Genomic DNA, 458,419 nt, shown 5'->3' with positions numbered 1-458,419 from the left:
AGGAGAGCGACGTCCAGGGCCTCCGCGCGCTCCGCGCCGAGCGTCGGGTCCTCGCTCGTGTCCACCGGCTCGGGCAGCCACGGCCCGACATAGGCCTCGCGGCGCGACCGCGCACTCTGCAGCACGTTGATCGCCAGCCGGGTCGCTGCCGTGGTGAGGAACGCCTGCGGGTTGTTGACCACCGACCGGTCAGTGGTCTGCCACCGCACCCACGTCTCCTGCACCACGTCCTCGGCCTCGGCCGCCGAACCGAGCATCCGGTACGCGATGCCGAACAACCGTCTCCGGGCGGCGGCGAAGATCGCCGCCGCGTCGTCCAGCGTGGTGTCGAGGTCACCTGTCATCGTGTTCTCCCTGGCGTGCTTCCCCGACAGTACGCGGAGAAATGTGCTTGGGCCCGGTCCTGCGGCGGGCGAACATATCGCCATGACCACTCCCGACCCGATCTTCGTCGACCCACGCCTGGCGCGGCTCTACGACGCCTTCGACGGCGACCGCGGCGACCTCGACCCGTACCTCGGCCTCGTCGGACGGTTCGGCGCCCGCACGGTGCTCGACGTCGGCTGCGGAACCGGGGTGCTCGCCCTGGCCCTCGCCGCACGCGGCGTGCACGTCACCGGCATCGACCCGGCCGCCGCGTCGCTCGAGGTGGCCCGCGCCAAGCCCGGCGCCGACGCCGTCGCCTGGGTCGAGGGCGGGGCGGACGCCGCCGCGGGGCTCGGCCTCGCCGCCGACCTCGCCACCATGACGGGCAACGTCGCACAGGTCTTCACCACGGACGCGGACTGGGCACGGGCGCTCGCGGCGGTCCGGGGGGCGCTGCGCCCCGGCGGCCGTCTCGTGTTCGAGACGCGGGTGCCGGCCCGGCAGGCCTGGCTGGGGTGGACCCGCGAGCGGAGGTCGGCCCGCCGCGACATCCCCGGCGTCGGACCGGTCGAGATGTGGAGCGACCTGCTGGAGGTCGCGCTCCCGCTGGTCACCTTCTCCCAGTCCTACCGTTTCCCGCCCGGCATCCTGCCCGACGGCGACGTGGTCACCTCGGTCTCGACCCTGCGGTTCCGCGAGCGGGACGAGATCGAGGCGTCGCTGAGCGCCGCGGGGCTCGCGGTCGACGAGGTGCTCGACGCGCCCGACCGTCCCGGGCTCGAGTGGGTGTTCGTGGCTCGCCGCCTCTGAACCAGGTCAGGCGATGCCGCGGAAGAAGGCGCGGATGTCGTCCGCGAGCAGCTTCGGCTCCTCCATCGCGGGGAAGTGGCCGCCCTCGGTGAAGTCGCTCCAGTGGGCGACGGCGTTCCACGGATCCATGGCGCGCCGCATGAGCGGGTGCGAGTCGAAGATTGCCCATGCGGAGGGAACGCTCGAGGCTCCGGCCCAGGCGAGGCCCGAGTGCTCCGACTCGTAGTAGAACTGCGCGCTCGACGCGCCGCTCCGCGTGAACCAGTACAGGCTCACGTTGGTGAGCAGCTGGTCGCGGTCGACCGCCTCGTCCGGGGTCCGGTGCGCGCCGCTGGTCCAGGTCTGGAACTTCTCGGCGATCCAGGCGAGCTGGCCGACCGGGGAGTCGGTCAGGGCGGCGCCGATGGTGTCGGGCCGGTGGTTCTGCATCTCGAAATAGCCGCGCTCGGCGGCGTCCTCGGCGCGGATCCGCTCGATCTCGGCGACCTCGTCCTCGGACAGCCCGTCGGGGTACGGGAACTTGTCGCCCACCATCCCGAGCATCCTGCCGTCGCTGCCCACGTGGGTGCCGATGACGCGCTCCGGGTAGAGCGCGGCGAGCCGGCCCGTGGTGCCCGCCCCGATGTCGGTGCCGTGGGCGGCGAACCGCTCGTACCCGAGGCGCGTCATGATCTCGGCATACGCCTCGGTGGTGCGCGCCAGCTCCCAGCCGGTACCCGACAGCGGGGTGGAGAACCCGAAGCCCGGCAGCGACGGGATCACGACGTGGAAGTCGTCGGTCAACAACGGGATGACGCGCTGGTACTCGACGAACGACCCCGGCCAGCCGTGGCTCAGCAGGAGCGGCGTGGCGTCCGGGTTTGCCGACCGCACGTGCACGACGTGGAACGTCTGGCCGTCGACGACCGTCGTGTACTGCTCGTGCTCGTTGAGGGCCGCCTCCTGCGCGCGCCAGTCGAACCCGTCGCGCCAGTACTCGGCGAGTTCCATCAGGTACTCGAGCGGGATGCCACGGCTGAAGTCGGTCCGGTCCTCCCGGCCGGGCACCGGAAGGGGCCAGCGGGCCTGCGTGAGCCGGTCGCGCAGCTCGTCGACGTCGGCCTGCGGGATGTCGATGCGGAACGGTGTGAGTGCGTTGTCCTCGGTCATGACACCCACTGTTCCAGCGGTAGCGGTCAGGTTCAGTCCTCTACTCGGACCGGCGGGCCACGCGTCGGAATCTCGTGGCCCGCCGGTCCTGGCGCAGGTCAGGTGATGCTGCGGAAGAAGGCGCGGATATCGTCCGCGAGCAGCCCGGGTTCCTCCATCGCGGGGAAGTGACCGCCTTCGGTGAACTCGCTCCAGTGGCCGATCGCCCTGTCCGGGTCCATCACCTGGCGCACGAGGGGGTGGGTGTCGAACACCGCCCAGCCGGCCGGCACGGTCGAGGCCGTGGCCCAGTAGTCGACCCCGGAGTGCTCGCCCTCGTAGTAGAACTGCGCGCTCGACGCTCCGCTGCGGGTGAACCAGTACAGGCTGATGTTCGTGAGGAGCTGGTCGCGGTCGACCGACTCGTCCGGCGTCCGATAGGCGTCGCCGGTCCAGGTCTTGAACTTCTCGGAGATCCACGCGAGCTGACCGACGGGTGAGTCGGCGAGTGCCGCACCGATCGTGTCGGGGCGGTGGTTCTGCATCTCGTAGTACCCGCGGTCGGCGGAGCCCCTGGCGCGTACCGCCTCGATCTGGGCTGTCTCCTCGTCGGACAGGCCGTCGGGGTAGGGAAGCTTCACGCCGACCAGTCCGAGCACCTGCCCGTCACTGCCCAGGTGCGTACCGATGACCCGCTCCGGAAAGATCGCAGCGAGCCGGCCGGCGATCCCCGTGCCGATGTCGGTGCCGTGCGCCGCGAACCGCTCGTACCCGAGGCGCGTCATGATCTCGGCATACGCCTCGGTGGTCCGCGCCAGCTCCCAGCCGGTACCCGACAGCGGGGTGGAGAACCCGAAGCCCGGCAGCGACGGGATCACGACGTGGAAGTCGTCGGTCAGCAGCGGGATCAGGCGCTGGTACTCGGCGAGGGAACCCGGCCAGCCGTGGTTCAGGACGATCGGGATGGCGTCCGGGTTCGCCGAGCGGGCGTGCACGACGTGGAACGTCTGCCCGTCGACCACGGTCGTGAACTGTTCGTGCTCGTTGAGCGCGGCCTCCTGCGCGCGCCAGTCGAAGCCGTCGCGCCAGTAGTCCGCGAGCTCTCGCAGATACGTCAGCGGGGTGCCGCGACTGAAGTCGGTGCGCTCGTCCCGGCCCGGGACGGGGTGGGGCCAGCGGGTGTCGGCGAGCCGCCGGCGCAGGTCGTCGACGTCCGCCTGCGGGATGTCGATGCGGAACGGTGTGAGGGCGTTGTTCTCGTTCATGACCGCAACGTTCCCGGGTAATGCGGCAGATTCGCTTCCGCGATTGCTGACATGATCGAGAACATGATGGAGACCTCGGCCCGTCTGCTCGAGCTGCTGTCGCTGCTCCAGCTCAAGCGCGACTGGACGAGCGCCCAGCTCGCCGGCCGGCTCGAGGTGAGCACGAGGACGGTGCGTGCCGACATCGGCAGGCTGCGGTCGCTCGGCTATCCGGTGGACGCACGCCCCGGTGTCGCGGGCGGGTACCGGCTGGTCGCCGGGACGGCGATGCCCCCGCTGCTGCTCGACGACGACGAGGCCGTCGCCGTCGCGGTCGGGCTCCGTGCGGCCGCGACCCGGGGTCTCGGCGTCGAGGAGACCTCGCTCACCGCGCTCGCGAAGCTGGAGCAGGTGCTGCCCTCGCGCCTGCGCCGACGCGTCGAGGCGGTCCGGGAGGCGACGAGCGTCGTCCCGGGTGCCGACCTGTCACTCGATCTCTCGCTGCTCGGTGTGGTGGCGGCAGCGGTCCGCGCCCACGAGCGGCTCCGGTTCGGGTACACGAAGCCCGGGGGCAGCGAGACGGCGCGCCACACCGAACCGCAGCGGCTGGTGAGCTGGGGGCCGCTCTGGTACCTGCTCGCGTGGGATCTCGACCGGGACGACTGGCGGGTCTTCCGTGTCGACCGCATGGTTCCGCGCGTGCCGACGGGGGCGCGGTTCCGGCCGCGCGTGATCCCGGACGACAAGGTCGTCGAATACGTCGTCGGACGCGTCAGCAGGGGGGCCTCGACGTACCGCGCCCGGGTGCTCGTGCACGCTCCCGCCGCGACGGTCGCCGCGAAGATCCACATCCCGGTCGAGATCGAGGTGGTCGACGAGTCCACCTGCCAGGTCGAGGTGGGTTCCGACGACCCGGACCACCTCGCGCTGTGGATGACACAGCTCGACGTCGACCTCGAGGTGATCGAGGGCAGCGAGCTCGCGATGGCGTTCGAGCGCCTCGCGACGAGGCTGCGCCGCGCGGCGGGTGGCACGTCCACGACGTGAGGCCCGACGGTCCTGCTGAGCCCGGTGCTACGAGGCCGTCGCCGTGACCTCGGCGTCCAGCGCACCCTCGGCGAGCCGGACGTGCACGCCGGCGCCGACCGTCACGTCGTCGGGCCGCCGCACCACGTGGCCGTCCGCGCGCTGCACGACGGCGTAGCCGCGCTCCAGCGTCGACGCGGGAGACAACGCCCGTACCTGGGCGCCGAGCCGCCCGATCTCACCGCTCGCACGCAGCAGCAGCGCGTTCAGGGCGTTGCGGCTGTGCCGGAGCGACTGGACGATGTCCCGCTCCCGGGACTCCAGCATCGTCTGCGGTACGGCGAGGACCGGGCGCGAGCGGATACCGTCGAGCCCGTGCTGCTGGCGGTCGAGCATGGCCGTGACCGCACCGCGCATCCGGCTGCGTGCCTGGGTGAGGCGCAGACGCTCCTCGGAGACGTCGGGCACGATCCGCTTGGCGGCGTCGGTGGGCGTGGACGCGCGGTAGTCGGCGACGAGGTCGAGCAGCGGCGCGTCGGTCTCGTGACCGATGGCACTGACCAGGGGAGTGCGGGCCTGTGCGGCGGCGCGCACCATCGACTCGTTGCTGAACGGCAGCAGGTCCTCGACCGAGCCGCCACCGCGGGCGACGACGATGACGTCGACGCTCGGGTCCTGGTCGAGCTCCGCTATCGCGTTCGACACCTCGCGCACGGCGTTGACACCCTGCACCGCCACCTCACGGATCTCGAACCGCACCTGGGGCCAGCGGGCGCGGGCGTTCACCACGACGTCGTGCTCCGCCTTGGACTCCCGACCACAGACCAGCCCCACGACCGCGGGCAGGAAGGGCAGCTTCCGCTTGCGGGAGAAGTCGAACAGACCCTCCGCGGCGAGCACCTTCTTCAGCGCCTCGATCCGGGCGAGCAGCTCGCCGACGCCGACGGCCTTGATCTCGTTCGCCTGCATCTGCAGCGTGCCGCGCTTGGTCCAGAACACGGGCTTGGCGTGCACGACGACATGGTCGCCCTCGGTCGGCAGCTGCGCGAGGGTGCCGAGCACGCGGGAGAAGATCGTCACGGGCAGGGAGGCGTCCGCCTCGGTGTCCCGGAGGGTCAGCCACTGCATACCGGAACCGGGGCGCTGGTTGAACTGCACCACCTGCCCCTCGACCCAGACCGGCGGCATCTTGTCGATGTAGCCCTTGATTTTCTCCGAGAGCACACGGACCGGCCACGGGCTGGTGGCCGTGGTCTCGAGCGCCTTGCGGGGAAGCTCGCCGGGGAGGGGGCGCTGGGTTGGTTCCGTCACGTGTCCAACCCTGCCACCCACCACCGACACAAGCCCTCCGCACGCCGCCCCTAGACTGCAGGGGTGAGTGTCACGAGCCCTGAGCGTCCTGCTGAGACCCAGACCAAGCGCGTCCTGCTGGCTGCGCCCCGTGGTTATTGCGCGGGCGTGGACCGAGCCGTCATCGCCGTCGAGAAGGCACTGGAGACCTACGGCACACCTGTCTATGTGCGCAAGGAGATCGTGCACAACAAGCACGTGGTGGAGACGCTGCGTGAGCGTGGTGCCATCTTCGTCAACGAGACCGACGAGGTGCCGGAGGGCGGACGGCTCGTGTTCTCGGCGCACGGCGTTTCGCCCGCCGTGCGCGCCTCCGCCGTGGCCCGCAGCCTCGACACCATCGATGCGACCTGCCCCCTCGTCACCAAGGTGCACAAGGAAGCGGTGCGGTTCGCGAAGGACGACTACGACATCCTGCTGATCGGACACACCGGTCACGAGGAGGTCGAGGGCACGGCCGGTGAGGCCCCCGAGCACGTGCAGGTCGTGAACTCGCCGGACGACGTGGACCAGGTAGTGGTGCGCGACCCCGAGAAGGTCGTCTGGATCTCGCAGACGACGCTCTCGGTGGACGAGACCATGGAGACCGTGCGCCGGCTGCGCCAGAAGTTCCCGACCCTCCAGGACCCGCCGAGCGACGACATCTGCTACGCCACGCAGAACCGCCAGGTGGCCGTGAAGAAACTGGCGCCGGAGTGCGACCTCGTCATCGTGGTGGGCTCGGCCAACTCGTCCAACTCCGTGCGCCTGGTCGAGGTGGCGCTGCAGGCCGGTGCCACCGCCTCCTACCGCGTGGACCGCAAGACCGAGATCAGGGACGAGTGGCTCGAGGGCGTCACCACGGTGGGCGTGACCTCGGGCGCCTCGGTGCCGGAGATCCTGGTCGAGGACGTCCTGGCGCACCTCGCCGACCACGGCTTCGGCACCGTCGACGAGGTGCGGACCGCCACCGAGGACCTGATGTTCTCGCTGCCGCGGGAGCTGCGCGCCGGGCTCAAGGCCGCGGGCGAGGAGCCCAAGCGCCCGCGCCGCGAGGAGCGCACGGAGCTCCCGCAGGCCTGACGCCGCGACATCGTGATCGGTAGTACGTCAGGAGGTCGGCACCCCGGGGTGCCGACCTCCTGACGTACTACCGAACATCCCGGGTGTGGCTCAGCCTGCCGCCGCGCCGTTCTCCGGCTTGGCCTCGGTCTGCTTCTCGACCGCCTCCAGTGTGCGCTTGTCGGTCGCCGCGAGCTCCGTGACCTCCAGCTGCTGCACCAGTACGCCGTCGTTGTCCTGTGCGCGGTCGATCGCCACCACGCCGCCCTCGTCGGCCGCGAGCAGCTCCGGCTTGGTGATGGGGCGCGGCACCTCTTCGATGCCCCGGACCTCGTCGATCATGTCCCGCTCGTCGACCACGTCGAGCTCCACCATCCGGCGCGCCGACGTGAGCACGTTGCGCTCCAGCGAGCCGATCATCTGGTTGTAGCTCTTCGTCGCGGACTCCAGCGCGCGCCCCGTCTTGGTGACGTGCCCGGTCATGGTGACCAGTCGCGCGTACAGCTCCTTGCCGACCGTGAGCACCTTCTGCGCGTTCTCGGCCAGCGCCTCCTGCCGCCAGGCGTACGCGACGGTGCGCAGCAGGGCGAGCATCGTGGTGGGCGTCGCGATGATGACGTTCTTCTGCGCCGCGTACTCCAGCAGCTCCGGGGCACGCTCCAGCGATGCCGAGAGGAACGCCTCGGCCGGCACGAACATGACGACGAACTCCGGCGCGGGCTCGAACTGGTTCCAGTACTTCTTGGCGGCCAGGTCGTCCACGTGCTTGCGCATGTGCCGCACGTGCGCGTCGAGGCGCTGCTCGCGGTACGCGGCGTCGTCGGACTGCTGGGCCTCCAGGAAGCCGAGGAAGGCGACCTTCGAGTCCACGACCACGCGCTTGCCCCCCGCGAGGTTGATGACCATGTCGGGGCGCAGGATGCCGTCCTCGGTCGTGACCTGCGCCTGCTCGGTGAAGTCGACGCGGTTGATCATGCCCGCGGACTCCACGACCTTGCGCAGCTGCAGCTCGCCCCACGCCCCCCGGGTCTGCGACGAGCGCAGCGCCGTCACGAGGTCCGCCGTGCCGTTGCGCAGGTCGGTCGACACCTCGGCGACGTTGCGCATCTGCTCCACGAGCGCGCCCTGCCCCTCGATGCGCGCCTTCTCCGCTTGGAGCACCTCGCTGCGGACCAGCTCCACGGCCTTGGTCAGCGGGTCCACGAGCGACTTCACGGCCTCCTCGCGCTTGGCGAGCGCCTGTTCACCGTCCGACGTGGACCGCTTGAGGCGCTCCTCCGCGAGCTCGAGGAAACGCTTGCTGTTGGCGTCCAGCGCGTCGCCGGCGAGCGCCTGGAACTGCCGGCGCGTGTCCTCCTGGTCGAGACGGGCGGCGGTGATCTGCTCGGTGGCGCGTTCCTTCGCCGCAGCGATCTGCTCGTCCGCACGTGTCCGTGCGGCGGCGATCTGGTGCTCGGCCGACTCGGCCTGGGCGCGCAGCCGCACCGACTCCAGGTCCGCCTCGCGCAGCGCGGGCGCCACGCGCTGCGCGTGGCCGAGCCACCCCAGCAGCACGCCGACGACGAGAGCGCCGAGAACCAGCAGAATCGTTGCGACGATGTCCATGGGCGACAGGCTGCCACGTGCCACCGACACTCCGGCACGGTGACACCCCGCGTGCTCGGAATCGCCCGATATGGCCCAGGGGTGACATTCTCCACCCGAGGACGGACGCCCTTCACCCGGCACTCATCCTCGCGTCGGATCCGTCGTGTCGGACGGCGCCGCTACGTTGGGTGCCATGACGACCCCAGTCGACCCGAGCCCACCAGGCAGCGCCGGGACCCCGGCCCAGGAGCCGCACCCGCACGACCCGTCCGCCGCGCTCAGCGTCCGTGGGCTCTGGAAGCGGTTCGGGCAGAAGATCGCCGTGTCCGGCGTGCAGCTCGACGTGCCGACCGGCTCGTTCTACGGCGTGGTCGGGCCGAACGGGGCCGGCAAGACGACCATGCTCTCGATGGCCACGGGGCTGCTGCGGCCCGACTTCGGCACCGCGTGGGTGCACGGCGTCGACCTCTGGGCACGGCCCGACGAGGCCAAGGCCACCCTGGGCGTGCTCCCCGACGGTGTGCGCCTGTTCGACCGGCTGACCGGCCGCCAGCTGCTCACGTACGCCGGGATGCTGCGGGGGATGGACAAGGACACCGTGGTGGACCGGACGAACGACCTGCTGAAGGCGTTCGACCTGGTCGCCGACGCGGACACCTTCGTGGTCGACTATTCCGCGGGCATGACCAAGAAGATCGCGCTGGGCAGCGCCATGATCCACGCGCCGCGCACCCTGGTGCTGGACGAGCCGTTCGAGGCCGTCGACCCGGTGAGCGCGGCGAACATCCGCGACATCCTCAAGAGCTATGTGACGGGTGGCGGAACCGTGATCGTCTCCAGCCACGTCATGGACCTGGTGCAGCGCATGTGCGACCACGTGGCCGTGATGGCGGCAGGGCACGTCCTCGCGGCAGGCACGGTAGACGAGGTGCGCGGCGAGCAGAGCCTGGAAGACCGGTTCGTGGACCTCGTCGGTGGCCGTCAGCACTCGGAAGGGCTCTCATGGTTGCGCGGTTCCTGACCCTCAAGCTGACGCTCATGGGGAACACGTTCCGCAGGAGCGTGTGGCAGACCATCGGCATGATCATCGCGTCGCTGTACGCGCTGGGCATCGTGGGCATGCTGGTCGCCGTGATGATCTTCGTCGGGGTGGCGGGAGACCCGGACTGGGCGGCGGTGGCGATCACCCTCGGCGGAGTCCTGACCGTCGTGGGCTGGTGGCTGATCCCGATCTTCGCGTTCGGGGTGGACGCGACCCTCGACCCGCACCGGTTCTCGACCTTCGCGATCCCCCGGCGCACGCTCCTCGCGGGGCTGGCGGTGGCCGGCCTGGTGTCGGTGCCCGGCGTCGCCACGGTGCTCCTCGCACTGGGGGTCTCCTTCGCCTGGGTGCTCGAGCCCGGTGTGCTCCTCGTCTCGCTCGTCGGTGCGGTGCTCGGGGTCGCCACGTGCGTCCTCGGCTCCCGGGCGATCACCACGCTGCTCGCACCCGTGCTGGAGTCCCGGCGGTACCGCGAGGTCGTGACGATCGTGGCGCTGGTGCTCGTCGTGATGATCGGCCCGTTCGTCGGCTGGCTGGCGAACGGCGTCGAGGTGTCGGTCGGTCCGGCGAACGGCGGCGAAGCCAGTACAGAGGCACAGCTCCTGCCCCTGTTCGAGCAGGTGGCGAGCGTCCTCGGCTGGACCCCGTTCGGTGCGGCGTGGTCGCTCGGGGGCGCTGCGCACGCGGGCGACTGGGCCGGCCTGGCCGGGCGGCTCGCCGTCGCGCTCGCCACCATCGCGCTGGCCTGGCTGGTCTGGGACCGGGCACTGGCGCGTTCCCTGGTGCGCCCGCCCGTCGGCGACGGCAGCGGCGGCACGGCCAAGGGGCTCGGGCCGTTCGGACGCGTGCCGTTCTCGCCCACCTGGGGCGTCGCCGCCCGTACGGCCACCTACTGGCTGCGTGATCCGCGCTACTCCGGTTCGATAGCGGTCATCCCGCTGCTCCCGGTCATCATGTACTTCGCGGGCCAGAGCACGGGCAGCTTCTTCATGCTCCTGGCGACCGGCCCGTTCGTGGGCTGGATACTGGGCTTCAGCATCTCCAACGACATCGGCTACGACAACACGGCGTTCGCCCTGCACGTCTCCTCGGGCGTCGACGGCCGCGCCGACCGGTGGGGCCGGGCGATCCCGATGCTGCTGATGGGCCCGCTGGTCAGTGCCGCCACGGTGGTGGTCTCGGTCTGGGTGGCCGACTCGTGGCACCTGACGTTGCCCCTGCTGGGCCTGACGATCGGCCTGCTGCTGGTCAGTACCGGTGTCTCCTGCGCGGCGTCGGCGCGGCTCGTCTACCCGGTCGCCAAACCGGGCGAGAGCCCGCTGAAGTCCCCGCAGGGCGCCGCGATGGCCACGTTCGTGTCGCAGGGGATCGGGTTCGTCATCACCCTGGGCCTGTCGCTCCCGGTCCTCGCCGTCGGCATCACCGCCATCGTGCTCGGCAGCGTGCTGTGGGGCGTGGCCAGCGTCGTGGTCGGGGTGCTGTACGGCGCGCTGATCCTGGTCCTGGCCGTGCGGTTCGGCGCTCGCGTGTACGACAGGCGCCTGCCGGAGCTGCTCCAGCAGGTTCAGTCGTTCCCGTGACGCCGATGGCCGTCCTGGGCGGCCGTCGTGTCAGTGGCTCGTCCTAGCCTGGGGTGATGACTCGCTACACGGCCGATGACGACCTGCGCGGTGCCGAGTTCGCCGCGGCGGACCTGACCGGTGCCCGGTTCCGCTTCGCCGACCTGGCAGGTGCGGTGTTCGACCAGTCGTACCTGCCCCGGGCCGTCATGCGCGGGGTCGACCTGACGGGCGCGGACATCGACGGGGCGATCGGCGGGCTCAAGGTCAACGGGATCGAGGTGCTGCCGCTGATCGAGGCCGAGCTGAACCGCCAGAGTCCAGGTCGGGCGCAGGCGCGGTCCCAGGTTCTGGCGGAGCAACGCGAGTCGTTCGAGGCGGCGTTGCGGGCCTGGTCCGCCACGCTCGACAGGGCTGCCGCTATGCCTGCCGGGACCGTGGACCAGCAGGTCGACGGCGAGTGGTCGCTCGCCCAGACGCTGCGGCACCTGGTGTTCGCCGTCGACGGCTGGGTACGACACGGGGTCCAGGGACTCGACGGTGCGTTCAGCCCGATCGGCCTCCCGTTCTCCGAGTACGACGACGAGGTGGACGCCCTCGGCGTCGACATCACGGCGGCGCCGTCGTACCAGGAGGTGCAGGCGGCCTACGCCGACCGCATGGCTCAGGTGCGGGCGCAGTACGCCGCCCTCACGCAGGAGGACTTCGAGGCGTCGGCCCGCCGGCTGCCGCCCTGGGAGCCGGAGACACGCACCCTTCCCGTGTGGCGCTGTCTCGGGGTGATCGCCAACGAGGCCTGGGAGCATCACCGGTTCGCGGTGCGTGATCTCGACGAGCTGGAGCGCAGGCGGGCTGCCCGGTAGGCCGCGCACACCGACCACGTGAGGCACCCCACCGGTGCCGTGCACGACCCGGCTGACGGCGATTGGCGCTCGGCACGTAGAATTTCGCGACGTGGCTCTTACTATCGGCATCGTCGGCCTGCCCAACGTCGGCAAGTCCACCCTCTTCAACGCTCTGACCCGCAACCAGGTGCTCGCCGCGAACTACCCGTTCGCGACGATCGAGCCCAACGTGGGCGTGGTCTCGCTTCCCGACGAGCGGCTCAACAAGCTCGCCGAGATCTTCGGGAGCCAGAAGATCCTGCCGGCCACGGTGTCGTTCGTGGACATCGCGGGCATCGTCAAGGGCGCGTCCGAGGGCGAGGGCCTGGGCAACAAGTTCCTCGCCAACATCCGCGAGGCCGACGCGATCTGCCAGGTCACGCGTGCGTTCGACGACCCGGACGTGGTGCGCGTCGACGGCTCCATGGACGCTCCCGGCGACATCGAGACCATCTCCACCGAGCTGATCCTGGCCGACCTCCAGACCCTCGAGAAGGCACTGCCGAGGATGGAGAAGGAGGTCAAGATCAAGCGCGGCGACCCCGTCCTGTACGCCGCCGCGAAGAAGGCGCAGGAGATCCTGGACAAGGGCGTGACCCTGTACCAGGGGGCGGCGGACGCCGGTCTGGACCTCGCCGAGATCGCGAGCCTGCAGCTGATGACGGCCAAGCCGTTCATCTACGTCTTCAACACGGACGACGCCGGCCTCGCGGACACCGCGTCCCAGGAGGCGCTGCGCAAGGTCGTGGCGCCGGCCCAGGCGATCTTCCTGGACGCCAAGTTCGAGTCCGAGCTCGTGGAGCTCGAGCCGGACGAGGCCGCCGAGATGCTCGCCGAGTCGGGTCAGCCCGAGTCAGGTCTGGACCAGCTCGCGAAGGTCGGCTTCGAGACGCTCGGCCTGCAGACCTACCTCACGGCGGGTCCCAAGGAGGCGCGCGCCTGGACCATCCACAAGGGCTGGACCGCACCACAGGCCGCCGGTGTGATCCACACCGACTTCGAGCGCGGGTTCATCAAGGCCGAGGTCATCTCGTACGACGACCTGGTCGAGGCAGGCTCCGTGGCGGCGTCGAAGGCGGCGGGCAAGGCCCGCATCGAGGGCAAGGACTACGTCATGCAGGACGGCGACGTGGTGGAGTTCCGCTTCAACGTCTGAGGAATGCTCCGTGAGCGCGGGCCCTCTGCCTACCCCCGCGCGGATGTCAGGGTAGGTTTGCATGGACCGGATGTAAGGATATCCATGCATCGCCGCGATGTTGGGGTATCCTTACATCGTGAGTCCGCAAGATCGCTCCCTGCTCAATGCTCGATCGCTGCCTCGTCTGGCACGGTCGGTCAAAAAGCTGCGCCTCGATCATGGCATCACTCAGGCGGAACTGGCTCGCAGGGCGGACGTCTCGCGCGTGTGGATCATCAATCTGGAGCGTGGCGAGACCGAAGGGCTTGAGGTAGGACGCCTGATGCGTGTTCTCGACGAGCTCGACGCGAACCTGATGATCCAGGACCAGCAGGCGGGGGAGTGAAATGACCACCGTCAATCACCTCGCTGTGCTCCTGGGCGGGTACTACATCGCGGATCTGGAGCGCGCGGGATCCGGACTGCGGCTGACCTATGATCAGTCGTACCGCCACTCCGGCATGACTCCGCTGTCGTTGTCCCTGCCGATGGAGGTTCCGGTCCACACAGGCATCGGCGTCGAGCGATTCCTGAAGGGACTCCTTCCGGAGAACGACGGCGCACTGCGCGCCATTGCGCGCCGCTACCGGATCGGCACGACCGACACTCTCGATCTGCTGTCCGCGATCGGGAAGGACTGCGCCGGGGCCCTGCAGTTCTGCGTTGCCGGCGAGCTCGAAGCGACCCTGAACCGCGAAGGAAGTCTCGAGGAATGTAGCGTCAGCGACATCGAGATCCGTCTCGACGAGATGGACACCGACGAGAACGCTTCCTGGCTCATGCCGGGCGAGCACTGGTCTCTCGGCGGAACGCAGCAGAAGTTCGCTCTGCGACGCCAGGACGACCGCTGGTATATCGCGCACGGTTCCGAGGCGACCACCCACATCATCAAGCCGGGCATCCGCAAGATGCGTGCTCAGGCTCTCGACGAGCACGCGACCATGCGGGCGGCCGCACTGATGGGCCTGGATGTCGCGCGCACCGAGTACACGGAGTTCAAGTCCCAGGACGCAATCGTGATCACGCGCTTCGACCGGGAATTCGCTGATGACAGGCGGGTGGTGCGCCTGCACCAGGAAGATCTGTGCCAGGCACTCGGAAACGCCGAGAAGTACGAGGAATCGAGAGGTCCGTCAGCGCTGGAGATCATTCGCTTCCTGCGGGCTCAGGCGGATTCGCCTCAGCAGGCCCGAGCGAGCGTGGACCGATTCGTCGACAGCCTGATCTTCAACACGGTGGTTGGCGCTCCGGACGCGCATGCCCGGAACTACGCCGTCATGCTGTCCGGTGAGCAGGTCTCGCTCGCGCCCCTCTACGACATGGCTACAGGCTTCGCCTACGACCCACCCCGCGACGGCGGTCGGGTGCTGTCGATGAGCATCGGCGGCACGTTCGTCCTAGACGAGGCGGACGACGACGCGTGGCGGCGCTTCGCGGAATCGGCGCGCCTGGACGAGGCCCGCATTCTCGAGCGGGTGACCGAGATGGTCCATCGCGCCCCGGAAGCATTCACTGAGGCCTTGTCCGAGGTTGACGACTACGAGGGTCACGCCGTGGCCATGCTCGACCGGATCCAGAACGAACTCAGCGCCCGCAGGAACGCGACCGTGCCATAGCGCGGCTTGTTGTGAGGTTGCTCTGCGTGGGAATGTGGTGGAGTTCCGCTTCAACGTCTGATCTCCTGCCGATTCATCGCTCGGTGTAGGCCGATCGACCGAAGTTGGGCGGCTCGGTGTTCCCTTGAACTGTCGTCCAAGCGGGTTGACTCTGACCTTGGGGTAAACATTGTGATGGGGCCTGGCCGATCCGAGAGTCGGGTGGCGACCAGAGGATGATCCATGACTGAGTTCACGATCGAAGAGCGCGCTGAACGATCCTGGGTGGGGGTGTCCGTGACCGGCGAGCTTGTTCACTGGGATCGCGTGAACGCGCACGTCCCGCAGATCTATGCAGCGCTCGCGGCGGCCGGCGGGGTCCCCGAGGGCGGACCTATCTACCAATACCACCGGATGCAGACGGTCTCCGATCCGATGGACATCACAGTGTCGGTTCCGGTCGGCGCGCGCATCGAGATCGGCGAGGACTTCGAGACCGGCGTCATCCCCGCCGGCCGCTACCTGGTCGCACGTCCGGAAGGCGGGCCGGATGCCCTGGGGCAGGTGCACCGCGAGATGTGGCGGTGGGCCGGTGTGCAGGGACTGGATCTGGCGATCGAGGAGCGTGCCGATGGGATCCACTGGAGAGCGCGTACCGAACAGTTCCTGACCGACCCCCAGGCCGAGCCCGATCGCAGCAAGTGGGCGGTCGAGGTCGCATACTTGCTGAGGTGAGCGGGATCGCCAGGCTGTCGATCGGGGAGTTCAGCCGCCTCACCTGGCTGTCGCAGAGGGCGCTGCGCCTGTACGAGAGGCGAGGGCTGCTCCTGCCGGATCTTGTCGATGAGTACACGGGCTACCGCTACTACCGGCCGTCCCAGGCAGAGCGTGCGCGGACGATCGCGTTGCTGCGCCGGGTCGGGATGCCGTTGGAGCGGATCGACGCGGTGCTCGACGCCACGGGGGAGCACCGGCAAGCACTGCTCGAGGCGTACCGGGTGGAGACCACTCGCGCGCACGAACGCGCTGTCGCCCTGCTCGACGGCCTGGCGAGCGGACTCTCCGAGGAAGAGCCACCCGAGAACCCACCGAATGTGCGGAGCCGTGTGGTGCAGCCATGGGCGTTCGTCTCACGCGCTCTGCGAACGACCGCAGCTGATCTTCCGTCACACATCGAGCGAACCGCTGCGGCCCTTGCCCAACGTGCCGGTGCGAGCGCCGACCCTGCTCAGCCGCTCGTGGTTGTGTACCACGGCGAGGTGAGCTGGGAGTCGGACGGGCCGATCGAAGTCCGCGTCCCCGTCGTCGACCGCGACGCGGCTGACGGCACCGAGCCCGAGGGAACGGAGTTCGTCACCGACGTTCCGTTCGGCGAGGTGCAGTTCCCGACGATCCTGCGCTCGTTCGACGCGGTGCGAGATGCCGCCGCACGCGACCATTACCGTGCGTCGGGCTCACCGCGCGAGATCTATCTCGACGGCGACCCGTTCCGGTGCCAGGTCGCACAGCGCTACGTCGAAGCCCGTTGATGTCGTGGCCGGCCCCGAACGATCCCGGGGTCAGACGCCACTCCCTCCGGAAAACGCTCTAGCTGTGGCGTAGCGGCGTCCATCCGAAGGGAACCCGGCGCGCCGCCGGTCGGCGCTGGTCGCGCAGGCAGCCGAACCCCAGGCACACAGCTTCTGAAGCACGCCATAGGGTCATGGTCATGGTCGAGATCGCGGAGCACGAGGTGCCGTCGCCCGAATTCTGGCACGACCCCCGCTTCCCGCAGATCGAGTCCAGACGGTCCTGCCGACAGAACTCCTGCTACCGGCCGCACACGCACGAGCGGTTCGCCGTCGGGTTGATCGATGAGGGGAGCAGCGAGTTCGTCGGGCGGTCGGGGGCGCCCGTGCATCTCGCTGCGGGCGATGTCGTGCTGATCCCTGCCGGTCACCTCCACTCGTGCAATCCGGTCGGTGGTACCTGGACGTACCAGATGATGCTCTTCGAACCGCAATGGATCCGTGAGCGGGCGTGGCCGCACAGGGCCGGGCCTGAGCTCCAGGATGGCGAGCGTCCCAAGCGCTCGACCGATCGAAGGCCCGATGGATCAGTTCCTTGCTGTCGCTCTTGCCCATTTCCTCGCTGTGCTCATACCGGGCATCGGCTTCTTCCTGATCGTCCGCACCGCAACGGCCCACGGAAGGCGCGCCGCCAGCGCTGTATGCGTGGGAATCGCGACGGCGAACGGAGCGCTCATCGCCGCTGCATTCGGCGGACTCTCGTTGATCGGGGACCCGACGGTGCTGGCATGGATCGAGCTCGCCGGTGGAGCCTTCCTGATGTGGATGGGCATCGCCTTCTGGCGTGCGAGCGTCTCGTCCACCGTCGATGCCGGTGGATCCTCTGGGCGCGTGGCCTGGGGGAGGAACTTCGGCATGGGGCTGGCGTCCGGACTGCTGAATCCGAAGAACCCGTGGATCACCCGGGTGGCGGCGGTCGTCGTGACGATCCTCGGGATCGCGTTCTTCGGGATCGGGATCGGGATCGGGATCGGGATCGTCTCGTCGCGGGTGACCTGTTCACGTTCGAGTCACATATTCGCCGCTGAGGTGGCGGATGCGGATACACGAGAACATTTAATACTTCGAGGTGAATCGCCTGTAGGCGCTGTCATCGACTTCGATTCCCTTCCTTTAAATCGAGTGTGCACCCTCGCAAAACCGATCTGCTACCATGCTCACTGAAATATGCACAATTGAACATCCCTGTAGCGTGGCGGGAGAGTTCACCTGATCCATCAGGTGGCGCCGTAGGAGCAACACCTCCCCAGGAACCTCTCAGGCACCCGTACCGCCACGACAAGGAACTCTGGAGAGCAGCCAGGCTTCGCGCCTGACTCACCGACGGGGCAAGCCGACCATGTGTCGGCACAAACTCTCAGGTCACATACAGAGCGGGGAGGAACTCATCGTGCCGGCATCTGTCGGCCTGGCTTTGGAGTTCCCATGATCTGCTCACAACCCTCTAGGGCTGACGCTCGCGTCAGCAGCCCAGATAGTTCCCCGGGTGTGCTCGACGGATCGTCAACGCAGACGATCGTCGCCAAGAAGATGAACTCGGCTGTCTTCCCCTGTCATCAGGAGTGCTCATGACGCTGAGCGCACTGGACCTGTTCTCCATCGGGATCGGGCCGTCGTCGTCCCACACGGTCGGACCGATGCGCGCGGCCCGCGTGTTCGTCGACGCGCTACGGTCCCAGGACGTACTGGGCAAGGTTGTGCGCGTGCAGGCCGAGCTGTTCGGCTCCCTGGGCGCCACAGGTCACGGGCACGGCTCGGACGAGGCCGTGATCCTGGGCCTGCTGGGAGAGACGCCCGAGGCCGTCGACACTGCCACCGTCGGCACTCGGGCAAGGCAGGTCTGCGCGGACGGACTGCTGCTGCTCGGTGGAGAGCACCAGATCGGCTTCTCACGCAGCGACGACCTGATCCTGCACAGACGACGGAGCCTGCCGGAGCACCCCAACGGCATGACCTTCCGCGCCTTCGACCGGCACGGCGGTACGGTCCATGAGTCGACGCACTTCTCGGTCGGCGGTGGGTTCGTGGTGGGCCAGGACGCGATGGCGCAACGACGCATCACCGCTGGCGTGACCCGTCTCCCGTTTCCGTTCTCCTCCGGCGCTGAACTGCTGCGGCACTGCTCCCAGGAACAGCTGAGCATCGCCGAGATCATGCTGGCGAACGAGCTGGTGTGGCGGTCTGAGGAGCAGCTGCGTAGCGAGCTGCTGCGCATCTGGGCGGCGATGAAGGAGTGCGTCCACAACGGGTGCACCAGTCAGGAGCAGATGCTCCCCGGAGCATTGAACGTGCCGCGCCGTGCCCCGCTGCTTCAGACGAAGCTGTCGGCCGAGACCGGCTCGAGCGACCCCATCGGCGCCATGGACTGGGTCACCCTCTTCGCGCTGGCGGTGAACGAGGAGAACGCCGCCGGCGGACGCGTCGTGACCGCTCCCACGAACGGTGCGGCGGGCGTCGTCCCGGCAGTACTGCACTATTACGACCGGTTCATCCCGGACGCCAGCGACGACGGAGTGGTGACGTTCCTTCTCACCGCCGCAGCCATCGGCATCCTCATCAAGGAGAACGCGTCGATCTCAGGTGCAGAAGTCGGGTGCCAGGGCGAGATCGGCTCGGCCTGCTCGATGGCCGCTGCCGGACTGTGTGCCGTCATGGGTGGGACACCCGAACAGGTCGAGAACGCCGCCGAGATCGGGATCGAGCACAACCTGGGGCTCACCTGCGACCCGATCGGTGGACTCGTGCAGATCCCCTGCATCGAGCGCAACGCCATCGCGAGTACCAAGGCCATCAACGCGGCGCGCATCGCCCTGCACGGAGACGGCAACCACCGGGTCTCCCTCGACCAGGCGATCAAGACCATGCGCGACACGGGTGCCGACATGAAACTGAGAGCGTTATTCAGCTGGCCAGTCGGTAGAACTCCAGGTTGACGATCACGTGGATGACGGTTGGGAGTTCGCTCAGGCGTCCGCGGTAGCCGGTGGCGAGGGTCTTCCACTGCTTGAGCAGTCCGATGGCTCGTTCGACCGGGGCGCGGAAGCTGGCTACGGCGCGGTTGAACGCGATGTCTTCGGGTGTGCGCTCGACATCCTTCGGCTTCTTCAACGGGGTCCAGTCGGTGTGCCGGCTGTAGGCGCTGTCGCCGAAGACGGCCAGCTGCGGGTTGTGGTCGGTGGCGGCACGGATCTGGTAGCCCCACCCCACCAGGTCCAGGGCCACCGAGTCGTGGCGGCGGCCGGGCACGGGGTCTGAGACGTCGGTCAGGGTGCCGTCGGGCCGGGCCGCGACCTGCACGTTGAGTGCCTGCTTGCGGTGCTTGCCGTTGAAGTTCTCCTTCCCGGTCGCGGTGCGGTTGCCGGTCGGGACCGGGGTCCCGTCGATTAGGACGACGCCGGAGGCGAGAGCGTCGGTCAGGCGGGCGCGGTCCATCATCGTGACCATGCCCAGGATCGGTAGCAGGTAGCGGTAGATCCGCGAGACCGTGGACTGGGAGACGCCGTGCAGGTCTGCGGTGACCTGCTGGGCGAGGTTGTGGCGCACCATCACCAGGACCATCACCACCGCCTGGTCGACCGGCATCTCGAAGTCGTACCGCTGCTCGTCGGGACGGGCGGCGTGGACCTGGTGAACGCGGCCGATCAGCTCGGAGGTCTGGGCAGGGCTCAGCCCGCAAGTAGAGTGGTACGGCATCGGTCCTTCGCTCGGCTTGATGGGGTCTCGACAACCACGATCAAACCGGACGCAAGGACCGTTGCGCTATCTGCCCGATCTTGACCCTGACAAGCAACGATGCAGGTCAGGGCGTCACACAGTCATGGGCACTCCCAAGCCGCTGAATAACGCTCTGAAGTACAAGGAGACCTCTCGTGGAGGGTTGGCGGTCAACGTGATCGAATGCTGAGCGCGATGATCGGGATTTCTGACCTGAACCGACTCCGACTCCTCTGAGCGGTCACGATTGACCGAGGCTCACAAGGACAGATCAACGTCGCTTCAGCCGGCGAGCTGCTCTGCCAGCTGGTCGGCGACGCTGCGCGGCTCCCGCCCGAGGAGCCGGGAGAGCGTGGGGTCGGAGTGCGCGAAATGGCCGCTCCGCGTTGCCTGGAACATCGAGAGAGTGAAGCGTGCCACCGCCTCCGGAGCGCCGTTCGCCACCTCGTCAGCGACCCACTTCTCGTCGTCGACAACTACACGATCGACGTGGCGACCGGTGAGGGCGGATGCCGCCGAGGCGAAGTCCGCGAGGGTGACCGGCGAGGGCGGCGTCAGGTCGACGGCACCGTCGACAGGGGAGTCGCCCGCGAGGATCGTCGCGGCTGCCTCCGCGGCGTCCCGCCGATCGACCCAGCCGAACGGACCGTCGGCGGGCTTGGCGATCACTCCCGTCGACTGCCATGGGCCGAGCAGCTGTCCGAGGTCTCCGTAGAAACCGTTCCGCAACGCGGTCCACGCAACGCCTGAAGCGGCGAGGTGTTCCTCGGTGGCCGCGTGGATCGCGAGTGGCGGATAGGGGGTATCGGAGCCCGTCCCGTGGGCGCTGGTGTACAGGATTCGTCGCGCCCCAGCAGCGACCGCGGCATCGATCGCCGTCCGGTGCTGCGCCACGACGTCGGCAGTGGTATCGCTGGACGAGACCAGGAGCACCTGCTCGGCGTCGGCGAACGAGTGGCGCAGTGCCGCGGGCTGGTCGTAGCTCCCCTGGCGCACACGGATTCCCCGGTCGGCCAGGTGCTTCGCGCGTTCTGGGTCGCGGACGCTGACACCGATCCGGGCTGGAGGAACCCGCTTCAGGAGGTGCTCGACCGTGGCCCCGTTGAGGGTGCCTGTCGCTCCGGTCACGATGATCATGGGTGGCGTCCTTTCGTCGAGATGGACCCGGGGCTCGCGTCGGAGGAGAGCGGGCGGGTGACGCGAGGGAGTCCGGCGCGCGAAAGTTGACCCGGGTGGTCAACTTGCGGTCGCGTAGCATCGTGCAGGAAGTTGACCTCGATGGTCAAGTTGTCTCGTCGAGCAAGGGGGAGCGCAGTGGCCACGAGTACCGGATCCTCACCAACACTTCGGTCCGATGCCCGCCGCAATGTCGATCGGATCCGCGTCGCGGCGGTGAAGGTGTTCCGAGAGCAGGGCCTCTCTGCGCCGCTCGAGGAGGTCGCTGCCGCCGCCCACGTGAGCAAGGCGACCATCTTCAACAGGCTCGGAGGAAGAGTCGGGCTGATCGACGCCGTCCTTGACGACGTCGTCGCGGGGGAGTTGAGGAGTGTCATCGAGGATGCACGGTCCGTCGCTGACGTCCAGGAACGAATCCGCTCCTACGTCGGTGCGATCCGGGATCTCCAGTACCGGCTACCGGCAGTCAATGACGTTCTGCTGCAGGAGTTTCCGGACTCCGAGCCGCTCATGGCGCTGTGCCACGTCGGGGGCGCCTTCCACGACGACCTGGTCGCAGAGGGGCATGCCGCCGGAGTCCTGGTGCACGGCTTCACACCGGGCGACTTTCATGCGCTGACCATCGACAACGCCCTGGCTCTCAAGTACGGCGGCCGGCCATCCCGGGCGGACTACGACCGCAGGACCGCGTTCGTGCTCGGCGGTATCTGTCGACCGGTGCAACGCCTGCCTGGCTCCGCCGCGGAGCGGAGCTGAACGGTCAGCCCTCCCCGGCGAACTCCGGTCCGGTGATGACGGCGACCACCGTCGTACCGGGCCGGAACCGGCCCTGTCGGATCTGGTCGAACAGGCCGTACATCATCTTGGCGACGTGCACCCGCTCCAGCCGTAGGCCGTGCTTCGTCTCGAAGTCGTCGATGAACCCGCGCAGGGAGTCGCTGGTCCGGGCGAAACCGCCGAAGTGGTAGCCGGTCTCGATCGACCAGCCGCCCGTCACCCGACCGTGTGCCTCCTGCTGGAGGGAGGCGACGTCGTCGCGCAGGAAGTCGCCACCCTTCAGTGCGGAGAATCCCACCGCGGTGCGAGCGGGTGGGAGGGCGGCAGCGATGCCGGCCAGCGTGCCGCCCGTGCCGCTGGGGTTACTCGCACACCCGTGGCGCTCAGGCGATCGTCGTGCAGCGGGGTCAACGGTGACGGCAGCCGTGGGCCGGGAGGCCTGACGGCGCTCACCTCGAGCCCGCCGGGAGCATCACGCCTCATCCCGCACCAGGGCGCTCGCGAGTACCGGACCCAGCCCCGCTCGCCCGGCGTCGGTCAGCCGCAGGGCGCGGGGGACCGTTCCCGGCTCGAGCCACCCCTTGTCCCGAAACGCCGTCAGCAGGGCATCGGGCACGACGCCGGCGAGGTGGTCACGGCGCTCGGTCCAGTCGAGGCACGGACGGGTCAGGGGCCTGCGTGTCCGGGCCGGCACGTCGATGCCGAGCGAGGCGATCCACGCATGCCCCGGACCGGTCATGCTCCAGCGGTCGTCGACATAGCCCTGTTCGCGCACGCCGTCGCTCAGGGCCACGCCCAGCCTGCCGGCGAGGTGGCGGTAGCAGGTGCGGGCCTCGCGCAGCTGGCGGTCGACCCGCTGGGCCCGTAGCGAAGGTTCTGCCGGACGTGCCCGGCCCGAGAGGGCAGCGAGCGACTCGATGATCTCGGCGACTGCCGGATCCTCGATGCGCACGTACCGGTGGCGGCCCTGGCGTGCCTCGCCGAGCAGACCCGCCTGCACGAGCCGGTGCAGGTGCTCGCTCGCCGACGGGCGCGAGACGTGTGCCGCCTGGGCGAGCTCCGTCGCCGTCCGTGCACGGCCGTCGAGCAGCTCGAGCAGCATCGTTGCCCTGGCCTCGCTCGCCAGGAGCGACGCGATCTCGGCCAGCCGGGGGCTGCTCGCACCGTCCATGAGGCCGACGGTACGCCGCCGACACTTCGGGAAACACCGAACCGTTCCGGCCACAGGCTGCGGGCGGCTACCGGTGCACGCCCGTGAGCGCGAGGAACTCCTGACGGGACGCCGCGTCCGCGCGCAGCGTTCCGAGCAGCGTGGACGTGACCGTCTTCGATCCCGTCGCCCGCACGCCCCGCAGGGTCATGCAGGTGTGCTCGGCCTCGATGACCACGCCGATGCCCGTCGGCTCGAGCTGCTCGCTGAGCCAGTCCGCGATCTGCTTGGTGAGCCTTTCCTGCACCTGGGGGCGGCGGGCGAAGTGTTCGGCGACCCGGGCCAGCTTGGACAGGCCGAGGATGCGCCGGCCCGGCAGGTAGCCGATGTGCGCCACGCCCACGAACGGCAGCAGGTGGTGCTCGCACACCGACTGCACCGGGATGTCGCGGGCCAGGACCAGCTCGTCGTAGCCCTCGTCGTTGGGGAACGTGGTCAGCTGGAACGGGCGTGCGGTCAGCAGCTCGGCGTAGCCGCGGGCCATCCGAGCCGGTGTCTCCCGCATCGCCTCGTCGTCGAGCGTGACCCCGAGCGCCAGCAGGAACTCCTTCGCTGCGCGCTCGGCCGCGCCGAGGTCCGCCCCGGTGCTGTCGCTGACGACGTGCAAGGGGGTCGGTGCGCTCGGACGCGGGACCGCGTCGACGTCCGCGGAGAGCCTGCTCAACGTGCACTCCTCTCGGCCGCGGCGCCGAACCAGGCCGGATCGTAGGTGACGGCCAGCCGGGCGAGCGTGAGCGCGGCGAGGAGCAGTCCGAAGTCGCGCAGCGCGACGTCGTAGAACCCGGAGTGGGTCAGCAGGTTGACGATGATGCCGGCGAGCCAGATGGCGACCACGTAGGCCGCATACCGGGGTTTGATCGCCACTGCGAGGCCCGCGACGATCTCGACCACGCCCACCACGTACATCGCGGTCTGCGCGGAGAACGGCAGCAGGTCGACCGTCCACGGGGCGAGGTACTGCGGCCAGTCGGCAAGGGCGTTCGTGAACTTGTCGATGCCCATCCAGATCGGCAGCACCGTGAATCCCATGCGCAGGAGCAGGAACGCGCCGTAGGCCGGTTCGCTGCTGGCGCGGCGCCAGGCGTCGCCCACGCGGCCGGTGCGCGGAGGGCTGGTGGGCGGGGTGCGTAGGGCTGGAGTGTCCATCATCGGTCTCCTCTATCGCTAGCGAGTATTGTTTTTAGGGCCTGGCGAGGCTACGCCCTTTTGTCAATACTCATTGGTGTTAGATTGTTGAGGTGGCGGACGACGACGAGCGCGACCAGGACCCGATCAGTGGGCTGAGCAGCCTCAACGACCCGGTGCGCCGGCGGCTGTACGAGTACGTGGGTACGCGGGACGAGCCCGTGGCCCGGGACGACGCCGCCACCGCCGTGGGGATCAGCCGGACGCTGGCGGCCTACCACCTCGACAAGCTGGCTGACGTGGGCCTGCTGGCGACGAGCTATGCGCGTGCCGCCGGGCGCGGCGGACCGGGTGCCGGCCGCCCGGCCAAGCGCTACGTCCGCGCGCAGGAAGAGCTGTCCGTCAGTGTGCCGCCGCGTGACTACGGGTTGCTGGCCGGTGTGCTCGCCGAGGCGATGAGCGCCGACGACTCCGGGGCGGTCCGGCAGGCGGTGACGGCGGCGGCGCGTGCGGCAGGGCGCGCGGCGAGCGGTCCGGACCTGTCCGTGGCGCTGCGCGCGTGCGGCTACGAACCCGCGACGACCGCCGACGGCACCGTGGAGCTCCGCAACTGTCCGTTCCACCAGGTCGCTCGCCGGCACACCGAGGTGGTGTGCGGGCTCAACCTGCATCTGGTGCAGGGCCTGCTCGAAGGCAGCGGGCAGTCGCCGGCCCGCGCGGTCCTGGCGCCCCGCCCCGGCCACTGCTGCGTGCGGGTGCTCGGCCCCCACGACCGGCCCTGACCTGGAAGGACCGTGCCCGTTCCGGGGACTACCTAGGCAGCGCGGGTGTGCGGATAGCCGGGTTCCCGGTCCTGGAAGCTCAGGATGCTCGGGTTCTGGACCACGCCGTCGTGGATCTCGATCGCGCGCGAGATGGTGAGGTCCTTCGCCCACGCGGCCGGCCCTTGCAGGACGGTGCGCAGGAACGGCAGGAGCGCCTGGCTGATCTCCCACGTCGCCGAGTTCCACAGGTACGACGGGCTGTGGTCGACGGCGTAGTTGTCCACCCCTTGCCCGACGGTGAACATCGGATCGTCGAACGTGGTGGGCCGCGCCCACTCGAAGCCCATGCCCTGGTCGCACGAGACGTCGATGATCAGGCTGCCCGGGGCGAACAGCCCCAGGTCTTCCGTCCGCAGGTAGGTCAGCGGTGCGGCGACGTCCTGGAGGGTGCAGTTGACGACGATGTCGTGCGACGCGAGGAACTCGGGGAGCAGCACGTCGCCGGCCTGGGTGCGGACCGTGCTGAGGTGGGCCGCCCCCTCGTCGGTGTTGAGCTGCGTGATGTGTGCGGTGTGGATGGGCGAGCCGACCGCCGCGACACCACGCTGCGTGAGGACCTGGATGTCGTGGATCCCGTGGGCCTTGAGCGCGGTCACGGCACCGCGCGCCGTCGCACCGAAGCCGATGACGACCGCGCTGAGCCGTGGCCCGTAGTCACCGGTCGAGCCGACCAGCCGCAGTGCGTGCAGCACGGAGCAGTAGCCAGCGAGCTCGTTGTTCTTGTGGAACACGTGCAGGCTGAAGTCGCCGCGCTGGGTCCAGTGGTTCATCGCTTCGAAGGCGATCAGGGTGAGCCGGCTGTCGATCGCCTGCTGCGTCAGAGCGGCGTCCTGCACGCAGTGCGGCCATCCCCACAGGACGCGGCCCGCGGGAACCGCCGCCACGTCGGCCGCTTGCGGCTTGGGCAGGAGCAGCACCTCGGCGGCCCGGAGCACCTCGGAGCGTTCCGCGACCCGGCCCACGCGCGACTCGACGTAGCCGGGTTCGAGCCGGAAGCCATCGCCGTAGCCGCGCTCGACGATCATTCGAGCGCGCAGGTCCGGGTCGATCTGGTCCAGGTGGCGGGGGTGGATCGGCAGCCGCCGCTCGTTCTCCATCGACGAGCCCGCGAGGAGCCCGAGGGTGAGCAGATCTTCGCCCGGCACGAAGCCGTTCGCCGGCACGGTCGGGACGGCAGGGGAGGGGCTGGTGGCGTCGGGCATCTGGTTCCCATCATCGGGGAACCAGGGTCAGCTCCTGCTGCGACTGTACGCTGATCTGCCGCCAGCAATGACCGAGCGCCAGGTGCTGCGCCCAGGGCTCGGTTCGGTCTGCTTCGTGAACCTGCCTCGAGAACGCGACCTGGCCTGGTCTGGCGTCCCGGTTCCCTTCCTCAAAGCGGACAGGCAGTGGCGTGTAGACGAGGGGCCTTCGCAGCGCGCTCCTGGTCCTTGTTCCTGGCGCTCAGGATGAGCTCTTGGGCCCCCCAGACGTCCATCCGCGTCTGATCGTGGAGGAGCTCGAGCGTGGGTTCGGCCCTGCCGGCGCGCCGGTAGATCATCCTCAGGACGGTGAGAAACGCGCGAGCCCAGAACACGAACTGGGTTCCCCAGGGGGTCAGACGTACGCCAGGGGCGCCGTGATTGCGTTTGAAGAGGATCTGGCCCAGCTCCGTCTCGACGTGCTCGACGTGCCGGGACACGGCGGCCGGGGATCGTCTGAGGACAGCGGCGGCACCCTTGAACGACTTCTCCCTGGCGATGACGATCACGGTCACGATGGGTTCGATCTGCAGCACGACTTCTCCCCCTGCGTCGATCGAGGCCACGACGCCTCGGGCGGATGAAAATGTAGCGGCTTGACCCGTGCTTTTCGTGCGTTTGTCCATCGTTCTGGCGGAATTTCACCCGAGCGATTGCGAGATTCGGAATCGCCCTTGTAGGACAACCTGGACATCGGCTGTGCTCTGCGAGTCCGTCTGGTCTCGATCCTGGAGCTCACCGTGCTCGTAGTTTCGTCCGCGCGTCATGCCTGGCTGCGCCTGCCGGTGGCCGCTTCTGCGGCCGTGGCGCTGGTCGCTACCCTGCTGGTGTCGGCGCCGTCCGCGACCGCCGACACTGACAGCCGGGCCTCCGCCGTCGAGAAGGTGGATCCTGAGACGGGGGCGCCGGTCTCCGAGAACGAGGGCGTATGGGACGCGGTCGCCGGTTGGTTCACCGACGACGCCCCGGATCTTGAGCCCGCTCCCAGTCGTGGAGACCTGCCCGTGGTCCAGGCCGAGTCCTGGGACGTCGAGCCGGCGACTGCCGACGCTGCGGGTGTGGTCGATGCCCCGACGGCGGTGCACGCTACCGGCGCGGTCCTGGACTGGGAGCCGGGCGTGGACGGCGAGATCTCGGAGTTCCAGGTTCATCGGTCGGCGACACCAGGCTTCGAGCCCGGCCCGTCCACGATGGTCGCCCCGGTCGATCGCGACACCACGTCCTTCACTGACACGTCGATCGCACCGGTCGCCTCGACCGGCGACGGGGCCGGTGAGCCGCGTGAGGTCTATTACGAGATCGTCACCAAGGGCCAGGACGGCACGCTGACCTCATCGGACGAGCAAGCCGCAACGGTGCCGACGGCGGGGTTGGTCACCACGGCCGACCAGACCAGCGTGGATGGGGACGCTCCTGGTGTATACGTCCCGGGGCTCCCGCCGCGGCTGGGTGCGGGCGAGGCCACGACGGTCGACGTCGTGGTGGCGAACACCACCGACACCGCCTGGACCGCCGCCGACACCGTGGTCTCCCACGAGTGGACCCTGCCCGGACAGGACCCGGACGGCACAGGCCTGGTCACCGTGCCGTTGCCGGGCGACCTGGCGCCGGGGGAGTCGGTGACACTGCCGGTCCAGGTGACGGCTCCGGACTCGATCGGGACTAACGCCGTCGCGGGGTACCGGCTGGTCTGGGGTGTGAAGGCCACCACCTCCGCCGAGGGCGTCTCCGCGCGTGCCGCAGAGGCCGGAGTCACAGCGGTCGACCTGGTCGACCTCCTGGCACCGGTAGTGCTGGAACTGGTGATCGACGAGCCCACCTCCAACCTGCTGGGTGCCGAGGACTTCTACTCCTACAGCGGGAAGAACACCGGCGCCGGCTCGGCGGTGCTGACGAACCTGGCGCTGGGTAACGCGACGTGGAACTACGCCCCGATCTCCAATCCGGGACGTGGCTTCACCGCGTTCACCAGCTTCTCCTACAACTCGATGGACGCCGCCGACACGGGTATGGGGGTGGGCTGGTCGGCACAGATCGCCGCGCCCCAGCGGTTGGGACTGCCCTTGGCGTACGACAAGATCCTCGCGCCGGACGAGGTATTCCTGTCCGACGGCGACGGAACGGGCCATGCCTTCCTGTGGAACGCCGAGACCGACGAGTACGAATCTCCGCCGGGTGTGAACCTCCAGCTGTCCTACAAGCCCGGGAGCGACTGCCACCTGCTGGGTGATCTGCTCGGTGACCCGGCCGACGACGCGTGGACGCTGCTGCGCCCCGACGGGACCCGGTTCATCTTTGACTGCGAGGGGTACGTCCGTCAGGCGGTCGACCGCAACGGCAATACCCAGACGTTCCACTACATCGAGCGTGGCGGGCTGCTCGGCATCGGCTCCAAGACCCTGCTGGTGAAGGTGACCGACCCGGACGGTCGCGAGGTCCTCACGGTGGACTACTACGAGGCCGGTGACGCGTACGAGTACGTCAACGGTTCCGGTGACGTGGTCACCGGTTCGCGGTTGTCGGACCTGGAGATCATCGATCACCTCAAGTCCGTCACGGACGTCTCCGGCCGCACGGTCAAGATGGTGTACGACCACGACGGCCTGTTGCGCCGCATGGTCGACGGCGTCGGCGCGACCGACGGTCCCGGCGAGTCCATCGCCAAGACGTTCCGGTTCGCCTACGACCATGACACGCTGCTCGGCGAGGCGCGTCTGGTGGGCGTGACCGACCCGCGCGGTGGAGCGACGGAGATCGACTACGCGGTCCCTGGTGAGCCGGACACCGGCTACGGGGAGCGGTGGCAGGTTGAACGCATCACGGACCGGCTCGACCACACCACGCAGTTCGACTACTGGTGGGACGACCGCGAGGATGCCGCCGACCGGGTAGGTGCCCGGGTCACGGACGCCAGCGGGAACGCGGCGGAGTATGTGCACGATCTCAAGGGCCGAGCCCTCGAGGTGACGAACGCGTTGGGCCGGACGACAGCCCTGACGTGGGACCCGAACAACAACGTCTCGCGCCTGACCGAGGCCAACGGAGCCGTCGCGGCGTTCTGCTACGACCCGAAGACCGGATACCCGATCTGGGAACGGGACCCGGTCCAGAACGCCACCCACGGGGTCCCGGCCGTCGAGGACTGCCAGCCCGGGCAGGACTCGGCCACGGCGCCCGAGGGCGCGCAGGTGGTGGAGTACCAGACCTGGGAGGACGGGTATGTCGCCGACGCCTGGCGCACCACCAGCCCGGCGGGCCGGTCGTACGAGTTCGGGATCGACGCGGCGGGGAACCTGCTGTCGGTGACCGACCCCAAGGGTGTCGCTACCGCGACAGAGGGTGACTACACGACGTCGTACACCTACGACTCTCACGGGCAGATGCTCACCCTGACCGACCCGAACGGCAACACCACCCGATACCGGGACTACACGCCGGTGGGCTACCCGGTCACCGAGGAGGACGCCGCCGGCGGAATCGTCACGACCGAGTACGACGAGCGGGGGCAGGTCACGCGGGTCCTGGCGCCAGAGGACGCCGATGGTGACCGTGCCGAGACCACGCAGACCTATGACGCGTTCGGCCGGCCGGTCTCCGGTACCACTCTGAAGGATGCCGCCTCTGGCGAGACGATCTCCACCGGGACGATCGTGTACGACCCGAACGACAACATCATCCGTTCGACGGCGCCGAACGGTGCGGTGAGCACCGCGACGTTCGACGGTGCCGACCAGGTCGTTGCGGCCTCTGCGCCGCGGGACGAGGACGCGGGCTCAGCCGACGGCTTCGGGCCTGAGCGGGTCACGACCTACACGTATGACCCGGTGGGGAACCTGGTCACCACGACCGAGCCGAACGGCACGCTGACCGACGGTGACGCGTCGGACTACGTGACCCGGAACGCGTACGACGACATCTACCAATTGGTCGCGGTCCAGAACGCGCTCGGTAGCCGGATCGAGTACGACTACGACGAGGTCGGCAACGTCATCGAGACCCGCGACCCCAAGACGGTCGCGTCGGCCGATCCGGACGACTTCACCACCCGGGTGGAGTACGACCTGAACTATCGGCCGGTCGCCACGACCGACGCCGCGGGCACTCGCACGACGTCCACGTATGACGCCGATGGGCTGGTGGCCAGCTCGACAGACGCGCTCGGGCACACCAGCTACATGACGTACGACGAGCGTGGTGCGACCGTGGAGACCCGCACCCCCTACACCGGTAGCGGTGAGGCGACGACGTACCGGACCACGCGGTTCGAGTACGACCAGGTCGGCAACCAGACGCGCGTGGTGACCCCGCGGGGTGTGGCGACCAGCAACCCGGACGACTTCGCCGCCCGGACGGCCTACGACGTGCTGAACCGGCCCGTGCGCCAGTACCAGCCCTACGACCCCGCCGACGACCGGTACAACGATCCGGACGTGTATACCGAGACCCGGTACGACGGCGCCGGGAACGTGGTCGCTACGAGCCTGCCCGCCTCGGAGGGCCAGGAGGTACGGCCCACCACGAGGTTCGAGTACTTCGAGACCGGGTGGATCAAGTCCTCGCGCGACCCGCACGGCATCACGACCGCCTACGACTACAACGACCTGGGCCAGCAGACCGCTCGGACGCTGACCAGCGCGTCCGGGGATGCCACCCGGACGATGACCTGGGGTTACCACCCTGACGGCAAGCAGGCCTCGATGGCCGACGACGGCGTCCCGGTCGGTCGGAACGTCACCCTGGTCGACAACTCCGATGCCCCGCACACGACCGCGGTCGGTGACTGGCAGACCGGCTCGGTCGACGGGCAGCAGGGCATCGACCACACCACCCACGCGGCTGTGCCCGAGCCGGACGAGCCCGGTGAGTGCGACCCCGAGACGCAGGTGTGCGAGGACCCGGTCGAGTGTGACCCAGAGACGACCGAGTGTGAAGGTGAAAGCCCGGCCGAACCTGTTGAGGACGAACCAGGGTCGTTCACGTGGCAGGTCGACGTGCCGGCCGACGGCACCTACGACGTGTATGTCACCTTCCCGCAGGTGGCGGACGCCGCCACGGACGCGCAGTACACCCTGATCCACGGCGACCCCAGCGCTGCCGAGGGCTCCCCCGGCGAGGAGATCACCGAACCGGCGGTGGTGATCGACCAGACGCAGTCTGCCGGTACCTGGCAGCAGGCCGGGACCGTCGAGCTGACCAAGGGCGAGGCGACCCGCCTGGAGCTGGGAGTCTCGGCTACCGGGGTAGTGGTCGCTGACGCGGTCAAGATCGTGCGGGACAACTCCGCCGACGAGGATGCGCAGCAGAAGACGTTCACGTACTCCTATGACGCGAACGGCGCGATGACCGGCATCGCCGACGACTCGATCGGCGCGGCCGTGCCGTCGTACGAGATGGCTTACGACCAGCTCGGGCAGATCGCCTCGGTGACCGAGCACCCTACCGGTGGCCCGGTGACGACGACCTACGACTACGACGTCAACGGGCTACCCGTCGAGGTGTCCCACCCCGACCAGGATTCGCGGTACTCCTACGATCTGCGCAACCTGGTCGAGACGGTCACGGTGACCGACGCGGTCGGGCGGAACGCCGGCCAGGCGCTGACCACCACCTACGCCCACGGCACCCGCGGGATGACCGCAACTCAGACCAAGGGCAACGGGAACGTGGTGTCCTACGGGTACAACCCGGACGGGTCGCTGGGCTCGTTGCGTGAGGAGAGCTCCGCCGGGACGCTGGTCGCCTCCCATGAGTACGCGTACGACCGCAACGGCAACCAGGTCACGGACGCGGGCGTCAAGCAGGACGCGGACGACCCGGGCGCGTACCTGAATTCGACCGTCGAGTACTCCTACGACCCGGCCGAGCGGATCGCGGCGAAGGTCAAGTCCGGTCACGCGGCGAGCAGCGAGTCCTACGTCCACGACGCGAACGCGAACGTCGTGGAGCAGGTCCTCGCCGGCGAGAGCACGACCTACGCCTACGACCGTAACCGTATGGAGTCGGCAACCACCGTCGGTGAGACAACGGAGCCGGGCCGGGTGTCGTTCACCTACGACCCGTTCGGCAGGCAGGTTGCTGCGCGCGCGGACGGTGAGGTGATCTCCCGTACCGGCTATGACGGGTTCGACCACGTGGTCCGGTCCGAGCAGCTCGACGCGGACGGGGAGCTGCAGGCCACGACCTACGCGTATGACCCGCTGGACCGCACTACCTCCCAGTCCGCGGGCGGGGTGAGCACGGACTTCACCTACCTGGGACTGTCCGGGACGGTGCTGACGGAGGACGTGGCCGGACAGCTGGCCAAGTCCTACCAGTACTCCCCGTGGGGGAGTCGCCTGTCGCAGGTCACTCATCCTGGCGCCAACAACGGCGGTGATGGTGGGGAAGCTCAGCCGGTTGGGACGGTGTACTACGGGTACAACGCCCGTGGTGACGTGGAGACCCTGACCGATGAGCAGGGTCAGGCGGTCGCGACGTACGGGTATACCGCGTACGGCAAGGCCGACGCTTCGGAGTTCACGGGTCTGGACAAGCCGGGTACGGATCAGGACGGCGACCCGGAGTTCGGGACCAGCACGTTCAACGCGTATCGGTACTCGGGGATGCGTTGGCAGGCGGGGTCGGGCAGCTATGACATGGGGTTCCGTGACTACAGCCCTGGTCTGAACCGGTTCACTACCCGGGACACGTACAACGGTGCCCTGGCTGACCAGAGCCTCGGTTCGGATCCGTACACCGGTAACCGGTACGCGTTCGGTGGCGGCAACCCGATCAGCAATGTCGATCTGGATGGGCATGAGCCGCGTGCTTGGCACGAGGAAGGTGTCGGGTTCAGCGATCTGAACCTTGATACCGAAAATCGTGAGCACGACGGTGCACCGACCGTGCTCGGCAAGAAGGACGGGACCACCCCGCGGCCTGCTGACGGGCCTTCGCAGGCTGAGGTCGCGGACGCTCAGGCAACCCTGGACAAGTCCGTCACCGATGTCGCCCTGGATCTGGGTTGGGATCTGATCAAGGACTTCGTCGGTTACAACGACCTCATGGGGTGCCTCGACTCCGACGTGATGTCCTGCCTCACTCTTGCTGCGGGGATCACTCCGTGGGGTAAGGGCCTGAAGGCGATCAAGGCTCTCTACCGCATTGTTGACGGTGCGATCGACTTCTACCGCCAGCAGAAGGCTGCCCGCAAGGTAATCGAAGCGGCGAGGAGTTCTTGTAATAGCTTCGTGCCAGGCACGCTGGTGCTGCTTGCGGACGGGACCCGGAAGCCGATCGAAGACGTCGAGCTGGGCGACGAAGTCCTGGCGGCGGACGAGGCGACTGGCGAGACAACTGATGGCCGCGCGGTGACGGCCCTGATCCGGGGTGAGGGAGACAAGACTCTTGTCACGATCACCGTGACGGGTGCGGACGGCGGTGAGCAGAGCATCGTCGCCACCGACGAACACCCGTTCTGGCTACCCGACCACGCCGAATGGGTAGACGCGATCGACCTCGTTGCAGGTGACTGGCTCCAGACCAGTGCCGGCACCTGGACCCAGGTGACAGCACTCGACGTCGAGGTTCGACCAGCGGTCGTACACAACCTCACCGTTGCACTGGACCACACGTACTATGTTGCAGCGGGCGAGGACGTCGACCCAATCCTCGTCCACAACGCCAACTGCCCGCGACCGGGAAGCAGGTTCGGCGTTCCCAACGGTGCAGGCGTCTACTCCATTCATATGGGCGACGGGAGCAAATACGTTGGTATGTCGACTTCCAGCATGTTGGAACGGGTAAACAAGGCAACGGTTAGCTCAAAGCATGCGACCACGAGAGCCGGTTACAAGCGAACTGATATCGTAAATGTTACTTGGATCGAACTGAAGAGCCTTCCTAGTGGTGGAGCAGGGCGCACCATTGCCCGAACGGTTGAACAGACAGTAATGGACGGCGTCAAGGGCGGTGGTGCGACCCTGATCAATCCGAAGGATCCGGAAATAGCGCTGAAATATGGCGGCGTTCTGGACTGAAATAGGAGCGTTAAACGTGAGCAGTTGGGGTCCCGGTCCGTTTGACAGTGATGCGGCAGACGATCTCTTGGATTCATTGGAGCCTCTGACTGGAGAGCGTCGATCAGACACGCTGATGGACGTGCTCCGGGAGGAAGTCGCCGGCGGTGAGGCGGCCGATCAGGCGTTGGTTCTGGCCGCCGCCGCGATCATCGCCGCAAACATCGATCCTGCGCTTTGGCCAGAGTGGAACGAAGGTCCTGAGGACCCGCAAATGCTTCTCGACCGAACATCGTTGCGCGGCCTGCGCGAGGCTGCTTTGCAGGCTGTCGAGGCAGTATCAAGTGATTCGTTTATGGACTCATGGCAAGATTTGCCCAGCAGAACCGAGGTTTCGATGACGATTGATAGGCTCCGAGCGGTCTTACAGGTTCCCTAGGCAGGCCTGCGTGGTGGCAGTGTCGATATGTTAATAGGAGTTCGATGTTTGACCAGTTTCGATCCGTGTACGCACAGGATCAAAGCTCGGACGGCCCTACTAGTGCTCTGCGTTTGAAGTGGTCTGACGGTTGGCTTTCTTGAGGATCTGGTCGGCGGTCTTGGTCCAGACGAAGGGATGGGCGCGGTCGTTCCAGCCGTCGATGAACTGGCGGATCTTGGCGTTGAGGTCTTTCACGGAGCCGTAGGTGCCGCGGTGGATGGTCTGGCGTTCGATGATCGAGAACCAGACCTCGACGAGGTTCATCCAGGAGGCGTGGGTCGGTGTGAAGTGCACGACGATCCGGGGGTTGGCTGCCAGCCAGGCCTTGACGGTCGGTGCCTTGTGAGCGGCGTAGTTGTCCATCACGAGGTGTAGCTCGCGGCCGGTGCCGTCGTCGGGGTAGGCGCGGGCGACCTGGCGCAGGAAGGTGAGGAACTCGGTCTGCCGGTGGCGGGGCTTGCACGCGGCGGTGACCTTCCCGGTCGCGATCTCGAGCGCGGCAAACAGGGTCGTGGTGCCGTGCCGCACGTAGTCGTGAGAACGCCGCTCGATCAGGTGGGGCTGGGTCGGAAGGACGGGCTGGGTGCGGTCCAGGGCCTGGATCTGCGACTTCTCATCGATCGAGAGAACGATCGCGTTCTCGGGCGGGTTCAGATAGAGCCCGACGACGTCGGTCACCTTCGCGACCAGCTCGGGATCGGTGGAGAACCGGAACGACTCGGCCCGCCACGGTTGGATCCCCGCTTCCCGCCAGACGGCTGCCACGGTCGCGTCGGCGATCTTCAGGTGCCGGGCCAGCAACCTGGTCGACCAGTGCCTCACCCCGTACTTCTTCGGCGGCGGCAGCAACGTGGCCGCGATCACCTTGGCCCGGTCCACCACCCGAGGACGCCCCGACCGCGGCTCGTCTACCAGGCCTGCCAGCCCTCGGTGCAGGTACCGCTCCCGCCACGCGATGACCGTCGGACGCGAGACCCCGACCCGGGCCGCGGTCTCGGTGTTCGAGTGGCCGGCACCGGCCAGCAGCACGATCCGAGCCCGCTGCGCCAGACCCGCCGGCACCGACGACGAGCGGGTCCACCGTTCCAGCTCCGCACGATCCTTCTCGCCGATCTCCAACGCCGGCGCAGGACGATTTGCCATACCTCATGATCGCAACCCACCAACCGTCAAACAACTAACCACGCGGAGCACTAGATCCCGAGTCGAACTTGTCTGAAGAGCGGCGGTTCGACCTTCTGGTCGACGAATTGATCCCGTCGATAGTCCCCCTCCTCGTCCTGGACGACTGGTCGGACCTTAGAGAAGCGATGCGTAGCACCCTGGACGGGAAGCGCGTCTTCGTGCATCAGGGCATTCGCAGTCGGATCGAAGGAAGGGTGCCCCCTGACGGTGGCGAGCGCCCCGTCGACGTCGGGCCGTTATAGACGCTCGCACATGAATTCGAGACGAGACGCTATGGAGTGCTCGTGATCGAGCGACTGAACTGGGACATGACGCGAAACACCCAGGGAGGTCGTCATGAAGATCATCGTCTTCGGAGGAACCGGCAGCATCGGAAGGCTCGTTGTCGAGCAGGCACTCGAGCGCGGTCACGAGGTGACGGTGTTCACTCGAAACACGGCATCGGTCGTCGAGGAGCAGAAACGACTCACCGTCGTCGAGGGCAGCGTCTTCGAGATCGGCGACGTCGCGCCCGCGATCGAGGGGCACGACGCGGTCGTCGTCACCCTCGGCAACGGGTCGAAGGGCGCCGTGCGGTCGAAGGGCACCGCGACCATCGTCGCGGCGATGCGACAGGTCGGCGTGCGCCGGCTCATCGTGCAGTCGACGCTCGGCGTGGGGGACAGCTGGGAGAACCTCGACTTCGTGTGGAAGCGGGTGATGTTCGGGTTCTTGCTGCGCAGGGCCTACGTCGACCACGTCGAGCAGGAGCGGGTGACCCGCGACAGCGGCCTGGACTGGACGATCGCGCGACCCGCCGCCTTCGTCGACGGTCCGCGCACCGGGCGGTACCTGCTCGGCTTCGGGCCCCGTGACGCCAAGACGTCACTCAAGATCGCGCGCGCCGACGTCGCGGACTTCGTCGTCTCGCAACTCACCGACAACGCCTGGCTCGGGCAGACCCCGGCGTTGGCCTACGAGGCGAGGTGACCGTCGTGGCGAAGTGGACCGCCGCCGACGTGCCAGATCAGCACGGGCGCACCGTCATCATCACGGGCGCGAACAAAGGCCTCGGGGCCGAGGCGACACGCGTGGTCGCGGGTGCGGGCGGGCGGGTGATCGCGGCGTGCCGCGACGTCGATCGAGCGTCCGCGTTCGCCCGGACCGTCGCCGGCGACGTCGAGGTGCGCCGGCTCGACCTCGCCGATCTGGCCTCCGTGCGGGCCTTCGCGGCCGGCATCGACGCGGACGTCGACGTGCTCATCAACAATGCCGGCGTTCTGGCAGTTTCGAAGGGGCGAACGGTCGACGGCTTCGAACGGCACATCGGCACCAACCACCTCGGGCCGTTCGTCCTCACGAACCTGTTGCTCGACCGGATCCGGGACCGCGTCGTGACCGTCACGAGCGGCCTGCACGTGCTCGGTCGGATCTCGCCCGACCTCACCTGGGAGCGTCGGCGGTATCAGCGGTGGCGTGCCTACGCGCAGTCGAAGCTCGCGAACGTGCTCTTCGCGTACGAGCTGCAACGCCGACTCGCGGGCGCGGAGCGCGACGTCATCTCGGTCGCTGCCCACCCGGGCGTCGCGGCAACCGAGGGGCAACGCCGCGACACCTCCCTGCAGGGCAAGATGCTGGCGGGCGGCCGTGCGCAGCCGCCCGCGATGGGCGCGCTACCCATCCTGTTCGCCGCAACGGCGCCGGACGTCCGCGGTGGCACCTGCATCGGACCCGACGGCCGGTTCCAGCGCAACGGCTTCCCTGCCGAGGTACGCACCAGCCGTGCCTCGCGTGACGCGACGAGCGCAGCAAAGCTGTGGCGGGGGAGCGAGCGGCTCACCGGGCTGCCCGCGCCGGTCGACGCCCTATGGCGCGAGTGATCGCGCCCGGTGCTCCTTCGGGTTCACGCCGCGCTCGCGCTTGAACGCGGTGCTGAGCGCGAAGCCGCTGCTGTAGCCGACCTCGCGGGCGACCGCCTCGACCGTCACGCCTGGTTGCAGGAGACGGTCGGCCGCGAGCGCGAGGCGCCACCCGCTCAGGTAGGTCATGGGCGGCTCGCCCACTAGCTTCGAGAAGCGCTTGGCGAGCGCCGCCCGCGAGACGCGCACGCGGGCGGCGAGCTCGGCGATCGTCCACGGGTACGCAGGATCGTCGTGCAGCAGCCGCAGGGCGTGCCCGATGACCGGGTCGCTCTGCGCGCCGTAGAGCCCGGCGCGTTCCGGTGCCTCGTGAGTGACCCAGGCGCGCAGTACTGCGACCAGCAGCACGTCGAAGAGGCGATCGAGCACGGCTGACTGGGCGGGCGCGTCCCGCACGATCTCGTCGGCCAGGATGCTGATGAACGGGGTGTCGAAGTCGACGCCGCGCACGTGGATGACGGGCGGGAGCGCGCCGACGAGGCGCTGCGTGACCTCACCGCGCACCTGGTAGCAGCCCATGAGCATGACGGTAGGGCCGTCGAGATCATTGCCCCACGCCCGCAGGCCGAGCGACCACTCGTCGTCGACGTCGCGGCCGTCCGGGCTCTCGACGCGCATGCCGGGCAGGATCACGACGTCGGGCCGGGCGCCCTGCTCGTGCGACACCACGACCGGGGCGGGCCCTCGCGCGACCGCGACATCACCCGCGTGCAGCTCGAGCGCGGGGCCTTGGTCGCCCTCGACCCAGGCTGAACCGCGCACGACCGCGATCAGCCCCAGCGGAGACTCGTCGGCCAGTCGAACCGACTAGGGCGGCGTCAGGCTCGCGCGCAGCAGGTAGGCGTCGCGGCCGCGTGGGGCGTCGAGCAGGCGTGCGAGCGCATCCATGCGTTCAGCGTAGAGGCGCTGCTGCCCATCACCCCGGCCCGGGTGCGTCAGGGTTCCTGAGCCCCGGTGGCGCGGGCACGCAGCAGGTCCACCACGTCGGTCAGCCCCACCTCGATGCGGCCGTAGACGCGGGGGTTGAGCAGCGTCGTGCCGTCGAAGTCGCCGGCGGACGCATAGAACGCTACGGGAACGGTGAGTGCCTGGAAGAACGCGAAGAGGGGCCGCAGCGCGTGCTCCAGGACGAGCGCGTGCCGGTCCGTCCCACCCGTGGCGGCCAGCAGGACGGGCTTGTTGGCGAGCGCGTACTGGTCCACGAGGTCGAAGAAGTGCTTGAACATCCCCGGGTAGGAGCCACGGAACACCGGCGCCGCCGCAACGAGGAGGTCGGCTCCCTCGGCGCGTCGGATCGTGGCCTCGACGTCGGGCGTGGCCTCCTCGCGCTCGGTCGCCTGGGTGAACCCCGGGCCGAGGCGGTAGACGTCGATCCGGGACACCTCGATCGGCAGCATCGTGCGCAGCGTGTCGAGGACGACGTCGACGAGCCCCACCGTCTTGGACTGCACGCTCGGGCTCCCGTTGACGACGACCACACGCAGCTCCCGGCCGCCGGAGGGCTGCGTCGCGGGGTCGAGGCCGACGTCGACGGCGGTGGCGGCGCTCATGCCGCGCTCTTCTCGCGCGCCGCCACCTCGCGGCGCACCACCGGTGCCACCTCGGTGCCGAGCCGCTCGATGGCCTTGAGGTGCTCGGTCTGCGGCATCCCGCCGAAGCCCATCTGGATGATCGCGCGTTCCAGGCCGTACACCTCGTGGTAGGCGAGTAGCTTGTCGATCACCTCCTGGGGGCTGCCGACGAGCAGCCCGCCCTGCGGTGACGCCTGCACGTCGAACGCGGTGCGGGGGATGAGGAAGCCGGCGCCGCGCTGGTGGTTGTTGTCCAGCATGCCCTGCGCGAAGTAGGGGTACATGCCGTCTCGCGCCTGCTGGCTGGTCCGCCCGACCAGACCGCCGGCGACGATGCTGACGGGCAGCGCCGCGGCGTCGTGCCCGGCCTGTTCGGCGGCCTCCCGGTAGAGCTCGATGGTCTCCAGGTGGAAGGTGACCGGTCCGAGCAGCAGGGCCATCGCCATCGGCAGTCCGAGGCGGCCGGTGCTGACCGCAGAGGCCGGCGACCCGCCGACGCCGACCCAGATCGGGATGGTGTCCCCGTACGCACGGGGCGCGATGTCGGCGTTGACCAACGGGGCGCGGAGGCGCCCCTGCCAGGTGAGCGGGTTCTGGTCGCGGATCTTGAGCAGCAGGTCGAGCTTCTCGCGGAACAGCTCGGCGTAGTTCCGCAGGTCGTACCCGAACAGGGGGAACGACTCGGTGTACGAGCCGCGTCCCGCGATGATCTCGGCCCGGCCCTCGGAGAGCAGGTCGACCGTGGCGAACTGCTCCCACACGCGCACCGGGTCCTCCGAGCTGAGCACGGTGACGGAGCTGGTCAGCTTGATGTTCTTGGTGTGCGCGGCGGCGGCCGCCAGCAGGATGGTGGGCGCCGACCCGACGAAGTCGGTGCGGTGGTGCTCGCCGACGCCGAAGAGGTCCAGCCCAACCTCGTCGGCGACCTTCGCCTGCTCGATCGTCTCCCGGACGCGCTGGGCCGGTGACGGCAGGGCACCCGTGGCCCGGTCCTCCGTGATCTCGCCGAACGTCATGATCCCGATCTCGAATGCCATCTCGGTTCCCTCTCCGCCGGCGGAGGCGGTGCGCCTCCCGCCGTCTCGTGGTTCGTGACGGCAACAACTTATCTGCGCACGCAGATATTCCAGCGCGGCTGCTTGTGCAGGCAGGCACCTGCTGGCCGCGCAGGTGTATTGCGGCTACCGTGCCGATCATGGCGACCGAGAGGCTGAGCGAGCTCGAGGATCAGGCGTGGCGGGGGTTCCTGCTCACCCACGACCGGATCTGGCGCGAGGTCGAGGCAGGGCTGGCGCCGCTGCACGTGAGCATGACCGAGTACAGCGTGCTGGCTCTGCTGGCGGAGGCGGGGCCCCGAGGCATGCGGATGTCGGAGCTGGCGGAGCGCCGCGTGATGACCAGCGGCGGGTTCACCCGGCTCGCCGACCGGCTCGAGGCTCGTGGGCTGATCGAGCGGCGGCGGTCCGCCAGTGACGGACGCGGCTTCGAGGCAGTCCTCACGCCCGAGGGCCGAAAGATCATGCGCAAGGCGTGGCGTCAGCAGTACGGCGACCTGCGCGCGCTCTTCTTCGACCGGCTCGACGACGACCAGCTGCGCAACCTCGCCGACGCCTGGGCCAGCCTCGACCCCGAGAACGACGAGGGGCGCTGAAATGACCGACCAGGTGTCTGAGCACGAGGGAGAGGATCGACGATGATTCGTAAGCTGCAGGCGATCGCGGTGGACTGCCCGGACGCGGTCCGGCTCGCGGAGTTCTACGCGGAGCTGCTCGGCGGGCAGATCGAGGTGGACCCGGACGACCCGGACTGGGTCGAGGTGCGCGGGTTCGAGGGCACGCCCCTGGCCTTCCAGCGGGTGGACGGCTACCACCCGCCGCAGTGGCCGGGTCAGGAGTCACCGCAGCAGATGCACCTCGACTTCGACGTGGACGACATCGAGGCGGACGAGAAGCGGGTGCTGGAGCTCGGCGCGACGGTGCTCGAGCGCACCGACCAGGTACAGGCGGACGCCAACTGGCGGGTCTACGCGGACCCGGCAGGCCACCCGTTCTGCCTCTGCGCCCACTGAGCCCGCACCGACGCTCGCCGACGTACCGGACCTTCCGGACGCCCCGCACCTGGCGCGCACGGGCCCGCGGCGGCGCCGGACACCGGGTCCGACGCCGCCGACGGGTCACGGGCAGGAGGCCAGCTGCTCCTCGTCCGGGGTGAACCGGACCCAGTCGAAGGCCGCGGTGAGCTCGGGCGTGGCCGACGGACCCCGGTAGGCGAACGGCCCGATGTCGGTCGCGGCGAGCTCGTCCGCGGGCGCGGCGCGGCCCAGGTTGACGAACGTCGCGCCGTCGATGCTGTACGAGGCGGTCAGCCACGCGCCGTGGTGGGTGATCCGCAACCACACGGTGTCACCGGTCTCGGGCGGAGCCAGGGCGGAGTCCTCCGCCGTCCACGCGTTGTTGCGGTCGACACCGTTGTTGCGCCAGACGAAGTCGAACCGCTTGCCCGCGTCCACGTGCGAGATGTCGATCCGCACCGAGTTGGCGTCGTCGCGCCGCACGATCAGGCCCGCCTGCTGGAAGTTGACCTGCGGGTCGAGCGTGACCTGCGTGGTCACCTCCCACGGTGCGTCCGGCACCGGCTGCAGCAGGAGCGGCGCCGACGTCGAGTTCCCCGGGTAGGTCGGGATGCGCCACGCGCCGTCCGCCACCACGGAGCGGTCCAGCTCACCCCGGACCGCCGTCGACCAGAGTGACCGGTCGAGCGCGTCGCCGTCGAGCCCGTCGGAGCCGGGGCCGGTGCACTCGGCGTACATCGGGTCCTCGGGCCGGGTGTTCAGAGGGTCCCGCACCCCGTCCGGGTCCAGGACGGCGTGCGCGATGGTGGTGTGCGAGCGCTCGCCGTGCTCGTAGATCAGGTGCAGCGTCCCGTCCGCCCGCACGATCTGCGGCGACGTGGCGCGCCCCGCCTCCGGCGGCGCCGGGTCGGGGACGAAGAGCGGCTCCGGCTCGCCCACCTCGGTGAACGTGCGGTCGACGGGCCGGGCGAGGATCGTGCCGACGGTGGCGCCGTACACGATGTAGTGCTGTCCCTTCCACGTCCACAGGTCCGCGGCCGACACGTTGGTGCCCTCCACGGGGCCGGGCGTCACGACCGGCTCGGGATCGACCTGCCAGTCGCGGCCGTCCGTCGACCAGGCGACGTTGATGTGTCGCACGTTGGTGTCGTAGTTCGTCATGAAGAGCATGCCCCACCGCTCGGCCGACGACCGGTCGGGATTGCGGAACACCCGCGCGTACGACGTCTCGGTGGCGTGCCGGCCCGGCTGCGCGGCATCGACCATCGCCGTCGTGACGGCCTCGCCGCCGTAGTCGAACGTCACCCCGTCGGTCGACGTCGCGTACCTGGTCACCCGGTTGTCGCCGTGGAAGTACAGGTACATCTGCTGCTCGGCGGCGTTCCACACGGCGTCGGGCGACGAGACGTGCGGGACGTCGTAGATGTCCTCCCACGTGTTCCCGACCACGGGGCTGGCCCCGTGCTGCGTCCACGGCCCGTCCAGCGAGTCGGCGTACATCAGGTTGATGCCGCCCGGGTCGTCGTGCGGCGCGTAGTAGACGTACCACTCACCGAGCGGCTCCTCCAGGTGCGCCCCGGCATGGAACACGGACGGAAAGATGAACTCCCCGTTGGGGTTGTGCGGGAGGGTCTCGTCGAGCGGGTCGACGATCGCGCCCGTCGAGGTGAAGACGGGCAGCTCGCGCCCGGGCGCCTCGTCGGAGGGGTGCGGTACGGGCGCCGCGTGGGTCACGCCGGGTACCAGCCCGGCGACGACGGCAAGGGCGGCGCCGGCGAGGGCTCGGCGCGCCGTGAGGAAAGCCATGATGCGTACTCCTTTGTCGCGGTGCCATGACGGCGTCAGCCTTCGGCGCTACCCGCTCGGGGGTCAAGGGAGGTAATGAGATCCACCAGCGGAACGGCTGATAATGCGTCCCGTCCGCCCAGGTGGGCGCCACGAGCGAGCAGTCCCGGAGCAGCACGCGGGCACCGGGCACCTATTAATAATGCGCATCATCAGATTGACCCCCTGATCCGCGACCGGTGAAACTCCAGACATCAGCCGCCGGGTCGGACCAGGTTCAAGGAGGAGCCGTGCCACGTCGACGCATCACCCAGACGGACGTCGCCGCGATGGCCGGCGTCAGCCAGGCCACGGTCTCGTTCGTGCTCAACGGCAGCACCCCGGCCGGCGTACGGATCAGCGAGGAGACCCGCCAACGGGTGCTCGACGCGATTCGCATCACCGGCTACACGGCGAACCCGGCGGCGCAGCGTCTCGCCGGCGGCGGGCTCGCACAGATCCTCGGCGTGTTCACCTACGAGGCGACGTTCCCGCGCGCCAGCCGGGACTTCTACGGACCGTTCCTCGTCGGGATCGAGCACGCCGCCGAACGGCTCGGCGTCGACCTGCTGCTCTTCACGAGCGCGCCCGTGCAGGACGGGCGCCGCCGGCTCACCCGCGAGGGCTGGCAGCGGCTCGGCGTGGCCGACGGCTGCCTCCTGCTCGGCCAGCACGAGCACCGGGGCGAGCTGCAGCACCTGCTCGACACCAACTACCCGTTCGTCTTCATCGGCAAGCGGGGCAGCGACGGCGGCCGCCTGCCCTACGTCGGCGCCGACTACGTCGGGGGCACCGTGCGACAGATCGACCGGCTCGTCCAGCTCGGGCACCGCCGCATCGGCTACGTCGGCATGCGTGGCACGGACCAGCCCACCCTCGACCGCGTCGACGGGTACCGCAGGGCGATGAAGGCACAGGGACTCACCACCCGGTTCGTCGAGCTCGACGACGTCGCCGCCACGGCGGCCGAGATCGTCGACCAGCGCTTCACCGCGGTGGTCGTGGCCCCCGAGAACCACCCCGAGGAGCTCGCCGACGAGCTCGAGCGCCGCGGCAAGCAGGTGCCCGACGACGTGTCGGTGCTGCTCCTGGGGCAGCCCCACCATCCGCGCCGCGGCGGCAGGCCCTGGTCGGGCTTCTCCGTACCGCGCGAGGAGATGGGCGCCCGAGCGCTGTACCTGCTCTCGCGCCTCGTCTCCGACGACGGCCCCAAGCGCGACCGCGAGCCGGGCCGCACCACCACGGCTGCCGATGCGGAGCTCCACCAGATCCTCGTGTGCCCGGACGTGGAGGGCGGCACCGCCGCACCTGCCCGCGACCCCCGACCAGAGACCGACAACAGGACGGACCTCGCGTGACCCCTCAAGACCTGCAGACCGACGTGCTCGTGGTGGGCGCCGGCCTCGGCGGCATCGCCGCGGCGCTCGCGGCCGCCGACCGGGGCGCGCGTGTCGTCCTCACCGAGGAGTACCCCTGGATCGGGGGGCAGCTGACCTCGCAGGCGGTCCCGCCCGACGAGCACCCCTGGGTGGAACGGTTCGGCGTGACGGCTCGCTACCGCGCGCTGCGCGACGGGATCCGGGACGTCTACCGGCGCCGGTACCCCCTGACCGCGGCGGCCCGGGCATGGCCGGCGCTCAACCCGGGCGCCGGGTGGGTCTCGAAGCTGTGCCACGAGCCACGGGTCGCCGTGGGAGTGCTCGAAGAGATGCTCGCCCCGTACCGCTCGGCGGGCCGGATCCGGCTCCTGGAACGGGTCCGGCCGGTCGCCGCCACCACGGACGGTGACCAGGTGACGTCGGTGACGCTCGCCTCTGTCGTCGGCGGCCCGGACACGACCGTGCGCGCTGCGTACACGATCGACGCCACGGAGACCGGCGAGCTGCTCCCGCTGACCGGCACGGAGTACGTCACGGGGTTCGAGTCGGCGAGCGAGACGGGGGAGCCGAGCGCTCCCGACGTGGCACAGCCCGACAACGTCCAGGCCCTCAGCGTGTGCTTCGTCGTCGAGCACGTCGACGGGGACCACACGATCGACCGGCCCGACCGGTACGACTTCTGGCGCTCGTACGCGCCCGCCGCATGGCGCGGCGAGCGGCTGCTGTCGTGGACCGCGCCCAACCCGCGCACCCTCGCGCTCGACCAGCGCACGTTCACGCCCAACCCGGGCGACGACCCGCTGGCGGTCGACGCCGACCAGTCGAAGAACGCCGGCGACGCCAACCTGTGGCTGTTCCGCCGCATCGCCGCGCGCGACCTCCATGCGCCCGGCTTCTACGACGGCGACCTGTGCCTGGTGAACTGGCCGAGCATCGACTACTTCCTCGACCACGTGCTCGACGTGCCGCGGGACGTGGAGGAGGCCCGGATCGCCGACGCCCGGCAGCTCAGCCTGTCGATGCTGTACTGGATGCAGACCGAGGCGCCCCGGGCCGACGGCGGCACGGGGTTCCCCGGCCTGCGGCTCCGCCCGGACGTGACGGGCAGCCCGGACGGTCTCGCCCAGGCTCCGTACCACCGCGAGTCGCGGCGGATCCAGGCGGTGACGACGGTCACGGAGAACGACGTCTCCTACGCGGTGCGCGGTGACCGCGGCGCCACCCGCTACGAGGACTCCGTCGGCGTGGGCATGTACCGGATCGACCTGCATCCGTCCACGGGCGGGGACACGTACATCGACGTGCCGTCGACGCCGTTCGAGATCCCGCTCGGCGCCCTGCTGCCGCAGCGGATGACCAACCTGCTCGCGGGCAACAAGAACATCGGCACCACGCACATCACGAACGGGTGCTATCGCCTGCACCCCGTCGAGTGGAACGTCGGAGAGGCCGCCGGCCACCTGGCCGCGCACTGCCTCGCCACCGGCCGGACCCCGCATGCGGTCCAGGCCAAGCCGGACCTGCTCGCCGACTACCAGGCAGAGCTGGTCGCCGCCGGCGTCGAGCTGCGCTGGCCGGACGGCGTCTACCCGTACTGACCTCCCAGGTCGGTCCGTACCGACCTGCCAGCGGCACCCCGTCGCTGATCAGTCCAAAGGAGAACTGATGTCTGCACAGCACACCCCGAAGGCCGCGGGGATCGCGGCCACGCTCGGGGCCGTACTCGCCCTGACCTCGTGCGCCGGCGGATCCGACGCGCCCGTCGGCGAGCCGGACGCCCCGTCCGAACCCGTCGACCTGCGCATGACCGTCTGGACGGCCGACGAGACCCAGCTCGGCCTGTTCCAGAGCATCGCCGACGAGTACGTCGCCGAGAACCCCGAGCTGGTCTCCAGCGTGACGTTCGAGACCATCCCGTTCGAGGACTACACGACGGCGCTGACCACCCAGCTCGCCGGGGGCAACGCCCCCGACCTGGCCTGGGTCTTCGAGAGCAACGCGCCGGAGTTCGTCTCCAGCGGGGCGCTCGTCGACCTGCGTCCGCTGCTGGAGTCCACCGAGGGCTACGCCCTGGACGACATCGTGCCCAGCTCGCTCGCCCTCTGGGAGGAGGGAGAGGGGCTGTACGCCTACCCCTTCTCCAACAGCCCGTTCGCGATGTTCGTGAACACGGACCAGATCTCCGGCGCCGGGCAGCCCGACCCGGCCGGCCTCGTCGAGTCCGGCGACTGGACGTTCGACGCCGCCCGGGACATCGCGGCCGCCACGGCCGAGGACACGGGGAAGCAGGGCCTGGTCGTGCGGGACTTCGACTACCAGACGTGGGAGAACCTGGCCACGGTGTGGTCCGGCTGGGGCGCCGCGCCCTGGAGCGAGGACGGCACCCAGTGCACCCTGACCGAGCCGGAGATGGTCGAGGCGATGACGTGGATCCACGACGCCGCGTTCCAGGAGGGGGCGATGCCCGGCCCGGGGACCACCGCCGACTTCTTCGCCGGTGACGCCGCGATGACGATCACCCAGATCAGCCGGGCGTCGTCGCTCGACGGTTCGTTCGAGTGGGACGTGCTTCCGCTGCCCGCGGGCCCCGCCGGCCAGCAGAACGTGATCGGCCAGGCCGGGATCGGCGTCTTCGCCGCCGGTGAGCACCCCGACGTCGCCGCCGACTTCCTCGCGCACTTCACCAGCCCGGAGAACGCCGAGGAGCTCGCCGCCTACTTCCCGCCGCCGCGCGAGTCGCTCCTGAACGCGGAGACCCTCGCCGCGGCCAACCCGAACCTGAGCGCGGAGCAGCTGCAGGCAGTGGTCGTGGAGGGCGTGGAGGACGCGGTGACCAAGCCGGCGCACAAGAACTTCGCCAAGATCTCGCAGACCGTGCGCGCCGAGCTCGACGCGCTGTGGACCGCGGACGCGGACGTCGAGACGGTCCTGACGGACACCTGCTCGGCGATCAGGCCGCTGATGGAGGAGTGAACGTGGCAACGGTGTCAGCGGCCGTGCGCCGCGACTGGCTCGTCGGGTACGCCATGGTGGCGCCCGTGGTCCTGGGCGCGCTCGCCTTCGTCGTCCTGCCGCTCGGCATGGTGGTCTGGTACTCCCTGCACGACTGGAACGTCCTGGCGGGCACCTTCACGTTCGCCGGGGCGGACAATTACCAGCGTCTGGCGACGGACCCCGGGCTCACGGACGCGCTCCTGGCGAGCCTGTGGTTCTCGATCGGGCTCGTCGTCCTGAACATCGTGCTGGCGCTGCTGCTCGCCGTCCTGCTCAACCAGCGGTTGCCCGGCACCACCACGTTCCGGACGTTCTTCTTCTCACCGGTCGTCGTGTCGCTGGTCGCGTGGACCATCGTGTGGAGCTTTCTGCTCCAGGCCGACGGCGGCATCAACGGGTTCCTGGCGCTGCTCGGCGTCGACGGGCCCAACTGGCTGCGGCACCCGACGACGGCCATGATCTCGGTCGTCATCGTCCAGGTCTTCAAGAACGTCGGGCTCAACATGATCCTGTTCCTCGCGGCGCTGCAGGGCGTGCCCGAGGAGCTGCAGGAGGCGGCCCGGCTGGACGGCGCCGGCGCATGGCGCCGGTTCCGGTCGATCACCCTGCCGCTGATCAGCCCGACGATCCTGCTCGTCTCGATCATCACGATCGTCGGCTCGCTCGAGGTCTTCGCGCAGATCGACGTCCTCACGGGCGGCGGCCCGGGGAACTCCACGACCGTCCTCGTCTACTACCTGTACCAGCAGGCGTTCCAGTTCAACGACTTCGGCTACGCCAGTGCCGTCGCGGTGCTCCTGTTCGTCATCGTCCTCGTACTGACGCTCCTGCAGTGGCAGTCACGCAAGAGGTGGGTCTTCCATGAAGTCTGACGTGATACCCGTGACGACGTCGGGCCCGCCGGAGCCGAACGCTCCGGCGGGACCACCCGGCGACCCACGCCGGGCGGCCACGGCGGTGAACCGGCCGCCCCGGGTCGGCGCCCGGGCCCGCCGACGCTGGCAGCGGTGGCTGCTCGTCGTGCTCCTGTGCGTGCTGAGCGTCCCGTTCATCTTCCCCACGTGGTGGATGGCGACGTCCAGCCTCAAGCCCATGAGCGAGATCCTGCGCCGGGTGCCGACGATCTGGCCGCAGGACCCGTCGCTCGACGCGTACGGCCAGGTGTTCGCGCTCCAGCCGTTCGCGCAGCAGTACTGGAACTCGCTCTACATCGCGGCCGTGGTCACGATCGGCACCATGCTCGTGGCAGCCATGGCGGGCTACGCGTTCGCGCGGATCCGGTTCCCCGGGGCCAACGCCCTGTTCGTGCTGGTCCTCGTGGGGCTGCTCGTACCGTCGGAGGTCACGATCGTCCCCCTGTTCCGGATCGTGAACAGCCTCGGGCTCATCGACACGCACTGGCCGCTGATCGTCATCCCGATGCTCGGGGCCCCGGCCGTGCTCGCCGTGTTCATCATGCGGCAGTTCTTCCTGGCGCTCCCGGCCGAGCTCGAGGAGGCCGGCCGGATCGACGGGCTCGGGCGCTGGGGACTCTTCTGGCGCATCGCCCTCCCGCTGTCCCGGTCGGCCCTGGGCGCCGTTGCCATCTTCACGTTCCTCAAGTCCTGGAACCTCTATCTCGAGCCCATCGTCTACCTCTCGAGCAAGGAGAGCTTCACGCTCCCGCAGGCGCTGACGCAGTACGTCGACGCCTACGGCGGTCCGATGTGGAACGTGCAGCTCGCCGCCACGACGCTCACCGTGCTGCCGGTCCTGGCCGTCTTCCTCGTGGCGCAGAAGCAGTTCGTCCAGGGACTCGCGCACAGCGGGCTCAAGGGCTGACCCGCCGTTACCTTCCCTGCTCCGGGACCCGTCAGCACGTTCGACGGGTCCCGGACCCGCGATGGACCGCGCGCCGCCGCGGAGCGGGTTAAAAAGGGCCGCGGTGCTAACGTGACGACGCTCTGTTTGTCGCCACGTCATCCGTAAAGGAGTTCTGGCGCCCCGGTGTGACCGCCCGGTAGACCCGGGTCGGACGGGGCGCCGTTGTCATGAGTAACTCAGAATCCACCAAGACCCTGGTGGGGCGCGTCCAGCGCGCCGCACACCGCGTCGAACGCGCCGCCCTCGGCTCCGCGGGGCAGCGCACCGGGACCGACAAGATCGTCTTCGGTGTCGCGGGCGTGATCGCCCTCGCGTTCGTCGTGTGGGGCTTCACGAGCCCCGGCAGCCTCGGCACGGTGTCGACCTCCGCCCTCAACACCATCCTCGACAACTTCGGCTGGCTGTTCGTGATCGCCGCGACCGTCTTCACCGTCTTCGTGATCGTCGTGGCCATGGGCCGGTTCGGCAAGATCACCCTGGGCCAGGACGGCGAGAAGCCGCAGTACAAGACCTCGTCCTGGATCGCGATGATGTTCGCGACCGGCATGGGCATCGGCCTCATGTTCTACGGCGTCGGCGAGCCCCTGTACTTCTACATGTCGCCGCCGCCAGGAACCGTCGCCGGCTCCACGCCCGAGGCCGCGGCCACGGCGATGGGCACCACGCTCTTCCACTGGACGCTGTACCCGTGGGCCATGTACGCGATCGTCGGCCTCGGCATGGCCTACGGCACCTACCGCCTCGGTCGCGCCCAGCTGTTCAGCTCGATGTTCACCTCGCTGTTCGGCAGCAAGGCCGTCAACGGCGCCGGCGGGCGGGTCATCAACATCCTCGCCATCCTCGCCACGCTGTTCGGCTCCGCCTGCTCCCTCGGGCTCGGCGCCCTCCAGATCGGCGGCGGCCTGCAGCACTCCGGCGTCCTCGGGAACATCGGCACCATCGGGCTCGTCGGCATCATCGCGATCCTGACCATCCTGTTCGTGATCTCCGCCGTCTCCGGCATCGAACGCGGCATCCAGTGGCTGTCGAACGCCAACATGTGGCTCGCCCTGGCGCTCGCGATCATCGTCTTCGTCGGCGGGCCCACGCTGTTCATCCTCAACGTGCTCCCCGCGTCGCTGGGCGCGTTCGTCGGCGACCTGCCCGAGATGGCCTCGCGCACGGCGGCCTCCGGTGACCAGTCCCTGTCCGACTGGATGGGCACCTGGACCATCTTCTACTGGGCCTGGTGGGTCTCCTGGACGCCGTTCGTCGGGCCGTTCATCGCCCGCATCTCGCGCGGCCGCACGGTGCGCCAGTTCGTCGTCGGCGTGCTGCTCGTCCCGTCCGTCGTGTCCACGGTCTGGTTCGCGATCTTCGGTGGCGGTGCGATCGGCCTGCAGGAGCGCGCCGAGCAGGCGGAGGACACCGGTGCGGCGCTCGCGGCGATCGGTGAGGGCGGGGCGGACATCAACTTCGACCTCATCCTGTTCCAGACCCTGGGTGCGCTGCCCGTTCCCGGCTGGGTCGGTCTGGTCCTGATGGGCCTGGCGGTCGTGCTGGTCGCCATCTTCTTCGTCACGGGCGCCGACTCAGCGTCCATCATCATGGGCGGCCTGGCCGAGAACGGTGCGGAGCACCCCAGCAGGAAGTCGGTGGTGTTCTGGGGCGTGAGCACGGGCGCCGTGGCGGCGGCCATGCTGCTGGCCGGGGGCAACGACCCGGCGAGCGCCCTCAACGGTCTGAAGAACATCACCATCGTCTCGGCCCTGCCGTTCGTCGTGGTGATGCTCGTCCTCTGCGTCGCGCTGTGGAAGGACCTCGCGCGGGACCCGCTGGTGCTCAAGCAGGAGCTCGCCGTGCAGGTGCTCGCCGAGACGGTGGACACCGGCGTCGAGAAGCACGACGGCGAGCCGTTCGAGCTCTCCACGTCGGCGTCCCCGCCCGAGGTGGACTCGCCCTCGACCCCGAGCAACGGCGTACCCGTCGTCGCCGGGCCGGTCGGGGCGAGCTGACCCCACGCCGAGACGTCAGGCGTGCGGGCCGCCCCGGTGGCCCGCACGCCGGGCGGTGCCCGGCTCCATAATCCGTTGCCCTGCGCCACCCGGACCAGGGACCGTGTGCCCATGACCGACCCCTCCCGCCTGCTGCGGGCCTATGACGAGCAGCTCCGTACGGACGCCGAGACCCCGAGCGCCGTCTCGGTCACCCGCCTCGGACCGCTGCGGCTGGTGACCTTTCTGGGCGGCCGTGGCTTCGTCACGTACCGCGACCTCGCCGGCGCCGACGAGGCGGCGGTGCACGCCCTGGTCGAGCAGGCCATCGCCCTCTTCCGGGCCGACGGCGGCATCACGAGCGTCGAGTGGAAGTCCCGTGGCCACGACCACGCCCCCGGGCTGCACGAGGCGCTGCTCGCGCACGGGTTCGTCCCGGAGGACCCGGAGTCGATCATGATCGGCGAGGCAGCGGCCCTCGCGGTCGACGTGCCCCTGCCCGACGGCGTCACGCTGCGCCGCATCACCGAGGAGGCGGACGTGCGTGCGATGTCCGCCATGGCGGACGAGGTGTTCGGTGACCCGGCGTCGGACAAGCACGCGAACCAGCTCCTGCACCGCCTGGCGCTGGACGACGGCATGGAGCTCTGGGTCGCGGAGGCCGACGGCCAGATCGTCACGGCCGGCCGGCTGGAGCCCGTGGCCGACACCGAGTTCGCCGGCGTCTGGGGTGGCTGCTCCCGGCCCGAGTGGCGTGGCCGGGGCATCTACCGGGCGCTGACGGCGGCCCGTGCGCGCTCGGCGCTGGCGCGTGACAAGACGCTGATCCACAGCGACTCGACCGAGTACTCCCGCCCGATCCTGGAGCGGTACGGGTTCGTCCGGGTGTCCACCACGACGCCCTACGCCTGGAAGCGCTGACGGGGCGGCCGGCCGGCGGTACGAGCGGCGGCACCGGGTCTAGGCCGCCCGCCGCCGGCCCATGATGTTCGCCGGCTCGCCGATTCCCGCGTACCGGAAGCCGGGGACGAGGTCCACGAATCCCAGGCGTCGGTAGAGCACCTTGGCGCGGTCGGCGGGGTCCGCCGTGGTGGACAGCAGCGTGTGCCGCTGCGGGGCTCGGGTGAACAGGGCGCGCAACAGGGCGGTCCCGAGGCCCTGCCCCTGGTGCTCTGGCAGGATCTCCAGCTCGTTGAGCTCGAACGCGTCGTGCGTCCACGCGGTGTGCCCCGCGCGGTCGAGAGCCGGCCCGACCTGTTGGGGCCACCAGTGCTCCGGCTGGTAGTCGAACCCGTACACGAAGCCCACCAGGGCCCCGTCGTCGAACGCCCCGAGGGCCAGCGCCCCGTCGTACAGGGGCAGATAGGCGATGCGGGTGTCCCGGAAGTGGTCACGACGCTCGTCCGAGTAGCCGAAGGCCCGCTGGTAGATCCGCGCGATCTCGTCCGCGCGCCGCAACACCTCGGCGGTCTCCAGCGTGCGGATGGTCATGTCGGCACGCTAACGCCGTCCGGTGGCTCCGTCGCGGGGGAGCGCGGTGGCCAGGTAGGCCGCTACCTCGGCGTCGGACCAGCCGTGCGCCTCCCGCAGGCCCGCGCCGATCATCGCCACGTAGGCGGCCGACGGTGCCGCGTGCCGCACCTCCGTGTGCCCGTGCGGCGCGGTGAAGGTGAGCATCGGCAGCCCGTCGAGGTGCCCGACGGCGACCAGCGTCTCGTACCGCCCCGGTCCGGCCGCATACCGCCCCTCGATGCCGGCGAGCAGCACGGCCTCCAGCGGGTCGTCCGGCGCGGGGGAGCGGTGCATCTCCTGCGCTGCCACGTCGGCGAGCTGGGCGGCGGTGATGCGGTAGGCACGGGCCGCCGTCGGGCCCACCGCGTCGTGGTCGTAGAACGCCATGCCGCCGCCCCACACGGACGACTCGCCGGCGAACCAGAGCCGTCCGGGCAGGTGGACCGCCCGGTCCGCGCGGGGCAGGGAGCGGTCGCGCGCGCCCGCGTGGTGCCGCCGTGCTCCCGGAGGGCGCCCGCCGGTCAGGTAGCAGGCCAGCCGGGCCCGGGCCATGTTGGACCCGTAGCTCACGTACCAGACCTCGGTGCTCAGCGGGAGCTCTCCTCCGCGACGGTGGTGCAAAACGACCGACACGTTACGCGTCGACCGCCGGCCGGGGGAACCCGGGCGACACGGCGTGCGTTTGACGAGGCGGAGTTGGACGAGCGTCCTAGACTCGGTGAAGCAGTGATTCTTACGAGGCGGAGTGTGTGTCGTGGTTCAAGGCAAGGTCATCAGGTTCGATGAGGTTCGCGGCTATGGGTTCGTTGCACCGGACACGGGCGGCGACGACGTGTTCATCCACGTCAACGATCTCGAGTTCGACAAGCGTCACCTCGCGGTGGGTGCGGTCGTGGAGTTCGTGGTGGAGGACGGCGACCGGGGCCTGAAGGCTTCCACGGTCACCCTGGTCGCGCCGGCTCCGGCGATGGCGGCGGCCCCGGTCGGCGCGGGAGCGCCGGCCCCGGCCTTCCTGCCGCCGCTGCCGGACCCCGGCACCCGGCCCGACGGCGACGCGCCGTCCGAGCGGGAGTTCGCCGCTGAGGTGACCGAGGTGCTCCTCGCGGGGGTGCCCAGCCTCACCGCCGAACAGGTGCTCGCCACGCGCGGTGCCTTTGTCGCGGTGGCACGCTCCCACGGCTGGGTGTGACCTTCCGTTCGAGGTGTTAACTCCCTGTTTCCTTCCCTGTTGCGCGGCGACGGTGCTGCTACGAGGCGATATCAGGTCGGTAACGATCAGATTCGGCAAACGGCGAACTAGGGCAAACCCGCCCATCGCGTGAGTAGCGTGAGCGGAAACCATGACGGTGACGGACGTCTCACCCACTCGGCGCGCGCTGCGGCGCGCCGCCCGAGGTTCGTCGCCGGCATCCCTTTGAGGAGGAACATTGAAGATCAGGCGACTGAGCGCCGCCGTCGCAGTGGCCGCCACGGGCGCGCTGCTGTTCTCGGCGTGCACCAGCCCGGCGGGCAATGACGACCCGGCTGACGGCGAGTCCACCGCGACCTCGGTAGCGGCCGACGGGCCGTGCAAGGCCGACCTCGGTGAGGTCGAGACCGCCGACGGCGAGATCAAGGTGTCCGTCGAGGACGAGTTCCTCGGCTACAACTCGTACACCCCCGAGACCTACTCCACGTACAACAACGCGGTCACCGACCGCGTGTTCAGCAACTTCTGGTACTTCGGCACCGACGGTGCCATCTGCCCGGAGGAGTCCTACGGCACCTACGAGGCCATCTCCGAGGACCCGCTGCAGGTCGAGTACACCCTCAATGACGAGGCCGTGTGGTCGGACGGCACGCCGGTCTCCTTCGCGGACTACGCGCTCGACTGGGCGGCCCAGGCCATCACCGCTGATGGCAAGGTCACCGACGACGGCTCCGAGAAGCCGCTGTTCAACCACATCTCGGGCCTGACGCTCGGCGACTACGTCCCCGAGCTGCCGACGGCCGACGCCGCGGACGCCAAGTCGTTCGTCTACGACTACGAGCGTGTGTACGCCGACTGGAAGATCCAGATCAGCCACGTGTTCCCGGCGCACGTCGTCGCGGAGCAGGCGGGCGTCTCCACCGAGGAGCTCGTCACGGCCATCCAGGAAGTCGACATGTCGGTCCTGAAGAAGGCCGCCAAGTTCTGGAACGAGGGCTGGCTGTCGCAGCCGGGCCAGGTCCCGGACCCGGCCATCTCCCCCGTGAACGGCCCGTACGACTTCAAGGCCGACGGCTGGGAGGCCGGCCAGTACATCACCCTCGAGGCGAACCCCGAGTTCTGGGGCACGCCCGCCGCCACGCAGGAGCTCACGTTCCGCTTCGTCTCCGCCGACGCCCAGATCCAGGCGCTCGCCAACGGCGACCTCGACGTCATCCAGCCGAACGGTCCGACCGTCGACACGACGACGCAGCTCGAGCAGCTCGGTGACGCCGTCAACGTGGACACCGACCAGGGTCTGACCTGGGAGCACCTCGACTTCAACTTCAACTCGGGCGTGTTCTCCGACAACCTGGAGGCCCGTGAGGCGTTCGCGCACTGCGTGCCGCGCCAGAAGATCGTGGACGACCTGATCAAGCCGATCGCCCCCGAGGCCACGATCATGAACGCCCGCGAGGTCTTCCCGTTCCAGGACAACTACGAGGATGTCGTCTCCGAGTCGTACGACGGTCGGTACGACACCGCCGACCTCGACGCGGCCAAGGAGAAGTTCGAGGCATCCGGCCTCAAGGAGGGCGAGAAGATCCGCATCGGCTACGCCGCGCCGAACCCGCGCCGTGCCGCCCAGGTCGAGGCCATCAAGTCCTCGTGCGACCAGGTGGGCTTCGACATCGTCGACAGTGCCGCACCGGACTTCTTCGACAAGGCCCTGCCGAACGGTGACTACGAGGTCGCCATGTTCGCGTGGGCCGGCTCGGGCCAGATCGCCTCGGGCGAGAACATCTACGCCACGGGCTTCCCGCAGAACTACGGCGGGTACTCCGACGAGACCGTCGACGAGGCGTGGAAGAAGCTGTCCTCGTCCACGGACGAGGCGGTGCACGCGGAGCAGACGGTGATCATCGAGAAGCAGCTGTGGGACACGCTCTTCGGCATCCCGCTGTTCGCCCACCCGGGCGTCATCGCCAGCAGCTCGGGTCTGCAGAACGTGCGGAACACCGCCGCACAGGACGGCGTGATGTGGAACGCCGAGCAGTGGTCGCGCGCCTCCTGACGCGAGACTGACTGACGCATGACCTGCGGGGAAGGGAGCCTCTGGTCCCTTCCCCGCAGGTCTGTCTGCCGCCGCTCAGGATATTTTCCGGGCCTGACCTGGGTGAATGGCGGCAATTTTCATCCTGTGTCCTATAGTGACTCGCTATCGCTTTCCCCAGCAGACGCCGTGCTGCGTCCGCCTCGAAGGGCCAATCCGTGCTCAAGTTCATTCTCCGGCGCATCGGCGCCTCGGCGCTCGTACTGCTCGGCGCCTCATTGCTCATGTTCTTCCTGACCATCAACTCGGGCGACCCGCTCAAAGACCTGCGTGAGTCGAACGACCCGAACCGCGAACAGCTCATCGCCGAGCGCATCGAGCGGTTGCGACTCGACGACTCGCCCTGGGAGCGCTACTGGGACTGGCTCAGCGGCGTAGGCGGCTGCTTCGCCGGCAGCTGCGACCTCGGCGTCACCATCAACGGGATCGAGGTGCTCGGCCTGACGCAGCAGGCGGCATCCTCGACCCTGCGCCTCATCACCCTTTCCACGCTGCTCGCCATCGTCGTCGGTGTAGCGCTCGGAATCCTCACCGCGATCCGCCAGTACGCCGGGTTCGACTACGTCGTGACGTTCAGCGCGTTCCTCTTCTTCTCGCTGCCCGTGTTCTGGGCGGCGACACTGCTCAAGGAGTTCGCGGCCATCCAGTACAACAACTGGATCGCCGTGGGGCAGTACGCGCCATGGACCATAGTGCTGGTCGCGGCCCTGGCCGGCTTCGTGCTCCAGGCGATCCTCGGCGGGTCCAAAAGACGCCGCCTGAGCACGGCAGCCGCGGTGTTCGGGTTCGTCAGCGTCGTGCTCTTCGTGTTCAACGCGCTCGACTGGTGGCGCAGCCCCATGTTCGGCGTCGGCGGCGTCTTCGTGGTCTCGGCCGCGGCGGGCGTGCTCGTCGTCGCGCTGGTGACCGGCCTGGGCAACCGGCGGGCGCTCTTCGCGGCGCTCACCACCGCCGTCGTCGGAGTGGTCGCGTACCTGCTCACCGCTCCGCTGCTCGTCAACCAGCCCTCCTGGCTGCTGCTCGTCGGGCTCTTCGTGGTCGCCGTCGTGGTCTCGGTGGTGATCGGGGCCGCCTGGGGCGGCTACGCCCGCAAGCAGGTCATGCTGATCACCAGCATCACCGGCGTGATCACCAGCCTCATGGTCGTGGCCGACATCCTCATCGCGCACTGGAGCAGCTTCCTGGGCGTGAAGCCGCGTCCCATCTCGACGATCGGTTCGCAGACACCGAACTTCAGGGGCGAGTTCTGGGAGCAGGTGCTCGACCTGGGCACCCAGATCCTGCTGCCGACCATCCTGCTGACCCTGGTGTCCGTGGCGACGCACTCCCGCTACACGCGGTCGTCGATGCTGGAGACCCTGAACCAGGACTACGTCCGGACCGCCCGGTCCAAGGGCCTGTCCGAGCGTGAGGTCATCGTCAAGCACGCGTTCCGCAACGCGCTGATCCCGATCACGACGATCGTCGCGTTCGACTTCGCCGCACTCATCGGTGGCGCGATCATCACCGAAGAGGTCTTCGGCTGGAAGGGGATGGGCGCGCTCTTCCAGGACGGCCTGGAAGCCGTCGACCCTGCCCCGGTCATGGCGTTCTTCCTCGTCACCGGCATCGCTGCCGTGCTGATGAACCTGCTGGCAGACATCGCGTACGCGGCCCTCGACCCCCGGATCCGGCGCTGAGCGCGGGCGAAGGCAGGAGACACAGACATGAGTGACATCAGGAACAGCAACCCCGACGGCGAGGACTACCAACCTCAGGTGTCGGCGACCAGCACCGACGCGGTCGGCCTCGCGGCCGGCGGTTCGGCCGCTCCGCTGCCCGGCGAGGACAAGTCGTACAGCCAGGGTCAGCTCGTCGCCCGCCGGTTCTTCCGGCACAAGGGCGCGCTCACCGCGATGATCGTGCTCGGCATCGTCATCGTCGTGGCGTTCACCTCCATCGGCATCGGCCCCATCCCGGGCTGGTGGTCCAAGGACTACACGCTCCAGTACGACAAGATCGGCGACGGCGCTCCCACCTGGGCGTACCCGTTCGGTCAGGACACGGGCGGCAAGGACTACTTCGCCCTGGTCATGCGGGGTACCCAGTTCTCGATCATCATCGCGTTCGCCGTCGGCGTCATCTCGACCATCGTCGGCACCGTGATCGGCGCCCTGGCCGGGTTCTACCGCGGCTGGATCGAGTCGATCCTCATGCGCATGACCGACGTGTTCATCGTCATCCCGCTCCTCGCCGTCGCCGCGGTGCTCGGGCGGATGGCCGGCGGCGCCGGCATCTGGGGCCTGGCCCTCGTACTCGGCCTGGTCACCTGGACCAGCCTGGCCCGCCTCGTGCGGGGTGAGGTGCTCTCGCTGCGGGAGCGCGACTTCGTGCTCGCCGCCCAGTCGGTCGGCACCGGCGCGTGGCGCATCATCACCCGGCACGTGCTGCCCAACGCGATCGGCGTGATCATCGTGTCCGCCACGCTGTCGATCTCCACCGCGATCCTGCTGGAGACCTCGCTCAGCTTCCTCGGGTTCGGCGTCCAGGCGCCCGACACCTCGCTCGGCACCCTCATCAACGACTACAAGGCCGCCTTCCAGACGCGGCCGTGGCTGTTCTGGTGGCCGGGCCTGATGATCCTGACGATCGCGCTGTGCGTGAACTTCATCGGCGACGGCCTGCGCGACGCGTTCGACCCACGCCAGAACCGGAACAAGGACTGAGCATGACTACTCTCGACATCAGCGCTCCCGGTCCCGCCAAGGCAGCCGGCGACGCCGTCCTCTCCTTCGAGGGGCTCTCCGTCACGTTCAAGACCGAGTTCGGCGAGGTCCACGCCGTCAAGGGCATCGACCTGGAGGTCCGACCCGGTGAGGTCGTGGCACTCGTGGGCGAGTCCGGTTCGGGCAAGTCGGTCACCTCCATGACGGCACTCGGTCTGCTGCCCCGCAACGCGCGGGTCAGCGGCACCATCCGCGTGGGCGACAAGGTGGTGAACGACCTCGACGGCAGGGCCCTGCGCACCATGCGCGGCAACGACGTGGCCATGGTGTTCCAGGAGCCCATGACCGCGCTGAACCCGGTGCTGACCATCGGCGACCAGCTCACGGAGGGCCTGCAGCTGCACGGCCTCGCCTACGGCAAGAAGGCCACGGAGCGGGCCACCGAGCTGCTGGCCATGGTCGGCATCCCCGAACCGGAACGCCGCCTCAAGCAGTACCCCCACGAGCTGTCCGGTGGTCAGCGCCAGCGCGTGGTCATCGCCATGGCCATCGCCTGCGACCCCAAGGTGATCATCGCCGACGAGCCGACGACCGCCCTCGACGTGACCGTGCAGGCCGACATCCTCGACCTGCTGCGCTCGCTCAAGGACAAGCTGGACACCGGCATCCTTCTGATCACCCACAACATGGGCGTCGTGGCCGATATGGCCGACCGCGTCGCCGTCATGCTCAAGGGCGACCTGGTGGAGACCGGAACCGCCGACCAGGTGCTGAACCACCCGCGGCACGACTACACGAAGCGCCTGCTGGCCGCCGTGCCCCACCTGGGCGCGGGGCCCGGCCAGTTCGGCGACGTCGCCCCGGTCGACACCACGGCCGGCGAGCTGCCGGCGCTCGAGCTGAGCAACCTCGTCATCGAGTACCACCGGATCGGCAAGCCGACGTTCCGGGCCGTCGACGACGTGTCGGTGTCCGTGGCCAAGGGCGAGATCGTGGGCCTCGTGGGGGAGTCGGGCTCCGGCAAGTCCACGATCGCCAAGTGTGCGCTGGGGCTCATCCCGGCCGCCTCCGGCGGGGTGTCGATCCTCGGCAAGGACTTCAAGCAGCTCCGCGGCAAGGAGCTCAAGGCTCTGCGCCGGCGGATCGGCGTCGTGTTCCAGGACCCGGCGTCGTCCCTCAACCCGCGCCTCCCCATCGGTGACGTGATCGCGGAGCCGCTGGTGGTCCACCGGGAGGGCGACGAGAAGTCCCGGCGGAACCGGGTGCTGGAGCTCCTCGACGCCGTCGAGCTGCCCCGCACCGTCTACAACCGCTACCCGCACGAGCTCTCCGGTGGTCAGCGCCAGCGCGTCAGTATCGCGCGCGCCCTCACGCTCGACCCCGAGCTGCTGGTCGCCGACGAGCCGACGTCCGCGCTGGACGTCTCGGTGCAGGCCAGCGTGCTGAAGATGTTCACGGCGCTGCAGGACCGCTACAAGTTCGCCTGCCTCTTCGTGAGCCACGACCTGGCGGTGATCGACCTGCTCGCCCACCGGGTGGTGGTGCTGCAGAACGGCAGGATCGTGGAGCAGGGCGCGCGGGAGGAGGTGCTGCACCACCCCCGTGAGGAGTACACGCAGCGCCTGCTCGCGGCGGCACCGGTGCCCGAGCCGCTGGAGCAGCGGCGCCGGCGCGAGGCCCGGCACGCGCTGCTGGCGCAGCTCGGCGACGACGTGGCCGAGCTGCGGGTCGACGGGAGCTACGAGCGGCCGGAGCCGAGGCAGAGCGAGGGCGGCAACGCCTCGGGCCTGGGCGGCCTCACCGGCGGCTGACCGGTCAGCACGCCCTTGACGTGTCAGACCCTCAGGTCGCTCGCGTGACCTGAGGGTCTGACACGTGTGGAAGCAGTCACTCGGAGGCGTCCGCCGTGATGCGGACCTCGCCCGGGTCGAGCCGAGTCTCGGCCTCGACCCAGGCAGCCTCCTCGCGGAGCCACACCCGGTCGGCGACGTGCACCTCGACGGCCTGGGTGACCTGGGCCGTCGCGACCGCCCACTGGCCGGTCGCCCAGGCGCCCCGCTCGGGGTCGTCCGGCGTGAGCGGCGTCGCGTCCACCGTCACGGTGGACGACGCCGGGTCCTGCCGGTTCGGGTCCGCCGCACCGGTCGCGGGGGCGAGACCGAGATCGCGTCCGAGGCGGCCCGCCACCACGTCGCGGGCGGCGGCGGGCGCGGTCTGGTCGCCGTCGGCCACCGGGGCCAGCTCGCAGGACAGCGCGCCGGGAGAGTTGCCGGTGAGGGCAGAGGCCCAGGCGCGCGACCGCATCTCGTGCTGTGCGTACGCGTCGGGGAAGGCCGAGCGCTGGACGGTCTGCGCGGCGTCCGTCACCGCCATGTCCTCGTACCCCTCGACCTCGACGAGAACGTCGTAGAACGCGTTGGTCGAGTACACCGGGTCGAGGATCTCCTGCACGGTGCCCCAGCCCTGCGACGGGCGCTGCTGGAACAGCCCCACGGAGTCGCGGTCGCCGTAGTCGATGTTGATCAGCTTGGACTCCTGCAGCGCGGTGGCCAGCCCGATCGTCGCCGCGCGCGCGGGCAGGCCCCGGGCGACGGAGGTGCCGGCCACGAGCGCCGCGTTGTCCGCCTGGGCCGGCGACAGGTACCAGTCCGAGCCGTCGAGCTCCGCGGTGCACCGCTCCGTGACGGGCCCGCCGCCCGTGACGCGGTTCAGCCCCACGACGACACCGATGGTCGCGACCGCGCACACCGAGCCGATGGCCACCACGTACTTGAGCGCGCGTCTCACCGGACGGCCCCGCGACGAGTCGTCGACGGGTGGGACCGGAGGGTCGGCGAGGAGTGCCATGCGTGCTGCTCTCTCTCGTCCGGGTCAGTTGGCGTGCAGGGCCTCATTGAGCTCGATCCCGACACCCGTCCGGTCGAGCACCTCGACGGTGCCCGAGGTGGAGTTCCGGCGGAAGAGCAGGTTGCTGCGCCCCGCGAGGTCGCGCGCCTTGACGGTGGCCGTGCCGTCGCCGGTCGGGTCCACGGCGGCGCCGAGCACGGTGACCTTGGTGCCGGCGGTGACGTACAGCCCGGCCTCGACCACGCAGTCGTCACCGAGGGGGATGCCGAGACCGGCGTTGGCGCCCAGCAGGCACCGCTCGCCGAGCGACACCACTTGCTTGCCCCCGCCGGAGAGCGTGCCCATGATCGAGGCGCCCCCACCGACGTCGGACCCGTCGCCCACGGTGACCCCCGCCGAGATGCGGCCCTCGACCATGGAGGAGCCGAGCGTGCCGGCGTTGAAGTTGACGAAACCCTCGTGCATCACGGTCGTCCCGGGCGCGAGGTACGCGCCGAGGCGGACCCGGTCGGCGTCGGCGACGCGAACTCCCTGCGGCACGAGGTAGTCGACCATGCGCGGGAACTTGTCGACGCCGAACACCGTGACGTGCCCGCGGGCGCGCAGGCGCAGACGCGTCTCCTCGAAGCCCTCGACGGCGCACGGGCCGGCGCTGGTCCACACGACGTTCGTCAGCGCGCCGAAGATGCCCTCGACGTTGAGACCGTGCGGCCGCACGACGCGGGCCGAGAGCAGGTGGAGCCGCAGGTAGGCGTCGGGGACGTCCTGCGGCGGGTCGGCGAGATCGATCTGCGTGGTCACGACCTCGAGCCGGACACGCCGGGCCTCGTCCGCGCCGGCGAGGGCCGCGAGGGCCTCTGGCGGGTCGACGTCGACCGGAGCCTCGCCGAGGGCGGGCGCCGGGTACCAGGTGTCGAGGGTGGTGCCGTCGTCGGCGATCGTGGCAAGGCCGAAACCCCATGCGGTCGTCATGCCTCCAGCCTAACGGTGGCGAGACCATAGGCTTGCCGCGTGCACACCGTGATCGATCCTGCCCTGCCCGACCCGACCGCCGCGGGGTCCGACCTCGTCGCCCTGACCCGGGCGCTCTGCGACATCCCGTCGGTCAGCGGCGAGGAGACGGCCCTCGCCGACGCGATCGAGGCCCTCCTGCGTGGCTACCCGCACCTCGAGGTGATGCGGGACGGCGATGCGCTGGTCGCCCGGACGAACCTGGGACGGGATCGGCGCGTGGTCGTGGCCGGCCACATCGACACCGTGCCGATCGCCGACAACCTGCCCACCCACCTGGTCGGTGCGGGGGACGAGGCGGTCCTGTGGGGCCGGGGCACCGTCGACATGCTGGGCGGGGTGGCCGTCGCGCTCGCGCTGGCCGTCGAGCTGGGTGCACCGGGGAGCGAGCCTGCCCACGACCTCACGTGGATCTTCTACGACCACGAGGAGGTCGACTCCGCCCTGAACGGGCTGGGCCGGCTCGCGCGCAACCACCCGGACCTGCTGCGGGGCGACTTCGCGATCCTCGGCGAACCCTCGAACGCCGGCATCGAAGGCGGTTGCAACGGCACGATGCGCGTCGAGGTCCGCACCCGCGGCGTGGCGGCACACTCGGCCCGGGCGTGGACCGGGCAGAACGCGATCCACGCGGCCGCCCCGGCTCTGGCCCGGCTCGCCGCGTACGAGCCGCGCGCGGTCGAGGTCGACGGGCTGGTCTACCGGGAGGGACTCAACGCGGTACGGATCGAGGGCGGGATCGCGGGCAACGTCATCCCGGACGCGTGCACGATCGAGGTGAACTACCGGTTCGCGCCGTCGCGTTCGGTGGCGGAGGCCGAGGCGCACCTGCGCGAGGTCTTCGAGGGGTTCGACGTGGTCGTGACCGACGCCGCGGGTGGCGCCCGGCCCGGTCTCGACGACCCGCTGGCCGCCCAGTTCGTGCAGTCGGTGCTCGCCACCACGGGTGGTGCGCCGGCGCCCAAGTACGGGTGGACGGACGTTGCCAGGTTCTCCGAGCTGGGGGTGCCCGCCGTGAACTTCGGCCCGGGCGACCCGCTGCTCGCGCACAAGGACGACGAGCACCTCCCGGTGCCGCAGCTCGCGCAGTGCCGTGACGCGCTGCGGGCGTGGCTGCTCGGCGGATAGTTTGGTCGCATGAGCGACGACGGCATACCCCAGTCCGGCCGCGGTTACCGCCGCGGCCCGGTGCTGCTCCGCGGGAACCAGGTCCCGCAGACCACCACGGACCAGCGACTCCTGGCCTCCGACCAGGAATCCGACTGGTTGCACAGCGACCCGTGGCGCGTGATGCGCATCCAGAGCGAGTTCGTCGAGGGCTTCGGCGCGCTCGCGGAGCTCGGGCCGGCGGTGTCGGTGTTCGGCTCGGCGCGGACCAAGCCGGACCACGAGGACTATCGGGCGGGCGAGACCGTGGGGCGCCTGCTGGTGGAGGCCGGCTACTCGGTCATCACCGGCGGCGGGCCGGGAGTCATGGAAGCGGCGAACAAGGGTGCCGCCGAGGCGGGCGGTACCTCGGTGGGTCTCGGTATCGAGCTGCCCTTCGAACAGGGCGTCAACGAGTTCGTGAATCTGGGTATCAACTTCCGCTACTTCTTCGCGCGAAAGACGATGTTCCTGAAGTACGCACAGGGATTCATCGTGATGCCCGGGGGATTCGGTACCTTCGACGAGCTCTTCGAGGCAGTCACCCTCGTGCAGACACACAAGGTGACCCAGTTCCCCCTCGTCCTCGTGGGCAAGGAGTACTGGGGCGGCCTGCTGGAGTGGATCCGGTCCACGGCGCTGGTGCACGGCACCATCAGCGATGCCGACCTCGACATCATGTACCTCACCGACGACCCCGCCGAGGCGGTGCGCCACGTCGTCGAGCGGGCCCACCAGATCGCGGCGGAGCAGGCCGCCCTGCAGGCCGCGGTCGCGGCGGAGCGGGCCACCGAGGAGGCCGCGGTCGAGGGGCCCGGGCTGCCGAGCACCCTGGACGGCGCATAGGTGGACGGTTCCGACGTCCATGACCCGGTAGTTCCGCGGGCCTCAGCACCGCTGGTGCTCCGCGGACGCGAGGTGGGGCGCGACGGGCGTGCGGTGCGCCCCGTCGTGATGGCGGTGCTCAACCGCACCACCGACTCGTTCTACGCCCCCGCCCGGGTGCCCGACGACGCCGCGGCGCTGGCTGCCGCGGAGGGGGCGTTCGAGGCGGGCGCCGAGATCCTCGACGTCGGTGGCGTCCGCGCCGGCAACGGCTCACCGGTGGACGAGGCCGAGGAGATCCGCCGGGTCGTCCCGTTCGTGGCGGCCGTCCGGCGCGCGGTTCCGGACCTGCTGGTCTCCGTCGACACCTGGCGCGCGGGGGTGGCCCGCGCGGCGATCGACGCCGGCGCCGACCTGATCAACGACACGTGGGCCGGCCATGACCCCGGCCTGGTGGAGGTGGCGGGCGCGGCCGGCGTCGGCGTCGTCTGCTCCCATACGGGCGGAGCGATACCGCGCACGGACCCCTACCGCGTCGAGTACCCCGACCTGTCAGACCCACGGGTCACCGGGGTGGCCTCTGCATCTGACACGGGGGGCGGGGCGGGGGACGGGCGCGACGGTCTCCTGGCCGACGTCGTGGCGACCCTGCGGGCCGCCGCGGAGCGAGCCGTGGAGTGCGGCGTGCCGCGCGAGTCCGTGCTCGTGGACCCCACCCACGACTTCGGCAAGAACACCTGGCACTCACTGCACCTGGTGCGCAGCACCGGCACGCTGGCGGGACTCGGGTTTCCCCTGCTCATGGCCCTTTCTCGCAAGGATTTCGTGGGGGAGACGCTCGACCTCCCGCCCGAGGAACGCCTGGAGGGGACGCTGGGCGCGACGGCCGTGGCCGCATGGCTCGGCGCACGTGTCTTCCGTACCCACGACGTGGTCGCCACGCGCCGCGTTCTCGACCTCGTGGCGGCGGTTCGTGACGAGTCGCCACCCGCCGTCGCACTGCGCGGTCTTGCCTGATCCGACCAAGGGCGACGAATTGGCGCGTGGAAAGTAAGGGGCGCCAATTGAACTAGAATGTGTCTGTGCCCTCGGCGTTCGCCGGGAACATGAATGCTGCTACACACCGGACAACGGAATGGGAGAGCCACACATGGCTGCGATGAAGCCGCGAACGGGTGACGGACCGCTCGAGGTCACCAAGGAGGGGCGCGGCATCGTCATGCGTGTGCCGCTCGAGGGCGGCGGTCGGCTCGTCGTCGAGCTCAACGCGACCGAGGCAAGCGAGCTCGGCGACGCTCTCCAGACCGTCGTCGGCTGAGCCGAAGATACCGCGCAGGGTGCGGCCGGGAACGGTGCAGGCACCCCAGGGTCACCGCAGGCTCAGCCGATACCCATAGAGGCTGAGCCCCTCCCGGCCGTCCGCTGCGGTACCGGCCGTCCGGCGGGTCAGCGGCGGACGGCCAGCAGCAACCCGTCGCCGCTCGGCAGCATGGCCGGCAGCACCCGCTCGTCGTTCCGCAGCGTCCGGCCCACCTCACGCACGACGGTGGTGAGCTCGTCGCGACGGGCGGGGTCTGCCACCCGGTCCCGCAGCAGGGCGCCGTCGACGGCGAGCACGCCACCCGGTCGTAGCAGCCGCAGGGCCTCGTTGACGTACTCGGGGTAGCCGAGCGGGTCGCTCGCCACCAGCACCAGGTCGTAGGCGCCGTCCGCCAGGCGTGGGAGCACGTCGCCCGGCCGCCCGGGAATGATCCGGGTGCGCTGGGGGGCCACGCGGTCCTCGGCGAACGCCGTCCGCGCGGCCCGCTGGTGCTCGACCTCCCGGTCGATGGTCGTGAGCTGGCCGTCGAGCGGCATACCGCGCAGCAGCCAGAGGGCCGCTACCCCGGCCCCCGTGCCGACCTCCACCACGGCGTGCGCGTTCGTGGCGGCGGCCAGCACCCGCAGCACCGCTCCGACGCCGGGCAGGACGGCGGGGCAGCCCAGCTCCGAGGCACGTTCGCGGGCGCGCAGCAGCACCTCGTCCTCAGGGACGAAGGCTTCGCTGTAGACCCAGGCCGCGACCTTGCCGTGGCCGGACGGCTCCGCTGTGCTGATGGCTTCCTCCGGAAGGAACTGGGCAGATGTGTACATCACGTGCGGCGTCAGGGTACAGCCCGTGGGAACGACTGGGCTTGCACGTACGTTGAGAGGACGATGACTTCTGTGAGCACTCGTGCAGCAGCAGACGCAAGCGCGTCGGTACCTACCGGTCCCGGCGCGGCCGACCTGCCGTGGCAGCCGCCGACCTGGGAAGAGATCGTGCGCGAACACTCCGCGCGCGTCTATCGGCTTGCCTACCGGCTGACCGGCAACAAGCAGGACGCCGAGGACCTCACGCAGGAGACCTTCATCCGGGTGTTCCGCTCGCTGTCCAGCTACACGCCGGGCACCTTCGAGGGCTGGCTCCACCGGATCACGACCAACCTGTTCCTGGACGGCGCGCGCCGCAAGAAGCGCATCCGCATGGAGGCGATGGGCGACGACGACGGTCACGTCGCCGACACCCGGGAGTTCGGCCGGCCGGAACGCGGCTACGAGCACGCCAACCTGGACCAGGACGTGCAGCGGGCGCTCGACGCCCTGCGGCCCGAGTACCGTGCCGCCGTCGTGCTGTGCGACATCGAGGGTCTGAGCTACGAGGAGATCGCCGTGACCCTTGGCGTCAAGCTCGGCACCGTGCGCTCGCGCATCCACCGGGCGCGCGCCCAGCTCCGCGACGCATTGGAGCACCTGGCGCCCACGCGCGGGGGCGTGCGATGAGCCACCTCGGGGACCTGGTCAGCGCGCTGGCCGACGGCCAGCTCTCGCCCGCGGAGACGGAGCGAGCGCTCTCCCACGTGACGATGTGCCGCCTGTGCGCCCGCGAGCTGGACTGCGCCCGCGCGGCCCGGCGTGCCCTCTCGTCCGCGGCCGACGTGGTGCCGGACCCGGCCCTCACCGCCCGCCTGATGGCGCTGCAGGCGAGCATCCCGCCCACGGACGACGATCCGTTGCGCCGGCCGTTCCTCGGCCCCGACCCGCTGTCCGTGCCGGTGTGGCAGACCGCGGCGTTCGACGGCGGGGACGGGTTCGACGGCCGGCTGGACCGGCCCGCGCGCCGCCGGCGGGCCGCGCGGATCGCCGCGCTCGGGGTCGGTGGCGCGGGCGTGCTGGGGCTGGCCCTCTTCACGCTCGGTGACGTTCCCGTGGTGTCCCCGCAGCTCTCGGCGCAGACCAGCATGACGATGCTGGGCCGCACGGGCCCCGACACGACGGCGGCCGGCCAGGACGTGCTCGCCACGCTCGACGTGGCTCCCGACCAGGTCACGCCCGCGGCGCTCGACTGGGCGGCGGACAACGGCTGGGCGGCGCCCTCCGACCTGCCCGACGGGTACACGGTCTCGGCCATGCGCCTGGTGGGCGACGAAGGGCAGACGCTCGAGATCGACCTCGTGGGCCCGTCGGGCCACGCGGTGGTCCGGGAACGTCCGGGACAGCTGGCGCACCAGGGCTCCGGCCCGGTCGGTGGGGTCCAGGTGCTCGCCGCCGAACCCGCCCATGTGGCGTGGCAGTCGGACGACATGGTGGTGGACGTCGTGGCGGACGCGCCGGAGGAGGTTCTGACCGAGCTCGTGGCGTCGTTCGGTGAGCATGGCTACGATGCCGGGGTCCTGCCCCGCATCGCCCGCGGGTGGCACACCGTGACAGGAGCCATCGAAAGCCCATGACCGACGAGAACCCGTTCGCGCCGCCCACGCCGCGTGCCGCAGTGCCGTCCGCGAACGAGCCGAGGACCCCGGCCGCGGATCCTCGACCCGAGCCCGGAGCCGCGCCGCCTCCCGGGCCACCCGTCGGATCGTCGGCCGGGACGCCCGCCGAGCAGGTCCCGGGACCGCCGGCCGAGCAGACCACCGCGCAGTTCCCTGCGTCGGCATACCTCACCACCGTGCCGGCACCGTCCCCGGAGGCGGGAGCGTCGGAGGCCCGCACGCCGCAGGCCGGCCCGCACTCCGGTGCGCACTCGTCCGACGTGCACGGCGCGCACCCGGCCACCCGGCCCCGGCGCGGGCTCGGTGCGCGCGCGGTGTCCGCCGTCGTGCTGCTGGGGCTGCTCGCGGGCGCGGGCGGAGGCGTGGCCGCGTTCGCCATGCTGGACGGACAGTCGTCGTCGATGCGCCCGGCGGACGCGGCCCTGCCGGAGCCCGGCGGGAGCGCGAACCAGGTACAGCGTCCGGAGGGATCGGTGGCGGCCATCGCGGCCGCGGCGCTGCCGAGCGTGGTCTCGATCGAGGTGCGGGCCCAGCAGGGTGTGGCGACGGGCTCTGGCATGATCCTCAAGGCCGACGGCTACATCCTGACGAACAATCACGTGGTGGCAGAGGCGGCGTCGGGGGCGGACGTCACGGTGACGTTCTCGGACGGCCACGAGCAGCCCGCCGAGCTCGTGGGCGCGACCCCCGACTACGACCTCGCGGTGATCCGGGTCAAGGAGGACGGCCTCGAGCCGCTCGTCCTGGGCGACTCCGACGACGTCGTCGTCGGCGACTCGGTGCTGGCCGTCGGCTCGCCGCTCGGCCTGGAGGCGACCGTCACCACCGGGATCGTCAGCGCGCTGCACCGCCCCGTGAAGGCCGGCGAGGCAGCCGAGGCCGCCTTCATCGACGCCATCCAGACGGACGCCGCCATCAACCCCGGCAACTCGGGCGGCCCGCTCGTGAACTCCGCCGGCGAGGTGATCGGTATCAACTCGGCCATCGCACAGGGGCCGGGCACCGCCGCGGCCACGGGCAACATCGGGCTCGGGTTCGCCATCCCGTCCAACCAGGCACGGCACACCGCCGAGCAGCTCATCGAGACGGGCACCGCGACGTTCCCGATCATCGGGGTGCTGCTCGACCCCAGCTACCAGGGCGAGGGCGTCCAGGTGTCCCAGGACGCGCAGCAGGGCACGCCGGCCGTCACGCCGGGCGGCCCTGCCGACCAGGCGGGCGTCGAGCCGGGCGACGTGATCCTGTCGATCGACGGGCGCCCCGTCTCGGTCGCGGACGAGCTGATCGTCGCCATCCGGGCCAAGGCGCCCGGTGACCCGGTGACGCTCGAGATCCGTTCCGGTGGCGACGAGCGCGAGGTCCGCGTGGTTCTCGAAGAGCGGTCGAGCGGCCGGTGAGCCGGGTTCACGCGGCGTTCTCCGGCCGGTCCCACGACACGAGTAGGCTCTGAGCGTGTTCGGCATCAATGGCTGGGAGCTCGTGATCATTCTGGTGGTCGCGATGCTCGTGATCGGCCCGGAACGACTACCGGTCTACGCGGAGCAGCTCGGCTCTCTCGTGCGGCGGGGTCGCGACCTGCTCCAGAACGCGAAGGCGCGCGTCGACGACGAGCTCGGGCCCGAGTTCAACGACGTGGACTGGTCCAAGCTCGACCCGCGCCAGTACGACCCGCGCAAGATCGTCCGGGACGCCCTCCTGGACGACAGCCCGTCCGCCGCCTACCCGGGGTCGGCCGGGACACGGGTGGCGGACCGTGACGGAACGCCGCCCGCACCGGCCGGGGCCTCCGCGGAACCAGGGAAGGCGCCCTACGACGACGAAGCGACCTGACGATTCGGTGCCCGCGCACGGACCTGCCAGAATGTTCGCCATGTCGTCCGAAACCTCGACCGCGGTGAGCACCGGGACTGCTGCCCACCGCCCCACCCGGAAGCGCATATTTTCCGGGATGCAGCCCACCGACGGGTCACTCCACCTGGGCAACTACATCGGTGCGCTGTCCCAGTGGATCGCGCTGCAGGACTCCTACGACGCGCTCTACTGCGTCGTCGACCTGCACGCGCTCACGGTGAGCCCCGACCCGGCCGTGCTGCGTGAGCGCACCCGCCGGACCGCCGCGCAGTACCTCGCCGGGGGCATCGACCCCGAGCGGTCCATCCTGTTCGTGCAGTCCCACGTGGCCGCCCATGCCGAGCTGGCGTGGCTGCTGAGCTGTCAGACGGGGTTCGGCGAGGCCGGGCGCATGACGCAGTTCAAGGACAAGTCGGCGAAGCAGGGCAGCGAGGGCACCACGGTCGGGCTCTTCACCTATCCCGTGCTGATGGCGGCCGACATCATGCTGTACGACGCGGGCCTGGTCCCCGTGGGCGAGGACCAGCGCCAGCACCTGGAGCTCACCAGGGACCTCGCGGCGCGGCTGAACGGCCGCTTCGGGGAGGGCACCGCCGTGGTGCCGGACGCGCACATCGTCAAGGCCGTCGCGAAGATCCAGGACCTGCAGGACCCGAGCGCCAAGATGAGCAAGTCCAGCGCGGGCGGCAAGGGCGTCGTCTGGCTGCTGGAGGACCCGAAGAAGGCGGTCAAGGCCATCAAGTCGGCGGTGACGGACGCCGACGAGTCGTACGGCGTGCGCTTCGACCCGGTCGAGAAGCCGGGCATCTCGAACCTGCTGACCATCTTCTCGGCCGTGACCGGTCGGGACCTCGACGAGATCGCCAAGGAGTACGACGGCCGCGGGTACGGCTACCTCAAGGTGGACCTGGCCGACGCCGTCGTCGCCTTCCTCGAGCCGTTCCAGGCCCGGGCGAACACCTACCTCGCGGACCCGGCGGAGCTGGACCGCGTGCTGGCCGACGGCGCGGACCGTGCGCGTGCCATCGCCCGTCCCGTGCTGAACCGGATGTACGAGCGGTTCGGACTGCTCCCCGCACGAGGCGACCGGTGAACCTCCCCGAGCGGGGACCCGGCCAGGTTCGCATCGGGATCGCCATCGAGATCCCGGAACCTTACGCCGCCGAGCTGAGCGCGGCGCGGGTGGCGGCCGAGGACCCGCTCGCGGACTTCATCCCCCCGCACATCACGCTGCTGGGGCCCACCCTGCTCGACGCGGGGCGGCTCGCCGAGGCGCGCGACCACCTGGCCGCCGTGGCCGCCTCGGCGCCGCCGTTCACGGTCCAGCTGCGCGGTACCGCCACGTTCCGGCCGGTCTCGCCGGTGGTGTTCGTGGCGCTGGCGCAGGGCATCTCCGAGTGCGAGCAGCTCGAGTCGAGCGTGCGGTCCGGGATCCTGGACGGCGAGCTGCGGTTCAACTACCACCCGCACGTCACCATCGCGCACGAGGTGCCCGACGCGGCCCTCGACAAGGCGTTCGACGCGATGTCGGACTACTCCGCCGAGTTCGACGTCGACCGGTTCTACCAGTACGAGCACGGCGACGACGGCATCTGGCGGCCCCAGGCGGCGTTCCCGCTGGGCTGAGCGGGCCGCTCCCGTCTAGTGTCGACCGGGTGAAGCGGCTGATCGAGCTCGGGCAGGCGGCCTGGGCGCGCTGGGAGGTCACCCGTGCCGGCCGCACGCTCAACCGGTACAACACGGCCGGCGGGTCCGTGCTGTGCGGCGGGATGGCGTATGCCGCACTGTTCTCCCTGTTCGCCGCCCTCACCATCGGCTACACCGTGTTCGCGCGCGCGCTCGGCGGTGACCTCGGGCTGCGCGACGCCGTGCTGGCGCAGATCGACACCTGGGTGCCGGGCCTCGTGGACACCGGCGAAGGCGGCGTGCTGGCGCCCTCCGACCTCGTGCTCTCCTCGGGCCTGAGCTGGACGTCGATCGTCGCGGCAGTGGTGCTGCTCTGGTCCGCCACCAACTTCATGGGTGCTCTGCGCACGTCGGTCCGTGCGATGTTCGACGAGACCGACGGCGAGGGCAACCCCCTGACCGACCGGCTGCGGCAGCTCCTCGGGTTCGCGCTGCTCGGCGTCGGCGTGCTGGTCACGGCGGCCGCGAGCGTTGCGGTGTCCACGGCGGTGCCCTGGCTCCTGGAGCTCGTGGGCCTGGGGGAGGGCGTCGGCGGGATGGTTCGCGGGATCGGCCTCGTGCTGACGACGCTGCTCGACACGGTCCTGGTCGCCGCGGTGATCCGGTACGTGGGCGAGGTCCGCCCGGCCCGGCGGGACCTGCTGATCGGGTCCCTGGGCGTCGGCATCGTGGCCGGCGGGCTCCGCTTCCTCGGCACCGAGGTGATCGCGGGCATCGCCACCCGCAACGCGCTGCTGGCGTCCTTCGCCGTGGTGGTGACGCTGCTGCTCCTGGTCAACCTCCTGGCCCGCGTCCTGCTCGTGGCGTGCGCCTGGATGGCGGTCGCCGACAGAAGCACCGAGGGCGGAAGGTAGCCACGGCCACCTTCCGCCCTCGGCGGGGTCGGACGAAGAGCTCAGAACGCCCGGGTGATCATGGCGCGCTTGACCTCTTGGATCGCCTTCGTCACCTCGATGCCCCGGGGGCAGGCCTCGGTGCAGTTGAAGGTCGTGCGGCAGCGCCACACGCCCTCCTTGTCGTTGAGGATCTCCAGGCGCTGCGAGCCACCCTCGTCACGGCTGTCGAAGATGAAGCGGTGCGCGTTCACGATCGCGGCCGGGCCGAAGTACTGGCCGTCCGTCCAGAACACCGGGCACGACGAGGTGCACGCGGCGCACAGGATGCACTTGGTGGTGTCGTCGAACCGGGCGCGGTCCTCGGGGGACTGGTAGCGCTCCTTGGACGGCTCGTTCCCCGTGGTAATGAGGAACGGCATGATCTCGCGGTAGGACGCGAAGAACGGCTCCATGTCCACGACGAGGTCCTTGATCACGGGCAGGCCCTTGATGGGCTCGACGGTGATCGGCTTGTCAGGGTTGACGTCCTTGAGCAGCGTCTTGCAGGCCAGACGGTTGCGGCCGTTGATCCGCACCGCGTCCGAACCGCAGACGCCGTGCGCGCAGGACCGGCGGAACGTGAGCGAACCGTCCATGTCCCACTTGATCTTGTGCAGGGCGTCCAGCACCCGGTCGGTGCCGTGGGCCTCGACCGTGAAGTCCTCCCAGGTGGCCTCCTCGGACACCTCAGGGTTGAACCGCCGGACCCGCAGCGTGACCGTGAACGAGGGGATCTCGCCGGCGGCGGACGGTGCGGCGGCTTCGAGTGTGGCAGTCATCAGTACTTACGCTCCATCGGCTCGTACCGGGTCTGGACAACGGGCTTGGAGCCCAGGACGACCTTGTAGCCGTCGAACTCCTCGACGTGGTCGAAGTAGCCCTCGACGTGACCCTCGGCCTGGTCCGACGCCTCGGGCGGGCGGCGGTAGGCCATCGTGTGCAGCATGTAGTGGGCGTCGTCGCGGTTCGGGTAGTCCTCGCGGTAGTGCCCGCCGCGGGACTCCTTGCGGTTGATGGCCGCGACCACGGTGACCTCGGCGATGTCGAGCAGGAAGCCCAGCTCGATGGCCTCGAGGAGGTCGGTGTTGAAGAGCTTGCCCTTGTCCTGCACCGACGCGTTGCGGTAACGCTTCTGCAGGGCACGGATGTCGGAGAGGGCCTCGTTCAGCGAGTCGCCCGTACGGAACACCTGGGCGTTGAGGTCCATGGTGTCCTGGAGCGCCTTGCGGATGTCGGCCACCCGCTCGCCGTCGGGCCGGTTACGCATCTCGTCGAGCTGCGCGATCACGCGGACCGTCGGGTCCTCGGGCAGCTCGTGGAACTCCGCCGTCTTGGCGTACTCGGCGGCGGCCCGGCCGGAACGCTTGCCGAACACGTTGATGTCGAGCAGCGAGTTGGTGCCGAGCCGGTTGGAGCCGTGCACGGACACGCAGGCGACCTCGCCGGCGGCGTAGAGGCCCTTGACCACGTTGACGCCGTCGCGGAGCACCTCGCCCTTGACGTTGGTCGGCACGCCGCCCATCGCGTAGTGCGCGGTGGGGTACACGGGCACCGGCTCCGTGTAGGGCTCGATGCCGAGGTAGGTGCGCGCGAACTCGGTGATGTCCGGGAGCTTGGCGTCGATGTGCGCGGGCTCCAGGTGCGTCAGGTCGAGCAGCACGTAGTCCTTGTTCGGACCGGCGCCCCTGCCCTCGCGCACCTCGTTCGCCATGGACCGCGCCACGATGTCACGGGGTGCGAGGTCCTTGATCGTGGGTGCGTAGCGCTCCATGAAGCGTTCGCCCTCGGAGTTGCGCAGGATGCCGCCCTCGCCGCGAGCCGCCTCCGACAGGAGGATGCCCAGCCCCGCGAGGCCCGTGGGGTGGAACTGGAAGAACTCCATGTCCTCCAGCGGCAGCCCACGGCGGTACGCCAGGGCCATGCCGTCACCGGTCAGGGTGTGCGCGTTCGAGGTGGTCTTGAAGATCTTCCCGGCACCGCCGGTGGCGAAGATGATCGACTTGGCCTGGAACACGTGCAGCTCGCCGGTCGCCAGGTCGTAGGCGACGACGCCGGTCGCGTTGACCTCCTCGCCGGCCGCGATCTCCTCGGTGGTGAGGTCGTGGTCCGTGATGAGGTCCAGCACGTAGAACTCGTTGAAGAACTCCACGTCCTGCTTGACGCAGTTCTGGTAGAGCGTCTGGAGGATCATGTGGCCGGTGCGGTCGGCGGCGTAGCACGCGCGGCGCACCGCGGACTGGCCGTGGTCGCGGGTGTGCCCGCCGAAGCGGCGCTGGTCGATCTTGCCCTCGGGGGTGCGGTTGAACGGGAGGCCCATCCGCTCCAGGTCGAGGACCGACTCGATCGCCTCCCGGGCGAGGATCTCGGCCGCGTCCTGGTCGACGAGGTAGTCACCGCCCTTGACGGTGTCGAACGTGTGCCACTCCCAGTTGTCGTCCTCGACGTTCGCGAGGGCTGCCGCCATACCGCCCTGGGCGGCACCGGTGTGGGAGCGGGTGGGGTACAGCTTGGAGATCACCGCGGTGCGGGCCTCCTTGGACGACTCGAGGGCGGCGCGCATCCCGGCGCCGCCGGCGCCGACGATGACAACGTCGTACTGATGGGTCTGCATCGGGCTCGATGCCTCCTGCTGAAGAGTTTCGGTGTGTGGGGCGGGACGTGCTGGTGCTAGGCCGTGCAGAAGGAGGCGAGCAGCTCTGCGGGCGCGTCGGTCGGGCACGCTTCGAACGTGAAGATCACGAGGGTGCCGAGCACGACCACGACGGTGAACGCCAGGTACAGCAGGCCCTTGAGGATGCCGCGCGTCAGGTCCCGGGTGGCGTAGTCGTTGATGATCGTGCGCACGCCGTTGGTGCCGTGGATCATGGCGAGCCACAGCATGAGCAGGTCCCAGACCTGCCACATCGGGTTCGCCCACTTGCCGGCCACGAAGGCGAAGTCGATGGCGTGCACGCCCTCGCCCACCATCAGGTTGACGAACAGGTGGCCGAAGATGAGGACGAGCAGCACCACGCCGGACGCCCGCATGAAGACCCAGGAGTAGAGCTCGTAGTTGCCGCGCGTCGTCCTGCGCCGCTCGTACGGGGAGCGGGGGGTAGCGACCTTGGCCACCGCTGCGGTTCCGTGTGCCATCAGTGACCCCCGGTGAAGACGTTGATGAGGTGCCGCGGCAGGAAGCCCGCCATCGTCACGACGAAGAGACCGACGACCACCCAGAGCATCGTCTTCTGGTACTTGGGGCCCTTGGCCCAGAAGTCCACCAGGAGGATGCGGATGCCGTTGAACGCGTGGAAGACGATCGCGGCCACGAGCCCGGCCTCGCCCAGCCCCATGATCTCGGTCTGGTAGGTGCTGATCGCTGCGTTGTACGCCTCGGGGGACACGCGCACCAGCGCTGTGTCGAGCACGTGCACGAGCAAGAAGAAGAAGATCAGCACGCCGGTCACGCGGTGCGCGACCCATGACCACATGCCTTCACGGCCGCGGTATAACGTGCCTGCTGGTGCGGTGGGCACTTCGGGAGCCTCCTATGGCTGTCCGGCTGGGGGGTGGCTGGTCCCCACTGTAATGACAACTGGTCGCCTCGATCGCCGCCCGGCAGCCCGTACGGGCATCAAGACGCGGCATTTGTGACTGATCCCACAGGGGAGATGTCGCCGCTTCGGGCACCCGTCAGGTTGCCCGTGCGTTGCTACCGGATCCCGCTCTCCGCCAGGGCTCGGCCCGGGCTGCTATGGCTGCGAGAACTCCGTCCGACTGACATCCTGCGGGGCATGACTTCGGCCGCCGCCCCATCGTCCCCGATCGACGACTTCTTCGCAGTGGTACCCGCCGGTGGGTCCGGCACCCGGCTCTGGCCGCTCTCGCGTGGCGGGGAGCCCAAGTTCCTGCACGACCTCGTCGGTTCCGGCATGTCGTTGCTGCAGGCCACCGAGCACCGGCTGCGTCCGCTGGCCGGGGCCGACGGCGTCATCCTGGTCACCGGCGAGCAGCACGTGGCGGCCTGCCGCGCGCAGCTCCCCGGCCTCGCCGACGACGCCGTGCTCGCCGAGCCGTCGCCGCGCGACTCCATGGCGGCGATCGGCCTGGCCGCCGCCGTGCTGGAGAAGCGCCACGGCGACGTCGTCATCGGGTCGTTCGCGGCGGACCATGTGATTCATGGCACGCGCGCGTTCGAGCTGGCGGTCCGTGAGGCCGTAGCCGCCGCGCGTGCCGGCTACGTGACGACGGTCGGGATCGCCGCCTCGCGCCCGTCGGTGGCCTTCGGCTACGTGCGTTCCGGCGAGCCGCTCGGGGTCGAGGAGGCGCCGCACACGCTGCACGTGCGGGGGTTCACGGAGAAGCCCGACGCCGCGACGGCGCTGGTCTACCTCGCGTCCGGCGAGTACCGGTGGAACGCGGGCATGTTCGTCTCGCGCACCTCGGTGCTGCTGGGGCACCTCGCCGAGCAGCGGCCCGAGCTGCACGACTCCCTGCGGCTCGTCGCGGACGCGTGGGACACCCCGCGCCGGGCGGCGGTGCTGGCCGACGTGTGGCCCGGCCTCGAGAAGATCGCCATCGACCACGCGGTGGCCGAGCCGGTCGCGGCGGCCGGCGGCGTCGCCGTCGTGCCGGGCACGTTCGGCTGGGACGACGTCGGGGACTACAACTCGCTCGCGGTCCTCCTGCCGTCCGACGACGACAGCGGCGCCAAGGTGCTCGGCGACCCGGCCGACGTGCTGCGCATCGACAGCGCCGGCTCGGTGGTGGTCCCGGCGTCGGGCCGGCTGGTGACGGTGCTGGGGCTGGACGACGTGGTCGTCGTCGACACGCCGGACGCGCTGCTGGTCACCACGCGCGCCCGCGCGCAGCAGGTGAAGAACGTGGTGGCGGCGGTCAGGGAGCGCGGCCGCGAGGACCTCCTCTGACCCGTCCTCGGGCGCACCGTCGGACAGTCATGTCCGCATCGTGGGACGGATTGTCTGCCGCCGTGTCTCGCGGGCCGGACGGCGATACCGTGGTCGGGTGAACCCGACCCAGCCGCCCGTCAATCTCGCCGACTTCGATCTGATCGTTTCGAACGACCAGATGCCGGTGGGTGACGTGCCCGCAGGGAACGCGACGGAGGTCGTCGCAGGCCTGGCTGCCCGCGTGGGCGAGCTGGCCGAGGTCCTGGACCCCGAGCTCATCGCGTTCCGCCGCGACGTGCACGCCCACCCCGAGCTGTCCCGCAAGGAGACCCGCACCACGCACGCCGTCGCCGAGCGGCTGCGGGCCGCGGGCCTCGAGCCGCGCCTGCTCCCGATCGGTTCCGGACTGGTCTGCGACATCGGTCCCGACCACGGTCCGAACGGTGAGGGCCGAGTCGGCCTGCGTGCCGACCTCGACGCCCTCCCGCTGCAGGAGACCAGCGGTGTGGAGTTCGCCTCGACCGAGCCGGGCGTCGCGCACGCCTGCGGGCACGACGTGCACACCACCGTGGTGCTCGGTGCGGGCCTCGTGCTCGCGCGCCTGGCCGAGGAGGGGCGGCTGCGGCGCGGTGTCCGCCTCTTCTTCCAGCCGGCCGAGGAGGTGTTCCCCGGCGGCGCCGAGGACATCATCAACCGCACCTCGGAGCTCGAGGGCGTCGACCGCATGGCGGCGCTGCACTGTGACCCGAAGTTCGACGTCGGGCACGTCGGCACCCGCATCGGGCCGATCACCTCCGCCAGCGACTCGGTCATGGTGACCGTCGCGTCCCCCGGCGGGCACACCTCGCGCCCGCACCTCACGGGTGACGTCGTCTTCGCGCTCGGCCAGATCATCACCCAGACCCCGGGCGTGCTGGGGCGCCGGCTCGACCCGCGTTCCGGCGTGAACCTGACCTGGGGTGCGGTCCAGGCGGGCTCGACGCCCAACGCGATCCCGTCCACCGGCATCGTCAAGGGCACGCTGCGCTGCCTCGACGTGCGGGCCTGGGAGAAGGCGGGCGAGCTGGTGCGCGAGGCGGTCGAGCAGATCGTCGCGCCGTACCAGGTCAGCGTGTCGGTGACCGTGACGCACGGCGTGCCGCCGGTCGAGAACCAGGCGGCGGCCACCTGCGACCTCGAGGACGCGGTCCGCGACGCCGTGGGGCCCGATGCCGTCCAGCTGACCGAGCAGTCCATGGGTGGCGAGGACTTCGCCTGGTTCCTGCGGAAGGTACCGGGCACCATGGCCCGCCTCGGCGTGCGCACGCCCGGGGGCCGCACCTATGACCTGCACCAGGGCGACCTGGTGGTCGACGAGCGGGCGATCGGGGTCGGTGTGCGGGCTCTTGCCCAGTTTGCGGCGAGCTGACCGCTGGATGTTCCTGTCTATGACGCTTCGGTAACGACTTACTCCGGTTACCGTCTCGAAACGCGAAATGCGGGATGCGCTGGCTACCCTCGGTGCGGTATAGGGCCCCGGTCTGATTGACTAGGGCTCGTCTGGACCATCTGAAGGAGCACCAGTGAAGAAGGCTGTTCGGCTGACCGCCCTTGCGGGAGCAGCGGCTCTCGCGCTCTCGGCGTGCGGAGCCGCCCCCGAGGAGACCACTGGTGGTGGCGACGCCGCCACCAGTGACTTCAAGCCCTGCATCGTCTCGGACCAGGGTGGGTTCGACGACAAGAGCTTCAACCAGCTCAGCTACGAGGGCGTCACTGCTGCCGCCGAGGAGCTTGATACGACGGCGCACGAGGTCGAGTCGGCGTCGGAGAGCGACTACAAGGGCAACGTCGAGTCGCTCGTGGCCGAGGGCTGCGACGCCATCGTCACGGTCGGCTTCGCGCTGTCCGCGACGACCATCGAGTCGGCGAAGGCCAACCCTGAGATCGACTACATCATCATCGACGACGCCGCCGACGCGGACTTCGACGGTGAGGCCGACTCGGAGAACATCAAGCCGATCCTCTACGACACCGCGCAGGGCGCGTTCCTCGCGGGCTACCTGGCCGCCGGGTACTCGGAGGCCGACAAGGTCGGTACCTACGGTGGTCAGGAGTTCCCGACCGTCACCATCTTCATGGATGGTTTCAAGCAGGGCATCGACTACTACAACGAGACCAAGGGCGAGAAGGTCGAGCTGGTCGGCTGGGACGGCGAGAAGGGCTCCTTCACGGGTAGCTTCGCTGCCGACCCGGCGGCGAAGACCACCGCTAAGAACATCATCGACCAGGGCGTCGACGTCCTGTTCCCCGTGGGCGGCCCGATCTACCAGGGCGCCATGGACGCGATCGCCGACTCCGGCAAGGACGTCGCGATCATCGGTGCGGACGCCGACTTCTTCGAGACCGACCCGACCACGCAGGACGTGGTGCTCACGTCGGTCCTGAAGCGGATGGACGTCTCCGCCAAGGAGGCCGTCGTGGCCTCGGGCAACGGTGAGTTCGACCCGACGCCGTACGTCGGCACCCTCGAGAACGGTGGAGTGGACATCGCGCCGCTGCACAACTTCGAGGACAAGGTGGACCCGGCCCTGTGGGAAGAGGTCCAGGGCCTCAAGGAGTCGATCATCGCGGGTGAGGTCGAGGTGGAGTCCTACCTGGCCGAGTGATTCGCCCGGTCGATGACCGAGCAGTGACGCAAGATGGTCCCGGGGGGCACGGGTCGAACCGTGCGCCCCGGGACCTGTTATGAGCAGGACCCTCCTCGGGAAGGACATTCATGCGGCTCGAGCTGCGCGGCATCACCAAGCGCTTCGGCGCGCTCGTCGCGAACGACCATATCGACCTGGTCGTCCAGCCAGGCGAGATCCACTCGCTCCTCGGCGAGAACGGGGCTGGCAAGTCCACCCTGATGAACGTGCTCTACGGCCTGTACCAGGCGGACGAGGGCGAGATCCTGCTGGACGGCGTGGTCCAGCACTTCTCCGGACCGGGCGACGCGATGGGTGCGGGCATCGGCATGGTGCACCAGCACTTCATGCTCGTCCCCGTCTTCACCGTCGCGGAGAACGTCATGCTCGGCCACGAGCAGACCCGCGGCGGCGGGCGCCTCGACCTGGAGGCGGCCCGCGCGCAGGTGAAGGAGATCTCGGCCCGCTTCGGCTTCCACGTGGACCCCGACGCCGTGGTCGAGGACCTGCCGGTGGGTGTGCAGCAGCGCGTCGAGATCATCAAGGCGCTCTCCCGGAACGCCGACGTGCTGGTCTTCGACGAGCCGACGGCCGTGCTGACACCGCAGGAGACCGACGAGCTGATGGCGATCATGCGCCAGCTGCGCGACGAGGGCTCCGCGATCGTCTTCATCACCCACAAGCTGCGTGAGGTGCGCGAGGTCGCGGACCGCATCACGGTGATCCGCCACGGCAAGGTGGTGGGCGAGGCCCTGCCCACGGCGTCGGACGGCGAGCTCGCCTCGCTCATGGTGGGCCGCTCCGTGGAGCTGACGGTGCAGAAGGAGCAGCCCACTCTGCACGACAACGGGCTCAAGGTCACCGACCTGGTCATCACCGAGGCGAGCGGCACCGTGGTGGTCGACGGCGTGGACTTCGAGGTGCACGGCGGCGAGGTGCTCGTCGTCGCGGGCGTCCAGGGCAACGGCCAGACCGAGCTGACGGAGGCACTGCTGGGCCTGCAGGACGACGTGTCCGGGAGCGTCACGCTCGACGGCAAGGAGATCGTGGGCCGCTCGGTCCGCGCGATCCTCGACGAGGGCGTGGGATTCGTCCCCGAGGACCGCACGTACGACGGGCTGGTCGCCGAGTTCACCATCGCGGAGAACTTGATGCTCGACCGCTCCGACGGTCCGCCGTTCGTGCGCCGCGGTGCGCTGCAGCGCGGCTTCCGCGACCGGTTCGCCCACGAGAAGATCGCCGAGTTCGACGTCCGGACGCAGGGCATCACCACACCGGTGGGGCGCCTGTCGGGCGGTAACCAGCAGAAGGTGGTGCTCGCGCGCGAGCTGTCGCGCGACCTGCGCCTGTTCGTCGCCGCGCAGCCGACGCGCGGCGTGGACGTCGGCTCCATCGAGTTCATCCACAAGCGGATCATCGCCACCCGCGACGCAGGCGTCCCCGTGGTCGTGGTCTCCACGGAGCTGGACGAGGCGGTGGCCCTGGCCGACCGCATCATGGTGATGTACCGCGGCAAGGTGGTGGGCATCGTGCCCGCCGACACCCCGCGCGACGTGCTGGGCCTGATGATGGCGGGGATCTCCCCCGAAGAGACGAAGGAGGCGTCAGCGTGAGCGCGCCCGACCAGGAGCCCGGTCTCGATCCAGGCACCGCCGAGGAGCTGGAGCAGGAGCGGGCCCGCGAGGCCGGCGGACCGGTGGGCGACGGCGCCGTCGACACCGCGGACCGTCTGGCCAAGGCCCTGCACCAGACGATGAGCAGCCCGTGGACCGTGTCCGTCGGCGCCGTGCTGCTCGCCATCGTCGCAGGCTCGATCATGATCGCCTTCACGGACGAGGAGGTGAAGGCCGCCGCGACGTACTTCTTCGCGCGGCCCACCGACACGTTCGTCGCCCTCGGCCAGGCGATCGGCGGCGCGTACTCGGCGCTGTTCCGCGGCTCGGTGGTCAACCTGCGGGCGGAGGACTTCGCGACCGCGATCCACCCCCTCACCCAGACGCTCAACTATGCGACGCCGCTCATCGCGGCGGGCCTGGGCGTGGCGCTCGCCTTCCGGGCCGGCCTGTTCAACATCGGTGGCCAGGGGCAGATGCTCGTGGCGGCAGCGGCGGCGGGCTGGGTCGGCTTCGGCGTGAGCGGCGTGCCGTTCCCGCTGCACCTGCTGATGGCGCTCGTGGCCGGTATGGCGGCGGGCGCGCTGTGGGCCGGCCTGGCGGGCCTGCTCAAAGCACGCACCGGTGCGCACGAGGTGATCGTCACGATCATGCTCAACTACGTGGCGTTCTACCTGATCTCCTACCTGCTGGCGACGCCGGGGCTGCTGCAGGCGCCCGGGTCGTCCAACCCGAAGACGCCGCCGACCGCGGAGTCCGCACAGCTTCCGCCGCTGGTGGGCGATCGGTTCAACCTCCACTGGGGGTTCGTGCTGGCACTCCTCGCGGTCGTGTTCGTGTGGTGGCTGCTGAGCCGGTCGTCGACGGGCTTCGCGTTCCGGGCCGTCGGGGAGAACCCCCGCGCGGCCCGGGTGGCCGGGATCGACACGGGCCGCGCCACGGTCAACGCCATGCTCGTGGCCGGTGGCCTCGTCGGCCTGGCAGGTGCTTCGCAGGTGCTGGGCGGCGTCACGACGGGCTTCAGCTCGGACATCGACGCGGGCATCGGGTTCGACGCCATCACCGTCGCCCTGCTCGGCGGGTCCAACCCGTGGGGCGTGCTCGCGGCCGGCATCCTGTTCGGCGCGTTCAAGGCGGGCGGGTCCACCATGCAGGCCTCCCAGGGCATCCCGAGCGACATCGTGCTCGTGGTCCAGTCCCTCATCGTGCTGTTCATCGCGGCGCCGCCGCTGGTCCGGGCGATCTTCCGGCTGCCGGACCCGAACCGGCGTCGGGCACCGAAGAAGAAGGCGAACCGGAACCGGAAGGAGGCGGCAGCGTGAGCGCCGACCACACCACGACTCAGCTCGACGCGCCGCTGTCGGAGACGACGCGCACCGTGACCGTCGTGTCCTGGAAGTCGGCGGGCGTGCTGCTGACCGTCACGGCGCTGTACGCGCTGCTGCTCATCGCGGTCCCGCACTCGGGCGACACGCGGTTCCTGCTGTCGCAGCGCGGGGACTTCTTCCAGATCCCGGTGATCGTGGTCCCGGCCGCACCGCTCGCCTGGGTGTGCGCGGTCGTGCTGCTCGCCGTGACCGCGGCCGCCGTCGTGCTCACCGCGCGCAGGACCAGGACACCGCTGTGGCTCGTGGCGGTGTTCGCCTTCGCCGGCCTCACCGGCTTCCTGGCCTGGGCCGGGGCGGGCAGCCCGCGCGACCTGTCGGTGGTGGGCCTGCTCGGCGGCGCCGTGCTGTGGTCGGTGCCGTTCGTGTACGGCGCGCTGGGCGGCGTGATCGGCGAGCGCGCGGGCGTGATCAACATCGCGATCGAGTCGCAGCTGCTCGGCGCGGCGTTCACGGCGGGCATCGTGTCCTCGGTGACGAACAGCGCACTGATCGGCCTGGCCGCTGCGGTGCTCGCCGGCGCGCTCGTGTCGCTCGTGCTCGGCCTGTTCGCGATCACGTACCACGTGAACCAGGTGATCGTGGGTGTGGTCCTGAACGTCCTGGTGGTCGGGCTGACCAGCTTCCTCTACTCGCAGGTGCTGCAGGCCGACGCCGCGACGCTCAACTCGACCACGCGGTTCTCGTCGATCCCGATCCCGGTGCTGTCGGACATCCCCGTGCTCGGCCCGGTCCTGTTCGACCAGCCGCTGCTGATCTACCTGATGTTCTTCGCCGTCCCGGCGGTCTGGTACGCGCTGAACCGGACCCGCTGGGGTCTGCGGCTGCGCTCGGTGGGCGAGCACCCGAAGGCCGCCGACACCGTCGGCATCGACGTGGTGCGCACCCGGTACAACGCGGTGCTCGTCGCGGGTGCTGTGGCCGGGCTCGGTGGTGCGTTCTACACCACCGTCTACCTCAGCCAGTTCGGCGAGAACATGACCGGCGGCGCCGGCTACATCGCGCTCGCCGCGGTGATCTTCGGCAAGTGGGACCCGGTGCGGGCCGCGTTCGCGGGCCTGCTGTTCGGGTTCGCCTCCAACCTGCAGAACGTGCTGTCCGTCGTGGGCTCGCCCGTGCCGAGCCAGTTCATGCTCATGGTGCCGTACGTCGTCACCCTGCTGGCCGTGGCCGGTCTGGTCGGGCGGTCGCGCCGCCGGCAGCCTCGGGCGAGCCGTACATCAAGGGATGAGGATGATGGACGTGGAACCTGCGGAAGCAGCGGGCGGCGTGGACTGGGACGGCCTGCGGGCCGCGGCCCGCGGCGCGCTCGACAAGGCGTACGTGCCGTACTCGCAGTACCCGGTGGGCGCGGCGGCCTTCGCCGACGACGGTCGCCTGCTCACGGGCGCCAACGTCGAGAACGCCGCGTACGGGGTGACGCTGTGCGCCGAGTGCTCCCTGGTCAGCGCCCTCGTGATGTCGGGGGGCGGGCGGCTGGCCGCGTTCACGTGCCTGAACGCGCTCGGCGAGACGATCATGCCGTGCGGCCGGTGCCGCCAGATCCTGTGGGAGCACGGCGGGCCGGAGCTGCTGGTGGACACCCCGCTGGGCGTCCAGCCGATGACGGAAGTACTGCCCCAGGCCTTCGGGCCGGGAGACCTGGACCACGTGCGGAAGGCAACCCGATGACCGAGCAGTTCGACGCCGTCGACATCATCCGCGCCAAGCGTGACCAGGAGAGCCTGGACGACGCGCAGATCGACTGGCTGATCGACGCCTACACGCGTGGTGCGGTGGCCGACGAGCAGATGTCCGCGATGACCATGGCGATCCTGCTGAACGGCATGTCGCGCGCGGAGATCTCCCGGTGGACCCACGCGATGATCGAGTCCGGCGAGCGCATGTCGTTCGCCGGGCTCTCCCGGCCGACGGCGGACAAGCACTCGACCGGCGGTGTGGGCGACAAGATCACGCTGCCCCTCGCGCCGCTCGTCGCCGCGTTCGACGTGGCCGTGCCCCAGCTCTCGGGCCGCGGCCTGGGCCACACGGGCGGCACGCTCGACAAGCTGGAGTCGATCCCCGGCTGGCGGGCCGCGCTGTCGAACGACGAGATGATGGCGCAGCTGGAGTCGGTCGGCGCCGTGATCTGTGCCGCCGGCGCGGGCCTGGCCCCGGCCGACCGCAAGCTGTACGCCCTGCGGGACGTCACGGCGACGGTCGAGGCGATCCCGCTCATCGCGAGCTCGATCATGTCCAAGAAGATCGCCGAGGGCACCGGTGCGCTGGTGCTCGACGTGAAGGTCGGCTCCGGGGCCTTCATGAAGACCCTCGAGAGCGCGCGCGAGCTCGCCCGCACGATGGTGGACCTCGGGACCGACGCCGGTGTGCGCACCGTCGCGCTGGTCACCGACATGTCCGTGCCGCTGGGCCGCGCGGCCGGCAACGCCCTCGAGGTGCGGGAGTCCCTGGAGGTGCTGTCGGGCGGCGGTCCGTCCGACGTCGTGGACCTCACGGTCGCCCTGGCCGTGGAGATGCTCGCGGCGGCCGACCGGCCCGTCGGGGAGGACGACGTCCGTGCGGCCCTGGCCGACGGCCGCGCCATGGACAAGTGGCGCGCCATGATCGCGGCGCAGGGCGGCGACGTCTCCGCTGCGCTCCCGGTCGCGAAGGAGTCCGAGACCGTGGTGGCACCGGAGCCGGGGGTGCTCGTCGCACTCGACGCCTATGCCGTGGGCGTCGCCGTGCGCCGCCTCGGTGCGGGCCGCGCGCGCAAGGAGGACACGGTGCAGGCTGCCGCCGGCATCGAGATCCACGTGAAACCGGGGGAGCCGGTCGTCGCCGGTCAGCCGCTGTTCACGCTGCACACCGACACGCCGGAGCGGTTCGCGCGGGCGCGCGAAGCGCTCGAGGGTGGCTGGGCCGTGGAGCCGGAGGGCGTGGGCGGTGGCGTCCTCGGCGGTGCGCTGGCCGGTGCCGCCAGCACGCTCTCGACCGTCGACGTCGGCGCGGGAGCCCTGGTCGGGGCCGCACTGGCGGCGGACGAGTCGGTGGTGCTGGACCGCATCGTCTGAACCTGCGGCCTGACCGGCGGGGGCACGGCCTGGCCGGCCACCGCAGGTATCGCCCGCGCGCGCCAGCGTGGCGAACCGGCGAGTCGCGCCGACCCGGCTTAGCCTGGCGAGGTGCCGTCGACATTGCGCCTTTCGTCCCTGCTTGGCGGTATGCGTGCCTTCGCCGGGCCAGTACCGACACCGCCGCCGCCCGGCCGCTTCGCGCGGCCCCCCGTGCCCGACGACGTCGAACGGCATCTCGAGGCGGTGCCGTCCAGGGCCCGGCGCTCGGTGCTGGACCCGCTGTCGCGTGAGCGGGGTACCGGCACCGTCGGCTTCCCCCGGCGGCTGAACCTGCCGTCGCTCGACGGGACCATCGCTGCCGCCGTGCAGGTCGACGAGACGACCTGCGGGTCGGCGGTGCTGGCGATGCTGGGGCTCGCCGGCGACCCGCGGGTGGCGCTGCGGCTCGCGAGCCACGACCCGGCAGGCCGGTTCGTGCGGCTGCAGCACGCCGTGCAGGAGGCCACCAACCGGCGCGGTCTGCTCGTCGCCGGCTGGCCGCGTACCTACGGCACACCGCCCTGGGGCGCGGCGCGCTTCGCCACCTACGGCGGGGTGCGCTACACCCACCGGGTGGCGGGCTCCCAGGCCGTGCTGGAGGCTGCGGTCGCGAGCGCGCGCGCCGGCATCCCGGTGCCCCTCTACACCGGCGGCGACGTCACGGGCGGCTGGGGCTCGGCGGTCCCGCGCCACGTGGTACTGCTCACGCTGGCCGACGGCGAGGGCACGGCGGGCAGCGCGGTCCTCTACGAGCCGTCCGGTGCCGGGCTGCACACCGTCCCCGTCGCCGCCCTCCTCGACCCGCCCCCGGCGCCGTCGGGCGCGGCGGAACCGGCGCAGTCCACCGGTGACCGCACCGCCGCACGGGTGCGCAAGGCGCTGACCGCGGCGCTCGGCGGCTGGCCGCACGTCGCGTGGGTGCTGCTGCCCGAGCGTCTCGGCCGGTGGCATGGTGACGACGCCGGGGTGACGATGGAAGCCACCTGACGAGGAGGCCCCGATGAGCACGCTCCCTGGTCCCGACTCCTGGCGTGACGCCGGCCTGGACCCGCCGAAGGACGCCGAGGTCGACACCACGCACGAGCCCGACGAGTACGTCCCGGACGCACCCCGGCCCGACTCCGACGGCTCCGCCGCCGAGGCGGACGTCGTGGAGCAGGCGCTGGACGTGCCGGCGGCGGACGACGACGAAGAGGCCGGCCCCGACGAGGGCTGACCCAGACGGTAGGTTGTCAGCATGACCACGCAAGACCCCGGGGCCCGCCCCGGTGAGGCGCTGATACGCGCCCTGCCCAAGGTTGTGCTGCACGACCATCTCGACGGGGGACTGCGGCCGCAGACCGTCCTCGAGCTCGCGGACGCCGCCGGACACCCGCTGCCCGCCACCGACGCCGAGTCCCTCGCGAGCTGGTTCCGCGACGCCGCGGACTCCGGCACGCTGGTCCGGTACCTGGAGACCTTCGAGCACACGGTCGCCGTCATGCAGACGGCCGACCACCTGGCCCGCGTCGCACGCGAGGCGGTGCTGGACCTCGCGGCCGACGGCGTCGTGTACGCCGAGCAGCGCTGGGCCCCGGAGCAGCACCTGGCCGGCGGGCTGTCCCTCGTCGAGGCCGTCGAGGCCGTGCAGGCCGGGATCGACGACGGCATCGCGGCGGCGGCAGCCGACGGGCACCTCATCCGGGTGGGCCAGCTCGTCACCGCCATGCGCCACCAGGACCGCTGGCAGGAGATCGCCGAGCTCGCCGTCGACTACCAGGACGACGGTGTGGTCGGGTTCGACATCGCGGGGCCCGAGGCCGGGTTCCCGCCGTCGCGGCACCTCGGTATCTGGCGCTTCCTCGCGGAGCACGACGTGCCGGTGACGATCCACGCCGGCGAGGCCGACGGCCTCGACTCCATCGGGCAGGCGGTGCACCTGGGGCACGCCGACCGGCTCGGGCACGGTGCCCGGATCATCGACGACATCGCCTTCCTGGCGGGCGGCGACCCGAACGAGCGCGGCCTGTCGGGCGACGGGCACGGTGGCGCCGCCGACCTCGGGCGCCTTGCCCACTGGGTGCGCGACCACCAGATCCCGCTCGAGCTGTGCCCGGTGTCGAACCTGCAGACGGGGGCCGCGGAGTCGATCGCGAAGCACCCGATCACCCGCCTCAAGGAGCTGGACTTCGCGGTCACGCTCAACACGGACAACCGCCTGATGTCTCGCACGTCGATGACGCACGAGATGAAGCTGCTCGTCGACGAGGCCGCCTGGACGATCGACGACCTCGTCGACGTGACAGTCACCGCCGCCTGGGGTGCGTTCATGCACCACGACGAGCGGCGCGACCTCGTGGAGCAGGTCATCCTGCCCGGATTCCAGAAAGTCGAAGGTGCACTCGTATGACCGCTCAGCCCGGAACGCCCCGCCCGGCAGTACCGCACGACAGGGCGACACTGGCCGCGTTCGTCGACCACACCCTGCTCAAGCCCGAAGCCACCGCGAGCGACGTCGCCACGCTCGTCGAGGAGGGCGCCGGGCTCGGCGTCTTCTCGGTGTGCGTGTCGCCGTCGTTCGTGTCCCTCGCGGTCGAGGTCGCGGCCGGCCGGCTCGCCGTCGCGACCGTGTGCGGATTCCCGTCCGGCAAGCACATGGGTGACGTGAAGGCCTTCGAGGCGGCCCGTGCCGTGGCCGACGAGGCGGACGAGATCGACATGGTGATCGACGTCGGCACCGCGCGCTCCGGCCGGTTCGACGCCGTCGAGGCCGACATCGCCGCCGTGCGTGCCGCGGTGCCGAACGACCGGATCCTCAAGGTGATCATCGAGTCGGCGGCGCTGACGGACGAGCAGATCGTGGGCGCGTGCCAGGCGGCGGAGGCGGCCGGGGCCAACTTCGTCAAGACGTCCACGGGCTTCCACCCGGCCGGCGGCGCCTCGACGCACGCCGTGTCGCTGATGGCGCGGACCGTCGGTGCCCTCGGTGGCGGCAAGCTCGGGGTGAAGGCCTCCGGCGGGATCCGGGACCTGGACGCCGCGCTCGCGATGATCGAGGCGGGCGCGACCCGCCTGGGCCTGTCGGGCACGGCCTCCGTCCTGGGCGGCTTCGACACGGGAGCGGCAGCGGCACCCGCGCCGCCGTCCGACACCTACTGACCGTCTCCGTTGAGTGCTGGGTATTCGTGGCTCAGCGGCGGGTCTCCCCACGAATACCCAGCACTCAACGGGTCAGCGGCGGGTCGAGAGCCAGGACTCCGCCGCCGACCAGTGCTCCTTCAGCAGCACGTCCTGGGCCTCGTGCCACGGCTTGACCGGGCCGGCCCAGTGGATCAGCCACGGTTCGGCGACGATCTCCTGCGTGGGCCACGCGTTCCACCGCGGGTCCAGCAGCCGGTAGCGCGAGCCGGCGTAGGCGTTCAGCACGTCCTGGTCGTTCAGCCCGTACCGCTCGGCGTACGGCATGAACTCGTGGGTGAACCGGTCGGCGCGCATCACGGCCAGGTCGAGCAGCAGGATGCCCGCGTTGAAGCCCCGGTACCCGTACCGGTGACGTTGTGTCATGGCCCGCACCAGGTCCCGCGCGGCACCGGGGTCGTGACCCAGCAGGCGCGTGGACCGGATGACGTTGCCGATGCCGTGCCGGTAGTTGTACGAGATGGACGGACGCGCCGCGAGCGGGGCTCCGTCGAGGTCGGCGTCGTACAGCTCGCCCAGGTCCACCACGGAGAGCGCGTCCAGGTCGTGATAGATCACGCGGTCGAGGTGCGGCAGCAGCTCCGGCAGCAGCAGGCGGTCCATCGTGGCCACGGTGATGTGCTGGAGCATGCCGAGCACCGCCCCGTAGTCGGTCCCGTCGCAGGCGTACCACTCGAACGTGACCTCGGGGAACAGCGCCGCGAGGCGGTCATGGTCGGCGGGCGTGTGGTCCCGCGTGAGCGCGACGACCCGCACCGGTCGGTCCGTGTGCCGCACCACCCCCGCGACCACCACCTCCAGCTGGGAGCGCAGGTTCCCGTCCAGGGCCACCGCCACGTTGACCGGCCCGGCCGACGCTCCCGATCGACTTGGCACTCCCGACCGGCCCGGCGCACGGTGCGCGCGCGGCTCGGCCGCCTCCACCAGCACCCGCGTGGCGCGGACCCCGGCCACGACGTCGTCGACGGAACAGCTGCCCGACGGCGCCGGTACCGGCGCGTCGTGCACCGCCCGCGCCCTGGCCACGTCGGCGGCGACCGTCGCTCGCCAGGTGGCGTAGACCTCGTCGCGGGAGGCACCGGCCAGGATCTTGGCCATCGCCGGCGCGAGGGCGTTCCGGATCCGGTGCTGCATGGCCCGGCGGTCGGTCTCGTCCGCGTCGAGTAGCCCGGAGAACCGGATGTCGGCGTCGTTCCGGGGCCGGAAGTCGACGTCGGCCCCGATGGCCCACGACGGCAGGAACGCGTGCAGGCGTGACGTGACCACGCGGGAGAACCGGGTGCGATAGGCGTCCAGCAGGTCGACGGCGGTGTGCAGGTTCCGGGCGAGGTCGTGCTCGCGCACCGAGGGGTGCAGGTGGGTGACCAGCTCGCTGCCGACGTCGTGCTCCGGTACCGGCGTGTCCACGTACACGGCCGGTGCGCCGGGTGCGGCCGGCGTGAAGTCCGCCGGGAACACCGTGTCGATAGTCGTGGTGAGGCAGCCGCTGAAGAACGCCGGGACACCCGCGTTGAGCAGCAGGTGCACCGTGGTCCAGTCGCGGCAGCCGATGGGTCCGTGGGCCTTGAGGTAGTCGACGGCCGCGGGGGTCAGGATCGCGTGCTTGTTGAGGTGGAACGAGACGAACAGCGGCTGGAGGTTCTCGTGGAACGGGAAGTCGAAGCGCAGGTCGAACTGGCTGTGCATGTACCAGCCGAACGCGAGCATCCACGTGTTCGGCGGCACCGGGTCCAGCCGGGACATGTCGCGCTGCACGAGCGTCAGGTGCACGTCGGCGCCCGGGCCGGGTACCACCTGCTCGGGGCGCACCCGGTCCGCGAGGAACGCCACGGGCTCGGTGACGGCGCCGTCACCGTGCAGGCGCAGGCCCTCGTGCCGCAGCAGGTGGCCGAGGCTCGCGATGGTCTGCACGGTGTCGCCGATGTTGCTGGACGCGACCTTCTCGTCGGGCGCCTTGTAGTCGATGACGGCGAAGGACACGTGTCCGGTGGGCACCCGCGCGGGTGCGCGCGGACGCAGCGCCTTGGCGATCCACGGCGCGAGGTGGTCGATCGACGCCTGGACCTGGTCGGTGCGGCCCTCGCCGTGCCGGGCGGCGTCGAGCGCCTCCGTCGCCAGCTCGGGCTCGTCCCTGATGAACAGGAGCTTCGCGATCTCGAGCAGCGCCGCGGCGTCGGGCACGTACCCGTAGCGCACCCAGGTGGCGGCGGTCCGCGCCACGTCGGGGCTGGCCATGGCGATGCCCGCCCGGAGGTACTCGGCGGGGGCGAGGCGGGCGGCGTCGTCGGGACCGAGCTGCCGCAGCAGGTCCCACGCGAGCTCGCGGAGGCCCGCACGCTGCGCGATCAGCGCGGCACCGGCGACGCCCGCGCGGAGGGTCTCGGGATGTGCCATCAACGAGTGGCACAACGAGCGCCACTGCGCCGTGTCGAGGGTGCGGGTGGTGCGGATGGAGGTGGTGACCGCCTCGTCGAGCGGGAGGCCACGGCGGAGCGCTGCGGTGAGCACCGCGTCACCGGAGGGGGGCTCGGGTCGTTCCTGGAAGGGGCGGTCCGCGGCGCGGTCCGGGGCGGACCACACCTCCCGCGGCTGACGGTTCGCTTCCTTGGCCGCCGCCCAGGTCTCCTGGTCGGGTGCGGGCAGCGGGCGCGCGTCAGGCACCGGACCGGGCCGGTCGTGGTGCGGGTTGTGGAGGCGATCCGCGGCGGCGGTGAGCAGCGTCTCGGCGCTCGTCTCGGCGGCGGTGTGGACCGGGTGCGCTGCCTCGCCGGGCTCGGTGAGACGGCGGCTTGCAGGGGACATGAAGGCTCCTTGTGGGTCGGCGAGCACGGCGGGCACCGCCGTCCGACGCGCACGCGGACGTGCGCGGAACAGCCGGCGGTGGCCAGAGCGTAGTGCCCACGGGTTAAGCCCCGGCGACCCCTGGGTAGGCTCCAGGACATGTCTGCGCAACAACCCGCTGACCAGGACTTTCTGCCGTCACGGCCGACCGAGCCGGGCACGCTCGTGGGCGCTCGGATGCGCAAGTGGGACGGCACTGCGCACTGGCGGTTCGACGGGGCGTACCTGGGTCGCGACGACCACGGCCTCTGGCTCGGCTACCGCACCGGAACGCTCTTCAGCCGACCCGGCCGCCAGTTCCGCAGCAAGAACCCCGGCCTGGTGCTCTTCGGCGACGTCGGGTGGGTGGCAGACCTCTACCGCGGGCACCCGAGGGGAGCGCGCCTGTACATCGACCTCACCACGGTCCCGGAGTGGCGCGCCGTGCCGGACGCCGGTGACGCGCCGGCGTTCGAGGTCACCGCGGTGGACCTGGACCTCGACGTGCTGGCGCAGGAGCCGGGGAGCAAGCAGGCCAGCGCCCGCGGCGAGTCGTTCATCGACGACGAGGACGAGTTCGCCGAGCACACGGTGCAGTACGGCTACCCGCCGTCCGTGGTGGCCCAGGTGCGGGCCGATGCCGACCGCCTGCTCGCCGCGGTCCGTGCGGGTGAGGCACCCTACGACGGGCCGACGGCGGAGCGCTGGTTCGCGGTGCTCGACGCCCTCTGACCGGGCGGGACGTGCGGCTGAGCGACCGCGGGCGCTCGGGCCCCGGGCGGGTCAGGGCGCGCTGAGCACCAGGTCGTCCTGCTCCACCGCGGCACGCCACTCGGCCTTCTCGGCCCGCCAGCGCTCGTCGTCGCGGCCCAGCCGCCAGTAGCCCGACGCCGACAGCAGCTCGCGCGGTACCCCCAGCGTCCCGCGCGCCCAGCGGCGCAGGTCGCGGACACAGCCGGCCTCACCGTGCAGGAACGCGTGCGGCACGCCGTCGGGCAGCTCCGCGGCCTGGACGACGTCGGCCACGTGCGCCCCCGTGGACCGGTGCACCCAGGTGAGGCGCACGTCGGCGGCGCTCGCGATCTCCTGCTCTTCCGACGCGTCGGCGACCTCCACGAAGACGTGGGCCACCGCGTCGGCGGGCAGGGCCTCGCAGGCGGCGGCGATGGCGGGCAGCGCGGACTCGTCGCCGACCAGGAGGTGCCATGGGGCGTCAGGGGAGGGTGCGTAGTCCCCACCCGGGCCCACGAAGGAGACCTCGTCGCCGGGTCGGACACGCTGCGCCCACGGGCCGCCGTAGCCGACGGCGCCGTGGGTGACGACGTCGATGTCCCAGCCTGACGGGGTGACGTTGCGGATCGTGTAGGTGCGCAGCACCGGGCGGCCCTCGGGGTCCGGGGACTCGGCCATGACCAGCTTGAGGTACCGGTCCGTGAGCGGGGTCGGGTCGACGGCGGCGAGCGCCTCGCCGCCGAGCGTCACGCGGATCATGTGGGGGGTCAGGTGCCGGACGGCGGTCACGGTCGCCGTGGTGCGGGCCCGCTTGCCGCGGGGCTTGCCGTTCGGTGCGTTCGTGGTCTGCGTCGTCATTGTGAGGTAAGCCTAACCTCCGGGGTCGGCGGGTGCGGGTGTGGCGTGCGTCACGGTCGCCTGTTCGGTCACCGGGGCGTAGGGACCCGTGTGCGGCCCTCTAGCATGGGTGCGTCATCAGTTCACTCGGTCAGGAGCCCCGTCGTGAAGATCGCTGTTGTCGGCACGGGTTATGTCGGTCTGTCCAACGCGGTGCTGCTGGCGCAGAACCACGAGGTCTGGGCACTGGATCTGGACCCGGTCAAGATCGACCAGGTCACCCGGCGTGTGTCCCCGATCGTCGATGTCGAGCTCGAGGACTATCTCGCGCACCACGACCTGAACCTGACCGCGACCCTCGACAAGGACCAGGCCTACTCCGGCGCGGTCGTGGTCGTGGTCGCGACGCCCACCAACTACGACGAGGTCAGCAACTTCTTCGACACCTCCTCGGTCGAGAGCGTGATCGACGACGTTCTGGCCCGTGTGCCCGGAGCCACGATCGTGGTCAAGTCGACCATTCCCGTCGGGTTCACCGAACGCATGCGTGCGGAGCACCCCGGGGCCGGGATCGTGTTCTCCCCCGAGTTCCTGCGCGAGGGGCACGCCCTCTACGACAACCTCTACCCCTCCCGGATCGTGGTCGGCGACCGCACCGAACGCGGTAAACAGTTCGCCGACCTGCTGCTGGAAGGAGCCGTCGCCAAGGACGTCCCGATCCTGCTGACCGACTCCACCGAGGCCGAGGCGATCAAGCTGTTCGCCAACACCTACCTCGCGCTGCGCGTGGCGTACTTCAACGAGCTGGACACCTACGCCGTGACCCACGGCCTGGACACCGCGCAGATCATCGAGGGCGTGGGCCTGGACCCCCGCATCGGCTCGCACTACAACAACCCGTCGTTCGGGTACGGCGGCTACTGCCTGCCCAAGGACACCAAGCAGCTGCGGGCCAACTACGCCGATGTACCGCAGAACCTGATCAACGCCGTCGTCGAGGCGAACACCACCCGCAAGGACTTCGTGGCCGCCGACATCCTGCGCCGCAACCCGAAGACCGTGGGCGTCTACCGGCTGGTGATGAAGTCCGGGTCGGACAACTTCCGCGACTCGAGCATCCAGGGGATCATGAAGCGCATCAAGGCCAAGGGCGTCGAGGTCATCGTCTACGAACCCACCCTCGACGAGGACCAGTTCTTCGCCTCCGAGGTCGTCCGCGACCTCGACCAGTTCACCGCCCGCGCCGACGTGATCATCGCCAACCGCCGCACCGAGGCCCTCGAGCACGTCGCCGACAAGGTCTACACCCGCGACATCTACGGACGTGACTGAGCGTATGAGGGTCCTGGTCACCGGGGGCGCCGGTTTCATCGGCGCCAACTTCGTGCACCAGACGGTGCGGGAGCGTCCGGACGCCGCGGTCACGGTGCTGGACGCCCTCACGTACGCGGGTGACCGCACGTCGCTGGACCCGGTCGCGGACCGGGTGGAGCTCGTCGAGGGCTCGATCACCGACGCCCCGCTCGTGGACCGGCTCGTGGGCGAGTCGGACCTCGTGGTGCACTTCGCCGCGGAGTCGCACAACGACAACTCGCTGCACGACCCGTCACCGTTCGTGCAGACCAACCTCGTGGGGACGTTCACGCTGCTGGAGGCGGTGCGCAAGCACGGCGTGCGGTTCCACCACATCTCCACCGACGAGGTCTACGGCGACCTCCCGCTGGACACCCCGGAGCGGTTCACCCCCGAGACGCCCTACAACCCGTCGTCGCCCTACTCGTCGACCAAGGCCGGCTCCGACCTGCTGGTCCGGGCCTGGGTGCGATCCTTCGGGGTGCAGGCCACGATCTCGAACTGCTCCAACAACTACGGGCCGTACCAGCACATCGAGAAGTTCATCCCGCGCCAGGTCACCAACCTGATCGACGGCGTACGTCCGCGGCTGTACGGCGCGGGCCTCAACGTGCGCGACTGGATCCACGTCGAGGACCACAACTCCGCGGTCTGGCGCATCATCGAGCAGGGCCAGGTCGGGGAGACCTACCTCATCGGAGCCGACGGCGAGACCAGCAACCTCGACGTCGTACGGACCCTGCTGGAGATCTTCGGGCGGGACCCGGACGACTTCGACCACGTGACCGACCGCGCCGGGCACGACCTGCGCTACGCGATCGACGCCTCGCGGCTGCGCGCGGAGCTGGGCTGGACGCCGCGGTACACGGACTTCCGCGAGGGCCTCGAGGCGACGGTGCGCTGGTACCGCGAGCACGAGCCCTGGTGGAGAGGTGCGAAGGCGCTGACCGAGGCCAGGTACGCGGCCTCAGGCCAGTAAAACCCTCCCGCCAGCTGCAGACATGGCTGCGTCTGAATTTGGCGGGTGCAGACTTCGTTGCGGATAGGAGCACTCAAACCGCAACGAATCCTGCACTCCCTGAACCGGGCCGTACCCCTCAGCGTTGGGGGGTCAGGTATTTCTGGACCGCATCCAGTGCAGGCAGCAGGCCCTGCGCCGTGGCCTCGGCGAGGGTGGGGGCCGCCTGGTCCTTCTCCGACAGGAGCGGGGTCAGTGGGCTGCCGTCGCGGGCCGTCGTGGGCCACTCGATGCCGAGCTCCGGGTCGAGCGGGTGGATGCCGTGCTCGCGGCCCGGTGCGTAGCCGGACGAGCACAGGTACAGCACCGTCGAGTCGTCCTCGAGGGACATGAAGGCGTGGCCCAGGCCCTCCGACAGGTAGACGGCGCGGCGGTCGACGTCGTCGAGCAGCACGGCGTCCCACGTGCCGAAGGTGGGTGAGCCCACGCGGATGTCCACGACGACGTCCAGCACCGCCCCCTTGGCGCACATGACGTACTTGGCCTGGCTGGGCGGCACGTCGGCGAAGTGGATGCCGCGCAGCACGCCCGCGGCGGACACGGAGCAGTTGGCCTGCTGCAGGTCGAACGCGTGCCCGACGGCGTCGGCGAACGGGCCGGCCTTGAACGCCTCGAAGAAGAGCCCGCGCGGATCACCGAACTGCCGGGGGGTGATCTCGAACGCGCCGGGCACGGTCAGCTCGCGGTACTCCATGGGGCTCCTTACCGGGTGGGTCGTAGCCCTAGGATCCTAGGGTGACCGAGACTCCCGGAGTGCCCGAGGAACACCAGCCGGCGCGGTGGCTTGTCGTCGGCGCCGCCGGAATGCTCGGCCAGGACGTGGTCGCGGCGGCCAGGGCCGCCGGGCACGACGTCACCGGCATCGGCCGGAGCGACCTGGACATCACCGACGCCGCGACGGTGAGTGACGTCGTGGCGGGCCACGACGTGGTCGTCAACTGTGCGGCCTGGACCGCCGTGGACGACGCCGAGACCCACGAGGCCGAGGCCTTCGCTGTCAACGCGGCGGGTGCCGCGAACCTGGCCCGCGTCACCGCGGCGGCGGGTGCGCGGCTGGTCCACGTGTCCACGGACTACGTGTTCGACGGCAGAGCGACAGAGCCCTACCCGGAGGACGCGCCGGTCCGGCCGCGCTCGGCCTACGGCCGGACCAAGGCCGCCGGTGAGTGGGCGGTGCGCGCGGAGGCCCCGGACGCCGTCGTGGTGCGGACGGCGTGGCTGTACGGGGCGGGCGGCCGCTGCTTTCCCCGGACCATCGCACGCGTCGCGGGCGAGCGGGACCGGCTGAGCGTCGTGGACGACCAGACCGGGCAGCCTACGTGGACCGCCGACCTGGCCCACCTCATCGTGCGGCTCGTCGGGGCCAAGGCCCCCGGTGGCATCTACCACGGCACGTCGTCGGGCCAGGTGACCTGGTTCGGCTTCGCGCGCGAGGTGGTGGCGGCGTCCGGGCACACCACGCCCGTCGACCCCACGACGAGCGCCGCCTACCAGCTGCCCGCGCCGCGGCCCGCGTACTCGGTGCTCGGCCACGACCGGCTGCGCGCGGTCGGCGTCGAGCCGATCGGCGACTGGGCCGAGCGCTGGAAGGTGGCGGCTCCGGCAGTGCTGGGCCTGTCCGTCGGAGCCGGTCAGTCGTCGAGCAGCCCCAGCAGGTAGCTGCCGTAGCCCGACTTGGTGAGTGTCTCGGCGCGGGTGCGCAGGTCGTCGTCGGACAGGAACCCGCGGCGCCAGGCGACCTCCTCCGGGGAGCCGATCTTGAGTCCTTGGCGGCGTTCGACGGTGCGTACGTAGTCTGAGGCCTCCAGGAGCGAGTCGAATGTCCCGGTGTCCAGCCAGGCGGTGCCTCGCGGGAGCACCTCGACCTGAAGCCGTCCTTGCCGCAGGTACTCGGTGTTGATGTCGGTGATCTCGTACTCGCCACGAGGCGAGGGCGTAAGGCCCCTGGCGATCTCGACGACTGAGTTGTCGTAGAAGTACAAGCCAGGTACCGCGTACCTGGACTTCGGCCGCGCCGGCTTCTCCTCGAGGGACAGTGCCTTGCCGTGCTCGTCGAACTCGACCACGCCGTAGGCGGTGGGGTCGGCGACCCGGTAGGCGAAGACGGCGCCCCCGTCGATGTCGGCGAAGCGCGTGAGCTGGGTGCCCAGGCCGGGTCCGTAGAAGATGTTGTCGCCCAGCACCAGTGCCACCGACTCGTCGCCGAGAAACTCCGCGCCGAGCACGAACGCCTGCGCCAGCCCGTCCGGCGACGGCTGCGTGGCGTAGCTGATCGAGATACCGAACTGCGAGCCGTCGCCGAGCAGCCGCTGGAACTGGTCGGCGTCGTGCGGCGTCGTGATGACGAGGACGTCGTCGATACCGGCCAGGATCAGCGTGGACAGCGGGTAGTAGATCATCGGCTTGTCGTAGACCGGGACGAGCTGCTTGCTGACGCCCTGGGTGATCGGGTGCAGGCGAGTGCCTGAGCCGCCGGCGAGAATGATTCCGCGCATGGGCCGGATCTTGCCATGGCTCGGGTCGCCGGGGCCTGCCGTTGGCCTGCCACGACGCGTCGCGGTCGAGATCACCCCGGGTGAATGAAGGGGTGAACTCGGGCCGAGGGTGATGCGGGACAGGCGGTGCGACGTGTATTTACATGGTTATGCATGATTCTCCAGGGAGTACCGACCTCCTCCCCACGCCGGAGCCGCCAGGGCCCGAGCGGCGTCCCGTGCGTCGCCCGTGTCGCCGGAAGGGTGTGGTGGCCGCGATCGTCGCCGCCGCCCTGGTGTTCCTTTGTGCCAACGGAGCCGTGGCCTACCTCGCCTACCGGATATCCCTCGACGAGCAGGTAGAGCGCATCGAGCCCGTAGGCTGACCACGACGCCCTGATCTGCCGCCATCCGGGCTGTTGAAGTTACCCCGGGTGAAGTCGCTTGTTTTCACCCGAGAATGGCGCTGGCAGGGTGTTGCCCGCTTGTAGCATGAGCCGATCAATGGCGCATCCCGAACGTCTGGCACCTCCTTTTTCGCGCCTGGCGGGGTGCTGTTCTCTCAGATGGCTCTCGGGCAGACAGGGAAATTCTTGCTGTGATGGATCGTGCGCCGGGCGTCGTGCGTCGGCTTCGCCGCGCGGCATGGCACCTCCGTGAAGGTGGTCCGCAGCAGCTGCGTACCTATCTTCGTCGGCAACGGGTACCCATGGCGGCGCAGACCGGTGGAGCACGGCGCACGAAGAACGGCTTGACGTTCGACCCGTGGCCCACCCGCCCGACGTCCGGCATCGCAGCCGGGACGGCCACCGCCTCTCGCCGGGACCTGCGCGTCGGCGTCATCCTGGACGACTTCTCGCGGCTGGCGTTCGCGCCCGAGTGGGACCAGGTGGCCCTCACCCCCACGAGCTGGCGCGACGAGCTCACGGCCGGGCTGGACCTGCTGTTCGTGGAGTCCGCCTGGAACGGCAACGGCGGTGCCTGGCAGTACCACCTGACGGGCACCTCGGCCCCGCGGCCGGCGTTCGTCGAGCTCGTCGAGGCCTGCCGTGCGGCGGGCGTGCCCACGGTGTTCTGGAACAAGGAAGACCCGGTTCACTTCGAGGACTTCCTCGACGCGGCCCGGCTGTTCGACCGCGTCTACACGACGGACGTCGACCGGGTTCCCGCCTATGCCGAGGCACTCGGGCACGACCGGGTGGGCGTCCTGGAGTTCGCCGCGCAGCCGGCCATCCACAACCCGGTCCGGCTGCACGGCCGGGGGCCAGAACGCGACGTCGCGTTCGCCGGCATGTACTTCGCGCACAAGTACCCGGAGCGGCGCGAGCAGATGGACCTGCTGCTCGGCGCCGCGCTGGACGTGTCGCCGAAGATGGAGCACGGCCTGGACATCTTCAGCCGGTTCCGCGGCAGGGACCAGAAGTACCAGTTCCCGGCCCCGTTGGACGGACGCGTCGTCGGATCGCTCGATTACGACCGGATGCTGACGGCCTACCGCGAGTACAAGGTCTTCCTCAACGTGAACTCCGTGGTGGGCTCGCCGTCCATGTGCGCGCGGCGGATCTTCGAGATCACCGCCAGCGGCACCCCCGTGGTCTCGACGCCCAGCGCCGCGGTGGGGGAGTACTTCCCGCCCGACGAGGTCTTCGTCGCCGGCACCCGGGAGACGGCCGCGCACACGATCCGCGCGCTCGTGCGATCGCCTGAGCTGCGTGACCGCGCGGTGCACAAGGGACAGCGCCGCATCTGGCGTGCGCACACCTACGGCGTGCGGTCGCAGCAGGTGCTGCACGACGTGGGCCTGGTCGGCTCGCGAGCCGTCCCGCGACCCAGCGTGACCGCCCTCGTCTCGACCAACCGCCCGCACCAGCTCGACCACGTGCTGAGCGTGCTCGGCGCACAGCAGGGCGTGGACCTGCAGGTCGCGCTGCTGTCGCACGGGTTCGAGGTGGACGACGCCGATCTGCGGGCGCGGGCCAAGGAAGCCGGGGTCGAGCGCCTCGAGCTGCTGTCGGCGCCGTCCGACGTGCCGCTCGGCTCGTGCCTGAACCTGCTGCTGGACGCCGCTGACGGCGACGTCGTCGCCAAGATCGACGACGACGACCTGTACGGCCCGCAGTACCTGTCCGACCAGCTGTACGCGCTGGACTACTCCCGCGCGGACGTGGTGGGCAAGCAGGCGCACTACATGTACCTCGAGGGTCCGGACGCGACGATCCTGCGCTTCGCGGACCGCGAGCACCGGTACACCGACCGCGTGATGGGGCCGACGATCGTCGCCGCACGTGGGATCGCTGCCAGCGTCCGGTTTCGGACGCTGCCACGGGGCGAGGACACGGCATTCCTCGAGGACCTTGTCGAGGCCGGCGGAACGCTGTATTCCGCCGACCGATTCAACTTCGTCCAGATGCGGTCCGCCGTCGGCGGGCACTCCTGGGGCGCGACCGAGGCTGAGCTGCTCGCGAGCGGCGAGGTCAATAACTACGGGCGTGCTGACCAGCACGTCCTCGTCTGAACACGTGAGAGAGAACAGCATGGGCATCAGCACGGTCTGCGTCGTCGGCCTGGGGTACATCGGGTTGCCGACTGCGGCGATCCTGGCGGCACGCGGGTTCGACGTCGTGGGTGTGGACATCAACGACTCGACGGTCGAGGCGGTGAACAGGGGAGAGATCCCGTTCGTCGAGCCCGACCTCGGGCAGTACGTGTCGGACGCCGTCGCGGCGGGCAAGCTTTCGGCCGTGGGCAAGGCCGAGGCCGCGGATGCCTTCGTTGTCGCAGTTCCCACGCCGTTCAAGGGCGACCACGAGCCGGATCTCTCCTATATCGAGTCCGCCGCGAAGTCGCTCGCCAGCCAGTTGCAGGGCGGTGAGCTCGTGATCCTCGAGTCGACCTCGCCACCCGGCGCGACGCACCGGATGGCGCAGTGGATCCTTGAGGCCCGGCCCGACCTGAGCCTGGACGGTGCGGACGGGAAGCCCGTCATCCACGTGGCTCACTGCCCTGAGCGTGTCCTTCCCGGCCGTGTGATGGTCGAGCTCGTCACGAACGATCGCATCGTCGGTGGTCTTACACCTCGTGCAGCGGAGATCGCACGCGACCTGTACCGCAGCTTCTGTGAGGGCGAGATCCTGTTGACGGACGCGGTGACGGCCGAGATGGCCAAGCTGGTCGAGAACTCGTTCCGCGATGTCAACATCGCGTTCGCGAACGAGCTCTCCGTCATCGCGGACCGCCTGGAGATCGATGTCTGGGAGCTCATCGAGCTCGCGAACCACCATCCACGGGTCAACATCCTGCAGCCTGGCCCTGGCGTGGGCGGACACTGCATCGCGGTCGACCCGTGGTTCATCGTGGACGCTGCTCCGAAGGAGGCGCGGCTCATCCGGACGGCGCGCGAAGTGAACGATGACAAGCCTGCCTGGGTGGTCGAGAAGGTCCGCTCGGCCGTCGCGGGCATCGAGAAGCCCGTGATCGTCACGCTCGGACTGGCGTTCAAGCCCGACATCGACGACCTCCGTGAGTCGCCGGCGCGCAAGATCGTCGCTGACCTGGCTGACGAGTTCGACGGTTCGGAGATCCTGGCTGTCGAGCCGCACGTCGAAGAGCTCCCGAAGGAGCTTGCCAACCGCCGTAACGTGACGCTGTCTGGTCTCAAGAGCGGCGTGCGTCGCGCCGACGTCGTCGTCCTGCTGGTCGACCACACCGAGTTCAAGGAGGCTGACGTCGACGAGATCGGTCTCCATGAGGCGAAGCTGGTCGACACTCGTGGTGTGTGGGGCTGATCGAACAGATGAATGGCAACGGAATTCGCCGGCTGCTCGGTGCCGGCCGCCGACCTTCTCAGGTCGACGGTCAGGGCACAGATGAACTGCTCCAGGCCGGCCGTGCGGCATGGCAGCGACGTGACAAGGAAGCGGCTCTGGACGCACTGCGCAAGCTGCTGCTGATCGACCCGATGCGGGCGGACGTGTGGCTGCTGACCGGCCGCTGGGCCATCGAGGCCAGCAAGGGCGACATCGCGTTCATGGCGTTGCAGAACTGTCTCCAGCTGCGACCAGGGAACCTCGATGCGTTGGAGCTCTTGGTCGAGGTCTCGCGGCACCGATCGGCCAAGGGCAATGCTGTCTCGCGAGCCACCGACCGGATGGTCGCTGAACTGCGTGGCCGCCAGGCGCTCCATCGGGACGCCATCGCGTTCGTGATTCCCGCCCGGCACGAGCCGGGTCTCGCGGTCCTGGGCGCCAGCGAGGACCTTGTGACGCGCGAGGTCATCAGCCTGTACCGTGCTGCGCGCTCGGAGAACCGTGCACCCGTGGCGCAGCCGGTGTCCGAACAGGCGGAGCTTCTCTACGCACTCGCCGTGGGGAAGGTCAGCGCAGCCGTCGAGATCATGACGCGACGAGACCCGGAGGGGATCCCGGTCGCGACCCTGCGGCGGGCGATCCGACGGCAGCTGGCACTGGGCTATCCGGACCGTGCCGCACGGCTCGCGAAGCAGTTGTTGGTGGCACGGCCCGGGGACGGGTGGGCTGAGTCTCTGGTGAAGAGCGCTGCGAGCGACGTCGCGGCCAAGGGTGCGACGACCAACTACGCCCTCCTGAAGAGCGGGTTCCCGTTCGGGGCCGCGTCCGACGCACCGGCGTACACGCCGGACGCTCAGCGCGCGCTGTACCTGCTGCACAACTCCCTGCCCTACAACTCAGCCGGCTATGCGACCCGTTCGCACGGCCTGTTGCGGGCACTCAACGAGTCGTGGAACGTCCGGGCGGTCACCCGGACGGGCTACCCGTTCGACACCCCAGGGCACGACGCGCTGTCCGAGATTCCGCCGACGGACCAGATCGACAACGTCACCTACGAACGGTTGACGACAGCTCCGGGGCGTTGGCAGAAGAACCCGATCACGGACTACGTCGAGCTCTACTCGAGGGAACTGGAGGAGGTTGCTCGGCGGGACCGGCCGTTCGTGATCCACGCCGCGTCGAACCACTGGAACGGTCTGACGGCCGTGGAGACCGCCCGCCGCCTCGGGATCCCGTCGGTGTACGAGATCCGCGGTCTGTGGGAAGTCACCCGGGGGTCGCGGAACCCCGACTGGCGCGACTCCGGCATGTACCGGTATATCGCGCGGATGGAAGCCGATGCGGCGCGGCACGCCACCAGGGTGCTGACCATCACGGGCGGACTGCGCGACGAGATGATCGACCGTGGTGTGCCGGACGATCGCATCGTGCTGGTACCCAATGGTGTGGATACTGAGCGGTTCGTGCCGGTGGAGCGTGACGAGGAGCTTGCTCGTTCCCTGGGCCTGGTCGACAAGAAGGTGATCGGCTATGTCGGCTCGCTTCTCGATTACGAGGGTCTTGACCTTCTGATCCGTGCGGCTGCCGCACTGGACACTCGTCGTGACGACTTCCACGTCTTGCTGGTCGGCGATGGTGCGGAGCGTGAGCAGTTCGAGGCGCTTGCCGAGGAGCTCGGCCTGCTGGACCGTGTGGTCACCTTCACCGGCCGGGTACCCCACCACGAGGTCGAGAAGTACTACTCGCTCGTCGACATCGCGCCCTTCCCGCGGCTTCCGCTCGAGGTCTGCGAGCTGGTCTCGCCGCTCAAGCCCTTCGAGGCGATGGCGATGGGCAAGGCCGTCGTCTCCTCGGACGTCCGTGCGCTCGCCGAGATCGTCGAGGACGGCGTCAACGGTCTGCTGCACACGAAGGGTTCCCACGAGGACCTGGTGCGTGTCCTGGACACCCTGCTGGAGGACGACGGGCTGCGACACCGCCTGGGCAAGACCGGCCGTGAGTGGGTCGTCGCGGAACGCGACTGGCGGTCGTTGGGGAAGCGGGTGTCCGAGGTCTACGCCGAGCTCGGTGAGGCGGTGCGTCGATAGGTGTCTACCCACGATCTGCTGGAGCACGCCTGCGCGGTCGCGAAGCGACAGGCCTTCGGTGCGCGGTTCGAGCCGCGAGCCGATGATCGCGCGGTCACGGACCAGCTCATGGCAGGCAAGGTCGAGTTCCCGCCGCATCCGGTGGCGACAATCGGCTTTCCGGTCGACTGGGACCAGGATCCGTTCGGCCAGCGCAATTGGCGCGCTCAGTTGCACATGCTCCGTTGGCTGGACCCAGCGCGACGGCTGGCGGCCCAGGGAGATGCCACGGCGATGGTCTTCTGGGAGTCGGTGGTGACGGACTGGATCACCAAGAACCCGCCACGGACCGATAAGTCGTCCTATGCCTGGGCCGACATGATCGACGGGGTGCGCGTTCACGCGCTTCTTGTCGGGCTTCCGTATGTCAGTGACCAGTCGGGGCTGCTCGAGGCGCTCGACGTCCATGGTCAATGGCTGGCAGACCCGGCGAACCTGGGCCATGACAACCATGCCTTGCACCAACATGCGGCGCTCGCGATGGTTGGTAGTGCACTCCGGAAGGACGCCTGGCTCGATCTTGCTGTCCGCCGGATCGACGAATATGTCGTCGACGGGTATGACGAACACGGTGTCAATGCCGAGGCTGCACCGGGTTATTGGTTGCTCAACTATCGCTGGCTGCGAGACGTCGGACACCGGCTCGAGCTGGCAGGCAGACAGTCGTCGGCCATTGCGGCAGCGCTCACTCGGATCCCGCAGACGATCGTTCATGCAACGAGACCGGACGGCATGATCGAGGAGATCGGCGATACCGCCCCACGGCAACGCTTGGTTGCCGGCGAAGCGGATGAGCTGACATATGTCGCGACGGAGGGCGCCGAGGGTAGCCCGCCGACGGAAACCGCGGTCTTGTATGGCCGAGGCTATGCGTTCGGACGTTCCGGCTGGGGTGAGACCGCGCGCCAGCCGGCTGAGGAGAGCTTCTATTCGCTGCGATTCGGACGTGCTGATGCGACGCACGGACATCAGGACGGCGGCGGGCTCACCTACTTTGCGGGTGGCAAACCCGTTCTGGTGGATGCCGGCAAGTACGCGTATGTGCGCGACGAGGGCCGCGTTTATGCGCTCGGCCGGCTCGGCCACAACATCGTGCACATCCGGGGCAAGAAGTATGACAAGTCCACCTCGGTCGAACTCGTGGCATCGCGCCTGACCGACTCTTTCGACTACTTTCACGTGCGCGACCTCGGATACCCGGGTGTCACGCTGGACCGTCGCGTCGTCTATTCGCGACAGAGTGAAGCGTTGCTCGTGCTGGACAGCGTGCGTGCGGCGGACGACGTCGTTGCCGAAGCCCGCTGGCATCTCCACGAGGATTCGCGAGCCACTGTCGCTGGGCGAGGCAGAGTGGACGTCCGAAACGCCGGATCACCCGCAGCCATCCTCTGGGGTGGCTCGGCACCGGAGATCCAACTCGTCACTGGCGGGACTGATCCGATGGACGGCTGGCGTTCTCCTGTGTGGGGCCAGATGGTACCGACGACTGTGGTCAAGGCCGTACGCCGAGGTAGCAGGTTCCGATTCGTGACTGCGATCTTCGCCGGCGCCTCGACGCGCACTCGCCTCGAATCGGGGGAGGCGCGCGATGGAGCGCAATCCTTCGTGATCGAGGCGAACGGGATCGTCGAGCAGATCTGGGTCGGTGCCGACGGCGTATCGATAGAACGCCTCGGAACGTCTGGGCATCCTTCCGTGAGCAGCCCCGTCGAGGACAGGGCAGAGGTCGACGGCGATACCGTCGCCGAGTTCGAGCAGCAGAATTCCGTGGTGCGCACCTCGCTGCACGGGTCGGATCCACCGTCGGCCGGTGCGCTCACTGCACTCGTGCGCCGTCTGGAATCTGGTTGGGACTACGGAGCTACCGCCGCGATCGTCGATGCCGCGGAGAGATGGCCCGAGGCCAAGAGCGACGCGTGGAGTGGAGACACGCGTTCACGCGCAGGTCTCTGGGGTGATCCAGCCGACGGAGACCTAGGCGGTGCGGAGCTCCATTGCTACCCGAGCCTGGCTCATCGCTACGCTCTGACCGCCGAGGACAGCCGGCACCTGGTCGAGCTCGGGCCGCTGGCCCTTCCGTTCCACGTGCACCGGACCATGTCGAGCAGGGACCTGGTGGTGTCGCTGCACGGTGCGCTGAACCGCGCCACCACCCGGCTACCGCGGTTCGAGAGGCTCCGATCCTTACGAGCGTTGCAGACCAATGTCGTGGCGTTCGCCGACCCGACGCTCGACCTTGATCCAGCGTCGAGCCTCAGCTGGTACCTCGGGACCAGGTCTGTCGACCTGCACGTGAAGATTGCTGAGGTCATCAGGACGGTCGCCGAGCAGATAGGTGCGGAACGAATCGTCCTCACCGGCACGTCCGGGGGCGGATTTGCTGCGCTACAGGTCGGTGCTCATCTGCCGGTCAGTGCCGTCGTCGCAGCGAGCCCGCAGACGGACATCCTTCGGTACCATCCGCGGTTCTCGGCCCGGGCGATTTCGGGGGTGTTTGGTTCAGAGACGGGCTTGCGCGACGGCGACCGCCCGCGGGTCTCCGTGCTTGACCGGTATCGTCAATGTGATGCCTCGCCGATGATCAACTACTTGATCAACTCGGGCGATGGGCACCACGTTAAGTATCACGGCGAACCCTTCTGGGCCCTGATGCGCGAGAGGTTCCCCGATCGCTTGTCAGTACATCGACTGAGTCTGGGCAAGGGGCACGTCGCACCTTCGCCCGAGATTCTCAATGCTGCGATTACAGCAGCGCTCAAAGGACTCAGTGAATGAGTCGGGCGCGGAGGTCTCGCTAGTCGTACTGGTCGCGGCGCGTTAGAACTCTCCGGTGTAGGGGTGGGCGTAGGCCAGTCAGTTTTGGAGCGACTGATGACGCGGTATGACCCTGGCCTGCTCGAGCTCTGATGTGATGGGCGACCTGCTCAATGGAGCAGGTCGCCCATCACATCAGCCCTGCTAAAGGAGCTTCGAGCGTAGCTCCCGGAAGCTCTTCCAGCCTGGGAGCTTGCGCCCGACGAGGCTCTCCACGAAGGCGATGTCCGTCTTGTAGAGCTGGAGCAGTGCACCGATCTCCTGGGCGTCGATGGGCGCTCGAGCCTTGAAGGGCTTGAGCCACGTCTTGACGTTCTCGCGCTTCTTGAGCTCTGCGGCGGACCACGTGCCTCGTGCCGGATCGAGGCCAAGCCCGGTCAGAGCCTGGCGTAGATAGTCCTGCGGGTCGGCTTCGAGGTCGTCCTGAAGCAGCACGACGATTCGGTCCGCTCCGAGCACCGAGGCCCAGTGCTCGTAGTGCCGCTTGTAGAACCCGAGATCGACCACGCCGAGGTTGGTCGGCAGTTGAAACATGCTCGTCGGCAGATCGAACTTCCCGGAGGCGAAGTACGACCAGTACGCCGACACGGCGCGGGACACCGGATCCCTCAGCGTGAGGACGACCTTCGCGCTGGGGTGGAGTGCATCGCGGATCGCGGCCGCAGTATCGATGCGTTTCGGCGAGAACGCACTCCCGTTGGCGTGCCAGAAGTACGTCGGTGACCGCTCGCCACCGAGCCGGTGCGGATCGGTGAACTCGGCCGCATACTTCGCGGCCTCCTGAGCGTCGGTGAAGCGCTCCTTGCGAGCGAAGTAGTTCGTCGTGCCCGCAGCACCGAAATAGACGTCGGTGTGCTTCTCCAGGCGCCGCTGCAGCCAAAGTGTGCCACCACGATGCGTTCCAGAGAGAACGAACGAGGGCCCTGATGACAACGGGACAGTTCCTGGAGTTCCAGCGGCCTTCTTGCTGGCGGGCTGGGCCTTTGCACGAGGCGTGGCACCCGTCGACGAAGAGGGCTTGGCCCGGGCGTCGGCTCCAGGCCCCCACACGACCCGACCCTCCGAGCCGGTCAGCCGGCGAACGGTTTCGAGGTAGACGTTCTCCGAGTAATGGAACGGTGCGTCTCCCCACGGGTGGTGCGGACCGGAAGAGACCTGGTCCGGTCCGAGACTGATGACGTGTGCATTCAGGGCGGTGACAGCGGCCTCGATGTAGGGACGGAACACCGGATTCGCCTGGCTCGCACCGACGCCGAACGAGTCAGGGGTCCGATCACCGGACTCGGACCATTCAGCCCACGGTAGGTCCAGGAGGGCGACCGACACGTGGGGCATCGTCGAACGAATGATGTCACCGAGCGCTCGGATTGCCCCTGACCAGTACTCGAAGTGTTGCTGCGTTCCGAACTGGACGTAATGGGTCCCTGAGGGCAGCGACTGTTCGGCACCTGACTCGATCAGCTCGACCGACCGGGTCACCACCGTGCCATCCGGGAGCAAGTAGACGCCGAGCCGCTCGTCCGTCAGGTCGATGAGCAACACATCGGTCTCGTTCGCATACTTCTGGAGCAGAGGCCGTAGGTTCGAGCCGAAGTCACCCTCGATCATCCGTTGCTGGAATCGGGAGGTCATTCCTGGTGGAGCCACCAAGCTGACGGGGCGCGTGGTTGCGCTCAGCGCCGATTGGCGCGCTACGTACTGGACGAGCTCGAACTGGCTCGGGTCGAGATGTTCGAACGTATCGCGGGACACGCACGACCCGTAGATGAAGACGCGAGTACTGGTCATGCGCCACCCTCGACGGCGGCCGCCGTCAGCTCCCCTGTCAGGTCGAAGTCGGGCAGCAGATCGGTCAGGGCGGGCGCGAGCATGCGCGCCGTCGCCTCGAGAGTACGCGCGGCGCTCTGCCCGTCACCGTAGGGGTTGATCGCCTGCGCCATGGCCGCGTAGGCGGCATCGCTCGTCAGGAGCCGGCCAGCCTCGGCCACGATGCGGTTCTCGTCGGTGCCGATGAGCCGGGCCGTGCCGGCCTCGACCGCCTCCGGGCGTTCCGTGTTGTCCCGCATCACGAGCACCGGCTTGCCGAGGCTCGGCGCTTCCTCCTGCAGACCGCCGGAGTCAGTGAGGATCAGCGTCGACAGCGAGAGCAGGTGCGTGAACTCGCCGTACGCCAGCGGTTCGGTGACCGTCACGTTCGGCAGACCGTCGAGATGCGGTAGCACCGCTTCCCGCACGACAGGGTTGCGATGCACCGGCAGCACGATCTCGACGTCAGGGAAGCGGCGGGCGATCCGCGCCAGGGCACGGCCGACGCCTTCCATCGCGTTGCCCCAGTTCTCGCGCCGATGGGTCGTCACCAGCACGATCTGGCGATCCGCCGCCGCGACCCGTGCGACGGCCGGGTCGGTGAACGGCGTTCGGCGCTCGACGGCCATGTACAGCGCGTCGATAACCGTGTTGCCGGTCACGACGATGTCTTCGAGGCGGACGCCCTCCGCCACGAGGTTGGCCAGGCTCCGCAGTGTCGGCGCAAGGTGCAGCGAAGCGATCTGCGACGTGATCTTGCGGTTGGCCTCCTCCGGGAACGGCGACATGATGTCGCCGCTGCGCAGCCCCGCCTCCAGGTGCACCACCGGGATCTGCCGATAGAAGGCCGCGAGCGCGGCAGCTGTCGATGTCGACGTGTCGCCCTGAACGACGACGGCGTCGGGCTGGACCTCGGCGAGGATGGGGTCCAGCTGGGCCATGACCCGGGCAAAGATCTGCGTGAGCGTCTGCCCGTGGCTCATGATGTCCAGGTCGAAGTCGGGCGTGATCTCGAAGATCTCGTTGACCTGATCCAGCATCTCGCGGTGCTGGCCAGTCACGACGACGACCGAGTCGAAGCTGTCGCTAGCCTCAAGCGCCTTGACGACAGGTGCGACTTTGATCGCCTCCGGCCGCGTACCGTAGACAGTCATGATGAGCGGCCGGGTGGTCACATGTCCTCCTGGTTGGATCTGTTCCTGCGTATGGCTCGTTCCTGAGCCCTGAGGTCCTTGCCGGTCGGCCGCGCGTGTCGTTCCCGGACCCGCCCGGTGGGGGGCTCCGGCGCGTCAAACCGCACCTGCGTCTCGCGCCGTTCGGCAAACGCTTCCTCGAGAACCTGCCTGGCTTCCTCGGGCTTGTCCTTCGCGAAGGCCCAGGCCCACTTGCGGTAGCGGACGGCGACGTCTTGTGCCGGGCCGTCGAGCACCAGACGGCCGTGGTGCAGCCAGATGGCGCGGGTGCACGACTCCTCGATGGTCTGTGCCGCGTGGCTCACCAGGAACACCGTGCCGGCCTCCTTGCGCAAGCGCTCCATGCGTACCTCGCTGCGTTCCTTGAACGCGGCGTCACCCGTGGCCAGTGCCTCGTCGATCAGCAGGATGTGCGGGCGCGCCGCCGTCGCGATGGCGAAGCGCAGCCGCGCCGCCATGCCCGAGGAGTAGGTGCGCATGGGCAGGTAGATCGACTTGCCGAGGCCGGCGAGCTCAATGACGTCGGGGATGGCGGCCTGGGTCTCCGCGGGGGAGAGGCCCATGGCCAGGCAGCCGAGACGGACGTTCTCCTCGCCCGGCAGGTCGGGCACCAGGGCGGCGTTCACGCCGATGAGCACGGGCGTGCTCTCGGCCAGCACCTGGCCCTTGGTGGGCTTCTCCAGGCCGGCGATGATGCGCAGGAGCGTGCTCTTGCCGGAGCCGTTCTGGCCCACGATGCCGATCTGTTCGCCGGAGTTCGCGACGAACGAGATGTCCGTCAGCGCACGGACCGTCACCTTGGGCTCCTGGCCGACGGCGTTGAGCACGGCGCGCTTCAGCTTGGCGCGCCGACCGCGGGTCGTGTCGGTCGACGGCGTCCGGTAGAACATCCGCAGCCCCTGCACGGCCACCGTGGGCCAGAGCACCGGGGTGCTCCCGGACCGCGGCGCGACGGCGGTGATCTGGCCGGTGTGGGGAGGCGCCTGCACCGACATGGGCGTCGCCGCCGACAGCGGGCCCTGGGTAGGCACCGGCATCGACGCGGGACCGCCCTGGCCCAGCTGTGTCGGCATGGGGTAGTCGAGGTCAGCGGCCATAGCTCTCCTCCGCACTCCAGAAGGTGATGAACCCGATGAGCAGCATGCCGACGGCCCATCCACCGAGCCAGACCCAGCGCATCGGGTCCGGCGTGGTGGCGTACAGCACGCAGTCCCGCACGATGTCCAGCACGATGAACATCGGGTTCGCCTCGAGCCACCTCAGCAGCTCGGGATCGTCCACGAGCCTGTCGAAGGAGAAGAACACCGCTGACGCGTACAGCCAGATGCGCATCACCATGCTGATCAGGTTGGTGACATCGGGTAGCGCGGCCGCCCAGCGAGCCACCAGGAGCGTCAGCCCCGTGGTGAACATGACCTGCAGTGCCAGGGCGCCCGCCACCAGCGCGATGCGCCAGGTGTACTCCTCGGCAGGCGGCACGAAGTAGATCAGAGCGGCCAGCGTCAGCAGGGTGGGGCCCAGGCTGAGCAGGTTGCGCAGCATCACGGAGATCGGCAGCGCGGCGCGCGGGAACGTGAACGCCCGGATCAGATTCTTGCCGGCCTGCACCGAACGGGCGCCGCCGTTGATCGACTGGGTGGTGAACTGGAACAGGAACACCCCGATCAGCAGGTACCCGACGAAGTTGTCGATGCCCCGCGCGTTCTTCATCAGCAGCCCGAAGATCAGGAAGTACACCGCGCCATTGATCAGCGGGTTCAGGATCAGCCAGGCGTTGCCCAGGAGGCTCTGCCGCGTCCCGCTGGCCACCTTCGCCCGCGCGTCCGCCCACAGGAAGTGCCGCCGCTCCCACAGCAGCCCGATGTACTGCCCCAGCGGCGGTCGTGCCCCGACCCGGGACAGGTTGCCGAGCGTCACCAGCTTGGTGGTGGTGGGCGACGCGTCGAAGAGCGCCGCGTACGTACCGGTCTCGGGGCCGCTCATGCCGTCACCCCCAGGCAGGCTCGGTAGATCCCCACATACGTCTCCGCGTTGCGCACCCATGTCCTCTCGGCTGCTACCACTCGGCCGCGCTCGACCAGCTCGGCGCGTCGTCCAGCGTCTTCCAGGAGGGCCTCGACCGACGTGGCCCAGCCCTCCCTGTCGTCGGCGTCGACGTGCAGGCCGGCGCCGCCCACGGCCTCGACCAGGGCAGGCAGGGCACTTGCGACGACCGGGCGCCCCACCGCCATGGCCTCGACAGGCTTGAGCGGTGTCACCAGCCGCGTGACCTCGTGGTCGCGGCGAGGCACCAGCACGACGTCCAGCGCGGCCAGCCAGGTCAGGGCGGCGTCAGCGGGCACCCGTCCCGGGAGCACCACATGATCTGCCACGCCCAGCTCACTGGCCAGGCGCGCGAGCCCGGGGCGGGAGACGCCGTCACCCACCAGCAGGCCCGTGACGTCGTGCCCGCGGGCGCGCAGGGCGGCCACGGTGTGGACAACGGTCTCCAGACCCTCGTAGCCGACCAGGCTGCTCACCGTCCCGATGGCGGGTCCAGCGTGCAGGCCCAGCGCGGCCCGCGCCGCCTCCGGCGTCGGGTGCTCGGTGGCGAGCAGGGCCTCGGACACGGCGTTCGGCACCACCGTGATGCGGTCGGAGGGCACCCCCCGTGCCACGAGCGCGTCGCGCATGGTGCCGCTGAGCGTCACCACGGCATCGGCCGTGAGCGCCAGCTCCGTCTCCTTCGCCTGCATCAGGGCACGCCGACGGGACGCTGCGGCGCGGGTACGGCCCTCCGTCGTGCCGTGCGAAGCCACCCAGGTCTCCTCGGGCAGGCCACGCACCTCGTAGACCCACGGGATGCCGAGCCGCCGCGCCGCTGCACGGGCCAGCACCCCGTTGGCCGACGGCGTGGTGGTGTGCAGCACGTCGGCGCGCACCTCGCGGGCCGCATCGGTCAGCAGCTCGGTCTCCTGCGTGGTCCGCCGTGCGACGTCGGACGCCATCCGGCTGGGGACGAGGCGCTGGTAGGCGACCCCGTCGACCACGTCGGTGCCGCGGGCCGCGAGCGAGCCGATCGTCAGGGGGTAGCCGGGGCGGGTCGTCGCGGACGCCGTCAGGCCGTGCGCGCGCTGCGCACGCAGGATCGCGTGCGACCGGAGCGTGTAGCCGCTCTGGGTGTGGGGCAGCGAGTTGGTGAGGTGGTGCAGCACGGTGATGGCGTCCGAGCCACCCGTGCCGGACGGCCCGCGCGTCTCGCCGGGCGGCTCGGGCTGCAGCGCCGCCACCTGGGCACGGAGCCCGGCGGGGGCGTCCGGACCGACCGACTCGGCATCGCCGAGGAGCCAGGCGGCGCGGTAGCGCGCGGGGCCGGCCCCGCCGACGCCGTCGAGCAGGTCCGGCCGTCCCACCGCGACCGCGACCTCGGCCGCGACCCGTCGGCCCCGACCGTCGCGGCGGGCGAGGAGCTGCTCCGCCTCGTCCGCGGCACGCGCGGCGTCGCCGGCGAGCATGCGACCCAGCGCGTGCGGGGCGGACGGCGCCGGCGCCAGACCGAGGGCGTGCACGAGCGGTCGACGCAGCGCTTCAGGAGCACGCCGGGCGGTCTGCACGGCGAGCCAGAGCGGGTCCTCGACGAGGGTCCTGGCCACGAAGGACGTGGTGAAGCGCAGGTTGCGCGCGAGCTCGCCCGCGCGCCGGAGAGGCGGTGCCATCAGTAGCGTGCTCCTCGGCCGGCGTGACCCACCAGCGGGTGGGGGAGCAGCTCGTCCAACAGCTCGGTGTAGCGGTGACCCAGCACCGCGTCGCTCGCGTGCTCGGCGACCCACGTGGCCGCATCGGTCGAGGCAGCGGGTACGACGCCGTCGGACAGCCAGCCGCACCAGAGGTCGGCGAGGCCCTCGACGTCGCCGGGACGTACGACGGCGCCCGCGCCGTTCGCCGTGACCAGGCTGGCGGCCTCGCCGGCCAGGCACGCCGACGCGGTGACACCGGATGCCATGACCTCGTACAGCTTGGACGGGACGGTCCACTCGAACGGCTCCCAGTCGCGCAGCGAGACCATCACGGTGTCGGCCCACGCGTACAGGGCGCGAACCTCGGTGGACGGCACGGAGGGCTCCACACGGACCGGCGCGCCCAGCTCGTCCGCCAGGAGCCGCAGCGGCTCCAGCTCGTTGCCGTGCCCCACGATGCGTACGTCGAGCGCGTGGCCCCGCTCCTGGACCAGCGCTGCCGCGCGCACCGCGACGTCCAGGCCCTGCGACCGGCCGACGGTCCCCGCGTAGACGACGCGCAGCGGGCGGTCGGTCACGACGACGGGAGCGTTTTCACGAACGGGTTCGAACGCGGTGCCGTTGCGTACCACTGCCACGTTGCGGACACCGCGCGACCGGAGCACCTCGGCGAACGCCGCGGTGGTGGTGACCACGAGGTCTGCCCGGGCCTGGAGCCGGGTGACGGTGCGGTGCACCACGCGTGCGACGAGGTCGCGCGCCCCGCGGCGCAGGCCGAGCTTGCGCCCCCGGCGCCGCAGGATGCCGCTGGGCGCGATGAGGTCGGGCCAGGCGTCCCGCATCTCCACGACGAAGCGAGCCCGGTGCCAGCGGGCGAGGGCCCAGCCGGCGACGACGCTCGGGATGCCGGGGACCGTCGCGATGACCACGGCCGGCCGGCCCGCAGCGGGCCGGACCCCGCGCAGCACCGAGCTGACGGCGGCGACCACCTGGTCCGCGGCCCGTGAGCCGAGCCCGTGCGAATGCTCGCGGTAATTCACCCGGATGATCTTTTCCCCATGGCTTCCGGAACGGACCGATCCGGGCCGGTAGTCGGGTGAAAAATGGGTGATCTTTCCCGAAGGGGAGTGCGGTGGCGGTGTCAGGACAGTAAGGGGATAACCTGCTGGCACCAAGTGGCCCGCCAGGGCTCCCCAGCGCCGCTGGGGTGCCCCCGACTCGGGGGCAAAATGGTGTGTGACCAGGAGAATCGCGCGGTTCTGCTGGCGTCTCACGTGAGTGAGCACGGCAACTCTCCTCTCTGTCTGACGTCCCGCCAGGGCTCACCGAAACGCACCCCTGAAGGCCTCTTCCGGTTGCGGTGCAGGCATAAGGGTAGTAGCCCAAAACAACACTAGGATCACGAGCTATGGCCGCACCCGATCGAAAGAACGATCTTCTCGCCGCTCCCAATCCCGTAGACGGAGACGTACGTCACGCCCGCCGCCCGCGCCGGGGCAAGGGATTCGTCGCCGGCATCGTCGTGGGAGTGCTCTTGCTCGTGGGCGGTGGCGGGGCCGCGGCCTACTTCGGCTACCGCATGTCGCTCGACGACAACCTGGAGCGGATCGACCCGTTCGCCGACATCGACCCGTCGACCCGCCCCAGCGCGGAGCCGGTGGAGGGACCGACGGCGCCCGTGAACATCCTCGTCCTCGGCTCCGACAGCCGGATCTCGGCCGGTGACCCCAATGCCTGGGAGGCCGGGGCGCAGCGCACGGACGCGATCATGCTGGTGCACCTGTCCGCCGACCGGCAGTCGGCGGCCGCGATCTCGATCCCTCGTGACTCCTGGGTGCCGATCCCGGGGTACGGCGAGGCGAAGATCAACGCGGCGTTCTCCTACGGTGGGCCGCCGCTGATGATCCAGACGGTCGAGGACCTGACGGGCGTGCGCATCGACCACTTCGCTGTAACCGACTTCGAGTCGTTCAAGTCGTTGACCGACTCCCTGGACGGGGTCGAGATCACGGTGCCGGACGGCGACGGCGGCTCGGTGCGCAAGGCCATGACCGGCGAGGAGGCGCTGACCTTCACCCGGGAGCGTTACGCCCTGTCCAACGGCGACTTCGGCCGCGTACAGCGTCAGCAGGCCTGGATGCGGGCGATCGTCGCCAAGGCCAACAACAACCGGAGCGACCCCATGAAGATGGCCCGCTTCCTCGAGGCCGTCACGAGCTCCGTGGCCGTGGACAAGGAGCTCACCCTGGACCGGATCCAGGAGCTGTTCGAGGGGGCCGGCGACATCTCGACGAACGACATCACGTTCATGACGGCGCCCTACACGGGAACCGGGCGGAGCGCCGACGGCCAGTCGATCGTGGTGCTCGACCGTGCCACGTTCGACCCGCTCATGAAGGCGGTGGCGAAGGACAAGGTGCCGAACTTCCTGGCCACCAACCCGGACGCCATGGACGTGCTCCCGGCGGTCGTCCAGTAGGACGCTCCGGCGTCGGCCGGTCCCGCTGCCCTCCGGGCCGCGGGACCGGTGCCGTCACAAGCCCAGCGTCGCCCGGAGGTCGTCCTGGACCCGGGACAGGCGCTCCCGTGCCGCGACCCGGTCCGCGGACAGGGTGCTGGCCGAGGCGTCCGGATCGACCGGCGACACCACCTCGATGTAGCACTTGATCTTCGGCTCGGTGCCGCTGGGTCGCACGATGACCCGGGTGTCGTCGGCGGTCAGCAGCACCACGCCGTCGGTCGGCGGCAACCCGTCCAGACCTTCGGCGAGGTCGCGCACCGAGTCGACGGGCGAGCCCGCCAGGACGGCCGGCGGCGACTCGCGGAGTGCCGCCATGGTGGATCCGATCTCGGCGAGGTCGTCGAATCGGGCCGACACCTGCCCCGTGACGTGCAGCCCGCAGGCGCGGGCGACGTCGTCCAGCCCGTCCAGCAGCGTGCGGCCCTCGGCGGCCAGCCGGCCGGCCAGCTGCGCGATGGCGACCGCTGCCGACAGCCCGTCCTTGTCCCGGACGTGCTCGGGGTCCACGCAGTAGCCGAGGGCCTCCTCGTACCCGAACACGAGGCCCGGGGTGCGCGAGATCCACTTGAAGCCGGTCAGCGTGGTGGCCTGCTCCAGCCCGTGCCGTGCGGCGATGGCGGCGAGTGCCCGCGACGACACGATCGAGCAGGCGAGCGTGCCCCCGGTGCCCGCGCGCGCGGCCCGTTCGGCGGCGTCCCAGCCGAGCAGCATGCCGACCTCGTCGCCGTGCAGCATGCGCCAGCCCTGCGAAAATGCCGTCTCGGCACCCTGGTACGTCCCGTACTGCGGGTCGAGCACGGCGACGGCGCACCGGTCGGCGTCGGGGTCGTTCGCGATGACGAGGTCCGCGTGGGCGTCCTGCGCCAGCGCGAGCGCCATGTCGATGGCTCCCGGCTCCTCGGGGTTGGGGAACGCCACCGTGGGGAAGTCCGGGTCGGGCTCCGCCTGCTCCTCCACGGGTACGACATCGGTGAAGCCCGCCTCGGCCAGCACACGCGCGACGGCCGCGCCGCCCACGCCGTGCAGCGACGTGGTCACGATGCGGAGCTTGGCGCGTGGGGCCCCGTCGTGCAGCGTGGCCACGGCTGCGTGGTACTCGTCGGTGATCTCCGGGCCGAGCACGGTCCAGCCGGACTCGGCGCGGGGTACGTCCTTGGCGGCGCCCACGCCGGCGATCTCGTCGGCGATGCGGGCGTCGTACGGTGGCACGATCTGGGCGCCCTGGCCGGCTCCGGTGACCACCCGCCCACCCAGGTACACCTTGTAGCCGTTGTCGGCGGCGGGGTTGTGGCTCGCGGTGACCATGACGCCCGCGTCGGCGGAAAGGTGGCGCACCGCGAAGGCGAGCACCGGGGTGGGGCCGGGTTCGGGCATGAGCAGCACCTCGGCCCCCGCGGCGACGAGGACGGCTGCCGTGTCCCGGGCGAAGTCGGCGGAGCGGTGCCGGGCGTCGAACCCGACCACCACGCGGGGGGCCACGCCGGCGGCTTCCGCCGCGAGGAAGGCGGCCAGCCCCGCGGCGGCCGTGATCACCACGGCGCGATTCATCCGGTTGGGTCCGGCGGCCATGGCGCCCCGCAGCCCGGCGGTGCCGAACTGCAGCGTTCCGGAGAACCGGTCGGCGAGCTCGGCGACGGCGTGCGTGCGGATGCCGGTTCCGGTGGTCCGGGCGATCAGGTCGCGCAGCTCGGCGACGTCGTCCGCGTCGACGTCGGCGGCCATCCAGGCCTCGGCGCGCGCGACGAGGTCGGGCGCGGAGAGCGTCCCGGTGGTGGTCGGCTGGTTGACGGACATCGGCATCAGATCTGCTTGATGACCCGGGCGAGCAGGTCGCTGATCCGTGGGCCGGCCTTCTGCCCCGCCTCCAGCACCTCCTCGTGGGAGAGCGGGTGGGGGCTGATCCCGGCCGCCAGGTTGGTGACCAGCGAGATGCCGAGCACGTCCATGCGGCAGTGCCGGGCGGCGACGGCCTCCAGAGCGGTCGACATGCCGACCAGGTCGGCACCCAGCAGACCGGCCATCTTGACCTCGGCCGGCGTCTCGTACTGCGGGCCGTGGAACTGCGCGTACACGCCCTCGGGCAGGTCCGGGTCCACGCTCCGTGCGACGTCGCGCAGGCGCGGCGTGTAGATGTCCGTCATGTCGGCGAACTTGGCGCCCTCGAGCGGGGTCTGGCCCGTGAAGTTCAGGTGGTCGCGCAGTAGCACGGGCTGGCCGGGCCGCCAGCCGATGTGCACGCTGCCGCAGCCGTTCGTGAGGATCGCGGTCTCGCACCCCGCTGCCGCCGCCGTGCGGATGCCGTGCGCCACCCGCCGGGGGCCACGGCCCTCGTAGAGGTGGGTGCGGGATCCGAGGACGAGCGCGTAGCGCACTGCGCCGTCGGGCCGCTCGATGCGGATCGAGCGCGTGGTGGACCGGTGCCCCTGGACCGCGGGCTGCACGAAGCCGGGGATCTCCGCCGTGGGGATCTCCGCGACGACATCGCCGATCAGCTCGGCGGCACCACCCCATCCGGAGCCGAGGACGAGCGCGACGTCGTGCCCCGACACCCCCGTCTTGGCTGCGATGTACTCCGCGGCCGCGGCAGCGACGTCGAACGGGTCGGTCGTCGGGTCGTCAAGATCTGGCTCCGTACTCATGGTCCGAGGTTAACGCCACTTTCCCCCCGGCACGCGTCCACGAGGGCCGTGGATCCTGCTCGCTCGCCGACGATGCGAGAATGGGACCGTGACCCCCCTCGACTCCGCAGCCGTCCCGCCCCATGTCGTCGTCGTGGGAGGTGGACCCGGCGGCTACGAGGCGGCACTCGTGGCACGCAGCCACGGTGCGCAGGTCACCGTGGTGGAGCAGCAGGGGCTGGGCGGCGCGGCGGTCCTGACCGACGTGGTCCCCTCCAAGACCCTCATCGCCACCGCCGAGTGGATGACCATCGCCGACCGCGCCCCCGAGCTCGGCATCCGCACGCCCGACGACGTGGTGGACCCGACGTCCGACGTGGACGTCTCGCTGGCGACCGGCGGCATCCCCGTCGTGTCCGCGTACGCGGCGCCGGCGCTGGGCGGTGCGGGCGTGCAGGCGGCGGCGTCCGCTGCCGGGACGGCGGAGCAGAAGCGCAAGCACTTCGTGGACCTGCAGGCCGTCAACAAGCGCGTGCTCGCGCTCGCACGGGCGCAGAGCGCAGACATCCGCGGCCGCCTGGAGCGCGAGGGCATCCGGATCGTCGCGGGCAAGGGCCGCCTGGACGGGCCGGCGCACGTCGTGGCCGAGCTGGCCGACGGCACCACCGAGGTGCTGGAGGCCGACTCGGTCCTCCTGGCGCTCGGCGCCACCCCGCGGACGCTGCCCACCGCTGTGCCCGACGGCGAGCGGATCCTCACCTGGACCCAGATGTACAACCTGCGCGAGCTGCCCGAACGCCTGATCGTGGTGGGCTCCGGGGTCACGGGCGCCGAGTTCGCGGGCGCCTACAACGCCCTGGGATCCGACGTGGTGCTCGTCTCCAGCCGCGACCGCGTGCTGCCCGGCGAGGACGAGGATGCCGCCGAGCTGCTCGAGGGAGTGTTTCGCTCCCGCGGCATGACCGTGCTGTCCCGCTCGCGTGCGGCGTCGGCCGTCCGGACCGACGACGGTGTCGAGGTGACGCTGTCCGACGGCCGTGTGGTGCACGGTTCGCACGTCCTGGTGGCGGTCGGCGGCGTGCCCGCGACGTCCGGCCTGGGGCTCGAGGAGGCGGGAGTGCGGCTGTCGGAGGCGGGGCACGTGGTCGTGGACCGCGTCTCGCGCACCTCGGTGCGTGGCATCTACGCGTCCGGCGACTGCACCGGTGTGCTCCCGCTCGCGTCCGTGGCGGCGATGCAGGGCCGCATCGCCGTGGCCCACGCGCTGGGCGACGCCGTGCAGCCGCTCGCGCTCCGCACCGTCGCCTCCAACATCTTCACCGCTCCGGAGATCGCCACCGTCGGCTACAGCGAGGAGAAGCTGCGCGCGCAGAGCTCGCGCTTCATCACGACGACGCTGCCGCTCGCCCGTAACCCGCGCGCCAAGATGCTCGGCATCCGGGACGGCTTCGTGAAGCTCTTCGCGCACCCCGAGGCGGGCGTGGTGCTCGGCGGCGTGGTGGTGGCGCCGCGCGCGTCCGAGCTGATCTTCCCGATCACGCTGGCCGTGCAGCACCGGCTCACCGTCGAGGATGTCGCCTCCGCGTTCACGATCTACCCGTCGCTGTCGGGGTCGATCGCCGAGGGTGCGCGCGTCCTGGACGCGCGCGTCGGCAAGTAGGTCAGGTCCTGCCGGCCGTGGTGCCGGGGGGGGCGATACCAGGAGTGCGGGGTGTGTTGCTCTGCGTGGACAATGTCAACGCAGAGCAACACACCCCGCATTCGTAGGCTCTCCCGCCGCCCGAGCGGGTGCCGGCATCAGGCTCTGCTTGTTTGTCGCCTGGGCCTGCGGTTCCGCTTCGGGCGAGTGCCTCGTTCCTCGGCCCTCACCCTGCGCTGCACCTCCGGCTCAGGTCCTGCTTGTCTGTCGCCTGAGCCTGCGGTTCCGCTTCGGGCGAGTGCCTCGTTCCTCGGCCCTCACCCTGCGCTGCACCTCCGGCTCAGGTCCTGCTTGTCTGTCGCCTGAGCCTGCGGTTCCGCTTCGGGCGAGTGCCTCGTTCCTCGGCCCTCACCCTGCGCTGCACCTCCGGCTCAGGCGACGGAAGCGTCCAGGACGATCTGGCCGCCCTCGACCTTTGCGCTCGAGACCGTGAGACCCGGAACCTTGGCCTCCAGCAGACGTTCGACGTCGACCGCGATCCGCGCGTCCGGCTGCACGTCCACGACCCCCGGCGGCAGCCCTTGCTTGGCCACCTCCTGCTCGATGGGCGCGGCGGCGAGACTGAGCAGCCGGTGCGCCGGCAGCCCCGCGGCATTCACCTCGACCGTGAGGGTGGCGACGCCGCGCTCGAAGGCGGCCAGCTTGACGTCCGCGCGCACGATCGGGGCGATCTTCACGGCGAGCTTGAGCGGACCCGGCAGAGTCTCGAGGCGGCGCAGGTCCGCGACGACCCGGATCACGTCCCCGTCACCGACGACGGACGTGATGATGGGTGGAGCCTGCTTGGCGATCCTCGCCAGGCTGAGCACCTCTTCGGGAGCGATCCGGATATGCACGAAACGACCCTAACCCAGCATGGTGAGCAGCCGGGGGAGTGCCTCGCCGAATGCGGGAAGCAGGGTCAGCGAGCCCAGGTCACCGAGCCCGGCCCAGCGCACCTCCAGGCTCTCCGGGTCCGCGGCGCGCGGCTCGACGTGGTACCCGGGGGCGACGTCGGCCACCACCGTCGTGTACGTCCACGCCGGGTGCTCCAGCACGTGCGTACCCACCACGTGCACGGCGGCCGGGTCGATGGCCGCCTCCTCGGCAGCCTCGCGCAGCGCACCCGCCGCCGGCTTCTCGTCCGGTGCGAGGGCGCCGCCCGGGATGCCCCAGGTGCCGCCCATGTGCGACCACAGGGCGCGGTGCTGGAGCACCACGTGCGACGGCGCTCCGCCGGCGTCCCTGCGCACGAGCAGCAGGCCGGCCGCGCCGAACAGGCCCCAGTGCCGGTGGTCGCCGCACGTCACCCACCCGTCGCCGCCGTGCCGGTGCAGGTCGGTCGGGGGCACTGTCGCGTTCGGCACGGCGCCAGTCTGTCAGGTCTTGGCGCGCGATGTCAGCGGTCGGGAGGCCGGCGGTCGATGGTGGCAAAAAGACGTCCCGCCCCCGATCCGCAGCGGCGGCTCGGTGACGGGACGTGTGCGGCAGTTCCGCTCAGGCTCCCCGGGGGACGCCTTCGACGACGACCTTGCCGCCCTCGAAGCGGAACCCCGTCACCTCGGTGAACGTGTCGCTCATCAGGGCCTGCACGTCGAGCGAGACGGTGCCGTCCTTGCGGAGCTGCACGGCGTGCTCCGGCAGCCCGCGCTTGTGCGCCATCTTGGCGACGGTGCCGGAGGCGAGCGGGAGCAGCTTGGTGGCGGGCAGGCCGGCCGCGTCGGCGTCGACCTGGAGCACCGCGATGTTCTGCCAGAAGGAGGTGATCCGCGCGGACGCGTGCACGACCGGGACGGCCTTGGCCGCGATCTTGACCGGGAGCGGTGCATAGGTCAGGCGGCGCAGGTCACCTGTCAGCGAGATGACGCCGTCGTCGCAGGTCAACTCACTGACGAACGACGGAAGGGACTTGCGGGGACGGACGAGGGCGATGGCCTCTTCGGGGCTGAGTACTACGACGTGTGTCACGTCGCAGAACCTAGCGGATCAAAGATGGCGTTCTGTGCCCGTTCCATCGATGTCTGCCCCAATAAGCAACTTTTCACCCGGATTGACCGCAAATTCACCCTGCGGCCTCGACCGGCTCGGTCGCCCCGACCGGCTCAGTCGACGATCTCGCAGATCGGAGCGCCCGCGGTCACGCCGGCCCCTGGCTCGGCCGTCAGGGACCGCACGGTGCCCGCGCGGTGCGCCAGGATGGGCTGCTCCATCTTCATGGCCTCCAGCACGACGACGAGGTCGCCCTCGGCCACCTGGGCGCCGTCCGTGACCGCCACCTTGACGATGGTGCCCTGCATGGGGGAGGCCAGCGTGTTCCCGGCGGACCCCGAGGCCTTGGCGCCGGCGGCGCGCCGGGCCGGACGCCGGGCGGCGTTCGCGGACCGCGCGCGACCTGCCGCGACACCCAGGCCGGCGGGCAGGACCACCTCGAGCCGACGTCCGCCCACCTCGACGACCACCCGCTCGGCGGGTACCTCTTCCACGTCGGGCTCCGGGGCCGGCGCGGGCGTGGCGGGAGCCAGCGTCTTGAGCGTGTCCGCGAACTCCGTCTCGATCCAGCGCGTGTGCACGCGGAACGGGGAGCCGTCCGCCGGGACGAACGCGTCGGCCTCGAGCACCGCCTGGTGGAACGGGACGACCGTCGGGATGCCCTCGACCACGAGCTCGCGCAGCGCGCGCCGGGCCCGCTCGACCGCCTGGGTGCGCGTGGCGCCCGTGACGATGAGCTTGGCGATCATGGAGTCGAACGCCCCGGAGACGGAGTCGCCCGCGACGACACCCGTGTCGACGCGCACGCCCGGGCCCGACGGCCACGCGATCGTGTTCAGGCGGCCCGGCGCCGGGAGGAAGCCCATCGCCGGGTCCTCGCCGTTGATCCGGAACTCGATGGAGTGGCCGCGCACGACGGGGGAGTAGTACCCGAGCTCCTCGCCCGCGGCGATACGCAGCTGCTCGCGCACCAGGTCGATCCCCGTGACCTCCTCGGTCACCGGGTGCTCCACCTGGAGCCGGGTGTTGACCTCGAGGAAGGAGATGGTGCCGTCCACCCCGACGAGGAACTCACAGGTGCCCGCACCCACGTAGCCCGCCTCACGGAGGATCGCCTCCGACGCGGCGTACAGGGACTTCTCCTGCTCGGGCGTGAGGAAGGGCGCCGGCGCCTCTTCCACCAGCTTCTGGTGGCGGCGCTGCAACGAGCAGTCCCGGGTCGAGACCACGACGACGTTGCCGTGCGTGTCCGCGAGGCACTGCGTCTCCACGTGGCGCGGCTTGTCCAGGTAGCGCTCCACGAAGCACTCGCCACGGCCGAACGCCGCCACGGCCTCGCGGACCGCCGAGTCGAACATCTCGTCGATCTCTTCGAACGTGCGCGCGACCTTGAGCCCGCGACCGCCGCCGCCGAACGCCGCCTTGATGGCGATGGGCAGGCCGTACTGCTCGGCGAAGGCCCTGACCTCGCTGCCGTCCTTGACCGGGTCGGGGGTGCCGGGCACCAGCGGAGCACCCGCGCGCTGCGCGATGTGGCGCGCGCTCACCTTGTCGCCGAGCGACTCGATGGCCGACGGCGGCGGCCCGATCCAGGTGAGTCCGGCGTCGATCACCGCCTGGGCGAACTCCGCGTTCTCGGACAGGAAGCCGTAGCCGGGGTGCACGGCGTCGGCGCCGGAGCGGCGGGCGACGTCGAGCAGCTTGGCCGGGTCCAGGTAGGTGTCCGCGGCGCGGGCACCGCCCAGCGCGAAGGCCTCGTCCGCGAGGCGGACGTGCAGCGCCTCACGATCCTGGTCGGCGTAGACGGCGACGGAAGTCAGCCCCGCGTCGGCGCATCCACGGGCCACGCGGACGGCGATCTCACCACGGTTGGCGATGAGCACCTTCGAGATGGTTCGGGGCAGGCTGGAACTGGGCACGGCTCACCGTAACCCGGTGGTACCGGGCCGACGTACCGCCTCCGGGCACCCGGTGAAAAGTCTGGAGGCCAGACCAACCCCGGCGCGGGCCGTTTGGAGGATTCAGACATGGCGTCGCCCCACTACGGTCGGATGCCCCGCGCCCAATTGTGCACATCCATCAGAGGCAACCAGCTGGCCGAGCGCCGTGGCAGTAGCGGAATGATGGCTCAAAGCGCAACCAGCACGGCGCTCGGCTGCTGGGGTGGCGGTTTTCCACAGGGGACAGAGATTCCTGCTGCGGAGGGGGAGGGGGCGGGGTGGGATCGGCCGTATGAGACCCCCGAGATCCCTCCCATCGCGGCTACGGTCCGACGCCGCGACGCAGGAAGGCCTGGTGAGCAAGACGCAGTGCGATGCTGCCGGCCTGGACAAGTACGCAGTAGGGCGGCTGTTGAGGAACGGGACGTGGACGCGCGTCACGCGCTGCGTCTACGACACGGATCCCGTACCGGTGGAGCGGCGCCGGCGCGACGACTACCACGACCACGTCCGGCGTCGGGCAGCCTGGATCGGCATGCTCGCGGTACCGGACGGGATCGCCACCGGTGTCTGCGCGCTCGCCCTGCACGGGCTGGCCGGCCTGCCCGCGAGACTGGTCCCCGAGGCGGCGCGGCCGCAGGGCAAGGACGTGGCGGTGAGCGATGGAGTCGTGCTGCGCCGTTATACGCCCTTTCCGGTGGAGCGCTACCGGGGACGCCGGATCGCGGCCCTCCCCCATGCGCTGGCGCAGGCGCTCCCGCACCTCACCCGCGACGAGGCGGTAGCGGTGCTCAGCAACGCGCTGCACGAGGGGCACCTCGACGCTGGTGGTATGCAGCGGGTACGCGAGCTGGTGCGGGGGCGACGAGGCGCCGCGGCGGTGCACGGTTGGTTCGGGCTGGTGGAAGCACGCGACGCGTCTCCGGCCGAGACGGCTACGCGGTTGTCCTGTATCGATCAGGGCGTCCCGCCGGACGGGCAGCAGGTCACGTTCACCTCGGACGGTGTCTTCCTGGGCCGGGTCGACTTCGTCTGGCGCCTCCCCGACGGGCGGTACCTGGTGGTCGAGATCGACGGGCGAGCCTTCCACTCCGGCGCCGCGATGCTGGCCGACGACTCGCTGCGGCAGAACGGGCTCGTCGGCACCGACCGACTGATCGTCCTCAGGTTCCCTGCCACCCGGAGTCTGGCCGACGGCGGCGTCGGCCAGGAGATAGCCGAGCGCCTGGCCAGCCTGCACTGGAAACCAAACCCCCTGCACCAAGCACCGGTGACTCTCCCCCTCCCCCTCCCCGTCCCTCTTCCCTCCTCCCGGCGTCGAGCGCCGTAGCAGTTGCGGAATGACGGCTCATAGCGCAACCAGCACGGCGTTCGACTGGGAGGGTGGGGGTTGGGAGGGTGGTGGGGGGCGGGGGTCAGCGGGGGCGGAGGGTGCGCCAGGGGATGTTCAGCTCGGACAAGAGCTCGCGCACCAGCGGCAGACTGATGCCGACCACGCCGTGGTGGTCGCCCTCGACGCGCTCGATGTACGGGCCACCCAGGCCGTCGATGGTGAACGCACCCGCCACGTGCAAGGGCTCGCCGGTGGCGATGTAGGCGTCGATCTCGTCATCGTCGATGTCGGCGAACCAGACCGTGGTCGAGCTGGTCGAGCCGAGGGTGCCGCCGGTGCCCCCGGCGTCGTCGTCCCGCAGGTCGACGACCCAGTGGCCCGAGTGCAGCACGCCCTTGCCCCCGCGCATCGAGCGCCAGCGCTCGCGTGCGGCCGCGGCGTCGGCGGGCTTGCCCACGACGGTGCCGTCGAACTCGAGCATGGAGTCGCAGCCGATGACGATGGCGTCGGCGGCGTCCGGCGCGTCCCCCGCGGCGTCGTCCCGAGCCCTCTCCAGCCGGGACGCCACCTCCTCGGCCTTGGCCTGGGCCAGGACGAGCACGGCGTCGGCGGGATCGAGCTCACCGAACCGTTCGGTGGCGTCGGCGAGGACCTTGTCCTCGTCCACGCCGGACACGACGACTTCCGGAACGACTCCGGCGGACTTCAGCGTCGAGAGTCGGGCGGGGGACTGTGAGGCGAGGACCAGGCGTGGCACGCGCGCCACAGTAACGAGAATGCGGGTCGGTGAAACAGGGAAACGGTGAACCCTGCGACGTGACCCACGTCACTCCACGGCTGGCCCTGCGTGTCAGACACCCAGGCCACCCGGATGTCTGACACGGCAGGGGTCAGGCGAGGGCCCCGCGGAGGGTGTCCAGGCCCACCGAGCCCAGATTGAGGGCCTGGGCGTGGAACGTCTTGGCGTCGAACTCCTGACCGCGCGCGGCGGCCGCGCCCCGGGCGGCGTCGCGGGTCTGCTCCCAGAGCCGCTGCCCCACCTTGTACGACGGCGCCTGCCCCGGCCAGCCGAGGTACCGGTTGAACTCGAAGCGGACGAACGACTCCGGCATGTTCACGTTGGCCAGCAGGAAGGGCCAGGCCTTCTCGGCCGTCCAGGTGCCGCCGCCCCACTGCTCGGGGGCCGGCATGCCCAGGTGCACACCGATGTCGAACACGACGCGGGCCGCGCGCAGGCGCTGGGCGTCGAGCATGCCGAGGCGGTCGCCCGGGTCCTCCAGGTAGCCGAGCTCGGCCATGAGCCGCTCCGCGTACAGCGCCCAGCCCTCGCCGTGGCCGGACACCCAGCAGGCCAGGCGGCGCCAGGTGTTCAGTGTCGCGCGCGCGAACACCGCCTGGCCGCACTGGAGGTGGTGACCCGGCACGCCCTCGTGGTAGACCGTCGTCTTCTCGCGCCAGGTGTTGAACTCCGTGACGCCCTCGGGCACCGCCCACCACATGCGGCCCGGGCGGGACCAGTCGTCGCTCGGCGGGGTGTAGTAGATGCCGCCCGACTGGGTCGGCGCGATCATGCACTCCAGGTCCAGCACCGGCTCCGGCACGTCGAAGTGCGTGCCGTTCAGCGCGGTGATCGCCGCGTCGGAGGTCTCCTGCATCCAGGCCTTGAGCGCCGCGGTGCCGAGCAGCTTGCGCGACGGGTCGGCGTCGAGCATCGCCACGGCCTCCTCGACCGTCGCACCCGGACCGGCGATCGTCGCGGCCACCGACTCCTGCTCCGCGACGATGCGGGCGAGCTCCTCGAGGCCCCACTGGTAGGTCTCGTCGAGGTCCACCTCGGCGCCCAGGAAGTAGCGCGACCAGAGGGTGTACCGGTCGCGGCCCACGGCGTCGGCCTCGGGTGCCTGCGGCGCGAGGTCACGCTCCAGGAAGTCGGCGAGCTTGCCGTACGCGGTCCGCGCGCCCTGCGCCGCCCGCGTCAGGTCGCCGGTCAGCGCGTGCCCCTCGCCGAGCGTGGCGCTCGCGGCCTCGCCCGTCACGAACGACGTGAAGAAGGAGTCGTCGGCGGCCAGCTCCCGTGCCTGCGCGACGCACTCGCGCACCTGGCGGACGGCGGCGACGTCGCCCTTGGCCGCTGCCGCGGTGAGGGACTCGATGTACCCGTCGACGGCACCCGGGAGGAGGCTCATCCGGGACGCGATGTTCTCCCAGCCCTCGACCGAGTCGGTCGCCATGATGTCGAAGACGTCGCGCAGTTGCTGCACCGGCGACTCGATGTTGTTCAGGCTGCGCAGGCCCTCGCCGGCCTCGTGCAGCTCCAGGTCGAGCCCGATGCGCTCGCGCATCGCGGAGAGCGTGACCCGGTCGACGTCGTCCGCGGGCTCGAGGCCGGCCAGCCTGGCCAGGACGTCCCGGCCTGCCTGCGCGACGGCGTCGTGGCCGGCGGGCGACAGGTCGTCCATCTCGTGATCGTGGCCGGGTAGGCCCATCCCGGTGGCGGACAGCGGGGAGAGCTCGGTCAGACGCGTGACGTAGTCGTCGGCGACGGCGTCGATCGGCGTGGGCGTGCGTGCTGGGCTGGTCATGGGCCGAGCCTAAGGGGGCACGGCGCCCCCGGATCAGGGAATATCTCGCCGCTCGGCTGCCATGGCGGCTCAGCTGCTCGTGTCGCTGGGGGCGTGGTGCTGGGCTCTGATCAGACGAATCCGTTCCCGCCGCTCGGCCCTGCTGAGCCGTTCGCCCGCGAACGAGACCAGCCGGCCCGTTCGCGGGTCGACATGTTCAAGCTCCATCGGGCCGAAGCCCCGCACGAATGTCGCGTAGCCTTCCGCCGCTTCCTTCTTCTCGCGGAACGGGACGAAGATGTCGACCCCTCGGTTCACTGCGAATGCGACCACGCTGATCAGGAATGGGGTCAGCGCCCAGAAAGCCTCATTGAGCACCCAGAAAGCCAAGGCGATCACGGCCGCACCGCTGCCGATGTAGAGCGCCCACCCCACAGTGACCCAGAGAGCGTGGGCTGACACTCCGGGGACCAGCTTGCGTTCAATGTTGGGATTCCAGTCGCCGGTCACGTCACATTCTCCTCAAGCTCTGCGCGGGTCAGGTAGTCGTCGGTGGTCGGACTGGTCAAGACGGCCCGAGCCTATGTGCCAGCCGCCGACACACCGGGAGATTTTAATCCCCTTGTGACGATCGATGGGGCACCAGGATCGCCCTGGACGGTACGATCGTCACCGGCTTGAGCGCCGAGCTCGCCGATCCCGAGAAAGGTGCTTGCATGAACGTTCGACGCCGGAGCCTGCGCCATCGCGCACTTCGCAAGATCGCCCGCACGGCCGACCGCTGGGCCGGTGCAGGTGCGTCGCAGCAGACGAAGCCCGCTGCGCCACAAACCAAGGCACCCGCGAGGCCGTCGACCTCGTCGACGCCGGCCAAGCCGACGGTGAACGAGAAGGCCGTGACGCGGCTGCGGTCGTCGTACCGGCAGATGGTCGAGGTAGCCCTCGGGCTGGAGCCCGGCGGTCTTCCGGAGGAAGAGGTCCGCGCGAAGCGGGAGTACGTCCACGCGGCCAAGCGCACGGCTGCGGACGCCGAGCTCGCACGCATCCTGCGCTCCGGTGTCCCCCTGACGGACGGCGTGGTCAAGATGATCCGCGGCCGGTTCACGCGCAAGCTGAACTCCGAGGTCCTCGTGAGCGCCCGCGCGCTGTGCCACTCGCTCTACGACCAGCCGGACACGCGCGTCGCCGGCGCCCTCGGCGGTGCGCTCGTCGCGCGGCACGCCGGCAGCTATGACCTCGCCTGGGACCTGTTCTCGGAGGTGCCACGCGACCTCGTGGCCCGGAACACGCCGGTCGAGTTCCTCCGCACGGCGGCCCAGGTGGGCCAGCTCGGCGTCGTCGACGTGTGCGTCAAGTGGATCGACCAGGGTCTCGTGCACGGCGCGAAGGACCTGTTCGCCATGGCGTCCATCTTCTTCGCCGTCAAGGAGTACCCGGCGGTGTCCCGCGCGATCGACGCAGCGCGTGCCGCTGGAGACGCCGACGAGGCGCTCGCCCGGCGCATCGAGCTGCTCGCCGACTTCACGGATCGCGCCGTCGAGCCGCGGACGGCGACGGTCCCCGAGGGGCGCGTCTCGTTCGGCGTCATCGACTACAAGCAGCCGGACGAGGGCACGACCTCGTCCAACGTGGGCGACTACGTGCAGACGATCGCAAGCCTCGGCCACCTGGTGCGCCACGCCGGCCTGCGTCTGCACGGCGACGACGAACTGGTCGGGGTCGTCTCGGAGCTCCAGGACCGCGTGCGCCCGGAGCTGCAGATCGACGGTCCAGGTGCCGACGTCCACCTCATGACACTGAACCGGGACTCCTCGAGCTACGACGCCGTCCCGGAGAACACGTGGGCCATCGCGTTCGGCTGGTACATGCAGGACATCTTCGGGCTGGCCTACGACTTCCCGTTCCACCCGAACGTGAACCCGCTGTTCATCTCGTTCCACGTGAACCGGCCGAGCATGCTCACGCCCGAGGCCATCGAGTACCTCAAGGCGAACGGGCCGATCGGCTGCCGCGACTGGAACACGGTCTACCTGCTCCTCGCCCGTGGCGTGCCCGCCTTCTTCTCCGGCTGCCTGACCACGACGATCAGCACCGTCTTCCCCGACGCCGGTGCACCGGTTCCCGCCGACGGCCCGACGGCCTACGTCGACACGCCGGCTCCGACGGACGACGCGATCCAGATCACCCAGATGCACGAGGACGTCCGCTGGACCTCGATGGGGCCGAACGTCCGCGAGGCACTCGGCCTGCTGGAGAGCTACCGCTCGGAGTACGGCCAGGTCGTCACCTCGCGTCTGCACTGCTACCTGCCGTCCTGGTCGATCGGCGCGAACGTGAAGTTCACGCCCAAGAACCGCGCGGACGTTCGGTTCGCCGGCTTGCTCGACGCGGACGAGAACGACCTCGACGCGATGCGCGAGCGCATCCGTCGCCTGCTCGCTCCGGCCATGGCGCTCGTGCTGCAGGGCAAGTCGCGCGAGGAGGTCCACGCCGAGTGGCAGAAGACCGTCGCACCGGAGGTGGCGCTGGCTGAGGCCCGGTTCTCCGCGCCGACCAAGGCCCTGACGGCGTCCTTCGACGTCGACGAGGCGTGCCGGACGGCGCGTGCCTCGCGCGTCGTGACGCCCGCCACCGCGCCGCGCACCGGCGAGACCGTGCACGTGGCGGTCGCGCTCGACGGCAACCTCAAGCAAGAGATGGAGGTGGTCGTCGGCGGGATGGTCCAGCACTCCGACCGCCCCCTCCACATCGTGGCGCTCACGCGCGACCACACGACGGAGGACCACGACCGGCTCGCCGGTCTGTTCCCCGAGGTCGCCTTCGAGTGGATCGCCTGCGACGACATCGACTACGGGCCAGTGCTCGGCATGCTCAAGCACATCACGGTCTCGACCATGGACCGCCTGCTCCTGCCGGAACTGCTGCCGGACCTGGACCGCGTGGTCTACCACGACATCGACGCGCTGACCGTCAAGGACATCGCGAACCTGTACGACGTCGACCTCGGCGGCTCGCCGCTCGCCGCCCGCCCGTCCGTCGGTCACGGCGTGCGCAGCGGTCTCGGCAACATCCTGAAGCAGGGACGCCGCCTGACGGAGGAGCCGGAGGTCGCCAACGAGTTCTTCCGTGCGATGTACCAGCGGCACCCGAAGGACTTCGACGGCTTCAACGCGGGCATCCTGCTCATGGACCTGGCGCAGATGCGGTCGGAGAGCTTCACCGCCGAGTACGTCGCTTACGTCGAGAGCTACGGCCTCAACGACCAGGAGATCCTGAACTGCTACGCGGGCTCCCGGTACCGCAAGATCGAGCCGGCCTGGAACAACTGGCCGACCCAGGAGACCGTGACCGACCCGAGCATCGTGCACTGGGCCGGCTGGCTCAAGCCCTGGAACCAGGACCTGTACGTCAAGTACCGCGACCTGTGGGACAAGGGGACCGAGTTCGTCGAGACCCGCCGCGCCGGCGCGTGACCGAGGCCGTGCCCATGGACGAGGCCCTGCATCGTGAGGTGCGGGACCTCGTCCGCGCTCTGAACGGACGACAGAAGGTCGCTCCGCTCGAGGTGCTTCCGTACCTCAAGCGGGTCGCCGCGGCCGGTGACCCGGCCCTCGTGGCCGGTCTCGCCGAGGCGGCGTCGGCCCGGTTCGCGAACCGCGTGCGGATTCTCCTGGCTTGTGCCGGAGCGCTGGAGGCCACGGGCCAGGCCACCTTGGCGGTGCCGCACCTGCGCAGGGCGCTGGAACGCGGTACGGGCAACGACCGCCGGACGGCCAGGCGTCTTGCGCGGGCTCTCGTGGCGTCCGGCGCGCCCACCGCTGAGGTGGACGACGCCTATGCGCGGGTGCTGGAGGACGAACCGACGGACCACCAGATCCTGGGCGAGTGGCGCGAGGTGGAGCGCGGCCCGGACGACGTGCCGTTCGACGAGCGGCTCTCCATGCTCCAGGCGGATGCCGAGCTCCCTCTCCCCGTGGTGCTCCGCGAGCTGCTCCGCGGGCCGGCAGGGGATACGACGCGCCGCGTGCACGCCGAGGCGCTCACGGCGTTCCTCGCCGGTGACGACGCCAGGGCCTGCGCAGCGGTCTGGGCGGCCTACGGCGCGCTCCGGCCGCTCCCTGAGGCGGACGCCGACCGGGTGGTCGCGCTGCCCACGGTCGTCAAGGATCTCTACTTCCTCGCCACCGTGCCCCGGATCATGACTCCGGAGGAGATGGTCGCGGAGGGGGTGTCGATCTCGCCTGACGCGATCAGGTGGTGGCGCGAGGAGTTCCTCAGGCCGGACCTACCGGAACCGGACGACCGCGAGTTCTTGACGCTCGCCCAGCGGGAGATCGCCGCCGGCGACGACCCGCACCTCGCCCACCAGACCCGCGCGGTGCGGGACCGGCGCCTGGCGCTGCGCGACCCGCTGACCGGTGCGGAGTGCGCGCCGTTCGACGCGCTGGTCTCGTTCGGCAAGGCCGTCTACTCCTTCGGGGACGGCGAGCACGCGATGCTGCTCAGCCTCGGAGCCGGTTTCAAGGCCGCCTACATCTTCCTGCCGGCGCGCGGGCTCTTGCTCGACCTCGGGGCGACGTACCTGGGCACCGCGTTCGGCCGGCCGATCCTCCCGCCGTACAAGCGGGTCAACCTCTGCTTGAGCCTGCTCGAGCGGGTGGTCGCCCAGCGGGACCGGTACGCCGAAGCCGTGGCGGACCGGCCGGACCCCCGCCAGGAGCGCACCATGGTGCTCCAGATGGCCGTGCCGGAGAACTTCGCCCACCACGTCTGGAACTTCTACCCGGGTGTGGAGCGGTTGATCCAGCACGGTACAGCCGGCAACGTCGCCGAGGTACGAACGTCCGGGACCCGCTTCTACGGCCCGTTCGAGGAGCTCTTCCCGGAGTTCGCGGGAGCGCGGATCGTGGAGGAGCCTCGCATGGGCGTCCGCGACCCCTACCCGTTCTCGCGCGAGCACCTGGTGCTCTCGGTCGGCGGGTACTTCATCCGCAGGTCCCTCGTGGACCGGATCCGGGAGCGGGTCACGCTGGCCGAGCCGACGCCCGGTTACCCCCAGCCACCGGCAGCGGACGGGCGGGGGCCCGTCGTCTGGATCGGGCTGCGCGTGCGGAGCCGCGCGTGGGCGGACCAGGAGCGTGAGGTCGCCCGGTTCGTCGACGCACTGCACCTGCGTTACCCGCGGGCGCTGGTCCTGCTGGACGGCTACTCGTACCCGATGAGCAACGACCTCGTGTCCGAGCGGTGGCACAGCAGCATCGACGAGCTGCACGCGGTCGCCCGAGCGATCAAGGGCAACGCCCGGCGAGGGGACCAGGTGATCGACCTGGTGGGCAGCTCCCTGCGGGAGGCCGTGCTGTGGGCCGAGGCCACTGACGTGTACGTGGCGCCGAACGGGACCAGCCAGCACAAGGTCGGCTGGTTCAGCGACGCACCGGGCGTCGTGTACGCGCCGCCCTCGCTCGCCGACGTACCGCCGGAGCTCCGGCCGGGGGCCCGCGAGGCGGAGGGGCGTCCCGTGCCGGTGACCATCCTCGGCGAGACGGCGGGCGAGGGCGAGCGTCGCGGCAGCAACGACGTCCGCTCCCACCTGGAGAACCTCCGGCTCGACCGGGGTCAGCTCCTCGCGATGGTCTGCGAGCTGCTCGACTCGCGCCCTGCGACCTCGGCGAGCAGGTCCCGCCAGGACTCCTTGTACCGGCGCGCCGAGAAGCTGGTCACGACGCGCCTCGCGCCACGGCTGAGCCGGCGAGCCAGCTTGTCGTCCACGAGGACCTGAACCAGCCGGTCGGCGAGCGCCTCCACGTCGTCGCGCGGCACGAGGAACCCGTTCTCGCCGTCCCGGATCACCTCGGCGGGGCCGTAGTTGCAGTCGTACGCCACGAAGGGCGTGCCGACGGACATGGCCTCGGTGAGGGTGAGCGGCAGGCCCTCGTGGAGGGACGACATCGCTGCCACCCGAGAGCCCGCGAACGCGTGCAGCGCCTGCGCCGTACCTCCGTGGAACCGGACGTCGACGCCGAGCTCCAGGCCGAGCTCGGCGGCGAGCTCCTTGAGCGCCGCCTCGTCCTTGCCGGTTCCGTACACGTCGAGGTGCGCCCTCGGCACGCGCTCGCGCACCAGTACGAACGCACGCAGCAGGTGGTCGAGCTGCTTCTGCGGGGCCAGCCGGCCGATGAACACCACGGAGTCAGGGTCGCGCCGCACGCCGCGGACCTTCGGCCGTGGCGCGGCGTGCCGCAGCACCCGCAGCGGCAGCCCGGGGTACCGGGCCAGGAGGTCGCTGTGCTGTCGCTGGGTGAGGCAGACCATGACGTCGACGTTCGTCGTGTCCGAGAAGAAGCCCTTCCAGCCCGAGTGCGTGGGGGCCGCAGCGGTGTACGGCGCCGCGAGGTGGGAGTTGTGCAGCACCGAGACGCCCCGCAGGCGCGGATGACGCATGAGACGCAGGCTGCGCTGCCACACGTTCTCGCCGTCGGCGAAGACGACCAGGTGCTCCGCCGACGCGAACGTGGTGTCGAGCCACCGGGCGATCGCCCCCGCGTAGTCCCCGACCGGCTCCTCGCGCAGGCGTAGTCGGGCGTCGCCCTCACCGACGTGCCCGGCGACCTCGGCCTCCAGCCAGACCGCCCGTCCGTCGACGACGAACTCACGCCGGCGCGTGCCGCCACCTGGCACCAGGTGGTCGACGGCGACGAGCGTGCCGTGGGCGAACATCCACTGCGCCGCGCGCGAGCCGTCCTCGCGCATGACGACGAGCTGGCGCGTTGTCTCGGTGTCCCGGTCCAGCAGCTCGATCGTGCGCAGCGCGTCGTCCACGAAGGTGCGCACCTGGACCGCGTCGTCGACGGTCCGACGGCGTCGCCGCACCCCCGGTCCGTCCGGGATCCGGGGCACCGTGATCGGGGCCGTCTCGCTGGCCCGTGCCCGGTCTACCGCGTCGGGCCCGTCGCGCCACAGGACCAACAGGCGGACGTCGGGGTGCAGCAGGTCCTGGCTGCGGGCCCACGCTCCGTCGTCGTCCAGGAGGCCGGTCACGACGAGGCTGGTGCGGTAGCCGAGGCTCGCGTAGAGGTTGGCACGCGCCAGCACGGCGCGGGTGCCGCCGGCGATCCGGTGGCCGAGCGAGCGGACGAACAGGACGACGTCGGTGTCCCCGGGACGGGGCGCCTGGTTCATGACCGCAGGCTCCAGCGCCACGCGTCGGCGTTGTGCCGGCCGGAGCGGCCGCCGAAGTTGTTGGCCGTCGCGGCGCCGTTCCCGCGCAGCACGCGGGCGTGGTTGGTCCACTCGTCGAGCGGTGCGGCGTCGTCGGGCTCCGGGCCGGCCGCCGCCACGGCGGCGAGGCCGGCGACGAGGGCGGCCACCTCGACGTCGTCCGGTTCGCCGCGTACCACGCGCACCTGGGGGCTCACTCGTCGTCCTCCTCGTAGAAGCCGAATCCGGGGGCCTCGCCGCGGGACGCCGCCCACTCGGCGATGTCGTAGCCGCCCTCGGTGAGGTGCGTAGCTACCGACTCGCCCGCGGCGTCGAGCAGGTCGATCACACCGTCGAGGGTGGCGTCGCCGCCGCGCGCCGCGACGACGAAGCCCAGGTAGAACGACTCGCCGCCCTCGGGCAGCTCGGACTCCAGGATCTCGTCGACCTCGGAGTCGTCCGCCGGCTCCCACACGGACGACGTGAGGTCGGGGTGCATGCCGAGCGAGCCGTGGAGCGTGTCGAACAGGGCGGCGTTCAGGTGCCCCACCTTCGACTCGAGGGCCAGCACGCGCGGGTCCTCGTCCGCCTCGGCGGCTCCGAACTCGGCGCGGACGCCTACGGCGGTCCCCACGTAGTCGTGCAGGGCCGCTGCCAGTGCGTCGACCGCACGGTGCATGGGCTCCGCGTCGACGCGGCCCATCGGCGCCGGGCCGTGGGTGGCGTCCTCGTGGCTCATCTAGTTCCTCCAGGTCTCGACCGGCTCGACGACCGAGCCGGTCAGAGCGGGATGTTGCCGTGCTTCTTGGGAGGAAGCGTAGATCGCTTGGTGCGCAGCGCGCGAAGCGCACGCACCACCTGCACCCGGGTCTCGGACGGGCGGATGACCGCATCGACGTACCCGCGCTCCGCGGCGTCCCACGGGTTGACGATGGCGTCCTCGTACTCGGCGGTCAGCCGGGCACGCTCGGCCTCGACGTCCCCGCCGGCCTCCGCGACGGCCTTCAACGCACCGCGCTGCAGGATGTTCACGGCGCCGCTCGCACCCATGACGGCGATCTGCGCCGTCGGCCAGGCCAGGTTGACGTCGGCGCCGAGCTGCTTGGAGCCCATGACGATGTACGCGCCGCCGTACGCCTTGCGCGTGATGATCGTGATGAGCGGCACGGTGGCCTCGGCGTACGCGTAGATCAGCTTGGCGCCGCGGCGGATGATGCCCTGGTGCTCCTGGCCGACGCCGGGGAGGAAGCCCGGCACGTCGACGAACGTCAGCACGGGGATGTTGAAGGCGTCGCACGTGCGCACGAACCGCGCGGCCTTCTCGGCGGCGTCGATGTCGAGCGTGCCGGCCATGGACTGCGGCTGGTTGGCGACGATACCGACCGACTGGCCCTCCACGTGCCCGAACCCGACCAGCACGTTGGTCGCGAACATCGGCTGCACCTCGAGGAACGACTCCGGGTCCAGGACCGCCTCGATGGCCTCGCGCATGTCGTAGGGCTGGTTGTCGCTGTCCGGGATGAGCTCGTCGAGCACCTCGTCCTCGGCGGTGACCTCCAGCGACGTCTCGTCCTGGGGCGGGAACGCCGGGGCGTCGGAGAGGTTGTTCTGCGGCAGGTAGCCCACGAGGTGGCGCACGTAGTCCAGGGCGTCGTCCTCGTCCTGGCCCATGTAGTGCGCCACGCCGGACTTCGAGTTGTGCGTGCGGGCGCCGCCCAGGGTCTCGAAGTCGACGTCCTCGCCCGTCACGGTGCGGATCACGTCCGGGCCGGTGATGAACATGTTGGACGTCTGGTCGGCCATGACGATGAAGTCCGTCAGGGCGGGGGAGTACACCGCGCCGCCCGCGCTCGGCCCGAGGATCAGGGAGATCTGCGGGATCACGCCCGACGCCGCGACGTTGCGCCGGAACATCTCCGCGAACTGCGTGAGCGCCGCCACACCCTCCTGGATGCGGGCACCACCCCCGTCGCTGATGCCGATGAGCGGCACGCCCGTGCGCAGCGCGAGGTCCTGCACCTTGGTGATCTTCTGTCCGTGCACCTCGCCGAGGCTGCCGCCGAACGCCGTGAAGTCCTGCGAGTAGACGCACACCTGGCGGCCGTCGATGGTGCCGTAGCCCGTGACCACGCCGTCACCCGCGATCCGCTTCTTCTCCAGGCCGAAGTTGCGGCTGCGGTGCATGGCGAGCGCGTCCAGCTCGGTGAAGCTGCCCTCGTCCAGGAGCGCGTCGACGCGCTCCCGCGCGGTCTTCTTGCCCCGCTTGTGCTGCTTCTCCTGGGCCGTCTGCTCCGGGACGTCGATGGCGGCTGCCCGGCGGGCGTCGAGGTCGTCGAGCTTGGCGCGCGTGCCGGCGAGGGTCGTGATGGCGTCGTTCACAGTTCGAGCGTAGTTGTCGGATGCCTCCGGTTCGATGCGTGACCGTCCAGCGCGTCACGCCGCTCCCTTGTGGGTTTCCTCCAAGGGCGGCCGGGACGGTGAGGGGAGAGGATGAGGTGTGCACCAGTCCCTGTCTCCCGACCGGCTCGTCGTGCCCGGCTTCGCCCGGGTCCAGGTGGTCGAGACCTCGCCCTCCACCAACGCCGAGCTCGCCGCCGCCGTCCGGTCCGATGCGGCAGCGTGGCCTGCGCCGTCGGCCCTGGTCGCCGAGCACCAGACCGCCGGAAGGGGCCGCGCCGGGCGGTCCTGGGAGATGCCGGCGCGCGCGGGCCTCACCGTGTCCGTGCTGCTGCGCCCCCAGGTCCCGGCGGATGCCCTGGGCTGGCTTCCGCTGCTGGCGGGGCTCGCGGTGGTGCGCACCGTGTCCGACGGCGGTGTGGCCGCCGCCGTGAAGTGGCCCAACGACGTGCTCCTGCCCACCGTCGACACGGTCGCCGGGCTGGGGCGGTACCGCAAGGTGGCGGGCATCCTCACCGAGGTGGTGCCGGAGGCGCCCGCGAGCCGGGCGGTGCCGGGCGTGGTGCTCGGGATCGGGCTCAACGTGTCGCAGTCGGCGACCGAGCTGCCCGTGCCGACGGCGACCTCGCTCGCGCTCGCCGGCTGTCCCCGGCCCGACCGGACCGACGTGCTGGTCCGGCTCCTGGGGGAGGTGCACGCCCTCGTCCGGCGGTGGGAGCAGGCCGGTGGCGACGCCGTCGCGGCCGGTCTGCTGGACGAGTACACGGCGGTGTCGGCGACGCTCGGTACCCGTGTGCGCGCCGAGCTCGCCGGAGGGGCCGGCGTGCTGGAGGGCGAGGCGGTCGGCCTGGACGGGTCGGGGGCGCTGGTGGTGCGGCTGGAGTCGGGCGAGGAGCGCACGGTCACTGCCGGTGACGTCTGGCACCTGCGGTGACGCGGGCCCGGCTGAGAACCCAGGCCGGGTGAACTCTTCCGCGATGGCGGGTGAACTCGGCGGCAGACTCTGCCGCGAGATGGTCGATCTGCGTTAATCTCCGACGCAAGCGACGGCAGTCACGTGCGGGCGTTCAATGACGGGCGTGCGACGGCGGGAGATGCCATGGAGGCAGGTAGAGCCACGGTAGGGGTGGCCAAGGCGGTCGTGTGCGCGGCGGCGATCGTCACGGTCTATCTCATCAGCACGGTCCGGCTGGACCGCGGCATCGTGCAGACGGACGGGACCCCGACGGCCGGCCTGATCGCGGCCGGGATCGCCTGGCTCCTCGTCGTCTGGGCGCTGGTCTACCGGGATGACGGCGAGCGCGGTGTGCGGCTCGGAACGTGGAACATCGTCGTCCTGGCCGGCATGCTGCTGGTGCTCATGGGAATCCCGCTGGCCCTGGCGATCTGGGGCTGAGCCACCGGTTCGTCGTACGGATGCATGCGAGTGCATACGGTGCCCGCGCCTACAGTGGTGATGTGCTCCACAATTCCGAGACCTCCCACAGCCAGCACGACGCACCGGGCGCCGACACCGCCGCCCGGCTCGACGAGACGCTGCTGGGTGGTGCCCGCCGGTACACGCTGTCGCAGGTGGTGGAGCTGACGGGCCTCGACCAGCAGTTCGTCACGCGCTACTGGCGCTGGATCGGGCTACCCGTCACGCACCCGACGGAGACGTGGTTCACCGACGCCGACGTGGAGGCGCTCAAGGACGCGGCCGGCCTGTTCGAGACGGAGCAGATGGACGAGCGGGCCCAGATGACCTTCATCCGGTCCGTCGGCCACACCACGGAGCGGCTGGCGCTGTGGCAGGTCGAGGCGCTCGTGGAGCACCTCGCGCGGCGCTACGAGCTGGACGAGACCTCGGCCCGCCTGCTCGCCCTGGACCGGCTCCCGGAGATGTCCGAGATGCTCAGCCGGCAGCTCGAGCACGCCTGGCGGCGGCAGCTGGCGGCGCTGACCGGGCGCACGGCGATGGAGTTCGCCGGTTCGCGCGGCGACAGCCGCAACGACAGCCACCAGCTGCCGCTGGTGCGGGCGGTCGGGTTCGCGGACATCGTGTCGTTCACGAAGCGCACGGCGGGGCTCGGGTCGGAGGAGCTGGCGGAGTTCGTGCAGCGGTTCGAAGCTGGTGCGCGCGACATCATCACCAACGCGGGCGGCCGCGTCGTGAAGACGATCGGCGACGCGGTCCTGTTCGTCACCGACGACGTCTCCACCGGTGCCGAGGTGGCGCTCGGGCTGGCCGAGACCTCCGGCGCGGCGCTGGGGACGGCTGCTCCGGGGGACCCGGAGATCCCGGTGCGGGTCGGGCTCGTGTGGGGGCGGGTGCTGTCCCGGTTCGGTGACATCTTCGGCCCGACCGTGAACCTGGCCTCGCGCCTCACCGAACAGTCCGACCCCTCGACCGTCCTGGTCGACAAGGAGACCGCCGCGAAGCTGGCCACGAGCTCGCGTTACGCACTGACCGCACAGCCGGTCCGGGACGTCCCCGGCATCGGGCGGATGGCCCCGGTGCGCCTGCAGCGCGCCTACCGCGGCTGACGCCTCGACCGGGCGCTTTCAGGGCTTGCGCTGGAGCGTGCGTAGCGCGCCCGGGAGCAGTTTCAGCTGCGCCCGCCGCTCGGCGGCGAACGTCCGGCGGTCGCCCGTCGACCACTGCCGGTCGAACAGCCGCTTGGCGGCAGCCACGGCTTCGGGGCGGCGTTCGGCGATCCGGCCGGCCAGCGCGAACGCCTCGTCCAGCGGGGCGTCGGTGGCGGTGCCGGCCAGGCCGAGCCGGACGGCGTCGGCCCCCGTGAACTCCTCGGCCGTGAAGGTGAGGCGCTTCGCCGTCTCGATACCGACCAGCTGGGTCAGGGCGCGGATGCCCGACATGTCGGGGACCAGGCCGCGCTCGACCTCCTTGACGGACCACCGGGCATCGGGAGCGGTCAGGCGGAGGTCGGCGGCGAGGGCGATCTGCACACCCGCACCGAACACGTGGCCGTGCACCGCAGCGATCACCGGGACGGGCACCCGTCGCCACGCCCAGCAGGCCTCCTGGAAGAGGTTGGTGCCGCGCGGCGTCGGCACGAACGCCCGCGCCACCGCTGCGGGGTTGCGGGCCGCTGCGCCGAGGTCGAGCCCCGCGCAGAACGACCGGCCGGTGCCGGAGACGACCACCGCGCGCAGCCCCGGTGTGTGCCGGAGGCTGCGCGCGGTGGCCCGGAGCCGGCCGAGCATGTCGATCGACAGGGCGTTGAGCTTGTCGGGCCGGTCGAGACGGACGTCGGCGATCCCGTCCGAGACGTGGCACGTGATGCGGCTCTCGGCCGGGACCGCCGACGGCGGAGTGCTGGCGCTCATGGGGCGCAGCCTACGCAGGGCAGGCCGTCAGGGACGCGGCGGTGCGAGCGGGAGACCCGTCACCTCTCGTCGATCGCTACCTCCGTGTCGACTCCCTCGTACGGCGGGACCCGCACCGTGCGCGCGCCGGGCTTGCCGCCGAGGACGACGGTGCGCAGGCTGACGTTGTTGGACTTCGTCCGCTCGTGCAGGTTGCCGTTCGGGTTCACCGTGATCCTGATCTGGTAGGTCCCGTTACGGACGCCCGCCAGGTTGAACGCCTGGGTCTGGTACTGGCTGTACGTGTCGCCCCAACCGACGGGCAGGACCTCGCGCAGCCACAGCGCCGACCTGTCACCGCACGTGCTGTCCAGGCCGGTGGCCTCCGGGCGCCAGGTGGCGCCAGGCACCGTGAGGTCGACGGGGTCGGTCGGCGCGAGGCACCAGGACTGCTTGCCGCTCGTCGTCACCAGGGAGCCGTCGGGCTTGACGAGCTCGTAGCTCGCGAAGTCCAGGAAGTGCCAGTGATCGTGCTCGGGCGCGTCGTGGTACTCCATCGTCCCGGTCTTGGTGCTGCTGACCTCCTTGCCGTCCCGGTAGAAGAACTGGTACGCGTCCATGGTCTCCGAGGAGCCTCGGCGGAAGCCCTCGACGACGAGCGGGCCCGGTCCGGCGTTCCACTCGTGGGCGTTGAAGGTGAGCCGGGTGACGCGGCCGTCCTTCTCTGTCCCGATCTGCCACGCGGGCACGGACACCAGGTCGGGGAGCGTCTCCTTGGCAGGCTTCTTGTTCGAGGGCTTCGCTCCCGCCTGGCCGAGCGAAGGGTGGTCGCCGCCGTGCTCCGTGCCCTCGTCGCCGAGCGTGAAGAGGTTCGTGCGGTGGTTCGACCCCGCGGTGTCTCTGTGGTTCGAGTGGGTGCTGCCGGTGTGCGCCTGCCGGCGCTCCTCACGCACCGACGGCTCGCCCTCGGCCAGCGTGCTGAAGCCCTCGGTGGGTTCGCCCATGAGCTCGCGCCCCACCTCGGCGCACTCCCACATCTCGCACTCGTCGATCACCTTGACCCGCTGCGACACCGAGCGGCCGTTGGCGGGGAGGCCGAGGAAGTCCGCGACGGGGTCGCTGATGGTCACGGTCATCCGGAGGTTCTTGCGCGTGGTCTCCAGCTCGAAGAACGTGTCCAGCCTTGCCGCCCAGCCCTGCTCGATCCCGAACACCGAGGACTTCGTGAACCAGCTTCCGCCACAGAACGAGGGGTAGACCGGCTCGGTGTGGCCGGTCGGCTCGACGCGCTGGCGGTCCGACTCACCCAGGCACAGGCTGCGGGTCCTCTTGATCAGGACGTTGCCCTTGGCGTCGGCGACCTTGACGGTGAGCGCCCTCTTGAAGCCGTTGAGCCCGTCGACGATCGCGGCGGCGGCCTTCGTGGTGGTGCGCTTGTCGCCGCGGATCACGGTCTTGGTGAGCGTGACCGGGGCCGAGGCCTTGTCGCGCTTGGCCCAGAACTCGTAGCCCTCGCCGTAGGCGCCCATCCAGACGCCCGAGTCGAGGTACACGTAGCCGTCGTAGCCATAGGCCTCGACGGTCTTGGCTGCCGGAGCGAAGCGGAGGCCGCGCTGCTTCGCGGCGGGTTCCGCAGCGGTCGTGCCCCCGCTCGTCGTGATCGTTGCCGCGGACGCGGATGCGACGTCGGTCGCACCCCCCTCTCCGAGCAGCCCGAGTGCCAGCACTGCGGCGACGCCCATGGTGAGCAGTCGAGATGATGGTCGGGACAAGCGACGTGCGGTCATGGATCCCCCACTGGGTAAGGACAGGAGCTCTGTCATCGCTTAGGGACGCCCCGACACCCGGTTACGTTGCCCCGCTTCACCCACTTCACCCGGACAAAGTCCCCTAGGGAACTTCGGGCGTCGGTGGGCGGTTCGGCCGGAGCGACTGCAGGCGTATGACACGATGCGGACGTGCTGAAAGTCGTTCTCTTCGATCTTGACGACACGCTCGTGAACCAGGTGGGCGCCTCTCGTGCGGCACTCCTCGACTGGCTGCCCGAGCTGGGTCTCGACCTCGACGACCCGGAGGAGCTCGTCACCGCGTGGGGCGTCATCGCGGAGGAGGCCTACGAGCGTTACCAGCGCCGGGAGATCACCTTTGCCGAGCAGCGGCGCATCCGGGTGCGCGAGTTCCTCGGGTGCGATGCCACCGACGACGAGGCCGACGAGCTCTTCTCCGGCTACCTGACCCGCTACGAGGCGGGCTGGACCGCCTTCGACGACGCGGTGCCCGCGCTGCGCAGGGTGCGCGACGCGGGCCTCGTCGTCGCGGTGCTGACCAACGGCGACTCCGCGCACCAGCGGAGCAAGCTCGACCGCACGGGCCTCGCCGGGCACCTCGACGTCGTGGTCGCGTCCGACGACCTGCCGGCGGGGAAGCCGGACCCGCGCGCCTACGCCGCCACGTGCGAGATCCTCGGTGTCACGCCGGGCGACGTGCTCATGGTCGGCAACGACGTGGAGAAGGACTACCAGGGGCCGGTCGACGCCGGCCTCGACGCCGTGCTGCTCGACCGGGCGGACCGGCATCCCGGCATAGAGCACCGGATCCGGACGCTCGACGAGATCGCTCCCGGCAAGATGGTGGGGAGCGACCTGTAACGCCGGCCCGGCAGCCGGACATGACCTGCTCGTCAGCGCCACATCTCCGAGAGGTCCAAGGATGCCGGCACCAGAATCCCGACCACCGGACAACGAGGCGCGGTTCACCGCGCTCTTCGAGTCGACCCACCGGGCACTGCTCTCCTACGCGGTGCGCCGGGTGGCCGAGCCCGCCGACGCCGCCGACGTGGTCGCCGAGAGCTTTCTCGTCGCCTGGCGGCGCATCGACGACGTCCCCGCCGGTACGGACGCGCGACCCTGGATGTTCGGGGTGGCTCGTCGCGTGATGGCGAACGCGCGGCGGAGCGACCGCCGTCGGATGGCGCTCGCCGACCGCCTGCGCAACCACCTCACCGATGTGGTGCCGCCGCCGGCCGATCCGGTGAGCGACGTCGAGCGTGCCCTCGCCCGGCTCTCCGACGACGACCAGGAGCTGCTGCGCCTCGTCGCGTGGGAGGAGCTCGCCCGGGACGAGATCGCCCTCGTCCTGGGCATCTCGCGGACCGCTGTGCGGGTTCGCCTGCACCGGGCGCGTAAGCGCCTCACCGACCAGCTGGCCGCCCTGGCGGCGGCAGAGGACGACGACGTGGCGACCCCCGCCGCGCTGCTCGCGGCGGACCGGACCGGCCGAGAACCCCTGAAACGTTCCGCCCCTGGCGGACAGGTGATGAGCAGGTGGGCACAAGCCCGCCCCGGTATCGAGGAGGCGTGATGACGGACGCGATGAAGCAGCTGCAGGCCGCGGACCCGGTGCGTCGGGTCGACCTCGGCGCCGTGGACCAGGCGGCGTTCGCCGCCCTGCGCGAGGAGATCACCATGACCGGAACCCAGCTCGACGCTGCCGCCGCCCAGCGCGAGGCGGCGGGGCTCACCCCGGACGGACGCAGGCGCCGTCTCGGACGTCGCGGTGCGATCGCCGTCGGCCTCACCACGGTGCTCGCGGGCGGCGGCGTCGCGTACGCGGCGATCCAGTCGTTCGTCGCCCAGGACACGGCGGGCGTCACGTGCATGACGTCCTGGAACGACAGCGCACTCGAGGGGCAGCACACGGACGCCGGCGGGCCGTGGCTCACGGGCGACGCGATCGCCGACTGCACCACGATGCTGGCCGAGGCGGACCTGCCGCCCGTCGAGAACCCGGTCGTCTTCGAGCACGACGGGTGGGTCTACGTGACGCCCACCGACGAGGCGCCCGACTGGATCGACCCGATCGACAGCGCGGCCGGCCCGGAGGTGAACCCCGCGGTGATCGAGCTGCGGCAGAGCCTGGGCGACCGGGTCGACGGCGGTAACGGCGCCTGCCGGACGGTCGAGGAGGCCACCACCTGGGCTCAGTCGGAGCTCGACCGGCTCGGACTCGAGGGGTGGACCGTCGAGACCGGCGGGGAGCCAGGGGCGGGCAAGGACTGCGCCAGCTTCTTCGCGGAGGAGGACGGGACGGTCTTCGTCGTGCCGGACATCGCGCCGGACCAGGCCCTCTACCAGCCGGAGATCGACCCGATCGTCGGTTCCTTCCGCGACACCTTCGCCGACGAGTGCCTGACGGCGGAGCAGGCGGAGGCTGTGGTCGCCGAGGAGCTCGCGGCGCTCGACCACACCTGGCCGACCACGACCGTCGTGGACGAGTCGGCGGCGTGCGCTCGCGTCGACCTCGTCGTCGGCGGAAGCGTGCAGGTCACGGTGTACGGGCCGACGACGGTCGCCTGACCGGTTCGGACCAGCAGGACCGTGGGCACCGCTCCCCGTCGGGGCGGTGCCCACGGTCCTGCTACGCCAAGAAGACGTGCACCGGCCGCATTCAGCATCGCCGCCCTGCGCACCCCGGCGTTCACGCTGGACGGTCCAGGTTGCGTGAAGAAGACCCTCCCGATCTTCCATGTGGTACTCGCCGACGTGACACACATTCGTTCAGGCCGGACCTCTTGGCTGCGGGAGCGCCGTGACAAGTGGTTCGTGGGCCCGGATCTCCTCGCCGATGACAGCTTCCAGCTCCTCCGGGTCAGGTAGCTCGGCGCGTTGCTGCGGCGTCAGGCCTTCGTAGAGAGCCACTGCGATGGGGGAGGCGGTGCTTGCGAGCGCGTAGTCGAGTGTGGCTCCGTTGCGCTCGGTGCACAGAAGGATTCCGACGGTCTTGGCGTGCACGTTCGGATCACGGACCTCGCCATCGACCATCGCGACGTAAGTGCCGATCTGGCCCACGTGGGCCGGCTGGAACTTGCCGACCTTCAGCTCGACGACGACGTAGCGCAACTGGGTGACGTGGAAGAAGAGCAGGTCGACGAAGAACTCGTCGCCGCCGACCTCGATCCGGAACTGGCGTCCGACGAACGCCATGCCACGCCCGAGCTCGAGCAACGTGGCCTGTATGCGATCCATGAGCGCCTGCTCGCGGTCAGCAATCGTCATGGCTTAAGTGTGTAGAGGAATCACTGCATCCGCACACCGAGTCGCATATATGCAACGAAGCGGTGCGATCGGTGTGCCGAGAGATCTATCAGACCACCACCGGCTCCGGGTCCCGCGGCTCCGAGTCCTCCTCGATGAGCTGCGGCCCGTCGTTCTGCACCGACCCCACGGCGTCCCGCACCGGCCGGGTCGTCAGCGGTGCGGTGTCCACCTCCAGGAGGCCCGACGCGTCGTGGACGGCCGGGTCCAGCCAGGCGTCCCACGTCTCGGGCGGCAGCACGAGCGGCATGCGGTCATGGATCGGGGCCATGCGGTCCGACGCCGGGCGGGTCACCACCGTGGCCGACACCAGCCAGCGATCCGGGTCGGTCTCGCCGGCCGCCGGGTTGCGCCAGAACTCGTACAGGCCGGCGAAGGCGGCCACCCCGGAGTCCGAGGGGTGGATCCAGTAGGGCTGCTTCGGCGCCTTCTTCGAGCCGGTCGCCGGCAGCGACAGCTTGCGCCACTCGTAGTACCCGTCGGCGAGGACCAGGCAGCGCCGTACCTTGAACGGCTTGGCGAAGGCGGGCTTGTCGATCAGGCTCTCGGAACGCGCGTTGATCATGCGGGCGCCCACCCCGGGATCCTTGGCCCAGGACGGCACGAGCCCCCAACGAGCCAGCTGCATCGACCGGGTCACGTCGGTGGAGCCGCGCGCGGCCCGCTCGACCACGATGCGCACCGGGTCGGTCGGCGCCACGTTCCACGACGGCGGCAGCAGCCGCGCGTCCTCGGCGAGCTCGGCGATGGCGAGCTGGTCGGCGAGGTCCTGGGTCTCCGTGAAGGAGGCGAAGCGTCCGCACATGGGACCAGCATGCCCCGAGCCACCGACACTCGCGGAGGGCCGTGCTCTGCGGGCTACGGTGAACGGGAGTGGAAGTCTTGTCCGAGACCCACATCACCCTGTCCAGCCTCGTATCGATTCGATAGGATCGCCCTCATGCCATCCGAAGCGCCGTCGGGCGTGCCCTCCGCTACGCCCGCACACCGCGCTCCGTCGCCCCGGTCGGCCCTCAAGTGGGTGATCATGCTCGGTGCGCTGGCGTGCCTGCCCGCCCTCACCGTCGACATGTACCTGCCTGCCCTCCCGCAGGTCGCCTCCGACCTCGGGTCGTCCGACACGCTCGCCCAGCTCACGGTCTCGTGCATGCTCATCGGCGGTGCGGTCGGCCAGCTCGTCATCGGCCCGCTGACGGACCGCTTCGGCCGCCGGCTGCCGCTGATGATCGGTATCGGGATGCACGTGCTGGTCTCCCTGGCGTGTGCCGTCGTGGACGACATGTACCTGCTCATCGGGCTGCGCCTGGTGCAGGGCTTCTTCAACTCGGCGGCGAGCGTCGCGGCGATGGCCACGGTGCGCGACCGCTTCGTGGGAGCCGAGGCCGCCCGGATCCTGTCGCGCCTCATGCTCGTCATCGGCGTGGCGCCGATGCTCGCGCCGTCGCTCGGCTCGATCGTGCTGGAAGCCTTCACGTGGCGCTGGATCTTCGTGGTGCTCGCCCTGATCGGTGCGTCGCTGGCGGTCATCGTGTTCTTCGTGATGCCGGAGACCAACCCGGTGGCTCGCCGCACGACCGGCGGCGCGTCGTCCGTGCTGCGCGGTTACCGCACCCTGCTCCGCGACCGCCACTTCATGGCCCTCGCCCTCATCCCGGGCCTCGGCATGGGGGTGGTCATGAGCTACGTGGTGGGCTCGCCGTTCGTGTTCCAGCAGGGCTACGGCCTGACGCACGGACAGTTCTCGCTGCTGTTCGCCATCAACGGGCTCGGCCTGGTGCTCTCCGCACAGGTGAACGCGTCGCTGGTCCGTCGGGTCGCGCCGATCCGGCTGCTGCGCGCGGCCATCGTGGCCCAGGTGGCGATGTCCGTCGTGCTGGTCGTCGTCGCCGTGACGCAGGTCGGCGGCCTGATCGGTCTGCTCGTCGCGCTGTGGCTCGTGCTCGCGTTCCAGGGGCTCATCCCGGCCAACGCCTCGGCGCTGGCGCTCTCCCGGCACGGTGAGATCGCCGGTACGTCGGCCGCGATGATCGGTGCCATCCAGTCGCTGCTGGCCGGCCTGGTCTCGCCGATCGTCGGCCTGCTCGGCAGCGACACCGTCGCGATGTCCGCGGTGATGCTCGGCTCGGGTCTCACCGCGTTCGTCGTGCTGGCCTCGGCCACGCCGGCCTACCGCAAGGGCGGCTGGCACACGCCCATCTGAGTGTTCACCCGTCCTTCGGGCGCGATTCACCAGGAGGTCGGCTCCGCGGTCTTGGCTCGCAGGCATGAGCACACCCATGCGTACCCGCGCCTCGCGCGTGGTGGCCGTAGCGGCAGCGGTATCGCTGCTGCTTCCCGCTGCCGCCGCCGTCGCCGCGGGGCCCCAGCACCGTCCTGGTCCGGGTTCCGAGCACCGTGGCGGTTCCCACGTCGCCGCCACGCTGGCCGGCCGCGCCACGCTGTCGGCCGACTACCTGGCCGAGGGGCCGCCGTCGGGCGCCGCGGCGAGTCCTGGTAACGGGCGGCAAGGGCCCTGGGCGGGCCAGGTGATCCCCGGCTTCTCCGCGATGGTCGACAACCACGACGGAACCTTCTGGGCCCAGCCGGACAACGGCTTCGGCGCCCAGGGCAACTCCGCCGACTTCCTGCTGCGCAACTACCTGGTGCGGCCCCAGTGGGACACCGGACGCAAGGGCTCCGGCGAGATCGAGGTGCTCGACTTCATCGAGTACAACGACCGCAACGGTGTCCTGGACTTCGACATCGTCAACGGCGACACCGACGAGCGGCTGCTCACCGGCGCCGACTTCGACATCGAGTCGGTGGTCCGGGCCAAGGACGGCACGCTGTGGGTGGGCGAGGAGTTCGGTCCGTTCCTGCTGCACTTCGACGCCGACGGCACGCTGCTCGAGGCTCCGTACGAGTTCCCGGACGGCAGGTCGCCCGCGAACCCGTACCTGGAGCAGGGCGAGACACCCAACGTCGCCGGCAGCCGCGGCTTCGAGGCCCTGGCCGACGGCGGCCGCTACCTCTACCCGGTGGTCGAGGGCGCGCTGGCCGACGACGACGAGGCGCGTTGCCGCTGGATCTACCAGTTCGACACCCGCCGGGGCGAGTACACGGGCAAGCGCTGGGCGTACCAGACGGACCGCGAGGTCAACGTGATCGGTGACGCGTTCGCCACCGGCCGCGACTCCATGCTGCTCATCGAGCGGGACGACTTCGAGGGCGACCAGTCGGTCACCAAGCGCGTCTACGAGATCGACCTGGGCCGCACGGACCGCGAGGGCTTCGTCCGCAAGGAGCTCGTCGTCGACGCCCTGCGCATCGACAACCCGCGGGGCATCGACGCCGGGGAGGGCTACGGCCTGGGCGACACGTTCCGCCTGCCCGTCCAGTCCTTCGAGACCGTCCTGTTCGTCGACCGCGACACGCTGCTCATCGGCAACGACAACAACTACCCCGGCAACGACGCGCGGGTCCCGGGTACCCCGGACGACACCGAGATGGCCCTCGTGGACCTGAGGAAGCAGCGCGTGACCGACGACGGTGTGGCCGTCGTCGGGCACCGTGGGGCCTCGGGCTACCGGCCGGAGCACACGCTCGCCGCGTACGAGACGGCCATCAACCAGTGCGTCGACTACATCGAGCCCGACGTGGTCTCGACCAAGGACGGCGTGCTCGTCGCGCGGCACGAGAACGAGATCGGCGGCACCACCGACGTCGCGGCGCACCCCGAGTTCGCGGACCGGCGCACCACCAAGACGATCGACGGTTCGCGGATCACCGGCTGGTTCACCGAGGACTTCACGCTCGCGGAGCTGCGCACCCTGCGTGCCAAGGAGCGGCTGCCGCAGGTCCGCCCCCAGAACACACCGTTCGACGGGCTCTACCAGGTGCCGACGCTGGACGAGGTGCTCGACCTGGCCCGCAACAGCCGCACCTGCGCCGGTGCGCCGGTCGGCGTCTACCCGGAGACCAAGCACCCCAGCTACTTCGACTCGGTGGGGCTGTCCCTGGAGGAGCCGCTGGTGGCCGAGCTGCGCCGGAACGGCTTCGACCACCCGAAGGCCCCGGTGATCGTCCAGTCGTTCGAGGTGGGCAACCTGCAGGACCTCGACTCGATGACGGACGTGCGCCTCGGCCAGCTGGTCAGTGGCAGCGGGGCGCCCTACGACCTCGAGGCCGCGGACGACCCCCGCACCTACGCGGACCTGGTCACCGCCGAGGGTCTCGCCGAGATCGCCACCTACGCCGACGGTATCGGCGCCGAGAAGAACGTACTGATCCCGCGGAACGCCGACGGCACGCTGGCCGCCCCGAGCTCCGTGATCGACGACGCGCACGCCGTCGGGCTGGAGGTGCACGCCTGGACGTTCCGTCGGGAGAACCAGTTCCTGGCCGCCGACTTCCGCTCGTCGAACGACCCGAACGGCGTCGGCGACATGGTGGGTGAGGTCCAGGCGTTCCTGGATGCCGGTCTGGACGGCTTCTTCACCGACAACCCGGACCTCGGTGCCGCCGCGGTGAGCTGACCCACCGGTACTTAAGAGGCCCCGTGCCGGGGTACATGCTTATGCTCCGCATGTGCCCCGGCACGTCCATACCCAGCGCAGTCACCGCGCCGCGCGAGTCGCGGCGCTCGTCGTCGTCGGTGTGCTCGCCCTGGTCGCCGTCGGTGGTGCCGCGGTCTATCTCGACCTGAAGCAGCAGATCGGGGTCAGCGACGTGGCGGGCCTCGTCCAGGGCCCCACACCGTCGTCGGAGCCGGACCCGGACGACCCGTTCGCCGGCCGCAGCCTCAACATCCTCGTCCTGGGCACCGACCAGCGTGGGGGCGAGAACACCGAGATCGCGGGCGCCGGGGACGGCGGGATGCGCTCGGACACCACGATGCTGGTGCACATCTCGGGGGACCGGTCGCGCATCGAGGTGGTCTCGATCCCGCGCGACTCGCTGGTCGAGATCCCGTCCTGCAAGCTGCCGGACGGTACCGAGTCCGGCGTCAGGTACGGCATGTTCAACGGCGCGTTCACGATCGGTGGCGGTGCGCAGGAGGACCTGACGCACGCCGCGGCCTGCACCATCTCGACGGTGCAGACCCTCACGGGCGTACCCGTCACCCACCACATGGTGGTGCAGATGGACGGTGTCGTGGACGTCGTGGACGCCCTCGGCGGCGTGCGGATGTGCCTGCCGGAACCGCTCGTGCAGGACCCGGCGTACGGTCGGTTCGAGCTGCCCGCCGGCGAGCAGACCCTCGACGGGCGCGAGGCCATCGGCTATCTCCGCGCCCGGCACGGGGAGGGCCTCGGCCTCGAGCAGGGTAGCGACCTGGCGCGGATCACGCGGCAGCAGGCGTTCGTCGACGCGCTGGTCCGCCAGGTGCTCGACCAGAACGTCCTGACCAGCTCACCGCGGCTCTACCGCACCATCCAGGCCGTGCTGCGCGCGATCTCCGCGGACCCTGGTCTCGCCGACCCGGCGGCGCTGGCCGGCCTGGCCTACAGCCTCCGCAACCTCGACCCCAGCGAGATCGTGTTCACGGAGCTTCCCGTCGTGCCCGCCCCGACGGACGCCAACCGCGTGATCTGGACGGAGGACGCCGACGCGATCTGGGAGCGCATGGCGGCCGACGAGCCGCCGCCGTCCGCGTCGCCCTCGCCCCGCGGCGGGGGCCGTACGGGGTCGGACCGGCCGTCCGGCGGACCCGGCGGCCCGGGAGCGGGCGGGACGACGCCGTCGAGCGATCCGAGCGCTTCACCGTCGCCCTCCCTGCTGCCGGGCGTCTGCGCCGACTGAGCCGCGGAACACGGCCTGGGGATTGCCTGGGAACAGCAGGACTTAGTTACACGTTTGTCGCATCGAGGCCATAGTCTCCGGTGCGTGGCGACTGACTTCTGGACGGCGGTCCGACCTGTCGGCGAGATGATTCGAGGTGTTCCCCGGCATGCGCGATCGGGCGAGCGGCAGCCTCGTCACGTCCGCAGCTGGCGCAAGATGTTCGTGGTCCGCGGGATCACGATGGGTGTGGTGGGTGCCATGGCGTTCGGTTCCGCCGCGGCCGCGACGGTGTACCAGAACGCGATCTCGCAGATCGAGGTCCAGGACCTGGACGGTCTGGTGGCCGAGCAGGTCAAGCCCAAGAACCCCTCCGACCCGTTCAAGGACGAGCCGGTCAACCTGCTCCTGATGGGCACGGACATCCGGGACGGCAGCAACGCCGACATCGGCGGCAGCGTCACCGGGATGCGGTCGGACACGACGATGCTGGTGCACATCTCGGCCGATCGGCAGTGGATCGAGATCGCTTCGCTGCCGCGCGACACGTTCACGGACATCCCGTCGTGCAAGCTTCCGGACGGAAGCGAGACCCAGCCGTACCGCGACAAGTTCAACGCGTCCTTCGAGGCCGGTAGCGGTGGTACGTCGCTCAAGCATGCTGCCGCGTGCACCATCAACACGGTCAACGCCATGACCGGGGTAACCGTGACGAACCACGCGGTGGTCAAGATGAACGGCGTGATCGACGTGGTCGATGCGATCAATGGCGTGAAGATGTGCCTGCCCGAGGCGATCCACGGGGACCCGGCCTCGGCCCGCATCGACCTGCCGGCCGGGGAGAACAGGCTCGACGGCAAGACGGCCATCCAGTTCCTGCGCGTGCGCAAGGGCACCGGCATGGGCCTGGAGATGGGTAGCGACCTCACCCGGATCGAGCGGCAGCAGTCGTTCATCAACGCGACGCTCCGACAGATCCTCTCCGCCGAGACGCTCGCCGACCCCACCAAGACCTTCCGCCTGATCAACGCCGCGCTCGGTTCCCTGAGCGCCGACCCAGCCATCGCCGACCCGGGGAACGTCGCGGGCCTCGCCTGGTCGCTGCGGGAGATCAACAAGCGGAACATCATCATGTCGAAGGTGCCGGTCTACGACGTCACCGAGGGCACCGCGAGCGGTCTGGCCTGGCAGCCGGAGGCCGCGGAGATCTTCGAGCGCATGGCGGCGGACATCCCGCCGGACAAGGTGGTGCTCCCGGACGCGGAGCCATCGGAGGCGCCGAGCGCGAGCGGCGGGGCGCAGGACGGCTCGACCGGCGGCGGGGCCGACGGCTCGACCGACGGCGGGGCCAGGTCGGAGGCGGGCGCCGAGCAGGAGGGAGACGCCGCATCGGGTGGTACGGCGGAGCCTGACACCGGGGACGCCGCGTCCGACGAGACCGGTGGCGACGGTACGGACAAGCCGGCGAAGCCGAAGCCCGAGCCGAGCCCGGAGGAGCTGCTGGACGGGGTCTGCGGCTGAGCGTTCAGGCGGTGAGGATCAGGGAAGCCGCGACGACCACCATGGTCAGCGCGACGACGCTGTCGAGGACCCGCCACGCTCCGGGCTTCTCGAGCAGCGGGGCGAGGTAGCGCGCCCCGTAGCCGAGCGCGACGAACCACGCGGTGCTCGCCAGGCAGGCGCCGAGCCCGAACCACCAGCGGTCGTCGCCGTGCGTCGCGGCGAGCCCGCCCACCAGCACCACGGTGTCGAGATAGACGTGGGGGTTCAGCCAGGTCAGGGTCAGCGTGGTCGCGACGGCGGCGCCGACGGTCCGGTTGGTCATGCTGTGCCGCCCCATGACCACGCGCTGGCCCTTCACGGCGCGGTACCCCGCCATCCCGCCGTAGACCAGGACGACGACGGCACCCGCCCAGCGTGCGATCTCGACCACCAGCGGCGCGCTCTGGATCATGGTGCCCAGCCCGCCGACCCCGGCGGAGATGAGTACGAGGTCGCTGACGGCGCAGATGCCTGCGACGAGTCCTACGTGCTCCCGCCGCAGTCCCTGGCGAAGGACGAAGATGTTCTGCGCTCCGACGGCGACGATGAGCGAGAGGCCGAAGGCCATGCCGGCAAGGGCGGAAAGCATGACTGAACGGTAGGAAGTCGGACAGCGGATGTCCGGTTCATGATTCGGAAGTGCGGAAGGACTGGATCAGGGTTAATGATGGGGGTACGTCCAGATTTCACGCAGGGAGTAGCCGCCGTGTTGCTTCTTTTCGCAGGGCTGCCGTGACCCGGTCCAGCACGGTGGACCGCAGCTTCCACTGCTGCAGGTGCAGCGGTACGTCGATCACGGTGTCGGCCTCCAGCGGCGTGACGGCGTCCCCGGCCGGGAGCCCGCCCAGCGAGGGCCGGTCCAGGAGCATGCCCCAGCCCAGTCCGAGGTAGATGGTCTCCTCGTACTCGACGGTGCTCGGCACGTGGTGTCGCGGCGGTCGCGCCCCGGGCGCGTGCTCGCGCAGGTACGCGTCCTGGAGGTCGTCGGTCCGGTCGAAGACCACGACGGGTGCCGCGGCCAGCGCCTCCGGCGTCGGGCCGTCCGGGAACCAGCGCTCCGCGAAGGCGCGCGTGCACGCCGGGCGGTACCGCATGACGCCGAGCGGCGTGCTGCGGCAGCCCTGGACCTGATCGGTCTGCGACGTGACCGCCGCCATGACCACACCCTCGCGGAGCAGGTCGGCCGTGCGGCTGTCGTCCGCCCGGTGCAGGTCGAAGCAGACCCCGTCGACCTGGGCGAGGGCGGGCAGCACCCAGGTGGCCAGGGAGTCGGCGCTGACCGCGAGGGGCACGGTGACGAAGGTTCCGTCGTCGCCACGGCCGTCGGCGGCCGGGTCACCGCCCGCCGTCTCGGTGCCGAGCTCCGCGGCCACCTCCGCGCCGAGCAGCTCGGTCTGCCGGGCGAGACGCAGCAGGGCCTGGCCCGACGCCGTCGCGGCCACCGGACGGGCACGCCGGACGAGCACGCTCCCGGCCGCGTTCTCCAGGGCGCGGATCCGCTGGCTCACGGCGGACGGCGTGACGTGCAGGGCGCGGGCCGCCGCGTCGAACGAACCTTCGGCCACCACGGCGGCCAGCGCCTCGAGCTGGCGGGAGTCCCATCGCATGCCCCCAGTATCACGCAGCATCAGTTCTGCTTATGCACCCGCAGAAACATGAACTGGCCTTCAGGTCGTTGGCCTGCCTAGCGTGGGCTCATGCTCGCCCTTCTCGCCGGACTCGGCTTCGGCCTCTCGCTCATCGTCGCCATCGGCGCCCAGAACGCCTTCGTGCTGCGACAGGGCCTGCGCCGCGAGCACGTCGGCATGGTCGCCGCGATCTGCGCCACGTCCGACGTCGCCCTCTACGCCGCGGGGGCCGCCGGATTCGGTCCGCTCGTCGAGCGGTGGCCCGACGCCGTCGTCGCCGTGCGCTGGCTCGGCGCCGCCGTCGTGCTGGGGTACGGGGCGATGTCCGCCGTGCGCGCCGTCCGCGGCTCCACGGCGCTCGCGGCGGCCGAGGACGGCGCACTGGGGGACAGCCCGGGCCGGCGCCTGAAGCCCGTGGTCCTCACCACGCTGGCACTGACCTGGCTCAATCCGCACGTCTACCTCGACACCGTGGTGCTGCAGGGCTCCGTCGCCACCGCCTACGGCGACGCACGCTGGTGGTTCACCGCCGGCGCGATGGTCTCCAGCGTCGCGTGGTTCGCAGCCCTGGCGTACGGCGCACGGCTGCTCGCCCCGGTGCTCCAGCGCCCGAACGCGTGGCGGGTGCTCGACGGCGTGATCGCGCTGATCATGCTGGCCGTGGCGATCTCGCTCGTCGCGGGATGACGTGGTGTCGAGCCGCAAGTTGCCCGCGGGTTCTGGTGTCGAGCCGCAGGTTGTGCGCGGGTTCTGGTGTCGAGCCGCAAGTTCCCGCCAGGTCCTGGCGCCGAGCCGCGAGTTGAGCGTCTATCGGGCCACGGATCGACGCTCAGCCTGCGGTTCGGCGTCGTCCGTGACGGTCAGCCTGCGGTTCGGCGTGCTGGTTCACACGCAAGCTGCGGTTCGGCGTCGTCGCTGAGGGGGAACTTGCGGTTCGGCATCGTCGATGCCGGGGGAACTTGCGGTTCGGCGTCGCCGGTCGGTCCGGTGGGTCGGGGCGGCAGCCGGCCACTCACCCGTCCTGCCGGGTCAGTACAACTAAGCCAGGGGGACGCCCAGACCGGCCAGTCTGGTCGCGCCCTCTCGCAGGACGGCCTCCTGCTTGACGAACGTGAATCGCACGTGGGCCGCCAGGGCCGACGCCGTCGGGGAACCGGCACGGCAGAACGCCGCCGCCGGGATCGCCACCACGCCGGCCAGCTCGGGCAGCCTTCGGCACAGCTCGACGCCGTCGCGCAGCCCGAGGCGACCGAGCAGGCCCGAGGCGTCGGCCATCACGAAGTACGTGCCGGCCGGGCGGGTGACCGTGAACCCGGCGGCCTCCAGACCGGCGCACAGGAGGTCCCGGCGGCCTGCGAGGGACGCGGTCAGGGCGCGGGGGGTGTCGTCGTCGGCCAGGGCGAGCGCGATGGCGGGCTGGAACGGCGCGCCCGACGTGTACGTGAGGTACTGCTTGACCGTCCGCACCGCCGTGACCAGGTCGGCGGGCCCGTGCAGCCAGCCCACCTTCCAGCCGGTGAACGAGAACGTCTTGCCCGACGACGAGATGGTCAGCGTCCGCGTCGCCATGCCCGGCAGGGTGGCGATCGGGATGTGCTCCGCGCCGAACGTGAGGTGCTCGTAGACCTCGTCCGTGACCACTATCGCGTCGTGCTCCTCGGCGACTGCGGCGACCGCCGCGAGCTCGTCCCGCGTCAGCACCGCCCCCGTCGGGTTGTGCGGCGAGTTCAGCAGGATCATCCGCAGCCGCGGCGAGGCAGCCGCGCGGAGCGCGTCGACGTCGAGCCGGAATCCGTCGGGGCCGGGCAGCAGCGGAGCGGTGACGTGCGTCGCCCCGGACATGCCGATCGCGGCCGCGTGCGAGTCGTAGAACGGCTCCAGCGTGAGCACCTCGTCGCCCGGCCGCGTCAGAGCCAGCACCGACGCGGTCAGCGCCTCGGTGGCACCGGTGGTCACCAGCACCTCGGTGTCCGGGTCGACGTCCAGCCCGTAGTGCCGCTTCTGGTGGTCGGCGATCGCGCGGCGCAGCTCGGGGACCCCGTCGCCCGGCGCGTACTGGTTGCGGCCCTCCTCGATCGCCCGGATCGCCGCCTGCTTGACGTACTCCGGCCCGTCGACGTCGGGAAACCCTTGGCCGAGGTTGATCGCCCCGGTGCGGGCGGCGAGCGCCGACATCTCGGCGAAGATCGTGACGGCGACGCTGCCGTCGTCGGCGAGCAGGCCTGCGGCGCTCGCGGTGTCCTGCCAGCGGTCCCGGCGGCCGGGTGAATGGAGGGAGCTCATGGGGACGACGATATCTACCGGGCGTCCACCGTGAGTTCATCTCCGGCATCCCAGACAACCCTCTTTACCTGCTCGTTTGTGGACAAGCCTGTGGATGTGGTGGATAACTCCGGCCATTGAGGAAAGTTATCCACAGGGCGCCCTGCGAAGGTGAACATTTGGCTCTAGCGTTGTCGGCCATGGGCGAAGAGGGGGCGCGCATCCTCGAGCGCGAGGTGCGCGAGCTGGTGCGGCGCAGGGGACTGGACCCGATCGGGGACCGGGCAGGGCTGTCGAGCCTGGTCGAGGACGCGGTGGGTGACTACGCGACCCGGGCGAGCGTCGGCGTGGTGCCGCCGCTCGTGGATCCGGTGGCGGCGGCCCGGGCGGTGACGGATGCCGTCGGTGGGTTCGGCCCGCTGCAGCCCTACCTCGACGACCCCGAGATCGAGGAGGTCTGGCTCAACGCACCGACCCACGTGTACGTCGCGCGGCGCGGCGTACCGGAGCTGACCAGCACGGTCCTGACCACCGAGCAGGTCCGCGACCTGGTGGAGCGCATGCTCAAGACCTCCGGACGGCGGCTCGACCTGTCGAGCCCGTTCGTCGACGCCCGGCTGCCCGGCGGTGAACGCCTGCACGTGGTGATCCCCGACATCACCCGGACCCATTTCGCGGTGAACATCCGCAAGCACGTGGTGCGGGCGCACTCGCTGGCCGACATGGTGCGGCTCGGATCCCTGACCGGCCAGGCCGCGACGTTCCTCGACGCGGCGGTGCGGTCCGGCCTGAACGTGCTGGTGTCCGGGCAGACCCAGGCGGGCAAGACGACGATGCTGAACGCCCTGGCGGGGTCGATCCCCGGGTCCGAGCGGGTCATCTCGGCCGAAGAGGTCTGGGAGCTGCGCCTGCCGGTCCGCGACCACGTCGCCCTGCAGACGCGCTCGGCGAGCCTCGAGGGCACAGGTGAGGTGCCGCTGCGCCGCCTGGTCAAGGAGGCGCTGCGGATGCGACCCGACCGGATAGTGATCGGGGAGGTGCGCGAGGCAGAGGCGTTCGATCTGCTCATAGCCCTGAACAGCGGCATCCCCGGGATGTGCACGCTCCACGCCAACACCGCGCGCGAGGCGGTGGCGAAGATGACCACGCTGCCGCTGCTGGCGGGGGAGAACGTGTCCGACCGGTTCGTGGTGCCCACGGTCGCGTCGGCGGTGGACCTGGTGGTGCACCTCGGCCTCAGCCGGACCACGGACGGCGTGGTGCGGCGCCAGGTGCGCGAGATCGTGGCCGTGACGGGCCGCGTCGAGGAAGGGCGCATCGAGACGGCCGGGATCTTCGACCGGGACGCGCACGGCGACCTGCGGCGGGGTGACGGGATGCCGCCCGGCGAGGACCGGTTCGAGCGCGCCGGTTTCGACCTGCGGGCGCTGCTCGCGGACCCGCGGGTCGTTCCCGTCGGCGCGGCGCCGGGCACCGACGTCGGCGGCCCGTGGGCGGACGTCGGTACCCGAGGCCCGTGGGCGGGCGTCGGTGCCCGCGCGGTCGCCGGGCCATGGACGGCCCGCTGATGGGCGTGGTGGTGGGCCTGCTCCTGGGTGTGGGCGCCTTCTGCGTCTGGTGGTCGTTCTGGACCCCGACGCCACGGCCGACCGGACGCGTGACCTGGCAGATGCGCACGCGCGACCTGCTGACGCAGGCCGGAGCGCCGTCCGTCACGCCAGGGATGCTCGTCGGCGCCTGCGCCACGCTCGGCGTGGTGACCCTGCTGCTCGGGCTCGCGCTCACGCGCTCGCCCGTCATCGCGGCGTGCTTCGCGGTGCTCGCGGCGCCCGGTCCCGTCGTGCTGGTCCGCGCGCGAGCCCGCCGACGCCGTCGGGCGCTGCGGGACGTCTGGCCGGAGGTGGTGGACCACCTCGCCTCCGGGGTACGAGCCGGGCTGTCCCTGCCGGAGGCCGTCGCCCAGCTCGGGTACCGCGGCCCCGTCGAGCTGCGGGAGCCGTTCGGCCGGTTCGCCCACGACTACCGCGCAGGCGGCCGGTTCGGGGACGCGCTCGACGCGCTCAAGGAGCGGCTGGCCGACCCGGTGGCCGACCGCATCGTCGAGGCCCTGCGCCTCACCCGCGAGGTCGGCGGCCAGGACCTGGGCCGGCTGCTGCGCACGCTCAGCGGGTTCCTGCGAGAGGACGCCGCGACGCGTGGCGAGCTGGAGGCACGTCAGAGCTGGACGGTGAACGGCGCGCGCGTGGCGGTCGCCGGGCCGTGGGTGGTCCTCGCGCTGCTCTCCACCCGGCCCGGGACGGCGAGCGCCTACGACTCGCCCACCGGGATCGCCGTGCTGGTCACCGGCGGGCTCTGTGCACTCGTCGCCTACCGGGTGATGCTGCGGATCGGCCGGCTGCCCGCCGAGCGCAGGGTGCTGCGGTGACGGGCTGGGCGGCGGGGGCGCTCGCGGGGCTGGGCGTCGCGCTGGGGCTGCTGATCGTGCTGGCCCGGCTGCGGGGGCGCGCCGTCACCCTCGACGAGCGGCTCGCGCCGTACCTGCGCCCGCGGGACGCGTCGTCGACCCTCCTGCGGGAGGTCAGCCGCACCTCGGCGGTGGTGCGGCTGCTCGGCCTGCACGACGCCGGCGCGCGGCTCGAACGGTTCGGCTCGCCGCGCGAGGAGGTACGGCGCAGGCTCGACCGTGCCGGGTCGGCCGAGTCGGTGGACCACTTCCGTGCGCGACAGGTCGTGTGGACGGTGGCCGGGCTGGCCGCGGGTCTCGGCCTCGCGCTGCTGCTCGCAGCGACGCGCGGTGCGGCGGTGGTGCCACTGGTGGCGCTCGTCGTCGTCGCCGGCGGGTGCGGGTACGTGGCCTGCGACCAGGCCCTCACGACGCGGGTCCGGCGGCGCGAGGAGCGGCTCCTGGCCGAGCTGCCGACTATCGCGGAGCTGCTGGCTCTTGCCGTGGCGGCGGGGGAGAGCCCGCCGGCGGCCCTCGAGCGCGTGGGTTCGACGGCGCGCGGCGAGCTGGCCGGGGAGATCCGGCGCATGGTCGCCGAGGTCCGGGCCGGTGCGTCCGTGACCGCGGCCCTCACCGCGCTCGCGGACCGCTCCGGCCTGCCGCCCCTTTCCCGGTTCGCGGAGGGCGTCGTCGTGGCGCTCGAGCGCGGCACCCCGCTCGCCGAGGTGCTCCGGGCACAGGCGGACGACGTGCGCGAGGCCGGCCGTCGCTCCCTGCTGGAGGCAGGCGGCCGCAAGGAGATCCTGATGATGGTCCCGGTCGTGTTCCTGGTGCTGCCGGTCACCGTCGTCTTCGCTGTTTTCCCCAGCCTGGCCACCCTCCGGATCGGGCTCTGACATGACTCTGCGAACGGGTCTGCCGACGAAAGGAAGCGCCATGCGCGACGACCACGAGCTCAAGAGTGCGGACGACGGCGAGCGGGGCGACGTGCCCGGATGGGTGCTCGTCACGCTGATGACCGCGGGCCTCGTGGTGGCGCTGTGGGCGGTGGCCGGGCCGCTGCTGGAGAACGCGTTCCGGCAGGCGATCAGCAGCGTCACAGGTCAGGGGTGAGCTCCGACCGGCCGGAGCACGGCTCCGCCGCCGTCGAGTTCCTGCTGGTGTCCGTGCTGGTCCTTGCCCTGCTGCTCGGGGTGGTGCAGGTGGCGCTCGCCGTGCACGTGCGCTCCCTCGCCACCGACGCGGCGGCCGAGGGCGCGCGGGTGGCGGCTCGCGCCGACCGGGGCCTGGCCGACGGCGCCGCGCGTACTCGGGCGCTCCTGGCCGATGCCCTGACCGGCGCCTACGCCCGCGACGTCACGGCGGGCCGCACCACCCTCGACGGTGCCCCGGTCATCGAGGTGACGGTGCGGGCGCCGCTGCCCGTGGTCGGCCTGCTGGGCCCCGGCGGCACGCTGACGGTCCGCGGGCACGCGCTGGAGGAGACGTGGTGAACCTGACCGGGGCGCCGGGGGAGCGCGGCTCCGCGATGGTTGAGTTCCTCGGCGTCGCCCTGATCCTGTTGATACCCCTGGTCTACCTCGTGGTGACGCTGGGCCGGGTCCAGGCCGGCGCGTTCGCCGCTGAGGCTGCGGCCAGGGAGGCGGTGCGCGCCATGGTCACCGCTGACTCGACGGCGGCCGGGGCGGGTCGAGCGGAGAGCGTGGTCGGGATCGCACTGTCCGACCAGGGCTTCGCACGCGACGACGGTGCCCTGTCGCTGGAGTGCTCGGCGTCTCCGTGCCTGACGCCGGGCGCAGCCGTGGGCGCCGTCGTGCGCGTGGAGGTGCCGCTGCCGCTGCTGCCCGATGCCGTGCGCGGCTGGGTGCCGTTGTCCGTCCCGGTCGAGGCTGCTCGCACCGGGATCGTCGACCGGTACGCGGAGGAGCGGCACTGACCTTTGACTCCGGGGGCGGCGACCGACTCCGGGGGCGGCGACCAGGTAGGGCGACGGCCCGCGTCCTGGGGGCGCGGGCCGTCGTCGTGGTGGTCAGGACGTCACGGGACCGAGCAGGTCGCCGTGGGGAGGTTGCTGTTGCCGTTCCGGTAGACCGTGATGCCGAAGTTGTCACCGGCCCCGTTCGGCGTCGCCGTCAAGGTTCCGCTGGTGCCGGAGACCGTGGCGTTCCACGAGTTCTGCAAGGTCTGGCCGCCATGCAGCTGGATCGCCACGCGCCAGGCAGAGCTGCCGGAGACCGCGAGCGAGACGTTGAACCTGTCGCTCCACTCGTTCGACCGGGTGACGGTGACCGTGCAGCCGTCGCTGGGGTCAGGGTCCGGATTGGTGCCGCCGCCGGCGTTCAGGGCGTCCAGCGTGTAGTGGTACGCGGCCTTCTTGTTGCCGTTGCCGTCGAACAATAGTGGTGTGTCACCGGCTCGCCACGAGTCCGAGTCACGCACACCCCAGACGCTGATGCCGGTGCAGCGCGCGACGGCGAGGCAGGCCTGGACGATGCCGCGGTACTGCTCCGCCTGCGAGGTGCCGGAGCCGGCGATGTCGAGCTCGGTGATCTGGACGTCGACCCCGAGGGCTGCGAAGTTGCCCAGCGTCTCGTGGTAGTTGTTCGGCACCGGGTTGCCACTGTTGAAGTGCGCCTGGAAGCCGACGCAGTCGATCGGCACACCCCGGGCCTTGAAGTCGCGGACCATGTTGTACACGGCCTGGGTCTTGGCGTGGGACCAGTTGTCGGTGTTGTAGTCGTTGTAGCAGAGCTTGGCGTTCGGGTCGGCAGCCCGGGCGGCACGGAACGCCGCCTCGATCCAGTCGTTGCCGGTGCGCTGCAGGTTGGAGTCGCGGCGGGCGCCGGAGGAACCGTCCGCGAACGCCTCGTTCACCACGTCCCAGGAGTGGATCTGGCCGCGGTAGTGGGTGGCCACCTGGGTGACGTGGTTGAGCATCGCGTTGCGCAGGGCGGAGCCGCTCATGTTCTGCATCCAGCCGGGCTGCTGCGAGTGCCAGGCCAGCGTGTGGCCGCGGACCTGCTTGCCGTTGCTCCGTGCCCAGCTCACGATCTGGTCGCCGGCGCTGAAGTTGAACTGGTTCTGGTTCGGCTCGGTCGCGTCCAGCTTCATCTCGTTCTCGGCGGTGACCATGTTGAACTCGCGGTTCGCGATGGTCGTGTACTGCGAGTCGGAGAGCTTGTGCCCGGCGATCGCGGTGCCGAAGTACCGGCCCGACTCCGAGGCCGCTGCCTGCAACGTGCTACCAGCCGCCTGTGCCGTGGTGGCGGCCACGCCGCCGGCGAGCACCACTGCGGTCAGGGTGGCGAGCGAGATGGCTCGCAACCTGCGCCGGGGGCGCGGTGGGGTGAGCTTTCGGGTCATCGTTGATCCCTTCGTGTGGGACGTGCCGTCGTTGGCGCGTCGAACATGGAAAAGGATTTCTACGTGCGTGCGCTGCTGTCAAGAGATTCTGCTAAACGTTTTCTAAGGCTAAACGTTTAGGTTTTCGGGACCAGATCGCGGTTGGCCTTCGTGGACGTGGCGGAGGGGCAGCGCCGGCCGCGCGCGAGTCGATGTTCAGCCACATAATGAGTGCATGAGGCGCCCTGACAGATCAACCGCTGGCAACGAGGGCAACGAGGGCAACGAGGGCAGTGGGGGCGTCGTATGCCGGCTGCATCCGCCGCGGCGCCGCTGGGAGTCGCCGGCGAACGGCGAGAGCGGGCGGATCATGCTACTCACCTCGGCGTTCGTCGCCTTTGCCCTGATGCTCGTCGCGGTCGTCGCGTCGGCGAGCGCGGTCCACCTGGACCGCAAGGCGCTCTACGACGTGGCGGACCTCGCGGCGGCCGACGCTGCGAGCGCGATGTCGCCCGAGGCTTTCTACACGGGCGCCGGCGTGCCTGCACCCGGCGCTCCGCTCACGCTGTCCGACGCCGCGGTGCGTGCCGCCGTCGAGCAGTACCTCGCGGAGCACCCGCCCGGGATGGCCGTCGCGGTGGCGGTGGCGTCCTCGCCGGACGGCCGGTCGGCCCGCGTGACGCTGACCGCCGTGTCCCGCCCGCCGCTGCTGGACTGGTTCACCGGTGCGTTCGGCGGCGGGATCAGGGTGTCGGCGTCGTCGACGGCGCGGGCGGGTTGAGTCCAGACCGGTGCGACCGGTGCGACCGGTGTGGCCGGTGTGGCCGGTGCGACCGGTGCGACCGGTGCGACCGGTGCGACCGGTGCGACCGGTGTGGCCGGTGTGGCCGGTGGCGCCCGGGTGGCGCCGGGTGACGCCGGGTGGCGCCGGGTGGCGCCGGGTGGCGCCCGGGTGACGCCGGGTGACGCCGGGTGACGCCGGGTGACACCGGGTGACCGAGGCTGCCAGTCAGGGGCAAGTCGGTGGTCCGCGGGTGCCCGTCTGCAGAATTCGTTGCGACCCCGGATGCCGACTGCAGAGTTAGGTGCGGTGCTGCAGGTCGCATCCGCGACCAAGTCTGCAGTCGGCGAACGTTGCGCCGACGAAGTCTGCAGTCGGCCCGGGGGGCGGGCCGCCGGTCAAGCCGAGCCGTCCAGCCCGAGCCGTCCAGCCCTAGCCGCCAGCCCTAGTCGCTGACCTAGGCCACCCGTCCAGCCTGAGTCGCTGAGCCAGGCCACCCGGCCAAGCCGAGCGCTCGGGCCCAGCCCGGTCCGGCGGGCCCTACCGCATGGCCGGCGGGCACCACCGCATAGCCGGCGGGCCCTACCGGATACCCGGCGGGCCCCACCGGATAGATTGTGGACATGAGCGAGCAGGAACCTCCCCAGGAGGGCGGAGACGACCAGCAAGGCACGCGCCTCGAGCCGCACCAGATCTTCGACCTCGCCCGGCAGGGCGCCGACGTGCTGCTGGACCTCGTGGACGCGGGTCTGCCGGTGGACCTGGCGGACGAGTCCGACAACACGCTCCTGATGCTCGCCGCTTACCACGGTCACGCGGAGCTCACGGAAGGGCTGGCCGGGCGGGGCGCCGACGTCAACCGGCTGAACGGCAAGAACCAGGCGCCGCTCGCCGGTGCGGTGTTCAAGAACGAGTCGGACGTGATCCGGGTGCTCGTCGAGCACGGCGCCGACGTCGACGCCGGGACCCCGAGCGCCCGCGCGACGGCGCAGATGTTCGGCCGCGAGCTGCCGGAGCCGGGAGCTCGCTGACCGGTCGTCGAGCCGGCGCAGCGTTTCCCGGCGTCGGGCACCGCGATGCGCGGGTAACCTTGAACACCGTGGCATCCAACGACTTTCCCGCAGAGATCAAGGCGCTCCGCGCCACCCTCGAGTCCATCGAGGCCGTGAGCGACCCCACCGCGCTGCAGGCGAAGATCGCCGAGCTGTCGGAGCAGGCGTCGGCGCCGAACCTCTGGGACGACCCCGAGGAGGGGCAGCGGGTGTCGTCGGCGTTGTCGGCGGCGCAGGCCGAACTCGACCGGGTGGAGAAGCTCGCCGCCCGCATCGACGACGTGGAGACGCTCGTCGAGCTGGGTGTCGAGATGGAGGACGCGGACTCGATCACCGAGGCCGAGGAAGAGGTCGTGAAGATCCGCAAGGACCTCGCGGCGCTCGAGGTGCGCACGCTGCTGAACGGCGAGTACGACTCCCGGGAAGCCGTCGTGACGATCCGCGCGGGCGCTGGCGGCGTCGACGCCGCCGACTTCGCGGAGATGCTGATGCGCATGTACCTGCGCTGGGCCGAGCGCCACGGCTACCCCACCAAGGTGGGCGACACCTCGTACGCCGAGGAGGCGGGCCTGAAGTCGGCGACCTTCGAGGTCAACGTGCCGTACGCGTTCGGCAACCTGTCCGTCGAGGCGGGCACCCACCGCCTGGTGCGGATCTCGCCGTTCGACAACCAGGGCCGTCGGCAGACGTCGTTCGCAGCGGTCGAGGTGATCCCGCTCATCGAGCAGACCGACCACATCGACATCCCGGACTCCGAGCTCAAGATCGACGTGTACCGCTCCTCGGGCCCGGGCGGCCAGTCGGTGAACACCACCGACTCCGCGGTGCGCATGACGCACATCCCGACCGGCGTCGTCGTCGCCATGCAGAACGAGAAGTCGCAGATCCAGAACCGCGCGGCCGCCTACCGGGTGCTCCAGTCGCGCCTGCTGCTGCTGCGCAAGGCGGAGGAAGCCGCCAAGAAGAAGGAGATGGCCGGCGACATCAAGGCCAGCTGGGGCGACCAGATGCGGTCCTACGTGCTGCAGCCGTACCAGATGGTCAAGGACCTGCGCACCGAGCACGAGTCGGGCAACCCGCAGGCCGTGTTCGACGGTGCGATCGACGACTTCATCGAGGCCGGCATCCGCTGGCGCCGAGGCACGTCGCCGAACTGAGCGCCTGTGCCAGTCACGGTTGCCGTGGGTGAAATGCCATGTCCAGTCTGATTTGTCCACTATCTTGACCTGCTGATGGGCAACCGGGTGGGCGCCCTCGGCGTGTCTCCCCGACACGCCACCACTTCACCCCCCTAGTCTCGGGCTCGTGATCAGGTTCGAGAACGTGTCGAAGGTCTATGCGCGCGGCGCACGACCTGCCCTCGACCAGGTCTCCGTGGATGTCGAGCGTGGCGAGTTCATGTTCCTCGTGGGGGCCTCCGGCTCGGGCAAGTCGACGTTTCTGTCGCTGGTGCTGCGCGAGCAGCGGCCCACACGCGGCCGCGTCTACGTGGCGGGACGGGACGTGGCGAACCTTTCGGGCTGGCGTGTGCCCACGCTGCGCCGTCAGCTCGGCGTGGTGTTCCAGGACTTCCGCCTGCTGCAGAACAAGACGGTCCACGAGAACGTGGCGTTCGCCCTGCAGGTGATCGGCAAACCGCGCCACGTCATCCGCGACACCGTGCCGGAGGTGCTGGACATGGTGGGCCTCGCGGGCAAGGGCAAGCGCATGCCGACGGAGCTGTCGGGCGGTGAGCAGCAGCGTGCCGCGATCGCCCGCGCCATCGTGAACCGGCCGCAGATCCTCCTGGCCGACGAGCCGACCGGCAACCTCGACCCCACGACCTCGCTGGGCATCATGCGCCTGCTGGACCGCATCAACCGGACGGGCACCACGGTGGTCATGGCCACGCACGACGACGAGATAGTCAACGAGATGCGCCGACGCGTGGTCGAGCTGTCCGACGGCGTCGTGATCCGTGACGAGGCGCGCGGCGGCTACGGCGAGCGCGAGTCGATCCTGCCCGACGTCGGCGCGTCGGCGGTGCTCGACGCCCCGGGCAGCGGTACCCGTGCGCCGGTCCAGACGGTGCGGGGGAGCTGACCGTGCGCATCCAGTTCGTGCTGGGCGAGATGTTCTCCGGTCTGCGCCGGAACACCACGATGGTCGTGGCCGTGGTGCTCGTGACCTTCGTGTCGCTGACGTTCGTCGGTGCCGCGGCCCTGCTCCAGGCGCAGATCGGCAAGCTCAAGGACGACTGGTACGACCTGGTCGAGGTCTCCGTGTTCCTCTGCCCGCAGGGCTCGGTGTCGCCCACCTGTGCCACGGGCGAGGCGACCGACGAGCAGGTGGACGCCGTGCGGCAGGTCATCGACACCGAGCTGTCGGACGAGGTCAGCAAGGTCTACTTCGAGTCGAAGGAGCAGGCGTTCGAGGCGTTCAGCGAGCGCTACCCGGACGGCTACCAGGGCACGCAGCTGACGGCCGACGACATGCAGGCGTCCCTGCGCCTCAAGCTGTCCGACGCCGAGCAGTTCGCCGTCGTCAGTGACGTGCTCTCCGGGCGTGACGGCGTGGAGATCGTCGAGGACCAGCGCGCGGTCTTCGAGCCGCTGTTCCGCACGCTCAACGTCGCCACCCTGCTCGCGGCGGGGCTGGCCGGCGTCATGCTCCTGGCGGCGGTGCTCCTGATCACCACCACCATCCGGCTCAGTGCCGTCTCCCGGCGCAAGGAGACGGAGATCATGCGCCTGGTGGGCGCGTCCAACCTGTTCATCCAGCTGCCCTTCCTCCTGGAGGGCGCTCTCGCGGCCGTGCTGGGCTCGCTGCTCGCCGGTGGTGGCCTGTGGCTGGGGGTGCGGTTCATGGTCAGCGACTGGCTCGAACGGTCGGTCGACTGGGTGGCCTACGTGAGCGAGGTCGACGTGCTCCGCGTCGCACCGTTGCTCGTGATCATCGCGGTCGCCCTTGCGGCGCTCTCGTCCTTCTTCACCCTGAACCGGTACACGAGGATCTGATGTTCACTGCCCGAACCCTTCCGGCTCTGCCCGGACGTCCCGGCCGCCGTGGTCCCGCCCGCCGTGGCCGCGGGCCGGTCGCCGCCGTCCTCGCGGCCGTCCTCCTCCTGGGCGGCGCGACCGCCGTCCACGCGGACGACCTCGACGACCGTCGTGCCGCCGCCGAACGGGAGCAGCAGGCCAAGGAGGCCGAACGCGAGAGCCTCGAGTCCGAGCTGGAGCACACGGACAGCCAGCTGGCCGACGCGGTGCTGGAGCTGAACCAGGTCGAGGGGCGCCTGCCCGTGGCGGAGGCGGAGCTGGCCGTCGCCGAGGCCGAGCTCGAACGGGCGGAGCGGGAGGCGGCGATGCTCGCGCAGCGCCTGGCCGACGCTCAGCTGGAGGAGGCGAAGGTCAGCCAGCAGCTCCAGGACGGCGCCGGCAAGGTCGACGAGGCCCGCGACGACATCGCGCAGATGGCGCGCGAGGAGTTCCGCGGCTCGGGCGACACCTCGACGATGGGCCTCGTCACCGGGGCCCAGAGCACCGAGGAGTTCATCGACGGGTACTCGGTGTCGTCGTCGGCTGCCCGGATCCGGGCGCGCACGCTCGCCGAGCTGCAGGACGCCGAGGCGACCGCCCGCAACCTGCAGGCGCGGCTGTCGGCCATCCGCGAGGTGGTCACCGAGCTCAAGCGCCTGGCGGACGAGAACGTGCAGTCCAAGGAGCAGGCCAAGCAGGCGGCGGTGGAGCGCAAGGCGGAGATCGAACGCCTGATCGCCGAGCAGGAGCGGCTCAAGGCCCGCATCGAGCAGCGCAAGCACATCGCGGTGCAGAACATGCGGGACACCGAGCAGGAACTGAGCGGCATCGAGGCCGACCTCAAGGAGATCATCCGCAAGCAGGAGGAGCGGGACGAGCGGCTGGCTCAGGAGCGGGCGGAACGCGAGGCACGGGAGGCGCGGGAGGCGCGCGAGAACGCCGGCGGGTCCGGTGGCGGCTCGTCGGACGGCGGCTCCTCCGGCGGCGGTTCGTCCGGGGGCGGCTCCGTGTCGGGGGGCGGCTCGTCCGGTGGTGGCGGAGGCAGCAGCGCCGGCAGCGTGTCGTTCCTCGGCTATCCGACGGCAAGCCCCGTCGTCACCTCGTCGTACGGCATGCGGTTCCACCCGGTGCTGCAGTACTCGCGCCTGCACGCGGGCACCGACTTCCGGGCGTACTGCGGCACACCGATCCTGGCTGCGGCGGACGGCACGGTGCAGTACGCGCGCTACCTCGACGGCCTGGGCAACCAGGTGCTGATCAACCACGGCTACTCGTCCGGCGGCAGCAGCGTCATGACCAGCGCGAACCACCTCACCTCCTTCGCCGTGTCGGCGGGCCAGCAGGTCTCGCGCGGACAGGTGATCGGCTACTCCGGGACCACCGGCACCTCGACCGCCTGCCACCTGCACTTCGAGGTGTACATCAACGGTTCGACCGTCGACCCGATGAGCTGGCTGTAAAAGCCTGGTCCGCCGAGGCCGGGTGCGTAAACTGGGTCGTCGCGCTGCCCGCACGGGGCACGCCGCACCAGCAGATCCCGGAGGGAGACCATGGCCAAGAAGGACGATCCGCGCAAGATCGTGGCGAACAACAAGAAGGCCCGTCATGACTACGTGATCGAGGACGTCTTCGAGGCCGGGCTCGTGCTCTCGGGTACCGAGGTCAAGGCGCTGCGGATGGGACGGGCGTCCCTCACGGACGGCTACGCCAACATCGACCGTGGCGAGGCGTGGCTCGAGAACGTGCACATCCCTGCGTACTTCCAGGGCACGTGGAACAACCACGCGCCGCGGCGCCGGCGCAAGCTGCTGCTGCACCGCGAGGAGATCCTCCGGCTGGAATCGAAGTCCCGGGAGAAGGGGCACACCCTGATCCCGCTGTCGCTGTACTTCCTGGACGGGCGGGCCAAGGTCGAGATCGCCCTGGCACGCGGCAAGAAGGAGTACGACAAGCGGCAGACCCTGCGTGAGCAGCAGGACATGCGCGAGGCGCAGCGCGCCATGCGGCAGAAGGAGATGCTCGGCTGACCGGTCCCGGACGGCGCCCAGCCGACTGTTACGGAAATAACGTTCCCGTCGGCGGGGTTGTCACCTAGACTGGAGATGTTCCGCACGGGCCTGGCCCGGACGGGGCAGTTGACAACAACATAGGGGCTGATCGGTTTCGACGGTGGTCGTGCTTCGAGGAGAAGCGGGCCGAGGACGCAGGCTTATCTCGTAAACGATGCCTGCAAACACATAGTTGCCGATAACTCGCGCAACGAGTTCGCCCTCGCCGCCTGAGCGAGCCCGAACTCCGTCGGCCTGGGAACCGCTTCCGTCCCAGTAGCCGGCGTCATCTAGGAAGCCACTGCTCGTAGCTCTCGTCATCGGGGCTGCGGGAACACTTAGATGACTGGGCCTGTCCGCGAACGTGTCTGCGCGAGTGCGGGGGCCGAGAAAATCCATAGCAGACTGCGCCCGGAGAAGTACTCGAAAAGCGTCACCGGACCCGGGTTCGATTCCCGGCAGCTCCACTCCCCTTCGAGACGAGGTGTGCCCTGACGGGCCACCTCGTTTCGTCATGTTTGTAGGGGCTTTGCCCTAGCCCTATGTCGAAGGCCTCGCCGTGACCGGCGGGGCCTTCGTCGTGCTCGTGAAGGTCCCACCGAGCAGCTTGATCGCGTCCGCCGAACTGGAGCCCGCCTTCGTGGTGACCACGGTGACCGACTGTTCCGGCATGCGCGCGAGCTGGAGAATCTGCTGCGTGACCGTGAGCGCGCCGATCACAGGGTGCCGGAGCTCGTGCTCGTCGGCCTCGCACGGTTTGACCCGGTGGTCCCGCCACAGCGCGACGAACTCCGGGCTCTTCATGGACAGCTCGCCGACGAGGGCGGCGAGCAGGGCGTCCTCCGGGTGGCGCCCCGCGACGAGGCGCAGGTTGCCGACGACGGCGCGGGCCTTGCGGTTCCAGTCCACGTAGAGCTCGCGGGTGTGCCGGTCGAGGAACAGCATCCGGGCCAGGTTCGGCCGGTCAGCGGGCCGGTCGGGCGAGGTGCGGTCGACGTGCCCGGCCAGCAGCGCGTGCCCCGGCGTGTTCCAGGCCAGCACGTCGGTCCTCCTGCCGAGGACCATGGCGGGCGCGTCACCGAGCGCACCCAGCAGGTCGAGGGTCAGGTGGTCGACCCGCTCGGATGGTGGCCGGCGCAGCGGCCGGGCCCGCTGGGTCGCGAGCTCGTGCAGGTGGCCACGCTCGGCGTCGTCGAGCCGCAGGGCTCCGGCGAGAGCGTCGAGGACGGCGTCGGACGCGTTGACCGACTGCCCCTGCTCCAGGCGCGTGTAGTAGGACACGCTGACCCCCGCGAGCTGTGCGAGCTCCTCGCGCCGCAGCCCGGCGACGCGCCGTCGGTCGGTGTACCGGGGCAGGTCCACGTCCTCGGGGCGTAGGCCGCCGCGGCGGGCGCGGAGAAAACCGCCCAGCGTTCCGGAAGCGCTCATGGCCCCAGTATGTGCCGCCGCGCCGCCGTCGTGCCTGACCCTGCCAGGGGTATGCAGGACCGGGGCTGGTGGGCACGGCTCCCGGCGCCGCAGGGTGGCCGGGAGCCAATCGAGCACCGGGAGCAGACATGCACGAGATCGTGCTGGGTGACGTCACGGTCACCCGGGTCATGGAGTACTTCGGTCCGGTGGGGATGACCCCGGACGCCTTCTTTCCCGAGAGTCCCGACGGGGCGTGGCAGCGGAACGAGTCCTGGCTGACGCCGGACTTCGTCGACCCGGACACCCACGTCTGCCAGTCGGCCATCCAGACCTGGCTGCTGCGCAGCGAGGGCAGGACGATCCTGGTCGACACCGGCGTGGGCAACCACAAGGAGCGGCCGTACGCACCGGTGTGGAGCCGGCTGAACACGGACTTTCTCGGCAACCTCGCCCGCGCCGGGGTACGGCCCCAGGACGTCGACCTGGTGATCAACACCCACCTGCACGTGGACCACGTGGGCTGGAACACCTACCTCGACGACAGGGCCTGGGTGCCGACGTTCCCCAACGCCACCTACCTGATGCCGCGGCCCGACTTCGACTTCTGGGACCCGGCCGGCGGACATGAGCCGAACCTTGGCCGAGGCAACCAGAACGTCTTCGAGGACAGCGTCGCTCCGGTGCACACGGCGGGCCAGGCGCTGCTGTGGGAGGACAGCCACCAGATCGACGCGAACCTACGTCTCGACCTCGCGCCCGGGCACACACCTGGTTCGTCGGTGCTCACCCTGGAGTCGGGCACGGACCGGGCGCTCTTCGTCGGCGACCTGCTGCACACGCCCCTGCAGATCGTCGAGCCCGACACCAACAGCTGCTTCTGCGAGCACCCCGCGCAGGCGAGGGCGACCCGGCGGCGCCTGCTCGGCTGGGCGGCCGACCACAACGCGCTCGTGCTGCCCGCGCACCTCGGCGGCCACGGCGGCGTACAGGTGGAGCGGGACGGCGGCCGGTTCGCCGTCCGCTCCTGGGCACCGTTCGACCGCGTCTGAGCAAGGAACGACAGGAGAAGAACATGTCAGATCTGATCGTCACCACGACCGAGGGCAGGGTTCGCGGCCGCGCCGACGCCGGCGCGCACGTCTACCTCGGCATCCCGTACGCGGCGGGACCGCTGGGTGCGGATCGGTTCGCCGAACCGACCGACCACGCCCCCTGGCCGGACGTGCTGGACGCGACCCGGCCCGGCCCGACGGCGCCCCAGCTGCGCCGCGACGGCTTCGGCGCCCTCGACATGGGGCCGTACTTCGGGCCAGGGTGGGTCAAGGGTGAGGACTACCTGACGGCCGACGTGTGGGCACCGGCGGACGCCCGGAACCGCCCCGTCATGGTCTTCGTGCACGGCGGCGGGTTCACCGCCGGATCCAGCAGCACGCCCCTGTACGACGGTCGCGCCTTCGCGCGCGACGGCGTGGTGCTCGTGACGCTCAACTACCGGCTGGGGATAGCCGGCTTCCTCGACGTACCGGGTGCGCCCGCCAACCGCGGGCTGCTCGACGTCGTGGCCGCGCTGCGCTGGGTCCGGCGGAACGTCGGAGCCTTCGGCGGCGACCCGGACGACGTCACGCTGTTCGGCCAGTCCGCCGGCGCGACCATCGTCAGCGGGATCCTGGCGACGCCGACCGCCGACGGCCTCTTCCGGCGCGCCATCGTGCAGAGCGGCAACGCGACGGGCGCGTTCAGCACGGAGCAGGCGGCACGGGTCACAGCGGCCGCGGCTGCCGCGCTCGGCGTCGAACCGGACGTCGCCGGGTTCGGTCAGGTGCCGGACGACCGGCTCGTCGAGGCTGCGGGGCGGCTCGGCGGCGTCGACCTGCGAACGGCCACGCGGTTCGACCCGCTGGTCGGCCTCAGCCCGTTCAGCCTGGTGCTCGACACCCAGCCGGCCGAGGCCGTGGCGGCGGGCGCGGGCGCCGACGTGACCCTCCTCGTCGGCACCACTGCCGACGAGGGCAACCTCTATCTGGCACCCCAGGGGAAGCTGACCACATCGACCGAGGACGACCTGTACGACCTCGCGGCCCGGATACACCCCGACCCGGCCGCGCTGGTGGCGCTCTTCCGCGAACGGCGACCGCTGGCCAGGGCCGGCGAGCTCCGCTCGGCGATCCTGGGGGAGGCACTCTTCGGCGCGGGAAGCCGCGCCCTCGCGGACGCGCACGCGGCACAGCGCCGGGCGGCGACCTACACCTACGAGTTCGCCTGGCGGTCCGACGCCGTGGACGGTCTGCTCGGCGCGGCCCACACGATGGAGCTGCCGTACGTGTTCGACAACCTGAGCCTGCCGGCCCTGCACGGTGCGGGCAGCCTGCTCGGCACCGGAGAGGCGCCGACGGCGCTCGCGGCGGAGGCGCACGGGGCGTGGGTCAGCTTTGCCACGAGCGGAGACCCCGGCTGGGCGCGTACGGAGAGGCACCGGTTCACCGGAGCGAGGTGAGGACCGAGCGCTGCTCGTGGCAGCTCCCTGTGATCAGGCTGGGAGTTGCTTGGGCAATAACGGAAAGGTCTCAGTTCGCACCGCTCTCTTGAGCCCGCCCGGCATGGCCTGGAAGGTGTCTCCACCTGTGAGCGTGCCCGGTTTCTGCGAGCAGTGCCGGGCGCGGTCGCAACCTCACGAGCCACGAGGAGGAATCAGGATGGCTGTGCGTAGATCAATGATGCTCGGTTCGGCGCTCTTGGTATCGGCGCTGTTCGGCTCTGCGTTACCGGGGGCCGCGGCGGATCCTTCGGCAGACGTGACGATCGAGTCCGTCGGTGGACAGACCGTGACCGACGGACGTGTGCGAGACCGGGTCGCGGGCGAGGTGCCGGTGGCTGGAACGGCGAGCACAGGTGCGCCGGACAGTCCGGCCGATCCGCTGGTGGCGGACGCCGGGGACAGCGGACTCGTGCCGGTGGGCGGCTCGACCACCCTGCTGGGTGCGGCCTTCGGCGGTGCCGCACCGTACGAGTTCGCATGGTCGGCCGCCGAGGGGACGCTGGCGCGGGCGAGTTCCGCGACCCCGACCTTCGACAGCACGGGGCTGCAGCCCGGGACCTACGGCGTGGCACTCGAGGTCACCGATCGCCTGGGAGTGACGAGCACCGACGTCGTCAAGGTCGTCGTGTACGAGAGCGTCGAAGATCGGCTGCTGGACGAAGCAGCCAGGGACACGACTCCGGGCGCGACCGGCGTCGCCCCGCTGGAATACCCGTTCGACGTCGCCCAGGGGACCGCGCGCATCGACGCGAGCGTGACCTGGACCAACGAGAACAACGACTACGACCTGTTCCTCATCGACCCGGACGGCAACGAAGCCGCCCGGTCGGCAGGCGGAACGCCGCAGACGTCCGAGGCGACCGGGGTGGACGCCCCGGCCGCGGGTGAGTGGACCCTGCGGGTGGACCGATGGCTGACGGCCACCGACACGGTCACGTCCGTCGTGACCGGTGTCCAGCAGGCCGACCCGCGACCCGTCGTGACCGCCGGCGGCCCGTACGCGTTCGCGCTGGACGCCGACCAGGAGCTCACCGGTACGGTGACCGGCGGGACCGCACCCCTCAGCGTCGGCTGGGACCTCGACGGCGACGGTGCGTTCGACGACGCCACAGGGGCGACCCCGACCGTGAACCTGCCCGAGGGGCGGTACCTGGCGACTCTCAAGGTCACGGACTCCGCTGGGCTGGAACGTCGGCAGACGACGAGCATCCTGGTCGCAGCGCCCGAGGTGATCGCGACGCAGACCGTGCCGGTCACGGTGATCGGTATCGCCGACACCGGTATCAACCCGTACCACGAAGAGTTCTCGGCGCAGACCTATCCGGACCCGGCAGTGCTGGCCCTGACCGACAACTTCACCCGGCACCCCTCGGAGTACATCCCGGGGTATCCCCAGGACGCTGCGGCGCTCCCGGTCACCCTGGGTGAGGGGTACCTGCCGGCGGCGGACACGCCCCTGTGGGCAGGCAACGAGACCGTCTCCCCGGCGACCCTCTACTGGATCCCCGGTACGAAGATCGTCGGTGCCGTCGACGCCGGCGGCTCCACCGGCGCTACGTCCGCCGACGATCCGCACCCGATCCTGGACGACAACGGGCACGGCTCCGGATCGGCGTCGGTGTCGGCGGGCAACCGTTACGGCTACTGCCCGACCTGCCTTCTGGTGGCCGTCGAGGGGCTGGACGAGACGGTAGCGACCGGCTACCCGTGGGTGGACATCACGTCGCACTCGTTCGGCTACGTGGGTGGTGCCCCGGTCGGTCCCGTCACCAGTGGCGAAGAGGTCACCAAGGCTGCGGCCGAACGGGGGCAGACCGTGCTGTTCGCCGCCGGGAACGGCGTGGGCAATGCGTTCGACGTGCCGGTCAACACCTGGCACTCCGACCAGACGGGTCCGGACTGGAACATCACCGTCGGCGCCATCCGGCGCGACAACGAGCGCGCCGTCGTCGGCGACGGCATCCCGGTGCACGTCTCGGCCTGGGGCGACGGCAACCTGCCCTCGGCCTGCCGGACCGGGACGGTCGGCCAGTGCGCGTTCGGTGGTACCTCCGCGGCGACTCCGTATACCGCCGGCGTCTTCGGCACTGTTCTGACGCAGGTCAGAGCGGCCGTCGGCGACGGCGCCGCGGGACAGAAGCCCGGTCAGGTGGTCGCCTCCGGCATCGCGCGGGACGAGAGCGTCTACCTGGCCGACGGCAAGCTGACCCGGGCGGAGCTGCGCGAGGCCGTCCTGAAGACCGCGTTCCCGCTGAACCAGGACAATGCCCTCTCGCCGTACCCGTATCCGCTGACCGCGCCGTACGGCGGTGAGTCGAACGTCCTGTTCGAGGGCTACGGTGCGGCGACGCCGAATTCTGCGCAGCGGGCCGTCGACGTCCTGCTCGGGACGGAACTGCTGCCGGAGCGGCAGTTCGAGGACGACTTCTTCGCCCTGGACCGTGCCGTGCGCGACAGCCTGTGGGGCGGCTACGACCGCGACGGGGACGGCGCGCCCGACGACGAGAGCGCCGACCTCGGCCTCGACCTGGACCTTGACCTCGAGGGAGTCGACCTGACGACCGTTGCGGGCACCCTGGACGTCCTGCGCACGGTGGCGCAGGCGAACGAGCCCGAGACCGAGCTCCCGACGCACGGTACCGATCCCCTGACCCGCTACCTGCACCGCAGGGTCTCGGCCGAGCCCGGTGTCACGGGCTGCGGTGCGACCATCAACGAGACGTACCTGGGGGCCGAAGACACGACGGGCGACCTGGAGCCGTGCTTCGAGTCCCGCATCACCAGCGTGGGCGCGGCGTACCGGCCCCTTGGCATCTTCCCGTCGGACGACCCGATCGATGCGCCGCTGCCTGCCGGGTCGGTGGTGGACGTCGAGCTGTACATCGCCGGCGAGACGCCCATGATGGTGCGACCCACCGGCGTGCTGATGGCCACCGACCGGGAGCTGGGTGAGGGCGAGGGCATGCTCGCGCCCGTCCACGGGAGCGGCCCCGACGGCGCCGCCTGCTCGACCTTGGGCGAGGCGTGCTGGACCAAGCACGAGTTCTCCTTCACGACGACCCGTCCGGCGTTCTCCGGTGAGCAGATCACCTTCCAGGTGCGGCTTCTCGGGGCCCGTTCGTGGGCGTTCGGGTTCGAGGGCGCCCATACGTCGAAGATCGTCATCACACCCGCCGATCTGCCGTCGACCGGGTTCGAGCTCGGCGCAACCATCACGTCTCCGGCTGACGGCTCGGCGCTCGGTGAGTCCGAGACCGTCACCGCGGGTGGTTCGTACGCGTTCCCCGACCCCGGCGAGGACCCCTCGGGAGCAGGGGACCACCCGGTCACGCGGCGGGTGCAGGTGTCGGTGGACGACGTCTCCTTCGCCGACCCCCTGACCGCGGTCCTCGACGAGAGCACGGGTACCTGGAGTGTCCAGGTCGGCACACTGCCCGTCGGTGCGCACGTCGTCTACGCGCGGGCGCAGGCGGACACGACCACATCGGAGGTGTCGGCCAGCCGGTTCACCGTCGAGCCGAATGCCGAGGTGCAGTGGCAGATCGTCGACCGGAACGCGCCGGTCGTCGGCAGCGCGTGGCGGCAGGCCGCCGGCTTCGCCGACTGGTCCTTCGCGTTCGACACGGCAGAGTACGAGACCGGCGGGCCGAAGACCGTGGTGGTCCGACAGGTCGACCGGGGCGCGGAGACCGCCCGGGACACCGCGCGGGTCCGGTTCGAGTAGCGCCGTTCGACCGACCTGGCGAGCAGCCGGGGCGCTGACGAGATGAAGCTGACGAGATGAGGAGGGCCTCCGGCCGGGCGTGGAGCTGTGCAGCACACGCCCGGTCCGGAGGTCCTCGTGCACCCGTCACTCGACGTCGGGATCATGCGGGGGCAGACTGTCGACATCGCGCACACCGGGGTGCGCGACGACGAGCTGGAGGGCCCATGGCCGACTACGTGGACGTCTACCGGCGCAGCCTCACCGATCCCGAGGGGTTCTGGGGTGAGCAGGCCGCCCTGGTCTCCTGGTTCCGCAAGCCCACGCGCGTGCTCGACGACGACAGCCCGCCGTTCTACCGCTGGTTCCCCGACGGCAGGCTCAACACCTGCTACAACGCGCTGGACCGGCACGTGGTCGCCGGCCGCGGGGAGCAGGCGGCGCTGATCTACGACAGCCCGGTCACCGGCACGTCCCGGACGATCACCTACGCGACGCTGCTGCAGGACGTCGCGGCGTTCGCCGGCGCGCTGCGCGACCTCGGCGTCGGACCGGGGGACCGCGTGGTGATCTACCTGCCGATGGTCCCGGAGGCGGTCGTGGCCATGCTGGCCTGCGCCCGGCTGGGGGCCGTGCACTCCGTGGTGTTCGGCGGGTTCGCCGCGAACGAGGTGGCCCTGCGGATCGACGACGCCCAGCCGAAGGTGGTGGTGTCGGCGTCGTGCGGTGTCGAGCCCACGCGGATCGTGGAGTACAAGCCGTTGCTCGACAAGGCGCTCGAGCTGGCCGACCACGAGCCGGCGTCGTGCGTGGTGCTGCAGCGGCCGCAGGCCACCGCGACCCTCGTCGAGGGGCGGGACCTGGACTGGGACACCGTCATGCACGCCGGGCGGACCAACCCGGCGCCGTGTGCAGAGGTCGCGGCGACCGACCCGCTGTACATCCTGTACACGTCGGGCACCACGGGTAAGCCCAAGGGAATCCTGCGCGACAACGGTGGCCATGCCGTCGCCCTGGCCTGGTCCATGCGCAACGTCTACGACATCGGCCCGGGCCAGATCTGGTGGACGGCGTCCGACGTCGGCTGGGTGGTGGGCCACTCGTACATCGTCTACGGGCCGCTGATCGCGGGCGCGACGTCCGTGCTGTACGAGGGCAAGCCGGTCGGTACGCCGGATGCCGGGGCGTTCTGGCGGGTGGTCGCCGAGCACGGTGTCGAGGCGTTGTTCACCGCACCGACCGCGATCCGCGCGATCAAGAAGGAGGACCCGGAGGGGATCCTGCTGGCGGAGCACGACACCTCGTCCCTGCGGCACCTGTTCCTCGCGGGGGAGCGGCTCGACCCCGGCACCTACGACTGGGCGGGTCGAGCCCTCGGTGTGCCGGTGATCGACCACTGGTGGCAGACCGAGACGGGGTGGGCGGTCGTCGCCAACCTGCGGGGGCTCGATCCGATGCCGACCCGGCCCGGGTCGCCGTCGGTCCCGGTGCCCGGGTTCGACGTGCGGGTGCTGCTCCCGGACGGCACGGAAGCGGCGGCCGGGCAGGAGGGGAGTCTCGCCCTCCGGCTGCCGCTGCCACCCGGAACCCTCCAGACGCTGTGGCGCGACGACGAGCGGTACGTGGCCTCGTACCTCTCGGCGTTCGACGGCTACTACCTCTCCGGCGACGGCGGTTACATCGGCGACGACGGGTACGTCTATGTCATGGGCCGCACCGACGACGTCATCAACGTGGCCGGGCACCGGTTGTCCACCGGGGCGATCGAGGCGGTGCTCGCGGCCCACCCCGCCGTGGCGGAGTGCGCGGTGATCGGGGCCGCCGACGCGCTCAAGGGCCAGGTGCCACGCGGCCTCGTGGTGCTCAAGTCCGGCGCCGACCCGGAAGGTGTGGCGGCGGAGCTCGTCGCCGCGGTGCGCGAGGAGATCGGCCCGGTCGCGGCCTTCAAGGACGTCCAGGTCGTCGCCGGGCTGCCGAAGACCCGCTCGGGCAAGATCCTCCGGCGCACCATGCGCCAGCTTGCCGACGGCGAGCACCCGCAGGTGCCGTCCACGATCGAGGACCCGGCGGTGCTGACGGCGCTGGAGCCGGTGCTGCGACGGCACTGACATGTGTCATGCATCGACCGGGTGTTCCTGTGGGCAGGGTCGTGATCGATGACACTTACCCGCGCGCCTCCGCCGTCGGAGGGTGGGTGCATGCAGCTGATCCACTTCCGAGTCCCGCCTCCGCTCCCGACCCGCGCGCCGCGGTACGGCGTACCCCACAGCGAGTACCGGCCCGTCCGGCCACGACGAGCGCGCGGCCGAGCCGTGGCCCTGCTGGCGGCGCTGGGCCTGGCCGGCACGCTCGCGATGCCGGCCACCGCCGATGTCCGGCCCGGCGGCGCCGAGCCCCCGGCACCGGTGGAGTGGGGTAGCTGCCCGGCGGACGTCGCGGCGGAGGCAAGCCCTTACGTCCTGTCCTGTGCGAGCGTGCCCGTGCCGTTGGACTACGCCGACCCGGACGGCGAGCAGATCGAGATCATGATCTCTCGGATGGCCAGCGACGATCCTGCTGAACGGCGTGGCGTACTCCTGCTCAACCCTGGCGGCCCCGGCGGGTCCGGGCTCGCGCAGTCCGCGCTCCTGGCGTCCCAGGGTTTGCCGGACAGCGTGCTGGACGCCTACGACCTGATCGGCATGGACACCCGCGGGGTAGGTCACTCGACCCGGGTGGACTGCGGGTTCACCGCCGGCGGCGACTACTTCAGCAACGTCCCGCCGTACGCGGTCGACGACGCGGCGGTCGGTGAGCGGGCGAAGATCGTCGAGGCTGCGGCCGAGCAGTGTGCCCGGAACGACGAGAACGGGCTGCTGCGTCATGTGTCGACAGCCAACCTGGCCCGGGACCTGAACACCATCCGTGCGGCTCTGGGCGAGCAGAAGGCCAGCTTCCTGGGGTACTCCTACGGGTCCGCGCTGGGGGCCGCGTACGTGTCGATGTTCCCCGGGACGACCGACCGGGTGGTGCTCGACAGCAACCTGGGCGACACGCACCTCGACCAGGAGGGCCTGCGCAGGTTCGCCCACGGGGTCGAGCAGACGTTCCCCGACTTCGCGAGGTGGGCGGCCGAGCGGCACACCGCCTACGGGCTGGGCCGGACGCCGGCCCAGGTGCGCGCGGGCTACTTCAAGACCGCCGAACAGCTGGACAGCAACCCCGTGCAGGGGGTCGACGGCGCACTGTTCCGTCAGCTCGTCTTCGGTGGGCTCTACAGCGAGCGGACCTACGGCCGGACGGCACAGATCTGGCAGTCATTGCGCGACGGCGATCCCGCGGACGCCCGGAGCCTGCTCGACACGAACCTCTTCGACGGTGCCGCACCGCGTGCCGCCGCCGACGACGAGGCGGCTCCGCTGTCCAACGCCCTGTCGGTGTTCCTCGCGACGACCTGCAACGACGTCGAATGGCCCGAGAGCGTCGACACCTACCGCGAGGCCGTGGCCGAGGATCGCGAGAGGTTCCCGATGTTCGGTGCGGCGTCGGCCAACATACTGCCCTGCGCCTACTGGACCGAGCCGATCGAGCCGCCGGTGCGGATCGACGGCGAGGGACCGGAAAACGTGCTGATCCTGCAGAACCGGCGCGACCCGGTCACTCCGCTGGCCGGTGGTGAGCTGCTGCACCAGAAGTTCGGCGACCGGTCCCGGCTCGTGACCGTCGACGGCAGCGGTCACGGTGTGTACGCGCTCGGCGACAACGCGTGCGCCCTGAACATCGCGACGACCTATCTGGTCGAGGGCGACCTGCCCCGGCGCGACGTGTCCTGCCGGGCGTCCTGACGCACCCCGGGTGAGGGGCTGCGCGATCCTCAGGGATCGCGCAGCCCCGCCCGCGCGGGAACGGACCCCCGCGTTAGGGTGACGCCGTGCACCACCCCGGAGATCCTGGCCTCGTCCCCGAGCCTGCGTCGATGCAGGTGCCGGGCGGCTCGGTGCTGCTCGAGGACGGCGCGCGGGTCAGCACCGACCCCGTGCTGCGACCGGCCGTGCGCTGGTGGCGCCGCCGCATGGGGGAGGCTTTCGACGTCGACCTGGTGCCCGCAGCACCGGACCAGCGCTCCGCCGTCGCCTTCGCCCTTGCCTCCGACCTGCCGGCCGGCGGCTACCGCCTCGACGTGCGCCCGGCGGCGGCCGCCGTGCGTGTCGAGGCCGCGGACGTCGCCGGGGCGCACGCCGCCGCCCAGTGCCTGCGCCAGCTCGCGGGACCGGCGGCGTACCGTCGTGCACCCGCGGCCGCCCGCGGTGCCCGGCTGCCGGTCGTACGGATCGAGGACCATCCGCGGTTCGAGTGGCGTGGCGTGCTCCTCGACGTCGCCCGCCACTTCCTGCCCAAGCACGATGTGCTCCGGTTCATCGATCTGGCCGCCGTCCACCGGCTGAACGTGCTGCAGCTGCACCTCACCGACGACCAGGGCTGGCGCGTGCAGATCGACCGCTACCCGGAGCTGACGCGCACCGGGGCATGGCGCCGGGAGTCGACCGTGGGCACCTGGCGCACGGGTTCGCGGGACGGCCGCCCGCACGGCGGGTTCTACACGCAGGACGACCTGCGCGAGATCGTGGCCTACGCCCGCGACCGGGGGGTGACGGTGGTACCGGAGATCGACGTGCCCGGCCACGTCGAGGCCGCCGTCGCCGCGTACCCGGAGCTCGGTACGCGCAAGGACCGCAGCGGGGTCCGTACCACGTGGGGGATCAGCCAGGACGTGCTCGACCCGTCCGAGGGCTCCCTCGCGTTCTTCCGGCACGTGCTGGACGAGGTCCTCGACGTGTTCGACACGCCCTGGATCGGCCTCGGCGGCGACGAGGTACCGCCCACGCTGTGGCGTGAGTCGCCGCACATCGTCGAACGGGCGCGGGACCTCGGCCTGCTCGACGCGGAGGGCCGGCCGGACGTCGCGCAGCTGCACGGCTGGTTCGTCGCCCGGCTCGCGGCGCACGTGTCCGACGCCGGCCGGCGCGCCGTCGTCTGGGACGAGGCGATGTCGCCGATGCTGCCGCGCGAGACGATCGTGACGTCCTGGCGCGGGTACGCCCAGGGTGCGGCGGCGCTCGAGGCCGGGTATGACGTGGTCATGGCACCGGAGCAGGCCGTCTACCTCGACCACCGCGCGGGCGAGCACCCCGCCGAGCCGATCCCGGTCGGGTTCCTGCGTACCGTCGAGGACGTCTACGGGTTCGAGCCCTTGCCGGCGCCCTTGGCCGACCGGGTCGCGGCCCGGCGTCCGTCGGACGCCACCGCCGGGCGCCTGCTCGGCACACAGGCGCAGGTCTGGACCGAGCACCTCGACAGCGCACGGCGCGTCGACTACGCGACCTTCCCCCGACTGGCGGCGTTCGCCGAGGTCGCCTGGTCGCCGCGGGCCGACCGGACGCCGGGCTCGCCCGCCTCGAAGGCATTCCTGGACCGTCTGGAGCGGTCGCACCTGCCCCGCCTCGACGCGTACGGCGTCGAGTACCGGCCGCTCGCCGGGCCGCACCCCTGGCAGACCCGCCCGGGTGTCGAGGGCTACCCGCGCGACCTGGCGGCGGAGACCGCCGTCGGCGGCTGGGCCGGGATCGGCGGCTGGCGCGAGGACGGCGGCGTGGAGAACCTGCCCGGCCCGGCCCCTGACCCCGACCCCGACCCCGCGGAGGACGACGCATGACCGGCACCATCCTGGTCCGAGGCGCCCGGGTGCCGCAGCGCGACGGCAGCCTGTCCGAGCCGGTGGACCTGCACGTCGCGCGCGGCAGGATCGCCGCGATCACCCGCCCGGACGCGCGACCCGCCGTCGGGCAGGACGTGCTCGCGCACGACGTCCGGACCCTGGACGCGCAGGGCCGGGTGGCGCTGCCCGGGTTCGTGGACGCGCACACGCACGCGGAAGCAGCCGTGTTCGAGCCGGACGTCCAGCTCGCCATGCTGCGTCAGGGGATCACCACGGTCGTGACCGGGCAGGACGGCGTCTCGTTCGCCCCGACCGACCGCGCCACCTACGACTGGGCGAGCACCTACTTCTCTGCCGTCGACGGGGCGCACCCCGCGTTCACGGGCGGTTCGGTGGCCGACCTGCTCGGCGCCTACCACCGCACGGTGCCCGTGAACGTCGCCTATCTCGCGCCGCACGGCACCTTGCGCTACCGGATCCTGGGGGCAGCGCAGCGTCCGGCGTCGGAGGAGGAGCTGGCAGCGATGGTGGGCCTGCTGGAGCAGGCGCTGGACGACGGCGCCTGTGGCTTCTCGACCGGCCTCGAGTACGTCCCGGCGGCGTATGCCGACGAGCGGGAGCTCGTGGCGCTCGCCCGGGTGGCTGCCTCGCGCGGGCTGCCGCACGTGAGCCACATGCGCGGCTACGAGGACCAGGGCGTCACGGCGCTACGCGAGCTGATGCGGGTCGCACGCGCGTCCGGCGTCGCGACGCACGTGTCCCATCTGCACGGCCCCGCCGACGACCTGCTGGAAGAGGTGGGGGAGGCACGTGCGGCCGGCTACGACCTCACGTACGACTCCTACCCCTACCTGCGCGGATGCTCGATCCTGTCGATGGTCGCCCTGCCGACGTGGCTGCCCCTGGCCGACGCCGCCGCGACCGTCGATGCGCTCCGCGACCCTGCCACGGCCGCGCGCCTGGCCGAGCACTTCGCGAGCCTCACCGACCTGTGGCCCCGTATCACCTTCGCGTCCGTGCCCGGCATGGAGTGGGCGGAGGGCATGACGCTGCCCGACGTCGCGGCGCGGCTCGACCGTTCGGCCCCCGAGACCGTGGTCGAGGTGCTCCGGACCACCGCGCTGCGGGCGAGCTGCGTGTTCGCGCAGCCGCCGACCAACTCGCCCAAGTCCGTCCGAGTGCTGGCGGAGTACGAGGCGCACCTGGCGGGCTCGGACGCCATCTTCTGGGGTGGGCGGCCGCACCCGCGTGGCTGGGGCGCCTTCGCCCGGCTGCTCGACGAGCACGTGCGGCGCGGATCGTGGAGCTGGTGGGACGCGGCCGAGCACCTGTCGGCCCGCGCTGCACGCCGCTTCGGGCTGGCGGGCCGCGGGGACATCTCGCCGGGGGGCGTCGCCGACATCGCGCTCGTCGACCCCGGTCGGGTGCGCGACGAGGCGACGTACGAGGCACCACGCACCCCGGCGTCGGGCATCGAGGACGTGCTCGTCGGCGGCGTGCCGGTGCTCGCCGGAGGGCAGCTGACCGGAGCGACACCCGGGCACGGCCTGCGTCCCGCTCCGGCTGGGCCCGCCACGCCGGGCTGACGGTCGGCGCGTGCGCGCCGGGGCGCGGACACGGCAGGATGGGAGTGTGCTGCGCATCGACGACCCCACGTTCACCTGGCCGCTGCTGACCCTCGACGAGGCGGCGCTGGACCACAACATCGCGACCGTCGCGCGCGTGCTCGCCGAGAACGGCGTGGAGCACGCACCGCACGTCAAGACGCACATGTCCCGCGAGATCTGGGAGCGGCAGGTCGCGGCCGGGGCGTGGGGCGCCACCGTGGCCACGCCCGCGCAGCTCCGGACGGCGCTCGGCTGGGGCGTCCCCGGTGCGGGGCGCCGCGCCTTCCTCGCGAACGAGCTCGTCGATCCCCGCGACATCGCCTGGCTGCGGGCGGCGCTCACCGACGGAGCTGCCGGCCGGGCCGCCGGCCGGGCCGCCGACGAGGTCTGGGTGTACGTGGACTCTGCCCGGGGCGTCGACCTGCTCGCCGCGGGGTTCTCGGGCGCGGCGCCCGCGGACGCCGCACGCCTGGGCGTGCTCGTGGAGCTCGGTGTGCCAGGAGGCCGCACCGGAGTACGCACGGTCGCCGACGCGGTGGCCCTCGCCGGCGAGGTGCGTGCCGCGGGCCTGCGGCTGGTCGGCGTAGCCGGCTACGAGGGGCCGGTGGCGGGCGGGACCAGCGACGAGGAGCTGGCCGCCGTCGGCCGGTGGTGCGACGAGCTGCGGGAGACCGGCGCCGGGATCGCGGGCCTCGTCGACGGTCCGGTCGTGCTGAGCGCGGGCGGCAGCGCGTTCGCTGACGTCGTCACGCGCCACCTGGCGGCCCCTGTCCAGGACGCGTCGGGCGAGACCGTGCCGACCCGGGCAGTCGTGCGCTCCGGTGCGTACGTGACGCACGACCACGGGCACTACCGGCGTGCCGATCCGTGGACGCGGCTGGGCGCTCCGGCGCTGCGGCCCGCGATCCGGGTGTGGGCCTCCGTGCTGTCCGCGCCGGAACCCGGCCTGGTCATCTGCGGCATGGGGCGCCGGGACGTGTCGTTCGACATCGACCTGCCGACGCCGCTCGTCGTGCGCCGCGTGGACGCCGCGGGCCGCCTGGGCGAGCGGCGCGAGCTGACCGACGTGCTGGTGACCGCGCTCAACGACCAGCACGCCTACCTCACCGTGGGGGCCGCGAGCGAGGGGGCGCTGCGTCCGGGCGACGTGGTCGAGTTCGGCATCTCGCACCCGTGCACCACGTTCGACAAGTACCGCACCGCCCTGGTGACCCGCGGTGACGAGGTCGCCGAACAGGTCGCGCTCGACTTCTGAGCCGGCGTACACCCGAGCGCCCAGATCGACTCCCGACGTACCGGACCGCCTGACGTACCGGACCCACCGCACGACCCGAGCAAGGAGCACCCCATGACCGCGAAGGACGCCATCACCACCCCGGACGCCCCCGCACCCGCGCACACGTTCCACCAGGGCGTACGCAAGGGGCCGTTCGTCCAGGTCTCGGGGCAGGGCCCCATGGACCCGGCGACGGGGGAGTACGTGCACCTCGGCGACGTGGCCGCCCAGACCACACGCACGCTGGAGAACGTGCGGGCGATCGTCGAGGCGGGCGGCGCGACGTTCGACGACGTCGTGATGCTGCGGGTCTATCTCCTCGAGCGCGACGACTTCGCGGCGATGAACGAGGCCTACGGCGAGTTCGTGACGAAGCACTGCCCGAGCGGCGTGCTGCCGAGCCGGACCACCGTGTTCGCGGGCCTGCCGCGCGAGGAGATGCTGGTCGAGATCGACGCGCTGGCGATCACCGACTGAGCGGTTCCGAGCGCAGTCCGCCCCGCCGAACCGGATCAGTCGGTGACTGCCGGCTCCGCGACGACCGGCGTCGGTCCCTCCGGGCGGTTCTTGGCGACCTGCCGGCGCACGCCGACGACCGCGAGCAGCACCAGCCCGGCCACGGCGAGCCACGGGACGATCGCACCGAGCACCAGGACCACCACGTTGAACGTGCTCACCAGCGCGCTCCATCCCGCGGACAGGCCACCGAGGAACCCGCCCGGCCGGGCCTGCGCCGCAGGTGTGCCCTCGGCGACGATCTCGACGTGGAGCGTGGACATCGCGACCTCGTCCGAGAGCCGGCTGCGCTCGGAGACGCGGGAGTCCAGCTCGGCCTGGCGCTCGGCGAGCTCGGCCTCGATCTCGATGAGGTCGGCGGTGCGGTCGGCGTCCGCCATGAGCTCGCGGAGCCGGTCGGTCGAGGTGCGCAGCGCCGCGATGCGGGCGTCGAGGTCCTGTGCGGTGCCCGTGACGTCCACCGTCTCGACGTGCCGGTCGCGCACGTCGCCGAGCTCGTCGAGCGCGTCCAGCGTGGCGGAGACCCGGTCGGCGGGGATGCGGAGGGTCATCGACGCGCTGCCGGGCTCGTCGTCGGTCCCGGCACGTTCGTCGCGGGCCTCCACCCGGCCGCCGGCCGCCTCGACGAGGTCGGCGATCTGCTCCGCCGCGTCGAACGGGTCGTCGACGGCGAGCGTCGCGTTGCCGGTGGTGATGAGCTCCCGGTTGATCGCTTCCTCCGGGGCCTCGGCGAGACCGACGGCACCCGTCGCCCCGGTGACCGCGTCCTCGGCCGCGCCCGGTGCTACTGCCTCGCTGCGGGCGCCGTCGCTGTCCGTTGCCGCGTCGACCCCGCTGCCGGACTCGCCCGCACCACTGCCCGAGCAGGCAGCGAGGGCGACCACGAGGGTCGCCCCGACGGCCGCTGCCAGGAGGTGATGGGCGAGTCGGCGAGCGGGCGTGCCCACGTCCCCCCTGGCTGACCGGTTGCGCTTCATGGGACGAGCGTATGAGGCCGACAGGGCTGGAACCGACCCCACCTGAGAACTGTGATCCCTTTGTGAACTTGTGGGCCCCCTGACCCGATTTTTCATCGGTTTTGCGCGGTTTTTGATCACGCTGCGGTCACGCCGTGCCGGGTGGGCCCAGGTACGGCAGTCTCGGATTCGTCAGGTACGTGAAGTAATCCAGAGACGGCGGCAGAGTGCGTCCGAAGCCCAGGGCAACGGTGACCCACGTAACAGTCGTGTTACGGGTCATGCCGGGTGATGGACAGCGACTCTGTTAAGGAGGTCTACTAACAAACATGGCGACGACGACAGAACGCAACGGCACCGGGCGAGGGCTCGGCGCACGCCTGCGCGCCACGTCCAAGGTGCTCCCGGAGCACGCCAGGGCGCACAACCGCTCGCTCGTGCTGCAGCACCTCTTCCACGAGGGGCCCACCTCACGGGCCGACCTCGCGCGAGCGACCTCGCTCACCCGCGTCACCATCTCGGACCTGGTCTCGGTGCTCATCACCGAGGGCCTGGTGGAGGAGCTCGGCACACGCCCCGGCCAGCGCGTCGGCAAGCCGGCCATCCTGGTGGGCCTGCGGGCCGACGCCTACCAGATCGTGGCCGTCGACCTCACCGAGTACGGGCGCATGCGTGGTGCCGTCCTCAGCCTCACGGGCGAGATCGTGGTGCGTCGCCAGCTCGACATCGACGGCCGCACCGGGGACGAGCTCATCGACCTGCTCACGCGCTTCGTCCGCCGGCTGGTGGCCGCGGCGAACCACCCGGTGATCGGCGTCGGCGTGGGCTCGCCCGGCATCATCGACCTGGACGGCCGAGTCGTCGAGGCGCCCAACCGCGGGTGGTACGACGTGCGGCTCGCCGAGATCCTGGGCGAGCGCATGGGCCTGCCCGTGCACGTCGCGAACGACGCCAACACGGCGGCGCTCGGCGAGTTCACCTACGGCGGCGGCAGCTCCGGCATGCTCGTGGTCACGGTCGGCGCGGGTGTCGGAGCCGGCGTGGTGGTCGACGGCGTGCGGGTCCACGGCCAGGGTGACGCAGCGGGCGAGATCGGGCACGTCACCGTCGTGGACGACGGCGACGACTGCGCCTGCGGCCGGACCGGCTGCCTCGAGACCGTCCTGTCCGTACCCGCGCTGCGACGCGCGGTGGAGGGCCGGACCGAAGAAGATTCCGACGCCGCACTGGCGTCGGCAGGCCGGGTGCTGGGCGTGACCCTCGCCCCGGTCGTCAGCGCGCTCAACCTCACGGAGGTGCTGCTGAGCGGTCCACGCGACCTGCTCGACGGTCCCCTCCGGGAGGCCGCGCTGGACACCATCCGTCAGCGCACCATGCCGGCCATCAACTCGGGCCTGCAGCTACGGATGGCCGCACTCGACGAGGACGTGGTGCTGGCGGGGGCCGCCGTCCTCGTGCTTTCCGCCCAGCTGGGGGTCTCGTGAGCATCGATGCACACGTGTCGGCGGTAGGCATCTCATCGAGCTTCCACTCGAGTCATCACCATGCACCGCTTTTCATCAGGTACCGCGACACAAAGTCGTATCCCGGGAGGAACACACGTGAACAAGAACCGTCTCGTCGGCGCTGCGGCGTCGGCGATCACCCTGACCCTCGCGCTCAGCGCGTGCGGTAACGCGGGCGGCGCCGCGACCGCCGAAGAGACCGGACCCGGCGAGGTCCGGGTCTGGCTGGTCGGCACCGACACCCCTGACGAAGCTCGCGACTACCTCAAGAAGACCTTCGAGGAGCAGAACGAGGGCAGCACCCTCACCATCGAGGAGCAGTCCTGGGAGGGCCTCGTCGACAAGTACACGACGGCGCTGTCCGGCTCGGACGCCCCCGACGTGGTCGAGATCGGTAACACCCAGGCTGCCGCCTTCACCTCGGCGGGCTACTTCCGTGAGATCACCGCCGACGAGTTCGAGTCCCTGGGCGGCGACGACCTGCTGCCGGGCTTCGTCGAGGCCGGCGACTGGGAGGGCAAGCACTACGCCCTGCCGTACTACTCGGGCTCGCGCGTGGTCTTCTACTCCAAGCAGGTCCTCGGTGACACCCCGGTGCCGACCACGCTCGACGAGTACGTCCAGACCGCCGTCGACCTGAAGACGGACGACATGTCCGGCGTCTACTGGCCCGGCCAGGACTGGTACAACGCGCTGCCCTTCGTCTGGGAGAACGGCGGCTACGTCGCCGAGCAGGCCGACGACGGCACCTGGGACGCCGGCTTCTCCTCCGAGGGCGGCCTTGCCGGCCTGGAGCAGATCCAGACGATCATGACCGAGGGCAACAACGCCCCGGCCGACACCAACGAGACCGACCTGCAGGTGCCGTTCTGCGAGGGCAAGGTCGCCTTCCTCTCGGCGCCGAGCTGGATCCAGTGGTCCATCAACGCACCCGAGGAGCCGGAGGACCCCGAGGGTGTGCCGGGCTGCGCCTCGACCTACGGCAAGGACCTCGAGGGCATGGCCCTGCCGGGCAAGGACGGTGGCGCCGCGCAGGTGTTCGCCGGTGGCTCCAACATCGCCGTCGCGCAGAAGTCGGCTCGGCCGGACCTCGCGATGAGCGCCTACGAGATCATGCTCAGCGACGAGTACCAGACCATCCTCGCGGGTACCGGCCTCTTCCCGGCCAAGACCTCGCTCTTCGAGGCGGTCGACCAGGAGTCGTCGATCGGCCAGGCCGCCGCTGAGGCAGCCGCCAACGCCAAGCTCACGCCCGCCTCGCCGAAGTGGGCCGACGTGGAGGCCAAGATGCTGCTGCAGACCGCCTTCTCGAAGATCGCCTCCGGCGACGACGTCAAGACCGTCGCCGAGCAGCTCGACGCGGACATCGAAGCGGTCCTCAACGGCTGAGCCCCGAAGAAGCCGCAGGCTCAGCCGACACGGGTAGAGCCTGACGAGGTCACACCTTCCCGTCCCGCCCGGCGCGACCCAGATCGTCCGGGCGGGACGGGACACCATTGCCCGCCGGGCGGCCGCACGCCCACCTCCGAGGAAGACAGGACATGAGCCTTCTCGAGGAATCCCCCGCGACGACGTCGTCGCGCCAGCTGATCCGGCAGAAGCGCCGGCCGTCCTACCTGCCCTGGCTCCTGCTCTCGGCGACCATGATCCTGCTCGGCGTGATGACGGGATATCCCGTTCTGCGTCTGCTGGTCATGTCGTTCCAGGAGTACGAGCGGGCCCAGCTCATGGGCGTGCCCGCCGAGTGGGTGGGTTTCGACAACTACGCGGCGGTACTGACCGACGTCGAGGGCTTCTGGACGGTGCTGGGGCGCAGCTTCGTGCTGATGGTCGTGCTCGTGGTCACCACGATGGTGCTCGGCATGCTTGTGGCTCTGCTCATGATCCGGGTCGGCAAGGGCCTGCGTCTCCTGGTCTCCGTCGGCCTGCTGCTGGCGTGGGCCATGCCGCAGCTCGCGGCCACCACGGTGTGGGGCTGGGTCTTCGACACCCAGTACGGCGTGGTGAACAACCTGCTCACCGCGATCACCGGCGACCGGTGGTTCGGGCACTCCTGGCTCATCAACCCCTGGTCGTTCTTCCTGATCCTGACCTTCATCGTGGTCTGGGGCGCCGTACCGTTCGTCGCGTTCACGCTCTACGCGGGCCTCACCCAGGTCCCCGGCGAGGTGATGGAGGCCGCGCAGCTCGACGGCGCCAGTGCGTTCCAGCGCTTCCGGCTCATCCAGGTGCCCTACGTGCGCAGCATCATCACGGTGCTCGTGGTGCTGTCGATGATCTGGGACCTGAAGCTGTTCACCCAGGTGTTCGTGCTGCAGGACATCGGCGGCGACCGCGACCTGACCAACACCATCGGCGTGTACATCTACCAGACGGGCATGGCCCAGGGGCACTACGGCCTGGCGAGCGCCGTCGGCGTCATCTTCGTGATCGTCATGCTGGCCATCTCGTTCACCTACGTGCGGCGCACGCTGCGGGAGGAGGAGCTGTGATCAAGATCCGCAAGCGTCTCGCCGACACGGGGTTCGGCACCCTCGCCCTGATCGTCTTCGCGTTCTCGGCCTTCCCCGTGTACTGGATGGTCAGCACGTCGTTCCTGCCCAACAGCCGGATCCGCGGGGAGGACCTCGCGTTCTTCCCGACACCGGACCTGTTCACGCTGGACAACTACCGGGCCGCGATGTTCGGCGAGCAGCGTGCACCGTTCCCGCCGGCCGTGGTCAACTCGATCGGCGTCACCTTTCTCACCCTGGTGATCGCCCTGGTCGTGGGTTTCGTCGCGGCGCTGGCCCTGACCCGGTTCTCGTTCAAGGGCCGCCGGACGTTCATCGTGCTGATCCTGGTTGTCCAGATGATCCCCGGAGAGGCGATGATCATCTCGCTGTTCCGGATCATCGACGGCTGGCAGCTGCTCAACACGATCATCGGCCTCACCCTCGTGTACGCGGCAGGCGTGCTGCCGTTCACCATCTGGACGCTGCGCGGATTCGTCAACGGTGTACCCAAGGAGCTGGAGGAGGCGGCGATGATCGACGGGTGCTCCCGGGCCGGTGCCTTCTGGCGGGTCACGTTCCCGCTGCTCGCGCCGGGCCTGGTGGCCACGGGTGTGTTCGCGTTCATCCAGGCGTGGAACGAGTTCGTCATGGCGCTGGTGGTCATGCAGCGCCCCGAGGCGATGACTCTGCCGCTCTGGTTGCGCACGTTCCTGCAGGCCACGCAGGCCACCAACTGGGGTGCGGTCATGGCGGGATCAGTGCTCATCGCGATCCCCGCGGTGATCTTCTTCCTCATCGTGCAGGGTCGGATGACCGGTGGTCTGGTGTCCGGCGCGGTGAAGGGCTGATGGACAGCAAGTCCGGTACGGGCACGTCCGACCAGGGCGAGCCCGGCAAGCGAAAGGTCGGGATGGGAAAGGTCGGCAAGCGGAAAGGGAGTGCCCGGTCCGAGACGGGGCGGGAGCCCGCGTACACGGTCGGCCTCGACATCGGCGGGACGAAGATCCTCGGTGCGCTCCTGGACCCGGAGGGCGAGGTGGTCGGTACCGTGCGCCGCACGACGGTGCACGGCGCCGACGGGCTGGTGGCGGGTGCGGCTGCGGCGGTGCGCGACGTCATCGCGTCAGGTGGGGTCGAGCTCGTGCACCTGGCCGGCGTGGGGCTGGGTATCCCCGGCATCGTCGACCACCGGTCCGGCACCGTGAAGCATGCGGTCAACCTCGGCGTGCACGACGACGAGCTGGCGCTCGCCGAGCTGCTGTCCGACGAGCTGGGCGGGGTGCCCGTGGTGGTCGAGAACGACCTCAACGTGGCCGCCGTCGGCGCGGCGCACGTGCTGGAACGCTCGGGTGGCGAACGGGACCACGAGGACCTGGCGTTCCTGGCGCTCGGTACGGGGCTCGCGTCCGGCCTGGTGCTGGACGGGCAACTGCGCCGCGGCGTGAGCGGTGCGGCCGGCGAGATCGGCCACATCCCCGTGGACCCGCTCGGGCCGGAGTGCAGCTGCGGGCAGCGCGGCTGCCTGGAGCGGGTCGCGTCGGGCAAGGCCCTGGAGGCGGCGTGGCCGTCGCGCCACGGCAAACCGTCGCCGGTGGAGCTGTTCGAGGCGGCCCGCGCGGGCGACCAGGCGGCGATCGTGGTCAAGGACCGGTTCGCCGAGGCCACCGCTTCGGCGGTGCGGCTGCTCGTGCTGACCACCGACGTGCGCCACGTGGTGCTCGGGGGCGGCGTCGCGCAGCTCGGTGCAGAGCTCTTGGACGCCGTGCAGGACGCACTGCGCGAACAGGCCAAGGTGTCGCCGTTTCTCGGGTCGCTCAAGCTGGCCGAACGGGTCCAGCTGGCCCCGACGCACGTTCCGGTCGCGGCGGTAGGCGCCGCGGTCCTGGGGAGGAGGAACTGATGGAGGTTGTGATCGCGCCGGCGGGCGAGCTGGCACGGCTGGCGGCGGATGCCGTCGAGGGGCTGCTGCGGGCGAAGCCCGAGAGGGTGCTGGGGCTGGCTACCGGGTCGTCGCCGCTGGCGGTGTACGACGAGCTGGCGCGCCGGCATCAGGAGGGGCTCTCGTTCGCGCGGGCCCGCGCCTTCATGCTGGACGAGTACGTGGGCCTGGCTGCGGATCATCCGGAGCGGTACCGCAACGTGATCGAGCGGGAGTTCGCCTCCCGGGTGGACTTCGCTCCCGGCGCGGTCCAGGGCCCGGACGGGCTCGCGCAGGACCTCCCGGCGGCGTGCGCCGCGTACGAGGCGAGCATCGCCGAGGCCGGGGGCGTGGACCTGCAGCTGCTGGGTATCGGCACGGACGGGCACATCGCGTTCAACGAGCCCGGCTCCTCGCTCGCGTCGCGTACCCGGATCAAGACGCTGACGAAGCAGACCCGCGAGGACAACGCGCGGTTCTTCGGTGGGTCGGTCGAGCAGGTGCCGCGGCACTGCCTGACCCAGGGGCTGGCGACGATCATGTCGGCGCGGCACCTGGTGCTGCTGGCCTCGGGGCGGGCCAAGGCCGAGGCGGTCCACCAGCTGGTCGAGGGTCCGGTCTCGGCGATGTGGCCCGCGACGATCATGCAGCTGCACCCGCATGCCACGGTGCTCGTCGACGACGCGGCGGCCTCCCGCCTCCAGCTCGCCGACTACTACCGCCAGACCTACGCCGACAAGCCCGACTGGCAGGGCCTCTGACCGGTCACAGGTAGTTGCCCGCGACCGGGGCGGGCTTCCACCGGCCGGACGTCGCCACGTCGGTGACCCGGTCGGTCGTGAGCTCGTCGGGGCCGTGCTCCAGGATCGAGCGGCGGGCGACCTCGCGCAGGTCAGCGCCCGTGGCACCGTCCAGGTAGGACGCCACCCGGGCGACGTCGACGCCGGAGTCCGGTGGCAGGAAGAGCCGCAGGATCTCGGTGCGCCCCGCCTGGTCCGGCGGCGGCACCTCGATGATCGTGTCGAAGCGGCCGGGCCGCTTCACTGCCGGGTCGAGGGACTCCGGGTCGTTCGTGGTGGCGACGGTGAGCACGTCGTCCGAGCTGCGCGTGCCGTCGAGGGCGTCGAGGAACTCGGCGAACGAGGTCTCGCCGCGCGCGCCCTTGGACGCCACCGAGTCGATCTCCTCCAGCACCACGAGGCACGGGCCCAGGCCGCGGATCTCCTCGTACAGCTCGGTCATCCACGTGCGCAGCACCTCGGCGGTGACGAGCACGACGGTGAGCGGCCCGGCGAGCTCCGTGGCGATCACCCGCGTGAGCTTGGTCTTGCCGACGCCCGGCTTGCCGGCGAGCAGCAGACCGCGCGACGTCGTGTGGCCGAGGGCGCGCAGGGCGTCGCGGCGCGTGGTGACGCTGGAGCAGAAGAGGTCGACCTCGTGCCACAGCTCGGGAGGCAGCACCACGTCGCCACGCACCTGCACGGTGTGCTTGACCGGGGTGAGCTCCACGGCACCCGTCGACGCCCGCGCCGACAGGACCCCGCCGCGGTACGGGTGGTCCACCTCCAGGGTGCGGGTCAGGTCCGCCAGCACCTGCTCGGCCAGCGCCAGGCCGCCCGGCGGGGTGAAGGCGGTGATCGTGGGCGTCCCGTACCGGTAGGCCACCTCGACGGCCACGGGCGTCTCGTACGCGGAACCGGCCGGGAAGAGGATGGTGGCCACGGCCGGCACGCTGACGGAGGTGCCGTTGCCGAGGTCGAGCGCGGCGCGCTGCGGTGCTCCGCCCGGGCCGAACACGGCCACGTCGTCCGGGTACCGCTCCACCCAGCGCTGGAGCGCGTAGGCGTGCAGCCGCTGCAGGGTCCGTGACATGTCGCGGGAGACGTTGACCAGCGTGCTCTCGTCGACGTCCCACCGGCGGGCGAGCCACTCGCTCGACGTGCGCGGTTCCTTGGGCCGTTCCGGGATGGGCCGGCCGAGCATGGCGGCCACCGCGGCTACCGCGCGGCGTGCGGCCTCGTCGTTGTCGCCGAAGTCGGGCCAGTCGGGCTCGGGCAGCTCGTCGATCGAACCCGCCAGGCCGTCTTCCAGACCGTCGGCCAGTGTGGTGGACAGGGTGTCGGCGAGGTGGGCCGGGGAGGCGGCGCCGTCGTCGGGCAGAGTGAGGCTCCTCTCGGGGTGGGGATGTGACATGCGTCAGTTATATCTGTGGTCACCGACACCACCGCAAGCAATTCCGCGCCCTGATCCTCCCGCTACCGCCCCGGAGCCGTCCCGGACCTGCCCCGGACCTGCCCCGAGACAGATCTCGGGGCGTGTCCCGCTGGAGTGGCTGTCGGTGGTCCCGCGTAGACTTCTCGCCATGACCGAACCACTCTCGAACCCGCAGGACGAGCCCAGTACGCAGGGCGGTACGAGCGTCCTCGAGCGCGAGGAGACCCGGGACGAGACGGAGCCCGGAGACCACGAACGCTTTGCGCACTATGTGCGCAAGGAGAAGATCATGCAGTCCGCCGTGAGCGGCAAGCCCGTGATCGCGCTCTGCGGCAAGGTCTGGGTGCCGGGCAGGGACCCGGGCAAGTTCCCGGTGTGTCCCCGGTGCAAGGAGATCTACGAGGGTCTCCGGGAACCGCAGGACGGCGGCGAGGGCGACTCTTCGAAGTGACGAGCCAGCCGCAGCAGCTGCCCCACACACCGTCGTCTGCGGCCGCTTCGTCGCTCAGCCCTGCCTTTCCACGCCGCGCCCCCTGGGGTACGGCGTCGAGTCTGCGCGCCTGGCAGGCGGAGGCCCTGGAGCTCTACCGCGAGAAGAACCCGCGGGACTTCCTGGCCGTCGCCACCCCCGGCGCGGGCAAGACGACGTTCGCGCTCCGGATCGCCACCGAGCTGCTCGAGCAGGGCGTGGTCCGGCGGGTCACCGTCGTGGCGCCCACCGAGCACCTGAAGACGCAGTGGGCCGACGCCGCCGCGCGTGTGGGTATCCGCATCGACCCGCACTTCAAGAACTCGCAGGGCCGGCACGGCTCGCACTACGACGGCGTCGCGCTCACCTACGCGCAGGTCGCGGCGAAGCCGGCGCTGCACCGTGCCCGCACGGAGGCCGCGCGCACCCTGGTGATCCTGGACGAGGTGCACCACGGTGGTGACGCCCTGAGCTGGGGTGACGCCGTCCGCGAGGCCTTCGAGGTGGCGGACCGCCGCCTGGCGCTCACCGGAACCCCGTTCCGCAGCGACACCTCGGCCATCCCGTTCGTCGAGTACGAGGCCGACGCCGAGGGCATCCGCCGGTCGAAGGCCGACTACACCTACGGCTACGGCGAGGCGCTGCGCGACCACGTGGTCCGCCCCGTCCTGTTCATGTCCTACGCGGGCGACATGCGCTGGCGCACCAAGATGGGCGACGAGGTCAGCGCGCGCCTCGGCGAGGCGATGACCAAGGACATGACCGGACAGGCGTGGCGCACCGCCCTGGACCCCGAGGGGCAGTGGATCCCTTCGGTGCTCACTGCCGCGGACAAGCGCCTCACCGAGGTGCGCCGCACGGTGCCCGACGCCGGCGGCCTCGTCATCGCGACCGACCAGGACAACGCGCGCGCCTACGCCACGCACCTGCAGGAGATCACCGGCAAGCGCCCCACCGTCGTCCTGTCCGACGACGAGGGCGCCTCCGGTCGCATCGAGGAGTTCGCGCAGGGCGAGGACCGCTGGATGGTGGCCGTGCGCATGGTGTCCGAGGGCGTGGACGTGCCGCGTCTCGCCGTGGGCGTGTATGCCACGAGCGCCTCGACGCCGCTGTACTTCGCCCAGGCGATCGGCCGGTTCGTACGCGCCCGAAAGCGCGGCGAGACGGCGTCGATCTTCCTGCCCAGTGTCGCGCCGCTGCTGAACCTGGCCGGCTCCATGGAGGAGGAGCGCGACCACGCGCTCGACCGGCCGCGCACGGCCGAGGAGCAGGGCATCGAGTACGACCCGGAGGCGGCGCTCGTCGCGGAGGCCAACCGGGAGGAGAAGGCGTCGAGCGAGCTGACCCAGGGCTCGTTCCAGGCGCTCGACGCCCAGGCCTCCTTCGACCGGGTCCTGTTCGACGGCGGCGAGTTCGGCACGAGCGCCGACCTCGGCTCCGCGGAGGAGCTCGACTTCCTCGGCCTGCCCGGGCTCCTGGAGCCCGACCAGGTGGCCACCCTCCTGCGGCAGCGCCAGGCCGACCACCTCAAGGCGCGCGGGGGAGCACCCACGTCCCGCGAGGTGGAGAACGAGCGGTCGGAGCAGGAGCACCGCCGCGCGGCCGAGCTGCGCAAGGAGCTGTCCAAGCTCGTCTCGGCCTGGGCCAAGCGGAGCGGGCAGCCGCACGGCATGGTGCACACCGAGCTGCGCCGCACGTGCGGTGGGCCCGAGGTGCCGCTCGCGACCGCCGACCAGCTCGCGGCACGCGTCGCCCAGGTCCGGCGTTGGTTCGTCGGGCAGAAGTAGTCCGGACCGATGAATTCAAGGAGCGCGACGATCCGCATGCTGAGACAAGAGGCCGCCACGACCCGGTTCACGCCACCCCGGTCGGCTCACTGGCCTACCGTGAGTGCATGACCGACGAGCTTCGGGGCATCGGCGCCCCGCTCACAGACTCGTGGCCAGCGTTCGACAACGGTGTCGATGAGCCCAGGCCGCTTCCCGCAGCACCCCTTCCGGCGGTGCGCCCGTCGGTCGCGCTCCTGACCGACCGCTATGAGCTGACCATGCTCCAGGCGGCGTTGGCGGACGGCACGGCGCACCGGCACTGCGTGTTCGAGGTGTTCACCCGGCGCCTTCCGGCCGGCCGCCGATACGGCGTCCTGGCGGGGACGGGCCGCGTTCTGGAAGCGCTGCCACACTTCGTGTTCGAGGACGCCGAGCTGGACTTCCTCGAGCAGAACGCCATCGTGGACCGCCGGACTCTCGACTACCTCGCGAACTACCGGTTCTCCGGGACCATCCAGGGGTACGTCGAGGGCGAGGTGTTCTTCCCCGGCTCGCCCGTGCTGCAGGTGGAGGGGACCTTCGCCGAGGCGGTGCTGCTGGAGACCCTGATCCTGTCGATCCTGAACTACGACTCGGCGGTGGCCTCGGCGGCGTCCCGCATGACGAGCGCTGCAGGCGCGCGCCCCGTGGTGGAGATGGGCTCGCGTCGCGCGAGCGAGCAGGCCGCCGTCGCGGCAGCCCGTGCGGCCGTGATCGGCGGCTTCGCCGGCACGTCGAACCTCGAGGCCGGGATGCGGTACGGGCTCGACACCATCGGCACCGCCGCGCACTCCTTCACGCTGCTGCACGATACGGAGCGGGACGCCTTCGCGTCCCAGGTCGACTCCCTGGGCCCCGGCACGACCCTGCTGGTCGACACGTACGACGTGCGGCAGGGCGTGGCGACCGCGGTCGAGGTGGCGGGCACCGGGCTGGGCGCGGTGCGCCTCGACTCCGGTGACCTCGGTGGCCTGGCCCAGGAGGTGCGCAAGCAGCTCGACGAGCTGGGTGCCCGGGAGACCAAGATCGTGGTGACGTCCGACCTCGACGAGTACGCCATCGCGTCCCTGGCCGCCGCGCCGGTGGACGTGTACGGCGTGGGAACGTCGCTCGTGACCGGCTCGGGCGCTCCGACCTGCGGCATGGTCTACAAGCTGGTCGCCCGTGCCGACTCGTCGGGCGTGCTCCAGCCGGTGGCGAAGGCGTCGGCCAACAAGGCGTCGGTGGGCGGGCGCAAGGCCGCGGCACGCCGGTACGGCCGCGACGGCCACGCCGTGGAGGAGATCATGGTGACCGGGCCCGATACGGCGGTGGCGGAGTGGACGCCCCAGAGCGACGATCTGCGCCCGCTGCTCGCGCCGATGGTCGTGGACGGTGCCGTCGACTCGCGCTGGGTGGGCCCCTACGGGGTGGCGAACGCGGCCATCAACCACGGCATGGTGCGGGCCGAGCTTCCGCGCGGTGCGCGGCGGCTGTCCGACGGTGACCCGGCGATCCCGACGGTCGATCTGCGCCTGGACGACCTCCTGGACTGAGGCAGGTCACAGCCCGGCGACAACTTCGCGAAAATCTCGGACAGAGGTGTCCAGGGGAGGGACGAAACCGCCTAGAGTGAGACTCGTGACTTCTTCCCCACCGCCGCTGCTCACGCCCATGGGGTCAGCCGGGACGGCCGTCGAGGAGGGCACCGAGGTGGGCATCGCCTCGGGGGTCGCCGACCCGTGGGTGACGATCGTCTGGAACGACCCGGTGAACCTGATGTCGTACGTCACGTACGTCTTCGAGAGCTACTTCGGGTACCCACGCGGCAAGGCAGAGCAGCTCATGACCCAGGTGCACAAGAACGGTCGAGCGGTCGTGTCCAGCGGCGGACGCGAACGCATGGAGGTGGACGTACAGGCGATGCACGGGTTCGGTCTGTGGGCGACGCTGCAGGAGTCGGGCGCGCGGGGAGCCGCATGACGCCGTTCCGCGCCATGCGGCGGGGCTACGAGGCCAGGTTCGAGCCGGTGGAACGAGTCGTCCTGGCGCGGGTGGCCCGCGACGTCGCCGAGATGCTCCGCGACGAGGCCGGTCTCGACCTGTTCCCCGACGGCGGCGACCTCGGGTTCTCGACGCACCCCGCGCCGGGCAAGGGTCAGGCGTGGGCGAACGGCCTGCTTGCGCCCGACGAGCTGACCGACGCCGACCTCGCCCGGCTCACCGGCGTCACGGGTGTGGGACGCGTTCCGACGGATCCCGCGGCGCGGCGGCTGCTGCCCGACGCGAGCAAGGACGACGCGGACATGGCGGGCGAGTTCCGCCGGCTCACGCAGAACGACGTGGCCCAGGCGAAGGTGGACCGGCTCGAGGCGTTCGCCGCCCTGCTCGACCTGCCGACGGGCGAGGACGCTCCCTCGCCGCTGGGCCGGCACGGTGCGCCGCCGCCGGTGCGGGTGCCGCGCGAGGAGGCCGAACGGTTCGCCGGAGCGCTCACCGACGTGCGGCTCGTGATCGCCGAGCGCCTCGGCCTGAAGTCGGACGACCAGGTCATGCAGCTCACCGACGAGATCATGTGGGATCGCCAGGCCGGCCGCGAGATCCCGGTGGCGACCGACGGGCGAGCGGCCCGGCGGTTCTGGTCCGGCGTGTTCGTCGCGGCAGGGTACGCGCAGGAGACCCTGATGGACGTGATGCTCGGCGAGCTGCGAGGGCGGCGCCCGCCGGGCGGGGTCGCTGCGTCCGAATGACTCCGGCTGAAGCGCTGACCTGCCCCAACGTGTCACGCGTCACGCGTGGCGCGGCTCACGAGCAAGGGTGACGGCACCTTGTCGTCGCTAGGCTTCACCCCGTGAACGACGCGCCCATCGGGATCTTCGACTCCGGCCTCGGCGGCCTCACGGTCGCGCGGGCCATCCTGGACCAGCTGCCCAACGAGCAGGTCCGCTACCTCGGCGACACCGTGAACAGCCCCTACGGTCCCAAACCGATCGCCGCCGTGCGCGCCATGGCGCTGGACGCCCTGGACCGGCTGGTGGCGGACGGCGTGAAGATGCTGGTCATCGCGTGCAACACGGCGTCGTCGGCGATGATGCGCGACGCCCGCGAACGGTACACGCAGCGCCACGGCATCCCCGTGGTCGAGGTCATCCTGCCGGCGGCCCGCGCCGCGGTGACCGCTACGCGCTCGGGCCGGATCGGCATCATCGGCACGCGGACCACCGTGCAGTCGCGCGCGTACGACGACGCCTTCCATGTCACCCCGGGCCTGACGATCACCAGCCAGGCCTGCCCGGAGTTCGTGCGCTTCGTCGAAGAGGGCCGGACGTCGGGCGCCGAGGTGCAGAAGTTCGCGCACGAGTACCTCGACCCGGTCAAGGCGGCCGGTGTCGACACGCTCGTGCTGGGCTGCACGCACTACCCGCTGCTCGCCGGTGCGATCTCCTACGTCATGGGTGCGGACGTCACGCTGGTGTCCAGCGCCGACGAGACCGCGAAGGACGTGTACCGCACCCTGGTGGCGCACGGCCTGGAGCGTGCGGCCGACGCGGGTGCCCCCGAGCACCGCTTCCTGACCACCGGCGACCCTGCTCCCTTCGGGCAGCTCGCCAGCCGGTTCCTCGGCCCCGAGGTGTCCCTCGTGGAGGCCGTCTGATGCGCCTGATCCCCATCGGGGTCTCCGGGTCGTTCCCGGGGCCGGCGACTCCCGCATCGTCGTACGTGGTGCGGGTGCCGGCCGCGGAGGCGGCCGCCGCGGGCTATGCGGCGCGCGACTGGAACGTGCTGCTCGACCTCGGCAACGGCGCGTTCGGTGCCCTGCAGCGGTTCATGGACCCCATGGAGCTTGACGCGGTGTCCATCTCGCACCTGCACCCGGACCACTGCGCCGACCTCTCGGGTCTGTACGTGTACCTGCGGTACCACCCTGAGCGCGGTTCGCTGCGGACGGGGCCGCGGGACGCGCCCCTGCCCGTCTACGGTCCGTCGACCGCTGAGCGCCACGTCGCGCTGTCCTACGGGCTGAGCGAGGGGGAGTCCATGGACAACGACTTCGCCTTCCGCTCGTGGGCGGAGCATCCGTCGGTCCAGGTGGGGCCTCTGACGATCGAGCCGCACCGGGTGTTCCATCCCGTCGAGACGTACGGCGTGCGGGTGACGGGACCGTCGGTGTCCGGCGGCATGACGACCCTTGCCTACACGGGCGACACCGACGCGTGCCCGTCCGTGGTGGAGCTGGCGCGCGGCGTGGACCTGCTGCTCAGCGAGGCCGCCTTTCTCGAGGGGCGCGACGACGGCGTCGAGCCCGGCATCCATCTCACGGGCCGCCGTGCCGGCCAGGTGGCGACCGACGCAGGGGCCCACCGGCTCCTGCTCACGCACCTACCGGTGTGGAACGACCCCGCGGACTCCCTGGCGGAGGCACGCGGCGCGTACGCGGGCCCCGTGGACGTGGCGGAGCCGGGCACGGTCTACGAGCTGTGACATGTCAGACGCACGGGTCACGGGAGCGACCCGGACGTCTGACAAGGCGTGGCGGTAGTTAGGGTGGTCGCATGACCTCCAGCACCAACGACATCGCGCGCGCCGACGGCCGCGCCACCGACCAGCTCCGCCCCGTGACGATCACCCGGGGATGGCTCGACGAGGCCGAGGGCTCGGTGCTCGTGGAGTTCGGGCGCACCCGCGTGCTGTGCGTCGCGTCGTTCACCGAGGGCGTGCCGCGCTGGCGCAAGGGCTCCGGCGAGGGCTGGGTCACCGCCGAGTACGCGATGCTGCCCCGCGCCACCAACGAGCGCAGCCCGCGCGAGTCCGTGAAGGGCAAGATCGGCGGCCGCACGCACGAGATCTCGCGCCTCATCGGCCGGTCGCTGCGCGCCGTGGTCGACATGAGCGCGCTCGGCGAGAACTCCATCGTGCTGGACTGCGACGTGCTGCAGGCCGACGGCGGGACGCGCACCGCCGCGATCACCGGCGCCTACGTGGCCCTGGTCGACGCGATCGCGTGGGGCCGCAAGCACGGACACATCAAGGGCGGCAAGCAGGTGCTCGCCGACTCCGTGTCCGCCGTGTCCGTCGGCATCATCGACGGCACCCCGATGCTCGACCTGCCCTACGTCGAGGACGTGCGCGCGGACACCGACATGAACGTGGTGGTCACGGGCGCCGGCAAGTTCATCGAGGTGCAGGGCACCGCCGAGCACGCGCCGTTCGACCGCGCCGAGCTCGACTCGCTGCTCGACCTCGCCGTCGGCGGCACGGCCGAGCTCGCCAAGATCCAGCAGGATGCGCTCGCCAAGGAGCTCTGAACGAGGCCGCGCGGCTCAGGCGCGCTGTGGCACTCCGTGCGCCGCCTGGGCCTACGCCGGCTGGGCCTGTGCTGCCTGGACCTGCGCGAGGACACTGTTCTCGCCGACGAACACGCTGCCGCCGTTGCGCACGGTGTCGGCGTAGCGGCGGAGCATCTCCACCTTGTTGTCGCGGACGAGGGCGATCCAGTCCGCCGGAGCGCCCGTGTCGGGGTCGTGCGTCGCGCTCCACTCGGCGATCTCGACCAGGACCGGGATCAGGCCGAGGCCACGATCCGTCAGGTCGTAGCGCACGCGACGCCGGTCCGCGGGGTCGGCGGACCGGCGCAGGATCCCCGCGTCGGTCAGCGAGTCGAGGCGGGCGGAGAGCACACTCGGCGAGATGGCCTCGTCGGACCCCAGGAACTCGTTGAACGTGTGCTTGCCGAAATAGACGACGTCGCGGACCACGAGCAGGGACCACGGGTCGCCGAACGTCTCCAGCCCGAAGTTCACCGGACAGGTGGACTTGCCGCTCGCCCGCTTCATCGTGCCCTCCCGTCCGGGGCCCTCGCCGTGCTCGGGCCCCTGTGCTTCCGCCTGGCTTCCTGACTGACTGACGTTCCCGGCCCCGGAGAACTCGTCGGAGCCGGACCGATGATTCCCCGCGACCCGCTCCGTCATCCCTTCATGATCACTACGAAGATCGTAGTGAAGTGATCGAGGGTTCACAAGGACCCGGGAGCTTCGAGGAGCAGAGAGATGAGTGCGAACGAGACACGGACGGTGTCGGACGGCGTGGCGAAGCTGCGCATGCAGGATCCCGAGGTGCGTACCTTCGCGCACCTCCTGGTGAACGTGAGCCTGGTGTCGGTGGTCAACTTCACCGTCTGGTTCGCGGTCACGTTCTGGGTGTACCTGGAGACGGGGTCGGTCTTCGCCGCCGGCGTCATCTCCGGCATCTTCCTGGTCGCGATGGTCTCGACCGGTGTGTGGTTCGGGTCGCTGGTCGACCACCACCGCAAGAAGACCGTGATGCAGGCGTCGGCGGCCGTGTCGCTGGCGTTCTATGCGGCGGCGCTCGGGCTCTACGTGACCACGCCCGCCGCGGTCTGGACCGAACCGGCGAACGTCCGGCTCTGGGCGCTCGTGCTGCTCGTGATGGCCGGCGTCATGGCGGGCAACGTGCGCGGCATCGCGATGACGACCGTCGTCACGGCGCTGTTCGACGAGTCGCGCCGCGACCGGGCCAACGGTCTCGTCGGCACGACGTCGGGCATCTCGCACCTCGTGACGTCGGTGATCAGCGGGCTGCTGGTCGCGTCGAGCGGGATGCTCGGCGTGCTGATCATCGCGGTGGCCGTGCTGGCCGCCGCCGTCGTGCACCTGCACCGGCTGCAGGTGCCGGAGTCGCTCGCGGAGGCAGCGGCCGCGGGCGAGCCCAAGAAGGTCGACCTGCGCGGGACCCTGCGGCTGGTGAGCCAGATCCCCGGCATGTGGGCGCTGATCGGCTTCACGCTGCTGAACAACCTGCTCGGCGGCGGGCTGATGGCGCTGGCCGACCCGTACGGGCTGTCGCTGATGTCGGTCCAGGCCTGGGGGTTCGCGTGGGGCGGGATCAGCGTGTTCATGATCCTGGGCGGGCTGGTGGTCGCCAAGCGCGGCGTGGGGCGCAACCCGTTGCGCACGCTGCTCGTGGTCAACCTGACCATGTGGGCGGCCACGTTCGTCCTGCCGATCCAGCACAGCGTGGTGCTGCTGGTGGCCGGGTTCGCGATCTACCTGTTCGTGATGCCCTTCGCCGAGGCGGCCGAGCAGACGGTGCTGCAGAAGGTGGTGCCGTACGAGCGGCAGGGGCGGGTGGTCGGGTTCGCGCACAGCGTCGAGATGGTGGCGGCGCCGCTGACGGCGTTCCTCATCAGCCCGCTCACCGAGTTCGTGTTCCAGCCCTTCATGACCGACGGCGCCGGCGCGGAACTGATCGGCGGCTGGTTCGGTACCGGGCCCGCCCGGGGGATCGCTCTGGTGCTCATGCTCCTTGCGGTTCTCGGCCTGGGACTCACGGCGGTGGCGCTCGCCAGCCGCCAGTACCGGACGATGAGCCGGCACTACCTGGACGGTGCGGCCGACGAGGACCAGCGTGCGGCCGGCGGGGAGCCGGTCGCGGACGCCGCCGTCGGGCAGCCGGAGCCGACCCTCGTGGGTGCGCCTGCCTGAGGACCTTCTGGGCGGACGGCGGCTGGCATGATCGGGGCATGGACTCCTCGATGGTGCCGGCCGCCGCCCGGATCGTTCTCGCGACGCACAACGCCAAGAAGGTCGGTGAGCTGCGGGCGATCCTTGCCGCGGCCGGTCTGGAGCTGCCGGACGGTGGCCTGGTCACCTCGGGCGAGGTCGGCGCGCCCGAGCCGGTCGAGGACGGCGTGACGTTCGCGGAGAACGCGCTCATCAAGGCGCGGGCGGTGTGCGCGGCGACCGGGCTGCCCGCGGTCGCCGACGACTCGGGGCTGGCCGTGGACGTGCTGGGCGGCGCCCCCGGGATCTTCTCCGCGCGCTGGGCGGGCAAGCACGGTGACGACGTGGCGAACCTCGAGCTCCTGCTCGGCCAGCTCGGGGACGTGCGCCCGGAGCACCGTCAGGCCGGGTTCGTGTGTGCCGCCGCGCTGGTCACGCCCGACGGACGCGAGGAGGTGCGCCTCGGCGAGATGCGGGGCGTGCTGGCGACCGCGCCGCGTGGCGCCAACGGCTTCGGCTACGACCCCATCCTGGTCCCGGACGAGACGGTCCCGGCCGAGACGGTCCCGGACGAGACGGTCCCGGACGGGACCGTGCCCGGGGCGGACGGGTCCGGCAGCGGAGCGAACGCCGACGGCGGTCGCCGACGGACCGCCGCAGAGCTCGACCCGGCGGAGAAGAACGCGATCTCGCACCGAGGCAAGGCGTTCCGCGCGCTGGCCCCGGCGATCCTCGAGGTGCTGCGCCCAGGCTGAGCGAAACCCGCTGAGTTCGGTCCGATGGGATGAGATCGGTCGGTCAACCGACCGATCTCATCCCATGCGACCGAACTCGCTCAGTTGGGTTCCTTGGTGGTGCCAGCAGGGTGCTCAGGCTGGGGTGCGGGGGCGGGCGCGGCGCACGGCCGCCACCACGCCGCGCCAGCCGAGCATCGTCAGCGCCAGGAACAGGGTGGTGACCAGGACGAACGTCCAGGCCACGCCCTGACCGGAGACATCGCGCAGCGCCAACCCGCCGAACACGGTCATGAACCAGACCAGCACGCCCGTCGGCCAGATGCGGGTCGGTTCGCGCCAGGCGCGGGTCAGGGCCCAGCCGAGCGCGGCCGCCAGCGCGAACGGCCACACCACGCGGCCGAGGGCAGTGATCATCGACCCGTCGTGCGATGCGATGCCGGTGACCGCGAAGACCAGGACACAGGCGGCGTCGGCCAGGACAGCGGGCCAGACCAGAACTCGAGCACTACTCACCGGTACATCCAACCAGACCCGTTGTGGGCGTGATCGCCGCTCCTGGCGCCGCGCGTAGTCGCAGCGATCACGCCCACCGTCAACGGGGGAGCTGGGCCGGAGGGTCGGGAACTAGGCCCGGGGAGCCGGGAAGCTACGCCCGGAGGGCCGGGAGCAGCTCCAGGTAGTCGGCGAACGCCGCCCGCACCTCGCCGGCCTCCAGTCCGAACCGCTCCAGCGAGTACTGGTGCGGCGCTCGCTGCTTCGGTGCCTCGCGCGCAACTGCCAGGTTCGCCTCGTCCTCGGCGCCCCAGTGTGCACCGAGCCGATCGAACAGCTCGGGGAGCACCGCCGCCGGGTCACCGGTGAGCCGCTCGTACGGCAGGTCGAGCACGACGTCGGAGCCCAGCTCGGCACGCTGGTCCAGGGCCCGCGACACCCCGCGCGACATGATCGCCAGCCACGTCCGGCCGGTCTCGGCCAGGTCCACCGCGTCCGGGCGCCGGTGCAGGCGTTCCGCGGCCTCGGCCAGGGAGCACAGGGACGCGAGCGCCACCTCGGGCGTGCGATGGGTCCACACGAAGCGGGCGTCGGGGAACACGTCGCGGATCGCGGCCATGTGGAACAGGTTGGCCGGGTGCTTCAGCACCCATCGTCGGGCGGGCCGTCGGAAGGCGAGCACCTGGAGCGCGTCGCGCAGGAACCGGTAGTCGGGCCGGTGGTCGAAGGTCTGGAGGCGTTCGACGTAGTCGGGCACGGGGATGGCGGAGGCGTGCAGCTCGGAGTGGGCCCGGATGAAGGTGTCCTCCTCCTCGGCCTCCGCGTAGAGCGGGTGGATGGTGTCCCACGTGGGGCTGAGCCGCGACACCATGGCGTACTTCTTCCGGGTGCGCCGGATCAGCGCGGCCTCGGTGCTGCTGTCGACGGCGAGGCCCAGGTGGGTCATCTCCCAGAGCCTGGGTCCGCGGTGCTCGGGCGAGCGGGCCAGGAGGTTGTACGTGAGGGTGGTGCCCGTCCGGGGCATGCCGACCACGAACACGGGCGCCGTCACCGGCTGGTCGGCGATCTCGGGATGCCGGGTGTGCAGGTCGCCGACCACCGCGCGGTTCCGGATGCGGGAGTCCACCAGGGCCTGGCCTGCCATCCAGCCGAGCGGGCTCAGGCCGGGATGGTCGGCGAAGGCGCGCAGGACCAGCCGGAGGTGGTCGAGGTCGGCCGCGTACTCGGCGCTCAGGGGTGCGCGGCCGCGGGTGGCGTGCGCGACCATGCGGTCGAACACGGCGTCGGGGTCTCGGCGGGTGCGGGTACCGGGGGTGAGGAGCAGGTTGGTCAGGCGTAGGGCAGGCGTGGTCTGGGACAACGTCTTCTCCAGGGTCGGGCGCGCGCCGGCGGGCAGGACTATTGCCCCATATCGTCCTGGAAAGGATATTTAGGGTAAAGGAAAGTCAACGCCGCGGACGCGCGGTCAGACGCCCAGCCGACGCCGTAGCTCGCGGGCCTGACGGCGGGACACCTCGACCCGGCTGCGCTGCCGGTCGTTCATGACCACCACCAGCGCGCCCTTGAAGTCCGGGACCAGCTCGCGCACATGGTTCAGGTTCACCAGGTACGACCGGTGGGACCGGAAGAAGTGCCCGTGCAGCCGCCGCTCCAGCTCGTTCAGGGAGAAGGTGACCAGCAGCCGCTCGTCGGCCAGCTTGAGGTAGGAGTACCCTCGCGCGGCGCTCGCGTAGACGATCGCGGACTGGTCCACCAGCACCGTGCGCCCGTCACGCTGCACGGGGACCCGGGCGAGCGGCTCCGGCCCCGCCGACTCGTCGCCGCGCCGTCCCGCCGGGCCGCCGTTCGACGAGCTCCCCGGCCCCGCGCCGGCCGAGCCGCCGGACCCCGCCGAGCCCTCCTGGGCGTCGTCGGCGCCGGAGTGCTCGAGCGCGCGCGCCACCGCGCGGCACAGGCGGTCGGAGTCGAACGGCTTGACCAGGTAGTCCGCCGCGGCCAGGTCGAAGGCCTCGACGGCGTGGTCCGGGTAGGCGGTCGTGAAGATGACCTGGGGCGGGTGCGGCAGGTCGCGCAGCGCGGCGGCGACCTCGAGACCGCTGCCGCCGGGCATGCGGATGTCCAGCAGCACCAGGTCGTACGGGAGCGACCGCAGGAGAAGGAGGGCCTCCTCGCCGTTCGCGGCCTCACCCACCACCTGGACCTGCCCGAGCTCCTCCAGCAGGTAGCGCAGCTCGGCACGGGCCGGGGCCTCGTCGTCGACGATCAGGGCGCGGGGGCGCATGCGGTCAGCGTAGCGGGACCCGCACCTCCACCACCGTCCCCTCGCCCGCCGTGGACTGGATGTCCAGGGTGAAGCGCTCACCGAACAGCGTGGTGAGCCGCTCGGAGATGTTCTGCAGCCCCACCCCGCCGCGGGCACCCGCCTCGCCCCGGGCGCCCTCAGCGCCTCGCGCCGCAGCCGCCCCGGCACCGAGCACGTCGAGCACGTCGGGAGTCATGCCGACGCCGTCGTCGGTCACCCGGATCGACGTCGTACGCGTCAGCGGGTCCACCCGGGCCTTCAGCGTGACCGTGCCGCCCGCGACCTTGTCCGCCAGACCGTGCTTCACGGCATTCTCGACCAGCGGCTGGATGGTCAGCACGGGCACGTGCGCCGTGAGGACCTGCGGATCGATGTCGTACCGCACGCGCAGGCGGTCCCCGAACCGGGCCTGCTCCAGCGACAGGTACGTGCGCACGAAGAAGTACTCCTGGGCGAACTCCGCGAGCTGCCCCTCCTGCCGCACCGCGTACCGGAAGAAGTCCGACAGGCGTAGCAGCAGCTGCCGCGCCTCGTCCGGGTCCGTCCGCGACTTCGAGGCGATCGTGTTCAGGATGTTGAACAGGAAGTGCGGGTTGATCTGGGCGCGCAGGGCGTCGAGCCGGGCGTCCGAGGCCAGCTTGCGCTCGCGGTCCGCCTCGGCGAGCTCCAGGTGCAGCGACAGGATGCTCGCCATGTCCTCGACCTGGTCGCGCGGCGCGGGCTGGTCGTGCGTGCGGAACACGCCGATGGTGCCCACGACGCGTGCGCCCACGACGAGCGGCACGACGACGCCGCTGCGCAGCGGGCAGTCGGGGTCGTCGCACCCCATGCTCGACGCCCGGCGGGACACCACGGTGCGGCCCTTGGCGATGGCGCTGCGCACGGAGGTGGCCCGCACGGGGCCGCCCGCCTCGTGGTGGTCGGCACCGGGCCCGACGAAGGCCAGGTTCAGCTCCCGGTCGGTGATCACAACGGCGTCCCCGCCCAGCAGCGGACGCAGCAGCTCGGCGGTGCGGCGTGCGGCGTCGGCGGTCAGGCCCGAGCGGAGCGGCATGCGGCGTCCGCCCGCCACGATCCGCCGGCGGGAGCGTTCGACGCCGCGGCCCTCGAAGCCGTGCTCCTCGTGGCCCGGCCGGGCTTCGGACCCGCTCCGTGGCCGGGACCAGCGCCGCAGGGTCCTGGCCGCGCGCGGGCCGCGCAGCGCGGACGGGTAGCCGAACACGAGCAGCACGGAGGCCACGGTCCCCGCCGCCACGGTGGTGCCCACCCCGAGCGGCGGCGATACGAACACCTGGGTCACCAGGTACACGACCGCCCACGTGAGCCCGATCGTCCCCGCCAGCAGCGCGCTACCGGTCCGCATCACGTTCCCCCTTGCGCCGGGCCGCACGGCCGGACCGGCGTGCCGTGGGTCCGAGGCTCGCGATGGTGAGCCGCGCCAGCCGTTCGGCATGCCGGTCCGCGGCGGTGCCGTGCAGTACCAGCCACTGCCGTTCGACGTCGTCCGGCGGGGTGGTCGCCCGGGACACGAGCCACGTGACCAGGGCGGCCAGCGGCGCCGCCACCAGGGTGGGGGTCATGAGCATCTCACCGAGACCCGGGCCGATCGGCAGGGCGCCCACCACGAACATGCTCACCGACACCAGGCCGCCCACCACCATGCCCGCCGTGGCCCCGGCCGCCGTCGTACCGCGCCACCAGATGGCCAGCACGAACACGGGCGTGAGTGCGGAGCCCGCGATGGCGAACGCCCACGTCACCATGGCGGCGACGATCGAGGGGACGCCCGGGGTGATGTCCTCCGGCTGCATGGCGATCGCGAGCCCGCCGGCCGCGAGCGCCACCACCGCGGTGCTCGCGCGGCCCGCCCACACGGCTTGGCTCTGGCTGGCGCGGGGGTTGATGTGCCGCTCGTAGACGTCGTGTCCCCAGGAGGCCGCGGCGGCGAGCAGGAGCCCCGCGATGGTGGACATCACGGCGACCAGGGCTCCGGCGGCGACGACGCCGAGCCCGGAGTCCCCGCCGTAGATGCGGCCCAGTACGGGCAGGGCGTGCTCGGGTACGCGCAGCACGCCGTCGACGGTGAGCTCCTCGAGCCAGGGGTGGTGCTCGACGGCGGCGGCGATCTGCTGGCGGGCGGCCGTGCCGAGCATGACGGCGAGCGCGTAGAACAGCCCGGCCAGGCCGAGCACCCAGACCGTCGTCATGCGGGCGGCCGTGCCGGTGGGGCTGGTGAAGTACCGGTTCATCACGTGCGGCAGGCCGGCGGTGCCCATGACGAGCGTGAGGATGAGGGCGAACTGGGCCAGGGGCCCGTACGCCGCGCCGGGCTGTCCGAAGGTCGCGGCCGCGGTCGGGTCGAGCTGGTTGGTCTCGGGCTGCAGGTGCCACCCGGTCTCGTCGTGGACGGGGTTGGCCAGCGGTTCGGCGGACAGGTCCGCGACGGCGCCGGAGTAGTGGAACCCGGATCCGGCGACGGCGACGGCGAGCCAGACGAGCGCCCCGAGCAGCACGAGGAACTGGATGGCCTGGGTCCAGGTGGTGCCGCGCATGCCGCCGAACGCGACGAGCCCTGCCACCACGGCCGTCGAGAGCACCACGCCGGTGGCGTACGCGGAGAGGCCGGGCAGCCCGTGCCCCACCAGGAGCTGCCAGGTGATGCCGCTGCCCACCGCCTGCGGTACGAGGTAGGACAGGATGACGATCTGGACCACGCCGACGGCGACGAGGCGCACGCGCTCGGAGGCGAGGCGCCGCCCGAGGAAGTCGGGGATGGAGAACTCGCCGAACCGGCGCAGCGGCGCGGCGACGAACAGCAGCACGGGCACGAATCCCGCGGCGAACCCGACGGCGTACCAGACGCCGTCGAGCCCGGAGACGTAGACCGCTGCCGCGACCCCGAGGAACGACGCGGCGGAGAAGTAGTCGCCGCAGATGGCCAGGGCGTTCGTCGCGACGCCGACCCGCTGCCCGGCGAGGTAGAAGTCCACCGTGGAGACGCCGCGCGGCCGCACGACGAGCGTGACCAGGGCGACGGCGGCGATGAGGACGGCCAGCGTGCCGGCGCTCGTGGCGGTCACGGGAACTCGCCGTCTGCGGGGTAGTCGTCGTCCGCGTCGTCGTGCCGGCCGCCGAGCATGCGGGCCTCGACCGCTGACGAGAGGGTGGCGGCCGCCAGCCCGATGACGAGGAAGAACGCGTACAGCCCGAACGCCGCCATCGCGAAGCCGGGGCTCATGCCGCCGGCCAGGCGCCCGCCCGACCACCAGCCGAGCGTGAGGGACAGGGCGGGGACGCCCATCACGGCGGCGAGGAACAGCACGAAGTGGGTGATGGCGACGCGCCGCAGCGTGCGGAACGTCGCGTCGACCTCGGCGGGTGTGTCGTGCTCGTCGACGTCCTCGTCGTCGTGCTCCATGGGATGAGACTAAGCGTCGGAAGCCCGGCGCAGGCGCCAGGCGGTGCGCAGCAGGATCACCGTGCCGCCGGCGATCATGACCAGGCCCATGCCCGGCCACACCTTGCCCCAGGATTCGGTGTCCGCGCTGACCTGGACCATCTGCACGATCTGCCAGACGACGGCGAGCACGCCGGGCGCGGCGACGACGAGGCAGTGGCCGATCGCCACCCGCCGGAACGGCAGCACCGCGCCGGCGAACGCGAGGGGGGCAGCGGCCATCGTCGCCCAGCCGAGGTAGCTCGCGTGGCCGGGGATGTGCCCCAGCGGTGTGCTGATCCAGGGCAGAACCGACCCGATCATGACGCACAGCCCTCCGATGACCATCGCCAGGCTGCCGGGGTGGAACATGCGGCGGCGCACGGCGGTACCGGAAGTGCTCGACGTCGAGGACATAGGGCGATCGTAGGGCTGCCCGGGTCATCTCGGGACCCCTGGCAGGACAGCACCCTGCCGAACGGCCGGTCGAGCTCCGCGAACGGTCACGTACGCCTCCCGAACGGTCGGGTGCTGGTGCCCCGCACCGTTCACCGCTCAGAGCGACCGCTCGCGGGGTCGCGACCGCCGCCCGGCCGGTCGGCTCTTGCGCCGCGGGGGCGTCTGCCCTTGGCTCAGACTCAGGGGCAGTTGTGATCCGCACCACAGTGCGTCTCGGCAAGGCAGGCTGCAGATGCCCCCGGGGCCGCACCACGACACGCAAAGGAGCGTCGAGACATGGCCGACACGCACGAGAGTCCGCCCGGCGGTGCACCGCCGTCGGACGGCGGGGGTGCCGCGCTGCCGGAGAACGGTTGGCGCAAGGAGTACTGGAAGAAGAACCTCCGCCTGATGGTGACGTTGCTCGTCGTCTGGTTCGTGGTCTCGTTCGGCGCAGGGATCCTGTTCGTCGAGCAGCTCAACGAGATCGTGATCGCCGGCTTCCCGATGGGGTTCTGGTTCGCGCAGCAGGGTTCGATCTACACCTTCATCCTGCTGATCCTCATCTACGCCCTGCGCATGGACAAGCTTGACGACCAGTACGGCGTCAGCGAGCGCAACGACGACGGGAGCCGGTCATGAGTGACATCCAGACCTGGGCGCTCGTCTTCGTCGCGGCGTCGTTCGCCCTGTACATCGGCATCGCCTGGCGCAGCCGGGTCAAGGAGACCAAGGGCTTCTTCGTCGCCGAGCAGAACATCCCCGCCGTCGCGAACGGCGCCGCCGTCGCGGCGGACTGGATGTCCGCGGCGTCGTTCATCTCGATGGCCGGCCTCATCGCCTTCCTCGGGTCGGACGGGTCCGTCTACCTCATGGGCTGGACGGGCGGCTTCGTGCTGCTCGCCCTGCTGCTCGCGCCGTACCTGCGCAAGTGGGGCAAGTTCACGGTGCCCGAGTTCGTCGGTGACCGGTTCTCCGAGACCGTGCGGTCGGTAGCGGCCGTCGTCGCCATCATCGTGTCCTTCACCTACGTGGTGGGGCAGATGGCCGGCGGCGGCATCGTGTTCTCCCGGTTCCTCGGGGTGGAGCAGGCGGCCGGCGTGGCGATCGCGGCGGCGGTCATCTTCGCGTACGCGGTGTTCGGCGGCATGAAGGGCATCACCTGGACCCAGGTGGCCCAGTACACGGTGATGATCACGGCCTACCTGATCCCGGCCTGGGCCGTCGCGCACACGATGACCGGCTTCCCTGTGCCCCAGATCTCGTTCGGCGAGATCCTGGCCGAGCTGAACCGGATCGGCGCCGAGTTCGGGCTGCCGGTCTACACCGAGGCGTTCACCGCCCGGCCGCAGCTCGACGTCTTCCTGGTGACCCTGTCGCTCATGATCGGCACCGCGGGCCTGCCGCACGTGATCATCCGGTTCTACACGACCAAGACGGTCCGCGGGGCGCGCTACTCGGCCCTGTGGGCGCTGGTCTTCATCGGCCTGCTCTACACCACGGCCCCGGCCGTGGGTGCGTTCACGAAGCTCAACCTGCTCTCGGGCGTGCAGGGCGCCGCCGTCGACGCCCTGCCCTCCTGGGTGCAGAACTGGATGGCGACCGGACTGGTCACCGTGGGTGAGGGCGTCGACACCATCGGCACGGTCAGCAACGACCCGACGTCGGGCGCCGACCTGATCATCAACAACGACATCCTGGTGCTCGCCAGCCCGGAGATCGCCGGCCTGCCGGCTCCGATCGTCGGGCTCGTCGCGGCGGGTGGCCTCGCGGCCGCCATGTCGACGGCGGCCGGGCTGCTGCTGGTCATCTCGTCGTCGGTGTCCCACGACCTGTACTTCCGGTACGTGGACCACCACGCCTCGGAGAGCCGCCGGCTGCTCGTCAGCCGGATCGCGATGGGCCTGGCCGTGCTGGTCGCCATCTATTTCGGCATCAACCCGCCGGCGTTCGTGGCCCAGGTGGTCGCCTTCGCCTTCGGACTCGCCGCGTCCACATTCTTCCCGATCCTGCTGCTCGGGATCTTCTGGAAGAGGACCAACGCGGCGGGCGCCGTCTCCGGCATGCTCGCGGGCCTGGCCTTCACCTCGACGTACATGATCTACACGCTCGAGGTGTTCGGTACCCAGTCGAACGAGCACATCCTGGGCATCAGCCCCGAGGGCATCGGCGCCATCGGTGCGGTGGTGAACCTCGTGGTCACGGTCATCGTGTCGCTGGCGACCAAGCCGCCGTCGCACGAGATCCAGGAGATGGTCGAGAACATCAGGTACCCCGCGGCCGTCCGGCGCACGGAACCCACCGCCTGATCACCTTGCTGTGGGTACGTGGTACATCCGCCCCTGGATCCCCCCGCCCCGTACCCACAGCCTCCCCCGGTGCCCGACGCCGCCCGGCGTCGGGCACCGGCGTCTCGTGACCGCCCGGCTGCGAACGGGCCCGTAGGCTTGTCGGATGCACCTCGTCGCCCAGGACCTCGCCTTCGCGTACCCGGGGCGGGACGTGCTGGCCGGCGTGAGCGTCACCGTGAACGACGGCACGCGGCTCGGCGTCGTCGGAGAGAACGGGTCCGGCAAGTCCACGTTCCTGCACCTCCTGGCAGGCGACCTGCAGCCACGGTCGGGTGCGGTACGTCGCCAGGGCACCGTGGCTCTCGTCGAGCAGGAGCTGCACCCCACACCCGGCCAGACCGTCGGCGACGTCGTCGCGGGCACGCTCGACGGCCTGCGGGCGGCCGCCGCCGAGCTCGAGGCCGCAGCCGCCGCGTTCGACCACGGCTCGGGCGACCTCGCGGTGCTGGAGCGCACCCTGTCGCTGGCCGAGCACCTCGCGGTCTGGGACGCCGACCGGCGCGTCGAGGTGGCGCTCACCCGGCTGGGCGCGCCACGCGACCCCGACCGGCGGCTCGACCAGCTCAGCGTGGGGGAGCGGTTCCGCGTCCGCCTCGCGTGCCGGCTGGCCGAACGGTCCGACCTGCTCCTGCTCGACGAGCCCACCAACCACCTCGACGACTCCGCCATCGAGTTCCTCACCGGTGAGCTCGTCGCGTGGCGCGGCGGCGTCGTGCTGGTCACGCACGACCGCGAGCTGCTGGACGACGTCGCCACCGCGATCCTCGACCTCGACCCGTCCTGGGACGGCAGGCCGGTGCTCTACGGGCAGCCGGGCTACCTGGCCTACCGGTTCGCGAAGAACCAGTCCCTGCACCGCTGGCGGCAGCGGTACCGGGCCGAGCGCAAGCGGGCGGCGGCGCTCGCCGAGCGGCTGGACGAGTCGTACGAGGGCCTGTCCGACGAGTGGCGCCCCGAGAAGGGCTCGCAGAAGCACCGCCGCGCCACCCACGCCCGCATCCACGTCAAGGCCGCCGACCGGCTCGTCCAGAAGCTCGAGGCGGAGGCGATCGAGGTGCCGACGCCGCCGGTCGAGCTCGGGTTCCCCGACCTGCCCGCGATGTCACCGGGCTGGGACCCCGGCCAGCCGGTGGTGGAGGTGCGCTCGCCGCGGGTCGGTAAGCCGCGGGTCGGTACGCCGCAGGACGGCGACGACGGCGCGCGCCTGGACCTGCCCGGGACCCGGATCGCGGTGCCGCCGTCGGGCCGGCTGCTCATCGTGGGGCCGAACGGCACCGGCAAGTCGACCCTGCTCGGGGCGCTGGCCGGCACCCTGGAGCTCGACCGGGGCAGCCGGGCCCTCGCGCCGGGCGCCCGGATCGGCGTCGTCGGACAGGAGAGCCTGCCCATCACCGGCCGGGCACGCCTGCGGACCGGTTTCGAGACGTACGCCGACGAGGCGCTGCGGCTGCTCGCCTCCGGGGAGCTGGACCCCGACCACGTGGTGCCCGTCGCGGGGCTCGGCCTGCTCAGCGAGGAGGACCTGGACCGGCCGCTCGCCGAGCTGTCCGCGGGCCAGCGACGCCGGTTCGAGCTGGCGCGGGCGCTGCTGCACGCACCGCACCTGCTGCTCCTGGACGAGCCGACGAACCACCTGTCGATCGACCTCGTCGACGAGCTGACCCGTGCCCTGCAGGCCACGCCGTGCGCCGTGGTGGTGGCCACCCACGACCGCCGCATGCGGTCGGACCTGGAGGACTGGCCGGTGCTGGACCTGACCTAGGGCCCGGTCGGGCCCGAAGCTGTCGTCTACCCCGCGATTGTGCCCGAAGCTGTCGTCGATTTCGGGCCCAATCGCTGGGTAGAAGCGGACCTCTGCGAGGACGACCTCACGGAAGCCGCCCCACGTGGGCCATCGCCTGCTTGAGCAGCATGCCCTGACCGTTCATCATCTCGGCCTGGACGTCGTCGGCGCAGGCCTCCTCGGGCGTGAGCCAGGCGAGGTCCAGGGCGTTCTGCTGCGGGCGGCAGTCGCCCGTGACCGGCACCACGTACGCCAGCGAGACCGCGTGCTGGCGCGGGTCGTGGAACGCGGTGATGCCCGGCGTCGGAAAGTACTCGGCCACCGTGAACGGCTGGGGCGACGGCGGGACCTGGGGCAGCGCGACCGGGCCGAGGTCCTTCTCGATGTGCCGCAGCAGCGCGTCCCGGACGCGTTCGTGGTACATGACGCGCCCCGAGACCACGGCCCGCGTCATCGTGCCCTGCGTGTTGACCCGCAGGAGCAGCCCGACGGCGACCACGTCACCGGAGTCGTCGACCCGGACCGGCACGGCGTCGACGTACACGAGCGGGAGCTGTGCCCGTACGACCGCGAGGTCCTCGTCGGTCAGCCACCCCGACACCTGGGAGGGATCGCGGTAGAAGTCGTCGTCGGATGGGTAGTCGGCAGTGTCCGTCACGGGTCCGTTCTACCAGTTCGTGCTGCGCGGTGCCGGACCCCGCGCCGCACGTGGAATAGCGGAGGGCGCCACCGTGCTTCACCAAGGAGACCGTCCAACGAGAGGAAACGAGACATGGCCACCGTCGACATCACCGACGCCACGTTCGAGAAGACCGTCAACGACAGCGAGATCGTCCTGGTGGACTTCTGGGCCACCTGGTGCCCGCCGTGCAAGATGTTCGGTCCCGTCTTCGAGGCGTCCTCGGAGAAGAACACCGACATCGTCCACGCCAAGGTCGACACCGACGCCAACCCCGGTATCTCGTCGGCCGCGCAGGTCACGTCCATCCCCACGCTCATGGCCTTCCGTGACGGCGTGCTGGTCTTCCGTCAGGCGGGCGCGCTGCCCGCGAAGGGTCTCGCCGAGGTCGTGGAGGCCGTCCGCGGCCTCGACATGGAGGCCGTGAAGAAGGACCTCGCGGCACAGCAGAACTGAGCCGACTGGGCCGGCACAGCACCACCGAGGGGTGCGCGAGGGGGGACTCGAACCCCCACGTCCGAAGACACCAGGACCTAAACCTGGCGCGGCTGCCAATTACGCCACTCGCGCGCGGCGCCCAGTCTACGGGTCCGCGGGCAGGTCAGCGGAATGCGGCGAGCCCCGTGATGTGCCGGCCCAGCACCAGCGTGTGCACCTCGTCGGTGCCCTCGTAGGTGCGCACCGACTCCAGGTTGTTGGCGTGCCGCATGGGCGAGTGGTCCAGCGTGACGCCGTTGCCGCCCAGCACCGTGCGGGCCTCCCGGCACACCTCGATCGCGATGCGGGCGTTGTTCAGCTTGCCCGCAGAGATCATGTGCCCCTCCAGGCGCCCGGCATCCTTGAGCCGTCCCAGGCGCAGTGCCATGAGCTGGGCCTTGGTGATCTCCAGGGCCATGTCGACGAGCTTGGCCTGGGTGAGCTGGAAGCCCGCGATCGGGACGCCGAACTGCTCGCGCCCCTTGGCATAGGCGAGGGCGGCCTCGAACGCGTCGCGCGCTGCGCCGACCGTGCCCCACACGATGCCGTAGCGCGCCTCGTCCAGGCACGCGAACGGCCCGGCCAGGCCGGGATGCTCCGGCAGGAGGGCGTCCGCAGGCACGCGGACGCCCTCCAGCGTGATGTCGCACTGCACCGACGCGCGCATCGACAGCTTCGGCTCGATGGGCACCGCGGTGAACCCCGGGGCCGACGTCGGCACGATGAACCCGCGCACCCGGTCGCGCGTGCCGCCGCCGTCGGCCGGCTCGGCAACCTTGGCCCAGATGATCGCGACGTCCGCGAACGAGGCCATGCCGATCCACCGCTTGGCGCCGTCCAGGACCCACTCGCCGCCGGTGTCGCCGCCCTCACTGCCGGGCTCGAACCGGGCGCGCGTGGTCATGCTCGCCGGGTCGGAGCCCGCCCCCGGCTCCGTGAGCCCGAAGCAGCCCACGACCTCGCCGGTCGCCATGCGGGGGAGCCACTCCTGCTTCTGGGCCGCGGAGCCGTGGTGGTGGATCGCGGACATCGCCAGCGAGCCCTGCACCGACACGAAGGTGCGGATGCCGGAGTCGCCCGCCTCCAGCTCCCGCACGGCCAGCCCGTACTCGACGGCGGACCGGCCGGCGCAGCCGTACCCGTCCAGGTGCATACCGAGCAGGCCCAGCTCACCCAGCTCCGGGACGAGCTCGCGCGGGAAGTGGGCGTCGGCGAACCAGCGGGCGATGTTCGTCCGGATCCGGCGGTCCACGAACTCGCGCACCCGGTCGCGGGTGGCCAGCTCGGCCTCGCTCAGCTCCGCGTCGAGGTCGAGCAGGTCGGCGGGCGAACCCATCAGCGCTGCCTCTCGTGCTCAGTCATCAGGGCCCGCTCAGTCATCTGGACAACCTGTTCAGTCATCGATGCCGAGGGCCTTGCGCACCCGGGCCACGTGGCCGGTGGCCTTGACGTTGTAGTACGACTGGGCCACGGTCAGGTCCGGGTTCACCACGAACGTGGAGCGGATGACGCCCACGTACGTCTTGCCGTAGTTCTGCTTCTCGCCCCAGGCGCCGTACGCCTCCAGCGTCGCGTGGTCCTCGTCGGAGGCGAGCGGGAAGGTCAGCGCCTCCGCGTCGGCGAACGTGGCGAGCTTCGCGACCTTGTCGGGCGAGATGCCGACCACGGCGTAGCCGGCGCCCTGCAGGGAGGCCAGGGAGTCGCGGAAGTCGCAGGCCTCCTTGGTGCAGCCGGGCGTTGCGGCCGCCGGGTAGAAGTACACGATGACGCCCTTGTCGGTGCCGCTCGCGAGGTCGGCGAGGCGGACGGTGGCGCCGTCGGCGGTGGGCAGGTTGAAGTCGGGAGCCTTGTCCCCGGATTCGAGACGAGTGGTCATGCCGTAACGGTAACCGCCCTTCCGGCCCAGGGAATCCGCCCCGCCGAGTCGCGTAACGTAGGTCTGCGTGAGCACTCCCGCCGTACCTGATTCCGGCACCAAGCCCGGCACCCTCCCGATCCGCATGCTGCACGACCGGCTCCTGGTCGAGCCCGAGACGGACGCGGCGGAGCGGCAGTCGACGGCCGGCCTGGTGATCCCGGCCACCGCCGTCGGGTCCAAGCGCCTCGCATGGGCCACGGTCGTGGCCAAGGGCGAGCACGTGCGGCAGGTCGACGTCGGCGACCGCGTCCTGTACGACCCCGAGGAGCGTGCCGAGGTGGACCTGGCCGGCCGGGACTACGTGCTCCTGCGGGAGCGCGACGTGCACGGCGTGGCCGAGAGCGACGAGGCGGACGGCTCGACGGGGCTGTACCTGTAGTCCGGCTCCCGCCGGAGCGGGCTGTCGCGCAGTTCACAGGTCGCGGCCGGCCGTTCGGTTACCGATGACGTTGCTGGTCCTGGTAGTGTTTCTCTCCGTTGCGCGCCATTAGCTCAATTGGCAGAGCAGCTGACTCTTAATCAGCGGGTTCTAGGTTCAAGTCCTAGATGGCGCACCAGCACGGCGGTCTCGCGACCCCCTCCCGGGGTGGTGGCGAGAGCGGTCGTGAGGCGCAGAAATCGGTGCGCCAGAGGGTCCAGGCCCTGGTAATCTTTCCGTCGCAGGCGCCATTAGCTCAATTGGCAGAGCAGCTGACTCTTAATCAGCGGGTTCTAGGTTCAAGTCCTAGATGGCGCACAACCTGACGAAGGCCTCCACTCCGGTGGGGGCCTTCGTCGTTCCCGGAGCCCGTGCCGCGCGCACACTTCACCCGCACCTGCCGCTCTCCTGACCAGCCAGTTCATTCAGGTGCCGCACAGTTTGTCCGGTTGTTGCCTTCTGCTCCTGTTCCGTTCACCCGTCCAGGCGACGGTGACCGGCGGGCGTGCCCAGAGCCGCCCACCCTGACGGAACAGAGAGAGGACGGCCATGCGGCCAGTCACGAGAGAACAGCGAGGTCGGCAGCAGGCCGGTCTCGTCGCAGCGGTCACGGCGGCGACGCTCGTCATGACGGGATGGGTCGCGACGTCGTCGTCCGCCACGCCCGCGGACACCGAGCGCCCCGCGGGCGACACGACCGCGGCGGCCCCGCGCGAGCCCGCGGCCCCGGCGTCGGGCGGCCCGGTCCTCACGCCGGCCGACGGCGCGTTCCTCGAAGGGACGGCCGCGCTCGCGGCCGAGCCCGTCGCCCCGGGCGACGACGTCCAGAGCCTCACGGTCGACGGCACGGACGTGCCCGGCGCCACCGAGACGCTCGGTACCTCGATCCTCGGCTACGACGTCGGCAGCAACTCGACCGAGGCGCGCTACCAGAACTACGTCACGGTCAACGGGTCGGAGCCGATCCACCTGCCGGACGCCGCGAACGAGCGCGTCGAGCTGGAGGTCCCCAACGAGTACCTCGTGACCGGCGAGAACACGGTCGAGGTGGTCGCCGGCACGTTCGACGCGAGCTGTGGCGCGAACCACGACGACTTCGTGCTGTCCGACTTCACGCTGGAGCCGCTCGGCGAGCTCGCCGACGGCGAGGAGAACGAGTACACCTACGCGTTCGGCGACGGCAGCTGCGGCAGCAACGGCAACCTGCTGCTGCGGGCCGAGCTGTCGTTCTTCCTGCAGGGTGACCCGCAGGGCACCACGGGCCTCAGCGCAGACCTCGACACCACCACGCTCACCAACGGCGAGCACACGATCGAGGCACGCACCGCGTCGGGCGACGTCACGGCGCACGAGGTCCGCGTGAACAACGCCCCGACCGGTGCCCCGCGGCTCACGCCCGTCGACGGCACCCTCACCAACGGCACGGTGGCCGTGGCCGCCGCCCGCCCGGCAGGTGGGGACGGCGGGGTGAGCGAGCTGCTGCTCGACGGTGCGGAGCCCGCCGCGCTGCCGACGCTCGGCAACGGCGCCGCCACGTTCTCGTTCGACGTCGGCTCCAACTCGATCGACGACGCGTACCACAACTTCCTGCTGGTCAACGGCTCGCGCGTGGAGCTGGGCGGCGACTGGGCGAACGAGCGGGTCGACGTGACCATCCCGGCGAGCCTCCTCGTGCCGGGCGACAACGCGATCGAGGTCGTGACCGGCGACTACCGCTCGTCCTGCGGCACCAACCGTGATGACTTCGCCATCTCCGGGCTGGACCTGGTGCTCGACGGCGCGACGGTCACGGGCCACGACGTCGCCGACTCCTACGCCATGGGCGACGGCGGCTGCGGGAGCAACGACAGCCTGCTGCGCGAGGTAGCTCTCACCTACACGATCGACGCCCCCGCGGTCACCCTGCACGACTCGCTGGGTGCCGGGGACGCCGTGCTGGCCTTCGACGTCGGCTCCAACTCGATGGAGGCGCGCTACCACTCGTACCTGCAGATCAACGGGCACAAGCTGACCCTGGACGACCGGGACTACCGGTCCGAGCGCGCCGAGATCACGGTGCCGAACGAGTGGCTCCTGTCCGGCTGGAACCGGATCGACGTGGTCGCGGGGACGCTCTACGGAAGCTCGTGCGGTGACAACCGCGACGACTACGCGCTGTCCGACCCGGAGCTGGTCCCGGCCGAGGGCACGGCGTCGCACGTGAGCATGCGCGCGAGCCACAACATCGGGGACGGCAACTGCGGCAGCAGCGTGAACCCCGAGGTCGAGGTCGACTGGGTCTTCCACGTCGACGCTCCGGCGCGCGGCCTGATCGCACAGGTCGACACGGCCACGCTGCCCGACGGCGAGCACGAGCTCGCGGCCACCTCCACCACGGGCGAGACCGCCACCCGCGCCCTGTTCACGGACAACACCGGGCCGGCGCTCGGCACCTCCACCCCCGCCGACGGCGACCGCATCACCTCCAGCGTGCCGCTCGCGGTCTCCGTGGACGACGCCTCCGGTGTGGTGCAGGGCCCGGACATCACGCTCGACGGCACGGAGATCGCCGTCGGGGACCCGGTCGGGCCCGGGCTCTCCGCCGGCGAGCACACCCTCGCGGTCGCCGCGACCGACGGCCTCGGCAACGAGGTCACCCACGAGGTCACGTTCACGAGCGCCGGGATCCCGGACACCCCGGCCGACGTCGCACCGGCGTCGGGCGCCTCGGACGTGGGCGGCACGGCGACGCTGAGCGCGCAGGTCACCGAGCCGGACGGCGGCGAGATCACCACGACGTTCTCCAGCGCCGAGATCCTCACCCCGACCCAGGCCTGGCAGGGCGAGAGCGACGGCGTGCCGACCGACCTGCGGGTGCCCGGTCAGGAGAAGCTGGGCACCAAGGCGCTGGCGCCGGGCGACGGCAGGTCGGCCGACGCGCCGACGTCGAGCGACGTGACGTTCCAGCGGTTCGACGTGCCCGTGCGCGGCAAGGTCGAGGCGCCGGTGCTGCGCTGGGAGGGCACCGCCGACCCGGCGCGCCTGGTCGGCCTGCGGGCCTGGAACCCGGACACCCGGGCCTGGGACGTGGTCGCCTCGGCACGCGGCGCCGTCGAGGGCAGCACGGTGCTCGAGGCCGCGGTGACCCGCGACTACGTGGTCCGCGGCAAGGTGCACGCCATGGTCACGGGCGAGGACCCGTTCGCGGACGACATCGACGCCGGTTCGGGCGACCGGTTCGCCAACCCCGACGACTACGACTTCTCGATGGTCCACTACACGGACACGCAGTACCTGTCCGAGGGCGCCGTCGAGCAGGAGAGCGCCGAGGAGCGGGCCGTGTGGGGCAAGGCCTACACGGGCGTCATGGACTGGATCGTCGACAACGCCGAGGAACGCAAGATCGCGTACGTCGCGCACACCGGCGACATCATCGAGAACAACATCCGGAACCTCCCGCCGGAGCTCGAGGAGCAGGTGGAAGGCGAGTTCGAGTTCGCCTCGGAGGCCCAGGGCCGGATCGACGCGGCGGGCATCCCGAACGGCGTCGTCGCGGGCAACCACGACAACCAGTCGGGGACCGACCCGGAGCTGTTCAACCAGCACTTCGGTCCGGACCGCTACGAGGCGCTCGCCGAGGGCTGGGAGAACGCCACCTACGGCGGCTCCATGAAGCCGGGCTCGAACGAGAACCACTACGACCTGTTCTCGGCCGGCGGCCTCGACTTCGTGGTGGTGGGCCTGTCCTACGGCGTGACGCGGGACGAGGCCGAGTGGGCCGCGGAGATCTTCGACCGCTACTCGGACCGCAACGGCATCCTGCTCACGCACGACTACCTGGAGCCGTCCTCGTCGCCCGACGGGCGCGGGGCGAACTTCGGCGGGTCGGACGGGCCGCTGCTCTACAACCTGCTCGTCAAGGACAACCCGAACGTCTTCATGGTGCTCGCCGGGCACCGCCACGGCGTGGGCACCAACGTGCGCCCGCCCGTGGTCGGCGACATCGGCGGCGGCGTGGTCGAGCTGCTCGCGGACTACCAGTTCTACACGGTGTCCGCGGACCAGCTGGGGCTCACCGAGATCGGCGGGTACGACCCCACCGACCGGCTCCGGCTCGGCGCGTCGTTCTTCCGCATGCTGCAGTTCGACGTCGACCGCGGCGAGGTGTCCATCGACACCTACTCGCCGCTGCTGGGGGAGTTCGGCGCCACGGAGTACGACGAGGACCAGCGGTACAACGGTCTCGAGGACAACATGGTGCTGCCGGTCGACCTGACGTCCCGCACCACGTCGTTCACCACGGAGTCCGTGGTGCTGTACGACCCGGTGCACGAGATCGGCACGGCCACGGTGACCTCCGGTGAGGTCGCCTCCGTCCGGTGGGACGGCCTCAAGCCGGGCCGTACCTACGCCTGGTTCGTCACGGCCAGCACCTCCGGGGGCGGCACGACGACGGCATCGCCGGCGTACTTCACCACGGCACGGCGTTGAGGTTCCGGCCTCTAGGACGCACCGTGGTCCTGGCGGGGCTGCTCGCAGTGGTGAGCAGCCCCGCCGGGGGGCAGGCCGCGTGGGCACACGACGCCACGAGCGACGTCTACGCGGAGGTGACGGCGGTGCCGGCAGGCACCGCGGCGCAGGCCGGTGCGCCGACGGCGGACGTCACGGCCGTGCTCGACCTCGAGTACGACCTGTTGATGAAGTCCGCCTGGCTGCGGGCCGAGGCGTACGAGGCGACGGGCCGGGCCGACCAGCTCGCGCAGCTCGACCAGCACGAGCGGGCCGTCGACGGGTACGTCTCCGACCGGTTCGCCGTCACCTACGACGGCGAACCGTGTGCCCCGGCGCTGTCCACGGCCGACGTCGTGGAGCGCGGGGAGCGCGCCTACGCGTCCCTGACCTACTCGTTCGCCTGCGCGGGAGAGCCGGAGGGCGTGCACGAGGTGTCCAGCGCGCTGTTCCCGGACGCCGAGTCGTTCGTGCACTCCACGGAGACGATCGTCCGGTACTCGCTGGACGAGGAGGAGGGCTCCGCGGTGCTCACCGCGGCGTCGCCCACGCTCACCACCGGGGCGAACCGGCTGCTCAAGCAGGTGGGGGAGTTCTTCGTGCTGGGCGGGGAGCACCTGCTGTTCGGTCTGGACCACGTGCTGTTCCTGCTGGCGCTCCTGATCGGCGCCCGCAGGCTGCGCGACATCGTCTGGACCGCCACCGCGTTCACCGTCGCGCACTCGGTGACGTTCCTGCTCGCGGCGCTCGGTGTGGTCTCGGTGCCGGCAATCGTGGTCGAGCCGATCATCGCGGCGTCCATCGCGGTGGTGGCGGCCGTGGACCTGTACCTGATCTGGCGCGGCCGGGGCGCCGCGCCGTCCGGCACGGTGCGCGACGGCCTGCGCTGGCGGGCCGACGCGGGGGAGCGGGGCGCGCTGACCGCCTGGGAGCGGTGGCGGCTGCCCGTCGTGTTCGCGTTCGGGCTGGTGCACGGAGTCGGGTTCGCGGGCGCGCTCGGTATCGACGCCGCCTGGTCGTGGACCCTGCTGTGGTCGCTGCTGTCGTTCAACGTGGGCATCGAGGCGGTGCAGCTCGGGATCATCGCCGTCGTGTTCCCGCTGCTGGTGCTGCTCCGGGTGCGCGCCCCGCGGACGGCGCGGTGGGTGCTCGGTGCGGCGACGGCGGGGATCGCGGCGGTCGCCCTCTACTGGGTGGCGGAGCGACTAGCTGGAGCCCTCTGACCTCCGCGTCTCTGCCGAACCGCCGAGCGTAGGGGTGGTCGCCCCATGAACGCGGATGAGGCGACTACCCCTACGTTGATTGGGCGGCGCCCACGATCGCTGTAATCCAGGAGTTGACCTCGGACACAGCCCGGTCGATCGTCAGGTCTGGGCGTTCGACGGCTGCCGCCGCTGCGATGAAGTCGGTTCTCCAGTGCGGGTGCACTACGACTGTGCACGGCCATCGCCGGACGGCACGTCCAAGAACCTGTGCGTCGTGGGCGCGCGCGCTGAAGACGTCGGCGCATGCCGTATGCAAGTCGCGGAGCGTTACGACGTCCTCGACCTGGGCGAGGTCTCGCAGGGCGAGCAGGTCGACGACATCTCGTGCACGATCGTTCCTGGTGGTGGGCGGATCATGGGGGTCGGTACACGCGTGCAGCTTTTGAGCGATCTGATAGCGCAGCGCGATTCCCAGCAGTCGGTCCGGTGAAGGCAGTCCGAAATGGTCGAGCCGCGGCGCGGCGAGTTCATCGGTCTCCAGGGTTGCTGAACCCTCATCGGGTGCGATCTCGACCTGGATCTTTCGCCAGACCTTTCCGCGAATGCTCAGCCGGACATCGAAGCGGCGTGGTTTGGCAACGCGGGCAGGGGCGTCGATCGTCTCGATGGGACCGCGTTCCAAGGTGAGGGGCCCCCACGGGTCTGCCAGGACGGCGTCGAGCTGGGAAACGAACTCGTCGATGTCGCCGCTGACTATCCCGTCAACATCCTTCGTCGGCCTGGCTGACTTGCCGAGGCGGTGCTGGAGATAGGTGCCTCCCTTGAGAAGGAAGGTCGGCCTGTTCGGTGACCCGACGGCGCGCTGCAGCGCAGCCACCACGACGGTGGAGGCAACCAGCCAGCCTAGGCGCCCGCTGTCCAGCTCGAGCTTGTCGTGTGCTGCGGCGATCCAGGCGTCCAGGACTCGTGCGTTCGTCGGTTCCTTGTCACGATTCGGGAGGTTGCCGATCAAGGCGATCGGGTTCTCGGTGGTCACGCTCGCTCCTCCAGGCGGCTGGCAAGCAAATGCTCGTCCGCAGAAGGGAGCCGCCCGGCGTCCGAGCCGCGCTCCAACGCCTGTCGGAGCAGGTAGGTCGGCACGCCGCTGTCGATGCACTGTCGGATTGCGGTGATGAGCGTGACCGTCGGGATCTCGTTCCACCAGCCGATCTCGTCGTCGGCAAGGTCCTCGTGGTGGACGGTGTAAAGGCCACCTCCGGAGCGGCGAATACGACGGTTGCGGGCGACGGTGAGTTGTACTCGACCAGGGTTGATGTCGCAGACCTCGTATGCGGCAAGCGCCGTGTCGTGGCTCAGGCAGGCTCGAGGGTCGCCCGTCCAGAGCACCGCCTGCATGTAGGGAGCGTTCGGGCCGGCTGGAAATTTGGGGAAGCGGTAGACCGCGGTGGCGACACGTTCGATCTTCCCTCTCCTGGCGAGCATCGTCACGGCGTCTTTACTGATCCCGAGCCGACGGGCGTCGGACAGTGTGACGAAGCCATGCTGGTCGAGCGCCACGTCCCATAGTGCGTCCTGTGCGTGCATGATCCACCTCCCCGCCAAAAGGCTAACGGAATCGTTAGTGTTTTGACTCGACATGGACCACTTGCGGAGGCGAGCCGTTCTGGTGTCAACCGTCATAACCGTGATCATGGTTCATGAGATGCCGGTTGGCTCGTTGTGATAGATGTTGTTGCGTATAGGCAACGCTGCGGTGGGTTGGCGGTTGATCGCGGAGATGGTCCTATGGGTGCGCCGACCAGAAGCTCGCCAGCTCCGCGTCCAGGGCCGGGGCGACCTGCATGGGGAGCGAGTGCGTGGTGTCGGGCCAGATCTTGACCTGGGCGTCCGGGATCAGCTGTGCCCTCTCCGCCGCGCTCTCGCCGCCGGCCAGCGACGAGTCGCTCGCGATCGCCACGTAGACCGGCATCGGAAGGCCCTCCAGCTCGGCGTCGGTCAGCTGGACGGGGTTGGGCAGGCCGGACGCGTTGTAGCTTTCGGCCCCCACGTTGATCAGCCGGGCGAGCGGATCGTCCGGGTCGACCTCCTCGTCCTCGACGCCGCCGATCTCGTTCAGGGCCGCCTCGCGCCAGGACTCGGGCAGGAACGGCAGCGAGACCGGGATGCTCGCGAGCACCACCGAGAGCGGCAGGGTCCCCAGCGTGAGGAGCGGCTCGAGCAGGGCGAGGCTGGCCACGCGGTCGGGGTGGCGCACCGCCACGGCGGCTGCGAGCCCGCCGCCCTGGGAGTGGCCCACCAGGTGGGCGCGCTCGATCTGCAGGCCCGCCATGGCCTCGTCGACCCACCGCGCGGCGTCGCCGATGTCGCGCAGCGGGATCTGCTGCTCGGACAGGCCGGTGTCCCCGAGGACGTCGAAGGCGTAGACCGTGCGGTGCTCGAGGTAGTGCGGCAGGTTGTCGCCCCACATCGGTGCGGCGGCCGCCCGGCCCGGCAGCAGGACGACGGGGACGTCGTCGGCCTGTCCCTCGGCGACCCAGCCGTAGGCGCGGACGGTGCCGAAGCTGGTCTCGACGTCGTGCGTCTCCGTGGGCTCGGGCAGGCGGCCGAGCGCCTCGGCGTACGCGTCCTCGTAGGCCTGGCGTGCCTCTGGGCTGCGGAAGTGGCCGAGGCCGGGGCCGCTGGTCGCGAGGAGCAGCACCAGGCCGCTCGTGGAGATCGTGGCGACGGCGGCGAGCAGGACGGTCGGCCACCGGCGCTTGCGTCCGGTGCGGTTCTCGCGCATCTGAGGTCCTCTCGGCTGGCGGTTTTACAATGCGAGTGCATCGTATCAGGTTGCGATGCAACTGTATTGCTACGCTGTCCGCATGCCGAGAGTCGTCGACCACGCAGAGCGCCGCCAGCAGATCGTCTTCGCGCTCTGGCTGGTGATCGCCCAGCAAGGGATCGAGGGCGTCAGCCTGCGCCACGTGGCGGCGGAGGCCGGCGTCTCGATGGGCCGGATCCAGCACTACTTCGGCACCAAGGAGGCTCTCGTCCTGGCCGGCTGCACCGCGCTCGTCGACAGCGCGTACGGCGGCTACCAGGAGACCGCCGAGGCCCCGCCGCGCGATCGGCTGCTGCACGTCGTGAGCCAGCAGATCCCCGGGACGACGGCGGGCGCATCGGCGTCAGCGTCTGGTACGCGTACGTGGCGAAGTCGATCAACGACGACGCCGTCCGGCAGGTGCTGGCCGAGGCGCGGCGAGGTGCTGAGGAAGAGTGCGTGCGGCTGATCCGGGCCGCCCGTGGTGCGGGCGCTGACGCTGGGGATCCGGCGGCCCTGGACCAGGCCCGGCGGCTGCTCGCGCTGGCCGACGGCCTGACGCTGCGGGTGCTGGTCGGGGATCTGGAGGCGGCCGAGGCCGTGGCCATGCTCGAGGCGGAGGTCGACCGGGCCTGACCCTCGGGCCGGCTCAGCCGGGGTCGCGCGAGTCGCCGAGCAGGTCGGTGAAGAGGCTCTCGGACTGCTGCGCGACCTCGACGTCCCGGCCGACCCGGTTCGCCTGGTCGGACCGCTCGTCCGGCCGGGCCCAGGCGCTGCCACGCACTCCGCGCCGGATCCATTCCAGGACGAGTCGTGCGCCGTCGACGCCGTGCCTGTGCGCCGTCGCCGTGAGCCGGGTCAGGTCGGCGTCGGACAGCTCGACGACGATCCGTCTGCCGTCGAGCTCGACACGCGAGCAGGAGCGGTGGTCGGTCATGGCATCACCACTCAGACGTCGTCGGGGAGAACGCGGAACGCCCTGTCCTCGGTGAGCGGGCGGATGGTGCGGAAGCACCGACGGTCGAGGGTCAGGATCGCGGTCGTGCAGAAGTCTCGGGCGGTGACCGCGATGACGGCGTCGGTGAGGTCGAGGCGGAGGTCGTCGTACTGGACCTGCACCGCACGTGCTGCACGCAGGCTGTCGGCGGCGAGCTGGGTGATGATGAATCGACCTGACGTGGCCTGTCTGACGATCACGTCGAGGAGCGTGCCCGCGACCTGGCGGCCGAATCGAAGGTCGATGAGTGGTGCGATGGCGCGCATGTCCGGCTCCTGGGTCTGCTCGTGTCTCGGCGTCTGCGCCCAGCCTGCCGCGTGCTCCCACCGGGCTGCGCTGCGAGTCCCGAATCCTTGCGGATACGCAATGCGCCGCCGGCACCTCGTACGCTCTACGGTGTGATCCAGCCCGTTTCTCCCCGACCCGACGCCGCCGACCGCCCCGAGCTCGCGGGGTTCCGGACCAAGCCGGTCTCGTTCGTGCGCCGGTCCGGCCGGCTGACGGACAAGCAGAAGCGGATGTGGGCCGAGCTGCACCCCCGGTACCTCGTCGACGTGCCCCGAGCCGTCGCGCGCACCTCCGTGGACCCGGAGTACGTGCTCGACCCGGAGGCCGTGTTCGGTCGCCGCGCGCCGCTGGTCGTGGAGATCGGCTCGGGCCTCGGCGACGCCGTCGTCGAGGCTGCCATCACCGACCCCGAGCGCGACCACCTCGCCGTCGAGGTCTACCAACCCGGGCTCGCGCACACGATCGCGCGCGCCGAGCGAGCGGGCGCGGTACTCGGCCAGGACGGGCTGCCCAACCTGCGGCTCGTACAGGCCAACGCGGCCGAGCTGCTGGCGACCACGATCGCGGCCGGGACCGTGGACGAGCTCTGGGTCTTCTTCCCCGACCCCTGGCACAAGGCGCGTCACCACAAGCGCCGCCTGGTCACCGCGGAGTTCGCGGCGCTCGCGGCCCGCGTGCTGCGACCGGGCGGGGTGCTGCGGCTCGCCACCGACTGGGCCGAGTACGCCGACCAGATGATCGAGGTCCTCGACGCGGAGGAGTCCCTCACGAACGCGCACGGTCCCGCCAGCACGGCGCCCCGCTTCGAGCGCCGGGTCCTGACCGGCTTCGAGCGCAAGGCGCAGGCGGCCGGGCGGGCGATCGCCGACCTGACCTACCTCCGCCGCTGACCCCGCGGCCGGCGCGCTCAGCGGGCGGGGTCCAGGCGGATCACCACCGACTTGGACGCCGGGGTGTTGCTGCCCTCGGCCGTGTGGTCCAGCGGCACCAGCACGTTGGTCTCCGGGAAGTACGCGGCGGCGCACCCGCGCGCCGTCGGGAACGCGATGACGCGGAACCCGGGCGCCCGGCGCTCCTCGGTGCTCCCGTCCCGCCCGGGCCACTCGCTGACCAGGTCCACGGTGTCGCCGTCGGCGAAACCGAGGGCCGTCAGGTCCTCGGGGCGCACGAACACGACGCGCCGCCCGCCCTTCACCCCGCGGTACCGGTCGTCGAGGCCGTAGACGGTGGTGTTGAACTGGTCGTGGGAGCGGACCGTCTGCAGCAGCAGGCGGCCCTCCGGCACCTCGACCACCTCGAGCTCGTTCACCGTGAAGTTCGCCCTGCCGGTAGCCGTCGGGAACAGGCGGGCGTCGCGCGGCGGGTGCGGCAGCACGAACCCGCCGGGCTCGGCGACCCGTCGCTCGAAGTCCTCGAAGCCGGGGATCACGCGGGAGATCGAGTCGCGGATGCGCGAGTAGTCGGCGGCGAACGCCTCCCACGGGGTCTCGTCGCCAGGGCCGAGCGCCCGACGAGCCAGGTCGCAGAGGATCGCGGTTTCGCTGCGCAGGTGGTCCGACGCCGGGGCCAGCTGTCCCCGCGAGGTGTGCACCACGCTCATCGAGTCCTCGACGGTCACAACCTGCTCCCGGCCGCCCGTGAGGTCCCGCTCGGTGCGGCCGAGGCAGGGCAGGACCAGGGAACGCTTGCCGGGCAGCACGTGGGAGCGGTTGAGCTTGGTCGACACGTGCACGGTGAGCGGCACCTCCTGCAGCGCGGCCTCGGTGACGGCGGTGTCCGGCGTAGCCGCGGCGAAGTTGCCGCCCACGGCCATGAAGACCCGGAGGTGTCCGTCCCGCAGGGCCCGGACGGTGTCCACGACGTCCAGCCCGTGCGCGCGCGGCGGCTCGAAGCCGAACTCGCCGGCGAGCGCATCGAGGAATGCCTCGGGCGCCCGTTCCCAGATGCCCATGGTGCGGTCGCCCTGCACGTTGCTGTGTCCGCGCACCGGGCAGGCACCCGCGCCCGGGCGGCCGATGTTCCCGCGCAGCAGCAGGAAGCTCACGATCTCGCGGATGGTGGCCACCGCCTGCTTGTGCTGGGTCAGGCCCATCGCCCAGCAGACGATGACGTTCTCGGCGGCCAGGACGTCGCCCACGAAGTCCTCGATCTCGGACCACTCCAGCCCGGTGGCCCGTGCGACGTCGGCCCGGTCCACCGCGCGCCACGCAGCCGCCGCCTCGGCGAAGCCCGAGGTGTGCTCGGCGATGAACTCGTGGTCCAGGACGCCGGGGTGCCCGGCCGTGCGGGCGTCGTCGTCCGCCTCCAGGAGCAGATGGTTGACCGCCTGGAACAGGGCGAGGTCGCCGGCGAGGCGGACCTGGAGGAACCGGTCGGCGAGCTTGGTGCCCTGCCCGACCACGCCGCGCACCCGCTGCGGGTTCTTGAACGTCTGCAGACCGGCCTCGGGCAGCGGGTTGATCGCCACGATCCGTGCGCCGCGATCCTTGGCCTCCTCGAGCGCGGTGAGCATGCGGGGGTGGTTGGTCCCGGGATTCTGCCCGACGACGACGATCAGGTCGGCGTGGTCGGTGATGTCCTCCAGGGAGACGCTGCCCTTGCCGATGCCCAGCGTCTCCGTCAGCGCGCTGCCCGACGACTCGTGGCACATGTTCGAGCAGTCCGGCAGGTTGTTCGTGCCGAGCTTGCGGGCGAAGAGCTGGTAGAGGAACGCGGCCTCGTTGCTGGTGCGACCGGAGGTGTAGAAGGCCGCCTGGTCCGGTGAGTCCATCGCGCGCAGCTCGGTGGCGACCAGGTCGAGGGCTTCGTCCCAGGACACGGGGCGGTAGTGGTCGGCGCCCTCGTCCCGCAGCATCGGCTCCGTGAGCCGGCCCGACTTGCCCAGCCGGTGGTCGGTCCAGGTCGCCAGCTCGGAGATCGGGTGCTCCGCGAAGAACGCCGCGTCGGCCCGCTTGCGGGTGGCCTCCTCGGCGACCGCCTTGGCGCCGTTCTCGCAGAACTCCGCGAGGTGCGGTTTGCCCGGCTCCGGCCAGGCACATCCGGGGCAGTCGAAGCCGCGGTGCTGGTTGACCAGCGGCAGCGTACGCAGTCCGCGCGCTACGCCGGCCTCGTCGAAGACGTCCGCAAGGCCGTGCACCACCCCGGGGACGCCGGCGGCGCTGGTCTTCGGCGGGCCGATGCGCAGGTCCGGCTCCGGGGCGTCGTTGCGGGCGTCGTCGCTCACGTCGGTCACCCTTCGACCCTACGCCGGACTTCACCCCGTGTGGAGCGCCAGGACATATCGGCCAGTGCGGGTGTGGTTGCGGGCACCGGCGCCGACTGCAGACTTCGTTGCGGTTTTAGAGGTCACAGCCGCAACGATCTCTGCACTCGAAATCTTGCGGTGTATCAAACTCTGCAGTCGGCGGGTGGCGGCTGGGCCGGCGCCAGGGTGGGTGCAAGGCCAGAGCCGGGTTCAGGGCCGGGGCGTGGGTATATCGGTCGGCGGGGGTGCGAGACTGGCGGCATGGGAGTCGTCACCGACCGGCGGCGCGTCGTCCGGGTCCGTGCGGGTGCACGCGCGGCACGTCCGGACACGCTCGCCGTCGAGGAACCGCTGATGGTCCGGCTGGTCGAGCCCGGACCCGTGCCGGGTGGCGGGACGATGCCGGCAGGTGGCCCGGCGCCGGGCAGCAGCGCACTGACCCTGACGATGCGGACACCGGGCGACGACTTCGACCTCGTGGCGGGCTGGCTGGTCTCGGAGGGTGCGGTGGCCGCGCCGGACGACATCGTGGCCATGCGGCTGTGCCCCGACGAGGAGAACACCGTCGAGGTGGCCCTTGCCCACGGTGTCGAGCCTCCGCGGACGCGGGCCTTCGCGACGACCAGCGCGTGCGGCGTCTGCGGGTCGGACACCGTCGTGGAGGTGCGCGCCGGGCTGCGGTGGCCGGTCGCGCACGACCCGGTGACGGTGGGCGCCGATGTGATCGCGTCCCTCCCGGACCTGCTGCGCGAACGCCAGCGTGCCTTCGACCGGACGGGTGGTCTCCACGCCGCCGGCCTGTTCACCGCCGACGGTGAGCCGCTGTACGTCCGCGAGGACGTCGGCCGGCACAACGCCGTCGACAAGGTGGTCGGGGCGGCGCTGCGGGCCGGTGCCCTACCGGCCGGGGGCACGGTGCTCCAGGTCAGCGGGCGGGCGTCGTTCGAGCTCGTGCAGAAGGCCGCACGGGCCGGCATCCCGGTGCTGTCCGCGATCTCGGCGCCGTCGACCCTTGCCGTGGACCTGGCCGACGAGTGCGGGCTCACCCTGCTCGGCTTCGTGCGCGGCGACTCCATGAACGTCTACACGGGGGCGGACCGGGTGCGGTGAGTCAGCACACGGTCCGCCTGGACAACGCTCGCCGGCTGTTACCGACGCCACCGGCTCTGCGCTTCTGACATCCGGCGCCGGCGCCGGCGCCTCAGACCGCCTGCCCGGTCCGGCGGGCGAGGAAAGCCGCTGCGGCGTCCACGGCCCGCGCCGCCGCGGGATCTGTGCCGTGCTGGTGCTGGAACACGTGCGCGCTCCTGGGGTAGCTCTCCAGGGTGACCTCGACGTCCGCGGCAGCGGCGCGGGCGGCGAGGGTGGTGGAGTCGTCGAGCAGTACCTCGTGCGTGCCGACCTGGAGCAGGAGCGGCGGCAGCCCGCGCAGGTCGGCGAGCACGGGGCTCGCGAGGGAAGCACGGGCGTCGGCGCCGTCGGGCAGGTACGTCTCGGCGTACTCCCGGATGTCGGAGGCGTCGAAGATCGGGTCCACGCTCTCCTTGCCGGTGAGGCTGGGGCCGGACAGCGTCAGGTCGAACCAGCCGGAGAACGTGGCCACGGCGGCGGGCAGCGGGAGCCCGGCGTCGCGGGCGGCCAGCACCGTCGCGAGGGCGAGGCCACCGCCGGCGGAGTCGCCCGCGAGGACGACGCGCGCCGGGTCGGTGTCGTCGAGCAGCGCGCGGTAGGCGGCCACGGCGTCGTCCACAGCCGCGGGGAACGGGTGCTCGGGGGCGAGCCGGTAGTCGAGCGACAGCGCGCGCAGACCTGCTCGGGCGGCGAGCACGGCGGTGAGCGGGACGCCGGTGCGGGCGGTCCCGATCACGTAGCCACCGCCGTGCAGGTAGAGCAGCACGCCGGAGCTGTCATCGGCCTGTGGCACGGCGACGTCGAGCGCGGGGACGCCGCCGAGCACGGTCTCGGTCACCCGGGTGCCGTCCGGTACCGGCATCCGGCCGAACGACGCGTAGAAGGTGCGGAGCTCGCCGAGCGAGTTCTGGTCCATGATTCGCCTCCATGCCCGAAGATAGATTCCATGGAAGCCAAACAAGGTTCCGAGGAATCTATTCCGGCGGGCGACGGGTTCGAGCACGCCCGGCTGCTCGATGATCTGGTCCGCGTCGAGGTGCGGCTCTACACCCTGTTGGACGCGCGGCTGCGCGCCGCGCACGGCCACGGGCTCGGGCGGCTCGACGCGCTGCGCGCGATCGCAGACGTTCCGGGCTGCCGGGTCTCGGACGTGGTCCGACGTCTCGGCATCACCGTCGGCGCGGCGAGCAAGGGGGTCGAGCGGCAGGTGCGCGACGGGCTGGTCCGCCGCACGGCCGACCCCGAGGACGGCCGCTCCTCGTTCCTCGCCCTCACCCCGGCCGGGCGGCAGGTCCTGGACGAGGTGCTGCCCACTCTCGACCGCGAGGTGGCCGCGGTGCTGCGCGACACCGGCGTGCCTGACGGCGACCTGGCGCACCTCGCTCGGGTCCTCGCCGCGGTGCGCGGCGCGCTGGAGGCCGGACACGTGAGGTGAGGCGTGAGGTGTGGCGCCCGCGGTGCGAGGGACTTTCGCGAAGCTCGCATGTCCGAAAAAACGCTCCCTGTCTCTCCCTTGCCTACGGCAGAATTCACGCACCGTACACGCACTGTTCATGCACCGTTGCGCGCCCAGTGGGGAGACCATGCTCCGAATCCACTTCACGTCCGACGATCTCGCACGGGTCCGGATGGCAGCCGGACCGGACCCGATGTGGGAGACCTTGCTCAGTGGGCACCTGATCAACGAGCTCCACGAGGCCCGGACGTTCGGGGCGTGGCGTTCGCGGGTCGTCGCCGACCTGCCTCGTCTCGCCCTGCCGTACCTGCACCTGACGCCGCCCCGTGGCTACTCGCCGGACTTCCTGACGCCGGCCGACGGGGCCGCCGACTTCGGCGACGGGCTGGACCGTGTTCTCGTCACGCACCGGGACCGCCTGCGGACCGACATCGACCGCCTCGGCGAGCAGAAGGCCGTCTCGACGTGGGCGTCGGACCTCCGGGACGGCCTGGTGAAGGCGGTGGACGGATTGGGCGCCACGATGACGGCGTACCACGCCCACGCGATCGAGCCGTACTGGACACGGATCCATGCCGCCGTGGACGCGGACCTCATGGTCCGTGCTCGTCTGCTGGCGACCAGCGGTGTGGAGGGCGTGCTGTCGTCCTTGCACTCCACCATCGCCTGGGACGCGCCGGTCCTGACGATCGACAACCCGACCGTGGATCGCGACGTCCACCTGGCGGGACGCGGGCTGCGGTTGATTCCCTCGTACTTCTGCTCGGGCAAGCCCATCACCTGCGCCGATCCGGAGCTCGAGCCGGTGCTCCTGTTCCCGATCGAACGGAGCGTGAGCCTGGTCGGCGTTCCGCGGGCAGACCCACAGGCGGCGCTCGCCCGCCTCCTGGGCCGGACGCGGGCCGCCGCGCTGCAGGCGCTGGTGCGGCCGACGACGACGTCGGGGCTGGCCCGGCGGCTCGGAGCGTCCCTGGCCTCCGCGTCGGAGCACGCGACCGTGCTGCGCAGGGCCGGGCTCATCCGCTCCACACGGTGCGGGAACCGGACGTCGCACGAGCTCACCGCGCTCGGCCATGGGCTGTTGAGCGGCACGCCGGCCTGAGCCGAGCCGGCGTCGCGGGTGCGGCATGCCTCGCGCACCCCACCGGGTGGCGGGGTGCGCGAGACGTGCCATCAGGCTCGGTCAGCTGGTCGACTCGGCCTGCCAAGCGGTGAAGTGGCTGGTGGAGTCGCCCTTCGAGTCGTAGCCGCGGTAGTACGCGGTTCGGTTCTCGTCGGCCTCGGGGAAGCTGCAGCCGACCCAGATTCCGCTGGCGGCGGTGTGCCGGTTGATGCAGTAGCCGTTGTACCAGTACCCCGCGTCGTAGAAGTTGAACTGACCGATGGCGGCGCGGCCGTTCCCCTCGTCGTCCTTGACCCAGATCGTGTCGCCGTTGCGGACGTAGCAGACGTGCACGTAGCTGTTGTTCGACACCTCGTTGCCGCTGCAACCGTGGCTGTCGTTCTGTACCGCGAAGTCGAGTCGGGCAGACTGAGCGGCGCTCGCGGGCTCAGCGACCTTGACGATCTGACGGGTACCCACGAAATCGCTCTGGGCAATGGTGTCGTCGCTGCTGCTTGCAACGCTGTCGGAAGCTTGTGCCGTCTGGGCGCCGCCGAGCACGGCGAGGGATGTCATCAGCACAGCTGACAGTGCGCCGAAGATTCGCTTCTGGACTGACATCGGATCTCACTTCCCGTCCGCGTCTGTTCGCCCGACACCGTGCCGGGCGTTGCGCGGTACTCCCCAAACGTAGGAGAAAGACCCTCCCACCTGCGTAGACGTTCGGGCGAGGGTGAATGCTTCGGCGTAGGCCGAAAGGCTGCCCAGCCGTGCATCAGGCCGTCGGCGGGTTCTTCGGCATGAACGTCTACACGGGGCGGACCGGGTGCGCCGAGCCGCCGCGGGCCTCACCGGCCGAGCAGCCGCGACCCGAGCGAGGTCTGCTGGTACAGCACCAGCCTTCCGCGGCGCTCCGCCGCCACCAGCCCCGACCGCTCCAGGACCTTGAGGTGATAGGAGACCGTCGGCTCCGACCAGTGATAGCGGCGGCTGAGCTCGCGGGTGGACCGTGGCTCGTCGAGGACCGTGAGGAGCTGGGCACGCGTGCTGCCGACGAGCTCGGCCAGGGCCGGTGCCGGGTCCGGCGGGTCGGCCCGTTCCCACAGACGGGCGATCCCGTCCGGCCGGTAGGCGAGCATCGGGGTGTACGGCTCCTCGGCGGTGAACCGCACCGGCCCGTGGTGGGCGGTGACCGGCACGAACAGCAGCCCCTCCCGCGCCCAGCCGACGGTGCCCTCGTAGGGGCGCGGAAGGCTCACGCCGTCGCCGTCCCAGCTCAGTCCCGGCCCGAGGCTCGTCAGGGCCGCGACCGCGCCGCGCCGGGTGACCAGGTCGCCGCGCCGCCGGACGTCCTCGGCGAGCAGGGCGGCGGCGTCCGGCCAGTCGGCGGAGATGCTGCCCTCGAAGAACGCCTGCACGGCGTCCGCCGCCGTCCGGGCGACCGTCGCCGGCCCTCGTGCCACGAGGTCGGCCAGCACCGTCGGCACGGGGCGGCGCCAGCGTTCGTAGCGCTCCGCGCCGCCGTGCAGGACCGCGACGTCCGGCCGGACGTCCCTGCCCCGCAGCCCGATGTCGAGGTGGTAGTCCACGACCTCCGGCGGGGTTCCGGCGATCTGCGTGACCTGCTGCTGGATCGTGGTGCCCGGCTCCGGCGGGGGCGCGAGGAAGTCGGGCGAGTAGTCGTGGTCGTCGGGCACGAGCGCCTCCAGCACCGCGAGGAGGTAGCCGTCCATCCGGCCCGCCGCGCGCTCGTACCAGGTGCGCGCGTGCGGAGCCGGGTGCGTTCGTCGCAACCGGACCGTGCTGACGACCTCGTGGGCCGGCGACACGACGAACCGGGACCGCGCCAGCACGTCCGTCGTCATCGTGATGTGGATCGCCACGCTCTCAGTGTGGGCCGCGCCGGTCCCGGGCGGAAGGTGATTCGAGCGTGCTCGAAACGGTGGCCGCCACCCGGCGCACCGGAGTCTGCTGGTGGCCCACGACGTCGGGGGACCCGCCCCGCGACGCGACGACCGGGGAGCGACCATGACCATGATGACCAGACGGCAGGCCGGACGCGCGGCACTCACGGCGGGCGCCCTCGCCGTGCTGGGCGGCGCCGTGACGGTGAGCCCGGCCGCGGCCGCCGACGACCCTGCGACGCGCTCCCCGATCCTGGTCGGCGCGAACCCCGCGGTGCAGCTCTTCGACTCGTCCGGGGCATGCACCGCGTACGTGTCGTGCTGGCGGGTGGACTGGTCGGTGCGCGGGTCCGGCACGGCCGTGGTCTTCTGGCGTCCCGACGGCGTGACCGTACTCGGCCGGGACCCGGAGCTGGGCGGCTGGCTCGCGGAGCGCTTCGTACGGCACTTCCCCGAGCTCGAGGGCCTCCCGTGGTCGCCACCCGCCTTCGAGCGGTGCGACGCCCACCTGGACGTCGACCTCGCCCGCGGGATGCGCGCCCGGGCAGGGCAGGTCGAGGTCACGGTGGCGGACGTGCTGGACCGGCGCTCCTACACGACGGACGGGTTCGAGCTCGCCGGCGTGCCGCACAGCCTGCACCTGGTGCTCGCGCCGTGCCGGTCCGGGGACATCCGGGTGGCGGGCCGGGCGCTCCGGGGCACCGTCGACTTCTGGGGTACCCCGGAGCGGCCCGGGTCCTCCGCCTTCGTCACAGAGGCGGAGGTGTGGCGCGCGCCCTGAGGGCGGCGCTCGCGCGGTCGTTCCCGGTTCAGTGTTGCGGGCTGCGCACCGCGGTTCAGTGCTGCGGGCTGCGCACCGCGGTTCAGTGTTGCGGGCTGCGCACCGCGGCGAGGAAGAGGGGCAGGGCGGTCTCGGAGTGGGCGATCCGCAGCAGGTAGGGCCGGTCGACGACCATCCGGGCCGCCGGCTCCGTCGGCACCGCACCGCTCACCTCCATGCCGATCTCGGTGACGGCGGCGGCGACCGTGCCCTCCTCGTCCAGGCTCAGGTAGGCCTGCTGCCACGCCTGGCTGACGCGCAACGGCTCCGTCGTCGTGATGCCGGTCAGGTCGGGATCGTCGTACAGGCCGCCCAGCCCGGCCGCCGTCAGCGCCGGTGCCAGGTCCAGGGTGGGCGGCTCCAGCTCCAGCGTCGGCATGGCGAGCTCGACGGTCCGCGCCGGGGCGCCGTCGAGGGCGCTCGTGAGCTCCGCCAGGGTCTCGGGCGAGATCTCCGCGGGGTCCGTCCCGGCGGGCGGCAGGAGCACGTCCGCGTGGAACGCGGCGACGTAGGGCAGACGGACGGCGGCCCACCCGCCGCTCTCCACATACGCCCAGGGCTGCGTGGCGTGCAGCATCTCGGTGGGTGCCGTGCCGCCGGGCCCGGTGAAGTCCTCGTCGCTGGTGGCACTCTCCTGGAACGGGGCGGCCCAGCCCGCCGCGAACAGCACCGCGTTCTGCAGCACGAGGCGCAGCGCCGGGTCCGGTTCGATCGCGGACTCCTCGATCAGGCCGCCGGTGTGGTGGTTCACCCAGGCGTCCAGGACGTCCTTGCCCGCGTCGGTACCCAGGTCGGTGCGCTGCACGCCGGCGTCGAACCCGGACGCGATCGCGTCGAGGTAGTCCCGCTCGACGGTGAGGTCGTCGTCGAGCACGGCCTGGTTCGCCAGGTGCAGCACCGGGCGGTCGGGGAGCTCGTCGTCCCGCACGACCTCCGGGTCGCCGTCGTGCTCCGCCAGCGCGGCGTGCAGCGCGTTGTAGGCGGACGTGCGGTCGGGGCCCGCCGCGCCGAGCGCCGTGTCGAGGGCGGCGGCGGTCTCGCCGCCGGCGCCCTCGGCGAGCAGCGCCAGCGCGAAGGCCAGCGACGCGGGGGAGACCAGCGCGTTGTCGTCGGTCTCGCCGGTGGCGCGGAGCGTGAGCAGGCCGAGCTCCTCGGTGGCGTCGACGGCGTCGGCGCTCGCCGGCGCGTCGGCGAGCGTGACCACCGTGCGCTCCGCGTCCGAGCGCACGACGCCCTGGTCGGGTGGTGTGCCGGGCCCGCAGGCAGCCAGCGCGAGGACGGCCGCCGTGGCCACGGCGGCCGTCGGCGTGCGGTGGTGGGTGCCACGAGGGGCGGGGCGACGCTGCACGGTTCCTCCTGGTCTGCGGGCACGTCCTGACCCGTCTGTGTGGCGTCACGTCTCGTTCTTGCGGCGCGATGCGACAAGTGTCAGTGGTGCCAGGCACAATCTGTCCCGACCTTCTAGAAGTGAGGTAAGGGACAAGTGGCAAGTATCAACCGGCGGATCGCCGAGGAGCTGGGTGTTCGGGAAGGGCAGGTGACGGCGGCCGTCGACCTGCTCGACGGCGGCGCGACGGTGCCGTTCATCGCCCGCTACCGCAAGGAGGTCACGGGCACGCTCGACGACGCGCAGCTGCGTACGCTCGAGGAGCGGTTGCGGTACCTGCGCGAGCTGGAGGAACGACGCGCGGCGATCCTTTCGTCGGTGGAGGAGCAGGGCAAGCTCACGGACGAGCTGCGCGCCCAGATCCTGTCGGCGGAGACCAAGTCCCGCCTGGAGGACATCTACCTCCCGTACAAGCCGAAGCGGCGCACCAAGGCACAGATCGCCCGCGAGGCGGGGCTGGAGCCGCTCGCGCTGGCGCTGCTCGACGACCCGTCGCTCGACCCCACGGAGACCGCGGCCGGCTACGTCGACGCCGACAAGGGCGTGGCCGACACCGATGCGGCGCTCGCCGGTGCCCGCGCCATCCTGGTGGAGCGCATGGGAGAGGACGCCGATCTGATCGGCACCTTGCGCGAGCGGCTCTGGAAGCGGGGGCGCATGCTGTCCGCGGTCCGTGACGGCGCACAGGACAAGGGCGCCAAGTTCTCGGACTACTTCGAGTTCGCCGAGGCGCTGTCCAGCCTGCCGTCGCACCGGGTGCTCGCGCTCTTCCGGGGCGAGAAGGAGGACGTGCTGGACCTGACGATCGAGCCGGAGGAAGGCATCGAGGCCGGCGTGCCGACGTCGTACGAGGCCACGATCGCGCACCAGTTCGGCATCGCCGACCAGGGCCGCCCCGGTGACCGCTGGCTCGTCGACAGCGTGCGCTGGGCGTGGCGCACCAAGATCCTGGTGCACCTCGGCATCGACGTGCGGCTGCGGCTGCGCTCGGAGGCGGAGGACGAGGCCGTGCGGGTGTTCGCGGCCAACCTGCGGGACCTGCTGCTCGCCGCGCCGGCCGGTACGCGGGCCACGATGGGCCTGGACCCGGGGCTGCGCACGGGGGTGAAGGTCGCCGTCGTCGACGCGACGGGCAAGGTCGTCGAGCACGCGACCATCTACCCGCACGCGCCCCGGAACAACTGGGACGAGTCGCTGGCCGTGCTGGCCCGCCTGGCGCAGAAGCACCAGGTCGACCTCGTGGCGATCGGCAACGGGACGGCGTCGCGGGAGACGGAGCGCCTGGCCGCCGACCTCATGAAGAAGGCACCGGAGCTCGGCCTGACCAAGGCCGTGGTGTCCGAGGCCGGGGCGTCCGTGTACTCGGCGTCCGCCTACGCCAGCGCCGAACTGCCCGACCTCGACGTGTCCATCCGGGGCGCCGTGTCCATCGCGCGCCGCCTGCAGGACCCGCTCGCCGAGCTCGTGAAGATCGACCCCAAGTCGATCGGCGTGGGTCAGTACCAGCACGACATCACCGAGACGAAGCTGTCGCGGTCGCTGGACGCCGTCGTCGAGGACTGCGTGAACGGCGTGGGGGTGGACCTGAACACCGCCTCGGTGCCGCTCCTGTCCCGCGTCTCGGGCGTCACCTCGACGCTCGCGGAGAACATCGTGGCCTTCCGCGACGCCAACGGCCCGTACGCGTCGCGGGCGGGGCTCAAGAAGGTGCCGCGGCTGGGGCCCAAGGCGTTCGAGCAGTGTGCCGGGTTCCTCAAGGTCTCGGGTGGTGCCGAACCGCTGGACTCGTCCTCGGTGCACCCGGAGGCGTACCCGTTGGCGCGCCGCATCGTGACGGCGTCGGGTGCCGACGTGCGGTCGCTGATCGGCAACGGCAGCGCGCTGCGCACGCTGCGAACCACCGACTTCGTGGACGAGACGTTCGGCCTGCCCACGGTCACCGACATCTTCACCGAGCTGGAGAAGCCGGGTCGCGACCCGCGCCCGGCCTTCACCACGGCGTCCTTCGCGGAGGGGGTCGAGACGCTCGGTGACCTGGTGCCCGGCATGGTGCTGGAGGGCCAGGTCACGAACGTCGCCGCGTTCGGTGCGTTCGTGGACGTCGGGGTGCACCAGGACGGGCTCGTGCACGTCTCGGCGATGTCCAAGAACTTCGTCAACGACCCGCGCGAGGTGGTGAAGTCGGGCGACATCGTCAAGGTGAAGGTCATGGACGTCGACCTGCCGCGCAAGCGGATCGCCCTCACGCTGCGCCTGGACGACGAGGTCGGGGCGGATGCCGGTGGCCGCACCTCCGGCGGGTCCCGCGCCGGTGGGCAGGGTTCCGCTCCGGACGGCCAGGGCGGCGGTCAGCGCGGTGGACGACAGGGCGGCGGTCAGCGCGGTGGACGACAGGGCGGCGGTCAGCGCGGAGGTCAGCGCGGCGGCGAGGGCCGCGGCCGGAACGGTCGTGGTCAGGGCCAGAGCGGTCAGGGTGGCAGGGGGCGGCCCGCGCCCGCGGACACGGCCATGGCGGACGCGCTGCGCAAGGCGGGCCTGGCGTAGGAGGGCCCCGGCTCCACCGCCGGCTCCACCGCCGGCGGCCGCGCCGGCTCGACCTCGCCGGTGGGTGCTGATCGATCAAACCTCTGGCGATCGCACCACAGGGGGTTCACGATGACCGCATGAGCCTTTCTGAAGAGACGTTCGACGTCGTAGTCATCGGTGGAGGAGCGGTGGGTGAGAACGCGGCCGACCGCGCCTCGCGCACCGGTCTGTCCGTCGCCGTGGTCGAGTCGGAGCTGGTGGGCGGTGAGTGCTCGTACTGGGCGTGCATGCCGTCCAAGGTGCTGCTGCGCGCGGGCGCCGTCCGCGCCCTCGCGCGGGAGACGCCCGGCCTGCGGGATCCGGGCGCGCCCGACGTCGCCGCCGTCCTGGCCCGTCGGGACGAGATCACGAGCAACTGGGACGACTCCGGGCAGGCCTCCTGGGTCGAGGGCGCCGGCCTGACGCTGGTGCGCGGGCACGGCCGCCTGGTGGGCGAACGGCTCGTCGAGGTCACGGTTCCGGAGAGCTCGGTCAGCACCGACAGCGGTCTCGGGGAGGCCGAGACCGGGGACACCCCGGTGGCCCGGCGCCTGCGGGCCCGGCACGCGGTGATCGTCGCGACGGGCAGCGTTCCGGTCCTGCCGGACACCCCGGGGCTGGCCGAGGCGGCCCCCTGGTCGAGCCGCGAGGCGACGTCCGCCGAGGCCGTGCCCGAGTCGCTGGTGGTCATCGGTGGTGGCGTGGTGGGTGCCGAGATGGCGAACGCGTACGCCGACCTCGGCGCGCACGTCACGCTGCTGTCGCGCGGCGGGCTGCTGTCGGGCGCCGAGCCGTTCGCCGGGGAGATGGTCGCCGACTCGTTGCGCGAGCTGGGTGTCGACGTCCGCACCGATGTCGAGGCGGCCTCGGTCGAGCGGCCCGGCGCCGGGCTCGAGGGCGGCGCGCCCGGACCCGTGACCGTCACCCTGCCCGACGGCGAGAAGATCACCGCCGCCGAGCTCCTCGTGGCGACGGGCCGCGTACCGCGCACCGGCGACATCGGAGTGGAGAGCGTCGGACTGGACGGCGCGGCGCTCGGCCGCGGCGGTGCGCTCGTCGTCGACGACTCGATGCAGGTCAGCGGCGTGCCGGGCGGTTGGCTGTACGCCTGCGGCGATGTGACCGGCCGCGCGCCGACCACCCATCAGGGCAAGTACCAGGCGCGCGTCGTCGGCGACGTGATCGCCGCGCGCTACGGCACGGAGGCCGGGGACCGCAGCCCCACGAGCGGTGATCCGGAGCCGGCTGCCGGGCAGGAGGGCAAGCCGTGGTCGCGGTACGCGGCGACCGCCGACCACGCCGCTCGCGTGCAGGTGGTGTTCACTCGGCCGCAGGTGAGCTGGGTGGGGCCGACGGAGCGCGAGGCGCGCTCGGCGGGGATCCCCGTGGAGGCCGTGTCGTACGACCTGGCCTGGGTGGGCGGTGCGAGCGTGGAGTCGCCCGGGTACACGGGCCGCGCCCAGGTGCTGGTCGACACACAGCGCAGGATCCTCGTGGGCGCCACGTTCGTGGGCCCGGAGGCCGGGGAGATGCTGCACGCCGCGACGATCGCCGTCGTCGGCGAGGTGCCGCTGGACCGCTTGTGGCACGCAGTGCCCGCGTACCCGACGGTCAGCGAGGTCTGGCTCCGCTTCCTGGAGTCCTACGGCCTCTGACCTTCGAGGCCTAAGTTTCTTCGCTTTGGAGCCGTCCAAAGCGAAGAAACCTAGGCCTCGAAAAGGAGTTGGGCCAGGGTCGGGCGGGGGCTACTCCGACGGGGTGAGGGAGCCGTCCGAGCTGAAGACGAGGCCGAGCGTGACCTCACCCTGCTGGAGCGCCGACTTGGTCAGCGGGCCGCCGGCGTCGAGCGAGCGGAACTCCGCGAACTCCAGGCCGTAGGTCTCCTCGAGACCCGGCTGGCAGAACGGACGCTCCGTGCACTCCGGCGGGCCGCCGAGCACGAGGCCGCCGCAGGCCTCCGCGAGCTCGCTGAGCGTGGCGATCCCGTGCTCGTCCGCGAAGGCCTTGGTGACGGCGAACGCGTTCTGGTCCTGCGCGGGCGACGGCTCGCCGAACACGAGGCCGACCTCCTCGCCCAGCCGGGTGAGCTCCTCGACGGTGGCGTCGAGGTCGCTGCTGGCCACCGCCTCGGCGTCGGCCCCGTTGACGTCTTTGTTGATGAACTCCGTCAGGGTGCCCACGTACTCCGGGATCACCTGGACCTGCTCGCCGTTCTCCAGCGCGGGGAGGTAGGCCTCGCGGTTGCCGATGGTGGTGACCTCGGCCTCGTAGCCGGCCGAGTTCAGGACCGTCGCGTAGATGGTGCCGAGCGTGGCGCTCTCCGCGAAGTCGGCAGCACCGATGACGAGCTTGCCGCTACCGCTCTGCTCGGGGTCGTCGAGGCCGGCGTCGGCCACGAACTCCTCCGCGACCTCCTTGGAGGTGCGGCGCTCCACGTCCACCGCCTTGTTCAGGCTGATCAGCGTGTCGGTGTCCAGTGCGGCGGACACCGTGTCCAGGAGCGGGATCAGGGTGTCGTCACCCTCGACGGCCGCCGCGTTGACGGCCGGGATGATGTTGTCGACGGTCTGCAGCTGCTTGTCGTCCTCGAGCACCACGAGCTCGTCGCTGGGCATCGCCTCACAGGCAGCCAGGCTGCCGCCGCCCGTCGGGGTGCTGCCGCCGCCCCCGCCGGCCGAGCCCGGTTCGCCGCAGGCGGTCAGGAGGGTGAGGCTGACGACGGCTGCCGCCGCGCCGAGCGCCCTGGGCAGGGACACATGCGTACGGGGGAACTTCATCGAATGTCTCCGAACGTGGGTGGCGTACAACTGTTCTACGGCTTTGATCTGTCCCATTCGACCCCGACGCGCGACCGATGGCAAGCGATAAACGCGCTCGTGAGAAGGTCGTTACATCCGCAGGGGCGCCGGGGTGGCGAGCCGCTGCCCGATCGCGAGCACGGCGTCGATCACGAGGCAGAGCGCCGCGACCAGCACACCACCCGCCAGCACCTCGCCGTACCGCTGGGTACCCATGCCGAACGCGATGATCTGGCCGAGTCCCCCGCCCCCGGCGAGCGCCGCGAGCGGGATGGTGGCGACGACCTGCACGATGGTGATGCGGAGCCCGGCGTAGACGAGGGTGGTGGCGAGCGGCAGCTCCACCTGCAGCAGGATCCGGCCGCCGCTCATGCCCATGCCCCGGGCGGCGTCGCGGGCGTCCGGGTCGGCGCCGCGCACGCCCTCGTACGTGTTCACCAGCAGCACCGGCACGGCGAAGAACGCGGCGGCGATGACGGTGGCGGTGTTGCCGAACAGCCCGCCCGCGGCGAGCAGCAGGATGATGCCGAGCGTGGGGACCGCGCGCGAGGCGTTGGTGAGCCAGACCACGAGGCCCGCACCCTTGCCGGTGTGCCCCAGCCAGGCGCCCAGCGGGATCGCCACCGCGGCGGCCGCCGCGCTGGCCGCGACGGTCATGAGCAGGTGCTCGCCGGTCAGCTCCAGCACACCACCGGGCGCCGTCCAGGTCAGCGGGTCGTTGAGCCACACGAGGGCCTCGTCGACGACGCTCATGCGGTCCTCCTGCGCAGCCAGGGGGTCAGGGCTCTGCCCGCCGCCCAGAGGGCGAGGTCGAGCACCAGGGCGAGCAGGATGGTCGCGAGCGTGGCGGTCATGATCTCGGCCCGGTAGAAGTTGTTGCGGAAGCCCTGGAACATGAGCTGTCCCAGCCCGCCGTAGCCGACGATGACACCGACGGTCACCAGCGCGACGGTGGACACCGTGGCCAGCCGCAGGCCCGCGATGATGCTCGGCAGCGCGCTCGGCATGGCCACCTGGACGAGCAGGCGCCCGGGCCCGTAGCCCAGCCCGCGGGCCGCGTCGAGGACCGCGGGGTCCACGGTGGCGAGCCCGGCCACGGTGTTGCGCAGGATGATGAGCAGCGCGTAGACGACCAGCCCCACGAGGACGGGGGTGCGGCCGATCCCGAGCAGCGGAGCCAGGATGGCGAACAGCGCCAGGGACGGCACCGTGTACATGACGGCCACCGTGCCGAGCACGGGTCCGGACAACCACCGCGACCGGGAGATCAGGACTCCCAGCGGTACGGCGATGGCCGCGGAGATGGCGACGGCCTCGATGGTCAGTCCCGCGTGCTCGACGGTGCGCTGCCACAGCAGGGGCGCGTTGTCGACCACGTAGGACCAGGAGAACCAGGGGTTGCCGGGCATGCCTCCGAACCTACCGTGCGTTCGACCCGGTAGGTTCGAGCACATGGCTGCCCGCACCGTGATCGAGCTGGATTCCGTCCGCAAGGCGTACGGGGACGGCACCGTCGCCGTCGAGGAACTGAGCCTCGCCGTCCACGAGCACGAGGTGCTCGCCCTGGTCGGCCCGTCGGGCTGCGGCAAGTCCACCACGCTGCGCATGGTGAACCGCCTGGTGGAGCCGACGTCGGGCCGCATCCTGCTCGACGGCGAGGACGTCACCACGACCGATCCCGTGGCCCTGCGCCGCCGGATCGGCTACGTGATCCAGAACGTCGGGCTGTTCCCGCACCGCACCGTCGAGGCGAACATCTCGACGGTGCCCGCCCTGCTGGGCTGGGACCGCAAGCGCACGCGGGCCCGCGTCGGCGAGCTCCTGGACCTGGTTGGTCTTCCCGCCGCGACCTACGCGAAGCGGTACCCGCACGAGCTGTCCGGGGGTGAGCGGCAGCGCATCGGCGTGGCCCGCGCCCTGGCCACCGACCCGCCGGTGCTGCTGATGGACGAACCGTTCGGCGCCGTCGACCCGGAGTTCCGGCGGCACCTGCAGACGGAGTTCGCACGGATCCAGGTCGAGACCGGCACCACCGTGGTCCTCGTGACGCACGACATCGACGAGGCGGCCCGGCTCGGTGACCGGATCGCCGTGCTGTCGCGCGGGGGAAGGCTCGAACAGGTGGCGAGCCCGCTCGCGGTGCTGGCACACCCGGCGTCGGACCGGGTGCGGGACTTCATCGGCGACGGGTCCGCCTCCCGCATGCTCGCCCTCGCCCGCGTGCAGCAGACCGACCTGGAGAGCGCGGACCGGATCGTGCAGCCCGCGCCGGCCCCGGTGCGGCTGGGCGCACGCCTGACCGACGCGTTCGAGGCGGTGGCGGCGCTGCCGGGTGCGGCGATGGGCCGGGTGCCGGTCGTGGGGGAGTCGGGCGACGTCATCGGTTCGCTCACCGCCGACGGGATCCTCGGCGCGCTGCGGCGGGCTGCGGACGCCGCGGGAGCCGATCCGGGCGCGGCCGGTGCTCCCGGCGCCGACGCCGTCCGCGACGCCGTCGAGGACGTGCCCGGCCGGGAACCCGTGGTGTGACGGACGCCCCGGTCGGGGCGCGACCGTGGGTCGGTCGACGGCGATAGTCTCGGTCCGTGACCAACGCCCGTGTAGCCCTCGCGACCTGCTCCCAGCTGCCCGACCTCCACAAGGACGATGTGCCGCTGATCGCCGCGCTGGCCGAGCGCGGCGTGACCGCCGAACCCGCCGTGTGGGACGACCCGGCAGTGGACTGGTCCGCCTACGACCTCGTCCTGGTCCGCTCCACCTGGGACTACTCGCCGCGCCACGACGAGTTCCTCGCGTGGGCGCGTGCGCTGCCCCAGGTGGCCAACTCCGCCGACGTCATCGAGTGGAACACCGACAAGCGGTACCTGCGCGAGCTCGACGCCGCCGGCATCCCGGTGATCCCGACGATCTGGCTCGACCCGGCGCGGCACCTGTCCAAGCGAGCCGTGCACACCCGGATGCCGGCGTTCGGCGACTTCGTGGTCAAGCCGGTCGTCAGCGCGGGGGCCCGGGACACGGGCCGGTACCAGCCGGTCTCCGCGGAGTCGCGGGGGCGCGCCATCGCGCACGCCGTCCGGCTGCTCGACGAGGGCCGCTGGGTCATGATCCAGCCCTACGTCACCTCCGTGGACACGGCGGGCGAGACCTGCCTGATCTTCATCGACGGCGAGCTCACGCACGCCGTGCGCAAGAACGCGCTGCTCACGGGCCCGGCCGAGGACTCGGAAGAGCTGTACGCGGCCGAGGAGATGTCCGCCTTCGAGGCCACGCCGGCACAGGTCGAGGTGGCGCAGCGCGCGCTGGCCGTCGCGAGGAAGGCCACCGGCGCCGACCTCACGTACGCACGGGTCGACCTGGTCACCGGCGACGACGGCGTGCCCATGGTCATCGAGCTGGAGCTGACCGAGCCGTCCCTGTGGATGAAGTACGGGTCAGGGGTCGAGGACAAGCTCGCCGACGCCGTCGTCACGCTGCTGGGCTGACCTGACCCGGCTCTCCATCAAACGGTTGAGACGGGAACCGAACTCTTCGGCGATGCCGCAGGGGGTGCCCGGTTGATGAGGTTGCTGTCATGGCAGCGACTCGCGTGCATGCACGCTTCTCAGACCGGCTGACGTCCCGCAGGGGCGCGTGGCTCTCGATCGGCATCGCGGTGGTGGTGCTCCTTGCCCTGTTTGGCGCCCTCGGGCAGTCGTCGGCTCCCGCGGGGAACGACGCCGCGCCGCCCGACTCCGAGTCGGCCCGCGCGAGCGAGGCGCTCGCGCAGTTCCCGGACGCCGACGAACGGTCGGTGCTGGTCGTCGCCACGCGCGCCGACGGCGCCGACCTCACGGACACCGACCTCACGTCGCTCCACGGGCTCGTCCCCGTGCTCGACCGGCAGGCCGGCCCCTCGGCGTCCGCCCCGCTCCCGAGCGCCGACGGAGCGGCAGCCGTGCTGGTCGTCCCCGTCACCGTCGGCGCCGACAACGCCGAGACGGCCGACGTCATCGAGGGCCTGCGGGCGGAGCTCGCCGCGCACCCGGTGAGCGGGATCGACCTGCTGGTCACCGGCGGCCCGGCGTTCGGCGCCGACGTGACCTCCGCGTTCGACGGGGCGGACCTCACCCTCCTCGCCGTCACCGTCCTCATCGTGGCCGTGCTGCTCATCCTCACGTACCGGTCACCCGTGCTGTGGCTGGTGCCGCTCGTGGTGGTCGCGCTCGCCGACCGGCTGGCGGGCCTCGCGACCGCAGCGGCCGGGTCGGCGCTGGACCTGCAGTTCGACGCGGGCATCATCAGCGTGCTGGTCTTCGGTGCCGGGACCAACTACGCGCTGCTGCTGATCTCCCGGTACCGCGAGGAGCTCCTGACGCACGAGGACCACCGCGCGGCTCTTGCCGTGGCCTGGCGCAGGACCGCTCCGGCCATCGTGGCGTCCAACGTCACGGTGGTGCTGTCCCTGCTGACCCTCGTGCTCGCCGTCATCCCCGGGACCAGAGGGCTGGGCATCACCTCGGCCGTCGGCCTGGTGATCGCCCTGTTCGCCGTCCTGTTCGTGCTGCCGCCCGTGCTGGCCGTCTGCGGCCGCAGGGTGTTCTGGCCGTTCGTCCCACGGCCCGGTGCCGTGGCGGGCCACGGCACGGTGTGGCGGACCGTGGCGTCGCGCGTCGTGCGCAGGCCGCTGGTGGCTCTCGCCGCCGGCGGCACCCTGCTCGCCGTGCTGGGAGCCGGGCTGCTCGGCACGTCCGTCGGCCTGGACCAGACCGAGAAGTTCCGTGTCCCGTCCGAGTCGGCCACCGGGCTCGAGGTGCTCGCCGACCACTTCCCGCCCGGCGAGGCCCAGCCGATCCTCGTGGTCGCGAACACCCCGGCCGCCCAGCAGGTCGCCGAGGTGGCCGAGGCCCTCGACGGCACCGTGCGGGCCACCGTGGTGGGGCAGACCGACGACGGCGACCTCAGCAAGGTCATGGTGACGGGCCAGTACGCCCCCGGCACCCCGGAGAGCCTCGACCTGGTCGCGCAGCTGCGCGACGAGGTGGACGCCGTCCCTGGGGCGGACGCGCTCGTCGGCGGTGCGATCGCCACCGACCTCGACGCCCGGGCGGGCAACGTGCAGGACCTCCTGCTCGTGGCGCCGCTCGTGCTGGCCGTCTGCTTCGTGGTGCTGCTCGCGGTGCTGCGGTCCCTCGTGGCGCCCCTTGTCCTGCTGCTGGTCAACCTCGCCAGCGCGGCGGCGGCGATCGGCGCCGGCGCCTGGCTCAGCCGCGTCCTGCTCGACCAGCACGCCCTGGACCTGCAGGTGCCGCTCCTGTCCTTCCTGTTCCTGGTGGCGCTCGGTATCGACTACACGATCTTCCTGGTCCACCGGGCACGAACGGAGGCGGCGGCGCACGGGACGCGGGAGGCCATGGTGCGTGCCGTCGCGGGCACGGGCAGCGTCATCACCAGCGCCGGGATCGTCCTCGCCGGAGTGTTCGCCGCGCTCGGCCTGCTGCCGCTCGTGACGCTCGGCCAGCTCGGCCTCATCGTCGGCACCGGGGTGGTCGTGGACACCCTCGTGGTGCGGACCGTCATCGTGCCGGCGTTGTTCGGCCTGCTCGGCGACCGGATCTGGTGGCCTCGTGCGCTCCAGCGGAAAGACGGAGAATCAGCGCATGAGCACCGCGCAGAGCACCCCGCACTCGTGGGGTGACACCAGCAGGGCACTGCGGTCGAGGGCACCCGCACTGCGTTCCATGCAGGTAGGGCAGCACGTGATCGCGGTCCTCCTGACCGTCGTCGGCGCGGCACGGGCGATAGCGATGGGCACGGGGGTGGCCGCGGTGGTCGCTGCCACGGTCGCGCTGCTCGTCTGGTATGCCGCAGGCATGACCGTGGCCCCGACGGTGCGGAGCGCGCGTGCCGCCCGGTGGTGGCTCGTGGGGCTCGCGGTGGTGTGGGTGGCCTCCGTGGCCGTCTCCGCGGAGTTCGTGTGGGTGGCCTTCCTCATCTGGCTGCTCGCCGGCCACCTGCTGCCGCCCTGGCCGTCCGTCGCCTTCTCCGTCCTCGTGCTCGCCGTCGTCGCGCTGGCCCCCGTCGTGCACGGCAGCACGCCGAGCTACGCCGGGTTCTTCGGCCCGCTGATCGGTGGCGTGTTCGCCCTCGGGATCTCCCGGGGCTACCTGGAGCTGCTGCGCGACGCGCACGAGCGAGAACGGCTCGTCGCCTCGTTGCGGCAGACCCAGGACGAGATGGCGGCCGTCCAGGAGGAGCTCGCGCTCACCCAGCGCCACTCCGGCGCCATCGCGGAGCGCACCCGGCTGTCCCGCGACATCCATGACACGGTCGCGCAAGGCCTCTCGTCGATCCGGCTGCTCGCGCACGCCGCGGCAGACCGCACGTCGGACGTCGATGCCGGCCGCGCCCTGCACCAGGTCGAAGGACTGGCCGGGGAGAATCTCGCGGACGTGCGCCGGATCGTCGCGGCGCTCGCGCCGTCCGAGCTGGAGGACGGCGCACTCGCGGCAGCGCTCGGCCGCATGCTGGACCGGCTGCGTGCCGAGACCGGCCTGGCCACCGAGCTACGGGTCGACGACACCGTCCCGTCGCTCACGACCACGGCCGAGGTGGCACTCCTGCGCACCGCGCAGTCGGCGCTCGCGAACGTGCGGCTGCACGCGGCCGCCGGCCGTGTCGTGGTGAGCCTGGTCGACGCCGACGACACCGTACGGCTCGATATCCTCGACGACGGGCGCGGGTTCGACGTCGGCGCCTGGGACGCGACCGCCGCGGCCGGGACGTCGAGCTACGGCCTGCACTTCATGCGTGCCCGGCTCCGGGAGCTCGGTGGCGGGCTCGACGTCGAGAGCACCCCGGGCGACGGCACGGCCCTGTCGGCCCATCTGCCGCTCGGCCCCGCGACGAAGGAGATCTGAATGGCCGTCACCGTGCTGCTCGTCGACGACCACCCGGTCGTTCGTACCGGCCTGCGTGCCGTGTTCGACGCGCGGCAGGACGTCACCGTGGTCGGCGAGGCGGCGACGGGGGAGGAGGCGGTGCTGCTGGCCGAGCACCTGCACCCCGACGTCGTCCTGTGCGATCTCCGGCTCGGTGGCGGGATGGACGGCGTCGCGGCCACCGGGGCGTTGCGTGCGCTGCGGCCCGCGCCCGCCGTGCTGATCCTGACGACCTTCGACCGCGACGCGGACATCCTTGGTGCGATCGAGTCGGGCGCGGCCGGATACCTCCTCAAGGACGTGCCGCCCGACACGATCGTCGAGGCCCTCCACACGGCCGCGGCCGGGGAGGTGTTCCTCGCTCCCGATCTCGCGACCCGGGTGATGAGCGGGATGCGCCGACCGCGGCCGCGCCTCACGACACGCGAGCTCGACGTGCTCGGGCACCTCGTGCGGGGGTCGTCGAACAAGGAGATCGCTCGTGCGCTGTTCGTCACCGAGGCGACCATCAAGAGCCACCTGGTGCACATCTTCACCAAGCTCGACGTGGACAGTCGGGCCAGGGCGATCCACGTGGCCCGGGAGGCGGGGCTGATCCGGGAGGGTTGACTCGCGGAGGCGGCGGCCCCGACGAGAACGAGGCCCGCACCTCGACCCGGGAGAATTCCCTGGGTCGAGGTGCGGGCCTCGTCTGCATGGGGTGAGCGACGGGACTTGAACCCGCGGCCCTCGCGACCACAACGCGATGCTCTACCAGCTGAGCTACGCCCACCATGTCCGCCGATCTGGACCGGCGACCGTCGAAAACTATACATGCTCGGTGGCCACGGACCGAACTGAAAGCTACGGCGCGAGCTGCTTCGTGACGGACGTCTCGGACACGCGCTCCGCGGCGGCACGCGCCGTCGCGGTGTCGGGGCCGGGCTGGGCCGGGAACAGGACCTCACGGTAGTAGCGCAGCTCGTCGATCGACTCGAGGATGTCGGCCAGGGCTCGGTGCCCGCCGCCCTTCTTCGGAGACGCGAAGTAGACGCGCGGGTACCAGCGACGCGCCAGCTCCTTGATGGACGACACGTCCACGATCCGGTAGTGCAGGTGCTCCACCAGCTCGGGCATGTGCAGGTCGAGGAACGTCTTGTCCGTCCCGACCGAGTTGCCGGCCAGCGGCGCCTTGCGGGGCTCGGGCACCCACTGGCGGATGTAGGCCAGGATCTGCTCCTGCGCCTCCTGGAGGGTCAGCCCCCCGTCGAGCTCGTCGAGCAGGCCGGACGTGGTGTGCATGGCGCGCACGAAGTCGTTCATCTGCGCCAGGGCCTCGGCCGGAGGTTTTACGAGGACATCGACACCGGTGCCCAGGACGTTGAGGTCGGAGTCCGTGACGATCGCCGCGACCTCGACGAGCGCGTCAGCGCGCAGGTCCAGGCCGGTCATTTCGCAGTCGATCCAGACAATGCGCTCGTTGGGGTTGGGAAGGCTCACGCGGCTCAGCCTATTCCGTCCGGCGCCGAGGAGTGACGCGCGCTTGTGGTTCGCCCGCACCCCCTGCGCCCCCCGGGCTGCACGCACGCGTTGCTGAGTGGTGTTCAGCAGGCTTGGTGGCGCCTTGATGACCGGCTTGACGGTCGTCTGGAGCCTGCTGAACGGGAGTCAGTTCCCCGGGGCTGGCCCGGTCACAGAAAGGCCCTCCCGCGGGGCGACCGGGGTCGTCCGAGGAAGGGCCAGGATGTTGCGGTGCCGATGTGCCGGCACCGGGCCGAGGCGTCGGCCGGGAGTCGGTCAGATCAGGCGGAGTCGCTTGACGCGCTTGTTGGTGTGGCGCTCGGGCTGCTCACGCAGTGCGCGCTCCTGGGCGCCGATGACCTCGGCGCGTCGCGCGATCTCCGCGACCTGGGCGCGGCCGATGTAGTAAGCCGTCTGGGCATGCATGTCTGGGGTTTCCTTCCAGGGGTGGGGAGAGATGGACGGTGCCGGGGGAGCTCATCGGGCCGGGTCGCGGCTCGGTGTCCCGCACTGTTTCCGTCGTGTTACATCCTCCCAGATTCCGGAAATCCCGCGCAAGGCGGACGGTGGTGATCTGCAGCACCCCGCCGCAGGTCAGCGGTGCGTCATGGGGTCTTCGGAGGAGTCTTGCCGGTCGGTGGGCGAAGGTGGCCGGACAGCACCGAAGCAGAGCGGGTGACGGGCACGCGCTCTGCTTCGGTACTGCGGCGAGGCGCCGGCTGCCGGGGGTCCGGCGGGCGCCGCACCGGTCATGCGGAACGTGCGCGCAGGGTGGGTGCCTGTGCGCGGCGGTCGTTGTGGCGTGCGGCGCGGGCCTCGGCCCTGCGTCGCTTCTGCTCCTGACGGAGCGTGCGGAAACGCCGATATTCCTCGGCGTCGCGGAGGCGGTCCCGGTGGAGGGAGAGCGCCAGGTCGTACTCGGTGTGCACGTGAGTGCCTTTCGTGACGCTGGATGTGTCGGTCTCCCGACATGGGTCTGGCCGGACCCTGTCCACCGCCCGGTATGGGACCGGACGGACGTCACCGCGGTGTGCCTTGAGCCTCTCAGGGAACGCTCGTGCAGCGCACGGCTTTTTCTCCGACGTACCAGGCAACGGGCCGAGGCGGCGACCGGCCTGGTGAACTCCGTCGTGTTCGCGGTTCTCGACGACCCGCACCTACGGGCGGGGTCATGCCTTGGTGAAGCCGACGGTCGGGTGGTGGCGTCGAACCGCAACTTGTGTGTTTTGTGGGCCAATCTGGGACGCTGAACCGCACGTGACGAGTCACCGGCGGTGCCGAGCCGCAAAGAACACGTGCACCGGACCCCGTATGGACTCGTAACCTTCGGCTGAGGCGGCTCCTGGACGCGCAGGGTGCGGTTCGGCGCGTGAACCGCACGCCGGCCGCCTCCGAACAACCTCCCTGGACATCACACCTAGGCCTCGCCGGGCAGGGCCTTGCGGATGACCAGGCGCGTCCAGGCGCCGATGAAGATCCGGTCGCCCTCTTCGATCTCCTTGCGGATGCCCTGCGTGAGCGGGGTGTCCGGCAGGGGGTCACCCGCCGCGGCGACGAAGGTGCCGTTCGACGACCCCAGGTCCTCGACCCACCAGCGCAGCCCGTCCGTGGTCAGCTGGCAGTGGCGGCGGGACACGCCTGGATCGCTGCCGCAGTCGACGTCGGGGCGGATGCCGCGCGACTGCGACGGCCGCCCGACGAGGAGGCTGCGCTGGCGCAACGTGACCAGGCCGGGCAGACCGGCCGACGGCATCGGGTCCTCGGGCTGCTCGTGCGCGTACCAGTCGGGATCGACCCAGATCTCCGCCACCCAGGTGTCGTCACCGGGCACCGGTGGTGCGCTCAGCCCGCCGCCGCCGGGTGCCGGTGCGGTGGGCGTGCTCGGCGTGGCGGACGGCGCCGACCCGCCGGAGCCCGGCTCGCTCGACGGCGGCACGCCGGTGAGTCCGCCCGCGCCCAGGTCCGGGCTCGACGGCGGCACGCCGGTGGGCCCGCCCACCCCCAGGTCCAGGCTCGACGGCGGCGGCGTCGGCGCAGCCGGTGTGCCCGTGGTGAAGTCGTACCCGCAGTTCTCGCAGAACAGGGATCCGGAGGGTGACGGCTCACCGCAGTTGGGGCAGGTCACGGGGCCACCCTCGTCGGGCGCGGAGCCGGCCTCGGCCGGCGCCGGCTGGGCCGCGGCCGGCTGGGTCTCCGCCGGTTCTGCCGACCCGGTCGGGATCGGCGTGCCGCACACGTCGCAGTAGTCCGTGGCCTGGCTGGTGTGGCCTTCAGGGCAGCGGACCGTCATGCGCGCCGTACCCGGGTGGTCTTGGTGGATGCCGTGTCGAGTGCCATCTCGTCCAGTTTGGCGGTGTTGCGCTTGAGCCGCACGGTGCCCTCCTCGACGTTCTCCACCTCCACGATCTTGCGCAGGCGCGAGGTGGCGTCGTCGTTGCCCGTCTCGGCGGCGAGCTGGACGGCACGGCCGAGCTTCACGGTCGCCGTCGCCTCGTCGCCGGCGGCCTTCGCGGCGAGCCCTTCCTGGATGGCCGAGGCGAGCTCTGCCTGACCCGTGTAGTGCGCCACCTCGGGGCTGATCCGGGCGGTGAGCGTGGAGTCGTCGGACCACTTGGCCTTGACCAGGCCGGACGCGGCGACCTCGTGGTCCACGGCCACCTGCACGCGGGCGGCGAGCTGCTCCGAGCCGACGGGCTTCGACGGAACGCGGACCGCCACGTGGTACTCGCGGGTCTCGTCGGCCCACGCCCCCGTCGGGTACGCGCTGGTGAGGGCGTTGACCTCGGTCCGGCGGCCGGTGAGGTCGTCGACCTCCGGGGCGACCTGCCTGACGAACAGCACCTGCGACCCCTGCGGCGCCCACACCCGCAGGTCCACCGCGGCGACGCCGCGAGCCATGGACTTGCGCACCAGGGCCGCGAAGTCGTCGGCGATGTCCTCCGGCCGCGCGATGAGGTCGACGGTGCCGAGCAGGGCGGTCGAGATCTTGCGCAGCTCCCCGACCACCCAGCGGTCGCCGACGCCGCGGGCATCGCACTGGAAGTTCCCGGTGACGTCCGCGATCATCTGGTTCAGGTGGGCGGACGGCTCGGACTCGTTCTTGCCGTCCGTCAGCAGGATCAGGTGCTTCTTCGCCACCTGGGCGGTCGCGAAGAGGTCGTCCGCGAGGCGGAGCCAGGACGAGATGGCCGTACCGCCGCCCGCCGCCATGGTGGAGATGGCCCGCTTGGCCTCGGCGCGGGCGCCGGGCTCCATGGCCACCATGGGTACCCGGGCGTTGGGATACGGGAAGATCCGGGATGCGACGTGCGAGCCGCCGATGATCGCGAACAGCGTGCCGTCCGGGATCTGGTCGACGGCGACGGCCGCGGCGTGCTTGGCGGCCTCCATGTTGCGGCCCTGCATGGAGCCGGAGGTGTCGACGGCGACGATCTCGGCGACACCGCTCCCGCTCGCGCCCACCCCGGCGGCGGCGCGCTGGGTGGTCCCGGCACCCGTGCAGGTCACGGACACGACGGCGTGCACATCGGTGGCGCCGTCGGACAGGAACTCGTTCTGGAAGACCTCGGCGGAGAACTCGGCCACGGTGGCTCCTCTCGGTAGCGGCAGGCTATCGCTGCTCGGTGACAGTGGGGGAGACACGGGCGAGCGCCGCGGTGATGTTGTCCCGCCCGCCCTGTGCGTTGGCCCAGCGCACGAGCGCCGCGGCCGTGGTGTGCGGGTCGCCGGACCCGGCGAACCGCTGCACGAGATCGCTCATCTCGTGCGCGTCGGAGCAGTAGTTCCACAGACCGTCGGAGCAGACCAGCAGCCAGCCCGGTCCGGAAGGGACCGTCGCGGCGCACCGGGCGTCGGTGTCCGGGGCGTCCGGGCCGAGCCACCGCGTGATGGCGTGCGCCTGCGGCGACGTCTCGGCCTGCGCACGTGGCACGCCCGCCGCGATCATCTCCTGCGCCCACGAGTCGTCGACGCTGAGCTGCTCCGCCTGGCCGGAGTCCGGCAGCCAGTACACGCGAGAGTCGCCCATCCAGCCGGCGACGATCAGACCGTCGTCCACGACGGCGGCCACGAAGGTGCACGACGGCGGGTCGTCCGCCACGTCCTTCCCCTTCGTCGCGGCGAGCTGCTCCGCCGCACCCCGCACGGCCTGGCCGGCGGCGCGGGACGCGGCCACCATGGCGTCGGTCCACCCGGCGATGCGGCGGCTGGTCGCCCCCTCCACGGAGCTCGACCCCTCGGGGCCGTAGGCGACGAGCACGTCCCGCGCGGCCCGGCTCGCGGCGAGCGAGGCCACGTCCGAGTCGGGGGCGCTCGACACGCCGTCGCACACCACGAGGGCGGCGAAGGTACCGCCCGCGGCGAGCGCCATCGCGTCCTCGTTGCGGGCGTGCCGCACACCCCGGTCGCAGACGCCGGCGACCCAGCCCGCCGGACGTTCCTCGAAGTGGTCGCGCTCGGACTGGCCGGGTGTGCCGCAGTCGGCGCAGTACCCGTCGGAGGCGATCGTGCCGCCGCAGGCGGCGCAGGACCGGCGCGCGGCGGAGTCGCCCGTCGCGGGGTCGGGGTCCACCACGGTGGGGGCGGGCACGAGGGTCACCTCGGAGGGCGCGGTGTGGTCGGCGCTGTGGTCGGCGCTGCCCAGCGGCGTGCCGCAGTTCTCGCAGAACCGGGCGCGGGGCGCCGCGGTCTCTCCGCAGTGGGGGCAGCGGGCGAGACTGCTCTCGTCGGCACTCATGTCTGGGTCGGTCTCCTTGCGTCCGTCAGGGCTCGCGCCCCGCGACTGTCTTTCAGCGGATCACCGGGGGCGGGTCACCGTTCGGCGGTTCTTGGTCTGCCGGGTTCTGGGTCGGGCGTACCGCTCAACGCATCGTCCACCGCCGTACGGAGTTTGCCCGGTCGACGAGCGCCACGCGCTCCGAGCGGTCGTCCGTGAGGTGGGCCAGGTCGCGCAGCGCGAGCTCGAGGCGGTCCCGCAGCTCGGGTTCGGTGGCCTCGGCGCCGGCCACGCGCACGCTCGGGTCGGCGCCGCCGCGGGTGACCAGGCCGAGCGCGCCGGAGAGCGCGTCGACCGTGACCGCGGCCTTGGGGCGGTCGGGGACGTGGGCGGCGTCGAGCCCGGCGACGGCGTCGGACAGGTCGACCAGGCTGCGCCGGGCGCCGACGAGCAGCCAGGCCCGGCGCAGGCGGGCGTCGGGGAAGGAACCACGCGTGGGGCCCACCAGGTCGAGGGCGCCGAGGGCGCCGTCGAGGTCGCCGCTCGAGGACCGTACGCGGGCGAGGCCGAACGCCGCGGCGCCCGTGTAGTTGGAGTCGGCCCGCGCGATGGTGCTGTACAGCTGCTCGGCGACGCCGGGTTCCCCCGAGCCCTCGCACACCGTGGCGAGGGCGAGCTTCGGCGCGGGCTCGCCGGGTACCTGCCCGTAGACCGCGTTGAACGACGCGCGGGCCGCGGCGGGGTCGCCCGTCGAGAGGTGTCCCAGGCCCTCCATCCAGGCGGCGCGCCATTCCCACGCGTCGTGCTCGAGGATCTGGGCGACGGTGGTGCGCAGCCGGTCGATGTCGCCGGCCTCGATCGCGGCACGGGCCAGGGCGAGCCGCACCTCGACGGTGGCCTCGCCGGCGCCGGCGAGGGCCACCATGCGGGCGGCCGGGTCGGCGACGTTCACGCCCGCGAGCCAGGACGCCATCGGGTCGGTGGAGTCCACCTTCAGCAGGGGGAGCTCGTGCCAGCCGAGGGCACCCTCGGCGCCGTCGAGCGGCGGCACGCCGAACAGGACCGACTCGGCCGACGTCGTGGCGGTGTAGCCGGCGCCCTTGTCGGTCGCGACGATCTCGCGGAGCACGCCGAGGAGCTGGACGCGGGCCTCGTCGACCGACGCGAACCGGTCGGCGGGCGCGGGCGCGCACGCCTTGGCCAGCCAGCGGTAGAACGAGTCGTACTTCTGGAAGACGGGCGTCTCGGCGACCGGTGGGAAGGACGCCTGGTACACCGTGGTGTTGCCGCGGAAGTCCAGCACGAGGGAGGCCAGGGTGCGGCCGAGCGTGAAGATGTCGGAGGCGACGGACGGCCCGATCTCGGCCACCTCGGGCGCCTGGTAGCCGATGGTGCCGTAGATCGCGGACTGGAGGTCGTCGACGCGGCGCACGCCGCCCATGTCGATCAGCTTGACTCCGTCGCCCTGGGCGATGATGTTGTCGGGCTTGAAGTCGCAGTAGAGCAGCCCGCGGTCGTGGAGGTAGCTGAACGCCGGCAGCACCTCGAGGATGTACGCGATGGCCTGGTCGACGGGCAGCGGCCGCGCCTGCCCGGCGCCCTGGTCGCGGCGCTCCTTGAGCACGTCCTTGAGCGACTTGCCGCCCACGAACTCCATGACGGTGTAGCCGAGGCCCTCGTGGAGCACGAAGTTGAAGATCTCGACGATCAGCGGGTGCTCCACCTCGGCGAGGTACTGCCGCTCGGCGACCGCCGCCTCGTACGCCTCCTTGTCACCGGAGTTGAGCAGACCCTTGAGGACCACCCAGCGGCCGCTGACGTTGCGGTCGCGGGCCAGGTAGATCCAGCCGAGGCCGCCGTGGGCGAGGCAGCCGACCACCTCGTACTGGCGGGCCACCAGGTCGCCGGCATGGAGGGCGGGGGCGAAGTCGTACCGTGCGCCGCAGTGCCCGCAGAACCCGGCGATACGGCCGGGCACGCCCTCCCGGGCCCGGCCCACCGGCTGACCGCAGGTGGGGCAGTACCGCTTGCTCTCCGCGAGCTCCGGCGTGGCCATGACGGCCTGCAGCGGGTCGGCCACCGGGGTGTGCGGCACCGTGGTGAGGCCCGCGCCGAGCCGGTGCCCGCGCAGACGGGTCGAGCCGGTGCCGACCCGCCGCGTCTGGTAGGAGCCGGTGCCCACGCGCGCCGAGCCGAGCGCCGTGGACGCGAGACGGGACGAGCTGGTGCGCCCGGTGGAGGGCTGCTCCATGGGTCCGGGCAGCCCGCCGGAGGCACGCACGGTGGTGTCGTCGGCCCCCCAGGACGCCGCGACGGCCGCGAGCGCGCCCGCGGCGGGGTTGCCGCCGGCGGGTGCCCCGCACACGTTGCAGTAGCCGTCCTCGATAGTGCCGCGGCAGCCCGGCTCGGCGCACGCCTGTGTCGTCATCGGTGTCCCTTCGGAAGATCGCGCACGAGCATCTCGAGCTGCTCGGTGAAGTGCCGTGCCAGGGGCAGGTCGCAGGGCGTGGCGTCCAGCGCCTCGCGCGCCTCGTCCTCGCCCGCCTTCACGGTGGACGACGCCGCCCGCCCGTTGCCCTGGGCCTTCGTCATCAGGTTCTTGACGCGGTAGCGCAGCTCGGCACGTTCGCGCAGGGGTGCGGTGTAGGCGTCCTCGACCCGTTCCATGGCCCGTTCGACGGCGCCCAGCCGCTGGACGTAGGTCGTGAGCCGGCCGGGCTCGTCCGGGACGTCGCCGAGCCGGGTCACGTCCGGGATCGCGAGCCGCGGGGGGTCGGTGATCTCCCGGCGACAGCGGTCCGCCACCCGGGTGAGCACCGGCGTCCGGTCGGCCAGGGTGGTGCGCAGCGCGACGGCGCGCTCCCGGTCCTTGGCGAGCGACCGGCGCCGGGCGGTCGCCACGATGAGGTCCCGCTCGGTGCGGGCCACCTCGTCCTCGAGACCACCGAGGGGTCCGGTGACGTCGGCCCCGCGGGCGGCGTCGGACTTGAGACGGGCGAGCCGGTCGCGCAGGCGGGCGACGACGGCGTCGTCCTCGGTGTCGGCCGACGCGTGCGCGGCGTCCTCGGCCCGGACGATCCCGGCGGTGAGGGCGCGCAGGCGAGCGGTGACGTCGGCGGCGTGCGGGTCGAAGGAGAGCCGCGTGGCGAGCTGGTCGGCCTGGGCGTCGCACAGGCGTGCGGCGTCGACGAGGGAGAGCAGCGACGTGGCCGGGTCACCGCCGAGACGGCCCCAGATCAGCTGGGACATGCGTTCCCGGGCGACGGCGTCCGCGCGGCCGGAGTCCCACACCGTGACCAGCTCGTCCGTGCGCGTGCGCACCGCCTGCCACAGCGTGAGGGCCAGTACGACGTCGGCCGTCACGGCGTTCTCGCCGGCCTGGCGAGCCGCGGAGTCCAGCCGGTCCAGGTCGGCGCGGCGCGCGTCGAGCCAGGCCTGGAGGTCGGACAGGTAGCTCAGGAGCGCTGCGGGGTCCGCCGCCACGCCCAGGGCGCCGGGCGGCGCCGGCGCGCGGTGCGCCCTGCTCACGGCGTCCGCCCGTACACGGGCTCCGGCGGGGCGGGTGCGGGACCGAGCGCGTCACCGAGCCAGCGGTCGTAGGACTTCGCCCACTGCCCGCCGTCGACCATGTCCTCCAGCACGCCGTTGACGAACCGCACCATGTCCGGCTGGTCCGCGGGGATGCCCACGCCGTACGGCTCGTCGCTCACGGCGTCGCCCACGACCTTGGCGTACGGGTCCTGCGCGGCGAAACCGGCCAGGACCGTGTCGTCGCCGGTGATGGCGTCCACCGCGCCCTGCTGGAACAGGACCAGGCACGTGGTGTGGGTCGTGGCGGGCACGGCCTCCACGCCCTCCCACTCCCCGAGGCGCTCCAGGGTGGTGGTCCCCTCGGGCGCGCAGACCCGCTGCCCGGAGAGGTCGGCGATGCCCGCGACGTCGGACGTCGTGGGCACGAGCAGCTTCTGGCCCGCGTGGTAGTACTCCGCCGAGAACGCGATGTTCTCCCAGCGCTCGCAGTTGATGGTGAAGGCCCGCACGACGACGTCGACGTCGTGGTCGGCCAGCACCGTCTCGCGGTCGCCGGACGTGATCACGCGGAACCGGATCTTGTCCGGGTCGCCCAGGATCGCGTCGGCGATCTGCCGGGCCACGTCGATGTCGAAACCCTCGATGTCGCTGTTGAACGGGTTGCGCGACCCCATGAGCAGGGTGTCGGCCGAGACCCCGACCACCAGCGTGCCGCGCTCCCGGATCGCGGCCATCGTGGAGCCGGACGTCACCTCGACGTCGTTGCCCGGGCTCATCGACGCGACGGCCGGCTGCCCGTCGGCACAGTCCTGCGCCGCGGCGGCCGTGCCGGTCTCTGCACCGCCGCTCGGCGCCTGCGGTGCGGACTCCTGCGCGGGCTCCTGTGCCGCCGAGCTCATCCCGGCCGCGCCGGTGAGCAGGTGGGTGGTCGGCTCCGGTGCGCACGCCGCCGTCGTGCCGACCAGGGCGAGCGCGACGAGGGCGGTGACGATCGGTCTGCGGGCTGCGCGCATGCTCATCGGTACTCCTTCAGACGGACGTTCATGCCGGCTGCGGCCGCGACGGCCCCCGCGACCCCGAGCACGAGGGCGATCCAGGCCGCGACCTGCGCGGTCGTCGCGGCGGAACCGAGCCGGTCGAAGGCGTCCTTGCTCGTGGCCTCGACCTCGGCGTGGGCCCGGTCGGAGAACGCGGTGAACGCCGCGCCCGCCGAGTCGTCACCCCGGGACGTCGCGGCCGCGACGGCGCCGTCCCAGTCACCGCCGTCGTCCAGCTCGCGGATTTCGGTGTGCTTCTCGTCCCAGGCTTCCAGCAGGGCCACGGGCTCGGCACCGCTGTCGCCGCCGGCGGTGGCCTGCTCCGCCTCGCCGAGCAGTTCCCGCGCTCCGGCGACCGACGTCTGGTAGGACTCCTCGAACTCCTCGCCCGAGCCGCGCTTGATCAGCGTGAACGACTCCATCGACTTGGCGTCCGTGGCCAGCGACAAGGCCTCCGACGTGGCGACGGTCGCCGCGTACGGACCGCTCGCCACCGACCGCGCCACACCGTTGCCCCCCAGCACGGCGGCGCTCGCGAACACGCCACCGACCAGGAGCGCGACGCTCGCGGCCGCCAGGCCGGTGTTCAGGACGCGGTGGGTGCGCCGCGCGAGCCAGAGCTGTACGGCACCCAGTGCCACCAGCGACAGCAGCACCAGCAGGAGCAGCGCCTGGGCGAGGGAGACGGAACCCATGTCGGCGTCGACCCGCTGCGACGTCGAGACCGCCACCTCGTCGATGGTGGGGAGCACCTCGTCCCGGAGCGCCGACGACGCCTGGTCCAGGTAGGCGGCACCGACGGGAAAGCCCTGCCGGTTGTTCGCCCGGGCCGACTCGACCAGGCCCGCGTACCGCTGCACCGCGTCGGACACCGCGGCGAGGTCGGCGGCCTCGCCCTCGCCCCGCGCGGTCGCGGCCAGGGACGGGACGGCCTGTGCGGCCTCGGACAGGCTGTTCTCGTAGCGGTCCCGCGCCTCCGCCGGCTCCAGCCCGCCCACGAGGAACGCGTTGGTCGCCGTCGCGTCCGCCGACACCAGGTCGTTGCGCAGCTCCTGCGTGCCCACCAGCTGGGCCGCGTCACCCTGGGCGTCCCGCAGCGCGGCGGACTGACCGTTGCCCGCGAGGAACCCGGTCACGCCCAGCAGCAGGCACGCCACCACGGCCACGGTCGTCGCCAGCGCCAGTCGGCCCGGCGTGGTCGCGAGGCCTGCCGAGAACCGGCCGCCCGGGGTGGTCGGTGCCGGTGCGGCACCCGTGCCGGCCGCGAGACCGGGCTCGGGCGCGCCCGGGTTGGTCGTCGTCAGCGGTGCGGTCACGTGGTGGCCTCGCTGTCAGTCCCGATGTCCACGACATCCTCCAGGTCTTCCGGGACCAGCGTGCGCAGCTGGTCCAGCGTCGGTCGTTCAACGTGCCGCAGGCGCCAGGCGTGCCGGGCGATCGCGGAATCCAGCACATTCCGTGCCCACCGCCCGTTGCCGAAGCCCTCTCCGCGTGCCTGGTCCGCCGCCAGGCGGTCGAACCGCTCCAGCGCGGCCGGCTCGGGTTCGAAGTCGGCAGCCCGGGCCATGGACCCGAAGATCTGCCGCAGCTCGTCGGCCGAGTAGTCCTCGAACGTGATCGTGCGGGCGAACCGGCTCTCCAGTCCCGGGTTGGTGCCCACGAACCGGGCCATCGGACCGGGGTAGCCCGCCACGATGACGACGAGGTCGTCGCGGTGGTCCTCCATGTCCTTGACGAGGGTATCGACAGCCTCGCGCCCGTACTGGTCCTCGGCCAGGGCGTACGCCTCGTCGATGAACAGCACGCCACCCAGGGCGCGCTCCACGACCGCCGTCGTCTTCTCCGCGGTCTGCCCGAGGTAGCCGGCCACCAGCTCCGACCGGTCCACCTCCACGAGGTGCCCCTTGTCCAGCAGGCCCAGCGCACGGTAGATCCCGGCCACGAGCCGGCCCACCGTCGTCTTGCCCGTGCCGGGGTTGCCCACGAACACCAGGTGGCGGGTCAGCGTCGGAGCGCTCAGCCCCGCCTCGCCACGCAGGCGCTCGATGCGGAGGAGCTCGGTCTGGCGGTGGATCTCGTCCTTGACCCGGCCTAGTCCGATGAGCTGGTCGAGCTCTTCGAGGAGCTGCTCGAGGGTCTTCTCCGGCTCTTCGGCCGGGGCGGGTTCGTCGGCTGGGGCCTTTCCTGGTCCGTCGCCTTCTGCGGCGGGGAACGGCGGCTGGGTAGTCGGCTGGGTCGGGCGCGTCACGGACGGGTGGATGGTTTGCGGCGGTGTTGACGGTGAGGGTGGCGTCGGGGACTTGTCGCGGCCCGTGGCCGCGCTGCGGTGGACCGCCTTGGTGCCCTCTGCCGCTGCGATGGCGCTGATGCTGGGTTCGCCCAGCTCGGCTGCGGCGTCGACGACGACGGCCAGTGCCTCGGCGTACCGGGTGCTGTGGGGTGAGCCGGTCCCGATGAGGTCGTTGAGCAGGTCGGTGGGGGCGTTGCGCCAGCGACGGGCGCTCACGGCGGCGTCGAAGAACGGCTGCAGGCTGCCCGACGTCGTCCGGGCGGTCGCCGCCATCCAGCCCGCCGGGGCGCCGGGCGACGACTCGGCCACCGCCGCGGCCAGTCGTTCCCCCTCGGTGCGCGCGGCCGGGGCGCTCACGCCGGCGGCCGTGGCGGCGGTGGCGAGGGCGTCGAGGGCTGCGGCGAGCGCGGTGGTGCTCACGGGGCCTCCAGCGGCCGGGGACCTGAGCCGGCGTCGGGGCTGGGCGACCCGGGAGGTGGCAGCGTGCCGAGGTCCGCGCTGGGGAGCGTGAGGCCCGACGTGCCGAACTTCTCCTCGAGGAACCGGCCGTGCGCGACGAGGGCGACGGCGTCGGCCCGGGACACGGCGTCCGAGATCTTGTCGATGGTGGCGCCCAGCAGGTCGAGCTGGTCGCACAGGATCATGAGCGACGTCTTGCCGCGGTCCACGACCCGCCGGTCGGCGAAGTCGCGCGGGAGGCGCAGGTACGCGTCGACGGCCTCGGGCAGGTAGCTGGTCGCGGTGGCGACCACGGTGTGTGCCTGCTGGGAGCCGGCGCCGAGCCGGTCCAGGCGGGGCGCCATCTCGTGCACCGTCTCGGCGACGCGCTGCACCCGGGCCGTCACCGCCGCCGGAGCCTTGCCGGACGCCCGCTCCAGCACCGCGTCGACGGACGTCACGATCTGCTCGGTCGTGGGCGGGGCCGGGATCGCGACGCTCTGCTCCACCTCCTCGGGGCGTCCGCCGCCGAAGAGTCGCCGCCACCAGCTCATGCCTGCCTCCGAGCCCGCCGTCACGGGGTGTTGAGGTCGAGAGATCCGCTCGCCACGCCGTCGGTGTTGGTGCGCCGTGCCCGCTCCACGTACTCCGAGGCCTTGGTGGTCTCGGTCTGCAGCACTCCGATGGTCTGCGACATCGAGTCGAGCGCCCGGATCTTGAAGTCGCTGATGGAGTCCATCGTGGCGTAGATGTTCGTGAACGCCTCCTGCAGCTGCTCGATACCGACGGTCGAGCTCGCCGCCTGTTCCTGGATGGTCGCCGACTGGTCGGCGAGCATCTTGGAGGTCGAGGCGATCATGTTCGACGTCGTGGTGTTCAGGGCGCCGATCTGGTCCAGCACGAGCTTCTGGTTCGCGAGCGCCTGCGCCACGATGACAGCGGTGCGCAGCGCGGAGACCGTCGTGGTGGTGGCGCGGTCGACGCCCTTGGTGAGCTCGATGTTGTTCTTGATGATGATGTCGATCGCGAGGTAGCCCTGGATCGAGACCGCGAGCTGGGTGAGCAGGTCCTGGTGCTTCTGGCGCACGTAGAACAGGACGTCCTCGGACAGCGCCTTGGCCCGTTCGGGCTCGGCGACCTGGAGCTCGGCGATCTTCGCGGACAGCTGGGCGTCGAGCCGCTCGGCCACGTAGATGTACTGGTTGAGCCGCGCCATCGTGTCCCAGAGGTTCTGCTTCTCCAGGTTGAGCGCCGCGTTGTCCTTACGGAGCTCGTCCTGCCCGTTGTAGAGGGACTGGATGATGGCGTTGAGCTGGCCCTGCGCGGACTCGTAGCGGCGGAAGTAGTCCTGGATCTTGTCCCCGAACGGGATGACGCCGAGGAACTTGCGTCCCACGCTCGCCTCGGACGGGTCCAGGTCCTCGACGGTGCGCCGCAGCTCCAGCAGGGTCTGGCCCACCTTGGAGCCGTCGGCCAGGCCGCCCTCCTTGAGCGCGCGGACGGGCGTGGCGAGCAGCCGGTTGCTGGAGTCGGCGGCCTGCCGGATGTCCTGGTCGCCCATGGTGCGCACGTCGTCGGCGCGCTGGGCGAACTCCGGGCTCTTGGTGTCGGCGCTGAGCAGGCCGTCGAGGTAGGTGCTGACCTTCTTGTCGAGCGCGGGCGCCGCAGCCGGGTCGACCTTGGGAGCCATCTTGGGCGCCTGGGTCGCCGCGACGGGCTGGACCGGGTCGGGTGCGCTGAGCACGAGGGGCTCGGCAGCGGGGGCAGGCGGTTGAAGCGGCATCGGCTCGGTCATCGGTGCTCCTCGCGAGATAGGGCGTCCGAACGCGGCGAGTATATGCCGCGGGCCATCGCCGCTGGTGGCGGAGGCGCTGCTCGGCGGGGTGAGAACGAGGGGGCGGCCGGGAGAGTTCCCCATGCCGCCGGACGGGGCCGGGTTGGGACGATCCAGAGCGCCGCCGGGGGGTCCGACAGCCGGTCGAGCTCATTTCCGGGTGAATATTTGGTGTTCGAGTTTTCCACAGGGCGATGAGCGATCGACGGCTTTTTGCCTCGCTTTCATTTTCACCCTGTTGATGGAGTGGGTGAATTGCCTGGCAAGTTTTGCCGAGATTCTGTCCCTCGTGGAGCAAGTTGGACGCCTGTCCATGTTGTGCCATTAGTCACTTTGGTGCAACCCTCGGCCGCCGCTGTGCCCGGTCTGGACCGCACTACAACGGTCGGCCTGTAGACCTACTTCTCGCACGGCACCATCGAACTCGATCCACACGAAGGGCTGGAGAGAACACTGCACTTCTCGACGATGCGCGTGCGAGCCGTAGCCGGCTTGGCCGCCATAATGACCTTCCTCGCCGCACTCGCCATGGGAGCACTCCCTGCGACCGCAGGAGAACCACTGTCCGGATCCATCTCGGGCGTCGTACACGACGGAGACGGGCGGCCCGCCGACGGAGTCCTCGTCACCGTACGGCTCGCGTACCAGCAGACGGTAATGGGTACGGCGACCACGGGAGCCGACGGAACGTTCGCGATCGGCGAGCTGACCTCCGGCGAGCGCTACACGATCAAGATGGCCAACGCCGACGGCACCCCCCGTTACATACCAGGGGATGTCTGGGAGCGGGACGGCGAGTACTCCGTCGACACCAACGACGCCGCAGGCCCGCCGCCCCATGAACTCCCCGAATCCGGTCTCTGGATGGACGTTCGGATCGAACGTGCCGCCGGCATCTCGGGCAACGTTCTGGACCAGCAAGGTGCTCCGGTCTCGGGCGTCAAGGTCAAAGTCGTGGCAGAGGACGGACGAGTCGTCGCTCAGCATGGCCTCGCCGATGGGACAGGACCTGACGGCGAGTTCAGCTTCCCGTATGTCCCAGCCGGTGATAGCTACACGCTCGAAATCATCGGCGGGGCCACAAGCCAGGGCTACGCTTTCGGGTATGCCGGCGAGGACGAGGTAACCCAAGACCGCGCCGAAGCGAAGCGCTTCACCGTGCCCGCGTCCGGCCTCTCCGGCCTGCAGCTCATCCTCCCGCGCCTCACCACCATCACGGGCACGGTCGTGGCGCCCGATGGCAGTCCGGTCGCGCGCGCCGAGGTCGCCGCGGACCCCATCGGCTACGGCGCTCACGGCTCCGCAATGACGGCGGAGGACGGCACCTTCAGCTTCGCGGCCGCCGGCGGCGACACCGGTGAGGTCTACGTCTCGGCCAACCGCCAGCAGGGCTACTCGCCGTATACCGGCGTCTACTACGCGGGCGCAGGTTCCACCGCGAACACACTCGCGGACGCGACCCCGCTCGCCGTGGATCCGGGCGGAAGTCTCTCCAGCGTGGACTTCGGTCTGTCGGAATGCGGCGCCGTCGAAGGCACGGTCGCCAATCTCCCTGCCTACGGGTTCAGGGAGGTCCGCGTCTTCAGCGACGAGGACCCGGACCTTGTCACCCGTCACGTCCAGATCACCGAGGACGGTGCGTTCCACGTCCCCGGCCTGGCGCCAGGAACGTACGATGTCGCGGTCGTCGTCACAGGGGAAGGTGCGAGCTCGGAGTACTGGTTCCGCTACGGGGCGCCCAACGCCGAGGAGGCGGCCGACGTCGTCGTTCCCGAGTCCTGTGACACCGTGCCGGGTATCGACTTCACGCTCGGCGAGCACGAGGTGCATGCGCTGACGTCCCCCGCGATCTCCGGTAGCGCCAAGGTGGGCGAAATGGTCGAGGCGAACCCAGGGACGTGGACACCTGCTCATCTCACCTACACGTATCGGTGGCTCCGTGACGGCATCGCGATCGAGGGCGCAGCCTCGCCCCGGTACCAGATCACGATGGGCGACCTCGATTCGAAACTGTCGGTAGAGGTGACGGCACGACGCGACGGCTTCACCGACGGCGTCGCGACGTCGCCCGACCGCATGGTCCAGCGGTAGTACCTCGCACCTGCTCCCGCCGATGCGTTCGGCCCTCATGACGGCCGCCGTCCACCGGACGGCTGCCGTCGTCACGCCGACCGCAGCTGCCCACCCAACAGCCACTGACGTTGAACGGGCCGGCCGTCCGCGCGAGCCGTGGACGGCCGGCCCGTTCGCTCGTCCCGACCGCGCCGCTCGCCGGAATTCACCCGGGTCCAGGCTTCCGCCCGCCGCGAGGCGGCGTAGATTTCTTCGGTGCTGACCGAGACGCCGCTGTGGCCGGAGCTGCCGACGCCGCACCAGGCGCCGCCCTCCCCGCGCGCCCGGCGAGCCGCTGAGCGCAGGGCCCGTCGGCGCAAGCGCGTGCGGTGGGTCGTCGTCGTCGCCGTCGTCCTGGGCCTGGCGTCGGCGTCCGGGGGCGCGTATGCGCTCGGTCTGTTCGACCAGGCCCCGGTGGTCGCGCACGGGTCGTCCGCCGTGCTGGACGCTCGGGCGGCCGCCGACGAGGCAGTGACGTTGCGCGAGCAGCTGACCGTCGAGATGAAGGCCGCGCGGACCGCCGTCGAGGGGCCGGACGGTCAGGCGGCGCCGAAGGCCGAACGTCGCGCACTCGACGGGGCTCTCGACGATGCGCGGCAGACGGCGACCGCGTTGGGTGCGGTGACCTGGTCGACGACGGGCACGCACGAGCAAGCGGTCGCGCTGCTGGACCAGATGGCTGTGCTGCGTGCTGACGTCGAGGTGGCGACCGACGCCCTGCGGGAGGCGACCCGTCGGGTGGTCGAGTCGGGCCGGCAGCTCCGGCTCGAACGAGCCATGACCGGACTGGAGCACGCGCGGACCGACCTGCGGGAGGCCACGGACGTGGGTGAGCAGGCCTTCGCCGAGTCGGCGAAGATCGACGCAGCGACGGACCGGGAGAGCCTGCGAGCGGCGCTCGACCAGGCCGCCGACCTCGACGGACGGGCGGGGGAGCTGCTGGAGAAGGCGCCAGGCCAGGGGAGTGCGGTGTCCGAGCTCCTCGCGGAGATCGAGCAGCTCGCAGCCGCGCTGTCCGCCACGACGGCTCAGATCGAGGACGCCGCCGCCGTGGTGCTGGCCGGGACGAGGGAGGACGCGGTGGAGGTCGAGGCGGAGGACGCGGAGGACGCGGAGGACGCCGCCGGCAGCCCGGACACCGGAGCGGACGCGGGCACCGCGGGCACGGACACCGCGCCTGCCGGTACCTGCCCCGAACCCGACCAGGTGTGGACCGCGGAGAACGGTCACCTGTCGTCGTCGGAGCTGGCGTCGATCCCGTTCGCGTCGAGCCACGCCGTGCGCGCGGACGTCGTCGGCGGCCTGGCCGAGCTGAACGAGGCGTACGCGGCGGAGTTCGGGGTGAGCATGACCATCAACTCCTCCTACCGCACCTACGCGCAGCAGGAGGCGCTGTAGGACCCGTCGTCCAAGACCGCGGCCCCGCCCGGCTGCTCCAACCACGGCACGGGCCTGGCGATCGACATCGGCGGGGGCGTGCAGGCGTTCGGCTCGGCCCAGTACGAGTGGCTCAAGGCCAACGCCGAGGCCTACGGCTGGGTGCACCCGCCGTTCGCCGAGCCCTCCGGGCGCAACCCGGAGCCCTGGCACTGGCAGTCCGTCCACGCGCCCAACAGCTACTGAGGAACAGGCACCGGCGCGGCGACCGCCAGGGTGTGCGTGCGTTCCACGGCGACCGATGCTGCTTTGTCACAACGGCGGCGAGTGGCATGGCCCACCCCGAGCGACAAGGCGACTTGGCAAGCAGCCTTGCGTAATGGATGAGATTGAGGGCATCCTGGTCCTACCGAGCGCGTTGAAGCACCCGGGGACCACGGAAGCGGATATCGGGCACGCGTTGGGTTTCTCGCTACGTAGCTTCGACAACGACGAGGACGGGTCGGTACTGACGATCGGTCCGGCTGAGTCAGGAGGGCTGCTGGAGATAGGGCACCGTTCGAAGTGGGGAATCCAGTTCGTGGTCTTCCATGCGATGGAAGCCCGAAGCAAGTTCCTGACGCCGAAGGAGAGGGGCGAGGTGAGGTGGCCATGAGGATCGAGGATCTGAACCTGACACCCGAGGAGCGGGCGGAGCTGGAGGCCTGGGGCGAACAGATGGCAGCCAAGGCCGCTACTGAGGAGTACACCGAGCGGCTGCAGCCGACGCCCCCGGCGCTACTAGAGCTACAGCGAGCCGCAGCCAGGCGGATCTACCTGACCGGCCAGGCCGAGAAGGCGGTTCGTGACGCGGTCGCCCAGGCTCGGGCCCAGGGACTGTCTTGGAACGTCGTAGGTCAGGCGCTGGGGACGACGGGTGAGGCCGCACGCCAGCGCTATTCCGCAGCCTGACCGTGCGTCGCCAGCGTCATCGCGGCTGCGACGGCCGAATTTCGGCGTGAGTGTGACCATCAATTCGTCCTGCTGCCCATATGCGCAGCGGGAGGCGTGGAACGGTTACTGGCGGGCACCGGGCCACGCGGCCAGCGCCACGGCGACGGCGCCCTCCAGGTCTCGTCGGCCGTGTCCGTCCCGGGCGAGCTGTGAGAGGCCCTGCCAGACGGTCGTGGCGAACGCGGTGAGCGCAGGCGCATCGGTCTCGGGCGGGAGCTCCCCGACGTCGATGTCGGCCCGGATCTTGCCCTCGATGAGGGCCTCGGTCTCGGCGCGACGCGCTCGCAGGCCGGCCGCGACCTGCGCCGAGGCGACGGTGTGGTTGGTGGCGCCGTTCAGGATGAGGCAGCCGCTGGGGCGCCCGGGCAACGTCTGCTGGACGGCCGCTCCGGTGAGCAGGCCGCGGACGGCCCGGTACGCCGTCGGCTGGGTCTCGAACGCCTCTCGGATGTAGCCGCCGTACCGCTGCGCGTAGGTGTCGACCGCTTCCTCGAACAGGGTCTGCTTGTCGGTGAAGGCCGCGTACAGACTCGGCGGGGTGATCTCCATCGCGTCGGTGAGGTCGCGGACCGACACCGTGTCGTAGCCGCGCTCCCAGAACAGCAGCATCGCTCGTTCGAGTGCGGCGTCCCGGTCGAAGCCCCTCGGGCGTCCTGTCCTCGTCCCCATGGCCCAATTCTATAGCGATCACTCGGAAACCTGCTAGCGTCCACTTCCGTATCGACCACTATGGAACTGGAGCGGAACATGGACCTCAGCGGAAAGACGGCACTGGTGACCGGCGGCGGGCGTGGCATCGGTCACGAGATCTCCCGACGGCTCGGAGCGGCGGGCGCCCACGTGGTCGTCCACTTCGGCGTCAACGAGGAGGCGGCGCGCGCGACCGCCACGGCGATCCAGGAGTCGGGCGGGCGTGCCGATGTGCTCGGGGCCGCGCTGGGCGGACCCGATGTCGAGCAGGACGCCGCCGCGCTCTGGGAGGGCTTCGACGCCATCACCGACCGGCTGGACATCCTCGTCAACAACGCGGGCATCGCCGACGGACGCGGCACGATCGACACGGTCGACGCCGACAGCCTGACGCGACTGATCGCGGTCAACACCCTCGCCCCGTTCTTCGTCACCCAGCTCGCCCTCCCGCGCCTGAGCGACGGCGGCCGCATCGTCAACGTCTCCACGCACCTCACCCGGGGCGCTGCGCAGCCGGACCTGATCGGCTACGCCATGACCAAGGGCGCCATCGACGTGTTCACCGCGGTCCTGGGCAAGCAGCTCGGGGAGCGCGGCATCACGGTCAACGCCGTGGCCCCCGGAGTGGTCGACACCGACATGAACGCCGCGTGGCTCGACCACGCGCGCGAGCTGGTTGCCGGGCTGTCCCCGCTGGGCCGCGTCGCAGAGCCGTCCGACGTCGCCGACATCGTCGGCTTCCTGGCCTCCGACGACAGCCGCTGGGTCACCGGGCAGCGGATCGACGCCTCCGGCGGGGCGCTGCTGTGACGGTGCCACCCGCTCTCGCGCGACGAACACGGTGGCCGAGCTGGGTGCCGTTCGGCGCGCTGGTCAGCATCGAGTTCCTCACCGTCATGGACGCGGCGGTCGTCAACATCGCGCTCCCCGGCATCCAGCACGACCTCGGCTACGGCCACACGGAGATCTCGTGGGTGGTGAACTGCTACCTCATCGCCTTCGCCGGGTTGCTCCTCGCGTCGGGGCGCCTTGCCGACGTCGTCGGACGCCGGCGCCTGTTCGTCGCGGGGACGGCCGTGTTCACCGCCGCCTCGGCCGGGTGCGGGCTCGCCGCCGAGCCGTGGCAGCTCCTGACCGGCCGCGCCCTGCAGGGCGTCGGGGCTGCGCTGGTGGTGCCTGCTGCCCTCGCGCTGATCACCGACATCTATCCCGAGGGCCCGGCCCGGGTGCGCGCCCTGGGGATCTTCAGCAGCATGGGAGCCGTCGCAGCACCCTTCGGGCTCGCCCTCGGTGGACTCCTCACCGAGATCGACTGGCACCTGATCTTCTGGATCAACGTGCCGCTCGGCGTCATCATCACCACGGTGGCGCTGACAGCCCTGCCCGCCTCGTCGAGAACGCCGGCCCCGGTCGACCTCATCGGTGCCGTCGCTGCCTCCGGCACCCTGAGCCTGCTGGCTCTGGCAGCGGTCTCGCTGGAAGCCGACGGGCCCGCGGCGGGCAGCACCATCGGCGCGGGCGTCGGCGCCGCCGCCTTCGGCCTGCTGCTCCTGCTGCGGCAGAAGCATGCGGCCCACCCGCTCGTGCCACCGGCGCTGCTGCGGATCCGGTCGGTCGTCGTGGGCAACGCCATCTTCGTGCTCGTCGGAACCGTCATGCTGGGGACCTTCTTCTTCGTCACGCTGTACCTGCAGGAGACGCGCGGTCTCGCGCCCCTCCAGGCGACGCTCGCCTACCTGCCGATCCCGCTGGCGACGCTCGTGGGAACCCGGCTGGCCCCCTGGATCATCGGGAGGATCGGCCCGTACGACGCGCTCGGCGTGGGGCTGCTGCTCCAGTCCGTGGCGCTCGCGGCCTGGGCCGTCGTCGGCAGCGCCGACGGGCCGCTCGCCGTGACCCTCACCGCGCCGACCGTCCCGTGGGCGCTCGGGATGGGGGTCTCGATCGTCAGCTCCTTCGTGATCTGTACCAGCGGGGTCCCCGGTCACGTCGCCGGTGCGGCGTCCGGTCTGGCCACGACGGCGCACCAGGGTGGTGGCGCGGTCGGTCTGGCCCTGGTGGCCGCTCTCGCCGGCGCGGTCGGCGGCCTCGACAACGAACCGGCGAGCCTGGCGCACGCCACCCAGCTCGCCGGATATCACGCGGGTGTCTGGGCCCTGGCAGGAGTCGCGTTCATCGGCGCGGCCCTCACCCGGGCGCTGCGCGGCCCTGCAGGGACGGGGGGGCGGCGGACCGCGTGGCCAGCGTCACACCATCATGACCGGTCACGCGGGTCGGCACGGAATACGGTGGCGGAATCCCTGGGTTGGCACCACTAGTGGATCCGTCCAGAACATCCGAGTGACCCCGCTCCGTTCCCTGCAAGGAAGCACATGATCATGCCCTCGCGCCGGCTCTCCCGTTCGCGTGCAGTCCTCGCCGCTGTCGCGGCCACCACCACCCTCTTCCTGGTCGCCGCCTGCTCCACCGGCGGCGGGACGAGCGGCGAACCGACGGGCGAACCGGTTGCCGGCGGAACCCTGACCTATGCGTCGGGCGACGCCGAGCCGACGTGCCTCGACCCGCACGTCGGTGGCAACTACCCACAGGCTCTCATCGCCACCCAGTACCTCGAGTCGCTCGTCTCTCTCTCGGAGGACGGCGAGGTCATCCCCTGGCTCGCCACCGAGTGGCAGGAGAGCGACGACGGGCTCAGCTGGGAGTTCACCCTGCGCGAGGACGTGACGTTCACCGACGGCACGCCGTTCGACGCCGAGGCCGTCGCCGCCAACATCGCGCACGTCCAGGATCCGGAGACCGCCTCGTCCACCGGCTACCTCGCCCTGGCGAAGGTCAAGGACGTCGTGGCCGTCGACGACCACACGGTCCGCCTGGACCTGAGCGCGCCGGACAGCGCCCTGCTCGAGTCGCTCTCGCAGGTCTGGGTGGCCATGGAGTCACCCAAGGCCCTGGAGCGCAGCCAGGACGAGAACTGCGCCGCGCCGGTCGGCACCGGCCCGTTCGTCGTCGACGAGTGGGAGCGCCAGGACTCGGTGACCCTCGTCCGGAACGACGACTACACGTCTCCGCCTGCCGATGTGCCCGCCGCCGCCGAGGGCACCGGCCTCCCGTACCTCGACTCGATCGTGTGGCGGTTCATCCCCGACTCCGCGAGCCGCTACGCCGCGCTCCAGTCCGGCGAGGTGCAGGTCATCGACAACGCGCAGCCCGACACGATCCAGTCGGCCGGGTCCGACGAGTCGATCGAGGAGCTGGACGCACCCCGCCCCGGTGCCTCGAACCGGATCGAGCTCAACTCGAGCAAGGCACCGTTCGACGACGAGCGCGTCCGCGAGGCGTTCATCCGTTCGGTGAACGTCGACGAAGGCATCCAGGGCCTGTTCTTCGGGACCGCCGAGCGCTCGTACTCGCCGCTGTCCAGCGTCGAGCCGCTGGGTCTGAGCCTGCCCGAGCTCTTCGCCGTCGACACCGACGCGGCGGCGAGCCTGCTCGACGAGGCGGGCTGGTCCGAGCGGGACGCCGAGGGCTACCGCGTCAAGGACGGCGAGCGGCTCACCCTCGACTTCCCGGTGAGCACCAACCAGTCCATCCCCGCCGAGCAGTCCCTGTTCGAGCAGATCCAGGCGGACGCGAAGACCGCGGGCTTCGAGGTCAGGCTCCACCCGCTCGACCTCTCCAGCTGGTACGGGGCGCTCGCCGAGAACGACTACGACCTCGTGAGCGCCCCGTACACGAAGGTGGGCCCGGACGTGCTGCGGATCCTGTACCACTCCGACAGCATCGAGCCCGCCCCGAGCGGCTACTTCGCGAACCTCGCGCAGGTGGACGAGCCGGCCGTCGACGAGCTGCTCACCCAGGCCTCCGCCACGAGCAACCCCGAGGACCGCGAGAGCCTCTACGAGCAGGCCCAGCGGATGATCCTCGAGGGGTACTACATCCTGCCCCTGTACGACCAGCAGAACCACTTCCTGTACTCGTCCACCGTGCAGGGTCTGCGGGCGATGCCGACGGTGTCGACCCCGACGTTCGCCGAGGCCTGGCTGGCGTCTTGACGCTTCCCGTCCCCACCACCGGGGCACGCAGGAGGCCGGCGCCGGGCAACCGGCGCTGGCTGCTCCTGCGTGCGGGCGGCGTCGTGTTCGTGCTCTGGGCCGCCGCGACCATCACGTTCTTCGCGCTCCGGCTGGTCCCCGGCGACCCGGCCCAGGCGATCCTCGGCGGACCCGGCTCGCAGGCGGGACCAGAGGCGCTGGAGCAGGTCCGCCGGGAGTACGGCCTCGACCAGCCACTCGTGGTCCAGTACCTCACCTACCTCGGCCGGCTGCTGACCGGCGACCTCGGACAGTCGTACTCGCTGCACGAGCCGGTGGCGACGGCGATCGGCGAGCAGCTCGGCTCCACGCTGCTGCTCGCCCTGTGCTCCCTCGCCCTCGCCTGGGCGCTCGCGTGCGGGCTCGCGGCCTGGAGCGTACGGGGCGGACGCGTCGCCTGGGCCATCGGTTCGGGGCTCGAGCTGGTCGCGGCCGCCGTGCCGCACTTCTGGCTCGCGACCGTCCTGATCCTGTTCTTCAGCCTGACCCTCGGCATCCTCCCGCCGGTCAGCACCCCCGGGCCGCTCGGCATCGTGCTGCCCACGCTCACCCTGGCGATCCCGTTGGCCGGGTTCCTCGGCCAGGTCATGCGCGAGTCGCTCCTGACCGCCATGGAGTCGCCGTTCGTCACCACGGCACGAGCCCGCGGGGAGAGCGAGGTCCGGATCTTCTGGCGGCACACGCTGCGGCACGCCGCGATCCCCGCCGTCGGGCTCTCCGGCTGGGCGTTCGGGTCGCTGATCAGCGGAGCGGTCGTCGTCGAGGCGGTCTTCGCCCGGCAGGGCCTCGGCCGTACCCTCCTGTCGGCGGTCCAGCTGCGCGACGTCACCCTCGTGACCGGCATCGTGCTCGTGGTCGCGCTCGCGTACACCGTCATGACCCTGGTCACCGACGTCGCCGACCGGGCCATCGACCCGCGCGGACGGGCGGTGACGGAATGAGCGGCCTGCGCTCCGCCGCCGGCGTCTCGACGTTCCGCCCCACCGTCGCAGAGTCGCTCGCCGGCGTGGTCCTGCTCCTGCTCCTCGTCGCGGCGCTCTGGCCGCAGCTGCTCGCCCCCGGCGACCCGCTCGCCACCGCGCCCGCCGACGCGTTCCGGGCCCCGTCGCCCGCGCACCTGTTCGGCACCGACGAGTCCGGCCGCGACATCTACACGCGGGTGGTCCACGGCGCGTCCGAGTCCCTCCTGATCGGTGCGCTCGCGACGGCGATCGGCATCGGCCTCGCCGTGGTGCTCGGACTCCTCGCCGGGCTGGGGCCGCGCTGGCTGGACTTCGGCACCACCCGGGTCGTCGAGGTGCTGTTCGCGTTCCCGGGCCTCCTGCTCGCGCTGCTCTTCATCGTCGTCACGGGGCCCGGCGTCCTGAGCTCCACGATCGCCGTCGGGCTGGCCACGGCACCCGGCTACGCCCGCATCATCCGGTCCCAGGTACGCCGCACGGCCGCCGCCGAGTTCGTCGAGGCGGCACGCGTGCTGGGGCGCGGCCGGCTGTGGATCGTCACCCGGCACGTCTTGCCGAACGTGACCGCCGCACTGTTCGTGCTCGCGACCCTCGGGCTCGGGCAGGCCATCATCTGGGTCTCCTCCCTGAGCTACCTCGGCCTCGGCGCCGTGCCGCCCGCCGCGGAATGGGGCGCGATGCTCGCCGCGGGCCGCACCTACATCGCGAACTTCTGGTGGATGACCTTCTTCCCGGGCCTCGCGATCGTCGCCAGCGCCGCCGCCGCCACCGTCATCGGGCGCGGCATCCAGAAGCGGAACAGGAGCGCCGGATGACCGGGCCGACAGCACCCGTGCTGACCGTGCGAGAGCTGACCGTCGCGTTCCCCGAGGGCCGCGGGCGCCGCGGGTCCGGCCCGCGCCGGGTGGTGGACGGCGTCAGCTTCCACGTGGCGGCCGGCGAGTGCGTGGCGATCGTCGGCGAGTCCGGATCGGGCAAGAGCGTCACCGCTCGCAGCATCCTCGGGCTCGCGGGGCAGCACGCGCAGGTCTCGGCCGCCGAGCTGACCGTCGCCGGACAGGACGTGCTCGCGCTGTCCGGGCGCCCCCTGCGCCGGCTGCGCGGCGGCACGGTCGGCCTCATCGCGCAGGACGCACTCGTCTCCCTGGACCCGTTGCGCCCGATCGGTCGCGAGATCGGCGACACGCTCGCCCTGCACACCACGCTCGACGCCGCCGGGCGGCACGCCCGCACTCTCGAGCTCCTCGAACGGGTGGGCCTGCCCGATCCGGCGCTGCGCGCGCGCCAGCGCCCCGGCCAGCTCTCCGGCGGGCAGCGTCAGCGCGCCCTGATCACCGCCGGAATCGCGGGCGAGCCGGAGCTCCTCATCGCCGACGAGCCCACCACCGCCCTCGACCAGCCGGTCCAGGCCGGGGTGCTCCGGCTGCTCGGGCAGCTGCGCGACGACGGCACCGGCGTGCTGCTCATCAGCCACGACCTGTCGGTGGTGCGGGGCATCGCAGACCGGGTGCTCGTCATGACCGACGGCGTCGTGGTCGAGGAAGGCACGCCGGACGAGGTGTTCGAGCGCCCGCGGCACGAGTACACCCGCAGGCTCGTGGCCGCCGTCCCGGCGGGCCGCCCGCGCGGCACCCCCCTCTCGCCCCCACCCGAGGAGGCCGCTCCCGGCCCCGAACGTAGGGGTGGTCGCGGCGTGGCCGCTGATGCAGCGACCACGCCTCCGTTCGCCGGCGCCGGCGCTCAGGGTGACGTGCTGCTTGAGGCGTCAGGGGTCGCGCGGGTCTTTCACGTGGGCGGGCGGGAGATCGTCGCTGCCGACGACGTGTCCTTCACCCTCCGTGCGGGCCGCACCCTCGGCCTGGTCGGCGAGTCCGGCTCCGGCAAGTCCACCACCGCCCGGATCCTCCTCGGGCTCGAACGGCCCGACGCCGGCGAGGTCACGCTGCTCGGCCAGCCGTGGAGCCGGCTCCCCGAGGCCCGGCGGCGGCCCCGCCGGTCGCTCGTCGGCGCGGTGTTCCAGGACGCGCTCAGCTCGTTCGACCCGCGCTGGACCGTCGGCGCCGTCCTCGCGGACGCGCTCACGCACGGCAGGACGACCCGGCCCCGAACCGTCCGCGCCGAGATCGCCGAGCTGCTCGACACCGTGGGCCTCGACCCCGCCCTGGCCGCCCGCCGCCCGCTGCACCTGTCCGGGGGGCAGCGGCAGCGCGTCGCCGTGGCGCGGGCGCTCGCGGCCGACCCTCGGGTGCTGATCCTCGACGAGCCCGTCTCCGCGCTCGACGTGTCGGTCCAGGCGCAGGTGCTCGACCTGCTCGACCGGCTCCAGCGGGAGCGGGACCTGGCCTACCTCCTGATCACCCACGACCTCGGTGTGGCGCTGCACATGAGCGACGACGTCGCGGTACTGCAGGAGGGCCGCATCGTGGCGTCCGGTCCGGCGGCGACGGTCTTCGACGACCCGCAGCACCCGTACGCGCGGCTGCTGCGGGACGCCGCGCCGTTCGCCGTCCGGGGTGTCGACGGGGCCTGACCCGGAGGCGTCACAGCTCGGCCCTGGGCTCCGCATCCAGCACATCGATGGTGTTCAGCAGGCGCAGGTAGGCGGCGAACGCCTCCTCGACCTGGTCCGGCTGCAGCCCGTACCGCTTCAGGTCGTACTGGTGCGGCCGGGTCCCCGCCGGCCGGGCGAGCACCTGGTCGAGCTGTGCCTCGTCGCTCGCCGTCCAGGTGGCGCCGATCGCCGAGTACAGGCGCGGCACCTCCGCGTGCGGGTCGGCGCTCAGCGTGTGGTACGGCACGTCCACGATGGCCGACGGCGGCAGGCTGAGCCGTGCCTCCAGCGCGGTGTTCACCCAGGTGACCATGGTGTCCAGCACGAGCTGTCCGACCTCCGGCGGGTCCGGGTCCTTCTGGTACATCGCCCACATCGTCTCGACGAGGCTGCACGTCGAGGCCAGGACCGTGGCGGGGTCGCGGTGCGTCCACACGAAGGTGGCGTCCGGGAACACCTCCTTGATCGCCGCCATGTCGTTCAGGTGCCCGGGGTACTTGACGATCCAGCGCTTGTGCTCGCGCCCGTGCTGCAGCACCTGCAGCCCTTGCTTCAGGTAGGCGTAGTCACCGGCCAGGTCCGCCGCGCTGCGACGCGCGTACCAGCCGCGGTAGGACGGCAGAGCCCCGTGCAGCAGCGCCCAGAAGGTCCCGTGCGGCAGGAGCATCATCGACTCCTCCGGCTGCTCGGCGCGGCTCGGGTGCAGATGCTTCAGCCCGGGCGCGAGCAGGCCCGTGACGAGCCGGCTGCCCTGGTCGAGCTTCTTGATCTCGCGCGCGGCGACGGCCGGGTCGTCCAGACCCGTGCAGGACATCTCCCACATGAGCGGGCCCCGGTGGGCCGGCGACGCGGCGAGCACGCGGTGGGTGAGGGTGGTCGCCGTGCGCGGCAGTCCGAGCACGAACACGGGATCGGTGATCGGCTCGGCGGCGATCTCCGGGTGCTCGGCCAGCAGGCCGCTGATGCGCAGCCGGTTGGCGTACCGGTCCTTGGCCGCGTTGAGCGCGAGCACCCAGCCCAGCGGCGTCAGCCGGGGTTCCGCGGCGATGCTCGCGAACACGGTGCCGAGGCCGTCGGCGAACTTCCGGTCCTGCGCGCCCGCCTCCCGCTCGACCTGGGCGACGGACTTCGCCCAGGCGCTCGACGGGTCCGCTCGCCCCCGGACGGCGGGGGAGAAGACGGTGTTCAGAACCTTGGAGGCTCGGGTGGTACGGCTCACGGTGTCCCTTCTCGTGCAGTCGGCGTGGGGTCGTGCGTGCGCGAGGTTCAGGACGCGGACGGGTCCGGCACGGCGGGCTGCTCCGGCTGGAAGACGACCGGGAGGGCTTCCAGGACCCGGAACCGGAAGTCCTGTGCCCACTGCAGCTCGTCCGCCTGCAGCGTGAGCGTGGGGGTGAGGCGGCGATGCAGCGTCTCGGCCGCCGTCCGGACGATCAGCCGGGCCAGGTGCGGGGCGGGGCACGCGTGCGCGCCCACCCCGAACGCGAGGTGGGCGCCGCTGCCGGAGCCGTCCCACGGGCCCGCGCCGCGGATGCTCGGATCCGAGCCGACCGCACCGACCGCGAGCAGCATCGCGTCGCCGCGCTGCACGAGCTTGCCGTCGAGCAGGAAGTCCTCGACGGCGATCCGCGGCGCCAGCGTGCTCACCGGCGACGCGGTCCACAGGACCTCGTCGAGTGCTTCGTCGGTCCCGAGCCGTCCGCCCGCCAGCCGCCTGGCGAACCGTTCGTCGGTCAGGGAGAGGTAGAGCGTCTGGGCGAGCCAGGCCCGCAGACCGAGCGCCGCGGTGGCCGTGAGGGACAGGAGGCCGAGCGCGGCCTCCGCGGTGCTCTCGTAGGCGGTGTGCCGCGCGAGCCGGCCGGCGGGCGTGGCCGTGCCGTCCGGCCGGCGGGCCGCCGCCTGTCCCGAGAGCAGAAAGCTCACCTCGTGCACGGCCGATGCTGCGTCCCGCTGTGCCGCTCCGCGCGTGGCGGCCTCGAACACCTGCTCGGCCGTCGCTGCGTCGAACCCGAGGACCGCACCGAGCGTCAGGTGCGGCATCGGCGCCACGTACTCGCGCACCAGGTCAGCCACGCCGGTCGGGGCGAACCCGTCGATGAGCTCCTCGCACCGGCTCCGGATGGTCCGGGCGACCTCGGCGTCGTCGATCACGGCGAGCACGTCGTCGAGCGGGGTGCGGAGCCGGCCGTGCGTGCTCCCGTCGGCCTGCTCGACCGTGAGCCGGCCGACCGGGGCCAGGGGGCGGAGCAGGGGCGAGTCCGCTGTCGGCGCCGGGCGCTCGTGACCACTCCAGGTCGCGGTCGCCGTCGTGAGGGGAAACTGGTCGCGGGCCATCGCGACGATCGTCCGGTACTCCGTCACCAGCCAGGCCCGGGTGCCGGGCTCCAGCTCGACCGGGACGACGTCGCCCCACTCCTCGCGAAGCCGAGCGTGGACGGTGCCCGCGTCGTGCGACGCGGCCAGCTCGCCGACGGCCGGGACCGTCGCGGGATCGTCGAGCTTCACGGGGCCGTGGGCGGGATCACCGCCGACGGCGTCGCCTGTTCCGGCGATACCGTCGATCAGGGTTGAGCTCATCGTGTGCCCGTCTGGGTCGGGAACGGGTTCTGTTTTCCCGGCCACACCATGCCGGATATGTGCCCGTCTGTCGAGGTATGTCCGAGGGTGAAATCGCCTGGACAACGGCTCAGCCGGCGTCGGCCGACGCACGCACCACGGCGCGCTGCCGTGCGGCGGCACGGTGGGCACGCACCACCGCGACGCCGACCACGATGACGAACCCGGCGAGCCCCGTCCACACCATGACCGGGCTGACGTTGAGCCCGGCGCCGTCGACGCCGGGAGTGCGGCCACCGTCCCGGCCCGACCCCGCCACGGCCAGCACCACGACCACGGTGAGGGCCACCGCGGTGCGGGCGACCCAGCGGCCCGCGGCATCCAGGGCGCCGCGGGCCGGCCGGTACGCCGGAGCGAGGAGCCGGACCAGCAGCAACGCCGCGACCGGCAGCTGCAGCAACCACACGGTGGTGCGGAACCACCCGTCGTACCAGACGTTCGTGCCGTACAGCAGGGTGTGCCAGACGCTCAGCACGTAGACGACGATGATCGAGGAGTGCAGTACGCGCCAGGCCCGGGCGCCGATCCGCCGCCGTGCGTAGTAGGCAAGGCCCAGCGGGACCGACAGGTAGAGGGCGAGCAGGCCGATGAGGATCGCGATCACACCGGTGCCGCTGGGGTAGACACCAGGGACGAACACGTTCAGGAACGCCGACCAGACCCGGCCCACCGGGTCCAGCCCCTCCGCGTTGCCGCGCACCTCCTCGGCGAAGAACCAGAACGCGTGCGCGAACATCAGCACGATCGTCGTCAGGCTGGTGGTGCGGTGCAGCTTCTCGACGGTCGAGGGCGTCAGCGGGAGCCACGCCTGCGGACGGCTGGACCGCACCAGGCCGAGCAGCACCGTGATCCACGCCCAGAGCAGGCCGGACCAGCCGAACGCCTGGCTCATCCAGTACATCCAGTAGGTGCCGGCGCCCCCGGCGAAGGTCGGGATGACGTCGATCGTCGGCGAGGTCCCCGCATGCACCCGCCACGTGAGCCACGCGAAGATCGCCAGGGTGATGAGCAGCGCGACCGAGGCATCCAGCCACGCTGCCCGAAGATCCTGCCGGAACGCCCCGCCGTCGAACCACCCGCGTACCCGTCGGACATCACGCATGAAGTTCCCCTCGCTCGGCACCGCGTCGGGACAGGACGGCGTCCCCGCAGGCCACAACCTACGGAGACGTCGAACGTGTGCCAAGCCCCGGGCCGCGGGGCCGACGACGGGTCAGAGCCCCGACAAGGCCTGCACCGCCTCGATCGTGTCCGCCTCGGCCGCACTCTTGTCGTCGCGGTAGCGCAACACCCGCGCGAACCGCAGGGCCAGCCCGCCCGGGTAGCGGGTGGAGCGCTGCAGCCCGTCGAACGCGATCTCGACCACCTGCTCCGGGCGGACCGTCACGACCCAGCCGTCGTCGTCGGTCGCGAGCTCGGTGAAGCGAGCGGTCTGCCACTCCAGCATCTCGTCGGTCATGCCCTTGAACGTCTTGCCGAGCATCACGAACCCACCCTCGGGGTCCCGCGCACCCAGGTGGATGTTCGACAGCCACCCCTGGCGGCGGCCGGAACCACGCTCGACCGCCAGCACCACGAGGTCGAGGGTCTGCCGCGGCTTCACCTTGATCCAGCCCGCACCGCGCCGACCGGCCGCGTAGGGCGCGTCGAGCGACTTCACCACCACACCTTCCTGCCCCTCGCGCAGCGCGCCCGCGAAGAACTCGGCGGCGGCGTCCGGGTCCGCGGTGAGCAGACGGCGCACCGTGTGCGACGCCGCCACCTCGTCGAGCACCGCGAGGCGCTCGCGGAGCGGGGCGTCGATCAGGTCGCGCCCGCCGGCGTGTAGCACGTCGAAGAAGAACGGCGACAGCCGCAGCTGGGCGACCAGCTCCACCTCCGGCGCCGCCTCCCGGGTGGCGGACCGTGCGGCGGTCTCCTGGAACGGGCGCGGCACGCCGTCCGGTCCGACGGCGAGCGCCTCACCGTCGAGAACGAGGCGATCGGACGGGAGGCTCCGCACCACCTCGACGATCTCGGGCACCCGTTCGGTGATGTCGTCCAGCGACCGCGTGACGACGCGCACCTCGTCGCCGAGGCGGTGCACCTGGATGCGGATGCCGTCGAGCTTGACGTCGACGCACCGCTCGGCGGGGTCACCGGAGCCGAGCTTCTCGAACGCGGTGGCGATGTCGGGCGCCGACTGGGCGAGCATGGGCCGCACCGGCCGTCCCACCTGGAGCGTGAACGTGGCCAGGGTGGCGGCCGGGTCGTCGGCGAGGAGCACGGCGCTCGCTACAGGGCCGGTCGCGCCGCGCATCATGACGGCGCGGCGGACGGCGTCGGCGGGGACCCCGGCAGCCTCGCCGACGGCGTCGACGACCACCGAGTCCAGCGCGCCCTGGCGCAGCTCGCCGGCGACGAGGCCGCGGAGGAACACCTGCTCGCGTTCGGTGGCGGCGCCGAAGAGTGCCGTCGCGGCGGTTGAGCGTGCCTGGGCGGACCCCGGGCCTTCGAGGCTTGCTATCTCGGCGAACGCCGCGTCGACGTCGCGCACGGTGAGCGTGGCGTCCGTCGCGGGCGGTGGGAGGTCGCGCAGCGCGGCCCAGCCGAGGCCGGTGCGACGCTGGCGCAGCGCGCCGGCGATGTAGGCGACGACGATCTCGGTGGTGGCGGCCCGATCGGCTGCGGCGGCGTCGCTCGCCGTTGCGCGGCGTAGCAGGTCAGCGATGGCCGCGCGCTTGGCAAGACGCGAGCGGGTGGCGGAGACGGCGTCGGACGTGGCGGCGACCTCTGCGAGGAGCATGCTCCATCTTGACGCGTGGTCCGCTCGGCGACCATGCGTCTGCTGCCAGGAATCCCCTGATCTTGGCAGCAGACGCATGGTCAACCCAGGTGCCAGGCGGTCACCGCGGCGTCGACGTCGGCCCGGGTACGGGTCTCGATCCCTGGCACGAGCTCGAAGGGCGCCTCGCCCTGCTTCGGCGCGCGGCGCCAGGTGCCGATCAGACGCCCGTCCAGGAGCACCCCCGGACGGAAGACCCCGTTGGTGAACGGGACCACCGTCCGCATGGCCTCGGCGTCGGCGACCAGGGCTCGGTCCTGGTAGCCCAGCACCATCTCGTCGAACCCCGGCACGAGTACGACGCCGGCGGGTTCCGCGAGCGGGGCGGCGAGCTCGCGCGGGTCGGACTCTCGCGCGACCAGCATCGTCGTGCCGTCGACCAGCACCTCGACGAGGGCGTCCGGTTGCTCCGCACGGAGCGCGGACACCGCGGCGCGCACGGGTGTCTTGGGCAGGCCGAGCCACCAGGCGAGGTCGTCCGTGGTCGCCGGACCCCGGCTGGTGAAGTAGGACCGTGCGATGCGGCGCAGGGCGAGGTCGGGTGCCTCGGCGGGCGCCGGTCCGGGCCTGGCCGTCGGCGTCGCGACCATCAGCTGCTGCGCGCCGGCGAAGGGGCCCCAGTGCAGCACTCCGCGGAGGGCCAGGGTGACGATCAGGTGGTATCCGCGCTGGCCCTCGACGGGCACTCCGGCCTCTCGCCACAGGTCGAGCATCGTGGCGCGCGAGATGCCGGCGGCGTCGCCGGGCGCCGCGAGCGCCTCCCGTGTGACGGTCTCGGCGTGCGCCACGACGGCGTCGTCCAGGCCCTCGGTCTCGCGGACGCGCCGGCCCTGGTGGGCCACCCGCTCGCCCGTCAGCGAGACGAGCGCGATGAGGTCGGCCGGTGTGGTCGCGAAGAGGGTGCCGCGCTGGGTCCACCCGCGCACGAGCTCGCCGGCGTCGAACGCGGCGCGCACGTCGTCCAGCGTGGTGCCCGGGCGGGAGCGGATCGCGATCGCCCGCAGCACCGCGGGCAGGTCCTGGCCCTGGAGGGCGACCATCCGGCGGACCACGTCGGCGGGGGACGGGCCCGGGGTGCCCGCGTCGCCGTCGGGCACCGTGAGGCCCTGCGTGCGCAGGCGGAGCCGGCGGGCGACGTCGGGGGAGAGGACGGACGGTCCGGGGTGCATGCGGGAAGGCTACGTGGCACGTCTGACACTGCCGGGTGCACCTGCCGTCAGTCCGGCGCGGGCGCCGCCGCGTCGCTGGACGACTCCGCCGGTGACGCCGGGCGGCCGGCGGAAGGTGCTGTCGCGGTGGTCCCTGCCCGCGCACCGGCGGCGAGCACCGTTCCGGTCGCCGCGACCGTTCCCAGCAGCGTCACGATGCCGGCGAGCAGGATCGGAGCGGACGGCCGCACGACCGGCTCGCCGATCAGCGCCTGCCAGGTGGTGATCCCGCACACCGCGGCGAGGGCGAGCGCGCCGATGAGCACGAGCCGGAACCGCACCCGCGGGACGCGTAGCACCGGGACCCGGCGGGAGACCAGCTCGAGCGCCAGCAGGCCGAGCGGGATCGCCTGCAGCGCGTGCAGCCCGATGAAGTGCGGGATCCGCAGGTCGCCACCCTCGGTGCTCCAGCCCAGGAACGGCAGTCCGGGCCCGCCGTCCGGGACACCGACCGCGTGGGCGCCGGAGACGCCCTGGAAGTCGTCGAGCTGGTCCGCTGTGGGGCCGGTCATCAGGAAGGCGAGTCCCATGCCGACGATCCCGAGGACGATCCCGGCGCGGATGGCCAGGTTGCGCGCAGCGTCCGGGCCGGGATGGAGCGCCACGGCGATGCCGACGGCGACGCTCGCGAGCCAGACGACGACGATGGAGCCGCCCATGACGGCCCAGAGCGCGCCGTTGAGCGGGGTGGTGATGTTGAAGTGGCTCGTCGTACCGGCCGCGGCGGCGCCGGCGATGACGGCTATCTCGACGAGCAGCGCCACGGCGGTGAAGGTGCCGAGCACATCGGCCGCCCGCCGGTACCGCTGTACCTGGCCGATCAGCCAGGCCAGGGTCACGGCGTAGATGCCGATCGAGAGCGCGAACTTCAGCGGCTTGAACCAGGCGTTCTGGCCGAGGATCTCTCGGGGGTCGGTGATCGCGAGCACTCCGGTCGCGATCGCGAGCAGGGCCATCACCACGGCAAGGGCGATGAGCGGGCGGTGCCACCGGTCGGGGCGGGGGAGCGGGGCGTGGACGGTCGGTGCGGAGAGGGCGGCGGGCGAGGTCATGATGATTCCTTCGTCTCGGTCGTCTCGTCTGTCTCGTGGTCCTGGCAGGGGACGACGCCCCCGCGGTAGCGGCGGTGGGTGTGCGACTCCTGCGCGATCCGGCGTAGTCCGGCGAGCAGCACGTCGCCGAGCACGATGCCGACCACGACGGCCTCGGCCATCTGGTCGCGGTCACCGCTCGCCGCGACCGCGTCGAGGTCGGCCTCGGCGATCATGTCGATGGCCTCCGCATAGCGGGGGAGCACCGTGCTCAGGTCGGTGCGGGTCATGGCGAGGTCGTCGAGCACGCCGGCGGCGAGCGGGATGCCGGGATTCTGTGGCACCGTCGCCCAGCCGCGCTCGCGCATGATCGCGTGCACCTGCTCGATCGCGGCGGCCGACGGCGGTGTGGCGTCGCGCGGTACCGACTGCTGGGCGATGCCGAAGACATGGTCGAGGACGATGTCGGGATCGTCGATCGCGGCGATGACCTTGCCGGCGGCGGCGACGGTGAGGCCGCCCGTGTCGATCAGCGCCCGGATGAGCCGGAGCCGCGCGACGTGGGACTCGTCGTACGCGGTCGAGTTGTAGCCGGTGCGCTCCCCGGCAGGGAGCAGCCCCTCCCGCGTGTAGTACTTGATCGAGGCGGAGCTGACGCCGGTCCGCTCGCTGAGTTCCGAGATGCGCATGCTGATAGTATCCCTATCGATAGTGCAGATATCAATAGGCAGACCACCAAGGAGCGCACCGTGCCCGAATCAGTACGTACTCCCGCCCGCGGCCGTCGCGTCCTCGCCGCCGCATGGTTCCTGCTCGCGCTGGGCGGCCTGGTCGGCACCTGGGCCTTCAACCTCGCGTTCATGGCCGACCCGCAGGGCCTCGGCTATCTCGAGGGCTGGTTCGCCAACGCCGCGAGCTCCTCCGCGGCGGTGGACGTCATCGTCGTCGCCGTCGCGGCGTCCCTGTTCATGCTCGCGGAGGGCGCCCGGATCGGCTGGGCCCGCTGGGCGTGGATCTTCGTGCCCCTGAGCTTCGCGATCGCCGTGGCCTTCACGTTCCCGCTCTTCCTCGCGATCCGGGAGCTCGCGCTGTACCGCAGGGAGCGACTGGTCGGCTGACCGTCGAGAGCCGGCGACGACCTGGTGCCCCGAGCAGGACTCGAACCTGCAACCTACGGATTAGAAGGCCGTTGCTCTATCCATTGAGCTATCGGGGCGCGGGCCTATGGTATCCATCCCGGGGAGTGGCCGTGCCGGGTGTTCCTCCAGCGTGTGCTCGCGCATCCGCCAGGACCAGGAGCATGCGCGAACGGTGGGGGAGGCCCGCTTCCCGCGGTGTGCGGCCGCCGGTCCGTTACTACAACAAACACTGTGTTTCTGCACACCAACTGTTCTGTCCCGCTTGGCAGAACGATCTTGACCTATCAGGATGAAGCCGTGACTCCAGGAACACGCTCCGCTGTGCTCGGCCGTCGGGGTGGTGTGGACCCGAACGTTGCGGAGCAGCTCGGCTTCACGGTGCACGACGTCGTACGAGATCTGCGTCGCGACGTCGCCGCCGCGACCTTGCCCCTTCCCCTCGAAAGCGCGGAGGAGGCAGAGGCCTCCCGCCTGCGCCTGCTGGCGCAGCTCGACGAGCACCTGCTGCCGCGCCTCGCCGAGCTGTCCAGCCCTGCCGTCGTCGTGCTGGCGGGTTCGACCGGGGCCGGCAAGTCCACCCTGTTCAACAGCCTGCTGCGCGAGGAGGTCTCCGAGGCCGGGGTGCTGCGACCCACCACCCGCGAGCCCGTCGTGGGCGTACACCCCCGGGACGTCGACACGCTCACGCCCGGCCCGGTCACCGAGCTGGCGCGGCTCGTCAAGCACGAGGGCGTGCCACGCGGCACCGCGCTGATGGACGCGCCCGACCTCGACTCGTTCCTCTCGGAGAACCGCTCCACGGCGCACCAGCTGCTCGAGGCGGCCGACCTCTGGCTGTTCGTCACCACGGCGGCCCGCTACGGCGACGCCCTGCCCTGGCAGGCGCTGGACCGCGCCAGAGAACGCGGCGCGAGCGTCGCGATGGTGCTCAACCGCGTGCCGAAGGAGACCCTGACGACGGTCCGCGCAGACCTCAACGCGCGGATGAAGGAGCGGGGCATGAAGGACGTCCCGCTGTTCATCGTGCCCGACGTGGGGCCGCACGAAGGCCTGCTCGACCCCAAGCTGGTGGAACCCGTCCAGCGCTGGCTCGGCCTGATGGCCGGCCCCGAGCGGTCGCGCACGATCATCCTGCGCACGCTCAAAGGAGCGCTCGGTGCGCTCCCCGAATGGGTGATGGGTCTGGTCGCCGCTGTCGAGGAGCAGGGCACGGCCGCCTTCGACCTGCGCAACGCCACCGACTCCGTGGTCCCGGACGAGCAGCTCGCCGCACGCACCGCCGTGCTCTCCGGAGCGGCAGGTGAGGGCACCGTCGCCGCGCGGTTCGCCGAGCTCGCCAGCACCCGGCACATCTCCCGGGTCACGGTCCGCGACGGCGTCGCACGCACCACCAAGCGCGCGGGCAAGAACCGCGAGGCGGCACTCGTGGGGCTGCGGGAGGAGGTCGAGGCCACCGCCGCCCGCGCCTTCGTCGCGGCCGGCGTCCGCACCGAGGAGAGCCTGCGGTCCGTCCTCGCCGGCCCCGGCGCACCCCCCGCGGGCGAGACGATCCTGCCGGACGGCGCCGCCCGTGCCGCGGAACGCCTCGCCTGGGGACGGACGGAGGCCGCCGAGTGGTCCCGGCTGGCCGACGACATCGTCGGGCGCATGGACGGGCCGACCGCGGAGGGCAGCGACCCGGACGCCCCGGCCCGCGCCGCCGGCGCACGCAAGGCCTTCGGTGACACCGGCCTCGCGACCCTGCTGCTCGCCACGGCGCTCGGGAACGACGACTCCGCCCGGCTCGTCGACCGGGTGCTCGGCGAGACCATGGGCGAAGCCATCGAGGAGCTACAGGGCGAACTTGCCGCCAAGGTGGCTCTAGCGGTTGCGGAAGAGGCCCGTTCTGTCCAGAGTGCCCTTGACGTCCCCGCCTTAGCCGACGACGCGGCCGCTCCGCTCCGCGTGCGGCTGGCCGAGCTCAGGAGGCTGACATGACGAGCCATGACGCGACACTGAGCGCACGCACCGAGGATCTCGGACGTGCGCTGCAGATCGCGGGATCACGCCTCGACGACGCCGTCTTCGGCAAGGTCGCCAGCTCCGTCGCCGGCGTGCGTGAACGGCTCGCGCTCGGGGTGGACCACACCGTGGTGGCGCTCGCGGGCGGCACCGGCTCGGGCAAGTCGAGCACGTTCAACAAGATCTCCCGGCTCACGTTCGCCGACGTCGGCGTCAAGCGCCCCACCACCGCCAAGGTGACCGCCTGCTCGTGGAGCGACGATGCCGCCCCGCTGCTGGACTGGCTCGGGGTGGAGCGCGAGCGCCGCATCACCCGGACCAGCGAGCTCGACGCCGCCGACGAGGCGGAGCTGGCCGGGCTGGTCCTGCTGGACCTGCCGGACCACGACTCCGTGGCCCCCGGTCACCGGGACGTGGTGGACAAGGTGCTGCCGCTCGTCGACCTGCTCGTGTGGGTGGTGGACCCGCAGAAGTATGCCGACGACGCCCTGCACACGGGCTACCTGCGCGACTCGTCGGGCATGCAGGCGTCCACGGTCGTGGTGCTCAACCAGATCGACACCGTCCCGGTGGGCCAGCGCGACAACCTGGTCAACGACGTCAAGCGGCTGCTGCGCGACGACGGGCTGGAGAACGTCCCGGTGGTCGCGGCCTCGACCAAGACCGACATCGGCATCGCCGACCTGCGCGGGCTCCTGGCACAGACGGTGGCGCGCCGGTCGGTCTCGGCCGGGCGGGCGGCGGGCGAGCTCGACGCCGCGGCGTCCCTCCTGCTGAGCCAGACCCCGGCCGAGGTGCCGTGGCACATCGACACGGTGCTCGAGCGCGAGGTCGACGCACTGGCGCGTGCGGCCGGGCTGGAGTCGGTCGCGGCGCAGGTCGGCGCGGCGGTGCGCAACGGGTACGGCTCGCCCGAGTTCCGCACACCGGACCCGGACTCGGTGGCCCTGTCCCGCTCGCGCTGGCTGGCCGGGTCGGGAGAGTCGCTCAAGCACGGCTGGCAGCGTTCGCTCGCCTCCAGCGTGGCGAGCGCTCAGGAGGTCGCGACGGCGGTCGCGACCGCGCTGCAGGGCGTCACCCTCGACACCCGGGGCCCGACGACGCAGCGCCTCACCCGCCGGATCGCGCTCGGCGCCGTGCTCGTGGCCGTGCTGCTCGGGATCGCCACGGTGCTGGCGTCGATGGGGGTCCTGCCGGCCGGGGAGACCTGGACCACGGTGCTCGGTGTGCTGGCCGTCGTGGCCGCGGTGACCGCGCTCGTGGCGTTCCTCGTGGCGATGCAGATGCGGCGGGCCCTGGCCGCCCGGCGCGCACAGGGAATCATCGCGTCGGGCAGGGCCGCGCTCGAACGGGTGCTCCAGCAGACCCTCGGCGCGCCCACCCAGCGCCTGCTGGACGAGCACCGCGCGGTGCGTGAGCTCGCACAGAGTGCGCGCGACGAGGGACCCTCCGCACCGCTCCGCCTGGAAGGGAACGCGACCACAGGCGGCTCGATCGGGTCTGCGTCCACAGGCACGGTCCGGCTCACGGACCTGGGCACCGTGCGCGCCTGATGCTGGTGTACGGACCGGCCGCTGGGGCCGGTCCGTTACCCCAGGAGGACTCCATGAACGATGTCACGGTGACCGTGTCGGGCTTTGCCGGCAACACTCCCGCGCTGCACGTCTCGAAGGACGTGACCAAGGACCTCGAGTGGACCACGTTCCGCGTGGCCAGCACCCGGCGCTACGTGAACGACAACGGCGACTGGACCGACGGCGCGACGCTGTGGTTCACCGTCAAGGTCTGGCGGGCGTCCGCGCTGAACGTCATCAGGTCGGTGCGCACGGGCGTGCCGGTGGTGGTGACGGGCCGGCTCGAGGTCGACGAGTGGACCGGACCCGACGGCGGGCAGCGGACGGGCCTGGTGATCAACGCGACGGCGGTCGGCGTCGACGCGACCCGGGGCAAGGTGGAGTTCTCCCGCCTGGTGCACCACGACACGGTGCCCGAGGGCGCCCCGGGCAGCAGCGGCGGCCTGGCCGCGGTTCGCCCGGGCGACGGCGACCCGTTCGGGGTCGACGCTCCGCGTGACGAGACCGACCACGATGCGGAGGCAGCCGTCCGGACCCCCGAGCTGGTGAACGCGTAGGCTTGGGGCAGTCGTGCTCCGCGGTCCGCGGGTGCTGGGGATTCCCTGCGCGGACACCTGGCACCCGCGCCGTGTGAGCGCCCCCATCCGAAGTACCTACTGTGAACGGTGGAACACAGGCAGTGGCTGAGTACATCTACTCCATGTATAAGGCGCGTAAGGCGCACGGCGACAAGGTCATCCTCGATGACGTGTCGCTGAACTTCTTGCCCGGCGCCAAGATCGGCGTCGTCGGGCCGAACGGTGCCGGTAAGTCCACGATCCTGAAGATCATGGCCGGGCTGGACCAGCCGTCGAACGGTGAGGCGCGCCTCTCTCCCGGCTACAGCGTCGGCATCCTGCAGCAGGAGCCGCCGCTCAACGAGGAGAAGACGGTCCTGGGCAACGTCCAGGAGGCGGTCGGCGAGATCCTGGCCAAGAAGGCGCGGTTCGACGAGATCTCCGCCCTCATGGCGGAGCCCGACGCGGACTTCGACGCCCTGCTCGCCGAGATGGGCACGCTGCAGGAGGACATCGACGCCGCCGACGCGTGGGACCTCGACTCCCAGCTGGAGCAGGCGATGGACGCCCTGCGCTGCCCGCCGCCGGACGCCGACGTCACCGTGCTCTCCGGTGGTGAGCGCCGCCGCGTTGCGCTCTGCAAGCTGCTCCTGGAGAAGCCCGACCTGCTGCTCCTCGACGAGCCCACCAACCACCTCGACGCCGAGTCCGTGCTCTGGCTCGAGCAGCACCTCGCCGGCTACGCGGGTGCCGTCCTCGCCGTGACCCACGACCGGTACTTCCTCGACCACGTCGCCGAGTGGATCTGCGAGATCGACCGCGGGCGCCTCTACCCCTACGAGGGCAACTACTCGACGTACCTCGAGAAGAAGCAGGCGCGCCTGGCCGTCCAGGGCAAGAAGGACGCCAAGCTCTCCAAGCGCCTCAAGGAGGAGCTGGAGTGGGTGCGGTCGAACGCCAAGGGCCGCCAGGTCAAGTCCAAGGCGCGTCTGGCCCGCTACGAGGAGATGGCCGCGGAGGCGGAGCGCACCAAGAAGCTCGACTTCGAGGAGATCCAGATCCCCGCGGGACCCCGCATGGGTTCGCTGGTGCTGGAGGCGGAGAACCTGCAGAAGGGCTTCGGCGACCGCGTGCTCATCGACGGCCTGTCGTTCACGCTGCCGCGCAACGGCATCGTCGGCGTCATCGGCCCGAACGGTGTCGGTAAGACCACGCTGTTCAAGACCATCGTCGGCCTGGAGCCGCTGGACGGCGGCGAGCTCAAGATCGGCGACACCGTCTCGATCTCCTACGTCGACCAGTCGCGCGGCGGTATCGACCCCAAGAAGACCCTGTGGGAGGTCGTCTCCGACGGGCTCGACTTCATCAAGGTCGGCAACGTGGAGATCCCGTCCCGCGCCTACGTCGCGTCGTTCGGGTTCAAGGGTCCGGACCAGCAGAAGGCCGCCGGGGTGCTGTCCGGTGGTGAGCGCAACCGCCTCAACCTGGCGCTGACCCTCAAGCAGGGCGGCAACCTGCTGCTGCTCGACGAGCCCACCAACGACCTCGACGTCGAGACCCTCGGCTCCCTGGAGAACGCCCTGCTGGAGTTCCCCGGCTGCGCCGTCGTGGTCTCGCACGACCGGTGGTTCCTCGACCGGGTGGTGACGCACATCCTGGCCTACGAGGGCACGGAGGAGAACCCGGCGAACTGGTACTGGTTCGAGGGCAACTTCGAGTCGTACGAGGCGAACAAGGTCGAGCGCCTCGGTGCCGACGCGGCGCGCCCGCACCGGGTGACGTACCGCAAGCTCACCCGCGACTGACGACCGGAGCGTCGCACCAGCGACGTGCCACGAGGAGGGTCGTGGTCGGCGTCCCGGACGCCGACCACGGCCCTCTTCTGCGCCCTTCTGCGTTGAACGACCAGGGTCAAAAAGGTCATCCTTGCCGCATCGGGACATGTTCGACAAGATGCCGCAGTGAGCCCTGCCCTGCGACCCGGGTGGCGTGACCTTCCGCCTCCACTGCGTGCCCGCATCACCGACCTCCTCGGAGCCCGCGTGCTCACCGCCGGGTACCCGGGCGACTCCGGGGTGCTCCCCGGCGCGCTGTTCCAGGTGCAGACGTCACGGGGCAACGTGTTCATCAAGGCGCTCGGCACCGACCAGCAGGGTCCGCTGAAGTACCTGCGGCAGGAGATCGCGCTCTCGCCCCTGCTGCCCGACGCGGTGCCGCACCCCGAGCTCCTGTGGTCCATCGACGAGGTGCTGCCGAACCTCGGCACCTGGGTGGCGGTCGGGTACTCGATGCGTACCAAGGTGCGGCCGATCGATCTCTCCTGGCCCGAGGACGACGTCGCGACGCTCGTCCGGGTGGTGCGGTCGGTGGGGGAGGTCGAGGCCCCTCACGACCCCATGTTCCGGCCCGAGGAGGACGTGTTTCCCACGAACTCGTGGGCGGCGCTCGCCGACCAGCGGCCCGCCGGGCTCGCCCGGCACTCGCCGTGGCTGACGGACCGGCTGGAGGGCCTGGCGGAGATCGCCTCGCACGCCCCGGAGGCGATAGCGGGCAAGAGCCTGCAGCACGGCACGCTGCGCGTGCAGAACGTCCTGCTGCCCGCGGTGCCGGGGGAGAAGCCCTTGATCACCGACTGGATCCGGGGCAGCGTGGGCGCCCCGTACCTCGACCTGGTCGCCATGCTGCTGCACGTCCGGACCAACGACGGACCGCCGCCCGAGGCCACCCTGCGCCGGTACGGGTTGCCGCCCGGCACGGAACCCGATGCGGTGACGTGCTGGATCGCCGTGCTCGCGGGCCACTACCTGCAGGCCTCGATGGAGGCGGAGCAGCCCGACCTGCCCGAGCTGCGCGCCTATCAGCACCGGCTCGCCCGGACCGCGGTGTCCTGGTTGCAGACACGCCTCGGTTTCTGACTCGTCGCAGGTCACGCACCGCTGTTTGTGGTTTGCAGGGCGCACCTGCGTTGGGCACACTCCCGCCATGAGTGCTGTCCGGCGACCGGCGTGGTCCGATCTCCCTCCCTCTGTCCGTTCCCGGGTGAGCGAGACCATGGGGGGACGCGTGATCGGGTCTGCTCCGATGACCGGAACCGAGTCGTCGGGCACCTTGGAGGTGCTCCAGACGGCGGCGGGCCGGTCGATCGTCCGCGCGGTGGGCCCGGAGGCCCCGGTGACGCAGGACCGCATGGCCGCCGAGGCGGTCTCCGTGGCCACGCTGCCTGCCGACGTCCCGACCCTCCCCCGTGAGTGGTTCGTCGACGAGGTGCTGCCGGGGGCAGGACGCTGGGTGGTCCTCGGGTACCGCAACCAGTCCGTCCGCCCACCCCACGACCCCTGGGACGAGGCGGACCTCGCCGCGGCGGTCGAGCTCGCCATCCAGATCGGCACCAGCGAGGCACCGGCGGAGCTGCCCGACGCCGTCGACCTGATCGACGTCGACGCGTGGGCCACCATCGCGGCCATGCGGCCGCCCGGCCTGTCGGCCTTCACGCCGTGGCTGTCCGACAAGGTCGAGCACCTGGCCGAGATAGCCACCTACGCGAACGAGGCCATGTCCGGCACCAGCCTGGTGCACGGCGCGCTGCGCCGGGAGTCCATCCTGATCACCGACCACGGCTGGGACGCGACCAGCGCCCACGCGGTCGACTGGTTCATGCCGTCCCGTGGCGCGTCGTACCTCGACGTCGTGCTCCTGCTGCCGCACCTGCGGGTCGACGGTGCCCCGCCGCCGGAGGTGGTCATGGACCGGCACCCGCTGCCCGACGTCGACCCCGAGGCGCTGACCTGTGCGGTGACGGTCACCGCCGGAGCGCTCGTGCTCGAGTCGATGCGGCCGCCCCAGCCCGGCATACCGCACGGCCGCGCCGTGCAGCGCGAGGTGGCGCACGCGGCACTCGAATGGCTGCGTGCCCGACTGGGCGGCTGACCTCTTTGCCGCACGGCCGCGCCTGACCAGGGTCTCTGCGGCAGACTGTGCGGCATGACCGATCAGCCCGACGACGACGTCGCACCCGGCGCACCGGACCTGGCGGGCGGCCCGGAGCCGGCCGCCGTGCCCGGCGCCGAGCCTGCCGACGGGTCCGGCCTGGCCGGTGCGCTGGAGGTGCTGCGCGCCCGCCTCGGCGCGCTCCGGCTGCCGCTGGAGACCTCGGGCGTGGAGGTGGCCCGCACGGACCTGCGCCGGGCGACCGACCAGCTCGACGACTACCTGCTGCCCCGTCTGCGTGCGCAGAAGGCTCCGTTGCTCGTGGTGGTCGGCGGCTCGACGGGCGCGGGCAAGTCGACGCTCGTCAACTCGGTGCTCGGGGAACAGGTCACGCGACCCGGGGTGCTGCGTCCCACCACGAAGGCCCCGGTGCTGGTGCACCACCCGCTCGACGCGCGCTGGTTCTCCACGGACCGGGTGCTGCCCGGCCTGGCGCGGGTGACGGCGTCGGGCGGCGCGGCAGCCGGGGCACAGACGGCCGGGCCGGGGACCGCGCCGGCCGGCGGACCGGCGGGCGAGCCGAGCCGCACGCTGCGCCTCGTGCCCAGCGACGCGCTGCCCAAGGGCCTGGCGCTGCTGGACGCGCCGGACATCGACTCGGTCGACACCGCCAACCGGGAGCTCGCGGCGCAGCTGCTCGGGGCGGCAGACCTGTGGCTGTTCGTCACCACGTCGGCCCGGTACGCCGACGCGGTGCCGTGGGACCTGCTGCTGCAGGCCGCCGCGCGCAAGGCGCAGGTGGCGATGGTGCTGGACCGGGTGGACCCGGGCGCCGAGGCCACCGCCGACGACCTGCGGGACATGATGGTGGAGCACGGCCTGGCCGAGAGCCCGCTCTTCGTCGTCCCCGAGGCCGAGCTGGTCGACCGGATGCTGCCCGAGGAGGGCGTAGCGGAGGTGTCGCGGTGGCTCACCGGGCTGGGTGGCGACGCGGACGCCCGCGGGCGGGTCATCGCCGCGACCCGGGACGGCGTGGTGGACTCCCTGGTGGTACGGGCGGCCGCCCTGGCCGACGCCGCCGACGAGCAGCGCGCCGCCGACGTCCGGCTGCGGCACGCCGTGGACCGCGCCCATGCGGACGCGGTGGCGCAGGTGACGGCGGCGACGTCGGACGGCGCGCTGCTGCGCGGCGAGGTGCTCGCCCGCTGGCAGGACTTCGTGGGCACCGGTGAGTTCTTCCGCGCGGTCGAGGAGGGCATCGGCCGGTTCCGGGACGCGGTGGCCGGGTTCTTCCGGGGCAAGCCGAAGGAGGCGCCCCAGGTGGAGCAGGCGATCGCGCACGGTCTGGAGTCGGTGGTGCTCGACGCGGCGGAGGAGGCGGCGGAACGGTCCTACCAGGCCTGGCGGGGGGACGCCGCGGGTGCCGCGCTCCTGGAGGGCCTCGAGCTGTCGCGGACGCCGGCGGCGCTGCGCTCCGAGGTGGCCGGGCAGATCCGCGGGTGGCAGGGCGACGTCCTGGAGCTCGTCCGGGAGCAGGGCTCGGCCAAGCGCGGCACCGCCCGGGCGCTGTCCCTGGGCGTGAACGGCCTCGGTGTGGCGCTGATGGTCTTCGTGTTCGCCTCGACGGGCGGGCTCACCGGTGTCGAGGTCGGCATCGCAGGTGGGTCGGCGGTACTGGCCCAGCGGGTGCTGGAGGCGGTGTTCGGCGAGGATGCGGTGCGCCGGCTCGCCCTGCAGGCGCGCGACCGGCTGCGCGCCCGCATCCAGGCGGTCATGGACGGGCAGGCCGCGCGGTACACGGCCCAGCTCGACGCGCTCGGCTCCGCGGAGGCGGACGGCGCGCGTCTGCGCGCGGCGGCCGATGCCGTCGCGTCGGTCGCCGCGGCCGAACGCCGCGCTCGCGTGCGCACCGCCGAGGCGGTCCCGGGCGCAGGAGCCGAGGACCGCGCCGAGAGCGGGGCACTGCGCGGCGTCCACGCCCGTCCGGTGAGCGAGAACCTCGCGAAGGGGCGCACCGACCTGGCGGAGCAGCCGGCCCGGAAGGGCTTCTGGAAGCGGCTGTTCGGGGAGGAGGACCGGTGAGTCGGCTCGACCTCGGCGACCGGACCACGGCCCTCGACACGGCCGTCGAGGCCGCGGAGGGCCGGATCGATCCTGCCCTGCTGGACGAGGCGCGTGCCGTCGTGACCCGGGCGCGCGAGCGCGGCGGGCTGTCCGCCGAGCACACGGTGGTCGCTCTGGCGGGCGCCACGGGATCGGGCAAGTCGTCGGTCCTGAACGCGGTGGCCGGCGCCGACATCGCGCAGCCGGGCGTGCGCCGTCCGACGACCGCGCACCCGATGGCGGCCGTCTGGGGCGAGGGCGCCGACCCGTTGCTGGACTGGCTGGAGGTCGGCCGACGGCACCAGGTCGGTGCGGAGCCCGTGGAGGGTGAGTCCGTCGAGACCGGCGGGGGGCGCGTGCCGTTCCGCCGTCGGACGCCGGCCGGGGACACCACGGGGCTGGTGCTGCTGGACCTGCCCGACCACGACTCGATAGTGACCGAGCACCGCATGCGGGCCGAGCGGCTGGTGCAGCGCGCCGACCTGCTGGTCTGGGTGGTCGACCCGCAGAAGTACGCGGACGCCGCGCTGCACGAAGGGTTCCTGCGCCCCCTCGCGGGGCACGCGGAGGTGGTGGTCGTGGCGCTCAACCAGGCCGACCGCCTCACACCGGACGAGACGTCGGCGATGCTCGCGGACCTCGAGCGGCTGTTGACCGAGGACGGGCTGGCCGGGGCGCGCGTGCTTGCGGTGTCCGCCAGGACGGGCCAGGGCATGGACGATCTCCGGACCCTGCTCGCGAAGGCGGCGGCGAAGCGCGAGGCCGCGACGGCCCGGCTCGCCGCGGACGAGCGGACCGTGGCACAGCGGATCATGGACGAGTGCGGTACTCCGCCGCCCTCCCGCCTGGCGAACCAGGCCCGGGGTGACCTCGTCGCGGCCCTCGAGGCGGCGGCAGGGGTGCCCACCGTGGTCGATGCCGTGCGGGCCTCCGCCCGCCGCGACGCGCGGGCCGCGACCGGCTGGCCCCTGACCCGCTGGGTCGGGCGGCTGCGCAAGGACCCGTTGCGGCGGCTCGGGCTGCGGTCGACGGACCGGGAGCAGCGGGCGCCGTCGGACCGGGACGACCTGGTGCGGACCTCGCTGCCCACGGCGCGGCCGGCGGTGCGGTCCGCCGCGGCGTCGGCGGTGCGGCGCTACGTCGAGGAGGTGACGCCCGGTGTCGCGGACCCCTGGGTCCTGGCCGCGCGCTCGCGCGCCCAGGCGGGCATCGACCAGCTGCCCGACGCGCTCGACCAGGCCGTCGCGGCGACCCGCGTGGAGGTGTCCCGCCGGCCCGTGTGGTGGTCGCTGGTCAACGTCGTCCAGTGGGCCCTGGTCGCCGCGGTGGTGACGGGCCTCGTGTGGCTGTTCGTGCTGTTCGGCTTCGCGTACCTGCAGCTCCCGCCGCCGCCGACACCCGTGCTGACCTTGCCGGCGTGGTCGGGCGGCGACGGCGTCGTGTTCCCCGGGGCGCCGGAGTCCGGCACGGGGGACGGGCTCGGCGTCGACCCGTTCCGGATCCCGTGGCCCACCCTCCTGGTGCTGGGCGGGCTCGTGCTCGGCCTGCTCCTCGCGCTGGTGTGCCGCGCGTTCGGCGCGCTGGGCGCCCGCCGCCGGGCGAGCGGCGCCCGACGGCGCCTCCGGCAGTCGGTCGCGACGGTCGCCGACCGGCTGGTGCGCACCCCGGTGGGGGAGGAGCTGTCCCAGCTGGCGAGCTGCCGGGCGGCAGCGACGGTCGCCGCGAGCTGACCCGGGTTCAGCCGCGGTGCCGGAACGTGACCGGCTCCTCCTCGAACTCCTTCCACGCCAGCCGCTCGCCCTCGGTGAGCCGGCGCGGCTGGTTCGTGGCGGCGTCCACGAAGACGAGCGTGGTGGTGGCGCGCGCGTAGGGCTTGCCGCCCGACGTCGGCCCGGTCTTCGCCATGCCGGCCGTGCCGTCGTGCACCTCGTAGCAGACCTCGGCGCTCGCGCCGCCGATCCGGCCGAGCCACATCTCGACGCGCACCGGCGTCCTGGTGAACAGCAGCGGCCGCAGGTACTCGATGCGCTGGCCCGCCACGAGGGTGTGCGAGTCGGCGTCGGGCCCGGTGGGGACCACCGCCGTCGGCCAGGCCTCGCCCTCCGGTGCCTCGGGGTGGAGCCAGAAGGCTGTGATCCGGGCGTCCTCCAGCAGGCGGAACATCGCGACGTTGTTGACGTGGGCGTACGCGTCGAGGTCGGACCAGCGCAGCGTGACGGGGACGTGGAGGCGTGTCATGGTGACCATTTTCCTCCGCGCCGCGCCGTCGTGCGGTCGTGGCCGGCCGACGGCGGCGTGAGGAGGGTCACGACCCTAGGACGCCCGGGCGTCGTGCGTGGCGCGGTTCTCGAGCACCGCGTCCATGTGCGCCTCCGCCCAGCCCTTGAGGCTGCGCACCAGCTGGTGCAGCGAGATGCCGAGATCGGTCAGCTCGTAGGTGACCGTGACCGGCACGGTCGCCGTCGCGGTGCGGGTGATGAGGCCGTCGCGCTCCAGGGAGCGCAGGGTCTGCGTGAGCATCTTCTGGCTGACGCCCGCCAGCCGGCGGGCGAGCTCCGAGTAGCGCATCGGCCGGGGACCGCCGGCGTGATCGGCGCCCGGCTCGGGCGGGGGGTAGCCGCCCAGCGCGCTCACGGTCAGCGTGACCCACTTGTTCGAGATCTGGTCCAGCAGCATGCGGCTCGGGCAGGCCTGCAGGAACGCGTCGTACTCCGCCTTCGCCTGCGCCCGCTTCTCGGCCGCCGTCATCGTGGCCATCCTTCGCTCCTCTCACCCATGGGTGGGTTACGAACTTCCAGGTGCCTACTTCCGTTCAGGAAGTTACCTCACGATGCTGGTTCGGGGCGCCACCCGGCGCCCATCTCGTTCGAGACTAGGGATCGCATTGAGCACTCTCACCACACCGCTGCCCGGGGGCACCTGGACCCTGGGCGACCTGTCCGTGACCCGGTTCGGCTACGGCGCCATGCAGCTCGCGGGCCCCGGGGTCATGGGCCCGCCGGCCGACCGCGACGGCGCCCTCGCCGTCCTGCGCAGGGCTGTCGACCTCGGGATCACCCATATCGACACCAGCGACGCGTACGGGCCCGGGATCACCAACGAGCTGATCCGCGAGGCGCTGCACCCGTACCCCGAGTCGCTGCACGTGATGACCAAGGTCGGCGCCCACCGCGACGAGCAGGGCGGCTGGCCCCCGGCGCGCCGCCCGGACGAGCTGCGCCGTGCCGTCCACGACAACCTCGACGGCCTCGGCGTCGACGTGCTCGACCTGGTGAACCTGCGGCTCGGCAACGCCGAGGGGCCGCAGGAAGGCTCGATCGCCGAGGCGTTCGAGACCCTCGTCGAGCTGCAGGAGGAAGGGCTGGTCCGGCACCTCGGCCTGAGCAACGCGACCACCGAGCAGGTCGCCGAGGCGCGGGCGATCGCCCCGATCGTGTGCGTGCAGAACATGTACAACCTCGCCCACCGGCACGACGACGAGCTGATCGACGCGCTCGCCGGTGCCGGCATCGCCTACGTGCCCTTCTTCCCGCTGGGTGGGTTCAGCCCGCTCCAGTCGGCGGAGCTCTCGGCCGTGGCCGCCCGGCTGTCCGCCACGCCGATGTCCGTCGCCCTGGCCTGGCTGCTGCACCGGTCGCCGAACATCCTGCTGATCCCCGGCACCTCGTCGGTGGCGCACCTGCGGGAGAACCTCGCGGGCGCGGGGCTCCGGCTCACTGCCGCCGACCTCGCGGAGCTGGACCGGATCGGCCGCTGACCGGACTGAGTAGCCCTCAGTGTGTCCGAATTGGTAGATTCATCCCCCTTGGTTTCGGCCACGGAGGAACAGGTGGATCTGCCCAGGCACTACTACGACCCGGTCACCCTGCACGAGGTGATCGACGACGTCCCGGCTGCCCGGGCGTACCTCGCCGAGCTGGCGGGCTGCCCCGAGCGGGAAGCGCCGAGCACGCTGGCGGTCCGCGTGCCGCTCACTCGTGCGCTCGCCGTGGAGGCGGACGACCCGGACACCGAGCTGGCCGAGGCCGAGCGCCTCGGCTGGCTCGCCGTGCGCCTGCAGGGCGGACCGGCCCGGGACGCGGAGGCGGCGCACTCGCACGCCTCCGACGTGCCGCTCGGCGCCGTCGCGCCCCTCCTGCGGCTGGCGCACGTGCTGCAGTGGCGCCACCGGTTCGCGGAGGCGGACCTGCTGTTCGGGCTGGCTCTCGAGGCTGCCCACCACTACGGCGAGCACGCCGCGAGCGTCGAGCACGCGCACCGGCTCGAGTACCTCGCCCTGCTCCACTGGGGCAGGTGCCGGTACGACCAGGCGCTCGAGGTGCACGTCGACCAGGCCCGTCCGTACCTCGGCGAGGCCCTCGCCCTGTTCGAGCGCGCTCTGGAGCTACGGGTCGAGGCCGGTGTGGCCGCGGAGCAGGTCGAGGTCACCCGGCAGGCGATCCGAGCCGTCCGCGACCGGCTGGTCGAGCTGGGGGCCTAGCCGGGCAGCCGGATCATGCCCTCCTGGCCCGCCGAGGCCACGAGCGCACCGTCCTGCGTGTAGACCTTCGCGGTGCCCAGGGCGCGGCCGCCCTGCGCGGTGGGCGAGGTCTGGACGAACAGCATCCACTCGTCCACCTGGACGTCGCGGTGCCACCACATGCCGTGGTCGAGGCTGGCCATCGGCACGGACGCGCCGACGTCCTGCCACGACTTGCCGGCCGCGCGCATGGCGGGCTCGAGCATGAGCTGGTCGCACGCGAAGGCCAGCAGGGCGCGGTGCATGGCCTGCTCCTTGATGCCGAGGGGACGGCGGGTGCGCATCCACACCATCTGGGTGGCGGGCGGCGTGCGGCGGTCGGCCACCGCGGTGTCCGGACGCAGGTACAGCGAGCCGCCCACGTGCCGCAACTCGAACGCGGAGTCCGCCCAGAACTGGGCGCGCACGTCGGCGCCCTCCGGCAGGGTCGCGAGCTCGTCGAGCGCCGAGCCGACCTCGTCGGGTGCGGGGACGCCGTCGGGCATCGGCATCATGTGCTCGTAGCCCGGCTGGTCCTCCTGGAAGGACGCGATCATCGACAGGATCGGCTTGCCGAACTGGATGGCGTGCGTGCGGCGGGCGCTGAACGACCGCCCGTCCCGCAGGCGTTCCACCGCGAAGTCGATGGGCTCCTCCACGCGTCCCTCCCGCAGGAAGTAGCCGTGCAGCGAGTGGATCAGGCGGCCTTCGGGCACGGTGCGGTCCGCGGCCAGGATGGCCTGGGCGAGCACCTGCCCGCCGTAGGCGCGGTTGGCCGGGCCGGGCATGCTGTCCCCGCGCAGCACGTCCTCCTCGCCGCGTGGACCCCAGCCCTCGAGGTGCCGCAGGTCGAGCACCTGCAGCAGGCGGTCCAGCGCGTCCGGCGGGCCGTCCGAGGCGGCGGTGGGGATCGGATCAGGGGTGGTGGCGTCCACGGGCGGGCGTCTCCTCGTCGTTCCTGGTCAGTCTTCGAACGTGTTGATCATGCTGAAGGCGGCGCGCTCCAGGTAGTCCCACAGCTGCGACTCGTGGATCGGCGCGAGACCGAGCGAGTCCACGGCGGTCCGCATGTGCGCGAGCCAGCGGTCGCGCGCGTCGGGGTTGACCTTGAAGGGCACGTGCCGCATGCGCAGGCGCGGGTGCCCGCGCTGCGCCGAGTAGGTGTTGGGGCCGCCCCAGTACTGCTCGAGGAACATCGTCAGCCGTTCCTTCGCTGGCCCCAGGTCCTCCTCGGGATACATGGGGCGCAGTACCGGGTCGTCGGCGACGCCGTCGTAGAAGGCGTCGACGAGACGGACGAACGTGTCGTGGCCTCCGACGGCGTCGAAGAAGGATTCCTGTGTCACCCTCGTCATCCTGCCACTCGACCGTGACAGCCCGATGTCCGTCACGTGAAACGGAGTCTCATGTGATCGATTCGACAGGAGCACGGGCGAAACGCTTGCCAGCAGCGCTACGCTGGGCGCAGACCTGCAGCGACGCACGGTGGGAGTTGAGACATGACCAAGGCTGACCAGATCCTTGCGGCACTCGGGGGGACGTCGAACGTCGTCGAGCTGGAGCCGTGCATCACGCGGCTCCGGGTCGAGGTGAGCGACCCCTCCCTCGTGGACGAGCCAGGGCTGAAGTCGTCCGGCGCGTTCGGCGTGGTCCGGTCCGGCCGGGTGGTCCAGGTGATCGTCGGGCCCGAGGCGGACAACCTCGCCGCGGAGCTCGACACGCTCAGAGTGTGACGCAGGAGCCCGGGAACCAGGTCCCGGGAGCAGTCCGACGCCGTGCTCGATGGTGAGCCCGGCAGCATGACCGCGCGGGCCCGGGCCACCGGGCCCGTGACGGGCCTCACGATCCGGTGGCCGCACCTGACCACGAGGCGAACGCCGTGTGAAGGTCGCGCAGTAGTCCCTTGCACCGACACCGAACTGTCCGAATCGGGTCCCGGACGCGAGTAGGTTGGCAGGCGTGTTCGAGTCTCTTGCTGCCTCCATCTTCGACAGCGCCGAGGACTTCTGGTCCTGGTTCCTGGGCATCCCGCTGCGGGTGATCCTGACCCTCGTGATCGGCATGATCGCGATCTACGTCCTGCGGCGCGTCATCACCTCTCTGACCGAGCGCATCGCCCTCGGGCAGAAGCCGCGGACGGTCGAGCGCACGGCCGACCTCGCCGGCACCGCGACCGGTGGCGAGCCCACGCCGGGCATGACCGCGCCTGGCGCGGCCGAGAAGCGGCGCCGCAAGAACATGCTGATGTCGCCGCAAGCGCTCGCCGACGTCCTGAACGCCGCCAACCCGCGGGCCGCCGAACGGCGCGCCCAGCGCGCCCGCACCGTCGGCTCGGTGCTCAACTCGTCGGTCAACATCGTGGTCGGCACGGTCATCGTGCTGTCGGTCCTGCAGACCCTCGGTGCCGATATCGCGCCGCTCCTGGCGGGCGCCGGTGTGGCCGGCGTCGCCCTCGGCTTCGGCGCGCAGAGCCTGGTCAAGGACTTCCTCTCCGGCATCTTCCTGCTGATCGAGGACCAGTTCGGCGTGGGCGACTTCGTGAACCTCGACGGCGGCGTGATCGGCACCGTCGAGGCGATGGGCCTGCGGCTGACCCAGGTGCGCGCGTTCGACGGCACCCTCTGGTACGTCCGCAACGGCGAGATCCTGCGCGCCGGCAACAGCACGCAGGAGTGGAGCCGTGCGGTCGCCTCCGTGCAGGTCCCGCTCGGCACGGACGTGGACGTCGTCCGGGCCGCTCTGGGCCGCGCCGTCGACCGCGTGCAGAACGACCCGGAGATCGCCGACAGCCTGCTGGAGACGCCCTCCGTGCGCGGCGTCGACGCGGTGGACCGCATGGGTCTGACCTTCACGCTGCACGCCCAGGTGCGCCCGGCGCAGCAGTGGCTCGTCGCCCGGTCGCTGCGTGCGGCCGCCCACGGGGCCCTGCTCGACGCCGGTGTGGTGCTGGCGACGTCCACGGTCCCGTACGAGAACGGCCCCGCCGAAGCCTGAGAGCCAGGCCCTGTGTGCGTGTGGTCGGCAGAACGTCGCATGGTCGGCAGCCCGGAATGCCGATGATCTGACGTCTTGCCGACCACACGGGCTCCGCGGCCGCCCCGTGTCAATTCGTCGGACACGCCCGCGTTGCGCCCGATGAGCGCGCGTAGATGGCAGGATCTTTCCTTGTGACCGACGAACCGATGCCCGGGTCCACCGGAGACGGCTCTCCCGTGCCGGAGGAGCTGGCCGAGCTGGCGACCGCCCACGGCGTGCAGTGCGAGTACACCGACCATGACGGCCGCGTGCAGCAGGTCAGTGCGTCGACGGTCGTCGCGGTGCTGGAAGCGCTCGACGTGCCGGCGTCGACCCCCGCAGCCGTCGCCGCGAGCCTCGACCGCGCCCGCGACGACGCGTGGCGTTCGATGCTGCCGCCGACCATCGTGCTCCGCGAGGGTGCGGAGGTGCAGGTCCCCGTGCACGTCGCGGACGGTGCGGACGTGACCGCCTGGGTCGAGCTCGAGCAGTCCGACCAGCCGGCGGTGCCCGCGAGTGCCACGCCGTGGCGCGTGACGGCACCGCAGGCGACCGCGACGGGCTCGTTCGCGACGGTGCGGGGCCCCCGGGTCCAGCTGCGTCAGGCCGACGTCTACGCGGAGCCGCGCACCGTGGACAGCCGCAAGGTCGGCCGCGCGACGTTCGCCGTCCCGGCGGACCTTCCGCTCGGCTGGCACACGTTGCACGCCGAGTCGGGCGGACAGACGGCGCAGACCTCGCTCGTCGTCACCCCGGCGCGGCTGGAGCTGCGCAAGAAGGTCGCCCGCAAGCAGGCCTGGGGCTTCATGGTCCAGCTCTACTCGGTGCGGTCCCGCGACTCCTGGGGCATGGGCGATCTCGCCGACCTGGGCGACCTCGCCTGGCAGACGGCGCACAACGGCGGGGCGGACTTCGTCGGCATCAACCCGCTGCACGCCACCGGGCCGGTGGTGCCGCTGACGCCGAGCCCGTATCTACCGACGTCGCGCCGGTTCATGTCGCCGCTGTACATCCGTGTCGAGGACATTCGTGAGACGGCGTACCTCTCTGCCGCCGACCGGTCGCTCGTCGAGTGGGCCGCCGAGCCCGTCCGCGAGCTCTCCGAGGACTCCGGGCCGATCGACCGGGACGCCGTCTGGGAGGCGAAGAAGGCGGCGCTCGAGGTCGTGTACACGGCGCCGCGGTCCGCGGCCCGGCAGACGGCGTTCGACGAGTTCGTGCTGGCGCAGGGCAAGGGCCTGATCGATTTCGCGACCTGGTGCGCCATCACGGAGCACCTCGACGGCAGGGACTGGCCGGCAGAGCTCGGCGACCCGAGCGCGTCCGGCGTGACCACGCTGCGCAACGCGCTGTCGGAACGGGTCCAGTTCTACTGCTGGCTCCAGTGGGTGGCGGACGAGCAGCTGCGCGCGGCACACCGCACGGGTCTCGACGCCGGCATGCGCCTCGGTCTGCTGAAGGACCTCGCCGTCGGCTCGGCACCGGACGGTGCCGACGCGTGGGCGGACGCCGGCGTGCTCGCCCGCGGGGTGTCCGTGGGCGCCCCGCCGGACATGTACAACCAGCAGGGCCAGAACTGGACCCAGCCGCCGTGGCACCCGCGCGCCCTGGCGCGAGCGGGCTACGCGCCCTACCGCGAGATGCTGCGTACGGTGCTGCGGCACTGCGGCGCGCTGCGCATCGACCACGTGCTCGGGCTCTTCCGGCTGTGGTGGATCCCGGGCGGAGCACGCGCGTCGGCCGGCGCGTACGTCACCTACGACCACGAGGCCCTGATCGGCATCCTGTGCCTGGAGGCGCAGCGTGCCGGGGTGGCGGTCATCGGCGAGGACCTGGGCACGTTCGAGCCGTGGATCCGCGACTATCTCGCCGAGCGCGGCATCCTGGGCACCTCCGTGCTGCTCTTCGAGCGCGACGACGCCGGTGCGCCCGTCGAGCCGGAGGCGTACCGTGCGGGAGCGCTGGCGACGGTGACCACGCACGACCTGCCGCCGACGGCCGGGTATCTCGCGGGCGAGCACGTCGACCTGCGCGAGCGGCTCGAGCTGCTCACGGAGGACGCCACGATTCTCCGGGGACGCGCGAGAGCGGAGCGCGAGTCCTTGGTGGAGGCGCTGTCCCGCCGTGGCCTCACGACGTTCGACCCCTCCGAACGCGAGCTGGTCGAGGGCCTGCACCGCTATCTGAAGGACACGCCGTCGGCGCTCGTCGGCGTGTACCTCACCGATGCGGTCGGGGAGCGGCGCACGCAGAACCAGCCCGGCACCGACGCCGAGTACCCGAACTGGAAGGTGCCGCTGGCCGACTCCGCCGGGAGCGTGGTGCTGCTGGAGGACCTGTTCAGCAACGCCCGGCTGCGGTCGCTCGTGGCCGTCATGAACGAGGACGAGGACCTCGACCTGCCGAGGTAGAACCGCAGCGCGGTGCTACCTCGGCACTGGTTCGGCCTCGGCGGGATGCGGCCGGTCAGGCCGCGCCGATGCCTGCCTTGGCGATCGAGAAGCCGCCACCGCTCGCGTCGGCGACGCACGTCATGCCGGTCTTCTCGCTGGAGCACGTGAAGCCGTGGGCCTTCGCCTGCGTCCCGTAGTCGATGACCGTCGTGTTGCCACCGGCGGGCTTCGGCTGCTCCTTCTTGCTGATGCACGGCTGCGTCACGTTGCCGCTCGGGTCGACCTTCGCCACGTAGCCGGACGCGCCGTCGCACGACGCGTCGGGCGCGGGCTTCTGGTCGAGCTTGGCGATGCCGCACGTGGCGGCGTCCGCCGAGATGGTGCAGGTGATGTTCAGCGACGGCGTCGCGAACGTCTCGACCTCGGGTCCACCGTCGGTCTCCAGCCCTTCCTCGGGCTCCGGCTCGGCCGGCTGCTCGGCCGTCGGCGTCGTCCCCGCTCCCGCCTCCGGAGTTTCCTCCGGTGCGCCCAGGAGGTTCACGGCGAACACGATCGCGGCGATCACGAGCACCACGTCCAGCGCGATGAAGGCGATCCAGCCGGGGCTCAGCTTCTTGCGCTCGGGCGCAGGCGGGTAGCCGCCGGGCGGCGTCGCGTAGACCGGCTGCCCGTACTGGTCGTAGCCCTGCGGCGGGTACGGCTGCGGGGGATAGCCGCCCCCCTGCTGCGGCTGCTGCTGGGCGTAGCCCTGCGGCTGCGCGTAGCCCTGCTGGTACTGCTCGGGGTAATACTGCTCAGGGTGGTACTGCTGCATCCCCTGGTCGCCGCCGTTGTGGATGTGGACGGACTGGACCACGGGGGCGCCCGGCGCGGCGGGCGCGGGCGTGACCGCCTGCGCGAACTGGTTCGCGGGCGAGATGGCAGGTGGCCTCCTGGTGGACGTGGAGACGCGTTGCACCGGCGGATGCTGAACCGGCGTCGGTGCGGTGGGTGGGTGCTGCTCCTGGGTCGGCGTACCCGGGTCCTCGTCGGGCCAACCGCCTGGCGGCGGTGGCGGCGGCACTGTGCCGGACATCAGGCGACTCCCTCAGCTCAAATCGGTCGGTCGGGCGACCGCGGTCGATCGTACACAAAGGCGTTACTCACTGTTACTCCTGCGTGGCATGATCGACGGGTCGTCGCAGGTAGTTCACAGACCGGACGACAGCCAACCGAAAACGGCGCGCCCATCGGACGCGCGGGGCGCCCATCGGCGCCCTCGAGAAGACAGACGTGGAGGGCCTGTGCCCGGAGAGAACCTGACCCGCGCCGAGGCAGTCGAACGAGCCGGCGTCGTAGCGGTCGAGTCGTATGAGATCGCCCTGGACCTGACCACCGGTCCGGAGACGTTCGCGTCCGCCACGACTGTGCGCTTCACCGCTACGGAAGGCGCCTCGACTCACCTCGACCTGGTCGCACCGTCGGTGCGGTCCATCGTGCTGAACGGTCGTGAGCTGGACCCGGCGGCCGTGTTCGCCGACTCGCGCATCGCCCTGGAGGGACTGGCGGCCGACAACGAGGTCGTCGTCGCCGCCGACTGCGGCTACACCAATACCGGCGAAGGGCTGCACCGCTTCGTGGACCCGGTGGACGGCGAGGTGTACCTCTACACGCAGTTCGAGGTGCCCGACGCGCGCCGGGTGTTCGCGTGCTTCGAGCAGCCGGACCTCAAGGCCACCTTCCAGTTCACGGTGACCGCGCCCGCCGGCTGGGAGGTGGTGAGCAACGAGCCGACGCCGGAGCCGGTCGCCGCGAGCGAGGGCGACGTCGCCACCTGGTCGTTCGAGCCCACCGGCCGCATCTCGACGTACATCACGGCGCTCGTGGCCGGTCCGTACGCGGTGGTCCGCTCGTCGCTGACGTCGTCGGACGGCCGGGAGATCCCGCTCGGTGCGTTCTGCCGCAAGTCGCTGTCGGCGCACTTCGACGCCGACTACATCTTCGAGAAGACCCGGCAGGGCTTCGAGTTCTACGAGTCGACGTTCGGCGTGCCCTACCCGTTCACCAAGTACGACCAGTTGTTCGTGCCCGAGTACAACATGGGCGCCATGGAGAACGCGGGCTGCGTGACCTTCACGGAGTCGTACGTGTTCCGCTCCAAGGTGACCGAGGCGGTGCGGGAGCGCCGCGTCGTGACCATCCTGCACGAGCTGGCGCACATGTGGTTCGGCGACCTGGTCACCATGAAGTGGTGGAACGACCTGTGGCTCAACGAGTCGTTCGCGGAGTACGCCTCCACGCTGGCCACGGCCGAGGCCACGGAGTGGGAGGCCGCCTGGACCACGTTCTCGGCGATGGAGAAGTCCTGGGCGTACAAGCAGGACCAGCTGCCGTCCACGCACCCGATCGTCGCCGAGATCAAGGACCTGGAGGACGTCCAGGTCAACTTCGACGGGATCACCTACGCCAAGGGCGCCTCGGTGCTCAAGCAGCTCGTCGCGTGGGTGGGGCGTGAGGCCTTCATCGCCGGCGTCTCGGCCTACTTCGGCAAGCACGCGTGGGGCAACACCGAGCTGCCCGACCTGCTGACCGAGCTGGAGGCCACCAGTGGCCGCGACCTCAAGGCCTGGTCGAAGCTCTGGCTGGAGACCGCGGGCGTGAACACGCTGCGCCCGGTCATCGAGACGGACAGCCACGGTCGCATCATGTCGTTCGTCGTCGAGCAGACGGCGCCCGCCGAGTGGCCCACGATCCGCCCGCACCGCCTCGGTATCGGTTTCTACAGCCTGTCCGACGCCGGTGAGCTCGTGCGCACCCACTTCATCGAGGTCGACGTCGACGGTCCGAGGACGGACGTGAAGGAGCTCGTCGAGCTCGACCGTCCGGCGCTCGTGCTGCTCAACGACGATGACCTCGCGTACGCGAAGATCCGGCTCGACGCCGCGTCGCTGCGCGTCGCGGTGGACCACCTGGCCGACATCGCGGACCCGCTGGCCCGCTCCCTCGTGTGGGGCTCGGTCTGGGACTCCGTGCGCGACGGCGAGGTCCCGGCGTCGGAGTACGTGCGCCTCGTGCTCGGCGGCATCGCCCGCGAGACCGAGTCGACCACGCTGCGGACCACGCTCAACCAGATGGTGCTGGCCACCAAGCAGTACGTGGCGCCGTCGGCCCGGGCGGCGACGCTCGCCGAGGTGGGCGACACGCTCTGGACGCTCGTGGGCGACGCCGACGCCGGCTCGGACACGCAGTTCCAGCTGGTGAAGTTCTTCGCGCACGTGGCGTCCACGCCGGCGCACGTGGAGACGCTGTCCGGGCTGCTGAGCGAATCGATCGCGCTCGACGGCCTGACCCTCGACACCGACCTCCGCTGGGAGCTCCTGGAAGGCCTCGTGCTCAACGGAGCCGCCGGCGACCAGGAGATCGACGAGATGCTCGCCGCCGACAACACCGCCACCGGCCGCCAGGCGGCTGCTCGTGCGCGGGCGGCCAAGCCGACCGTCGAGGGCAAGCTGGCCGCGCTGTCGTCCGTGGTGGACGCCGACGTGCCGAACGCGATCATCCGGAACACGGGCCTCGGGTTCGTGCACGTGAACGACCCGGCCGCGCTGGCCGACGTCGTGCAGCCGTACCTGGACGCCGTGCTGAAGGTGTGGAACGAGCGGACCTACCACATCGCCGAGGAGGTCATCGAGGGCTTCTACCCGGCGCCGCTGGCGTCGGCCGAGCTGCGGGACGCGACGGCCGCCTGGCTGGACGCGAACCCCGATGCGGCGCCGGCGCTGCGCCGCATCGTGATCGAGTCCCTGGCAGGCACGGAGCGAGCCCTGAAGGCGCAGTCGGCAGACTCCTGACCGCTGGCCGGGCCGGTCGCCCGGCCCTCCTCACCTTCGAGGCCTAAGTTTCTTCGCTCTGAGCCGTCTCAAAGCGAAGGAGCTTAGGCCTCGAAGGGGATCGGGCGAAGCCCCCGGCCGGGGATGGGATGGGTCTACCAGATGTGGACGCGGTCCTCTTCCGGGAGGTACAGGGCGTCGCCCGGCTGCACGTCGTACGTCGTGTAGAACTCGTCCACGTTGCGCACCACGCCGTTGCAGCGGAACTCGTTGGGGGAGTGCGGGTCCGTCGCGAGCCGGCGGAGCACCTCCTCGTCCCGTCCCTTGGACTGCCACACCTGCGCCCAGCCGAGGAAGATCCGCTCAAGCGCCGTCAGACCGTCGACGACCGGTGCCTCCTCGAGGGGCTTCCCGAGCGCGATCCGGTACGCCTTGAGCGCGATCGACAGTCCGCCGAGGTCGCCGATGTTCTCACCGATCGTGAGACCGCCGTTGACGTGTACCTCCTCGGCCTGGTCGCCCTCACCCTCGGTGTCGTCGGCACTGACGACGGCGTCGGCGAGCTGTGCCGGCCGGAACTGGTCGTACTGCGCGATCAGCGCGCTCGTGCGCTTCTCGAACTCGGTGCGGTCGGTGTCGGTCCACCAGTCCTCGAGGCGGCCGTCACCGTCGTACTTGGAGCCCTGGTCGTCGAACCCGTGCCCGATCTCGTGCCCGATGACGCCGCCGATGCCGCCGAAGTTCACGGCGTCGTCCGCCTCGGGGTCGAAGAACGGCGGCTGCAGGATCGCTGCCGGGAACACGATCTCGTTCATGCCCGGGTTGTAGTAGGCGTTGACGGTCTGCGGCGTCATGAACCACTCGTCGCGGTCCAGGGGCTTGCCGATCTTCGCCAGCTCGTAGTCCTGGTCGAACGCGTTGGAGCGCCGGACGTTGCCCACCAGGTCGGTCGCGTCCACCTCGAACCCGGAGTAGTCGCGCCACCTGACCGGGTACCCGACCTTGGGCGTGAACTTCTCGAGCTTGACCAGGGCCTTGGCCTTGGTCTCGTCGGTCATCCAGTCGAGCCCCTCGATGGACTCACGGTAGGCCACCACGAGGGCGTCCACGAGACGGTCCATCTTGGCCTTGTTCGCCGGCGGGAAGTGTCGCGTCACGTACTCGGCGCCCACTGCCTCGCCGAGCGCGCCCTCGACCAGGGCGACGCCCCGCTTCCAGCGCTCGCGCACCTGCTGCGCGCCGGTGAGGGTGCGGCCGTAGAAGTCGAAGTTCGCCTCGACGATCGGGTCCGTCAGGTACGGCGCCCGGGCGCTGATCGCGTGGTACGTCATCCAGAGCTGCCAGTCCAGCAGCGACAGCTCGTGCCACAGGGCGGCGAAGCCTTCCGTGTACCCGGGCTCGCGCACCACGAGGTGGTCGAACGCGCCGGTGGGCACGCCGAGTGCCTCGGCCCAGGCCGCCCAGTCGAAGCCGGGCGCCGACGCGACGAGGTCGGCGAGCGTCATCGGGTTGTACGTGAGGGTGGCGTCGCGGTCGCGCACCACGTCCCAGTGGTGGGCGGCGAGCCGCTCCTCCAGGTCGAAGACGCGGCTGGCGGCGTCGTCGCAGGAGATGCCCCAGGTCTCGTGGACCTTGGCGAAGCGCAGCATCTTCGACACGTGCGGCAGGTACTTCTTGCGGATCGGGGCGTACTGGTCCTCGCGGTAGTACGCCTCGTCGGGCAGGCCGAGGCCGGACTGCCGGAGGTAGACGACGTACTTCTCCGGGTCGGTCGCGTCGTTGTCCACCCAGAAGCGGACGCCGGCAGTGCCGCCGGTGCGCTGCAGCGTGCCGAGCGACCGGGTCAGCTCGGCCATGGTGCGGGCGCTCTGGATGAGCGTGAGGTCCTCGTCCAGGGGAGTGGTGCCGAGCTCCGCGATGCGCCCGGTGTCCATGAAGCTCGCGTACAGGTCACCGATCTTGGAACCGGTCGGCGCGTCCTGGATGATCTCCCGGACGTGCACCTCTGCCTTGTCGTAGAGGTCTCGGAACGCGCCGTCCATGGCGCGGTCGGCGGGGATCTCGTGCGTGTCGATCCACCGCCCGTTGACGTGGCGGTACAGGTCGTCCTGCGGGCGGGTTGCGGGGTCGAGCGCGTCGAGATCGATGCCCGACGTGAGACCCGTGGCGTCGGTGGTCATTGCGCCAGCGTACGCAACGCGCGCCTCCCCTTTCTGGTGTTGCACGTCCGGTGCCGCCGATGAGGAACAATGGCCCCCATGCGCCTGCACATCGCCGCCGACCACGCCGGGTACGACCTCAAGCAGCACCTGGTGCAGCACCTCACCTCCGCCGGGCACGAGGTGATCGACCACGGGGCCCACGAGCTGGACCCGCTCGACGACTACCCTGCCTTCTGCATCTCCGCCGGCGAAGCCGTCGTCGCCGAGCCGGGCTCGCTCGGCATCGTGATCGGCGGCTCGGGCAACGGCGAGCAGATCGCCGCGAACAAGGTCGCCGGCGTCCGGGCCGTCCTCGCGTGGTCGCTGGAGACCGCCAAGCTGGGCCGCCAGCACAACGACGCGAACGTGATCGCCGTGGGCGGCCGCATGCACTCGCTGGAGGAGTCGGCGGCGTTCATCGAGGCCTTCATCGCCGAGCCGTTCAGCGGCGACGAGCGGCACCAGCGCCGTATCGACCAGCTCGCCGACTACGAAGCAAAGCGTGCCTGAGGGGCACACCGTCCACCGCCTCGCGCGGACGTTCGACTCGCTGTACGCCGGGCAGGTCCTACGGGTGAGCAGCCCGCAGGGGCGGTTCGCCGACGGCGCCGCCGTGCTCTCGGGGCGTCGGCTGGTGGCGAGCGAGGCCTGGGGGAAGCAGCTGTTCCTGGGCTTCGCACCCCCCGACGTGTCAGACGCCCAGGTCACTGGAGCGAGCTCTGCCGCTGACACCTCTGCCGCTGACACCTCTGCCGCTGATACCGTGTGGCTGCGCACGCATCTCGGGCTGTACGGCGCGTGGACGTTCGCGGGCGCTCCGGGCGCGCCGGAGGTGGCCCACGCCATCGGCGCACCCCGCCGACGCATCGGCGAGCGGGAGACGACGGCGCCCCCACCGCCGTCCGACCGGTCAGCAGCCCAGGCCACTCCGGCGACCTCCACGTCCGACACGTGGGAGGCACCGGAGCCTCGCGGACAGGTCCGGGTGCGCCTGCTCGGCGACCACGCGGTGGCCGACCTCACCGGACCCACCGCCTGCGAGGTCATCACCTCCGCGGAGAAGATGGCGGTCGAGGCGCGCCTCGGCCCCGACCCCATCCGGGACGACGGCGACGTCGACGCCTTCGTGGCCCGTGTCGGCCGGTCGCGGGTCGCGATCGGGCAGCAGCTCATGGACCAGGCGGTCGTCGCGGGCATCGGCAACATCTACCGCGCCGAGGCGCTGTTCCGGGCCGGCGTCGACCCGCTGCGGCCGGGTCGCGACGTGCCGGCCGCGATGCTCCGCGCCCTCTGGGCCGACCTGGTGGCGCTCATGCGCGACGGCGCGGCACGCGGCGCGATCGTCACGACGCGGCCCGAGGACCGTGAATCCCCGCACGGCCGACCACCGGAGGCCGCTCGACCGCCGGAGGCCCGCGGCCGGACCCGGCAGAACACCGACGGCGCTCCCGACGCAGTGCCCTCCGACCAGGCGTTCTACGTCTACCACCGGGACGGGCTGCCGTGCCGGCAGTGCGGCTCCCCGGTCCTGGTCAAGGAGCTGGCGGGCCGCAACCTGTTCTGGTGCGGAACCTGCCAGCGCTGACCTGGCGGCCGGATGCCGGGCCCCGGCCCGGGCCGAGCCGCGGGCTCAGAACACCCAGGAGGCTCCCGGCGCGACCGGCCAGCCGAACGCCGTGCTCGCCCTGGCCAGCGCACTCCCGCGCTGTCCCGGACGGGGATGTTCGGTGACCAGGCCCGCGGCGGCCAGGGCGGCGAGCGACTTGCCGCCGAGGTAGGCGGCACCCAGCTCGCGCACGTCGAGCGACAGCTCGGGCGCCTCGAACTCCGGGTCGACCCGCTCCACCGACGCCGGCCCGAAGGCCTCCGCCCGCAGCCGGTACACCCCCGCGTTGGCGGGCAGGCGGGTGTCGGTCACCGCGAGCGTGACGTCGACGTCGGCCGCGTACTGGCGACCGGCGAGCGCCGCCTCGACGTCGACCAGCCGGACCCAGAGGTTGTCCGGGGTGCGCGGCGCGGCGGCACGCAGGTTGACCAGCAGCTGCGTGATCACGTCGTCGACCGGGAGCGTGAACGGGCTGACGTCGTCCGTCAGGTCGAGGTCCAGCAGCGTGCCCCACAGGGCACGGGCGGCGGCGGCGTCGACCGCCACGACCTCGCCGGTGCTGACCTTCCCGCGCGGGCCCGTGGTCGTCCAGGTCAGCGAGCGGCGGAACGTCACGTAGCCGCGGGGCTCGCCGTCGAGCTCGGTGATCATGATGCGCCGGGACTCGTGCCCGCCGCGGTGGACGGGTGCGTCGTCCCAGTGCGCCGCCTGCAGGGCCTCGGTCTCGCGCGTGACCCAGCCGGGACGGTTGAGGCCCGGGACGCCCGTCGGGGCGGCGCCCGCGGCGCGGTGCAGGCGGTCGACCAGCTCGCCGTGCCGCTCGCGGGAGGCGACCTCGACGCGGACCGTGTGCCGCTCGGCGCCCGGTACGTCGCGCAGGGCGGCCCCGCGGGGGACGTCGAGGCGCAGGTCGTCGGCGGCGTGGCCGTAGCCGAACCGCCCGTAGATGGCGGCCTCGGCGGCGAACAGCGCGCTGAGTGGCTCACCGCGCTCGGCGCTGCGCGCCAGGTGCAGGTCGATCATCGCCGTGAGCAGCCCGCGGCGGCGGTGCTGCGGGTGCACACCCACCCACGTCAGGCCGGCGGTCGGCAGCTCGGCTCCGGGCACCGGAAAGTGTTCGAACGGGTACGACGCGTGCAACGCGACGAGCCTGTCGGAGCCGTCGGCCTCGATGCCGATCGCACGGTCCCAGGTCAGGGGCGACGGGACGGCGTCGAGGTCGTCGTGGGAGGTCCCCGACGGGAACGCCCACGTGTCGAGCTCGATGGCGAGACGGCGGTCGTCCGGGGTCAGCGTGCGCCAGCGGTATCCAGCGGGCAGCGCGATCTGGGGGAGAGCCATGGGGAGATCGTCGCACCGGCCGCAAGCAAATTCCCGTGCGGGAACCGGGCTGAGCTGCGTTCAGCAGGCTGCCGGCGACCATTTCCGGGCCCGTTGCGGCCCTGTCGAGCCTGCTGAAGAAGCATCAGTACCGGCTCCGTCTACCATCGCATCCGTGACTGAATCGCCGCCCGGAAACCAGCTGACCGACGTCGAGGAGTACGCGGCCGCCGTGCTCGACGTCGTCCGGCGCATCCCGTCCGGCCGTGCGATGACGTACGGGCTGATCGCCGAGATCGTGGGCGAGCGGCTCGGGCGCGGTGGGCCGCGTCAGGTCGGGAGCGTCATGGCCGGGTCCGGGGACCGGTACGCGCACCTGGTGCCGGACGACGACGGGGCCGACCCGGACGACGAGGGCGCCGACCCGGACGAGGGCGCCGACCGTGTCCCGTGGTGGCGGGTCGTCAATGCCGCGGGCTCCCCGCCGCAGCACCACGTGACCGAGGCGCTGGACGCGCTGCGTGCCGAGGGCTGCCCGCTGTCCCGGGACGGCCGCCGGGTGCACCTGCGCCGGGCGATCTGGTTCCCGGAGGACGAGCCGCCGGGTCGGTTGGACGACTGAGGCAGGCGCCGAGGCCGGTGCCCGCGGCCACCGGACCGGAGTCATCCACCGTTCACACGCGGGTGACCGTACCGTTCACGGCCGCCCGCTAGCGTGCCGAGCCGGAACTGACCCGCCGTCGGAGGTACCGCCATGCACCGCCCCCTCGCCCGCACCATCGGGGCTCTCGGAACCCTGCTGCTCGTGTCCGGCCTGGCCACGTCGGGCCTCGTGCCCGCGGCCGCCGGGCAGACCGCTGGGCCGCTAGGAGCCCCGGAGCGTCCCGCTGCGGCTCAGCACCCCGGCAAGCACATCGCGACCCTCCTGTACTTCCATGACGCGCACGAGATCGGGCCGGTGCTCACCGGCGGCCAGGATCGCGGCGGCGTCGCCCGCCTGGCCACGGCGGTGCGCACGGTCGAGGAGCAGAACCCGGCCACGGCGCTCGTCTTCGGCGGGGACCTGGCCGGCGGCACGCTGTTCGGCGGGCTCTACCGGGGCGTACCGATGGTGGAGGCGCTCAACGAGGTGGGCGTGGACCTGGCGAACTTCGGCCAGCACGACTTCGACTTCGGCGTGGACCACACCCGCGAGCTGGTCGCGGCGTCCGACTTCCCGTGGATCACGTCCAACCTGACCGACGCCGACGGCTCGCCGTTCGTCGAGGACGGCACCTGGGCGGTGCAGCGGGTGGGCAAGGTCCGCGTCGGGTTCGTGGGCCTCACGGACGCCATCGAGACGACGTCGGCCGCCGGGGACCTCGTCGAGACGGATCCGGTCGGGGCGGCGCGCGCCGCCGTCGCCGACCTGACGGCGCACGCGAAGGTGGACGTGGTCGTGGCCGTCACCCAGTACCCCCTGGCCGAGAACCGCGAGCTCGCGCGCGCCGTACCGGAGCTGGACGCCGTGTTCGGCGAGGAGATGGCCGAGTACCACTCCGTGATCGAGTACGAGGGCGACGTGCCGCTCATGGCGTCCGAGGGGAACATCGGCTCGCTCGTCCGCCTGGACATCACCAAGCGGCGTGGTGAGCACGTGGTGGCGCCGTCCGTGGTGGAGGTGGACCACACGGTCACGCCGGACCCCGCGCTGCGCGAGGTCGAGGAGCGGTACGCGGCCGAGATGGACGAGCGCCTGTCGGAGGTGCTCGCCGACGTGCGGACGCCGCTGCTGAACCCGGGCCAGATCAGCCGGTCCGAGGAGACGGCGCTGGGCAACTTCGTCGCCGACGCGTTCCGCGCGCGGCACGGCGCCGACGTCGGCTGGGTGAACGGCGGCGGACTGCGGGCCGAGGCGCCGGGACCCGATTTCACGCTTCGTGACGCCTACTCGATCGCCCCGTTCGCCAACCGGGTGCTGAACGTGCGGGTCAGCGGGGCGGGCCTGCTCCGGTCGCTGGAGGACGCGGTCTCGCGTGTCCAGGACGCCGGCGGCGGGTTCCCGCAGGTGTCCGGCATGGCGTACGCGTACTCGCCGAGCGCCGCGGTGGGCGCGCGGGTGAGCGACGTCAGCGTGGGCGGTGCCCCGCTCGATCCCGATGCCTCGTACACCGTCGCGGTGACCGCGTACGTGGCCGGGGGCGGCGACGGCGTCAGCGGGTTCGCCGACGCCGAGGTGCTCGTACCGATCGGCGACGCCCCGGTCGACGCCGAGGTGATCGCGGACCACGCCCGCACGCTGACCACGATCGACGTCACGACGGAGGGCCGGATAACGATCCTCCCGTAACCCTTGTTGAGTGCTGGCTATTTGTTGAGGCGACGGCCCCGAACGCACAAACACCCAGCACTCAGCGAAGGATCTCGTGGATCAGACCTTGGCCGGGGCGAACCTTGCGAGCAGGGCGGACGCCGTCCGGCGGGATCGGCCCGCGAGGCTCGAGTCCTGAGCGACGCTCAGCAGCGCCAGCATCGAGGCCGGGTCGCCCTGGACGAGCATCGTCGTGATCGCGGTGCGCCCCCAGGTCGGCAGCTCGCGGCGGATCTTGTCGATCGGTCCGACGAGCGCGATCTCTTCCACGAGCTGCGTCGGGACGGCGGCTGCCGCCTCCTCCTTGCGCCCGGCGAGGTACAGCTCCTGCACCTTGTCGAGCGGCTCCTGGTAGCCGAGCCGGTCGAGCGACCGCTTGTGGAAGTTCGCCTCCTTGGTGCCCATCCCGCCCGCGTAGAGGGCGATGTGGGGGCGGATGACGTCGGCGGCGGCCTCGACGTCGTCCCGCACGACGACGGGCACGGTGGCGGCCACCTCGAACCCGCCCGCCGGTGAGCGCTCTTCCGCCCGGACGTCGAAGCCCTCGGCGAGCAGTGCGCGGAACTCGTCGTCCATGCGGGGCGCGTAGAAGCCGGCCATCCAGCCGTCGGCGATCTCCGCGGCCAGAGCGACGTTCTTGGGGCCCTGCGCGGCCAGGATGATGGGGATCTCGGGGCGGAACGGGTGCACCGTCGGCTTGAGGGGCTTGCCCAGCCCCATGGCCCCGGCCGCGTCGGCGGCGAGCGGGAGCTGGTAGAACGACCCGTCGTGGGTCACGGGCGCCTCGCGCCGCATCACCTGCCGCACGATCTCGACGTACTCGCGCGTGCGGGCCAGCGGGCGCTTGTACGGCTGGCCGTACCAGCCCTCGACGACCTGCGGCCCCGAGGCGCCGAGGCCCAGCACGAACCGGCCCCTGGACAGGTGGTCCATCGTGAGCGCCTGCATGGCGGTCGCCGTCGGGGTACGGGCCGAGATCTGCGCGATGCCGGTGCCCAGCCGCACGTTCTTCGTGCGGGAGCCCCACCAGGCCAGCGGGGAGAAGGCGTCGGAGCCGTAGGCCTCCGCGGTCCAGACCGAGTCGAGGCCGAGCCTGTCGGCGGCCACGATGAACTGCTGGATGCCCTTCGGGGGCTTGCGGGACCAGTAACCGGTCTGGAATCCGATGCGCATGGGGGTCACCTCGTCGTGGGAACGTCTTACCTGAGACGGCGCGTCCCAGGTACTGCCCACACCCTACCGGTCCCTGCGCCGTGCATCGTGGGTAACGTGGAGGCGTGGCCACCTTCGACGACGTCGCCCGGCTCGCCCTCGCCCTGCCCGAGACCGCCGAGGGCACGAGCTACCGCCACCGCGCCTGGTCCGTCGGGCGCAAGGCGTTCGCCTGGGAGCGGCCGTTCACCCAGGCCGATCTCAAGCGGTACGGAGACGATCCGGTGCCGGAGGGCCCGATCCTCGGCGTGCGAGTCGAGGACCTGGGGGAGAAGGAGGTGATCCTGGCGGAAGGGCGCACCGGGTTCTTCACCATCCAGCACTTCGACGGTTTCGCCGGGCTGCTGATCCAGCTCGAGGTGGTCGGTGCGGACGAGCTGCGGGAGGCCCTGGTCGACGCCTGGCTCGCCACGGCGCCACCGGCCCTGGCGCAGCAGCACGCGGACCGCCTGCGCTGAGGTGCCCTCAGGCGCCGCGGGTGGTCGGCAAAAGCCCGGGTAGTCGGCAAAAGGTCAGGAGATCGGCAGCTTGAACTACCGATCTCCTGACCTTCTACCGACCACACGTCTCCGCGGCGCGGGCGCGGCGCGGGCGGCGGGCGCTCCGCGGCGCGCGGGCTTGGTCAGATGACGTACTCGATGAGCTCCGACGGGTCCTCGTTGCGTGGGCGGTCCGCCACCGGCGCGTTCGGCACGCGGATCCGCGCCGGGATCCCCACGGCGACGGCTCCCGCGGGTACGTCCTTCACGACGACGGCGTTGGCTCCGATCTGCGCGTCGTCGGCGACCCACACGGGACCCAGCACCTTCGCCCCGGCGCCGACGGTGACCCGGTCGCCGAGCGTCGGATGCCGCTTGCCCCGGTTGAGCGACCGGCCGCCCAGCGTGACGCCGTGGTAGAGCATGACGTCGTCGCCCACCACCGTGGTCTCGCCGATCACCACACCCATGCCGTGATCGATGAACAGCCGCCGGCCCAAGCGGGCTCCCGGGTGGATCTCGATGCCGGTCGCTGCCCGCGCGAGCTGCGAGAGCAGCCGCGCGGGCAGACGCAGGGACGGCACGCGCCACAGGCGGTGCGCTGCACGGTAGGCCCAGAGGGCGTGCACGCCCGGGTAGGCGAGCGCGACCTCCAGCCGGGACCGCGCGGCGGGGTCGTGGGCGCGCGCGGCGTCGAGGTCCTCGGCGAGGACCTGGAACAGCCCGCGCACCCCCGTCATCAGTCGACCAGGCCCTCGAACAGGGGCGTGGACAGGTAGCGCTCGCCGAAGTCGGGGACGATCACGACGATCGTCTTGCCGGCGTTCTCGGGGCGCTTCGCGACCTCCAGGGCGGCGGACAGCGCGGCCCCCGACGAGATGCCGACGAGCAGGCCCTCCTCCTGGGCGGCGCGGCGCGCGAACTCGATGGCCGAACCGACGTTCACGTCGATGACCTCGTCGTACACCGTGGTGTCGAGGATCTCCGGCACGAAGTTGGCGCCGATGCCCTGGATCTTGTGCGGGCCGGGGGCGCCGCCGTTCAGGATGGGCGACTCCTCGGGCTCCACCGCGACGATCTTGACGTCGGGGTTCTTCTCCTTGAGCACCTGGCCCACGCCGGTGATGGTGCCGCCCGTGCCGATGCCGGCCACGACGATGTCGACCGCACCGTCGGTGTCGGCCCAGATCTCCTCGGCGGTGGTCTCGCGGTGCACCTGCGCGTTGGCCTCGTTGGCGAACTGACGGGCCAGCACGGCGCCCGGGCGCTCGGCGGCGAGCTTCTCGGCCGCGGCGACGGCGCCCTTCATCCCCTCGGGGCCCGGCGTCAGCACGAGCTCGGCGCCGTAGGCACGCAGCAGCGCACGGCGCTCCTTGGAGGCCGTCTCGGGCATCGCGAGGACCACCTTGTAGCCGCGCGCAGCGCCCACCCAGGCGAGCGCGATGCCGGTGTTGCCGGAGGTGCCCTCGACGATCGTGCCGCCCTCCTTGAGCTCACCGGACGCCTCGGCGGCGTTGATGATGGACACGCCGATGCGGTCCTTCACGGAGTTGGCCGGGTTGTAGAACTCGAGCTTGGCCAGGACGGTGGCCTCGAGGCCTTCGGTCACCTTGTTGAGCTTGACGAGCGGCGTGTTGCCGATCAGCTTGGTCGCGTCGTCGTAGATGCGGGCCATTGTTCTTCCTTCGCTGTGTGGCGGGTGTGGCTGGGGTTGTGCTTGTCCGACGCTGTCGTCCCGGGATCGTGCGGATGCGCACGCCAGGACCGGCGTGGAGCGGCTGGACTGGGCTGGGCCGGAGCGTCGCGCCTGCGCCTGGCCACACCCGGCGGTGCCGGTGTGGTCGGACGTGAGAGCGGACGCTCTACAGACAGCCTCGGGGGCAGCGGTCGGTGGCGCACATCCAGTGCGTGGCGACGGGGCGGGACGAGGTGGGGAGTGCGGAGCGCACGGTGCTCAAGACGTCCTCCCTGCGTGGTGCGGCCGGTGGCCGCGCGGCTGCGTGTTCCAGGCGAGCGATTGACTCGCCTGGTGCAGATTACGTGGGGAACGACTCTGAGACAAGATCTGTCTCAGGTATCGATCATGTCGATACTTTCGCGGGGTTGTCGCGGGGTCGTCGCGGGGCCGTCGGGCGGGCAGGAACGAGCCCTGACCGGCACCGACGCCACGTCGGCCCCGGCCCACCGAAGGGCCGAGACCGACGGGTAGCTCAGCCGGTACGCCGTGTCGGTCAGGAGGCGAGCTGGACCAGGCGACCGGTGAAGGTCGCCGTCGTCCCGACCGCCCCGTTGGCCGCGCCCGGCTCTGCGGCTGCACCCGGCTCTGCGGCCGCGACGCCGATGTTGATGTCCGAGCAGAGGTAGTACGGCTGGTCGAGGTGGGACGCCTGCCAGATCGTGTACAGGACGGCCCGGCCGCTCCGTCCGGACAGGTCGACGTCGGTCTCGTACGTGCCCTGCGACGGGTACGGGTCGGTCTCCTTGACCAGGTCGACGTCGTCCCAGCCCAGGGCCTCCGTCGTCGGGTCGAAGCCCGGCTCGGAGACGTAGATGCGCAGGTAGTCCGCGCCGTGCCGCGCCTGGTCGGTCAGGGTCAGGTGGAACCGCTGCGGAACGTCCTTGGCGATCCAGGGGCCGGGGGTGTCCATGTAGTCGTACCGCGGTGACTGGGTGCGTCCGCCCGAGCAGAGCTGGCCGTTCGGGATGACGGCCTCGTGGTTGCCGCCCACGTTCTCCCGGTAGAGGCCGTTCCAGTTCCACATCGCGTTGGGGTCGTGCTGCCAGGCGCCCCAGCACATCGGGTCGAGCTCGGCCATCTCGGGGTTCTGGTGGTCGCTGCCCCAGCGCTCGAGGCACCCGTAGTTACGGGTGGGCGGGTCGGTCACCGAACCGTGGGCGGCCGCAGGGGCGGCGGTGACGGTGTCCGCGGTGACCGCCGCGGCCAGAACGAACGGGGCGACCAGCGCTGCGGTGGCGGCGAGCGTGAGACTGCGCTTGTGCGCACGGATGGACATGGTTTCCTCCAGGTTCTCGGCGGGTGCGCCGGACGGAGCCCGCCACGGCGCGTGCAGGAACACTGTGCGGAGGCGGTCCGGACGGGAACTACCTGGTGAAACGGTTAATGTTCGGTCACGGTGGAAAGGGGCGGTCGAGTTGAGCGAGCTACGCATCCGGGAGGCGTCCCCGTCCGACGACGACGCCGTGCTCGGTCTCATGACGGAGTACATGACGTGGGCGCTCGCCACGTTCGAGCAGACGTACGGGTTCGCGATGGGGGCAGCGCCGGAGCACACGGCGGACGCCCTGCGCGCGTTCCGGCGTCCGTCCGGAGTGGTCGCGCTCGCGGAGCTGGACGGCTCGCCGGCCGGGGTCGCGGCCTTGCGGCTGCAGACCGACGGGGCCGTCGAGCTCAAGCGGATGTTCGTGCGCCCCGAGCATCGCGGTGCCCACGTCGGTTCGGCGATGCTCGACTGGCTGCTGGAGCTGTCCCGGGACGAGCTGCGGGCGTCGGTGGTCCGGCTGGACAGCAACCGCTTCATGCGGGCGGCGCACCGGCTCTACGCGTCACGCGGGTTCGTGGAGCGTGCGCCCTACGACGGCTCCGAGATCCCTGCCGACCTGCAGCACCTCTGGCGGTTCTACGAGCTCCGCCTGCGCGTCGCGTCGTAGACCCGCGGTGCGCGTCGTGCCGGAGGCCCGCGGTGCACGCCGTGCCGCGCCAGGGGAGGACCGCCGCGCCCTGGTTGGCGGGGCGAAGTGTGCTTATGGTCGAGGGAACCGAGTGCCTTGGAGGCCCGCATGGCTGTCACCGACCCGCCCGCCGTCGTCCCGCCCGTCATCCAGGAGTTCATCGACGCCACCAACGCCGCCGACACCGAGCGGTTCGTGGCCACGTTCACCGACGACGCCTACCTCAACGACTGGGGGCGCGAGTTCCACGGCCCGGACGGGGTCCGGAGCTGGAACGAGACCGACAACATCGGGATGCAGAGCCAGTTCGAGCTGATCTCGGTGCTGCCCGGCTCCGCGCACGGCGAGTACACCGCGAACATCAAGGTGACGAGCAACCGGTTCAACGGGACCGGACCGTTCAAGTTCGAGCTGCGCGACGGCAAGATCGCGAGCCTGGTCCTGAGCTGACGCCGGAAGCTGAATCGCCGTGACCTGACGCGCCGTGAGCTGACTCTCGTTCAGCAGGCTGTCAGCGACCGTTTGTCGGGCCATTCCGGTCGGGACCGGCCTGCTGAACCACCTTCAGTAGTGGTCGCCGTTCAGGAGCTGTCGCGCATCGGCCGCGGGAACGTCCGCAGGTGCCACCAGATCACCAGGGGGACCACCAGCAGCTCCAGCACGAGCGCTCCGACGAACACGGGGTGCGGCCAGCCGGACACGGCCACGGAGACGAGCCTCGGGACAGCGCCGAGCGATGCGATCGCGAGGATCACCCGGGTCACGTCGGCGCGTTGCGCCGGCCGGCGCAGGCTCCACCAGATGAGCAGTCCCGCCGCGAGCCAGAACACGTTGATGAACCGGTACTCGCTGTCGACGGTGGCGTTCACCGGCCCGCCGCCGGGCAACGCCTCCGGACCGCCCACGATCCCGAGGAGCCCGCTCAGCACGGGGACGGCGCCGAGCACGGCGGTGACCACGATCAGTGTTCGGTGACCCATGCGCGCAGTGTGGCATGCACCTCCCGCCGTCATCGTGACCCGGCCCGCCCGTCACCGAGCCCGCCGTCAGTGACCTGGCCGGCGGTCGCCAAGTGCGCCGTCGTGACCCCGGTCGCCGTCGCCGAGCGCGCCGCCGGCCGAGGGTTCAAGTCCCGTCGCTCACCACATCGCCACCTCGGCCCCGAGCTCCAGTCCGTCCTCGGTCGCCTGCGCCGACGAGATCGCCACCTGGTCCTCGCCCTCCGGGAAGGCGACGCCCTCGGCGAGCTGGTTGAGCTGCGAGTCGCCGAGCTGGTCCGCCAGCGTGGCGACGGGGAGCGAGAGCCCGCCGACCTCGACGGTGTCCGCCCGGAGCACGGCCTGACCGGCCTCAGCCGTCACGGACAGCAGCACGTCGGCGGTCTGCTCGCCACCAGCGATGGACAGTGGCAGCCGGGCGACCAGGCCGTCGGACGCCGGCGTGAGCTCGAGCTCCGGCAGGTCGGTGGCGGTCCGCGCGGCGTCGGTGAGGGCCTCCGGAGTCACCTCGACCCGCAGCGTGGCCCGTCCGGTCGCCACCTGCCAGAGCGCGGGCGTGTCGTCGCGGGCCACCGACATGCCGGGCGGCAGGTCCGTCGTCGCGGTCTCGATCCGGTCGTCGATGACGCTGCGGAGGACGAGCTCGCCGGCCACGCCCAGAACGACGAGCACCCCGACCACCGAGACGACGGCGGTGATCCAGCGGCGGCGAGGGCGGCGGGGGGTGCTCGAAGTCATGGGGACCATTCGATCGCACGGACATGAGGATCCGCTGAGTATCGCGTGACGGCCCTGGTCAGCTCGGTGCAGATCGCCGGCGGTCACCGCGCCGCCGGCCCGACAGGCGGTACGCACCCACCCAGGCCCCGGCGTCCAGGTCGCGGGGGAGCGCACGGGGTCCGACGCCGTGCTCCCGCGCCCACCGTCGGACGTCGTCCCGGGCGAGCCCTTGGCGCACGAGGGCCTCCTGCACGCCGCGCCCTCGCCCGTTGAACACGGTCGCGGCGAAGCGCTGATACCCGCGCTGCTCGCCCCCGGGCAGCAGCGGGCTCGACCGGCGGTCGATCACCAGCAGGCCGGCGTCCACGCTCGGCCGGGGCCGGAACGCGGCGGCGGGGACCCGGCGGTCCAGCCGGGGCGTGAACCACGGCCACCACTGCGCGGTCAGGAGCGTGGAGCCGCCGACGGCAGCGCGCTTGCGCGCGACCTCCCACTGGGTGACCAGCACGGCGCGCTGCCAGCCGGCCAGGGTGAACAGCCGGCGCAGCACCGGGGTGGTGAGGTGGAACGGCACGTTGCACACCAGGTCGTAGGGGGCCGACGGCGGTGCGTGCCGCAGGATGTCGTCCCGCGTGACGGTCACGTTGCCGGGCACGGTCCGGGACAGCCGCCCGACCGAGCGCGGGTCGATCTCGACCGCCTCGACCGGGCGGCCGAGGCTCGCCAGGGGCATGGTCAGCGCTCCGCGGCCGGCGGCCCACTCGACCAGGGGACGGTCGGCGTCGGGCACGAGGTCCACGATGCGGTGGACCACGCGGGGATCGACCAGGAGATTCTGGCCCAGCTCATGGGCACCACCCAGGTAGGGGCGGGGATCATGCCCGGCGGCGGGTGCGGCGGGTGCGGCGGGTGCGGCGGGTGCGGCGGGTGCGGCGGGTGCGGCGGGTGCGGCGGTGCGGGAAGAACGGTTGCGCGGCATGGGGTGCTCCGGAAGTCGTCGGTACCTGAGTTCCGGGCAGCACAAGAGCGCCGCCCGGCGAGAGGCCGGCGGCGCGGGGCACGCGCTGGGTGTGGGTGTGCGTTCCGCGCCGCTAGCGGGCGGAGCGCTCCCTGATCATCGCGTTCATGGTCGCGTTCATGGTCATCGCATTCATCGCGGCCGACCCTACGAACCGCCGTCCCGGGGACGCCACGGTTTTTCTGCCGGAGGGCTCCACGGGTTTCTGCCGGAGGCCCGCGTGGTTCTCCGTGGAGAGCTTCGCGGTTCTCTGCGGAGGGCTTGACAGGGAGATGCGCCGATGGTCGTATGGCGCCACTGTTAACGTTCACATTTCTCGTGAGGTCACCGTGCAAAGAAGCACCAGTCCGTCCCGGCTGCCCCTCCGTACGGTCGCCGTGGGCGCCGTCGTGGCACTGCTCGGAAGTCTTTTCCCACTCCTCCCAGCAAGCGCCGCGGCGTCCCGGGCGCCGGCGGCCGCCCCGGAGACCACGATGTCCGAGAGCGCCGCCTCCACCGCCGAGGGGCCGCAGGCGGACGCCGACGCCGCGGCCGCCGCGCTCAGCATCGTGCACGCCGACGACGTCCGGGGGCACCTCACCCTGCCGTCGTCCGGCCTGCACGACGCGACGGTCACCTGGGCGTCGTCCGACCCCGCCGTCGTCGCCACCGACGGCCTGGTCCACCGCCCCGCGCACGGCGCGGGAGACACGCAGATCACCCTGACCGCTACCGCCGAGGTCGCCGGTGCGACGGCCACGCGGGAGATCGCCGTGACCGTGCGGGAGCAGCCGGCCACCGCGCCGTACGAGGGGTACGCCTTCAGCTACTTCACCGGGAACTCGGTCGCCGGCGAGAAGATCTACTTCGCGGCGAGCCGCGGCAACGACGCGCTGCAGTGGGACGAGCTGAACGAGGGCCGGCCGACGCTCGAGTCGACCGAGGGCACCCTCGGGCTGCGTGACCCGTTCCTGATCCGCTCGCCCGAGGGCGACCGCTTCTTCCTGATCGCCACGGACCTGTCCATCGGCCGCAACGGCGACTGGGACGCCGCACAGCGGCAGGGCAGCAAGCACCTGGAGATCTGGGAGTCCACGGACCTGGTCAACTGGTCCGAGCAGCGGCACGTCAAGGTCTCGCCGGACAACGCGGGCAACACCTGGGCGCCCGAGGCGTACTGGGACGAGTCGCTCCAGCAGTACGTGGTCTTCTGGGCGTCGAAGCTGTACGCCGAGGACGACCCGGACCACACCGGGAGCGCCTACAACCGGATGCTCTACGCGACCACGCGGGACTTCGTGACGTTCAGCGAGGCCAAGATCTGGCAGGACCGCGGCGAGTCGCGGATCGACTCCACCGTGATCGAGGAGAACGACACCTACTACCGCTTCACCAAGGACGAGGGCGGTGGCGGCACCGGCTGCTCCGACATCATCCAGGAGAAGTCGCCGACGCTGACCGCCGTCGACCGGCCGGGCGACCCGGCGTGGGAGTTCATGGCCGGCTGCATCGGCCGCGACGCTGGCACCTCCGCCGTCGAGGGGCCCACCGTCTTCAAGGCCAACCCCGGCGACACCTCCGGCTCGCCGTACTACTTGTTCGTCGACGAGTACGGCGGCCGCGGCTACATCCCGCTCGGCACGGACGACCTGGAGAACCCGGACTGGCAGGTGGCGTCCTCCTACGACCTGCCGGCCAGCCCGCGCCACGGCACCGTCATCCCCGTCACCGGCGCCGAGCTCGCGGCCCTGCGTGACGGCATCGTGCTCCCCGAGCCGCCGACGCCCGTCGTCGCCGACGAGAACGGCCTGGTCGCGCAGTACGACCTGGACGAGGCCTCCGGCGCGGTCGCCGAGGACAGCACCGGCCACGGTTACGACGGCACGGTCAGCGGCGACACCACCTGGGCCGACGGCGCGCTGCAGCTCGGCGGCACCAACGGTCACCTGAAGCTGCCGAACGACATGATGGCGGGCCTGGAGGCGATCACCGTGTCGACGGAGGTCTGGCTGGACCCGGGCCAGGCGACGCCATACTTCATCTGGGGCCTCGGCAACACCGACGGCGCGGGCGTCGGCAACGGCTACCTGTTCACCACGGGCAACAACTACCGGACCTCGATCGCTACCGGGAACTGGAGCACCGAGCAGACCGTCGCGTCAGGTTCGGCGCTGCCCCGCGGGGTCTGGAAGACGCTGACCTACACGCTCCAGGACGGCACCGCCACGCTCTACCTCGACGGGGTGCAGGTCGGGGAGCGGACCGGCGTCACGATCGAGCCCGGCGACATCGGTGACGGCCGGACCACGGCCAACTACCTGGGCCGCTCCGTCTACGACGCCGACCGGTACCTCAAGGGCAAGGTGCGCGATTTCCGGATCTACAACCGTGCGCTCTCGGCCGGCGAGGTGCGGGAGCTCGGGGCGGACCCGACCGCCATCACCGGCGTGGAGCTCGACAGCCTCAAGGTCCCGGCGGTGATCGACGCGGCGACGTCGACCGTGACCCTGCCCGTCACGCCCGGTACCGACCTGACGGCGCTGGAGCCGGCCTTCGAGGTCGTCTCCACGTCGACGGTCTCGCCGGAGGTCACCGGACCCGTCGACCTGTCTGCGGCGCGGACCTTCACGGTCACGGCCGAGAACGGCGACACCCGCGACTGGACGGTGCGCGCCGTCGAGATGCGGTCGCCGGTGCTGCCGGGCCTGTACGCCGACCCGAACATTGCCCGCTTCGGCGACACCTACTACCTTTACGCGACCTCGGACGGCGTCGCCGGGTGGGGCGGCAAGGACTTCTACGTCTGGACGTCGAAGAACCTGGCCGACTGGGAGCGTTCGGACGAGCCGTTCCTGACCCTGGACGGCGAGGACGGCAACGTGCCGTGGGCCAGCGGCAACGCCTGGGCGCCGACCATCATCGAGCGCGCCGGCAAGTACTACTTCTACTTCTCCGGCCACAACCCGGCGTACGGTCGCAAGACGATCGGCGTCGCCGTGGCCGACAGCCCCGAGGGACCGTTCACCGCGCAGCCCGAGGCGATGATCCTCAACAACGAGGCGGTCACGTCGGGCCAGGCGATCGACCCGGCCGCGTTCGAGGACCCGGAGACCGGGAAGTTCTACCTGTTCTGGGGCAACGGCGGACCGTCGAACGGGCCGGTGTACGCCGAGCTGAGCGACGACATGCTGTCGATCAAGCAGGACACGCTCGAGCGCATCGGTGGCCTGACCGACTACCGCGAGGGCACCTTCCTCAACTACCGCGACGGGCTGTACCACCTGACGTACTCGATCGACGACACCGGGTCGCCGAACTACCGGGTCGGCTACGCCACCGCCACCAGCGTCGACGGGCCGTGGACCTACCGCGGCGTGATCCTGGAGAAGGACCCCACCCAGGGCATCCTGGGCAGCGGCCACAGCTCGATCGTGCAGGTGCCGGGCACCGACGAGTGGTACATCGCCTATCACCGGTTCGCCCTGCCCGGTGGGGACGGCACACACCGGGAGACCACCATCGACCGACTGACCTTCGGTGCCGACGGCCTCATGGAGAAGGTGGTGCCGACGCTCACCAGCGTCGACCCGCTCGCGTACGACGGTGAGCAACCCGAGTCCGTGCGCGCGCCGAAGGTACGGGGCAAGGCCGCGGTCGGCGGGACCCTCACCGGTACCCCCGGCACGTGGGACAAGGACGACGTGACGTTCACGTACCAGTGGCTGCGGGACGGCGAGCCCGTGGCCGGTGCGACCCGGCAGACGTTGCGGGTGACCACCGCCGACGTCGGGCACCGTCTGTCCGTCCGGGTGACCGCCGCGCGCCCCGGCGCCTTCCCAGGCGTGGCGCTCTCCGGGAAGAGCGCGGAGGTGCAGGCGAAGTAGAAGGTACTGCGGCCCTGACTCGGCGTACCAGGTACGCCGAGTCAGGGCCGCAGTCACTCGCTGCGGAGCGCGCCCGGGCGAGTGAGGTGCCACAGCAGCGGCAACCCGGCGGCCGTGGTGAGCAGCACCATCAGCGCGGCGACCCCGGAGGTCACGCCCACCCCCACCCAGTCGAACGCGAGCGGGGCCTCGACCGCCGCCTGCAGCGCCAGCGCCAGCCCCGAACCCGTCACGACGGCCAGGCCGAGCCCCAGCACCACGGGTATGGCCACCTGGAAGAGCACCGAGCCGCCCAGCGTGCGGCGCCGCGTACCGAAGGCGACGAGCACCGCGAGCAGCTGACGGCGTTCCCGGAGCTGTTCGACGACATTGACCAGCATGCTCGCGCCGATCATCAGCAGCAGGGCCGCCGTCCCGATCAGGAGCACCTGCCGCACGCCGCCCAGGACCGAGAGGATGCGCTCCTGCTCGATCGGCGAGGCGTACGCGACCGGGTCGACCTGGGCGGCCGCGGTGCGCATGTGCTCCAGCGCGTCGGGCACGGCGGGGTCGAGGGCGACGTACGCCGTCACCGACTCCGCACCGAGCGCGATCCCGTCCAGCGCCCCGGGCGTGACCAGGATCCGCGCGGGCATCCCGCCCATCGCGCCGATCCCGCCCTCCGGTGGCGCCACGGTCTCGGCCGACGCCGGGAGCGTCCACCGCGCGTCGCCGCCGCCCGCGGTGCCCAGCAGGTACGTGGTGCCGGGCTCCGGCGTGGCCGCGCCGCCCGCGGCGACGACGAAGACGTCACCGTCGTCGCACGAGCCCACCTGCGCCTCCTGGGCCAGCACCTCGCACGTGCCCTGCTCGATGAGCATCTCGCCGTCACCCGCCGCCGATCCCGTCTCCCCCGGCTCGGCCGGGAGCGCCCACACGGACGTCAGCGTGCCGACATCCCGCACGCCCTCGGCGCGGGCGAGCTCACGGCTCCACGTCTCGGACGAGCCGGCGTCCGGATCGATGTCCAGCACCGACGCCTGGAACGTGCTCGTGTCGGCCTGCTTCTCTGTCGAGAGCGCCCCGATCGCACCCGTCAGACCCTGCAGCGCGATCAGCCCGGCGACGGAGACCGCGATGCCGGAGACCGCGCGGACCGCGGTCCCGCTGTCCAGCTGCAGGCGCCGCACCGCCAGGTCCCAGGCGACGCTGCCGGCACCGAGCCGGTGCACCGTCGCCTCGACCAGCCACGGCAGGATCAGCGCCACGCCGACCAGCACCAGGACCAGGCCGGCCACCACCATGACCTGGCTCAGCAGGTCGTCCTCGAGGCCGTTGACCAGGGGTGACAGCAGGGCGACGCCCGCCACCGGGAAGACCAGCCGCCACCAGAACCGCCGTCGGCGCTCGCTGCTGCGCCGGACCACGCCGAGCGGCTCGACCAGCACGTGCTTCAGCGCGGAGAGCGTGACCAGGACCGTCGTCACCGGCACCAGGACCACGGTCAGCGCCGCGAGCAGCGGGGCGGGACGCAGGTCCCCGGGATAGAAGCTCAGGTTCGCGGGGACCGCGCTGCCCGCCACCTGCCCGATCGCGAGGAACAGCAGGCCGCCGACGACGAGCCCGCCCGCGGCGCCCGTGAGCGTCTCGCCCGCGGCGACCCGCCGGGTCATCGTGGCGTCGGCGCCGACCAGGCGCAGGGCCGCGAGCCGGCGGTCGCGGTTCTCGCTGCCGAAGCGTACGGCCGTGCTGATGAAGATCGCGACGGGCAGCAGCAGGACGACCATGCCCACCAGGACCAGCAGCATCATGACGGTGTCCAGGCCCTCGTCGTGCTGCTCCGCCCCGCCGAACGACTGGATGCGGGAGGCGTTCGCGGTGGTGAGCTCGTCCGTGCCCAGGTAGAACCGGAGCTCCTCGGGCCCGGTGAGGCCTTCGTGCCCGATGGTGCCGACGACGCGGTCGCCCCAGCGGCCCTGCAGCGCGGCGCCGTCGTCGGAGGCGAGCAGCTCGGCCAGGGCGGGGGAGACCACCAGGTCGCCGGGCGCGAGCTGCTGCTCCACACCCGGGGGGAGCGGCGCGCCCTCGCCCTCCGGCTGGATCACCCGCCCGACGAGAGGGGCCTCGCGGTACATCGAGCGGACCTCCTGCGTGAGCGCCGTCGGCTCGCCCAGGGCCAGCTCCTGGTCGGCGGCCACCGACCGGGCCTCGGCCCGCTCCGCGCGGGCGTCGAGGACCGTGGGGACGCTCGCGGCGATCAGCAGCATCGCCACGCCGAGCCCGACGCCGACGGCGATGAGGGCCAGCCGGACCCAGCCCGACCGCCCACCGCCGACACTGAGGCGCACGCCGAGGGCGAGGTCGCCGACCCGGCTCATCGGACGTACTCCCGGGCCCGCACGCGGCCGTCCCGGACGACGGCCTCGTGGTCGGAGTACGCGGCGACGCGCGGCTCGTGGGTGACGAGCACGACGGCGGCACCGGTGTCCCGGGCGGCCGCCACGAAGAGCTGCATGACCCGCTCGCCGTTCAGGGTGTCGAGGGCGCCCGTCGGTTCGTCGGCGAACACGACCTTGGGCCGGGTCACGAGGGCACGGGCGACCGCCACGCGCTGCCCCTGCCCGCCGGAGGCCTGGCCGGGGCGCTTGCCCGCGACGTCCGACACCTCGAGCCGGTCCAGCCAGGCCTCCGCGCTGCGCAGGGCCGCACGGCGGCTCGCGCCGCCGAGCCGCAGCGGGAGCGCCACGTTCTCGAGGCAGGTGAGTTCCGGGACGAGCTGTCCGAACTGGAAGACGAACCCGAACTCGCTGCGGCGCAGGGCGCTGCGCTCGCCGTCGTGCATCGCGGTGAGGTCCCGCCCCCCGTAGGTCACGCGGCCCGAGTCCGGGGTGAGGATCCCGGCGAGGCAGTGCAGCAGGGTGGACTTGCCGGATCCGGAGGGGCCCATCAGCGCGAGGATCTCCCCGGCGTGGACCTGAACGGAGGCGTCGTCCAGCGCCGTGGTGGCGCCGAAGCCGAGATGCAGGCTCTCGGCGGTGAGCAGTGGTTCGGTGGGCATCGGGTCTCCAGGGTCGGATCGCGTGGCAGGTGTGCCGGGGTGTCGTGCGGGCGGCGCGCTAGGCGCGGACGTGCGTGGCGAGCTGCTGGATGCGTGCGGCGGTGAGCTCCAGCCAGCGCAGATCCGCCTCCAGATGGAAGAGGGCGTGGTCGCAGACGAGCTGGTCGGCCAGGTCGCCACCGTCCCTGCGGCGCGTGAGCTCACGCATGAGGCGCAGGTGCTCCGAGCGCTGCGCGTCGAGCACGTCGTTGGCGTCGTACCCCGTCAGCAGGGCGAGCACGACCTTCGTGTAGAGCGTGCTCTGGAGATACGGCTCGGGCTTCTCGGGCTCGGCGAGCCAGCCGGCGACGTCGGAAACCCCGGCGTCCGTGATCGCGTACTTCTTGCGGTCGGGGCCTGCGCCGGGCTCGGCCTCGACCTCGACGAGGCCGTTCTTCAGCAACCGGGCGAGCGTCGAGTAGACCTGGCCGTAGTGCAGCGGCCGGTCCTGGCCGAACCGGTCGTCGTAGGAACGCTTCAGGTCATAACCGTGGCGCGGGCCGGACTCGAGGAGGCCCAGCAGGGCGTGTGCAACAGTCATGGCCCGAACTATACACGCTGTGTATACACCGGGTGTCGACGGGGCGATCGGGCGACGTGACCAGCACCTGCGTGGCCGACTCGGGTTGTAGGTTCGTCGTGCGCGATGGCTGACGATCACGACCGACGACCTCATGGAGCCGATCTCGACGATGACAGTCCTCACCAGGATCCTTGGCCGTAGCCTCGGCCTGCCGCCCGTGCGGACGCCCCGCGTCCGCGTCGCCCGCGACCTGGGTATCCCCATGGCCGACGGCGTCCGCGTGCTGGCCGACCGCTATCATCCGGCCGACGACGAGCACGTGCCGCTGGTGCTGATCCGGACGCCGTACGGGCGCGCCAGCATGGGCCTCATGGCCCGGCTGATCGCCGAGCGGGGGTACCAGGTTCTGGTGGTGAGCCTGCGCGGCACCGGCGGCTCCGGTGGCAGGTTCACCGGATGGAACCTGGAGAGCGCGGACGGTCCTGCGCTGATCGCCTGGCTCCGGGAGCAGGACTGGTTCCACGGTGCCTTCGCGACCTGGGGCGCGAGCTTCCTCGGCTACGCCCAGTGGGAGCTGGCCGGTGCCCCCGTCCCGGAGTGGAAGGCCGCCCTCGTCCAGGACGCGCCCGCGGAGGTCTACGCGACCTTCATGTACCGCGGGGGCGCGTTCGCGCTGCACGACTGGTTGGGCTGGGCGGAGCAGATGCATGCCCTGGCGCGCCCGGGTGGAGACTCGCTGCTCGCGGGGCTGCTGCGCCTCCCGGGTGCGCGGCGCCGGGTGCGCTCGGCAGCCGGCCGGCTCCCCGTCACCGCGGCCGACCGGGCAGTGACCGGGGAGTCCGTCGACTTCTTCCAGGACTGGCTCGCACACCCGGAGCCCGGTGAGTTCTGGGACCGTTCCGACCACCGGGACCATGCCGCGAACATGCCGCCGGTCGTGCACCTCGCCGGTGGCTGGCAGGACATCTTCCTGCCCGGCACGATCGATCGCTACGCCGCCCTGCGCGAAGCAGGGAAACAGGTGCGGCTCCTCGTCGGCCCGTGGACCCACGGCGGGGGCGTCATGACCCGCGGGTACCAGCGCGAGGCGTTCGCGGTGCTCGATCACGCGCTGCGCGGTGCGGGCAGCCCGCCCAGCGGGTCCGTCCGCGTGTTCGTGCCGGGAGCCGACCGGTGGGAAGACCACCCGGAGTGGCCGCCCGTCGGCCAGGAGACCGCCCGGTGGCGGCTGCGGCCCGGTGGCCGGCTCGAACCCGACGGGTCGGCTCCGGGCGGCGCCGGTCCGGACGATGATGCTCCGGGTGACTCGTCGAGGTTCCGGTACGACCCGGCGGATCCGACGCCGGCCGTGGGCGGGCCGCGCATGTACGGGGGCGGTGTGCGCGACAACCGGTCGCTGGAGGCCCGTCCCGACGTGCTCACCTTCACCGGCCCGGAGCTGCCGGACGACCTCGACGTGCACGGCACGGTCGCCGCCGAGATCCATCTGCGCTCCAGCCTTAGCCACACGGATGTCCTGGCACGGCTGTGCGACGTGGCGCCGAACGGGCGCTCCGTCAACGTCTGCGACGGCATCCTCCGGCTCACGGCGCAGGACGAGCCGGATGCCGACGGCGTGCGGGCCGTACGGATCGACCTCTGGCCGACGGCGTACCGGTTCCGGCGCGGCCACCGGCTCCGGTTGCAGGTCTCCGGCGGAGCCCATCCCCGGTACGACCGCAACCTGGGTACCGGCGATCAGCTCGGCACCGAGGCTGTCGCCGTCGACCAGGAGATCCTGCACGACGCGGCCAGGCCGTCGGCCGTCCTGCTCCCCGTCCCGGCCGACGGGCGACGGGGCGTCCCCGGGACTGGGCCCCTGCCGTAACGTCGGCGACAGCAAGGGTAGAGTTGCAGGCTGTCGAACGGGAGATGGGTATGGAGTTGTTGCAGCACGAACAGATCGGTGAGTCTCGGTGACGCTTCTTACTTCCGACGTCCGTCCCGTCCGGGCCGAGGCGGCGCGACGACGCAGCATCGCGGTGATCTCCCACCCCGACGCGGGTAAGTCGACGCTGACCGAGGCGCTCGCGCTGCACGCGCACGCCATCGACGCTGCCGGGGCGGTGCACGGCAAGGGCAACCGCGCCGGCGTCGTGTCCGACTGGCTCGAGATGGAGCAGAAGCGCGGCATCTCGATCACCTCGGCGGCGCTCCAGTTCGCCTACGGCGACGTCGTGATCAACCTGCTGGACACTCCCGGGCACGCCGACTTCTCCGAGGACACCTACCGGGTCCTGACCGCCGTCGACGCGGCGGTCATGCTGCTCGACTCGGCGAAGGGCCTGGAGCCGCAGACGCTCAAGCTGTTCGAGGTCTGCCGGCGCCGCGGGGTGCCGGTCATCACGTTCGTCAACAAGTGGGACCGCCCCGGGCGCGAGGCGCTCGAGCTGTGCGACGAGCTGGAGGAGCGCATCAACCTGCGCCCGACCCCGCTCACCTGGCCCATCGGCGAGGCCGGCCGGTTCCTCGGACTGCTGGACCGGGCGAACGGCGAGGTCCGCACCTACCGCCGCGCCCCGGGTGGCGCGTCGATCGCGGAGGAGGAGGTGCTCACCCCGCAGGCCGCCGCCGACAGCCTGGGTGACGACCACACCGAGGCCGTGGAGAGCGTGCAGCTCCTCGACGCCGTCGACCACGCCTCGTTCCTCGCCGGCACCACCACGCCGATGCTGTTCGGCGCGGCGCTGGCCAACATCGGCGTCCGCCAGCTCCTCGACGCCGTCGTCGACCTCGCACCGGCCCCCGGCGCGCGGCCCGACGTCGACGGTGGCGAGCGCGCGGTCGACCAGCCGTTCAGCGGGTTCGTGTTCAAGATGCAGGCGGGCATGGACCCGAACCACCGGGACCACGTCGCCTTCATCCGCGTGTGCTCGGGGCGGTTCGAGCGCGGCATGGTCGTCACGCACGAGCGTACGAACCGGCCGTTCGCGACCAAGTACGCCCTGTCGGTGTTCGGTCGCGAGCGCGCCACGGTCGAGGACGCCTACCCGGGTGACGTCGTGGGCCTGGTCAACGCGAGCACGCTCGCCGTCGGCGACACGGTGTTCGACTCCTCCGGCCCGCGCGTGCGGTTCCCGCCGATGCCGGTGTTCGCCCCCGAGCACTTCGCCGCCGCCCGCGTGGCCGACCCCGGCCGCTCGAAGCAGTTCCGCAAGGGCATCGCCCAGCTCGAGCAGGAGGGCGTGGTCCAGGTGCTCATCTCCGAGGCGCGGGGCGACGGCAACCCGATCCTCGCGGCCGTGGGGCCGCTGCAGTTCGAGGTCGCGAGCTTCCGCATGGAGCACGAGTTCTCCGCACCGATCCGCATGGAGACCCTCGGGCTCTCGCTGGCCCGGGAGGCCGCGCCGAGCGACCTCGACACGATCGCCGGGTACCCGGGTGTCGAGGTGGTGCGCCGGGGCGACGGGACCCCGCTGGTCCTGCTGCGTGACGTGTGGCACGCCCGCGCGTTCGAGCGGGCCCACCCCGACGTCCCGCTGACGCCGCTCGTCGCGAGCGGGGTCTGAGCCACCGGCCCTCGGCGCGGGTCACCGAAGCGCCGACCGACGTAGCGACACCGACGTAAGCACCACCGACGTAGCAACACCGACGTACCGACAGCGCCGCACCCGCGGCGTGACACGCTGAGCTCCGGCCCCTCCTGGCGGTTGTCCCACGCCAGGAGGGGCCGGATCTTTGCAGCTAACCTGTTCCGGAGGGACACCATGCATACCGCACCACGAGACCTCGCCCGCCCGCCCGCCGCACCGCCGCAGAGCCTGCGCATCACGCCGTTGGGTGGGATCGGTGAGATCGGCCGCAACATGACGGTCTTCGAGCACGAGGGCAGGCTGCTCGTCGTTGATTGTGGGGTTCTGTTCCCGGAGGAGTCGCAGCCGGGGATCGATGTGATCCTGCCCGATTTCACGAGCCTCGAGGGTCGTCTGGACGATATCGAGGCGATCGTCCTGACGCACGGGCATGAGGATCACATCGGTGGGGTGCCGTATCTGTTGCGGCAGCGGCCGGATATCCCGGTGGTGGGTTCGCAGCTGACCTTGGCGTTCCTGTCGGCGAAGCTGACCGAGCACGGGATCAAGCCGGTGCTCAAGCGAGTCGAGGCCGAAGACCGGTACACGGCGGGCCCGTTCTCGCTGGAGTTCATCGCCGTCAACCACTCGATCCCCGACGGCCTCGCCGTCGTGATCCGGACGGCCGCGGGGACGGTGCTGCACACGGGCGACTTCCGGATGGACCAGTTCCCGCTCGACGGGCGCCTGACGGACCTGCGCGCCTTCGGCCGCCTGGGTGACGAGGGGCTCGACCTGCTGTTGGTCGACTCCACCAACGCCGAGGTGCCCGGCTTCAACATCTCCGAGACGGAGCTGACGTCGGCGATCGACCAGGTCTTCGCCACGACGCCGGGGCGGGTGATCGTCTCGAGCTTCGCCAGTCATGTTCACCGGATCCAGCAGGTGCTGGACGCGTCGCACGCGGGTGGACGCAAGGTCGCGTTCGTGGGCCGGTCGATGGTGCGGAACATGCGTATCGCGCGGGAGCTGGGTTATCTCAGTGTTCCGCGGGGGCTGGTGATCGACTACGCCAAGACCCGCAACCTCGCCCCCAACAAGGTGACGCTCATCTGCACCGGCTCCCAGGGCGAGCCCATGGCGGCGCTGGCGCGGATGGCCAACGAGACGCACGAGGTCCGCATCAGCGACGGCGACACGGTGCTTCTGGCCAGCTCCCTGATCCCGGGCAACGAGAGCGCGATCTACGGCATCATCAACAAGCTCACCGACCTGGGCGCCAACGTCGTGCACAAGGGCAACGCGCGCGTCCACGTGTCGGGGCACGCCAGCGCCGGCGAGCTCGTCTACTGCTACAACATCCTGCGTCCGCGCAACGTCATGCCGGTCCACGGCGAGCCCAAGCACCTGCGCGCCAACGGCGCCCTGGCCGAGCGCACCGGTGTCCCCGCGGACAACGTCCTGATCACCCGGGACGGCGTCGTCGTCGACCTCGTCGACGGCGTGGCGCGCATCGTGGGGCAGGTGGAGCACGACCTGGTCTTCGTCGACGGCCAGACCGTCGGACACGTCACCGAGAACACCCTCGCCGACAGGCGCCAGCTCAGCGCGGCGGGGGTCCTGACGGTGCTGGCCTTCCTCAAGTCGGGCACCGCAGAGCTTGCCGAGCCGCTCGAGTACCTCCACCGCGGCTCGGTGCACGGCCAGGACAGCCTCGACAACGCCTCCCGCGCGGTCGAGAAGGCGTTGGCGGACGCGACCCGGAAGAAGACCACCGAGGGCGAACAGCTCGAGGAGATCATCGCCAAGACCGTCGCCCGGTCGCTGGCCCGCAGCTCACGCCGCGAGCCAGTCGTCATGGCCGTCGTCCTCGACGCCTGACGGACCTGGCGCGCCCGAGCCCCGGGACTGACCATGCACCTGCTGCCACGATCGGCCTCCTGTGGCAGCAGGTGCATGGTCGGGTGGCCGTCACCGTCACCTCCGGTTGGAACAAGCTCCGCCGTCCGCCGGGTTGTCGACGGGGGAGATGCCCAGGGCCGTGGGTAGCGTGGTCCGGGACGCGGCCCACAGCGAGAGGTGATCCAGATGTCTGACACCGTCGAGAACCCGATCGTGATCCCGCCGGGAACGGCGAAGCGCGGCCAGACGAGAATCCGTGCCTTCAGCGCCGGCGAGCTCGTCGCCGACGCCGACGGCGCGCTGCTGGTCTGGGAGAACTCCTACTTTCCCCGGTACTTCTTCGCGCCCGACGAGCTGCAGGTGGAGCTGCGCCCGGCGGGTCAGGGCAAGCGGTCCGACTCGCTCGGCCCCAGCGAGCTGTTCGACGTCGTCGTCGGCGACCGCATGCTGATGGGTGCCGCCCGCCGCTACCGGGAGGCGCCGGCCGAGGGCGTGCGCGACGCGTTCACCCTGACCTGGTCGGCGTTCGACACCTGGCTCGAGGAAGAAGAGCTGCTGCACACCCACGCCCGCAGCCCGTACGTGCGGATCGACGCACTGCCGTCGAGCCGGCACGTGCGCGTGGTGGCCGGGGGAGAGGTGGTCGCCGACTCGCACCGGCCGGTCGTGCTCACCGAGACCGGGCTGGACCCCCGCTACTACCTGCCACGGACCGACGTGCGGATGGACCTGCTGACCCCCAGGGACACCGTGAGCCACTGCCCGTACAAGGGCGCGGCCTCGTACTGGACCCTGGACGTCGGGAGCCTGCAGCTCACCGACGTGGCCTGGGGCTACGACACGCCGCTGCGCGAGGCGCTGCGGGTGGCCGGGCTGGTCTGCTTCTGGCCCGAGAAGAGCGCCGACCTCGAGCTCTACGTCGACGGCGAGCGGGTCGGCAGGCCGTAGCTCCGTCGGCCCGGACGCGGGCGACGCCCTTACGTCCTTCTTACGGGTCCGCCGGACGACGCCGGATCTCTGTACTGACCGGGACCGATGGGCGATCCTTGCGGCAACGGGCACCATCCGCGTGCCGGTGCACTCTGGACGGAGCGAGGTTGCCGTGATGGGTACTCGAAGGGCGCTGGCGGCGTTCGTGGCTGCCGGGTCGCTGCTCCTGGCCGGCTGCACGGGCGATGAGGCGGCACCGCCGGCGAGCGACAGGGTCGCGGCCGAGCCGGACAGCACGCCGCAGAGCACGGGCCCGGACGGCGCCGAGCCGGAGCCGACCGGGTCGGCGCTCACGTTCACCGCGACCACCGTGGACGGCGCGGACTTCGCCGCAGCGGACCTGGCCGGCCGGCCCACCGTGCTCTGGTTCTGGGCGCCGTGGTGTCCCACGTGCGTCTCCCAGTCCCCGCAGGTGCTCGACCTGGCCGAGCAGCACGGCGACGCGGTGAACGTCGTCGGCGTGGCCGGTCTGGACGAGCCGGCGGCGATGGCCGACTTCATCGAGATGACCGGCACCGACGGCCTCACCCACCTCGACGACGAGGAGGGCGCGGTGTGGCGGCAGTTCGGGATCACCGCGCAGAGCACGTTCGCCCTCCTCGACGAGAACGGTGTGGTGACCTATACCGGGTACCTCGAGCCGGACGAGCTGGCCGACCGGGTCGCCGAGCTGGCCGGCTGAGACATGGACGGGCTGCCGCTGGGGCTGGCGCTGGTCGCGGGAATGGTCGCCGTGGTCAACCCGTGCGGGTTCGCGATGCTCCCCGCCTACGCCTCGATGCTGGTGATGGGCAAGGAACCGCCGGGACGGGCCGTGGCGATCCGGCGGGCGCTGGCGTTCTCCCTGGCCATGACCGCCGGGTTCACCGCGGTGTTCGGCGCGTTCGGGCTGCTGCTCACGCTGGTCGCCGGCGTCGGCGCGGTCCAGCGGTACCTGCCGTGGTTCACGGTGGTGCTCGGCGTGCTGCTGCTCGGGCTGGGCGTCTGGCTGGTGACCGGCCGGGACCTGCCCGGACTGCGGATCGCCGGGGTCAGGCGGCCCACGCTGACCCGGTCGGCGTCGTCGATGGCGATGTTCGGCGTCGCGTACGCGACCGCCTCGCTCAGCTGCACCATCGCGCCGTTCCTCGCCACGGTCGTGGCGAGCTTCCGGGCCGGGTCGGTCGCGGGCGGGCTCGCGGTGTTCGCCGCCTACGCGCTGGGCATGGGCCTGGTGATCGTGGCGGTATCGCTCGCGGTCGCGCTCGCCCGGACGGCGATGGTGACCTGGCTGCGGCACGCGGGCCGGTACGTTCCCCGGCTGGGTGGCGCGCTGCTGCTGGTCGCCGGCGCCTATGTGGCCTACTACGGCTGGTACGAGATCCGGGTGCTCCGCGGTGGTGCGCTGGACGATCCGGTCATCGGGGCAGCGGAAGGGCTGCAGCGCGGCCTGGCCGACGGGGTGGACACGCTCGGCGCCGGTGGCATGGTCGCGGTGGTCGCCGTGCTGCTGGTCGTCAGCGTGGTGCTGACCTGGTGGCTGCGTCGTCGCACCCGGAGCCTGGCCCAGGACGGTTGAGGCGGGCGGTCAACGGAACTCGGTACCGGGGTTGCCCCTGACGTCAACGTCAGGTCTTAGCGTGCCGAGCATGGATATCAACAACTCAGTCGCCCTGGTCACCGGAGCCAACCGCGGGCTGGGCCGCGCCTTCGCCCAGCGGCTGCTCGAACGGGGTGCACGCAAGGTCTACGCGGCGGCCCGACGCCCCGAGACCGTGGACCTGGCAGGGGTCGAGGTACTGACCCTCGACATCACCGACCCCGCGTCGGTGCGCGCGGCGGCAGCGGCCGCCTCCGACGTCACCCTGCTGATCAACAACGCGGGCATCCAGACGGCCACTCCCCTGGTGACCGGCTCGCTCGACACCCTCCGCCACGAGCTGGAGACCAACCTGTTCGGTGGCCTGGCGATGATCCGGGAGCTCGCGCCGACCCTCGCCGCGAACGGCGGGGGAGCGATCGTGAACATCCTCTCCGCCATGTCGTGGTTCGGGGTCGACGGCGGCACCGGCTATCACCTGACCAAGGGCGCGGCGTGGGCCATGACCAACGGCGTGCGGCTGGAGCTCGCCGAGCAGGGCACGCTCGTGACCGGCGTCCACCTGGGCCTGGCCGACACCGACATGGCGGCCGGGTGGCCCGTGGACAAGATCGCGCCGTCGGACCTGGCCGACGCCGTGCTCGACGGGGTCGAGAAGGGCTCCGCCGAGGTGCTCGCCGACCAGTGGAGCCGGGACGTCAAGGCGCGGCTGCCGCTCGGTCCGGAAGAGTTCAACGCGGCGATGGGCCGTGCGCTGGCGGCGTTGAGCGCGTCCTGACCGAGGCGGTCGGAGCGAGGGGGCCGGAGCGAGGCGGTCAGAGCCAGGCGGTCAGAGCGAGCGCCGCGCGCGCAGCACGGTGTCGTGGACGTGGTGGGTGCCCTCCGGCGGGGCGGTGGTGCGCAGGCGGCTCTCGTTCGTCTCGATGGTCCAGTCCTCGCCGAGGAGCCGCGCGACGTCGTCCGGCCCGTAGTAGTCGGCGGGGTCGAAGTCCGGGTGCCGGTACACGGCATGGTCGGCCGGGTCGTGGCTGCCCATCAGCAGGGTGCCACCGGGCGCGACGGCGGCGAGCAGACGGCGCAGCGCCGCATGGTCCGGCCGGATCGGCAGCGGGAAGTACTGGAGGCTGACCAGGTCGAAGGGTCCGCCGGGCGGCGGCGTGCTGGTCACGTCGGCCTGCTGCCACGTCACGCGGCGCGAGAGGTCGGCGGTGGTGGGGGTGCCGGCGTTGGTGACGGTGGGGGTAGCGGTGGCGGTGGTGGCCGCTGCGGCCGCCGCGCGGTCGAGCGCGACCTGGGAGATGTCGACAGCGGTGACCTGCCACCCCCGCCCGGCGAGCCAGAGCGCGTCCGCACCCTCACCACAGCCGACGTCGAGCGCCCGCCCCGGCGGCAGATCGGCGGCCTCGGTGACGAGCACGCCGTTCGGGTTGCCGCTGAAGAGCTGGTCCCGGCTGCTGTACCGCTCGTCCCAGTGCTGTGCGTCCATGTGTCCTCGCTCGGTAGGGCCGACTGTGTCCGCTCATGATGCGAGTTCAGGTCGACCTGAAGTCAACCGGGTGGGCCCTGGGCCGTGGGGCGCGCGGTGGGCGGTGCGCGGTGCGGGCGGGCCGCCGTCAGACCGCCGGCTTGCGGGCCGCGAGGCGCTCGACGATCCCTTTCGTGAACCGGTCGTGCCGCTCGATGTCCAGGCCGGCGGCCTGCACGTGCCGGATCGGCCGACGCCGGAAGTACTCGTTCTCGAACCGCACGCTGTACAGCTCCGCCGCTGCCTGGAGCATCCGGATCACCGGCGACGTGCTGACCACGTGGTCGGCGAGCAGCAGGAGGCCGCCGGGTCGGAGCACGCGCACCATCTCGTCGACGGCGCCGTGGTCGTCGGGCACGGCGCACAGGCCGAAGGTGCACACCACCGTGTCGAAGGAGGCGTCGGCGAACTCGAGCCGCTGGGCGTCGCCGACCCGGAGGTCGACCTCGCGGCCGAGCCCGGCGGCGCGCTCGCGGGCGCCGTCGAGCATGGCCGGGCTGAGGTCCATGCCGGTCAGCGTGACCTGCTCCGGATACCGGCCGATGTTGAGGCCCGTCCCGACCGCGACCTCCAGGGCCTGGCCCGTGGCCTGCCGGCACACCCAGTCGCGGGTGTCACCGAAGAGCCGCTCGGCGCGGTCCATCTTCTGGTCGTACCCCGCCGACTGCCGGTCCCAGTGCCGCCGCACCCGGTCGATGCTCGGCTGTCTCGCCATGCTTTCCGCCCGCCGCTCGCTGATGCCAATGGCGACACGGTATCGCCGACGACGTTCGGGAATGACCCGAGGTACGGATTCCCGCACGATCAGTACCCCGGGTCATTCTCGAAGTGGAGCGTGCCTGGCCAGTTACCGGGGGACGCTCCAGACCTGCGTCCAGAGCCCGTTGCAGTCGTAGATCTGCAGGTCGGTGCCCTCGGCGGTGTTGCCTTGCGGGATGTCCAGGCAGCGCCCCGACTGCGGGTTGAGCAGCGAACCGTCAGCACGGGCACGCCACTGCTGTGCTCCGGAGTCGTTGCACTCCCAGAGCTGCACCTTGGTGTGGTTGGCGGTGCCGTTGGCGTCTACGTCGAGGCACTTGCCGAACGCGCGGACGGTGCCGTCCGCCCCCATCGACCACGTCTGGCCTGTTGCGATACCGCACGTCCAGAGCTGGGCGGCGTTCCCGTTGGCAGCCGTGTTCGTGTCGACGTCGAGGCACCGGCCATCCGGCCCGCCGATCTGCCCCGTGGGTCCCGGGAGTGAGCCGATCCCGAACCGCACCTCGCACTGGTTCCCCGTGCCGAGCCACGTCGCGGCGAGGTAGAGGTACGTGGCGCCGTCCTCTCGCGGGATCGCCGGTGTGGAGTACCCGGGGCATGACGGCACTCCGGTCGCGTATCCGCCGGTCGGGTTCACGGTGACGGGCGTTGCCGCCTCGGTCCAGGTGCCGGTGCCGAGCGCGGTGTTGGCGAAGAGCACGGTCCCCGACTCCTCCAGCACCGTCTTGTTCCCGGTGGGGCCGGCCACCACGCGCTGCCCGGACAGCAGCACGGTTCCGTTCGGGCCGCCGCCGGGAATCCACGAGATGTACGGCGTGTGCAGGAGCTCGCGTCCGTCGGCGGTGTGGACCCGCGTGCCCGCTTCGCCGGCCGGGCCCCAGTCGGTCCCGTTGGCGCTGCGCTTCACGTAGACCTCGCAGGCGTGGTCGGGATCTGTGGCGTCGCGACACATCTCGTACGCCATCAGGTGGTCGCCGTTCGGCAGCGTGGCGAACGTCTGCATGCCGGGACGGCGCAGGTCGTCGGCAGGGAAGGAGACGTCGACGGTCATGGTCGAGCTCCACGTGCGTCCGCCGTCGGACGACGTGTAGTGGCCGATCACCTGGTTGTTGGTGGGGGTGTTCGCCGGCCGCTCGTCCGAGATGAAGCAGGCGAGACGGTCGTCCTCGGTGACCATGAAGACCGGCTCCCAGATGCCGTGACCCCACGTGTCGGGCTGGCCGGCGGTCTGCGTGCACGACGACAGGTACTGCCAGGTCGATCCGTGGTCCGAGGACCGGAAGACCTCGACCTTCTGGGTGCTGTAGTCGCCGACCCGCCACGCGGTCCCGGCGGCGAGGATGTCGCCGGCGGCGAGGCCCGGGATGCTCCTCGGGACCTCGTACAGCACCGGCGCCTCGAGGTCCCACCCGGGCGTGTTCGAGGTGATGGTCGACACCGGCGACCACGACTCGCCGCCGTCGGTGCTCCGGTAGACCGGCAGCGACGTGGGGGAGCCGGTGCCGCCCCGTGCGAACGTCGCGAGCATCGTCTGGTCTGGGCTCTGGTCGTGGTCGAGGCGGACGGCTCGTGGGTAGCCCGCGGTGCCGTTCGGGTGCTGGCCCAGGTCAGGGCTGTAGAGCACGTTGCCGGGCGCGGCCGCCGGGGCGACGTCGGCGGCGGTTGCGGGTCCGGCGCCGGTTGCGGGGGCGGTGCTGGCCGCAGGGGCGATGCCGGGTGCGGCGAGCGGCGACGGGGGCGCTGCCATGGTGCTCGCGGGTGCGCCGGCGAGGGCGAACGCCGCGGCGAGGGTCGCGGTCAGTGCGGCGGACCGTCGCAGCGGGCGGTGTCCGCGCCCGGAGCGCGGGAAGATCGGCCGGAACAAGGTGTCCCGAGGCGGGGCATTCTGCTGTCTGACGTTCGGTGACCTGGTGTTTCGCGACATGGTGCAAGACCTCTCTGTCGTGCAGGTGATGTCCGAGGTGGTGCGCGACGCCTCTTTGCAGACGTTGCAAAACCACACCCTGGCGCATCTGTGCACACGTTGCAAGAGGCTCTGCGAACCTGCTGCAGCTCCAGAGGGGTGTCCAGTCGCCCATTGAAGCCCACTGAGTTCGGTCGGTTGGGATGAGATCGGCCGATCAACCGGCCGATCTCATCCCAACCGACCGAACTCATCGGGGTGCGATGGCATGGGGCGCGATGGCAGCGGGTCTAGGTGGTCGACGTGGTGCTCTCGCGTTCGACCAGGGTGTGCGGCGCCGTGACCTCGATCGCCGGTGTGTCGGGGTCGCTGATCCGCTCGGCGATCCGGCCCACCGCCTGCCGCGCGATGAACGGGGTGTCGAGCGAGACCGTGGACAGGCTCGGGTGGGTGTACTGGCCCTCCTCGATGTCGTCGATGCCGATCACGGCGACGTCGTCGGGCACGCGGGCCCCGGCGTCGAAGACGGCGCGCATGGCACCCATGGCGAGCAGGTCGGAGTAGCAGAAGATCGCGTCCGGCGGCTGAGGGAGGGTGAGCAGTGCGGACGCGGCGTCGTACCCGTCCGCGCGCCGGTAGTGCGCCGCCGGCCGCAGCAGCTCGCGGTCCGGCGTGAGGCCTGCCTCGTGCAGTGCGCGCTCGTAGCCGAGGGTGCGCTGGCGCGGGGTGGTGTAGTCCTCGTCGGGCTGCGTGCCGATCGCGGCGACGCGGGTCCGGCCGCGCGCGATCAGGTGGGCGGTGGCGTCGTGGGCGGCCTGGACGTTGTCGATGGCGACGTGGTCGTAGCGGCCGTCGAAGTCGTGCTCGCCGAGCAGCACGAGCGGCATCGACCGGCTGGGCTCCATCTCGGCCAGCTCGCCGGGTGTGACCAGCGGGCTGAACAGGACGCCGTCGAACAGCATGGTGCGGTCCGCGCCGGTCAGCAGCCGGCGTTCGCGTTCGTGGTCGTGCCCGGTCTGGTCGACCATGACGCGGTAGCCGAGCTCGGCCGCGGCGTCGATCACCTCGCGCGCGAGCTCCGCGAAGTACGGCACGTCGATCTCGGGGACCACGAGCGCCAGCACACCGGTGCGGCCCGTGCGCAGGGTGCGTGCCACGAGGTTGGGCCGGTAGTCGAGCTCCTCGATGGCGGCCTGTACCCGCAGGCGGGTCCGTTCGCTGACGTGCGTGTAGCCGGCGACGACGTTCGACACCGTCCGTACCGACACCTGGGCCTGCTCTGCCACGTCGCGGAGTGTGATCGGCACCCGTTCCCCCTTTGTCCTGGTTCCCCAAGGATAGGCCTTGCAACGTACGCAAAGCAGCGCTAGTTTGCACACGTTGAAAACGTCGCGGTGCGTCGCACCGCGCAAGCACAAGGGAGTGCTCATGCACCCGAATCAGAAGACCCGCGTGGCCGCTCGCGCCCCGCGTCGCATCGCCGCGGTGGCCGCAGGAGGCCTGACCCTTGCGATCGCGCTGGCCGCCTGCGGCCCGTCCATCACCAGCGGCGAGCCCGGCGACCCCGAAGCGGCGTCCGCCGACCGGCTCCAGGCGCCCGCGGAGGACTCGCCGCAGGGCGAGATCACCATCTGGGACCGCTCCGGCGACCTGTTCAACGTCTTCGATGCCGTGATCGACGACTTCAACGAGGTCTACCCGGACGTCGTCGTGCACCACGAGGCGGTCGACATCGACGCCAAGCTGCAGAACACCCTGATCACCGGCACCGACGTGCCCGACGGCGTCTTCCTCGACGACGCCAAGGTGGCCGGCTTCTCCGACTACCTGTGGGACCTGAGCGACGTCCTGGAGCCGTACACGGCGGACATCGCGCCGCAGAAGATCGACGTGAACTCGCTCGACGGCGCCATCCACGGCGTGCCGTTCGACCTGGATCCCGGACTCCTCTTCTACAACGAGAAGGCGCTCACCGAGGCCGGTGTCGACGCCACGCAGATCGAGACCTACGACGACCTCCTGGCGGCGGCCCGCGCCTACCAGGACGCGCGCCCTGGCTCGGCGCCGATCCACCTCGAGCAGAGCGCGTTCCTCGGCCAGCTCCAGCTGGAGATGTACGCGGGCCAGCTCGGCACCAGCATCGCCGACGAGAACGGCGAGCTGCGCCTCGACTCGGACGAGTACCGCCAGGTGCTCGGCTGGCTCGACACGGTGAACCAGGAGGGGCTCGGGACCCGCGCCGAGTACCTGTCGCCCAGCGACGTCGGCGCGCTCGAGTCCGGTGACCAGGTCTTCTACCCGTGGGCCATCTGGTTCAGCTTCGCCCCTGAGCAGCAGCTCACCGAGACCAGCGGTGACTGGCGCGCCATGCCGCTGCCCGCGTGGGAGGACGGCGGGGCCCGCTCCGGCGCCATGGGCGGATCGTCGTTCGTGCTCCCGAAGGACGGCGAGAACGCCGACCTCGCGTGGCTGTTCTACGAGTTCCTCATGTTCCACGAGGACGGCTACCGGGCGGTGTGGGGCGCGAACGACACCTACCCGAACGGCCTGGCCACGTCGATCCCGGCCTACGCGCCGGCAGCCGACCCGGCGGACCCGCTGTTCGGCCCGGTCGAAGGCCTGGGCGGGCAGGACCTGTGGACGACGGCGGTCGAGGCCGGCGAGGAGATCCCCGGCGGCGTACCCGCCCCGACGTGGTGGACCGGCGCCGTCGACTACCTCGGCACGAACGTCCAGCGGATGTACGACGGCGACCTGACACCCGACGAGGTCATCGAGCGGTCCACCGCCGACATCCAGACGAACCTCGTCGACCGCCAGTGAGCGTGCTCGTCGGTCCGCGCGCCGTCCACGACCAGAGCGGGGGCCGTGCCCTGCTGCGGCCCTGGCTGCCCCGCAAGGTGGCGCCCTACGTGTTCGTGCTGCCGTTCGTGGCCATGTTCGTGGCGTTCAGCGTCTACCCGATGCTGTTCACGCTCCGCCTGAGCTTCACCGACTGGCGCGGCTCGGGCGCGGCGCGGTGGGTCGGCTGGGACAACTACACCTATCTGCTCGGCAACGAGATGTTCTGGGGGTCGCTGGGCAACTCGGCGATGCTCTGGCTGATGATCGTGCCGATCCAGGTGGTGGTCGGGCTGCTGGTCGCGGTGCTGTTGAACAGCGCGAAGATTCGCATGCGGTCGTTCTACCGGATCGCGTTCCTCGTGCCGTTCGTGACGCCCCTGGTCGCCGTCGCGCAGATCTGGGTGGTGGTCTTCGACCAGAACTACGGGGCGGTCAACGGGCTGCTGAACCTTTTCGGCCTGCCCGACGTCGGCTGGCTCACCACGACCCAGTTCGCCAAACCGACCCTGGCCCTGCTGTTCCTGTGGAAGACCACCGGGTTCATCGTGATCATCCTGCTCTCGGGGCTGCAGTCGATCGACGCGAGCGTCTACGAGGCCGCGTCGATCGACGGTGCGTCCCGCGCGCGCCAGCTGCGGAGCATCACCGTCCCGCTGGTGCGGCGCACCCTGATGTTCTCCGTCGTGCTGCAGACGCTCGCCGTGTTCCAGATGTTCGCGGAGCCGTTCGTCGTGACCGACGGCGGGCCGTACAACTCGACGACAACAGCCGGGCTGCACCTGTACGAGCACATCACCCGAGGTGACCTGGGCACCGGGGCGGCGAACTCGTTCCTGCTCGTCATCGTGGTCATGGGGCTCTCGCTCGTGTTCGTCCGGCTCCTGCGGACGGAGGACTGAATGACCACCCGCATCGCACGTCCCGCACCGGTCCCCGGCCGCTCACGGGCCCTGCCCGCCACGATCGGCTCGCAGGCCTTCCTGCTCCTTCTCGCCCTCGCGTTCCTCGCACCGGTCGCCTGGGCACTGATCTCGGCGTTCAAGCCGGCCACACAGATCATCAGCGATCCCGTCGGCCTGGACCTGACGGCGCTCACCCTCGACAACTACCGGCGGATGTTCGCCGACGTGCCGATCGGCCAGGGGTTCCTCAACACCGCCGTGGTGCTGGTCGCCAAGGGCGCCATCACGCTGTTCTGCGCCCCGCTCGCCGCCTACGCGTTCGCCAAGTACCGGTTTCCCGGCCGTGACCTGCTCTTCGGCATGGTGCTGATCACGCTGATGCTGCCCACCATCGTGCTCATCATCCCGCTGCTCCTGGAGATGAAGGCGCTGGGCTGGGTGAACACCTATCAGGCGCTCGTGCTGCCGGGCGCCGTCGACGCCTTCGCCATCTTCTGGATGCGGCAGGTGATCGCCGACGTACCGGACGAGCTGCTGGACGCCGCCCGGGTCGACGGCGCGGGGGAGTTCGGCATCTTCACGAGGATCGTGCTGCCCGTGATCCGGCCGGCGCTGGCCGGCCTGGCGGTCCTGACCGTCATGAACATCTACAACGACTTCGTCTGGCCGGTGGTGGTGGCGAGCTCGGAACGGATGGCCACGCTGCAGGTGGTCCTGTCGACCCTGGCCCAGAACATCACCGGCAACCGGGTCGGGGCCGACTACGCGACGGTGACCGGCGAGCTGCTCGCGGCCGCGTCGATCGCCCTGATCCCGCTCCTGCTCGTCTTCGTCGCACTCCAGCGGCACTTCATCAACGGCATCCTCGCCGGAAGCGTCAAGGGCTGACGCCCGCACTCCCGAAAGGCTCACACATGAACTCGGCCCTCGAACGCCCCGCTCACCCCCGCCCCGAGTACCCCCGCCCCGACCTCGACCGGTCCGACCGCTGGGTCAGTCTGGAGGGCACCTGGGACCTGGACGTGCCCGGCGGCACCGTGCCGGTCATCGTCCCGTTCGCCTGGGAGACCGCCGCGTCCGGCGTCGGCCGTACCTGGCTGGAGCACGCCACGTACCGCCGGCGGATCACGGTCCCTGCCGAGTGGGCGTCGGCGCGTCCCGTGCTCTGCTTCGGTGCGGTGCACCACCGCGCCGTCGTGCGGGTCGACGGCGTGGCCGTGGCCGAGCACGTCGGGGGCTACACCGCCTTCGAGGTGGACCTCGACGGCGTGCTGGCGCCCGGTGCGACGGCCACGCTGGAGGTCGAGGTGGAAGCGCCCGCCGACAAGCGGTCCATCCCGCACGGCAAGCAGCGCTCGATCCCGCGCGACGACTACGACGGCGTCTCCTTCACTCCCACGTCGGGCATCTGGCAGCCGGTCTGGCTCGAGGCGCGCGGTCGCACCTACGCGTCGCGCGTCGCGCTGCGGGGGGACTCCCTGACCGGCTTCGACGTGGCGGTCGACCTCGCGGGCGACGCACCGGCGGGTTCGGCGGTGACCGTCGAGGTCACCTCGGGTTCGGACGCGCAGGAGCGGATCGAGCTCGTCGCCGACGGCGCCGGCTCGGCCGTCGGCCGCGTCGAGATCGCGCACCCGCGGTCGTGGAGCCCGGCCGACCCGCACCTGTACGTTCTGGTGGTGACCTGCTGGTCGGCCGACGTCGGAGCGAGCGACGGTCTGGCGGACCGCGTGGCTGTCACCGGTGGGCTGCGCCGGCTCGACCGGCGTGGCGGGCACCTGTACCTGAACGACGAGCGCATCTACGTGCGCGGCGTGCTGGACCAGGGCTACTGGCCCGAGAGCGGCCTCACGGCCCCCGACGTCGACAGCCTCCTCGCCGACCTGCGGCACGCGCGGGACCTCGGCTACAACCTGGTCCGCAAGCACCTCAAGCTGGAGGACCCGCGCTGGCTGCATCACGCTGACCGCACGGGCATGCTCGTCTGGGCCGAACCTCCGGCCCCCAGCCGGTTCAGCGAAGAGGCGGCCGCGGCGTTCGAGGCGCAGATCGGCCCCATGGTCGAGCGGGACGGGAACCACCCGAGCATCGTGGTGTGGGGCCTGTACAACGAGGAGTGGGGTCTGGACTGGGACATCCCCGGCAGTCCCGAACGCGCGGCGGCGGCGGAACGCGCCTACGACGCGCTCCGCGCCCTGGACGCCTCGCGCCCGATCGTCGAGAACTCTGGCTGGGCGCACGTCCGGACGGACCTGGTCGACTGGCACTACTACGACGAGGACCCGGCCGCGTGGGCAGCCAACGTCGCGAGCCTTGCCGACGGCACCAGCGAGGACTTCCCGGTCAAGCTCGCCCCGGACTTCGTGGCCAAGAAGTCGCTGTACGGCTCGGCGGACCACCCGCGCACCGGCATCCCGGTCCTGAACAGCGAGTACGGAGCGGGTTTCACCAGCCTCGAGCGCGCCTGGCACCTGCGCTGGCAGACGCAGGAACTGCGCAGGCACGACCGGTTCGCGGGGTACGTCTACACGGAGCTGGCCGACGTCGAGCACGAGATGGCCGGGCTGTTGGACGCGGACCGCCGCCCCAAGGACCGCGGCGGCCTCGACCCGGCCGACGTGAACACCGAGACGGTTCTCGTCGTCGACCTGGTCCCTGCCGCTGCAGGGGCGGACATCGCCGTCCCGGAGGCCGACCTCGCCCTCGACGTGCACGTGTCGCACCACGGTCCAGGCGTGGTGAGCGGGTACGTCCGTGCCGCCTGGGTGCCCGCGGGTGCGCCCTTCGCGGCGAGCGGCGACCCCCACGAGGCCGCGTCGGAGCGCGTCGAGGCCAAGCCGTTCGAGCTCAGCCCCCCCGTCCGCGTCACGGTGCCGGGGCCGGGGCCGGTACCGTCCGCCCGGCTCCATCTCTGGCTCACGGACGACGACGGTGTGGTCCGGGCACGCACGTTCGTCGACGCAGCGCCCATCGAGGAGCCCAACCGCCGCGGCCCGCGCTGGGCGTGAGTTCGCCCAGCGCTGGGCGTGAGGACGCCCCTACCAGGGCAGCTCCCCGTTCTCGTCCTGGTACGTCCCGGTCGGGCCGTCTGCGTCGAGTGTGGCCAGCCGCACGACGACGCGGGCGCTCTCCTCGGTCGTTCTGCCGATCCCGAAGGCCGCCGTCATGTCGGTGGCGGTGGTGCCGGGCTCCAGCGCGTTGAACTTGATGCCCGGCTGGGTCTTGGCGTACTGGATCGTGAGCATGGTGGCCGCCGCCTTGGACGCGGAGTAGAGCGGGATCGGCAGGTGGTACTCGGGCCGTTCGGGGTTGGTCACCGCCCAGAACGACCCGGCGCTGCTCGAGACGGTCACGACGTTGGGGTTCGAGGACTCGCGCAGCAGGGGGAGCGCGGCCTCCGTGACCCGCACGATGCCCACGGCGTTGGTGTCGAAGGCGCGCAGGGCAGAGGGCCCGTCCAGGGCGTCGTTCGCCAGGATGCCCGCGTTGTGCACGAGCACGTCGAGCCGCCCCTCGTCCGACCGGATCGTGGCCAGTGCGCGGTGCACGGAGGCGTCGTCGGTCACGTCGAGCTGGACGAACCGTGCCCCGAGCTCGGCCGCGGCTTTCTCGCCCCGCTCGCTGTCCCGCGCGCCGACGTAGACGACGTAGCCCAGCGCCAGCAGCTGCTTGGCCGTCTCGTGGCCGATGCCCTTGTTGGCCCCGGTGATCAGTGCGATCGTCATGAGTCTCCTTCGCGAAATATGTGGCCCGAGCAGGTCGTTGCAGACGCTATGCGCGGCAAAATTCTCGGACCAGAGCCCTCTCGAGCCCGGGGTGTGGCAGAGCCCCCTCTGTCCACCTCGCCGAGCAGCGGGCTCGTCGCATGAGCGGGTCGACGAATGCCCTCGGCGCCTACCTGCGTGCCCGGCGCGAGCTGGTGACGCCGCAGCAGGCGGGCATCCCGCAGGTCGGGGTGCGGCGCGTGCCGGGGCTGCGGCGTGAAGAGGTCGCCATGCTCGCCGGTATCAGTGCCGACTACTACCTCCGGCTGGAACGGGGGCGCGACCGCAACCCGTCCGGCCAGGTGCTCGAGTCGCTCGCCCGCGTGCTCCAGCTCGACGACGACCACGTGGCCCATCTGCAGTCGCTGGTCGCGGAGGCGCCTCGGCAGCGCAGACGCCGGCCGGCCACCCAGGCACCGCCGTCCGGGGCGCTCAAGCTCCTGGACTCCCTCGTCCAGCCGGCGTTCATCGAGGGGCCCTACTTCGACATCCTCGCGTCGAACCGGCTGGCCAGAGCACTCTCCCCGGGCCTGGTCGCCGGCGGCAACCAGCTGCGGGACCTGTTCCTCGACGAGGACGAGCAGGCCCTCCACCCGGACTGGAAGAACGTCACCGAGTGCTTCGTGGCGAACCTGCGGCAGGCCGTGGGCAACGACGTCGACGATCCTCGGTTCGTCGAGCTGACCGAAGAGCTGTCGCTGGCCAGCCCCCGGTTCCGCCAGCTCTGGGCACGTCACGAGGTACGGGGGCAGCGGGGCACGCCGCTCCGGCTCGACCACCCGCAGGTCGGGGAGCTCACCCTCAACCGGGAACGCCTGGAGATCAGCGGTGCCGAGGGGCTGATGCTCGTCGTGTACCACCCCGACGCCGGGTCCAGCGACGCCGACAAGCTCGCTCTCCTGGCCTCGGCCGACCTGCCCACCTCGGACCGGACCGCCGCCTGACCAGCGCGGGGCTCCCTGACCGAGGCGGGCGGGTGCTGCCGCAAGAACTGATGTCCCCGCAGCGCACTCCCAGGGGCGATACTGGGTAAGTGACTACGTCCAGCGAGACCCCTGCAGTGGCAGGAGCAGAGATCCCGGTAGAGCTACTCTTCCGGGTCCCCTACGGCAAGGTCCTGCACGGCAGGGACTGCCAGCACCTGTCCGAGGATCGACTGGCCGCCCTGCAGCCCGCGACCGAGCTCGACAGGCAGAAGTTCAAGGTGTGCAAGACGTGCCTCGTCGCTCTCGCCGGCGCCGGGCCCGACGATTTCGACAGCTTCGAGGCCGCGCTCGAGGCACTACCGATCCCGATGGCGCACCGGCCGGCCATGCGTGAGATCGCCGAAGGGCTCGACAAGGCGCGCATCTGGATCCCGTCGTCCCGCTCGTACGTGGCGGTGTCGCCCGGTGCGGGACACGACGCGTCCGCCTTCTTCAACAAGGGCTTCGTCGACGTCCAGCAGGACGGCGGCGGGTACAAGCGGGTCCTGATGGCCGGGTTCTCCGGTACGCAGACCAACACCTTCGCGCACGCGCCCGACGCCGCCCCGGCGAGCTGCCCGAGCTGCTACATGCAGCTGCCCGCCACCGGGCGGTGCGACGCCTGCGACTGACCGTCGCGCACGATGTCCTGACCGAGCCGGTGGGCCCGCACAGAATTCTGTGGGGCCCACCGGCTCGTTCATGCCACGGCCGCTGCGGTGTCGGCGGTCACCAGGTCGGCGTTGATGTGGGCGCCGGCCATCGCCCCGGCCGCCGCAGAGGCTCCGACCTGGGCTGACGCGTCGGTCGCATTCCCGGCCACCCAGACGCCCGGCACCTCGGTGGTCCCGGCCATCCCGGTCACGACGTGGCGGCCCATGCCATGCGGCAGGTCCTGCAGCGGCAGCCCGAGGCCCTCCAGGCCCTCGACCCGCGGCAGCATCGTGGTGGCCACCGTGAGCACCCGCCGGGCCACGAGCCGGCCGTCCGTGAGCTGTACGCCCGCGATGCCGCCGTCGTCGGCCGCCACCACCCGGTCGACGGGGGTGTCGACGACGCGGATGCCGCGTGCCGCGAAGCGGGCCCGGGTGTCCTCGTCGAGGACGGTGTCGCGGACGAAGTAGACCAGGTCGTCCGTCAGCTGGCGGAACAGCAGCGTCTGGTGGACGGAGGCCGGGCCCGTGGCGAGCACGCCGATCGGTTCGTCGCGCACCTCCCAGCCGTGGCAGTACGGGCAGTGCACCACGCCGTGCCCCCAGTGCTCGGCCAGCCCGGGCACGTCCGGCAGCACGTCACGCAGACCGGTGGCGACCAGGAGCCGGCGCGCGTGGAGCGTGGCGCCGTCGGCCAGGGTGACGGTGAAGCGCGGGTCGCCGTCGGCGGACGGGTCGGCTGCGGCGGCCTTGACGACCTCGCCGCTCCGGACGGTGCCGCCGTAGCGGTGGACCTCGGCCCGGCCACGCTCCAGGAGCTCCGCCGGGGGAGTGCCGTCCAGGCCGAGCAGCCCGTGCACGCCCTCGGCGGGTGCGTTGCGCGGGGTGCCGCTGTCGATCACGGTCACCGAGCGACGGGACCGGGCCAGCATGAGGGCGCCGTTCAGCCCGGCGGCGCCACCGCCGATCACCACCGCGTCGATCGGCTCGGCCGACAGCTCGCCGGTGGTGTGTTCGGGTGCGGGGCTCGTGGCAGGCATGGTGTCGTTCCCTTCCGTGGCGGCCCCAGGGGTTGAGGGCCGGACACGGACCACGCTAGCCGCGTATTGCGGCTGAGACATAGGATATTGCCTATGACGCAAGAAGATGGCGAGCTGGACAGCCTCGTACGCAAACGGATCCGCGCCCTGCGGGTGGCGCAGGGCTGGTCGCTGGAGGAGCTGGCCGGCCGCGCCAAGGTCAGCCAGTCCACGCTGAGCCGCATCGAGAACGGGCAGCGCCGGCTGGCGCTGGATCAGCTCGTGGTACTGGCCCGGGCCCTGGACACGTCCCTGGACCAGCTCGTGGAGACCGCGACGGACGACGTCATCAGCAGCCCGACGATCGACCGCGCGAGCGGAGCCATGCGCTGGCCCGTCCAGGCCGACCCCGGCATGTCGGTGGTGCGGCAGCGCATGACCAGCCCGGCGCCGGACAGTCCTTCGAGCCTGCGAGCGCACCCCGGCCGCGAATGGCTGGTCGTCATCTCCGGCACCGCGACCCTGCTCCTGGGCAACCGGCGCTTCCGGGTCGAGACCAACCAGGCGGCGGAGTTCCCCACGATGCTGCCGCACGCGATCGGCGCCGAGGGCGGCCCGTGCGAGATCATCGGCATCTTCGACCGCGACGCCCGCCGCGGCCACCAGCGCCGCCAGGACGTGGAAAAAGCCGGTAGCTCGACCTGAGCCGGTTGTTACGCTCCCGCGCGTGATCCGGACCGAGCTCGACGGCATGCCCGTACGCCTCCGCGCAGCGCACGACCACAGAGTCCGATATCCGCTTTCCGCACCCGCCGCGCCCGGGCGAAGATCAGGCAGTGACATCCTCTCCACGCTCCGGCGCCCTCGGTTTCTGGTCGGAGCTGCCCCGTGACGGCCGCTGGCTCCTGTCCACCGTGGTGGTGCAGTTCTTCGGCCGCGGTCTGACGCTGCCGTTCACGATCATCTACCTGCACGAGGTGCGCGGGTTCTCCCTCGGGCTCTCCGGGACGCTCATGGGGCTCATCGCCGTGGTCGGCCTGCTCGTGACCGGCCCGGCGGGTGCGCTCGTCGACCGGTACGGCGCCCGGCGGATCATGCTCACCGGCCTCTTCTTCGCCGTCGCGGGCTACACGGTGCTCGCGTTCGCGACCGTCCCCGCGGTGGCGGCGGTCGGGCTGGCCCTGTTCGGCGTGCAGCTCGGCGTCGGGTGGCCGTCGGTCAACGCGATCGTCGCCACCGTCGTCGAGGGCGACCTGCGGCAGCGGTACTACGGCGTCAACTTCGCGCTGCTCAACCTGGGTGTCGGTGTGGGCGGCGTGGTGGGCGGTCTGGTCGTCGACGTCGAGCGGCCGGGCACCTTCGTCATGGCGTTCCTGGTCAACGCGGCGACCTTCGTGGTGCCGGTCTTCGTGCTCATGGGACCGCTGCGGCACCTGCACGGGCGGGTCGACCGGCCCGCCGACGACGGCGCGGCGGTGGGCTACCTCGCCATCCTGCGGCGTCCCGAGGTGCTCTGGCTCTCCGCGCTCGGGCTGCTCGCGGCCTTCGTGGGGTACGGACAGATGGAGGGCGGGTTCCCCGCCTTCGCCCGCCTGGTGGCCGAGGTCTCGACCCGTACGATCGGCTTCGCGTTCGTGGTCAACACGGTGGTGATCGTGGCGCTGCAGTTCTGGGTGATGAACCGGGTCCGCGGACGCCGCCGCACCCGGGCGCTCGCGCTGATGGCCGTGGTGTGGGTGGTGGCGTGGCTCCTGCTGGGTATCGCCGGCCTGGTGCCCGGCGGCACGGCGGCCGTCGTGATCGTCCTGGTGTTCCACGGCTTCTTCGGGCTGGGGGAGACGCTGATGCAGTCGACGCTGCCCGCCCTGACGAACGAGATGGCGCCCGCGCACCTGCGCGGCCGGTACAACGCCATCGGCTCCGGTGCCTTCCAGGGCGGCACCATCGCAGGGCCGGTGGTCGCGGGCCTGCTGCTGGAACGCGGCTGGGCCGGCGGCTTCATCGGCGTGATGGTGGCCGGCTGCCTCGGGATCGTCGCCGTCGCGTTCGCCCTCGGACGGCGCGTGACGCCCGTGGTCGACGGCGTGGGGCGAGCCGTCGCGGAGTCGCGGACGCCCTGAGCCGCGGCCCCGAGTCGGCATAGGGTCAGGGCGATGAGTGGGACGGACAGCCGGCGAGCGGTGCCACAGCAGGTGCCACGGCAGGTGCCACGACAGGTGGTGCGGCAGATGGTGCGGGACCGGCTGTCCGACGTGGTGCTGATCGCCCTGGCCGCCACGCTGTGGCTGGTCACGGTGATGCTCCGGGCGGGCGAGCCGGGGGCCGTGCCCGTCTGGGTCCTGTGTGTGGACTGGGTCCCCGGGCTGCTGGGCTGCGTCGCGCTGTGGTGGCGACGCCGGTTCCCCGTGGCGCTCGGCGTCGTGCTGGCCGTGTCGAGCTCGTTCTCCGAGTCGATCGCCGGGGCGGCGATCGCCGCGCTGTTCACGGTGGCCGTGCACCGCCCGGTCCGGGCCACGGCGGCGGTGTGCGCGCTCAGCCTGACGGCGCTCGCCGCGTACCAGCTGCAGTGGCCCGAGCCGACGGCCCCGCCGGTCACGGTGTTCGCCATCATGGTCCTGGGGCACATCGCCACCGTGGCGTGGGGGCTGTCCGTGCGCCACCGCCGGGCGCTGATCGACTCCCTGCGGGAACGGGCGGTGGCCGCCGAGGTCGAGGCGCGGCTGCGGTCCGAACGCTCCGAGCACGAGGCCCGCGAGGTCCTCGCACGGGAGATGCACGACGTGCTGGGGCACCGGCTCTCGCTGCTCAGCGTGCACGCGGGTGCGCTGGCCTACTCCCGGGGCGCCCCCGCCGACGACGTGGCGCGCGCGGCCGAGGTGGTCCGCGAGAATGCGCACCGTGCCCTGCAGGACCTGCGCGAGGTGATCGGGGTGCTCCGGGCCCCGGTGGGAGAGTTGCCCCTGCCCGCCGTCGAGGACGTCCTCGAGCTGGTCGACGAGGCGCGCCAGGCCGGGACGCCGGTCGAGCTGCGGGACGAGGCCGGTGTGACGGACAGCGACCGGAGCTTCCCGGAGACGCAGGGCCGCACCCTGTATCGCCTGGTGCAGGAGGGGCTGACCAACGCGCGCAAGCACGCGCCGGGAGCGCCGGTCGTCGTGCGGATCCTGGGCCAGGCCGGCGAGGACGTGACCGCGGAGGTGGTCAACGCGCCGGCGCCCCGTCCGCCGTCGGTCCCGCACGGTTCCGGGACGGGACTGAGCGGGCTGAGCGAGCGGGCGCGCCTCGTGGCAGGGCAGCTCGAGTACGGCCCGACCGACTCGGGCGGCTGGCGGGTACGGCTGCGCCTACCCTGGCCGTCGTGATGCATCCAGTGCCTGCCGACGACGTGCCTGCCGACGACGTGCCCGCCGCCCGGCAGACCATCGACGTGCTGCTCGCCGACGACGACCCGGTCGTCCGGTTCGGGCTCACGATGATGCTGAGCGGTGCCCCCGACCTGCGCGTGGTGGCCGAGGCGAGCAACGGCGCGGAAGCGGTGGAGCTGGCCCGGCGCCACCGCCCGGACGTCGTGCTGATGGACATCCGGATGCCCGGCACCGACGGGCTCACCGCGACCGAGATGCTGCGGAGCCGGTCACCCGCCCCGCAGGTCATGATGCTCACCACCTTCGACGCCGACGCCCACGTCCTGCGCGCCCTCCGGGCCGGTGCGGCGGGGTATCTCCTCAAGGACACTCCGCCGGACGAGCTCGTCGTCGCGATCCGGCACGCGGCCAAGGGGCGGCCGGTGCTCTCGCCGGAGGTCACCCGACGGCTCATCGCCCGGGTCGCGGAATCGGGGCAGGACACCCGCGGCGCGGCGGCCCGTCGCCGCCTCGACGTGCTCAGCGAGCGGGAACGCGTGATCGCGGTGGAGATCGGGGCCGGGCGCTCCAACGCCGAGATCGCGGCGCGCCAACATCTCGGCCTGACCACGGTCAAGTCCCATGCGTCGGCGATCCTCGCCAAGCTCGACCTCAACAACCGGGTGCAGGTGGCCCTGCTCGTGCACGACGCAGGGCTCGACCAGCCGAATCGACCCGAATAAGCAGCTCTCGGGGACAGGTTCATCCTTTGGTGGGGAGAGTCCGACCCGTCGGCCGAGGCGCGCGCCCGGGTGACCTGCCTAGCGTCGGTCCCATGCCACGAACAACCCGTCAGACCGCTGTCCCGCCCCCCGCCCGGAGGATCGTCGTGGTGCTGGTCGCCGCGACGCTGGCGCTGAGCGGATGCGCCGGCGACTCGAGCACGTCGAGCACGGCGATGGCTGCCTCGCAGGCCGGCGGCCAGAGTGCCCCGGCCGTCTCTGCGCTCACCCCCGACCCGATCGAGTGGGAGGAGTGCGGCGAAGGCCTGGACTGCGCCACCGTCGAGGTGCCGCTGGAGTACTCCGACCCCGACGGCGAGCAGATCCCGCTCGCCGTGACCCGGCACCGCGCGACCGACCCGGACCGGCGCATCGGCAGCCTGTTCATCAACCCGGGCGGTCCGGGCGTGCCGGCCACCGAGACCGTCGCGGCCATCGACCCCGACAGCGCGGCCAGCCTGGTCTCGCCCGACGTCGTGGAGCGCTTCGACGTCGTCGGTATGGACCCGCGCGGCGTCGGTGAGTCGGGCGCCGTCCGCTGCCTGACCGACGAGCAGCGTGCCGACCAGGCCGTCGAGGACCGCGACCCGACCGTCCCGGGCGGCAAGCGGTTCGGCAGGCTCCTCGCCGACGCCCGCACCTTCACGGACGGCTGCCTGGACCACCAGAGTCCTGAGTTCCTGGCCAGCCTGTCGACCGACAACGTCGTCCGCGACCTCGACCAGGTCCGCGCCGCGCTCGGGGAGGACCAGATCACCTTCTACGGCGCCTCCTACGGCACGGTGGTCGGTGCGATGTACGCCACGCTGTTTCCCGAGCGGGTGCGGCAGATGGTGATCGACGCCCCCGTCGACACCAGTCTGTGGCTGAACGACCCGCTCCGGCTCCTGGACGAGGTCGCCGTGTCCAACGAGGAGACGCTCGACGCGTGGTTCGAGAGGTGCCGGGCCGAGGGCGCGGACGTGTGCCCGTTCGGCGACGGCGATCCCGAGGCCGCGCTCGACGTCCTGATCGCCGAGCTGGAGGCCGAGCCGCTGGATGTTCCGCCGACCGAGGGCGTCACGCCGGGTGGCACGCTCGACGGTGCCATGGCACTCGAGAGCGTGCGCCTCGCGGCGGGCCACCGCAGCCTCTGGCCGCTGCTCACCGCTGGCCTGACCGCCGCACAGCAGGGCGACGGCACGCCGCTCCACTTCCTGCTCGCCCAGGCCACGGTCGCGCCGTTCGGGGCTCCGTTCGCGACGCTCCAGGAACCGCACACCGCCGTCCGCTGCGCCGACTGGCCGGCGCTGGACAAGCTGTCCGAGCATCACGCCGCGGCGAAGCGGATCACCGCGCGCGACGACCGCCTGGGCAGCCGGGCCGCCTACAGCGCGCTGAACTGCGCGCTGTGGCCGGTCGAGAACGAGGACCGGTTCACCGGCGAGCTCACCGGTGCGGGCGCCCCGCCGATCCTGGTGGTCGGCGGCCGCCTGGACAACGTCTCCCCGTACCACTGGGCCCGGGCCATGACCGAGCGACTGGAGGGCGCCGTGCTGCTCACCCGCGAGGGCGTGGCCCACACCTCGTACCGCACCAGCGGCCCGTGCATCGACGACGCGGTGGACGCCGCGCTGATCGACGGGGTCCTTCCCGCCGCCGGCACCGTCTGCGACGTTCCCCCGGCCACCACCCGGCCGCCGGCCGCGCCGGCGGGTGCGGGCGAGTAACAGCCAACGGGCCGTGTTGCTGGGAGTAGACGTTGTCTGCTCCCAGCAACACGGCCCGCCGACCAGCTGTCTCCCCGGCGCGAGGGCCTATGGCCTCCCAGAGACCCCGAACGCGGAGACGATCTCCTGGGTCACCGCGTTCCCCGCGTCGTCCCGGGCGCTCGCCCGGAGCGAGACCAGGTCGGCGCCGCGGGACGGGATCCGCAGGCGCGCCTCCCAGCGCTCGTCGTCCTTGCGCAGCTTCACCGGCGACCAGGTAGCGCCGCCGTCGTAGCTGACCTCCAGCGTCGCCTCCACCACCGCTCCCGCACGGGGCGCGCCGGGCACCGTGTACGGCGCCACCGCGAACGGGACGGTCGAACCTGCCCGCACGGTGCCGTCCAGGGCGGTGTCAACGGAGTAGTCGAGCTGCACCAGTGGCAGCGGCGTGCCCCGCTGACCTGGCACGGCGTCGTCCGCCTGGTCCGCGACGAACGTCCAGGACGTCCTGGTGCTGGTCGAGTACCGGTGCGTGTCGTCCGCCGCATCGGTGTCGATCTCGAACCGGTACTCCTGCGGACCGTCGGACGTCGGGACCGTCGTCTGGACGGCCTGGCCGATGGTCTCCCTGACCAGGGTGTCGCCCTGGTAGAGCCGGGAGGTCACGGGGGTCTCGCCCCAGGGGAAGGACCCGGTCAGGCCGTTCTGACCGCCCGCTGGGGCGACGTTGACCGCGAACCACTCCGAGCCGTGCCAGGGGCCCCAGTAGCCGTCGCCCGTACGAGGCGCGGTGACCGGTGCGAACCAGTCCCGCACCGTGGTGCTCCGCGGCTCGTAGGCCTGCCGGATACCGCGCTGCTCCCAACCGCTCTCGTGCGTCACGCCCTCGTACCAGGTGACGTCGTCGTAGGTGGAGACGTAGTCGGTCCGCGCCGCCGCGGTGCCCTGCAGGGTGGGCACCCCGAGGCAGGGCGGCCACTGGTAGTCGCGGCAGTCGGATCGGTTCTCGACGGACAGGCGCTCGCCGGTGTCGTTGAAGCGGCTCTCCACCGTCGCGAGCTGTCGGTTCGTCGGGGCAAGGGCCAGGTCCGCCGGGATCGCGCCGGACCAGTTCCGGGCCACGTCGTACAGGTAGGCGGGGAACTCCCGTGCGGTGCCCGTCAGGGTCAGCCGGCCCGCGTCCGCGTCCCGCAGGAGCCGCGCACCCTCGGCCGCCGTCACCGAGACCACCGGCAGGTCGAAGCGGGTGACGTACTCGACCAGCGTTCCCGGCCGGTCGTTCACGACGACGAGCAGGGCCGCACCGGCGGCCTGGGCGGCGGACTCCCGCTCGGCCGCCGACACGTCGTCCGCACGCGTGACGAGCACCGCCCGGCCCGCCGCCTCGATGCCGTCGTAGTCGTCCGCGGTGCCCGTGCCGGCCACGACGGCCCGCAGCGAGACGCGGCCGTCGAGGCGCGCCGAGCCGGTCTGGTACACCGGGTCGACCGCGACCCGCTGCGGGGTCCTGGCCACCAGGTCGAGCGGCGGCTCGGTGGCCCGCCACCGGACGCCGAAGTCGAAGCCGGCGCTGTCGACGGACCCCGTGGGCGCCGCGTAGAACGAGTCGACGTCCGCGGGCACGGTGTACGTGGCGCCGAACGTCGCGTACAGCCCGCCGATGCCGGAGTCGTTGAAGAACTGGAACCGCCGGTGGGCGACGTCGCTCTCCTGCGGCGTGTCGAGGGTCAGCTCGACGGCCTCGCTCGCGTCGAGCACGAGCGACCGGTCCGTGTCGTCGACCACGACCTGCGGGTCGCCGACCAGCGCGACGCCGGTCGAGCCGGCGCCCCCGGACCCCTCGACGTCGAGGAAGGCCGTGGCCGAGTAGACGCCGGGCCGCAGGCGCTGCGTCGGCACCGCGCCCGTGGCCGGGTCGATGGGCAGGGTGCTGACGAACTGGTCGCCGTAGCGGTAGAAGTCGACGTAGCCGGTGGCGGGCTCGCCGGAGCGGTCGAGCGCCGTGATGTCGAGGCCGTACCGCTCCTCCTCCTTGACGAGGGCGGCTGCGGTCCGGACCGTGACGGCCCCGGAGGCGTCCGTCGCGACCACGGCGCCGCTGTACTTGCCGGCCTGTGCGGCGTCGTCGGCGTCGGCGCCGATCGTGACGTCGGCGGTGCCGCCGGCGGGGACCAGCACCTCGGAGGCGGAGAGCGTCACGAGGTCGCTCGCCTGGCCGTCCGGCCCGACGACGTCGGTGCTCAGTGCGAGCGTGACGTCGCTGTCCGTGGTGTTGGTGTACGTGATGGTGCTGGTGGCGGGCTCGTCGCCGTCGTGCGGCCAGCCGTAGAAGCCCAGGAACCCGTCGCCGGAGCCGTCCACGCCGTCGAGTGCGGCGGGGACGTCCAGCCGGCCCGTGCCGACCTCGTACGCCGGGGCGTCGATGTCCGCGGCCGAGGAGACCAGGGCCGCCTTGAGCTGCTCACCGGTGAGCTCGGGCTGGGCGCCCTTGAGGATCGCCGCCGCGCCCGCGACGTGCGGGGTGGCCATCGAGGTGCCGTTCATCGAGACGTACCAGCCGTCCCCGCCCGACTGCTGGGACCGGGCGGCGACGATGCCCACGCCGGGGGCGGTGAGGTCGGGCTTGATGGCGTGGTCGCCCACGCGCGGGCCGTAGCTGGAGAAGCCGGCGCGCACGTCGTCGTCGTCCACCGCGCCGACCGTCAGGGCGGCGTCCGCGGTGCCCGGGCTGCCGAGCGAACCCTCCGCGTAGCTGTTGCCCGCCGCCACCACGAACAGGGCACCGGTCTGCGCGCTCAGCGCGTTCAGGGCCTGCGCCATGGGGTCGGTACCGTCGTTGAGGCTGGAGTCGCCGAGGCTCATGGAGACGATGTCCGCGTTGGCGGCGCCCCACTCCATGCCCGCGATGATCCAGGAGTCCAGGCCGAAGCCGCCGTTGTCGAGGACCCTGCCGACCAGCAGGTCGGCGCCCGGGGCGACGCCCCGGTACAGGCCGTCGTTGGCGGCGCCGGACCCGAGCACCGTGGAGGCGACGTGGGTGCCGTGGCCGTGTACGTCGTTCGTGACCTCCTCACCGGGCACGAACGAACGCACCTCGGTGACCGAGTCGGCCACGTCGGGGTGGGTGGCGTCGATGCCGGTGTCCAGCACCGCCACCGTCGCGCCCGTGCCGTCCAGGCCGGCTGCCCACGCCTCGGGCGCGCCGATCTGCGCGGTGCTCCGGTCGAGGGTGGCCTCGGCCTTGCCGTCGAGCCAGATCTTCTCGATGCCGCTGCGGAACGTGCCGGCCTCCCGTGCGCCGCGCGCCGCGGGCCGGTCCTCCCGGGCTGCCACGGCCGACCAGAACTCCGCCGCGTCCTCCTTGTCCGCCGTCACCGCGTCTGCCTGGATGCTGGGCAGGCCGAGCGTCCGCGTGGTGCCCGGCAGCTCGGCCGCGCGGGAGCGGGCGCGGGTGCGCTCGAGGATGAGCGGAGTGGCGTCGACCGTCTCGTCGTCGTACTCCAGCTCCAGGAGCGCGGTCACGTCGAACAGCCGGCGGTCCAGCGTGCCCGCCGCCAGGTACGGCAGTGCCGTGTCCGGAACCACGTAGAAGTGGTCGCCGACCTGCTGGGTGCGCACGGCGTCGGCGTCGGCCGGCTCGACGCTGATGCTCAGCGTGCCGGCGTCGGTGGTGGTGACGTCCACGACGTCGCCGGTCACCAGGGTGACGGTGGTGCGGCCGTCGGCGAGGGCGGGGGTGTCAGGTGCCGTGCTGCCGGAGCCGGGTGGGGTGTCGCCGGACGAGGGGTCGGGGCCGGGGGACGCGTGCGCGGTGGTCACCACGGCGGCGACCAGGGCGGACGCGGTGACTGCCGCGGCGGCCCTGGTGGCGGCCGACAGAGCGCGCCGAGTTCGGAATCTCATGCTGGTGGACACTCCCAGGGGGCGCGACACGTCACAAGAGTCCTGTCGTGGCGGCTTTACGGCATGGCGTGACTCCGCCAGAGTGGTGGGCCGATCAACCTGACGGAGGAGTGCCATGCTCGGCGACGTGCTCGGACTGACCCCTGACGAGACTCTCGCGTACAGCGAGCTCGTCGCCCTGCCCTCTGCCTCCGTCGCCGACCTCGCGGCCGCGCTCAGCGCCTTCGGGACGTCGCTCGGCGAGGCGCACCGGCTGCTGCGGCGGCTGGAGGAGCACGGGCTGGCCGCGCGGATCACCGGGGACGAGCGGCGGTTCGCCGCCGCGCCGCCCGCCATCGCGCTCGGTGCGCTGCTGGCCCGGCGGCAGGACGAGGTGCGGCACGCCGAGGTCGAGCTGAACCGGCTCGAAGAGGTCTACCGGGTGTCCGCGGCGGGTCGTGGGCCCACCGACGTGGTCGACGTCATCCGGGGCGACGACGCGGTGCGCCACCGGTTCGAGCAGCTTCAGCTCGGCGCGCGCGAGCGCGTCGACGCGTTCGTGCGCCCGCCCGTGATCGTGACCACCAGCCAGGAGAACTCGGCCGAGGGCCAGGCCGTCGCCCGGGGCGTGCAGTACCGCGTGGTCGTCGAGCGCAGCATGCTCGAGAGCCAGGCGGTGACCGTGGAGGAGGCCGTCGAGGCCACGGAGGCCGGGGAGGAGATCCGGTTCGCCCAGCGTGTCCCGCTCAAGCTCATCATCATCGACCGTCGCCTCGCGCTCATGCCGCTGACGTCGTCGGGCGACGTCGTCGGCGCCCTGCTGGTGCGGGAGAGCACCCTGCTCGACGCTCTGCTGGCCCTCTTCGAGAACGTGTGGGACCGGGCGACGCCGCTGCTCCTCGGCGCGTCGGGGCTCACCGGCGACGTCGCGCACCAGGTCGACGACGACGATGCGCGGGTGCTCGGCCTGATGCTCGCCGGGCTGACCGACCAGGCGGTGGCGAACCAGCTCGGGACGTCCCTGCGGACCGTGCAGCGGCGCGTGCGGGCGCTGATGGATCTCGCCGAGGTGGAGACCCGGGTGCAGCTGGGGTGGCACGCGGCGCTCAACGGCTGGGTGCGGCCCGACGCGGGGCGGGACGCGTCGGGAGCCGTGGTGGCCGGCGGCGCCGAGCCGGTGGCGGCGCAGGCCTGACCCCGGCGGCCTACGGGGTACCGACCACGAGATGCCGGGCGTGGAACCCGAGCACCTGGTCGGCTGCCGTGAGGTCGTAAGGCACGGCGCGGCCCTCGATCGGCCGGCGCACCGGGGTGTCGGGGTGGTAGCGCCGCAGGAGCTCGAGGGTGGGCACCGGCACCAGCGTTTCTGGCGCGGCCACGTGGATGACCACGGCGCCGTCGGCAGGGCAGCGCAGCGCGAGCCACGCCGCCTCCGCGGCGTCCCGGGTCTCCAGGTACGCCCACAGGCTGCGCGCACCGAGCGCCGGGTCCCGTGCGACTGCGTCGGCCTCGGCGCGTAGCCGTTCGTCCATGCCACCGACGAACGGGAACCGCAGCGCGACGACCGGCATCGCGTAGCGCCGGGCCATCATGTCGGCCGTCAGCTCGTCCGCCCGCTTGGACAGCGCGTACGGGTCGGCGGCCTGGTCCGGAGTGTCGTTGTCGACCGGCACGTAGGCCGGGTGCTGCTCGTGAGCCGCGAACGGGATGCCCGAGGCGGCCTGGCTGCTCGCGATCACCGCGCGGCGGACGCCGGCCCGGCCCGCGGCGTCGAGCACGGTGAACGTCGACAGCGTGTTGGTGCCGAAGACGACCTCCGGTGGGTCGTCGAGCGGCGTCGGGACGGCCGCGAGATGGATGACGCCGTCCACCCCCTCCATCGCCCGCGCGACCGCCTCCGGTGACCGGGCATCGCCCACGACGACGCGGTCGGCGGGTAGGTCGCCCGGGTCGTCCAGGACCAGCGCGGTGGCGGCCACCGCCTCCCGGGCGAGCACGTCGAGGACCCCGCGGCCGATACGACCTGCAGCCCCGGTGACCAGGACACGCTGATGGCGGCGGATGAGATCCTCCTGGGTTCGTCGTCGAACGTGCTCGGGGAGCGGCCCGCCGTTGCAGGCCGCTCCCGGAGCATGTCAGCCCACCAGGCGGAAGATCGGGAAGACGCGGCCCTCGGCCGTCTTCTCGTAGTCCGCGAAGCCGCTCGAGAACTCCTTGAAGCGGGCCCACAGGGCGTCGCGCTCGTCGCCGGTCAGCTCCTCGACCTTGGCCTGCAGGGTCGTGACGGGCTCGCCGGGGACCTCGATGTCGACCTGCTCGGTGCGGCGCAGGCCGTAGACCCAGGCGGGGTGCTTGGGGGAGCCGCCGGCGGAGCCGACGATGTGCCAGGCGCCGTCCTCCTGGATCGCCGCAAGGGGCGCGACACGGATGCTGCCGTCCTTCTTCGGCACGTGCACGAGCACGAGCGACTTGCCGAACTGTATGGGCTCGTTGACCTCGCCGGCGTTGGCGCGGAAAGTGTCGATGATCTGCTGGTTGAAGTCCATGCCGGGGCAACGCCGCAGCCGGTGTGCGGCATTCCGAGGGTCGGCCGGGCAGCCGACTTTCGTTGCTCTTTTCACCTCCCACCTCGCAGAGTGTGACGTGGCACACGCTCGTGGGCCAGTGGTCGCGCCCCGCGCGGGGCGCTTGCACCCCGGAGGCAACAATGCACAGTCGCATGCCACATCGACGCGCACCGATCGCTCTCGCAGCTGTCGGAGCGCTCCTGGCAACAGCGGTGAGCGTGACACCTGCACTCGCGAGTACGCCGACCCCAGCCGGCTCACCACCCTCCGTGGCGACCGACGTCCCGGAGCGCGCGGCGGACAAGATCACGCCCGCCGTGCAGGCCCGGCTCGACGCCAAGGACTCCGCCGACTTCTGGATCAGGTTCGCGGACGCCGCGGACCTGGCGCCGGCCACGGACATCGCCGACTGGGACGACCGGGGCCAGTACGTCTACGACGCCCTGACCAGCACGGCGAAGGCCGCACAGGCCGACGTCGTCGCCGACCTCGAGGCGGAGGGCGTGGCCTACGAGTCCTACTGGATCAGCAACGCGATCCTCGTCGAGGACGGCACGGCGGAGCTGGCGCGGCAGGTCGCCACCAGCAACGAGGTGAAGCAGGTCCACGAGCGGTTCGTCGCCCAGCCCATCGAGCCGGTCGAGCGCAAGGCGCCGACCAGGAACGCGCCGCTCGCCACCGAGTGGGGCCTGGACGCCATCGGCGCCCCGGAGGTGTGGGAGATGGGGTACACCGGCGACGGCATCACGGTGGCCAACATCGACTCCGGCGTCGACGTGGAGCACCCGGCGCTCCGGGAGCACTACCGCGGCTACCTGGGCGCCGACGGCTTGAGCAACGACTACAACTGGTTCGACGCGGGCGGTTTCTGCGACGGCGCGCCCTGCGACGGGGACGCGCACGGCACGCACGTCATGGGCACGATGGTCGGCGACGACGGCGAGGGCAACCAGATCGGCGTCGCCCCCGACGCCGACTGGATCGCGGCCAACGGCTGCGCCAGCTGCTCCGACGCCGACCTGCTCGCCTCGGGCCAGTGGATCCTCGCTCCGACGCGTACCGACGGGTCGGACCCCGACCCGTCCCAGCGCCCGCACATCGTGAACAACTCGTGGGGCCAGCAGGCGCCGGGGGTCATCGACGACTTCATGTCCGAGGAGATCGCCGCCTGGGAGGCCGCCGGCATCTTCGGGGCCTGGGCGGCGGGCAACGCGGGCGAGGCGGGCTGCCAGTCGACGTCGTCCCCCGGGGCGAACGTCGCCACCTACGCGGCCGGCGCGTTCGCCGAGAACGGCGACATCGCGGAGTTCTCGTCGCGCGGACCGGGAGCTGACGGCGAGACCAAGCCGAACCTGGCGGCGCCCGGTGACGGCGTGCGCTCCGCCGTGCCCGGCGGCGAGTACGCCGAGTTCAGTGGTACCTCCATGGCATCCCCGCACCTCGCGGGCGCGGTCGCGCTCCTGTGGAGCGCGGCACCGGTCCTGGTCGGCGACATCGAGGCCACCCAGCAGCTGCTGGACCAGACGTCGGCCGACGTCGCCGACGACTCCTGCGGGGGGACCACCGCCGACAACAACGTGTGGGGCGAGGGCCGGCTCGACGTGCCCGCGCTGGTCGGGAACGCGCCGATCGACGGCTACGGCTTCCTCGCGGGTACCGTCACGGGACCCGACGGCGAGCCGGTCGGCGGGGTGCGGGTCACCGCCGGCGAGCGTTCCGACACCACCGACGCCCAGGGCGCCTACCGCCTGGGCCTGGAGGAGGGCTCCCACGAGCTGACCTTCTCTGCGTTCGGCTACCTGGACGGCACGGCGCAGGCCGACGTCGTCGAGGGGGAGACCACCACGTTGGACGTCACCCTGGAGGTGGCACCGACCACCACCGTGAGCGGTACCGTCACCGACGGTTCCGGGCACGGCTGGCCGCTCGACGCCCAGGTCACGGTGCAGGGCGCTCCGAGCAGCGTCTCGGCCTGGACCGACCCGTTCACGGGTGAGTACTCGTTCGAGGTGCCGCAGTCGGCCACGCACACGCTGGTGGTGCGGCCGTCCGTGACCGGGTACGGGACGTTCACGCGAGAGGTCGAGGTGGGTACGGAACCGGCCTCCGCCGACGCCGCACCGGCCGTGCTCGGACAGTGCACGGCTCCCGGCTACGCCCTCACCGGGACGGGTGCCGGGGTCGAGGAGTTCGAGTCCGGCGCGGTGCCCGACGGCTGGACCGTCGAGGACCTGGCGGGCACCGAGCAGGTGTGGACGTTCGACGACACGTTCGGCGCGGGCAACCAGACGGGCGGCGAAGGCCTGTTCGCCGAGGTGAACAGCGACGCCTACGGCGAGGGCGGCACGCAGGACACGACGCTCACCTCACCCGCGCTCGACCTGAGCGCCGTCGACGCCCCGTTGCTGACGTTCGACCAGAGCTACGCCTGGTGGGGCGGCGAGTTCGCTGACGTCGACCTCAGCGTCGACGGTGGGGAGACGTGGGAGACGGTGCTGCACCAGACGTCGGACGCGCAGGGGCGTGCGGTCGTCGCCCTCCCGAACGCGGCCGGCCAGTCCGACGTGCGGGTCCGGTTCCACTACGGCGACGCCGCGTGGGCCCTGTCGTGGCAGGTCGACAACGTCGCCGTCGGTGAGTGCCTGCCCGTCGACGGCGGCCTCGTGGCCGGTCACGTGCACGACCGCAACACGGGGGACGGCGTGAACGGCGCCACGGTGACCGCCGGCGCCGACGCGAGCACCACGTCCCTCGACCCCGAGAACCCGGCGGTGGGCGCCGGGTACTACTCCCTGTTCTCCGCGGCCACCGGTGAGCAGCAGATCGGCTACGCGGCCAAGGACTACACCGGCACCGAGGCGGCCGTGCCGGTGGTCGCCGACGCCATCACCCGCCAGGACGTGGAGCTGGCGGCCCCGCTGCTCACCGTCTCGCCGGACGAGCTGTCCCGGCAGGTGCGGATGGGCGGCAGCCGGTCGGGCACGTTCACCGTGACGAACGAGGGCACGGCGCCCGCGGACGTCGAGGTCGCCCCCGCGTCGTCCGACTTCGAGATCCTCGGGTCGACGGCGCGCACCGGCGTCATCAAGGGCGCCACCGGTGAGGCGACCGAGGTGCGCACGGCGGCGTCGTCGGGCAGCGCGCCGAGCGCCGCCACGGACGGTGACGGCCTCGCCCGGAACGGGAAGCGGCCCGGGAGGACGGTGACGCCGTCGGCCCCGCCGTCGCTCCTCGCGGACGAGGGGACCACCATCACCCACTCCTCGTCGCAGGACATCGTCCTGGGCAACTCGGTGGCCTGCGTGGGGAGCCAGACGCAGTGGCTGCGCACGTTCACGCTGGCGGACTTCGAGATCGAGGGCGAGCTCGCCGTGACCGGGGTGTCCTTCGGGGTGGAGACCGCCGCGGCGGACACCGACGTGACGGTCAACCTGTACGAGCTCGACGGGGACCTCGTGTACGCGAACATGACCCGGATCGTGTCGGCCGACGTGACCCTGGAGGCACAGGAGCTCACGATGGTCGACGTGCCGGTCACCGGTACGGCATCCGGCACGCTCGTGGTCGAGGTCGTCAGCTCGGGCGACTTCTTCATCGGGTCCAACGCCGAGCCGGAGACCGCGCCGTCCTACCTCGCCTCCGAGGAGTGCGGCAACGCCGAACCGGCCACGGTCGCGGAGCTCGGCTTCCCGGACATGCACACGGTGCTGAACGTGACCGGTGAGACCACGGTCGACGTGCCGTGGCTCGACGTCCAGCCGCCGGCGTTCACGCTGGAGCCGGGCGAGTCCACGAAGGTGTACGTCGACCTCGACAGCAGCCGCGTGGACCAGCCGGGCACCTACACGTCGGCGGTCGTCGCCAACGGCGGCACGCCGTACGACGAGCCGCGGGTGCAGGTGTCCCTGTCGGTCACGCCGCCGGCGAGCTGGGGCAAGATCGCCGGCACGGTGACGGGTGCGACCTGTGCCGACGAGACGGTCCCGCTCGAGGGAGCGTTCGTGGTCATCGACGGGTCGGAGTACGACGTCACGCTCGTGACCGGCCCCGAGGGCGGCTACGCCCGCTGGATGGGGGTCTCGAACAACCGGCTGACGCTGCTCAGCTCGGCCAACGGCTACCCGCCGGAGATGAAGTCCGCCGGCATCATCAAGGGACGGACGGTGGTGCACGACTTCGAGCTGAACGAGTTCTGCGGCTAGCCGGCCACGAGCGGCGAAAGGTCCGCCTCCAGCATGCTGTCGACACCGGGAGGTGCCTGACGGCATGCTGGGGGCGGACCTTTTCGCTGCCCGCCTCGGCTCAGTGGTGCGTCAGCCCGCGTCAGCCCAGTGGCGGGCCGGACCGTCTCCCGGCACACCCCACGTGAACCGGGTGCTCGTGCCGGTCAGCGGCACCGTCACGGTGCGCTCCGCACCGTTCGTGGTGATCCGCAGCTCGGCGGTCGAGGTCACGTCCGGACGCGCCGGGTCGAACCGGACCGACACGGTGCAGGTCCGGCCCGGAGGCAGTGCCCGGTCCGAGCAGCGGTCGCGGTCGACGCGGAACGGGCTGCGCCCCTCGTCGTCGGCCACCTCCACCGAACGGATCCGCGCCGGCCTGGTGCCCGTGCTCGTGACCGTCACCTCCTGCACCTGGCCGCGGGTGCCCACGGGCTGTGCGGTGAACACCGGAGCCGCGGCCGTGACGCGGGATCCCGCACCGGCGGCCGGGACCACCTCGACCGTCTCGGACGTCGTGACCGGCTCGAGCGACGCGTCCCCGGTGTAGGGGCGCATGGCGTCGTTGGTGACCGAGACCGTCACCGCACCGCGGCGCAGGGCCGTGAGGGTCCGGGTCTCGGGATCCAGGACCGCCACCTTGCCGGCCCGGCGGGCCGACTCGACGGCGCGCTCACCGGTACCGATCGCGAGGTTGCGCGACCCGCTCCAGTGCACGGACATCGGATAGTCCAGCGGGACCACCCGGCTGCCCGCTGCGACCCCGTTCGGCTGCACGATGCTGCCGCTGAGCTGCGCCGACGCACCCACCTCCAGCGTCTCCGGCGTGGCCAGCGCGACCGACTGCGCGAACGCGCGGACGTCCGCCTCGACCCACTGCTCGTCCGCGTCCTCGCGGGGGTCCACCGACCAGCTCACCCAGCCCGTGAAGCCGCCCCGGTCCGGCTCGCCGTACGGGCCCTTGCCCGCCGAGGGCAGCACCACGTACGGCACCCCCTCCGCACGCCGCACGTCCACGATCTGGGCGTGCGACCCCACCATGACCGCGCCCTTGTCCGTCCGGGAACGGAACCCCGTGAGCAGGTTCTGCACCAGCGCCACCTCGTTGCGGTCGCCCAGCTGGCTGGAGGCGGCCTCGTCCGGGTCGGTCACCGGGTGGTGGGCGAAGACGACGACGTTGCGCACCGACCGGTCCCGCTCGGCGCTCGCGAGCGCCTTCTGGAGCATCGGGAGCTGGTCCCACGCGGTGCCGCGCAGCGTGCCGTACGCACTGGCGAGGAGCACGAACCGCGTGCCCTTGTGGTCGAACGTCCGGTACGGCTGGCCGAACTCGGCGACGAACGGGTCGAGCGTCGCCTGCGTGTTGTTCAGACCGTACGACTCGTGGTTGCCCGGCACGTAGTAGCACGGCACGGTCCCCGAGCCGGGGTCCGGCGTGCTGTCCGGCGGCGGCTCCTCGCCCACGGGAACCAGGTCGCAGCCGGCGTCCTCCAGGACCTCGCGGGCCAGGGTGATGTCCTGGGGGAGGCCACGGTCGGTGATGTCACCGTTGAGGACCACGAGGTCGGGCTTCGTGGCGCGGATCGTGTGGAGCGCGGTGGTGGCGACCTGGGTCAGGTCGGGGCTGTCCGCCGTGAACTGGACGTCCGAGAGGGTGGCGAACCGCCACGCGTCGCGGCCCTCGAGCTCCGTGCCGTCCGCGGAGACGAGCGGGTCCGCCTCCAGGTCGGGGCGCGGGGGCAGCTCGATCGACGTCGGGACGTCGGCCTCGATGCGGTCCAGCACGAACGTGCCCGGCTTCTGTTGCGCGGCGTTCGTGTTGATCCCCTGGAAGCCGGAGACCGAGATCGGGTAGGCGGTCGAGGCCGGCAGCGTGAACGTGGCCTGCTGCCAGTCGTCCGACGGCGTCAGGCCGGTGCCGTAGACACCACCGCTCTTGCCCGCGGCGTCGACGTAGGCGACATAGGTGAGCCCGCTCGGCACGGCGATGCTCGACTTGAGCCGCACCCGCAGGCGCAGCGGCTGGCCGGGCACCGGGACGCGGTCGTTCGCCGACGCCGCGTAGACGCCGATGTTGCGCATCCCCTCGAAGTCGACCCGCAACCCGTCCGGGTGCGCGGAGAACGTCGTCGGCCGGGTGCTGTTGCTGCGCCAGCGGGCGAGCACGTCGTCATCGAAGTCGTAGACGGTGACGTTCTCCACGCCGATGGTGATCGGGAGCTGCACCGACTCGCCGGCCACGGAGACCGTCAGGATCGTCGCCGCGTCCTGCAGCGGCGTGACCCGCAGACCGCCGGGCGCCGGTTCGACCCGGACCACCTCGTGGTCGTAGTCGAGCTCGAGGTCGTCCGCCTCGATCGGAGCCGTGAAGCCCTGCCCGTCCCGTCCGGTCACGGCCACGGTCACGGCGGACGACGCCGTCGCGTCGGCGATCGACAGGCGGTCGGTCGACAGCTCGACGTCGTCCAGCGGCCCCAGCACCTCCACGTCGAGCGAGTCCCGCTCGCGGCCGGACCGCGCGCTGACCGTGATCTCGCCCCGTGCCTTCTGCGCAGCCTCGAGACGGCCGTCCGTCACCGACCCGCCGCGCGCGTGCCAGCGCACGGAACCGGCATCGACCTCGACGGGCGTCTCGTGGTCGTCCACGCCCTTGGCCACCAGGGACCGGTGCAGGCCGGGGAAGACCTTCACGGCACCGTCGGCGGAGGCACCGCCCGGGGCCGGCTCCACCAGCAGGTCGTGCAGCCGGCCGTCGCCGGGGGCGACGAACACGCCCACACCGTTCGGGTTGCTGCGCTCGTGCCCGTCCGAGGGCACGTTCCGCAGCGATACCTTCTCGTCGCCGAGGGCGCGCGCGACCATGGTGGTCGAGCCGCCGCCGTCGAGGTTGACCGCCGTGTCGACGCCGAGCCGGACCAGGTCCCGCGCGGCCTTGTCCACGCCCACGCCGCCCCGGCCCGTACCGCCCGGGCCGTCCCAGGTGGCCAGCACGAGCGAGCGGCCGTCGTCGCCGAAGCCCAGCGCGGTGCGGGGCGCGACCGACGTGGCCAGGCCGTCCACGACCGCGCCGTCGGACACGATGGTGCCGCCGTGGCCGAGCGCGAACTCCATGGTGCGCGCCAGGTCGTCGGTGAGCTCGTAGGTGAGCGCCACCTGGTCGCCCTCCCGGAGCGCGCGCAGGGCGTCGGCCGCGCCGTCCCGCCCGACCAGGGCGAACCCGCCCTCCGGCACCGGACCCGAGCCTGCCGGGCCGGACGCCCGGACCGAGACGACGGCGCCGTCGACGACGACCACCTCGGCGACCCGGTCCGCCGGGACGCCCGTGAAGCCGCGGTTGCGGCTGGACTCGCCCCAGACCGGGGTGTAGGCCACCATGCCGTTCGCCGGCACGCCGCCACCGTTCGCGGCGTTCACCGACAGCACCCGGTGCGGGGCACCGGCCAGGTCGGCGCTCGCGTCGACCGCGAGGTCGACGAGCTGCGCGATCCCGTCACGGCTCACACCGACGTGGGAGCGGCCGCCGATGTCGGCGGACTTGCGCAGGACGCCGTCCTGTACCTCGCCGCCGAGCGCCGCGTTGCTGTTGCCGATGTCGAAGAACTCGCCGTTGACCCCGGCGACGGCGCCCGCCCGGTCGGCGGCGGCGCTGAGCGGGCCGCCGGACGCGACGGGGCCGGCGGTCAGCAGGTCGGTGCTGACCGCGTCCTCGGTGAGGTCCACGGTGAGGAAGCGCGCGTCGTACCAGCCGTCCTCGTCCACCGCCTTCAGGTGGCGCAGGCTGATGCCCGGGCCGATGTCCTCGACCGTGTCGGTCAGGGTGAGCTCGTCCGCCTGGGCGGCGGCCGGCAGGAACGTCAGCGTCGTGGCCGCGGCGACCGCCACGGCAAGGGGGCGGGACCATCGGCGCATCGTGGCCGTTGCTCTCATGGAACACCTCGGGTGAGGGGGAGACGGACACGGAGACCCGCACCGTCACGCCGCCGTCCGACGGCCGCGCACGGACACGATCGGGTCACCCGGCCACGCCCCGATGAACGCGCCCTGGCAGACCGGTGAACTTATCCGGGAATCACCCGGAGGCCCGCCGGGAGCGGTCGGCGGTGTCGCCGCGAGCCGCCGGCGGTGCCGCCGCCGGTGGCGTCAGACCGGGAGGGCGGCGCGGCGGCCGCGCACCCAGGTGGAGATCCCGAGCGCGAGGGCGAGCGCGCCGCCGATCGCGGGGACCAGCAGAGCACGCTGGTAGTCGGGCCAGTCGGCGGCTGCCAGGTGGCCGTTCACCAGCACGATCGTCGCGACCGAGACGCCGAGGGCGGCGCCGAACTGGAAGGCCGTGTAGACGACGCCGCCGGCCACCCCGTGCTCCGACTCGTCCAGGCCGGCGGTGGCCGCGGCCGCCAGCGGCCCGTACACCAGCGCGAACATCACCCCGATCAGCACCATGGACGGCAGCAGGTCCAGGTATCCCCAGGCGCCGTCGATCCGCAGTGCGAGGGCGAAGGCCACCGCGCCGGCGAGCAGACCGGCCACCATCACCGGCGCGTTCCCGAACCGCTCGACCAGCCGGTGCGTGATCAGGGGCGCGAGGATCATGTCCAGCCCCATGACGGCGAACGCCAGGCCCGTCGCTATGGGGGACCACCCGCGGAACTCCTGCAGGTAGAGGGTGATCAGGAACTGGAACGCGAAGAAGGAGCCGATGAACAGCAGGCCGGCGAGGCTCGACCGCAGCAGCAGCCCCTCGCGCAGGAGCGTGAGCCGCAGCAGGGGGTCGGTCACCCGGCGTTCGATCGCCACGAAGGCCCAGATCAGGACCGCCGAGGCCGCGAACGCCGCGATCCCGGTGGTGGTGTCCCCGCCCTCGCCGATCGCCACGACGCCGTAGATGAGCGCGACCATCGCGGACGTGAGGGTGGCGGCGCCGCCCAGGTCAAAGCCGCGCCGGGGGAGCTCGGAGAGCCGGTCCGGCCGGATGACGGTGCGCCCGGCGAACCAGAGCAGAGCACCCACGATCACGGGGGCGAAGAACACCCAGCGCCAGCCGATCTCGGTGAGGAAGCCGCCCGCGACCACGCCGAGGGTGAACCCGCCGGCGCCGATCGCGCCGTAGATCGCCAGCGCGCGGTCGCGCAGGGGCCCCTCGGGGAAGCTCGTCGTCAGGAGGCTGAAGCCCGCGGGGGTCATGAACCCCGCCGTGGCACCGGTGACGAACCGGGCGACGACGAGGATCCAGGCCTCGTCCGCGAGGCCGCCGAGCCCGGAGAAGACCACGAACACGGCGAGGGCGACCAGGAACGTGCGCCGGCGCCCGAGCAGGTCCGCGGTGCGCCCGCCGAAGATCATGAACCCGCCGTAGGCGAGCACGTAGGCGCTGATCACCCAGTGCGCGTCGGCCGTCGCCAGGCCGATGTCCGCGGCGATCGCCGGGACCGCGACATTGAGCATCGCGATGTCGATCCCTTCGAGGAAGAGTGCACCGCACACGACGGCCAGCACTCCCCAGCCCGTCCGTGTCGCGTTCGGTGCCGGCCGTGGTGCGGCCGCACTGACATCTGTCACCAGGATCTCCTCGCTCGCCTCATGGTTACCACTTGTAACCATGACGATCCTTGGGCACCATCGGCAGATGGCACAAGAAGGCACTTTGACGTCACCCGGTTCCCTCGAGGGAACCGAGGCGCAGGCGGAGGCGTGCAGGTTCGAGCGGGACCCGTTCCAGTGGGATGTCCGCGAGGACTGCCAGGTGCGCCAGATCCTGGACCGCATCGCCGACAAGTGGTCGCTGCTGGTGATCGCCCTGCTGGACGAGAAGACGCTCCGCTTCGGGGAGCTGGTCCGGGAGATCGACGGGATCAGCAAGCGGATGCTGACCGTGACCCTGCGCAACCTCGAGCGCGACGGCCTGGTCCTCCGCACGGTCTACCCGGAGGTGCCGCCGCGCGTGGAGTACGTGCTCACGCCGCTGGGACGCACGCTGCTCGCCACCACCCAGGCCCTGGTCAGCTGGTCCGAGGAGCACCAGGAGCAGATCGCCGAGGCGCGGGAGAGGTTCGAGGCGGCCCAGCTCGGGGACGCCTGAGCTGCCGGAGTTCAGCAACCTAGACCGGTTCCCACGGAACCGCCGCGAGGCGCTCGACGACGCCGGTGAGGAGCGGCGCGGCGTCGGGCAGCGTGGTGTCGTCGATCGACGCGACCGCGACGACGCCGAGGGAGCTGACCAGGAACGCGCCGGCGAACCCCGCGACGTCGGCGGCCTGGACGGGGCGCCGGACCGACGGTGTGGTGGCCTCGACCAGCCGCATGGCGGTCCCGTGCAGCTGGGGAGCGTCCGGCCAGACCACGCCGCCGTCCGGCTGGAGGAACCCGATGTTCGCGGTCGACGACTCGGCGACGGCGCCGTCGGGTGCGGTGAGCAGGGCGTCGTCGTAGCCGTCGAGCCGGACCCGGCGCGCCCACTCGAGCTGGGCGAACCCGCCCAGGTGCTTGAGGTGGGCGAACGGGCGCTGGTAGGGGACCGAGCGCATCCGCTGTGGGGTGGCGGGCGGGTGGTGCGGGTCGTCGACGGACACCTGGACCTGGTCGGCGGTGCGGAGCAGCACCCGTACCGAGGCGTCGGCCGTCCCGGCCAGGGCGTGCCGCACCAGGTCGCGCACCCGCCCGCCCGGCAGCGCCCGTCCGAACAGCTCGCGGTGCGCGGCGTCGAGCCGGTCCAGGTGGTTCCGCAGTCCCTGGACCCCGCCGCCGCGCACCTGCATGGCGGTGAAGTGGCCGTAGGTGCTGAACAGCTCTGCTGCCGCCGCGGGGCGGCCGTCGGTCTCGATGCGCACCCTCGGGACCCTAGCGCTAGCCGAGGATCCCCAGGTGGAGCGCCCGGAGCACGGCGTTGGTGCGGTCCCGGGCCGAGAGCTTGAGCAGGATGGTCGAGACGTGGTTCTTCACCGTGCCCTCGACGAGGGACAGCGCACGGGAGATCTCGCGGTTGGTGTAACCCTCGGCCATGAGCCGGAGCACTTCGAGCTCGCGCCCGGTGAGCGCCTGGACCGGTGACGGGTCGGCGCCGGCCGCGGATGGCAGAGAGCGGATGGCGCGCAGCATCCGGTCGGTGATGGACGGGGCGACCAGGGTCCCTCCGCCGGCCAGCGTGCGCACCGCCCGGGTCAGCTGCTCGACCGTCACGTCCTTGAGGAGGTAGCCGCGGGCACCGGCGCGCAGGGCATCGAGCACGAGGGTGTCGTCGTCGAAGGTGGTGAGCACCAGCACCGGGATGTCGATGCGGCGCTCGCCGAGCCGGCGGAGCGTCCAGAGGCCGTCGTAGCGCGGCATCCGGAGGTCGAGCAGGATCACGTCGGGTGTCGTGGCGTCGACGACCTCCAGCGCGGCCCGTCCGTCGTCGGCCTCGCCGACCACATCGACGTCGGCGATCTCCAGCAGCGTGCGGATGCCGTGCCGCACGAGGGTCTGGTCGTCGACGATGACCACCCGGGTCATGCCGGCACCGTCGCCGTGACCCGGAAGCCGCTGTCGCCGTCGAACTGCACACCGCCGCCGAGCGCCTCGAACCGTTCGGTGAGGCCGCGCAGCCCGTTGCCGGGCACGAGCTCGCGGTACCCGCGGCCGTCGTCCACGGCGGTCAGCACGACGCCGGGCGGGCGGGCGGCCACCTCGATCCACAGCTCACGGGCATCCGCGTGCCGCAGGGTGTTGGTGGCGATCTCCTGCACGGCGCGCACGAGTGCAGCCGCCTGCTTCTCGTCGACCTGGATGTCCGGCTCGACGTCGACCGTCACCTCGAGGTCCGGCAGGTCGTGCACCACCTGACGGAGTGCTTCGCTCAGGTCCGACGACGTCGTCCGCAGCTCGCTCACCGTCAGGCGGACGTCGGTGAGGAGGTCGCGCGCCACCTGGTTCGCCCGGTCCACGTGCTCGCGCGCCCGCTCACCTTCCCGGTGCTTCGCCGCCTCCAGCTCCAGCGTGAGCACGGTGAGCTGGTGGCCGATGAGGTCGTGCAGGTCGCGCGAGATCCGCAGGCGTTCGGCGGTACGCGCCGACTCCGTCAGAAGGGCGGACGCCGCACGCAGGTCGACGTGCGCCTGGCTCAGCTCGCGACGCAGGCGCTGTTCGCGGACGAGGGTCGCCGAGCTCAGCATCGTCGCCACCTGGATCAGCAGGTAGAAGCCGATGCTGGTGACGGCGTCGGCCATCCCTCGGTGCTGCAGGACCAGGACGACGGCGAGGACCACGGTATTGAGCCCGATGACGACGAAGCCGACCCGGAGCGGTGTGATGTAGACGCTCACCGCGGCGGTGATGACCAGGAGGACCGGCAGGAGCCCCATGCCCGGTGCGGTCAGCAGCACCGCCCAGGACGCCACGATCGCCGTCGCGAACAGGCAGTACCTGAGCACGTCCGACCGTTCGCGGACGATCGCGAGCAGCAGGGCGACGAACAGGACCACGAACAGCGCGATCCACCAGGGCCGCGGGATGGTCGGGTCCACCGCGCCGAACAGCGCCGGTCCGCCCACCGCGACCGCGACGGCCAGCATCACCAGCCCCGACCACTCGTCCGTCCCCAGCCGCCGCATGCGAACCACCCTAAGAGAGGGGTGCGTGGCTCTGCCGGTGCCGAAAGTCATGGATCACATCCCTGACCATCGGCACGCGCGCCCCCGGGGAGCGCCCGCCTAGCGTCGGCGCCATGACCAGTGAAGAACCTGCGATCCACGCCGAGCACCTGCACAGACGCTATGGCGACACGGTGGCGGTCGACGACGTGGGCCTGCGGGTCGCGCCCGGCGAGGTGCTCGGGATCCTCGGCACCAACGGCGCCGGCAAGACCACCACCGTCGAGATGATCGCGGGGCTGCGCCGGCCCGACCGCGGACGCGTCACGATCCTGGGCCTGGACCCGCAGCGCGACCGGGCCGCGGTGCGCCAGGTGCTGGGCGTCCAGCTGCAGGAGGCCGAGCTGCACGGCGCGCTCACCGTGTCCGAGCTGATCGGCCTCTACCGCGGCTTCTACCCGGGCCCGCGCCCGTCCGGTGAGCTGCTCGAGCTGGTCGGTCTGCAGGACAAGCGCGGTGTGCGCTTCGAGAAGCTGTCCGGCGGTCAGCAGCAGCGGCTCTCGATCGCCCTCGCCCTCGCCGGCCGCCCCCGGGTGCTGATCCTGGACGAGCTCACCACGGGCCTCGACCCGCGGGCCCGGCGGCAGATGTGGGCCACGATCGAGCTGCTCCGCGACGAAGGGGTCACGATCGTGCTGGTCAGTCACGCGATGGAAGAGGTCGAGCGGCTCTGCGACCGCGTCGCGCTCCTGGACGCCGGGCGGCTGCTCGCCGTGGAACCGCCAGCGGCCCTGGTCGCGCGGGCGGGCGCGCGGAACCTCGACGACGCGTTCGTCGCGCTCACCGGGAAGCAGCTGGAGGAGGCCGAATGAGCACCGTGACCGAAGTCCGCCGGCCGGGCGTCAACGCCTGGCTGACCCTCGTCGTGTGCGAGGCCAAGATGGTCGCGCGGGACACGGCGGGTCTCGTCGTACCGATCGTCCTGCCGCTGCTGATCCTGGTGATGAGTGCCCGGTCGGCCGGCGACCAGCTGGTGGCCGACGGGTTCACCGCCCTGGAGTTCTACGTGCTGCCCCTGGTGCTGACCATCGTCCTGGCCTCCATCGGCGTCATCAACATGCCCAGCTTCCTCGCCTACTACCGGCGCACGGGCATCCTGCGGCGGCTCGCGGTGACACCGGCCTCCCCGGCGATGGTCCTGGTCGCGCAGGTGGTCGTCAGCGTGCTGCAGGCCCTCGTCGGGCTCGCCGGGGCGCTGGCCGTGGCGTTCCTCGCCTTCGGCGCGCGTGCTCCGGCGGACCTGGGTGCGGCCGTCGCCGTCTACGGGCTCGCGATGGCGGCGATGTACGCCGTCGGCATGATCGTCGCCGCCGTCGCGCCGACCCCCAACTCCGCGGTGGCGATCGGACTCATCACGTTCTTCGCGCTCGGCGCCCTGGGCGGGATGTTCGGCGGGCCGGGCAGCCTCCCCGAGGCGGTCGCGACGGTCGGGGAACGGCTGCCGTTCGGCGCCGCCGTGGCGGCACTGTCCGCCACCTGGGTCGGCGCGGCCGTCGATCCGGTCCACGTCATCAGCCTGGCCGTCACGACCGTCGTGGGCTCCGTGACCGCGGGCCTGCTGTTCCGCTGGGACTGACGGACGCGGGGTCGGCCGGGCGCTCGGCCTCCTGGGTGGCGGCCCAGGAGGCCAGCAGCGCGAACTTCTCGGCGGAGTCGGTGTGCGGCGGCGGGCTGTAGGTGACGATCTGCAGCCCTGCCTCACCGGGCATCCCGAACACGTCGAAGGCGACCGTGACGGGCCCGACGACGGGGTGCCGGAACGACTTGACGCCGGTGCGGTGCTCATGGACGTCGTGCCCGGCCCAGTCCGCACGGAACTGCGGGCTGCGGGTGGACAGCTCGCCGATGAGCGCGGTGAGGTCCGCGTTGAGCGGGTCGCGTCCGGCTTCGAGCCGCATGATCGCGGCGGCCGTCCGGCGGGCCTGGGTCCAGTCGACGTAGTAGTCCCGGGCTCGGCCGTCGAGAAAGATGAACCGGGCGATGTTCGGCATGCCGTCGGTGTCGAAGTGCGGTGCGTACAGGGCGCGGCCCAGTACGTTGGCGGCGACCAGGTCCTGGGTCGAGTTGTGCACGATCGCCGGCACGTGCAGGTGGTCGAGCACACGCTGCACCGAGGTGCGTACCGACTGCGCGACCGGCTTCCGGTCGCGCGCGGCCGCCGCGGCGGGAGCGGTGCGGGACAGGTCGAACAGGTACTCCCGCTCGGCGTCGTTCAGCTGCAGCGCTCGTGCGATGGCGCCCAGCACGCTCTCGGACGCCCCGCGGACGTTCCCGCGCTCCAGCCTCGTGTAGTAGTCGAGGCTGACGTCGGCGAGCATGGCCACCTCCGCGCGGCGCAGCCCGGGTACGCGGCGTTCCCCGCCGAAGTCGGGCAGGCCCGCCTGCTGCGGGGTGACGTTCGCGCGGCGGGAGACCAGGAACTCCCGCACCTCGTCCTTGGTGCTCATGGCTTCCACGGTAGGGATGGCGCCGCCGGCCCGGGAGGCCCTGCCAGGGCACCCCGGCCGCGACGTCATGGTTCGATCACGAGCACGGAGGTCAGACGGTGCATGAGGGCTCCAGGGGTATGCGTACGGGCTCGGCAGGCCGGCTGACCCGCGCCGCCCGGGCGGCCAGCGCGAGGTAGGACCCGGCGGCGAGCACTGTCGATGCGGTGGTCACGATGCCGAGGGGGAGGATCGTCGCCGCGCCGACGCCGCTGGCGCCGGCGCCGTGGCGGCCGACGGCAAGGAGCGCTGAGATCCCGCTCCCCGCCGTCGGCCGGAGGGCCCGAGCATGTCCCGGGCGGGCGGATCAGAGGGTGAGCAGCACCTTCGTGGCGCGCCGCTCGTCCATCGCCTGGTAGCCCTCGGCCGCGGCCTCGAGCGGCAGGGTGAGGTCGAAGACCTTGCCCGGATCGATGGTGCGGTCCCAGATGAGCTGGATCAGCTCCGGCAGGAACCGGCGCACCGGGGCGGGGCCGCCGTGCAGGTGCACGCCGGTGAAGAAGAGGCTGAGGCCGTCGAGCTTGACGCCGTGCGTGACACCGACGTAGCCGACGTACCCGCCCGGCCGGGCGGAGTTGATGGCCTGCCACATCGACTCCTCGGTGCCGACCGCCTCGACGACGCCGTGGGCGCCGTACCCGCCGGTGAGCTCCCTGACTCTCGCGGCGCCGTCGTCGCCACGCTCCTCGATGATGTCGGTGGCGCCGAACTCGCGGGCCAGAGCCTGCCGCTCGGGGTGGCGGCTGGACACGATGATGCGCTCCGCGCCGAGCTGCTTGGCGGCCAGGACCGCCGAGAGCCCGACCGCGCCGTCGCCCACGACCGCGATGGTCCTGCCGGGCCCGGCCTCCGCGGCCACCGCGGCGAACCAGCCGGTGCCGAGCACGTCGGAGGCGGCCAGCAGCGACGGGACCAGGTCGGCGTCGGGCGCGCCGGGGGTGGCGACGAGCGTGCCGTCGGCGAGCGGGATCCGGGCGAGCTGGGCCTGCGTGCCCACCGAACCCATCATCACGTTGTGCACGCAGCGGGACTGGTACCCGGCCTGGCAGATCTCGCAGGTGTTGTCCGAGGCGACGAACGACCCGACGACGTAGTCGCCGACCTTGATGTCGCGCACGTCGTCGCCGATCTGCTCGACGACGCCGATGTACTCGTGACCCATCGGGGTGGGGCCCTTCAGCGACTCGATCCCGCGGTACGGCCAGAGGTCCGAGCCGCAGATGCAGGTAGCGGTCACCCGGATCACCGCGTCGGTCGGCTCGACGATCCGGGCGTCCTCGCGGTCCTCGACGCGGACGTCGCCGGGCGCGTACATGACAACTCCACGCATGGGTGTCTCTCCTTGCTTCGTGCCGGTGCCGATCGGGGTGCGGCACCGGGTTCGGTGCTTCTATCGCAACCCATTCAACGCCAGTACGCCTGCTGGGTGGGAGGCCCGGACAGGCCCCCTCGGGCGAGCACGCCCGGAGGTCCGGTCGCGGCGTGCGACGGCGACAAGCGGGCCGCTTTCAGGGAGGCTGGGGCCCAGCAGGTGTCCACCGCGGACACGTGGGACCGAGATGGAGCGCCATGGCCCGGATGCCACAACGACCCGGCACCCTGCCCCGACCGTCGGGAGCGCGGATCCGGCGAGCGCGGGCCGACCCCGACACGTCGGTGAGCGGCCGGCAGGCGTCCCGGGTCCCTGCCGCGAGCCGCCGGCACGCGGCGGTCGGTCTGCCGGCCCAACCGTTCGGCTACGCGATGCTCGCGACCCTGGGCGTCGGCGCCGGCCTCGCGATACTGGGCGCGCTCGCGGCAGTGGCCACGGTTCTCGTGTACGTCGGGCTGGCCCTGTTCCTGGCGCTGGCCCTCGAACCCGGCATCCGGTACCTCATCTCGCGCGGGCTGCGGAGATGGGTGGCTGCCACGACGATGATCGTCGGGTTCGCGATGGCGGTCGCGCTCTTCGTCGTCACCGTGCTGCCGGTCGCCGTCCAGCAGGTCAGCGTCTTCGTCGCGCAGCTCGTCGACGCACTGCGTGACCTGCAGGACCAGGGCTGGTACACCTGGGCCACCAGCAACCTGGGCGCCCTCGATCTGAACGGCCTCCTGTCGTCGCTGACCGACCTGCTCACCGACCCCCGCCAGCTCTCGGCGATCGCCGGCGGCGTGCTGCAGGTCGGCACCGGGCTGATCAACGGCGTGACGGCCGTCGTCATCGTCACGGCGCTGACCATCTACATCGCCCTGACACTGCCGACCATCGTCGCCGCCGTGCTGCGGCTCGTGCCACGGTCTCGGCGGGACCTGACCGGTTCGCTCCTGAACGAGGTGCTGGACTCGGTGGGCCGCTACGTCTCCGGGCAGCTGATCCTGGCGACCATCAACGCCACCTTCACGCTGCTCCTGACGGTGATCGCGGGCAGCCCTGCCCCGATCCTGCTCGCCGTCATCGCGTTCATCGCGGCCCTGATCCCCGTGGTCGGAACGGTGATCGGCTCCATCCTGGTGACCCTCGCCACGCTGACGGTGAGCCCGGGCGCGGCGCTCGTCGTGGCCCTCTTCCTGCTCGTGTACATGCAGGTCGAGGCCTACGTCCTGTCCCCGCGGGTGATGAGCCGCGCGGTAGCGGTGCCGGGCGTGCTCGTCATCGTCGCGGCCCTCGCCGGGGCGTCGCTCGGCGGGGTGCTCGGGGCACTCGTCGCGGTCCCGGTCGCGGCGGCCGGCCTCCTCGTCATCAAGCGGGTGCTCCTCCCGCTCCAGGAGGCGCGGTAGGCCCCCGGCGGGGCATGTGGCCTGCGGCGATACCAGTGTCGCGGCCCGATAGGATCCCGGACGGTGTCGGGTTTCCGAGCGGGATCGCGCGGCTCGGTGATGCTCGGCTGGGTGGCTGGGTGGCTGGGTGGCTGGGTGGCTGGGTGGCTGGGTGGCTGGCTGGGGGTGCTGGGTCGACGGTGAGGTAGCCCCAGGTGGTGGGTGCCAGGCCTGCTGAACGTTGTTCGCCCTGGCCTCGGGCATTTCGCACTGGCTGAACTCTTCAGGTCAACCCGCATACCCGAGTCTCAGCGGAACCGGATCCAGCCCACCTGGCAGCCACCGAACCAGCTATCGCTGCCCGGCGAGACGTGCGACGTCGGGGCCTCCTGGCGCCCTGGCTTTTTGGCCTCTTGGCCTCTTGGCGCCGGCGGCCCTGCTGCCTCGCTGTCCGATGCACCCCGAGCCGCAGGTTGCTTCCGAACCCGGTTCCCCGGTGCCCGTTGAGCCGCAGGTTGCTTCCGAACCCTGGTTCCCGTGCCCGCTGAGCCGCAAGTTGCTTCCAAACCCGAGTCCCTGATGACCGCTGAGCCGCAAGTTGTCGTCGCGCGGGGTGTGCGGTGGGTGTCGAGCCGCAAGTTGTTGGTGGTCCTGGGGCTCGGGTGCACGCCGAGCCGCAAGTCACGAGTGGCCCAGGGTGCCGAACCGCAACGACACGCCGAGGGCGCGAACGTTTTCGGCGTGTCGCTGCGGTTCGGCGCGCTGGGAGGCGTGCAGGTTGCGGTTCGGAGGGCGGCGGGCCCAGGGCCACCAACAACTTGCGGTTCGGTGGGTGGTGGGTGGTGGGTGGCAGGTCGGCAACGGTGTGCGGGATCGGGAGAGGGGTGCGAGGAGGGTGTCTCGTTCTGCAGGTCCGCGCAGGTCCGCGCAGGTCCGCGCAGGTCCGCGCAGGTCCGGCAGGTCTGGCAGGTCCCGTCGGGGCACCGTCGATGCACCGCCGACCGCGGGAACGGCCCTTGCCAGCGCTATCGATCCGGTATGTAATATATTGCATGCCCATTCCCGCGAGCGTGCCACCGATCGGGCGCCGACTCCTCCGTGACGACGTCTACGGCCGGCTGCGCGACGCCATCGTGGACGGCAGCCTCGCGCCGGGGGAGCAGCTGCGCGACGGCGACCTCGCGGCCTGGCTCGGTGTCAGCCGCACGCCGGTGCGCGAGGCGTTGCTGCGCCTGGCCGAGGCCGGGCTGGTCGTGGCCCGTCCAGGCAGCTCGACGACCGTGAGCTCGCTGGACCTGCGGGACGTGCGCGGTGCGCGCGACGTCGTCGCCGCGATGCACGAGGTCGCCGTGCGGGAGGCGGTGCGGAGCCTCACGGAGGCCGACCTCGACGCGATGCGTGCAGCCAACCGCGAGTTCCGCGCGGCGATCGAGACGGGTGACGTCGAGGCGGCGCTACGGGCCGACGACGCGCTGCACGCCGTGCCCGTGAGCGTGGCGGCGAACCGGGCCCTCGCATCGGTGCTCGACCAGTTCACACCGGTGCTGCGCCGCGCGGAACGTCTGCGGTTCTCCTCGCTGGGCGGGCGGGCGTCGTTCGCCCGGCACGACGAGCTGATCCGGCTGTGTGCCGCCGGGGACGCGGCCCAGGCGGCGGCCGTCGCCTTCGACACCTGGTACACCCTGCCGACCGACGAGCCGACCGACCAGCCGACCGGTGCACCAGTCGACCGACCAGCCGACCAGCCGACCGACCAGCCCACCCACCAGCCGACCGGTGCACCAGTCGACCCACCAGCCGACCAGCCCGTCGCCAAGGAGTAACCCATGGCCCTGTCCGACTTCCCCCGCCACCCGCTGACCTTCGGGCCGAGCCCGGTCCATCCGCTGCCGCGGCTGACCGCCCATCTCGGCGGTGCGTCGGTGTGGGCCAAGCGTGAGGACTGCAACGCTGGTCTCGCGTACGGCGGCAACAAGACCCGCAAGCTGGAGTACATCGTCCCGGACGCGCTCGCGCAGGGTGCGGACACCCTGGTCTCGATCGGCGGCTACCAGTCCAACCACACGCGCCAGGTGGCAGCGGTGGCCGCGTCCCTGGGGCTCAAGGCGGTGCTGGTGCAGGAGAACTGGGTCGACTGGCCAGACTCCGTCGCCGACCGGGTCGGGAACATCATGCTGAGCCGGATCATGGGTGCCGAGGTCCGGCTCGACCCGGCCGGTTTCGGCATCGGGTTCAAGGACTCCTGGGCCCGCGCGATCGACGAGGTGAAGGAGCGTGGCGGCACGCCGTACGCGATCCCGGCCGGGGCGTCCGACCACCGGCTGGGCGGCCTGGGGTTCGCGCACTGGGCGCACGAGGTGGAGCAGCAGGAGCGCGACCTCGGCGTCTTCTTCGACACGATCGTCGTGTGCGCGGTCACCGGATCGACCCTCGCCGGCATGATCGCCGGGTTCGCCGCGCTCGAGGAGGCCGGTGGCCGGTCACGCCGGGTGATCGGGATCGACGCCAGCGCGAAGCTCGACGAGACCCGCGACCAGGTCGCCCGGATCGCGCGTGCGACGGCCGAGCTCATCGGCGTCGGGCGGCCGCTGCGCGACGACGAGATCACCGTCCTGCCCGGCTGGGCCGGCGACAAGTACGGGATCCCGGTCGAGTCGACGCTCGACGCGATCCGGCTCACCGGCCGGCTGGAGGGTGTGATCATCGATCCGGTCTACGAGGGCAAGTCGATGGCCGGCCTGATCGACCTCGTCACGAGCGGCGAGATCCCGGCGGACGCCACGGTGCTCTACGCGCACCTGGGCGGCCAGCCGGCCCTGAACGCCTACAGCGGCCTGTTCACGTAACCCGCCGCCCGACGCCCCGGTCACGTCCGGAGACAATCCCCGGGGCGACACTCCAGCTCACGCCCTGGCGATGATGCGCCCGGCCACCTCGGCTGCGCGGTCGATCGGCACGGCGAACCCGATGCCGATGTTGCCCGAGCTGCCGACCGTCGCGATGGCCGTGTTGATGCCGACCACCTGACCGCGCAGGTCGACCAGGGGTCCGCCCGAGTTCCCCTGGTTGATGGAGGCGTCGGTCTGGATCATCGGCCCGGGGTAGTTTCCGGAGCTGCGATCGACGGCGCTGACCACCCCGGCGGTGACGCTGCCCGTCAGGCCGAGCGGCGAGCCGACGGCGATGACCGGCTGCCCGATCTGCAGGCCCGCGCTGCGGCCCAGGGCTGCGGCGCGGGCGCTGCCGAGATCTGCCTCGACCACCGCTATGTCGTTGCGCTCGTCGGAGCCGAGCACACGGCCGGTCACGGAGCTCCCGTCGTCCAGCAGCAGCTCGACCGTCTCGCTGCCGACGACCACGTGCCCGTTGGTGACCACGTGGCTGTCGTCGATGATGACGCCCGACCCGCCCCGCGACCCGGCCCGGACCTGGACCACGCTGGGCAGCGCGCGCTGGGCGGCGCTCTCCGTCGTCGTCGGCCCCGTGGCCTGCTCCACCGCTGCGGGTGCCGCCGTCTCCTCCTGGGCGAAGCTCAGGCCTGTGACCAGGCCCGTCGTCGCCGATCCCACGAGCGCGCCCAGGGCGAGCGCGGTCGCCAGGGTCAGCAGGGGCCGGGGACGGCGGGGCGAGGCATCCTGCGCGGCGTCGTGCCGGACGTCGTGCCCGGCGCCATGCCCCGGGACGGGCGGGCCCGACGGCAGGCCGAACGCGGGCCCGGCGGGCGCGGCCGGTGGTGCGGCGCCCGGCGGTGCGGAGGACAGCGAGGAGGACGGCGCGGCGACCGGCGGCACCAGCCGGGAGCGAGGCGGGTCGGGCGCAGGTGGTGGCGGGGCGACGGGCTCTCCGACGACGAAGTGGCGCGGGCCGGCGGGCCGCCCCAGCCCGACGGGAGGGTTGCCGGCGGGAGCCCCGCCGGTGGGAGAGCCATTGAGCAGGGGGTCGGGGTTCTGCAAGGGAACGCTCCTTCGAACGGTGTCAGACCAACCGGGAGAACCAGCGCAGGGACAGGGCGGTGGCGATGATGGCGAGCGCCAGACCGAGCAGGACCAGCGGAGTGGTGACGAGGGTGGTCTCGGTGCGCCAGCCGATGGCCGAGCCGATGTCCTCGTAGACCTGGTCCAGCTCGGCGCCGCTCTCCGCGCGGTAGAAGTGGCCGTCGGTCTCTTCGGCGAGCATGCGCAGGGTGTCGTCGTCGGCGGGGGCAGACCGGATGCGGCCGCCGGCACCGATGACACCGCCGGGAGTGCCGTAGGCGATCGAGGAGACGGGCATCTGGGCATCGAGCGCCGCCTGCACGGACTCGGCGGGGCTGCGGCCGGCGGTGTTGAACCCGTCGGAGAGCAGGACCAGCCGGGCGGGGATCGGCTCGGCGGCCTGCGGGTCGTCCTCGGCGCCGTCCGCCCCGTTCTCCCGGCTCGTGCTCGCGGAGCCGTCGTCCGCCGTCGTGCCGCTGGTGGCGGCCTGCCGTGCGACCTCCGCCGCCGAGGCGAAGACCGCCTCGCCGATGGCGGTGCCGCCGGCGGACCGCAGGTTCTGGATGGAGTTCTCGACGAGGGCGCGGTCGGCGGTGACGGGGGCGACCAGCTCGGCGTCCTCCGCGAACGCGACCACGCCGACCTGGACGGTCTCGGGAAGCTCCCGGACGAACTGCACGGCCGCCTCCTTGGCCGCGGTCAGCCGGTCCGGCGGCACATCCTGCGCGTCCATCGAGCCGGACACGTCGATGGCGACGATGACCGTCGCGCGCTCGTACGGCACACGGAGCCGCATCTCCGGCCCGGCCGCCGCGGTGGCGAACGCCCCGAGCGCGAGCAGCACGAGGCCGGTCGCGAGGTGCCGCCGCCAGCGCGGGCGGGCCGGCGCCACCCGGTCGAGCATCGGCAGGGTCGCGAAGCGGACGGCGTAGCGGGTGCGGCGCCGCTGCAGCAGGACGTACGCCAGCGCGAGGGCCGCGACGGGTACGAGGGCGAGCAGGATCAGGGGATCGGTGAAGGTCACGGTGTCCTCCGGTGACGGCGTGCGGGGGCGCGACGGCGGTCCTTGACGAACCGGGCGAGCGCCACCGCCCAGTCGTCGTCGGTGCTCACGCGCAGGTGTTCGGCGCGGGCGGCGCGTACTGCCGCTGCCGTCTCGTCGCGATGCAGGGCGGCGACCATGGCGTAGGCGAGGCGCAGCTCGGGGTCCGAGGTGGACACCTCGCGCTGCGTCCCGGTCTCGGGATCGAGCAGCACGACCTCGCCGACGTCGGGCAGCTCGCGCTCCCGCGGGTCGTCGACCTCGACGACTATCACGTCGTGCCGGGCGGCCAGCCGTCGGAGCGGCCCCTCCCACTCGAAGGGCCGCTCGACCGCGCCGTCGGACGCCACCAGGTCGGTGACGACGACGCACAGCCCGCGGCGTCGGGCCCGGGCGCCGAGCCCGCGCAGGGCGTCCGACAGCGAGACCGCGGGGCTGCCCTGGCGGACTGCCGCGTCGAGCCGCGTCAGCGCCGCCGCGGCGGCGCGCCCGGGGCGGGGCGAGATCCAGCGCAGGCCCGCCTCGTCGATCAGGCCGACGCCAACGCGGTTGCCCGGCCCGGCGGTCAGCAGTCCGACGGCGGCGGCCACCTCCTCGGCGACGTCCACCTTCTCGGTCCGGGCGGTGCCGAAGGTCATGCTGGGGCTGCGGTCCACGAGGAGCCAGGTGTCCAGCTCGTGCTGGGCGCGCGTGCGCCACAGGTGCGGGTCACCCGTGCGGGCGGTGACGTTCCAGTCGATCCGCCGCACGTCCTGGCCCGGCTGGTACTGGGTGAGCTCCTCCGGGTCGGAGCCGGGTCCGAGCGCGTGCCCGTCGACGTCGCCCTGCAGCAGACCGTCGACCCGGCGCCGGACGGTGAGCTCGAGCCGGCGGAACCTGCGCGCGGAGTCGCTCCCCGAGTCGGTCATCGCACGACCACCTCCTCCTCGGCCGGTGCCACGCGCGGCTGCGGGACGGCGGCCAGGACGGCCTCGATCACGGTGCGGGGCGCGACGCCGTCGGCCGCCGCCTCGAACGTGAGGACGAGCCGGTGGCCGAGGGTGTCCGTCGCCAGGTCGACGAGGTCGGCCGGCAGCACGTAGTCGCGCCCGCGCATCAGGGCGAGCGAGCGTCCGGCGGTGATCAGGCCGAGGCTGCCGCGCGCGCTGACGCCGTACTCCAGCACGCCGTCGAGGTGGTGCAGGCCGTACTGATGGGGGCGGCGGGTGGCGATCACCAGGGCCACCGCGTACTGCGCGACGGCATGGTGCACGAACACCTGGTCGGCCTCCTGCTGGAGCTGGCGGACCAGCGCCGGGTCGAGCAACGGCTCGGCACGCGGGGGAGCGGCGCTCATGCGCTGCACGATCGTCAGCTCCTCCAGCTCGTCGGCGTGGTCGACGTCGACCTTGAGCAGGAACCGGTCGCGCTGCGCCTCGGGCAGGGCGTAGACGCCGTCGCTCTCGATCGGGTTCTGCGTGGCGAGCACGAGGAAGGGGTCGGGCAGGGCGTAGGTGCGTCCGCCGATGCTGACCTGACCCTCCGCCATCGCCTCCAGCAGGGCCGACTGCACCTTGGCCGGGGCGCGGTTGATCTCGTCGGCGAGGACGAGGTTCGCGAACACCGGGCCGAGCTCGACGTCGAAGTCCTCCCGCGCGGGCTTCCAGACGCGGGTGCCGACGATGTCCGACGGCATGAGGTCCGGCGTGAACTGCAGGCGGGCGAACGAGCCGCCGGCCACGGTGGCCAGGGTGCGGACCGCGAGCGTCTTGGCAACACCCGGAACGCCCTCGAGCAGCACGTGACCACGGGAGAGGAGGCCGACCATGATCCGTTCGACCATGTGGTCCTGCCCCACGATCACTCGTTTCACCTCGATCAGCGCCCGTTCGACCAGGGCGGCGGCCGGGCGGAGCGGCGGGTGCGTGGCGACGGCGGGGATGTCCTGGGTGGCGGGTCTGCGCTGTTCCATGGGCTCGTCCATGACACCGACTTCAGCCGAGACGGGAGAAAACTGCGGGAAACCCGAGCGAAAGCCGACCGAAAGGGGGACCAGCAGGGCCTGTCAGAGCCGCCGCCGGGCGGTTACCGTGCTGCTGTGCGGCTGCTGATCGTGGAGGACGAGGCGGGTCTGGTGAGTGCCCTGCAGGTGGCACTGCGCCGGGAAGGCTACGCCGTCGACCAGGCGCGCACCGTGGCCGAGGCGAGGGACAAGCTCGGCCTCAACCCGTACGACGTCGTGCTGCTCGACATCACCCTGCCCGACGGGACGGGCTTCGACCTGACCCGCGCCATCCGCGCCGGCCGGATCCCCCTCGCCGACGGCGACCCGCCGCGCATCCTCATGCTGACCGCGCGCGGCCGCCTGACCGACCGGGTCACCGGCCTCGACGTCGGCGCGGACGACTACCTCGTCAAACCGTTCGCGATCATCGAGCTCTCCGCCCGTATCCGCGCCCTGCTGCGCCGCGAGGCACGGGAGGCCGCCGCCGTCCTGGTGCACGGGCCCATCCGGCTCGACGCCGCCCGGCAGCTGGCCTGGCGCGGCGCCCGGGAGCTCGTGCTCACCCGCAAGGAGTTCGCCGTGCTGCGCTACCTGATGAACCGGCCCGCCTACGTGGTGCCGGCCGAGGAGCTCCTCGAGCACGTGTGGGACGAGAACGCCGACCCCTTCACCCAGACGGTCCGGGTCACCGTCGGCACCCTGCGGCGCAAGCTCACCGTCGACGGCGAGGACCCCGCGCTGGAGACCGTCATCGGCCGTGGCTACCGCCTGCGCGAGCTGCCCGCCACGGTCGAGGGCGTCCCCGCATGACCTTCCGGGGGCTTCCCGGGTGGGCACGCACCGTGCGGATGCGACTCGCCCTCACCTACTCCGCGACCCTGTTCGGCATCACCGCGCTCATCCTCGCCGGCGTCTACTTCGCGCTCTCGCAGACCATCGTCGCCGCACCGCTGGACCCCGTCACCGTCAAGCGGTTCGAGAAGAAGTCCGACGGCAGCATCGCCTACAGGCCCGGCGAGCAGTTCCAGGCCGCCGACCTCGACAGCGTGCAGCACGCCGTGAACTTCACCGCCCTGCAGACCCTCCGGGACTACTCGGCGGTGGCGCTCGCGGTGATGTTCCTGCTCAGCGTGGTCGTCGGCTGGTGGGTGTCGGGACGGGCGCTGCGGCCGGTGGGGGCCGTCACGCGCACCGCCCAGGAGATCGGCGCCACCGACCTGTCCCGGCGCATCGGTGCGACCGGGCCACAGGACGAGCTGCGCACCCTGGCCGACACGATCGACGGGATGCTCGACCGCCTCGACCGGGCGTTCACCGCGGAACGCCGGCTCATCGAGGACGTGTCCCACGAGCTGCGCAACCCCGTGATGGTGGTGCAGGCGAACGTCGAGGCGGTGCTCGGCAACGAGGAGGCGGACCAGACGCAGCGCGCCGAGGCGACCGCCGTCGTCCTGGGGGCGACGAGCCGGATGTCCCGCCTCCTGGAGGACCTGCTCGCGACGGCGCGGTTCCGGTCGGAGGCCTTCGCCGACAAGGAGGTCGACCTCGCCGCACTGGCCGAGGGGGCCGTCCGCGACAACCGGGCTGTCGCCGAACGGCGTGGTGTCTCCCTCGTGGAGCGGACCCACCCCGGCCCGGTCGCCTACGGCGACGCGAACGCGCTGGGCCGGGCGGTCGACAACCTGCTGTCCAACGCGGTGCGGCTCGCGCCGGCGAGCAGCGCGATCACGGTGGGGGTGGGCAGCAGGCGGGGCTGGGCCTGGATCGCCGTGGCGGACGAGGGGCCCGGGGTTCCGGCGGAGGCGCGGGACCGGATCTTCGACCGGTTCTACCGGGGGGAGAACGGGAACGGTGCTGGTGCTGGTGCTGCCGGTGGTGTGGCTGGTGGTGGAGATGCTGTTGGGCCTGCTGGCGGGCCTGCTGGCGGGCCTGCTGCCGTGCCTGCGGAGCGGCCTGACGGCTCCGGCCTGGGGCTGGCGATCGCCCGCCAGGTCGCGGAGAGTCACAACGGGCACCTGCTGCACACCGACCACGGCACGAGCGGCAGCACGTTCACGGTCTGGCTCCCGGACCGGACCCTGGACCGCGCGACCGACCGCGGCGACACGCCCCCAACGGGCGACCCCCTAGCAACCTAACCCACCCACCCAGCCCCACTCCCCACTCCCCACTCCCCACCCCCCACTCCCCACTCCCCACTCCCCACTCCCCACTCCCCACTCCCCACCAAGGCGTCGAACGCCGTGTTGGTTGCACTATGAGCCCGCAAAGCGCAACCAACACAGCGTTCGACGCCGACGCACGGGCCGACGCACGGGCCGGCGCACGCGTCTGTGTCGGGTGGGGAGGTGGGGGCGGCCGGGGCAGGGGCGTGATCCGGCGGGTCGGCGGCCTCGACGGGAAGGACGGCGCCGTCCTAAAGTGTGAAGAAAGCGTGAGCGAGAACGTCCTCGACCGGAGGTCACCATGGATCTCGTACTGCTGATTGCCCGGGTGCTCTTCGTAGCGCTCTTTCTCGGAAGCACCGTCGGCCACCTTACCCAGACGGACAGCATGGCCGGTTACGCCGCATCTCGGGGCGTGCCGATGGCCAAGCCGGCAACCCTCGTCACCGGAGTGCTGATGCTCCTCGGCGGACTGTCCGTCCTGCTCGGCGTCTGGGGAGACCTGGGCGCGCTGCTCCTCGTCGTCTTTCTCATCCCGACGGCGTTCATGATGCACGGGTTCTGGCGCGAGACCGACCCGACGGCCAAGCAGATGGAGATGATCCAGTTCAACAAGGACATGGCGCTCGCGGGTGGAGCGCTGGCGTTCTTCTGGGCGTTCAGCCAGGGGCCGGGCCTGACCATCACGGGACCGCTGTTCTCGATGGGCTGACCGGAACGTATCGGGCGTCCTCACGCCCATGCACAACAACTCAGCTCGGAGGTAGTCGTGAAGTCAGGTCTTATCGTGCTCGGCACCGTCCTCGTCCTCCTGGGCCTGGTCTTCACCTTCCAGGGACTCGGTTACCTCGCGGGCAGCGCGATGACGGGCGTGACGCTGTGGGCGGTCGTCGGGCCGATCCTCGCCGTCGTCGGGATCGTGCTGATCGTCTGGTCCGTGCGCAGGGGCCGGTCCGGCAACCCCGGCTGAGGTTCGCCCGTCGGGCCCGTCGGGGCCGTCCGGGTCGGGCCCGACGGGCAGCGGCTCACCCGGCAGCCCCGTGGGCCTCACCCGGCAGCGGCTCACCCGGCAGCCCCGTCGGCGTCCTCCAGCTCCTCCGGGTTGGGCAGCCCGGCCAGGAACCGGAACGACACGAGTGCGACCAGCGTGGCGATGCCGCCCGCGATCAGGAACGGCGCGCGCAGGTCGATCCTGCCGAGCAGTCCGCCCAGCAGCGAGCCCAGCGGCATGGTGCCCCAGAGCAGCGTGCGCCACGTGCCGTGGACCCGGCCCAGCAGGCGGCTCGGGATCGCGGCCTGGCGCAGCGACATCACCAGGATGTTCCACCCCGTCGTACCGGCGGCCGACAAGAAGTAGCCGAACGCGACGACGCCGAGCACCGGGACCGCACCCATCAGGACCAGCGCCGCGAGCGACAGGGTCTGCGCCACCGCCATCACCGGCCCGGCGCGGAACCGTTCCTTGAGCCGGTTGGCGATCGCCGCCGCGCCGAGCGAACCCACCGCGCCGGCCAGGATGTACGCCCCGTACCAGGCTTCTGGCAGACCGAGCCGGTTCAGCACGTAGAGCACCATCGTGGCCGTGGCGGCGGAGAAGCACAGACCGATCACGACGCTGATCAACCAGAGCCTCCGCAGCATCGGGTGCCCCACGATGTAGCGGAACCCGTCGGTGAACTGCCGGTACCAGGCGACGCGCGGCTGCCCGGTCGGGTGGGTGTGGTGGCTGCCGGCTGCCGCGAACGGCAGGAACACCGCCATGATGCTGGCCACCGCGTAGGTCAGCACGTTGATCCCGAGCGGCACCACCACCGAGATAGCGAACAGCGCCGAGGTGAGCGGGCCGGACAGGAACCGCTCGACGACGATCTCCCCGGCCTCGACCCGCGAGTTCGCACGCGGCAGGTCCTGCTTGGCGGCGATCGAGGGCAGGACGGCGCGGAGCGCGCCGTCATAGATGGTCTCGAACGCCCCGTACGCGAACACGACGCCGTAGAGCCACCAGATCGTCAGCCCGTCCGTGGCGAACAGCACCAGCAGAAGGACCGCGAGCAGCGTGCGGACGCCGTTGGCGAGCGTCATGGCCCGCCGTCGGTCGATCCGGTCCAGCAGGATCCCGGCGGGGATCGAGAAGATCAGCCACGGCAGCATCGCCACGGCGGCGACACCGGACACGAGGAGCGGGTCGTCGGTCAGCCGTGCGGCGAGCAGGGGAGCCGCCACCTTGGCGATGCCGTCCCCGAGGCTCGAGCTGACGTTGGCCACGATGACATTCCTCAACGCCCGCCCGAGCGGTTGTCTGTCACTCACGCCGAGAGCCTAATCCGCCCCCATCAAACCCTCACCCAGCCAAGTCGAACGCCGTGGGGGTTGCGTTCTGGGGCCGGATAGCGCAACCAGCACGGCGTTCGACGGACTTAATCCCCGGTAGAGGGCAGAGGGCAGAGGGGGGAGGTGGGCTTGCAGGAGGCGGGCCGTGTGCTGCCGGCGGATCCAGAAGTCGTCGAGGTCGGCCCGGAAGCGGCCGGTCCCGGCGTAGCGTGCGCTTACCGGGTAGGTGCTGCGGGCGAGCTGGACGAACGCGCAGGCCTCGGCCCAGGCGACGTCGGCCTCCGTCGCCGCGGGGTTGGCCGTGACGTAGGCGTCCAGCACCGCCGCTGAGAGTGCCTCGCCGTTCGGCGAGAGCGCGATCTCTGGGCCGAAGGCGATGCGCCCCAGCTCGTACGCGATCAGGTGCGGGCCCGCATTGGCGAAGTCGACCACCGCGACGAGCCGGTCGCCGTCGAACAGGAGGTTCGGTGCCGCGAAGTCACCGTGCACCCACTGTCGGGTCAGCGGCGGGGCGGCGGTGAGCACGCGGCCGAGAGCGGTGAGCCAGCTACGGCGTTCGGTCAGGGCCGCCAGCGCGACCCGGTCGAACCCGTCCGGGTCGTCGCCCCGGTCGCGGACCAGGGCCTCGGCTCGTTCCCAGCGGGTCACGACTGCCTCTTCGTCCCAGCGCAGCCACTCCTCCTCGACGGCGGTGACCGCGACGGGCGGGGGAGCGAGTCTCGCGAAGGCCTGGTGCAGCCGGCCCAGAGCGGTGCCGATCTGCTCGGCCTGCCCAGGGCTGACGGGTGCGGTCAGCGTCCGGCCGGGGAGCCACTCCGACACGGAGAGAACCAGGCCGTCCACCGGGATCGCCCAGCCCCCGTGTCGCGCTGTTCGCGGTCGGGGCACGGGGACCCCGTTGCGTGCGGCGACGTCCGTCAGCGCGGCCGCGGCGTCGACGCGCTCGGCAGAGGTCTGGTCCTCGACCTTGACGAAGTAGCGGGTGGTTCCGCTGTCCAGCGCGAAGGCGATGGACTGCTCCCCGGCCGGCACCCGGGTCCACGAGCCGGCCAGTCCGTGCTCTCGCGCCACCGCCGAGACGACGGCGCGCGCCCGGCCCGCCGCGCCGACGCCGCCGAGGGCCTCGGCCACCGGCCGCTCTGCTCCGTGCACCCAAGCTCCTCGCGCTGTCAGTTGGTCGCCGGTCGCCGGTCGCCGGCGTCGAACGTAGGCATGGTCGCTCTCTCGGGGCTGGCGCAGCGACCAAGCGTACGTTCGACGCCGGGCGACGGCCCCCGGGGTCAGCGGGTGGTCGGGTCCTGGGCTAGGCGGGTGGTGATCGTTTCCGTGATGTCGGCCAGCGCGTCGAGCTGTTCCGGCGTGAGCGCGTCGATGACCAGCCGCCGCGCCGTCGCGATGTGCCCGGGCACGGAGTGGATCAGCTCTCGCCGGCCCTCGCTCGTCAGGCGCACGTTGGTGGCGCGACGGTCCTCCGGGCAGGGGGAGCGCTCGATGAGCCCGCGCTTCTCCAGGCGCCCGCAGACGTGGGACAGGCGCGGCAGCGTCGCGACGGTGGCCTCGGCGAGCGCGGTCATGCGCATCGTCGGCTCCTTGCTGAGCTGCAGCCTGGACAGCACGACGAACTCGAAGTGCGTCAGCCCGGAGTCGCGCTGGAGCTGCCGGTCGAGCGCGGCAGGCAGCAGCTGGAAGACGGCAGTGAGGCCCAGCCAGGCCGCCGACTCCTGGTCGTTCATCCGGGGTACGCGTTGCTTCACGAGCCCATCCTATCGTTTGGTTGACGCGACAAGTAAGTGGTGCAACACTCCGAGTGTTGGTTGTAGGAACAACTATCTGGGGAGTGGACATGACCACGGTCACCGTCATCGGAGCAGGAAACTTCGGCAGTGCTGTCGCGGGCGTCGCGGCGAAGGGCGGCACGGGCATCCAGGTGCTGGCCCGCGACCCCGAGAAGGCGCGTGCGGTCGCCGGCCCGCTGGGCGGCACGGCGGGGACGATCGGCGACGAGGTGACGGGCGACGTCGTCGTGCTCGCCGTTCCCTACGGGGCCGTGACGGACGTGCTGAACGCCTACTCGGGAGCGTTCGACGGCAAGATCGTGGTCGACGTGACCAACCCCGTCGACTTCAGCACCTTCGACGACCTCGTGGTCCCCGCCGACTCGTCGGCGGCCAGGGCGCTGCAGGACGCCGTACCCAGGGCGAAGGTCGTCAAGGCGTTCAACACCAACTTCGGCGGCACCCTCGCGACCGGCGGCGTCGGCTCCGGTGAGGTCGGCACGGGTGAGGTCGGCACCGTGCCGACGACGGTGCTCGTCGCCGGCGACGACGCGGCCGCCAAGCAGACCCTCGTCGACCTCGTCACGGCCGCCGGGCTGCGCGGGGTCGACGCCGGCTCGCTCAAGCGGGCGCGGGAGCTGGAGGCGGTCGGCCTGCTGCAGATGACGCTCGCGGGCGCCGAGAAGATCTCCTGGTCCGGCGGCCTCGCGCTGGTCTCATGAGCGAGCACCTGTCCGTCCCCGCGTGGCGCCGGGACGTCGCTGCCACGCCGGGGGCCGCGCCCGACGGCACGCGGATGAACACCGTGCAGCTGCTCGTCCGCGACCTCGACGTGATGACCGACTACTACCAGCGGGCGGTCACGCTCGACGTCCTCGACCACGCCGGAGCCACGACGACGCTGGGTCGTGGTGGAGTGCCGATCATGGTGCTGCGCCAGGAGCGGGACCTGCCGGGCGCGGATCCACGAGGTGCCGGGCTCTACCACACGGCGATCCTCTTCGAGGACGAGCGGCGGCTGGCCGCGTCGCTGGCGTCCATGGCGCAGCGCGTGCCGCAGACCTTCACCGGCAGCGCCGACCACCTGGTCAGCGAGGCGTTCTACTTCACCGACCCCGAGGGCAACGGCGTGGAGCTGTACCGCGACCGCCCCCGCGAGGAGTGGACCGTCCACCCGGACGGGACGGTGGCGATGGCCAGCGAGTACCTCGACCCGAACCAGTTCCTGCGGCAGTGGCACGACCCGGAGGAGCCCGACGCCGGCGCCTCTGCCGCGATCGGGCACGTCCACCTCCAGGTGGGCGACCTCGAGTCCGCGCGTCGGTTCTACGTCGACACCCTGGGGTTCGACGTCACCGCGCAGCTGGGGGATTCCGCCCTGTTCGTCTCGGCCGGGGGCTACCACCACCACATCGGTATGAACACGTGGCGCAGCGCCGGTGCCGCACCTCGCGCCGCATCCCTCGGGTTGGGCGACGTGCGGATCCTGGTGCCCACCCGGTCCGATGTTGAGGAGCTTGCCGAGCGCCTCGGCTTCCACGGCATCCCGATCGCCGACGACGGGGAGACGCTCCGCTTCGCGGACCCCTGGAACACGCGGCTCGCCGTCTCCCCGGAGACGGGGGACTGACCGGCTGCGCCGACCCGTCAGTCCCGGCGGGTCCGCTCGCCTATGACGTCATGGGGTGGTGGGTCGGCGCAGGCTCGCTCGCCGTTCCGCTCGCCGGCGGGGACCGGCACGCCTGCCGCTCGGAGCTTGTCCTCGACGAGCGAGGTCAGCCGGGCCGACGTCGGCCACTCCTCCTGCCCGTGGGAGTTGACCATCCCGTACCGCGCGGCCGTGTCGGGCCGGGCCCGGAATCCCGCCGGCACCGCCAGTAGCTCGGGCTTGGCCAACAGGTTGTCCGCCAGTGCCGAGGCGAGCTCCTCGATCCGCGGGTCGTCCGGGTCCCAGGACAGCGCGTCCCAGCTGCGCTGGGTCAGGTGCACGAAGTCGGGATCGTCGAGCCGGTACTCCAGCTGGGTCACGAAGCTGTCGAAGCCCTCCGGGACCAGCGCCCGGAACAGCACCAGCGCCTCGCGCTGGCCGGCGACGTAGCCGGGGTCGAAGCCGAGGCCGGGCATCCGGTCGAGCACCGCGCAGGCGCGGTCGGGCAGCAGCGCCCGGTCGTCGGCCAGGCGGTGCAGGGTGTCGCGGCGCGCGGTCAGGTGCTCGATCCGGTCGGTGAGCTGCTGCTCGACGCCGGTGAGCGCCGCGGCGAACCTCTCGGCGTCGGCGTCGAGCAGCGTGCTGATGTCGGCGAGCTGGACGCCGGCGGCGGCCAATGTCCGGACCTGCACCAGACGCAGCAGGTCGTCCGACCCGTACCGGCGGTACCCCGAGCTGTCCCGTTCCGGCTCCGCGACCAGCCCGAGCTTGTGGTAGTGCCGCACCGTCTTGATCGTGACGCCCGCGAACGCCGCCGCCTGGCCGATCGTGATGCCGCTGCTCGCCCTGCCGCTCATCGCCCGGGCCTGTCCTGAGTTCGGGTGGAAGCTGCGAGCCCGCGCACGACGTCGGCGACCGCTGGGGAGTCCTTGCGCAGGATGCTGCCGTGGTTGCTGGCGACCTTCGCGCCCACCTTGAGGTTCGGGTTGCGGAGCAGCAGCGGGTCGAGGGTCTTGCGCATCTGCTCCTGCAGGTCGTCCCGGCTGCCCACTGCCTCCCCGGACGCGACGACGTACCGGACCGGGGCCGACACCTTCTCGAGGATCGGCGCGACGGCGGCGTGGAGCAGGTGGGCCTCGATGGCGACCTCCACGTGCTGCTCGCCGGAAAAACGCGCGGCCATGCCCAGCCGGCGGGCCAGCGGCAGCATCAGCTTCATCCTGCGGAACACCCTTCGGATCTCCTCGTGCTCGGCGTCGGTGGTCCAGCCGGCCGGGTACGGGCCGTCGACGCCGACCACGCCAAGGGCGCGTTCCGGGTGACGGCTCGCCCAGTGCACTCCCAGCAGTGCACCGTACGACCAGCCCACCAGCAGCGCCCGGTCGACACCCCGGGCAGCGAGGACCGCGTCGATGTCGCGAAGGCACGCCTCGAACGAGTAGTCCGCCGACTGCCCGGACCGGCCGCGGGCCCGCTCGTCGAAGCTGATGTGCCGGTAGCTGCTGCCGAGGTCGGCGATCACGCGCTTCCAGTGCCGCTGGGAGGCGTACGAGCCGTTGAGGTAGACGACGGGGATGCCGGAGCCGCCGGAATCCGTGACGGCCAGGGCCGTGTCGTCGACGGGGACCATGCCCGTCCAGGCGTGCGCGACTGCCGGGGTGGAGCTGGAGGTTGTCATGCCGTGAGCCTCCACCTTGACCTCGGGTCAAGGTCAAGCAGTACTGCTGAGTCTGGTTCAGCAGGCCCCAGGGTGCCGGAATCACCGGGTCGGTGGTCGCCCTGAGCCTGCTGAACGAGAGTCAGCTCGTGCCACCGGGCGGGCGGCGACGGTCAGGCGCGGGGACCCGGCGGCTGGTACCAACCCCTGGGTTGGATCGATCGAACGTAGGCCTGGTCGTTCTCTGAACTCGCAGAGGGCGACCAGGCCTACGTTCAACGTGAGGGCTCCCGTCAGGAATCCTTGAGCCAGGGGGCCGTCGGGAGGGCAGCGCCGGTCTCCAGCAGCGTCTTGAGGTTGGCCAGCACCGCGGGCCAGCCGTTCGAGATGCCGTTCAGCATCTCGAGGTTCGGCAGGTTCTCGTGCGTGACGGTCAGCCGGACGACGTCGCCCTGCGGCTCGATCGCGAAGGTGACGACGGACGCCCCGTTGGCCCGCTCCTCCTCCGGCGAGTCCTCGAAGGTGAGGACGAGCCGTGTCGGTTCCTCGGCCTCGAGCACGGTGCCGACGACGTCGACGGTGCCCGAGCCGTCGACCCTGCGGTGCTCCCACGGCGAACCGACCTGCCAGTCGGACACGTTGATGTGGTGCCAGTACTGCGCGGTGAGGTCGGCGTCGGTGAGCGCCTTCCACACCTGTTCGGCGGTCGCCTGCATGTAGGTGACGTAGACGTACGTCGGGATGCTCGTGGTGGTCTCGGTCATGGCGTGTTCCTCTGCTCGGTCTCGGATGGTGCTCAGGGCCGCCAGTCGTGGCACGTCGTACGCCGCGATCCAGCGTTCCCCGATCTCGTGGATGGGTGCGGGGTTGAGGTAGTGCAGGCGCTCGCGCCCGCGTCGTACGACGACGACGAGGTTGGCCTGCGCCAGCAGGTCGAGGTGCTGGGTCGCCGACTGGCGGGCCATCTCGAGGCTGCCGCAGAGCTCGGTGAGGGTCTGCCCGTTCTGCCCGCGCAGCCGGTCCAGGAGGAGCCGCCGGGTGGGGTCGGCCAGTGCCTTGAACACCGGGTCGAGCGCGTCCTGCTGTGTGGGCATGGATCCAATATGCAGGTAATCACCTGCACGTGCAAGGGTGATCTCTGTCCAGCACCAGCGCGTCCGCCGGCGCCTGCGTCGTCGTGAGCGAGCTCAGTGGGTGTCCGGGTCCGTGGCGCGGCGCCTCAGACCAGGTCCCGGGCGATCCGTCGCTGCCAGTTCTGCGAGTAGACGCGCGGGTCGCCCTGGTTCTCGTCCAGCTCGTACGCGTCGAGCTGGGCGTTGATCAGGAAGTCGGTCGCGGTGCACGTCAGGACCGTGCGGGTGACCACCTCGACGCGCCAGTCGGCGCCGTTCTCCAGCCGTCGGACGGTCCGGGTCTCGCCGCGCGCGGAGGTGACGTCGTTCCAGCGGAAGCTGTACCACTCGCGGGTGTCGCGGTGGATCACCGTGCCGGTGTCCTCGAGGCGGAAGGTGCCCTGGTCGTTGACGATCGCCAGCGTCGAGACGTCGGTGGCGAGGTCTCGCGTGACGCGCCACGAGTGCTCGCCGGTGGCGAGCACCGTCGTCGGCTCCTCCTCGGCGGCTTCCGGGTCTCCGAAGGGCTGGAGGTGCTCGTCGTCGGGGCGCGGGTGCCGGACCGGCAGGTGCAGGGCGCTGCTGCCGGTCCGGATCGTCACGGTCGCCGGTTCGGGGCTCGGCCAGATCAACGGCCAGTACGACGTGGAGATCGACACCCGCAGCCGGTGCCCGGCGGGCAGCGCCTGGGCGATGCCGTTGAGCTGGACCGTCACCGGGTAGGTGCGGCCGGGCTCGAGCGGCTGGGGGTCCTCGCTGTCCTCGCGGTGCGTCAGGTTCAGCACCCCGTACGTCACGCGCGTCGCCTCGCCGTTCGGGGCGACGTCGGACAGTCGCACCGCGAGCTGGGCCGCCGGACGGTCGGCGGAGACCTCGAGCGCGACGCGGGGCAGGCCGAGGATCTCCAGGGGTTCGTCGAGCGGCTCCGTCTCGAACACGAGGGCGCCGCCGTCCTCCTCGCGCTGGTCGTACGGCAGGTCGGGCACCGCCGAGTAGGACGCCCACTTGCCGGCGAACATCCCCACGCTGAGGGGAGAGCGCAGGCTCACGAGCGGGTCGTCGGACTCGCCGCCCTCCGGTGCCACCTGGCCGCCCACCGGTGACAGATGGTGGGGCGTGAACCGGTACTCCCGGTCCTCGACTCCGGGGGCCGGCCAGCTCGGTTCGCCGACCCAGTGGCCGGGCCGGTCCTCGTAGGAGGCGCTGGGCGGGATGCTGTCCTGCATCCACGCGCGCAGCATCGGCTCGTCCTCGAGGCCGGTGTCGACGCCCTTGAGCCAGTGGTCCCACCAGCGCACCACCTCCTGGAGAAAGCCGATGGCCGGGCCCGGCACGCCGAGGTGCGGGTAGCGGTGCCCCCAGGGGCCGATCAGTCCCTTGCGGGGGACGTCGAGGTGCTCCAGGAGCCGGAAGATGGCGTTGGTGTAGCCGTCGGCCCAGCCGCCGACCGCCATCACCGGGCACCGCACCCGGGAGTAGTCCTCGCAGACCGACGCCGGCTTCCAGTAGTCGTCCCGATGCTGGTGCCGCAGCCAGGTCTCCAGCCACAGCCCGCTGCCCTCGAGCCGTTCGTGCCACATCTCGCGCCAGCGGTCGCCGACGACGGCGGGGTCGGGCGGCAGGCTGTTGAACGCGAACATCACCGTCGCCTCCGACAGGTTGTCCGCGAGCAGGCAGCCGCCCATGTAGTGCATGTTGTCGACGTACAGGTCGTCGGTGGCCGACGCGCTGATGACCGCCTTGAGCGCGGGTGTCGCGCCGGCGGCCACCTGGAGCCCGTTGAAGCCGCCCCAGGAGATGCCCATCATCCCGACGTTGCCGTCGCACCACGGCTGCTCCGCGAGCCAGGCGATCACGTCCTCGGCGTCGTGGAGCTCCTGGGCGCGGTACTCGTCCACCAGCACCCCGTCGGAGTCACCGCTGCCGCGGAGGTCCACCCGCAGGCAGGCGTAGCCGTGCCCGGCGATGTACGGGTGGTTGTAGGCGTCCCGGCCACGGGTGGCGTCCCGTTTGCGATACGGGATGTACTCCACGACGGCGGGGACGGGACGCGACGCCGCGTCGACCGGGGCCCACATCCGCGCGGCCACTCGCTGACCGTCGCGCAGCGGGATGAACACGTTCTCGACGGTCTCGACCTCGTACGGCAGGTCGGTGACTGTCCTCATCCAGGGTCCTCCTCGCGCACGGGGTCGAGGTCGAAGGGCAGCAGGTCCACCGCCTGACGGAACCGCTCGGCGAGCTGCTCGTGGTCGTCGGCCCCCAGGTACACGCTGCCGAGCTTGAACCGGTAGCTGTCCTGGTGCGGCAGGTCGCAGAGCCGGTCGCCGGGCGCCACCTGGAGGGTGACCTTCGTGCCCGGGAGCGCGCGTTCGACAGCGGCCAGCTCCTGCTCCCCGGGGATACTGCGCACGACGGCGTCGTCGTCGTGGAAGATGTGCCACTGCCCGGCGACGGCGAACTGGCCCTGCCGGCGCGGCATCTCGGGGGTCTCGCCCAGCGCGACGTCGATGGCCACCTCGTGGTTGGACGTGCCGTCGACCTTGAGGAAGAGCTCGGTGTGGGACTGGGAGATGCGCGTGTTCACCTCGATGAGCCGCAGCAGGTCGGCCTCGCGGTTCCACATGTACTCGACGTTGAAGGCCCCGTTGTCGTAGCCGATGTGCCGCATGAACCGCTCCGCGGTGTCGACCATGCGCTGCTGTACCTCGTCCGGGATGGTCGCGGCGGGGTAGTCGAGGTGGTCGATGCTGTGCCCGGAAGGGTCCCGGTGCATGTCGACGATGCCGTGCACGCTGAACCTGCCCTGCGCCACCACGCCCTCCGGGGCGGCCTGGATGCCGGTGATGACCTCCTCGGCGAGGCAGGCGTTCCCGTCCGCCCCACGGACGCGCTCCGGCAGGTCCACGCGGCTCAGTACCTGGTTGAAGGCGTCGCCGACGTCGGTGATCTCCGCGCGGATCGCGTCGAGGGCCGACCGGAACTCCTGCTCGTCGTGGATCTCGAACCCCAGGCTCGACGAGTGCGCCTTGACCGGCTTCACCCAGAACGGGTACGGCAGCTGCACCTGGTCCAGGGCGTCGTCGGCGAACGGGTCGAACGCGGTGAACCCGGGGACCACGTCGGGGATCGACTGCTGCTGCTCCAGCCGGCTCCAGTACTTGTGCTCGCACTTGAGCATGCTCGGCACGGACGGGGCGGGGATGCCGTGCTCGTTGGACAGGATGGGCGCCAGGAGCGAGCTCGGGAAGTCCCAGTGGCACACGATGGCGTCGATCGGCCCGGAGAAGTCCGCGAGCTGGGCGCGTGCCTGGTCGAGCAGCGCATCGAAGTCGTAGTCCGTGTCCCGGACGAGCGTGTCGTAGCTGAGCAGCGAGCGGAACGAGTAGCGCGCGGCATCCCGCACGCTCTCCAGCTCCTCGCGCTGCAGATCGGTCATGCCGAGCACGAAGACGTTGCGGGTACGGCCGGAGGTTCCGCTCATATCGTCGACGTAAGCACGAGCCCAGGTCACCCGCAACGAGGGTTGCCGACGGCGGGCGGAAATCTCCGCGCAGGTGGGCCCCGCCCGATGTCAGCGAGAGTCGGGCTCGCGGGTATCGAGCGCTCCGAGTGGTCCAGGATCCGAACCGTCGATCTGCGCGGCAGCCGATCGGATGGCCCAGACCAGCTCGGCCATGGGTACGGCAGCACGTCCGGTGGCGCTGAGATCCGCATGGGCTTCCCTGGACCACAGCGGAGGAAGGAGGCCCAGCCCGTGGTCACCACGCAGGCCGCGGGTCTCGGCATCCCACCCGTCCCACCGGAGCCCTTCCGTGAAGTCGGCCAGGCCGCCGTCGAGCACCCAGGCGAGCCACGCCGCGTAGCCGGCCTCGAGGGGCTCCCACTGGAGGGTGTCCGGCGCGAGGTAGATCATCTCGCCCGAACCGCCCGGCCGGGCGACGGCGGCCGGATCGCTCCCGTTGAGCACATAGGTACCGCCGAGGACGTCGTGGGCGACGACGAGCCCGTGTGCCGGGAACCAGGTGGCCTCGGGGGTGGGCGGAAAGCCGTTCACCGTGGCCAGGCCAGGCAGGTGGCCAGGGCCGCCCGGCGTAGGGCTTCCGTAGACGCGCAGCCAGCCCTGGTCGATCAGGAGCCCGCCGGTGTGCACGACCACGGCACCGAGGAAGGAACCGGTGGTGACCTGGAGCTGTTCGAGCGTGCGGCGGCTGGTCGGCTCGTCGGCGTCGAGGGCCCTGGCGGTGACCGACGCCTCGCCGACGAGGCTGCGCAGCTCCGGCCAGGCGGATTCCTGCGTGGCGGTCAGGTTCTCGAACAGTCGCACACCCTCGATCGTAGTGCCGCGGTGGCGACGCTTCGGGTGCCGAGTGACTCCTTGCCTTCCCGGTCAGCGCGGACCGGACAGCGCCTTGACCATGTATGCCGCAAGCTCCGTTCACACAGTCCCAGTAAGAACCTCAACGCTGCTATACATGGCGCCTATGACGAGCGACCGAAGCCCCTTGCCGATCGACCTGGTCGCGGAACGTCGTTGGATCCCCAAGCTCTGGATCGGACTCGCCTCAGTCGTCGTGGTCGTTGCTGTGCTCCCACCAGTCATCATCACCTGGATCACCAACGGTCCAGGCGCCGTCCTCGAAGCGCTTGTGGTCGTCGCCGGTATCGCCATGTTCATCGTCGTCGCGGCCCTGCCAATATTGGCCGTGGGGCGCAGGCAGTGCGCACGGATGGTCCGGCGGGTCGAGCGGTTGCGGCCGGGCTGGCCGCTGGTGCTCGGTCAGATCCCGCTCGGTGGTTACGCGACGGCGAAGTCTGCGGCGGTGATCCTCGTGGTCCTGCGCGATGCTGTCGAGGTGTGGGGCTACGGTGACACCAGTCCGCGGTGGACGGTGCGGCGTACTCCCGGAGGCGTCAGCATGGTCAGGTCCGGTGGGATCACGGGATCGGGCGTCTACGACCTCGAGGTCTCCGATGGTGATCAGCGCGTGGCGATCAGGCCCTGCAATCTGCGAAAACTGCCGTGGTTCCCGATGAGCAGGCATTCCGACTTCGCCGACGCCTTGAGCGCGTTGGGGGAGAAGCCGGAGGACCACCTGATCAGGTAAGCCACAGCGGTGCCCCGCTCTGCTCGACCGTGCGCACCGGCGCGCAAACAAGGCGCTGGCTTGGTTTCAACGCCTGGATCCGCCGTGGGCGGCTGACGCCCGCGGCGGTGGGGTGGTTTCAATGTGCCCGTGGGAGTAAGCGTGTCCAGGATCCCTTCCCACGGGAAGCCGTCCGCGGCGTCCGCTGCCGACTCGTGCGGCTCGCCCGGGCCGAGTCGATCACGACGTGCACGCCCCACGACGTACAGCACGCCCGGGCTCATGGCTCCTCGGCCGGCGAGTCAGGCTGCTTGGGCGACTTCGGGCGCCACGCCCACCGGAACAGGCCGACACCGATGCCGATGACGACGGCCGCCAGGACCAGTGCGCCGAGGAACGGGCCCGGGGCGAAGAATCGATGGTCGGGTACCGGTCGTACTCGCACACGATCGTCCACGGCCCGTCGAGGTACGCCGGCCTGCCGCTCGCGGACTCCGGCGGGTCGGCACGTGCCTGTCGCCGGAGACGTTGAGCCGCCGCCTCGCGGCTGCTGAGTCCAGGCGCCAGCGGGCCGCCGTTGTCCCGGACGCCTTATTCGCACGGCCGAAGTCAGCCGGCGTATTGGTCTCTGACCGCGTCACGATCGATGAGGGACCAGACCTCCGCGATACGCCCGTCCCGGAACCGGTAGAAGACGTGTTCGGCGAACGAGACACGTTGGCCCGTTGGCCGGAGCCCGAAGAGCGCTCCGGTCGGGGTGCAGTCGAACCAGAGCCGGGCGGAGACCAGGTCATCGCCGCTGGTGAGCAGATGCGCGTCAAAGTGCAGATCCGGCACGGCCTGCGCGTCCGCGGCGATCATGTCGGCGTACTCCTGGCGGGTGAGCATCTTGCCGTTGTAGGTGAGGTCGTCGTGGACGAACTCGGTCAGGTCGCCGAAGCGACGGTCGTTCAGAGCGTCCAGGTACGCCAGGTATGTGGCCTTGAGGTCAGACATGAGGGAATGGTAAGCGTGCGTCGGGAAACTGCTTCCGGAGGACTCGGAACAGTCCTGCGCAAGGTCGTCGTTGCTTGTTCGCCGTGGCAGCGAGCGGAAACTGCGGTCAGGTGCCTCCCGGTGAGCGAGGCCTCGCCGCGCGATGCCTGTGGATTCAAGCGCGAGTCGGTGTAGGGCGTTTGCCGAAGGCACGCATGGCGAGGGCGCCCACCACGGGCCCTGGCACCAGGACGAGGAAGGCGTACTGCCAGCCGACGAAGTCAGCGGCGATCGGGACCAGGTTGATGGTCAGGACGGTGATGAGGAAGCCGATCGCCGTTTGTGCGGTCAGCGCGGTGCCTACATAACGCTGGTCGACGACCTCGCTCAGTGCCGTGGAGAAGACGGCTGAGTCCGCGATCACGGACGCCCCCCACACCATCAGGAACGCGACCAGCACGGGCCAGGGCGCCAGGTAGAAGAGGGGCGACAGGAGGCAGCACGATCCGCTGACGACGAGGGCGATTCCCGCGGTGCGTGCCCGGCCGAACCTGTCGGAGGCCCAGCCGCCGAGGAGTGACCCGGCCAGGCCTGCCGCGCCGATAGCCGTGAAGGTGAGGAGGCCGGCGACCTGCCCGTCGGTCCGCGTAGCGGCGAGGACGAAGGACAACAACCAGGTCCACAGCGCGTACAGCTCCCACATGTGACCGAAGTAGCCGAGGTTCGCGTAGCGCGGCTGAGGCCGGCGGAACATCTCCAGGACGTAGCGCGGCTGCGGGCGGCTGCCGGAGGACGTGTGCGGGCCGGAACGGACCAGGGCTGTCGCGACGACCGCTGCGGCGAGGCCGAGCCCTGATGCCGTCAGAAGCACGTTCTGCCATGGCAAGGTCCCGGAGGAGTTGACCAGGTGCGGCAGGGCGGAGCCCAGGGTGAGCGCTCCGACGAGTACTCCCAGCGCGAGGCCCCTGCCGGTGGAGCCGAACCAGGACGCCATGAGCTTCATACCGACGGGGTAGACCCCGGCCAGGAAGAACCCCGTGACGAACCGCAGCGCCGCCGCGGTACCGAAGTCACTGACGAACAGGGCGATCGTCGCCGTGGCGGCAGCGGCCCCGACCGCGGAGGCCGCCAGCAGCTGGTGCGGCGGTAGCCGGTCGGGCAGGTTGAGCACCGCGGACGTGAGTGCGCCGACGACGAAACCGAGCTGGACCGTCGCGGTGAGCCAGCCGGCTTGCGATCCGTCCAGGTGCCAGGTCTCTCGCAGCGTCGGCATGACGGCGGATGCGGAGAACCACATGGCCATGGCGAGCACCTGGGTTGCTGCGATCAGTCCTAGCTGGACATGTGGCCTGCGGTGCATGGGTCCTCCCGTCGAGCACTCCTTCGTGCAGACAGATATGTCTGCACGAAGGCTATGCGCACGGGCTTCCGCGCGGTGAATCGACCGGACCCTCGCGGAGAGCAGAGCGGAGAGCAGAGTGGTCAGGTCGACCCTCTACACCCCTTTGCGCACCGAGGAGGACCTGGTCAGCCGACCCGGGTGAGCTGGAAGGACTGGGTGGCTGCGCCGGTGCAGGGCTGCTGGGTGAATCGGGTCCCGTTGGTTCCGGTCGCCGAGCCCAGGGTCAGGCAGGACCCGCTGTGCCGAGCGGTGAAGGTCAGGCCCCCGCTGGTCGTCGTGGCGGGTCGCCACTGCTGGTTGGTGCCGCCCACGTAGGTCCAGAGGTGTATCGCGGACCCGTCGCCGACGGCGCCCGGGCCGCCGTCGACGTCCCAGACCTTGCCGGCGTGCTGGTTGAGCACCTGGTAGTAGCCGTTCGTGGTGGGCGTGAAGCGCCAACGCTGGTTGGCCTGGGCGGCGTCACCGCAGGTCCACTGCTGCAGGCCGGTGCCGTCGGTGGTGCCCCAGTCGGCGGCATCGAGGCACTTGCCGCTGGCCGAGGACGCGACCTGGTACCAGGCTGCCGGGTCCGGGCCGACGGGGGTGGTGGACTGCGGATCCCACGTGTAGGTGGCGACCGCCCGGCCGGGCAGCGTGTGGGTGAGGGAGCGGCCTGCGTCGGTGATCGAGAACGTCCGGCTCCCGGGGGAGGCGTTCACGACGTAGGCGACGCGCGTACCGTCCGGGTTCTGATGGACGACGTTCTGGAGCCCGCCGGACCCCTCGCTCGTCGAACCGAGGCGGCGAGCGCCCGCGTCGATGAACTTGCTGAGATGGCCCAGCACGTAGAACTCGGCGTTGCGGGTGACGGTGCCGCCGGCGATCTCGACGACGCCGTTGCAGCGGGTGCCGCAGTGGCCCTGGTGCGGGCCGCCGTTCTGGTCGAGGGCGAGGTTCCAGTTGATGACCGTCTCGCCGCCGTTGCGCATGTTCCGCACCACGAGGTTCTCTGCGTGCCACACCAGCGTGTCGCCGAAGGTCCGCGCAGCGTCGTCGCTGTCCGTGCCCGAGCACTCGGTGAAGTAGACCCGCTTGCCGGCCGCCACGACCTGGGCCTGCGCCTCGGGTGCGCCACCGTAGCAGTGGAAGGCGGCACCGACGACGCGGTCGATGCCCGCGGTGCCCGCGAACACGTCCAGCGGGTAGTCGGGCCGGTCCCAGTTGTGGTCGTAGGCGAAGATCTGCGTAGCCAGGCCGGCACGGGTCAGTGCGCTGTCGAGCACCCGGAAGAACTCCGCCTGCTCGGCCGCGGACATGCTCATGGAGGGATAGCTCGTGGCGAAGAGCGGCTCGTTCTGGACCGTGAGGTCGCTCAGCGTCACGCCCTGCTGCCCGTACCCCTGGATCGCTCGGACCAGGTAGTCGGCATAGTCGTCGTAGTGCTCGGGGAGCAGGCTGCCTCCGTTCAGCGAGCCGCCGGACTTCATCCAGGCCGGTGGGGACCACGGGCTGCCCATGAAGCGGATGGTCGGGTTGACGGCGAGCGCCTGCTGCAGCACGGGGAGGATCTCCTGCTGGTCGCGGGCGATGCTGAACTGCCCGGGTGTGTCCTCGTAGGTGTAGAAGCTGCCCGAGTTGAAGTCGGTGCTGCCCAGCGGCTGGCGCAGGTAGTTGAGGCCGATGCCGTCACCGGCGCGGGAGAACAGCGACCGCAGCAGGCTGTCGCGGGTGCCGCTCGGCAGGTCGTTGATCAGCGAGGCGGACGCCTCGGTGACGGAGGCGCCGGCGCCGGTGAAGCGCTGGGACACCTGGTCGGGGTGCACGCGGATGTCGGTGGTGTGTGGGCCGGTGTCGAAGGGGACCTCTCCGCCGTCGGCGAGCTTGCGGCTGCCGTCGGCGGTCGTGATCCAGACGTGCGCGCTGGTCGGAGCGGCGGCGAGTCCGGCTGCTGGGGCGATCCCGGCGGCCGGGGTGATCCAGGCGGCTCCGACGGCCAGGACGCTCAGTGCGGCGAGCGACATCCGTACGGACCCTGGGCGAGTTGTACGCGTCATTGCGACTCCCTCGGTGGGTGGCTGTTCCGGGATCCTACTCCTACCTACTGAGTACTCGGTAGGTAGGGGATCCCCGTACGTCGGCCAAGGCGAGCGGCCCGTGCGGGCCGCCTACCGATACGGGTCCGTAGACTCGCTCGGATGACACGTGCAGCCGCGGGCGCCAGGGTGCGGCGCCCTCCTGCGGAGCGCCGGGCAGAGATCTTGCGCATCGCCATGGAGACGTTCGCCGAACGCGGCTTTCAGAGCGCCTCCCTCGCCGAGATCGCGGACCGGGTCGGACTCACCCAGGCCGGGGTGCTGCACTACTTCTCGTCCAAGGCCGGCCTGCTCACCGGGGTGCTCGACCTGCGCGACTCGACGGACATCGAGGAGCTCGGCAGCGAACGCCCCCGCGGCCTGGCGTTCCTGCGCCATCTCGTCGAGACCGCCCGGCGCAATGCCGAGCGGGAGGGGATCGTGCGGCTCTACACCGTGCTCGCGGCGGAGAGCGTCACCGTCGAGCATCCCGCCCAGACCTGGTTCCGCGGCCGCTACCAGGGTCTGCGTGCTCTTGTCGTCGAAGCGCTCGACGAGGCACAGGGCGCGGGGGAGGTGGCGGAGGACGTCGACACCGGGACCGCCGCCCGGGTGATCGTCGCGACCATGGACGGGCTGCAGCTCCAGTGGCTGCTGGAACCCGGATCGGTCGACATGGCCGAGGCGACCGAGGTGGCCATCGTGCGGATGATCGGACGCGATCTTCCGCCGGCGGCGCGGCGCTAGGTCGGCGACGAGGCTGCACCGGGTCGCACCGCTCCCATCAGCGACCGTGTGTGCGGAGCATCCAGTCGGCAAGCCGTGGGTTCTGGTAAGGGCCGGGCTGCTGCAGCTGGATGATGACGCGGTCGACCACCTCGGCCGGCTTGTCCTGGCTCATCTTGTTCTTTGCGACGCAGCGTTCGAGTCGCATCCGGAAGCCGACCGTGCCCTGCACGATGCGCTCTGCATACGCCGCGTTCAGCTCATCGCGACGCATGCGGAAGGGGTCGGGGAGTGGGTCCTCGAAATGGTCGACGAGCCGTTCGAGCACGGCGAGATTCTCGTCGTCGCCGAGCAGCACCGGGGTGCCGTAGCCGTGCACGACGGCGAAGTTCCACGTCGGGACGGCAGGTGATGTGCCGTACCAGCTCGGCGAGACGTAGCCGTACGGTCCTTCGAAGATGACGAGCAGCTCGCGCTCGCCGAGCCCGTGCAGGCGCTCGTCGGGGCGGCCGACGTGGCTCATCACGACGATGCCGTCCGGGTCCTGCTCGTCGAGCACGAACGGGTAGTGCGAGGCGACGACACCATGGTCCGTCGCGCTCACCATCGTCGCCCACGGCGACACACGGATCAGGTCCTGGAGCGCTGCGACGTCGTCCACCGCGAAGTCCGGGTTCTCACGCACGGGTACACCTCCTCATAGCTGGGGCCTCCTCGTGTGATGCCCGGTGAGCTCTTCGAATGCCTGCGCCGCGAGCAGCAGCTCGACGTCCTTGCCGGGCGCCGCGACGAGCTGGATCCCGACGGGCAGCCCGTCGGGGGTGAAGCCGGCCGGTACCGAGACAGCGGGGCAGCCGGTGGCAGAGATGATCGTCGCGGCGCGCATCCACTCGAGGTAGTCGCGCATGGGCGTGCCCTCGATCTGCGCGGGATACTCGATGCTCGCGTCAAACGGCACGACCTGGCTCGTCGTGAGCACGAGCAGATCATGCTGCGAGAAGAAGTCCTCGACCGAGGCCAGGAGACGGGTCCGTGCCTCCCTCGCCGTGACGATCTCGTCGCCGGTGAGCGCGAGCCCCATCTCGGTGTTCCGGACGACAGCCTCCTTGACCCGGTCCGGATGGTTTCGAACCACGTCGTGGTAGTCGGCGGCGAAGTCGAGAGCGCGCTGCACCCGGAAGACCTCGTCCGCCTCCCCGAGACGGGGGAACTCGTCGTCGACGTGCGCCCCGGCGTCGGCGAACGTCGTCGCGGTGGCGTCGACGATGTCGGCGACCGCACGATCGACCGGGATCAGTCCGCCGAGGTCGGTCGAGAAGCCGACCCGGAGGCCCGCGAGCCCCGACCCCGGCTCGTGCCGGTCCGGCTCGGAGAGCTCCGGACGGTCGAAGACCGACCCGGGCTTCTGGATCGACTGCGGCGCTCGTGCCGCCGGCCCGCAGGCGACGGACATGAGGAGGGCGACGTCGCTCACGGTTCGCGCCAAGAAGCCCGGTTGCGCCAGCCACTGCCACGGGTCCGACGGCAGGGCGTGCGGGATGCGCCCGTTCGACGGGCGCATGCCCACGATGTTGTTGAACGAGCCGGGCGTGCGCAGGGATCCCCCCATGTCCGACCCGTCACCCGAGGCCTGGATGCCCGCGGCGATCGCTGCCGCCGCGCCGCCCGACGACCCGGCTGCGGACCTCGTCGTGTCGTAGGGGTTCACGGTCGTCCCGAAGACGGGGTTGAAGGTGTGCGAGCCCGCAGTGAACTCGGGCACGTTGGATTTGCCGGTGGTCACGACACCCGCGGCCCGCAGCCTGGCGATGATGAGCGCGTCCTTGGTGGGCACGTTGTCGAGCAGCAGCGGCGAGCCCCGTGTGGTGCGCAAGCCCGCCGTGTCGGTCGACTCCTTGTGCGTGAGCGGCACCCCGTGGAGCGGACCGGGAGCCTCGCCGCTCGCGAGCCCTGCGTCCGCACGGTCGGCCCGCTCGTAGGCGCGCTCGTCGTCGCGAGTGACGATGGCATTGAGAGCGGGGTTGACCGCGTCGATGCGCGCCAGGTGGTCGGTGAGCGCCTCGCGTGCGGAGATCTCACCCGAGGTGATCAGGGCGGCGAGTGCTCGCGTACTGAGCCAGGTCAGCTCGGACTCGTAGGGGGCCCGCGGTGACATCGTCGCTCCTTCCGATTCGACTTCTCCAGATACTATACATTTAGAATTTGCTAAAGGTAGAGTGCGCTTGCAACATCACCTGGATGCTCAAGGAGGAGCTCATGCGTGGTTTGTTCAAGGGAGCGATCGCCACCTCGGCGATGCTCGCTCTCGTCCTGTCCGGCTGCAGCACCAGTCCTGCCGAGGGGGATGAAGCAGTCGCCGAGATCACGATCGGATCCTCGGATCCGGTGCCGGACCTCACGCCCGGTCGCCAGAGCAACGCGTTCGGCGTCCTGATGTCCGTGTTCAGCCCGCTCACGTTCCTGGACGTCGACGGCGAGCTCAGCTACGTCGCTGCGGAGTCGGTCGCGAGCGACGACCAGCTCACGTGGACCATCACCCTGCGCGACGGATGGACGTTCCACGACGGCACGCCCGTGACTGCGCAGGACTACGTCGACAGCTGGAACACGGTGGCGTACGGGCCGAACGCGTTCGAGAACTCCGGTCAGCTCGCGTCGATCGCGGGCTACTCGGATCTGAACCCGTCGAAGGGCGACCCCGAGACCGACGAGCTCTCCGGCCTCAGCGTCGTCGACGACCGCACGTTCACCGTCACGCTCGACGAACCGGACAGCCAGTTTCCCAGCCAGCTCTCACAGGCCCAGACCGCCTTCTACCCGATGCCGCAGAGCGCCTTCGGCGATCTCGCGGCGTACGGCGAGCTGCCGATCGGCAACGGCCCGTTCGCGCTGAGCGCTGCGTGGGCAGAGGGCGAGCCGCTCGTCGCGGAGCGGTACGCGGAGTACGCCGGTGACGAACCGTCGCTGGACCGGATCACCTGGGTGCCGTACACGGACAGGCTCACTGCGTACAACGACGTGCTGGCGGGCAACATCGACCTCGTGCGGCTCCCCGCCAACCGCATGACGCAGGTCGCCGACGACTTCGACGCGGAGCACGTCTACAGCTTCGAGGGGCCCGCGATCAGCTACCTGAGCTTCCCCTTCTGGGACGAGCGGTTCGACGACGTCCGGGTGCGCCAGGCGATCTCGATGGCCATCGATCGGGACGCGATCAACGATGCGCTCTTCGGTGCTCTCAACGTGCCGGCGACCGCTTGGACGCCGTCGATCATGCCCGGCAATCCCGACGGCATCTGCGGGGAGTACTGCGAGCTCGACCCCGAGGAGGCACGCGCGCTCCTGGAGGAGGCCGGCGGCTTCGAGGGACAGCTCACGATCCACTTCCCCGGCGGCTCCGGACAGGACGACCTGTTCAACGCGATCGCGAACTCCCTGCGCCAGAACCTTGGCATCGACGCCATCGCGCAGCCTTCCGTCGGCTGGGCGGAGTTCAGCGAGGATCGCAACAACGAGGTCCTGGACGGTCCGTTTTTCGCCCGATGGGGTGCGCTCTACCCGAGCCAGCAGTCGACGTTGCGGGCCGTGTTCACCGGTGCCGGCTGCACCAACTGCGGCGGCGCCCTGCTCCCGGAGGTCGCCGAGGCGCTCAACACCGCGGACGCGAGCCGCGGAGCGGACGGCCAAGCGTACGCGGACGCGCAGCAGCTCATCGCGGACGAGTTCCCGATCGTGCCGCTCTTCGAGGAGTCGTACAACTTCGTCACGTCCGACCGCATCGCACAGCTGACGACCTCGGCCATCGGCGAGCCTGTGCTCACCGACGTCGTGCTCGCCGAGAACTGAGACCCGGCTGCTGACCATGCTCCGATATCTCTCCCGTCGGCTCCTGGAGCTGGTGATCGTCTTCTTCGGCGTCACCTTCGTCATCTACTGCGCGGTGTTCCTGCTGCCGGGAGACCCGATCGCGGCGCTGGGTGGCGACCGGCCGCTCCCGGAACACGTGCAGGAGCAGCTCAGGACCCGATACGGGCTGGACCTGCCGATCTGGCAGCAGTACGTCAACTATCTCCAAGGCATGCTCAGGGGAGACCTCGGGACGACCTTCACCGGCCAGTCGGTGAGCGAGCAGATGGCAAGCCGCTGGCCCACGACGATCACGCTGGCTCTGACGGCCTGGGTGATCATGGTCGTCACCAGCGTCGCGCTGGGGCTCGTGGCAGGACTCCGGCGCGGTTCCGTGCTCGACCGCTCGGTGCTGCTCGGGACGATCGTCGCGGAGTCGGTGCCTGTCTTCGTCATGGGTATCACGGCGCAGTACGTCTTCGGGATGATGCTCGGCTGGGCGCCGATCGCCGGTGTCGGCGACGGGTGGCCCCGGGCATATCTCCTGCCCGCGCTGGTCATCGCGGTCTATGGCGTCTCAGGGGTGTCGCGGCTCATGCGCGGGAGCGTCGTCGACACGATGCAGTCGGACTTCGTACGCACCCTGGACGCGAAGGGCCTGCCTCGGCGCAGCATCGTCGGCGTGCACGTCATGCGCAACGCGGCGGCACCCACCATCAACGTCCTCGCGATCCAGCTCGGCTCCCTCCTGGGAGGGACGGTCGTCGTCGAGGCCATCTTCAACATCAACGGTGTCGGTCAGCTGCTGTACCGGGCCATCCAGGACCAGGAGGGAACGCTGGTCGTCGGCGTCGCGACCACGCTCGTGCTCATCTTCCTCGTCACCAACGTGATCGTCGACGTCCTTTCATCCGTCCTCGACCCCAGGATCCGACATGACTGAGCCAGCCACGGTGGCCGTTGCCGACAGCTTCGGTCGAGCCACAACGCGTGGCCTGTGGGCAGCACTCCGGAGCCGACCGCAGTTCTGGGTGAGCGTCGTGCTGCTCGTGCTGCTCGCAGTCGTCGCCGCTCTCCCAGGCCCCGTCGCGATGCTCTTCGGCGAGAGCGATCCACGGGCCTGCGACCTGCTCGCGTCGAACCAGCCGCCCGGCGCCGGCCACCCGTTCGGCACCGACGTCCAGGGCTGCGACGTCCTGGCCAACGTGCTGTTCGGCACCAGGACCTCCCTCTTCATCGGCCTGGCGACGACGGCGATGAGCCTGGCGATCGCCATCACGCTCGGGACACTTGCGGGCTATCTCGGCGGCTGGGTCGACGCGCTCATCGCACGTGGTGCCGACGTCGTGCTGGGATTCCCGTTCCTGCTGGGTGCGATCATCGTGCTCAACACCGCACCCGACCGGTCCCCGCTGGTGCTGTCCGCTGTGCTGGCCTTCTTCTCCTGGCCGACCTTTGCCAGGCTCATCCGCAGCTCGGTCAAAGAGGTTCGAGAGCGAGAGTTTGTGCAGGCGTCGCACGCCCTCGGCCTCTCCCCGTCACGTGTCGTACTCACGCACATCCTGCCGAACTCGCTCGCCTCGACCCTGGCGATCGCCGCGACGATGGTCGGCGGCGTCATCGGCGCCGAGGCAACGCTCACCTTCCTGGGAGTCGGCCTCGTCCCGCCGTCCATCTCCTGGGGAGTGCAGCTCTCCACCGCACAGTCCTACTTCCAGCTCGCGCCCCACACGGTCCTGTTCCCCAGCATCTTCCTCACGGTCACCGTGATCAGCCTCATCATGCTCGGGGACAACCTTCGCGATGCGCTCGACCCACGAGGTCGCACGTGAGCACGGCGCGCAGTGGCACCGCACGCGGACCGTGCCCCACTTCCTGCAGCCGGCCTCGACCGGAGACGCCAGAGGACAACGTGAAGAATGGACTGCTATGGAGATGAACGAACTGAGTGATGAGATCCGCGCCTTTGTCGACCGGTTCACCGATGCGTGGGAACTGATGCGGGGCAAGCGGATGACCGGTCGAGTGCTCGCGCTGCTCATCATCACGGACGAGCCCTACCTGTCCTCGGCCGACCTCGTGCGACTGCTGGACACGAGTCCGGGCACCATCTCGACGGCGACCCGTGCGCTGCTCGGGGCCGGCTACATCTCCAAGGTGTCAGCGCCGAGCAGCCGCGTCAGCCTCTTCCGGGCAGAGGACGACGTCTGGGGCGCGTTCCTCAGCCGGGAGAAGCTCGGCCTGCAGCGCATGGGTGAGGTGCTTCGCGAGACCAGGACGACGCCTGCCGGGTCGGCGCCTGCCCCCGCCCGTCGGCTGAGGAACGGCAGCCGCTACATGGCGTGGGTCGACCAGTACCACCGCAACGTGCTGGAGCAGTGGCAGACGTACCGGGACCAGGAGGAAGACATCCCGCCTCCGCAGGAGCTCCCCGCGGAGATGCTGGAAGCGATCAAACGCCCCGGGGACGAGGTGTTCCCATGAGCGAGCGGCTGCTGGAGATCGACGGGCTGTCGGTGGGATTCCGTTCGCCCGACGGCGGGCTGGTCCCCGCCGTGGACGGCGTCTCGCTCGACGTGCGCGACGGGGAGATCGTCGCGATCGTCGGCGAGTCCGGCTCGGGGAAGTCCGTCACCGCGATGAGCGTGCTGGGTCTGCTCCCCAAGAATGCCGAGGTCACCGGCAGCATCAGGCTCCGCGGCGAGGAGCTGCTGGCGTCCGGGCGGACGCAACATGATGTACGCGGCCGACGCATCGCGATCATCTTCCAGGATCCCTTCGGCGCGCTCGATCCGGTGTTCACGGTCGGCTTCCAGATCCGGGAGGTGGTGCGCACGCACTTCCCGGAGCTCAGCGCGCGCGACCGCCGGCGAAGGGTCATTGAGCTGCTCGCGGCCGTCGAGCTGCGCGATCCCGCGCAGCGAGCCCGCTCCTATCCGCATCAGCTCTCGGGCGGTCAGGCCCAGCGCGTCATGATCGCGATGGCGTTGGCGTGCGGCCCGGAGATCCTGATCGCCGACGAGCCGACAACGGCGCTGGACGTGACGGTCCAGCGAGAGATCCTCGACCTGCTCATCCGCGTCCGAGAGCGTGACGGGATGGGCATGCTCCTCATCACGCACGACATGGGCGTCGTCGCCGACGTCGCCGATCGCGTCGTCGTGATGCGCGACGGACGGTTCGAGGAGACGCAGACGGTCGACCGGCTCTTCGCGAACCCCGAGGCCGCATACACGCAGCAGCTGCTGGAGTCGGTGCCTCGTCTCGACGCCGCCGAGCGCCGCTCGAGCGCCGGCGACGAACCCGCGCTCGAGATCGATGACCTCACGGTCGAGTACCGCAGGGGCCTTCGGTCCGTCACCGCCGTCGCGGGCGCCAGCCTGACCGTCGCTCGCGGCGAGGTCGTCGCGATCGTCGGTGAGTCCGGCTCCGGGAAGTCGACCATCGGGAAGGCCATCACAGGACTCGCGCCGGTCAGGAGCGGCGCCATCGTCGTCGACGGTCTGGACGTCGCGCGGCTCCGTACGCGGCAAGCGATGGCGCTGAAGCAGCGGATCGGCATCGTGTTCCAGAACCCGATGGGGGCCCTCGACCCGCGATGGACGATGGCCGCTTCGATCGGTGAGCCGCTGCGGATCCACCGCAGCCTGCGGGGGCGTCACCTCGAGGCGCGGACGGCCGAGCTGCTGGACGCTGTGGGACTCGCGCGCCAGTGCGCCTCCCGTTACCCGCACGAGCTCTCCGGCGGGCAGCGGCAACGCGTCGCGATCGCGCGTGCCCTGGCGCTCGACCCTGTCCTGCTGATTGCTGACGAGCCGACGTCCGCGCTCGACGTGTCGGTGCAGTCCACCGTGCTCGAGCTCTTCCGCACGCTCCAGGCGGAGCTGCGTTTCGCCTGCCTGTTCATCAGTCACGATCTGGCCGTGGTCGACAGCCTGGCCGACAGGATCGTCGTGATGAGCGACGCTCGCATCGTCGAGCAGGGTGCGCGGCGGCAGATCCTGCTCGACCCGCGCGAGGACTACACCAGACGGCTGCTGAACGCCGCGCCCGTACCGGACCCGGATCAGCAGCGACAGCGACGGCAACAGCGAGCGGCGGCATGACCGAGGTCCGCACCCTGCAGTCGGTGACCGACGAGGAGATCGTGGAGCGGGTCACGTCGCTGCCCGATCTGCACGGGTACCCCGCCGTGGACGAGTTGCTGGACCAGCTCGAACGGCTGCGCCGAGCGTTCCCCGAGCTGCTCACCGCCCGGCGCGTCGGCACCTCCCGTCTCGGCGAGCCCATCACGCTGTACACGCTCGCGCTCCACGCGGACAGTGCCGACGACGGCGCCGCCGATGTGGCAAGGCACGCCCTCGTCGTCGGCGGGGTACACCCGAACGAGCCGATCGGATCGCACACGATCCTCCGGCTGCTGACCGATCTCCTGCACGACTCGTCCGTCCGAGATCGGCTCGGCGTCGTCTGGCACGTCATCCCCTGTGCCGACCCCGACGGGATGCGCCTCAACGAGGGCTGGTTCGACGATCCGTTCGACGGCGAGACCTACTTTCGGCACTTCTACCGCCCGCCCGGGAACGAGCAGGTGGAGTGGACGTTCCCGATCAGCTACCGCGAGAAGTACTTCGACGAGATGCTGCCCGAGACGCAGGCACTGCAGCGGGTGATCGACGAGATCCGGCCCGACTACTACCTGCCCCTGCACAACTCCGAGACCGGAGGTGCCTACTTTTACCTCTCGCAGCCCGCGGACGACCTCGTGCCGCTCCTCCATCGACTCCCCGCGGAGCTTGGCATCCCCCTGCACCTCGGAGAGCCCGAGGGCGCGCACCTCAAGGAGCTCGCCCCCGCGGTCTTCGAGTCCAGCACGTCGCAGAGCGTGTACGAGTGGCGAGAGGCAAACGGCCTGGACCCGGTACCCAGTGGCTCCGCCGGCCAGTCATCCACCAGCTACGCACGACGACACGGCACCGTCTCGCTCATCGCCGAGCTGCCGATCTGGCGCACGTCCGGGGCCGATGACACCAGCCCGTCCGGCAAGCGCTACGCGGCGCTCCTCCGCGAGGCGGGCGAGGCGTTGACCGCCACCGGCACGCAGCTCGAGGAGCTGCTGGCCCGGGTCGGTCCGCACCTGACGCTGGACTCGCCCTACCTGCGCAGCGCCCGGGTGTTCGTCCCGGGCATGTCGCAGGCGGGCCGCATGATGCTCGTGCGCGCCGCCAAACCGGAGAACGACCGGGCGGCCACGGTCGCGGAACGGCCGATGTCGGTCGTGTGGATGTACCGGCTGCGGTTCGGAGGGGCCCTGTTGCGCGCACTGCGTGCGGAGGTAGCGGCCGGTTCGGCCGACGTCGTGGTACGGCGATCCACGCGCGAGCTCGAGCGGGTCTGGGCCGGCTGGCTCCAGGAGCGGGAGTCCCAGGAGGGCACGCAGGGCATTCCTGTGCGGGCTGTCGTGGGCGTCCAGTACGGAGCAGTCCTGGGACTCGTCGCCCACGGTCCCTATCCGGACCCGTCGCCCGTGACAGCACCCACGACCGGAGAACGATGACCACACCGACCCGCCCGGTTGCCGAAGGTGCGTCTCGAGCACGAGTACCTCGGGGAACGGGCCAATCGTGGCTCAGTTGCGCGAGTCGTGTTTGGTCCGACCTGATCGACGTCGCCGGAGGCGTTCAGTTTTGGTGACCACGACGGTAGCCACACCCCCGACGAAGGCGAGAGGCCTCTTGCAGATCGCGGTAGAAGCCGCACCGGATCACGACGGTGCTGCACCGAGACGTTCGATGACCCAGTCGCTCTGATCGGGCAGCAGTGCGATCTCGACGGTCGCGCCGCCGCTCGACGCCGTATAGATGCGAGCCTCCGGATTGACTTCCCTGGACTCGGGACCTGTGGGCGAACGGAACTCGAGGTCGATCCCGTCGATGCGGGCAGTCGTACGCCACAGGGTCAGTCGTCCGGGCGCGACATCCCAGTCACCGGAAAGCCACATGTTGGAGAACCTGGGCAGCCCGCGGATGCTCGCCGCCGCCTTGCCCTCAGAGCGCAGCCGTTCGTTGCGACGGCGGTCCAACCGCTTACCCAGCCGCCGCCCGATCAAGTATCCGATGATGCTCTCCACGACGTCGGAGCCTCCCACGGCGGCCAGCCGAACGACTACGGCACGCGCTCGACAGTCGGCACATTCACTCGCAATGAATACGTGGCATCACCAATAGTTTCGTCGGCGCTCGGGCGCACGCGTCCGATCTGCAGCTCCGACACCGCCTCGACGACGCTTGAGGTGAGGTTCTGTTGGCCGAGGCGGTGCTCGGCGAGTCTGATCAGGTCATCGGAGTTGCCGCCGGCCCTGAGGATGCTGCGTCGTCGTTCAAGACGAACCAGTGCGCGCCGTCGTCGACCTTTGCAGTTGTGCCCATACCGCACATCCTTCCGCATCGCGGCGCGGTGCCTGCCCAGGTAGACGTTGCTGAGCACGGGGCCCGGGGCGGCGTTCGCGGCCCTCTCGGTACGCCGCTACGCGGAGGCTCTCTGGGTCTCGAGCGCGGCCAGGACGAAGTCGAGGCCGAAGATGAACTCCTCCGCCGGGTCGTAGCCGGCAGCGACGAGCGCCGCAGCGGATTCGTTGAGGTAAGGGAACTCGTCCGGAGGAAGCTGGGGCAGGAAGACGTCCTCGGTCATGTCCGCGAGCTCATCGGCGGTGTCGAACGGCAGGCTGGCTTCCTGCAGGGCGAAACCATAGACGTAGCTGTCGAGCAACCAGTTGGCGTGCGTCGCCATCAAGACCGTGAAGCCAGCCTTCCGCAGGCAGGCGGTGACCGCTTCGCGGTGGCGGAGGTTCGCGGGCCCCGGCGATGTCCGCGACTCCATCAGTCCGATCGCCCACGGGTGGCGTGCGAGAACCTGTCGGGCGGACACCGCTCGCCGCCGCATCGCCGACTGCCAGTCGGTTTCCTCGGGCGGGAGCTCGATCTCCGCGAACACGATGTCGATCATGGCGTCCAGCAACTCTTCCTTGCTCGCCACGTAGTGGTACAGAGACATCGCGCCCGCGCCGAGCGCGCCGGCCAGCCGGCGCATGCTCAGCCCGTCGACCCCCTCGTGGTCGGCGAGTCGAAGTGCCTCGACCACCACCCGCTGCTTGCTCAGCCCCGCGTCGGACGCGACCTGGCGTTGTTCCCTCGCAGACACGGGTCTCCTCACTCTCTCGAAAGCCTTGACAATCGTACAGCGTACGACCATAGTACAGCGTACGACGTACGGTGTACGAACCGGCGCGAACGGTTCGGACGTGAGGAGGCTTCTGTGGGAGTCGAACAGCGATCGAATGCCAGAGCGCGTCGGGTGCCGGGGGCGAGTCGGGCCTCCGTGGCGACGATGCGGGCCGCCGTCCAGCGTCGCTACGGCCCGCCCTCGGTGCTCGAGTCGTCCGAGGTCGGGTTACCGCTGCCCGGTCGAGGCGATGTGCTCGTCAAGGTGGGTGCGGCCTCGGTGCATCCTGGTGACTACTTCGTCATGACCGGTGAGCCGTACGTGGTGCGCCTGGCGTTCGGGCTCCGCCGGCCGCGCCACGGCATCCCTGGCAGGGACCTCGCCGGGGTGGTGGCAGCAGTCGGGAAAGACGTCACCGCTCTCGGCCCCGGCGACGAGGTGTTCGGCTGGAGCACCGCTGGAACGCTCGCGGAGTATGCCTGCGTCCCGGCGGACAGCCTCGTGTCCGTGCCTGCCGGCCTGTCGGTCGTGGATGCGGCAGCGGTGCCCACGTCGGCCATCGCGGCGTTGCAGGCATTGCGCGAGATCGCGGACGTTCGACCGGGCCGGACGGTGCTGGTCACGGGCGCGTCCGGCGGCGTGGGCTCCTTCGCAGTACAGATCGCCAAGGCGTTTGGCGCCGAGGTGACGGGTGTGTGCAGTACCCGCAACGTCGACCTGGTCCGGTCGCTCGGTGCCGACTACGTCGTCGACTACACGAGGACCGACTTCACCCGCACCGGGAAGCGCTACGACGTCATCCTCGACAACGTGGAAGCCCAGCCCCTGGCCGCCGTCCGCCGAGCACTGACGCCCACAGGCGTCCTGATCCCCAACAGCGGACGCGGTGGCCGCTGGCTCGGCCCCCTCGGCCGGATCGTCAAAGCGCGTGTGCTGTCCGGGTTCACCCGTCAGCAGCTGAAGCCCTTCCTGTCGGTCGAGAAGCGCCGGCACCTGCTCACCCTGGCCGACCTGCTCGCGACCAGGCAGGTCACACCCGTCATCGACCGCACGTACCCCCTCGACGAAGCAGCCGACGCCCTCGCCTACGTCGCGGGCGGCCACACCCGAGGGAAGGTCGTGATCACCGTCTGACGACCGGACGGACGAGAACGACTCAACCCATGCGTAGGCACGCCCAGGCCTGCCGCCATCCCGGCGGCGGGACCGCTCCGCTCGAAAGAGGAACCGATGACCATCCGGACGAGAACCCCGAACGTGCTCGACGACCCGCCGATCCCCGTGCGGGCCAAGCTCGCCGCCGCATGGACCAGCTTCATGTTCCTCTACATCTACGTCGACTACTTCCACCTCTACAAGCCCGGCGCCATGGACGACATCCAGGCTGGCGTCGTCTTCGAGTTCGACATCAGCCCGGCGTTGATGACCGCGTTCCTCGCGCTGATAGCGATCCCAGCCCTGATGGTGATGCTGTCCATGACGCTGCCCGCCCGGGTGAACCGCGCCACGAACCTCGTCGTGGCATCTCTGTACATCCCCGTCACGGTGTTCAACGCGGTAGGGGAGTCCTGGGACTGGGCCTCCTTCTACGGCCTCTCCATCGGAATCGAGGTGCTGATCCTGGCCTTCATCCTGCGCTTCGCCTGGACATGGTCTCGAAGCCCCGCCGTCCCAGCCGGTCCCGCATCGACGGACCTTCGACAGTAGGTGTCCGTGCAACGCGCACGCCGGTCTCGTGGAGGCCATCGTGACGAACCTGCCCGGAGCGGTCTGGCAACGCTGCCCCGCACCCGCTACGCCGCGAACCTAGGGTGGACGAGGTGGGCATCGGGGTACTCCGCTCCGGCCCCACTTGTTACCAACTCAGCGTACGTGAGGGGACGGAGTGCGCCTCCATGCCTCCGGGAGTGGAAGAGTGCAAGGCGAAAAACCTGCTGTGACGTGAGCTCTCACATGGAGAGCGGGCGACGGGAATCGAACCCGCGTAATTAGTTTGGAAGCCTTGCCGGGTGGCGATCGGATGATGCGGGCCAACCGGCCGAGAATGGCTGCTGACCTGGTCTTATTGTAATGTTGGAGTGGGTCGGCGTGGGGTCGGGACTGGCCTCTATTGGCCCTAACTAGGGCCAGATTGGCGGGAGTTGGGGCCAATAAGGGCCAGTCCCGCGAGCCCCCGTCGACGGCGGGCGCAGACGATGGCTGCGGGCTTGATCTGCGAGCCAAGGGCTCGTCATGGCGGTCGCACCTGGGTGTCCAGCCCGACTAGGACCGCAAGGAGGCCAACGAGGGTTCCAGAACCCAGCACGTCTCTGGTCTGGATGAGCCCGGCGATTTGTGTCAGGGGAACCCACTCGATCAGGGCTGCCTCTTCGGCGTCCGTCGGCTCGCCGATCTGCTCGGCGCCATGGAAGACGAAGACCTCATGCGGCGTGTCGACCATCCCGGGCATCGGCTGAAAGCCCGCGACCGGACGCCCCTCGCCACGAGGCTTCCAGCCCGTCTCCTCGACCGTCTCCCGTATAGCAGCAGCCTGCGGCGACTCGTCGTTTTCGACGATCCCACCGGGGGCATCCCAGCCAATCTGGTCCGTAGCGAACCTGTGGCGCCTCATCAGCAGCACGTGGTCGCCGGCATCATTCAAGACGATCGCGGTGGACACCGTCTGGAGCCGCACCACGTGGTGCCAGAAACGGTGGCCGTCGGGCGGTTCGATCTCCACCTGGACGAGTCGAACCCACGGGTTGTCGTAGAGCACCCGCTCCCCGAACACCTGCGTCAGCGGTACACCGGCATTGTCTTCGCTCACGTGGTCACTCTGACATGCAACTGCGCCGGCCAGATCGTCCACCTGTCTCGCCGATGGGTGACCGACAGGTTCCTTGACTCGATCGCCTATGGCAGGTCGATGCGCAGTTGGAGTGCGGCTTCTCGCAGAGCCTTCCAGCCACCGGGCAGGGCGACGAGCCGCTGCAGTTTTGGCTCCAATGCGTACGATCCCCAGAACTGCCCGGCTGTGTTCTGCATGAGGTGGATGAAGTAGCGCCCGACCGCCTCCGGCTGGGAGTCGATGAGCTCGTTGGACACAAAGCGTGAGGCGCCGGCATGCGAACTGAACCCTGAGGGTGTCGACAGGACGAGTTCCACTGCGGTTGCAAAATCTGCCGTCGGTGCGAAAGGCGCGATCGCTGCGAGTGCGTTCGACTCAACGGGCAACAGAGCGACCGGGTCACTCTGGACGCGGCGATGCCAGTACTCAGCTAGCCAATCGTTCCAGACCGCGCTTCGTCCCGGCTCATCCAGGTTTTCAAGTTCCTCTCGGATGGCTTCAATCCACCGAACCCGGTCGCCCACTTTTGCCTTGGCAGTGAGCCGTCGGACCCACGCGGCGGGCGGTGGTGTCTCGCAGCGGACTGCGATAGACGCCAGAAGTCCGGCCCAATGCCGCGCTTGGTCCTCACCGAATGGCCCCAGGCGGCGCGCGGTCTCGATCAGGCCTTCGAGTAGTCCGTTGGCAACCAGGCCGCTGTTCCATCGTGCGAAGCTCAGGACACCCCACCAGTACGGTTCAGCGACGAGCGGATCACTCCAGTCACCGAGCGGGAGGAGCTGGCTTCGGCACCAGTCGGCGTCGGCCGCGTCCAGAAAGTGCAGCCGGCCAGCCATCTGTGTCAGCGCGTAGGCGCCGCGCTGTGTCCGGTCGGTCAGGGCCTTGTCTAAGAATTCCCTGTCCTCCGGGGGCAAGCCATGCCAGTTGTCACCAGCGGCTGCCCAACGGCGCCGGAACATCTCGAACCAGAAATCCATGAGTTGCCCGGCCGGAGTGTTGATCGTCCTCGACAACCAGTCTCGTCCGCTGTCCGATTGATACAACTCGGCGGTTGCGCATGCATCCCACATTCGCTCCACGAACACGGCTGTCGCCGGCGCTTGCTCCCATTGAGCACCTTCGGTCCGGTGCGCGAACATCAAGAACTGGCCGACAGCGTGGTCCAGCGATTTGAGGTCGGCATCAGCCAGGATGTCCATGATGGCGCTGAGATCGTCGGGCTCTTTTGCGTGCCCCCATGCACTCACTACGGCCGTCTGTAGTTGCAGGTAATTGTCGATGTGCGGCCACAGTTCAAGCCCAGCGGCAGGCCGCTGCTGCACCGTATTCCGCAGCATCGTGACCGCATCCTCGCGGCTCGGGCCGCCTGAGAGGGGGTACGTCCGCTCCTCGAATCCGAGGACGAACGCGACCGCGTCCGCTGGCGATTCCCGCACTCTGTTGTCGAACTCCTCGCCGCTCATCGGCGGGTTGTCCCTGACAGTGCCGGACTCCGACCAACTGGTGATCCCTGGGTACGGCGACCCCTCGACAGCTCCCAGCTTGTCGCGGAGAGTCGTCAGCGCGCCCGTAAGCATGTCATTGCGGACCCCGCACCGCTCGAACCACTCCAACGCTGTGAAACTTTTGTACAGGTCGGACTGGTCGTCGCTCGCCGGGGCATACGCCTGCACAAGCTCGTCGACAAGCTTTGTGTCTGCGCCGGGCGCGGCGGTCTCCAAGAGGTGGAACACCTCTTGTGCGAGATCCTGGTCCAGCGTCAGGGATCGGTCCAACACGAGCCGCACCTTCGCGTTCTCGTCCAACCCGGGCGAGTTGGCAGCAACATGAACTGCGAGCCTGCGCATCAACGCATGCCTACTCTCGAGCCAGCGGTCGACGAGCTGCCGAGCTGAATTGGGTTGCGAATTCCACAACTGCACCGCGCAATCACGGACCGCATCGATGACAGCATCAATCGGGTCACGATGGCGGTCCTGTACATGCGCCTGGATCGCCGACCGCCTATGGGTCAACCCAAACGCCGAACGTTCGACCTGCGCCTCCAGGTTCAGGTGCCGCAACAATGCGCCCTCGACAACCGGGAGTACGACAGGGGCCAGGACGTCGAGCTCAGGGACGAACTTCTGCGCCCACGCGGTGTCTAGCCAGTGCAGGTGGCCCCGCGTCGCGATCCCCATTCGTGCATGACCCCAACCCTGGTGGGCTGCCAATCGTGGCTCCATCAAGTGGCCTAGGAGGGCAAGAACCAGGTCGCGGTCGGCCCAGACCCCTTCCCACTCGAGTGCGGAGTCCAGGTTGTCTGTCCAGTGCTCGGCATGCTCCTGCTCCATCAGCACCCAGACCCACCGCAACACGTGCTCCGGCCGAGTGCCGCTGAACGCATGTAGCCCGTTCGCAAGGGTGTTCCACGCGGCTGCCCCCAGCACGCCACCAGCCTCTGCGAACACCGTCCAGGCCTTCGCGCTGATCTCTTCGTTGTTGATCAGCGCGAAGTCATGCGTGAACCACAGCGCCAGTCGACTGGTGACGTCATCACCAGCATTCGACCGGTCGAACAAGCGACGGAACGGCTCCTCCTGCGCTGCCCACTCCAGCCAGAACGCATCCTTCGCATAGTCGCAGAAGAAACCCACCCGATCTGGGCGGTGAAGCGAGTCTTGCAGGTACGACTGCTCGTCTGGCGTCGGCTCTGACGCGCTCGATACAAGGTCACGGATGCGCTGCCGATGGTCCAGCAACCCCATGCCGCCAAGGTCTGCCCACTCGGTCAGGCACTTGGTCAACACGTCGTGCTCGCCGGAGGGATAGTCGAGCACCGTCACTTGAAGTCGCTTCCACATCGGATCATCCGGCTTGTCCGTCAGCACGTACCGCTTCGACTTCGAGCCCAGTCCTAGCCCCAAGTACTTCATAACCACATCGGAGTGGCTGTATCCAACGAAGAGCACGACATACTCGCGAAACATTCGCTCCAGAAACCGCGTCGCCCACGCGCCGTGGAAATACGCCCTACTGAAGTCGCGGTCTGTCACCACAAGCTGTCGCGGCTCGGCCTCCGCAGACCCATGTAGATACACGAGGCCCTCGAAGTCATCTCCTAGAGGCAACGCTGGCGCCCGGAAGACTTCTAACCCCTCACCGTGGTGGCTTCGTAGAGTCGCCTCAAGGTGAAGGTCATAGTTCGTCGTTACGACGCGGGTGGTTCCTTGCGTCGCGATAAGTGCCAGAGCGACGTGGTTCGCGTTAGGAGATGACGTCGGGACAGTCACGATGCGCTGGACCAGCCGGTGGACATCGACCCCTTCGCCCTCGTCCACCACGTCCATGAACGCGTCGAGCTGGTCCTTCCACCCGTCCGACGCAGGATCCAGCGGCGACTGCACGGTCTGAGCGACTTGCAGAGCAAGGCCCTCGAAGCTTGGCAGGCCCGAGGGCTGGCCTATGGAGATACCAGCGCCGGTGAAGATGACCAGACGACCCTCCTCATACGCCGTCAGAAGGTCCGCCGGAATCTGTACCCCGCCGAGAAGCATGACCGGAGTCTTACAGATCTCGGCCTCGATCCGATGGGCACGCGTCCGGCCCGGCGGGTGACGTCTGCCTGTTCGTGGGTGATATTGAGTCGCGCGAGACCGCGACTGGTTGGCCTGGGACAGCTCTCGCTGGAGCGCATTTCGGGCGCTTTTGTCCGTCGGTGTGGTCAAGCGTGGCGTGCTGAAGAACACCAACACCCAGGTCCTACCCTGCTACACCGAATGCAGCCCAGGTGCCGTGGCGTGGCTCACCGGCGGTTTGGGCAGAGCATTCGAGGACCACCGGGCGACGAGCACCGCCCACGGCAGATTCGAAGCCCGCGGCCAACTCCTGGCGATGCTCGAGTGTTCGGGTGATTTTCGCCAGAGTCGCGACGAGCATGCAGCGTGATCCCTGACGTCGCTACTACTGTGAGGCTCCCGATCAAGTCGAGCAGGGAGCCACATGAATCTCTTCGATGTCCAGCATAAGCTCATTGCGGATCGCGCCTCCGAAGCGTGGTATCGCATCCGTGTGGCCGGCCCTTCGTTTCACTATCGCTGGGAATTCGGGTGGGGCTCGGAAGGAAACTTCAGCAACGTCATCGGCGAGCACCACAGCCATGCAGTCTGTCGAGAGGAGCCGAGCCTCACGATGTCGTGGGGCATGGAAGTCCATCGGGAGGAGCGCAGGGATCTGTATTTCGGCTGGGCTCAGGAGTTCGTGGACAAGACTGTGCACGCGTTCTGGGTCGACTTCTTTTGGAATAACGCGCTCATCGATCGTGTCGAACTCTGCCAGATTGACGGCGGCCATGGCACTATCCCGATACCGGACGCTGGCCTCGAGGTCTCTGACTTCGAGACGGCCGTCGCGTTCCTGATCCATGATCTTGAAGACCAGCCTAACCACGACCATCCTGGCCGGTACCTGGACGGAATCGGTGCTAAGCGGGTTCGAGACCAGGACCGAGGGGGCGCTGGCTCGGCCTGACGGTCGGACATGTGACGCTAAGCCAAATGACAGATCAGCGTTGAAATGCTGGCTTGCGCTCCACTTCACGTCTGCGAGGCCTTCGAACTGGATGACGTAGACGCCAGCTGCTTTCCGGGTCTCGGCGCCAAAACAGTCCACGAAGTGATCTGGGGACTGCTGCGCGGATAGGTGGCACCTGACTTGTGGTGCCGACAGGCATCACTGGAAGGATGTTCACCGTGCGCAGACCCCACCCCAAGAGTTGCGCGAGGACGTCGTGGCCGTCGCCCCGCGTGGCGAGGCTCCGATCCGGCAGATCGCGAAAGAGTTTGGGATCAGTGAGTCCTGCCTGCGTGACTAGTTGCACGCAGTCGACGTGGGTACCTGGCAGCACAGGCACACGATCGCCGGGCACGCACGCGACGACGTAAGCGCGCGACGGACACAACGGCGCGACGGACGCGGTTGCGTGGCCAGGTAGCTAGGGCAGGCGAGCGGACAGACGGCGGGTCCCGCAGAACCGCTCGGCATCGGGTCACGCCTCTTGCAGATCGAGGTAGGAAGTGTCGAACCCCCGCCGCGTGGAAACCTCACGCAGTGGTGAAGAGACATGGAGCCGCGCCGATGGCAAGGGCTCGTCTCTCCGATATGGCGCCGTGACCAGGATGATCAGCTGGCTCATCTCATAGGCTCCTGCCACCGCCCGGGCAAGTCGGCACCAACTCCTACGGGCGGCAGCCACAGCGAGCGGAGCGGCAACCGTGTGTAGTGATCGCTCTCCTCAAATAAGGGCCTGCACGGAGGTCGACAGTGAGCGTCACCGAGGGCCTACGATGTCGCCTCTGTTCGGGTAGACCGTATCGAATCGCTTACAGGTAACTCGTGCGATCGTCGAAATTTTTTCCGACACAGTGTGGGGTCCCAAGAGTTTAGGAGGGTGATGTTGTCCATTTCCGAAAAGGTCCCGCGGGGGACCGAGCAACTATCTGGATACCTACTCGAAGAGGTTGTCGCGCATTTCCTTGCCAGCAGCGGTTACCGCCTCCTTCAGGCGGCTGATGATGGCAAGGTGCTCAAGTGGAAGGGTCACGGGCTCTGCGTCCAAGGTCGTGGGGCGTTGCACCAGGCCGATGCGCTTGGCGAACTGAAGTTCACACTCCCTTTCACTTTGCCGATTCGCCTATTCGTCGAGGCCAAGAACACTAAGAACCCGATCGGGCTTACGGTGGTCAGAAATGCGCACGGCGTCCTCCATGACGTGAACGAGAATTCTCAGGTCGGTTGGGGCGACGGTTCGCTTATCGTGCGATCCAAGCAAGTGCAGTATCGATACTCGCTGTTCTCGACGGGCGGGTTCTCGCGTGAGGCACAGGAATTCGCGTACGCGCATCAGATATCTTTGATCGACCTCTCCGGGCCGTCGTGGGGCGGATTGGCTAAAAAACTGAAACGGGGGGCAGCGCGCCTCCTGGGCACGCCTGGGCTAGAGCCCGATGTGCGCAAGCTGTCTCGTCTCGCCTTGCGCCGTGCGCTTGGCGAACTTGCTCAAGACGGCGATCTTTCTGTAACGGGCCTACCGGACGCCGAGTGGAGAGAGCTCCGTTCGTGGGCGGAGGAGCTGGCGAATGCCATTCTGCGTTCTGACGCAAATGAGGATCTCCTGCTCGGCTTTATTGACGCCCCTTTTGTGCTGGCGCTCTATCCAGTCGATTCTGGAGCTTTTCAGACATACGTTCGGCGACGTTCGCAGCCGATCAAGGTGAACATCCTCTACGAGGGAGGAATGGGGCGCGCCGGTGGCGAGTGGGTTATTACCAATCCGGGCCGTCGTGAGAGATTCCGGTTGAGATTCCTATTGCCCGGATTTCTCGAGGAGCCGTTGTTGGCGATAAATGACGGGGAAGTTCGCGACGGCGAAGCGTCTCTCAAGAACGCCTTAATGTCAACGATTGTTGTATACATTGACGGGCGTCCGGTTCGCTTCGAGTATGAGCGGGCGCTCGTCTCAGACCACGGAACTGTCCCAGAGGATGCGCACCAGGGCAGCGAACTGCGGGAGGCGCTTGGTGCGGGCGAGTATATCCTTTATGACGCTCTCGAGCTGGGGGATAGTATCGACGGTATCGAGCCCAGAAATTTCTGGTCTGAGCCGACTGTTCGCGAACTGATACGACGTCTAAATGGGCGCAATCCTGCGGTTGAGAAGGTCTTTCGGTACGCGGCTCAACATGGCGGCTCCATATCGAGAGAGGAGGTTTACGATGTCGCAGGCTTTGCGCCCGATCGAAGATTGATCGGTCTGGCTCGCCCATTGAACAGGATTCGAGAGGAGCTGATTCTCGAAGGGTCGCTTTATGATGGTGCAGCGGTACCTTTCCGGGCGCATTACGAGCAAGGTATAGCTGTGTCATATGAGGTGTCGGAGGATATTCGCGCGGTTTTGAGACCTGGGGGTAGCGCCTGAGCCAGTGTCGTTAGATACGGATGGAGGGTGGCGGACCTCTGACCGTAAGTTCGGACGTCGTTCGTGACGTCCTTGGGCCGGCGCGGCTGCCGGGGTATCACCGTCAACCGGTCTAGTAGAGGCAGGCCACGTACCCAGCCACGGATCCAGGTTGCATTAGGTCCTAGCTACCAGAGCCCGGCGAGCTCGGTGGCGGGTGGGCTCTTGGACGCCTTGGCGAGGGCTTCTACGACGACGAGGCTCAGGTCTGGATCTGGTCGGTGATGTCGCGTAGGCACTTCCACCCTGCGGGCGAGGGCGTCGACGGTGGGTCGGGTCTTGACGCGGACGACCTCGAATGCTGTGTTCAAGGCGGGCGCGGTCACGCAGCGGCTTCGAGCTCCATTGGCGGTGAGCAGCGCAGAGTGCGACCCTGAAGGTCCAACCGCACAAGTGCGGAAGGCCGGGACGCCGAGACCAGACCACACCTGCGGCTATCGCTCGGCACGGGGGGTTGGCAGAGAGGCCTAATGCGCGCGATTGAAAATCGCGTGGTGGTGTGACAGTCACCCAGGGGTTCGAATCCCCTGCCCTGCCCAAAAACGGGCTGCCGACCTTGCGCCGTAAGGCTGAGGCTTGGACTCATGCCTCAGGCGGTGGGCCGATGTCGAGCACGATGACTTCGATCTCGTACTGGGGCCGGTACTTATCCGCCTGCTCTTGGAGCATCGCGCGGAGCGCCTCGGGGTCGGGGTACCTCTTGCCCCCACGACTGCGGTCGGGCGCTCGGCGTCACCCAGTACACGATGTAGATGCCGTTGGTGAGGCCTTCCGGAGCAAGGTACTGGCCGACGAGTTGATGGTCGATTGCAGTGGGCAGCTCTCGGTTCTTCACTAACTTCGCTTCGAAGAGGACTCGAGCCAGCAATGCATGGCCCGACGTGACGGTGACATCGATCCGGGTTCCGACGCCTTTTGGTCCATCACGTCGGACCTGCACTTCTCGGTCTACCACCACGTGAGGGCTAAGCCGAAGTGCAAGGTCACGCTTGAGCCAGTCCGAGATGTCATCTTCACCCTTCGGAGAGGGTGCCGTGTTGTAGGGCTCGTTCCACAGGATTCTGTAGTCGGATTTCTGACGTAAGTCATGTTGTATCTTCTCGAGTTGCTCCAGCAGCACGCGCGAAAGATCCGCTGAGTTGCGCACGAGCCGGGCGTCATTTTCTTCGAGGAGCTGGAAGATCGTCGGTGCTGGAGTCGGCCGCCACCGTTGGCGGGCCTCCTGGCCACGGGCTTCACGCAGGAAGTGGTCGATCTGTTCGACGTCGGCAGAGTCCCGACCGACTCGCAGAGACGCAAGCGCGCCGGCCAGACCACGTTCAGCCAAACCCTGGAGCACCGCAAAGCGGACGCGCCGTGCTTCGGAGTGGTCCGTGATCTCGAAGTGCTCGTCATCACGAGGTGGGTCGTCTGCGAACGGCATCGCATCGAGAAGGGCGCCAGCGAGGTCGCTGAGGCGCGTGTCGTCGAGCTGTTTGGCATCGAGGTGTCGCAAGATTCTCGCCTCTGGGAGAGTCTCAACACTCAGTCGTGTAGGGAGGATCGCCTCTGGTGAAAGTCGCGCAAGAATCATTTGAGCCCTGAGCGGCGCATCAGGTGTCCGATTAATGTCAGAGGCTGTCGCGAGAGCCCGCTCGGGGGCATGCGACTCAAGGAGGCTGAGCGCCGTATCGCGCCTAGCACTGGATTCCTCCGGATCGCTGGCGATCTCAGCAAGGACGACATGAAGGCTGACATCGGACAGGTCGACGAGCGGGTGGCTGGTGTAGAAGGAGTCGCTCGAGGACCGTACCCAGCTCTGTATCGTCTCGCCGATCAGCGTGCGAGCCTGGTCTGGAGCGGCCTTGATGAGAAGTTGCCCCCATGAGCCAGAGTTGCCGAACCAAGGCTTCTTTACGAGTACGGCGACCCACGGCTCCCAAATCCGCGGGGGTAGCAAGGCGAGGTCTTCGGGGGTGTGCAGTGCTGCCGTCGCGAACACGAACGCACCAGTCCAGTCGGGCAGTACCGTGTTGGGTGCGTACCTCGTGGAACTCGACCAGCGATCCGGCTCGGGTTTGTGGAGAGTGACGAACCGCAGTGCAAGACGCTGGAACTCCACTTGTTCGTCGGGCGTGAGTGTCGACCAAAGCGGTCGCTTCGTCAGGTCCCATTCCGTGATCGCGCGGTGCCCGCGGTCGTCGGCCGCCAAGGCCTTCGCCGCCATCCAGAAGGTTGTCGGGTCCTCCGCTGCTGCGCTCATCGCGCTCCGGAGTTCCGAAAGTTGTTGAGCCTTTCTGGTCGCGATGACTTGCTTGCGCTCGGCCCACCGGTCCTTAGGTCGAGCGTCGATCGAGCAGGACCCGCGGAAGCGGGCGAGGGCGTCGAAAACTGGATGGCCCGCCCTAATCTCAAGGATCTGGTTTGCCATCCGTGCATCGTCGACCTGGCTCGCGAACTGGTCCAGGATCGCTCGTGCTGGCTCCGCATTTCCGAGGGGAGTTTGCTCCATCCGACTGAGCAACCACGAGAGGTCCGCTGGGCCGAGGAGGCGAGTGTGGAGCACGGCCAGCCAGGCGTCCCGGTGGCCGAAGAGAGCGCTTTCCGCGACTACTAGACGTTTGTGGTCGTCGTCTCCTGCTTCCCACGGCAATGCGCGCAGGCTGGATCGGTCAAGCCAGAGATCGGCCCGTTCGCTCCCAAGTACCGCTCCAAGGTCGCTGAGAATTTGCTCGTCGCCTACCTCCCAGACCCTGGCGATCAGTTTCTCTGCGAGGTCTCTGTAGTCATCGTCCGGACGCTGCTCGGCCGCGTCGATCTGCGATCGGAGCAACTGCAGTGCTTCCTGGGCGTTGAAATGAGTGGGCAACTCGTCGAGAAGCATCGCGTAGTCGCCGTAGAAGGACGTCCGGCGACGAGGCCGCAGCACAGCCTCAATCTGGTCGACACTGATTGGAAGTCGAAGCATCGCGCGGAGGGAAGCGGCTAGGAGCTCATCATTCGGGTCGTCTGTCTCGTCCAATGTCAAGAACGCTTCGAGCTCGACCATCCGGTCGACCGGAGCAATGTCAGAGAAGGAACGGACCGCGTCGGCACGAATGAAGTCGGGCCACTTTGTGTCGCGTGCTGCGGCGAGGAGATCATCGGCCACCTCGTATACCGCACAGTGGCGTGCGATCCGCGCGATCCAGAAAATCTCCCAGAAGTGGACAGGACGCGCGGCTGCCTGTTGCAGTTGGCCCGCCAGACCAGGGTGGGCAAGGACCGCAGTGTTTGCAGTCCAACTGCCGGCGACTGATCCCGTTGAGGCGCCGCAAAGCAGCGACTGGACGATTTCAGCACGAACCTGGTTGGCGGCTAGCTCGAGTCCGGCAGTTCCGAGCAGGGACTCGGCGTTGTCGGCGACGAGCCCTGGTGGCAGCGTCGTGCTGAAGGTGGTCATCCAGCCGAGCACTTCGATCATCGGGCCGGGGACCAACCCGTTGGTATCTGCTCCAAGGAGCGAGAGCAGTCGGGGGCCTGAGACGTTCTTTCGTGCCAGGTAGCTGGCCGTTAAGAACTCCGCGTAGGACTGATGCGTGAACGCGATGCCTCCGTCACCAGCGGCGACGAAGAGGGCGGTGCCCAGCACCTCCTTGACGTCGTCGAGCGTCACGGGTGCGCCGGGGATGTCGAGATCGTGGCCCACTGGAATCTCTGGAACTAGGAGGGACGTCGTATCGCTTCCAGACGTGTCGGGCGTTCCGGGGGACGCTACGTATGAACGCTCCGAGTTGCCGAGGATGAAACGTCCGACGCTGCCGGCGAGGACGATCGTTGCGAGCCGCTCAGCGATCCCCCACAGCCGCTCGTAGGGCTGTCTCAGGGCGCGAAGATCACCCCGCTCTTCTAGCAACCCTCGGATTGTGTGCCGCATGGACTCGGAGCGGTTCGTTGGCAGTTCTCCTGTGGCTCGCCACCGGTCGAACAGTAGTCGGGCGGTCTGCGGCTGTGCGAGCTGCCGGCCTATGTGTGCTTGTCTGACAGCTTCCGAGAAGTGCTGGTAGTCGCCGCCAGCCAGGACCTCCACCGCATCACGATCCAGCGGCAGCAGCTCGAACTGATCGAAGGACGTCAACTGCGCAGGGACGAGGCGGGCAAGGTCAGCAGTCCACGAGGCTGGCCTGCAGGCCAGCCGCCATGACACTCCGACGGCTCTAAGTTCCCTGAAGACGTCGAGCAGTTGGCGGTCGAGGAATGGATGTACAGGGAGGGCCTCGTCAAGAGCGTCAAGGTAGACGATTCGGACACCGCTCTGAACCATCTCACGGAGCCGGTTCAGAGCCTTCTCCGGTTGCCACCTCAGGTCTACCGATTCGCTTCCCGGCTCTCGATGACGGAGGCCTTCCATGAGTGTCGTCTTCCCGGAACCGCCCGGAGCAAGTAGAACGAAGGACCGTTCAGTCCCGATCAGCGAGTCGGCTGGAAGGACTTGAGGCCCTTGGTACGAGTCCCGCGTCACGGACTCGCGATCGAGCAACCCGTCGCGCGTGCGCGGTATCTGCCGTATCTGCCCGTCCTTCCATCTTTCGGGGATCGCCACCCACCTGTGCTCCGGGCCGATCGTGCGGGGGCCCTGCGGCCCCCCGTTATGCACCTGATCCTCCACAGAGAGGCCGGTGCTTGCGGCAACCCCGCGCTGTCATTCGCTGGGACTCGTCAAACTGCCTTCGAGCGCCGTGGCCATTGCCGCGACTTCCCTCGGTGCTGTCGTCAGGTCCTCGACGATCGCGGGGGAATATCTCGGGCGCGGGCGAATTGTCGACGTCTCCGGGCGGTTGGTCATGCAGCAACGCGAAGTCGAGCCACACCTGGTCTCGTGGCACGAGCTCGTCGTGCTCGCACAACTTGAGTACGTCCGCCTCGACACGCGGCTCGCTGGCTGTACATGCCTCGACGAGGTGGTTGGGGCGCGCCCGCGTCAGCGGGTGCCACTTGAGCGTGAAGTGCCGGTTCGGGCGTAGGTCGCGGACCCGTGGCCAGAACGTCGATGCTGGCTTTTCAAGCTGGGCGTCGATCACGGCTGGGGTGCGCTGCTCAGCGTGGGGACGGAAGGCATCGTCGCCTGGTGGCATGCGCTCCATCGTAGTAAGAAGTATCAGGTTCGACGGCTGTAGCGCAGGTTGCACAGGGCGAAGTTCGCGTCCAGGACCAGAGCAAGCAGGAGCCGGTCACGCCGCAGGACCAGGAGCAGGCTCAGGCCCGCAGCCTGCTACCGCCGGTTCCCGACAGTGCTCGCCGCGTAGCACCAGGCCCGGAGGCCGTCATCCCCGTGCCAGGGGAGGCCGGTTCGCATACCCCGGGAAGGTCGCGCGCCACCCCGGAGGGATCCCACAGCCTCGTCCGGTACTTGGCAGCACGAGCACACGGCCGGCAAGCACGCGACGACGAGGCACGAGCACGCGACGACGCACACGGGCGAGTGACGAGGCCGCGTGGTTAGGGCAGTCGAGCGGATGGACAGAGGGTCCCGCGGACCGTTTCGACAAAGGCCACACACCTAATGCACAAGCAATGAGTGGTTCCGTCCGTACGAAACGATTGGGGTGGGCAAATGGGCGTCGACAAGAGTTCTGCCGAGCTGGGTGACTGCAGGTCTCGCACACCCACCGAGCACCGGTCCGCCGGCTATCGCGTGGGCGCCTCGGGCGTGTGCCCCCGATGCGGAGACCAGATCCCGGTAAGGACGACGGGGAGGCCAGCGAGATGGTGCTCGAAACGGTGTCGGCGCGCTGCGTACGAAGAACGCCGGGCCGCAGTCGCAGGGTCCATCGCTCTCGAGGTGGTGGAGACCGTCACGACGACCGAGCACGGGCTCGATGAGTGCGTCAGGCGAGTGCAGGCTTCTCCCGTAGCGGTGCGCAAGGTCCTCACTCACCTGACAAAGTTGCTGGCAGAGGACGGTCTGCGTGACCCGAAGTGGACATCGACGATGGACGCTGCAGTAGTACTCGCGCGTGCGGTGCGTACCGGAGGTCGAACCTCCGACCGCTTTCCTCCGCGGGGCCACGTCAAGCCAAGTGGGTAGAGCCTCAGCGCGATGCCGGCGTCTTCACACGGTCTTGAAGGCCGGCAGGAGGCCCACATGTCACCCGTGCAGTGGTCGTACGGCCATCACGCCGGAGTGAGCGATGAACCAAGCAAGGCCGCACAGCGCCAGTGCACGTTGGCCGCCAGCGAAAACTTGTGTCAGCCTCTCGCCCTACCCTCGGTGGTGCAACTAGAGTGCAAGTTCAAGCACGAGAGAGGTGACAAGGTGACGATGCCTGCTGCAGACGAAGGCCGCAGGTTCCTCCTGGATGATTCACCGCTCGAGCTCGCCGTGTTCGAGGTGCGGTTCCCCGCGCACACCGATCAGGTGACCGTCGAGGAGGGACTCAAGATCCGCGACTCGATCGCGGCTCTTGTCGGCGTCGGGTTTCCGACTGTCGACCCGGCGCAATCTCATGAGGTCATGTTGACGCTTGGTCCCGATGGGGCAACTCAACAGGGGACCTCAATAGAAGGCGTGCAGATTAGCGACCCAGAACGCGGACATGTGATCTCTGTGTTTCCTGGGCAGCTTGCTGTGCAGGTGCAAGTTTATGGGCGGTGGAGCGTGACGCTGAAACCGCTCATCAGTGCGGCGCTAACGGCCCTGGATCAGGCGCTGTCTCCGCCCGCGGTCACGCGCGTTGGATTGCGCTATGTCAACAGGTTCAGGAACCATTTGGCTCACGATCCGCAATTCTGGGGAGGCAGGATCGAGCCCAGTCTCGCGGGACCGATCGTGGCAGGACCTTTTGCAAGCCAAGTTTCGAGGACTCAGCACCAGATTGAACTACAACTTGGCGGCGACCTTGGCGCGACGATCCGTCATGGCCTTCTTCCCGAGCCGGCGCCGCGTGGGACTTACAGCTATCTGCTCGATATCGATGTCTATGTGTCGCGGACAGAGCCGTTCGATGCAATTCCCGTGCTAGACACCGCAGAACTGCTGAACCGCAGCGCGGCTGAGGTCTTTAGGCGAACGATGCGCCCCGAATTTGCTAACGAGCTTGGCATGCATGGCGTACCGGAGGGAGGTGTGACGCCGTGACTGTCCTTGCTGTTCCTCCTCGCCCGGCGACAGGTGGCTCGGTCGTCGCTGAATTCCCGGCGGGTGTTCCATCTCATCGTCACACAGGTGTTCGCTACGCCCGGGTCGCGGATCCAGCCATCGGCTGCGTACTCCTGGACTTTGAGATCACTTTCTCGCTAGTGAGCCCTGAGACCAGGGTCTTCACTCAGGCCATTCAGGAAAACGTGCACGAGGAATTCGCGAATGGGCGATCATCGGTGGTGGGCACCATCGAACGTCTCAGCGCACTCCTTGGAGTCCCTGTGAAAGACGTGTTGGCGGGTGCCAAGATCCGCAAGCGCACCTTCCAATACTGGAAGAGGAACCCAGGAACACGTCCGCGTCTAGAATCGCAGGGTGAGGTTTGGGCGCTCGCCCAAGGAATTGAGGTCCTCCAAGAACATCTCGGCGAAGGCCTGGCTCACTGGATGGCGCAGTCACCCCGCCGCGACATGCTGCGACAGGGGCGCTATGACGAACTCGTTCAGCTCGCGACTACTCCACAGGGTCTCGACGAAGAGCTCGCGCGTAGAGAGCGCGCGCGGTACGTCGGTGATGGGGACGCCGCCGAAGTGTTCTTAAGCCCGCCATCACATCCAACCGTGCGGACGCCACCGACCCGGGCGAGGGTGGCGAAGCGAGCTCAAGTTCGTGGGTCGGAGGGCATGTGAGCAACCAGACCGGTCCCGAACAGGCCGCCCTAGCTAAGTACGTGCCCGACTCATGGGGAGAACTCAAGCAGCCGCTCGACATCTGGAAGCAGGGGGACCTGCTCGGTCCGATCCCCTGGGGCTGGGTGGCGCCTTCTGGGATCGATCCAGTAACGAACCTTGAGGTCGACGCCGAAGAAGCTTTCACCCTCACACTGGCAACAGACGACACCACCGTCATCGTCACCTCGCAGACGTGCGACGTACTAGCGACTGGCCCTGGCGCGCGTCATCCGTTCGTGCAAGTGAGCCCTGCGGTGGAGGCGACTGGGATGGATCCAAGCAAGTTGGTTGCGGTTCGCCGCTGGGAGACTGTGGATCTCGTCCTCCTTGATCCGCCAGACGATAAGGAGGGTGTTTGGATCGCAGACCTACGGGTAAGTGTGCCGGTCAGCAAGGCCGTTCTTTCACAGTTCGCCCCACGTCCGGGATTCCGAACTGAACAAGGGTTCCTGGACTTCGCTGCCCACCTGGCGGCGAAGGTCGAACGGCCGGCCTTGCATGACTTCGTCACCGTGCAAGCTCGCAAGATCATCCAAGACGCCATTGGTGAAGCTGGAACCGAGGACACTGATTGGTGGACGGAGGTCGACGAGGTGCGAGTGCGTTGTACTCCTACACGTCTCACTCCGAAGGAGCTGGAGTTCCTCGTCATCGCGCGGGGTGACAGGCTCTCGTCGCGTAGTCGCAACGAGTGGCGGAGGACCATCGGCCGCGTCAAGAAAGCAGGCAAGCCGCACGGTATCGAGGTGATGCACCCGATTCACTTCCAGCGTCGGACGTTGCTAGCTCAAGATTACAGGTCGTCAAGCGCGGTTGATATCAAAGGTCTGCGGCGCGTACCGGACATCCACTAAAAGGCGGGCGAATGGTCGGAAGGCCACCGGCTGTCGACGCCAGAAAAGAGGGGCACGGCATGTGTCGCTGACGCGGAGGGGCTGTCGGCCTTGGCTTGGGCACCGCCCGAAGAGCGCTCGCCAGCATCAGGACCGGATCGAAGGACGGACCAGTGACTGTCCCCACCTACTGGATCCCCGCCGAGAGCCGTGCCGGTTGTTGTCATGTGAAGACCGTACGACCAGCCACCGACACTGCCGATCCGCAGGTCTGAGCACGCCCGACGAGGACGAGTAATGCTTCATGCACCCAATGAATTCGGGCCCCGTCGCGCAGCGTGTCCTCTGCGGTGTCTTGCGGCGGCATTGCAACCGCAACATTCGGTTGCCGTTACGGAAGGGTCCCTGATTTCATCAATTCTGTCAAAGTCGGAAAGGCGGACTTGGGTCGGTGTAGGCGTGATTGCGCTTGCCTTATCAGGGCAGTGAAACCGCGCTCACCAACCACCGCGTCGGCATACCCGGCAGCGTGTACCAGATAGAAGATGTCTGCCAGGTCGTTGGGGTGCCACTTGGACCCATGGTTGAGCATCTTGAGGGTCATGACCTCGCGAGCGAGTCCAAGAGCCGGCAGCGCACCGATTGAGTCGCGTGACAACTTCGTTAGCCAGCGTCGAAAATCGTCTGAGCTAATGCCCATCGAGCGCGCGGCATGAGGCAGAGCATCGCCGAGATCTACGACGAACGCGCCATGGAGAGCAAGTTCGGTGAGGTGCCTCGGCTTTTCGGTCTCGGCAATATGGTCTGCGAGCTCTTGCCAGCGTTGAGCCCAGTCGTGAGGATCTGAACGTTTCAACGGCTGGTCATCAAGGATGACAGAGAACGCACTGAGCACAGCGACGATCGCTTCCCCCATGAGCGCGAAGTCCGCCGGCATCCCCGAACCATCGAAGCCGTCGTGCATGTCACGTCCGCTCATCGTGGCACCAGGCGCAAGAGTCCAGACATCCAACGGTGTCGCGTGCTTCGGCGGAGCCAATGGTGCCAGCGCCAGGTCAAGCTCTCTGGCACGCAACACAAGAGGATCGATCATCTGCCAGCCGCGACTCAGCTCAGCGATAGTCAGTGCTAACTGATACCGGCGGTCCGGGTTGGACCAGTGTGAAGTTTCGCCGAGATGACCCGTCGAGTAGGGAAGAATCACTTGCTGATCCCGGGCAAGTCCGATCAGCCATTGTGCCGCGGCGAGTTCGTCGGCGCGGAGAGACTTGGGCTGCGTCCCTGCGCGTGCGAGCTTCGACCATGCCTGTTGATCCAGGTAGACGACCGGTCTTCCTCCCAACGGGGCCATGTCACCGACGGTCGGAAGCTCGACCGAGAAGTGGTCACCTCGGATCGTGCGCACCAGCACGGCCGGCACGTCTGGTATCAGGCAAGTCCAGGTGATCGCCGATTTAACCTGCTTAGTAGGCATGGGAACTGCTACGTGGATGCCATCGGAACGGTAGATCTTGCCGATACCCGCGACATGGTCGATCTCCATGGCTACGATCTGGTGCTGCTCGGCGTCAGCCACGCCATCGCTCGGATCTCTAGGCGGCCGCGGTTCCACGAAGTGACCGTATACCGATAGAGCACGCTCGTGGCGGTCTCCACCGACCCCGCAGGGTGGCGTCGGTGCAGCAAGCCTTCACGTCGCGGAAATCGCACCTGACTCGACGACGAGTTGACTAACGTGAGATCAGCCCGAGCGACGAAACGACCAGGTCGGCCGCCGCACTCGCTACTGCGAACGAGTTCGTGCCACGGATGTGTCACGCATGAGCCCCGTGTCGTCGTCGGCCGGGTCGCTCCTCCGCTGGTCGCGTGTCCGGAATTGATCGACGGTGTCTCGATTGCCGTACTCGGCTGCCAGGATGCGGACGTGGACGACGCGTTGACCGTGCTGAGAAGAGAGTTCGAGTCGGCAGAGGCCGGCTTCCTACTGGGCCTGCGAGGTGAGGGCCTCGTCTGGGACCGGGCGGCCTTCAGTCGTTTGGAGCAAACGATGCGGACGGCCTGCGAACAGTACGAGGGCCGTGAGGATCTGCCCCGCTGGATGGCTGAGGGGTTCTACGAGGTGTCGCACTTTGTGGCGGAGTGGACCAGCCACCCGAACTTCCCTCGGCCGGAGCCCGTGCAGTACTACCAGGACTGCTTGGCGCGGCTACGGGACCTGGCCGACTGGTTCTTCCGCGGCTGGCACGCCTACCAGGAGCCGCGCGTGTGGCGTGATCTCTGACGTCGTCCCGAGGTGACTGCCGTGAGCTTCGACGGCCCCCGCCGCCGCATCGCAGGTCAGATCGGGAGGGTCGACGATAGCCTTACTGCCGAGCAGGCATGTGCCTGTTTCCAGAGATCACGACAATCCCGTCGCAGTCCTAGCCGCCTTCCCATTCGTAGGGGAGTGGCACACCGGCCCGATTCCCCCACAGTTCCCCCAAGGCGCCAAGCCGAACGGAGAACCAGGAGGTCAGGCCCACATGACACGCTTCAACGTCTGAGCCGGAACTGGACTTTCGGGAGCGTCAGAACTCAATTCGAGCGATCTCCGATGGTTCCTGGGTCAGATGCGTCCGAGCACGGCAAAGCAGCTAGCTCGAAGACAACCGGTGCTGAATCCAGAGCCGTGCGCCGCGAACAGCCGCCTCTCGATGCGGGCTTGGGTACTCGACGGCAAGACGGTGCCACTGGCCGTAGATGGTTGCGGCGAACCTTGTGGTGGCGTCCCCTGTCGCACTGGGGTGCTGCATGCCCCAGGTACGGGACACGAGGTGCTCGGCCTCGGCTGGTTGGTGTCCCTCGCCGATCAGCCGGGGAATTAGTAGTGCGGCGTCGACCCAGGGGGGTCCGGTCCGGGACCAAGCCCAGTCGATCAGACGGACCTGGTCGCCGTGCACGAGCAGGTTGAGTTGGTGGATGTCGCCGTGGACCAGCGATTCCCCCAGCAGAGTGCTCGGCACGTCGTTGTCGAAGTGGATCAGCAGGTCCAGGTGCTGCTTCTCCCACGCGTCGAGCCCGTCCGCGTGGTTGTCCGCGAGCCACTGCCATCCAGCCAGGCGTGCGTACCTCTTGCTGAGCGGCGCGACGTCGGGCGCGGGGCTCGGGGTGAGATGTTGCGCGAGGCGCGAGAGGGCATCGATCACTGCAGGGACGTCCGGCGATCCGGGTGTGAAGTCGGCGTGCTCGCCGGGCACGGTCTCGTACCCGGCGAGCAGCCATCCTTCGTTGTGCACGGTCCAGAGCAGGCGGGGCGCATCGTGCACTGCGTCTCGCAGTCGGGAGTTGATCTGGATCTCGTGCTCGTGCACGGTGACCAGCCGGTCGTAGTCGGGAACGCCCTTGACGAACACCGACCCGTCGGCCGTGTGCAGGAACGCGGCGAACGTCGAGTTGCGCCCCGCCGACGGCGCCTCGGTGCGGAGCACCGGTCCGCACTCCGCCTCGACGGCGTGGCGCAGTGCGGTGGGCAGTTCCTCCCATGAGCGGCGGTGCATCGTGCTCTCCTAGTGGTTGGTCACGGTGCGGTGGAGCTGGTGCAGCCCTGGTGACACTGCGAGCAGGCGACGGAGTGCGCCGTGGGCCACAGGTCGGTGTCGACGTAGAACCCGGCCTCGGCGATGGCGTCCACGGTGTACTGGATCGCCTCGTGAGCGGACTTGCCCTGGGTGGACGGGTCCTGGGGGTCGGTGGGGACGTGGTGCAGGAACCGGCCCGCGAACTGCTCGCAGAACGCAGCGTAGTCAACGGTGTGCAGGATGAACTCGTGCCAGCCCGGGTCGACTTCCTCCGACGGCGAGAGCGGTCGGCCGTGGTGGGTGGCGCTGGTGCCCAGGAATGCGAGGGCCTGGTCGACGACGCGGGCCGCCATGTTCAGGTCGTGGTCGTGTTCCTCGGCGACCCGCTGGACGAGCCGGTGGAACAGGTCCGGCTCGACGAGCGACCGTCCCTCTCGCAGCTCGCGTGCGGCGGTGGTGATGGTGGTGGTGGTCATGTTGCGTCCTCCTCGTTGTGCGGGGTGGTGCTGGACATGCCCGCCAGGAGCGGGCTTGCGGCTGGGCAGTGATGAAGGGGTCCGGGACGCCACCCAGCCGCAAGATCAGTGGGAAACGGCTACAGGCTGCTCAGGGGGAGTTCGAATCCGGCCGGGCTGTCACCGGTGACGCTGCGCCACTGCGCGCGACGTCGGCCCTCGTCGCCACGGGGGTAGGGCAGTCCTGCCTCGAGCGCGGCGGTCTCGATCGCGCGCATCGTGACGCCCACGCCGGACGGGATCGGCGCGTGCCTCACCCAGCGGCCATCCTGGAGGGTCCACGCTTCACATCGGGCCAGGTCCGGTCCGACGCCGTGCCATACCCGCAGCACGACCGGTCCGGGAGCGGTCCGCTCGGCGGTGGCGATCTGCGCGGCCAGCGGGGAGAGTGAATTGTCCACAGCAGGGACTAGGGAGGTCAGGACGGGCAGGGCACCGGCCTGATTGATGGTGCCGGTGGTTTCGTCGGCGGCGCTGCGCACGATCGCTGGCGCGTGTCCCATCGCGACCGAGCGTTCTGCCCAGGTCAGCATGTCGAGGTCGTTGACGCCATCGCCGACCGCCACCGTTCGATCTGCAGGGATGCCCAGGTCAGCTCGGATGACGTCGAGCGCTGCGGCCTTGTTCACGCCCGCTGCGGTGATGTCGAGCCAGTCCGCCCCTTGCGGGGCCACTGTGACCCCCGTGGCGCGCAAGGCGTCGGTATAGCGGCGGAGATCAGGGGCGCTGAGCGCGATCCGGGTCGCGGGCTCCGCCATCAGATCAGCCAGCAGAACAGACTTCTGCTGCCCGTTGAGTTCACCTGATTCGAATGGGCTGCTGGTGCGCCAACCCCACCCGATCTTCTCGATCGCCACCCGCACGCTCGGCGCCACGTCCAAGGCACGTCGCATGACTGGTGCGGGATCGAACCTTCGGGCCTCGACGATGTCGTAGCCAGATGGCGCGGACGGGTCCAGGTGAACGGTCAGAGCACCGTTGGAGCAAACCGCCCACCCAGTGGTGAGACCCAGCCGGGTAGCGATCGGCAGCAGCCCGGCCAACGACCTGCCCGTGGCGAGCACAACCTCGTGGCCGGCCGCACGAACCCGGTCCAGCGTCTCGACCGTCCCGGGTGGAATCCGTCGCTCGCTGTCTACCAGCGTGCCGTCGATGTCCAACGCCACCAGCAGGCTCGGGGCGGTGACGGCCGTCGTCGCCGGCGGTGTCCTGAGGGCTGTGTTTCGCATGCTCCCAGTACGCCAGGCCTACGTCAGGAGCGGGAGGAGTTCGGTGTCCGGGGAGAAGGGTTCGGTGTCCGGAGCTCGGCGTCAGGCGGACCGTTCGGCCAGAGCGAGGGTGCGGCGGTACTCGTTGCTCCAGCCTGCTGCCATCCACTCGTCCGGTAGCGCGTCCAGTCCAGAGCGGAGGTTGTCGACGGCGTCCAGGTCATTCCCGAGCGCGTGGTGCACCAGGCCGAGCGGTAGCTGCAGCCACGTCGGCGTGAGCCAGTAGGTCGACGGTGCCGTTTCATCGCGTTCGGAGGAGGCGATCAGGTCTTCTGCGTTACTGATCATGCTGGTCGCTGCCGAGGTCTCACCCAACATGGCCATGCCGTGCGCTGCCTGGATCGCGGAGTCCGCACGGTGCAGGTCGCCGGTTCCCGGGGTTTCGTACGCAGCTTGGAAGTGGCGGGCGATTCCGCGAGGATTTCGGCGACGACGCTCCACGTACCCGCGATAGTTCTTCGCCTGGGACGACAACGTGGCGTCGCCGATCTCGTCAGCCATCGCCACTGCGCGTCGCAAGGTCTGGACTGCCTGCGCGTCCAGGCGTGTCTGTGCGTACAGCCACCCGAGGAACTGGGTCCACTCTGCGGCCAAGCGCCGGACCTCGACTGCGTGAGGCCCTGTTGCCTGCTTCGCGAGAGCTTCGACCGCGGAGCACTGCGCCGCGGTCGAGGACACGATCATCTGCGGGTCGACGACGTCGTCCAGATGACGTTGTGCGGCAAGGACGGCGGCCAAGGCGGTAACGGTCGCGGCGTCCACACGAGAGGGCCGATCGGTCACGTTCGAGAGTTCCGCGGCGTGCTCGTCGGTCACAGTCGACTGCATCACCATCGCGGCCAGGACACCGCCAGCCTCGAGGACGTCGTCGAGGTGGGCCGCCATGTCAGCGCTCGGGCGCATGCGTCCGTTCTCCAGCTCCGACACCGTGGACTTGCCGATGAACGACGCCCGAGCCAGGTCGCGCAACGACATGTCACGCCCGGTGCGAAGCCGGCGCAACGTCTGTGCGAATCTCGGGTCGACCACGCGCATGATCACTCCTGCTGTGTCTCGTTCTGCACCCACTCCAGGTACTTCTGGTGTCCGCCGATCACGGGCGTCACCAGAACCTCTGGGACATCGTAGGAATGTTCACGCACGATGTACTCGGTGAGCCGGTCAGCAAGGGCGGCTGTGGTCTTGAACGTGACGCGCCATTCCTTGTCCTTCTGCACGGCGCCGTCCCACCGGTAGACGCTCGTGACCGGCCCCTCGGCCTGCGCGCATGCCGCGAGCCGTGCTTCGACAGCCGACGAGGCGAGAGCCTCGGCCTCCTCGACGGCATCAAACGTTGTGGCCACCTGCACGAACTCGACGTCGACCGGGTTGCTCGCCATGCGATGAGCGTACCGGCGACCTCCGGCCAGGGCTCCTCGCTCCGATCAGGTCCAGGGCGCTCATTGAGCCCGGCCCATCCACCGACCGGCGCGCTTCTCCCTGGCTGCGTGCCGAATCTTCTTCGACGCACCGTGTTCTGCGAGGTCGCTCAGGACAAGGTGTGAGGTCACCCGCTTGATGAGGCGACGCTGGCACCATGGTGTGAGGTCTGGCAGGTCGCCTGCGATCACTCGTGGGCGCTCCATGACCTCACGGATGAGCGCCCCTTCCCGCTGGCGGCGCTCCGCGAAGTCACGGCCCTGGCCCTGCGGAAGCAGATCGACCCAAGTGCGCCCTTCGGACTCGTCGAAATAGTTCAAGACTTCGACGACGATCTGCTGTGAAAATTTCACTCCCTTACCAGCGGCCTCTTTGAGGAGCACGCGAAGGTCTTCACGCGGTACAGCATCCCGGTACACCCGCCATCGGTCGTGCTCGTCGTCGATCCACATCATCGGCACCGACCGCCTCAACGATCTGCCGAAGCAACGCCTTGCCGCGCTCGATCAACTCGTGAAGGTCCGACGGTCTTGTCGACAAGCGGAGCTGCCTTTAACTTTCGTCGCGTGGATCGTGAGGGCCCTTTGCCCCGCCAGCCCGCCGTCAGATCGCGTTCCACCACGGTGACGGTGCTTCCGGTGAACTCCAGCTCGTGGGCACTTTCGCCGAGCCACTCGCGGTAGGGCGGAGGTCGGTCGTCGTTCCGCCGTTGGACGACTGCACGGTCACGCAGCGCACGGGAGGTTCCCACGGCAACTTCAGCCGAGCGTGAACCCATCATGAGCCGATTTAGTTGTCCGTAGAGTACCTGTCGCGACGTGCGCGGCTGGGGGAGAAGTAGATGCGGACGCCGAACTGCCCAGGGCTGGCTCCTGGGATGAGCCCGAGCTGTCGCCAAGACTCGTGCGTCGGCTTCGCTGCTATCCCCATCTCAGGCGCCCCGGCTACCGGATCGGGAGCGGTCTTCGAGACGCTCGTCCTTCATGAGCTCAATGAAATCGCGCCTTGCGCCCGGTGGAACCGAAGCAAAGCGATCTAGCATCTGAAGCGCGTGCCGATGATCCAGCGAGGTCTTGACGACATAGACCACGCATCGTGCGATCGCGACGCTAACGATCAGCGCGCAAACAGTCGCGGTCGGCCAGTGCTGCGGCAGTGCTGCCACGATGCTCATGACTTCACTCGGTACCATGTCGACCCTCCTTGGGCACGCCTCACCCGTGTTCGGCGTGAGTTCCCAAGGACCTTCAGCGGTATCGATGCACTTGAAGGTGAGCAGACCAACTACGAGCGTCATGTAGCGATGCGGGCATCGCAGTGGCCTCCGCGGATAGTTTGCCACAGCTCGCCCGGAATGGCATGGATGAGATCGCTGAAGGGCGTAGGCGACCTGGACTCGGATACTCGACAGCCAGGCGCCCCTGTGCCGATGGCGATTGCTCGACCTGACATGGGAGACCTGACGGGTGCCAAGATCATGCGTGCCGCTGACTTCGAGGCCGGGTTTGTTGCGGCGACCATGAGCCCGCCGGGCATCGAGCCCCCACTTGAGTTGCGCTAGCGGACTGGAGACGCCCTGCATGAGCAGCGAGACACCCACACCGGAGCTGGCCGAGACCATCGCCCAACTGGTCAGGACCACGATGAGCGACATACGCCCCCGGCTCGTTCATGCTGCGCTCACCGGACATCGTGCGGAGAACGAGAACCTGCGCCACGAGGACAACTTTCTGTCCGACTACGACCTGTGGATGCACCAGCGATACAAGGAACTGCTGTCGGAGGTGCTGCCGTCGTTCATCTACGCCTCGGAGGAGGACGACCCACAGGTCATCGGCGAGGACCCCGACCCCGACCTGTGCGTACTGGTCGACCCGCTGGACACCAGTGAACTAGCGGTGCGTGCCCTGCACGGGTACACGCACCTGATGGTCTACTCGCGATCGTTGAGGCGGCCGGTCATCGCGATCGTCGGCGACATCTTCCACCATGTGCAGCTCTACCTCGCGTTCCACGCCAGCGACGGTTCGGACCGAGCGTTTGTGATCACTGCGGACGGAGAACGGCGCGCGCTTGAGTCGCCGTCGAACGCTCGCCTCTCGCAGGCATTGGTGACCAACTACCTCATGCGGCCGGCCGAACGCTTCCGCGTCTTGGCGCAGCAGGAGCGGTTCCTCGACGCTTTGAGCGCACCAGGCGAGAACGGAAAGGCACGAGGACGGATCGGCGTCGACTTCGGCTCCATCAGCCTGTGCCACGTCGCAGCCGGCTTCACCGACGCCACCATGGAGATCGCCAAGGGCTTCGCCGTGTGGGACCTTTCGCCCGGGCACTACATCCTGCACGCCGCAGGCGGCGTCACGATCGACCTCGATGGCAACCCCATCAACCTCGACTACGGACTTAACACCTTGGTCGAGATCAATACGACCATGAGCACGCGACGCAAGTTCATCGCGGCGGGTAACCAGGTACTTGCCGAGGAGATCCGGGGCACCATCCAGCTCTAAGCCTTGGCGGTGTGAGCCTCCTCCTTGTCGGCGGGCGGCGAAGTGGTGTGCGCGCCTGACCTGCACGGATATGTCTGCACACCCTGGTGTGCGGACATCTTGGTGTGCGCAGAGCGTGCGCTCGTTGGTCATC

The 458,419-nt window shown here is 70.9% G+C and carries 392 protein-coding genes, 6 tRNA genes, 1 other RNA gene, 7 pseudogenes and 2 riboswitches (1 of these 408 only partly in view); of the genes and pseudogenes, 229 read left to right on the top strand and 177 right to left on the bottom strand.

Annotation, left to right across the window (positions count from 1 at the left end; all coding sequences use genetic code 11):
• Positions 1-344, bottom strand: partial view of an RNA polymerase sigma factor SigJ gene (gene sigJ / locus ACFSL2_RS11560; protein ID WP_377197997.1) — the 5' portion only. The gene continues 571 nt to the left of window position 1, outside the view; only the first 344 of its 915 coding nucleotides appear in the window; the start codon lies at positions 342-344; its stop codon lies off the left edge, out of view.
• Positions 345-426: 82 nt separating this feature from the next.
• Here sigJ and ACFSL2_RS11555 point away from each other — a divergent pair, with 82 nt between their 5' ends.
• Positions 427-1,176, top strand: coding sequence for a class I SAM-dependent DNA methyltransferase (locus ACFSL2_RS11555; RefSeq protein WP_377197996.1), 750 nt, complete (start codon positions 427-429; stop codon positions 1,174-1,176).
• A gap of 6 nt (positions 1,177-1,182) precedes the next feature.
• Here ACFSL2_RS11555 and ACFSL2_RS11550 read toward each other — a convergent pair whose 3' ends face one another.
• Positions 1,183-2,325, bottom strand: coding sequence for an epoxide hydrolase family protein (locus ACFSL2_RS11550; protein ID WP_377197995.1), 1,143 nt, complete (start codon positions 2,323-2,325; stop codon positions 1,183-1,185).
• 98 nt (positions 2,326-2,423) lie between these two features.
• Positions 2,424-3,569 (bottom strand): epoxide hydrolase family protein, encoded by a 1,146-nt coding sequence (locus ACFSL2_RS11545; RefSeq protein WP_377197994.1) that lies wholly within the window; start codon positions 3,567-3,569, stop codon positions 2,424-2,426.
• Between the two features lie 51 nt (positions 3,570-3,620).
• Between ACFSL2_RS11545 and ACFSL2_RS11540 the strand changes: the two genes are divergently transcribed.
• Positions 3,621-4,595: a helix-turn-helix transcriptional regulator gene (locus ACFSL2_RS11540; RefSeq protein WP_377197993.1), complete on the top strand. Its 975-nt coding sequence runs from the start codon at positions 3,621-3,623 to the stop codon at positions 4,593-4,595.
• Between the two features lie 27 nt (positions 4,596-4,622).
• On the opposite strand, the gene xseA is transcribed toward ACFSL2_RS11540, so the two are convergent.
• Positions 4,623-5,885: an exodeoxyribonuclease VII large subunit gene (gene xseA / locus ACFSL2_RS11535; protein ID WP_377197992.1), complete on the bottom strand. Its 1,263-nt coding sequence runs from the start codon at positions 5,883-5,885 to the stop codon at positions 4,623-4,625.
• Between the two features lie 63 nt (positions 5,886-5,948).
• Between xseA and ACFSL2_RS11530 the strand changes: the two genes are divergently transcribed.
• Complete coding sequence (locus ACFSL2_RS11530; RefSeq protein WP_377197991.1) at positions 5,949-6,986, top strand: 4-hydroxy-3-methylbut-2-enyl diphosphate reductase; 1,038 nt, start codon at positions 5,949-5,951, stop codon at positions 6,984-6,986.
• Between the two features lie 90 nt (positions 6,987-7,076).
• Here ACFSL2_RS11530 and ACFSL2_RS11525 read toward each other — a convergent pair whose 3' ends face one another.
• Positions 7,077-8,570, bottom strand: coding sequence for a DNA recombination protein RmuC (locus ACFSL2_RS11525; protein ID WP_377197990.1), 1,494 nt, complete (start codon positions 8,568-8,570; stop codon positions 7,077-7,079).
• A gap of 175 nt (positions 8,571-8,745) precedes the next feature.
• Here ACFSL2_RS11525 and ACFSL2_RS11520 point away from each other — a divergent pair, with 175 nt between their 5' ends.
• The 11 genes and pseudogenes from ACFSL2_RS11520 (at position 8,746) to ACFSL2_RS11470 (ending at position 19,310) form a co-directional block, all read left to right on the top strand.
• Entirely contained in the window at positions 8,746-9,573 is an 828-nt protein-coding gene (locus ACFSL2_RS11520) for an ABC transporter ATP-binding protein (RefSeq protein WP_377197989.1), read from the top strand.
• Positions 9,555-11,174 carry a hypothetical protein gene (locus ACFSL2_RS11515; RefSeq protein ID WP_377197988.1) on the top strand — a complete coding sequence of 540 codons (1,620 nt, stop codon included), beginning with the start codon at positions 9,555-9,557 and terminating at the stop codon, positions 11,172-11,174. The genes ACFSL2_RS11520 and ACFSL2_RS11515 overlap by 19 nt, the downstream gene beginning before the upstream one ends.
• A 56-nt stretch (positions 11,175-11,230) precedes the next feature.
• Entirely contained in the window at positions 11,231-12,016 is a 786-nt protein-coding gene (locus ACFSL2_RS11510) for a DinB family protein (protein ID WP_377197987.1), read from the top strand.
• Positions 12,017-12,107: 91 nt separating this feature from the next.
• Positions 12,108-13,193, top strand: a complete 1,086-nt coding sequence (ychF, locus tag ACFSL2_RS11505; protein ID WP_377197986.1) for a redox-regulated ATPase YchF — start codon at positions 12,108-12,110, stop codon at positions 13,191-13,193.
• A 118-nt stretch (positions 13,194-13,311) separates the two neighbouring features.
• The gene (locus ACFSL2_RS11500) at positions 13,312-13,560 is read left to right on the top strand and encodes a helix-turn-helix transcriptional regulator (RefSeq protein WP_377197985.1); all 249 of its coding nucleotides are present in this window, start codon (positions 13,312-13,314) and stop codon (positions 13,558-13,560) included.
• 1 nt (position 13,561) lies between these two features.
• The gene (locus ACFSL2_RS11495; RefSeq protein WP_377197984.1) at positions 13,562-14,830 is read left to right on the top strand and encodes a type II toxin-antitoxin system HipA family toxin; all 1,269 of its coding nucleotides are present in this window, start codon (positions 13,562-13,564) and stop codon (positions 14,828-14,830) included.
• A 222-nt stretch (positions 14,831-15,052) separates the two neighbouring features.
• The gene (locus ACFSL2_RS11490) at positions 15,053-15,544 is read left to right on the top strand and encodes a GyrI-like domain-containing protein (RefSeq protein ID WP_377197983.1); all 492 of its coding nucleotides are present in this window, start codon (positions 15,053-15,055) and stop codon (positions 15,542-15,544) included.
• Positions 15,541-16,338: a MerR family transcriptional regulator gene (locus ACFSL2_RS11485; RefSeq protein WP_377197982.1), complete on the top strand. Its 798-nt coding sequence runs from the start codon at positions 15,541-15,543 to the stop codon at positions 16,336-16,338. The genes ACFSL2_RS11490 and ACFSL2_RS11485 overlap by 4 nt, the downstream gene beginning before the upstream one ends.
• A 173-nt stretch (positions 16,339-16,511) precedes the next feature.
• Positions 16,512-16,820: pseudogene (locus tag ACFSL2_RS11480) on the top strand (AraC family ligand binding domain-containing protein); the annotation flags it as partial.
• Between the two features lie 79 nt (positions 16,821-16,899).
• Positions 16,900-17,541: a LysE family translocator gene (locus ACFSL2_RS11475; RefSeq protein WP_377197981.1), complete on the top strand. Its 642-nt coding sequence runs from the start codon at positions 16,900-16,902 to the stop codon at positions 17,539-17,541.
• A gap of 22 nt (positions 17,542-17,563) precedes the next feature.
• A riboswitch (glycine riboswitch) is annotated at positions 17,564-17,660 on the top strand.
• 3 nt (positions 17,661-17,663) lie between these two features.
• A riboswitch (glycine riboswitch) is annotated at positions 17,664-17,751 on the top strand.
• 194 nt (positions 17,752-17,945) lie between these two features.
• Entirely contained in the window at positions 17,946-19,310 is a 1,365-nt protein-coding gene (locus tag ACFSL2_RS11470) for an L-serine ammonia-lyase (RefSeq protein ID WP_377197980.1), read from the top strand.
• On the opposite strand, the gene ACFSL2_RS11465 is transcribed toward ACFSL2_RS11470, so the two are convergent.
• Entirely contained in the window at positions 19,279-20,070 is a 792-nt protein-coding gene (locus ACFSL2_RS11465) for a transposase family protein (protein WP_377197979.1), read from the bottom strand. The two genes, ACFSL2_RS11470 and ACFSL2_RS11465, sit on opposite strands and share 32 nt — an antisense overlap.
• Positions 20,071-20,373: 303 nt before the next feature.
• Complete coding sequence (locus ACFSL2_RS11460; RefSeq protein WP_377197978.1) at positions 20,374-21,228, bottom strand: NAD(P)H-binding protein; 855 nt, start codon at positions 21,226-21,228, stop codon at positions 20,374-20,376.
• A 141-nt stretch (positions 21,229-21,369) separates the two neighbouring features.
• On the opposite strand from ACFSL2_RS11460, the gene ACFSL2_RS11455 reads away from it, so the two are divergent.
• A complete protein-coding gene (locus ACFSL2_RS11455) occupies positions 21,370-22,023 on the top strand; it encodes a TetR/AcrR family transcriptional regulator (RefSeq protein WP_377200813.1) in 654 nt (217 codons plus the stop codon).
• Positions 22,024-22,027: 4 nt separating this feature from the next.
• Here the strand turns inward: ACFSL2_RS11455 and ACFSL2_RS11450 are convergent, their stop codons facing one another.
• The 4 genes from ACFSL2_RS11450 to ACFSL2_RS11435 form a co-directional block, all read right to left on the bottom strand.
• Positions 22,028-22,342: a hypothetical protein gene (locus ACFSL2_RS11450; RefSeq protein WP_377197977.1), complete on the bottom strand. Its 315-nt coding sequence runs from the start codon at positions 22,340-22,342 to the stop codon at positions 22,028-22,030.
• Positions 22,343-22,516: 174 nt separating this feature from the next.
• Positions 22,517-23,215, bottom strand: a complete 699-nt coding sequence (locus tag ACFSL2_RS11445) for an ArsR/SmtB family transcription factor (protein ID WP_377197976.1) — start codon at positions 23,213-23,215, stop codon at positions 22,517-22,519.
• A gap of 67 nt (positions 23,216-23,282) precedes the next feature.
• Complete coding sequence (gene folE, locus ACFSL2_RS11440; RefSeq protein WP_465264536.1) at positions 23,283-23,918, bottom strand: GTP cyclohydrolase I FolE; 636 nt, start codon at positions 23,916-23,918, stop codon at positions 23,283-23,285.
• Complete coding sequence (locus ACFSL2_RS11435; RefSeq protein WP_377197975.1) at positions 23,915-24,400, bottom strand: DoxX family membrane protein; 486 nt, start codon at positions 24,398-24,400, stop codon at positions 23,915-23,917. Before ACFSL2_RS11435 ends, folE begins: the two co-directional genes overlap by 4 nt.
• A gap of 92 nt (positions 24,401-24,492) precedes the next feature.
• On the opposite strand from ACFSL2_RS11435, the gene ACFSL2_RS11430 reads away from it, so the two are divergent.
• A complete protein-coding gene (locus tag ACFSL2_RS11430; RefSeq protein ID WP_377197974.1) occupies positions 24,493-25,161 on the top strand; it encodes a helix-turn-helix transcriptional regulator in 669 nt (222 codons plus the stop codon).
• Positions 25,162-25,193: 32 nt separating this feature from the next.
• Here ACFSL2_RS11430 and ACFSL2_RS11425 read toward each other — a convergent pair whose 3' ends face one another.
• Together ACFSL2_RS11425 and ACFSL2_RS11420 are read right to left on the bottom strand one after the other, a co-directional pair.
• Entirely contained in the window at positions 25,194-26,300 is a 1,107-nt protein-coding gene (locus tag ACFSL2_RS11425; protein ID WP_377200811.1) for a N(5)-(carboxyethyl)ornithine synthase, read from the bottom strand.
• A 275-nt stretch (positions 26,301-26,575) separates the two neighbouring features.
• Positions 26,576-27,010: a LysR family transcriptional regulator gene (locus tag ACFSL2_RS11420; RefSeq protein WP_377197973.1), complete on the bottom strand. Its 435-nt coding sequence runs from the start codon at positions 27,008-27,010 to the stop codon at positions 26,576-26,578.
• A gap of 174 nt (positions 27,011-27,184) precedes the next feature.
• Here ACFSL2_RS11420 and ACFSL2_RS11415 point away from each other — a divergent pair, with 174 nt between their 5' ends.
• Positions 27,185-34,462 carry a polymorphic toxin-type HINT domain-containing protein gene (locus ACFSL2_RS11415; RefSeq protein ID WP_377197972.1) on the top strand — a complete coding sequence of 2,426 codons (7,278 nt, stop codon included), beginning with the start codon at positions 27,185-27,187 and terminating at the stop codon, positions 34,460-34,462.
• On the top strand, positions 34,443-34,880 hold the full coding sequence (locus ACFSL2_RS11410; protein WP_377197971.1) for a DUF4259 domain-containing protein: 438 nt from the start codon (positions 34,443-34,445) through the stop codon (positions 34,878-34,880). The genes ACFSL2_RS11415 and ACFSL2_RS11410 overlap by 20 nt, the downstream gene beginning before the upstream one ends.
• Positions 34,881-34,979: 99 nt before the next feature.
• On the opposite strand, the gene ACFSL2_RS11405 is transcribed toward ACFSL2_RS11410, so the two are convergent.
• The gene (locus ACFSL2_RS11405; RefSeq protein WP_377197970.1) at positions 34,980-36,065 is read right to left on the bottom strand and encodes an IS630 family transposase; all 1,086 of its coding nucleotides are present in this window, start codon (positions 36,063-36,065) and stop codon (positions 34,980-34,982) included.
• Positions 36,066-36,443: 378 nt separating this feature from the next.
• On the opposite strand from ACFSL2_RS11405, the gene ACFSL2_RS11400 reads away from it, so the two are divergent.
• Together ACFSL2_RS11400 and ACFSL2_RS11395 are read left to right on the top strand one after the other, a co-directional pair.
• Positions 36,444-37,076 carry an NAD(P)-dependent oxidoreductase gene (locus ACFSL2_RS11400; RefSeq protein WP_377197969.1) on the top strand — a complete coding sequence of 211 codons (633 nt, stop codon included), beginning with the start codon at positions 36,444-36,446 and terminating at the stop codon, positions 37,074-37,076.
• Positions 37,077-37,081: 5 nt separating this feature from the next.
• A complete protein-coding gene (locus ACFSL2_RS11395; protein ID WP_377197968.1) occupies positions 37,082-37,966 on the top strand; it encodes an oxidoreductase in 885 nt (294 codons plus the stop codon).
• Here ACFSL2_RS11395 and ACFSL2_RS11390 read toward each other — a convergent pair.
• The 3 genes from ACFSL2_RS11390 to ACFSL2_RS11380 all read right to left on the bottom strand — a co-directional run bounded on the left by ACFSL2_RS11390 (position 37,952) and on the right by ACFSL2_RS11380 (position 40,613).
• Complete coding sequence (locus ACFSL2_RS11390; protein WP_377200810.1) at positions 37,952-38,785, bottom strand: AraC family transcriptional regulator; 834 nt, start codon at positions 38,783-38,785, stop codon at positions 37,952-37,954. The genes ACFSL2_RS11395 and ACFSL2_RS11390 overlap by 15 nt on opposite strands.
• A gap of 155 nt (positions 38,786-38,940) precedes the next feature.
• A complete protein-coding gene (locus ACFSL2_RS11385) occupies positions 38,941-39,555 on the bottom strand; it encodes an NAD(P)H-dependent oxidoreductase (protein ID WP_377197967.1) in 615 nt (204 codons plus the stop codon).
• Positions 39,552-40,613: an LLM class flavin-dependent oxidoreductase gene (locus ACFSL2_RS11380; RefSeq protein WP_377197966.1), complete on the bottom strand. Its 1,062-nt coding sequence runs from the start codon at positions 40,611-40,613 to the stop codon at positions 39,552-39,554. The genes ACFSL2_RS11385 and ACFSL2_RS11380 overlap by 4 nt, the downstream gene beginning before the upstream one ends.
• 158 nt (positions 40,614-40,771) lie before the next feature.
• On the opposite strand from ACFSL2_RS11380, the gene ACFSL2_RS11375 reads away from it, so the two are divergent.
• Positions 40,772-41,227: a MarR family winged helix-turn-helix transcriptional regulator gene (locus ACFSL2_RS11375; protein ID WP_377197965.1), complete on the top strand. Its 456-nt coding sequence runs from the start codon at positions 40,772-40,774 to the stop codon at positions 41,225-41,227.
• 42 nt (positions 41,228-41,269) lie between these two features.
• Positions 41,270-41,644: a VOC family protein gene (locus tag ACFSL2_RS11370; protein ID WP_377197964.1), complete on the top strand. Its 375-nt coding sequence runs from the start codon at positions 41,270-41,272 to the stop codon at positions 41,642-41,644.
• 105 nt (positions 41,645-41,749) lie between these two features.
• Here ACFSL2_RS11370 and ACFSL2_RS11365 read toward each other — a convergent pair whose 3' ends face one another.
• Positions 41,750-43,453 carry a DUF1349 domain-containing protein gene (locus ACFSL2_RS11365; protein ID WP_377197963.1) on the bottom strand — a complete coding sequence of 568 codons (1,704 nt, stop codon included), beginning with the start codon at positions 43,451-43,453 and terminating at the stop codon, positions 41,750-41,752.
• 269 nt (positions 43,454-43,722) lie between these two features.
• Here ACFSL2_RS11365 and ACFSL2_RS11360 point away from each other — a divergent pair, with 269 nt between their 5' ends.
• From ACFSL2_RS11360 to ACFSL2_RS11330, 7 genes are all read left to right on the top strand, one after another.
• Positions 43,723-44,829: a LacI family DNA-binding transcriptional regulator gene (locus ACFSL2_RS11360; RefSeq protein WP_377197962.1), complete on the top strand. Its 1,107-nt coding sequence runs from the start codon at positions 43,723-43,725 to the stop codon at positions 44,827-44,829.
• Complete coding sequence (locus tag ACFSL2_RS11355) at positions 44,826-46,448, top strand: FAD-dependent oxidoreductase (RefSeq protein ID WP_377197961.1); 1,623 nt, start codon at positions 44,826-44,828, stop codon at positions 46,446-46,448. Before ACFSL2_RS11360 ends, ACFSL2_RS11355 begins: the two co-directional genes overlap by 4 nt.
• Positions 46,449-46,515: 67 nt before the next feature.
• The gene (locus ACFSL2_RS11350; protein ID WP_377197960.1) at positions 46,516-47,823 is read left to right on the top strand and encodes an ABC transporter substrate-binding protein; all 1,308 of its coding nucleotides are present in this window, start codon (positions 46,516-46,518) and stop codon (positions 47,821-47,823) included.
• Positions 47,824-47,825: 2 nt separating this feature from the next.
• On the top strand, positions 47,826-48,716 hold the full coding sequence (locus ACFSL2_RS11345; RefSeq protein ID WP_377197959.1) for a carbohydrate ABC transporter permease: 891 nt from the start codon (positions 47,826-47,828) through the stop codon (positions 48,714-48,716).
• On the top strand, positions 48,706-49,665 hold the full coding sequence (locus ACFSL2_RS11340) for a carbohydrate ABC transporter permease (RefSeq protein WP_377197958.1): 960 nt from the start codon (positions 48,706-48,708) through the stop codon (positions 49,663-49,665). The genes ACFSL2_RS11345 and ACFSL2_RS11340 overlap by 11 nt, the downstream gene beginning before the upstream one ends.
• Positions 49,666-49,874: 209 nt before the next feature.
• A complete protein-coding gene (locus ACFSL2_RS11335) occupies positions 49,875-51,701 on the top strand; it encodes a BCCT family transporter (RefSeq protein WP_377197957.1) in 1,827 nt (608 codons plus the stop codon).
• Between the two features lie 111 nt (positions 51,702-51,812).
• Positions 51,813-52,601: a GNAT family N-acetyltransferase gene (locus ACFSL2_RS11330; protein WP_377197956.1), complete on the top strand. Its 789-nt coding sequence runs from the start codon at positions 51,813-51,815 to the stop codon at positions 52,599-52,601.
• Between the two features lie 39 nt (positions 52,602-52,640).
• On the opposite strand, the gene ACFSL2_RS11325 is transcribed toward ACFSL2_RS11330, so the two are convergent.
• Positions 52,641-53,171 (bottom strand): GNAT family N-acetyltransferase, encoded by a 531-nt coding sequence (locus tag ACFSL2_RS11325; RefSeq protein ID WP_377197955.1) that lies wholly within the window; start codon positions 53,169-53,171, stop codon positions 52,641-52,643.
• Between the two features lie 9 nt (positions 53,172-53,180).
• The gene (locus tag ACFSL2_RS11320) at positions 53,181-53,762 is read right to left on the bottom strand and encodes a histone deacetylase (protein ID WP_377197954.1); all 582 of its coding nucleotides are present in this window, start codon (positions 53,760-53,762) and stop codon (positions 53,181-53,183) included.
• A gap of 184 nt (positions 53,763-53,946) precedes the next feature.
• On the opposite strand from ACFSL2_RS11320, the gene ACFSL2_RS11315 reads away from it, so the two are divergent.
• The 5 genes from ACFSL2_RS11315 (at position 53,947) to ACFSL2_RS11295 (ending at position 60,989) form a co-directional block, all read left to right on the top strand.
• Positions 53,947-54,381, top strand: coding sequence for a cold-shock protein (locus tag ACFSL2_RS11315; protein ID WP_377197953.1), 435 nt, complete (start codon positions 53,947-53,949; stop codon positions 54,379-54,381).
• A 238-nt stretch (positions 54,382-54,619) separates the two neighbouring features.
• Positions 54,620-56,434 (top strand): ABC transporter substrate-binding protein, encoded by a 1,815-nt coding sequence (locus ACFSL2_RS11310; RefSeq protein ID WP_377197952.1) that lies wholly within the window; start codon positions 54,620-54,622, stop codon positions 56,432-56,434.
• Positions 56,435-56,631: 197 nt separating this feature from the next.
• On the top strand, positions 56,632-58,152 hold the full coding sequence (locus ACFSL2_RS11305) for an ABC transporter permease (RefSeq protein WP_377197951.1): 1,521 nt from the start codon (positions 56,632-56,634) through the stop codon (positions 58,150-58,152).
• A gap of 27 nt (positions 58,153-58,179) precedes the next feature.
• Entirely contained in the window at positions 58,180-59,178 is a 999-nt protein-coding gene (locus ACFSL2_RS11300; protein ID WP_377197950.1) for an ABC transporter permease, read from the top strand.
• 2 nt (positions 59,179-59,180) lie between these two features.
• Positions 59,181-60,989 (top strand): ABC transporter ATP-binding protein, encoded by a 1,809-nt coding sequence (locus ACFSL2_RS11295; protein WP_377197949.1) that lies wholly within the window; start codon positions 59,181-59,183, stop codon positions 60,987-60,989.
• 76 nt (positions 60,990-61,065) lie between these two features.
• On the opposite strand, the gene ACFSL2_RS11290 is transcribed toward ACFSL2_RS11295, so the two are convergent.
• Together ACFSL2_RS11290 and dapD are read right to left on the bottom strand one after the other, a co-directional pair.
• A complete protein-coding gene (locus ACFSL2_RS11290) occupies positions 61,066-62,025 on the bottom strand; it encodes a hypothetical protein (RefSeq protein WP_377197948.1) in 960 nt (319 codons plus the stop codon).
• Between the two features lie 24 nt (positions 62,026-62,049).
• Positions 62,050-62,997, bottom strand: a complete 948-nt coding sequence (gene dapD, locus ACFSL2_RS11285) for a 2,3,4,5-tetrahydropyridine-2,6-dicarboxylate N-succinyltransferase (protein WP_377197947.1) — start codon at positions 62,995-62,997, stop codon at positions 62,050-62,052.
• 39 nt (positions 62,998-63,036) lie between these two features.
• Here dapD and dapE point away from each other — a divergent pair, with 39 nt between their 5' ends.
• The 4 genes from dapE to ACFSL2_RS11265 all read left to right on the top strand — a co-directional run bounded on the left by dapE (position 63,037) and on the right by ACFSL2_RS11265 (position 66,325).
• Positions 63,037-64,164: a succinyl-diaminopimelate desuccinylase gene (gene dapE, locus ACFSL2_RS11280; protein WP_377197946.1), complete on the top strand. Its 1,128-nt coding sequence runs from the start codon at positions 63,037-63,039 to the stop codon at positions 64,162-64,164.
• Between the two features lie 9 nt (positions 64,165-64,173).
• Positions 64,174-65,028 carry an LOG family protein gene (locus ACFSL2_RS11275; RefSeq protein WP_377197945.1) on the top strand — a complete coding sequence of 285 codons (855 nt, stop codon included), beginning with the start codon at positions 64,174-64,176 and terminating at the stop codon, positions 65,026-65,028.
• 54 nt (positions 65,029-65,082) lie between these two features.
• Entirely contained in the window at positions 65,083-66,024 is a 942-nt protein-coding gene (locus tag ACFSL2_RS11270) for a dihydropteroate synthase (RefSeq protein WP_377197944.1), read from the top strand.
• 133 nt (positions 66,025-66,157) lie between these two features.
• Complete coding sequence (locus ACFSL2_RS11265; protein WP_084467633.1) at positions 66,158-66,325, top strand: DUF3117 domain-containing protein; 168 nt, start codon at positions 66,158-66,160, stop codon at positions 66,323-66,325.
• A 128-nt stretch (positions 66,326-66,453) separates the two neighbouring features.
• On the opposite strand, the gene ACFSL2_RS11260 is transcribed toward ACFSL2_RS11265, so the two are convergent.
• Positions 66,454-67,140, bottom strand: a complete 687-nt coding sequence (locus ACFSL2_RS11260; protein WP_377200809.1) for an O-methyltransferase — start codon at positions 67,138-67,140, stop codon at positions 66,454-66,456.
• Positions 67,141-67,203: 63 nt separating this feature from the next.
• Between ACFSL2_RS11260 and sigE the strand changes: the two genes are divergently transcribed.
• The 7 genes from sigE to ACFSL2_RS11225 are packed head-to-tail and all read left to right on the top strand — an operon-like array spanning position 67,204 to position 73,189.
• Entirely contained in the window at positions 67,204-67,809 is a 606-nt protein-coding gene (gene sigE, locus ACFSL2_RS11255) for an RNA polymerase sigma factor SigE (protein ID WP_377197943.1), read from the top strand.
• Complete coding sequence (locus ACFSL2_RS11250) at positions 67,806-68,756, top strand: zf-HC2 domain-containing protein (protein WP_377197942.1); 951 nt, start codon at positions 67,806-67,808, stop codon at positions 68,754-68,756. The genes sigE and ACFSL2_RS11250 overlap by 4 nt, the downstream gene beginning before the upstream one ends.
• Entirely contained in the window at positions 68,753-70,195 is a 1,443-nt protein-coding gene (locus ACFSL2_RS11245) for a S1C family serine protease (protein ID WP_377197941.1), read from the top strand. Before ACFSL2_RS11250 ends, ACFSL2_RS11245 begins: the two co-directional genes overlap by 4 nt.
• 55 nt (positions 70,196-70,250) lie before the next feature.
• Positions 70,251-70,628 carry a twin-arginine translocase TatA/TatE family subunit gene (locus ACFSL2_RS11240; RefSeq protein ID WP_377197940.1) on the top strand — a complete coding sequence of 126 codons (378 nt, stop codon included), beginning with the start codon at positions 70,251-70,253 and terminating at the stop codon, positions 70,626-70,628.
• 40 nt (positions 70,629-70,668) lie between these two features.
• Positions 70,669-71,742 carry a tryptophan--tRNA ligase gene (gene trpS / locus ACFSL2_RS11235; RefSeq protein WP_377197939.1) on the top strand — a complete coding sequence of 358 codons (1,074 nt, stop codon included), beginning with the start codon at positions 70,669-70,671 and terminating at the stop codon, positions 71,740-71,742.
• A complete protein-coding gene (locus ACFSL2_RS11230; RefSeq protein WP_377197938.1) occupies positions 71,739-72,275 on the top strand; it encodes a 2'-5' RNA ligase family protein in 537 nt (178 codons plus the stop codon). The genes trpS and ACFSL2_RS11230 overlap by 4 nt, the downstream gene beginning before the upstream one ends.
• 29 nt (positions 72,276-72,304) lie before the next feature.
• Positions 72,305-73,189: a YihY/virulence factor BrkB family protein gene (locus ACFSL2_RS11225; RefSeq protein WP_377197937.1), complete on the top strand. Its 885-nt coding sequence runs from the start codon at positions 72,305-72,307 to the stop codon at positions 73,187-73,189.
• A 41-nt stretch (positions 73,190-73,230) separates the two neighbouring features.
• On the opposite strand, the gene ACFSL2_RS11220 is transcribed toward ACFSL2_RS11225, so the two are convergent.
• Genes ACFSL2_RS11220 through sdhC form a run of 4 tightly spaced genes read right to left on the bottom strand, consistent with a single transcriptional unit; the run spans position 73,231 to position 76,725 of the window.
• A complete protein-coding gene (locus ACFSL2_RS11220; protein WP_377197936.1) occupies positions 73,231-73,989 on the bottom strand; it encodes a succinate dehydrogenase iron-sulfur subunit in 759 nt (252 codons plus the stop codon).
• Positions 73,989-75,821 (bottom strand): succinate dehydrogenase flavoprotein subunit, encoded by a 1,833-nt coding sequence (sdhA, locus tag ACFSL2_RS11215; RefSeq protein ID WP_377197935.1) that lies wholly within the window; start codon positions 75,819-75,821, stop codon positions 73,989-73,991. Before sdhA ends, ACFSL2_RS11220 begins: the two co-directional genes overlap by 1 nt.
• 56 nt (positions 75,822-75,877) lie before the next feature.
• Positions 75,878-76,342, bottom strand: a complete 465-nt coding sequence (locus ACFSL2_RS11210; RefSeq protein WP_377197934.1) for a succinate dehydrogenase hydrophobic membrane anchor subunit — start codon at positions 76,340-76,342, stop codon at positions 75,878-75,880.
• Positions 76,342-76,725, bottom strand: coding sequence for a succinate dehydrogenase, cytochrome b556 subunit (gene sdhC, locus ACFSL2_RS11205; RefSeq protein WP_357466149.1), 384 nt, complete (start codon positions 76,723-76,725; stop codon positions 76,342-76,344). Before sdhC ends, ACFSL2_RS11210 begins: the two co-directional genes overlap by 1 nt.
• 258 nt (positions 76,726-76,983) lie before the next feature.
• Here sdhC and ACFSL2_RS11200 point away from each other — a divergent pair, with 258 nt between their 5' ends.
• From ACFSL2_RS11200 to deoC, 12 genes and pseudogenes are all read left to right on the top strand, one after another.
• Entirely contained in the window at positions 76,984-78,117 is a 1,134-nt protein-coding gene (locus ACFSL2_RS11200) for a mannose-1-phosphate guanylyltransferase (RefSeq protein ID WP_377197933.1), read from the top strand.
• A gap of 160 nt (positions 78,118-78,277) precedes the next feature.
• Positions 78,278-79,507, top strand: coding sequence for an amidohydrolase (locus tag ACFSL2_RS11195; protein WP_377200808.1), 1,230 nt, complete (start codon positions 78,278-78,280; stop codon positions 79,505-79,507).
• 154 nt (positions 79,508-79,661) lie between these two features.
• Positions 79,662-80,744, top strand: coding sequence for a BMP family lipoprotein (locus ACFSL2_RS11190; RefSeq protein ID WP_377197932.1), 1,083 nt, complete (start codon positions 79,662-79,664; stop codon positions 80,742-80,744).
• A 110-nt stretch (positions 80,745-80,854) separates the two neighbouring features.
• Positions 80,855-82,378 carry an ABC transporter ATP-binding protein gene (locus ACFSL2_RS11185; RefSeq protein ID WP_377197931.1) on the top strand — a complete coding sequence of 508 codons (1,524 nt, stop codon included), beginning with the start codon at positions 80,855-80,857 and terminating at the stop codon, positions 82,376-82,378.
• Entirely contained in the window at positions 82,375-83,700 is a 1,326-nt protein-coding gene (locus ACFSL2_RS11180; protein WP_377197930.1) for an ABC transporter permease, read from the top strand. Before ACFSL2_RS11185 ends, ACFSL2_RS11180 begins: the two co-directional genes overlap by 4 nt.
• Positions 83,697-84,869 (top strand): annotated as a pseudogene (locus ACFSL2_RS11175) (ABC transporter permease); the annotation flags it as partial. The gene ACFSL2_RS11180 and the pseudogene ACFSL2_RS11175, both read left to right, overlap by 4 nt.
• A 130-nt stretch (positions 84,870-84,999) precedes the next feature.
• Positions 85,000-85,434, top strand: coding sequence for a cytidine deaminase (locus ACFSL2_RS11170; RefSeq protein ID WP_377200807.1), 435 nt, complete (start codon positions 85,000-85,002; stop codon positions 85,432-85,434).
• Positions 85,431-86,816, top strand: coding sequence for a thymidine phosphorylase (locus ACFSL2_RS11165; protein WP_377200806.1), 1,386 nt, complete (start codon positions 85,431-85,433; stop codon positions 86,814-86,816). The genes ACFSL2_RS11170 and ACFSL2_RS11165 overlap by 4 nt, the downstream gene beginning before the upstream one ends.
• A 150-nt stretch (positions 86,817-86,966) precedes the next feature.
• Positions 86,967-87,845: a hypothetical protein gene (locus ACFSL2_RS11160; RefSeq protein ID WP_377197929.1), complete on the top strand. Its 879-nt coding sequence runs from the start codon at positions 86,967-86,969 to the stop codon at positions 87,843-87,845.
• Between the two features lie 13 nt (positions 87,846-87,858).
• A complete protein-coding gene (locus ACFSL2_RS11155; protein ID WP_377197928.1) occupies positions 87,859-88,074 on the top strand; it encodes a hypothetical protein in 216 nt (71 codons plus the stop codon).
• Positions 88,075-88,095: 21 nt separating this feature from the next.
• Entirely contained in the window at positions 88,096-89,247 is a 1,152-nt protein-coding gene (locus tag ACFSL2_RS11150; protein WP_377197927.1) for an adenosine deaminase, read from the top strand.
• Positions 89,244-89,996, top strand: coding sequence for a deoxyribose-phosphate aldolase (gene deoC, locus ACFSL2_RS11145; protein WP_377197926.1), 753 nt, complete (start codon positions 89,244-89,246; stop codon positions 89,994-89,996). Before ACFSL2_RS11150 ends, deoC begins: the two co-directional genes overlap by 4 nt.
• 72 nt (positions 89,997-90,068) lie before the next feature.
• Here the strand turns inward: deoC and ACFSL2_RS11140 are convergent, their stop codons facing one another.
• Positions 90,069-92,837: a glycosyltransferase gene (locus tag ACFSL2_RS11140; protein WP_377197925.1), complete on the bottom strand. Its 2,769-nt coding sequence runs from the start codon at positions 92,835-92,837 to the stop codon at positions 90,069-90,071.
• A gap of 138 nt (positions 92,838-92,975) precedes the next feature.
• Here ACFSL2_RS11140 and ACFSL2_RS11135 point away from each other — a divergent pair, with 138 nt between their 5' ends.
• Complete coding sequence (locus tag ACFSL2_RS11135) at positions 92,976-93,587, top strand: DUF402 domain-containing protein (RefSeq protein ID WP_377197924.1); 612 nt, start codon at positions 92,976-92,978, stop codon at positions 93,585-93,587.
• A gap of 51 nt (positions 93,588-93,638) precedes the next feature.
• Here ACFSL2_RS11135 and ACFSL2_RS11130 read toward each other — a convergent pair whose 3' ends face one another.
• On the bottom strand, positions 93,639-94,445 hold the full coding sequence (locus ACFSL2_RS11130) for a siderophore-interacting protein (protein WP_377197923.1): 807 nt from the start codon (positions 94,443-94,445) through the stop codon (positions 93,639-93,641).
• 144 nt (positions 94,446-94,589) lie between these two features.
• Between ACFSL2_RS11130 and ACFSL2_RS11125 the strand changes: the two genes are divergently transcribed.
• Together ACFSL2_RS11125 and rfbB are read left to right on the top strand one after the other, a co-directional pair.
• Positions 94,590-95,756, top strand: coding sequence for a nucleotide sugar dehydrogenase (locus tag ACFSL2_RS11125; protein ID WP_377197922.1), 1,167 nt, complete (start codon positions 94,590-94,592; stop codon positions 95,754-95,756).
• A gap of 4 nt (positions 95,757-95,760) precedes the next feature.
• A complete protein-coding gene (gene rfbB, locus ACFSL2_RS11120) occupies positions 95,761-96,756 on the top strand; it encodes a dTDP-glucose 4,6-dehydratase (protein WP_377200805.1) in 996 nt (331 codons plus the stop codon).
• Positions 96,757-96,874: 118 nt separating this feature from the next.
• Here the strand turns inward: rfbB and rfbC are convergent, their stop codons facing one another.
• Positions 96,875-97,489, bottom strand: a complete 615-nt coding sequence (gene rfbC / locus ACFSL2_RS11115; RefSeq protein ID WP_377197921.1) for a dTDP-4-dehydrorhamnose 3,5-epimerase — start codon at positions 97,487-97,489, stop codon at positions 96,875-96,877.
• A gap of 41 nt (positions 97,490-97,530) precedes the next feature.
• Here rfbC and rfbD point away from each other — a divergent pair, with 41 nt between their 5' ends.
• Positions 97,531-98,454 (top strand): dTDP-4-dehydrorhamnose reductase, encoded by a 924-nt coding sequence (gene rfbD / locus ACFSL2_RS11110; RefSeq protein ID WP_377197920.1) that lies wholly within the window; start codon positions 97,531-97,533, stop codon positions 98,452-98,454.
• Here rfbD and rfbA read toward each other — a convergent pair.
• Positions 98,427-99,290, bottom strand: a complete 864-nt coding sequence (rfbA, locus tag ACFSL2_RS11105) for a glucose-1-phosphate thymidylyltransferase RfbA (RefSeq protein ID WP_377197919.1) — start codon at positions 99,288-99,290, stop codon at positions 98,427-98,429. The two genes, rfbD and rfbA, sit on opposite strands and share 28 nt — an antisense overlap.
• A gap of 688 nt (positions 99,291-99,978) precedes the next feature.
• Between rfbA and ACFSL2_RS11100 the strand changes: the two genes are divergently transcribed.
• The 4 genes from ACFSL2_RS11100 to ACFSL2_RS11085 all read left to right on the top strand — a co-directional run bounded on the left by ACFSL2_RS11100 (position 99,979) and on the right by ACFSL2_RS11085 (position 107,976).
• On the top strand, positions 99,979-101,784 hold the full coding sequence (locus ACFSL2_RS11100) for a glycosyltransferase family protein (RefSeq protein ID WP_377197918.1): 1,806 nt from the start codon (positions 99,979-99,981) through the stop codon (positions 101,782-101,784).
• A 19-nt stretch (positions 101,785-101,803) separates the two neighbouring features.
• Positions 101,804-103,054: a UDP-N-acetyl-D-mannosamine dehydrogenase gene (gene wecC / locus ACFSL2_RS11095; RefSeq protein WP_377200804.1), complete on the top strand. Its 1,251-nt coding sequence runs from the start codon at positions 101,804-101,806 to the stop codon at positions 103,052-103,054.
• Positions 103,055-103,062: 8 nt separating this feature from the next.
• A complete protein-coding gene (locus tag ACFSL2_RS11090) occupies positions 103,063-105,162 on the top strand; it encodes a glycosyltransferase family 4 protein (protein WP_377197917.1) in 2,100 nt (699 codons plus the stop codon).
• A 108-nt stretch (positions 105,163-105,270) separates the two neighbouring features.
• On the top strand, positions 105,271-107,976 hold the full coding sequence (locus tag ACFSL2_RS11085) for a heparinase II/III domain-containing protein (protein ID WP_465264535.1): 2,706 nt from the start codon (positions 105,271-105,273) through the stop codon (positions 107,974-107,976).
• Between the two features lie 183 nt (positions 107,977-108,159).
• Here ACFSL2_RS11085 and ACFSL2_RS11080 read toward each other — a convergent pair whose 3' ends face one another.
• From ACFSL2_RS11080 to ACFSL2_RS11055, 6 genes are read right to left on the bottom strand one after another with little or no spacing between them, the layout of a single operon-like run.
• Positions 108,160-109,803, bottom strand: coding sequence for a DUF6270 domain-containing protein (locus ACFSL2_RS11080; RefSeq protein WP_377197915.1), 1,644 nt, complete (start codon positions 109,801-109,803; stop codon positions 108,160-108,162).
• Entirely contained in the window at positions 109,800-110,975 is a 1,176-nt protein-coding gene (gene wecB / locus ACFSL2_RS11075; protein WP_377200803.1) for a non-hydrolyzing UDP-N-acetylglucosamine 2-epimerase, read from the bottom strand. Before wecB ends, ACFSL2_RS11080 begins: the two co-directional genes overlap by 4 nt.
• Positions 110,976-110,992: 17 nt before the next feature.
• A complete protein-coding gene (locus ACFSL2_RS11070; protein WP_377197914.1) occupies positions 110,993-112,111 on the bottom strand; it encodes an ABC transporter ATP-binding protein in 1,119 nt (372 codons plus the stop codon).
• A complete protein-coding gene (locus ACFSL2_RS11065) occupies positions 112,101-112,997 on the bottom strand; it encodes an ABC transporter permease (RefSeq protein WP_377197913.1) in 897 nt (298 codons plus the stop codon). Before ACFSL2_RS11065 ends, ACFSL2_RS11070 begins: the two co-directional genes overlap by 11 nt.
• Positions 112,994-114,709 carry a glycosyltransferase family 4 protein gene (locus ACFSL2_RS11060; protein ID WP_377197912.1) on the bottom strand — a complete coding sequence of 572 codons (1,716 nt, stop codon included), beginning with the start codon at positions 114,707-114,709 and terminating at the stop codon, positions 112,994-112,996. Before ACFSL2_RS11060 ends, ACFSL2_RS11065 begins: the two co-directional genes overlap by 4 nt.
• Positions 114,709-116,004, bottom strand: coding sequence for a glycosyltransferase family 4 protein (locus tag ACFSL2_RS11055; RefSeq protein WP_377200802.1), 1,296 nt, complete (start codon positions 116,002-116,004; stop codon positions 114,709-114,711). The genes ACFSL2_RS11060 and ACFSL2_RS11055 overlap by 1 nt, the downstream gene beginning before the upstream one ends.
• Before the next feature lie 134 nt (positions 116,005-116,138).
• Between ACFSL2_RS11055 and ACFSL2_RS11050 the strand changes: the two genes are divergently transcribed.
• On the top strand, positions 116,139-117,209 hold the full coding sequence (locus ACFSL2_RS11050) for an LCP family protein (protein ID WP_377197911.1): 1,071 nt from the start codon (positions 116,139-116,141) through the stop codon (positions 117,207-117,209).
• A gap of 54 nt (positions 117,210-117,263) precedes the next feature.
• Here ACFSL2_RS11050 and ACFSL2_RS11045 read toward each other — a convergent pair whose 3' ends face one another.
• Together ACFSL2_RS11045 and ACFSL2_RS11040 are read right to left on the bottom strand one after the other, a co-directional pair.
• Positions 117,264-119,051, bottom strand: coding sequence for a phospho-sugar mutase (locus tag ACFSL2_RS11045; RefSeq protein WP_377197910.1), 1,788 nt, complete (start codon positions 119,049-119,051; stop codon positions 117,264-117,266).
• A complete protein-coding gene (locus ACFSL2_RS11040) occupies positions 119,051-119,890 on the bottom strand; it encodes a purine-nucleoside phosphorylase (protein ID WP_377197909.1) in 840 nt (279 codons plus the stop codon). The genes ACFSL2_RS11045 and ACFSL2_RS11040 overlap by 1 nt, the downstream gene beginning before the upstream one ends.
• An 88-nt stretch (positions 119,891-119,978) precedes the next feature.
• On the opposite strand from ACFSL2_RS11040, the gene ACFSL2_RS11035 reads away from it, so the two are divergent.
• Positions 119,979-121,529 carry an NAD(P)H-quinone dehydrogenase gene (locus ACFSL2_RS11035; RefSeq protein ID WP_377197908.1) on the top strand — a complete coding sequence of 517 codons (1,551 nt, stop codon included), beginning with the start codon at positions 119,979-119,981 and terminating at the stop codon, positions 121,527-121,529.
• Positions 121,530-121,939: 410 nt separating this feature from the next.
• Here the strand turns inward: ACFSL2_RS11035 and ACFSL2_RS11030 are convergent, their stop codons facing one another.
• From ACFSL2_RS11030 to ACFSL2_RS11015, 4 genes are all read right to left on the bottom strand, one after another.
• Positions 121,940-122,404 (bottom strand): hypothetical protein, encoded by a 465-nt coding sequence (locus tag ACFSL2_RS11030; protein ID WP_377197907.1) that lies wholly within the window; start codon positions 122,402-122,404, stop codon positions 121,940-121,942.
• Between the two features lie 9 nt (positions 122,405-122,413).
• The gene (locus ACFSL2_RS11025; RefSeq protein WP_377197906.1) at positions 122,414-122,914 is read right to left on the bottom strand and encodes an NUDIX domain-containing protein; all 501 of its coding nucleotides are present in this window, start codon (positions 122,912-122,914) and stop codon (positions 122,414-122,416) included.
• 130 nt (positions 122,915-123,044) lie between these two features.
• The gene (locus ACFSL2_RS11020) at positions 123,045-123,515 is read right to left on the bottom strand and encodes a hypothetical protein (RefSeq protein WP_377197905.1); all 471 of its coding nucleotides are present in this window, start codon (positions 123,513-123,515) and stop codon (positions 123,045-123,047) included.
• Positions 123,516-123,649: 134 nt separating this feature from the next.
• Positions 123,650-125,455, bottom strand: coding sequence for an acetyl/propionyl/methylcrotonyl-CoA carboxylase subunit alpha (locus ACFSL2_RS11015; protein ID WP_377197904.1), 1,806 nt, complete (start codon positions 125,453-125,455; stop codon positions 123,650-123,652).
• A gap of 376 nt (positions 125,456-125,831) precedes the next feature.
• Between ACFSL2_RS11015 and ACFSL2_RS11010 the strand changes: the two genes are divergently transcribed.
• A complete protein-coding gene (locus tag ACFSL2_RS11010) occupies positions 125,832-126,806 on the top strand; it encodes a hypothetical protein (RefSeq protein WP_377197903.1) in 975 nt (324 codons plus the stop codon).
• Between the two features lie 85 nt (positions 126,807-126,891).
• Here ACFSL2_RS11010 and ACFSL2_RS11005 read toward each other — a convergent pair whose 3' ends face one another.
• The 3 genes from ACFSL2_RS11005 to ACFSL2_RS10995 form a co-directional block, all read right to left on the bottom strand.
• Complete coding sequence (locus ACFSL2_RS11005; protein ID WP_377197902.1) at positions 126,892-127,575, bottom strand: Maf family protein; 684 nt, start codon at positions 127,573-127,575, stop codon at positions 126,892-126,894.
• A 124-nt stretch (positions 127,576-127,699) separates the two neighbouring features.
• Positions 127,700-129,391 carry a DUF885 domain-containing protein gene (locus ACFSL2_RS11000; RefSeq protein ID WP_377197901.1) on the bottom strand — a complete coding sequence of 564 codons (1,692 nt, stop codon included), beginning with the start codon at positions 129,389-129,391 and terminating at the stop codon, positions 127,700-127,702.
• A gap of 69 nt (positions 129,392-129,460) precedes the next feature.
• Positions 129,461-129,880, bottom strand: a complete 420-nt coding sequence (locus ACFSL2_RS10995; RefSeq protein WP_377197900.1) for a hypothetical protein — start codon at positions 129,878-129,880, stop codon at positions 129,461-129,463.
• A 206-nt stretch (positions 129,881-130,086) separates the two neighbouring features.
• On the opposite strand from ACFSL2_RS10995, the gene ACFSL2_RS10990 reads away from it, so the two are divergent.
• Positions 130,087-132,843: a glycosyltransferase family 8 protein gene (locus tag ACFSL2_RS10990; RefSeq protein WP_377197899.1), complete on the top strand. Its 2,757-nt coding sequence runs from the start codon at positions 130,087-130,089 to the stop codon at positions 132,841-132,843.
• Between the two features lie 2,143 nt (positions 132,844-134,986).
• Here ACFSL2_RS10990 and ACFSL2_RS10985 read toward each other — a convergent pair.
• The 4 genes from ACFSL2_RS10985 to ACFSL2_RS10970 are packed head-to-tail and all read right to left on the bottom strand — an operon-like array spanning position 134,987 to position 138,946.
• Complete coding sequence (locus ACFSL2_RS10985) at positions 134,987-136,549, bottom strand: glycosyltransferase (protein ID WP_377197898.1); 1,563 nt, start codon at positions 136,547-136,549, stop codon at positions 134,987-134,989.
• Positions 136,546-136,785, bottom strand: a complete 240-nt coding sequence (locus ACFSL2_RS10980; protein WP_377197897.1) for an acyl-CoA carboxylase epsilon subunit — start codon at positions 136,783-136,785, stop codon at positions 136,546-136,548. Before ACFSL2_RS10980 ends, ACFSL2_RS10985 begins: the two co-directional genes overlap by 4 nt.
• Positions 136,782-137,306, bottom strand: coding sequence for a hypothetical protein (locus ACFSL2_RS10975; protein WP_377197896.1), 525 nt, complete (start codon positions 137,304-137,306; stop codon positions 136,782-136,784). The genes ACFSL2_RS10980 and ACFSL2_RS10975 overlap by 4 nt, the downstream gene beginning before the upstream one ends.
• Positions 137,307-137,347: 41 nt before the next feature.
• On the bottom strand, positions 137,348-138,946 hold the full coding sequence (locus ACFSL2_RS10970) for an acyl-CoA carboxylase subunit beta (RefSeq protein WP_377197895.1): 1,599 nt from the start codon (positions 138,944-138,946) through the stop codon (positions 137,348-137,350).
• Between the two features lie 118 nt (positions 138,947-139,064).
• Here ACFSL2_RS10970 and ACFSL2_RS10965 point away from each other — a divergent pair, with 118 nt between their 5' ends.
• The 3 genes from ACFSL2_RS10965 to ACFSL2_RS10955 all read left to right on the top strand — a co-directional run bounded on the left by ACFSL2_RS10965 (position 139,065) and on the right by ACFSL2_RS10955 (position 141,490).
• On the top strand, positions 139,065-139,898 hold the full coding sequence (locus ACFSL2_RS10965) for a biotin--[acetyl-CoA-carboxylase] ligase (RefSeq protein ID WP_377197894.1): 834 nt from the start codon (positions 139,065-139,067) through the stop codon (positions 139,896-139,898).
• A gap of 165 nt (positions 139,899-140,063) precedes the next feature.
• Positions 140,064-140,360 (top strand): hypothetical protein, encoded by a 297-nt coding sequence (locus ACFSL2_RS10960; RefSeq protein WP_377197893.1) that lies wholly within the window; start codon positions 140,064-140,066, stop codon positions 140,358-140,360.
• A gap of 62 nt (positions 140,361-140,422) precedes the next feature.
• Complete coding sequence (locus tag ACFSL2_RS10955) at positions 140,423-141,490, top strand: adenylate/guanylate cyclase domain-containing protein (protein WP_377197892.1); 1,068 nt, start codon at positions 140,423-140,425, stop codon at positions 141,488-141,490.
• A gap of 18 nt (positions 141,491-141,508) precedes the next feature.
• Here the strand turns inward: ACFSL2_RS10955 and ACFSL2_RS10950 are convergent, their stop codons facing one another.
• Together ACFSL2_RS10950 and ACFSL2_RS10945 are read right to left on the bottom strand one after the other, a co-directional pair.
• Entirely contained in the window at positions 141,509-142,294 is a 786-nt protein-coding gene (locus ACFSL2_RS10950) for a crotonase/enoyl-CoA hydratase family protein (RefSeq protein WP_377197891.1), read from the bottom strand.
• A gap of 59 nt (positions 142,295-142,353) precedes the next feature.
• Positions 142,354-144,015, bottom strand: a complete 1,662-nt coding sequence (locus ACFSL2_RS10945) for a lysyl oxidase family protein (protein ID WP_377197890.1) — start codon at positions 144,013-144,015, stop codon at positions 142,354-142,356.
• 216 nt (positions 144,016-144,231) lie between these two features.
• Here ACFSL2_RS10945 and ACFSL2_RS10940 point away from each other — a divergent pair, with 216 nt between their 5' ends.
• The 3 genes from ACFSL2_RS10940 to ACFSL2_RS10930 all read left to right on the top strand — a co-directional run bounded on the left by ACFSL2_RS10940 (position 144,232) and on the right by ACFSL2_RS10930 (position 146,628).
• Positions 144,232-144,921 (top strand): HAD family hydrolase, encoded by a 690-nt coding sequence (locus ACFSL2_RS10940; protein WP_377197889.1) that lies wholly within the window; start codon positions 144,232-144,234, stop codon positions 144,919-144,921.
• A 61-nt stretch (positions 144,922-144,982) separates the two neighbouring features.
• On the top strand, positions 144,983-145,633 hold the full coding sequence (locus ACFSL2_RS10935) for an RNA polymerase sigma factor (protein ID WP_377197888.1): 651 nt from the start codon (positions 144,983-144,985) through the stop codon (positions 145,631-145,633).
• On the top strand, positions 145,633-146,628 hold the full coding sequence (locus ACFSL2_RS10930; RefSeq protein ID WP_377197887.1) for a hypothetical protein: 996 nt from the start codon (positions 145,633-145,635) through the stop codon (positions 146,626-146,628). The genes ACFSL2_RS10935 and ACFSL2_RS10930 overlap by 1 nt, the downstream gene beginning before the upstream one ends.
• A 201-nt stretch (positions 146,629-146,829) precedes the next feature.
• Here the strand turns inward: ACFSL2_RS10930 and ACFSL2_RS10925 are convergent, their stop codons facing one another.
• Entirely contained in the window at positions 146,830-147,327 is a 498-nt protein-coding gene (locus tag ACFSL2_RS10925; RefSeq protein ID WP_377197886.1) for a PDDEXK nuclease domain-containing protein, read from the bottom strand.
• Between the two features lie 88 nt (positions 147,328-147,415).
• Positions 147,416-148,171 (bottom strand): SOS response-associated peptidase, encoded by a 756-nt coding sequence (locus ACFSL2_RS10920; protein ID WP_377197885.1) that lies wholly within the window; start codon positions 148,169-148,171, stop codon positions 147,416-147,418.
• A gap of 135 nt (positions 148,172-148,306) precedes the next feature.
• On the opposite strand from ACFSL2_RS10920, the gene ACFSL2_RS10915 reads away from it, so the two are divergent.
• The 4 genes from ACFSL2_RS10915 to ACFSL2_RS10900 all read left to right on the top strand — a co-directional run bounded on the left by ACFSL2_RS10915 (position 148,307) and on the right by ACFSL2_RS10900 (position 154,647).
• On the top strand, positions 148,307-149,566 hold the full coding sequence (locus ACFSL2_RS10915; protein WP_377197884.1) for a multidrug effflux MFS transporter: 1,260 nt from the start codon (positions 148,307-148,309) through the stop codon (positions 149,564-149,566).
• 64 nt (positions 149,567-149,630) lie between these two features.
• On the top strand, positions 149,631-151,880 hold the full coding sequence (locus ACFSL2_RS10910) for an esterase-like activity of phytase family protein (protein WP_377197883.1): 2,250 nt from the start codon (positions 149,631-149,633) through the stop codon (positions 151,878-151,880).
• A gap of 52 nt (positions 151,881-151,932) precedes the next feature.
• Positions 151,933-153,147 (top strand): LCP family protein, encoded by a 1,215-nt coding sequence (locus tag ACFSL2_RS10905; protein ID WP_377197882.1) that lies wholly within the window; start codon positions 151,933-151,935, stop codon positions 153,145-153,147.
• An 84-nt stretch (positions 153,148-153,231) separates the two neighbouring features.
• A complete protein-coding gene (locus ACFSL2_RS10900; protein ID WP_377197881.1) occupies positions 153,232-154,647 on the top strand; it encodes an LCP family protein in 1,416 nt (471 codons plus the stop codon).
• 4 nt (positions 154,648-154,651) lie between these two features.
• Here the strand turns inward: ACFSL2_RS10900 and ACFSL2_RS10895 are convergent, their stop codons facing one another.
• Together ACFSL2_RS10895 and ACFSL2_RS10890 are read right to left on the bottom strand one after the other, a co-directional pair.
• Positions 154,652-155,257 carry a LysE/ArgO family amino acid transporter gene (locus ACFSL2_RS10895; protein WP_377197880.1) on the bottom strand — a complete coding sequence of 202 codons (606 nt, stop codon included), beginning with the start codon at positions 155,255-155,257 and terminating at the stop codon, positions 154,652-154,654.
• Between the two features lie 97 nt (positions 155,258-155,354).
• Complete coding sequence (locus tag ACFSL2_RS10890; RefSeq protein WP_377197879.1) at positions 155,355-156,275, bottom strand: LysR family transcriptional regulator ArgP; 921 nt, start codon at positions 156,273-156,275, stop codon at positions 155,355-155,357.
• A gap of 90 nt (positions 156,276-156,365) precedes the next feature.
• Between ACFSL2_RS10890 and ACFSL2_RS10885 the strand changes: the two genes are divergently transcribed.
• Entirely contained in the window at positions 156,366-156,983 is a 618-nt protein-coding gene (locus tag ACFSL2_RS10885) for a LysE/ArgO family amino acid transporter (protein WP_377197878.1), read from the top strand.
• 351 nt (positions 156,984-157,334) lie between these two features.
• Here the strand turns inward: ACFSL2_RS10885 and ACFSL2_RS10880 are convergent, their stop codons facing one another.
• Positions 157,335-158,579: an aminotransferase class I/II-fold pyridoxal phosphate-dependent enzyme gene (locus ACFSL2_RS10880; protein WP_377197877.1), complete on the bottom strand. Its 1,245-nt coding sequence runs from the start codon at positions 158,577-158,579 to the stop codon at positions 157,335-157,337.
• Positions 158,580-158,758: 179 nt separating this feature from the next.
• Between ACFSL2_RS10880 and ACFSL2_RS10875 the strand changes: the two genes are divergently transcribed.
• From ACFSL2_RS10875 to ACFSL2_RS10850, 6 genes are read left to right on the top strand one after another with little or no spacing between them, the layout of a single operon-like run.
• A complete protein-coding gene (locus ACFSL2_RS10875; protein ID WP_377197876.1) occupies positions 158,759-160,126 on the top strand; it encodes a CpaF family protein in 1,368 nt (455 codons plus the stop codon).
• Positions 160,126-160,983 carry a type II secretion system F family protein gene (locus ACFSL2_RS10870; protein WP_377200801.1) on the top strand — a complete coding sequence of 286 codons (858 nt, stop codon included), beginning with the start codon at positions 160,126-160,128 and terminating at the stop codon, positions 160,981-160,983. Before ACFSL2_RS10875 ends, ACFSL2_RS10870 begins: the two co-directional genes overlap by 1 nt.
• Positions 160,980-161,897: a type II secretion system F family protein gene (locus ACFSL2_RS10865; RefSeq protein WP_377197875.1), complete on the top strand. Its 918-nt coding sequence runs from the start codon at positions 160,980-160,982 to the stop codon at positions 161,895-161,897. The genes ACFSL2_RS10870 and ACFSL2_RS10865 overlap by 4 nt, the downstream gene beginning before the upstream one ends.
• Positions 161,898-161,937: 40 nt before the next feature.
• On the top strand, positions 161,938-162,114 hold the full coding sequence (locus ACFSL2_RS10860; protein WP_377197874.1) for a hypothetical protein: 177 nt from the start codon (positions 161,938-161,940) through the stop codon (positions 162,112-162,114).
• Positions 162,111-162,494 carry a TadE/TadG family type IV pilus assembly protein gene (locus tag ACFSL2_RS10855; RefSeq protein ID WP_377197873.1) on the top strand — a complete coding sequence of 128 codons (384 nt, stop codon included), beginning with the start codon at positions 162,111-162,113 and terminating at the stop codon, positions 162,492-162,494. The genes ACFSL2_RS10860 and ACFSL2_RS10855 overlap by 4 nt, the downstream gene beginning before the upstream one ends.
• On the top strand, positions 162,491-162,937 hold the full coding sequence (locus ACFSL2_RS10850) for a pilus assembly protein (protein ID WP_377197872.1): 447 nt from the start codon (positions 162,491-162,493) through the stop codon (positions 162,935-162,937). Before ACFSL2_RS10855 ends, ACFSL2_RS10850 begins: the two co-directional genes overlap by 4 nt.
• Positions 162,938-163,038: 101 nt before the next feature.
• Here the strand turns inward: ACFSL2_RS10850 and ACFSL2_RS10845 are convergent, their stop codons facing one another.
• The gene (locus ACFSL2_RS10845; RefSeq protein ID WP_377197871.1) at positions 163,039-164,364 is read right to left on the bottom strand and encodes a glycoside hydrolase family 10 protein; all 1,326 of its coding nucleotides are present in this window, start codon (positions 164,362-164,364) and stop codon (positions 163,039-163,041) included.
• Between the two features lie 214 nt (positions 164,365-164,578).
• Between ACFSL2_RS10845 and ACFSL2_RS10840 the strand changes: the two genes are divergently transcribed.
• From ACFSL2_RS10840 to ssrA, 9 genes are all read left to right on the top strand, one after another.
• A complete protein-coding gene (locus ACFSL2_RS10840; protein ID WP_377197870.1) occupies positions 164,579-165,124 on the top strand; it encodes a hypothetical protein in 546 nt (181 codons plus the stop codon).
• Positions 165,125-165,163: 39 nt separating this feature from the next.
• Positions 165,164-165,319 carry a hypothetical protein gene (locus ACFSL2_RS10835; RefSeq protein WP_377197869.1) on the top strand — a complete coding sequence of 52 codons (156 nt, stop codon included), beginning with the start codon at positions 165,164-165,166 and terminating at the stop codon, positions 165,317-165,319.
• Positions 165,320-165,741: 422 nt separating this feature from the next.
• Entirely contained in the window at positions 165,742-166,155 is a 414-nt protein-coding gene (locus ACFSL2_RS10830) for an ankyrin repeat domain-containing protein (RefSeq protein ID WP_377197868.1), read from the top strand.
• 68 nt (positions 166,156-166,223) lie between these two features.
• On the top strand, positions 166,224-167,333 hold the full coding sequence (gene prfB / locus ACFSL2_RS10825) for a peptide chain release factor 2 (protein WP_377197867.1): 1,110 nt from the start codon (positions 166,224-166,226) through the stop codon (positions 167,331-167,333).
• Between the two features lie 148 nt (positions 167,334-167,481).
• Entirely contained in the window at positions 167,482-168,258 is a 777-nt protein-coding gene (gene ftsE / locus ACFSL2_RS10820) for a cell division ATP-binding protein FtsE (RefSeq protein WP_377197866.1), read from the top strand.
• A gap of 2 nt (positions 168,259-168,260) precedes the next feature.
• Positions 168,261-169,172 (top strand): permease-like cell division protein FtsX, encoded by a 912-nt coding sequence (ftsX, locus tag ACFSL2_RS10815; RefSeq protein ID WP_377197865.1) that lies wholly within the window; start codon positions 168,261-168,263, stop codon positions 169,170-169,172.
• On the top strand, positions 169,172-170,653 hold the full coding sequence (locus ACFSL2_RS10810; RefSeq protein WP_377197864.1) for a peptidoglycan DD-metalloendopeptidase family protein: 1,482 nt from the start codon (positions 169,172-169,174) through the stop codon (positions 170,651-170,653). Before ftsX ends, ACFSL2_RS10810 begins: the two co-directional genes overlap by 1 nt.
• 90 nt (positions 170,654-170,743) lie before the next feature.
• The gene (gene smpB, locus ACFSL2_RS10805; protein ID WP_377197863.1) at positions 170,744-171,220 is read left to right on the top strand and encodes an SsrA-binding protein SmpB; all 477 of its coding nucleotides are present in this window, start codon (positions 170,744-170,746) and stop codon (positions 171,218-171,220) included.
• A 122-nt stretch (positions 171,221-171,342) separates the two neighbouring features.
• Positions 171,343-171,711: a transfer-messenger RNA gene (ssrA, locus tag ACFSL2_RS10800) on the top strand.
• Between the two features lie 70 nt (positions 171,712-171,781).
• Here ssrA and ACFSL2_RS10795 read toward each other — a convergent pair.
• Positions 171,782-172,669 carry a helix-turn-helix transcriptional regulator gene (locus ACFSL2_RS10795; RefSeq protein WP_377197862.1) on the bottom strand — a complete coding sequence of 296 codons (888 nt, stop codon included), beginning with the start codon at positions 172,667-172,669 and terminating at the stop codon, positions 171,782-171,784.
• A gap of 128 nt (positions 172,670-172,797) precedes the next feature.
• Between ACFSL2_RS10795 and ACFSL2_RS10790 the strand changes: the two genes are divergently transcribed.
• From ACFSL2_RS10790 to ACFSL2_RS10750, 9 genes and pseudogenes are all read left to right on the top strand, one after another.
• Positions 172,798-173,700: an MBL fold metallo-hydrolase gene (locus ACFSL2_RS10790; protein WP_377197861.1), complete on the top strand. Its 903-nt coding sequence runs from the start codon at positions 172,798-172,800 to the stop codon at positions 173,698-173,700.
• A gap of 23 nt (positions 173,701-173,723) precedes the next feature.
• The gene (locus tag ACFSL2_RS10785) at positions 173,724-175,145 is read left to right on the top strand and encodes a carboxylesterase/lipase family protein (protein ID WP_377197860.1); all 1,422 of its coding nucleotides are present in this window, start codon (positions 173,724-173,726) and stop codon (positions 175,143-175,145) included.
• Between the two features lie 328 nt (positions 175,146-175,473).
• On the top strand, positions 175,474-178,911 hold the full coding sequence (locus tag ACFSL2_RS10780; protein ID WP_377197859.1) for a S8 family serine peptidase: 3,438 nt from the start codon (positions 175,474-175,476) through the stop codon (positions 178,909-178,911).
• 200 nt (positions 178,912-179,111) lie between these two features.
• Positions 179,112-180,998 (top strand): annotated as a pseudogene (locus ACFSL2_RS10775) (propionyl-CoA synthetase); the annotation flags it as partial.
• Between the two features lie 90 nt (positions 180,999-181,088).
• A complete protein-coding gene (locus ACFSL2_RS10770; RefSeq protein WP_377197858.1) occupies positions 181,089-182,714 on the top strand; it encodes an alpha/beta hydrolase in 1,626 nt (541 codons plus the stop codon).
• A gap of 86 nt (positions 182,715-182,800) precedes the next feature.
• A complete protein-coding gene (locus tag ACFSL2_RS10765; protein WP_377197857.1) occupies positions 182,801-184,582 on the top strand; it encodes a beta-N-acetylhexosaminidase in 1,782 nt (593 codons plus the stop codon).
• A complete protein-coding gene (locus tag ACFSL2_RS10760) occupies positions 184,579-186,171 on the top strand; it encodes an N-acyl-D-amino-acid deacylase family protein (RefSeq protein WP_377197856.1) in 1,593 nt (530 codons plus the stop codon). Before ACFSL2_RS10765 ends, ACFSL2_RS10760 begins: the two co-directional genes overlap by 4 nt.
• A gap of 46 nt (positions 186,172-186,217) precedes the next feature.
• Positions 186,218-187,447 carry an alanine racemase gene (locus ACFSL2_RS10755; RefSeq protein ID WP_377197855.1) on the top strand — a complete coding sequence of 410 codons (1,230 nt, stop codon included), beginning with the start codon at positions 186,218-186,220 and terminating at the stop codon, positions 187,445-187,447.
• Between the two features lie 93 nt (positions 187,448-187,540).
• Positions 187,541-187,945, top strand: coding sequence for a RidA family protein (locus ACFSL2_RS10750; protein ID WP_377197854.1), 405 nt, complete (start codon positions 187,541-187,543; stop codon positions 187,943-187,945).
• A gap of 35 nt (positions 187,946-187,980) precedes the next feature.
• Here ACFSL2_RS10750 and ACFSL2_RS10745 read toward each other — a convergent pair whose 3' ends face one another.
• The gene (locus ACFSL2_RS10745; protein ID WP_377197853.1) at positions 187,981-188,961 is read right to left on the bottom strand and encodes a DUF4349 domain-containing protein; all 981 of its coding nucleotides are present in this window, start codon (positions 188,959-188,961) and stop codon (positions 187,981-187,983) included.
• Positions 188,962-189,269: 308 nt separating this feature from the next.
• Between ACFSL2_RS10745 and ACFSL2_RS10740 the strand changes: the two genes are divergently transcribed.
• The 6 genes from ACFSL2_RS10740 to nagB all read left to right on the top strand — a co-directional run bounded on the left by ACFSL2_RS10740 (position 189,270) and on the right by nagB (position 195,619).
• A complete protein-coding gene (locus ACFSL2_RS10740) occupies positions 189,270-190,424 on the top strand; it encodes an ROK family transcriptional regulator (RefSeq protein WP_377197852.1) in 1,155 nt (384 codons plus the stop codon).
• A 117-nt stretch (positions 190,425-190,541) separates the two neighbouring features.
• Positions 190,542-191,834 carry an extracellular solute-binding protein gene (locus ACFSL2_RS10735; RefSeq protein WP_377197851.1) on the top strand — a complete coding sequence of 431 codons (1,293 nt, stop codon included), beginning with the start codon at positions 190,542-190,544 and terminating at the stop codon, positions 191,832-191,834.
• Positions 191,835-191,986: 152 nt separating this feature from the next.
• The gene (locus ACFSL2_RS10730; RefSeq protein ID WP_377197850.1) at positions 191,987-192,937 is read left to right on the top strand and encodes a carbohydrate ABC transporter permease; all 951 of its coding nucleotides are present in this window, start codon (positions 191,987-191,989) and stop codon (positions 192,935-192,937) included.
• Positions 192,934-193,788 (top strand): carbohydrate ABC transporter permease, encoded by an 855-nt coding sequence (locus tag ACFSL2_RS10725; RefSeq protein WP_377197849.1) that lies wholly within the window; start codon positions 192,934-192,936, stop codon positions 193,786-193,788. The genes ACFSL2_RS10730 and ACFSL2_RS10725 overlap by 4 nt, the downstream gene beginning before the upstream one ends.
• A complete protein-coding gene (locus tag ACFSL2_RS10720; protein ID WP_377197848.1) occupies positions 193,788-194,840 on the top strand; it encodes an ROK family protein in 1,053 nt (350 codons plus the stop codon). The genes ACFSL2_RS10725 and ACFSL2_RS10720 overlap by 1 nt, the downstream gene beginning before the upstream one ends.
• The gene (gene nagB, locus ACFSL2_RS10715) at positions 194,840-195,619 is read left to right on the top strand and encodes a glucosamine-6-phosphate deaminase (RefSeq protein ID WP_377197847.1); all 780 of its coding nucleotides are present in this window, start codon (positions 194,840-194,842) and stop codon (positions 195,617-195,619) included. Before ACFSL2_RS10720 ends, nagB begins: the two co-directional genes overlap by 1 nt.
• Before the next feature lie 4 nt (positions 195,620-195,623).
• Here the strand turns inward: nagB and ACFSL2_RS10710 are convergent, their stop codons facing one another.
• Entirely contained in the window at positions 195,624-197,051 is a 1,428-nt protein-coding gene (locus ACFSL2_RS10710; RefSeq protein ID WP_377197846.1) for an AAA family ATPase, read from the bottom strand.
• Positions 197,052-197,220: 169 nt separating this feature from the next.
• Between ACFSL2_RS10710 and ACFSL2_RS10705 the strand changes: the two genes are divergently transcribed.
• The 8 genes from ACFSL2_RS10705 (at position 197,221) to rph (ending at position 204,634) form a co-directional block, all read left to right on the top strand.
• Complete coding sequence (locus ACFSL2_RS10705) at positions 197,221-197,523, top strand: DUF3039 domain-containing protein (protein WP_377197845.1); 303 nt, start codon at positions 197,221-197,223, stop codon at positions 197,521-197,523.
• The gene (locus tag ACFSL2_RS10700) at positions 197,520-199,328 is read left to right on the top strand and encodes a DEAD/DEAH box helicase (RefSeq protein WP_377197844.1); all 1,809 of its coding nucleotides are present in this window, start codon (positions 197,520-197,522) and stop codon (positions 199,326-199,328) included. Before ACFSL2_RS10705 ends, ACFSL2_RS10700 begins: the two co-directional genes overlap by 4 nt.
• Positions 199,329-199,435: 107 nt before the next feature.
• A complete protein-coding gene (locus tag ACFSL2_RS10695; protein WP_377197843.1) occupies positions 199,436-200,884 on the top strand; it encodes a nicotinate phosphoribosyltransferase in 1,449 nt (482 codons plus the stop codon).
• 118 nt (positions 200,885-201,002) lie between these two features.
• Positions 201,003-201,311: an ATP-dependent Clp protease adapter ClpS gene (gene clpS, locus ACFSL2_RS10690; RefSeq protein WP_377200800.1), complete on the top strand. Its 309-nt coding sequence runs from the start codon at positions 201,003-201,005 to the stop codon at positions 201,309-201,311.
• Positions 201,308-202,078, top strand: coding sequence for a DUF2017 family protein (locus tag ACFSL2_RS10685; protein ID WP_377197842.1), 771 nt, complete (start codon positions 201,308-201,310; stop codon positions 202,076-202,078). The genes clpS and ACFSL2_RS10685 overlap by 4 nt, the downstream gene beginning before the upstream one ends.
• Before the next feature lie 101 nt (positions 202,079-202,179).
• The gene (gene murI / locus ACFSL2_RS10680) at positions 202,180-202,983 is read left to right on the top strand and encodes a glutamate racemase (RefSeq protein ID WP_377197841.1); all 804 of its coding nucleotides are present in this window, start codon (positions 202,180-202,182) and stop codon (positions 202,981-202,983) included.
• The gene (locus ACFSL2_RS10675) at positions 202,983-203,810 is read left to right on the top strand and encodes an MBL fold metallo-hydrolase (RefSeq protein WP_377197840.1); all 828 of its coding nucleotides are present in this window, start codon (positions 202,983-202,985) and stop codon (positions 203,808-203,810) included. Before murI ends, ACFSL2_RS10675 begins: the two co-directional genes overlap by 1 nt.
• A gap of 71 nt (positions 203,811-203,881) precedes the next feature.
• Positions 203,882-204,634: a ribonuclease PH gene (rph, locus tag ACFSL2_RS10670; RefSeq protein WP_377197839.1), complete on the top strand. Its 753-nt coding sequence runs from the start codon at positions 203,882-203,884 to the stop codon at positions 204,632-204,634.
• A 51-nt stretch (positions 204,635-204,685) separates the two neighbouring features.
• Here rph and ACFSL2_RS10665 read toward each other — a convergent pair whose 3' ends face one another.
• Positions 204,686-205,297 (bottom strand): winged helix-turn-helix transcriptional regulator, encoded by a 612-nt coding sequence (locus ACFSL2_RS10665; RefSeq protein ID WP_377197838.1) that lies wholly within the window; start codon positions 205,295-205,297, stop codon positions 204,686-204,688.
• A 78-nt stretch (positions 205,298-205,375) separates the two neighbouring features.
• On the opposite strand from ACFSL2_RS10665, the gene ACFSL2_RS10660 reads away from it, so the two are divergent.
• Complete coding sequence (locus ACFSL2_RS10660; RefSeq protein WP_377197837.1) at positions 205,376-206,830, top strand: MFS transporter; 1,455 nt, start codon at positions 205,376-205,378, stop codon at positions 206,828-206,830.
• Between the two features lie 38 nt (positions 206,831-206,868).
• Positions 206,869-207,603: a non-canonical purine NTP pyrophosphatase gene (locus tag ACFSL2_RS10655; protein WP_377197836.1), complete on the top strand. Its 735-nt coding sequence runs from the start codon at positions 206,869-206,871 to the stop codon at positions 207,601-207,603.
• Between the two features lie 114 nt (positions 207,604-207,717).
• Here the strand turns inward: ACFSL2_RS10655 and ACFSL2_RS10650 are convergent, their stop codons facing one another.
• The 7 genes from ACFSL2_RS10650 to ACFSL2_RS10620 form a co-directional block, all read right to left on the bottom strand.
• Entirely contained in the window at positions 207,718-208,098 is a 381-nt protein-coding gene (locus ACFSL2_RS10650) for a DUF3054 domain-containing protein (RefSeq protein WP_377197835.1), read from the bottom strand.
• 133 nt (positions 208,099-208,231) lie between these two features.
• Positions 208,232-209,437 (bottom strand): sulfotransferase family protein, encoded by a 1,206-nt coding sequence (locus tag ACFSL2_RS10645; RefSeq protein ID WP_377197834.1) that lies wholly within the window; start codon positions 209,435-209,437, stop codon positions 208,232-208,234.
• Between the two features lie 105 nt (positions 209,438-209,542).
• Positions 209,543-210,358 carry a LytR/AlgR family response regulator transcription factor gene (locus ACFSL2_RS10640; protein ID WP_377197833.1) on the bottom strand — a complete coding sequence of 272 codons (816 nt, stop codon included), beginning with the start codon at positions 210,356-210,358 and terminating at the stop codon, positions 209,543-209,545.
• A gap of 4 nt (positions 210,359-210,362) precedes the next feature.
• A complete protein-coding gene (locus tag ACFSL2_RS10635) occupies positions 210,363-211,742 on the bottom strand; it encodes a histidine kinase (RefSeq protein ID WP_377197832.1) in 1,380 nt (459 codons plus the stop codon).
• Positions 211,729-213,459, bottom strand: a complete 1,731-nt coding sequence (locus ACFSL2_RS10630; protein ID WP_377197831.1) for a solute symporter family protein — start codon at positions 213,457-213,459, stop codon at positions 211,729-211,731. The genes ACFSL2_RS10635 and ACFSL2_RS10630 overlap by 14 nt, the downstream gene beginning before the upstream one ends.
• Entirely contained in the window at positions 213,456-213,797 is a 342-nt protein-coding gene (locus ACFSL2_RS10625) for a hypothetical protein (RefSeq protein ID WP_377197830.1), read from the bottom strand. Before ACFSL2_RS10625 ends, ACFSL2_RS10630 begins: the two co-directional genes overlap by 4 nt.
• Before the next feature lie 9 nt (positions 213,798-213,806).
• Positions 213,807-214,232: a hypothetical protein gene (locus tag ACFSL2_RS10620; RefSeq protein WP_377197829.1), complete on the bottom strand. Its 426-nt coding sequence runs from the start codon at positions 214,230-214,232 to the stop codon at positions 213,807-213,809.
• A gap of 318 nt (positions 214,233-214,550) precedes the next feature.
• On the opposite strand from ACFSL2_RS10620, the gene ACFSL2_RS10615 reads away from it, so the two are divergent.
• From ACFSL2_RS10615 to ACFSL2_RS10605, 3 genes are all read left to right on the top strand, one after another.
• Positions 214,551-214,895, top strand: coding sequence for a DUF4212 domain-containing protein (locus ACFSL2_RS10615; protein WP_377197828.1), 345 nt, complete (start codon positions 214,551-214,553; stop codon positions 214,893-214,895).
• Positions 214,892-216,562, top strand: coding sequence for a sodium:solute symporter family protein (locus tag ACFSL2_RS10610; RefSeq protein WP_377197827.1), 1,671 nt, complete (start codon positions 214,892-214,894; stop codon positions 216,560-216,562). The genes ACFSL2_RS10615 and ACFSL2_RS10610 overlap by 4 nt, the downstream gene beginning before the upstream one ends.
• A gap of 145 nt (positions 216,563-216,707) precedes the next feature.
• Positions 216,708-218,366: an ABC-F family ATP-binding cassette domain-containing protein gene (locus ACFSL2_RS10605; protein ID WP_377197826.1), complete on the top strand. Its 1,659-nt coding sequence runs from the start codon at positions 216,708-216,710 to the stop codon at positions 218,364-218,366.
• A 106-nt stretch (positions 218,367-218,472) separates the two neighbouring features.
• Here the strand turns inward: ACFSL2_RS10605 and ACFSL2_RS10600 are convergent, their stop codons facing one another.
• On the bottom strand, positions 218,473-219,045 hold the full coding sequence (locus tag ACFSL2_RS10600; RefSeq protein ID WP_377197825.1) for an NUDIX hydrolase family protein: 573 nt from the start codon (positions 219,043-219,045) through the stop codon (positions 218,473-218,475).
• 114 nt (positions 219,046-219,159) lie between these two features.
• Here ACFSL2_RS10600 and trxA point away from each other — a divergent pair, with 114 nt between their 5' ends.
• Positions 219,160-219,522 carry a thioredoxin gene (gene trxA, locus ACFSL2_RS10595; protein WP_377197824.1) on the top strand — a complete coding sequence of 121 codons (363 nt, stop codon included), beginning with the start codon at positions 219,160-219,162 and terminating at the stop codon, positions 219,520-219,522.
• A 32-nt stretch (positions 219,523-219,554) separates the two neighbouring features.
• On the opposite strand, the gene ACFSL2_RS10590 is transcribed toward trxA, so the two are convergent.
• From ACFSL2_RS10590 to bcp, 3 genes are all read right to left on the bottom strand, one after another.
• Positions 219,555-219,636 (bottom strand) — tRNA-Leu (locus ACFSL2_RS10590).
• A gap of 31 nt (positions 219,637-219,667) precedes the next feature.
• Positions 219,668-220,879 (bottom strand): acyl-CoA dehydrogenase family protein, encoded by a 1,212-nt coding sequence (locus ACFSL2_RS10585; protein ID WP_377197823.1) that lies wholly within the window; start codon positions 220,877-220,879, stop codon positions 219,668-219,670.
• Between the two features lie 57 nt (positions 220,880-220,936).
• Positions 220,937-221,419, bottom strand: coding sequence for a thioredoxin-dependent thiol peroxidase (bcp, locus tag ACFSL2_RS10580; RefSeq protein ID WP_377197822.1), 483 nt, complete (start codon positions 221,417-221,419; stop codon positions 220,937-220,939).
• 124 nt (positions 221,420-221,543) lie between these two features.
• Here bcp and ACFSL2_RS10575 point away from each other — a divergent pair, with 124 nt between their 5' ends.
• From ACFSL2_RS10575 to ACFSL2_RS10555, 5 genes are all read left to right on the top strand, one after another.
• The gene (locus ACFSL2_RS10575) at positions 221,544-221,840 is read left to right on the top strand and encodes a GroES family chaperonin (protein WP_377200799.1); all 297 of its coding nucleotides are present in this window, start codon (positions 221,544-221,546) and stop codon (positions 221,838-221,840) included.
• Between the two features lie 102 nt (positions 221,841-221,942).
• Positions 221,943-222,018: transfer RNA gene (locus ACFSL2_RS10570), tRNA-Lys, on the top strand.
• Between the two features lie 106 nt (positions 222,019-222,124).
• Positions 222,125-222,197: transfer RNA gene (locus ACFSL2_RS10565), tRNA-Lys, on the top strand.
• Positions 222,198-222,428: 231 nt separating this feature from the next.
• Positions 222,429-226,349 (top strand): metallophosphoesterase, encoded by a 3,921-nt coding sequence (locus tag ACFSL2_RS10560; RefSeq protein ID WP_377197821.1) that lies wholly within the window; start codon positions 222,429-222,431, stop codon positions 226,347-226,349.
• 23 nt (positions 226,350-226,372) lie between these two features.
• Positions 226,373-227,590, top strand: a complete 1,218-nt coding sequence (locus ACFSL2_RS10555) for a HupE/UreJ family protein (protein ID WP_377197820.1) — start codon at positions 226,373-226,375, stop codon at positions 227,588-227,590.
• A 70-nt stretch (positions 227,591-227,660) separates the two neighbouring features.
• Here the strand turns inward: ACFSL2_RS10555 and ACFSL2_RS10550 are convergent, their stop codons facing one another.
• The 3 genes from ACFSL2_RS10550 to ACFSL2_RS10540 all read right to left on the bottom strand — a co-directional run bounded on the left by ACFSL2_RS10550 (position 227,661) and on the right by ACFSL2_RS10540 (position 230,354).
• Positions 227,661-228,608, bottom strand: coding sequence for a nucleotidyl transferase AbiEii/AbiGii toxin family protein (locus ACFSL2_RS10550; RefSeq protein WP_377197819.1), 948 nt, complete (start codon positions 228,606-228,608; stop codon positions 227,661-227,663).
• Entirely contained in the window at positions 228,605-229,156 is a 552-nt protein-coding gene (locus tag ACFSL2_RS10545; protein ID WP_377197818.1) for a type IV toxin-antitoxin system AbiEi family antitoxin domain-containing protein, read from the bottom strand. The genes ACFSL2_RS10550 and ACFSL2_RS10545 overlap by 4 nt, the downstream gene beginning before the upstream one ends.
• Before the next feature lie 199 nt (positions 229,157-229,355).
• A complete protein-coding gene (locus ACFSL2_RS10540) occupies positions 229,356-230,354 on the bottom strand; it encodes an alpha/beta fold hydrolase (protein ID WP_377197817.1) in 999 nt (332 codons plus the stop codon).
• A gap of 82 nt (positions 230,355-230,436) precedes the next feature.
• Here ACFSL2_RS10540 and ACFSL2_RS10535 point away from each other — a divergent pair, with 82 nt between their 5' ends.
• Both ACFSL2_RS10535 and ACFSL2_RS10530 read left to right on the top strand, forming a co-directional pair.
• On the top strand, positions 230,437-230,844 hold the full coding sequence (locus ACFSL2_RS10535; protein ID WP_377197816.1) for a TetR/AcrR family transcriptional regulator: 408 nt from the start codon (positions 230,437-230,439) through the stop codon (positions 230,842-230,844).
• Entirely contained in the window at positions 230,760-231,011 is a 252-nt protein-coding gene (locus tag ACFSL2_RS10530; RefSeq protein ID WP_377197815.1) for a TetR family transcriptional regulator C-terminal domain-containing protein, read from the top strand. The genes ACFSL2_RS10535 and ACFSL2_RS10530 overlap by 85 nt, the downstream gene beginning before the upstream one ends.
• Positions 231,012-231,024: 13 nt before the next feature.
• On the opposite strand, the gene ACFSL2_RS10525 is transcribed toward ACFSL2_RS10530, so the two are convergent.
• Together ACFSL2_RS10525 and ACFSL2_RS10520 are read right to left on the bottom strand one after the other, a co-directional pair.
• Positions 231,025-231,312 (bottom strand): hypothetical protein, encoded by a 288-nt coding sequence (locus ACFSL2_RS10525; protein WP_377197814.1) that lies wholly within the window; start codon positions 231,310-231,312, stop codon positions 231,025-231,027.
• Between the two features lie 11 nt (positions 231,313-231,323).
• A complete protein-coding gene (locus ACFSL2_RS10520; protein ID WP_377197813.1) occupies positions 231,324-231,638 on the bottom strand; it encodes a hypothetical protein in 315 nt (104 codons plus the stop codon).
• A gap of 132 nt (positions 231,639-231,770) precedes the next feature.
• Between ACFSL2_RS10520 and trmB the strand changes: the two genes are divergently transcribed.
• Entirely contained in the window at positions 231,771-232,550 is a 780-nt protein-coding gene (gene trmB / locus ACFSL2_RS10515; RefSeq protein WP_377197812.1) for a tRNA (guanosine(46)-N7)-methyltransferase TrmB, read from the top strand.
• 17 nt (positions 232,551-232,567) lie between these two features.
• Here the strand turns inward: trmB and ACFSL2_RS10510 are convergent, their stop codons facing one another.
• Positions 232,568-234,892 (bottom strand): FdhF/YdeP family oxidoreductase, encoded by a 2,325-nt coding sequence (locus tag ACFSL2_RS10510; protein WP_377197811.1) that lies wholly within the window; start codon positions 234,890-234,892, stop codon positions 232,568-232,570.
• A 273-nt stretch (positions 234,893-235,165) separates the two neighbouring features.
• Between ACFSL2_RS10510 and fdhD the strand changes: the two genes are divergently transcribed.
• Entirely contained in the window at positions 235,166-236,014 is an 849-nt protein-coding gene (gene fdhD, locus ACFSL2_RS10505) for a formate dehydrogenase accessory sulfurtransferase FdhD (RefSeq protein WP_377197810.1), read from the top strand.
• 91 nt (positions 236,015-236,105) lie between these two features.
• Here fdhD and ACFSL2_RS10500 read toward each other — a convergent pair whose 3' ends face one another.
• Entirely contained in the window at positions 236,106-236,951 is an 846-nt protein-coding gene (locus tag ACFSL2_RS10500; RefSeq protein WP_377197809.1) for an alpha/beta hydrolase, read from the bottom strand.
• Positions 236,952-236,981: 30 nt separating this feature from the next.
• Between ACFSL2_RS10500 and ACFSL2_RS10495 the strand changes: the two genes are divergently transcribed.
• Both ACFSL2_RS10495 and ACFSL2_RS10490 read left to right on the top strand, forming a co-directional pair.
• Entirely contained in the window at positions 236,982-237,470 is a 489-nt protein-coding gene (locus ACFSL2_RS10495; RefSeq protein ID WP_377197808.1) for a MarR family winged helix-turn-helix transcriptional regulator, read from the top strand.
• 148 nt (positions 237,471-237,618) lie between these two features.
• Complete coding sequence (locus ACFSL2_RS10490; RefSeq protein WP_377197807.1) at positions 237,619-238,593, top strand: hypothetical protein; 975 nt, start codon at positions 237,619-237,621, stop codon at positions 238,591-238,593.
• 81 nt (positions 238,594-238,674) lie between these two features.
• On the opposite strand, the gene ACFSL2_RS10485 is transcribed toward ACFSL2_RS10490, so the two are convergent.
• Both ACFSL2_RS10485 and ACFSL2_RS10480 read right to left on the bottom strand, forming a co-directional pair.
• The gene (locus ACFSL2_RS10485; protein ID WP_377197806.1) at positions 238,675-239,169 is read right to left on the bottom strand and encodes a hypothetical protein; all 495 of its coding nucleotides are present in this window, start codon (positions 239,167-239,169) and stop codon (positions 238,675-238,677) included.
• A gap of 272 nt (positions 239,170-239,441) precedes the next feature.
• A complete protein-coding gene (locus tag ACFSL2_RS10480) occupies positions 239,442-240,476 on the bottom strand; it encodes an ArsR/SmtB family transcription factor (protein WP_377197805.1) in 1,035 nt (344 codons plus the stop codon).
• A gap of 145 nt (positions 240,477-240,621) precedes the next feature.
• Between ACFSL2_RS10480 and ACFSL2_RS10475 the strand changes: the two genes are divergently transcribed.
• Entirely contained in the window at positions 240,622-241,278 is a 657-nt protein-coding gene (locus ACFSL2_RS10475) for a hypothetical protein (RefSeq protein WP_377197804.1), read from the top strand.
• 82 nt (positions 241,279-241,360) lie between these two features.
• Here ACFSL2_RS10475 and ACFSL2_RS10470 read toward each other — a convergent pair whose 3' ends face one another.
• Positions 241,361-242,665: a serpin family protein gene (locus ACFSL2_RS10470; RefSeq protein WP_377197803.1), complete on the bottom strand. Its 1,305-nt coding sequence runs from the start codon at positions 242,663-242,665 to the stop codon at positions 241,361-241,363.
• A gap of 135 nt (positions 242,666-242,800) precedes the next feature.
• Between ACFSL2_RS10470 and ACFSL2_RS10465 the strand changes: the two genes are divergently transcribed.
• Both ACFSL2_RS10465 and ACFSL2_RS10460 read left to right on the top strand, forming a co-directional pair.
• The gene (locus tag ACFSL2_RS10465; RefSeq protein ID WP_377197802.1) at positions 242,801-245,248 is read left to right on the top strand and encodes a Tex family protein; all 2,448 of its coding nucleotides are present in this window, start codon (positions 242,801-242,803) and stop codon (positions 245,246-245,248) included.
• A gap of 119 nt (positions 245,249-245,367) precedes the next feature.
• Entirely contained in the window at positions 245,368-246,924 is a 1,557-nt protein-coding gene (locus tag ACFSL2_RS10460; RefSeq protein WP_377197801.1) for a dihydrolipoyl dehydrogenase family protein, read from the top strand.
• A 90-nt stretch (positions 246,925-247,014) separates the two neighbouring features.
• On the opposite strand, the gene ACFSL2_RS10455 is transcribed toward ACFSL2_RS10460, so the two are convergent.
• From ACFSL2_RS10455 to ACFSL2_RS10445, 3 genes are all read right to left on the bottom strand, one after another.
• Positions 247,015-248,046 (bottom strand): glycine betaine ABC transporter substrate-binding protein, encoded by a 1,032-nt coding sequence (locus tag ACFSL2_RS10455; protein ID WP_377197800.1) that lies wholly within the window; start codon positions 248,044-248,046, stop codon positions 247,015-247,017.
• Positions 248,047-248,157: 111 nt separating this feature from the next.
• Entirely contained in the window at positions 248,158-248,820 is a 663-nt protein-coding gene (locus ACFSL2_RS10450) for an ABC transporter permease (RefSeq protein ID WP_377197799.1), read from the bottom strand.
• Positions 248,817-249,476: an ABC transporter permease gene (locus ACFSL2_RS10445; RefSeq protein ID WP_377197798.1), complete on the bottom strand. Its 660-nt coding sequence runs from the start codon at positions 249,474-249,476 to the stop codon at positions 248,817-248,819. Before ACFSL2_RS10445 ends, ACFSL2_RS10450 begins: the two co-directional genes overlap by 4 nt.
• Positions 249,477-249,519: 43 nt before the next feature.
• Here ACFSL2_RS10445 and ACFSL2_RS10440 point away from each other — a divergent pair, with 43 nt between their 5' ends.
• The 5 genes from ACFSL2_RS10440 (at position 249,520) to ACFSL2_RS10420 (ending at position 255,593) form a co-directional block, all read left to right on the top strand.
• Entirely contained in the window at positions 249,520-250,596 is a 1,077-nt protein-coding gene (locus ACFSL2_RS10440; protein ID WP_377197797.1) for an ABC transporter ATP-binding protein, read from the top strand.
• A 56-nt stretch (positions 250,597-250,652) separates the two neighbouring features.
• Positions 250,653-251,549 carry an ATP-grasp domain-containing protein gene (locus tag ACFSL2_RS10435; RefSeq protein ID WP_377197796.1) on the top strand — a complete coding sequence of 299 codons (897 nt, stop codon included), beginning with the start codon at positions 250,653-250,655 and terminating at the stop codon, positions 251,547-251,549.
• An 89-nt stretch (positions 251,550-251,638) separates the two neighbouring features.
• Positions 251,639-253,741, top strand: coding sequence for an MMPL family transporter (locus ACFSL2_RS10430; RefSeq protein ID WP_377197795.1), 2,103 nt, complete (start codon positions 251,639-251,641; stop codon positions 253,739-253,741).
• A complete protein-coding gene (locus ACFSL2_RS10425) occupies positions 253,704-254,963 on the top strand; it encodes a sensor histidine kinase (RefSeq protein WP_377197794.1) in 1,260 nt (419 codons plus the stop codon). Before ACFSL2_RS10430 ends, ACFSL2_RS10425 begins: the two co-directional genes overlap by 38 nt.
• Positions 254,964-255,593: a response regulator gene (locus ACFSL2_RS10420; RefSeq protein ID WP_377197793.1), complete on the top strand. Its 630-nt coding sequence runs from the start codon at positions 254,964-254,966 to the stop codon at positions 255,591-255,593. It abuts the gene before it with no gap.
• Positions 255,594-255,680: 87 nt separating this feature from the next.
• Here ACFSL2_RS10420 and ACFSL2_RS10415 read toward each other — a convergent pair.
• The 14 genes from ACFSL2_RS10415 to ACFSL2_RS10350 form a co-directional block, all read right to left on the bottom strand.
• Positions 255,681-255,756, bottom strand: a tRNA-His gene (locus ACFSL2_RS10415).
• A gap of 71 nt (positions 255,757-255,827) precedes the next feature.
• Entirely contained in the window at positions 255,828-256,463 is a 636-nt protein-coding gene (orn, locus tag ACFSL2_RS10410) for an oligoribonuclease (RefSeq protein WP_377197792.1), read from the bottom strand.
• A 297-nt stretch (positions 256,464-256,760) separates the two neighbouring features.
• Entirely contained in the window at positions 256,761-256,910 is a 150-nt protein-coding gene (locus ACFSL2_RS10405) for a hypothetical protein (protein ID WP_377197791.1), read from the bottom strand.
• Positions 256,911-257,233: 323 nt separating this feature from the next.
• A complete protein-coding gene (locus tag ACFSL2_RS10400) occupies positions 257,234-257,413 on the bottom strand; it encodes a hypothetical protein (protein WP_377197790.1) in 180 nt (59 codons plus the stop codon).
• 488 nt (positions 257,414-257,901) lie between these two features.
• Positions 257,902-258,774, bottom strand: coding sequence for an FHA domain-containing protein (locus ACFSL2_RS10395; protein WP_377197789.1), 873 nt, complete (start codon positions 258,772-258,774; stop codon positions 257,902-257,904).
• Positions 258,771-260,069 carry a VWA domain-containing protein gene (locus tag ACFSL2_RS10390; protein WP_377197788.1) on the bottom strand — a complete coding sequence of 433 codons (1,299 nt, stop codon included), beginning with the start codon at positions 260,067-260,069 and terminating at the stop codon, positions 258,771-258,773. Before ACFSL2_RS10390 ends, ACFSL2_RS10395 begins: the two co-directional genes overlap by 4 nt.
• Positions 260,070-260,094: 25 nt before the next feature.
• A complete protein-coding gene (locus tag ACFSL2_RS10385) occupies positions 260,095-261,219 on the bottom strand; it encodes a protein phosphatase 2C domain-containing protein (RefSeq protein ID WP_377197787.1) in 1,125 nt (374 codons plus the stop codon).
• Between the two features lie 124 nt (positions 261,220-261,343).
• Positions 261,344-263,626 carry a serine/threonine-protein kinase gene (locus ACFSL2_RS10380; RefSeq protein WP_377197786.1) on the bottom strand — a complete coding sequence of 761 codons (2,283 nt, stop codon included), beginning with the start codon at positions 263,624-263,626 and terminating at the stop codon, positions 261,344-261,346.
• On the bottom strand, positions 263,623-264,726 hold the full coding sequence (locus ACFSL2_RS10375; RefSeq protein ID WP_377197785.1) for a hypothetical protein: 1,104 nt from the start codon (positions 264,724-264,726) through the stop codon (positions 263,623-263,625). Before ACFSL2_RS10375 ends, ACFSL2_RS10380 begins: the two co-directional genes overlap by 4 nt.
• Entirely contained in the window at positions 264,723-265,748 is a 1,026-nt protein-coding gene (locus ACFSL2_RS10370; protein ID WP_377197784.1) for a glutamate ABC transporter substrate-binding protein, read from the bottom strand. Before ACFSL2_RS10370 ends, ACFSL2_RS10375 begins: the two co-directional genes overlap by 4 nt.
• Positions 265,745-267,082, bottom strand: coding sequence for a hypothetical protein (locus tag ACFSL2_RS10365; protein WP_377197783.1), 1,338 nt, complete (start codon positions 267,080-267,082; stop codon positions 265,745-265,747). The genes ACFSL2_RS10370 and ACFSL2_RS10365 overlap by 4 nt, the downstream gene beginning before the upstream one ends.
• Complete coding sequence (locus ACFSL2_RS10360) at positions 267,079-268,476, bottom strand: AAA family ATPase (protein ID WP_377197782.1); 1,398 nt, start codon at positions 268,474-268,476, stop codon at positions 267,079-267,081. The genes ACFSL2_RS10365 and ACFSL2_RS10360 overlap by 4 nt, the downstream gene beginning before the upstream one ends.
• Positions 268,473-269,048, bottom strand: a complete 576-nt coding sequence (locus ACFSL2_RS10355) for a hypothetical protein (protein WP_377197781.1) — start codon at positions 269,046-269,048, stop codon at positions 268,473-268,475. The genes ACFSL2_RS10360 and ACFSL2_RS10355 overlap by 4 nt, the downstream gene beginning before the upstream one ends.
• A gap of 20 nt (positions 269,049-269,068) precedes the next feature.
• Positions 269,069-270,289 carry a toxic anion resistance protein gene (locus tag ACFSL2_RS10350; RefSeq protein WP_377197780.1) on the bottom strand — a complete coding sequence of 407 codons (1,221 nt, stop codon included), beginning with the start codon at positions 270,287-270,289 and terminating at the stop codon, positions 269,069-269,071.
• A gap of 774 nt (positions 270,290-271,063) precedes the next feature.
• On the opposite strand from ACFSL2_RS10350, the gene ACFSL2_RS10345 reads away from it, so the two are divergent.
• The 5 genes and pseudogenes from ACFSL2_RS10345 to ACFSL2_RS10325 all read left to right on the top strand — a co-directional run bounded on the left by ACFSL2_RS10345 (position 271,064) and on the right by ACFSL2_RS10325 (position 274,768).
• Positions 271,064-272,419, top strand: a complete 1,356-nt coding sequence (locus ACFSL2_RS10345) for a carboxypeptidase-like regulatory domain-containing protein (RefSeq protein WP_377197779.1) — start codon at positions 271,064-271,066, stop codon at positions 272,417-272,419.
• Between the two features lie 237 nt (positions 272,420-272,656).
• Positions 272,657-273,838, top strand: coding sequence for a hypothetical protein (locus ACFSL2_RS10340; RefSeq protein ID WP_377197778.1), 1,182 nt, complete (start codon positions 272,657-272,659; stop codon positions 273,836-273,838).
• Between the two features lie 24 nt (positions 273,839-273,862).
• Positions 273,863-274,063, top strand: a pseudogene (locus tag ACFSL2_RS10335) (M15 family metallopeptidase); the annotation flags it as partial.
• Positions 274,064-274,196: 133 nt separating this feature from the next.
• Complete coding sequence (locus ACFSL2_RS10330; protein ID WP_377197777.1) at positions 274,197-274,472, top strand: hypothetical protein; 276 nt, start codon at positions 274,197-274,199, stop codon at positions 274,470-274,472.
• A complete protein-coding gene (locus ACFSL2_RS10325) occupies positions 274,469-274,768 on the top strand; it encodes a hypothetical protein (protein WP_377197776.1) in 300 nt (99 codons plus the stop codon). The genes ACFSL2_RS10330 and ACFSL2_RS10325 overlap by 4 nt, the downstream gene beginning before the upstream one ends.
• A gap of 105 nt (positions 274,769-274,873) precedes the next feature.
• Here the strand turns inward: ACFSL2_RS10325 and ACFSL2_RS10320 are convergent, their stop codons facing one another.
• Entirely contained in the window at positions 274,874-275,479 is a 606-nt protein-coding gene (locus ACFSL2_RS10320) for a TetR/AcrR family transcriptional regulator (RefSeq protein WP_377197775.1), read from the bottom strand.
• Between the two features lie 78 nt (positions 275,480-275,557).
• On the opposite strand from ACFSL2_RS10320, the gene ACFSL2_RS10315 reads away from it, so the two are divergent.
• Genes ACFSL2_RS10315 through ACFSL2_RS10290 form a run of 6 tightly spaced genes read left to right on the top strand, consistent with a single transcriptional unit; the run spans position 275,558 to position 283,083 of the window.
• Positions 275,558-276,310, top strand: coding sequence for an SDR family oxidoreductase (locus ACFSL2_RS10315; RefSeq protein ID WP_377197774.1), 753 nt, complete (start codon positions 275,558-275,560; stop codon positions 276,308-276,310).
• Complete coding sequence (locus ACFSL2_RS10310; protein ID WP_377197773.1) at positions 276,307-277,818, top strand: MFS transporter; 1,512 nt, start codon at positions 276,307-276,309, stop codon at positions 277,816-277,818. The genes ACFSL2_RS10315 and ACFSL2_RS10310 overlap by 4 nt, the downstream gene beginning before the upstream one ends.
• 54 nt (positions 277,819-277,872) lie before the next feature.
• Positions 277,873-279,552 (top strand): ABC transporter substrate-binding protein, encoded by a 1,680-nt coding sequence (locus tag ACFSL2_RS10305; RefSeq protein ID WP_377197772.1) that lies wholly within the window; start codon positions 277,873-277,875, stop codon positions 279,550-279,552.
• A complete protein-coding gene (locus ACFSL2_RS10300; protein WP_377197771.1) occupies positions 279,549-280,532 on the top strand; it encodes an ABC transporter permease in 984 nt (327 codons plus the stop codon). The genes ACFSL2_RS10305 and ACFSL2_RS10300 overlap by 4 nt, the downstream gene beginning before the upstream one ends.
• A complete protein-coding gene (locus ACFSL2_RS10295; RefSeq protein ID WP_377197770.1) occupies positions 280,529-281,368 on the top strand; it encodes an ABC transporter permease in 840 nt (279 codons plus the stop codon). Before ACFSL2_RS10300 ends, ACFSL2_RS10295 begins: the two co-directional genes overlap by 4 nt.
• Entirely contained in the window at positions 281,365-283,083 is a 1,719-nt protein-coding gene (locus ACFSL2_RS10290; protein WP_377197769.1) for a dipeptide ABC transporter ATP-binding protein, read from the top strand. The genes ACFSL2_RS10295 and ACFSL2_RS10290 overlap by 4 nt, the downstream gene beginning before the upstream one ends.
• A 10-nt stretch (positions 283,084-283,093) precedes the next feature.
• Here ACFSL2_RS10290 and ACFSL2_RS10285 read toward each other — a convergent pair whose 3' ends face one another.
• The 7 genes from ACFSL2_RS10285 to ACFSL2_RS10255 all read right to left on the bottom strand — a co-directional run bounded on the left by ACFSL2_RS10285 (position 283,094) and on the right by ACFSL2_RS10255 (position 291,472).
• On the bottom strand, positions 283,094-284,323 hold the full coding sequence (locus tag ACFSL2_RS10285; RefSeq protein WP_377197768.1) for a sulfotransferase family protein: 1,230 nt from the start codon (positions 284,321-284,323) through the stop codon (positions 283,094-283,096).
• 47 nt (positions 284,324-284,370) lie between these two features.
• Positions 284,371-285,681, bottom strand: coding sequence for a cytochrome P450 family protein (locus ACFSL2_RS10280; RefSeq protein WP_377197767.1), 1,311 nt, complete (start codon positions 285,679-285,681; stop codon positions 284,371-284,373).
• 109 nt (positions 285,682-285,790) lie between these two features.
• A complete protein-coding gene (locus ACFSL2_RS10275; protein WP_377197766.1) occupies positions 285,791-286,822 on the bottom strand; it encodes a ferric reductase-like transmembrane domain-containing protein in 1,032 nt (343 codons plus the stop codon).
• Positions 286,823-286,933: 111 nt separating this feature from the next.
• Positions 286,934-288,505 (bottom strand): ATP-dependent DNA ligase, encoded by a 1,572-nt coding sequence (locus tag ACFSL2_RS10270; protein ID WP_377197765.1) that lies wholly within the window; start codon positions 288,503-288,505, stop codon positions 286,934-286,936.
• Between the two features lie 80 nt (positions 288,506-288,585).
• Positions 288,586-289,713, bottom strand: a complete 1,128-nt coding sequence (locus ACFSL2_RS10265) for a winged helix DNA-binding domain-containing protein (RefSeq protein ID WP_377197764.1) — start codon at positions 289,711-289,713, stop codon at positions 288,586-288,588.
• A gap of 47 nt (positions 289,714-289,760) precedes the next feature.
• Complete coding sequence (locus ACFSL2_RS10260) at positions 289,761-290,804, bottom strand: hypothetical protein (protein WP_377197763.1); 1,044 nt, start codon at positions 290,802-290,804, stop codon at positions 289,761-289,763.
• Positions 290,801-291,472 carry a MerR family transcriptional regulator gene (locus tag ACFSL2_RS10255; protein WP_377197762.1) on the bottom strand — a complete coding sequence of 224 codons (672 nt, stop codon included), beginning with the start codon at positions 291,470-291,472 and terminating at the stop codon, positions 290,801-290,803. Before ACFSL2_RS10255 ends, ACFSL2_RS10260 begins: the two co-directional genes overlap by 4 nt.
• Positions 291,473-291,532: 60 nt before the next feature.
• Here ACFSL2_RS10255 and ACFSL2_RS10250 point away from each other — a divergent pair, with 60 nt between their 5' ends.
• The gene (locus ACFSL2_RS10250) at positions 291,533-291,901 is read left to right on the top strand and encodes a DUF2834 domain-containing protein (protein ID WP_377197761.1); all 369 of its coding nucleotides are present in this window, start codon (positions 291,533-291,535) and stop codon (positions 291,899-291,901) included.
• Positions 291,902-291,923: 22 nt separating this feature from the next.
• Here the strand turns inward: ACFSL2_RS10250 and ACFSL2_RS10245 are convergent.
• A tRNA-Arg gene (locus ACFSL2_RS10245) sits at positions 291,924-291,999 on the bottom strand.
• A 220-nt stretch (positions 292,000-292,219) separates the two neighbouring features.
• Between ACFSL2_RS10245 and ACFSL2_RS10240 the strand changes: the two genes are divergently transcribed.
• The 8 genes from ACFSL2_RS10240 (at position 292,220) to ACFSL2_RS10205 (ending at position 303,814) form a co-directional block, all read left to right on the top strand.
• Positions 292,220-293,899: a GTPase gene (locus tag ACFSL2_RS10240; protein ID WP_377197760.1), complete on the top strand. Its 1,680-nt coding sequence runs from the start codon at positions 292,220-292,222 to the stop codon at positions 293,897-293,899.
• Entirely contained in the window at positions 293,896-295,476 is a 1,581-nt protein-coding gene (locus tag ACFSL2_RS10235) for a GTP-binding protein (protein WP_377197759.1), read from the top strand. The genes ACFSL2_RS10240 and ACFSL2_RS10235 overlap by 4 nt, the downstream gene beginning before the upstream one ends.
• Positions 295,477-295,529: 53 nt before the next feature.
• Positions 295,530-296,054: a single-stranded DNA-binding protein gene (locus ACFSL2_RS10230; protein ID WP_377197758.1), complete on the top strand. Its 525-nt coding sequence runs from the start codon at positions 295,530-295,532 to the stop codon at positions 296,052-296,054.
• 122 nt (positions 296,055-296,176) lie between these two features.
• Positions 296,177-297,859, top strand: coding sequence for an energy-dependent translational throttle protein EttA (gene ettA / locus ACFSL2_RS10225; protein WP_377197757.1), 1,683 nt, complete (start codon positions 296,177-296,179; stop codon positions 297,857-297,859).
• 156 nt (positions 297,860-298,015) lie between these two features.
• A complete protein-coding gene (locus ACFSL2_RS10220; RefSeq protein ID WP_377197756.1) occupies positions 298,016-298,969 on the top strand; it encodes a phosphotransferase in 954 nt (317 codons plus the stop codon).
• A 166-nt stretch (positions 298,970-299,135) separates the two neighbouring features.
• Complete coding sequence (locus tag ACFSL2_RS10215; protein WP_377197755.1) at positions 299,136-299,981, top strand: hypothetical protein; 846 nt, start codon at positions 299,136-299,138, stop codon at positions 299,979-299,981.
• Positions 299,982-300,035: 54 nt separating this feature from the next.
• Positions 300,036-302,063, top strand: coding sequence for a dynamin family protein (locus ACFSL2_RS10210; RefSeq protein WP_377197754.1), 2,028 nt, complete (start codon positions 300,036-300,038; stop codon positions 302,061-302,063).
• On the top strand, positions 302,060-303,814 hold the full coding sequence (locus ACFSL2_RS10205) for a GTPase family protein (RefSeq protein ID WP_377197753.1): 1,755 nt from the start codon (positions 302,060-302,062) through the stop codon (positions 303,812-303,814). The genes ACFSL2_RS10210 and ACFSL2_RS10205 overlap by 4 nt, the downstream gene beginning before the upstream one ends.
• Positions 303,815-303,821: 7 nt before the next feature.
• On the opposite strand, the gene ACFSL2_RS10200 is transcribed toward ACFSL2_RS10205, so the two are convergent.
• Positions 303,822-304,322, bottom strand: a complete 501-nt coding sequence (locus ACFSL2_RS10200; protein ID WP_377197752.1) for an acyl-CoA thioesterase — start codon at positions 304,320-304,322, stop codon at positions 303,822-303,824.
• Between the two features lie 75 nt (positions 304,323-304,397).
• Positions 304,398-304,841 carry a winged helix-turn-helix transcriptional regulator gene (locus tag ACFSL2_RS10195; RefSeq protein ID WP_377197751.1) on the bottom strand — a complete coding sequence of 148 codons (444 nt, stop codon included), beginning with the start codon at positions 304,839-304,841 and terminating at the stop codon, positions 304,398-304,400.
• Positions 304,842-304,968: 127 nt separating this feature from the next.
• Here ACFSL2_RS10195 and ACFSL2_RS10190 point away from each other — a divergent pair, with 127 nt between their 5' ends.
• Together ACFSL2_RS10190 and ACFSL2_RS10185 are read left to right on the top strand one after the other, a co-directional pair.
• Positions 304,969-305,841, top strand: coding sequence for an aldo/keto reductase family oxidoreductase (locus ACFSL2_RS10190; RefSeq protein ID WP_377197750.1), 873 nt, complete (start codon positions 304,969-304,971; stop codon positions 305,839-305,841).
• Positions 305,842-305,913: 72 nt separating this feature from the next.
• Positions 305,914-306,564 carry a hypothetical protein gene (locus tag ACFSL2_RS10185; protein WP_377197749.1) on the top strand — a complete coding sequence of 217 codons (651 nt, stop codon included), beginning with the start codon at positions 305,914-305,916 and terminating at the stop codon, positions 306,562-306,564.
• Here the strand turns inward: ACFSL2_RS10185 and ACFSL2_RS10180 are convergent.
• Together ACFSL2_RS10180 and ACFSL2_RS10175 are read right to left on the bottom strand one after the other, a co-directional pair.
• Positions 306,561-307,517, bottom strand: a complete 957-nt coding sequence (locus tag ACFSL2_RS10180; RefSeq protein ID WP_377197748.1) for an acyl-CoA thioesterase — start codon at positions 307,515-307,517, stop codon at positions 306,561-306,563. The genes ACFSL2_RS10185 and ACFSL2_RS10180 overlap by 4 nt on opposite strands.
• 27 nt (positions 307,518-307,544) lie before the next feature.
• A complete protein-coding gene (locus tag ACFSL2_RS10175) occupies positions 307,545-307,937 on the bottom strand; it encodes a globin (protein ID WP_377197747.1) in 393 nt (130 codons plus the stop codon).
• Positions 307,938-308,081: 144 nt separating this feature from the next.
• On the opposite strand from ACFSL2_RS10175, the gene ACFSL2_RS10170 reads away from it, so the two are divergent.
• From ACFSL2_RS10170 to malQ, 3 genes are all read left to right on the top strand, one after another.
• Complete coding sequence (locus ACFSL2_RS10170; protein ID WP_020018155.1) at positions 308,082-308,315, top strand: PTS sugar transporter subunit IIB; 234 nt, start codon at positions 308,082-308,084, stop codon at positions 308,313-308,315.
• Positions 308,316-308,541: 226 nt separating this feature from the next.
• Positions 308,542-309,576, top strand: coding sequence for a mechanosensitive ion channel family protein (locus ACFSL2_RS10165; protein WP_377197746.1), 1,035 nt, complete (start codon positions 308,542-308,544; stop codon positions 309,574-309,576).
• A 188-nt stretch (positions 309,577-309,764) separates the two neighbouring features.
• The gene (gene malQ / locus ACFSL2_RS10160; protein ID WP_377200798.1) at positions 309,765-312,008 is read left to right on the top strand and encodes a 4-alpha-glucanotransferase; all 2,244 of its coding nucleotides are present in this window, start codon (positions 309,765-309,767) and stop codon (positions 312,006-312,008) included.
• A 55-nt stretch (positions 312,009-312,063) separates the two neighbouring features.
• Here malQ and ACFSL2_RS10155 read toward each other — a convergent pair whose 3' ends face one another.
• Complete coding sequence (locus ACFSL2_RS10155) at positions 312,064-312,948, bottom strand: hypothetical protein (RefSeq protein WP_377197745.1); 885 nt, start codon at positions 312,946-312,948, stop codon at positions 312,064-312,066.
• A gap of 325 nt (positions 312,949-313,273) precedes the next feature.
• On the opposite strand from ACFSL2_RS10155, the gene pepN reads away from it, so the two are divergent.
• On the top strand, positions 313,274-315,820 hold the full coding sequence (pepN, locus tag ACFSL2_RS10150; RefSeq protein WP_377197744.1) for an aminopeptidase N: 2,547 nt from the start codon (positions 313,274-313,276) through the stop codon (positions 315,818-315,820).
• A 134-nt stretch (positions 315,821-315,954) separates the two neighbouring features.
• Here the strand turns inward: pepN and ACFSL2_RS10145 are convergent, their stop codons facing one another.
• Entirely contained in the window at positions 315,955-317,979 is a 2,025-nt protein-coding gene (locus ACFSL2_RS10145; RefSeq protein WP_377197743.1) for a M13 family metallopeptidase, read from the bottom strand.
• A gap of 78 nt (positions 317,980-318,057) precedes the next feature.
• Between ACFSL2_RS10145 and ACFSL2_RS10140 the strand changes: the two genes are divergently transcribed.
• Both ACFSL2_RS10140 and ACFSL2_RS10135 read left to right on the top strand, forming a co-directional pair.
• Entirely contained in the window at positions 318,058-318,510 is a 453-nt protein-coding gene (locus ACFSL2_RS10140) for a ribose-5-phosphate isomerase (RefSeq protein ID WP_377197742.1), read from the top strand.
• Positions 318,503-319,585 carry an Fpg/Nei family DNA glycosylase gene (locus tag ACFSL2_RS10135; RefSeq protein WP_377197741.1) on the top strand — a complete coding sequence of 361 codons (1,083 nt, stop codon included), beginning with the start codon at positions 318,503-318,505 and terminating at the stop codon, positions 319,583-319,585. The genes ACFSL2_RS10140 and ACFSL2_RS10135 overlap by 8 nt, the downstream gene beginning before the upstream one ends.
• Positions 319,586-319,630: 45 nt before the next feature.
• Here ACFSL2_RS10135 and ACFSL2_RS10130 read toward each other — a convergent pair whose 3' ends face one another.
• Positions 319,631-320,947 (bottom strand): GNAT family N-acetyltransferase, encoded by a 1,317-nt coding sequence (locus ACFSL2_RS10130; RefSeq protein ID WP_377197740.1) that lies wholly within the window; start codon positions 320,945-320,947, stop codon positions 319,631-319,633.
• Between the two features lie 154 nt (positions 320,948-321,101).
• Here ACFSL2_RS10130 and ACFSL2_RS10125 point away from each other — a divergent pair, with 154 nt between their 5' ends.
• Together ACFSL2_RS10125 and ACFSL2_RS10120 are read left to right on the top strand one after the other, a co-directional pair.
• On the top strand, positions 321,102-321,548 hold the full coding sequence (locus tag ACFSL2_RS10125) for an MGMT family protein (protein WP_377197739.1): 447 nt from the start codon (positions 321,102-321,104) through the stop codon (positions 321,546-321,548).
• Positions 321,549-321,680: 132 nt separating this feature from the next.
• On the top strand, positions 321,681-323,255 hold the full coding sequence (locus ACFSL2_RS10120; RefSeq protein WP_377197738.1) for a bifunctional metallophosphatase/5'-nucleotidase: 1,575 nt from the start codon (positions 321,681-321,683) through the stop codon (positions 323,253-323,255).
• Positions 323,256-323,336: 81 nt separating this feature from the next.
• On the opposite strand, the gene ACFSL2_RS10115 is transcribed toward ACFSL2_RS10120, so the two are convergent.
• Positions 323,337-324,449 (bottom strand): LLM class F420-dependent oxidoreductase, encoded by a 1,113-nt coding sequence (locus ACFSL2_RS10115; protein ID WP_377197737.1) that lies wholly within the window; start codon positions 324,447-324,449, stop codon positions 323,337-323,339.
• A 104-nt stretch (positions 324,450-324,553) separates the two neighbouring features.
• Here ACFSL2_RS10115 and ACFSL2_RS10110 point away from each other — a divergent pair, with 104 nt between their 5' ends.
• On the top strand, positions 324,554-324,946 hold the full coding sequence (locus ACFSL2_RS10110) for an MmcQ/YjbR family DNA-binding protein (protein ID WP_377197736.1): 393 nt from the start codon (positions 324,554-324,556) through the stop codon (positions 324,944-324,946).
• A gap of 164 nt (positions 324,947-325,110) precedes the next feature.
• Here the strand turns inward: ACFSL2_RS10110 and epsC are convergent, their stop codons facing one another.
• The 3 genes from epsC to ACFSL2_RS10095 all read right to left on the bottom strand — a co-directional run bounded on the left by epsC (position 325,111) and on the right by ACFSL2_RS10095 (position 327,981).
• Positions 325,111-325,707, bottom strand: coding sequence for a serine O-acetyltransferase EpsC (epsC, locus tag ACFSL2_RS10105; protein ID WP_377197735.1), 597 nt, complete (start codon positions 325,705-325,707; stop codon positions 325,111-325,113).
• Positions 325,707-326,642: a cysteine synthase A gene (gene cysK / locus ACFSL2_RS10100; RefSeq protein WP_377197734.1), complete on the bottom strand. Its 936-nt coding sequence runs from the start codon at positions 326,640-326,642 to the stop codon at positions 325,707-325,709. Before cysK ends, epsC begins: the two co-directional genes overlap by 1 nt.
• A 556-nt stretch (positions 326,643-327,198) precedes the next feature.
• Positions 327,199-327,981 carry a lytic polysaccharide monooxygenase auxiliary activity family 9 protein gene (locus ACFSL2_RS10095; protein WP_377197733.1) on the bottom strand — a complete coding sequence of 261 codons (783 nt, stop codon included), beginning with the start codon at positions 327,979-327,981 and terminating at the stop codon, positions 327,199-327,201.
• Positions 327,982-328,120: 139 nt separating this feature from the next.
• On the opposite strand from ACFSL2_RS10095, the gene ACFSL2_RS10090 reads away from it, so the two are divergent.
• Both ACFSL2_RS10090 and ACFSL2_RS10085 read left to right on the top strand, forming a co-directional pair.
• Positions 328,121-328,636 (top strand): GNAT family N-acetyltransferase, encoded by a 516-nt coding sequence (locus tag ACFSL2_RS10090; RefSeq protein WP_377197732.1) that lies wholly within the window; start codon positions 328,121-328,123, stop codon positions 328,634-328,636.
• A gap of 129 nt (positions 328,637-328,765) precedes the next feature.
• Complete coding sequence (locus tag ACFSL2_RS10085) at positions 328,766-329,107, top strand: nuclear transport factor 2 family protein (protein ID WP_377197731.1); 342 nt, start codon at positions 328,766-328,768, stop codon at positions 329,105-329,107.
• Between the two features lie 131 nt (positions 329,108-329,238).
• Here ACFSL2_RS10085 and ACFSL2_RS10080 read toward each other — a convergent pair whose 3' ends face one another.
• From ACFSL2_RS10080 to erm, 3 genes are all read right to left on the bottom strand, one after another.
• A complete protein-coding gene (locus ACFSL2_RS10080) occupies positions 329,239-329,637 on the bottom strand; it encodes a DUF4345 domain-containing protein (protein WP_377197730.1) in 399 nt (132 codons plus the stop codon).
• Positions 329,638-329,796: 159 nt separating this feature from the next.
• Complete coding sequence (locus ACFSL2_RS10075) at positions 329,797-330,393, bottom strand: hypothetical protein (RefSeq protein ID WP_377197729.1); 597 nt, start codon at positions 330,391-330,393, stop codon at positions 329,797-329,799.
• 58 nt (positions 330,394-330,451) lie between these two features.
• Positions 330,452-331,354 carry a 23S ribosomal RNA methyltransferase Erm gene (gene erm / locus ACFSL2_RS10070; protein WP_377197728.1) on the bottom strand — a complete coding sequence of 301 codons (903 nt, stop codon included), beginning with the start codon at positions 331,352-331,354 and terminating at the stop codon, positions 330,452-330,454.
• Between the two features lie 512 nt (positions 331,355-331,866).
• Here erm and ACFSL2_RS10065 point away from each other — a divergent pair.
• The gene (locus tag ACFSL2_RS10065) at positions 331,867-335,256 is read left to right on the top strand and encodes a family 43 glycosylhydrolase (protein ID WP_377197727.1); all 3,390 of its coding nucleotides are present in this window, start codon (positions 331,867-331,869) and stop codon (positions 335,254-335,256) included.
• Positions 335,257-335,309: 53 nt separating this feature from the next.
• On the opposite strand, the gene ACFSL2_RS10060 is transcribed toward ACFSL2_RS10065, so the two are convergent.
• Genes ACFSL2_RS10060 through ACFSL2_RS10050 form a run of 3 tightly spaced genes read right to left on the bottom strand, consistent with a single transcriptional unit; the run spans position 335,310 to position 338,873 of the window.
• Positions 335,310-337,613 (bottom strand): FtsX-like permease family protein, encoded by a 2,304-nt coding sequence (locus tag ACFSL2_RS10060; RefSeq protein ID WP_377197726.1) that lies wholly within the window; start codon positions 337,611-337,613, stop codon positions 335,310-335,312.
• Positions 337,610-338,293, bottom strand: coding sequence for an ABC transporter ATP-binding protein (locus tag ACFSL2_RS10055; RefSeq protein WP_377197725.1), 684 nt, complete (start codon positions 338,291-338,293; stop codon positions 337,610-337,612). The genes ACFSL2_RS10060 and ACFSL2_RS10055 overlap by 4 nt, the downstream gene beginning before the upstream one ends.
• Positions 338,294-338,351: 58 nt before the next feature.
• Entirely contained in the window at positions 338,352-338,873 is a 522-nt protein-coding gene (locus ACFSL2_RS10050; RefSeq protein WP_377197724.1) for a PadR family transcriptional regulator, read from the bottom strand.
• Positions 338,874-339,024: 151 nt separating this feature from the next.
• On the opposite strand from ACFSL2_RS10050, the gene ACFSL2_RS10045 reads away from it, so the two are divergent.
• The 7 genes from ACFSL2_RS10045 to ACFSL2_RS10015 all read left to right on the top strand — a co-directional run bounded on the left by ACFSL2_RS10045 (position 339,025) and on the right by ACFSL2_RS10015 (position 347,655).
• Entirely contained in the window at positions 339,025-340,722 is a 1,698-nt protein-coding gene (locus ACFSL2_RS10045; RefSeq protein WP_377197723.1) for a CocE/NonD family hydrolase, read from the top strand.
• A gap of 88 nt (positions 340,723-340,810) precedes the next feature.
• Entirely contained in the window at positions 340,811-342,403 is a 1,593-nt protein-coding gene (locus tag ACFSL2_RS10040; protein ID WP_377197722.1) for a peptide chain release factor 3, read from the top strand.
• Between the two features lie 198 nt (positions 342,404-342,601).
• Positions 342,602-344,287, top strand: coding sequence for a ribonuclease J (locus tag ACFSL2_RS10035; RefSeq protein ID WP_377197721.1), 1,686 nt, complete (start codon positions 342,602-342,604; stop codon positions 344,285-344,287).
• Between the two features lie 207 nt (positions 344,288-344,494).
• The gene (locus ACFSL2_RS10030) at positions 344,495-345,256 is read left to right on the top strand and encodes a DUF427 domain-containing protein (RefSeq protein WP_377197720.1); all 762 of its coding nucleotides are present in this window, start codon (positions 344,495-344,497) and stop codon (positions 345,254-345,256) included.
• Between the two features lie 157 nt (positions 345,257-345,413).
• Positions 345,414-345,980: a TlpA family protein disulfide reductase gene (locus ACFSL2_RS10025; RefSeq protein ID WP_377197719.1), complete on the top strand. Its 567-nt coding sequence runs from the start codon at positions 345,414-345,416 to the stop codon at positions 345,978-345,980.
• A 3-nt stretch (positions 345,981-345,983) separates the two neighbouring features.
• A complete protein-coding gene (locus tag ACFSL2_RS10020; RefSeq protein WP_377197718.1) occupies positions 345,984-346,856 on the top strand; it encodes a cytochrome c biogenesis CcdA family protein in 873 nt (290 codons plus the stop codon).
• 70 nt (positions 346,857-346,926) lie between these two features.
• A complete protein-coding gene (locus ACFSL2_RS10015) occupies positions 346,927-347,655 on the top strand; it encodes an SDR family oxidoreductase (RefSeq protein ID WP_377197717.1) in 729 nt (242 codons plus the stop codon).
• Between the two features lie 51 nt (positions 347,656-347,706).
• On the opposite strand, the gene ACFSL2_RS10010 is transcribed toward ACFSL2_RS10015, so the two are convergent.
• From ACFSL2_RS10010 to ACFSL2_RS09995, 4 genes are all read right to left on the bottom strand, one after another.
• Entirely contained in the window at positions 347,707-348,363 is a 657-nt protein-coding gene (locus ACFSL2_RS10010) for a class I SAM-dependent methyltransferase (RefSeq protein WP_377197716.1), read from the bottom strand.
• A 127-nt stretch (positions 348,364-348,490) separates the two neighbouring features.
• The gene (locus tag ACFSL2_RS10005) at positions 348,491-349,117 is read right to left on the bottom strand and encodes a class I SAM-dependent methyltransferase (protein ID WP_377197715.1); all 627 of its coding nucleotides are present in this window, start codon (positions 349,115-349,117) and stop codon (positions 348,491-348,493) included.
• A 132-nt stretch (positions 349,118-349,249) separates the two neighbouring features.
• On the bottom strand, positions 349,250-351,085 hold the full coding sequence (locus tag ACFSL2_RS10000; protein ID WP_377197714.1) for a ricin-type beta-trefoil lectin domain protein: 1,836 nt from the start codon (positions 351,083-351,085) through the stop codon (positions 349,250-349,252).
• A gap of 269 nt (positions 351,086-351,354) precedes the next feature.
• The gene (locus ACFSL2_RS09995; RefSeq protein ID WP_377197713.1) at positions 351,355-352,371 is read right to left on the bottom strand and encodes a LacI family DNA-binding transcriptional regulator; all 1,017 of its coding nucleotides are present in this window, start codon (positions 352,369-352,371) and stop codon (positions 351,355-351,357) included.
• A 121-nt stretch (positions 352,372-352,492) separates the two neighbouring features.
• Between ACFSL2_RS09995 and ACFSL2_RS09990 the strand changes: the two genes are divergently transcribed.
• The 4 genes from ACFSL2_RS09990 to ACFSL2_RS09975 are packed head-to-tail and all read left to right on the top strand — an operon-like array spanning position 352,493 to position 357,818.
• Complete coding sequence (locus ACFSL2_RS09990; protein ID WP_377197712.1) at positions 352,493-353,887, top strand: ABC transporter substrate-binding protein; 1,395 nt, start codon at positions 352,493-352,495, stop codon at positions 353,885-353,887.
• On the top strand, positions 353,884-354,807 hold the full coding sequence (locus ACFSL2_RS09985) for a carbohydrate ABC transporter permease (RefSeq protein WP_377197711.1): 924 nt from the start codon (positions 353,884-353,886) through the stop codon (positions 354,805-354,807). The genes ACFSL2_RS09990 and ACFSL2_RS09985 overlap by 4 nt, the downstream gene beginning before the upstream one ends.
• Entirely contained in the window at positions 354,808-355,698 is an 891-nt protein-coding gene (locus ACFSL2_RS09980; protein WP_377197710.1) for a carbohydrate ABC transporter permease, read from the top strand.
• Positions 355,699-355,724: 26 nt separating this feature from the next.
• A complete protein-coding gene (locus ACFSL2_RS09975) occupies positions 355,725-357,818 on the top strand; it encodes a glycoside hydrolase family 2 protein (protein ID WP_377197709.1) in 2,094 nt (697 codons plus the stop codon).
• 30 nt (positions 357,819-357,848) lie between these two features.
• Here the strand turns inward: ACFSL2_RS09975 and ACFSL2_RS09970 are convergent, their stop codons facing one another.
• Complete coding sequence (locus ACFSL2_RS09970) at positions 357,849-358,535, bottom strand: SDR family NAD(P)-dependent oxidoreductase (protein ID WP_377197708.1); 687 nt, start codon at positions 358,533-358,535, stop codon at positions 357,849-357,851.
• Positions 358,536-358,675: 140 nt separating this feature from the next.
• On the opposite strand from ACFSL2_RS09970, the gene ACFSL2_RS09965 reads away from it, so the two are divergent.
• Together ACFSL2_RS09965 and ACFSL2_RS09960 are read left to right on the top strand one after the other, a co-directional pair.
• The gene (locus ACFSL2_RS09965; RefSeq protein ID WP_377197707.1) at positions 358,676-359,518 is read left to right on the top strand and encodes a helix-turn-helix transcriptional regulator; all 843 of its coding nucleotides are present in this window, start codon (positions 358,676-358,678) and stop codon (positions 359,516-359,518) included.
• A gap of 89 nt (positions 359,519-359,607) precedes the next feature.
• Positions 359,608-360,171, top strand: a complete 564-nt coding sequence (locus tag ACFSL2_RS09960) for a hypothetical protein (protein ID WP_377197706.1) — start codon at positions 359,608-359,610, stop codon at positions 360,169-360,171.
• A 68-nt stretch (positions 360,172-360,239) separates the two neighbouring features.
• On the opposite strand, the gene ACFSL2_RS09955 is transcribed toward ACFSL2_RS09960, so the two are convergent.
• Positions 360,240-361,232, bottom strand: a complete 993-nt coding sequence (locus ACFSL2_RS09955) for an NAD(P)/FAD-dependent oxidoreductase (protein ID WP_377197705.1) — start codon at positions 361,230-361,232, stop codon at positions 360,240-360,242.
• A 93-nt stretch (positions 361,233-361,325) separates the two neighbouring features.
• On the opposite strand from ACFSL2_RS09955, the gene ACFSL2_RS09950 reads away from it, so the two are divergent.
• The 5 genes from ACFSL2_RS09950 (at position 361,326) to ACFSL2_RS09930 (ending at position 367,046) form a co-directional block, all read left to right on the top strand.
• On the top strand, positions 361,326-361,916 hold the full coding sequence (locus ACFSL2_RS09950; RefSeq protein WP_377197704.1) for a helix-turn-helix domain-containing protein: 591 nt from the start codon (positions 361,326-361,328) through the stop codon (positions 361,914-361,916).
• A gap of 131 nt (positions 361,917-362,047) precedes the next feature.
• Positions 362,048-363,331 (top strand): MFS transporter, encoded by a 1,284-nt coding sequence (locus ACFSL2_RS09945; protein WP_377197703.1) that lies wholly within the window; start codon positions 362,048-362,050, stop codon positions 363,329-363,331.
• A gap of 33 nt (positions 363,332-363,364) precedes the next feature.
• Positions 363,365-364,573 (top strand): sensor histidine kinase, encoded by a 1,209-nt coding sequence (locus tag ACFSL2_RS09940; protein ID WP_377197702.1) that lies wholly within the window; start codon positions 363,365-363,367, stop codon positions 364,571-364,573.
• Positions 364,573-365,298, top strand: a complete 726-nt coding sequence (locus ACFSL2_RS09935; protein WP_377200797.1) for a response regulator transcription factor — start codon at positions 364,573-364,575, stop codon at positions 365,296-365,298. Before ACFSL2_RS09940 ends, ACFSL2_RS09935 begins: the two co-directional genes overlap by 1 nt.
• A gap of 92 nt (positions 365,299-365,390) precedes the next feature.
• A complete protein-coding gene (locus tag ACFSL2_RS09930; RefSeq protein ID WP_377197701.1) occupies positions 365,391-367,046 on the top strand; it encodes an alpha/beta hydrolase in 1,656 nt (551 codons plus the stop codon).
• An 87-nt stretch (positions 367,047-367,133) separates the two neighbouring features.
• On the opposite strand, the gene ACFSL2_RS09925 is transcribed toward ACFSL2_RS09930, so the two are convergent.
• Positions 367,134-370,928, bottom strand: a complete 3,795-nt coding sequence (locus ACFSL2_RS09925; RefSeq protein ID WP_377197700.1) for a S8 family peptidase — start codon at positions 370,926-370,928, stop codon at positions 367,134-367,136.
• Positions 370,929-371,043: 115 nt separating this feature from the next.
• Here ACFSL2_RS09925 and ACFSL2_RS09920 point away from each other — a divergent pair, with 115 nt between their 5' ends.
• On the top strand, positions 371,044-372,102 hold the full coding sequence (locus tag ACFSL2_RS09920) for a DUF7436 family protein (protein WP_377197699.1): 1,059 nt from the start codon (positions 371,044-371,046) through the stop codon (positions 372,100-372,102).
• A 10-nt stretch (positions 372,103-372,112) separates the two neighbouring features.
• On the opposite strand, the gene ACFSL2_RS09915 is transcribed toward ACFSL2_RS09920, so the two are convergent.
• Both ACFSL2_RS09915 and ACFSL2_RS09910 read right to left on the bottom strand, forming a co-directional pair.
• Positions 372,113-372,949 (bottom strand): NAD-dependent epimerase/dehydratase family protein, encoded by an 837-nt coding sequence (locus ACFSL2_RS09915; RefSeq protein ID WP_377200796.1) that lies wholly within the window; start codon positions 372,947-372,949, stop codon positions 372,113-372,115.
• 93 nt (positions 372,950-373,042) lie between these two features.
• The gene (locus ACFSL2_RS09910) at positions 373,043-373,453 is read right to left on the bottom strand and encodes a nitroreductase/quinone reductase family protein (RefSeq protein ID WP_377197698.1); all 411 of its coding nucleotides are present in this window, start codon (positions 373,451-373,453) and stop codon (positions 373,043-373,045) included.
• A 290-nt stretch (positions 373,454-373,743) separates the two neighbouring features.
• Between ACFSL2_RS09910 and ACFSL2_RS09905 the strand changes: the two genes are divergently transcribed.
• Positions 373,744-377,676: a S8 family serine peptidase gene (locus tag ACFSL2_RS09905; protein WP_377197697.1), complete on the top strand. Its 3,933-nt coding sequence runs from the start codon at positions 373,744-373,746 to the stop codon at positions 377,674-377,676.
• Positions 377,677-377,787: 111 nt separating this feature from the next.
• Here the strand turns inward: ACFSL2_RS09905 and ACFSL2_RS09900 are convergent, their stop codons facing one another.
• Positions 377,788-381,621, bottom strand: coding sequence for a phosphodiester glycosidase family protein (locus ACFSL2_RS09900; protein WP_377197696.1), 3,834 nt, complete (start codon positions 381,619-381,621; stop codon positions 377,788-377,790).
• A 213-nt stretch (positions 381,622-381,834) separates the two neighbouring features.
• Positions 381,835-383,250 carry an MFS transporter gene (locus ACFSL2_RS09895; RefSeq protein ID WP_377197695.1) on the bottom strand — a complete coding sequence of 472 codons (1,416 nt, stop codon included), beginning with the start codon at positions 383,248-383,250 and terminating at the stop codon, positions 381,835-381,837.
• Positions 383,251-383,317: 67 nt separating this feature from the next.
• Between ACFSL2_RS09895 and ACFSL2_RS09890 the strand changes: the two genes are divergently transcribed.
• Entirely contained in the window at positions 383,318-383,770 is a 453-nt protein-coding gene (locus tag ACFSL2_RS09890; RefSeq protein WP_377197694.1) for a winged helix-turn-helix transcriptional regulator, read from the top strand.
• 19 nt (positions 383,771-383,789) lie between these two features.
• On the opposite strand, the gene ACFSL2_RS09885 is transcribed toward ACFSL2_RS09890, so the two are convergent.
• The 3 genes from ACFSL2_RS09885 to ACFSL2_RS09875 are packed head-to-tail and all read right to left on the bottom strand — an operon-like array spanning position 383,790 to position 386,276.
• Entirely contained in the window at positions 383,790-384,518 is a 729-nt protein-coding gene (locus ACFSL2_RS09885; RefSeq protein ID WP_377197693.1) for an aminotransferase class IV, read from the bottom strand.
• Positions 384,519-384,534: 16 nt separating this feature from the next.
• On the bottom strand, positions 384,535-385,179 hold the full coding sequence (locus ACFSL2_RS09880; RefSeq protein WP_377197692.1) for a response regulator: 645 nt from the start codon (positions 385,177-385,179) through the stop codon (positions 384,535-384,537).
• Entirely contained in the window at positions 385,176-386,276 is a 1,101-nt protein-coding gene (locus ACFSL2_RS09875) for a sensor histidine kinase (RefSeq protein WP_377197691.1), read from the bottom strand. Before ACFSL2_RS09875 ends, ACFSL2_RS09880 begins: the two co-directional genes overlap by 4 nt.
• Positions 386,277-386,389: 113 nt before the next feature.
• Between ACFSL2_RS09875 and ACFSL2_RS09870 the strand changes: the two genes are divergently transcribed.
• Positions 386,390-387,127: an ABC transporter ATP-binding protein gene (locus tag ACFSL2_RS09870; protein ID WP_377197690.1), complete on the top strand. Its 738-nt coding sequence runs from the start codon at positions 386,390-386,392 to the stop codon at positions 387,125-387,127.
• Positions 387,124-387,891, top strand: a complete 768-nt coding sequence (locus ACFSL2_RS09865) for an ABC transporter permease (protein WP_377197689.1) — start codon at positions 387,124-387,126, stop codon at positions 387,889-387,891. The genes ACFSL2_RS09870 and ACFSL2_RS09865 overlap by 4 nt, the downstream gene beginning before the upstream one ends.
• On the opposite strand, the gene ACFSL2_RS09860 is transcribed toward ACFSL2_RS09865, so the two are convergent.
• The 3 genes from ACFSL2_RS09860 to ACFSL2_RS09850 all read right to left on the bottom strand — a co-directional run bounded on the left by ACFSL2_RS09860 (position 387,839) and on the right by ACFSL2_RS09850 (position 390,131).
• Positions 387,839-388,762, bottom strand: coding sequence for a helix-turn-helix transcriptional regulator (locus tag ACFSL2_RS09860; RefSeq protein WP_377197688.1), 924 nt, complete (start codon positions 388,760-388,762; stop codon positions 387,839-387,841). The two genes, ACFSL2_RS09865 and ACFSL2_RS09860, sit on opposite strands and share 53 nt — an antisense overlap.
• A 91-nt stretch (positions 388,763-388,853) precedes the next feature.
• Entirely contained in the window at positions 388,854-388,976 is a 123-nt protein-coding gene (locus ACFSL2_RS09855) for a hypothetical protein (protein WP_377197687.1), read from the bottom strand.
• A gap of 132 nt (positions 388,977-389,108) precedes the next feature.
• A complete protein-coding gene (locus ACFSL2_RS09850) occupies positions 389,109-390,131 on the bottom strand; it encodes a zinc-dependent alcohol dehydrogenase family protein (protein WP_377197686.1) in 1,023 nt (340 codons plus the stop codon).
• 248 nt (positions 390,132-390,379) lie between these two features.
• Between ACFSL2_RS09850 and ACFSL2_RS09845 the strand changes: the two genes are divergently transcribed.
• From ACFSL2_RS09845 to ACFSL2_RS09835, 3 genes are all read left to right on the top strand, one after another.
• Complete coding sequence (locus tag ACFSL2_RS09845; protein ID WP_377197685.1) at positions 390,380-391,558, top strand: AI-2E family transporter; 1,179 nt, start codon at positions 390,380-390,382, stop codon at positions 391,556-391,558.
• A 1,031-nt stretch (positions 391,559-392,589) separates the two neighbouring features.
• Positions 392,590-393,360, top strand: a complete 771-nt coding sequence (locus ACFSL2_RS09840) for a GntR family transcriptional regulator (protein WP_377197684.1) — start codon at positions 392,590-392,592, stop codon at positions 393,358-393,360.
• A gap of 3 nt (positions 393,361-393,363) precedes the next feature.
• On the top strand, positions 393,364-394,383 hold the full coding sequence (locus tag ACFSL2_RS09835; RefSeq protein WP_377197683.1) for a 1-aminocyclopropane-1-carboxylate deaminase: 1,020 nt from the start codon (positions 393,364-393,366) through the stop codon (positions 394,381-394,383).
• A gap of 57 nt (positions 394,384-394,440) precedes the next feature.
• Here the strand turns inward: ACFSL2_RS09835 and ACFSL2_RS09830 are convergent, their stop codons facing one another.
• Genes ACFSL2_RS09830 through ACFSL2_RS09815 form a run of 4 tightly spaced genes read right to left on the bottom strand, consistent with a single transcriptional unit; the run spans position 394,441 to position 398,504 of the window.
• Positions 394,441-395,490 carry a S1C family serine protease gene (locus ACFSL2_RS09830; protein WP_377197682.1) on the bottom strand — a complete coding sequence of 350 codons (1,050 nt, stop codon included), beginning with the start codon at positions 395,488-395,490 and terminating at the stop codon, positions 394,441-394,443.
• Between the two features lie 22 nt (positions 395,491-395,512).
• Complete coding sequence (locus ACFSL2_RS09825) at positions 395,513-396,535, bottom strand: VWA domain-containing protein (protein WP_377197681.1); 1,023 nt, start codon at positions 396,533-396,535, stop codon at positions 395,513-395,515.
• Entirely contained in the window at positions 396,532-397,461 is a 930-nt protein-coding gene (locus ACFSL2_RS09820; RefSeq protein WP_377197680.1) for a DUF58 domain-containing protein, read from the bottom strand. The genes ACFSL2_RS09825 and ACFSL2_RS09820 overlap by 4 nt, the downstream gene beginning before the upstream one ends.
• Positions 397,458-398,504: an AAA family ATPase gene (locus ACFSL2_RS09815; protein WP_377197679.1), complete on the bottom strand. Its 1,047-nt coding sequence runs from the start codon at positions 398,502-398,504 to the stop codon at positions 397,458-397,460. The genes ACFSL2_RS09820 and ACFSL2_RS09815 overlap by 4 nt, the downstream gene beginning before the upstream one ends.
• A gap of 126 nt (positions 398,505-398,630) precedes the next feature.
• On the opposite strand from ACFSL2_RS09815, the gene ACFSL2_RS09810 reads away from it, so the two are divergent.
• The 4 genes from ACFSL2_RS09810 to ACFSL2_RS09795 all read left to right on the top strand — a co-directional run bounded on the left by ACFSL2_RS09810 (position 398,631) and on the right by ACFSL2_RS09795 (position 401,672).
• Positions 398,631-399,347: a response regulator transcription factor gene (locus ACFSL2_RS09810; RefSeq protein WP_377197678.1), complete on the top strand. Its 717-nt coding sequence runs from the start codon at positions 398,631-398,633 to the stop codon at positions 399,345-399,347.
• Positions 399,344-400,675 carry a sensor histidine kinase gene (locus tag ACFSL2_RS09805; RefSeq protein ID WP_377197677.1) on the top strand — a complete coding sequence of 444 codons (1,332 nt, stop codon included), beginning with the start codon at positions 399,344-399,346 and terminating at the stop codon, positions 400,673-400,675. The genes ACFSL2_RS09810 and ACFSL2_RS09805 overlap by 4 nt, the downstream gene beginning before the upstream one ends.
• Positions 400,676-401,003: 328 nt before the next feature.
• Positions 401,004-401,414 carry a DoxX family protein gene (locus ACFSL2_RS09800; protein WP_377197676.1) on the top strand — a complete coding sequence of 137 codons (411 nt, stop codon included), beginning with the start codon at positions 401,004-401,006 and terminating at the stop codon, positions 401,412-401,414.
• 57 nt (positions 401,415-401,471) lie between these two features.
• Entirely contained in the window at positions 401,472-401,672 is a 201-nt protein-coding gene (locus ACFSL2_RS09795) for a hypothetical protein (RefSeq protein WP_377197675.1), read from the top strand.
• Positions 401,673-401,764: 92 nt separating this feature from the next.
• Here the strand turns inward: ACFSL2_RS09795 and ACFSL2_RS09790 are convergent, their stop codons facing one another.
• The 3 genes from ACFSL2_RS09790 to ACFSL2_RS09780 form a co-directional block, all read right to left on the bottom strand.
• Positions 401,765-403,012, bottom strand: a complete 1,248-nt coding sequence (locus ACFSL2_RS09790; protein WP_377197674.1) for an MFS transporter — start codon at positions 403,010-403,012, stop codon at positions 401,765-401,767.
• 9 nt (positions 403,013-403,021) lie between these two features.
• Complete coding sequence (locus ACFSL2_RS09785) at positions 403,022-404,185, bottom strand: phosphotransferase enzyme family protein (protein WP_377197673.1); 1,164 nt, start codon at positions 404,183-404,185, stop codon at positions 403,022-403,024.
• A gap of 128 nt (positions 404,186-404,313) precedes the next feature.
• The gene (locus ACFSL2_RS09780) at positions 404,314-404,787 is read right to left on the bottom strand and encodes a MarR family winged helix-turn-helix transcriptional regulator (protein ID WP_377197672.1); all 474 of its coding nucleotides are present in this window, start codon (positions 404,785-404,787) and stop codon (positions 404,314-404,316) included.
• A gap of 89 nt (positions 404,788-404,876) precedes the next feature.
• On the opposite strand from ACFSL2_RS09780, the gene ACFSL2_RS09775 reads away from it, so the two are divergent.
• Both ACFSL2_RS09775 and ACFSL2_RS09770 read left to right on the top strand, forming a co-directional pair.
• Positions 404,877-405,530: an NADPH-dependent F420 reductase gene (locus tag ACFSL2_RS09775; RefSeq protein ID WP_377197671.1), complete on the top strand. Its 654-nt coding sequence runs from the start codon at positions 404,877-404,879 to the stop codon at positions 405,528-405,530.
• Positions 405,527-406,438, top strand: a complete 912-nt coding sequence (locus tag ACFSL2_RS09770) for a VOC family protein (RefSeq protein ID WP_377197670.1) — start codon at positions 405,527-405,529, stop codon at positions 406,436-406,438. Before ACFSL2_RS09775 ends, ACFSL2_RS09770 begins: the two co-directional genes overlap by 4 nt.
• 17 nt (positions 406,439-406,455) lie before the next feature.
• Here the strand turns inward: ACFSL2_RS09770 and ACFSL2_RS09765 are convergent, their stop codons facing one another.
• The 6 genes from ACFSL2_RS09765 to ACFSL2_RS09740 all read right to left on the bottom strand — a co-directional run bounded on the left by ACFSL2_RS09765 (position 406,456) and on the right by ACFSL2_RS09740 (position 413,552).
• Positions 406,456-407,313: a MerR family transcriptional regulator gene (locus ACFSL2_RS09765; RefSeq protein WP_377197669.1), complete on the bottom strand. Its 858-nt coding sequence runs from the start codon at positions 407,311-407,313 to the stop codon at positions 406,456-406,458.
• A complete protein-coding gene (locus ACFSL2_RS09760) occupies positions 407,310-408,134 on the bottom strand; it encodes an alpha/beta fold hydrolase (RefSeq protein ID WP_377197668.1) in 825 nt (274 codons plus the stop codon). The genes ACFSL2_RS09765 and ACFSL2_RS09760 overlap by 4 nt, the downstream gene beginning before the upstream one ends.
• A 272-nt stretch (positions 408,135-408,406) precedes the next feature.
• Positions 408,407-409,207, bottom strand: coding sequence for an SRPBCC domain-containing protein (locus ACFSL2_RS09755; protein WP_377197667.1), 801 nt, complete (start codon positions 409,205-409,207; stop codon positions 408,407-408,409).
• A gap of 125 nt (positions 409,208-409,332) precedes the next feature.
• On the bottom strand, positions 409,333-411,393 hold the full coding sequence (locus ACFSL2_RS09750) for a CocE/NonD family hydrolase (RefSeq protein ID WP_377197666.1): 2,061 nt from the start codon (positions 411,391-411,393) through the stop codon (positions 409,333-409,335).
• Positions 411,390-412,709 carry an ATP-binding protein gene (locus ACFSL2_RS09745; RefSeq protein WP_377197665.1) on the bottom strand — a complete coding sequence of 440 codons (1,320 nt, stop codon included), beginning with the start codon at positions 412,707-412,709 and terminating at the stop codon, positions 411,390-411,392. The genes ACFSL2_RS09750 and ACFSL2_RS09745 overlap by 4 nt, the downstream gene beginning before the upstream one ends.
• Positions 412,710-412,799: 90 nt before the next feature.
• On the bottom strand, positions 412,800-413,552 hold the full coding sequence (locus ACFSL2_RS09740) for a DUF2625 family protein (RefSeq protein WP_377197664.1): 753 nt from the start codon (positions 413,550-413,552) through the stop codon (positions 412,800-412,802).
• Positions 413,553-413,637: 85 nt separating this feature from the next.
• On the opposite strand from ACFSL2_RS09740, the gene ACFSL2_RS09735 reads away from it, so the two are divergent.
• Entirely contained in the window at positions 413,638-414,333 is a 696-nt protein-coding gene (locus ACFSL2_RS09735; protein ID WP_377197663.1) for a hypothetical protein, read from the top strand.
• A 259-nt stretch (positions 414,334-414,592) separates the two neighbouring features.
• On the opposite strand, the gene ACFSL2_RS09730 is transcribed toward ACFSL2_RS09735, so the two are convergent.
• From ACFSL2_RS09730 to ACFSL2_RS09715, 4 genes are all read right to left on the bottom strand, one after another.
• A complete protein-coding gene (locus ACFSL2_RS09730) occupies positions 414,593-414,757 on the bottom strand; it encodes a hypothetical protein (RefSeq protein ID WP_377197662.1) in 165 nt (54 codons plus the stop codon).
• A gap of 164 nt (positions 414,758-414,921) precedes the next feature.
• Complete coding sequence (locus tag ACFSL2_RS09725; protein ID WP_377197661.1) at positions 414,922-415,308, bottom strand: ester cyclase; 387 nt, start codon at positions 415,306-415,308, stop codon at positions 414,922-414,924.
• A gap of 154 nt (positions 415,309-415,462) precedes the next feature.
• Complete coding sequence (locus ACFSL2_RS09720; RefSeq protein WP_377197660.1) at positions 415,463-416,647, bottom strand: MFS transporter; 1,185 nt, start codon at positions 416,645-416,647, stop codon at positions 415,463-415,465.
• A gap of 167 nt (positions 416,648-416,814) precedes the next feature.
• The gene (locus ACFSL2_RS09715; RefSeq protein WP_377197659.1) at positions 416,815-418,722 is read right to left on the bottom strand and encodes an RICIN domain-containing protein; all 1,908 of its coding nucleotides are present in this window, start codon (positions 418,720-418,722) and stop codon (positions 416,815-416,817) included.
• A 141-nt stretch (positions 418,723-418,863) separates the two neighbouring features.
• Between ACFSL2_RS09715 and ACFSL2_RS09710 the strand changes: the two genes are divergently transcribed.
• Positions 418,864-419,487, top strand: a complete 624-nt coding sequence (locus ACFSL2_RS09710; protein WP_377197658.1) for a TetR family transcriptional regulator — start codon at positions 418,864-418,866, stop codon at positions 419,485-419,487.
• Positions 419,488-419,524: 37 nt separating this feature from the next.
• Here the strand turns inward: ACFSL2_RS09710 and ACFSL2_RS09705 are convergent, their stop codons facing one another.
• A complete protein-coding gene (locus ACFSL2_RS09705) occupies positions 419,525-420,151 on the bottom strand; it encodes an FMN-binding negative transcriptional regulator (protein WP_377197657.1) in 627 nt (208 codons plus the stop codon).
• Between the two features lie 12 nt (positions 420,152-420,163).
• Positions 420,164-421,621 (bottom strand): amidase, encoded by a 1,458-nt coding sequence (locus ACFSL2_RS09700; protein WP_377197656.1) that lies wholly within the window; start codon positions 421,619-421,621, stop codon positions 420,164-420,166.
• Between the two features lie 101 nt (positions 421,622-421,722).
• Between ACFSL2_RS09700 and ACFSL2_RS09695 the strand changes: the two genes are divergently transcribed.
• From ACFSL2_RS09695 to ACFSL2_RS09670, 6 genes are all read left to right on the top strand, one after another.
• On the top strand, positions 421,723-423,312 hold the full coding sequence (locus ACFSL2_RS09695) for a peptide ABC transporter substrate-binding protein (RefSeq protein WP_377197655.1): 1,590 nt from the start codon (positions 421,723-421,725) through the stop codon (positions 423,310-423,312).
• Positions 423,313-423,328: 16 nt separating this feature from the next.
• Positions 423,329-424,255 (top strand): ABC transporter permease, encoded by a 927-nt coding sequence (locus tag ACFSL2_RS09690; RefSeq protein ID WP_377197654.1) that lies wholly within the window; start codon positions 423,329-423,331, stop codon positions 424,253-424,255.
• A complete protein-coding gene (locus tag ACFSL2_RS09685; RefSeq protein WP_377197653.1) occupies positions 424,248-425,144 on the top strand; it encodes an ABC transporter permease in 897 nt (298 codons plus the stop codon). The genes ACFSL2_RS09690 and ACFSL2_RS09685 overlap by 8 nt, the downstream gene beginning before the upstream one ends.
• A 97-nt stretch (positions 425,145-425,241) precedes the next feature.
• Complete coding sequence (locus ACFSL2_RS09680; protein WP_377197652.1) at positions 425,242-425,796, top strand: GbsR/MarR family transcriptional regulator; 555 nt, start codon at positions 425,242-425,244, stop codon at positions 425,794-425,796.
• Positions 425,793-427,418 (top strand): dipeptide ABC transporter ATP-binding protein, encoded by a 1,626-nt coding sequence (locus ACFSL2_RS09675; RefSeq protein WP_377197651.1) that lies wholly within the window; start codon positions 425,793-425,795, stop codon positions 427,416-427,418. The genes ACFSL2_RS09680 and ACFSL2_RS09675 overlap by 4 nt, the downstream gene beginning before the upstream one ends.
• Complete coding sequence (locus ACFSL2_RS09670) at positions 427,415-428,869, top strand: M14 family zinc carboxypeptidase (RefSeq protein WP_377197650.1); 1,455 nt, start codon at positions 427,415-427,417, stop codon at positions 428,867-428,869. The genes ACFSL2_RS09675 and ACFSL2_RS09670 overlap by 4 nt, the downstream gene beginning before the upstream one ends.
• A gap of 207 nt (positions 428,870-429,076) precedes the next feature.
• On the opposite strand, the gene ACFSL2_RS09665 is transcribed toward ACFSL2_RS09670, so the two are convergent.
• From ACFSL2_RS09665 to ACFSL2_RS09655, 3 genes are read right to left on the bottom strand one after another with little or no spacing between them, the layout of a single operon-like run.
• Complete coding sequence (locus ACFSL2_RS09665; RefSeq protein ID WP_377197649.1) at positions 429,077-429,442, bottom strand: hypothetical protein; 366 nt, start codon at positions 429,440-429,442, stop codon at positions 429,077-429,079.
• Between the two features lie 35 nt (positions 429,443-429,477).
• Entirely contained in the window at positions 429,478-429,798 is a 321-nt protein-coding gene (locus ACFSL2_RS09660) for a hypothetical protein (RefSeq protein WP_377197648.1), read from the bottom strand.
• Positions 429,799-429,837: 39 nt separating this feature from the next.
• Positions 429,838-430,512, bottom strand: a complete 675-nt coding sequence (locus ACFSL2_RS09655; RefSeq protein WP_377197647.1) for a TetR/AcrR family transcriptional regulator — start codon at positions 430,510-430,512, stop codon at positions 429,838-429,840.
• A gap of 186 nt (positions 430,513-430,698) precedes the next feature.
• On the opposite strand from ACFSL2_RS09655, the gene ACFSL2_RS09650 reads away from it, so the two are divergent.
• The 3 genes and pseudogenes from ACFSL2_RS09650 to ACFSL2_RS09640 all read left to right on the top strand — a co-directional run.
• Positions 430,699-431,667 (top strand): NAD(P)-dependent alcohol dehydrogenase, encoded by a 969-nt coding sequence (locus ACFSL2_RS09650; protein WP_377200795.1) that lies wholly within the window; start codon positions 430,699-430,701, stop codon positions 431,665-431,667.
• A gap of 96 nt (positions 431,668-431,763) precedes the next feature.
• Entirely contained in the window at positions 431,764-432,240 is a 477-nt protein-coding gene (locus ACFSL2_RS09645; protein ID WP_377197646.1) for a DUF6326 family protein, read from the top strand.
• Between the two features lie 10 nt (positions 432,241-432,250).
• Positions 432,251-432,342 (top strand): annotated as a pseudogene (locus ACFSL2_RS09640) (transposase); the annotation flags it as partial.
• A gap of 421 nt (positions 432,343-432,763) precedes the next feature.
• Here ACFSL2_RS09640 and ACFSL2_RS09635 read toward each other — a convergent pair.
• Positions 432,764-433,339 (bottom strand): NUDIX hydrolase, encoded by a 576-nt coding sequence (locus ACFSL2_RS09635; RefSeq protein ID WP_377197645.1) that lies wholly within the window; start codon positions 433,337-433,339, stop codon positions 432,764-432,766.
• Positions 433,340-433,425: 86 nt separating this feature from the next.
• Complete coding sequence (locus ACFSL2_RS09630) at positions 433,426-436,896, bottom strand: SIR2 family protein (protein ID WP_377197644.1); 3,471 nt, start codon at positions 436,894-436,896, stop codon at positions 433,426-433,428.
• A 445-nt stretch (positions 436,897-437,341) separates the two neighbouring features.
• On the opposite strand from ACFSL2_RS09630, the gene ACFSL2_RS09625 reads away from it, so the two are divergent.
• The 4 genes and pseudogenes from ACFSL2_RS09625 to ACFSL2_RS09615 all read left to right on the top strand — a co-directional run bounded on the left by ACFSL2_RS09625 (position 437,342) and on the right by ACFSL2_RS09615 (position 440,891).
• Positions 437,342-437,869, top strand: coding sequence for a hypothetical protein (locus tag ACFSL2_RS09625; RefSeq protein WP_377197643.1), 528 nt, complete (start codon positions 437,342-437,344; stop codon positions 437,867-437,869).
• A 178-nt stretch (positions 437,870-438,047) separates the two neighbouring features.
• A pseudogene (locus tag ACFSL2_RS26825) lies at positions 438,048-438,203 on the top strand (transposase); the annotation flags it as partial.
• Positions 438,204-438,791: 588 nt separating this feature from the next.
• Positions 438,792-440,315, top strand: a complete 1,524-nt coding sequence (locus ACFSL2_RS09620; protein WP_377197642.1) for a hypothetical protein — start codon at positions 438,792-438,794, stop codon at positions 440,313-440,315.
• A gap of 487 nt (positions 440,316-440,802) precedes the next feature.
• Positions 440,803-440,891: transfer RNA gene (locus ACFSL2_RS09615), tRNA-Phe, on the top strand.
• A gap of 109 nt (positions 440,892-441,000) precedes the next feature.
• Here ACFSL2_RS09615 and ACFSL2_RS09610 read toward each other — a convergent pair.
• The gene (locus ACFSL2_RS09610) at positions 441,001-444,723 is read right to left on the bottom strand and encodes a hypothetical protein (protein WP_377197641.1); all 3,723 of its coding nucleotides are present in this window, start codon (positions 444,721-444,723) and stop codon (positions 441,001-441,003) included.
• 1,734 nt (positions 444,724-446,457) lie between these two features.
• Here ACFSL2_RS09610 and ACFSL2_RS09605 point away from each other — a divergent pair.
• Genes ACFSL2_RS09605 through ACFSL2_RS09595 form a run of 3 tightly spaced genes read left to right on the top strand, consistent with a single transcriptional unit; the run spans position 446,458 to position 449,038 of the window.
• On the top strand, positions 446,458-447,450 hold the full coding sequence (locus ACFSL2_RS09605; protein WP_377197640.1) for a TIGR04255 family protein: 993 nt from the start codon (positions 446,458-446,460) through the stop codon (positions 447,448-447,450).
• Complete coding sequence (locus ACFSL2_RS09600) at positions 447,447-448,142, top strand: hypothetical protein (protein WP_377197639.1); 696 nt, start codon at positions 447,447-447,449, stop codon at positions 448,140-448,142. Before ACFSL2_RS09605 ends, ACFSL2_RS09600 begins: the two co-directional genes overlap by 4 nt.
• The gene (locus ACFSL2_RS09595) at positions 448,139-449,038 is read left to right on the top strand and encodes a hypothetical protein (protein ID WP_377197638.1); all 900 of its coding nucleotides are present in this window, start codon (positions 448,139-448,141) and stop codon (positions 449,036-449,038) included. The genes ACFSL2_RS09600 and ACFSL2_RS09595 overlap by 4 nt, the downstream gene beginning before the upstream one ends.
• A 370-nt stretch (positions 449,039-449,408) precedes the next feature.
• On the opposite strand, the gene ACFSL2_RS09590 is transcribed toward ACFSL2_RS09595, so the two are convergent.
• Positions 449,409-450,593 (bottom strand): hypothetical protein, encoded by a 1,185-nt coding sequence (locus ACFSL2_RS09590; RefSeq protein WP_377197637.1) that lies wholly within the window; start codon positions 450,591-450,593, stop codon positions 449,409-449,411.
• A 348-nt stretch (positions 450,594-450,941) separates the two neighbouring features.
• Between ACFSL2_RS09590 and ACFSL2_RS09585 the strand changes: the two genes are divergently transcribed.
• On the top strand, positions 450,942-451,298 hold the full coding sequence (locus ACFSL2_RS09585) for a hypothetical protein (protein ID WP_377197636.1): 357 nt from the start codon (positions 450,942-450,944) through the stop codon (positions 451,296-451,298).
• A gap of 352 nt (positions 451,299-451,650) precedes the next feature.
• On the opposite strand, the gene ACFSL2_RS09580 is transcribed toward ACFSL2_RS09585, so the two are convergent.
• The 8 genes and pseudogenes from ACFSL2_RS09580 to ACFSL2_RS09545 form a co-directional block, all read right to left on the bottom strand.
• Positions 451,651-452,553 carry a phosphotransferase gene (locus ACFSL2_RS09580; RefSeq protein WP_377197635.1) on the bottom strand — a complete coding sequence of 301 codons (903 nt, stop codon included), beginning with the start codon at positions 452,551-452,553 and terminating at the stop codon, positions 451,651-451,653.
• Positions 452,554-452,573: 20 nt separating this feature from the next.
• Positions 452,574-453,050, bottom strand: coding sequence for a glycine-rich domain-containing protein (locus ACFSL2_RS09575; RefSeq protein WP_377197634.1), 477 nt, complete (start codon positions 453,048-453,050; stop codon positions 452,574-452,576).
• Positions 453,051-453,169: 119 nt separating this feature from the next.
• Positions 453,170-454,318 carry an HAD family hydrolase gene (locus ACFSL2_RS09570; RefSeq protein ID WP_377197633.1) on the bottom strand — a complete coding sequence of 383 codons (1,149 nt, stop codon included), beginning with the start codon at positions 454,316-454,318 and terminating at the stop codon, positions 453,170-453,172.
• Positions 454,319-454,399: 81 nt separating this feature from the next.
• On the bottom strand, positions 454,400-455,173 hold the full coding sequence (locus ACFSL2_RS09565) for a hypothetical protein (protein WP_377200901.1): 774 nt from the start codon (positions 455,171-455,173) through the stop codon (positions 454,400-454,402).
• A gap of 33 nt (positions 455,174-455,206) precedes the next feature.
• A pseudogene (locus ACFSL2_RS09560) lies at positions 455,207-455,392 on the bottom strand (helix-turn-helix domain-containing protein); the annotation flags it as partial.
• A gap of 2 nt (positions 455,393-455,394) precedes the next feature.
• A complete protein-coding gene (gene cutA / locus ACFSL2_RS09555; RefSeq protein ID WP_377197632.1) occupies positions 455,395-455,736 on the bottom strand; it encodes a divalent-cation tolerance protein CutA in 342 nt (113 codons plus the stop codon).
• Positions 455,737-455,796: 60 nt separating this feature from the next.
• The gene (locus ACFSL2_RS09550; RefSeq protein ID WP_377197631.1) at positions 455,797-456,231 is read right to left on the bottom strand and encodes a hypothetical protein; all 435 of its coding nucleotides are present in this window, start codon (positions 456,229-456,231) and stop codon (positions 455,797-455,799) included.
• A 476-nt stretch (positions 456,232-456,707) separates the two neighbouring features.
• The gene (locus ACFSL2_RS09545; protein ID WP_377197630.1) at positions 456,708-457,073 is read right to left on the bottom strand and encodes a hypothetical protein; all 366 of its coding nucleotides are present in this window, start codon (positions 457,071-457,073) and stop codon (positions 456,708-456,710) included.
• A 283-nt stretch (positions 457,074-457,356) separates the two neighbouring features.
• On the opposite strand from ACFSL2_RS09545, the gene ACFSL2_RS09540 reads away from it, so the two are divergent.
• Positions 457,357-458,286 carry an inositol monophosphatase family protein gene (locus tag ACFSL2_RS09540; protein WP_377197629.1) on the top strand — a complete coding sequence of 310 codons (930 nt, stop codon included), beginning with the start codon at positions 457,357-457,359 and terminating at the stop codon, positions 458,284-458,286.
• The last annotated feature ends 133 nt before the right edge of the window (positions 458,287-458,419 follow it).

Source organism: Promicromonospora aerolata, assembly GCF_042682255.1.
Taxonomy (GTDB): Bacteria; Actinomycetota; Actinomycetes; order Actinomycetales; family Cellulomonadaceae; genus Promicromonospora; species Promicromonospora aerolata.
The sequence above is the reverse complement of the archived record's forward strand: the minus strand, read 5'-3'. Positions and strand labels throughout refer to the sequence as shown.

Excerpts from the sequence above, each read along its gene's own strand:
- ACFSL2_RS11050 (WP_377197911.1), top strand. The coding sequence starts at position 116,139 with ATGGCCGCACCCGATCGAAAGAACGATCTTCTCGCCGCTCCCAATCCC.
- ACFSL2_RS09670 (WP_377197650.1), top strand. The coding sequence starts at position 427,415 with ATGACCGAGGTCCGCACCCTGCAGTCGGTGACCGACGAGGAGATCGTG.
- ACFSL2_RS09580 (WP_377197635.1), bottom strand. The coding sequence starts at position 452,553 with ATGCACCGCCGCTCATGGGAGGAACTGCCCACCGCACTGCGCCACGCC.
- ACFSL2_RS11200 (WP_377197933.1), top strand. The coding sequence starts at position 76,984 with ATGACTTCGGCCGCCGCCCCATCGTCCCCGATCGACGACTTCTTCGCA.
- ACFSL2_RS10675 (WP_377197840.1), top strand. The coding sequence starts at position 202,983 with ATGCGCCTGATCCCCATCGGGGTCTCCGGGTCGTTCCCGGGGCCGGCG.
- ACFSL2_RS11080 (WP_377197915.1), bottom strand. The coding sequence starts at position 109,803 with ATGACCAGTACTCGCGTCTTCATCTACGGGTCGTGCGTGTCCCGCGAT.
- ACFSL2_RS10130 (WP_377197740.1), bottom strand. The coding sequence starts at position 320,947 with ATGGCTCTCCCCCAGATCGCGCTGCCCGCTGGATACCGCTGGCGCACG.
- ACFSL2_RS11245 (WP_377197941.1), top strand. The coding sequence starts at position 68,753 with ATGACCGACGAGAACCCGTTCGCGCCGCCCACGCCGCGTGCCGCAGTG.
- ACFSL2_RS10660 (WP_377197837.1), top strand. The coding sequence starts at position 205,376 with ATGAGTGCGAACGAGACACGGACGGTGTCGGACGGCGTGGCGAAGCTG.
- ACFSL2_RS11045 (WP_377197910.1), bottom strand. The coding sequence starts at position 119,051 with ATGCCGATGTCCGTCAACCAGCCGACCACCACCGGGACGCTCTCCGCG.
- ACFSL2_RS11435 (WP_377197975.1), bottom strand. The coding sequence starts at position 24,400 with ATGGACACTCCAGCCCTACGCACCCCGCCCACCAGCCCTCCGCGCACC.
- ACFSL2_RS10610 (WP_377197827.1), top strand. The coding sequence starts at position 214,892 with ATGAGTGACATCCAGACCTGGGCGCTCGTCTTCGTCGCGGCGTCGTTC.
- ACFSL2_RS11340 (WP_377197958.1), top strand. The coding sequence starts at position 48,706 with ATGAAGTCTGACGTGATACCCGTGACGACGTCGGGCCCGCCGGAGCCG.
- ACFSL2_RS11400 (WP_377197969.1), top strand. The coding sequence starts at position 36,444 with ATGAAGATCATCGTCTTCGGAGGAACCGGCAGCATCGGAAGGCTCGTT.
- wecC (WP_377200804.1), top strand. The coding sequence starts at position 101,804 with ATGGGCATCAGCACGGTCTGCGTCGTCGGCCTGGGGTACATCGGGTTG.
- ACFSL2_RS09540 (WP_377197629.1), top strand. The coding sequence starts at position 457,357 with ATGAGCAGCGAGACACCCACACCGGAGCTGGCCGAGACCATCGCCCAA.
- ACFSL2_RS10030 (WP_377197720.1), top strand. The coding sequence starts at position 344,495 with ATGTCTGACACCGTCGAGAACCCGATCGTGATCCCGCCGGGAACGGCG.
- ACFSL2_RS11425 (WP_377200811.1), bottom strand. The coding sequence starts at position 26,300 with ATGGAGAACGAGCGGCGGCTGCCGATCCACCCCCGCCACCTGGACCAG.
- ACFSL2_RS11290 (WP_377197948.1), bottom strand. The coding sequence starts at position 62,025 with ATGGCACTCCTCGCCGACCCTCCGGTCCCACCCGTCGACGACTCGTCG.
- ACFSL2_RS10085 (WP_377197731.1), top strand. The coding sequence starts at position 328,766 with ATGGCTGTCACCGACCCGCCCGCCGTCGTCCCGCCCGTCATCCAGGAG.
- ACFSL2_RS11220 (WP_377197936.1), bottom strand. The coding sequence starts at position 73,989 with ATGACTGCCACACTCGAAGCCGCCGCACCGTCCGCCGCCGGCGAGATC.
- ACFSL2_RS10585 (WP_377197823.1), bottom strand. The coding sequence starts at position 220,879 with ATGGGTTCGCCCGCCGACCTGCTCGACCTCGACGCGGAGCTGAGCGAG.
- ACFSL2_RS09725 (WP_377197661.1), bottom strand. The coding sequence starts at position 415,308 with ATGTCTGACCTCAAGGCCACATACCTGGCGTACCTGGACGCTCTGAAC.
- ACFSL2_RS11375 (WP_377197965.1), top strand. The coding sequence starts at position 40,772 with ATGGCGACCGAGAGGCTGAGCGAGCTCGAGGATCAGGCGTGGCGGGGG.
- erm (WP_377197728.1), bottom strand. The coding sequence starts at position 331,354 with ATGCCGCGCAACCGTTCTTCCCGCACCGCCGCACCCGCCGCACCCGCC.
- ACFSL2_RS11490 (WP_377197983.1), top strand. The coding sequence starts at position 15,053 with ATGACTGAGTTCACGATCGAAGAGCGCGCTGAACGATCCTGGGTGGGG.
- rfbA (WP_377197919.1), bottom strand. The coding sequence starts at position 99,290 with ATGCGCGGAATCATTCTCGCCGGCGGCTCAGGCACTCGCCTGCACCCG.
- ACFSL2_RS09820 (WP_377197680.1), bottom strand. The coding sequence starts at position 397,461 with ATGACCGACTCGGGGAGCGACTCCGCGCGCAGGTTCCGCCGGCTCGAG.
- ACFSL2_RS10615 (WP_377197828.1), top strand. The coding sequence starts at position 214,551 with ATGGCCGACACGCACGAGAGTCCGCCCGGCGGTGCACCGCCGTCGGAC.
- smpB (WP_377197863.1), top strand. The coding sequence starts at position 170,744 with ATGGCCAAGAAGGACGATCCGCGCAAGATCGTGGCGAACAACAAGAAG.
- ACFSL2_RS10975 (WP_377197896.1), bottom strand. The coding sequence starts at position 137,306 with ATGAGCCACGAGGACGCCACCCACGGCCCGGCGCCGATGGGCCGCGTC.
- ACFSL2_RS10385 (WP_377197787.1), bottom strand. The coding sequence starts at position 261,219 with ATGAGTGCCGACGAGAGCAGTCTCGCCCGCTGCCCCCACTGCGGAGAG.
- ACFSL2_RS11100 (WP_377197918.1), top strand. The coding sequence starts at position 99,979 with ATGGCGGCGCAGACCGGTGGAGCACGGCGCACGAAGAACGGCTTGACG.
- ACFSL2_RS10420 (WP_377197793.1), top strand. The coding sequence starts at position 254,964 with ATGGCCGTCACCGTGCTGCTCGTCGACGACCACCCGGTCGTTCGTACC.
- ACFSL2_RS09715 (WP_377197659.1), bottom strand. The coding sequence starts at position 418,722 with ATGACGCGTACAACTCGCCCAGGGTCCGTACGGATGTCGCTCGCCGCA.
- ACFSL2_RS09930 (WP_377197701.1), top strand. The coding sequence starts at position 365,391 with ATGCCACGAACAACCCGTCAGACCGCTGTCCCGCCCCCCGCCCGGAGG.
- dapD (WP_377197947.1), bottom strand. The coding sequence starts at position 62,997 with ATGACGACCGCATGGGGTTTCGGCCTTGCCACGATCGCCGACGACGGC.
- deoC (WP_377197926.1), top strand. The coding sequence starts at position 89,244 with ATGACCGCTCAGCCCGGAACGCCCCGCCCGGCAGTACCGCACGACAGG.
- ACFSL2_RS10490 (WP_377197807.1), top strand. The coding sequence starts at position 237,619 with ATGCTCCGAATCCACTTCACGTCCGACGATCTCGCACGGGTCCGGATG.
- nagB (WP_377197847.1), top strand. The coding sequence starts at position 194,840 with ATGGAGGTTGTGATCGCGCCGGCGGGCGAGCTGGCACGGCTGGCGGCG.
- ACFSL2_RS10010 (WP_377197716.1), bottom strand. The coding sequence starts at position 348,363 with ATGGACGCACAGCACTGGGACGAGCGGTACAGCAGCCGGGACCAGCTC.
- ACFSL2_RS10920 (WP_377197885.1), bottom strand. The coding sequence starts at position 148,171 with ATGTGCGGACGCTTCGCCTCCTTCACGGAGACCCAGGACCTCGCCGAC.
- ACFSL2_RS10140 (WP_377197742.1), top strand. The coding sequence starts at position 318,058 with ATGCGCCTGCACATCGCCGCCGACCACGCCGGGTACGACCTCAAGCAG.
- ACFSL2_RS10640 (WP_377197833.1), bottom strand. The coding sequence starts at position 210,358 with ATGCGCCCCCGCGCCCTGATCGTCGACGACGAGGCCCCGGCCCGTGCC.
- ACFSL2_RS10255 (WP_377197762.1), bottom strand. The coding sequence starts at position 291,472 with ATGCGCATCTCGGAACTCAGCGAGCGGACCGGCGTCAGCTCCGCCTCG.
- ACFSL2_RS11275 (WP_377197945.1), top strand. The coding sequence starts at position 64,174 with ATGAGCGACGACGGCATACCCCAGTCCGGCCGCGGTTACCGCCGCGGC.
- ACFSL2_RS09935 (WP_377200797.1), top strand. The coding sequence starts at position 364,573 with ATGCATCCAGTGCCTGCCGACGACGTGCCTGCCGACGACGTGCCCGCC.
- trpS (WP_377197939.1), top strand. The coding sequence starts at position 70,669 with ATGTCGTCCGAAACCTCGACCGCGGTGAGCACCGGGACTGCTGCCCAC.
- ACFSL2_RS10175 (WP_377197747.1), bottom strand. The coding sequence starts at position 307,937 with ATGACGAGGGTGACACAGGAATCCTTCTTCGACGCCGTCGGAGGCCAC.
- ACFSL2_RS10315 (WP_377197774.1), top strand. The coding sequence starts at position 275,558 with ATGGACCTCAGCGGAAAGACGGCACTGGTGACCGGCGGCGGGCGTGGC.
- ACFSL2_RS10325 (WP_377197776.1), top strand. The coding sequence starts at position 274,469 with ATGAGGATCGAGGATCTGAACCTGACACCCGAGGAGCGGGCGGAGCTG.
- ACFSL2_RS09965 (WP_377197707.1), top strand. The coding sequence starts at position 358,676 with ATGAGCGGGTCGACGAATGCCCTCGGCGCCTACCTGCGTGCCCGGCGC.
- ACFSL2_RS10020 (WP_377197718.1), top strand. The coding sequence starts at position 345,984 with ATGGACGGGCTGCCGCTGGGGCTGGCGCTGGTCGCGGGAATGGTCGCC.
- ACFSL2_RS11335 (WP_377197957.1), top strand. The coding sequence starts at position 49,875 with ATGAGTAACTCAGAATCCACCAAGACCCTGGTGGGGCGCGTCCAGCGC.
- ACFSL2_RS11445 (WP_377197976.1), bottom strand. The coding sequence starts at position 23,215 with ATGGACGGTGCGAGCAGCCCCCGGCTGGCCGAGATCGCGTCGCTCCTG.
- ACFSL2_RS10215 (WP_377197755.1), top strand. The coding sequence starts at position 299,136 with ATGACCGGAACCGAGTCGTCGGGCACCTTGGAGGTGCTCCAGACGGCG.
- ACFSL2_RS10230 (WP_377197758.1), top strand. The coding sequence starts at position 295,530 with ATGAACGATGTCACGGTGACCGTGTCGGGCTTTGCCGGCAACACTCCC.
- ACFSL2_RS09845 (WP_377197685.1), top strand. The coding sequence starts at position 390,380 with ATGCCACAACGACCCGGCACCCTGCCCCGACCGTCGGGAGCGCGGATC.
- ACFSL2_RS10170 (WP_020018155.1), top strand. The coding sequence starts at position 308,082 with ATGACCAAGGCTGACCAGATCCTTGCGGCACTCGGGGGGACGTCGAAC.
- ACFSL2_RS10305 (WP_377197772.1), top strand. The coding sequence starts at position 277,873 with ATGATCATGCCCTCGCGCCGGCTCTCCCGTTCGCGTGCAGTCCTCGCC.
- ACFSL2_RS11510 (WP_377197987.1), top strand. The coding sequence starts at position 11,231 with ATGACTCGCTACACGGCCGATGACGACCTGCGCGGTGCCGAGTTCGCC.
- ACFSL2_RS11550 (WP_377197995.1), bottom strand. The coding sequence starts at position 2,325 with ATGACCGAGGACAACGCACTCACACCGTTCCGCATCGACATCCCGCAG.
- ACFSL2_RS11090 (WP_377197917.1), top strand. The coding sequence starts at position 103,063 with ATGAATGGCAACGGAATTCGCCGGCTGCTCGGTGCCGGCCGCCGACCT.
- ACFSL2_RS09605 (WP_377197640.1), top strand. The coding sequence starts at position 446,458 with ATGTCACCCGTGCAGTGGTCGTACGGCCATCACGCCGGAGTGAGCGAT.
- ACFSL2_RS10695 (WP_377197843.1), top strand. The coding sequence starts at position 199,436 with ATGACCGACGAGCTTCGGGGCATCGGCGCCCCGCTCACAGACTCGTGG.
- bcp (WP_377197822.1), bottom strand. The coding sequence starts at position 221,419 with ATGACCACTCGTCTCGAATCCGGGGACAAGGCTCCCGACTTCAACCTG.
- ACFSL2_RS10000 (WP_377197714.1), bottom strand. The coding sequence starts at position 351,085 with ATGTCGCGAAACACCAGGTCACCGAACGTCAGACAGCAGAATGCCCCG.
- ACFSL2_RS10795 (WP_377197862.1), bottom strand. The coding sequence starts at position 172,669 with ATGAGCGCTTCCGGAACGCTGGGCGGTTTTCTCCGCGCCCGCCGCGGC.
- ACFSL2_RS11475 (WP_377197981.1), top strand. The coding sequence starts at position 16,900 with ATGGATCAGTTCCTTGCTGTCGCTCTTGCCCATTTCCTCGCTGTGCTC.
- ACFSL2_RS09890 (WP_377197694.1), top strand. The coding sequence starts at position 383,318 with ATGGCACAAGAAGGCACTTTGACGTCACCCGGTTCCCTCGAGGGAACC.
- ACFSL2_RS09990 (WP_377197712.1), top strand. The coding sequence starts at position 352,493 with ATGCACCCGAATCAGAAGACCCGCGTGGCCGCTCGCGCCCCGCGTCGC.
- ACFSL2_RS10095 (WP_377197733.1), bottom strand. The coding sequence starts at position 327,981 with ATGTCCATCCGTGCGCACAAGCGCAGTCTCACGCTCGCCGCCACCGCA.
- ACFSL2_RS10455 (WP_377197800.1), bottom strand. The coding sequence starts at position 248,046 with ATGAAGTTCCCCCGTACGCATGTGTCCCTGCCCAGGGCGCTCGGCGCG.
- ACFSL2_RS10870 (WP_377200801.1), top strand. The coding sequence starts at position 160,126 with ATGGGCGTGGTGGTGGGCCTGCTCCTGGGTGTGGGCGCCTTCTGCGTC.
- ACFSL2_RS09805 (WP_377197677.1), top strand. The coding sequence starts at position 399,344 with ATGACCTTCCGGGGGCTTCCCGGGTGGGCACGCACCGTGCGGATGCGA.
- ACFSL2_RS09950 (WP_377197704.1), top strand. The coding sequence starts at position 361,326 with ATGACGCAAGAAGATGGCGAGCTGGACAGCCTCGTACGCAAACGGATC.
- ACFSL2_RS09980 (WP_377197710.1), top strand. The coding sequence starts at position 354,808 with ATGACCACCCGCATCGCACGTCCCGCACCGGTCCCCGGCCGCTCACGG.
- ACFSL2_RS11085 (WP_465264535.1), top strand. The coding sequence starts at position 105,271 with ATGGCAGGCAAGGTCGAGTTCCCGCCGCATCCGGTGGCGACAATCGGC.
- ACFSL2_RS10620 (WP_377197829.1), bottom strand. The coding sequence starts at position 214,232 with ATGTCCTCGACGTCGAGCACTTCCGGTACCGCCGTGCGCCGCCGCATG.
- ACFSL2_RS09750 (WP_377197666.1), bottom strand. The coding sequence starts at position 411,393 with ATGAGGACAGTCACCGACCTGCCGTACGAGGTCGAGACCGTCGAGAAC.
- ACFSL2_RS10120 (WP_377197738.1), top strand. The coding sequence starts at position 321,681 with ATGCACCGCCCCCTCGCCCGCACCATCGGGGCTCTCGGAACCCTGCTG.
- ACFSL2_RS10060 (WP_377197726.1), bottom strand. The coding sequence starts at position 337,613 with ATGAGCCGGGTCGGCGACCTCGCCCTCGGCGTGCGCCTCAGTGTCGGC.
- ACFSL2_RS10945 (WP_377197890.1), bottom strand. The coding sequence starts at position 144,015 with ATGGGCGTCGCCGCAGTGCTGGCACTCGGGCTGCTCGGAGAGGGGGGT.
- ACFSL2_RS10710 (WP_377197846.1), bottom strand. The coding sequence starts at position 197,051 with ATGTCACATCCCCACCCCGAGAGGAGCCTCACTCTGCCCGACGACGGC.
- ACFSL2_RS10655 (WP_377197836.1), top strand. The coding sequence starts at position 206,869 with ATGGACTCCTCGATGGTGCCGGCCGCCGCCCGGATCGTTCTCGCGACG.
- ACFSL2_RS09710 (WP_377197658.1), top strand. The coding sequence starts at position 418,864 with ATGACACGTGCAGCCGCGGGCGCCAGGGTGCGGCGCCCTCCTGCGGAG.
- ACFSL2_RS10210 (WP_377197754.1), top strand. The coding sequence starts at position 300,036 with ATGACCGATCAGCCCGACGACGACGTCGCACCCGGCGCACCGGACCTG.
- ACFSL2_RS09645 (WP_377197646.1), top strand. The coding sequence starts at position 431,764 with ATGACCATCCGGACGAGAACCCCGAACGTGCTCGACGACCCGCCGATC.
- ACFSL2_RS11520 (WP_377197989.1), top strand. The coding sequence starts at position 8,746 with ATGACGACCCCAGTCGACCCGAGCCCACCAGGCAGCGCCGGGACCCCG.
- ACFSL2_RS09680 (WP_377197652.1), top strand. The coding sequence starts at position 425,242 with ATGGAGATGAACGAACTGAGTGATGAGATCCGCGCCTTTGTCGACCGG.
- ACFSL2_RS11000 (WP_377197901.1), bottom strand. The coding sequence starts at position 129,391 with ATGACCAGCCCAGCACGCACGCCCACGCCGATCGACGCCGTCGCCGAC.
- ACFSL2_RS10370 (WP_377197784.1), bottom strand. The coding sequence starts at position 265,748 with ATGAGCATGCGCGCAGCCCGCAGACCGATCGTCACCGCCCTCGTCGCG.
- ACFSL2_RS09630 (WP_377197644.1), bottom strand. The coding sequence starts at position 436,896 with ATGCTTCTCGGCGGGGTACAGATTCCGGCGGACCTTCTGACGGCGTAT.
- ACFSL2_RS11555 (WP_377197996.1), top strand. The coding sequence starts at position 427 with ATGACCACTCCCGACCCGATCTTCGTCGACCCACGCCTGGCGCGGCTC.
- ACFSL2_RS10430 (WP_377197795.1), top strand. The coding sequence starts at position 251,639 with ATGGCAGCGACTCGCGTGCATGCACGCTTCTCAGACCGGCTGACGTCC.
- malQ (WP_377200798.1), top strand. The coding sequence starts at position 309,765 with ATGCCCGGGTCCACCGGAGACGGCTCTCCCGTGCCGGAGGAGCTGGCC.
- ACFSL2_RS09875 (WP_377197691.1), bottom strand. The coding sequence starts at position 386,276 with ATGCGGCGGCTGGGGACGGACGAGTGGTCGGGGCTGGTGATGCTGGCC.
- ACFSL2_RS09625 (WP_377197643.1), top strand. The coding sequence starts at position 437,342 with ATGAATCTCTTCGATGTCCAGCATAAGCTCATTGCGGATCGCGCCTCC.
- ACFSL2_RS10045 (WP_377197723.1), top strand. The coding sequence starts at position 339,025 with ATGACAGTCCTCACCAGGATCCTTGGCCGTAGCCTCGGCCTGCCGCCC.
- ACFSL2_RS09880 (WP_377197692.1), bottom strand. The coding sequence starts at position 385,179 with ATGACCCGGGTGGTCATCGTCGACGACCAGACCCTCGTGCGGCACGGC.
- ACFSL2_RS10055 (WP_377197725.1), bottom strand. The coding sequence starts at position 338,293 with ATGCCCACCGAACCACTGCTCACCGCCGAGAGCCTGCATCTCGGCTTC.
- ACFSL2_RS09860 (WP_377197688.1), bottom strand. The coding sequence starts at position 388,762 with ATGAGCACCAAGGACGAGGTGCGGGAGTTCCTGGTCTCCCGCCGCGCG.
- ACFSL2_RS09940 (WP_377197702.1), top strand. The coding sequence starts at position 363,365 with ATGAGTGGGACGGACAGCCGGCGAGCGGTGCCACAGCAGGTGCCACGG.
- ACFSL2_RS11195 (WP_377200808.1), top strand. The coding sequence starts at position 78,278 with ATGCCGGTGGGTGACGTGCCCGCAGGGAACGCGACGGAGGTCGTCGCA.
- ACFSL2_RS09840 (WP_377197684.1), top strand. The coding sequence starts at position 392,590 with ATGCCCATTCCCGCGAGCGTGCCACCGATCGGGCGCCGACTCCTCCGT.
- ACFSL2_RS10990 (WP_377197899.1), top strand. The coding sequence starts at position 130,087 with ATGAACGTTCGACGCCGGAGCCTGCGCCATCGCGCACTTCGCAAGATC.
- ACFSL2_RS11410 (WP_377197971.1), top strand. The coding sequence starts at position 34,443 with ATGGCGGCGTTCTGGACTGAAATAGGAGCGTTAAACGTGAGCAGTTGG.
- ACFSL2_RS11160 (WP_377197929.1), top strand. The coding sequence starts at position 86,967 with ATGCGTGCCTTCGCCGGGCCAGTACCGACACCGCCGCCGCCCGGCCGC.
- ACFSL2_RS11325 (WP_377197955.1), bottom strand. The coding sequence starts at position 53,171 with ATGACCATCCGCACGCTGGAGACCGCCGAGGTGTTGCGGCGCGCGGAC.
- ACFSL2_RS10860 (WP_377197874.1), top strand. The coding sequence starts at position 161,938 with ATGCGCGACGACCACGAGCTCAAGAGTGCGGACGACGGCGAGCGGGGC.
- ACFSL2_RS09760 (WP_377197668.1), bottom strand. The coding sequence starts at position 408,134 with ATGACAACCTCCAGCTCCACCCCGGCAGTCGCGCACGCCTGGACGGGC.
- ACFSL2_RS10500 (WP_377197809.1), bottom strand. The coding sequence starts at position 236,951 with ATGGACCAGAACTCGCTCGGCGAGCTCCGCACCTTCTACGCGTCGTTC.
- rph (WP_377197839.1), top strand. The coding sequence starts at position 203,882 with ATGACCTCCAGCACCAACGACATCGCGCGCGCCGACGGCCGCGCCACC.
- ACFSL2_RS10605 (WP_377197826.1), top strand. The coding sequence starts at position 216,708 with ATGCACCTCGTCGCCCAGGACCTCGCCTTCGCGTACCCGGGGCGGGAC.
- ACFSL2_RS09815 (WP_377197679.1), bottom strand. The coding sequence starts at position 398,504 with ATGGAACAGCGCAGACCCGCCACCCAGGACATCCCCGCCGTCGCCACG.
- ACFSL2_RS10770 (WP_377197858.1), top strand. The coding sequence starts at position 181,089 with ATGCAGCTGATCCACTTCCGAGTCCCGCCTCCGCTCCCGACCCGCGCG.
- ACFSL2_RS10005 (WP_377197715.1), bottom strand. The coding sequence starts at position 349,117 with ATGGCGAGACAGCCGAGCATCGACCGGGTGCGGCGGCACTGGGACCGG.
- ACFSL2_RS09550 (WP_377197631.1), bottom strand. The coding sequence starts at position 456,231 with ATGATGTGGATCGACGACGAGCACGACCGATGGCGGGTGTACCGGGAT.
- ACFSL2_RS11385 (WP_377197967.1), bottom strand. The coding sequence starts at position 39,555 with ATGAGCGCCGCCACCGCCGTCGACGTCGGCCTCGACCCCGCGACGCAG.
- ACFSL2_RS09610 (WP_377197641.1), bottom strand. The coding sequence starts at position 444,723 with ATGGAAGGCCTCCGTCATCGAGAGCCGGGAAGCGAATCGGTAGACCTG.
- ACFSL2_RS10575 (WP_377200799.1), top strand. The coding sequence starts at position 221,544 with ATGCTGCACGACCGGCTCCTGGTCGAGCCCGAGACGGACGCGGCGGAG.
- ACFSL2_RS10930 (WP_377197887.1), top strand. The coding sequence starts at position 145,633 with ATGACGGACGCGATGAAGCAGCTGCAGGCCGCGGACCCGGTGCGTCGG.
- ACFSL2_RS11170 (WP_377200807.1), top strand. The coding sequence starts at position 85,000 with ATGGACGTGGAACCTGCGGAAGCAGCGGGCGGCGTGGACTGGGACGGC.
- ACFSL2_RS10145 (WP_377197743.1), bottom strand. The coding sequence starts at position 317,979 with ATGACCACCGACGCCACGGGTCTCACGTCGGGCATCGATCTCGACGCG.
- ACFSL2_RS10535 (WP_377197816.1), top strand. The coding sequence starts at position 230,437 with ATGCCGAGAGTCGTCGACCACGCAGAGCGCCGCCAGCAGATCGTCTTC.
- ACFSL2_RS09975 (WP_377197709.1), top strand. The coding sequence starts at position 355,725 with ATGAACTCGGCCCTCGAACGCCCCGCTCACCCCCGCCCCGAGTACCCC.
- ACFSL2_RS10750 (WP_377197854.1), top strand. The coding sequence starts at position 187,541 with ATGACCGCGAAGGACGCCATCACCACCCCGGACGCCCCCGCACCCGCG.
- ACFSL2_RS10495 (WP_377197808.1), top strand. The coding sequence starts at position 236,982 with ATGGAAGCCAAACAAGGTTCCGAGGAATCTATTCCGGCGGGCGACGGG.
- ACFSL2_RS09690 (WP_377197654.1), top strand. The coding sequence starts at position 423,329 with ATGCTCCGATATCTCTCCCGTCGGCTCCTGGAGCTGGTGATCGTCTTC.
- ACFSL2_RS10015 (WP_377197717.1), top strand. The coding sequence starts at position 346,927 with ATGGATATCAACAACTCAGTCGCCCTGGTCACCGGAGCCAACCGCGGG.
- ACFSL2_RS09675 (WP_377197651.1), top strand. The coding sequence starts at position 425,793 with ATGAGCGAGCGGCTGCTGGAGATCGACGGGCTGTCGGTGGGATTCCGT.
- ACFSL2_RS11365 (WP_377197963.1), bottom strand. The coding sequence starts at position 43,453 with ATGGCTTTCCTCACGGCGCGCCGAGCCCTCGCCGGCGCCGCCCTTGCC.
- ACFSL2_RS11065 (WP_377197913.1), bottom strand. The coding sequence starts at position 112,997 with ATGAGCGGCCCCGAGACCGGTACGTACGCGGCGCTCTTCGACGCGTCG.
- ACFSL2_RS10540 (WP_377197817.1), bottom strand. The coding sequence starts at position 230,354 with ATGCGCGAGAACCGCACCGGACGCAAGCGCCGGTGGCCGACCGTCCTG.
- ACFSL2_RS09925 (WP_377197700.1), bottom strand. The coding sequence starts at position 370,928 with ATGAGATTCCGAACTCGGCGCGCTCTGTCGGCCGCCACCAGGGCCGCC.
- ACFSL2_RS10720 (WP_377197848.1), top strand. The coding sequence starts at position 193,788 with ATGGACAGCAAGTCCGGTACGGGCACGTCCGACCAGGGCGAGCCCGGC.
- ACFSL2_RS11330 (WP_377197956.1), top strand. The coding sequence starts at position 51,813 with ATGACCGACCCCTCCCGCCTGCTGCGGGCCTATGACGAGCAGCTCCGT.
- ACFSL2_RS10880 (WP_377197877.1), bottom strand. The coding sequence starts at position 158,579 with ATGAGCTCCCTCCATTCACCCGGCCGCCGGGACCGCTGGCAGGACACC.
- ACFSL2_RS11455 (WP_377200813.1), top strand. The coding sequence starts at position 21,370 with ATGGTCAAGTTGTCTCGTCGAGCAAGGGGGAGCGCAGTGGCCACGAGT.
- ACFSL2_RS09835 (WP_377197683.1), top strand. The coding sequence starts at position 393,364 with ATGGCCCTGTCCGACTTCCCCCGCCACCCGCTGACCTTCGGGCCGAGC.
- ACFSL2_RS10065 (WP_377197727.1), top strand. The coding sequence starts at position 331,867 with ATGTCCGAGAGCGCCGCCTCCACCGCCGAGGGGCCGCAGGCGGACGCC.
- ACFSL2_RS11460 (WP_377197978.1), bottom strand. The coding sequence starts at position 21,228 with ATGATCATCGTGACCGGAGCGACAGGCACCCTCAACGGGGCCACGGTC.
- rfbC (WP_377197921.1), bottom strand. The coding sequence starts at position 97,489 with ATGGAGTACCGCGAGCTGACCGTGCCCGGCGCGTTCGAGATCACCCCC.
- ACFSL2_RS11130 (WP_377197923.1), bottom strand. The coding sequence starts at position 94,445 with ATGACGACGCAGACCACGAACGCACCGAACGGCAAGCCCCGCGGCAAG.
- sdhA (WP_377197935.1), bottom strand. The coding sequence starts at position 75,821 with ATGCAGACCCATCAGTACGACGTTGTCATCGTCGGCGCCGGCGGCGCC.
- ACFSL2_RS10460 (WP_377197801.1), top strand. The coding sequence starts at position 245,368 with ATGAGCCTTTCTGAAGAGACGTTCGACGTCGTAGTCATCGGTGGAGGA.
- ACFSL2_RS10075 (WP_377197729.1), bottom strand. The coding sequence starts at position 330,393 with ATGACTTCGAGCACCCCCCGCCGCCCTCGCCGCCGCTGGATCACCGCC.
- ACFSL2_RS10425 (WP_377197794.1), top strand. The coding sequence starts at position 253,704 with ATGAGCACCGCGCAGAGCACCCCGCACTCGTGGGGTGACACCAGCAGG.
- ACFSL2_RS10925 (WP_377197886.1), bottom strand. The coding sequence starts at position 147,327 with ATGACGATTGCTGACCGCGAGCAGGCGCTCATGGATCGCATACAGGCC.
- ACFSL2_RS10810 (WP_377197864.1), top strand. The coding sequence starts at position 169,172 with ATGTTCACTGCCCGAACCCTTCCGGCTCTGCCCGGACGTCCCGGCCGC.
- ACFSL2_RS11470 (WP_377197980.1), top strand. The coding sequence starts at position 17,946 with ATGACGCTGAGCGCACTGGACCTGTTCTCCATCGGGATCGGGCCGTCG.
- ACFSL2_RS11250 (WP_377197942.1), top strand. The coding sequence starts at position 67,806 with ATGAGCCACCTCGGGGACCTGGTCAGCGCGCTGGCCGACGGCCAGCTC.
- cutA (WP_377197632.1), bottom strand. The coding sequence starts at position 455,736 with ATGGCGAGCAACCCGGTCGACGTCGAGTTCGTGCAGGTGGCCACAACG.
- ACFSL2_RS10025 (WP_377197719.1), top strand. The coding sequence starts at position 345,414 with ATGGGTACTCGAAGGGCGCTGGCGGCGTTCGTGGCTGCCGGGTCGCTG.
- ACFSL2_RS11405 (WP_377197970.1), bottom strand. The coding sequence starts at position 36,065 with ATGGCAAATCGTCCTGCGCCGGCGTTGGAGATCGGCGAGAAGGATCGT.
- ACFSL2_RS10545 (WP_377197818.1), bottom strand. The coding sequence starts at position 229,156 with ATGCACGCACAGGACGCACTATGGGACGTGGCGCTCGACCAGCATGGC.
- ACFSL2_RS09575 (WP_377197634.1), bottom strand. The coding sequence starts at position 453,050 with ATGACCACCACCACCATCACCACCGCCGCACGCGAGCTGCGAGAGGGA.
- ACFSL2_RS09775 (WP_377197671.1), top strand. The coding sequence starts at position 404,877 with ATGACCACGGTCACCGTCATCGGAGCAGGAAACTTCGGCAGTGCTGTC.
- ACFSL2_RS10395 (WP_377197789.1), bottom strand. The coding sequence starts at position 258,774 with ATGACGGTCCGCTGCCCTGAAGGCCACACCAGCCAGGCCACGGACTAC.
- ACFSL2_RS10195 (WP_377197751.1), bottom strand. The coding sequence starts at position 304,841 with ATGGCCACGATGACGGCGGCCGAGAAGCGGGCGCAGGCGAAGGCGGAG.
- ACFSL2_RS11150 (WP_377197927.1), top strand. The coding sequence starts at position 88,096 with ATGACCACGCAAGACCCCGGGGCCCGCCCCGGTGAGGCGCTGATACGC.
- ACFSL2_RS11370 (WP_377197964.1), top strand. The coding sequence starts at position 41,270 with ATGATTCGTAAGCTGCAGGCGATCGCGGTGGACTGCCCGGACGCGGTC.
- ACFSL2_RS10440 (WP_377197797.1), top strand. The coding sequence starts at position 249,520 with ATGGCTGCCCGCACCGTGATCGAGCTGGATTCCGTCCGCAAGGCGTAC.
- ACFSL2_RS11545 (WP_377197994.1), bottom strand. The coding sequence starts at position 3,569 with ATGAACGAGAACAACGCCCTCACACCGTTCCGCATCGACATCCCGCAG.
- ACFSL2_RS10260 (WP_377197763.1), bottom strand. The coding sequence starts at position 290,804 with ATGACCTCGCCCGCCGCCCTCTCCGCACCGACCGTCCACGCCCCGCTC.
- ACFSL2_RS10330 (WP_377197777.1), top strand. The coding sequence starts at position 274,197 with ATGGATGAGATTGAGGGCATCCTGGTCCTACCGAGCGCGTTGAAGCAC.
- ACFSL2_RS10320 (WP_377197775.1), bottom strand. The coding sequence starts at position 275,479 with ATGGGGACGAGGACAGGACGCCCGAGGGGCTTCGACCGGGACGCCGCA.
- ACFSL2_RS09800 (WP_377197676.1), top strand. The coding sequence starts at position 401,004 with ATGGATCTCGTACTGCTGATTGCCCGGGTGCTCTTCGTAGCGCTCTTT.
- ACFSL2_RS10290 (WP_377197769.1), top strand. The coding sequence starts at position 281,365 with ATGACCGGGCCGACAGCACCCGTGCTGACCGTGCGAGAGCTGACCGTC.
- ACFSL2_RS09920 (WP_377197699.1), top strand. The coding sequence starts at position 371,044 with ATGCTCGGCGACGTGCTCGGACTGACCCCTGACGAGACTCTCGCGTAC.
- ACFSL2_RS11185 (WP_377197931.1), top strand. The coding sequence starts at position 80,855 with ATGCGGCTCGAGCTGCGCGGCATCACCAAGCGCTTCGGCGCGCTCGTC.
- ACFSL2_RS11295 (WP_377197949.1), top strand. The coding sequence starts at position 59,181 with ATGACTACTCTCGACATCAGCGCTCCCGGTCCCGCCAAGGCAGCCGGC.
- ACFSL2_RS10935 (WP_377197888.1), top strand. The coding sequence starts at position 144,983 with ATGCCGGCACCAGAATCCCGACCACCGGACAACGAGGCGCGGTTCACC.
- wecB (WP_377200803.1), bottom strand. The coding sequence starts at position 110,975 with ATGACTGTCTACGGTACGCGGCCGGAGGCGATCAAAGTCGCACCTGTC.
- ACFSL2_RS09650 (WP_377200795.1), top strand. The coding sequence starts at position 430,699 with ATGCGGGCCGCCGTCCAGCGTCGCTACGGCCCGCCCTCGGTGCTCGAG.
- ACFSL2_RS11350 (WP_377197960.1), top strand. The coding sequence starts at position 46,516 with ATGTCTGCACAGCACACCCCGAAGGCCGCGGGGATCGCGGCCACGCTC.
- sigE (WP_377197943.1), top strand. The coding sequence starts at position 67,204 with ATGACTTCTGTGAGCACTCGTGCAGCAGCAGACGCAAGCGCGTCGGTA.
- ACFSL2_RS10475 (WP_377197804.1), top strand. The coding sequence starts at position 240,622 with ATGACCATGATGACCAGACGGCAGGCCGGACGCGCGGCACTCACGGCG.
- ACFSL2_RS09620 (WP_377197642.1), top strand. The coding sequence starts at position 438,792 with ATGTTGTCCATTTCCGAAAAGGTCCCGCGGGGGACCGAGCAACTATCT.
- ACFSL2_RS11070 (WP_377197914.1), bottom strand. The coding sequence starts at position 112,111 with ATGGCCGCTGACCTCGACTACCCCATGCCGACACAGCTGGGCCAGGGC.
- ACFSL2_RS09695 (WP_377197655.1), top strand. The coding sequence starts at position 421,723 with ATGCGTGGTTTGTTCAAGGGAGCGATCGCCACCTCGGCGATGCTCGCT.
- ACFSL2_RS11135 (WP_377197924.1), top strand. The coding sequence starts at position 92,976 with ATGTCTGCGCAACAACCCGCTGACCAGGACTTTCTGCCGTCACGGCCG.
- ACFSL2_RS10665 (WP_377197838.1), bottom strand. The coding sequence starts at position 205,297 with ATGACGGAGCGGGTCGCGGGGAATCATCGGTCCGGCTCCGACGAGTTC.
- rfbB (WP_377200805.1), top strand. The coding sequence starts at position 95,761 with ATGAGGGTCCTGGTCACCGGGGGCGCCGGTTTCATCGGCGCCAACTTC.
- cysK (WP_377197734.1), bottom strand. The coding sequence starts at position 326,642 with ATGGCCCGCATCTACGACGACGCGACCAAGCTGATCGGCAACACGCCG.
- ACFSL2_RS09955 (WP_377197705.1), bottom strand. The coding sequence starts at position 361,232 with ATGCCTGCCACGAGCCCCGCACCCGAACACACCACCGGCGAGCTGTCG.
- ACFSL2_RS11155 (WP_377197928.1), top strand. The coding sequence starts at position 87,859 with ATGAGCACGCTCCCTGGTCCCGACTCCTGGCGTGACGCCGGCCTGGAC.
- clpS (WP_377200800.1), top strand. The coding sequence starts at position 201,003 with ATGGGGTCAGCCGGGACGGCCGTCGAGGAGGGCACCGAGGTGGGCATC.
- fdhD (WP_377197810.1), top strand. The coding sequence starts at position 235,166 with ATGGGAGTCGTCACCGACCGGCGGCGCGTCGTCCGGGTCCGTGCGGGT.
- ACFSL2_RS10625 (WP_377197830.1), bottom strand. The coding sequence starts at position 213,797 with ATGGAGCACGACGACGAGGACGTCGACGAGCACGACACACCCGCCGAG.
- ACFSL2_RS11260 (WP_377200809.1), bottom strand. The coding sequence starts at position 67,140 with ATGTACACATCTGCCCAGTTCCTTCCGGAGGAAGCCATCAGCACAGCG.
- ACFSL2_RS11540 (WP_377197993.1), top strand. The coding sequence starts at position 3,621 with ATGATCGAGAACATGATGGAGACCTCGGCCCGTCTGCTCGAGCTGCTG.
- ACFSL2_RS11525 (WP_377197990.1), bottom strand. The coding sequence starts at position 8,570 with ATGGACATCGTCGCAACGATTCTGCTGGTTCTCGGCGCTCTCGTCGTC.
- ACFSL2_RS09850 (WP_377197686.1), bottom strand. The coding sequence starts at position 390,131 with ATGCGTGGAGTTGTCATGTACGCGCCCGGCGACGTCCGCGTCGAGGAC.
- ACFSL2_RS11465 (WP_377197979.1), bottom strand. The coding sequence starts at position 20,070 with ATGCCGTACCACTCTACTTGCGGGCTGAGCCCTGCCCAGACCTCCGAG.
- ACFSL2_RS10915 (WP_377197884.1), top strand. The coding sequence starts at position 148,307 with ATGCCATCCGAAGCGCCGTCGGGCGTGCCCTCCGCTACGCCCGCACAC.
- ACFSL2_RS09700 (WP_377197656.1), bottom strand. The coding sequence starts at position 421,621 with ATGTCACCGCGGGCCCCCTACGAGTCCGAGCTGACCTGGCTCAGTACG.
- ACFSL2_RS10445 (WP_377197798.1), bottom strand. The coding sequence starts at position 249,476 with ATGCCCGGCAACCCCTGGTTCTCCTGGTCCTACGTGGTCGACAACGCG.
- ACFSL2_RS10760 (WP_377197856.1), top strand. The coding sequence starts at position 184,579 with ATGACCGGCACCATCCTGGTCCGAGGCGCCCGGGTGCCGCAGCGCGAC.
- ACFSL2_RS09570 (WP_377197633.1), bottom strand. The coding sequence starts at position 454,318 with ATGCGAAACACAGCCCTCAGGACACCGCCGGCGACGACGGCCGTCACC.
- ACFSL2_RS10485 (WP_377197806.1), bottom strand. The coding sequence starts at position 239,169 with ATGACATCCCTCGCCGTGCTCGGCGGCGCCCAGACGGCACAAGCTTCC.
- ACFSL2_RS09720 (WP_377197660.1), bottom strand. The coding sequence starts at position 416,647 with ATGCACCGCAGGCCACATGTCCAGCTAGGACTGATCGCAGCAACCCAG.
- ACFSL2_RS11380 (WP_377197966.1), bottom strand. The coding sequence starts at position 40,613 with ATGGCATTCGAGATCGGGATCATGACGTTCGGCGAGATCACGGAGGAC.
- ACFSL2_RS10355 (WP_377197781.1), bottom strand. The coding sequence starts at position 269,048 with ATGAGCTGGTGGCGGCGACTCTTCGGCGGCGGACGCCCCGAGGAGGTG.
- ACFSL2_RS10790 (WP_377197861.1), top strand. The coding sequence starts at position 172,798 with ATGCACGAGATCGTGCTGGGTGACGTCACGGTCACCCGGGTCATGGAG.
- ACFSL2_RS10280 (WP_377197767.1), bottom strand. The coding sequence starts at position 285,681 with ATGAGCTCAACCCTGATCGACGGTATCGCCGGAACAGGCGACGCCGTC.
- ACFSL2_RS10885 (WP_377197878.1), top strand. The coding sequence starts at position 156,366 with ATGCTCGCCCTTCTCGCCGGACTCGGCTTCGGCCTCTCGCTCATCGTC.
- ACFSL2_RS10875 (WP_377197876.1), top strand. The coding sequence starts at position 158,759 with ATGGGCGAAGAGGGGGCGCGCATCCTCGAGCGCGAGGTGCGCGAGCTG.
- ACFSL2_RS10635 (WP_377197832.1), bottom strand. The coding sequence starts at position 211,742 with ATGCGGACCGGTAGCGCGCTGCTGGCGGGGACGATCGGGCTCACGTGG.
- ACFSL2_RS11140 (WP_377197925.1), bottom strand. The coding sequence starts at position 92,837 with ATGTCCCCTGCAAGCCGCCGTCTCACCGAGCCCGGCGAGGCAGCGCAC.
- ACFSL2_RS10405 (WP_377197791.1), bottom strand. The coding sequence starts at position 256,910 with ATGCATGCCCAGACGGCTTACTACATCGGCCGCGCCCAGGTCGCGGAG.
- ACFSL2_RS09910 (WP_377197698.1), bottom strand. The coding sequence starts at position 373,453 with ATGGACTTCAACCAGCAGATCATCGACACTTTCCGCGCCAACGCCGGC.
- ACFSL2_RS10845 (WP_377197871.1), bottom strand. The coding sequence starts at position 164,364 with ATGACCCGAAAGCTCACCCCACCGCGCCCCCGGCGCAGGTTGCGAGCC.
- ACFSL2_RS11515 (WP_377197988.1), top strand. The coding sequence starts at position 9,555 with ATGGTTGCGCGGTTCCTGACCCTCAAGCTGACGCTCATGGGGAACACG.
- ACFSL2_RS10050 (WP_377197724.1), bottom strand. The coding sequence starts at position 338,873 with ATGACTGTTGCACACGCCCTGCTGGGCCTCCTCGAGTCCGGCCCGCGC.
- ACFSL2_RS10520 (WP_377197813.1), bottom strand. The coding sequence starts at position 231,638 with ATGCGCGCCATCGCACCACTCATCGACCTTCGATTCGGCCGCCAGGTC.
- ACFSL2_RS10345 (WP_377197779.1), top strand. The coding sequence starts at position 271,064 with ATGGCCAACGCCGACGGCACCCCCCGTTACATACCAGGGGATGTCTGG.
- ACFSL2_RS11495 (WP_377197984.1), top strand. The coding sequence starts at position 13,562 with ATGACCACCGTCAATCACCTCGCTGTGCTCCTGGGCGGGTACTACATC.
- ACFSL2_RS10080 (WP_377197730.1), bottom strand. The coding sequence starts at position 329,637 with ATGGGTCACCGAACACTGATCGTGGTCACCGCCGTGCTCGGCGCCGTC.
- ACFSL2_RS10840 (WP_377197870.1), top strand. The coding sequence starts at position 164,579 with ATGAGGCGCCCTGACAGATCAACCGCTGGCAACGAGGGCAACGAGGGC.
- ACFSL2_RS09765 (WP_377197669.1), bottom strand. The coding sequence starts at position 407,313 with ATGAGCGGCAGGGCGAGCAGCGGCATCACGATCGGCCAGGCGGCGGCG.
- ACFSL2_RS10275 (WP_377197766.1), bottom strand. The coding sequence starts at position 286,822 with ATGCGTGATGTCCGACGGGTACGCGGGTGGTTCGACGGCGGGGCGTTC.
- ACFSL2_RS09865 (WP_377197689.1), top strand. The coding sequence starts at position 387,124 with ATGAGCACCGTGACCGAAGTCCGCCGGCCGGGCGTCAACGCCTGGCTG.
- ACFSL2_RS10985 (WP_377197898.1), bottom strand. The coding sequence starts at position 136,549 with ATGAACCAGGCGCCCCGTCCCGGGGACACCGACGTCGTCCTGTTCGTC.
- ACFSL2_RS09870 (WP_377197690.1), top strand. The coding sequence starts at position 386,390 with ATGACCAGTGAAGAACCTGCGATCCACGCCGAGCACCTGCACAGACGC.
- ACFSL2_RS10035 (WP_377197721.1), top strand. The coding sequence starts at position 342,602 with ATGCATACCGCACCACGAGACCTCGCCCGCCCGCCCGCCGCACCGCCG.
- ACFSL2_RS10295 (WP_377197770.1), top strand. The coding sequence starts at position 280,529 with ATGAGCGGCCTGCGCTCCGCCGCCGGCGTCTCGACGTTCCGCCCCACC.
- epsC (WP_377197735.1), bottom strand. The coding sequence starts at position 325,707 with ATGACGGGGGTGCGCGGGCTGTTCCAGGTCCTCGCCGAGGACCTCGAC.
- ACFSL2_RS09745 (WP_377197665.1), bottom strand. The coding sequence starts at position 412,709 with ATGAGCGGAACCTCCGGCCGTACCCGCAACGTCTTCGTGCTCGGCATG.
- ACFSL2_RS10235 (WP_377197759.1), top strand. The coding sequence starts at position 293,896 with ATGACGAGCCATGACGCGACACTGAGCGCACGCACCGAGGATCTCGGA.
- ACFSL2_RS11300 (WP_377197950.1), top strand. The coding sequence starts at position 58,180 with ATGAGTGACATCAGGAACAGCAACCCCGACGGCGAGGACTACCAACCT.
- ACFSL2_RS11210 (WP_377197934.1), bottom strand. The coding sequence starts at position 76,342 with ATGGCACACGGAACCGCAGCGGTGGCCAAGGTCGCTACCCCCCGCTCC.
- ACFSL2_RS10730 (WP_377197850.1), top strand. The coding sequence starts at position 191,987 with ATGAGCCTTCTCGAGGAATCCCCCGCGACGACGTCGTCGCGCCAGCTG.
- ACFSL2_RS11265 (WP_084467633.1), top strand. The coding sequence starts at position 66,158 with ATGGCTGCGATGAAGCCGCGAACGGGTGACGGACCGCTCGAGGTCACC.
- ACFSL2_RS10895 (WP_377197880.1), bottom strand. The coding sequence starts at position 155,257 with ATGCTTTCCGCCCTTGCCGGCATGGCCTTCGGCCTCTCGCTCATCGTC.
- ACFSL2_RS10910 (WP_377197883.1), top strand. The coding sequence starts at position 149,631 with ATGAGCACACCCATGCGTACCCGCGCCTCGCGCGTGGTGGCCGTAGCG.
- ACFSL2_RS09900 (WP_377197696.1), bottom strand. The coding sequence starts at position 381,621 with ATGAGAGCAACGGCCACGATGCGCCGATGGTCCCGCCCCCTTGCCGTG.
- ACFSL2_RS10950 (WP_377197891.1), bottom strand. The coding sequence starts at position 142,294 with ATGAGCGCCAGCACTCCGCCGTCGGCGGTCCCGGCCGAGAGCCGCATC.
- ACFSL2_RS10265 (WP_377197764.1), bottom strand. The coding sequence starts at position 289,713 with ATGCACCCCGGACCGTCCGTCCTCTCCCCCGACGTCGCCCGCCGGCTC.
- ACFSL2_RS10890 (WP_377197879.1), bottom strand. The coding sequence starts at position 156,275 with ATGCGATGGGACTCCCGCCAGCTCGAGGCGCTGGCCGCCGTGGTGGCC.
- ACFSL2_RS10350 (WP_377197780.1), bottom strand. The coding sequence starts at position 270,289 with ATGACCGAGCCGATGCCGCTTCAACCGCCTGCCCCCGCTGCCGAGCCC.
- ACFSL2_RS10745 (WP_377197853.1), bottom strand. The coding sequence starts at position 188,961 with ATGAAGCGCAACCGGTCAGCCAGGGGGGACGTGGGCACGCCCGCTCGC.
- ACFSL2_RS10200 (WP_377197752.1), bottom strand. The coding sequence starts at position 304,322 with ATGACACGCCTCCACGTCCCCGTCACGCTGCGCTGGTCCGACCTCGAC.
- ACFSL2_RS11040 (WP_377197909.1), bottom strand. The coding sequence starts at position 119,890 with ATGAGTACGGAGCCAGATCTTGACGACCCGACGACCGACCCGTTCGAC.
- ACFSL2_RS10705 (WP_377197845.1), top strand. The coding sequence starts at position 197,221 with ATGACCGAACCACTCTCGAACCCGCAGGACGAGCCCAGTACGCAGGGC.
- ACFSL2_RS10270 (WP_377197765.1), bottom strand. The coding sequence starts at position 288,505 with ATGCTCCTCGCAGAGGTCGCCGCCACGTCCGACGCCGTCTCCGCCACC.
- ACFSL2_RS10560 (WP_377197821.1), top strand. The coding sequence starts at position 222,429 with ATGCGGCCAGTCACGAGAGAACAGCGAGGTCGGCAGCAGGCCGGTCTC.
- ACFSL2_RS09685 (WP_377197653.1), top strand. The coding sequence starts at position 424,248 with ATGACTGAGCCAGCCACGGTGGCCGTTGCCGACAGCTTCGGTCGAGCC.
- ACFSL2_RS10115 (WP_377197737.1), bottom strand. The coding sequence starts at position 324,449 with ATGCGCATCGGATTCCAGACCGGTTACTGGTCCCGCAAGCCCCCGAAG.
- ACFSL2_RS10380 (WP_377197786.1), bottom strand. The coding sequence starts at position 263,626 with ATGACGACACAGGCGTGCGCCGAGCCGGGCTGCCGCGGCACTATCGAG.
- trxA (WP_377197824.1), top strand. The coding sequence starts at position 219,160 with ATGGCCACCGTCGACATCACCGACGCCACGTTCGAGAAGACCGTCAAC.
- ACFSL2_RS09770 (WP_377197670.1), top strand. The coding sequence starts at position 405,527 with ATGAGCGAGCACCTGTCCGTCCCCGCGTGGCGCCGGGACGTCGCTGCC.
- ACFSL2_RS10525 (WP_377197814.1), bottom strand. The coding sequence starts at position 231,312 with ATGACCGACCACCGCTCCTGCTCGCGTGTCGAGCTCGACGGCAGACGG.
- ACFSL2_RS10960 (WP_377197893.1), top strand. The coding sequence starts at position 140,064 with ATGGAGGCAGGTAGAGCCACGGTAGGGGTGGCCAAGGCGGTCGTGTGC.
- ACFSL2_RS10740 (WP_377197852.1), top strand. The coding sequence starts at position 189,270 with ATGGCGACGACGACAGAACGCAACGGCACCGGGCGAGGGCTCGGCGCA.
- ACFSL2_RS09545 (WP_377197630.1), bottom strand. The coding sequence starts at position 457,073 with ATGACGCTCGTAGTTGGTCTGCTCACCTTCAAGTGCATCGATACCGCT.
- ACFSL2_RS11165 (WP_377200806.1), top strand. The coding sequence starts at position 85,431 with ATGACCGAGCAGTTCGACGCCGTCGACATCATCCGCGCCAAGCGTGAC.
- ACFSL2_RS11060 (WP_377197912.1), bottom strand. The coding sequence starts at position 114,709 with ATGGCACCGCCTCTCCGGCGCGCGGGCGAGCTCGCGCGCAACCTGCGC.
- ACFSL2_RS10685 (WP_377197842.1), top strand. The coding sequence starts at position 201,308 with ATGACGCCGTTCCGCGCCATGCGGCGGGGCTACGAGGCCAGGTTCGAG.
- ACFSL2_RS10450 (WP_377197799.1), bottom strand. The coding sequence starts at position 248,820 with ATGAGCGTCGTCGACGAGGCCCTCGTGTGGCTCAACGACCCGCTGACC.
- ACFSL2_RS09970 (WP_377197708.1), bottom strand. The coding sequence starts at position 358,535 with ATGACGATCGCACTGATCACCGGGGCCAACAAGGGCATCGGCCACGAG.
- ACFSL2_RS09755 (WP_377197667.1), bottom strand. The coding sequence starts at position 409,207 with ATGCCCACACAGCAGGACGCGCTCGACCCGGTGTTCAAGGCACTGGCC.
- ACFSL2_RS10785 (WP_377197860.1), top strand. The coding sequence starts at position 173,724 with ATGTCAGATCTGATCGTCACCACGACCGAGGGCAGGGTTCGCGGCCGC.